We start from the raw sequence: 457,526 nt of genomic DNA on the forward strand, positions 1-457,526 counted from the left end.
GGCCGGCCTGGGGTCTCGAATCTGCTCGAGATCCTTGCGGCTTGCGAAGGTGGGAACCCCGACGGGCTGAGCGGTGTATACGAGTCGTACGGAGCGTTGAAGAAGGACGCCGCCGATGCCGTGGTGGAGCTTCTGCGGCCCGTGCGGGAGCGGCACAAGGAGCTGGTTGCGGATTCCGCTTATGTGGAGGGGGTGTTGCGGGATGGGGCTGAGCGGGCTCGGGGGATGGCTCGGCCTACGGTCGATGCGGCCTATCGGGCTATTGGGCTGCTGCCTGCTGCGGGGGCTGGGCGCGGGGCTGTGTCGGTGAGCGGGGGTCGGTAGGCGCCGGGGGGTGGGCCCTGCGGGGCTTTCCCCAGTCCCACCCCTTCCCGAAACCGGGGGCTCCGCCCCCGGCCCCCGGGGGTGGGTCTCCCGTGCGGGTGGGACAGGCCCCCGCCGATCGGCCTTCGGCCTCGTCCTCAAACGCCGGACGGGCTGAAAACGGTCAGGAGTTGTTGCCTGTCGCCAGTTCTCGGCTTCGGTCTCGGGCTGCTTCCAAGGCTGCGATCAGGGCCGCTCGTACGCCGTGGTTCTCGAGTTCGCGGATGGCGTTGATGGTGGTGCCGGCGGGGGACGTCACGTTCTCGCGGAGCTTGACCGGGTGTTCGCCGCTGTCCCGGAGCATGACGGCGGCGCCGATCGCGGCCTGGACGATGAGGTCGTGGGCCTTGTCGCGCGGGAGGCCGAGGAGGATGCCGGCGTCGGTCATGGCTTCGACGAGGAAGTAGAAGTACGCGGGTCCCGAGCCGGAGAGGGCGGTGCAGGCGTCCTGCTGGGTCTCGGGGACGCGGAGGGTCTTGCCGACGGCGCCGAAGATGTCCTCCGCGTGGGCCAGGTCGGCGGCGGTGGCGTGGCTGCCGGCGGAGATGACGGACATGCCTTCGTCCACCAGGACCGGGGTGTTCGGCATGACGCGGATGACGGGGGTGGTGTGGGCGAGGTGTTCCTCGATGAAGGAGGTGGTGATGCCCGCGGCGGCGCTGATGACGAGGGTGTCGGCGGTGACGTGCGGGGCCAGCTCGGCGAGGAGGGCGGCCATGTCCTGCGGCTTGCAGGCGAGGATGAGGGTGTCGGCGCGCTCGGCGGCCCCGGGATTGGTGAGGGCTTCCACGCCGTAACGGGTGCGGAGTTCCTCGGCGCGTTCCTGGCGGCGGGTGGTGACGAGCAGGTCGGCAGGGGCCCAGCCGCTGCGGATCATGCCGCTGAGCAGGGCTTCGCCGATCTTTCCGGTGCCGAGGACGGCGACCTTCTGGGTGGGCTTGTTCGGCGTGCTCGACTTGCTCGGCGTGCTCATGCGCGGGGCCTCCCGGGGGTACGTCGTTCGGGGTCATCCTCGCATCGGGCGGCGGGTGCGGGTCCGTGGGGCGGGGTCAGGCGGTGCGGCGGCGGAGGGTGGCCGCGCCCAGGGCCAGGACCAGGACGGCGCAGGCCGCCACGATCGCCGCGTCGCGGACGAAGTCGCCGGTGACCTCGGGGTGGCGCAGGACTTCGTTCATGCCGTCGACGGCGTACGACATGGGGAGGACGTTCGAGATCGCCTCCAGGACGGGCTGCATCTTGTCGCGGGGCGTGAACAGACCGCAGAGGAGGAGCTGCGGGAAGATCACGGCCGGCATGAACTGGACGGCCTGGAACTCGGACGCGGCGAAGGCCGAGACGAACAGGCCGAGGGCCGTGCCCAGCAGGGCATCGAGGAGCGCGACCAGGAGCAGCAGCCAGGCCGAGCCGGTCACGTCCAGGCCGAGGGCCCACAGGGCGAGGCCCGTGGCGAGGACCGACTGGACCACGGCGAGGGCGCCGAAGGCGAGGGCGTAGCCCGCGATGAGGTCGCCCTTGGCCAGGGGCATGGCGAGGAGGCGTTCCAGGGTGCCGGAGGTGCGTTCGCGGAGGGTGGCGATGGAGGTCACCAGGAACATCGTGATCAGCGGGAAGATGCCGAGCAGGGACGCGCCGATGGAGTCGAAGGTGTGCGGGCTGGCGTCGAAGACGTACCGCAGGAGCAGCAGCATCACGCACGGGACCAGGATCATCAGCGCGATGGAGCGCGGGTCGTGGCGGAGCTGACGCAGGACTCGGGCGGCGGTGGCGAGGGTTCGGTGGAGGTTCATGGTCGCTGACTCCAGGGCTTGTGGGGTTGGGGGGGACCTTGTGGGGTTGGGGGGCGGGGACGTGGGTCTCTTCTTGTTGGGGGTGCGCTCTCTTGGGGGGCCTGGGGCGATTCCGGGGGCGCGGCCTCAGCGTGCGTTGGCCTCGTCCACCAGGTGGAGGAAGGCGGCCTCGACCGTTTCGGAGTCGGTGCGGGTGCGCAGGGCGTCGGGGGTGTCGTCGGCGAGGATCTCGCCCTCGCGCATGAGGAGCAGCCGGTGGCAGCGCTCCGCCTCGTCCATGACGTGCGACGACACCAGGATCGTGGTGCCGCGGTCGGCGGCGATGGCGTGGAAGAGGTTCCACAGGTCCCGGCGGAGTACGGGGTCGAGGCCGACGGTGGGCTCGTCGAGCACGAGGAGTTCGGGGGTGCCGAGGAGGGCCACCGCGAGGGAGACGCGGCTGCGCTGGCCGCCGGAGAGGTTGCCCGCGAGGGCGTCGGCGTGGGCGGTGAGGTCCACGTCGGCGATGGCGCGGGTGACGTCCTCGTGGCGGCGGGCGGCCGCGGGGCCGCGGCCGGGGTCCAGGACCGCGGCGAAGTACTCCAGGTTCTGGCGGACCGTCAGGTCGTCGTAGACGGACGGGTCCTGCGTCACATAGCCGACGCGGGAGCGCAGCGCCGGGGTGCCGGCCGGGTGGTCCAGGACCTCCAGGGTGCCTGTGACCTTGGCCTGGGTGCCGACCACGGAGCGCATCAGCGTGGACTTGCCGCAGCCCGAGGGGCCGAGGAGACCGGTGATCTGGCCCCGGGGCACGGCGAACGTGAGGCCGCGCAGGACGGTGCGGGGCCCTCGTACGACCGTGAGGGATTCGGCCCTGATCGCGGGGGTGGTGGTCGCGGCGCGGGCGGCCTGGGTCTGGGGTGGGGTGGCAATATTCATCATGTGATGATTATGCGGCGCGGGGAGGGGCTGCCGTCAAGGGGTCGGTGGGGTGATGCGGGCGCGGGGCCGGTTTCCGGCAGCGCTGCGTCCGCGGGCAAGGCCGATTTCGGGCAGCGCTGTGTCCCGCGTCGGGGCATGTCGGGGGGATGCCCTGGCGCGGGGCGCGGGGCGCGGGGGTGGGGGGTGCCCGCTAGCGGGAGGCTCCCGGGTTGCGTACGACCGTGACGTCCAAGGCGTACGCCTCCTCCACGATCTCGTCGGGGAAGTGGGCGTGCAGGTGCTCGCGCTCGTCCGCGAGGACGGGGGCGGCGCGTTCCGGGCCCAGCTGCGCGAAGTACGAGCGGCTGCCCAGGTGGGCCAGGTGGACGTCCAGCGGGACCCGGCGCGTCCAGTGCAGGCGGCGGTGGACCGGGGTCAGTCCCGGTGCGGCGGTGGCGATGATCCGCGGCGCGTCGCCGGAGATGCCGTGCGCGTGGTAGCCGGGCAGCCGGGCCTGCAGGCGGGCCTCTTGGGCCGCGGCCCAGGGGACGTCCAGGTCGGGCAGGTTCCACCAGACGGCCAGGGCGCCTCCGGGGCGCAGCACGCGCAAGGCCTCCGGGACGGAGCGGGAAGGGTCCGTCCAGTGGAAGGCCTGGGCGTACGTGACGAAGTCCGCCGACGCGGTGGCCAGCGGGAGGGCGTCCCCGACGGCCCGCACGAGCGGGGTGCCGGGCAGCGCCGCGCGGAGTTGTGCGCCCATGCCGGGGCCCGGCTCGACCGCGATGACGTGGGCGCCGCGGTCCCGCAGGAGGCGGGTGGCGATTCCGGTGCCCGCGCCCACGTCGACGACGGTGGTGCCGGTCAGCGGACGCCCCGCCAACTCCTCCACCGTGGCGAGGAGTTGGGGAGGGTATCCGGGGCGGGCCGTGGCGTACTGGGCCGCCACGGAGTCGAAGGAGAGGGCGAACTCGGGCGAGCGGCTTGCGTATGCGCGGTGGTCGGGCATCCCGTCATGCTCGCGCGCCGGGGCGGGGCTTGGCGATGGCCCGGCCCGGGCGTTGCCGACTACTTGCGGCGCTTGCGCTTGGTCGGGTTGCCCGCCCGTCGCGAGGCCCGCTTCTCGTACTGCTCGCGCGCCGTCTCGTACTCCTGCCGGTGCAACTGCTCGCCGGGGGCTTCCTTCAGGGAGCGGAAGAAGTACGCGAGGAGGGAGCCGATGAAGCCGATCATCATCAGGCTGCGCATCTGCGCCACCGACTGCGGGTCCAGGCGCTTGCCGAACCCCTCCCACGTACGCCGGAAGGCGACCGCGCTGCAGATCGCGAACATGATCACGACCAGCAGGTTCACGAACGAGCCCACGTCCGCGATCTCCAGGCCCTGGTACGCGAAGCGCAGCACCAGGCAGCCCGCGACGGCCGCGGCGAGCGAGCCGACCGCGACACCGGCGCGGCGCAGCCCGTAGCGATCCGTGTGGCCGACCCATGCCGTGCCGAAGAAGCGGATGGGCTCGGGCTGCGGTCCCGGAGGGGTGCCCCCGGGCGGCTCGGTACGCGGTTCGTCACTCACGCCACCGATTATCGCCTGCGGGAGCAGGGGGACCTTCCAGCCCGCCCGGAGGATCCAAGCCCGTCCGGCGTTTGAGGACGAGCCGCGAAGCGGCGAAGAGGGGGGAAAGGGGCGCAGCCCCATAGGCGGGGCGAGCCGCCTAAGGCCCAGGGGCCAGCCCACGCTAGTTTGTGCGAGCAGGCATATCTACGGCACGACCGGGACGGGTAGGGGAGGTCGAAAGTGTCGCTCCGCTCAGGTGACCCCGAGGAGATCGGTGGCTATCCGCTGGAGGCCCGGCTCGGCTCGGGCGGCATGGGCACCGTGTTCCTGGGGCGTACGGCGTCGGGGCGGCCGATCGCGATCAAGCTGATCCACCAGCAGTTCGCGAACGACGACGAGTTCCGCATCCGCTTTCGCCAGGAGGTCGCCGCCGCGCGCCGGGTCAGCGGCGCGTTCACCGCCGCCGTCGTCGACGCCGACCCCGAGGGGCGGCACCCGTGGATGGCCACGACGTACATAGAGGGCCCGACGCTCGCGCAGCGCATCGCCAGGCGCGGGCCGATCGGCGGCGCCGAGCTGCGCTCGCTGGCCATCGGGCTCGCGGAGGCGCTGCGCGACATCCACCGCGCCGACGTCGTCCACCGTGACCTGAAGCCGTCCAATGTGGTGCTGTCGGCCGAGGGGCCGCGCGTGATCGACTTCGGCATCTCGCGGGCGGCCGACCAGCAGACGCTGACGATGACGGGGCGGGTCATCGGTACGCCGCCGTTCATGTCGCCGGAGCAGTTGCAGACGCCGCGCGGGGTCGGGCCGTCATCGGACGTCTTCTCGCTCGGTACGTTGCTGGTGTACGCGGCGACGGGGCAGGGGCCCTTCGACGCGGACTCCCCCTACATGACCGCCTACCAGGTGGTGCACGAGGCGCCCGCCCTCGAGTCCGTGCCGCCCGCGTTGCGTGCGGCCGTCGAGCCGTGCCTCGCCAAGGATCCGGCGGCACGGCCCTCCGTCGACGAGCTCCTCGTGCTGCTGCGGGACCTGCCGGCGGAGCTGGAGGTCGTCGCGGGCGGGGGGCGCACGCGTGACGTCGTGACCGAGCACCATCTGGGGCGGGACACGGGGGCCGGTACGGGCAGGGACGACGCGTCCGGAACCGACAGGTCCGGGGCCGATGGGTCCGGGGCCGACACGCCTCGGTCCGCCGAGACCGGGGGCGACGGGACCGGGGCCAACGACGAGCCCGGCGCCGACGCCCCCACACCACCCCACCCCCGCCCCCGCCGCCTGTGGCGCCCCGTCCTCGCCGCCGCCGCTGTCATCGGCGTCGTCGCCGCCGGAGTAGTGCTGCTCGACGCGGGTTCCGACACCACCACGGAGGGGCCGGACGGCAAGGGCCGCAACGTGGCCGCGACCGGCGAGGCCGTGCTCCCGGACGGCTTCCGGCCGTGGCGGCAGAGCGTGCCGGCGGGCAAGGCGAAGATCCCGGACGAGGTGCGCTGCCTGCCGGGCGGCGACTCGGTGTACTGCGGGGGCGGCGGCGTGGTCGCCACCCGCGTCCGGGTCACGGACGGCAAGCGGCTGTGGACGGTGGGCAGCCCGGGCGTCCCGGTCCAGGACATGTACCTCGCGGGCCTCGCCACCGCCGACGGCCGGGGCGAACACGGCGACGGCGCCAGCGCCAGCGCCAGCGACGGCGGGCGCCAGGACGACCCCACCCCCGCCAAGAACCCCAAGGACCCCAAAAACCCCGGCAAGACCCCCGACCGCACCGTCATCGGCTACCGCCTCGCCGCCGAGGACTCGGGACGCCCCGACGAAGTCGTCGCCCTGGACGCCGAGCGCGGCAAGGAGCTGTGGTCCGCGCCGTTCGGCGCCCGGTCCACGGCCGTCGCGGGCCCCGGCGCCGCCGACGCCGTGGTGACCGGCTCCACCGTCCTGACGGGCGACGCGGACGGCACCCGGCTCGAAGGCCGCGACGCCCGCTCGGGCAGGACCCTGTGGACGGCCCCGTTCCCCGCGGGCGACGAGTGCGCACCGCTCGCCGCCGGCGGCAGGGCGTACCTGATGTGCGCGCCGAAGGCGCAGGTCGAGGCCGGTGAGGTGCGGCGGGTGACGGTCCGCGGCGTCGCGCTCGGCTCGGGCGAGCTGGGGCGGGCAGTCCGCATGGGCGGGCCGGTGGAGCCGCTGGGCGCCGACCGCGGGCAGCTGGTGCTCGTGCGGCAGCGGGTGGGCGAGATCGGCGTCGTCGAGTACGACACGGTGGTCCGCCTCGACCCACGGCGCGGCAAGGCGACGACGACCCGGCTGCCGCGGGCGTACGGCGGAGCGCCGCGGCTCGTCGACGGCGCGGTGTACTTCACCGAGCAGAGCGGCAAGGTGAGCGCCGTCGACGCCGCCTCCGGCAAGCTCCGGTGGGCCGAGCACACGGGTGTCGAGGGCGCGTCCGGGCCGAGCGCGGGGCCGGGGGCGCTGTACTTCGGCTCGGCCGGCGGCCGGGTCGCCGCGCTCGCGCCGCGCGACGGCAGGCGCCTGTGGTCGACCGACCCGAAGGTCAACGGCAGCTCCGACGTGCGCCCGGGCCCGCGCGTGACGTTCGCGGGGCGCGCGGCGGTCGTGTCCGGCGCCGGCAACCTGCTGTACGCCTTCGACGCGGCGAAGCCGCCGAAGTCCGGGTGAATCAACCGGAGATCGGCGGCTTCGTGGGCGTACCGTCGCGCGTCAGGAATCGGCAGCCGCGCGTCAGGAATCGGCAGCCGCGCGTCAGGGGTCGGCAGTCGCGTGCCAAGGCTCAGCGGCCGCGCGCCGCGGCTCAGCAGCGCGGCGCCACGTACCCGTCGCTCCCCGTCTTCACGTACGTGTCCGACACATAGCGGCCGCTGCCGATCCGGTCCCATATCTTCGACGTGCCGGTCGGCCCTGTGACCGTCTCGCCGGGCCGCTGGCAGGCGATGGAGACGCGGCTCCCCGCCCGCAGCCGGCCGACCTTGCCGTACGAAGTGCCGGGTCCAGAGCGGACGTTGACGTCCGCGACGACGGCGTAGGTCCGGGCCGCGGCGGCCGCAGTGGCCTCAACGGTCGCTTCCGCCTCAGCAGCCCCATCAGCGACCGTCAGTTCCTCGCTGCTCATCCTGCTACCTCGTTCCCCCCGTGAAACGGACGGCGCGGGCCGTCCATGGCATGTACTCCACACCCTAGACGCGCCCGCGCACCAAGCCAGTTGCAGGACAAAGCAGGACAGTCTCTCCCACCCCCGGGGGGGCGGTGTCAGCCCAGCTTCGACACGTCCCGCACCGCGCCCCTGTCCGCGCTCGTCGCCATCGCCGCGTACGCCCGCAGCGCCGCCGAGACCTTCCGCTCGCGGGACTTGGGGGCGTACACACCGCCGAGAGCCTCGCGGCGGCGGGTCAGTTCGGTGTCGTCCACGAGCAGCTCGATCGAGCGGTTCGGGATGTCGATGCGGATGCGGTCGCCGTCCTCGACGAGGGCGATCGTGCCGCCGGACGCGGCCTCCGGGGAGGCGTGGCCGATGGACAGGCCCGAGGTGCCGCCGGAGAAGCGGCCGTCGGTGACGAGCGCGCAGGCCTTGCCGAGGCCGCGGCCCTTCAGGAAGGACGTGGGGTAGAGCATCTCCTGCATGCCGGGGCCGCCCTTGGGGCCCTCGTAGCGGATGACGACCACGTCGCCCTCGACGACCTGCTTGTTGAGGATCTTCTCGACGGCTTCCTCCTGCGATTCGCAGACGACCGCCGGGCCCTCGAAGGTCCAGATCGACTCGTCGACGCCCGCCGTCTTCACGACACAGCCGTCGACCGCCAGGTTGCCCTTGAGGACGCCGAGCCCGCCGTCCTTGGAGTAGGCGTGCGCGACGTCGCGGATGCAGCCGTTCGCCGCGTCCGTGTCCAGGGTGTCCCAGCGCTCGGACTGCGAGAAGGCCTCGGCGGAGCGGCGGCAGCCGGGGGCCGCGTGCCACAGCTCGGCGGCCTCCTCGGACGCGGAGCCGCTGCGGATGTCCCAGGCGTCCAGCCACTCCTTGACGGACGGGGAGTGGACGGTGTGCACGTCCTCATTCAGCAGCCCGCCGCGGTACAGCTCGCCGAGGATCGCGGGGATGCCGCCCGCGCGGTGCACGTCCTCCATGTAGTACGTCGTGGTCGGCGCGACGTTGGGCGCGACCTTCGCCAGGCACGGGACGCGGCGCGAGACGGCGTCGATGTCGTTCAGGTCGTACCCCGCCTCGGCCTCCTGGGCCGCGGCAAGCAGGTGCAGGATCGTGTTCGTGGAGCCGCCCATGGCGATGTCCAGGGCCATGGCGTTCTCGAAGGCGGCGTGGGTGGCGATGTTGCGCGGCAGGACGGAGGCGTCGTCCTCGTCGTAGTACCGCTTGGTCAGCTCGACGACCGTGGCGCCCGCGCGCTCGTACAGCGCCTTGCGGGCCGTGTGCGTGGCGAGGACCGAGCCGTTGCCGGGCAGCGAGAGGCCGATGGCCTCCGTCAGGCAGTTCATCGAGTTGGCCGTGAACATGCCGGAACAGGAGCCGCAGGTCGGGCAGGCGTTCTCCTCGATGCGGAGGATGTCCTCGTCCGAGACGTTCTCGTTCACCGCGTCGCTGATCGCGTTGATCAGGTCGAGTTTCCGGACGGTGCCGTCGACGAGCGTGGTCTTGCCGGCCTCCATGGGGCCGCCGGAGACGAACACCGTCGGGATGTTCAGGCGCAGGGCCGCCATCAGCATGCCGGGGGTGATCTTGTCGCAGTTGGAGATGCAGATCAGCGCGTCCGCGCAGTGCGCCTCCACCATGTACTCGACGGAGTCCGCGATCAGGTCGCGGGACGGCAGCGAGTACAGCATGCCGCCGTGGCCCATCGCGATGCCGTCGTCCACGGCGATCGTGTTGAACTCGCGCGGGATGCCGCCCGCCTCCCGGACGGCCTCGCTCACGATCCGGCCGACGGGGGCCAGGTGCGTGTGGCCCGGCACGAACTCGGTGAAGGAGTTGGCGACGGCGATGATCGGCTTCCGGCCGATGTCCGCGCCCGGTACCCCGGAGGCACGCATAAGGGCGCGTGCGCCCGCCATGTTGCGGCCGTGGGTGACTGTGCGGGACCTCAGCTCGGGCATCGTCGCTCGCTCCTCAAGGGTCATGCTTCGGGGCATGTTCCGGGCATGTGTGACTTAGGTCGAGCGTACGCCGAGGATCCAAGATCCGGACAGGGTGTCCGGATGACGGGACGGGCGTCTCAGGGTGTACGTCCCGTTCAGCTCTGCCCCGGCCACTCCCCCGTCAGATGCCCCTGCACCACCGGTGCCACCCGGGCGATGATCTGCTCCACGTCCGCCGAGGCCAGCGGCTCCACCTGGATCACGTACCGCAGCATCGCCGTGCCCACGAGCTGCGCCGCCGCGAGCTCGGCCCGCAGCTCGGCGTCCGGGAGGTCGAGGCGCCCGGCGATGCGGGACAGGAGCTGGGTGGAGACAAGCCGGCGGAAGACGGCTGCCGCCGCCTCGTTGTTGACGGCGGAGCGGACGATCGCGAGCAGCGGCGTACGGGTCTCGGGGTTCTCCCAGACGCCGAAGATGAAGCGGGCCAGGCGCTCGCCGACGTCGTCGAGCGGGCCCTCCGCCACGGCGTCAGGCGCCTGCAGCGCGGGCGCGAAGGCCACCTCGATGGCGGCCGCGAAGACCTGTTCCTTCGTACCGAAGTAGTGGTGCACGAGCGCCGAGTCCACGCCCGCCGCCTTGGCGATGGACCGCACGGACGCCTTCTCGTACCCGCGCTCGGAGAACTGGGCGCGGGCCGCCTCCAGGATCACCTCGCGCATGGCGGGTCCCTGCTCCGCCTGCGTACGGGACGGGCGTCCCCGGCGCCGCGGGGCGGGGGCGGGTGCCTGGTCCGGCGTCCGGTCCGACGCGTGGCCCGGGGCCCGGCCGGTCACGACCGCGGCACCTTCACCGCTGACGCCAGGTGCAGCCGCGTGAACGCCAGGGCCTCGGCCAGATCGGCCTCCCGCTCGGCGCTGGACATCGCGCGGCGGGTGTTGACCTCGACGACGACATGGCCGTCGAAGCCGGTGGCCGCGAGGCGTTCGAGCAGTTCGGCGCAGGGCTGGGTGCCGCGCCCGGGCACCAGGTGCTCGTCCTTCGCGGAGCCCCTGCCGTCGGCGAGGTGGACGTGGCCGAGCCGGTCGCCCATGCGGTCGACCATCTGCAGCGCGTCGGCGCGGGAGGTCGCGGTGTGCGACAGGTCGATCGTGAAGTGGCGGTAGTCGTCCTTGGTGACGTCCCAGTCGGGGGCGTACGCGAGCATCTCGCGGTCGCGGTAGCGCCAGGGGTACATGTTCTCCACGGCGAACCGCACGTCCGTCTCGTCGGCCATGCGCCAGATGCCCTCGACGAAGTCGCGCGCGTACGTGCGCTGCCACCGGAACGGCGGGTGCACGACGACCGTCGACGCGTCCAGCTTCTCGGCGGCGGCCCTGGCCCGCTGGAGCTTGGTCCAGGGGTCGGTGGACCAGACGCGCTGGGTGATCAGCAGGCAGGGCGCGTGCACGGCGAGCACGGGGATCTGGTGGTAGTCGCTGAGGCGGCGCAGCGCCTCGATGTCCTGGCTGACCGGATCGGTCCACACCATGACCTCGACGCCGTCGTACCCGAGGCGTGCCGCTATCTCGAAGGCCGTCGCCGTGGACTCCGGGTACACGGAGGCCGTCGACAGGGCGACCTTCGCATCCGGGATGCGCACGACTGGTTCTGACACGGAAGACAGCGTACGGGCCCTTTCTGCGTGCCGGGGAGTTGGTCGGCGGGTACCCCCGCCCATGTGAGCCACGCCGCACCGGCGACGCGCCCGCCCCTATCCGACCCGCACGGAGGGCAAGTGGTCCAGGCGGCGCAGGATCACGCCCTCCCGCAGCGCCCACGGGCAGATCTCCACCGACTCCACGCCGAACAGGTCCATCGCGCCCTCGGCGACGAGCGCCCCGGCGAGCAGCTGTCCGGCCCTGCCTTCGGAGACGCCGGGCAGCTCGGCGCGCTCGGCCTCGGTCATCGCGGCGAGCTGCGGCACCCAGTCCTCCAGGGACTTGCGCTTCAGCTCCCGCTGTACGTAGAGGCCCTCCGCGGACCGCGCGGCGCCCGCGAGCCGGGCGAGCTGCTTGAAGGTCTTCGAGGTGGCGACGACGTGGTCGGGCTTACCGAAGCGGCTGAACTCGCCCACGGTGCGGGCGATCTGGGCGCGCACATGGCGGCGCAGCGCCCGTACGTCCGCCGGATCCGGCGGGTCGGCGGGCAGCCAGGCGGAGGTGAGCCGGCCGGCGCCGAGCGGCAGGCTGGCCGCGGCGTCCGGCTCCTCGTCGATGCCGTACGCGATCTCCAGGGAGCCGCCGCCGATGTCGAGGACGAGCAGCCTGCCCGCGGACCAGCCGAACCAGCGCCGGGCGGCGAGGAAGGTCAGCCGCGCCTCCTCCTCACCGGTGAGCACCTGCAGGTCGACGCCGGTCTCCTCGCGGACCCGGGCGAGCACGTCGTCGGCGTTGGTCGCCTCGCGCACCGCGGAGGTGGCGAACGGCAGCACGTCTTCGACGCCCTTGTCCTCCGCGGCCTGCAGCGCGTCGCGCACGGTGGCGACGAGCCGCTCGACGCCTTCGGGGCCGATGGCACCCGCCTCGTCGATCAGTTGGGCAAGGCGCAGGTCGGCCTTGTGGGAGTGCGCGGGCAGCGGGCGGGCGCCGGGGTGGGCGTCCACCACCAGCAGATGCACCGTGTTCGAACCCACGTCGAGGACACCGAGTCTCATATACGGAACGCTACTGCGCATCCGGCGTCCGTCTGCGGCCGGGCGGAGGTTGCTGGTCTCCGCGGAGACACGGGCGCGCATACCCTGGAGACGTGCCAAAGACGAAAAAGGCGAAGCCCGACAAATCGAAGCCGTCGCAGTCATCGAAGTCCTCGAAGTCGGAGAAGAAGCTGGAGAAGTCGGAGAAGCAGGCCAAGAAGGTCAAGAAGGCCGCCGACAAGGCCGAGAAGGCGGTCCCTGACGAGCAGGGGCTCGACTTCGCGCGCGCCTGGGTGGAGTTCCCGGACCCGGCGGACGACGAGCAGGTCTTCCGCTGCGACCTGACGTGGCTCACCTCCCGCTGGAACTGCATCTTCGGCAGCGGCTGCCAGGGCATCAAGGCGGGCCGCGCCGACGACGGCTGCTGCACGCTGGGCGCGCACTTCTCGGACGAGGACGACGAGAAGCGGGTCGCGGGTTACGTGGCGCGGCTCACGCCGGACATCTGGCAGCACCACGACGTCGGCACGGAGACGGGCTGGGTCTCGCAGGACGAGGACGGCGAGCGGCAGACCCGCCCGTACAACGGGTCGTGCATCTTCCAGAACCGTCCCGGCTTCGCCGGGGGTGCGGGGTGCTCGCTGCACATCCTGGCCCTCAAGGAGGGGCGCGAGCCGCTGGAGACCAAGCCGGATGTGTGCTGGCAGCTGCCTGTGCGGCGCACCTTCGAGTGGATCGACCGGCCGGACGACACTCGGGTCCTTCAGGTGTCCATCGGCGAGTACGACCGGCGCGGGTGGGGGCCTGGCGGCCACGATCTGCATTGGTGGTGTACGTCTGCGACCTCGGCGCACGGTGCCGGGGATCCTGTGTACGTGTCTTATCGGCCCGAGTTGATCGAGCTGATGGGTAAGGAAGGCTATGACCGGCTGGTCGAACTGTGTGAGGCGCGGCTTGCCTCGCAGTTGCCGTTGATTGCGCCTCATCCTGCGGATCCTGGCGGGTGCAACTAGCGGGGGCGGTGCGCCTTGGCGCCGTTGAGGGGTTCGCCGTGGGCGGGTGCGGCTTGTTCTTGGCTGAGCGCGCCCACGCGGCGGAGCCGCAAATGTCACAGCCCCGCGCCCCTTTGGGGCGCATTCCTCCGTCGGCCCTCGGCCCCGGCTCAGCCCTGGCCCGGGTCGCTGCTGGGTGTGGGAGTGGGCGTCTGAGGGTCGGACGGGGTCGGCGTGGGGGTGGGGGTGGGGGTGGGGGTCGGGTCTGGGGGCGTGGGGGTCGGGGTGGGGGTTGGGTTGCTGGGTGTGGGTCTTGGGGGCGGGTTTGATGGGGTCGGGCGGGTTGCTGTGGGGCGGGGGGCCGGGTTGCCGGGGGTGCCGGAGTTTCCGTAGCCCTCCAAGGAGATGACCGCTCCGGTGGGGGCGATCGTGACGCGTGCGCTCCAGTGGCCGGGCGGCTCGCGGTCGTCGTCCACGTAGACCCTGATCGTGACCGATTCGCCGGGCGGCAGCGTGCCCGCGGACCGGCTCAGGACGAGCCAGGACGCGCCGGTGCTCGCGGACCAGCGGACCGGTGAACTCCCCCCACCTGTCAGCGTGATGAGCGTCACACCGCCGTGCGACCGGGCCTGCACGCCGATCCGGCCGGCGCCCGGGGCGGAACCGGCGGGTCCGCCGGGGCTGATGACCTCTACGGAGACACCGGGTCCACCGCGGCCGCCGCGGAAGCGGGGGTCGGGGGTGGTGCGGGCGTTGCCCGCGTTCTCGTAGTCCTCGCGGCCGCGGGCGCCGTCCTTGCCGCCAGGGCCGCCGTCGGACTCGGTGACGCCGGTGGAGCGGCCGTCGTGGCCCTCGCCGGTGAGCGGAGCGCCGCGGTACGCCGCCCAGAGGGCGAGGACGGGGGCGGCCACGACGGTGGCGACGACCGTGGTCGTGACGGCACGCGCGCGTAGCCGCTCGCGGCGGGCGGCGTGGTCCTTGGGGTCCATCGGGAAGCCGCGGCGGTCGAAGCGGGGGCCGCCGCCGCGGGCCCTGCGCTGGGCGCGCGGGGCGTGGGCCATCGCGAGGTGCAGGGCCGCGCGCGGGGCGGCGATGACGGGCAGCGCGGCCGGGGTGACCGCGGTGCCGGGCCAGGCGCTGGAGCCGGCGCGCTCGGCGGTGCGGCGGCAGCGCGGACAGTCGTCGACGTGCCGGACCAGTTCGCGGCGCAGGGCCGTGCCGAGCAGGACCTGGTTGTCGCCGGTGAGGCGGGCGACGATCGGGCAGGTGCCGGTCTCGACGACGGCGAGGGCGGCGCGGGTGCGCTCCACCTCGCAGGCGGCGGAGGCGAGCAGGTCACGGGCGGCGGCGGGGTCGAGGCCGAGTACGGCGGCGACCTCCTTGGCCGAAAGACGGTGCCGGACGGCGAGCTCCAGGGCCTCGCGCTGCTCGGGCGTGGTCCCGGCGGCCTCCGGCCAGGCGAGCTGGGCGAGTTCGCGGCGGCGGGCGCGGGCGAGGTCGTCGGCGGCGGGGGCCGCGTGGGCGGCGGGCGCGGTGGTTCTTGATGCGGCGGGTGTGCCGGGAGGCGCGTGCACGGGCAGGCCCGCCGGGGCGGCGGCCGCGTGGGCGGCGTACGGCGCTGAGGCGGGAGCGGCGTGCCGTGCGGAGGCAGGGGCGGGAGCGGCGTGCGCGTGCGGCGCAAGCGCAGAGACAGAGGCGGGAGCTACAGAGGCGGGAGCAGGGACAGCCGCAGGGACGGGCGAGGGAGCAGCTCGGCCCGGCCCGGCCGCGGGCGGACTCGCCGCCGCGACCGACGGGAGGCCTCCGGACGCAGGCGGACTCGCCGTCGCGGCCCATGGGACATCTCCGGACGCGCGCGGGGCCGCCGTCGCGGCCGCCGACGGGACGCCTCCGGACGCGGCCAGCCCCGCCCCGGACGCGGCCAGCCCCGCCCCGGACGCGGCCAGCCCCGCCCCGGACGCGGCTGGACCTACCCCGGGCGAAGCCGAGCCCGCCCCGGACGCGGCCAGCCCCGCCCCGGGCGAAGACCCCGCGGCCGAGTGCGCGCCATGCGCGGCCGCATGCGCTCCATGGCGGCCGCGCTGCCGGTTCTCGGCCAGGGCGCGCAGGCACATCCAGCGGGCGAGCGCGTACAGCCATGCGCGGGTGTCGCCGTCGGGGCGGGCACCGCGCCGCTCGGCCAGCACGAGGACCTCGCCGAGCGCGGCCGTCGCGGCCTCGTGGTCGCACAGCACCGACAGGCAGTACGTGAACAGGCCGTCCAGGAACGGTTCGTAGTGCGTGGACGGAGGTGCCGGCGACTGCGGGACCGTGCGCGGCACCACACGCTTGCGGGCGCCGGGATGCGCCCGGTGCGCGCCGGTGGTGTATGTGGGAGTTTCCGGACTTCTGCTCATCACCCGTGCGAAGTTAGGCGCATGATGCAGGCGCCCTCCTCCCCCTTGAGCACATTTAATCCTTACGGGTGAACAGATCCCTCAAAAGGGGACAGGAAGCCACGATTCCGTTGCCTGTTCGATAGGGAGGGGCCCGTACCCACCGGCCGCCGGCCCCGAGTGTGCGGGTACTGCCAAGCACTGTCAGCGGCCACTGCCAGGCACTGTCAGTGGGGACGGCTACGGTTCACGCATGGCTGCCCGTACGAAGACCGCGAAGGACCGTCCGTCCTACCGCTGCACCGAATGCGGCTGGCAGACGGCCAAATGGCTCGGCCGCTGCCCCGAGTGCCAGGCCTGGGGGACGGTCGAGGAGTACGGCGCGCCCGCGGTGCGCACGACCACCCCCGGCCGTGTCACCTCCTCCGCCCTGCCCATCGGCCAGGTCGACGGCCGCAGCGCCACCGCCCGCACCACCGGCGTGGCCGAGCTGGACCGCGTGCTCGGCGGCGGCCTGGTGCCCGGCGCCGTGGTGCTGCTCGCGGGCGAGCCGGGCGTCGGCAAGTCCACGCTGCTGCTCGACGTCGCGGCGAAGGCGGCGAGCGACGACCACCGGACGTTGTACGTGACCGGTGAGGAGTCGGCCAGTCAGGTCCGGCTGCGCGCCGACCGCATCTCCGCGATCGCGGACCACCTGTATCTGGCCGCGGAGACCGATCTGGCCGCTGTCCTCGGCCACTTGGACGCGGTGAAGCCCTCCCTCCTGGTCCTCGACTCGGTGCAGACGGTGGCCTCGCCGGAGATCGACGGCGCTCCCGGCGGCATGGCCCAGGTCCGCGAGGTCGCCGGCGCCCTCATCCGCGCCTCCAAGGAGCGCGGCATGTCCACGCTCCTGGTCGGCCACGTCACCAAGGACGGCGCGATCGCGGGCCCGCGCCTCCTGGAGCACCTCGTGGACGTGGTGCTGCACTTCGAAGGCGACCGGCACGCCCGCCTCCGCCTGGTCCGCGGCGTGAAGAACCGGTACGGGACGACGGACGAGGTCGGCTGCTTCGAGCTGCACGACGAGGGCATCACGGGCCTGACCGACCCCTCGGGCCTGTTCCTCACCCGCCGCGCCGAGCCCGTCCCCGGCACCTGCCTGACGGTGACGCTGGAGGGCCGCCGCCCCCTGGTCGCCGAGGTCCAAGCCCTCACGGTGGACTCGCAGATCCCCTCCCCGCGCCGCACCACCTCCGGCCTGGAGACGTCCCGCGTCTCGATGATGCTGGCCGTCCTGGAGCAGCGCGGCCGCATCACGGCCCTCGGCAAGCGCGACATCTACAGCGCCACGGTCGGCGGCGTGAAGCTGTCCGAGCCCGCCGCCGACCTGGCCGTGGCGCTCGCCCTCGCCAGCGCCGCGAGCGACACCCCACTGCCGAAGAACCTGGTCGCGATCGGCGAGGTGGGCCTCGCGGGCGAGGTCAGACGGGTCACGGGCGTGCAGCGCAGACTGGCCGAGGCACACCGCCTGGGCTTCACCCACGCGCTCGTACCGACCGATCCGGGAAGGGTCCCGGCCGGTATGAAGGTCACCGAAGTCGCCGACATGGGCGACGCGCTGCGGGTCCTTCCGAGATCGCGTCATCGAGAGGCCCCACGGGAGGACGAGCAGCGCCGGTAGACTTTGCCCTGGTCTCGCCCATCCGTACGAAGCTGGGCCTGCACGAGGCGTGCACCAGACGTGCGAACGAGGGCTTGGACAACCTGCGACCGGAGGAGTGCAGTGGCAGCCAACGACCGGGCAGCGGTTCCCGGCAAGCCCGGTGGAGGCTCCGGTGCCGACGGGCTGATGCGCGCCTCCCTGAGCGCGGTCGCGCCGGGCACGGCCCTGCGCGACGGCCTGGAGCGGATCCTCAGAGGCAACACGGGCGGGCTCATCGTGCTCGGCTCGGACAAGACCGTCGAGTCGATGTGCACGGGCGGCTTCGTCCTGGACGTCGAGTTCACGGCCACGCGGCTGCGCGAGCTGTGCAAGCTCGACGGCGGCATCGTGCTCGACAAGGACATCACCAAGATCCTGCGCGCGGGCGTGCAGTTGGTGCCGGACCCGACCATCCCCACGGAGGAGACGGGCACCCGGCACCGCACGGCGGACCGGGTGAGCAAGCAGGTCGGCTTCCCCGTCGTGTCCGTCTCACAGTCGATGCGCCTGATCGCGCTGTACGTGGACGGGCAGCGCCGCGTCCTGGAGGACTCCGCGGCGATCCTGTCACGTGCCAACCAGGCCCTCGCCACCCTTGAGCGGTACAAGTTGCGCCTCGACGAGGTCGCGGGCACCCTGTCCGCCCTGGAGATCGAGGACCTGGTGACGGTGCGGGACGTCACCGCGGTCGCCCAGCGCCTGGAGATGGTGCGGCGCATCGCGAAGGAGATCGCCGAGTACGTGGTCGAGCTCGGCACGGACGGCCGCCTTCTGACCCTCCAGCTCGACGAGTTGATCGCGGGCGTCGAGCCCGAGCGCGAGCTGGTCGTGCGGGACTATGTGCCGGAGCCCACGGCCAAGCGCTCGCGCACCGTGGACGAGGCGCTGGTCGAGCTGGACGACCTCACCCACGCCGAGCTGCTCGAACTGCCCACGGTGGCAAGGGCGTTGGGCTACACGGGCTCGCCCGAGACGCTCGACTCGGCGGTGTCGCCGCGCGGCTTCCGGCTCCTCGCGAAGGTCCCCCGGCTGCCCGGCGCCATCATCGACCGGCTCGTCGAGCACTTCGGCGGACTGCAGAAGCTGCTCGCCGCCAGCGTGGACGACCTCCAGACGGTGGACGGCGTGGGCGAGGCCCGCGCGCGCAGCGTGCGCGAAGGCCTCTCACGCCTCGCGGAGTCCTCGATCCTCGAGCGGTACGTCTAGCCTCCGGCGGGGCGGGGGTACGTCGGCCTGTGCCCAGGCGGGGCGTTGACTCGCCCTGCGCGTGCGGCGCCGCATCTCCGCCGCTCCGCGGCGGGTCTCCCACCCGCCCGCCCGTTTCGGCCGCCCACAGGGCTTCCCGGGAGTGCTCAGTCCTTGGCCAGGACGAACGACGTCTGCGCGCTGCCCAGTCCGGGCGTACGGGCCTCGACCAGGTACGTTCCCGCCTTCGCGGCGCCCGCCGGAGGCGTCGCGCACTGGGGCTCGCTGGCCTTCCGATCCCACTCCAGGGTGCGGGTCACCCGCCCGTCCGCGGGCACCCGGAACAGCAGGCTGGCCCCGACCCCGGGGCAGTCGTCCGAGGCCCACATCGCGTCGTCGGCCCCGGCCTGAGTGATCGTCAAAACGGTGCCCTTGCCGCCGAGATCGACCTTGCAGGCCTTCCCGCCGGTGTTCACGGCGGTCAGCTCCAACTTCGGCTTCTGCCCGGGCGCGTACGAATTCCGGGCGCTGCGCAGCTTCAACTTCACCGCGCCGGAGGTGCAGTTGGCCAGGCTGGACCCGGCCGGCAGCCGGTCGCCCGAACCGCCGCCGCCCTTGGCGTCGTCCGAGCCGCCACCGCCCGCGCCGCCGTCCGAGGACCCGCCGGAGCCGTCGGAGCCCTCCGAGTCGCCGCCGTCGCCCTTGCCATCGCCGTCGGAGCCGTCCGACTCGTCCCGGCCGCCCGGGTGTTCGCTGATGGCGGGGCCGGAGCCGGAGGGGCCGGGCGTGATGGACGTCGCGGGCCCGTGGCCCGACGGGCCGTCGGCGCCGTTGTTCCCGCCGCCCCCGCCCGAGGCGAGAGCCCACACGACCAGCAACACGAGGAGCCCGACCACGGACAGCAGGACGGCCCTCCGACGCCAGTAGATGGAGGAGGGAAGCGGCCCGATCGGATTGCGCAGTGATCCCACGCCCAAACCTTACGAGAGAACCGGGCGTTGTCCTGCCCCACCCGCCGCCTCAGGCCACAACTTTTGCGGATCATCATCCCGGACGGGGCCGCCCGGGCGCCTGCGCCCTACCCCTGAAACACCCCCGCGACACCGTCGAACGGCTGCTCACCCCTGTCTTTCGTCAGGTCGGTGATCCGCCGATCGCTGGATGTGACGAGTCGGAACCACTCAGTACCGTCCGTAATCATGGACACCATGGATTCTTCCGGCCTCTACCTAGACGTCACCGAGTTCGCCCACGACACCCCGTCGTGGGTGCAGCACCTCGCGGAGGTGTGGACGGAACTGGGCCTGCTGCTCTTCGGCGTGCTGTTCGTCGTCGCCTGGTGGCGGGCGCGCGGCGGCGACCCGCGTGCCGTCGCGGTGGCGGTCCTCGCGCCGCTGGGCACGGCGCTCGCGTACGTGATCAGTGAGACCGTGAAGTCCTTCGTCGACGAGGAACGGCCGTGCCGGGCCGTGTCCGGGGCGCTCAAGCCGCTCGTCGAGTGCCCGCCACACGGCGACTGGTCGTTCCCGAGCAACCACTCGACGATCGCCGGCGCAGCCGCCGTGGGCCTCGCCCTCGCCTGGCCGCGGATAGCGGCCCTGACGCTGCCGATGGCGGTGCTCATGGCCTTCTCGCGGGTCTTCGTGGGCGTGCACTACCCGCACGACGTGGGCGTCGGCCTGGTCCTCGGCGCGGTCGTGGCGTTCCTGGTGGTACGCCTCGCCGCCCGGCCCGTGACGCGGATCACGGAGACGATGCGGGGGTCGCGGACCGGGGTGGTGCGGTGGTTCGCGGGGCGGGGCCCGGCCACCGCTGCCGTGCGGCAGGCTCCGTACGCGTACTCGCAGGCGGAGCAGCCCCACGAGCAGACCATGGCCCTGTACCGGCAACCGGAGCAGCACCACCAGCCGCGGTACCAGACGCCGCAGCAGCAGCCCCGGAACGAGCCGCCGTACGAGCCCACGTACGAGCCGCAGTACCAGCCCTCGTACCGTCCGGAGGATCCCAACCACCGCTCCTGACGCGGGGCTTCACGCCGTCGTGGCCTCGCCGTCGTCCGCCACGAGGCCCGCCTCGTATGCGACGACTGCCGCCTGGACGCGGTTCTTGACCTCCAGGCGGTCGAGGACCGCGCTCACGTACGCCTTGACGGTGCCCTCCACGAGGTGGAGGCGCGCGGCGATCTCCGGGTTGGACAGGCCGGCGCCGACGAGGCCGAGCACCTCGCGCTCGCGTGGCGTCAGAACCGCGACGCGGGTCCGGGCCTCGGCGCCGCGCACCAGGCGGCGCGGGCCGTAGCCGTCGATCACCTGCCGGGCGACGCGCGGCGAGAGGAACGCGGCGCCGCCCGCCACCGCCCGGACGCCCGCGATGAGTTCGTGCGGGTCGCCGGACTTCAGCAGGAAGCCGGTGGCGCCGCCGCCGAGCGCCCGCGCGACGTACGCGTCCTCGGAGAACGTCGTCAGCATCGCGACCGCGGTGCCCGGCAGCGTCCGTACGATCTCCTCGGCCGCCGCCAGGCCGTCCAGGCGCGGCATGCGGATGTCGAGGAGCGCGACGTCGGGGCGGTGGGCGCGGGCCAGGTCGACCGCCTCGCGGCCGTCGACGGCCTCGGCGACCACCTCGATGTCCGGGCCCGCCGCGAGGATGGCGCTCACGCCCGCGCGGATCATCGCCTCGTCGTCCGCCAGCAGGACCCGGATCACCGCGCCCCCTCCTTGTGTTCCGTGCCCGCCTTGGGGATCACCGACTTGTCCACCAGCCTTCCGTCGTCGAAGCAGAGTCTGTAGTGGGTGAGGGACGTGAAGAGCTGGCCGCTGGAGCGGTAGTAGCGGCAGTCGGCGCCCGCGGGCGGCGGGCTCGGCGCGCGCTCGGCGGGCGGGTCGGTCACGCTGCGGTCCGGCAGCACGGCGGCGACCTGCGACTGCGGCTGCCCCACGCGCAGCGCCGCGTAGTCGGCGGGCTTCAGGACGGAGTGCGTCTTGGTGTACGCGTACCAGCCGAACGCGCCGGCGACGAGCACGGTGCCGGTGGCGACCGCGGCGCCGAAGGCGAGGGCCGTGCGGCGGCGGGCGGCGTGGGCGAGGGCCCTGCCGGGGGGTGTTGCGGGTGGTGTTGTTGTCGGTGTTGCTGTCGGTGTCGTGCCCGGCTCCGTCGCGGTCGCGGGGAGGCTCGCGGTGACACGGAAGCCGCCGTCGTACGGTCCCGCGGTGAGCGTGCCGCCGTGTGCCGCGGCCCGGGCGCGCAGGTCGGCCAGGCCGGAGCCGGTGCCCGGGGGCGCGGGGCGGGGTGAAACCCCGTGCGGGGGCGGGGCGTTGGTGACCTCGATCGTCGCGCCCGCGTCGGTGTGGGTCGCCGCTACGGTCACGGGGGCGCCCGGCGCGTATTTGGCGGCGTTGGTCAGGGCCTCCTGGACCACGCGGTACGCGAGGCGGCCGGTGCCGGCGGGGGTGTCGGCCGGTGTGCCGACGCCGACCGGGCTGTCCGGGTCGCCCGCGCTGCCCACGCTGCCCACGCCGACCGTGCTGTCCGTACCGTCGGACACGTACCGTACCGGAAGGCCCGACTCCGCCGCTCGCGCCACCAGTTGCTCCACCGTCTCGCCGGGCGGGGCCAGCGGTGCGGTCTCGTCGCCCTCGTCCCGGAGTACGCCGATGACGGCGCGCAGCCGGTCCGTGGCCTCCGCAGCGGCGGCGCGCAGGTCGGACGCGGCGGCCTGGTGGCGTTCCGGCAGGTCGGGGGCCACCTGGAGGGCGCCCGCGCGGACCGCGATGAGGCTCAGTTCGTGACCCAGCGAGTCGTGCATGTCCTGGGCGATGCGGGCGCGTTCGCGCAGGCGGGCGCGGTCGGCGACGATGCGCTGCTCGCGTTCCAGCTGGTCCGCGCGGGCCCAGCCCGCCGCCGCCAGCTCCTGGCCCTGGCGCCAGTAGCGGCCCGCGAGCCAGGGGAAGACCGCGCCGAACAGCAGCGTGCCGGTGAGGACCAGCCACTCCACGACCGGGTCCACGTCCCGGATCGCGATCCTGAGCGTGCCCGCGGCCCAGACCGCCGCGAAGGCGAGCAGGGCCGGGCGGGCGCGGGAGCCGTGCCTGCCGAGGAGCAGCGCGAAGACGGCCAGGGCCGGGCCGTACGAGGCGGTGAACAGGGCGGGGGCGGTGAGGCCGAGGGCGGCGGCGAGGAGGAAGGCGGTGGCCGGGCGGGTGCGCCAGGTCGCGGTGGCCGCCGCGAGGGTGGTGAGGCCCGCGAGCCGGGCCCACAGGGGGCGGGGTTCGTTCAGGCCGATCGCGTCGGCGCTCGCCGCGGGTACGGCCAGGGCCGCCCAGAGGGCGGCGTCCAGGGGGCGTCGGCTCTTCACTCCCTCGACGCTACTTGCCGTCCGGCGGTGGACGCCCCTGTCGATCGTCAGGTCTCCCCGGTGGTGGGCTGAGCTGTCCGCCGCTCCGCGACGGAGTTCCCCACCCACCCGCCCTCACTACCTGACGGACACGTATGGGTGGCCGGACGGTCCGGTGCGTCGACGGGTGAGTGGGTGGGTGGGGCTGTTGAACGGACGTGGCGGGCGGGCGCGGCCATGGAACGGACGTAGTGGGGGGCAGGGCCGTGGAACCGACGTGCGGGCGGGCGGGGACGCAGAACCGATGCGCGGGCGGGCCCGGTGGAGCCGACTTGTGGGGCCGTCGCAGCGGCGGGCCGGGGGGACTGACACCCGACGAGGACGCGCGGGGTGGGCGGCCTCCCGTGAAGGCGGCGCGCAGGGCGGGACCGCGGACGCGGGCGGCGGGCTCCCGCCGGCAAGACGTACACGGCAGCCGAGGCCCGACAGGACCGCCCACGCGTGCGGCGGACTCCCGCCGGCAAGACGTACACGGCAGCCGAGGCCCGACAGGACCGCCCACCCGTGCGGCGGACTCCCGCCGGCAAGACGTACACGGCAGCCGAGGCCCGACAGGACCGCCCACCCGGGCGGCGGACTCCCGCCGGCAAGACGTACGCCGCGGCCGGGGTCCGGCGGGGCCGCCCACGCGGGCGGGGGACTCCTGCCGACAACAACACCTACGCGACGGCCGAGGTCCGGCAGGACCGCCCACGCGGGCGGCGGGCTCCCGCCGACAAGGCGTGCGCGGCGGCCGGGGGCCGGGGAGGGCGGGTGGCGGGTAGGTGGGCGTCGGCCCAGTCGTGCCGTTGGCCCGTCGGCCACCGACCGCGTGGCAGGATCGTGGGCATGCCGACCGCACTCGCCGCCGATCTCGTCAGCGACGGCACCGCCGACGCCCGTTCGCTGGATGAGCAGTTCCACTCACCCGTCATCGCCTGGTTCGAGGCCAACGCGCGCGATCTGCCGTGGCGGCGCGAGGACGCCGGGCCCTGGGGGGTCATGGTCAGCGAGTTCATGCTGCAGCAGACGCCGGTGAGCCGCGTGCTCCCGGTGTACGAGCAGTGGCTCGCCCGCTGGCCGCGCCCCGCCGACCTCGCCAAGGAGGCGCCCGGCGAGGCCGTGCGCGCCTGGGGGCGGCTCGGGTATCCGCGGCGGGCGCTGCGGCTGCACGGGGCCGCCGTCGCCATAACGGAACGGCACGGCGGCGACGTACCGGCACAGCACGCGCAGCTGCTCGCGCTGCCGGGCATCGGCGAGTACACCGCGGCGGCCGTGGCGTCGTTCGCGTACGGGCAGCGGCACGCCGTGCTCGACACCAACGTGCGCCGGGTGTTCGCGCGCGCCGTGACCGGCGCCCAGTACCCGCCGAACGCCACCACCGCCGCCGAGCGCAAGCTCGCCCGCGCCCTGCTGCCCGAGGACGAGCGCACCGCCTCGCGCTGGGCCGCCGCCTCCATGGAACTGGGCGCCCTGGTGTGCACCGCCAAGAACGAGGACTGCGCCCGCTGCCCGCTGGCCGCGCACTGCGCCTGGCTGGGGGCGGGCAAGCCCGCGCACGCGGGACCCGCGCGCCGCGGCCAGACGTACGCCGGCACCGACCGCCAGGTCCGCGGCAAACTGCTCGCCGTCCTGCGCGAGGCCGTCTCGCCCGTACCGCAGTCCACGCTCGACCGGGTGTGGGACGAGCCGGTGCAGCGGGCCCGCGCGCTCGACGGCCTGGTCTCGGACGGCCTGGTCGAGCCGCTGCCGGACGGGTACTACCGGCTGCCGCTGACCTGAGCCACTGCCGGACGGGGGCCACCGGGCTCCCGCCGACCCGCGCCGCCGGGCCACCCCGGCCCCCCCGGGCACCCCGTCCATCGCAGGTGACACAGGCCGAGCACCAACGAAACCACCGACAAAAAGGGCATCAACACCCACACTCACCTGCCGGTTTACGCCTGCCCTACTTCTGTTACACAACCGACGTACAGCCGTGCGTCCGCCGCTGGCTGCTCCGCACAACGCCGTGACACGGCCTCCGTAACTTCATTCCCGTACCGCACAGGCAAGGGATCAGCGGTCGCGAGGCTCACCGGAATCGACCGGGGACAGCCGGGGACGAACGGGAACGGAGGCGGTTGGAATGGCGCACGGCGAGGTGCTCGAGTTCGAAGAGTACGTCCGCACTCGGCAGGATGCCCTGCTGCGCAGCGCCCGGCGGCTCGTCCCGGACCCGGTCGACGCGCAGGACCTGCTGCAGACCGCGCTCGTGCGGACCTACGGCCGCTGGGACGGCATAGCCGACAAGCGCCTCGCGGACGCCTATCTGCGCCGCGTCATGATCAACACGCGGACGGAGTGGTGGCGCGCCCGCAAGCTCGAAGAGGTGCCCACCGAGCAGCTCCCGGACGCCTCCGTGGACGACTCCACCGAGCAGCACGCGGACCGCGCCCTGCTGATGGACATCATGAAGGTGCTCGCCCCGAAGCAGCGCAGCGTCGTCGTGCTGCGACACTGGGAGCAGATGTCCACAGAGGAGACGGCCGCCGCGCTTGGCATGTCGGCCGGCACGGTCAAGAGCACGCTGCACCGGGCGCTCGCACGGCTCCGTCAGGAGCTGGAGAGCCGCAACGCCGACGAGTCGTCGTCGCAGTCGGCCGGATCCCCCGCGCGCGTGCTCGAACGTGAGGAGCGGGAGCGTTGCGCGGCCTGAGTGCCCGGACCGGACCAAGGGGCCGGGCCACAAGACAGTGGAAGGCGGGGAGCACGGCGGTGGCCGTGCTCGCCGCCCTCGGCCTTTTGATCGGCCTCACCGGCTGCTCCACCGGCGGCTCCGGCACCCGGGACGAGGGCCCGGCACGCGTCGGCGCCATGCCCCCCACCTCGCACTCGGCCTCCCCGTCGCCGGCTCCGAAGAGCGTCGACGCGGTCCGGATGATCAAGGACGACCCGAAGGTCAGCCTGGCCGTCAAACGCGACCTGAAGCCGTGCACCGCCGACGAGTACCCCGTGGACGTCTCCTACGGCAACCTGACCGGAGCAGCCTCGGCCGACGTCGTCGTGAATGTTCTGACCTGCGCTGACAGGGTCGGCATCGGCAGTTACGTGTATCGCCCCGAAGGCAAGAAGTACGAGAATGTCTTCGCCGACGAGCAGCCTCCCGTCTACTCCGAAATAGACCGCGGCGACCTGGTCGTCAGCAAGCAGCTGTTCGGCAAGGACGGCTCGGTGTCGGATCCGACGGGGGAAGAGATCATCACCTACCGCTGGACGGAGAACCACTTCGCCGAGAAGGAACGCACGCGCAACAACTACAGCAGCGCGGTGAGCGGCGAGACTTCCGCCCCGGCAGAGAACTGACGTACACCGGACGCCGGGACCGCAGAACACCACTGGTCCCCCAGAAGCCCACCGACCCCCTGAACCGAGCGGAACTGAGAGCACCCGATGGCAGAACACACCCATGTCCTGTTCGTCGAGGACGACGACGTCATCCGCGAGGCCACGCAGCTCGCCCTGGAGCGCGACGGCTTCGTGGTCACCGCCATGCCCGACGGCCTGTCGGGCTTGGAGGCGTTCCGGGCGAACCGTCCCGACATCGCGCTGCTCGACGTGATGGTGCCCGGCCTGGACGGCGTCAGTCTCTGCCGCCGCATCCGCGACGAGTCGACGGTGCCGGTGATCATGCTGTCGGCGCGCGCCGACTCGATCGACGTCGTGCTGGGTCTTGAGGCGGGCGCCGACGACTACGTGACCAAGCCGTTCGACGGCGCCGTCCTGGTGGCCCGCATCCGCGCCGTGCTGCGGCGCTTCGGGCACGCCAGCGGGCCCGGTTCGGCCGCGCCCGCCGCGGAGAAGAGCGAGACCGCGGAGGGCGGCGTGCTGACCTTCGGCGATCTGGAGATCGACACCGAGGGCATGGAGGTACGCCGCGGCGGCGAGCCGGTCGCGCTGACGCCGACCGAGATGCGGCTGCTGCTCGAGTTCTCGTCCGCGCCCGGCACGGTCCTGTCCCGCGACAAGCTCCTCGAGCGCGTCTGGGACTACGGCTGGGGCGGCGACACGCGCGTGGTCGACGTGCATGTGCAGCGACTGCGCACGAAGGTGGGGCAGGACCGCATCGAAACGGTCCGCGGATTCGGCTACAAGCTCAAGGCGTGAGCTTTCGGCGTGCGGGAACACAGGGGTCTGCCATGGGCGGGGGACAAGGGTCTGCCATGGGCGGGGGACAAGGGTCTGCCATGGGCGGGGGACAAGGGTCTGCCATGGGCGGGGGACAAGGGTCTGCCATGGGCGGGGGACAAGGGTCTGCCATGGGCGGGGGACAAGGGTCTGCCATGGGCGGGGGACAAGGGTCTGCCATGGGCGCGGGACAAGGGTCTGCCATGGGCGCGGGACAGGGGATTGCCATGCGCGGGAGCATGAACGCGGGCGGGAACAGGGCGCCCGCGCCGGGCGGTCCGCCGGGCGGTCAGCCGCGCGCGCGGCTGCGGGCGCGAGGGCTGCGCGGGCTGCGTGAGCTGCTGCGGCCGCAAGGGCTGCGGGACCTGCTCGGTGCGCGGCTGCGCACCGGCGTGCGCTGGAAGATCGCCGCCGCCATCGGCCTGGTCGGCGCGCTGGTCGCGGTGGCACTGAGCCTCGTCGTACACAACGCCGCCTGGGTGTCGATGCTCGACAACGCCCGCGACCTGCAGGACGAGCGCGTACAGATCGCCCAGCGCACTTTCGATTCACGGGGCACCACGTCCGCCGTCTACGGCGCCAAGATCGACGACCCGCAGCTCCCCAAGGAACTGCGGCAGAAGGTCCTCACCGGCCGCCGGGCCACGTACGTGCAGGAGCACAAGAACGGCGAGCCGGACATCTGGGGCGCGGTGCCGCTCAGCAACGGCCGCGTCCTGTCGGTGCACTCCCCCTTCACCGACCGCAGCACCGCCATCATGAAGGACCTCGACCAGGCCCTCGTCATCGGCTCCATCGCGGTCGTCTTCGGCGGCGGCGCCATCGGCGTGCTCATCGGCGGCCAGATAGCCCGCCGGCTGCGCAAGGCGGCGACGGCCGCGGGCGAGGTGGCGCAGGGCCAGACCGACGTGACCGTCCAGGAGGCCATCGGCGGTTACGTACGCGACGAGACCGACGATCTCGCCCAGGCCGTGGACGCCATGGCCGACGCGCTCAAGCAGCGCCTGGAGGCCGAGCGCCGGGTGACCGCCGACATCGCGCACGAGCTGCGCACGCCGGTGACCGGGCTGCTCACGGCCGCCGAACTGCTGCCGCCGGGCCGGCCCACCGAGTTGGTCAAGGACCGCGCCCAGGCGATGCGCACGCTCGTCGAGGACGTACTGGAAGTGGCCCGGCTCGACTCCGCGTCCGAGCGGGCCGAGCTGCAGGACATCACGCTCGGCGAGTTCGTCAGCCGCCGGATGGCCGTGCTCAGCCATGACGTGCGGGTGATCGTCGTGCACGAGTCAGAGGTCACCACCGATCCGCGCCGCCTGGAGCGCATCCTCGGCAACCTCGTCGCCAACGCCGCCAAGCACGGCAAGCCGCCCATCGAGGTCAGCGTCGAGGGCCGCGTGGTGCGGGTGCGCGACCACGGGCCCGGCTTCCCCGAGGCGCTGCTCGCCGACGGCCCGAGCCGCTTCCGCACCGGCTCCGCGGACCGCGCGGGCCGCGGGCACGGCCTGGGCCTGACCATCGCGGCCGGCCAGGCGCGGGTGCTCGGCGCGCGCCTGACCTTCCGCAACATCCGCCCGCCGGGCGCCGCGCCGGACGAGCCCGCCGAGGGGGCGGTGGCGGTGCTGTGGCTGCCGGAGCACGCGCCGACGAACACCGGGAGCTATCCGATGCTTCAGCTTCCGGACAAGTGGGACAAGTAGCCGAGCGCTTGCGGTACGCCCGTGGCCGGGCCCGGCCACGGGCGCGCCCGGCCGTGGCTCAGCAGCCCCAGTCCTTGTCCAGGTCAAGATCGCCCTCGCGCGGCTGCGTGAACGAGAACCAGTTGCCGGAGTCGTCGCGGAAGATCGCCTCGATGCCGTACGGCCGCTCCTGCGGCTCCTGGAGGAACTCGACGCCGCGCGCCTTCAACTTCTCGTAGTCCCCGTGGATGTCGTCCGTGCTGAGGGCGCCCGCGCCGAGCACGCCCTTGGTGACGAGCTTCCGCATCGCCTCGGCCGACTCGGCGTCCATGCCCGCGCCGCCCGGCACCATCAGGGCCAGCATCAGCTCCGGCTGGTCCTTGGCGCCGACGGTGAGGAAGCGCATGCCGCCCTCGCCGAGCGTCATGTCCGTGCGGACTTCCAGGCCGAGCTTCTCCGTGTAGAACTCCTTGGCCCGGTCCTGGTCGAGGACCCAGACGGTGGAGATGGCGAGTCCCTTGATCATGATGTGCTCCTGGTGAGGGGGCTTTCGTGCTTGCGCGGCCACCGTAGGCAGGGCGGTGGCCGGGCCGCTTCTCAAGAATTGCGCTCCGGGGGCTCGGCTCTGTCGGGGTGCTCCGCTCCGTCCCGCTGCTCCGCTCCGTCCGGGCGCTCGCCTCTCGGCGTCCCCGTCCCGTCCTCCCCCGACCGCGCCGGGAACCCCCCGGCCCACAGCAGGGCATAGCACCCGGGGATCAGCGCCGCCCCGCGCCCCACGTGCTTGGCGCGATACTCGCTCGGGGTGAGGCCCGTCTGCCGTTTGAAGGACGACGAGAACGTGCCCAGGCTGGTGAAGCCGACGAGCATGCAGATCTCGGTGACCGCGAGGTCGGCCGAGCGGAGCATGTCCTCGGCCCGCTCGATGCGGCGGCGCGACAGATACTGCCCGGGCGTCTCCCCATACGCCTCCTTGAAGGCGCGCAGGAAGTGATAGCGCGAATAGCCGGCGTGCGCAGCCACCGCGGCCAGGTCGAGGGCGGAGTCGGCCCAGTCACGGTCCATCGCGTCCTTCGCAAGGCGCAGCTGCCGCAGTCTCTCCACGTCTCCGATGCTGGCACGCCCCACTGACAACGGCCGCCCGGCACCCGGCGACGCCCCCCTTGGCCCAGGGGCGACGCCCCCCTTGCCCCCCACGCTCCCTCGGCCACATGGCGACGGCCCCCGACACCGAAGCGTCGGGGGCCGTACGGCCGGGCGGAACGGCGGGTCAGACGGCCTCTGCCACCGTCTTCTCCCGCTCCCCGCGCGCGGAGTCCCCACCCGCGTCACCGGCCGGCTTCTTGTCCGCGGGCCCGGCGCCCCGCAGCGGCGTCTCCTTCACGAAGAGCGCCGCGAGCAGCGCGCCCACGGCCATCACGGCGGCGAGCAGGAACGCCACGTGCGTACCGGAGGACACCGCGTGCTGGTAGGCGTCGCGCACCGGCTCCGGGAGCTTGGCGAGGCTCGCCGCGTCGAGCTGCGCGGAGTGCTCGGTGACCTTGGCGACGCCGCCGCCCGCGGCACCGGCCCGCTCGGCCATCTCGTCCTGGACCCGGCTGTTGAACAGCGCGCCCATGATCGCGACACCGAAGGACGAGCCGAGGGTGCGGAACAGCGTGGCCGAGGACGAGGCGACGCCCATGTCCTTCATCTCGACGCTGTTCTGCGCGACCAGCATCGTGATCTGCATCAGGCAGCCCATGCCGGCGCCGAGGACGGCCATGTAGACCCCGGTCGTGAAGCGCGAGGTCCCGGTGTCCATCTGCGCGAGCAGGAAGAGCCCGGTGGCCATCAGTACGCTGCCGGCGATCGGGAACACCTTGTACTTGCCGGTGGCCGTGGTGAACCGCCCCGCGACCATGGAGACGGCCATCATCGCGAGCAGCATCGGCATCAGGAGCAGCCCGGAGTTGGTGGCCGACGCGCCCTGCACCGACTGCTGGTAGAGCGGCAGGAAGAGCATCGCGCCGAACATCACGAAGCCGGTGAGGAAGCCGACCACGGACATCAGGGAGAAGTTGCGGCTGCGGAAGATGTGCAGCGGCATGACCGGCTCGGCGGCCTTCTGCTGCACGAACCAGAAGCCGACGAGCGCGGCGACGCCAAGTCCGATCAGCTCCATGATCACGGCCGAGTCCCAGGCGTACTCCGTACCGCCCCAGGTGGTGACCAGGACGAACGAGGTGATGCCGGTGGTCAGCAGCGCGGCACCGAGATAGTCGATGCGGCCCTGGGCGCGCTTCTTCGGCAGGTGCAGGACGGCGCTCACCATGAACAGGGCGACGATGCCGAGCGGCAGGTTGATGTAGAAGGCCCAGCGCCAGCCGAGGTGGTCGGTGAGAGTGCCGCCGACCAGCGGCCCGCCGATCATCGCGACCGCCATGACGCCGGTCATCATGCCCATGTACTTGCCGCGCTCCCGCGGCGGCACGAGCTCCCCGATGATCGCCATCACGCCGACCATCAGGCCGCCCGCGCCGAGCCCCTGCACGGCCCGGAAGCCGATGAGCTGCCCCATGTCCTGGGCGAGGCCGCTGAGCGCGGAGCCGATCAGGAAGATCACGATGGAGGCGAGGAAGGCGCCCTTGCGCCCGTACATGTCGCCGATCTTGCCCCAGATCGGGGTGGAGGCGGCGGTCGCGAGGGTGTACGCGGTGACGACCCACGACAGGTGCTCCAGGCCGCCGAGGTCGCCGACGATCGTCGGCATCGCGGGGGCCACGATCATGTTGTCGAGCATCGCGAGCAGGATCGCGACCATCAGCGCGAAGATCACGACGCGCACGCTGCGCTGCTCGGGCTCCGCCCCGGTTCCGGGCAGGGCCGCGTCAGCCCCTTCCCTCCCGGCCTGTTTCTTGGTGTCTGCCACGGTCCCCACTCCCCTGTACGTGTGCTCGTGCGCCCGCCGCACTTACTTGCCGCCCGGCAAGTTGGCTACAGTGGAGGAAAGTAGACCCTTAACTAGCCGGGCGTCAAGTAAGTTCTGGCGAGGGCGGGAAGAAGTGCGAGGATCGCCACCATGGGCAGCACAGACAAGCGGCAGCGCCGGGGGGACACCCGCCAGCGCATTCAGGACGTGGCACTCGAACTCTTCGCCGAGCAGGGGTACGAGAAGACGTCACTGCGCGAGATCGCGGAGCGTCTTGAGGTCACGAAGGCGGCGCTGTACTACCACTTCAAGACAAAAGAGGACATCCTCACCAGCATCTTCGACGACCTGACGCGGCCCATCGACGAGCTCATCGCCTGGGGCAAGGAGCAGCCCCGCACGCTGGCGGTCAAGCGCGAGATCCTGACCCGCTACAGCTTGATCCTGACCGAGGCCGCTCCGCTCTTCCGCTTCATGCAGGAGAACCAGGCGACGATGCGCGACCTGAAGACGGGCGAGAGCTTCAAGGACCGCATGCTGCAGCTCCTCGACATCCTCACCGACGACGATCCGGCGACGCCGCTGACCGTGCAGGTGCGCTGCTTCAGCGCGCTGTTCACGATGCACGGCGGGATGTTCGTGCTCAAAGGCGCCGATGGCGACCCCGAGGAGAAGCGGAAAGCCATCCTCGAGGTCGCCATCGACTTGGTGACCCAGGCGCATCACGGCGCCTGAGCCGGGGCGCACGCGCGGGGGATCGGACGCGCACACCCCGCTCGCGGGGGAACGGGATCACTCCCGGGGAAACGCGATCAGACGCGCACGCCCTGCTCGCGCAGGAAGTTGACCGGGTTGACGGCCGAGCCGTAGTTCGGCGTCGTACGGATCTCGAAGTGCAGGTGCGGGCCGCTGGAGTTGCCGGTGTTGCCGGACAGGGCGATGCGCTGGCCGGTGCCGACGGTCTGGCCGGGGCGGACCTCGACCTTCGACAGGTGCGCGTACTGCGAGAACGTGCCGTTGGCGTGCTTGATCACCACGGCGTTGCCGTACGCGGGGCCGTCACCGGCGCCGTTCGGGCCCGCCTTGACGACGGTGCCGCCGTGCACGGACTTGACCACGGTGCCGACCGGGACGGCGAAGTCCTGGCCGGAGTGCTTGCTGGACCACATGCTGCCGCCGAGGCCGAAGCTGGCGGACAGGCGGTAGTTGTCGACCGGGTCCTGCCAGGCGGCGGCCTTCTTGGCGGCGGCCTGCTTGGCCTGGGCGGCCTTCTTCGCCGCGGACTGCTTGGCCTGCTCGGCGGCCTTGGCCTGGGCGGCGGCCTGCGCGCCCACGGAGGAGGCGGTCACGGACCGGACCCCGCCCTTGGCGTCGGCGGCGGCCGCCATCCCGGCACCGAGCACCGTCGTGACGCCGACACCGGCGGCGAGGACGGCCACCCGGGTGCGACGCAGGGACGGGCCGGAAGAGTGGGACTTGGCGCGCTTCGACATGGGGGAACCTCCGGGGCAAGGCATGGGGGACGGGGGCGTGCGGCGTGTGGCCGGCACGGGCGTACGGGGTCTTGCTGGCAAAAGGGAATCCGGCCCGCGTACTGCGCATGCCGGACGGCCATCCCTTGGTAACCCCCACCCCGCCCCACCCCCAAAACGCCCCTCTACTAGCCGCGGCCGTAGCCGGTCCCGCCCACGACGGCGGCCGGTACCGGCCCCGGCCGTGCGCGAGCCCGCCCCCGACGGCGGTCGAGGCGACCGGTTCCGGGCCGAAAGTCCCGTCCTGGCGGCCGAAGAGCACCACTAATCCGCCTCGTATGTGACGTATGCCCTGTGCGTCATGTCACCGGACGGCAAGATCCACCACCACGGGAATGTGACGCCCACTACGCTCGCGCGCATGGATCCCGCGGCCCTTGGCATCCGCATCGCGTCCGGCGTCGTCTCCCCGCTGATCAGGAAGCTGTTCGCGCGGCCGGGGCCCGGGGCGGGCCTGGTGGACGAACCCGTACGCGTCGACGCCCTGGTGTCCTTCAGGGGCGAGCGGCGCGAGCTCGCGGAGAAGGACGTACGCCACCTCGTGACCGAGCTGGTCCGCCAGGCCCTGCGCACCGGCGAGCGCCCCCTCCCCGAGGACGAGGTAGAAGCCGTCGTCCACGCCCTGACCCGCACCCTCCTCGCACTCGGCGGCCTCACGCTCACGGACGTGGAGGCGGTGTCCCTGGGGCACGAGGAGCTGGCGCGCCGCCTGCGCCGGGCAGGCGAGCGCCCGGAGCGCGATCTTTCGGCGGACGCGACGTACTTCTACGACCGGCTGCTGCACACGGCGTGCCTGCACATCCTGAACTTCTTCACCCAGCGGTCGACCTTCGTACCCCACACCCTGGTGGCGCAGAGCCGACGCCAGGCGGAACTCGTAGCCAAAGTTGACGAGTTGATCGCCCGGGATCCCCTTCCCGGGGCGGCGGACGCGGTCTTCGAGCGGCGCTATCTCGCGTACGTGGCGAAGAAGCACGGCAAGCTGACGATCTTCGGCATCGACCTCGCCAACTCGCCCGGGAAGTGGCCGCTGGATGCGGCGTACTTGAGCCTGAAGGCGACCGGGCGCGGGCGGCACCTGGGAGACATCCGGTTGGGGGACAACTGGCGCCAGGTCGTGGAGGCGGACCTGGACCCGTCCCCTCGCCCCGCCGACGAGGCCCTCGCCGCCCACGACCGCGTCCTGCTGCGCGGCGAGGCGGGCTCCGGCAAGACGACCCTGGTCCAGTGGCTGGCGGTCTCGGCGGCGCGCCAGGGCCTGGACGAACGGGACGACCGCATGCCGTACCCGGACGACTGGGCCGACCGCATGGCCTACCTGCACGACCGCATCCCCTACGTCCTCCCCCTGCGCACCCTCACCCGCCACGGCGAACGCCTCCCGGCCCCGAAGGACTTCCTCCCGGCGGTCGGCTCCCCGCTGGCGGGCACGCAGCCCGACGGCTGGGAGTCCCGTGTCCTGACCGCCGGCCGCGCGCTCGTCCTGGTCGACGGCATCGACGAGGTCCCGGACGCGGAACGCGCCCGCACACGCGCGTGGCTGACGGACCTGATGGAGGCGTACCCCGGCAACCGCTGGCTGGTGACGTCGCGCCCGTCCGCCGTGCGCGAGGACTGGCTCGCGGACGAGGAGTTCACGGAGCTGACGCTGGCCCCGATGAGCGGGACGGACGTGGCGGCGTTCATCGGGCGCTGGCACGCCGCCGCGGCGTCCGGCACGCCGGACGAGGACGCCGCCCTCGCTTCGTACGAGACCCAACTCCTCGAAGCGGTACGGACGAAGCCCGACCTGGGCCGCCTCGCCACCAACCCCCTGATGTGCGGCCTGATCTGCGCGCTGCACCGCGACCGCCGGGGCTTCCTCCCGCTCGGCCGCAAGGACCTCTACACGGCGGCCCTGTCCATGCTCCTGATCCGCCGCGACCGCGAACGCCACATGGCGGTCCCCGAACTCCGCGAGGAGCCCCAGCTCCAGCTCCTCCAGCGGCTCGCGTACTGGCTCATCCGCAACGGCCGCACGGAGATGGACCGTGCCCGCGCCCAGTCGATCGTCGCGGACGCGCTTCCGGCCGTGCCGGAGCTGGCTTCCCTGGGCGACGCGGAGGCGGTGTACGCCCACTTCCTGCACCGCAGCGGTCTGCTCCGCGAACCCGGGCCGGGGACGGTGGAGTTCGTGCACCGCACGTTCCAGGACTTCCTGGGGGCGCGGGCGGCGGTGGACGAGGGGGACTTCGGGGTCCTGGCCGGGCACGGGGCCGACGACCAGTGGGAGGACGTCATCCGCATGGCGGTGGCCCAGGCGCGGCCCCGCGAACGGGCGGAACTCCTGGGCGACTTGCTCGCGTACGGCGACGGCCACCGGGACGCGGCGGCTCGCAAGCGGGCGCACCTGCTGGCGGCGGCCTGCCTGGAACACGCGGCGGAGCTGGCCCCCGCGGTGCGGGCGGAGGTGGAGCGGCGGACGGCGGAGCTGATTCCGCCGCGCACCGCTCAGGACGCGCGGGAGCTCGGCGCCGTCGGCCCGATGGTCCTCGGCCTGCTCCCCGGCCCTGACGAGCTGGACGGGGCCGACGAGGAGGTGGCCCGGCATGTGGCGATCGCGGCCACCCATGTGCGCTCGGACGCGGCGATCCCGTTCCTCGCGCGCTACGCGGACCACCCGTCCGTCGGGGTGCGCAGCCAGCTCATGTGGGGCTGGCACCGGTTCGACTGCCGTCTGTACGCGGACCAGGTCGTCGCCCGCCTCGACGACGGGGAGACGCACTTCACGCTGCGCAGCGATGAACAGGCCGCGGAACTGCACCGGTTGGGCCTGCGCCCCCCGCACCTGGACATCCGGCGCGGCCTCGCGCCGGAGACGGTGTCGCGCCTGCTCGCGGCATGTGAACCGGAGACCCTGATGCTGTGGACGCCGCCCGCACGGCTCGACCCCGAAGCGCTCGGGTCGCTGCGGAGGCTCAAGGCACTGCGCGTGTTCGACGTCGATGAACCCTGGAGCCTCTGCATGTTCCCGGCCGAGGCTCCCCTGAAGACCCTCGGTGTGCTCGGTCCCCGGCAGTACGTGGAGGACCTGGACGCCATGGACCGGTGGCCGGAGCTGGAGTGGGTCGTCTACGACCGCGACGACGGGCCGAGCACGGAGGCGGAGTGGCGGGTCCTCGCCCGGCTCCCCCGCCTCGACAAGCTGTACCTGTCGGCCAACAGCCTGTGGACCACGCCGCCGGACCTGAGCCTGCCGCACGTCACACAGGTTCATCTGGACCACACCGGGGGGTGGCACGAGGCTCCGGCGCGCCTCGCGAAGGTCTTCCCGGACATGACCCTGCTCTACGTGAACATCCGCTCGCGCGACGTCTCACTGATCGACGTCGGCGCCCTGGCCGCCGCGCTGCCGAAGCTGCGACGCGTCCGCGTGCCCGCCCCCCTGGCAACGGGGCTCGACGCCCTCCCCGAACACATCCACGTCGACGCCTACGACCTGGAACCCGCTCCGTCCGGAACCGCGCCGCCGCATCGCCCCCGGCAAGCGGCGTCCCGCACCCGCCCGGCAGCGCCGTGAGGCGACCGGACTCCCACCCCACTCCAACTCCCGTGAGTCTTCTGCTTCAGGACTCACGGTTCACGAACCACGTCAACGATTGACGGACCACGTCACAGGGGGCGCACCGCACATGGATCCCGCACTGCTCGGCACCCGCCTTGCGACCGCCGCCGTGGCACCGCTCCTGAAGAAGCTGTTCCGCCACGACGGCCCCGGCGCGGGCCTCACCGACCGAGCCGTACGCCTCACCCCCCTCCTCTCCTTCCGGGGCGAGCAACGCACCCTCACGGAGCGGGACGTACGGAAACTGGCCGCCCACCTGGTGCGGAGGGCGCTCGACACACCCGGCGAAACCCCGTGCCTGCCGGGCGAGGAGACCGCGGTCACCGACGCGCTCGCCCGCGCCCTCCTCGCCCTCGGCGACCTGGAGATGGACGACGTCCAGGCGGTACGTCTCGGCCACCGCGCACTCGCCCGCGAACTCCGCACCCGCGCGCCCGCCCCGGCACACCTCTCCGCCGACGCCACCGCCCTCCTCGACTCCCTCACCGAGCTGGCCTGCGTCCACGTCGTCCACTTCTTCACGCAGCGGTCCACCTTCGTGGCCAGCACCCTGGTGGAACAGACCCGCGCCCAGGCAGAACTGATAGCCAAACTTGACGAGTTGATCGCCCGGAACCCCCGTCCGGACCTGGCCGCCGCCGCGTTCGAGCGCCGCTACCTCGACCACATCGCCGAGAAGCACAACCGCATCACCATCTACGGCATCGACCTGCGCGAGTCCCCCGACCGCTGGCCCCTGGAAGTCGCCTACCTGAGCCTGGAGGCGACCACCGCCGAAAGCCGCCCCTACGGAGACCTCGACGGCCTCCTCGACCCCGGCCCCGTCACCGTCCAGCTCCCCGCCGACACGGCACTCGCCGAACACCCCCGCGTGCTGCTGCGCGGCGACGCGGGCTCCGGCAAGACCACGCTCGTCCAGTGGCTCGCCGTCAGCACCGCCACCCGCACCCGGTCCGCGCCCACCCCGTCCGCCTCCGACCGCGTCCCCTTCGTACTCCCCTTACGTACGCTGATCAGGACCGGAACCCTGCCCTCCCCCGACGCGTTCCTCACCGCCGTCGGCTGCCCGCACGCCGCGCCCGACGGCTGGGCCTCCGGCATCCTCCGCTCCGGCCGCGGCCTCGTCATGGTCGACGGCATCGACGAGGTCCCCGCCGCCGACCGCACCCGCACCCGCGACTGGCTCCTCGACCTCACCCACGCCTACCCCGGCAACCAGTGGCTGGTCACCTCCCGGCCCACGGCCGTGCGGCCCACCTGGCTCGCCGACCGCGACTTCCGCGAGCTGGCTCTCGCCCCGATGAACCGCGCCGACGTCGCCACATTCGTGCACCGCTGGCACACCGCGGCGGACGCGCAGCCGTACGCGGAACAGCTCCTCACCGCGCTGCGCGCCAAGCGCGACCTGGCCCGCATGGCCACCAACCCCCTCATGTGCGGCCTGATCTGCGCCCTGCACCGCGAACGCCGCGGCTTCCTGCCCCAGGGCCGCAAGTCGCTGTACGACGCGGCCCTCTCCATGCTCCTCACCCGCCGCGACCGCGAGCGCGGCATGGGCGCGCCGGACGGCATCGACCTGAGCGAGGAGGCCCAGCTCGAACTCCTCCAGTCCCTCGCCTACAGCCTGATCCTCGGCGGCCGCACGGAAATGGACCACGACGGCGCCCTGCTGCTCCTGGAACGCGCCCTCCCGACGATCGCCTCCGCCGCCTCACAGGGCGACGCGGAGGCCGTCTTCCGCCACCTCCTGCTCCGCAGCGGCCTCCTCCGCGAACCGGCCCCCGGCGTCGTCCACTTCGTGCACCGCACGTTCCAGGACTACTTGGGCGCGCGGGCCGCGGTGGCCGAGGGCCACCTCGACGCCCTGGTCAGCCACGCCGGCGACCCCCAGTGGGAGGACGTCATCCGCATGGCCGTGGCCCACGCCCGCCCCACGGAACGGGCCCGCCTGCTGAGACAGATCCTGGCGTCCGACTCCACCCCTCGCGCAGGCCTGCTGGCGCTGGCCTGCCTGGAGGACGCGACGTCGCTGGACCCGCGGGTACGGGAGGAGGTGGAGTCCCGAGCGTCGGGCCTCATACCTCCACGCACGGCAGCGGAGGCCCGCACCCTGGCGGAGGCGGGCCCGCTGGTCCTGGAACTGCTTCCGGGGCCGGAGGGGCTTTCGGACGATGAGGCGTTGGGGGTGGTCCATACGGCCCGGCTCGTGGGTACGGATGCCTCCCTGCCGCTGCTGAAGCAGTACCGGCAGCATCCGCACTCCAGCGTCCGCGTCCGGATCCTCCAGGCCTGGGACCAGTTCGACGCCGACGAGTACGCCGACGAAATCCTCTCCGGGATTCCCACGCAGGGAGTCTTCGTCACCGCCAAGAGCAGGGCACAGGCGCGGGCTCTGCGCCGGATCGGTGCACCGCCCCTGGTCACCATTTGGGGCAGCTACACAGCGCGCGAACTGCTCACTTTCGTCAGCCCGGAATCGCTCACCCACCTGCACGTCATCGACAACCCCGAGCTGACGGATCTCGCGCCATTCACGGCCCTACGACGTCTCGACAGCCTCGGGCTTTCGTCATGCCGACCGCTGCTGGATCTCAGCCCGCTGACCACGCTGGAGCTGACCGCGTTGACCCTGAGCGCTGCCGTGTGCGGGCTGGAGCGTCTGACAACACTTCGTACCCTCAACGTCAGCTCTCCCTTGGCAGGCGGTGACCTCACCGCGTCGTTGCCCGCCGGTGCCCCTCTGGAGTACCTCAATCTCAGTACAGGAGCCATTGGCAATACGGGACTGCGAGGCATCGGGCATTGGCAGGCCTTGAGATGCCTCATGCTGCGCGCTTCCAAGGGTGAACTCGGCACCGAGCACTTCGAGGAGATCGCAGCACATCCGTCCCTCGACGAACTTCACTTGGAAAGCGACCTTCTCCCCTCGTTCGCGCAGCAGTCCCCAGAACTCCCCGGAATCGAAACGCTCTACCTTTTCGGGCTGCACGGTACCGAGGATCTCGCCCCTCTGAGCAGGGTGTTCACCGGAGTACGCGCGGTCACCATCAACATGGCCCAGGACCACCACGTGTCGGCCGATCAATACAACAGCACGTTTCCCGACGCCGACGTCAGAGTCCTCAGCAACTTCTGGAACGCCCCACCCACCTGACCAAAAGGGGCTGCCCCGGACCGTACGAAACGGTCCGGGGCAGCCCCAAGCATGCCGCTCAGCAAAGCGCCAGCGTCACGCCTCCTTGCTCAGGTTGGGCCCGGCGCCCCCGCCGGCCGCGGACTCGATCGGCGGCACATCCGGCAGCGCCGTCTTCTCCTCGCCACGGAACGTGAACGTGGCGGCCTCGCCCTCACCCTCCGTGTCGACGACCACGATGTGCCCGGGGCGCAGCTCGCCGAAGAGGATCTTCTCGGAGAGCGTGTCCTCGACCTCGCGCTGAATGGTGCGGCGCAGCGGCCGCGCACCCAGGACGGGGTCGTACCCCTTCTTGGCGAGGAGCTCCTTCGCGGACTGGGAGAGCTCGATGCCCATGTCCCGGTCCTTCAGGCGCTCGTCCACCTTGCTGATCATGAGGTCGACGATCTGGAGGATGTCGCCCTGGCTGAGCTGCGGGAAGACGACGACGTCGTCCACGCGGTTGAGGAACTCGGGCCGGAAGTGCTGCTTCAGCTCGTCCGAGACCTTGTTCTTCATGCGCTCGTAGTTGGACTTCGTGTCACCCTGCGCGGCGAAGCCCAGGTTGAAGCCCTTGGAGATGTCCCGCGTGCCGAGGTTGGTCGTCATGATGATGACCGTGTTCTTGAAGTCCACGACCCGGCCCTGGGAGTCGGTCAGGCGACCGTCCTCCAGGATCTGCAGCAGCGAGTTGAAGATGTCCGGGTGGGCCTTCTCGACCTCGTCGAAGAGGACGACGGAGAACGGCTTGCGGCGGACCTTCTCGGTCAGCTGACCGCCCTCTTCGTAGCCCACGTAACCGGGGGGCGAACCGAAGAGACGCGACACCGTGTGCTTCTCGCTGAACTCCGACATGTCGAGGGAGATCAGCGCGTCCTCGTCGCCGAAGAGGAACTCGGCCAGGGCCTTCGAGAGCTCCGTCTTACCGACGCCGGACGGGCCCGCGAAGATGAACGAGCCGCCGGGACGCTTGGGGTCCTTCAGACCCGCTCGCGTACGCCGGATCGCCTTGGAGAGCGCCTTGACGGCGTCCTTCTGGCCGATGACGCGCTTGTGGAGCTCGTCCTCCATGCGGAGCAGACGCGAGGACTCCTCCTCGGTCAGCTTGAAGACCGGGATGCCGGTGGCCGTGGCGAGGACCTCGGCGATCAGCTCGCCGTCGACCTCGGCGACGACGTCCATGTCGCCGGCCTTCCACTCCTTCTCGCGCTTGGCCTTGGCGGCCAGGAGCTGCTTCTCCTTGTCGCGCAGGGAGGCGGCCTTCTCGAAGTCCTGGGAGTCGATCGCCGACTCCTTGTCGCGGCGCACGCCCGCGATCTTCTCGTCGAACTCGCGGAGGTCCGGCGGCGCGGTCATCCGGCGGATGCGCATCCGGGAACCGGCCTCGTCGATCAGGTCGATCGCCTTGTCCGGCAGGAAGCGGTCCGAGATGTACCGGTCGGCCAGGGTGGCGGCCTGGACCAGGGCCTCGTCGGTGATCGACACGCGGTGGTGCGCCTCGTACCGGTCGCGCAGGCCCTTGAGGATCTCGATGGTGTGCGGCAGCGACGGCTCCGCGACCTGGATGGGCTGGAAGCGGCGCTCGAGGGCCGCGTCCTTCTCCAGGTGCTTGCGGTACTCGTCGAGCGTGGTCGCGCCGATGGTCTGGAGCTCGCCGCGCGCCAGCATCGGCTTCAGGATCGACGCCGCGTCGATGGCGCCTTCCGCGGCACCCGCACCCACGAGCGTGTGCAGCTCGTCGATGAACAGGATGATGTCGCCGCGGGTGCGGATCTCCTTGAGGACCTTCTTCAGGCGCTCCTCGAAGTCACCGCGGTAGCGCGAGCCGGCGACCAGGGCGCCGAGGTCGAGGGTGTAGAGGTGCTTGTCCTTGAGGGTCTCGGGCACCTCGCCCTTGACGATGGCCTGAGCGAGGCCCTCGACGACGGCGGTCTTGCCGACGCCGGGCTCACCGATCAGGACGGGGTTGTTCTTCGTGCGGCGGGACAGCACCTGCATGACCCGCTCGATCTCCTTCTCGCGCCCGATGACCGGGTCGAGCTTGGACTCACGAGCGGCCTGGGTGAGGTTCCGGCCGAACTGGTCGAGGACCAGGGACGTGGAGGGCGTGCCCTCGGCAGGACCGCCGGCGGTGGCGGTCTCCTTGCCCTGATATCCGGAGAGCAGCTGGATGACCTGCTGCCGCACCCGGTTGAGATCGGCACCCAGCTTGACCAGGACCTGGGCGGCGACGCCCTCGCCCTCGCGGATCAGGCCGAGCAGGATGTGCTCCGTGCCGATGTAGTTGTGGCCCAGCTGAAGGGCCTCGCGGAGCGAAAGCTCCAGGACCTTCTTGGCACGGGGGGTGAAGGGAATGTGCCCGGACGGAGCCTGCTGGCCCTGCCCGATGATCTCCTCCACCTGCTGGCGGACCGCCTCAAGCGAAATGCCGAGGCTCTCCAGGGCCTTTGCGGCGACACCTTCACCCTCGTGGATCAGGCCCAGGAGGATGTGCTCGGTGCCGATGTAGTTGTGGTTGAGCATCCGGGCTTCTTCCTGAGCCAGGACGACAACCCGCCGCGCGCGGTCGGTGAACCTCTCGAACATCGTTAATCGCTCCTCAGAGCGGTCAGGCAGTAAGGGGACGCTCCCCTCCCTGTCCTTCCGCAGCTTAGTCCCGCAAGCGGGGACCGCTCATTCCAACTGCCGACACCCGTCCGGATCACCCTCACTACGGTAGAGAACGCTTCCTGACTCCAACGCCGACACATGCTCCAACCCGATGGTGCGAGACGATGTTCCCGCAGGCCAGGCAGTTACCCTCGCCATCAGTACGCCGTTGGCGAACGTGAGACACCTGAACGCTGCGTGTCGCCCCTCCCCACTAGGGATGTCTTACCCGTATGCACTGACACTCCATGCGGCGCGCACCGGTTCCCTCCGCTACGGGCGAACACCCTTGCGCCGTGGAGTACGCCATCACGCCCCCCGTTCCGCCACCGTACGCATCCGCGGAGACACCCAGCGTGACGCGGGCCGTAACTCAAGTGTGCCTCGCGCTGTTGCTCCGGGCATGGCCCTCAGCGTTCCCCACCCCAGGCCGCCGGCCGACCGGCGCGACGCGTCTGCCGCGGCCTCATGGGATCCGGCGGCGGTCACGTGCTGGTACGAGAACGGCCTCGGCTGGGCCGTGACGCCCGGGCCGGACCTCCGGCTGCTCACGGGGCTGCGCTTCGACGTGCTCGAGCTCCCGGCCGAGGCGGGCTTCGCGGCGCTGCGGCACCTGGGCCCGAGGGCGCCTGTGGCCCTGCACGGGGAGACGATGCGGCTGTTCGTGGCCGCGGGCAGCGCGGACGAGCTGCCGGGGCTGCTCGAGTGGCTGGAGTGGGGGGACATCCCCCTGGACCTCAGGGCGATCGGCGCGGGCGGTCTCGTCGACGCGCCCACCCCTCCCGGCATGGCCGGTCCGCGAGGGGCCGCCACGTGGCTGCGGCCCCCCGAGCCCGGCTACGAGGTGGAGGCGACGCTGCCGTCACTGACGGCCGTGCCGACCCTGGCGCCGAGCGCGGCCCTGTGCACGGGCGGCAGCGGAACCGACCCCCATTCCGGCTCCGCCGCGGGCTCCGATCTCGTACGCCTCGTGGACACGGCGGCAACGCAGTGCCACCGGGTCCGGCTGCGGCGCACGAACAGTCAGCCGTTGGCCTTCTCGTAGGCCTCGCGGATGGACGCGGGGACGCGGCCGCGGTCGTTGACCTCGAAGCCGTTGTCCTTCGCCCACGCGCGAATCTGCGCCGTGTCCTGGCTGGAGCCCGAAGCAGCGGCTCGCGCCTTGCCGCGCCCGCTGGAGCGACCTCCGGTCCGACGGCCGCCCTTGAGGTACGGCTCGAGCAGACCGCGGAGCTTGTCGGCGTTCGCGGTGGTGAGATCGATCTCGTACGTCTTGCCGTCCAGCGCGAACGTCACGGTCTCGTCCGCCTCGCCGCCGTCGAGGTCATCGACAAGAAGGACCTGAACCTTCTGTGCCACCGGATTTCCTTTCATCGATAACTTCAGGGCCGGACCATGCGGCGTGAGCCGCCGATTCGCCGCCCCCTGTTATATGCAGCACTGCAGTTACGTCGGAAAGCAAACCGCTTTTCTTGGAAAAACACAAACCCCTGGGAGAGACCGGCTCCACGAGATCCCGGGAAACATGCGCGTTTCGGACATAGGGCACCTGGGCATGTGACTGCCCGGAATAGCTCGGTCACGATCACAGATGCAGAAGCATCCGGCTGTTGCCCAAGGTGTTCGGTTTCACTCGTTCGAGGCCGAGGAACTCGGCGACGCCCTCGTCATAGGAACGCAGCAGCTCGCTGTAGACATCTGTGTCGACGGTATCGACGGGCGTCTCGCCGATCTCCACGAAGCCGTGCTTGGCGAAGAAGTCGACTTCGAAGGTGAGGCAGAAAACCCGCCGGACACCGAGCCAGCGGGCGGTCCGCAGCAACTCACCGAGCAGCAGATGTCCCACGCCCGCGCCCTTGACCTGTGGATTCACCGCCAGCGTGCGTACTTCGGCGAGGTCTTCCCACATCACGTGCAGCGCGCCGCAGCCGACCACCGCCCCCGCTTTGCCGTGGTCGGCCGTGCGTTCCGCGACCCAGAACTCCTGGATGTCCTCGTAAAGCGTGACGGTCGCTTTGTCGAGCAGGATGCCCCGGCGGACGTACGGGTCGAGCAGCGCCCGTACCGCGGGCACATCGGCGGTGCGGGCCCTGCGTACGGAGACCGCATTTGCCGGGAGCACACCGCGCGCCCCGAGTTCGCCGGGTGCCTGCGGGAGTTCGTCGGGCTGTGCTGGCATGAGCGGACGCTATCGCCCGGACCCCGGCTCGGGGCCGCCGGGGTTCTGCTCCCCTTCCGCCTCGCGTTCGGCCCCACCTTCGGCTTCGGCCTTGCGCTCGGCTTCGGCCTCGGCCCTTCGGTCGGCCTCGGCTTCGGCCTTGCGATCCGCGTCGCCTTCCATGCGCACCGTGTCGCCTTCCACCATGCGAACGGCGTCGCTCAGCGCTTCCCGCTGCTGCGGCGACATCATCCCGAAGAAGGCGACGAGAGCGGCCGCCGGGTTGTCGCTCTGCGACCAGGCTTCGTTCATCAGTGCGGCGGCGTACGCGGCACGGGTGGAGACCGCCTCATATCGATAGGCCCGGCCTTCCGCCTCGCGGCGCACCCAGCCCTTCTGATGGAGATTGTCCAAAACGGTCATGACGGTCGTGTACGCGATGGACCGTTCCTGCTGAAGGTCTTCCAGGACTTCTCGAACGGTCACGGGGCGGTTCCACTTCCACACCCGGGTCATCACTGCGTCTTCGAGTTCTCCCAATGGGCGAGGCACGCTTGAACAATAGTGGGCGAGGTCACTAATGGCGTGATGGACGTGGCATACCGGTCATTTCCGCAACAAAAAGGGCGTACGACTCGGTGTCGAGTCGTACGCCGGGGGCGTCTCGTGGTCCGGCGCCCCCTTCTGGTCCGGCGGCCGGTGGCTGCCGGCCTGCGGGCGGTCAGCGGCCGGTCAGCAGCCGGTCACGCGTCGCCGGTCTTGGGGGTCTGCCGGACGGACTCGGCGCGGGCGATCGCCGCGTCGACGGCGGCGTCCTCCTTGGCCTTGTTGGCGCCGCCCTGGGTCTTGACGATCGTCACGATGAGGCCGACGAAGAACACGGCCATCACTACGGGGGGCACGAGCGCGGAGACGTAGTCCATGCCCCCAGCGTAGCTAGCCCGCGGCGAGCCGCTGCGCCGGGGCGGCGGGCGGTGCCGGGCGTTTGGGCGGGAACACCTCGGCCGGCGTGGGCACCGGACGGGGGCGCTCCGGCGGGCTCGCGGGACGCTCGGCGGGCGGGTTCGGCCGGGGCGCGGGCTTCTGGCCCTTCTCGGACTTGTCGGCCTTGTCGGCCTTGTCGGCCTCGTCGCCGTTGCCGGCCTTCTCGTCCTTGTCGTCGGCGGCCGTGAGTCCGCCGGGCAGGGCGAGCAGGCGGGTGCGGGACGCGGGCACCGCGGGACGGTTCTCCACGTAATGGCTCTGTGCGGGCCGCGAGGCGGGCACGGCGGGCCTGCCTGCGCCGGTCCGGGCAGCGGTGACCCGGGCCTCCGTGGCCGCCGCGAGACGCGCCCGTACGGCTTCCTCCGCGAGCGTCCGGCAGCGGTCGAGCAGCGCGGCCGCGCGCGGGTTGCCGCGCAGGGCGCGCAGCGCCGCGAGGTCGTCGGCGCCCGGCCGGTACCCGGCGGGGAGCACGTCCTCGAGGAGCTCCAGATACCCGGCCGCGGTGCCGGGCAGCGCCGCTCGGTAGCGCGCGAGATCGGCCACCAGGAAGGCGCGCAGCCGGGCGCCCTCGCGCACCGCCTCGTCGATGTCGTCGGCGAGGCGCACGCAGGCCTGCACGGTCTGGTCGTCAAGGACACGAACGGTACTGGGGTGCAGGGCGTGGGCCAGAGCACGGCGGAGCACTCGCAGCTCCTGCGCACCGAAGGCCATGCCGCCCCGGGATCCGTATGGCGTGGGCATGGGGTGACGATACGCGCAAGACGAACAAAATCCTCTTAACGGACACCCGTCGGGGTGGCGGCTCGGTCCGGCCGCTGTGGGGGCGGCCCTGCCGCTGTGGGATCGGCCCGGCAGCGTGGGGTCAGTCCGGTCGACGTGGGGTCAGTCCGGTCGGCGTCGGGTCGTCGCGAAGGCGACCGCCCCCACGCCCAGGGCGCCCGCCGCCCCGGCCACGATCCACGGCACGATCCCCGCGCCGGTGTCCGCCATGCGCCCCGAGGGGGCCGGTGTGGACGACGGCTGGGCCGGTGTGGACGCGGGCGACGGGGTCACCGTCGCCGCGGGTGTGGTCGGTGTCGGTGCCGACGACGACGTGGCGGGCGGCGAGACAGCCGGGCCGTCGGCCGCCGGCGCTGCCATGAGCAGCGGTGAGACGACGAGACCGTCGGCCGCCGCCGCTGCCACCGGCGCCGCTCCTCCCGTCAGCGCCACCACCGCGACCGCCGCCACGACACCCAGCCGTGTCTTGCCCCTCATCCGCCCCACGCTCATCAGACACCCGCACCAGACACCCGGTCAGAACCCCTCGCAGCACAGACTCTTGGACGAGGAGCCAGGTTGTCCCGTGGAAGCGAAAAGTTGGCGACGAGCGGTGCTCCGCGGCGCGAAATGCGCGCTCAGCCGCGCGACACGTTCCGTTCGTAGACGAGCCGCAGCCCGATCAGCGTCAGCCACGGCTCGTGCTCGTCGATGACGGACGCCTCGCCGAGCACCATGGGCGCGAGCCCGCCCGTCGCGATCACGGTCACGTCCTCAGGGTTGCTGTTCGGCCCCGCCAACTCGCGCGCCATGCGCCGTACGACGCCGTCGACCTGCCCCGCGAAGCCGTACAGGATGCCCGCCTGCATGGCCTCCACGGTGTTCTTGCCGATGACGCTGCGCGGCCGGGCCAGCTCGATCTTGCGGAGCTGCGCGCCGCGTACGCCGAGGGCCTCCACGGAGATCTCGATGCCGGGGGCGATGACGCCGCCGGCGTACTCCCCGCGCGCGGACACCGCGTCGAACGTCGTCGCCGTACCGAAGTCCACGACGATCGCGGGGCCTCCGTAGAGCTCGACCGCCGCGACCGCGTTGATGATGCGGTCGGCGCCGACCTCCTTGGGGTTGTCCATGAGGATCGGCACGCCGGTCTTGATCCCGGGCTCCACGAGGACGGCGGGCACGTCTCCGTAGTACCGCCTGGTGACCTCGCGCAGCTCGTGCAGGACGGACGGGACGGTGGAGCAGATCGCGATGCCGTCGATGCCGTCGCCGAGCTCCTCGCCGAGCAGCGGGTGCATGCCCATCAACCCGTTGAGGAGCACGGCGAGTTCGTCGGCGGTGCGGCGGGCGTCGGTGGAGATGCGCCAGTGCTCGACGATGTCCTCGCCGTCGAAGAGGCCGAGCACTGTGTGGGTGTTGCCTACGTCGATGGTGAGCAGCATCAGCCGGCGGCCTCTCCGGAGACCGTGGCTTCGCGGAGGTCCAGGCCGATGTCGAGGATCGGCGAGGAGTGGGTGAGGGCGCCCACGGCCAGGTAGTCGACGCCGGTCTCGGCGTAGGCGCGGGCGTTGTCCAGGGTGAGGCGGCCGGAGGACTCCAGGAGCGCGCGGCCGGCGACGATGGCGACGGCCTCCTCCGTCTCGCCGGGCGTGAAGTTGTCCAGGAGGATCAAGTCGGCTCCGGCGTCCACGACTTCGCGGAGCTGGTGCAGGGTGTCCACCTCGACCTCGACCGGCACGCCCGGGAACATCTCCCGTACGGCCTTGAAGGCCTGCGTCACGCCGTCCGCGGCGACCACGTGGTTGTCCTTGACCAGGGCGGCGTCGGCGAGCGACATGCGGTGGTTGACGCCGCCGCCCATGCGGACCGCGTACTTCTCCAGGGAGCGCAGTCCCGGTGTCGTCTTGCGGGTGTCGCGGACCTTCGCCCCGGTGCCCTCCAGGACGTCCGCCCACGCGCGCGTGGCGGTCGCGATGCCCGACAGGCGGCACAGGATGTTCAGGGCGCTGCGCTCGGCGGTGAGCAGGTCGCGGGTGTGCGAGGTGACGCTCAGGAGCACGTCGCCGGCCTCGACCCGCTCGCCGTCCTCGACGTGCCGCTCGACCTCGAACTCGTCCTGGCAGACGACGGAGAACACAGCCTCGGCGACGCGCAGGCCCGCGACCGTGCCCGCCTGGCGCGCGGTGAAGTCGGCGGTGGCGACGGCGTCTTCGGGGATGGTGGCGACCGTCGTGACGTCCATGGCGTCCGGCGAGAACTCCATGTCCTCGGCGATGGCGAGGTGCGCGATGTCCTCGACCTGGACGGGGTCGAGGCCGGCGTCGGCCAGCATCCGGGCGAGCGTGGGGTCGAGGCCGCACTCCATCGCGTCGGGCGCCGCGTCGCCGCAGCCGCAGGCGTCGCCGCAGCCGCCGGTGCCGTCGGCGAGGGGGAGGTCGGGGGTGCTCACGTCGGTCACTGCTCCTGGGTGCTGGGGAAACGGGCGTTGTCGGTGGTGCGGGTGGCGAGGGTCCGGTCGGGATTGAGGCGTACGACGATGTGGCGTCCCCAGGCCTCGTCGTCGCGGTCCGCGTGGTCCTCCCGCCAGTGGCAGCCACGAGTCTCCTCGCGCCGCAGCGCCGCCGCCACCAGTACGCGGGCGACGCACAGCAGATTGGTGGTCTCCCAGGCGTCCACGCCGGGCTCGGCGGTCTTGCCGTCCTCGGCGAGGGCGCCCGCCGCGTCCGCGTGGACGGCGGCGAGCCGGTCGGCGGCCGCGGCGAGGGACGCGCCGGAGCGCAGCACTCCGGCGCCCTCGGTCATCACACGTTGGATGGTGAAGCGGGCCTCCGGGGGCAGCAGCGGGTGGGCCGGCCGCTCCGGGGGCGCCGTGTCGGCGGCCACGCGCGCGTGGAGGGCACCGGCGGCGTGCAGGGCGGCGATGTCGTCCACAATGCGCTCGGCGTAGACCAGGCCCTCCAGGAGGGAGTTGGAGGCGAGCCGGTTGGCGCCGTGCACGCCCGTGCAGGCGACCTCGCCGCACGCGTACAGGCCCCGCACCGTGGTGCGGCCGTGCTGGTCGGTGCGGACGCCGCCGGAGGCGTGGTGGGCGGCCGGGGCGACCGGCACGGGCTCGGTGACGGGGTCGATGCCGTGCGCGCGGCAGGCGGCGAGGATCGTCGGGAAGCGGGTGGCCCACATGTCGGCGCCGAAGTGCCGGGCGTCCAGGTACATGTGCTCGGCGCCCTGTTCCAGCATGCGGCGCGTGATGCCCTTGGCGACGATGTCGCGCGGTGCCAGCTCAGCGAGCTCGTGCTGCCCCACCATGAAGCGCACGCCGTCGGCGTCCACCAGGTGGGCGCCCTCGCCGCGCACGGCTTCGGAGACGAGCGGCTGCTGGCCCTCCGCGTCCGCCCCCAGGAAGAGCACCGTCGGGTGGAACTGCACGAACTCCAGGTCGGAGACCTCCGCGCCCGCGCGGAGGGCGAGCGCGACGCCGTCGCCCGTCGCCACGGACGGGTTCGTGGTCGCGGAGAAGACCTGGCCCATGCCGCCGGTGGCGAGCACCACGGCGGGCGCGTGCACGGCGCCGACGCCGTCGTGCTGGCCCTCGCCCATGACGTGCAGGGTGACACCGGCCGCGTGCCCCTCGTCGTCCGTCAGCAGGTCCAGGACCAGGGCGTTCTCGACCGTGGGTATGCCGCGCGCGCGGACCGCGTCGACCAGGGCGCGGGAGATCTCCGCGCCGGTCGCGTCGCCGCCCGCGTGCACGATGCGGCGGCGGTGGTGGCCGCCCTCGCGGGTGAGCGCCAGGGCGCCCTCCGCGGACTCGTCGAAGTGGGCGCCGGTCGCGATGAGGCGGTGTACGGCGTCGGGGCCCTCGGTGACGAGGGTGCGCACCGCCTCCTCGTCGCACAGGCCCGCGCCCGCCACGAGGGTGTCGTCCAGGTGCTGTTCGGGGGTGTCGCCCTCGCCGAGTGCCGCCGCGACGCCGCCCTGCGCCCAGCGCGTGGAGCCGTCGTCCAGGCGCGCCTTGGTGACGACGACGGTCTTCAGGCCGGCCGCCGAGGAGCGCAGGGCGGCGGTCAGACCGGCGACTCCGGAGCCGACGACGACGACGTCGGCTTCGAGCGCCCAGCCGGGGGCGGGGGCGTACAACCGTATGCCGGTGGCACTCATGCGGGGGCTCCGATCCGGGTCGGGCGGGTGGCGGTGTGGCGGGTGTCGGTGTGGCGGGTGTTGCCGGTGTGGCGGGTCTCAGCGTGGCTGTCCGGGCGGGCGCTCATGTGGAGGCTCATGCCGGGGCTCCGAACGTCAGCGGGATGTTGTCGATCAGGCGGGTCGTGCCGACCTTCGCGGCGACGGCGAGGATCGCCTCGCCCCGGTGGCCGGGGCCGATCTCCTGGAAGTCGGCCGGGTCGACGAGCGCCAGATAGTCCAGGACGAGCGGCGGGCGCAGGCGGGCCGCCTCGTCGAGGACCTGCCGGGCGGCGGCGCGGACCGCGTCGGGCCCGGCGGGACCCGTGGGCGCGGCCTGGGCGACGGCGTGCGCGTCGGCGGCCGCGCGGGCCTCGCCCAGGGCGTTCAGGCCGTCCACGCGCGCGTGCGTGGCGGGGGCGAGGGCGGCGCGGGCGCGCAGGGCCTCCTGGGCGGCGTGCCGGTCGCGGCCCGCGAACAGGGCGCGGGAGAGCGCGAGCGCGGTGCGGCGCTCCGTGGGCGACAGGTAGCGGTTGCGGCTGGAGCGGGCGAGGCCGTCGTCCTCGCGCACCGTCGGCACGCCGACGATCTCCACGCCGAAGTTCAGGTCGCGCACCATGCGGCGGATCACGGTGAGCTGCTGGGCGTCCTTCTGCCCGAACAGCGCCACGTCGGGCGCCGTCAGGTGCAGCAGCTTGGCGACGACGGTGAGCACGCCGTCGAAGTGCCCGGGGCGGGTGGCCCCTTCGAGGACGGTGCCCATGGGGCCCGCGGTCACCCGGACCTGGGGCTCGCCGCCGGGGTAGACCTCCTCTACGGAGGGGGCGAACACGACGTCCGCGCCCGCCTCCGAGGCGGTCTTGATGTCGGCTTCGAGGGTGCGCGGATAGCGGTCCAGGTCCTCGCCCGCGCCGAACTGAAGGGGGTTCACGAAGACGGTGACGACGACTTCGCCGTCGGCCCCGGCCGCCTCCCGTGCCGTACGGACCAGCGTGGCGTGGCCCTCGTGCAGGGCGCCCATCGTCATCACGACGGCGCGGCGGCCGGCCCGCGCGCGGGCGCGCAGTTCGGCGGCGGTGTGCAGCAGGGCGGTCGCGCGGCTCATCCGCCCGCTCCGTCCGCCGTGCCGCCGCGCGGTCCGTCCGGGCCGCCGGGGGCGGTCACGCCGCCCGCGAGGACGCCGAGCAGGTCCTCGGCGAGCTCCGGCTTGAGGAGGCCGTGGGCGAGGGCGCGGTCGGCGGTCGCGCGGGCCATCGCGAGATAGCCGGCGACGGTCTGGGGCGCGTGCTTGCGCAGTTCGGCGACGTGCGCGGCGACCGTGCCCGCGTCCCCGCGCGCGACGGGGCCGGTCAGGGCCCCGTCGCCGGAGCGCAGGGCGTTGTCGAGCGCCGCGCCGAGCAGCGGGCCGAGCATGCGGTCCGGGGCGGTCACGCCCGCGTCGCGCAGCAGCTCCATGGACTCGGCGACCAGCGTGACCAGGTGGTTCGCGCCGAGCGCCAGGGCGGCGTGGTAGAGCGGGCGGGCCTCTTCGGCGATCCACTCGGGCTCGCCGCCCATCTCGATGACCAGGGCCTCCGCGGCGAGCCGCAGCTCGTCGGGGGCGGTCACGCCGAACGAGCAGCCCGCCAGGCGCTGTACGTCCACGGGGGTGCCGGTGAACGTCATCGCGGGGTGCAGCGCGAGGGGCAGCGCGCCGGCGCGCAGGGCGGGATCGAGGACCTTGGTGCCGTACCGCCCGGAGGTGTGCACGAGCAGTTGGCCCGGGCGCACCGCGCCGGTCTCGACGAGGCCCTCGACCAGGCCGGGCAGCGCGTCGTCCGGCACCGTGAGCAGGACCAGGTCGGCGCGCTCGAGCACCTGGGCGGGCGACACGAGCGGCACGTCGGGCAGCAGCACGGCGGCGCGCCGCACGGAGCTGTCGGACACTCCGGACGCGGCCACCGGGCGGTGCCCGGCGAGCTGGAGTGCCGCGGCGAGTGCGGGGCCGACACGGCCCGCTCCGACGACGCCCACGGTGAGCCGCGCGGGGCGGTCCCTGGGGTCTGACCGGGGCTCCGGGTGCTGCTCCGGCCGGTGAGGTGCGTTCACGCGATGACGCCTTCCGTTCCAGTCCGCTCGGGGTACCGGACGATTTCTCGTCATGCTAACGCTATTGCCCGGCGCGGCGTCGTCGGCCGTCCACAGGCTGTGGGCATTCGTACGACCGCGCGCGATGATCTGTGGATGACCGGATACGGCGCGCGGGACGGCCGCGCAGGCGAGCTGGACGCACGGAACCGCGAGGGCGACGCGGACGCACGGAACGCCCGCGAGGGCGAACCGGCACCGACGACGGACGACGGCGAGCGGGGCGCCCCGGCCGAACGCGACGAGCGCGCGCGGCGGCTCGCGGCCGCGCGGGGCGCGAAGCGGGTCCTGGCGCGCTCCCCGATGAGCGTCTCCCTGGGCGAGCGCGTCTCGGCCCTGGCCGAGGGTGCCGCCGAGGTCGCGGACCTGGAGCAGTTCGGCGACATATACGGCGACGGCGTCGTCGCCGACCTGGAGGAAGAGGTCGCCCGGCTCCTCGGCAAGGAGGCCGCCGTCTTCTTCCCCACGGGCACGATGGCCCAGCAGGTGGCGCTGCGCTGCTGGGCGGGGCGTACGGGCAACGCGACGGTGGCCCTGCACCCGCGCTCGCACCCGGAGGTCCACGAGTCGGACGCCCTCTCCGTGGTGAGCGGTCTGCGCACCGTGCACCCCACGGACGAGCCGCGCTCCCCCACGGCCGACGAAGTGCGGGACTTCGAGGAGCCGTTCGGCACGCTGATGCTGGAACTGCCTCTCCGGGAGGCCGGTTTCGTCCTGCCCACCTGGGAGGAGCTGACGGACGTGGTGGCGGCGGCGCGCGAACGGGACGCCGTGGTGCACGTCGACGGGGCGCGCCTGTGGGAGTGCGCCCCGCACTTCGGCCGCCCGCTGACGGAGATCGCCGCGCTCGCGGACAGCGTCTACGTGTCGTTCTACAAGTCGCTCGAAGGCATCGCGGGCGCCGCGCTGGCCGGGCCGCGGCACCTGACCGAGGAGGCCCGCGCCTGGCGGCACCGGTACGGCGGCCTGATGTTCCAGCAGTTCCCGACCGCCGTCTCGGCGCTGCTCGGCCTCAAGCGGGTCCTGCCGCACCTGCCGGAATACGTCGCCCACGCGCGCGTGGTTGCGGACGCGCTGCGGGACGGATTCGCGTCCTCGCGGGTGCCGTGGTCGCGGGTGCACCCCGATCCGCCGCACACCCACCAGTTCCAGCTCTGGCTGCCGTACCCGCCCGAGGTCCTCAACGAGGCGACCCTCGCGCAGTCCGAGGAGACCGGGACCCAGCTCTTCTGGCGCTGGTTCCCGGACGGCCCGCCGGGCCTGTCCGTCACGGAGGTCACCGTGAACGGACCAGGCCTGGCGTGGACCGCCGACGACGTCAAGGAAGCGGTCGCGGAGTTCGTGCGCCGCCTCCCCTGAGACCGCGCAGGAGACGCCCGAGCGCCCCGCGCACCCGCCCGCGCGCCGGGCGTTCGTGGACGACGGCGTTGAAGCGCCCGTAGTCGCGCACCTCGCGCACGACCTGCCAGTCGTTGACTCCGGGAGCGGGCGGCGTCCGCCCCCCGTGCTGGGCGGCACGGTAGCTGTCGAGCAGATACTGCTGCGTAACACTCATAACAAACGACCTTCCACAACAAACAGTACTTAACGGACAAGTGAAAGACGCATCAAGCCCATCCGGCGTTTGAGGACGAGCCGCGAAGCGGCGAAAGGGGGGAAAGGGGCGCAGCCCCATAAGAACCCTGCAAGAGGCCCAAGGCCTGTGTCGCGTGGATTGACGCCAGCCGTCAATCGACGGCCGCGATGTCAGTGGCGAGGTGCACCATGGGGTCATGAGCGTGAGCATCGACATCACCGGACTGACGCCGGAGCGGATCCATGTCGTGCCCTCGCCCCTCAGTGAGCTCGGCATGGCGCTGCACGCGCTGTCCGAGCCCGCTCACCACCCGGGGCTGCAGGGCTGGGCGACAGCCGTCTCGGCGCGCCTGGCCCCGTGTCTCGCGGACCGCATGTGCGAGGCGGACTTCCTGTGGCGGACGACGTTCTCGGACGTCTTCGCGCCCTTCGCGGGCATCCCCGGCCGGACCACCCTCCCCGGTGCCACGCTCGCCGAAGAGCTGGACCTCCTGGACAAGCTGACGGACGAGCAGTTCGTGGACGCCGCCCTGGAGTTCACCTGCCAGCTGTCGTACGACCAGCGGTCGACGAACCCCCTGCACGACCCGAAGATGCGCCGGCACGCCCTGGAGTTGGCCGCCGCGCGCGGGGACCACCAAGTGCGGTTCACCAAGCGACTGCTGGACGATCCGCCCGCCGTGCGGGCCTGGTTCCGGCAGTTGATGGAGGACTGCGACGAGGCGTTCTTCGCGGACACCTGGTCCCGGGTCGGCCAGCAGCTCGCGGCGGACGCCCGCCACAAGACCGAACTGCTGCGGCGCAAGGGCTTGGAGGAAGCCCTGAAGGCCATCTCCGGAGCGGTGTCCCTGGACGAGGAGGCCCGGCGGATCACGGTCGACAAGATGGCGGTGGGCCACCATGTGACCGGCGACGGCGGCCTGGTCCTGGTGCCGACCAGCCTCGGCTGGCCCCACCTGATGGTCCTGCACCGGTACGGCTGGCAGTCCTCGATCACCTACCCCGTGAACTCCCCGGGCCTCGCCGCCCCCGCCTCCGTCGAGCAGCTCACCCGCCGCATGGCCGCGCTCTCCCACCCGGTCCGCATGCGCCTGTGCCGCCACCTGGCCCGCGGGTCGTACACCACGGGAGAGCTGGCCGACGCCCACGGCATGACGGCCCCGGAGATATCCCGGCACCTGAGCGTCCTGAAGAAAGCCGAGCTGATCACGACCCGCCGCCGCGGGAGGTACGTACAGCACCAGCTCGACCTGAGCGTGGTCTCACGCCTCGGCAGCGAGTTCATCGAGGGCGTGCTGCGCTGACACCGAGCGCCGGTCGCACACCGTGCGGGGCACCCGGCGCCCGCGTGGGCCCACCGCCCGCGCGGGCCCACCGACCCGGCGGGGCTCAGCCCGTGCGGCCCCCGGTGAGCTCAGCCCGCGCCGCCCCCGCCCGCCCGCACCAGACCCGTCTCGTACGCGAGCACGACCACCTGCACGCGGTCGCGCAGCCCGAGCTTGGTCAGGATGCGGCCCACGTGCGTCTTCACGGTCGCCTCGGACAGCACCAGGCGCGCGGCGATCTCGCCGTTCGACAGGCCCTGGGCGACGAGCACCATGACCTCGCGCTCGCGCTCGGTGAGCCGCTCCAGCTCCTTGTGCTGCGGCCGGCCGCCGGTGCCCGGCAGCATCGGCGCGAAGCGGTCGAGCAGGCGCCGCGTCGTGGACGGGGCGACGACCGCGTCGCCGCTGTGCACGGCCCGGATGGCGGCGAGCAGTTCGGCGGGCGGCACGTCCTTCAGCATGAAGCCGGACGCGCCTGCCTTCAGGCCCGAGAAGGCGTATTCGTCGAGGTCGAACGTCGTCAGGATGAGCACCTTCGGCGGATCGGCGTCGGCACAGATGCGCCGCGTCGTCTCCACGCCGTCCAGCTTCGGCATGCGTACGTCCATCAGGACCACGTCGACCGCCGTGGACCGCAGCTCCTGCAGCGCCTCGACGCCGTCACCGGCCTCCGCGACGACCTCCATGTCCGGCTGCGCCGCAAGCACCATCCGGAACCCGGTGCGCAGCAGCACCTGGTCGTCGACGAGCATCACACGGATCGACATCAAGGGGTCCCTTCATGGGGGCTTCGTGGGACGTTTCTTGCGGGCTTCGTGGGCCGTTCGTGAACCCATCATCGCCGACGGCCCGGGAGGCATCGACGGGGCTCGGGCAGTGACAGGTGTCAGTGTGCGGGCTTCAGTGGGAGAAGCGCGCTGATGCGGAATCCGCCGCCGGGGCGGGGGCCCGCGTCGAGCGTGCCGCCGACCATGCCGACGCGCTCGCGCATGCCGATCAGGCCGTGCCCGCGGCCGTCGGCGCCGCCGTCCTCGTACAGCTCGTGCGGGGCGCCCTTGCCGTCGTCCTCGACGAGCAGCCCCAGGCCGTCGTCGAAGTAGACGAGCCGGACGCTCGCCCCGGCGTTCTCGCCGCCGTGCTTGCGGGTGTTGGTCAGCGCCTCCTGGACGATGCGGTACGCGGTGAGCTCGACGCCGCTGGGCAGCGGGCGTGGGGTGCCCTCCACCTTGAAGTCGACCGGCAGGCCCGCGCCGCGCACCTGCTCTATCAGCTCGTCGAGCTGTTCCACGTCCGGCTGCGGGACGTACTCGCCGCTCTCCTCGGGCTCGCCCGTGCGCAGCACGCCGAGCAGCCTGCGCATCTCGGCGAGGGCCTGGCGGCCGGTGCCGGAGATGGTGGCGAGGGCCTGCTTGGCCTGCTCGGGGGCCGCGTCCAGGACGTACGCGGCGCCGTCGGCCTGGACGACCATGACCGAGACGTTGTGCGCGACCACGTCGTGCAGCTCGCGGGCGATGCGGGCGCGCTCGGCGGCGACCGCGACCTTGGACTGCGCCTCGCGCTCCTTCTCGAGCCGGGCGGCGCGCTCCTCGAGCTGGGCGAGGTAGGCGCGGCGGGTGCGGATGGAGTCGCCGAGCACCCAGGCGAGCGCGAACGGCACGATCATGAAGACCGTGAAGAGGAGGTTGCCCCAGACGCCCGCCGTGCTCTCCGGCCAGCGCAACTGCGACAGCGGGGCCGCCGCGAGGCCGCCGGCCAGGGCGAACCGCGAGGCCCACTGGGGACCGTCCGCGGCCGCCGTGTAGATGATCACGAGCATCGCGAAGTTCGCCGGTCCCGGCTGCACGCCCAAGATCATCTGCGCGATGCCGAGCCCCGCGGCGAGCAGCAGCATCCGCTCGGTCGTCCGGCGCCGCAGCGCCACCACGACACACAGGCCGATGATGATCGGCACCGACGCGAGGGCCGGATCCCGGCCCTCCGTTTCGGATATGGCCACCAGCCCGATCCCGGAGATCCCGAACAGGACGAGCGCCCAGAAGGCGTCGACCCCCGTCGGGTGTCTGCGGAGAAAGTCATAGAGGCGCTGCACGTAACCCAGCGTAGGCAACCCGTCGGGCCCCTCGGGTCAACCGGAGGTCCGATCCGTACGACCGTCTCGTACTCCCCAAGGTGGAGGCCCGCATAGCCTTCTAGATGTGACGAACGAGGCACCAGGAGCACGCGGAGCGCAAACCGGCACGCCGCACGGCTGGCGGGAGGCCATGGAGGCCGCGCTGTACGGCCCGGACGGCTTCTACCGGCGGCCGGAGGGGCCCGCCGCCCACTTCCGCACCTCCGTGCACGCCTCGCCCCTGTTCGCGGGCGCCGTGGCCCGGCTGCTGTGCCGCGTCGACGCCGCGCTCGGACATCCGGAGGAGCTGGCGTTCGTGGACATGGGCGCGGGCCGCGGCGAGCTGACGGCGGGCGTCCTCGCGGCGCTGCCCGCCGAGGTGGCGGCACGCGCGCGTGGGTACGCGGTGGAGCGCGCCGAGCGCCCCGAAGGGCTCGACGCGCGCGTCGAGTGGCGCGCGGAGCCCCCGGCCGACGTGAGCGGCCTGCTCTTCGCCAACGAGTGGCTCGACAACGTGCCCCTGGACGTGGCCGAGCGGGCGCCCGACGGCGCGCTGCGGCGGGTCCTCGTACGGGACGACGGCACCGAGGAGCTCGGCGGCCCCGTGAACGGGCCGGACGCCGCGTGGCTCGCGCGCTGGTGGCCCCTCGGCACGGAACCGGGCCTCCGCGCGGAGATCGGCTGCCCCCGGGACGAGGCGTGGGCGGCGGCCGTGGCGACGCTGACGCGTGGCCTCGCGGTCGCCGTCGACTACGCGCACACGCGGGACAGCCGACCCCCCTTCGGTACGTTGACGGGCTTCCGCGCGGGCCGCGAGGAGCCGCCCGTGCCGGACGGCAGCCGCGACATCACCGCGCACGTGGCGCTCGACGCCTGCGCGCTGCCCGACGCCCGCCTGCTCACCCAGCGCGCCGCCCTGCACGCCCTCGGCGTCATCGGCGACCGGCCGCCCCTGACGCTCGCCTCCAGCGATCCGGCCGCGTACGTACGGGCCCTCACGCGCGCGGGCGAGGCGGCGGAGCTGACGGCGCCTGGCGGGCTCGGGGACTTCGGCTGGCTGGTGCAGCCGGTGGGCGTGCGCGTGGACGACCTGCTCGCGCCCTGACGCACCCTCCGGGCGTTGGCCCTGACGCGCCCCCCCCGGGGGGGCTACTTGTCGATGTCGCCCACTACGAAGAACAGCGATCCGAGGATGGCCACCATGTCGGCGACGAGCTGGCCGGGCAGCAGCTCCTTCAGCGCCTGGATGTTGTTGTACGAGGCCGAGCGGAGCTTGAGCCGGTACGGGGTCTTCTCGCCCTTGGACACCAGGTAGTAGCCGTTGATGCCGAGCGGGTTCTCGGTCCACGCGTACGTGTGGCCCTCCGGGGCCTTGAGGACCTTCGGCAGGCGCTGGTTGATGGGGCCCTGGGGCAGGTCGGCGATCCGGTCCAGGCAGGCGTCCGCGAGGTCGAGGGAGTTGTGGGCCTGCTCCAGGAGGCACTCGAAGCGGGCCAGGCAGTCGCCGTCCTCGCGGGTCACCACCTTCAGGACGTCGCCCAGCTCGCCGTACGCCAGATAGGGCTCGTCGCGGCGCAGGTCGAAGTCCACTCCGGAGGCGCGGGCGATGGGACCGCTCACTCCGTAGGCATGCACCGCGGCGGCGGAGAGCACGCCCACGCCGCGTGTGCGCCCCCGGAAGATCTCGTTTCCGAGCACCAGGTTGTCGTACACGTCCATGCGCGAACGCACCGCAGCGACGGCGGCCCGCGCGCGGGACGTCCAGCCGGCGGGCAGGTCCTCCTTGAGGCCGCCGACGCGGTTGAACATGTAGTGCATGCGGCCGCCGGAGACCTCCTCCATCACGTTCTGGAGCTCCTCGCGCTCCCGGAACGCGTGGAACACCGGGGTGATGCCGCCCAGTTCGAGCGGGTACGAGCCGAGGAACATCATGTGGTTCAGGACCCGGTTCAGCTCGGCGAGCAGCGTGCGCGTCCAGACCGCGCGCTCGGGCACCTCCATGCCGAGCATGCGCTCCACGCCGAGCACCACGCCCAGCTCGTTCGAGAACGCCGACAGCCAGTCGTGGCGGTTGGCCAGCATCACGATCTGCCGGTAGTCGCGCGCCTCGAAGAGCTTCTCCGCGCCGCGGTGCATATAGCCGATGACGGGTTCCGCGTGTTCGATCCGCTCGCCGTCCAGGACCAGCCTGAGCCGCAGCACGCCGTGCGTGGACGGGTGCTGGGGGCCGATGTTGAGCACCATGTCGGTGCTCTCGGCCGCGCCGCCGATGCCGAGGGTCGTCTCGGCCTGCTCCGTGGTCCGCGGCGGCCGCGTCGTGGGCGTGTGCTCCGTCGTGGGGCTCATGCCCACAGTCTGTCGTACGCGCGCGGCCACGCCACTGTCAGATCCCGTACGTACGCTTGAGGCATGGAGACCGGGACGGCGGCGGGGCCAGGGGGATCCACGGGGGAGCGCGAGGCGCCGCCCGTGTGGACCGGGCTGCCGCGCGGGGTGCTGACGATGCGCAGGATGCTGCTCGTGGTGTGGCTGGTGCCGCTCGCGGCGGCGCTGGGGGTGCTGCTCGGGCTGTTCGCCGGGCCCGTGTGGGCGGCCCTTGCGGCGCTGCCGCTGGCCCTCGCGGCATGGGGCTGGGTGCTGCTCGCGCGCAACTGGCGCTCGTGGCGGTATGCCGAGCGGGCCGACGACCTGCTCATCAGCCGGGGCGTGCTGTGGCGCGAGGAGACGATCGTGCCGTACGGCAGGATGCAGCTCGTCGAGGTCACGTCCGGCCCCGTGGAGCGCTATTTCGGGCTCGCCGGGGTCCAGCTGCACACGGCCGCGGCCGCCACGGACGCCCGCATCCCCGGCCTCGACCCGAAGGAGGCCGAGCGGCTGCGCGACCGGCTGACGGAGCTGGGCGAGGCCCGATCGGCGGGGTTGTGAGCGGGGGTACGCCGACGGGCGGCGTGGGCAGCGCCGGGAGCGTCCCGGAGCCGGAGGCCGGTGGTGTGCCCGAGCAGGGCGTGCCCGGGGCCGGTGACGTACCTGAGGCCGGTGGCCTGCCCGAGGCCGGTGGCGTACGGAACGGCCTTTCCGGGCCCGGTGGCGTACGAGAACGGCGGCTGCACCCGGTCACGCCCCTGCGCCGTGCCTGGGCGCCCATCGCGATCGTCGTGGGCTGGGCCTTCCACGACCCGGACGGCACGCAGCGCCGGCTGTCCGAGCTGACCGCCGCCACCCTCGCCCTGGGCGCCACCGCCGTGGTCGTCGGCGGGGCTCTCTACGGCTTCCTGAGCTGGTGGTTCACGCATTTCGCGGTCACCGACACGGAGCTGCGCATCCGTACCGGGCTGGTGTTCCGGCGTACCGCGCACATCCGGCTCGACCGGCTGCAGGCGGTCGACGTGACGCAGCCGCTCGCCGCCCGCATCGTGGGCGTGGCCAAGCTGAAGCTGGACGTGGTCGGCACCGAGAAGAAGGACGAGCTGGCCTACCTGGACGAGAAGGACGCCGCCGAGCTGCGCGCCGAACTGCTCGCGCGGGCGGCCGGTTTCGCCCCCGAGACGGCGCGCGAGGTCGGCGAGGCGCCGGTGCGGAACCTGCTGCACGTGCAGCCCCGCATGCTCGCCGTGTCCCTGCTGCTCACGGGGGCGCCCTGGGTGCTCCTGGTAGCCGCGCTCGTCGTACCGACGGTCCTGTGGCTGGTCACGCACAACGCGTGGACCGTCGTCGCGACCGCGCTGCCCATGCTGGGCGGTGCCTTCGCGAGCAGTGGGGGGCGGTTCATCGCGGAGTACGACTGGCGGGTGGGCGAGTCGCCCGACGGCCTGCGCATCGACCACGGGCTGCTCGACAAGGCGCACGAGACGGTGCCGCCCGGGCGGGTGCAGACCGTGCGCGTCGTCGAGCCGCTGCTGTGGCGGCGGTTCGGGTGGGTGCGGGTGGAGCTGGATGTGGCGGGTTCGTCCAACAGCGTGCTGGTGCCCGTGGCCCCCCGCGAGCACGCGGAGTCGGTGATCGCGCAGATACTGCCCGGGGTGCGGGTGCCGGCGGCGAGCGAGCTGTCGCGGCCGCCGGCGCGGGCCGCGTGGTGTGTTCCCGTGTGGTGGCACGGGTACGGCCTCGCGGTCACGGATGCCGTGTTCGCGGCGCGGCACGGGCTGTTGCGGCGGCGCCTGTCGTTGGTGCCGCACGCGAAGGTGCAGAGCGTGCGGCTGGTGCAGGGGCCCTGGGAGCGGTTCAAGGGCGTGGCCGACGTGAAGGTGGACACCGGGGCCAACAAGACGGTGACCGCACGCCTGCGTGCCGCCGACGAGGCCGCCGTCCTCCTCCAGGCCCAGGCGGAACGCTCCCGGACGGGCCGCCGGGAGGCCCGCCCGGACCGCTGGATGGCCTAGCCGGCCGACGGGGCGGATTGTGCCGCGCTGTGGGCGGGGGCGAGCCCCTCCCTTGACATATCGGCACCGTAGGCGTGGGCTGTGCCCACCCGTGCCGCCCCTGGCGGCCCAGCTGCCCACAGCGGGTGGCGGGGGGGGCGAGCCGCCCGCAGCAGGCCGCGGCGCCAGGCTGTTCGCAGTGCGGGGCGCGGGCCGGCGCGCAAGTGGCAGCGGAGCGTGCGGTCTTGGACGGTGCGCCGCGGACCACAGTCACGGGTGGGTGGGAAAGCGGGCGCCGCGCAGCGGCGGCCGACAGAGGGCGCACCGGCCAGGGGACGCTGCGTGCACGATGTGTGGGGGGCGGTGCGGCGCGGACCCGGGTCACGGGTGCGCGGATGGGCGGCAGGCTGCCGCGCAGCGGTGGCCGAACGTAAGGCGCCCTGCCCCGGGGAACGCTACGCGCGCAACGCTGTGCGCAGTCCCTCCACGTCGATCTGTTCCGTCTCGTCGTGGGCCGTCAGGTCGATGACCTGGCCAACCCCGCGCTCCGCGTCCGTCGCCGCGTCCGACGGCTTGAACTCGGCCTCGGCCTCCGCCTTGTGCACCGCGAGGGCCTCCTCGCCCACGACATCGGCGAGGTCCGCGTTCTGCGCGGCCTCCAGCGCGGCCGGGGCGACGCTCTTCGCGGACGTGCTCTTCGTACCGAAGAAGTCGAAGCCGCCCTCCCCCGCGGGCTGCCGCATCTTCGCGGGCGGTACGACGGCCGCCGCGGCCGGAACGGTGAAGTGCCGGGCCGTTGCGCGCTCGTGACCGTGTCGGACGGTCACTGCGTCGTCGGGGTCGTCCGGGTCCGCGTCGTGGGCGGAGTCGTTGGGGCCGTCGGCGTCCACGTCGGGGGCGTCGGCTCGGTCGCCCGTGACCGCGGGCCGTGCCGTCGTCGACGTACGCGCCAGCCGGTCGAGGGCGGCGTTGGCACGCCCGTACAGCGAAGGTGTGGGACTTGCTCCCGGACGAACCGCGACCCGCGCCTCGGAAGCCGAGCCAGCCTCACCATCGGAAGCCGAGGAAGCCCGACCGTCGGAAGCCGAGGAAGCCCCACCAGAGGTAGAAGCACCCGAGGAAGACTCACCGGGGGAAGCCCCACCAGAAGAAGACGCACCCGGGGAAGCCCCGTCGGCCTCGCCGACCCCGTCAGCCCCGGCCGACCCACCGGAAACCTCCGACGCCCCGTCAGCCCCCTCGCCCCCAGAACCATCCCCCTCGCCGGAAGGCAAAGGCGAAGCCGGCGGCAACGCCCGCGAAGGCACCGACGCCTCTATGGCAAGCAGCCGCCGCCCCTCAAGAGCACTGGCCCGCTCCGTCTCCGCCGTCGCGTACCGCCGCAGCAGCGCCGCGTGCTCGTTGCGCAACGCGGCCAGCTCGGCCCGCTTGGAGCGCAGCTTGGCCTCCAGCTTGGACCGCAGTTCGCGCGACTCGTCGAGGTCGGATTCGGCCTCGGCTATCCGCTCCTCGTAGCGCCACTCGTCGCTCGCCCGGGCCCGGCCCAGCTCGGCGACGCGTTTGCCCGCCGCCCGGTCCCATTGGCGCATGACGACCGAGCCCACGACGGCACTCGCGGCCGCCGCGGCGACGAGGCCGCGCAGCACGACCGGTTCCGCGAACATCCAGGCGCCGCCGGCGCAGACGAGGGAGAAGCCTGCGACCGCCGACGGAGGAAGCAGCCTGTGCAGTGGTGGGGAATGGCGGTGACGTCCACGTGGCATGGCCAGAAACTTACCGCGCGTAGGCGAAGTCTGGTGCCCCGCCCGCCAAATTCCCGGTCCCCCCACAGCAACTCCCCACGCCACCGAACAACTTCGTCTCCGAGGCGTCACTCCATCTCCTCCGCCCGGATTCCGCAACCCGGCGCGCACCGCTTCCGCATTCCGCCGCGAAGGCTCCCCGAAGGGCCGCGGTTCGGCCTGGCCCGGGCGCGCGCACCGCGCGGACCCGGGCCGTCCGGGCGGCCTGCTTCTTGCTACTTCTTGATCAGGCCCTTCGACTCCAGATACTCCTTGGCGACGTCCGCTTCCTTCTCGCGCTCCTCGTCGACCTTGCGGTTGAGTTCGATGAGATCGTCCGTCGTCAGCGCCTTGGTGACCTTGGCGAGGGCCGCGGCCACCTTCTTGTCGCCCGCCTCCTTCGCGTTGACCACGGGAAGGATGTTGTCCGCGTTCTGGAGCTTCTTGTCGTCCTCGAGGATCACCAGGCCGAAGTTCTTCAGCGTCGCGTCCGTGGTGGTGGTCAGGACGAGCTGGTCCGTGCCGTTCTTCACGGCCTGCTTGGACTGTGTGGTGCCGACGCCCTTGGGGTCGATTCCGGCGACGTCGATGCCGTACTTCTTCTTCAGGCCCGGCGCGCAGAAGGGCCGTGTCTCGCATTCGTCACCGGCGGCGATCCGGACCTTCTCGCCGGACTTTCCAAGATCCGAAAGGGTCTTGAGCTTGTGCTCCTTCGCGTAATCCTCGGTGACCGCGAACGCGTTCTGGTCCACTGCCTCGCCGGCCGGGAGCGCCTTCAGGCCGCGCGGCCCGGCGAGCTTCGTGAGTTCGCCGTACGTCGCGTCGAGATCGCTGGAGGCGACCGGCTTCGCGTCCGAGCCGTTCTTCTTCAGGTTGAGGAATTCCGTGAGCGTGGCGGCGTATTCGGGCGCCACGTCGATGGTGCCCTTCTTCAGCTCGGGCTCGTACACCTCGCGGTTCTGCACGGTCTTGACCGACGCGTCGTACCCGGCGTCGCGCAGGACGCCCGCGTACAGCTCGGCGAGCACCTTCTGCTCGGTGAACCGCGCCGAGCCCACCACTATCTTGCCGCCCTTGCCGCCGCCGTCGGAGCCCTTGTCGTCCTCCAGGCTGTCCCCGCCGCACGCGGTGAGCCCCGCGGTCAGCGCCACGGCGGCCGCGGCCGCCCCTGCCATCCGTCGCGCGCGACGCGTCCTGCTGTTCATCGGTGAACCACCATTTCGAGAGTCTTCACTTCAAGCTTCAGGCTTCAGGCGTCTCAAGCTTCAGGCTTCAGGCGTCAAGAAGGTCCGCCCCCGGCGGGGCGAAGCGTGTGCGGCCGCTCAGTCGCTCACTCGGGACCGCCCCCGCATCGGATCGAAGAACCGCCCCGCGAGCACCAGGACGCCCTCCACGACCAGCGCGAGCAGCGCCACCAGGAAGGCGCCCGCGACGACCTGCGGGGTGTTCTGCAGGTTGAACCCGGCCGTGATGATCCGGCCGAGGCCCCCCTCGCCCGCCATCGCGGCGAGCGTGGCCGTGGCGACGACCTGCACCGCCGCCGACCGGACGCCCGTCATGATCAGCGGATACGCCAGCGGGAGCTCGACCCGCGCGAACAGCTGACGCCCGCTCATGCCCATGCCGCGCGCGGCCTCCACCACGGCCCTGTCCACCTCGCGCATGCCGATGTACGCGTTGGTGAGCAGCGGCGGGACGGCGAACAGGACCAGGGCGATCAGCGTCGGCACGTCCCCGTGCTCGCCGAGCGGGGTGAGCGTGAGCAGGATCAGGACCGCGAGCGTGGGCACCGCACGGCCCACGTTCGAGATGTTGACGGCGAGCGCGCCGCCCTTGCCGATGTGGCCGAGCAGCAGGGCGACGGGGAGCGCGATCAGGCACGCCACGACGAGGCACACGCCGCTGAAGTACAGATGCTCGGCGAGCCGGTGCCACACCCCCTTCTCGCCCTGCCAGTTGGCGGACGTGGTCAGCCAGTCGTAGGCACCGGATATCGCGTTCATACGGGCTCAGCCACCTTGGCCACGCTCTTGGCCGCGCCCGCTCCGCGCGAGAAACGGCCCGGTCGTATTCGATGGGCTCGCGTCCAGGGCGTCAGGAGCCGCTGGAGGGCGAGAAGCAGCAGGTCGGCCGCGATGGCGAGCACGACGCACAGCGCCGAGGCGGTGAGCACCTGCGCCTTGAACTGGGTGTCGAGGCCGTCGAGGATCAGCGTGCCGAGGCCGCCGTAGTCCACGATCGCGCCGACGGTGGTGAGGGCGACCGTCGAGACCGTCGTGATCCGCACGCCCGCCAGCAACGCGGGCAGCGCGAGGGGCAGTTCCACTTCCCACAGCAGCCGCACCGGGCCGTACCCCATGCCCTTGGCGGCTTCTCTGGCCTCTTCGGGGACCGCCTGGAGGCCCGCGAGGATGTTCCGCACGAGGATCGTCAGCGAATACAGCACGAGGCCCGTGACGACCAGCGACGCGGAAAGGCCGAAGAACGGAAGCAGCAGCGAGAACATGGCCAGGGACGGAATCGAGTACAACACCGTCGTCACGCCGAGAATGGGGGCCGCCAGGAAGCGCCAGCGCCGCGCGAGCAGCGCGAGGGGCAGCGCCACCGCCACGCCTATCGCCACGGACGCGGCCGTGATCGCCACGTGCTCGACCGTCGCGTCGATCAATTCCTGGCTGCGGGATCGGACGTACTCCCCGCAGATCCAGTCGTTCGCCACAAGGCAGTTCCGCTTGCTCACCCGCCCCGCCTCCCCCGAAACCCCGTCGCCATGCCGGCCCTGACACGTGCCGAAACCCACATGTCCTTCCGACTGGCGACCCTAACCCCGAGCACTGACAATCACCGAGATGCGGAGAGGCCCTTCGTCTCGGCGCAACACGGCCTTCACAGAACACGCGCCACAATGGGGAATCATGATCCGGTTCGAGAACGTGACCAAGCGGTACGCGGACGGCACGACGGCCGTCGACGACCTGTCCTTCGAGGTGGCCGAGGGTGAACTGGTCACGCTCGTCGGCCCGTCGGGCTGCGGCAAGACCACCACGATGAAAATGGTGAACCGGCTCATCGAGCCCACCAGCGGGCGGATATTCCTCGACGGCGACGACATATCCGGAATCGACCCCGTCCAACTCCGCCGCCGTATCGGCTATGTCATCCAGCAGGTCGGCCTGTTCCCGCACAAGACGGTCCTGGACAACACGGCGACCGTCCCGCATCTGCTCGGCGTGAAGCGCGCCAAGGCCCGTGAGCGCGCCGCCGAACTCCTCGATCTGGTCGGCCTCGACCCGGCGACCTTCGGCGACCGCTATCCCGAGCAGCTCTCCGGCGGCCAGCGCCAACGCGTCGGCGTGGCCCGGGCGTTGGCGGCCGACCCGCCCGTGCTCCTCATGGACGAGCCGTTCGGCGCGGTCGACCCCGTGGTGCGCGAGCACCTGCAGAACGAGTTCCTCCGCCTCCAGCAGGCCGTACGGAAAACAGTGCTCTTCGTCACACACGACATCGAGGAGGCCGTGCGCCTGGGCGACCGCATCGCCGTCTACGGAAACGGCCGCGTCGAGCAGTTCGACACCCCCTCGACGGTCCTCGGCGCGCCCGCGACCGAGTACGTCGCCGACTTCGTGGGCGCCGACCGCGGCCTGAAGCGGCTTTCGGTGACGCCCATCGAGGAGAGCGACCTGGAGCAGCCGCCGGTCGTGCACCTCGACGACCCGCTGCCCAAGGACCTCGAAGGGGCCGGTGCCCGCTGGGCCGTCGTCCTGGACGGCGAGAACAACCTGCACGGCTGGATCTCCGCCGAGCACGCGCGCGTGGGCACCGGCACGGTGCGCGACCAAGCCCGCCGCATGGAGGCGTGGCTCCCGGTGGGCGCGAGCCTGAAGCAGGCGTTCTCGACGATGCTCCAGCACGACGCGGGCTGGATCGCGGTCATCGACGAGAAGAGCGAGGGCCGCTTCCTCGGAGTGCTCACCCCGGCCCGCCTGCACGAGGCCCTGCGCCGCTCGACGGCGGCGGACGCGCGGGACATCGCGCGCGAGGACGTGGAACTGGAGACGGTGGCGTCGGTCGCGGGGGCGTGAGGCCGCCCGTGGGCCCCGTCCTGTCGCAGGGACGCGGCCCACGCTCCAAGGAGACGCGCCGCCGCTCCAAAAGGAGCCGCGCCGCGCGCCTCAGCGCACGTCCGACCCGCCGGTCAGCCGCCCGCTCATCCACACCAGCGACGCCGGGATCTCCCGCCGCCAGGTGTTGAAGTTGTGCCCTCCGCTGTCGAGGGTGATCGACGACACCCGGGTGGGCGCCTTGACCTTGTCGATGAACTTCTTGGTGTCCTTGTAGTTGCCCTCGCCCTTCTTGCTGGTGGTCACCAGCAGGGAGGTCTTGGGCGGCGGCATGTGGTCGAGGTACCACAGCAGGTCCGCCCGCCGCTCCAGCTCCTTGTCGCCGTGGAACAGGTTGCCGGTCGTGACGTCCTGCGCGGCCTTGTAGTAGGCGGAGAGGCCGACCGCGGCGCCGTACACGCCGGGGTGGTGCATGGCGACCTTCAGGGCGCAGTAGCCGCCCGTGGAGTCGCCGATGATGCCCCAGCTGTCGGGCTTCTTGCCGACGCGGTAGTGGTCGGTGATGGCGTTCGGGAGGTCCTTGGCGAAGAACGTCTCGGACTGCGGGCCGCCGGGGATGTCCACGCACTCGGTGTCCCGCGGCGGCGCCACGGTCGGCCGCAGCATGACCAGGATCATCGGCTGCATCTTGCCGTCCTTGGCCTGCTTGTGGGCCGTCTGCGGGTAGTGCAGGCCCTTGATGAGGGCTTCGGCGGTGCCGGGGTAGCCGGTCAGGACGGCCGCCGCGGGGAAGGTGCGGTGCTTGTACTGCGGCTGGAAGTACTCCGGCGGCAGATAGACGTACGCCGGGCTGGCGATCTTCGAGTGCCGGCCCTGGATGTCGATCTTCTGGATCTGGCCGCCGACGCGGGGGATGCCGCCGCCGGGCACGTCGACGGACTTCGTGTCGACCACCCGGACGGGGCCCTTCTCGCCCTTCATGGCGTCGTGGTCGACGACCACGCCCTGCGCCGTCTCCTGGCCGAAGAGATCCGCCCAGGTGGCGTAGAAGCCGAACGCCTGATTGGCGGAGAGACCGACCGACGCGAAGACGGCGAGCTGCGTGGCGAGCAGCAGCCCGACGCGCCCCGTGATCGCGCGCCAGCTGCGGCGTGCCAGCCGCGGCCAGAGCCAGATCGTGCCGATGAACAGCAGCACGGCCAGCGCTACCGCAAGTGCCAGCACATTATTGCTCGTGAGACCCATGGGATGATCCTGCCTGCGCTTTCTGCCTGTTCGTTCCCCGGGGGCCGGTGCGGCGGGCGGAACCGACGGCTCCAGGTCGAGCCGTTCCTTTTCCGCCAGCTTTCCGCCGGTTTTCCGGCCGGGAGTGAACCCGTGTCCCCGAAGGACCGTCCTAGAGGGCGCAATATCACCGGAAGCCGCCTTTGGCACCGGATGCAAGCTCTCTCGCAGAACTACGGGATGCGATGTCTGTCAGGATAGATGGGGAAATGTCGGGTGCGGTTCCAGGAGGCAATGACGGCGGCAACCGTGGGCTGCGCCGGATCCTCCGAGGGCCCCGCCCCGAAGTCGTCCCGGTTCTCGCCGCCAGAATCTGCGCCCTCGTCGGCCTGCTGAACGTCGCGGCCGGCGTCATCCCGCGCTTCCGGCACAGCAGACTGCACACCCTCGCCGAAGTCCTGCCGGGCGCGCTCGGCCCCTTCGCGGCCGCGGCCGCGCTGAGCTGCGGCGTGCTGCTGCTCCTGCTCGCGCACGGCCTGCGGCGGCACAAGCGGCGGGCCTGGCGGGCCGCCGTGGTGCTGCTGCCCGTGGGTGCGGTGGCGCAGTTCACGTACCGCCACTCGTTCATCGGCGCCGCGATCTCGCTGGCGCTGCTCGCGCTGCTTCTGCGCCACCGCCGCGAGTTCGCCGCGCTGCCGGACCCGCGCAGCCGCTGGCGGGCGCTGGCCAACTTCGTGCTCCTGGGCGCCGGTTCCATCGCGCTCGGCCTGGTGATCGTCAGCGTGCACCCGGACAAGGTCGTCGGCGACCCGAGCATCACGGACCGCCTGGCCCACGTCCTGTACGGCCTCTTCGGCTTCGAGGGGCCCGTCGGCTACACCGGCAACACCTCCTGGACGGTCGGCTTCTCGCTCGGCGCCCTCGGCATGCTGACCGCGCTCACCACCATCTACCTGGCCTTCCGCCCCGAGCACCCGGCCGCGCGCCTCACCCAGGACGACGAGAGCCGGCTGCGCGAGCTGCTCGACAAGCACGGCGGGCGCGACTCGCTCGGCCACTTCGCGCTGCGCCGCGACAAGGGCGTCGTGTTCTCTCCCAGCGGAAAGGCCGCCGTCACCTACCGCGTCGTCTCCGGTGTGATGCTCGCCTCGGGCGACCCGATCGGCGACGTGGAGGCCTGGCCGGGCGCCATCGAGCGCTTCATGGACGAGGCCAAGGTGCACTCCTGGACGCCCGCCGTCATGGGCTGCTCCGAGACCGGCGGCGAGGTCTGGACCCGCGAGACCGGCCTGGACGCCCTGGAGCTGGGGGACGAGGCGGTGGTGGATGTCGCGGATTTCTCCCTGTCCGGGCGCGCGATGCGCAACGTGCGCCAGATGGTCAAGCGGATCGAGCGCAATGGCTACGAGACCCGCGTACGGCGCATCCGTGACCTCGGGGAGCAGGAGCTGGAGCGCATCCAGCGCGCCGCCGACGACTGGCGCGGCACCGACACCGAGCGCGGCTTCTCCATGGCCCTGGGCCGCATCGGCGACCCCGACGACGGCGACTGCCTGATCGCGACGGCCCACAAGGCCGACGAACAGCCGGGCGCGTACGGCGACTTGAAGGCCGTGCTGCACTTCGTGCCGTGGGGCAAGGACGGCGTCTCGCTCGACCTGATGCGCCGCGACCGCTCGGCCGACCCGGGCATGAACGAGCTGCTCATCGTGGCCGCGCTGCAGGCCGCGCCGAAGCTCGGCATCGCACGCGTCTCGCTGAACTTCGCGATGTTCCGCGCCGCCCTCGCCCGCGGCGAGAAGCTGGGCGCGGGCCCGGTCCTGCGCGCCTGGCGGGGCCTGCTGGTGTTCCTCTCGCGCTGGTTCCAGATCGAGTCGCTGTACAAGTTCAACGCGAAGTTCCGGCCGCGCTGGGAGCCCCGCTTCGTGGTCTACCGCTCCAGCCGCGACCTGCCGCGGATCGGTTTCGCCGCGATGCAGGCGGAGGGCTTCGTGACGCTGGCCCTGCCCCGCTTCCTGCGCCGGGCCACCGCCCAGCGCCGCCCCTGCCCGCACCAGGCGGCACAGACGCAGACCGCCGAGCGCGAGGTACGCGCGGCATAACGGCTGCCCCGCGCGGCAGACCGTCCGCCCCGCGCGGGCAGCGGCCACCCCGCGCGGCGCAACCGCTGCCCGCGCGGGGCCTAGGCTTGAGACATGAGTACGTTGCGCGGGCGGGGAAGCGTCGAGGGTCTGCCTCAGTGGGACCGCTGTGCGGTCATGGGGGTCGTGAACGTCACCCCCGACTCCTTCTCCGACGGCGGCCGCTGGTTCGACACCACGGCCGCCGTCAAGCACGGCATCGATCTGGTTGCCCAGGGCGCCGACCTGGTCGACGTGGGCGGCGAGTCGACCCGCCCCGGTGCCCCGCGCGTGGACGAGGACGAAGAGCTGCGGCGCGTCATCCCCGTCGTACGGGGCCTGGCCGCCGAGGGCGTCACGGTGTCCGTGGACACCATGCGGGCCCGGGTCGCCCAGCAGGCCCTCGCGGCGGGCGCGGTCCTCGTGAACGACGTCTCCGGAGGCCTCGCCGACCCGGACATGGTCCCGGCGGTCGCGGCCGCGCAGGCGCCGTTCGTGGTCATGCACTGGCGCGGCTTCCTGACCGACATCAACGTCCGGCCTTCGTACGAAGACGTGGTCTCCGAAGTCGTCGACGAGCTCCACGCGCGCGTGGAGGCCGCCATCGCCGGGGGCATCGCCCCGGAGCGGATCGTCGTGGACCCGGGCCTCGGCTTCTCCAAGGACGCCGAGCACGACCTGGCGCTCCTGGCCCACCTGGACCGCCTGCTCGCGCTCGGCCGGCCCGTCCTGGTGGCCGCGTCCCGCAAGCGGTTCCTGGGCCGCGTCCTGGCGGGCCCCGAGGGCGCCCCGCCGCCCGCGCGGGAGCGCGACGCGGCGACGGCCGCGGTGTCCGCGCTGGCCGCGCACCAGGGCGCCTGGGCGGTGCGGGTGCACGAGGTCCGGGCCACGGCCGACGCGGTGCGGGTGGCACAGGCGGTGACGGACGCGGCGGGAGCGCGGGGCGGCGCGGCGGGAGCCGGGGCCGACATCCCGGGCGCCGGAGCCGGGGCTGACGCGGCGGGCGGCCCGGGTGCCGCCGGGGAGGCGGGCGCTCAGTGACGCGCGCGCGGACGGACGTCGAGCAGGTGGAACTCGCCAACACCGCCTTCTACGAAGCGCTGGAGCGCGGTGACTTCGACGCCGTGTCCGACCTGTGGCTGGACGCCACGGACCTCGCCGACGCGGAGACGTACTCCGGAACCCCCGACATGGGCGGCGACGTCGGCCCGGGCCCGGAGACGGCCGCGATCATCCCGATACCGGTCCCCGACACGGACACCGGGCGCCGGGACGAGACGGACTCCGGCGCCGGGTCGGACGGCCCCGCGATCTCCTGCGTCCACCCGGGCTGGCCGGTGCTCACCGGCCGCGGCGAGGTCCTCAGGTCGTACGCGCTGATCATGGCCAACACGGAGTACATCCAGTTCTTCCTCACCGACCTCAAGGTCAGCGTGGCCGGTGACACGGCCCTGGTGACCTGCACGGAGAACATCCTCAGCGGCGGCCCGGCGCCGGAGGACAGCGAGGAGCTCGGACCGCTGGTGGGCCAGCTCGTGGTCGCCACGAATGTGTTCCGGCGCACACCCGACGGCTGGAAACTGTGGTCGCACCACGCGTCACCCGTGCTTGCCGAATCCGGTGACGAAGAGGACGACGAGACACCCTCCTGAGTGGTGGCGGGCTCCCACCGAGTGGGTAGGGGCACCCGCGAGCCTCCGCGGGCGCGCCGTCCGGCGGCCCCGCGAGCGAACACTGTCGGTGCCCGCAGGTAGATTCGAATGTGGCCGGTGTGCCGACCGCACTCGGCAGGGCCTGGCCGGGGCCTGGGGTGTCCCCAGAAAAACTGTCCGACGACTGTCAGGAGTGATTCGCGTGGATCGTGTCGCGCTGCGTGGCCTGAAGGCCCGCGGGCACCACGGTGTGTACCCACGGGAGCGCGAAGAGGGCCAGACCTTCATCGTGGACCTGGTCCTGGGCCTGGACACCCGTGCGGCCGCGGCGGACGACGACCTGGCGAAGACCGTGCACTACGGCATCGTGGCGGAGGAGGTCGTGTCCGTCGTCGAGGGCGAGCCGGTGAACCTCATCGAGACGCTCTCCGAGCGCATCGCCCAGGCCTGCCTGAAGCACGACGGAGTCCTGGAAGTCGAGGTCACGGTGCACAAGCCGGACGCCCCGATCACCGTCCCGTTCGACGACGTGACCGTCACCATCACCCGGAGCCGCGTATGACCCCCCATAGCGACCCCACCGTCCAGCCGGTGCCCGCCTCCGTCGTGGAAAAGGTGGACGCCGCCGACACGACCCTCTCCAACCCCAAGCGCGCCGTGATCTCCCTCGGTTCGAACCTGGGCAACCGCCTGGAGACCCTCCAGGGCGCCGTCGACGCCCTGGAGGACACCCCCGGCCTGCGGGTCAAAGCGGTCTCTCCGGTGTACGAGACGGAGCCCTGGGGCGTCGAGCCGGGCTCCCAGCCGTCGTACTTCAACGCCGTCGTGGTCGTGAAGACCACCCTCCCCCCGTCCTCGCTCCTGGAGCGGGCGCACGCGGTCGAGGAGGCCTTCCACCGGGTGCGTGACGAGCGCTGGGGCCCCCGCACGATCGACGTGGACATCGTCGCGTACGCCGACGTGGTCTCCGACGACCCGGTCCTCACCCTCCCCCACCCCCGCGCGCACGAGCGGGCCTTCGTGCTCGCCCCGTGGCACGACGTCGAGCCGGAGGCCCAGCTCGCGGGTCACGGACCGGTGGCGCGGCTGCTCGACGAGGTCAGCCGCGAGGGCGTCGCGCCACGCGCCGACCTGGAACTCCGGCTGCCCGAGTAATCGTTAGGGTCCTCAGGGACCACACAGCGGACTCAGGGACCACACAGCAGGCCCTGGGACCACACAGCAGGCCAGGACCCACCCGCAAGCACGGACAGGAACATAAGGGGCGACCTCCGGAATGAAGCAACTGCGCGTGAGGGTGCTGGCCGGCCTCTTCGCCGTCGCCGGAGTGCTGTCCTGGGCGGGGGCCCGGCTGTGGGACTCCGTGGGCACACTGCCGCGCGTGCCGCTGGCCGCGCCCATCGTGCTCGCACTGATCGCCGTGGTCCTGCTGGCCACGGCCATCTCCCTGCGGGCGCGGCTGCGCGCCCAGCGCGAGCGGCGGCCCGGGGCGAAGGGCGTCGAGCCGCTGATGGCGGCCCGCGCGGTCGTCTTCGGTCAGGCCAGCGCGCTGGTCGCGGCCCTGGTCTGCGGGATGTACGGCGGCGTGGGCGTGTTCATGCTGGAGTTCCTGGACATCCCCGCCCGCCGCGACCAGGCGTACTACGCGGGCTTCTCGGTGCTCGCGGGCATCGGCGTGATAGCGGCGGCGTTCTTCCTCGAGCGGGTGTGCAAGTTGCCCGAGGACGGCGACGACGAGCCCGGCGGGGCGGCACCCGCCGCGTGAGCCTCGGCGCCCGCGTCAGCGGGGTGAGCCTCGGCGCCCGCGTCAGCGGGCCATGATCAGGCTCATCGCCTCGTTGCGCGTCGCCGGGTCCCGCAGCTGCCCGCGCACCGCGGACGTGATCGTCTTCGCGCCGGGCTTGCGCACGCCGCGCATCGTCATGCACATGTGCTCGCACTCGACGACCACGATGACTCCGCGCGGCTCCAGTATCTCCATCAGGGAGTCGGCGATCTGCGTGGTCAGCCGCTCCTGCACCTGCGGGCGGCGGGCGTAGACGTCCACGAGCCGGGCGAGCTTCGACAGGCCGGTGATCTTGCCGTCGTGGGACGGGATGTAGCCGACGTGCGCGACGCCGACGAAGGGCACCAGGTGGTGCTCGCAGGAGCTCATGACCTCGATGTCCTTGACCAGGACCATCTCGTCGTGGCCCAGGTCGAACGTCGTCGTCAGGACGTCCTCGGCCTTCTGCCACAGGCCGGCGAATATCTCCCGATAGGCACGCGCGACCCGGCCCGGCGTCTCCTTGAGCCCCTCCCGGTCCGGGTCCTCGCCGACCGCGATCAGCAGCTCCCGAACGGCGTTCTCGGCCCGCTTCTCGTCGAACTCGCCGATCGAGCCCTCGCCGTCCAGCGTCACCGGGTCGGTCATCTGTGCCTCGTTCCTGGTTCCTGTGTCATGCGAACGGCCGAAAACAGCCGCGCCCCCCAGGCTAGAACCTGGGGGGCGCGGCATCCATTCCGGGCCTGGTGAGACGCCCGGGACGGGGTGCGGCTCAGCTCTCGGGGCGGTCCTCCGGAGCCACCTCGAGACCCTTCGCCTCACCCGTGCCGGTGGTGCTCGCCGCACCGGTCGCGCCGGCGGCCACCGCGGGGGTGGCGCCGTTCGCGCCGTTCGTCAGCGACAGCTCCTTGGGCGAGAGGACCGGCGGGCGCGTCGACGGCGTACGCCGTGTGGAGCCCGTCCAGGCCGGTCGTGCCGGGCGCTTGACGATCGGGGCGAAGATCTCCGCGATCTCCTCCTTGCCGAGTGTCTCCCTCTCGAGGAGCTGGAGGACCAGGTTGTCGAGGACGTCTCGGTTCTCGACGAGGATCTCCCAGGCCTCGTTGTGCGCGGTCTCGATGAGCTTCTTGACCTCTTCGTCGACCAGCGCCGCGACCTCTTCCGAGTAGTCCCGCTGGTGCGCCATTTCGCGCCCGAGGAACGGCTCGGTGTTGTCGCCGCCGAACTTGATCGCGCCCAGACGCTCGGTCATGCCGTACTGCGTGACCATCGCGCGGGCGGTGGCCGTGGCCTTCTCGATGTCGTTGGCGGCACCGGTGGTCGGGTCGTGGAAGACCAGTTCCTCGGCCGCGCGCCCGCCCAGCATGTACGCCAGCTGGTCGAGCATTTCGTTGCGCGTGGTCGAGTACTTGTCCTCGTCCGGCAGGACCATGGTGTAGCCGAGGGCGCGGCCGCGCGACAAGATCGTGATCTTGTGGACCGGGTCCGAGTTGGGGGAAGCCGCCGCGACCAGGGCGTGTCCGCCCTCGTGGTACGCGGTGATCTTCTTCTCCTTGTCGGACATAATCCGGGTCCGCTTCTGCGGGCCCGCCACGACGCGGTCGATGGCCTCGTCCAGCATGTGGTTGTCGATCAGCTTCTGGTTGCTGCGCGCGGTGAGCAACGCGGCCTCGTTCAGCACGTTCGACAGGTCCGCGCCGGTGAAGCCGGGCGTACGACGGGCAACCGCGCCCAAGTCGACGTCCGGGGCGACCGGCTTGCCCTTCTGGTGAACCTTGAGGATCTCCAGACGGCCCTGCATGTCCGGGCGGTCGACGGCGATCTGCCGGTCGAAACGGCCGGGGCGCAGGAGGGCCGGGTCCAGGATGTCGGGGCGGTTGGTGGCGGCGATCAGGATGACGCCGCCCTTCACGTCGAAGCCGTCCATCTCGACGAGCAGCTGGTTCAGCGTCTGCTCGCGCTCGTCGTGACCGCCGCCGAGGCCGGCACCGCGGTGGCGGCCGACGGCGTCGATCTCGTCGACGAAGACGATCGCCGGGGCGTTCGCCTTGGCCTGCTCGAAGAGGTCACGCACTCGGGACGCACCGACACCGACGAACATCTCGACGAAGTCGGAACCCGAGATCGAGTAGAACGGGACGCCCGCCTCGCCCGCGACGGCGCGCGCGAGGAGCGTCTTGCCCGTACCGGGCGGGCCGTACAGCAGCACGCCCTTGGGAATCTTGGCGCCGACGGCCTGGAACTTCGCCGGCTCCTGGAGGAACTCCTTGATCTCGTGGAGTTCCTCGACCGCTTCGTCGGAACCCGCGACGTCGCTGAAGGTCGTCTTCGGAGTGTCCTTGGTGATGAGCTTCGCCTTGGACTTGCCGAAGTTCATGACCCGGCTGCCGCCGCCCTGCATCTGATTCATCAGGAACAGGAATACGACGACGATGAGAACGAAGGGGAGGAGTGACAGCAGGATGCCGACGAAGGGGTTCTGCTTCGACGGGGAGACGGTGTAACCGTCCGGGATCTGCTTGTCCTCGTACTTGGCCTGCAGCGTCTTGGCGAGCTCGACGCCCTGGTCGCCGATATAGCTCGCCTGGATCTTGCTGCTGCCCTTGACCTTCTGACCGTCCTTGAGCTCCACCTTGATGGTGTGATCGTCACCGGTGGTGAGCTTGGCCGACTCGACCTTGTTGTCATCGATGGCCTGCACGACCTGGCCGGTGTCCACCGTCTTGTAGCCGCCGGACGAACCGACGACCTGCATCAACACGACCACGGCAAGGACGGCCAGCACGATCCACATGACTGGCCCACGGAAGTATCGCTTCACGTCCATCCACACGGAGCGATTGCCGCTCCGTACCTCCTGCCATAGTGAGTTTGATAAAGACTGTTCTTCGGACGGTACCCCAGCATTGTCACCCGAAGCCGCACGGGACGGCTGGCAATCCCGCCTTCGCATGCTCCAACGGCGGGAAACGCCTGAGGGTTCCCGGGCGGCTCAGGAGCGTCTTATGCCCCCGGGGCCGTCGTGTGCGAGTCGTCAGCCGCCGTACACATGCGGGGCGAGCGTGCCGACGAACGGCAGGTTGCGGTACTTCTCCGCGTAGTCCAGGCCGTACCCGACGACGAACTCGTTCGGGATGTCGAAGCCGACCCATTCCACGTCGATCGCGACCTTGGCCGCCTCGGGCTTGCGCAGCAGCGTGCACACCTTCAGCGAGGCGGGCTCGCGCGAGCCGAGGTTGGAGAGCAGCCAGGACAGCGTCAGGCCCGAGTCGATGATGTCCTCGACGATGAGGACGTGCCGGCCCTTGATGTCGGTGTCGAGGTCCTTGAGGATGCGGACCACGCCGGAGGACTGCGTACCGGCGCCGTACGAGGACACCGCCATCCAGTCCATCGTGAGCGGCGTGGACAGCGCGCGCGCCAGGTCCGCCATGACCATCACGGCGCCCTTGAGCACACCGACGATCAGCAGGTCCTTGCCCGCGTACTCCGCGTCGATCTTCGCGGCCAGCTCGGCCAGCTTCGCGTCGATCTCTTCTTTGGTGATGAGCACCGACTGAAGGTCGGTGCCCATGTCTTTCGCGTCCACCCGCATCACTTTCGGTCGTCCCACCGGCCGGTCGGGAAAAACGGTCCCGCGTCAGCCTTGCCGGATGACCAGTCTGCCACCCTGCCGCTGTGCGACGACTTTGCCCGGGAGATTGATGGCCCCCTGTCCGCGCCAGCCCGTGATCAGCCGGTCCACCTCTTCGATGTGCCGGGCGAACAGCGCGCCGGCCGGCGCGCCCGCCTCGATGGCCGCGCGGCGCACGATGCGGCGGCGCACCGCGGGCGGCAGCGCGAACAGCTTGGCGCACTCCAGGAGCCCTTTGGCGTCCCGCACGGAGGCCTCGGCCTGAGCGGCCCACGCGTCCAGGGCGTCGGCGTCGTCACGGGAGAGCTGCGCGGTGCGCGCGAGGGCTTCCACGACCCCCTTGCCGAGCGCCTTCTCCAGGGCGGGCAGGCCTTCGTGTCGCAGTCGCGAACGGGTGTAGGCCGGGTCCGTGTTGTGCGGGTCGTCCCAGACCGGCAGGGACTGGACCATGCAGGCCTTGCGCGCGGTCTGCCGGTCCAGGTGCAGGAACGGGCGGCGGTAACGGCCGTCGGCCCCCGAGACCGCGGCCATGCCCGACAGCGAGCGGATGCCCGAGCCGCGCGCGAGGCCGAGCAGGACCGTCTCGGCCTGGTCGTCGCGGGTGTGGCCGAGCAGGACGGCGACGGCGCCGTGGCGCTCGGCCGCCTCGTCCAGCGCGGCGTACCGCGCGTCGCGGGCGGCGGCCTCCGGGCCGCCGTCACGGCCCACGTGCACCACGAGGGACTCGATGGGGTCGAGGCCGAGCGCGGTCATGCGGGCCACGACCTCGGCCGCGCGCAGGTCGGAGCCGGGCTGCAGACCGTGGTCGACGGTCACGGCGCCGGCGCGGATGCCGAGCTTCGGGGCCTCGAAGGCCAGTGCGGAGGCGAGCGCCATGGAGTCGGCGCCGCCGGAGCACGCGACGAGCACGAGCGGCGTCGGCGACTGCTCGTGTGCGGGGTGCGGGGTGACCGGGGTGTGGGGGGTGCCCGGCGTGCCCTGGGCGCGGGGGGTGCCCGGGGCGTCGGGGGCTTGGGGGGTGTGGGGGGCGTGCGGCGGGGGGAGCTCGCGCCGGGTGGCCACGTCGGTCAGTACGTCGTGAAGTACGCGGCGGACCGCCAGGCGTATCGCCGCGACCGCAGGATGGGGACCCATTCCGGTTGGTTCCCTTCATGAAGTTCGGGGGGTGAGCCTCGGATCAGTCACTCAGAGTGTGTCGATGGTGACAGAACCGAGCCGTTACCCGAGCATTGCACGCCTACCCATGGCTCACGGTCCCTCGGACGGGTGATTGCGGGGGCGTTCTCCTGCCGTCGGCCGCATCTGTTCGCTCAGTCTGCCTTACGGTGCACCCGCGCGACCCAGTCCGCCGGTTTGGCGATCTCCGCCTTGGTGGGAAGCGTGTTCGGAGAGGTCCACACGCGGTTGAAGCCGTCCATGCCGACCTCTTCCACCACTGCCCGCACGAAGCGCTCGCCGTCGCGGTACTGCCGAAGCTTGGCGTCGAGGCCGAGCAGCTTGCGCAGCGCCTGGTCCAGGCGGCTCGCGCCCCGCTGGCGGCGCTCCTTGAACTTCTCGCGGATCTCGGTGACGGACGGCACGACGTCCGGTCCTACGCCGTCCATCACGAAGTCCGCGTGGCCTTCGAGCAGGGACATCACCGCGGTCAGGCGGGCCAGGATGTCGCGCTGGGCGGGGGTCTGGACCAGCTCCACGAAGGAGCGGCCGCCGTCGTCGTCCTCGCCCTCGGGGCGGCCGCCCGCCAGGCTCTGGGCCGCCTCCCGAATGCGTTCGAGGACCGTCATCGGGTCGACGTCCGTCTCGCCGAGGAAGGACTGGATCTCACCCTCAAGGTGGTCGCGCAGCCACGGCACGGACGAGAACTGGGTGCGGTGTGTCTCCTCGTGCAGGCACACCCAGAGCCTGAAGTCGTGCGGGTCCACGTCCAGTTCGCGCTCCACGTGGACGATGTTCGGGGCCACGAGGAGGAGGCGGCCGCCGCCGTTCGCGCCCGCCGGGAGCTCGCGGGTCGCTGGGGCGAAGGTCTCGTACTGTCCGAGGACGCGGGAGGCGAGGAAGGACAGGAGCATGCCGAGCTCGACGCCCGTCACCTTGCCGCCGACCGCACCGAGGACGGCGCCGCCGGGGCCGCTGCCGCGCCGGTCCTTCATCTTCTCCAGGAGCGGCTTCAGGACCTCCCGGAAGCCCGCCACATTCGCGCGCACCCAGCCCGCGCGGTCCACGACGAGCACGGGGGTGTCGTGTGTGTCCTCCGTGCCCATCCTCGTGAACGAACGGACGTGCTCCTCCGAGGACTTGGCGTGCCGGCGCAGCTCCGCGACGACCGCGCGGGCCTCGTCCCGGCTCACCTCCGGGCCCGGCCGCACGAGCCGGGTCGCGGTCGCCACCGCGAGATTCCAGTCGACCATCTCCGCACCACCGAGGCTCGTCATGCGGTCAACGGTACGTGGTCGGCTGCGCCTGCGTACGGGGTTGGGGGCGCCGTTGTCCGGCCGGGCGGGGCCGTCGGAGGCCGGCGGGGCGCCGGGGTGCCCGCGTGAGTCAGGCGCCCCTCGCGGCCAGTGCCGAAGCCATCGCGTCCAGGGTGGACTGTGCCCCCTGGGGGTCCGTCGTGCCGGTCGTCATGAAGGCGAAGGCCAGGAGGCGGCCGTCGGCGTCGACCACGGTGCCCGCGAGGCTGTTGACACCCGTAAGGGTGCCGGTCTTGGCGCGGACGACGCCCGTGCCGACGGACGCGTCCGGGTAGCGGTCGACGAGGGTCCCGGTGAAGCCCGCCACGGGCAGCCCGGTCACCACGGAGCGCAGCTCGGGCCGCCCGGGTCCTGAGGCCCGCTTCAGGAGCGCGGCGAGCAGCTTCGCGGTGAGCCGGTCATCCCGGTCGAGCCCGCTGCCGTCGGCGAACACGGCCCCGTCCAGCGGCAGTCCGAGCTTGTCGAGGCGCGCCCGCACCGCCCTGGAGGCCCCGGCGAAACTGGCGGGCTCGCCCCCGTCGACCGCCGTCTCGCGGGCGAGGGCCTCGGCGATGTCGTTGTCGCTGTGCGTCAGCATCCGCTCGACGAGGGCGGACAGCGGCGCCGACCGGGTCCGCGCCAGCTCGTCGGCGCCCTTGGGGGCCTGCCCGGGCGCCGGGTCGGCCTTGAGCCCGATGCCGCGCTCGCGCAGCAGGTTGGCGAAGTTGTGCGCCGCGTCCCGCGCGGGCTCGGCGGTGCGCGGCGCGGGCCCCGAGGAGGAGCCGTCGAGGCGCCCCTCGTCGGCCATGAGGGCGCTGACGGGCGCGATGTTCTCGTTGGGCCCGATGGGGTGCTGCGGCGGCCCCGAGTAGCGCGAGGTGTCGTACGAGAGGGAGACGTCCTGGTCGGCGCCGCGCTTCTTGAGGGCCTTCGCCGTGTCGTCGGCGAGCTCGCGCAGGCTGGCCGAGCCGGCCACGTACCGCCCCTCCCCGCGCGCGGTCAGCGTCGGGTCGCCGCCGCCCACGAGGACGACGTTCCGGGAGTCGGGCTCGACGACCGTCTTCGTGGTGAGGCGGTGGTCGGGGCCGAGGGCCGACAGGGCCGCGACCGCCGTGGCGATCTTCGTGGTCGACGCGGGCGTCAGCGGCTGCCGCGCCCCCTTGCCGTACAGCCGCTTGCCGGTGGCCACGTCCACGACCACCGCCGACCGCTCGGGGCCGAGCTTCTTGTCGTCCATGAGGGGGCGCAGGACGTCCGCGAGCCGCGGGCCGCCGGACTCCGGCGCGGTGCGGGCGGAACGGCCGAGTCCGGCGAGCACGGAGGGCGCGCTCGGCGCGACGTCCGGCGCCCCGCGCCCCGGTCCACCGGCGTGATCTGCACCACCCCCGGCTTCCCGGGAAGCCGCCAGCTCCCGCTCCGCCGTACGCTGACCCGAGGAGTCCCAGGGGCCGGCCGCGGCGATCGCCACGGCCGCGACGACGAGGCCGACAGCGGCCGAGACGGCCGTGAGCTGCCAGGTCCTGAGTTTCGCGGGAGGCTTGACGGCAAGCCGCCTCAGAAGCTGCAGCAGCCGCCGAAGCTGCTGCACAGGCTTGCGCTCGTCCACGACGACCTGCCCCTTTCGCGATCACACATCTGCGTGAGGGACACTTAACCACCCGAAGTATGTGCTGATCATGGAGGAGCCACCCGTGGAGTTCGACGTCACCATCGAGATTCCGAAGGGTTCGCGGAACAAGTACGAGGTCGACCACGAGACCGGCCGCATCCGCCTGGACCGTCGACTCTTCACGTCCACCAGCTACCCGGCGGACTACGGCTTCGTCGAGAACACCCTCGGCGAGGACGGCGACCCGCTGGACGCACTGGTCATTCTTGACGAGCCGACCTTCCCTGGCTGCCTCATCAAGTGCCGCGCGATCGGCATGTTCCGGATGACGGACGAGGCCGGCGGCGACGACAAGCTGCTGTGCGTGCCCGCCTCGGACCCGCGTGTGGCGCACCTGCGCGACATCCACCACGTGTCCGAGTTCGACCGCCTGGAGATCCAGCACTTCTTCGAGGTCTACAAGGACCTGGAGCCCGGCAAGTCCGTCGAGGGCGCCAACTGGGTCGGCCGCACCGAGGCCGAGGCCGAGATCGAGGCCTCGTACAAGCGTGCCGAGGCGCAGGGCGGTCACTGAACCTGAGCCGCTGACGACGGGCCGCGTGACCCCCACCAGGGGCACGCGGCCCGTCCGCGTATGCGCCGCGAACGCCTGCGCATACCGGCGTACGTCGTGCGCATACTGACGTACGTAGGGTGCGCACGACACGTACGTACACAGGATCGGGGCATTGGTGGCTGAACCGGAGGAGGAAGGCAAACCGCAGTCGGACGAGGCGCACAGCGCCTTCGCTCCGGTGGGCGGCGTCGGCCAGTCGCCCGCGCCCGAGGAGGACCACCCCTCTTCGGAGTTCACGATTCCCTCCGGCCTGAGGATCCCGCCGACGCCCGAGGACACGGAGTCCTCGGCGTTCACTCCGCCCGAGACGTACGACGCCCGGCAGCCGCCGCCCGCCTTCACACCGCCCACCGGGGTGCCCGTGGTCCGGCTGGTCAAGGAGGCGCCCTGGCAGGACCGGATGCGCACGATCCTGCGCACGCCGGTGGCCGAGCGCCCGGCGCCGGAGCCGACGCAGAAGCACGAAGAGGAGGAGGGGCGCGCCGTGCCGCGCGTCCTGGACCTGACGCTGCGCATCGGCGAGCTGCTGCTCGCGGGCGGCGAGGGCGCCGAGGACGTGGAGGCGGCGATGTTCGCCGTCACCCACTCGTACGGCCTCGACCGCTGCGAGCCGAACGTCACGTTCACACTGATCGCCATCTCGTACCAGCCCTCGCTGGTCGACGACCCGGTGACGGCGTCACGGACGGTGCGCCGCCGGGGCACGGACTACACCCGCCTGTCGGCCGTCTACCGGCTCGTGGACGACATCAGCTCCGAAGAGGTCGACGTCTCCCTGGAGGAGGCCTACCGGCGCCTCGCCGACCTCCGCCGCAACCGGCACCCCTACCCGGGCTGGGCGCTGACGGCCGCGGCCGGACTGCTCGCCGGTTCGGCGTCGGTGCTCGTCGGCGGTGACGTCCTGGTGTTCGTGGCGGCCGCGCTCGGCGCGATGCTGGGCGACCGGCTCGCGTGGCTGTGCGCGGGGCGCGGGCTGCCGGAGTTCTACCAGTTCGTGGTGGCGGCGATGCCCCCCGCCGCGATGGGCGTGGCGATCAGCCTGCTCGACCTGTCGGACGTGAAGGCGTCCGCGGTGATCACCGGTGGCCTGTTCGCCCTGATCCCCGGGCGGGCGCTCGTCGCGGGCGTCCAGGACGGACTGACCGGCTACTACATCACCGCCGCGGCCCGGCTCCTGGAGGTCGGGTATCTGATCGTCGGCATCGTCTGCGGCGTGCTGATAGTGCTCTATCTGGGCGTGACGCTGGACGCGGGCCTCAACCCGGAGACGTCGATCCACTCCAGCGACCGGCCGTGGATCCAGATCCTCGCGTCCATGGCGCTGAGCCTGGCCTTCGCCATCCTGCTCCAGCAGGAACGTTCAACCGTGCTCCTGGTGACGCTGAACGGCGGTGTCGCCTGGGTGGTGTTCGGTGCCCTCGCGCGGGCCGGCGGCATCTCGCCGGTGGCCGCGACGGCGGTCGCGGCGGGGCTCGTGGGCCTGTTCGGGCAGCTCCTGTCGCGCTACCGGTTCGCGTCCGCGCTGCCGTACGTGACGGCCGCGATCGGGCCGCTGCTGCCCGGTAGCGCGACGTACTTCGGGCTGCTCGAGATCGCCCGGAACAATCTGAACCCCGGGCTCGCCTCGCTCTCCAAGGCGGCGGCGCTTGCCCTGGCCATCGCGATCGGCGTGAACCTGGGCGGCGAGCTGTCCCGGCTGTTCCTCAAGGCGCCGCGGGCGGCCGAGGGCCCGAAGGGGCGCCGCGCGGCCAAGCGGACGCGCGGCTTCTAGGACGTCTTCCCGTACCTGTCGGCCTGGTACCTGTCGGCCTAGTACCTGTTGGCCTGGTGGCCGCCCTGCTGGGGGTACTCGTCCGGGTACTGGGCCTGCTGGTCCGGGTACTGCTGACCGTCTGCAGGGGTGGCGTACTGGCCGTCGTAGTGGCCTTGGTGCTGCTGGCCGTCGTACTGGCCTTGGTACTGCTGGCCGTTGTACGGGTCCTGGTACTGCCCGCCGTCCGCCGGGCCGCCGTACTGCGGCTGCTGGGCGTACTGGTCCGGGTACTGCGGCTGCTGGGGGTACTGGCCCTGGTAGTAGGGCTGCTGCGGCTGCTGGGCCTGGTACTGGCCGTCCGCCTGCCCGCCGTACTGGGGGTGCTGGGCGTACTGGTCCGGGTACTGCGGCTGCTGGGGCTGGTACTGCTGGTCGCCCTGGCCGCCGTACTGGCCGTACTGGCCGCCCTGCTGCCCCGCGTACGGGGACTGGGGCTGCTGGGCCTGGAACTGCTGGCCGCCGACCGCCGGGCCGTCCTCCTGGACCTGGGCCTGGGCCGGGCCCTGGGCGGCCGCCTTCTTGCTCTTGCTCCGCGCCCGCAGGAACTCGACGATGATCGGGATCACCGAGATGAGGACGATCAGGATCAGGATCGCCTCGATGTTCTTGTGGACGAACTCGTGCTTGCCGAGCCAGGCGCCGAGCAGCGTGACGCCCGCGCCCCACAGGATGCCGCCGAGGATGTTGAACGTGATGAACGAGCGATAGCGCATGCCGCTGACGCCCGCGATGATCGGCGTGAACGTCCGCACGATCGGCACGAAGCGGGCCAGGACCAGGGACTTCGGGCCGTGCTTCTCGAAGAACTCGTGGGCCTTGACCACGTTCTCCTGTTTGAAGAGCTTGGAGTCCGGGCGGTTGAAGAGCGACGGGCCGACCTTCTTGCCGAAGAGATAACCGGCCTGGTCACCGGCGATCGCGGCGATGCAGATCAGGACGCAGGTCAGCCACAGCGGGGTGTCCAGCTTGTTCGTCGTGATCAGCAGGCCGGTGGTGAACAGGAGCGAGTCACCGGGCAGGAAGAAGCCGATGAGCAGGCCCGACTCGGCGAAGACGATCAGCAGCAGGCCCCAGAGACCGAACTGGTTCAGCAGGTAGTCCGGATCCAGCCAGCTTGGTCCGAGCGCAAGCGTCGTCACGGTTCCGGGCTCCTGTGGGTGTGAGGAAGTGCGGCGGGTGGGGCTCTTCGGGGGCGGGCCGTGCGGTGTGATGACAGCGGCCGCCGCCCAAAGTTACCAACGCAGGGTGACACGGACAGGTTCCACCGGATGCCCAGGGGCGCACCCGGCTCACCCCGCCCCCCACCGACCGCGCCGGCCCGTCAGCCCGCGGACCCCCCGCGGGCCGCGTTCGCGCGCATCGCGTCGCGCATGTACACCGCCAGGCCCGGCCGGATGGCCTCGTACGTGGCCGTGAAGCGGGGGTCGGACACGTACATGTCGCCGAGGCAGGTGTGCAGCTCGTGCGCGCAGTCGTAGTAGCTGGAGGAGATGAAGCGGCGGTGCTCCTCCGCCACGTCCATCGCCTCGGCGGAGTCCGCGGGCACCCCGGCGGCCAACAGGTCGCCCATGCGCGCGTGGATGGCGTCGAGCTCCTCGGTCAGCCGCTTCCAGTCCTCCTTGGTGTACGCGGCGGTGCGGCGCTGCGACTCGGCGTACGCCTCGGTGTCGCCCCAGCGGCGCTCCACCTCCTCCGCGTGCTGGTCGGGATCGAAGTCTCCGAAGACCTCGAACTTCTCCTCGGGCGTGAGGTTGATGCCCATGCGTCTCGCCTCCATGGCGGTCTCCACGGCCTCGGCCATCTGCTGCAGCTTGGCGATCCGGGCGGTCAGCAGCTCGTGCTGGCGGCGCAGGTGCGCGCGCGGGTCCGCCCGGGGGTCGTCGAGCAGGGCCGCGACCTCGTCGAGGGGGAAGCCCAGCTCCCGGTAGAACAGGATCTGCTGGAGCCGGTCCAGGTCCGCGTCGCTGTAGCGGCGGTGACCGGCGTGGCTGCGCTCACTGGGCACCAGCAGACCGATCTCGTCGTAGTGGTGCAGCGTGCGCACCGTGACCCCGGCGAAACCGGCGACCTGTCCCACGGAGTAGCTCATGACCTCCGCCCTCTCTTTCTCGGTACGCCCCTCAGGCTGGGTCCTCACGTCACGTGAGGTGCAAGTCCGAAACGTGAGGTGCAAGTCCGAGCTCTCGGGCTTCTCGGAATCCTCGGGATGTTATGCCGCGTTTGTCCGCCTACAGTGACCGCGAGAACCGCCCGCCCCGAGCAACGGAGGCACCGCCATGTCGCTGCACCGTGGCACGGACGACCGCCGCGACGAGCGCCCGCTGTCCGTCAACCCGTTCTACGGCGAGGCGAACCCGGTCGGCGGCATGGCGCAGGCCCCGCCCAAGCACCGGCTCCCGCGGGATCCCATGCCGCCCGCGACCGCGTACCAGCTGGTCCATGACGAGCTGATGCTCGACGGGAACTCGCGGCTCAACCTGGCCACCTTCGTCACCACCTGGATGGAGCCGCAGGCCAGTGTGCTGATGGCGGAGTGCCGGGACAAGAACATGATCGACAAGGACGAGTACCCGCGTACGGCGGAGCTGGAGCGCCGCTGTGTGGCGATGCTCGCCGACCTGTGGAACGCCCCGGACCCGGGGGCGGCCGTCGGGTGCTCGACCACCGGGTCGAGCGAGGCGTGCATGCTCGCCGGGATGGCGCTCAAGCGGCGCTGGATGCGGCGGAACGCCGGCCGCTATCCCTCGCGCGAGGCCCGCCCGAACCTGGTGATGGGCGTGAACGTGCAGGTCTGCTGGGAGAAGTTCTGCACCTTCTGGGAGGTGGAGGCGCGCCAGGTGCCCATGGAGGGCGACCGCTTCCACCTCTCCCCCGAGGCCGCGGCGGCGCTCTGCGACGAGAACACCATCGGCGTCGTCGCCGTCCTGGGGTCCACGTTCGACGGCTCGTACGAGCCCGTGGCGGACGTCTGCGCGGCGCTGGACGCCCTCCAGGAGCGCACGGGTCTGGACATCCCCGTCCACGTCGACGGCGCCTCCGGGGCGATGATCGCGCCGTTCCTCGACGAGGACCTCGTCTGGGACTTCCGGCTGCCGCGCGTGTCGTCGATCAACACCTCCGGGCACAAGTACGGGCTCGTCTACCCGGGCGTCGGCTGGGCGCTGTGGCGTACGCCCGCCGAGCTGCCGGAGGAGCTGGTGTTCCGCGTGAACTATCTCGGCGGTGACATGCCGACGTTCGCGCTGAACTTCTCCCGGCCCGGGGCGCAGGTCGTGGCGCAGTACTACACGTTTCTGCGGCTCGGGCGGGAGGGGTACCGGGCGGTGCAGCAGGCGTCCCGGGACGTTGCGCGGGGGCTTGCGGAGCGGGTGGAGGCCCTGGGCGACTTCCGGCTTCTCACGCGTGGTGGTGAGCTTCCGGTGTTCGCGTTCACTACTGGGGCGGACGTTTCGGCGTACGACGTGTTCGATGTGGCTCGGCGGTTGCGGGAGCGGGGGTGGTTGGTGCCGGCGTACACGTTCCCGGCCGACCGGGAGGATCTGGCCGTTCTCCGGGTCGTGTGCCGGAACGGGTTCTCGGCCGACCTTGCGCAGCTGTTCGTCGAGGATCTCGGGCGGTTGCTGCCGGAGCTGCGGCGGCAGTCGGGTCCGCTGACGCGGGATCGGGGGGCGGCGACGGGGTTTCACCACTGAGGTGGGGGTGGGCGGGGTCCTGCCGGAGGCTCCCCAATCCCGCCCCTTCCCGTAACCAGGGGGCTGCCGCCCCCTGGACCCCCGTATCGCCGCTCCGCGGCTCGTCCTCAAACGCCGGACGGGCTAGAAAGGGCGGGCGGGTGGGATATAGCCCCTCCGGCGTTTGAGGAGCGGGGGTCCGGGGGCAGAGCCCCCGGTTTCGGGAAGGGGTGGGATGGGGGAAAGCCCCGCAGGGCCCTACTTGCTCAGCGCCCCGAACCTCCGCACCGCCAGCGGCAGGAACAAGGCCACCAGCAGCACCGGCCACACCACCGCGAGGAGGCCGGCGTGTTCGGCCGCCCAGGACGTGCCGGTCACCCCGGGCTCATTGCCGAAGAGATCCCGCACCGCCGTCCCCGTGGCCGACATCGGGTTCCACTCGACCACCGCCCCCAGCCAGTCCGGCATATTCTGCGGGACGGTGAAGGCGTTGGAGAGGAAGCCGACCGGCCAGACCAGGATCTGCACGGCCATCACCAGCTCCGGCTTGCCCGCGACCATCGCCAGGTAGATGCCGATCCAGAGCATCGCGAACCGCAGCAGCATGAGCAGGGCCATGGCCCCGAGGACCCCGGCGAGCGACCCGTGCCAGCGCCAGCCGATCGTGAGGCCGACGCCCATCATGACGACGAGGGAGGCGAAGGACTGGAGCATGTCCGCCACCGAACGGCCCACCAGGACCGCCCCGTTGGTCATCGGCATGGCGCGGAAGCGGTCCACCACGCCCTTGTTGAGGTCGGTGGTGACCGCGACCATCGTGGCGTCCAGGCCGAACACCATGGTCAGCGCGAACATGCCGGGCACCAGGAACTCGGCGTAGTCGCCCTCGATGCCCTTGCCGCCGCCGATGAGGTAGTTGAACATCAGCAGCATCATCACGGGGAAGGCGAGCCCCACGAAGACCTGCACCGGCTGCCGCGCCCAGTGGGCGAGCTCGCGCCGCGTCATCGTCCAGGAGTCGGTGACCGCCCAGCCGATCCGCGAGCCGCCCGCCCCGGACGCCGCCGCCACCGGCCCGCCGCCCGTCATCGTCGTACTCACACGGCCTCCTTCATCCGGTCCGTACCGTCCGCATCCTCCGTACGCCCCGTCAGGCGCAGGAACACCTCGTCGAGGGTCGGCCTGCGCACCGCGACGTCCTCCGCCTCGATGCCCTCCTCCTGGAGCGCCCGCACGACCCGGGTCAGCGCCTCCATGCGGTCGGTCACCGGCGCGCTGGCCAGGCGCCGGTCGGCGTCGACCGTCACGTCGTCGAAGTGGACGTCGGCGCCCGGCAGCAGCCGTGCCGCGCGCACCAGTTGGGCCCCGTCGCGCACCACGACGTCGATGCGGTCGCCGCCGAGCTTCGCCTTCAGGTCGTCCGCGGTGCCCTCCGCGATGACCCTGCCGTGGTCGATCAGGGAGATGCGGTCGGCCAACTGGTCGGCCTCCTCCAGGTATTGGGTGGTCAGGAGCACCGTCGTGCCGCCGCCGACCAGGGAGCGCACCGCGTCCCACACCTCGGCGCGGCCGCGCGGGTCCAGGCCCGTGGTCGGCTCGTCCAGGAACAGCACCGCCGGTTCCGTGATCAGCGATGCCGCGAGGTCCAGGCGGCGCCGCATGCCGCCGCTGTACTGCTTGACCGCCTTGCGGCCGGTGTCGCCGAGGCCGAAGCGCTCCAGGAGCTCACCGGCCCGCTCGCGCGCGTGGCGCGCTCCCAGGTGGTAGAGGCGGCCGAACATCTCCAGGTTCTGCCATCCGCTGAGCTCCTCGTCGACCGCGGCGTGCTGGCCGAGCAGGCCGATGCGGCGGCGCACCTCGCCCGCCTGCCGTCCCGCGTCGTACCCGGCGATCTCCACGCGCCCCTCGTCCGCCCGGAGCAGCGTGGCCATGATCCGCACCGCTGTGGTCTTGCCCGCGCCGTTCGGCCCGAGCACGCCGTGCACCGTGCCTCGCGCGGCCACCAGGTCGAGCCCGTCCAGGGCCCGCTTCTCGCCATACCGCTTCCGTGCTCCTTCGACGACGATCGCGTCCGTCATCCGTCTCCCTCCAGGCCATCTAGTCAAGATTGACTAGAGGGACGAAGGTAACCCCGGGCGGTCGGTTAGTCAAACTTGATTAACAGGGATTGAGGGTGAGCCGCGTCACAGCGAACGCAGCCTCCCGTGTGGCGTCAGCGGGCGTCCCCGGGGTGCTTCTCCCCCGTCGCGAACGGGTTCTCCTCGCCCTCCGCGAGCACCGCCACGAACGGCTCCCCCTCACCGGCGAAGACGTACGAGCCGTGCTCGATCCGCTCGATGAGGCCCTTGGTCCACTCCGCGCCCGCGTCGGCCGACATCACCCAGAGATTCATGATCTCCCCGATGTGGCCCAGCTGTTCGGGGCCGTCCTCCGGGGTGTAGTACTCCGTGACGGAGTGGCGCCAGCCCTCCAGGGCGCGCATCCGCTCCTTCAGGAGCGCGACGACCTCCTCGCGCGGCAGGTCGACCATGAAGCCGACCCCCGCCGAGAGCACGTCGGACTGCTGGTCGTGCGCGACGGTGGTCAGGGCGGCGCGGACAAGGGCGTGGAACTCCTCCATGCCCTTGTCCGTGATCTCGTACTCCGTGCGCGGCGGGCCGCCCGCGGCGGACGGCGCCGTCTCGTGCTCGAGCAGCAGGCCCTGCTTCGCCATCTGCTTCAGGGCGTGGTAGATCGAGCCCGGCTTGGCCTTGGACCACTCGTGGGCGCCCCAGTACTCCAGGTCGTTGCGCACCTGGTAGCCGTGCGCCCGCCCGTGCTGACGGACGGCACCAAGGACCAGCAGCCGGATCGCCGACATTCACCACACCTCTCCGAGACAGCCCCTCAAGCTGTTCAAGCCCTGCAAGCCGTTCAAGCCGTTCAAGCCGTTCAACACAGCCATTCAACTTTGACTAGCGTATCCCTGGTCCATCGCGACCAGCTCGAAGGCCGTCTTTCCGTCCAGGGACTCCCGGATGATGTCGGCGTGCCCCGCGTGCCGGCCGATCTCCTCGACCAGGTGCAGCATCAGCCAGCGCATCGACACCGCGCCGTCGTCGGGGAACCAGGGCTGGTCCGGCAGCGGGAAGGTGTCGTCGAGGCTCGGCACCGCGCGGATGAACTCCTCGGTCTCGGCGGCCACTTGCCGCCAGAAGGCGAGCACGTCGGCGAGCGTCTCGCCCTCGACGAGGCGGAAGCTGTCGGCCCAGGTCTCCTCGGTGCGCTGCCGCTCGTTGGGCTTCTGCTGGGCCAGGCGCAGCCAGTTCAGCTCGGTCTCGGCGACGTGCTTGACGAGGCCGCCGAGGGACAGCTCGCTGGCGCTCGGGCGGGCCGACGCCTGCTCGTCGCTCAGTCCGAGCACCGAGCGGCGGATGCCGCCGCGCTGGGCGTCTACGAAGGCGATCAGAGCGCCGCGCTCGTCGCCGGGGTGCTCCGCGTTGACGTGGGTGACCATGGTGTCCGCCTCTCTTCGCCCCCTGGGGGCCGCCGGGCTTTCCGACACCACAGACGCTACGGACCCTTGCGGACAGGTTCTGTCCGCAAGGGTCCGCGACATACGAGAAGAGCTCGCGAGAAAGGCGTACGCGACATCCGAACGGGAAGCGCGAGCTCCGAACGGGAAGCGCGAGCTCAGAACGGGAAGCGCGAGCGGCCGTACTGCACCGAGATCCACTTGTGGGTCGTGAACGCCTCGATCGTCGCGTCGCCGTTGAGGCGACCGATGCCCGAGTGCTTCTCGCCGCCGAAGGGCACGATCGGCTCGTCGTGCACGGTGCCGTCGTTGATGTGGATCATGCCGCTCCTGATGCGCTGCGCGAGCCGGACGCCGCGCTCGGTGTCGCCGGTGTGGACGGCGCCGCTCAGGCCGTACGGAGTGTCGTTGGCGATGCGGACGGCCTCCTCCTCGCCGTCGAAGGGCAGCAGGAGCGCGACCGGGCCGAAGATCTCCTGGCGCAGCACGGGCGAGTCGTCGGGCAGGTCGGTGAGGACGGACGGGGCGACCAGGTTGCCCTCGGTGCGGCCGTGCAGCAGGGCCTTGGCGCCCGCCTGGACGGTCTGCGCGACGAGCGACGAAACCCCGTCCGCCTGCGAGGAGTTGATGAGCGGGCCGATGTGCGTCTCCGGGTCCGCCGGGTCGCCGACCTTCAGGGACTTGACCTTGGCGACGAACTTCTCGGTGAACTCGGCCTCCACGGCGCGGTCCACGAGGATGCGGTTCGCGGCCATGCAGACCTGGCCCTGGTGCACGAAGCGGCTGAAGACGGCGGCGTCGACGGCGTAGTCCACGTCGGCGTCGTCGAGGACGATCAGGGCGCTGTTGCCGCCGAGTTCGAGGACGCAGCGCTTGAAGTTCTGGGCGCAGACCGTGGCGACGTGACGGCCGACGGCGTCCGATCCCGTGAAGGAGATGACGCCCGGCACCGGGTGCTCGATCAGCGCGTCGCCGATCTCCGCGATGTCCGTGATGACGACGTTCAGGACGCCCGGCGGCAGGCCGGCGTCCTCGAAGATCTTGGCGAGGAGGCTGCCGCCGAGCACCGGCGCGTTCTGGTGCGGCTTCAGGACGACGGCGTTGCCGAGCGCGATCGCGGGGGCCACCGACTTGATCGACAGCAGGAAGGGGAAGTTGAACGGGCTGATGACGCCGACGACGCCCACCGGCAGGCGGTAGAGGCGGTTCTCCTTGGTGTCGTCGGGCGAGGGGAGTATGCGGCCCTGCGGGGCGAGCGCGAGGTGTATCGCCTCGCGCAGGAACTCCTTGGCCAGGTACAGCTCGAAGCCGGCCTTGACGAGCGTGCCGCCGAGCTCCGCGACGATCGCCTCGGTGATCTCGGCCTCGCGGTCCTCGATGATCCGCAGGACCCGCTCGAAGACCGCGCGCCGGGCATAGGGGTTGGTCGCGCCCCATGCCTCCTGTGCGCGCTGCGCCGCCCGATACGCCTGGTCCACCTCGTCCGCAGTGGCGACCGTGATCGACGCCAGCTTCTCCCCGTTGTACGGATTGAAGTCGATGATGTCCCAGGAACCGGAGCCGGCCTTCCACTCACCGTCGATGTACTGGTGAGCCAGATCGGTGAAGAAGGACATGACGCGAGACCCCTTGCCGCAGAAGTGCAGACACCTGATTTCACGTCATCCTAATGACGATTCAGGTCAGTTGGAGTAGACCACGCAGAAGGTCACGGCTGTCGGCCGGATCTGGACAGTCCTGCTGCAACTCGGCCATCGCGCCCTCGTACTGGGCGACTTCTTCGCGCTTGTCCAGATAAAGGGCGCCCGTGAGCTGCTCCAGATAGACGACGTCGGAGAGGTCGGACTCCGGGAAGCTGAGCATCGTGAACGCGCCCGACTCGCCCGCGTGTCCGCCGAAGGTGAACGGCATGACCTGCAGCGTCACATTGGGGCGCTCGGAGATGTCGATGAGATGCTGGATCTGGCCGCGCATCACTTCCCGGTCGCCGTACGGGCGGCGCAGGGCCGCCTCGTCCAGGACGCACTGGAACTTCGGCGCGCGCTCGGACACGAGCAGCTTCTGGCGCTCCAGGCGCAGGGCCACGCGCCGGTCGACGTCGGCCTGATTGAGCCGCCCGCCGCGGCCGGACTTGCCGGTTCCGCCCGGCTTGCCTGCGGCGGCGGCCTTCATGCCGCGCTCCACGACCGCGTGGGCATACGCCTCGGTCTGCAGCAGCCCGTTGATGAACTGGACCTCATAGACGCGGATCAGGGAGGCGGCACCCTCCAGACCGATATATGTCTGGAACCAACCGGGCAGGACGTCCGAGTAACTGTGCCACCAGCCCGTCAGGTTGGCCTCCTTGGCGAGCGAGAGGAGTGCGTTGCGCTCCGCCTCGTCCATGACGCCGTAGAGCGTCAGGAGGTCCTCGACGTCCCTCGACTTGAAGCTCACCCGTCCCAACTCCATGCGGCTGATCTTCGATTCAGATGCGCGGATCGAGTAGCCGGCCGCTTCACGGGTGATGCCCCGCGACTCCCTCAGGCGCCTCAGTTGCGAGCCCAGCAGAATGCGCCGTACCACCGAGCCGCTCGACTCCCCAGCGGTCACTTCGCTCAGTCCTCCCCAAGGTGTGAGACCCGCAGTCTGCCATTAAACGCTTCGGGCCGTACTCGTTCGGTTACGGAAACGGAAAGCCTCCGGAAGCTCTCCACAAGAAGTCGTAGGAAGAAATGGGCTAGAAGCAGCCTAGGAACGGTCAAGTCCGGCGCGTGCACGTGCATCTGCCCTTGCATCTGCTGTACGCATTCGGAACCATGGTCCGCGCGTCACTGCTGCGCCATCGCTGTGCCGCCCGGCTGTACCGACCGCGCCACCGCACGATCGCTTTGTACCGCGAACCGCGAAAACCGGGGAGTGCCTCGCATGGGGACGAATGGATCGACCATGCTCGAGCCGTTACGGCAGGGCCTTCCTCCGCTCGACCCCTCCGCGGTCTCCAGTGCGGCCTCCTGCGCTCTTCCCGCCCGCTATGAAGCCGTCGGCAGCGCACGGCAGTTCACCCGCAAGACGCTGGTGTCGTGGGAGCTGGAGGAGCGCTTCGACGACATCGCGCTCGTCGTCTCCGAACTCGTCACCAACGCCCTGCGGCACGCGCTGCCCGCGGACACCCCGCGCGCCGCGTGTCCGGTCGGCGGTACCGAGGACGCGCCCGTGCGGCTGCACATGATGCGCTGGACCTCGCGGCTGGTGTGCGCGGTGCGCGATCCCAGCGACGAGAGTCCGGTCGCGCGCGAGGAGGCGGAGGACGACTTCTCCGCGGAGTCGGGCCGCGGCCTGTTCCTGGTGGACTCGTTCAGCGACGGCTGGGGCTGGCACCCGCTGGCGGGCGCGCTGAACGGCAAGGTGGTGTGGGCGCTGTTCCAGCTGGCCTAGGCCCTCGGGCCGGCGGCCGCCGGAACAGCCCTGCCCCCGTTTCCTCTCTCATCGGTGCCGTCGGGCACCGTTCTCGTCGGTGCGGTCGGCGCCGACTTCGTCGGTGCGGTCGGGCACCGAGCAGGATCCGCGGTGGTCAGCCGCCGATCAGGTCGTCGAACTCGCCGTCCTTCATGCCGAGCAGCATGGCCTCGATCTCGGCGCGCGTGTAGACGAGTGCGGGTCCGTCGGGAAACCGCGAGTTGCGGACGGCCACGTCGCCGCCCGGTAGTTTCGCGAACTCCACGCAGGCGCCCTGCGAGTTGCTGTGCCTGCTCTTCTGCCAGACCACCCCGTGAAGATCCGTGGCCGCCATGCCGTTGAACACGTGGTGCACAGGTCGCTCCCCGGTGGTGCCGTGGCTGTTGTTGTAGCTGTCAACTGTCCCGGATCATAGCCGTGTTCATGTGCCGATGCATGGGCAGATGCACGTGCACGCGCCGTGGTGAGCTGGTTACAGCCCCTCCCGCCGCTTCCCCCATGCCCCCGTGACATGCGAACGACCGTCCCCGTACCTCCACTTAGGCAGACGCAGGGGAAGGCTTTCTGGCTCCTTTTTGGCCGAAGACGCAACACCGCCGCCGCACGACGGACATCCCGTGCTTGCACCCTACTTCTCAGTAACGGGCGGCAGGTCGGGAGGTGTCGGTCGCGCGGCGGCGGTGTGGTATGTCGGCGCGGTGGGGTACGTCGGCGTCCTCAGCGGACGCGTACGTCCTCAACGGGACACGTACGGCCTCAACGGGACGCGTACGGAAGGAGACCCATCTCGCGGGCGTTCTTGATGGCCTTGGCCAGCTGTCGCTGCTGCTGCACGGTCACCCGCGTGACCCTGCGGCTGCGGATCTTGCCGCGGTCGGAGATGAACTTCCGCAGCAGGTCGGTGTCCTTGTAGTCGATGTACGTAATGCCTGCGACATCCAAGGGGTTGGGGCGGGACTTGAGCGGCTTGCCGCGGTCGGCGCGGCGCGGGGACGGGGACAACGTCAGACCTCCAGGAGGGCGTCGAAGGCGGGGGGCAGGGTCTTCCAGGCGGCGCGCCCGGCGGCGTACTCCTCGTCCGTGAGCAGGCAGGACTCCAGGACCTGGGTGAGTCCGTCGCGGTCCAGGCCGGGCGAGGTGAAGACGAGGTGCTGGCAGCAGTCCCCGTGCTCGGGGTGCCAGTCGAGCGCGGCGGCGGCCCGGCGCACCGGCGGGACCATCTCCCAGGCGGCGTCCGGCAGCGAGGCCAGCCACGGCCCCGCGTTCTCCACGCACAGCGCGCCGCCCGCCGCGTCCCACGCGAGCAGCGTGTCGGGCCGGTCGGCGAGCCAGAAGCGGCCGCGGCTGCGGGCGGCGGCACAGGTCAGGTCCTCCAGGGCGGCGTAGAGCCGCTCCGGGTGGAAGGGCCGCTCGCGGTGCCACACGAACGTACTCACGCCGCTGTCGTCGGCTTCGGCGGGCAGCAGCGCGCAGGCGGGGTGCTGGGCCGCGGCCGCCGCCTCCACGTCGAAGCCGCCGAGCGCGGCGCCCGCCAGGTCACCGTGGCCGATCGGAACCTGGCGGGCTGTCGGGTGGAGCTGCGCGAGCAGTGCCCGGTCCTCCGCGTCGGCGTCCTCGGACTCCAGGACGGCGAGCACGGGCGGGTATTCGAGCTGGCGCGCCCAGGTGTCGGCGACGGTGCGCTGGTCGGAGGCGGCCGCGGCGAGCCCGGCCTCCATCAGGTCGTCGCCGTTGGCGAGGTAGGGAAGCAGCAGGCTCGGGTCGACGGCGGTGAGCACGCCGCTCAGCCGCAGCGCGTCCGAGCCGTACCCGGCGATGACCTCGGCCATCGCCTTCGGCTCGACGGAGTCCCAGAGTTCGACGATCGCGAGCCGGGTGAGCCCGCTCCCGGCGAGCCGCTCGAGCTCGGGCACCAGGTCCTCGCGCAGCGCGCAGCAGGCGCAGTCGTTGACCAGCGGCGCCTCGCCGGTGGAGAGCACGCCGCCCGCGTCGCGCACGGTCCGCGTGACCGTGCCGTCCGCGGCGGTCGACAGGTCGTGGTGGAGCGCGACGCTGCCCGGCACCGTGGCGAGGAGCCGGGCGACGGCGGCGGCGCGGGCGTCTGCGTGCAGGCCCGCGACGACGGCGACGTCCATGCGGCCGGCCGCCGGCTCCCGGCCACCGCCGTCGCGGGCGCCGGGGGCGCCGGGGGCGTCGGAGGCACCCATCAGCGTCCTCCGCCGTAACGCCGCTCGAAGCGCTCCACGCGGCCCGCGGTGTCGAGGACGCGCTGCTGTCCCGTGTAGAAGGGGTGGCTCGCGGAGGAGATCTCGACGTCGATGACGGGGTACGTGTTGCCGTCCTCCCAGTCGATCGTCTTGTCGCTGGTCGCCGTCGAGCGGGTGAGGAAGGCGAAGTCCGCGGCCTTGTCGCGGAAGACGACGGGGCCGTACGGCGGGTGGATTCCGGGTCGCATGGGGTCAGCGCTCCTCTCGGAAGTCGACGTGCCGGCCGGCCACCGGGTCGTACTTGCGCAGGGTCAGGCGGTCGGGGTCGTTGCGGCGGTTCTTGCGGGTCACGTACGTGTAGCCGGTTCCGGCGGTGGACCGGAGCTTGATGACCGGGCGGAGTTCGTTGCGAGCCATGAGCGCTAGTATATGAAAATGAATCCCGTTTCCAAATGGACGGGAGGGAAACCGAGCGAGAGGTGCGTCACCATGTCCGCCCACTGCCAGCTCACCGGCGCGAAGCCGGGGTTCGGCAACAACATCTCCCATTCGCACCGGCGCACGCCGCGCCGCTTCGACCCCAACATCCAGCGCAAGCGGTACTGGCTGCCGAGCGAGGGCCGGTACGTACGCCTGCGGCTGAGCGCCAAGGGGATCAAGACCGTCGACACGATCGGCGTCGAGGCCGCCGTGGCCAGGATCCGTGCCCGTGGGGTGAAGGTCTGATGGCCAAGCAGAGCAAGATCGCGAAGAACGAGAAGCGGCGCGCGATCGTCGCGCGGTACGCGGCGCGCCGGGCCGAGCTGAAGGAGATCATCCGCAGGCCGTCCACGCCGGACGCCGAACGGCTCGCCGCCCAGCGGGAATTGGCCCGTCAGCCGCGCGACGCGAGCGCGACGCGGGTGCGCAACCGGGACAGCGTGGACGGTCGTCCGCGCGGGTACGTGGGCACGTTCGGCCTGTCCCGGGTGCGGCTGCGTGAGCAGGCCCACGCCGGATTCCTGCCCGGCGTGCGCAAATCCTCCTGGTAGCTTGGCGCGCGATTCATCGGGCCGTGGCCCGGAACGACGCTCCACATAGGGGGACTTCAGTGCATACGCGTGTCCGCAGTGTCCGCAGCATGACGATCGGCGCCGCGGTGGCCTCGCTGGCCGCCGCGCTCGTCCTGACCGGTTGCAGCAGTGACGGCGATGACGACGGGGACAAGGACAAGGGCGCGGCGGACAGCGCGTCCAAGACGCCGGGCTCCGGCGGCTCGGACGACGCGGGCTCCGGCGACGAGGGCGCCGCGAGCGGTGGCGGCCTGGAGGGCAGCTGGGTCGCCACCACCGGCGGCAAGCCGGTCGCGCTCGTGATCACCGGCAAGCGGGCGACGCTGGTCGGCGAGCACGTGTGCAACGGCACCGCCGGCGAGGCGGGGGGCGCGCAGACGCTCAAGCTCAAGTGCGCCGACGGCGACATGGACCGCACCGACGGGCGGGTCGAGTCCGTCGACGGCAAGACGCTGAAGGTCGCCTGGCAGGGCTTCGGGAAGGACGAGTTCCTGAAGACGAAGGGCGGGAAGCTGCCGGAGGGGCTGCCTACGGCGGACATTCCGCAGTCCTGACGTCTGGGGCGGTCCTGACGTCTGCCGCAGTCCTGACGGGCCGTTCCGTCAGCGGGTCGTGGGGCCTTCCGGGCCCTGCGGCCCGTTCGGCGTTTCCGGGGGCGGTTCGTTCCGCTTCTCCGGCGGTTCCGGGGTTTCCCGTTTGCGTACGTTGCTGTCGCTGCCGTCGACCAGCATCGGCGGCGGCGCCGTGTCCAGGGCGTCGGAGAGGTCGTCCAGGGCCTTGAGGAGGAGGGTGCCGCCGCGGCGTACGACGCGGTCGGGGGCGTCGGCGGACTCCCAGGCGTCCAGGGCCTCGCGGACCGGGTCCCAGCGGGGGACGCGGCGTTCGCGTACGGCCTTCGCGCCCTGTTCGGTGGCGGTGCGCAGGGTGTCCGCGAGGCGGGCGGCGGCGGGGACCGGGGGTGTGCCCCGGTCCGGGAGGTGGGCCTCCAGGAGCATCGCGACGCGGCCGACCTGGGCCAGGGCGTGTTCGGCGTCGGCGGCCGCGGCGCGGGAGAGACCGCGGTGGCGTACGGGTTCGTGCTCGGCGCGTTCGACCGCCTCCTGCCAGGCGGCGCGGGCGTCGCGGGCCGTGAGCAGGGCCTCGCGGACGTCCGGGCAGTTCTTGCCCGCCGGGTCCGCGTAGTGGCCGACGACCGCCGCGGCGTAACGGCCCGACGCCGTCAGCCAGTCGGCTAGGCGGGTGCGCAGGCGCGGGGTCTCCCAGGCGGGGTACAGGGCGTACGCCGTCATGGCGAGGATGCCGCCGAGGAGCGTCAGGACGACGCGTTCCGGGACCGTCTGGGTCCACTGTTCGCCGCCCATGCCGAGGAGGAAGACGACGTACGCGGCGACGCAGGCCTGGGCGGCGAATTGGCCCGTGCGCATCAGGAGGTACATCAGGCCCGCGCTCGCCACGGCGAGGGTGCCCGAGAGGTGGGTGCCCGGCTGGGCGAGCCTGACCACCGCCGTGGCCAGGGCCACGCCCACCAGGGTGCCGCCGAAGCGGGCGACTGCGCGGGCGTACGTCTGGGAGAAGTCGGGGCGCATGACCATGACCGAGGCCATGGGGGCCCAGTAGCCGTGGCCCAGGGGGAGGTAGTGGGCCACGGCGTAGCCCGCGGTGGCGACGGTGGTGACCCGCACGGCGTGTCGGGTCACCGCGGAGCGGAGCCTCAGCTCGGCGCGCATGGCCCGCAGGGCGGCCGGAACCAGGGCCGTGAGCCCCGGGCGGACCAGGTTGCCGCTCGTCGGGATGGTCCCGTCGGCCTGGGCTCTCTTTGGGTCGGGATCCGCCCCCTGGGCGGCCCAGCCGCCCACAGGGAGAGCGGCCTCGGGCGAGCTCTGGGCGGGGCCGCCGCCTGCGGCGGGAGCGGGGGCGGGTGGGCCCGCGGCGGGATCAGGGGCGGGTGGGCTGGGGGCGGGAGCAGGGGCGGGTGGGCTGGGTGCGGGAGTGGTGGTCGGTGGGACCGCGGCGGGAGGTGGGCCTGGGCCGCCTGCTACCTCCACTACGTCCCGTAGGAGTGTGCCCAGGCGTTGGGCTGCTCTGTGGGGTGGGCCCGTGAGGATCGTTGCCGTGTCCGGGGTGCGGAACGTGGATACCGCGGACGCGGGGAGGTCCACGGGGCTGCCGTGGCGGATGGCTCGGGCGGCCGCGTCGAGGATGGCGCCCGCCGCGCCGAGGAGTTCGCGTACGCGGTCGCGTTCGGGGCCCTCCGCCGGGACGCCGAGGGCCGGGTCGGCGAGGGAGGCGAGGACGGGGCGGATGCGTTCGGCGAGGCCGCGGGCGCCGTGGAGTTCGGCGGGGCGGGTGCGGGCCTGGCGCGGAGTGATGTGGGCGGCGGCGCGGGCCGTCATCAGCGGGGCCGGGTCGAACGGGGCGACGGGGTCGTGGCGCAGGCGGCGCGCGTAGTCCGCCTCGGCGGCCAGGGCGTCGGCGAGCGCGTCGCGGTGGGCGCCCCAGCGGCGTACCGGGAAGAGGATCACCAGGCCCGCCTGGACGGCGCCGCCCACGACCATCATCGCGGCGTGCCCGGCCGCGGCGGCGACCGACGTGGGCAGGGTGATCGTGACCAGCATGATCGCCACGTTGGACGTGGCGATGAGGCCGATGGTCGGGCCCGCCGCCCAGCTCAGGCCCGCGAGGAAGGTCCAGAGGGCGAGCAGGGCGAGGAAGAGGAGGAGATGGCTGCCGGTGAGGTAGCCGAGGAAGGTGGAGAGCGCGAGGCTGGTGCCGGAGGCGATGGCGAGTTCGGGCCGGGGGCGCCAGCTGCGCTGGAACGTGGCGATGGCCGCCTGGAACGCGCCGAAGGCGGAGCTGGCGGCGACCGCCGGGCCGAAGAGGGTGAGGCTGAGGCCGATCACGATCGCCAGACCCGCCGCGCCGCGCAGCGCGACCAGCGGCTCCAGCCGCCGCCGCTCCACGGCAAGCCCGGAGCGCGCCGTCTGCTTCAGGGCTCGCCACCAGGTCACTCCGGCGATGATACGGGGCATATCGGGCGGATCGGCTGGGTGGGCGGCTGGCTGCGGCTGACGGCTCTGGGCTGCTGGCGGCTCTGGGTGGTTCCTCGTTCGGCTTTCCCCCCGGTGGGGGTTGCTCCGCCCCTTGTTCGGTTGTGGGGCGGGGCCGCGCCGGTATGTCCGTGCTCGCGCCTGTGGCGCCCGAGGCATGTCCGGTACGGACGGCGTGCGCGCCCGAGCTGCGCGCGGACATACCGGCACGTCCCCTCCGGACGGTTCGGCGGCTACCTGCCGGTGGGGGTTGCCGGTTCGGGCTCCCCGCGTTTCGCGCGTACCGCGGTCAGGTACTCCTCGATCGCGTCGCGGTTGCGGGTCAGGCACTCCACGCGCCGGGCCATGCGGTCGCGTTCGCGTTCCAGGGTGGCGAGCATCTCGGGGGTGGCGTCCGGGAAGTGGATGGCGCGGGGCTTGTCGAGGCAGGGGAGGATCTGCTTGATGATGCGGGTGGGCAGGCCCGCGTCCAGGAGGCCGCGGACCTGGATGACGCGGTCCACGGTCGACGCGTCGTAGTCGCGGTAGCCGTTCGGGGCGCGGTCGGCGACGATCAGGCCCTGTTCCTCGTAGTAGCGCAGCAGCCTGCGGGGCGTGCCGGTGCGTTCCGCGAGTTCTCCGATGCGCATGGTTCCCCCTGTTTCTCCGGTTGCTTCCGGGATTCTTCGGTTGCTTCGGCCGCGTACCTTCACACGTGTGTGAACGTTAGCGTTCCAGCGGCGTCGCGTGCCCCATCCGTGCCCGGTCCGCAGCCGCCGCGCCCTGCGCCCAGCCCTCCCCGTCGCGTACGCCGCGCACCCGCGCCGTGGTCGTCTCGGGGAACATCCGCTCGGCGCGGTCGGTGACCGCGACGTCCCGGGCGGCGAGGACCGGGAGCAGGGTGCCGTCTTCGGCGTCGGTGTGCGTGACGGGGGCCGCGGCGGCCTCCAGGCGGGCGCCGAGGCGTTGGGCGTACGCCATCAGGAAGGCCTGCCGGAACGTCTTCGTGCGCTTGCGGCCGCCCGCGCGCTGCCCGGCCTCGGCCTTGGTCATCGCGGCCGTGCCCTGCACGAGGAGGGAGGTGTAGAGGAGTTCCGTCAGTTCCAGGTCGGGCTCGAAGCCGACGACCGTGGAGAAGGAGTACGCCTCGTTCCAGACGGCACGGCAGCGGTTCGCGGCGGCCACGGCGTCCAGGAGGATCGCCTTCGCGGTCTCGTACGGGGCGTCGACGCCGACGCGGCAGGCGCCGGGCGCGTCCTTCGCGTGCGTGCGCGCGGCGAGCAGCGCCTCGTCGACGCTGTGCCGGGCCATCAGCTCCTGCGCCTTGGCGGTCAGCGCCTCCGCCTCCTCCGGATACCCGGTCGCCTCGGCCTTGGCGAGCAGGGCGCGGATGCGGGTGAGGGCTCGGGGTTCGTCGCCGGGGTGGGGAGGGGGTACGTGGAGGGGGGTGCCCGGGGCCGGGGCGACCGGCTCGATCGGGGGAAGGCGGAGGAGCAGGCGGTAGAGGGCTAGTACGGCGGTGGCGTGGGCGAAGCGGTCGGGGGCCCGCCAGGGCGCGTGGTCGTCGAGGGCGGCGAGCTGGGCGGGCCAGCGGGCGGGGAGCCGGTCGGGGCTGTAGCGGCGGGTCTCGGCGCGGATCAGGGCGGCGGCGAGGCGTACGTGGGGTTCGCCGAGGTCGCGGCGGACCAGGCGCAGGACGTCGGCGGGCTGCCAGCCGCGTCCCCAGGCGCGGCGTATCAACTCCTCGCCGCGGGCGGCGAGTTCGACGTCGGCGGTGGGGTCGGCGGCGAGCAGGGACGCGGCGGTGTCGAGGCCGTCGTCCGCGTGCCCGGATCGCGCGTCTCCCCCGTACAGCGCCGCCGCGAACGCCCTGTCGATCACCGATTCCATACCCCTAAGGGTAGGCCTGACCCTACCTTCGACCGGCCCGCTGGTGGTCGTGAGCGCGGGGCCCCGGCGCGGTTGGCTCGAACCATGATTCTCGCGTCGCTCCGGGCCCGCTGGGCCGGATTCCTCGGTGCCTTCGTGGCCGTCGCCCTCGGGGTGGCGCTGACCGCCGCGATGGGGGTGGGGCTCGCGGCGAGCCTGGATCCGCCGGTGCGGGAGCCGGTGCGGTTCGCCGGGTCGCCGGTGGTGGTGGCGGGGCGGGACACGCTCACGGTGCCGGTGCGGCGCGGGCCCGAGGTCGGTCACGTGTCGAAGAAACTCGTTCATCCACACCCTGTGGACAAAGAATTGCTGCGCGGGCTCGGGCGCCTGGGGCAGATCCGTACAGACCGTAAGCCATCGGACCATAGGGCATGGGACCGTACGCCGCCGGACGCCGTGGGCGTGGCCGCGCCGGTCGCCGCCGTGCGTGCCGCCGTCGCCGCGTCCGGCACCGGGGCGCGGGTGCTCACCGGGGACGACCGGCGGCTGGTCGACCCCGCCGCCGAGCGGGACGCGCGGGCGCTGGTGGCCGTGAACTCCTTCCTGGGCGCGGCGGGCGGGGTGGCCGCGTTCGTGGCGGCGTTCGTGACCGCGTCGACGTTCGCGTTCGTGGTGGCGCTGCGGCGGCGGGAGTTGGGCCTGCTGCGGGCGGCCGGGGCGAGCCGGGGGCAGGTGCGGCGGTGGCTGCTCGGGGAGGCCGTGGTGGTGGGCGCGGTGGCCTCGGCGGCCGGCTGCGCGGGTGGGGCGTGGGCGGCGCCGGTGCTTGCGCGTGCGCTGGTCGACGTGGAGGTGGCGCCGCCGTGGTTCACCGTCGCGTCGGGCTTCTCCTGGACGTGGTGGCCGTACCAGCTCGCCTTCTGGACCGGGCTCGTCGTGGCAGTCGCCGGGGCGTGGAGTGCGGTGTGGCGGGCGGGGCGGGTGAGTCCGGTGGAGGCGCTGCGGGACGCTTCGCTGGATGTGGGTGCGATGCCGCTGGGGCGGCGGGTGGCGGGTGGTTTGCTTCTTGCCGGCGGGCTGGGGTTGTTGGCGTGGACTCTGTGGGCGGAGCCTGCGGATCTGCTGAAGCGCAAGACGTATACGACGCAGCCGATGGTGCTGGCGACGGGGGTCGCTGCGCTGGCGCCGGTGTTGGTTCGGTACGTCGTGCTGCTGTTTCGGTGGCCTGGGGTGCTGGTACGGCGTGCGGTCCCGTCGGCGGGGGGCGGGGTGGCTGTCGGCCGTCAGGGCGGCGTCGGCCTGGGCTGCCTTGAGGGTCGGGAGCCGCCCTGCGGCACGACTGCCCACAGCGGGAGCGGGGGACGGGCGGTGGCCGCCCGCAGCGGGAGCGGGGGCGGGGGTACGGGCGGGTCCCGGAGCGGGAGCCCGGGCGGGCCCCGGAGCGGGAGCCCGGGCGGGCCCCGGAGCGGGAGCCCGGGCGGGCCCCGGAGCGGGAGCCCGGGCGGGCCCCGGAGCGGGAGCAGCGGCGGGCGTGGGGCCAAGGGGCGGAGCAGAGGTAGGAGTTGGGTGAGTCTCGGGCGGCTTGCTCGGGCCAACGTTGGGGGTTCTGTGCGGCGGACCGCTGCCGTTGTCGCGCCCGTGCTCGTTACCGTTTCGGTTGCCGGGTGTCTGTTCGGGTCGGCTGCGACGGTGGGTGGGGCCAAGGCGGCGGAGGCCAGGGGGCGTACCGGTGCTCAACTCGTCGTCACCGGGGGCGACTTGCGGCCGCTCGACCGGCCGGTCCCGGGCGCGGTCGTCGCCGCGTCCGGCGCCACCGGCGTGTTCGTACGCGAGGACGACGGCACCGCGCTCGTCCGCTCCGAGGCCCGCGCGCTGCCGGACCCCGGGGCGTTCGCGGCGGTGACGCGGCTGCCCGTGGTCGCCGGTGACGTACGCCGTCTCGACGACCGTTCGATCGTCGTCAACGAGGAGTGGGAGCGGCACCGGGTCGGCGAGCACGTGGACGTGTGGCTCGGGAACGGGTGGCGGGCGCGGCTGCGGATCGTGGCGGTGCTCGCGCGCGGCACGGGCGACAACGGGGCGTACGTGACGGCCAGCAACGCCCCGTCCGCCCCGCTCGACCGCATGGACGTGACCCTGCGCGACGGCGCCGACCGGACGGCCGTCGCGGCGGCGCTGCGGGCCGCGACCGGCGGGCAGGTGCGGACCGCCGGGGAGTGGCTGGCCGCCGAACACCCGCCCGGCATGAAGCACCAGACGCGCCTCGGACTGCTCGTGCTGCTCGCGATCTGCCTTGCGTACACGGCGATCTCGCTGCTGAGCACGCAGCTCATGACGGCGCCGGTGCGGGCGCCGGAACTGCGCACGCTGCGGCTTGTGGGGGCGACCCCGGGGCAGATACGGGTCGTGGTGGGCGTCGAGGCGGCCCTCTCCGTGGTGGTGGGCGCGGTGCTCGGCCTCGCGGTGACGCTGGTCGGCCTCGGCGGCCTGGCCGCGGCGCTGGCGAGCCTGTCGGCACCGGTGGGGGTGGTGGTGCCGTGGGGGGTGATGGGGGTGTGCGTGGGGGTGTGTGGGGTGGTGGCTGTGGGGGGTGGGGTGTTGGGGGTGCGGCGGGTGCCGGGGGTGGCATAGGTACGCGGGGCTGGGGGGCGGTGTAGGTACGCGGGGCTGGGGGCGGCGTGCGTACGCGAGCTGGGAGCGGCGTGCGTACGCGGGCTGGGCCCCCGGCGGCTAGGAGTCGCCGCCCTCGTCGATCAGGCGGCGGACCTCGCGGTCGATGAGGCCGAGGCGGGCCTCCGCCACCAGCGGGACGACGCGGCGCTGGCGGCGGGCCTCGTGGACGTCGATGTCGACCGTGACCAGGGCCGGTTCCCACTTCGGCGCCTGCGCGACCACCGTGCCGCGCGGGTCCACGACCCGCGAACCGCCCCAGAACGTGGCCCCGTTCTCGTTGCCGACGCGGTTCACGAAGACGACCCAGCACTGGAGCATGCGGGCCGTGTAGGACAGCAGGGTGTCCCAGTACAGGCCGGTGTCCATCGCCTCGGGGTCGAGGCTCGCGGCGCTGTTCGTCGGTACGACGATGACCTCGGCGCCGTCCTGCACGGCCAGCCACGGCAGCACCGGCTGCCAGGCGTCGTTGCAGACGAGGGTGGCGGCGCGGCCGTGGTTGCCGGGCAGGTCGTAGGCGCGCAGGTGCTGGCCGGGGCTGACGTGCTTGCGCTCCTCCCAGGCGAGGTAGTTCGGCAGGTACAGCTTGCGGTGGGCGTGCAGGAGGGCGCCGCCGGAGTAGTAGGCCGACGTGTTGTAGGCGCGCAGGCTGGTGTGCTCGTGCAGGCCGACCAGGATGTCCGGGCCGTGCAGGGAGAGGCCGTGGAGGCGGGGGTCGTCGGCGGCGAGGGACGTGTCCCTCTTCAGGGCGCCCAGGTGGTAGCCGTGCAGGCTCAGTTCCGGGAACACGACGAGGTCTGCGCCCTGGGCCGCCGCCTGGGCCACGTGGTCGCGGGCGACGTCGAGGTTCTCCTCCACTTCTCCCAGTACGCAGTCCGTCTGCGCCAGCGCGACTCGCATGGGGTGAGCCTCGCAGGGGGATTGCGGGGCGGCATGTTGAGCGGGGCCAGGTGGCGGGTCCTGCCGGAGGCTCCCCAATCCCGCCCCTTCCCGTAACCAGGGGGCTCCGCCCCCCTGGACCCCCGTATCGCCGCTTCGCGGCTCGTCCTCAAGCGCCGGACGGGCTGAGTGGCTGGCGGAGCGGGTGTCAGTGGCTGGCCGGGCCGTTGGGGCCGGAGATGGCGCCGAGTTGGGCCAGGCCGGCCAGGACGTCGGTGCAGGTCCAGTACTCGACGAATCTGCCGCCGGACACCCGCAGGATGTCGTGTCCGCTGAAGGAGACGGCGGTGCCGACCGGGGCGGTGGCGTCGGGGAGGCCGCCGGTGTAGCGGGCGCGGAGGGTCCAGCGGGCCGCGATCAGGTCGCCGTCGGCGATCGGGCCGAGGTCGACGGTGAGGTCGATGTCGCCGAACACCGCCATCGTCTGCTCGATCTCGGGGAGCAGCCGGGCGGGGCCCCGGGTCGCGCCCGAGTCGGTGCCGTCCGGGCGGGCCTGGTGCACGACGAAGTCGGGGTCGAGGATGTCGTCGGCGTGGCGGAAGTCGCCGCGCCACAGCTCGCACCAGCGGTCGTACAGCTCGTGCAGCTCTTGGTGGTCGCGCGGCGGGGCGGTGGGTGGTGTGCTGCTCACAGTGTTCTCCTGAGGTAGAGTATGCGTCACACAACATCTGCGTGACGCAGTCATTTGAAGGGAGAGCATCGGGCCGTGTCAAACCGGAATCCGCGTCGAGCGGAGCTGCTCGCGGCCGTCACCGTGGCCGCGCGGCGGCAGCACGCCGCGTACACGCTGTTCAACCAGGCCATGGCCGACCGCCTCGGGCTGCACCCGACGGACCTGCAGTGCGTGAGCCTGCTCGGCCTCGAACCCGCCCCTCTCACCACGGGCGAGATCGCCAAGCTCACCGGCCTGACCTCGGGCTCGGCCACCCGCCTGGTGGACCGCCTGCTGCGGGCGGGCCTGGTGGAACGCCACCCCGACCCGCACGACCGCCGCAGAACCCGCATCTCCCTCACCGCCCACCGCGCCCCGGAACTCACGGCGGCCTGGGACGCCCCCGGCACGGCGTTCGCGGCGGCGCTGGACGAATTCACGGAGGAAGAACTGAGCGCGGTGGAGCGCTATTTGACCCGCACGACGGAGGTGGGGGTGGAGCAGGCGGAACGTTTGCGGGGGCAGTAGCGGGGGGACGCCTCAGCGGCCGTCGCGGCGCGTCCGAGGGCCACCCATGGCCAGGGCAGCGCCCGGCGGTGCGCCGCGTACGACAGCCACTCGACCCCAGGGCAGGCGTCGGCAGTGCGCCGCGTACGAGGGCAACGGGCGGGCGGGTGGGAAACCCGCCGCGGAGCGGCGGGGCGGAGGGCGCCCGGCGGTGCGCCGCGTCCGACAGCCACCCGGCCCCAGGGCAGGCGCCCCGCGGCACGCCGCGCACGACAGCCACCCACCCCCAGGGCAGGCGCCCGGCGGTGCGCCGCGTTCGACAGGTACGGGTGGGTGGGTGGGAAACCCGCCGCGGAGCGGCGGGGGCGGAGGGCGCCGATGTGGGCGGTCGCGGAGACGCTGCGCGGGGCGTTGTCAGTGGTGGGTGGGATCGTCGGGGGTATGGGTGACGGCGAGCGGTGGCTGGTGGCGGAGGCGGACGGGGGCGCGGCCCACGTCGTGCCGCTGGGCGAGGACGGCCGCCCCGCGGGGGACGTGCGCCGGGAGCCGGACATCGTGGCGGCGGTGCGGAGCCGCCCCGAGGTGACCCGCTGGGTCTGGCGCTCCACGGCGGACGTGTACCCACGACTGCTCGCGGCGGGCGCACACGTGGCGCGCTGCTACGACATCGAGGCCGCCGAAAACCTCCTCCTCGGCCACGAGGGCCGCCACGGCGAGCCCCGCTCCGCGGCCGCCGCCCACGCCCGCCTGCACCGAAGACCCGTACCGCCCGATCCCGCGCCCCGCGCCGCGGAACCCGGCTCCCAGGACTCCCTCTTCGAGCCGTCCCCGACGGCTCACCTCCCCCTCGAAGCCCTCCTGGAGGTGTACGCGGACCAGCTCCGCCGCCACGACGCCACCGCGCACCCCGGCCGCATGCGCCTGCTCACCGCGGCCGAGTCCGCGGGCATGCTCGTGGCCGCCGAGATGAACGACGCGGGCCTGCCCTGGCGCGCCGACGTACACAAGGACGTGCTGCGCGAACTCCTCGGCGAGCGCTATGGGGGCAGCGGCGAGCCCCGGCGCCTGGCCGAGCTCGCGGACGAGGTCTCCGCCGCGTTCGGCCACCGCGTCCGCCCGGATCTGCCCGCCGAGGTGATCAAGGCGTTCGCGCGCGCGGGCATCCGGGTCAAGTCCACGCGGAAGTGGGAGCTGGAGGAGATCGACCACCCGGCGGTGAAACCCCTCCTCCAGTACAAGACGCTGTACCGCATCTGGACCGCCCACGGCTGGTCCTGGCTCCAGGACTGGGTGCGCGACGGCCGCTTCCGCCCGGAGTACACGCCGGGCGGCACCGTCTCCGGCCGCTGGACCACGAACGGCGGCGGCGCGCTGCAGATCCCCAAGGTCATCCGGCGCGCGGTGGTCGCCGACCCCGGCTGGCGCCTGGTCGTGGCCGACGCCGACCAGATGGAGCCGCGCGTACTCGCCGCGATCTCCCGCGACCGCGGCCTGATGGACGTGGCGGGCAGCGAGGAGGACCTCTACACCCGCCTGTCCGACCGCGCGTTCGCCGGCGACCGCGAGCACGCCAAGCTGGCGCTGCTCGGCGCGGTGTACGGCCAGACCTCCGGCGACGGCCTGAAGAACCTGGCGGCGCTGCGCCGCCGCTTCCCGCTGGCCGTCGCGTACGTCGACGACGCGGCGAAGGCCGGCGAGGAGGGCCGCCTCGTACGGACCTGGCTCGGCCGGACCAGTCCCCCGGCGGTCGGGGCCGGGGACGAGGACGGCGAGGCGGGCATCCCGCAGGAGCAGCCCTCGCCGTCCGGGGCGGAACTCCCCTCCCCCGACGGCGAGTTCACGCCCGGGTACGCCTCGTCCGACGCCCGCGCCCGCGGCCGCTTCACCCGCAACTTCGTGGTGCAGGGCAGCGCCGCCGACTGGGCGCTGCTGCTGCTCGCCGCGCTGCGCAGGGCGACCGCGGGGATGCGGGCCGAGCTGGTGTTCTTCCAGCACGACGAGGTGATCGTGCACTGTCCGGAGGAGGAGGCGGGGGCCGTCGTGGCGGCGGTGCGGGAGGCCGGGGAGCTGGCGGGGCGGATCGCGTTCGGCGAGACGCCGGTGCGGTTTCCGTTCACGGTGGCCGTGGTGGAGTGCTACGCCGATGCTAAATAGAGCGTTCGTTACAGAGTGAGAGTAGATCTTTGAGGTCGGCGACGACCTTGGCGCCCGCGCCGTCCAGGGACTCGAGGGCGGCGAGCGCCGACTCCCACTCGGCGTACGCCTCCCGGGTGCGGCCCTGGGCGTGCAGGAGCAGCCCGTGCTGGTGGCGGGCGAGGCCGACCATGTGGGTGTCGCCGCGGTGTTCGGCGCGGTCGAGGAGCAGGGCGCATTCACGCGCGGCTTCCGGGTGACGGGCCAGTTCGCGCAGGGCACGGACCAGGCCGAGGCGGGCCTGGGACTCGCCGTGCCAGTCCTCGTACTCGCCGTGCAGACGCAGGCTCTCCTCGAAGTGGCCGAGCGCGGCGGCGGGTTCGCCGAGGGTGAGCCGGGCGTAGCCGATGTTGCAGTGGGCGGACTGGCGGACGATGACGTGGCCGATGCGGTCGCCGATGGCGAGGCTGCGTTCGTGGTGAGTGATGGCGGCGCGGGCGTCGGTGTGTTCGTAGAGGTTGCCGAGGTGGCTGTAGGTGATGGCCTCGCTGAGCGGGTCGTCGAGGCTGCGGGCCAGGTCGAGGGCCTGGCGGAGGGCTCCGGCGGACTCGGCGTGCCGGCCGAGGCCTTCCAGGAGGAGGCCGCGATGGTTCAGTCCGCGACGCACGCAGGAGGCTTCACCGAGGGCACGCCAGAGGGCAAGGGCCTGGTCGTTCAGGACCATCGCCTCGCCGGCACGGCCTGCCATGAATCGGTGACCCGCGAGATCGGTGAGGGCTTGGGCGGTGGCCCGCCGGTCGCCCGCACGGCGGGCGGCGTCCACGGCCATGGCTCCGAGCCGCGCCAACTCCGTGAGCCTGCCCCTGCGTTGGAGGTAGGGGAAAAGGTTGCGCACCAGTGCGGGCACGAGGCCACTGGCGTCCTCGGGGTGGCGCTCTGTGAGCGTGACGATGTTGGCCAGCTCCTGGTCGGCCCAGGTGAACGCCTGGTCGATGTCGCTGAACGTTGGTGTGGCTGAAACTGCACCGCTGCGGCGAGGTTTCAGCCCGTCCGGCGATTGAGGACGAGCCGCGGAGCGGCGATAAGGGGGGCAAGGGGGCGTAGCCCCCATTCGGTCCTGTTTGTCCTGGCCCTCCGGCATGATCGTGAGGAGGGCCTGGCGGGCTGAGGCGACGTACCAGGCCAGGGCCTCATGGTCGGCCGACTCCGCGGCGGATGCGGCGTGTTCGCGGGCGAAGTCACGGATGAGGTCGTGGGGGACGTAGCGGCCGTACGCGGTCTCGTCGAGGAGGGCGACGTCGACGAGGCGGTCGAGGGCGGATTGGGCGCGGCGGCGGGGCAGCCGGAGCAGGTGGGCGAGGAGCGGGGCGCCGTACTCCGGCAGGTCGAGGGCACCGATGGCACTCAGGGCGCGGGCGGCATCACGGTCAAGCTCACGGCCGGAGGCACGCAGCGCTTCGAGGGCGACGTCCAGCGAGCGGCGGACGCTCAAGTCGTCGTGTTCCAGGTGGTGGAGGCGGTCGCCGCAGTCGGCGAGGAGGCCCGCGAGGGCGTCCGGGGTGAGGGCGCTGCGGGCGGCGAGGCGGGCGGCGACGATGCGCAGGGCGAGCGGCAGCCGGCCCGCGAGCGCGACCAGCGGGTGCGCGGCGTCGAGCCCGGCGCGCCCGGAGGCGGCGCGGAGCAGCGCGGCGCTGTCGGCGTCGGACAGCGGCCGCAGCGGGAAGCGGGCGGCGCCGTCGAGCGCGGTGAGCTGGGAGCGGCTGGTCACGATGACGGCGCAGCCGGGCCCGCCGGGCAGCAGCGGCCGCACCTGCGCGGCGCTCGCGGCGTCGTCGAGGACGAGCAGGGTGCGGGTGGGCGCGAGCAGGGACCGCAGCAACGCGGCGGCCGCGTCCGGGTCTTCGGGGGCGTGCCGGGCTTCGGTGCCGAGGTCGCGCAGGAGGGCGGCGAGGGCCTGGCCGGGGGTGAGCGGGGTCATGCCCGGGGTGGCGCCGTGCAGGTTGAGGTGGAGCTGCCCGTCGGGGAACTCGCCCCGCAGCTCGTGCGCGGCGTGCACGGCGAGCGCGCTCTTGCCGACCCCGGCCATACCGGAGAGCACGGCGACGGGCGGCACGCCTGGGCGGCGGGCACCGGTGAGGAGCGCGCGCAGACGCTGCGTCTCGGCGGCACGGCCCGTGAAGTGCGGGGGTTTGGGCGGGAGTTGGGCGGGCCGGGGCAAGCGGGTGGGCGAGGAGGTGGCCTGCCGGCCACCGGCGAGGACGGAGCGGGGTGCCTGGGGCGGCCGCGGGGCCGGCCTGCCGTCGGGGTCGGCCGCGCCAGGAGCCCCGGGCGCCGGGGTACGGTCCGCGTCGGCGCGGAGGATCTTGCCGTGGGCCTCGCGTACCGCCTCGCCCGGTTCCACGCCCAGTTCGTCCACCAGGCGGCGGCGCAGGGCCCGGTGGACGGCGAGGGCCTCCGCCTGGCGGCCCGTACGGTGCAGCAGGAGCATCAGCTGGCGGTGGAAGGGCTCACGGAGCGGATGTTCCGCGACGAGGGCGGTCAGCTCCGGGAGGAAGGCGCCGGGTTCCGCGAGTGGGGTGCCCGTCGCCGCCGCCTCAAGGAGTGCGTCGTACCGGCACTCCAGGAGCAACAGCCGTGCTTCTTCCAGGCGTTGTACGAGGGCGTGGCCCGCTGTGCCCGTCGGCAGGCCGGACAGCGGGGTGCCGCGCCAGAGGGCGAGGGCCGCGCGGGCGGCACGTTCGGCGGTGGCCCAGTCGCGCTCGGCGTGGGCGGCGCGGGCCTGCGCGAAGCGGCGTTCGAAGACGCGTACGTCGAGTTCGTCGTCGGTGACGCGCAGGCGGTAGCCGGGCGGGACGGCGCGCAGCCGGTCCGGGTCGTCGAGCAGGCGGCGCAGCCGGGTCACGTGGTTCTGCAGGGACGCGTGCGCGGAGGCGGGCGGGCCGCCGGCCCACAGCGCCTCCTTGAGGGCGTCGGCCGAGACCACGCGGTCGGGTTCGAGGAGCAGCGCGGCGAGGAGGGCGCGGCCCTTGGGGCTGCGTACGGGACGCGGCTCGCCGTCCGCGTCGAACACGGCGGGCACGCCGAGGAGCCCGAACCGCAGCTCGTCCGCCATGCGCGCCCAACCCCCGTCCCGGACGACCGTTGGCCACATGTTAGCGATCTGTTGGCGTGGCCTGATGTGATCACTACATCGGACCTGGCCCCGCCGGTGCGCGCGTGTAGACGCGTGGCTCGGGGGAGTGTCGCCGCCGCGGCCGGGTCCGGCCAAAACTGGCCTCTGGCCCACTGCATGTTCCCCGCTGTTCGTTCCCTGCGGGTGGGAGGCTTACGCAGATCGCGCTGCGCGCTCGTCCTCAATCGCCGGACGGGCTCAAATTCGCTCACGTCACCGGCAAGGTCACCGTGAAGACCGCCCCCTTGCCCCGTTCGCTCCGTACCGTCACCGTGCCCCCGTGCGCCTGCACCAGGTTGCGGACGATGGCGAGGCCGAGCCCGCTCCCCCCGGTGGCCCGCGTGCGGGACTTGTCAGCGCGCCAGAAGCGGTCGAAGACATGCGGCAGATCCTCGGCGGCGATGCCGGTCCCGGTGTCGGCGACCTCGACGACCACGCCCGGCCCGTCGGCCCCCTCGGCCCCCTCGCCCGCGCAGCGGCACAGCACCGTCACCCGCCCGCCCTCCGGCGTGTGCCGGATCGCGTTGGAGACGAGGTTGCCGATGGCCTGGCGCAGCCGCAGGGGGTCGGCCGTGAGCCACGGGTCGCCCTCCGCGCGGGCGGTGAGGCGGACCCCGGCCGCGTCGGCACGCGCCTGGTGCGCGGCGACGACCTGCTCGGCGAGCTCGACGGCGCAGACGGGCTCGCGGTGCAGCCGCAACGTACCGGCGTCGGCGGCGGCGAGGTCCTGGAGGTCGTTGACGATGTGCTGGAGGAGCAGGGCCTCCTCCAGGAGGGAGGTGACGAGTTCGGGGTCGGTCGCGACGACGCCGTCCTCCGCGGCCTCCAGCCACCCGCGGATATTGGACAGCGGCGTCCGCAGCTCGTGCGCGACGTCGCTGACCATCGCCTTGCGCTGCTCCTCCAGCGCCTTGCGGTGGGCGGCCATGTCGTTGAAGGCGGCGGCGAGCTGGCTGATCTCCCCGGCCGAACGGGCGGGCACGGGCTCGGTCGCCTCGCCGGTCTTCATGCGCTGCGTGGCCGTCGTCAGGGCGCGCAGCGGCCGGGTCAGCCGGGTCGCGGCGAACGCGGTGGCGGCCACGGTCACGGCGAGGATCGCGGCGGCGAGCCCGACGAGGCGCGTGGTGTTGGCGCCGGAGAGCCGGAAGCCGCTCTCGGAGGAGCGGGAGCCGTCCGGGCTGGTGATGAACAGCAGGGCGCCCGAGGAGACGTACGGACCGAGCTGCTCGCGGCGGGCGCTGTCCACGCAGTTGGCGGCGAGCGCCTCGGCGGCGTTCGTGGCCTCCTCCTTGCGCAGGGCGTCCGCGCGGCGCTCGGACACCTCGGTCCCCTCGTCGGGCACCACGCTCGCGGAGGGCTTCCGGCTGGGGTCGGTGGGCCGCGTCACGCCCTCTTCCGTGGCCCCGTCCCCGCTCGGGAGGTCGCCCCGGGGCGGTTCCGGGATCGGCTGCGGGTAGTCGGAGGGAACGCTCGCGGGGTACAGCCGCGGGGCACCGTCCCGGCTGACGGTGAGGCCCAGCTTCACCGGCTCGGAGCCCTTGCGCCGCATGCAGGCCTCGGCGAGCTTGTTGACCTTTTCCAACGCCTTGCGCTCGGTCGCCGTGGCGACGTCCAGGTACTGGGTGCCGCAGTCGTAGTCCGTGACCTTCACGCCGGGGTCGTCGGGCGTCTCGAGGTACGGGCGCCCGCTCGGCCCGACGATGATCTTCGCGTTGATGCCGCGCTCGCCCAGACACCCGGCGTACTTCTCCGCGATGTTCCGAAGGTCGCGGCGCTCACGGGCGGGCAGCCGGAACGGGCCGACGGCGCGCGGGTCGATGCGGTCGACGGCACCGGTGCCGGTGCCGAGCCCCGCACCCGAGTCCGCGCCCGACCCCGACCCGGAGCCGGACCCTGATCCGGAGCCCGACCCCGACACGTCGCCGCGCGCCGCGGCCAGCGTCGTGTCGACGGCGAGCGGGTCCACGACGGCGGACGCGCGGGCCGGGAGCCGGGCCTCGTGCTTCGGGTCGCGCCCGGCGGAGTCGGCGATGACCTTGCGGTCCTGGGTGGTCAGGGCGATACGGCGGCCGGTGCCGGCGGCGAGCTCCCGCACCGTGCGCTCGGCGCCGCGCCAGTTGGGGCGGGTCGCGGCGAGGCCGAGGAGCTTGTCGTAGATGCGGGCGTCGTCGGCGAGGACCTGCCCCTGCTCCTGCCGGATCGCCCCGGAGGTGGTCTGCGCGGCGAGCCACGCGGTGGCGGCGATCGACATGACGGAGACGAGCACGGAGACGACGAGGAGCCGGGTCAACAGACTCTTGCGGACGGGCACGCGGCCGAGAACACGGACGCGGGACGCACCCGGCGTACAGGACTTGCGTGACGTACGAGATGGACGAGGCGTGCGAGGTGTGCGCGGCGTACCGGACTTGCTCTCACGCGCCATGGCGGGCCGCCGCCCCGGCGTGCCGTTCGCCCGGCTCGTGGTGGGCGACGAGCTTGTACCCGACGCCGAAGACGGTCACGAGGCGGCGCGGCGTGCGCGGATTGGCCTCGATCTTCTTGCGCAGATTCAGTACGTGGACGTCGACGGTGCGCGCGGATATGTACCCCGACGAGCCGTGGATGCGGTCCAGGAGCTGGGGCCGGGTGAACACCCGCTCCGGTTCGGCGGCCATGGCGGCGAGCAGTTCGAACTCGCCGGGCGTGCACTCGACCAGGTGGCCGTCGACGGTCACCTCGTGCCGCCGCTCGTCCACGACGAGGCCGCCGGCCCGCAGCACGCGGGCGTCCGGGTCCGGCACGGCCTTGTGGGCGCCGCCGCCGGCCCGGCGCAGCAGGGTGCGGACGCGGGCCATCAGCTCGCGGGGGCTGTAGGGCTTGGTGAGGTAGTCGTCGGCGCCCAGGTCGAGGCCGAGCAGCAGGTCGTCCTCGGTGGAGCGGGCGGTGAGCATGAGGATGGGCAGCGCGCTCCCGCCCGGGACCGCGCCGCCGGGTCCCGGGTGCTCCCCGGGCCGGGGCCCGGCGCGCAGCACGCGGGTCACGCCGAGGCCGTCGACCTCCGGCATCATCACGTCGAGGATGAGCAGGTCGGGCTCGCGCCGCCGCACCTCTTCCAGGGCGGCGCGGCCGTCGTGGACGACACCGACCGTGTGACCCTCGCGCTCCAGATAGCGGCGGATCAGCTCGGCCTGTTTCTCGTCGTCCTCCGCGACCAGGACAAAAGCGCACATGCGCCCGAGCATAAGTGGACCTCCGCGGTCCGCGGCCGCCGCGGAGACGCCCTGACAGGAATCACACAACTCACGGGGCAGCCCACGGCAGGCGGGCGCGACACCCGCGGCGCCGCCCCCGCCGAGTGGGTTCGACGGCGCCGCCGACCCGCCCCTACTACCGGCCGGTATTCTGGGATCTTTCGCCTCAGGAGGTGCAGGACGAGTGGAGTTCCGGCTGCTCGGAACGGTGTCCGTCGCCACCGAAGCCGGTGACCTGCCGCTCGGCCCCGCGAAGCGCCGCGGCCTGCTGGCCACCCTGCTCCTTCGGCCCAACCACCCCGTCCCCGTACAGCGGTTGATGGAAGCTCTGTGGGACGACGAGCCGCCGCCCCGGGCCCGCGGCGTCATCCAGGGGCACGTGTCGCGGCTGCGCACCCTGCTGGTGTCCGCCGACGCCGAGATGTACGGTGTGGAGCTGGTCACGCAGGGCACGGCGTACCTGCTGCGGATGCCGGAGTCGCTGCTCGACGCGCACCGCTTCGAGGAACTGGTGTCGCTGGCCCGCGGGCAGCGCGCGGCGGCCGACGCGGTGACGATGTACGAGGAGGCGCTGGCGCTGTGGCAGGGCCCGGCGCTGACCGGGGTGCACACGGGCCCCTCCTTGCAGGCGGCGGCGCAGGCGCTGGAGGAGACCCGGCTGGCGTCGGTGGAGCGCCTCGCGGCCGGGTACGGGCAGTTGGGCGAGCACGCGCGGGCGGCGGCGCTGCTGCGCGCGGAGGTGACGGCGCACCCGCTGCGCGAGTCGCTCTCGGCGGCGCTGGTGACGGCACTGCGGCGGGCGGGCCGCCGCTCCGAGGCGCTGGACTGGTTCCACCGCACGCGGCGGCTGCTCGCGGACGAGCTGGGGCTCGACCCCGGTCCCGAGCTGGCCGACGCGTATGCGCTCGCGCTGCGGGGGGAGGGGGAGGAGGCCGCGCGGGGCGGCGGGGCGCCGACGCCGACGGCCGCCCCCGCACGGTTGGCGGGCACGGGCGCGCCGTCGACGCACACCGCACCGACAGCCCCGACACCCACACCCGCGCACGCATCCGCCCCGCACCCGCACCAACTCGCCCAGCCGCATGCGCAGCCCTTCACGCACGCGCACGGAGACCCGCACCCACAGCCCGCCACGCAGCCGCACCCACACAGACACCCACACGCGCAGCCCTCCACGCACCCGCAGCCGCACACCCCCGGGCACCCGCACCCACCCGAGCCCTCATACGCGCACCCCAACCCCCCGACCGCCGACCTCCTCCCCCGCGCCCCCCGCGGCTTCCACGGTCGCGCGGACGAGTTCACCGCGCTGTCCCGGGCGGCCGCAGGCGAAGCGCCGGTGTGTCTGGTCACCGGGCCCGCGGGCGTGGGCAAGACGGCGCTGGTGGTGCAGTGGGCGCACCGCAACCGCGCGGCGTTCCCCGACGGCCGCCTCTACGCCGACCTGCGCGGCTTCGCCGAGACGGGCGAGCCGCCCCTCCTCGACGTACTGCGCGAGTTCCTGCTGGCGCTCGGCGTGCCGCCGCGCCGGATACCCGAGTCGGCGAACGGCGCGGCCGCGCTGTTCCGCTCCCTGGCCGCCGACCGTCAACTCCTCCTCGTACTGGACAACGTACGAGAATCCGAGCAGGTCAGGCCGCTGCTGCCGGGCGGGGCGCGCTGTGTCACCGTCGTCACGAGCCGGTACCGGCTGCGCGGTCTGATCGCCTCCGACGCGGCCCGGCCGCTGCCCGTGGACGTACTCGGACCGGACGACGGGACGGCGCTGCTCGCCGGGGTGCTCGGCAGGGAGCGGGTGCTCGCGGAGCCGGTGGCCGCGGGGCGGCTCGCGGAGCTGTGCGGCGGGCTGCCGCTGGCGCTGCGGGTGGTCGCGGCGCGCCTTGCGGACCACCCGCGGGGCACGCTGGCCGCGATGGCCGCCGAACTGTCCGACGAGTCACGGCGTGCGGTGCTGCTGGACGTGGAGGACACCGGGGTGCGGGCGGCGCTGCGGCTGACGCTGCGGCAGCTTCCGGCGGCCGTGGGGCACCAGTTCGCGCAGCTGGGCCGCCATCCCGGCACGCATGTGGACCGGTACGCGGCGGCGGCTCTGGCGGGCACGGACCCGGTGGCGGCCGAGGCGGCGCTCGACCGGATGACCGCCGCGCACCTGCTCACCCGGACCGCGCCGGACCGCTGGACCCCGCACGACCTGGTCCGCCTGTACGCCCGCGGCCTGGACGCCGACCCCGAGGCCCTGCCGCGCGTCCTCGACCACTGCGTGGCCACCGCGCTGGCGGCGGCGCACGCGGCGGAGCCAGGCGACGAGGCCTGCTTCACCCTCCCCGCCGACTTCCGGGAGCCGTGCGCGGTACGGGAGTTCGCGGACCGCGCGGACGCGATGGACTGGTACGCGGCCGAGCGGGAGAACCTGGCGCTCGCGGCGGCAGCGGCGGACGCGGCCGGGCTGCACGACCGGGCCTGGCGGATCGTGCTCGCGCTGTGGCCGCTGGTCGTGTGGCGGGTCCGGGACGGCTGGGCGCCGCTGCTGGAGACGGCGCTGGGCGCGGCGCGGGCCTGCGGTGACGCGTACGCCGAGGCGCGGGTGCTCGCCCTGCTCGGCTGGGTGCTGACCGAGGAGGACCGCACCGCGGAGGCGCTGGCGTGCCTGGAGGCGGCGGTGCCGCTGGCGGCGCGGGCGGGCGATCCGCGCGGGGAGGCGACGGCGCTGGTCAACCTGTCGCTGGCGCAGGCGGCGCTCGGCGGCACGGAGGAGGCGGCGCACGGCTGCGTACGGGCGGCGGAGCTGGCCCGCGGCGCCGGTGACGGTCACACCGAGCGCCTGGCCCTGCACCACCTGGCGCGGCACCAACTCACCGCGCGGGACTGGCAGTCGGCGCTCGACACGGCGACCGAGGCGCTGGCCCTGACCCCCCAGGAGCCGACGGGCGCCCCGAGCGCCGCCCGGATCCTCCTCACCATGGCGACCGGCGAGGCCCTGCTCGGCCTCGGCGACGAGCCGGAGGGCATCCGCCGCCTCGACCACGCGGCCCACGAGGCGGAGACGACGGGCTTCGACGAGGGCGCGGTACGGGCGCTGGGCGCGCTGTTGCGGGTGTCGGGGGACGAGGGGTTCCGGGGGCGGTACGAGGCGGCGGTGGGGAGGTTGGCGGCGGAGGGGTGAGGCTGCGCTGCGCGCGGCGCGGGTCGACAGAGACGTCCGAGGCCGCCCGGGCACGTCAGGGCACGTCAGGGCACGTCAGAGGACGTGAGCGGGACGGCAGTGGCGCGTGAGCGGAACGGCAGCGGGTGCGGCCAGGCTGGTCTCACCGGCGGAAAACAACCGCCAAGACCCACACCACCGCACCGCACAGCACAGCACCGCCCACAGGGGGAACACCATCATGCGTACGTCCCGGATCCGCACCGTCGCACTCGCCGCCACCACCGCCGCCCTCGGCCTCGCCCTGACCGCCTGCGGCAGCTCGGACGACAACAGCGGCGGCAAGGGCGACGGGGGCAGGAGCGGCAGCTCCTCCGGCTCCGCCGCGGGCTCGACGGTCAGCACCGGCAAGGACTCGGCCTCGGCGTCGCCGTCGGCCTCGGGCCAGGGCAAGGCGTCCACCGTCCACGAGGGCAAGGAAGCCGCCGGCAACGGCGCGAAGCCCTCCGCCTCGGCCTCCGGCTCCACCTCCACCTCCACCGCCGGAGTCCGCGCCTGCGACGGCCAGGAGATGTCGTACTCCGTACTGCACCGCTTCGCGAAGCAGCGCGGCGAGCACCTGCTCATCACCGCCACGAACGCCGACTCCAAGCCGTGCTACGTCACTTCGTACCCGTCGGTCATGCTCGGTGACACCCTGAACGTGCTGCCCCACTCGGGCAAGGACACCCCCGGCGGCGGCAAGGCGCTCGTGGTGAAGCCCGGCGGCAAGGTCTACGCGGCCGTGAACCTCTTCACCGACAGCGCGAAGACGCACACCTCCTCCAACCTCAGCATCGCCATGCAGGACCACACGGGCGACGCCGGCCCCGGCGCCGGGACGGAGGCCTTCGACGCGAAGGGCGTCCCGTCGAAGTTCACCTGGACCAACGCAGACGTCACCAACTGGAACACGACGAAGCCGTACAACTACTGAGGCGTCGACTGCTGGGACGTCGTCTTGGCGTCGTCGTGCCGCTCGTGCGGTACGACGACGACCTGGACGTCGTCCTCGTAGACGACGCGGCCGGGGTCCGTCGAGCGGACCGTGCGGCACGGGATGCCGTGGGCGGCGAGGATGTCGAGGTAGCCGGGGATCCGCTCGATGAGGTGCGTGGCGGTGGACTTGAACCAGGCGACGGCGCCGGGATTCACGCCGGGGTCGTAGACGGTGGGGTCGACGGCCGAGGGGGTCGTGTACGCGGCGTCGTACCAGTCGTTGTTGGCGCGCCGGAAGCGTTCCTGCTCGGCGGTGAGCCTGCCTTCCCGGGCGAGGGTGTTCACCAGGAAGAACACGCCCGGGTAGAGCCCGCGTTCGTGCCGGACGGGGGACTCGAACCGGACGTACGTCGTCGCCGTGGCGGCCCTTGCACTGGTGCTCGTCTCATCGGTCACCGGCGCATCCTCGCACCGGCGGGGGGGACCGGGGCCTTCGGGGGCCGTAGTCGCTCGGTGCCGTACGTCGGCCTGGACTCCACGCCGCATCAACGGTCCCGTCGCCCAGCGCACCGCCGCGGTCTCCCACCCTCCCACCCGTCTCGGTCGGACTCGGGGTGACCCCACCCATCCGTGGGGGACCCGGAGTCCCACAGTGACGGGTGGGCGGGTGGGGTTCCCGCCGCGGAGCGGCGAAGCAAGGCGGACTGGCCGACGGGCGGGACCTGAGGGCGATGGGTGACCCCGCCCGCCCATGGGCGACCCAAAGTCCGACCGAGACGGGTGGGCGGGTGGGAAACCCGCCGCGGAGCGGCGAAGCAAGACGGACTGGCCGACAGGCGGGACCAGAGGGGGACGGGTGCCCCCGCCCGCCCGCGGGCAACCCAAAGTCCCACCGAGACGGGTGGGCGGGTGGGAAACCCGCCGCGGAGCGGCGAAGCAAGACGGACTGGCCGACGGGCGGGACCTGAGGGCGATGGGTGACCCCGCCCGCCCGTGGGCCACCCGGAGGCCCACCGTCACGGGTGGGCGGGTGGGAATCCCGTCGCGGAGCGGCGGAGCAGGGCGGCACGCCAGTGGGGTGCGCCGGCCCGTTCGGCAAGTGTGAGTGCCTGACGGTAATGCGTCGCGGCAGCGGACGTCCGGCCGAGGGCCACCGCCAGGTCGCCCAGGTACTGGGCCACGGGCTCGAGCGTCAGCACGCCGCTTCCGGCCCCGGCCAACTCGCCGGAGGCGGGGAGCAGTTCCCGGTAGAGGGCGTCGAGTACGTCCCGCGGGGCGCCGCCGCGCAGGGCGGCCCGGGCCCGCAGGCACAGCCGGGCCTCCAGCAGTTGGTCCCGGGGTGCGACCTCCCTCAGGTCGAGGCCGCCGGGGCCGCCTTCCACGTCACCCGCGTCCTCGTCGCCGCCCTGCACCGCCAGGCACCCCAAGGCCGACTCCAGCAGCCCGTCCATCCCGGACATCCCGCTCCCCCGCATCCGCTCGGCGGCCGCCCGGCACGCGGCCTCCGCGTCCTCCACCCGCCCCGCGACCGCCGCGCGCAGCGCTCCGTACCACTGCGTGAACACCCCCACCAGGGGCAGCCCGTGCCGCTCGGCGAGCCGGTCGACGGCGGCGGCGTGGGCGTCCGCGCGGTCGAATTCGGCGAGCGCGGAGTGGGCCTGGAGCAGCATGAGGTGACCGAGGACTTCGAAGGTGACGAGCCCGTGGCGGGCGGCAAGGGAGGTCAACTCGGCGCCGATGCGGGCGCGTTCGGGGGCGAGCCCGGCGCGGTGGAAGGTGTGCAGGTACCGCGCGTTGAGCGCGAAGGCAAGCAACGCAACAGCCTCACCCGCGACGTCCGCGCCCCCTGCGCCCTGGGCGCCCCCTGCAACCCCTGCGTCCCGAACATCTCCTGCACCCCCTATGCCTCGGACACCCCCCGAGCCCCCTTCGCCCCCGCCCAACGCGTCCCCCACAGCCCCCCGAGCCAACACCTCCGCCTCCCGCGCCGCCTCGCCCCCGATCCCCGTACGGGCCCCCCGCGTCTCCATGGCGACGGTGCTGAACAGTCGGCAGCGCACGGCCCGCCGCCCCGGACTCCCGTCGTCCGGAAGGGCGTCGAGGGTGCGCAGGGCAGCGGCGACGATGCGCCGGGAGAGGGCTTCGTCGTCGTTGCGGGCCCAGATGCCGGGGACGTCGAAGGCGCCGATGACGCGGGCGGTCAGCTCGGGATCGCCGGTGGCCTCGGCGGCGACGAGCGCGTCGGCGCGGTACCGGCGGGCCTCGGCGAGCGCGCCGGTGACGGCGAGATTCCGTACGAGCCCCATGAGGAGGTCGAGCCGTTCACGGGTACGGTCACGGGCCGCGCCCCCGCCGCACGAGTCAGCCCCGGCCCCGCCGCACACGTCGCCCCCGGCCCGGTCGTACGCGTCGAGGGCCGCCCCCCAGAGCCGCGCGGCCTCGTGCGGCGCACCCCCCGCTTCGGCGCGCCGCGCGGCGCGGGCGGCGAAGTCGGCGGTGCGGGCGGCCGGGGCGGCCCGGGTACCGGCGCTGATCAGATGGTGCGCGATCGCCTCGACGGCGTCCGGCCGCAGCCGCTCCAGAATCCCGCCGACGGCGGCATGCAGCCGGGCACGGCGGGGCGCGGAGAGGTCGTCGTACAGGGCTTCGCGGACGAGATCGTGCGCGAACTCCACGCGGTCGGGACCAAGTTGTCCGGGGTCAGGTCGTCCGGACAGCCCCCGTCCGCCGGACAGCCCAAACCCGCCGGACACCCCCCGCCCGCCCACGACCAGAAACCCTGCCCCACCCCCCGCCTCCACCGCATCAAGCACCGCACCCTCCTCCCCCGCCAGCGCGACAAGGACATCCAGGTCGACGGCCGACCCGAGCACCGCCGCCTGCCGCAGCACCGCGCGGGTCTCCCGCGGCAGCGCGGCGAGCCTGTGCCGGACGATGTCCCGTACGCCGACGGGGACTTGGGACAGCGCCGCGGTGCCGTCGGCCGCGTACAGGCGGGCGATCTCGCGTACGAAGAAGGGGTTGCCGCCGCTGCGGCGCCGCACCGCGCGGGCGGTCGCGGGGGTCACCGGGCGGTGGGCCACGGCGCGCACCAGCTCGCCGACCGCTTCCTCCGGCAGCCCGCCGAGCCGCACCCGCACGGGCTCGGCCCGCGCGACCCGGCCGAGCAACTCCTCCAGCGGGGACGGTACTTCGATGTCCCGGTACGTCCCCACGACCAGCACCGCGCGCTGAAACGAACGTTCTATCAAGTCGGCGAACAGGTCCAGGGTCTCGGCGGCGGCCCACTGCAGATCGTCGAGTACGAGAAGCAGGGGGCGCCCCCGGTCGGCGGCCGCCACGATCCGCTCCCGCACCCACCGCTGCCACCGGAACCGGGCACCGCCCACATCAAGGCCGTCGGCCGCGGCCACGGACGGCACCTCACTCCCCTCGGCACTCCCCTCGACCCCAAGTCCCCCCAACACCTCAGCCCAAGGCCACCCCGCAGGCACCCCGCCCTGTTCCGGAGCCCTCCCCCAAGCCGCCGTCCACCCCTCCGCCTCAAGGCGCCCCGTCAGGTCCCGGACGAGGGCCGTCTTCCCCGCGCCTGCCTCGCCGGAGACCAGCGCGACGGTGAGCCGTCCGTCCCGTACGGCGGCCCGCGCGGCGGCGTCCAGGTCGGCCGACTCCCGTGACCGCCCGACCAGTTCGCGCCCCCGCCCCACAGACCCCACAGAGACGACACCCTCCGCACCCTCCACCGACGCCCCGGACGCCCCGGACACCCCCACCGCACCGCCGACCTGCCCAGCAGGGCCCTCGACCCGCACCGCGGCACCGACGCCAGGGCCTCCCAACCCCGCCCCCTGAGCCAGAATCTCCCCCTCAAGCCGCCGCAACCCCTCCCCCGGATCCACCCCCAGCTCCCCGGCCAACCGCTCCCGTGCCCGCCGCAGCGCGGCAAGCGCGTCGCCCTGCCTGCCCGCCCGGCAGAGGGCGACCGCGAGCAGCCCCCACGCGTCCTCGCGCCAGGGGTGCCGGTCGACGTGGGGCTCCAGGTCGAGGACGGCCTCCGCCGCCCGCCCGAGCGCGAGCGCCGCCTCCGCCCGGCGTTCCACGGCGAGCAGCCGCAGCTCGTCGAGGCGCGCGGCCTCCGCCCGCGCCCAGTCCTGCTCGGCCCACTCGGCGTAGGCGGGCCCCCGCCAGGACGCGAGCGCGTCGTCGAGCGCCGCGAGGTCGGCTCCCGCGGCCCGGCCGTCGGCCTCGGCCACCACCTCCTCGAACCGCCACGCATCCACCGCCCCGCCCTCCGCGAGCAGCGCGTACCCGGGGCCGGACGTCACCAGGAGCCGCGCGGGCGCCCGCGGCGGGCGTTCCGGCTCCAGGGCCTTCCTCAGGTCCCCGACGAACGTCCGGATCGTGCCGACGGCCGTCGGCGGCGGGTCCTCCCAGAGGTCGTCGACGAGCCGGGACACCGGGACGGTGCGGCGGCGGGCGATCAGGAGCCGGGCGAGGACGGCCCGGTGCCGCGGGCCCTTCAGGTCCAGGGGCCGCCCGTCGGCGTCGTACGCGACGAGCGCCCCGAGCACCTGAAACGTCACGGAGCTCGCAGCACTCACAGAACCCACGGGACGTACGGAACTCACCGCCTCAACGTACCTCCCCTCACCTGCACGGACCCTTCACTGATCCATTGCTGATCCACAGCCCGCACGCTGGGACCCATGACACCCATGACACCGAACGAACCCCAAACCGAAGACATCGCAGCCGACGACCCCCGCATCAAAGGCTTCGCCTACCACCGCGTCCCCGTCGCCGACGGCGGCCTCCACCTGAACGCCGCCGTAGGGGGCGACCCGTCAGCCACCGCCGTAGTACTCCTGCACGGCTTCCCGCAGACCCACCTCATGTGGCGCCACGTGGCCGCGGACCTCGCCGCCGACCACCACGTGATCTGCCCGGACCTGCGCGGTTACGGGGCGAGCGGCAAACCGGCGGAGACGGCGGACGGGCAGACGTACGCCAAGCGGACCATGGCCGCCGACGTGGTGGCCGTGGCCCGCGCCCTCGGGCACGAGCGGTTCGCGCTCGCGGGCCACGACCGGGGCGCGCTGGTGGCGATCCGCGCGGGCCTCGACCACCCGGACGCCGTCACGCACCTGGCGTCCCTGGACGTCCTGCCGACCCTGGACATGTGGGACGTCCTGCGCGGCACGTCGGCGGCGGTCGGCTTCCACCTCTACCTGATGGCGCAGCCGTCGGGCCTGCCGGAGCGGATGATCTCGGCGGACCCGGACGCGTTCTTCGGCCACTTCCTCGACCTGTGGTCCCGGTCTCCGGAGGCCATGCCGGCCGACGTGCGCGCCGCGTACCTGAGGGCGTGCCGCGAGGCGGTCCCGTCGATCGTCGCGGACTACCGGGCGTCGGCCTTCGCGGACGTCGAGCACGACACGGCGGACCGGCTCGCCGGGAACGCCCTGCGGATGCCGGTCGCCGTCCTCCAGCAGGACTGGGGCGCGGCGCTCGGCTTCGACGCGGAGGAGCTGTGGCGCCGCTGGGCCCCGGACCTCTCGCACCGCACGGTGTCGTGCGGCCACTTCATGGCGGAGGAGGCACCGGACGAGGTCACGGCAGCCCTGCGGGACCTCCTGAAACGCTGAGCGACGCCTAGCCTGTCTCCATGCCAACTGCTCAGCTCAGCAACGGAATACACCTCTCCTACGACGACCACGGCGGCCACGACGACCACGGCGGCCCCGGCCGCACCGCGGACCTCCCCTTGGTCCTGGTCCACGGCCACCCCTTCGACCGCTCCCTCTGGGACCCGCAGGTCGCCGCGTTCGCGGGTACGCACCGCGTGATCACCTTCGACCTGCGCGGCTACGGCGAGTCGGCCGCGCCGTCCACCCCGCAGGTCACGGACTTCGGGGACTTCGCCCAGGACCTGGAGGCGCTCCTGGACCACCTGGGCGTGGCGCGCTGCGCGCTGGGCGGGGTGTCCATGGGCGGCCAGATCGTGATGGACGCGTACGCCCGCTTCCCCGGCCGGATCGCGGGGCTGCTGCTCGCCGACACGACCCCGGCGGTCGACACGGAGGCGGGTAAGGCGTTCCGCCGCGAGACGGCCGAGCGGCTCCTGGCGGAGGGCATGAAGGGGTACGCGGACGAGGTCCTGCACAAGATGGCGGCCCCGTACAACCCGGAGGCCGCCGCGCACGTGCTCCGCATGATGCTGGCGGCCCCGCCCCAGGGCGCCGCCGCGGCCCTGCGCGCCCGCGCCGACCGCCCCGACTACCGCCCGGTGCTGCCCCGCGTCACGGTCCCGACCCTGGTGGTCGTGGGCCGCGACGACACGTACACGCCCGTGGCGGACGCGGAGGCGATGCACGCGGCGCTGCCGGATTCCCACCTGTGCGTGGTCGAGCGCGCGGCGCATCTGCCGAACCTGGAGCGCCCGGAGGAGTTCAACGCGGCGGTACGGGACTGGCTCGCCCGCCTCGCATAGGAAACGCGGCTGCCCTACCTGGACAGGTAGGAGATGAACGCCTGCCAGGCGGGGGCGCCGAAGAGGACGGCGGGGCCGTGGGGGTTTTTGCTGTCGCGGACCGGTATGCCCACCTCGCGGTGGGCGTCGTTGACTTCGAGGCAGTCGCCGCTGCTGGCGCCGCTGTGCGTCGACTTGCGCCAGCCGTCTCCGACTTCGAGGCACGCGCCGCTGTCGGCGCCGCTGTACGTGGACTTGCGCCAGACATCGCTGACTTCGAGGCACTGTCCGCTCTCGCCGCCGCTGTAGCTGGATTTGCGCCACATCGTCAGAGCCGAGGCTTGGGGGATGCTGATTCGCCGCTCACGATTGCTCTGCATGCGCATAATCTTCGGCGATGGATCTGATCAGCGCCAGGGACTTCCGATGCGACAAGGCGTCCCCAATGGCGTGTTCGTAGGCGACCTGGCACTCACGCACGACGGACGGATTCTCCAGCACCCTGCCCGTGGTCAGGCCTTCCACATACGCGACGGAGGGCAGGTCCGCGAACCACATCAGCGTCACGGAGCCCTCAAGCAGAGCGTGCGGACCCACCGAGAACGGCAGCACGTGTACGCGGATGCGACGACTTTCCCCTACGTCCACGATGTGACGAAGCTGTTCGCACATCACCCCGGGGCCTCCGACGGGCCGCCGCAGCACATCTTCGTCCAACAGGAACCACGTCACCGGTGACTTGAACTCGTCCAGCACCTTTCCGCGCGCCAGCCGTGTGACAAGCAGCGCGTCACGCTCCTCGTCTGTCTTGGGCGGGAAGCCGGACTGGAGAACCTCCCGCGCGTACGCCTTCGTCTGAAGCATGCCTGGGACAAGCTTTGGAGCGTACGTCCGGATGACCGTCGCCCGACGCTCCAACTCCAGCGCCTCCGCGAAGTGTTCCGCGACGCGCCCCTCCCCCCGGGACGGGAGGAACCGCACAAGCACACCCCCCGCCTGCAAGACGTCGTCCAGACGCTGCGCGTCGTCCAAGTTGGGGCGCCGCCGACCCGCCTCAATGTGGGCGATATGCGTGCGGGACATAATCGCCCGCGTACTCAGCTCCTCCTGGGTGAGCCCCGCGGCCTCCCTGCGGGCACGCAGTTCCTCCCCATACCGCAACCGAGACTCCGGACTGTCCTCGATAGCCATCGCAACTCCCTCCCGTGCCAGCACAGTTGTCAAGCCCTACCTACTGGCGAGGCTAACCGCCCCGACCTCACTGTGTGACCGAAACAACACACACAGCGAGAGGCAGCACGATGGACACCCAGACCCCCCACGAAGTGGGCGCGTACGTGGCGCACGCGACGACCGACATCTACGGCCCCGGCAAGGTCCTGTCCGCCGAAGGCGACTTCCGCCGCGTACGGTTCACGCACTTCGTGGCGACGATCAGGGTGGGCGACCTCAGGCCGGCGACCCCGCTGGAGGAGAGCGAGATGAGGGACTGGCTGCGCCGGAAGATCGAGCGCTACGGAAGCGCCTGGAAGCTTTCGTAACCGCCCCACACGAGCGGGCCGGAACTCGTAGGCCCCTGGAGCGCCTACGACTTGCTGGACACACTGAGCGGTCAGCCCCGCCTCGCAGGGCTCCGGCGGGTGCACTCCAGGGCATTGTGGTACCGCAGCCTCCTGGAGCTGCTGCGGTACGAGGCCCCGCCGTTTCCCACGGCGAAGTTCCTGGCGACGGCCGAGAAGGACACCGGCCTCCCGCAGGCCACGGCACCGTCGGCGCACGGCATCGTGGAACCGTTCCGCATGACGGACCCCGCGGACCTCGCGGACGCGGCGGCCGAGCTGCGCCGCCTCGCGGACTCGCTCCAGAGACTCATCGCCCTGGTAGAGGAGGACCTGGCCAAGGCGCTGGGCCTGCACAGCTACGAGTACGTGGACACCGTGCCGCGCAACGACAGATCACCGTGCGGTGTGGTCCGCCTGACCACACCCACCATCCCCCGCGCGCCGGGCCGGACGGCCACCCCATCGATTCCGACTCGATGGGGCGTTTCGGCTGCGCGCACTGCGAGAGAGGCTCAAGCGGCGTAGCCGAGGCGCCCCCGGTTCCAGCTGGGAAGGCCCCTGATGTCTCTGCTCGATCTGCTTCTGGACGCGCCGTGGTGGGCGGTCTGGATTGTCTGGAGGCGCGTGCGCTTGCGGAAGTGGAGGCCGGCTACTCGCCGGAGGGGCCCTCGAGCTCGACGCCGGCGCCGACCGGGCGCCCGAAGTCCGGGGTGCCGTCGGCCTTCCACTCGACCTTCTGGACCCGGGTGGTGCGGGTGGCGCCGCAGCCGTCCGCGGCGGAGGGGTTGGCGTGGTACGCCATCCACGTCTCCTTGCCGTCCGGTGAGGTGAAGAAGCTGTTGTGCCCGGGGCCGAAGACGCCCGCCGCGTCGTTGCGTTCGAAGACCGGCTTGTCGAACTTCTTCCACGCACCGGGGTCCATCGGGTCCTTGCCGGTCAGCTCCATCAGCCCGAGCTTGTAGTCCGGGGTGGCGCACTGGGAGGCGGAGAAGGTGAGGAAGGTGCGGCCGCCGTGCTGAAGGGGGTGGGCGGCCTCGTTGACCGCGGCGCCGCTGGTCTCCCAGGCGTGCTGCGGGCTGGCGATGCGGACGCCCCTGCCGGACGAGGTCCACGGGTTGGTCATCGCGACGATGTAGAGGTTCTGAGTCTCTTTCTCCCAGCGGGAGTAGAGCATGTAGAGGCGGCCGCCGACCTTCAGGTAGGAGCTGTCGATCATCCAGCTCTTGTCGCCGTACGGGTCGACCCGGCCCGCATAGTGGTACGGGCCCATCGGGTCGTCGCCCTCGCTCTCCAGGACGTGGACGTTCTGGTGGTCGATGTTCTCCTTTACGCCCGCACTGTAGGTGAGGTGCCAGCGCTTGCCGTGCGGTCCGTCCAGCTGGTGGAGTTCGGGCGCCCACATGTTGCAGCAACGGGACGGCTCGGTCTCCTTATAGACCGTGGTCGGCGCGGCCTGGCGCAGCCCTCCGACGGTGGCGGCCTTGCGGATCTCCAGGTGCGACTTCCAGGTGGTGCCGATGTGGTAGTAGCTGCCCTTGTACTGGACGACCGAGGGGTCCGCGGCGTTCTCGGTCACCACCGGGTTGGTGAACGCGGCCCGCGGCGCGGCCTCGTCGCCCTCGCCGGCGTACGCCGTCACGAAGCCGCCGGCGGCGAGCGCGAGGGCGGCCGGGACGGCCAGCAGGCGATAGCGGCGCGAGCGGACGTGGGCGGGTTTCGACGGTGTCATGGGGTCCTGTCTTCAGATGCGCGCCTCAACCGGACGCTGTTGCGGGATGGTTGCAGGGTGGTCGCCGCCGGATTGCGGAAGGGTTGCCGAGTCCTCGACTTTCGCCAGTGCCTGGCCGGCGGCCTGCGGCTACTAGCCTCGCGGGTCCCGTAGTTGAGGGGTTAATAACGGCCGAAATCGGGCCGTATCGGGATCACGTCCCCCGCTTCTAGGCTGACCGCTGCGCACCGCGGGTGCGCGCCCGACCCGTCGTTCCGGGAGGTTGACCGTGGCAGCACTGTCCGAGGGCATCTACCTGATCAAGAACGAGGCGAGCGGACTGTACGCGGGGGTGCAGCCGGGAGGAGGCACCAAGCAGGGGGCGAAGGTCGTACTGGACGAACTGCACGCCGAAGGGCCGGAGCGGCACCGGCAGTTCTGGCACGTGAAGCCGCACAGCGCGCGCGAGGGCGCGTGGACGCTGCAGAACGTCCACAGCACGCTGCGCATGGACGTCATGACGGGCCGGCGCCGCGCGGGCGCGGCGGTGCAGCAGTGCCCGCCGGAGTCGCGGGACGACCTGCTGGTGTCGCAGCTGTGGAAGCCGGAGCAGATCGCCGAGGACGTCTACGTCTGGGTGAACGTGAACAGCGACAAGAACCTCGCGGTGCGGGGTGAACGCCAGGACGCCGGAGGGGAGTTGGAGCAGGCGGAGCCGAAGACGGGCGAGGACCGCGGGACGCAGGCGTGGCGCGTGGAACGCGTGCAGGCGCGCGGCGAGTCGAAGGGGTTCGACGCGCTGACGGCCAAGGTGGTCAGCCCGGGCACCTTCAGCACGCCCGCGAACGTACTGTCGTCGGCGATCAAGGGAATCCTGGACACGGGCGGCGGCGTCTTCGAGACGATGGCCAAGACGGTGCCGGACCCGAGGGCGCCGTACCTGCGGTTCGACGGCTTCCGCGGGGACGAGTTCATCCGCTTCTCGCCGCGGCGCGGCATCGAGGCAGGCCCGAAGAAGGTCAGCGAGCAGTTCGCGAACCTGCCCATGGGATTCCCCCACGCCGCCGACGTCCTGAACGCCCGCAAGGGCAGCAGTTACACGCACGCGGCCATCATCGAGGGCAGGATCTGGGAGTTCTCGGAGCGGTCGGGGGACAAACCCCGCCCGGCGGACGGCCGGGAGCCCACAGACAGGGACCAGCGGATCAAGGCGGCCACCGCTGCCGACGCCAAGGGCGAGACGGTGGCGCTCTTCCTCGAAGAAGAGCCCGTACTCTCCGATTTCAAACTCGCCCAGATCGGTAGGTTCCACCTGGAGCACGCCCCCGACGACTTCCTGCTCGGCCCCGACACCGCCACCTCCGCCCCCTTCGACGACGACATGCACTTCTTCCTCGTCAAGGGCGACGAGTTCGTGATCGTCAGCGAAGGCAAGCTCGTCCAGGGCCCGACGGAGCTGACGGACGCGTACCCGTTCCTCACGGGGGTGTGGATGTAGGAGACGCTGCCGGTCTCCTGCCGGCCGGGCCGCCGCGAACGCGGGTGACCGCTCCCGACAAGTAGGGAGTGAGACCGCCGACCGGCGGTCCGGATACGGAGGTCCCATGACGACGGACCTGGACGACGAGGAGCTGCTGTCCCGCACCGCGCGGGACCCGGCGGCCTTCGAGCCGCTGGTGGTACGCCACTCCACGGCGCTCCACGGCTACTTCGCCCGCCGGGCGCCCGGCGCCGCCGACGATCTTCTGGCCGAGCTCTGGCTGCAGGCGTACGCGGCCCGGCGCGGCTTCGACGCGGCGCGCGGACCCGCGCGGGCGTGGCTGTTCGGCGTGGCGCGGAACGTGCTGTCGGCGCACTGGCGGCGTACGGCGCGGCAGCGGCCGGGGCTGCCCGGCGACGGCGGTGGCGGTGGCGGCGACGACGACCCGTGGGAGGCGGTGGACGCGCGGCTCGACGCGGCGGCGGTGGCGCCGCGACTGCGCGCCCTGCTGGCCGAACTCCCGCCGGACGAGCGGGAGTTGCTGCTGCTCGTCGCGTGGGAGCAGCTGACGCCCGGCGAGGCCGCCGCGGTGGTCGGCATCCCCGCGGGGACGGCCCGCTCGCGGCTGCACCGCGCCCGTACCCGGCTGCGCGCGAGCGCTCCCCTCGACCTGGCAGGAGACCCGGCATGAATGAACGTACCGACGGACGTACCGGCGAGATGAACGACCGTACCGACGAGCGTGACGCCCTTCTCGACTTCCCCGGCGCCGGGGAACTGATCACGGCGGGCGACGTCGCCCCGCCCGCGCCCGCCGCGGTGGCGACTGCGCGGGCGGCGGTGGCCCGCGCGGCGGAACGCGAGACGGCAGTCGTGCCGGTGCGGGTCCGCGTCCCGCGCCGCCGCAGGCTCCTGGTCGCGGCGGCGGCCGTGGCGGCGATCGCCGCGGGCGCGGTGGTGTACCCGGTCCTCGACGTGGGCGGAAAGGAGGCAGCGGCCACGGCCTCGGCGGCGGAGTTCCTGAACGACATGGCGGAGGTCGCGGCGGACGCCCCTGCGGTGCACGCCAAGTACTGGAGAGTCCGCATGGAGACGGTGAACAGCGACGACGGGAAGATGCGGACCACCACCTACTTCGACCGTGAGGGCCGCGTCTGGACGGTGGACGAGGACGGCACCGTCCACGAGCCGCCGACGGGCGAGGACGGCAAGGTCAAGAAGTGGCCCGTGGGCGAGCGGTGGCTGACGTGGCCGGATCTCGACAAGCTGCCCACGGACGCGGATGAGCTGGCCAAGCGGTTCCCGAAGGACTCCGGAAGCCGGTTCCGGCAGCTTGTGATCATGCTGGAGGACTCGCCCGCGAGCCCCGCGCTGCGCTCCGCGCTCTTCGAGGTCCTCGCCAAGACCCCCGGCATGAAGCTGGTCGGGAAGGTCGAGGACAGCAAGGGCCGTCCGGGCGTCGCGGTCGAGACCACGCGGAAGGCCTGGTTCACGACCGGCCCCGGCAAGGACGTGACGTACTGGACGATTGACCGCTACATCGTCGACCCGGACACCGGCCTCCTCCTGGAGTCCACCCACAAGAAGCGCGGCCAGGACACGCCGGCCGACCGTTACACCTGGCAGGAGGTGGGCCCGGCGGACCAGATCGGCTGAGCGGACCCCGGGCCCCGGCCCCGGCTCACCCCACTCACTCCGCCTTTCGGAGCCCTCAGAGCCCCCGGAGCCATTCGACGAGGATCCCGTTGACCTCCTCGGCCAGCTCCTGCTGCACCCAGTGCCCGCAGCCCTTGAGGATGTGGGAGGAGACGAGGCCGGGGAGGGTGACGGGGTAGGCGTCGAGGGCGCCGGACAGCCACTGGAGGGAGGGGTCGAGCTCGCCCGCGACGAAGAGGGACGGCTGGGTGAGGGGCACGCCGTCCCACGCCGCGAGGTCGGCCCAGTCGCGGTCCATGTTGCGGTACCGGTTGAGCGGCCCGGTCATGCCGCCGCGCTCGAACTCGCCCGCGTACACGTCGAGTTCGTCCTCCGAAAGCCACGCGGGCAGCGGCTTGCCGGTGACGAACCGGTCGGACATCCGCGCGCCCTGCGGCACGAAGGCAGGGCTGGGCGCGGCGGCGTCGGCCTCCGGCATGGTGTCGGCGGAGTAGCTCGCATAGAAGCCCGAGATCCACCCGCGCACATCGGGCTCGATCTCCCCCTCGGCCCGCCCCGGCTCCTGGAAGTAGCTGACGTAGAACTCCTCGTCGCCGGGGATGGCGGCGAAGGCGTCGGTGGGGCGGGGGCCGCCGCGGGGCGCGAACGGGACGCTCATCAGGGCGGCGGCCCGGAAGACGTCGGGGCGCAGCAGCGCCGAGTTCGCCGCGATCGGCGAGCCCCAGTCGTGCCCGACGACGACGGCGGTCTCCTCCCCGAGCGCCCGCACGACCCCGACGTTGTCGGCGACATGCGCGAGCATCCCGTACGCGTCGGCCCCTAGCGGCTTCGACGAACGCCCGTACCCGCGCACGTCGATAGCCACCGCCCGATACCCGGCCTCCGCCAGCGCGGGAAGCTGCCGCCGCCACGAGTACCAGGTCTCCGGGAACCCGTGCACCAACAGCACGAGCGGCCCGCGCCCTTGCTCGACGGCGTGAATCCGGATCCCGGGGCTTTCCGCCAACTCCAGCATCGTGTGCTTCACGTCGTCCAGCGGTGCGGGTGCGGTCATGACGGCGACTCCTCCGGTACGGGGCGGGCGACTCACGACGATTTTGTACGGGGAGGGGGCTGGGGGCAGAGGGTTGTTGCCGTTCCGGCAAGTTCCGTGCCCCGTAAGGGGCGCGGGGCTGTATCGATATGCGGCTCCGCCGCGGGGCGCGCCCAGCCCCCACAGCCCCGCAGGGATCATGACCGAGATCCCCAGCGGCGCGCTAAGCCCGTCCGGCGCTTGAGGACGAGCGCGAAGCGCGACCGGCGGCACGCCAAGGCAACGGGGCGCCGGGCCCCACCCGCACCCAGGCCGTCAGGCCGCCGCCTGCGCAGGCACGGTCGGCAGCGGCAACGGGGGCGACATCGGGTAGGCCGACGGCACCCCACCCGCGAGCCGGGACTTCGGCAACCAAAGCGACAGGATCCGACTCGTCCGGTCGAAGTACCGTTCCACGGCAAGGGATTCCGGCAGCAACGAGCCAAGGGAAACCTTGGAGTCCAACGCGGCCAACGCGCCCCGGGACGCCACAGAGTGGATCCCAATCAGGCGCTGCTCCGGCTGATGCAACAGCCAAACAGCCCCCAACCCCCGCCCCGCGGCCTCATCCCGCAGGGAGGCCCACACCCGCTGAACGGCCGCGCCGGCGTCCCCCTCGTACGCGTACCGAAACCGCTCGAACCGGCTCACGTGATGCTCCTCCAGAGGCAGGAAGTTGTGAGCCCCGGCAACCCGCCAGACAAACCGCTCCACATCCAGGAAGAACGGCCGGCTCCAGAACTTCACCCCCGGCTCGAACTCCAACTCCTCACTGGTGAACCGCTCATAGTCGAGCACGTCGTCCCACGTCTCGAACAGGTACCGCCCCCCGGTGAAATGCGTCCCGTCCCCACCCTCACCGCTCGCGTCAATCCGGCTGGGCATGTACTTCGCGTACATGCCGGGCCGGACATCCATCACCCGCCGCTCCACCTCCTGCTTGTCCACGATCTCCTGCACCCCGACCCCCGCAGCCAGCGGAAAGTCCGACGTGAACGCGGCCTCCATCGGAATCGGCCCGACGTCATAGCCCTTGATCGGCCCGGTCCCGTACGCGTGCGTGGCCATGCCACACCCCCTCCTGTCTGTGGATCTCTGCACACCCGGAACTCGAATCCCGGGCACGACAGGATCGTAACCCGGACACCGATCAAACTCCAAACACTGTTCAATCTTTGCTCGCCGTACCATAGGGCCATGCCTGCAGCCAGCCGCCGCGAACGCCACCGCGCCCAGACCACCGCCGAGATCAAGGCGACCGCCCTCAAGCACGTGGTGGAGGAGGGCGCGGAAGCCCTGGCCCTGCGGGGCATCGCCCGGGACATGGGCATGGCGCCCGGCACGTTCTACAGCTACTTCGACACCCGGGAGGCCCTGCTCGCCGCGCTCGCCGCCGACGCGTACCGCGACCTCGCCGCCCACCTCCGCGAGGCCCGCGAGGCCCACCCCCCGGCGGACCCGGCCGCCCGCGCCCTGGCCCACGGCCTCGCCTACCGCGCGTGGGCGCTGGCGCATCCGCAGGAGTTCCGGCTGCTGTTCAGCGGCCGCGGGCAGACACCGCGCGCGGACACGGCCGACAGCACCGAGGCGGAGTACGAACTGTGCCTGGGCATAGTGGAGATCGCCACGACGGCCCGGACCGCCGACCGGACTCCCGGGACCGGCAGCCGCTACACCTGGGACGACTTCGACCCCGCGTTCACCGCCGTGGCCCGCGCCGCCTTCCCCGCGCTCACCCCGGCCGCGCTCGCCCTCTCGCTGCGCGTATGGGGCCGCATGCACGGCCTGGTCACCCTGGAGATCGACGGCCTGCTGCGCCCGCAGATCGACGACCCGGACACGCTGTACCGCGACGAACTCCGGGACCTGGTACGAGGATTGGGCCTCAGGCCGACGGAGGGGTAAGGCGCACCTCCCGCCGCAGCACCTTCCCCGTATCCGACCGCGGCACCCGCTCCCGGAACTCGATCACCCGCGGCACCTTGAACCCGGCGAGCGCACCCCGGCAGTGCTCGGCGAGCCGCGCCGCGAGCCCGTCGTCGCCCGGCACGCCCGCCTCGGGCTGCACGACGGCGGCGATCCGCTGCCCCCACTCCTCGTCCGGCACCCCCACCACGGCCACGTCGGCGACGTCCGGATGCGCGATGAGGGCGGCCTCGACCTCCGCCGGGTACACGTTCACGCCCCCGGAAATGATCAGGTCGGTGCGCCGGTCCCGCAGGTACAGCCACCCGTCCTCGTCGACGTATCCGTGGTCCCCCGCGGTGAAGTACCCGCCCCGCATGGACCGCTGGGTCTTCTCCGCGTCCTTGTAGTACGTGAACGGCACGGCGGGCCGGAAGTACACCCCGCCCGTCACCCCGACCGGAACCGGATCCCCGTCCCCGTCTCCGTCTCCGTCCTCGTTCAGGATGCGTACGTCGATGCCGCCCAGAGGCAGCCCCACCGTGCCGGGCCGCGCCAGCCAGTCCGCGCTGCTCGCGGCGGTCACCCCGCCCTCGGTGGCGGCGTAGAACTCGTACAGAACCGGCCCGAACCAGTCGATCGCCCGCCGCTTCACGTCCGGCGGACAGGGCGCCGCCCCGTGCACGACCGCACGCAGGCTCGACACGTCGTACCGCGCACGCACCTCCGCGGGCAGCCGCAACAGCCGGTGCAGCACCGTCGGCACCGCGAACAGCACGTGGACGCCGTGCCGTTGGATCAGGTCCAGCCAGTCCTCCGTACCCGGCCGTTCGGCGAGTACGACCGTGTGCCCGAACTGCATCGCCATGTTCGCGAAGAGCCCGGGCGCGGCGTGGTACAGCGGCGCGGCACTCAACTGCGTGTACGGCCCCGGCCGCACGCCGACCCGCGCCATGAAGTCCAGCTCGTACGGGTTCGGCCCGGGCGGCGCGTCGGGCAGCGCCCGGCGCACGGCCTTGGGGCGGCCGGTGGTCCCGGAGGTGTAGAGCATGACGCCGCCGGCGCGGGGGTGCGGGGGCGGGGTCGCGGGGGCGACGGCGAGGAGCTCTTCGTAGCCGAGCCAGCCCGGGGGTACGGGGAGCGGGGCCGGGGACGCGGACGGGCCCTGGGACGCCGACGGGCCCGGGGGAACCTGCTCGGCCCGCCACACCACCCGCCGCCCCTCCGGCACCCCCGCCACGTCCAGCGCGGGCCCCGCCACCTCCACCAGCGACGCGTCCACGACCACCACCCGCGCCTCGCTGTCGGCGACGACATGCGTCACCTCGGCGGTGGTGAAGTGGTGGCTGAACGGCGTGAAGTACAGCCCCGACCGCTCGGTGGCGAGCCGCAGTTCGAAGAAGGCGCGGCTGTTGGGCAGCATCGCGGCGACACAGTCCCCCGGCCGCAGCCCGAGCCCGGCCAGGGCATGCGCGAGCCGGTACACACGGGCGGCGAGCTCACCGTACGTGGTGGTGGTGCCGTCGGGCTCGACGAGGGCGGGGCGGTCGGGGTGCGCGGCGGCAACGACACCGAAGCCGACACCCGTACCCGTGCCCGCGTTCGTGCCCGCGTTCGTGCCCGCGTTCGTGTCCGCGTTCGTGTCCGCGTTCGTGCCCGTACCCATGGCTGCCTCCCGCCCCCGCTCACCGCCCCGGCCGTCCGGCCGTCCGGCCGTCCGGCCGCACGCGCGCATCGTAGGCACACCCGCCCCGGCGACGTCAGTGGCGCCGGTCGCCCCCGGCCCGGACCGCGGTCAGTGGCCGACGGGCAGCCCCTGCGCGAACCCGCCGTCCACCGCCAGCTCGACGTTCGTCGTGAACGTCGCGTCGGCGGCGAGGAACAACGCCGCCGCGGCGACCTCGTCGACGGTCCCGTTGCGCCCCAGCGGAGTCGTCTTGTCGCCCTGCCGCTCGAACTCGCGCCGCTGCTCCTCCGTCAGCCCCGCGACGCCCATGGTCGGCGTCTTGATGAAGCCCGGCGCCACCGAGTTCACCCGGATCTTGCGCGGCAGCAGTTCGAGCGCGAGGACGTGGGCGAAGGCCCGCGTCGCCTCCTTGGAGGCGGAGTACGCGCTCAGCCCCGGGAAGACGACGTCGTTCACGACCGTCGTGAACACCACCGACCCGCCGTCCTTGATCAGCGGAGCGAGCCGCTGCATCGTGAAGAACGACCCCTTCGTGTTGATCGCGAACTGCCGGTCCCAGGACTCCTCGGTGACCTCGCCGAGCACGGCGAACTCCGCGATGCCGTGGTTCACGAAGACGTGGTCGACCCGGCCGAGCCGCGCCTGCACCAGGTCGGCGAGGCCCGCGATGTCTGCCATGCTCGCCGCGTCGGAACGCACGACGTGCGCCGCGCGCCCCTTCAGTTCGGTACGCGCCTCCTCCAGGGTCTTCTCGTTGCGCCCCGTGAGGACGACCTCGGCGCCCCCGTCGAGCAGCCCCTTGACGATGGCGAGCCCCATGCCGTGCGTACCGCCGGTGACGACGGCGGTCCTGCCTGCGAACTTGCTCATGCTGAGCTCCTTTTGGGTGGTGGTCGGCCATTGGTTGCCCGGCCGGTGGTCGCTCGGTACTCGGTACTCGGTACGAGGACGACTCTGCGGGTGGGTCCTTTCGGTGGGCCTTCGCTCGGCATTCGGTGCGCCTTCGGTCGGCGCCCGCCCGCCGCCCGGGCCCGCAGACCCTCATCTACGCTGACCGCATGCGCTTCGGGGTACTGGGTCCGCTCACCGTCCGGACGCCCGGCGGCGCTCCCGTGACGGTCCCCGAGGCACGGGTCCGGGCCCTCCTCGCGGTCCTCCTCGTGGATCCGGGCGCCGTGGTCCCGGCGGACCGCCTCATCGAGGACCTGTGGGGCGCGGGCCCGCTCCCCGCCCGCCCCGCGAACGCGCTGCACACCCTCGTGTCCCGGCTGCGTACGGCCCTGGCGGCGGGCGGCGGCCGGGACCTGGTGGTGCGCCGAGCCCCCGGCTACCTCCTGCGGACACCCCCGGACGCGGTGGACGCGGGCAACTTCACGGCGCTGGCGGCGCGCGCCCGCGCGACCACGGACGCCCGCACACGGGCCGGCCTCTTCGCCGAGGCGCTGGCCCAGTGGCGGGGCGCCGCGTTCGCCGAGTACGCCGACGAACCGTTCGCCCGCGCCGCGGTGACGCACCTGGAGGAGCAACGGCTCCTGGTGCGCGAGGAGCACGCGGAGACCCGCCTTGAACTCGGAGAGCACGCCGAACTCGCCGTCGAGCTGGCCGAGTTGACATCCACGCATCCGCTGCGTGAGCGCCTGCGGTCGACCCACATGCGCGCCCTGCACGGCGCCGGCCGCACGGCCGAGGCGCTGGAGGCGTACCAGGACCTGCGGCGGCACCTGGACGAAGAGCTGGGTCTCGCGCCGGGGGCGGGGTTGGTGGCCTTGCAGGGAAGGATCCTTCGGGGGCAGCCGGAAGGAGTTCCGGAACGCGGCGGGCTCGGCACCCGCGAACCCGAAGCCGAACCACGCCGTCACGGCAACAGCCGCGACCGTAACCACAACCGCGACCGCAGCCGCAGCCGCAGCCGCAGCCGCAGCCGCACCAACCTTCCCACCCCCCTCACCCCCCTCATCGGCCGCGCCGCTCCCCTCCGTGACGTACGAGAACTCCTCTCCGGCGACACCCGTCTGGTGACCCTGACCGGCCCCGGCGGCGTCGGCAAGACACGACTGGCGCTGGAGGTGGCGGAGACGTACGCGGACCGGGCGGCCACCGGCACGTACGCGGACGACGCGACCGCAGCCACGTACCCGGACGGAGTCTGGCTGGTCGAACTCGCCGCCCTGCCCCCATCGACGACGCCCGAAGAGACGGCGCAGACGGTCGCGGCGGCCCTTGGCCTGCGCGAGGCCCAGGCCCCCCGCCCCCGTACCGACCACACGCCCGACGCACCCACGGACCCCACCCACCACCTCACCGAAGCCCTCCGCGACCGCCGCCTCCTTCTCGTACTCGACAACTGCGAGCACCTGGCCGCCGCGGCCGCGGACCTCACCCGCCGCCTCCTGCGCTCCGCCCCCGGCCTCCGCGTCCTGGCCACCAGCCGCGAACCCCTCGCCCTCACCGGCGAAGCGCTGTACGCCGTACCGCCCCTGGACCTGCCGGAGCCGGACGCGGACCCGGCGGCCGTACAACGCGCGGGCGCGGTACGCCTGTTCACGGCGAGGGCGGCCGCCGCGTCGCCCGGCTTCGAGGTCACCGAGGCGAATTCCGCCGCGGTCGCCACCATCTGCCGCCGCATGGACGGCATCCCGCTGGCCCTGGAACTCGCCGCGACCCGCGTACGCGTCCTCGGCGCGAAGGCGCTGGCCGAACGCCTCGACGACCGGTTCGGCCTGCTCACCGCCGGCCGCCGCGACGCCCCGGCCCGCCAGCGGACCCTGCGCGCGGTGATCGACTGGAGCTGGGAGCTGCTGACGGCGGCCGAACGCACCGTCCTGCGCCGCCTCGCCGTACACGCTGAGGGCTGCACACTGGAGTCCGCCGAGGCGCTCTGCGCCACCGCGGACGTCAAACCGTCCGAGGTCCTGGACCTCCTCTCCCGCCTGGTGGACCGCTCCCTGGTGACGGTGGCCCACCCCGAGGACGGCTCCGCCGGCCCGCGCTACCGCCTCCTGGAGTCGGTGGCGGCGTACGCCCTGGAGCAACTCCACGCCCACGCCGGCGAGTTCGTGTCCCTCCGCCGAGCCCACGCCGCCCACTACACGGCCCTGGCCGAACGCGCCGACCCCCTGCTCCGGGGCGCCGACCAGCAGACGTGGCTGCGCCGCCTGGACGCGGAGTCGGCCAACGTCCGCGCGGCGCTGGACACGGCGTCCGCCACGGGGGACGGCGCGCTGGCGTGGCGCCTTGTGCGGGCGATGGCGTGGTACTGGTTCCTGCGGGGCCGCCTGACGGAGGCGCGCCGTTCGATGGAAACGGCACTGGCGACACCGGACTCTGCCTCATCCCCCGTCCCGTCCACAGAGGCCGACAGGTCGGAGGTGGCGGCGTGGCACCGGGGCATGACCCTCCTGGCAGGCGAGGGCGAGGGCGAGGCGGGACGTGGACCCGCGACCGAGGAAGGCACCTCCCCGCGAACCACCCTGTTCCTCGCCTACGCCGCCACGATGTTCGGCGCGATGCCCGAGGCCGAGCGGCTGACCGCCCACGCCCTGGAGGCCTTCCGCCCCCGGTCGGACGACTGGGGCACAGCGGCCGCACTCGCGGTCAGGGGCGTACAACGCTACGTGCGGGGCGACTTGGCGGGCTCGCACAAGGACGGCGCAAGCAGCCTTACCCTCTTCCGCGGGACGGGCGACGGCTGGGGCCGGCTGCAGGCCACCGGCGTACTGGGCAGGGTCGCCGAGATCAGAGGGGACTACGCGGAGGCCCGCGCCCAGCACCGGGAGGGCCTGCGCCTGGCGACGGCCCTGGAACTGTGGTCCGAGGCATCGACGCGCTGGTCCCAACTCGGCCGCGTCGCGCTCCTCACCGGCGACCACGAGCAGGCGGACGCCCACCACGAACACGCCCGCCGCCTGGCCGTCGAGCAGGCGGACCGCGCGGCACAGGAGTTCGCGGAGGTCGGCCTTGCCCTGGGTGCGCGCAGGCAGGGCAGGCTGGACGAGGCGGAGGCGTACCTGCTCCCCTGGCGGGAGTGGAACCGCCGGTTCCCGGCGGAGAACGGCACGGCCCTGATCCTCGCGGAACTCGGCTTCATCGCCGAACAGCGCGGCGACGCGCAGGCGGCCCTGCGCCTGCACAAGGAGGGCCTGGCGGCGGCCCGCGCCACGGGCGACCCGAGGGCGGTGGCTCTGGCCCTGGAGGGCCTGGCAGGTGCCCACCACCTCACAGGCACCCCCGCCCGAGCCGCCCGCCTCCTGGCCACGGCAGCCCGCCTCCGCGCCTCGGTGAACGCCCCACTCCCCCCGGCGGAACGAACCGACGTGGACCGCATCACCGCGGCGATCCACACACCCGAAACCCTCTGAGCCGCCGCCTACTTGAGGATCTTGGTGACCCGGCCGGCACCGACGGTCCGGCCGCCCTCGCGGATGGCGAACTTCAGGCCCTCCTCCATGGCGATGGGCTGGATCAGCTTGACGCTCATGGCGGCGTTGTCACCCGGCATGACCATCTCGGTCCCCTCGGGCAGGGTCACGACGCCGGTCACGTCCGTCGTACGGAAGTAGAACTGAGGACGGTAGTTGTTGAAGAACGGGGTGTGCCGGCCACCCTCGTCCTTGGACAGGATGTAGACCTGAGCCTCGAACTCGGTGTGCGGGGTGACCGAGCCGGGCTTTACTGCGACCATGCCCCGCTCGACCTCCTCACGCTTGACGCCGCGGAGCAGCAGCCCGGCGTTGTCACCGGCCTGGCCCTCGTCCAGCAGCTTGCGGAACATCTCAACGCCGGTGACCGTGGTCTTGATCGGCGTCTCCTTGATGCCGACGAGCTCGACTTCCTGGTTCACCTTGATGACACCGCGCTCGATACGGCCGGTGACGACCGTGCCGCGACCGGTAATGGTGAACACGTCCTCGACCGGCATGAGGAACGGTTTGTCGACCTCGCGCTGTGGCTCCGGAACGTTCTCGTCGACAGCTTTCATCAGCTCGAGGACCTTCGAGCCCCACGCCTTGTCGCCGTCGAGCGCCTTGAGGGCGGAGATGCGGACGACCGGAACGTCGTCGCCCGGGAACTCGTACTCGTTGAGCAATTCGCGGACCTCGAGCTCGACGAGCTCCAGGATCTCCTCGTCGTCCACCATGTCGGCCTTGTTGAGCGCAACAACGATGTACGGAACGCCGACCTGGCGGGCCAGGAGCACGTGCTCCTTGGTCTGCGGCATCGGGCCGTCGGTGGCGGCGACCACGAGGATCGCGCCGTCCATCTGCGCGGCACCGGTGATCATGTTCTTGATGTAGTCCGCGTGACCGGGGCAGTCGACGTGCGCGTAGTGGCGCGCCTCGGTCTGATACTCCACGTGCGCAATGGAGATGGTGATCCCGCGCTGCCGCTCCTCCGGCGCCTTGTCGATCTCGTCGAAGGGGGTGAAGGGGTTCAGGTCGGGGTACGCGTCGTGCAGCACCTTGGTGATAGCCGCCGTGAGGGTGGTCTTGCCGTGGTCGATGTGACCGATGGTGCCGATGTTGACGTGCGGCTTGGTCCGCTCGAACTTCGCCTTTGCCACGTTGTCCTCCCACAGAGCCGGGCATCTTGGGGTTCAGGTCGGAACCCCAGCAGTGACCTTGCGTAGCGATATGCCCACCTACGGCAACCGTACTCGCGGCCACGGCCGCACGGCCGAGGATGTCGCGAAGATGCCTCCCGGCATGAAAAAACCCCAGGTCACGGCGAGTGAGTCCTGGGGTTGATCCGAGCCGCCTTCGGGATTCGAACCCGAGACCTACGCATTACGAGTGCGTTGCTCTGGCCATCTGAGCTAAGGCGGCGCGCTGCCCGCACCTATGGTGCGATCAGCAACGGCGCCAAGTCTACACAGTTTCGGAGGGTGCTCCGTACACACCTCCGAGGCGGCCCGGGGGCCCGGAGGGTGCGGGGTGCGCAGGGGTGTGAGCTGGGGCTTGAACTGGGGTTATGTGCAGCGCTTGGCTTTCTTGGGGGAGCGGCCCTCCAGGAGGTACGTGTTGATCGTCTTGTCCACGCAGTCGCTGCCGCGGCCGTAGGCGGTGTGGCCGTCGCCCTCGTAGGTGAGGAGGCGTGCCGAGGTGAGCTGGGAGGCGAGGGCCTGGGCCCAGCGGTAGGGGGTGGCGGGGTCGCGGGTGGTGCCGGCGACGATGATCGGGGCGGCGCCCTTCGCCTCGATGCGGCTCGGCTTGCCCGTGGCCTTCGTCGGCCAGTACGTGCAGTTCAGGGCCGACCAGGCCAGCCCTTCGCCGAACACCGGCGAGGCCTTCTCGAACTCGGGGAGCGCCTTGCGCACGTCGTCGGGCGAGGTGAAGGACGGCGGCAGGTCGAGGCAGTTCACGGCGGCGTTGGCGAACATGAGGTTCGAGTACCCCCCGTCGCCGTCGCGCTCGTAGTAGCTGTCGGACAGCGCCAGCAGGGGCGCGCCGTCCTTGCTCTTCATCGCCGAGGCGAGCGAGTCCCGCAGCTCCGGCCACGCCGCCTCGTCGTACATCGCGGCGATCACGCCGGTCGTGGCCAGCGCCTCGCCGAGCTTGCGGCTCCCGGACGGGCCGGTGTCGCCCGCGGGGAGCGGCGCCCGGTCCAGGTCCGCGAAGAAGCGCTTCAGGCGCTTGCCCGCGTCCGCGGCGCTCTTCCTGCCGAGCGGGCAGTCCCGCTCCCGCACACAGTCCCGCGCGAACGACTGGAACGCCGTCTCGAAGCCCGCCGTCTGGTCGAGGTTCATGCGGCGCGCGGTGAGCGAGGGGTCCATCGCGCCGTCGAGGACCAGGCGGCCCACGCGCCCAGGGAAGAGACCGGCGTACGTCGCGCCGAGGAACGTGCCGTACGACGCCCCCACGTACGTCAGCTTCTTGTCGCCCAGCGCCGCCCGCAGGACGTCCATGTCCCGGGCCGTCTCCACCGTCGAGACATGCCCGAGCAGCTTGCCCGCCCGCCTCTCGCAGCCCGCCGTGAACTTCTTGTACGTCGCCGACAGCAGGCCGACCTCCCGCCCGTCGTCGGGCGTCACGTCCGTCTGCGTGTACGCGTCCATCTCCCGGTCGTTCAGGCACGTGACCGGCTCGCTGCGGGCCACGCCGCGCGGGTCGATCCCCACCATGTCGTACCGCGCGCGGACCTTTTCCGGATAGCCGAGTGCCGCGTACTGCTGGAGATAGCCGACCGCCGAGCCCCCCGGCCCGCCCGGGTTCACGAGCAGCGACCCGATCCGGCGGTCCGGCTTTCCCGTCGCCCGCTTCCGTGACACCGCCAGCTGCACGTCCCCCGCTTCCGGGTTGTCGTAGTCCAGCGGCGCCTTCATCGTCGCGCACTGGAAGCCGGGGACACCGCACTTGCGCCAGTGCAGCTTCTGGCCGTAGTACGGCGCGAGCTCCTTCGGGGTGGCGCTCGGCAGCTCGGCCATGACCACATCCGTCGACGAACTCACCGACGAGCAGCCGGAGATGAGCAGGCCCGCGGCCATCAGGACCAGGCAGCCGCGGCGAAGTCCACTGGCGCGTGCGGGCTTTCGGGCCGGTCCTTGTGCGGGCTCCCGGGCGGACTCCCGGGCGGGCTCTCCTGCTCGAGCGGGGGCGTGGGCTCGGGGAAGGGGCGTCTCCATCTCGCGAGAGTAACCCTATGGAGTTGTTGGAACACTTTTCGTGCCCGTATGAGGGATGCGGTCAACCCGGAGTGATGCGGTCACCCCCTCTGGGCTTGAAAGCCCTCGCCCTCGGTCGGGGTGTCCTGGGCCCGAGCCCCTGAGCCGGAGTCCCCTGGACCGCGGGCGGCGGGAGAGGCGTTCCTCAGCCCGCCCGCAGCGCCACCGTCATCGCCTCCACCGCGAGCAGCGGCGCCACATTGCGGTCCAGCGCCGTGCGGCACGCGCCGATCGCCTCTATGCGGCGCAGCGTGGACTCCGGCGACGTGCCCCGTGCCATGCGCTCCAGCATGTCCTGCACCTCCGTGTTGGCGAGCGGCACGCGGGAGCCCAACTGCAGGGCGAGGACGTCCCGATAGACCCCGGTCAGGTCGATCAGGGCGAGGTCCAGGCTGTCCCGCTGCGTGCGCGTCTTGCGGCGCTTCTGCTTGTCCTCGAGGTCCTTCATCGCGCCCGCCGTGCCCCGCGGCATGCGGCCGCCCTGAGCCGCGCCGAGCGCCGCCTTCAGGTCCTCGGTCTCCTTGACATCGACGTCCTCGGCGACCTGCTTGGCCTCCGCCGCCGCCGTGTCGATCAGCTCCTGCGCCGCCTTCAGGCAGCCGCCGATCTCCGCGACGCGCAGCGGCAGTTTGAGGACGGCGGCTCTCCGCTCCCGCGCGCGCGGGTCGGTCGCGAGGGCGCGGGCGCGGCCGATGTGCCCCTGGGTGGCGCGGGCGGCGGCCGCCGCGGCTTCGGGCTCGATGCCGTCGCGCCGTACGAGCATGTCGGCGACGGCCTCCACCGACGGCGTACGCAGGGTCAGGTGGCGGCAGCGGGAGCGGATCGTGGGCAGCACGTCCTCGAGGGAGGGCGCGCAGAGCAGCCACACCGTGCGGGGGGCCGGCTCCTCCACCGCCTTCAGCAGGACGTTTCCCGCGCCCTCCGTGAGGCGGTCCGCGTCCTCCAGGACGATGACCTGCCAGCGGCCGACGGCCGGTGAGAGCTGGGCGCGGCGGACCAGGTCACGGGTCTCCTTGACGCCGATCGACAGCAGGTCGGTGCGGACGACCTCCACGTCGGCATGCGTACCGATCAGGCTGGTGTGGCAGCCGTCGCAGAAGCCGCAGCCCGGCTCGCCGCCCAGCGCGCGGTCGGGGCTCACGCACTGCAGGGCCGCGGCGAAGGCGCGGGCGGCGGTGGCGCGGCCGGAGCCGGGCGGGCCCGTGAACAGCCAGGCGTGCGTCATCTTGGACGACTCGGGCAGCGGGGTGTCGGCCGCGACGGCGGTGACCAGCGCGTCGGCGTCACGGGCGGCGGCACCGAGCTGCCCGCTCACCTTCTCCTGGCCCACCAGGTCGTCCCATACCGGCATGGGTCACCGCCTTTGCCCTACCGACGCACGCCACGCTCGGCGCACATCCCATTTCGCGCTGTCGGAATTCATTGTGGAGCACCCCACTGACAACACCGCCCACGGCGGTGCTGAGCTGCGCTTTTACGCGGCGCGGGGCTGGGGCGGGCGTACGCAGGCGGACGAGCAGGTGGCCGCAGGCGGACGCCTCGACGCGGAGCGGGCTTACGCGGCGAACGTCTCGACCGCGGGCCTGGCCTACGCGGACGGACGCCTCAACGCGGTGCCTCGCTCACGCGGCGGACGTCTAGACGCGGTGCCAGGCTTACGCGGCGGACACCTCAACCGCGGTGCCCGGCCTACGCGGACGGACGCCTCACACGGCGCCGGGCCGACCCGGACGAACGCTCAACGCCGCGCCAGGCCTACCCAGACGAGAACGCCTCAGCGCCCGCGCCGCGCCCCCCCGTTCAACCTGATGGGCGCCCGCGCCACCCGTCGTCCAACCTCAGCGCCTGCGCCGCCCCTTGTCCGACCCGTCCACCTCGTCCGCCTCATCCGCACCGTCGGCCTCGTGCGACCCGAGCAGTTCGTCCGCCAGCGACGGCAGGTCGTCCAGCGGCGTCTCCTCGGCCCAGTCGGGGCGCGGACGCCGCCGCGGCGTGCCGTCCTCGTCGACCTGCGGGAGCTCCCGCGTACGGTCGTCGGGGCCGGGCCGCTCGTCGCGGAAGTACCCCGGTGGCACCTTGTCCGCCGCGCTCTCGCCCCGGGCCGCGGGCTCGTTCCCCACGGCCGGGAGGACCGCCGTCTCGTCGGCCGCACCGGGCACGGACGCCTGCGGCAGCTCGGCGGTCACGTCGGAGGCGGCGGCGTCCGCCGACCCGCCCTCCGTGGCCCGCGGCAGCACAGCCGTCTCGTCGGCGGCACCCGGCACCTGCGGTTTCACGACCGGCGTGGGCACGGTCGCGGTCGTCTCGTTGTCGGGCGAACCCGGCTTGTCCTGCGAACTCGAAGCGGCAGGCGCGGCCGACTCGGAAGGCCCGGCCGCCTGAGACGACTCAGGCGGCGCGGAAGACGCGGGCGGCCCCTGCGGCGTGGCGGGAGCGGAAGGCCCGGCCGACGCGGGCGGCCCGGAAGGAGCCGGCGAGGCAGGCGGAGCCGGCGGCGCAGCCGGCGCGTCGGCGGAACCAGCCGCCGCCTCCGCCAACAACCGCGCCTCCTCGGCCCGCCGCAACGCCTCCTCCGCCTTGCGCTGCTTCTCGAGGCGCCGCGCCTCGGCCTCGGCGCGCAGCCGGGCCTCCTCCTCGGCCGCCCGGCGGCGCCGCTCCTCCTCGGCGGCGCGGACCTTCTCCTCGGCGAGGAGCCGCGCGCGCTCCTCCTCGGCCTTGCGGCGGGCCTCCTCGGCGCGCTGCCGGGCCTCCTCGGCCTGGCGCTCGGCCTCGCGGCGCTGGGCCTCCTCGATCTCGCGGCGCTTGCGCTCTTCCTCCTCCGCGCGGAGCTTGGCGAGCTGCTCCTGGCGCTCCCGCTCCAGGCGCTCCTCCTCGGCCTTGCGCGCGGCCTCTTCCTCTGCGCGCCGCCGCGCCTCCTCCTCGGCCGCCCTGCGGGCCTCCTCCTTGGCCTTCACCTCGGCTTCGGAGAGGGGCAGTACGAGATCGAGGCGGTGCCGGATGACGGTCGTGACGGCCTCCGGCTCCTGGGCGGCGTCCACGACCAGATACCGGCCGGGGTCCGCGGCGGCCAGGGTGAGGAAACCGGAGCGCACGCGCGCGTGGAACTCGGCGGGCTCGGACTCGAGCCGGTCGGGCGCCTCGGTGAAGCGCTCGCGGGCCGCCTCGGGCGACACGTCGAGCAGGACCGTCAGATGCGGGACGAGACCGCCCGTCGCCCACCGGTTGATGCGGGCGACCTCGGTCGGCGACAGATCGCGCCCCGCACCCTGGTAGGCCACGGACGAGTCGATGTACCGGTCGGAGATCACCACGGCCCCGCGCGTGAGTGCGGGCCGTACGACGGTGTCGACGTGCTCCGCGCGGTCGGCGGCGTACAGCAGCGCCTCCGCGCGGTGCGACAGACCGGCCGACGACACGTCGAGCAGGATCGACCGCAGCCGCTTGCCGACCGGCGTGGCGCCCGGCTCGCGCGTGACGACGACTTCGTGGCCCTTGGCGCGGATCCACTCGGCGAGCGCCTCGGCCTGCGTGGACTTGCCGGCCCCGTCGCCGCCCTCCAGGGCGATGAAGAAGCCGGAGCCGGCGGGCGCCTGCACCGGGTCGTCGCCGCCGCGCAGCGCGTCCCGCAGGTCGTGGCGGAGCGGCACGCCCTGCCGGTCGTCGGCCTTGGCGAGGACCAGCGCGGCCACCGGCAGCAGCAGCGCGCCGACCAGCATCAGCGTGAAGGAGGCCCCGCCGTGGTCGAAGACGAACTTGCCGTTGACCATCCGGTGCGGCCCGATGACGGCCGCGAGCAGCGGCGCCACGAGCACGGCGAGCGCCACGAAGAGCCGTACGACCGCTTGGAGGTGCTCGGTGGTGCGCGCCCTGCGGTAGTCCTCGACCTCCTGGTCGAGCAGCGCGTGCCCGGTGTTCGCGGCGATGCCTGCGGCGGTGCCCGCGAGCCCGAGGATCAGCAGGACCGTCGTCACGTCGGGCACGAGACCGGCCGCGAGCAGCGCGACTCCGGTGACGGTGATCGCGATCGCCAGCAGGCGGCGGCGCGACAGCGACGGCAGCAGCGCGGGCGCCGTACGGATACCGGCGACCGTGCCGCCGGTCAGCGCGAAGACGAACAGGCCGTACGTGACGGGCCCGCCCTGGAGGTCCTTGGCGTGCAGCACGGAGACCGCGACGGCCGCGGCGACGCCCCCGGCGACGGCGGTGCAGGCGGCCACGAGCAACGGGATGGCGCCCGTGCGGCCCTTGTCCGTGCCACTGCCCGTACGCGGCCTGCGCAGGCCCTCCAGGGGGCTGCGCGCGCGGGGCGTGTGCGTACCGGGAAGCTCGATGGCGTACACGATCGACAGCGACGCCGCGAACAGTCCGGCCGCGAGGAACGAGGCGAGGCCCGCCTGGTGCTGGTCGAACCAGTCGATTCCGGAGCCGAGCAGTATGCCGACGAGGCCGACCGCGACGAGCGCGACGGCCGCGAGGGGCAGCGCCACGAATCCCGTACGCAGCGACAGGCGCCGCAGGGCGTCCATGTGGTCGGGCAGCGGGCGCACCGTGGCGCCCTCCAGGGGCGGGGCGGGCAGCAGCGCGGGCGCGGCGCTCTCCCGGGCGACCGTCCAGAAGCGCTCGCCGACGCCGATGACGAACGCGGTGACGAGGAGCATCGCGAGCGCGTTGGCGGGCGTCCAGTCGATCCACAGCGGCGCGCAGATCAGCAGCGCGGCCCGGACCCCGTCCGCGCCGACCATGGTCCAGCGGCGGTCCAGCGGGCCGTCGGGCGACGTCAGGGAGGTCAGCGGGCCGAGCAGCACCGCTCCGAAAAGGAGGGTCGCGAGAACGCGCGCTCCGAAGACGGCGGTCACGGCGATGGCGACCCCGCGGTAGCCACCCCCGAACGAGCCCTCGGCGATGGCCGCTTGAAGGGCCAGCATCACCAGGACGAACAACGCGAGGGCGTCGCCGACGCTGCCGACGAGATGCGCGCTCCACAGCCGCTTGAGCTGCGGTACGCGCAGCAGGGAGCGCACGGCGCGCTCGCGGGAGTCCGCGAGCAGGGCGTCGTCGGGGGCCGCTTTCATGGCGGGTGGCTGCTCGGCACGCGTCATCCGTCCAGCCTATCTGGACGGCCGCCTTCCCCGCGGGGCCCGCCCGAACATACGGCCGCCGCGCCGGTGCCCTCGACGGGGCACCGGCGCGGCGGTCGGTTCAAGCGCTGGCCAAGGGCCGACTCAGTCCTCGGACGCTGCCTTCGAAGCCGTCGTCTTCTTGGCGGCGCTCGCCTTGGCGGTCGTCTTCTTGGCCGCAGTCGTCGTCTTCTTGGCGGCGGTTTTCTTGGCGGCAGTCTTCTTAGCCGTCGTTTTCTTCGCCGGGGCCTTCTTCGCCGCCTTCTTGGCGGTCTTCTTCGCGGGCCCCTTCGCGCGCTTCTCGGCGAGGAGTTCGAAGCCCCGCTCAGGGGTGATCTCCTCGACGCTGTCACCGGACCGCAGCGTCGCGTTGGTCTCGCCGTCCGTCACGTACGCACCGAAGCGGCCGTCCTTGATGACGACGGGCTTGCCGCTGACCGGGTCCTCGCCGAGCTCCTTCAGCGGCGGCTTGGCGGCCGCACGGCCGCGCTGCTTCGGCTTGGAGTAGATCTCCAGGGCCTCGTCCAGCGTGATGCTGAAGAGCTGGTCCTCGGTCTCCAGGGAGCGCGAGTCCGTGCCCTTCTTCAGATACGGGCCGTAGCGGCCGTTCTGCGCGGTGATCTCCACGCCTTCGGCGTCCGTGCCGACGACGCGCGGCAGCGACATCAGCTTCAGCGCGTCCTCGAGCGTCACCGTGTCCAGGGACATGGACTTGAAGAGGGAGGCCGTGCGCGGCTTGACCGCGTTCTTGCCGGTCTTCGGGGTGCCCTCGGGGAGCACCTCCGTCACGTACGGACCGTACCGGCCGTCCTTGGCGATGATCTCGCGGCCCGTCGCCGGGTCCGTGCCGAGGGCGAAGTCGCCGCTGGGCTTGGCGAGCAGCTCCTCCGCGTAGTCCACGGTGAGCTCGTCGGGCGCCAGGTCGTCGGGGACGTCGGCGCGCTGGTGGCCCTCGGAGTCGCGCTCGCCGCGCTCGATGTACGGGCCGTAGCGGCCGACGCGGAGCATGATGTCGTCGCCCACGGGGAACGACGACACCTCGCGGGCGTCGATGGCGCCGAGGTCGGTGACGAGTTCCTTGAGGCCGCCCAGGTGGTCGCCGTCGCCGTTCCCGGCGTCGGCGGCGCCTCCGGAGGGCTCGCCCTCGCCGAAGTAGAACCGCCGCAGCCACGGCACGGCCTGCGCCTCACCGCGGGCGATGCGGTCGAGGTCGTCCTCCATGCGGGCGGTGAAGTCGTAGTCGACGAGCCGCCCGAAGTGCTTCTCCAGGAGGTTGACGACGGCGAAGGAGAGGAAGGACGGCACCAGGGCCGTGCCCTTCTTGAAGACGTAGCCGCGGTCGAGGATCGTGCCGATGATCGACGCGTACGTCGACGGGCGGCCGATCTCGCGCTCTTCCAGCTCCTTGACCAGCGAGGCCTCGGTGTAGCGGGCCGGCGGCTTGGTCGCGTGGCCGTCGACGGAGATCTCGTCGGCGGACAGTGCGTCGCCTTCGGAGACCTGCGGCAGCCTGCGCTCGCGGTCGTCCAGCTCGGCGTTCGGGTCGTCGGCGCCTTCCACGTAGGCCTTGAGGAAGCCGTGGAAGGTGATGGTCTTGCCGGACGCGCTGAACTCGGCGTCGCGGCCGTCGGCGGCCCGGCCGCCGATCTTGACCGTGACCGAGTTGCCGGTCGCGTCCTTCATCTGGGAGGCGACGGTCCGCTTCCAGATCAGTTCGTAGAGCCGGAACTGGTCGCCGGTCAGGCCGGTCTCGGCGGGCGTGCGGAAACGATCACCCGAGGGGCGGATCGCCTCGTGCGCCTCCTGCGCGTTCTTGACCTTCCCGGCGTACGTCCGTGGGCGCTCCGGCAGGTAGGCGCCGCCGTAGAGCTGCGTGACCTGGGCGCGGGCCGCGGCGACGGCCGTGTCCGACAGCGTCGTGGAGTCCGTACGCATATAGGTGATGAAGCCGTTCTCGTACAGCTTCTGCGCCACCTGCATGGTCGCCTTCGCTCCGAAGCCCAGCTTGCGCGAGGCCTCCTGCTGGAGCGTCGTCGTACGGAACGGAGCGTACGGAGAGCGGCGGTACGGCTTGGACTCGACGGAGCGTACGGAGAAGTCGGTGTTCTCCAGGGCGGCGGCCAGCGCGCGGGCGTTGGCCTCGTCGAGGTGCAGGGTGTTCTGGCTCTTCAGCTGCCCGAGCGAGTCGAAGTCGCGGCCCTGCGCGATGCGCCTGCCGTCGACCGTGGTGAGGCGGGCGACGAGCTGGGAGGGGTCGCTGGTGTCACCGGGGCGGCCGGTGCCGAAGGTGCCGGTGAGGTCCCAGTACTCGGCGGAGCGGAAGGCGATGCGCTCGCGCTCACGCTCGACGACGAGCCGGGTCGCCACGGACTGGACACGGCCCGCCGAAAGGCGCGGCATGACCTTCTTCCACAGCACCGGCGAGACTTCGTAGCCGTACAGGCGGTCCAGGATGCGGCGGGTCTCCTGGGCGTCGACCATGCGCTGGTTGAGCTCGCGCGGGTTGGCGACGGCGCCCTGGATCGCGTCCTTGGTGATCTCGTGGAACACCATGCGCTTGACCGGGACCTTGGGCTTCAGGACCTCGAGGAGGTGCCACGCGATGGCTTCGCCCTCGCGGTCCTCATCGGTGGCGAGGTAGAGCTCGTCGGAGTCCTTCAGGAGGTCCTTGAGCTTCTTGACCTGCGCCTTCTTGTCGGCGTTGACCACATAGATCGGCTGGAAGTCGTGTTCGACGTCCACGCCGAGGCGGCGCACCTCGCCCGTGTACTTCTCGGGGACCTCCGCGGCGCCGTTGGGAAGGTCGCGGATGTGCCCGACGCTCGCCTCGACTACGTATCCGGGGCCCAGGTAGCCCTTGATCGTCTTCGCCTTGGCAGGCGACTCGACGATGACGAGTCGGCGGCCGCCCTTTGCGGTCTCGCTGGTCGGGGACAACTTCGCTCTTCTCTCCGGTCGACTCTCGGTGGCAGTGCTGCGGTGCTTCGGCAGGCGGGGCCGACGCCTGGTGGGGCGCCGTGACTGCGCTTGCGTTGCGCTGACGCTGCGGAGTGTGACGGTACATCCCGCCCCCGTGTCAAACGGGAAAAGCCCGCAACGGCCACTCGAACGGTAACCCGACTACCGCCATTCCTGCCGCCTGGGCTGGCCCCTGGGCCTTGAGCGGTGCGGGTGTGGGCCTCTTTTTTGTGTTGCCGTCGGACTGGCGTGCCGTCTTTTCGCGCTGCGCGCTCGTCCTCAAGCGCCGGACGGGCTTTTTCCCCACCCGCCCGCCCTTTCTGCGCTGCGCGCGGCCTTCCCGGGGCGGGTTCTGCGCTGCTTGCGGGCCTGTCCGGGGCAGGCTCTACGCGGCGCGTGGGCCCGTCCTGGGGCGGGTTCTGCACTGCTCGCAGGCCTGCCCTGGGGCGGGTTCTACGCGGTGCGCGGGCCTGCCCTGGGCAGGCTCTGCGCTGCTCGCAGGCCTGTCCTAGGCAAGCTCTACGCGGCGCGTGGGCCCGTCCTGGGGCGGGTTCTGCACTGCTCGCAGGCCTGCCCTGGGGCGGGTTCTACGCGGTGCGCGGGCCTGCCCTGGGCAGGCTCTGCGCTGCTCGCAGGCCTGTCCTAGGCAAGCTCTACGCGGCGCGTGGGGCCCGTCCTGGGCGGGCTCTGCGCTGCTCGCGGGCCTGCCCGGGCGGGTTCTGCGCTGTGCGGTTCTTCCCGGGCCGTTCTTTTACATTGCCCGTGCGTCGTGGCTCACAGACGTGTGAAGCACCACACCGCCAGGGCCAGGGCGCCGGATCCCGCCAAGGTCGCGAAGGTGGCGGCGGCGGTGGGGTGGACGCCGTGGGCCACGGGGGCGCGGTGGGCGACGCGGGTGCCCGTCCAGAGCAGCAGTCCGGCCCCGAACAGCGCGAACACCGTTCCGGCGAAGATCGCTGGTCCGCTCTCCATGCCCCTGGCCTCCCGTGCCGTCCGTGCGCGGCACCTGTCGGGTACCCCGGCTGCGGAGGCTGGCACGTCCGGGCGGCGGAAGCACGAAATCCGCGTGAACGGGGGGCGGCGAGGAGGGCCCACAATGGCCGATTTCCCTCCAGGAGGGGCTGATTTCTCCCCCATGGGTCGGCATGGGTCGGCCCCCGTCGACCGGCACGGATCGGCCCACCCGTCGACCGGCATGGGCCGGCACGGGCGGACCGGCACGGGGCCCCGGGCCCGGTCCCTCCCGGTCGCCCCGGGCGCGCCTACCGCCCCACAGGCTCCAGGAACCCCTGTTCCACCAGGAGCCGGATCTGGGCCGGGGTGCGGTCGCGGAGCAGTACCGGGTCCTCGCCCATGAGCTGGGCGATGGCGTCCAGGATCCGGCCGGCGCTCAGCGAGCCGTCGCACACGCCCGCGAAGCCCGCGCCCACCGTGTCCACCTGGGTGGCCCGCCGCATGCCGCGGTGCTGGCGCAGCACGACGTGCTCGGGGTCCTCGGCGCCGGGCATGCCGACCTGCTCCTGCACCACTTCACCGGCGAGCTTGAAGTGCGCGGCGAGCAGCGCGGCGTCGTCGTGGTCCCGCAGATAGTCCTGCCGCCCGAAGAACGCCTGCACCGCCTCGCCGAGCGGCTGCTCGACGGGGTGCGGCCACTCCTCGACGGTCACGGACGGCTCGGCGGCGCCGGACTTGCGCAGGGTGATCCAGCCGAAGCCGACGCCCCGGGTCTTGCGGGCCTCGAACTCGTCCAGCCACGCGTCGTACCGCGCCGCGTACTCGGCCGGGTCGGTGCGGTGGTCCCCGGCGTCCCTGAGCCACAGCTCGGCGTACTGCGTGATGTCCTGCACCTCGCGCTGCACGATCCACGCGTCACAGCCACGCGGCACCCAGGAGCGGAGCCGCTCGGTCCACTCCTCGCCGTCCACGTGCTGCCAGTTGGCGAGAAACTGTGCATACCCCCCTTCGTTCAGTCGTGCCCCCGCCTCCTGAACGATCGAGCGGCACAGATCGTCCCCGCCCATGCCGCCGTCCCGGTACGTCAGCCGGGCGCCGGGCGAGATGACGAACGGCGGGTTGGACACGATCAGGTCGTACGTCGCGTCGCCCACCGGCTCGTACAGGGAGCCCTTCCGCAGGTCCGCCTCCGGCGCGCCGGACAGGGCGAGCGTGAGCCGGGTGCAGTGCAGGGCACGGGGGTTGAGGTCGGTCGCGGTGACGCGGGTGGCGTGCCGGGAGGCGTGCAGGGCCTGGATGCCGGAGCCGGTGCCGATGTCGAGGGCGCTCGCGACGGGCGTACGCACCGTGATCCCCGCGAGCGTCGTGGACGCGCCGCCGACCCCCAGCACCACGCCCTCGTCCCGGCTGCCGATGCCGCCGGCCCCACCGACCGCGCACCCCAGGTCGGACACGATGAACCAGTCCTCGCCGTCCGGCCCGCCGTACGGCCGCACGTCCACGGTCGCCCTGAGGCCGCCCCCGGCGCCCGCCCCGGTGCCCTCGCCGTCCGCCACGAGCCAACCGCTCTCCAGAAGGGCGTCGACGGGCAGAACGTCGGCCACGCGCGCGTGCGGTACGGAGTCCTGCAACAGGAACAGCCGTACGAGCGAAGCCAACGCGCCGTCGCCCCGCGTGGCCCTCAGGGCGGGCACGGTCTCGCTGCGGGCGAGCGCGGCGTAGGCGGGCGCCCCGAGCAGTTCGAGCAGCCCGTCGGCGGTGAAGTCGGCGGCGAGGAAGGCTTCCCGCAGCCGCGCGGACACATCGGCACGGTCGGACGAGGGCAAGGGCATGCTGGCGTTACTCACCTTCCAATTGTGACCCGCCCGCTCAAGACGGCGCCCCCGGCGCCACTGGGCACCGGGGGCAGACGGCCGTACGGACGAGCGGGACGCCCGCGCGGCGGGCGGGGCCTGACGCCCAGTCCGGAGTCGGCTGACCAGTTCCGCGTGGACGTCTGGTTCAGCGTCTAGCTCTGCGTCGTCGGCGACGAGGCCGCGGCCTTGCAGCTGTCCTGCTCGCGCATGGCCTTGCCCGCGTCGCCCTCCTCCAGCTTCTTCTGTGCCGTGTTCTCGCTCTTGCTGAGCTTGCCCAGCTCCTCGGCGATCTTCGCGAGGTCGTCCGCGAAGGCCGACTGGTCCTTGGTGTCGAGCTTGTCGGTCTGCGTCTTCAGGTCGGCGTACGACTTGGAGAGGCCGTCCAGCTCCTTGACGGCGTCGTTCAGCTTCTTCTCGCCGTCGTCGACGGGCGGGGCGCCCGCCTTCTTCAGGGCGGTGGCGCGCTGGGCGTACGCGGCGGAGATGTCCCCGAACGCCTTGGAGTCGGTCGACTTGACCTCTTCCGGCGAACTGTTGTCCGCGGTCTGCTTCTTGATGGCCGCGTTGGCGTCGGCGATCTTCTTCGACTGCGGCCCCACGGCCGTGTCACAGACCTTCTTGGCCCAGTCGTCCAGCTTCTTGTCACCGTCGTCGTCACTGCATCCCGACAGCGCCAGTACCAGTACCGCACCGCCGGACAGTGCGGCCGCGAGCTTCTTGTTCACCGGATTGGTCCCTTCCATGGCTCTCGGCCCCGGAACTTACACGCCAACCGGGCGACAACCGCATGCCAGGGGTGCGTTACGTACCCTATTGAAGCCATTTGCACCAAGGTATGACGGACGAGAGAAGGCTCACGGGGCCCGCCGCGCGACGCCCCGGACACGCACACGCGGGCGGACGGCGCCTCAAAAAGCGCCGCCCGCCCGCGCGTTGAGCGGTTCCTGGTGCCTGACTAGGTCACGAAACCACCGCCGGATCGGCCGAATTGGCGACCTTCCCCGGGTTCTCGTCCTCGCCCACGGCGATCCCGCGCCGCTTGGACACGTACACCGCCCCGACGATGACCGTGATGGAGAGCACGGCGATCAGCACCCGCATCCCCACGCTCTTGTCCTCGCCGTAGCTGAACTTGACGACCGCGGGCGCGATCAGCAGCGCCACCAGGTTCATCACCTTCAGCAGGGGGTTGATCGCCGGACCCGCGGTGTCCTTGAACGGGTCGCCGACCGTGTCACCGATCACTGTCGCGGCATGGGCCTCGCTGCCCTTGCCGCCGTGGTGGCCGTCCTCGACGAGCTTCTTGGCGTTGTCCCACGCGCCACCGGAGTTGGCGAGGAACACCGCCATCAGCGTGCCGGTGCCGATCGCGCCCGCGAGGAACGAGCCGAGCGCGCCGACGCCGAGGCTGAAACCGACCGCGATCGGCGTGAGCACGGCGAGCAGTCCCGGCGTGGCGAGTTCCCGCAGCGCGTCCTTGGTGCAGATGTCGACGACGCGCCCGTACTCCGGCTTCTCCGAGTAGTCCATGATCCCGGGGTGCTCGCGGAACTGCCGCCGCACCTCGTAGACCACGGCCCCGGCCGACCGCGACACGGCGTTGATCGCGAGCCCCGAGAAGAGGAAGACGACCGCGGCGCCGAGGATCAGGCCCACCAGGTTGTTGGGCTGTGAGATGTCCATCACCAGGTTCATCGGAGCGCCGTCGCCCAGTTTCTGGCCGACTTCGTCCGCCGCCTCGGCGATCGCGTCGCGGTACGACCCGAAGAGCGCCGACGCCGCGAGTACGGCCGTGGCGATGGCGATGCCCTTGGTGATGGCCTTGGTGGTGTTGCCGACGGCGTCCAGGTCGGTGAGGACCTGCGCGCCCGCGCCCTGGACGTCGCCGGACATCTCGGCGATGCCCTGCGCGTTGTCGGAGACCGGACCGAAGGTGTCCATGGCGACGATGACACCGACCGTGGTGAGCAGGCCGGTGCCGGCCAGGGCCACCGCGAACAGGGCGAGCATGATCGACGTACCGCCGAGCAGGAAAGCCCCGTACACGCCGAGCCCGATCAACAGCGCGGTGTAGACGGCCGATTCGAGCCCGATGGAGATGCCCGCGAGCACGACCGTGGCCGGGCCCGTCAGCGAGCTCTTGCCGATGTCCTTGACGGGACGCCGGTTGGTCTCGGTGAAGTAGCCCGTCAGCTGCTGGATCAGCGCCGCCATGACGATGCCGATGGCGACGGCCACGACCGCGAGGATCCGCGGGTCGCCCTCCTTGGCGAGGATCGCCGCGTCCGTGACACCGTCCAAGTCCGCGTACGACGACGGGAGATAGACGAAGACGGCCGCCGCGACGAGCGCCAGCGAGATGCCCGCGGAGATGAAGAAGCCGCGGTTGATGGCGGTCATGCCACTGCGGTCCGCGCGCCGGGGCGCGACCGCGAAGATCCCGATCATGGCGGTGATCACGCCGATCGCCGGAACGATCAGCGGGAACGCGAGTCCGGAGTCACCGAACGCCGCCTTGCCGAGGATCAGCGCGGCGACGAGCGTGACGGCGTACGACTCGAAGAGGTCGGCGGCCATCCCGGCGCAGTCGCCGACGTTGTCGCCCACGTTGTCGGCGATGGTCGCGGCATTGCGCGGATCGTCCTCCGGAATGCCCTGTTCGACCTTGCCGACCAGGTCGGCGCCGACGTCGGCGGCCTTGGTGAAGATGCCGCCTCCGACACGCATGAACATCGCGATGAGCGCGGCCCCGAGGCCGAAGCCCTCGAGGACCTTCGGTGCGTCGGCCGCGTACACGAGCACCACACAGGAGGCGCCGAGCAGACCGAGCCCCACCGTGAACATGCCGACGACGCCGCCCGTACGGAAAGCGATCTTCATGGCTTTGTGCGAGACGGCGGTGAGATCCTTTTCGGGCTCACCTTCCGCGGGAGTCGCTTCCCGTGCCGCGGCGGCCACGCGCACATTGGCGCGCACGGCGAGCCACATACCGATATAGCCGGTGGTCGCCGAGAACGCCGCGCCGATCAAGAAGAAGACCGAGCGGCCGGCCCGCTGATTCCAGTCGTCCGCGGGCAGCAGCAGGAGCAGGAAGAACACCACCACGGCGAATACGCCGAGGGTGCGCATCTGTCGTCCCAGATAGGCATTCGCGCCTTCCTGGACCGCTGCCGCGATCTTCTTCATGCTGTCGGTGCCCTCGCCGGCCGTGAGTACCTGGCGGACCAGGACCCAGGCGAGTACGAGCGCCGCGACCGCGACGGCCGCGATGACCATCACGATCAGACGGTTGTCGTCGGTCAGTACCGCGGCTGCGAGGGTTGAGGGGTGGTCAAGCTGATGAGGGGTAGAAAGCCCCGCCATTCGTCCTCCTTGACGCTTGGGCTGAGCTCAAGATGTGGACGGATTGTAGGGAGCCTGACCTGATCAAAACAGTGCGCCGCAAACGGAATTGGCGCGCAAGTGCGTGTCCACAAAAGATCGCGCTCAAACTTTGACCCCGAAAGCGGTAACGCCCCAAAAGCATTGACGTCGGCGTTGACGTCGAGATCTGTTCCTGATCACGGGGGGTTTCTGGCCCCTGGGCCCACTGGTAACACTGACCCCTGCGCCCACTAGTAACACAAAAGAAAACCCCCCACGAGCGGCAGGGTCTAGCCCGTCCGGCGTTTGAGGACGAGGCCGAAGGCCGACAAAGGGGGAGAGGGGCGAAGCCCCATGTGGGCGCAGGGTCGAAGCCCTGGAGGGGCCGGGCGGGCGGGGGAAGCAACCCCCGGCGGGCACGCCAAAGCTGCGGCAACGAACGTCACCGCACAGGAACAGCGCCCAGCGTCCTTCAGGGAGTCGTCGGCCAAGTCATCCGGATGGACCCACCGTTCTCCCCGGCGGTCACTTCCACGTCGTCCACGAGCCCACTGATGACCGCGAGCCCCATCTCGTCCTCCCCCTCGGCCTCAGGGTCTTCCCCGGAACCGGCCCCGGGGGCCCGCTCACCGGGCGCGGAGCGCGGAGCCTCGTCGCCGACCTCGATGGAGAACTGCTTCTCCTCCTCGATCAGAGCGACCCGCACCGGAGCGGGAACACTGGCCGCCTGATGGAGACCCACGGCACGCGTGCAGGCCTCGCCGACCGCGAGCCTGACCTCATCGAGGACGGCCTCGTCCACTCCGGCCCTGCGCGCCACCGCCGCCGCCACCAGGCGGGCGGTCCGGACGTGCTCGGGCAGCGCGCTGAAGCGGAGTTCAACGGTGGCCATGCATCCCCCTCGGACATACGCGCGTGCTGTCAGGGGGCCCGGCCGTCGGCCCGGCCCCCTGCCGTACTGCCGCTTCCGGGCCACGGCCCGGAACCCCGGGCGAGGCCCGGGAAGTCCGGCCGCAGCCGGACTCCGGCTCAGTCGGTGGCCGCTCAGTCGGTGGCCGCGACCGCTTCCTCGACCGAGGTGTGGATCGGGAACACCTTGGTCAGTCCGGTGATACGGAAGATCTTGAGAATGCGCTCCTGGTTGCACACCAGGCGCAGCGAGCCCTCATGGGCCCGCACCCGCTTCAGGCCGCCGACCAGCACGCCGAGTCCGGTGGAGTCGAGGAAGTCCACGCGCTCCATGTCGACGACCAGATGGAAACTGCCGTCGTTCACCAACTCGACCAACTGCTCGCGCAACTTGGGCGCGGTATATACATCGATTTCGCCACCGACCTCGACGACCGTACGATCGCCGACGGTACGGGTCGACAGAGACAGGTCCACGGATCCTCCAGCACCTTGCTATCGAGCGGTCGCCCCTCGGGACACCTCGGCCCACGCCCTCGGGACGGATCGCCAGCCGCGATGGCATTCAATCACTTACCGGCAGGCGTGCACGACGCCTTCGGACCATTGTCCATCCCGCCAGTGACACACTCGGTGCCGATGGCCAACTTTTCTCCTGCCGGAGGACCCTCGGCGGACACCCCGGCCCGCGTCTCCCCGCAGACGGTCCTTGACCGGCTGACCACGGGGCCGAGCCGAGCTGCGCGCATCACTCATACGGAGCACCTGCCCCCGCGTGCGGCCCGGTATGCAGTGTGGCCCGATCGCATCCGCCCGGAGGTGGTCGCGGCGGTGCAGGCGGCCGGAATCGATCATCCGTGGGCCCACCAGGCACGGGCCGCCGAGCACGCGCTGGACGGCGAGTCCGTCGTCGTCGCCACCGGCACCGCGTCCGGCAAGTCGTTGGCATATCTCACACCCGTCCTGTCCGCCCTGCTCGACGGCTCCGAGGCGCCCAACGGCCGCGGCGCCACCGCCCTGTACCTGGCCCCCACCAAGGCCCTGGCCGCCGACCAGCGCCGCGCCGTGCGCGCCCTGGCCGCGCCGCTGGGCACGGCGGTGCGGCCCGCGGTGTACGACGGCGACACCCCCGTCGAGGAACGCGAGTGGGTGCGCCAGTACGCCAACTACGTCCTGACCAACCCCGACATGCTGCACCGGGGGATACTCCCGTCCCACCCCCGCTGGTCCTCCTTCCTGCGCGCCCTGCGCTACGTCGTCATCGACGAGTGCCACACTTACCGCGGCGTCTTCGGCTCGCACGTCGCCCAAGTCCTGCGCCGCCTGCGCCGCTTGTGCGCCCGCTACGGCTCCGACCCCGTCTTCCTCCTCGCCTCCGCCACGGCCGCCGACCCGGCCCTGGCCGCCGAGCGCCTCACCGGCCTGCCCGTCACCGAGGTCGCCGACGACGCCTCACCCCGCGGTGAGGTCGTCTTCGCCCTCTGGGAGCCGCCGCTCACCGAGCTGCACGGCGAGAAGGGCGCCCCGGTCCGCCGCACCGCCACCGCCGAGACCGCCGACCTGCTGACCGACCTGGCCGTCCAGGGCGTCCGCTCCGTCGCCTTCGTACGCTCCCGGCGCGGCGCCGAGCTGATCTCCGTCATCGCCCAGGAACGCCTCGCCGAGGTGGACCGCTCCCTGGCCCGGCGCGTGGCCGCCTACCGCGGCGGCTATCTCCCCGAGGAACGCCGCGCCCTGGAGCAGGCCCTGCACTCCGGCGAACTCCTCGGCCTGGCCGCCACCACCGCCCTCGAACTCGGCGTCGACGTGTCCGGCCTGGATGCCGTCCTCATCGCCGGCTATCCCGGCACCCGCGCCTCCCTCTGGCAGCAGGCGGGCCGCGCCGGGCGCTCCGGCCAGGGCGCGCTCGCGGTGCTCGTCGCCCGCGACGACCCGCTGGACACCTATCTCGTCCACCACCCCGAAGCCCTCTTCGACCAGCCCGTCGAGTCCACCGTCCTCGACCCCGACAATCCGTACGTCCTCGCGCCCCATCTCTGCGCCGCCGCCGCGGAACTCCCGCTCACCGACGACGACTTCAAGCTCTTCGGCCCGGCCACCGGGGAACTGCTCCCCCAGCTCGAGGCCGCGAAGCTGCTGCGCCGGCGCACGAAGGCCTGGCACTGGACCCGCCGCGAGCGGGCCGCCGACCTCGCGGACATCCGCGGCGAGGGGGGCCGGCCCGTACAGGTCGTCGAGGAGGGCACCGGCAGGCTGCTCGGCACCGTCGACGCCTCCGCCGCGCACACGACCGTCCACGAGGGCGCGGTCCACCTCCACCAGGGCCGCACGTATCTCGTCCGCCGCCTGGACCTGGACGACGCGGTCGCCCTCGTCGAGGAGGCCGTCCCGCCGTATTCGACCACCGCCCGCGACACCACCGCCATCTCCGTCCTCGAGACCGACACCGAGATCCCCTGGGGTCCCGGCCGCCTCTGCTACGGCTCCGTCGAGGTCACCAACCAGGTCGTCTCCTTCCTGCGCCGCAAACTCATCACCGGCGAGGTGCTCGGCGAGACCAAGCTGGACCTGCCGCCCCGCACCCTGCGCACCCGCGCGGTCTGGTGGACGGTCACCGAGGACCAGCTCGACGCCGCCCGCGTCAACCCGGAGATCCTCGGCGGCGCCCTGCACGCCGCCGAACACGCCTCCATCGGCATGCTGCCGCTCTTCGCCACCTGCGACCGCTGGGACATCGGCGGCGTCTCCGTGCCCCTGCACCCGGACACCCTGCTGCCGACGGTCTTCGTGTACGACGGCCACCCCGGCGGCGCCGGATTCGCCGAACGCGCCTTCCACACCGCCCGCCCCTGGCTCACCGCCACCCGCCAGGCCATCGCCTCCTGCGAGTGCGAGGCCGGCTGCCCCTCCTGCATCCAGTCCCCCAAGTGCGGCAACGGCAACGACCCGCTGCACAAGCGCGGCGCGGTACGTCTCCTCACCACGCTCCTGAAGGACGCCCCCACGAGCTGAGGCCCCCACGCCGGGGGCGCGGGCCGACGCCATGGGCGGGGCGGAGCCCGAAGGCGGGGCGGAGCCCGAAGGCGGGGCAGGGCCCGAAGGCGGGGCAGGGCCCGCAGCCCCCGCGGACCCCGCAGGCTTCCCAGGCCCTTCATGCCTCGCAGGTCCTGCCGCACCTGCCGCACCTGCCGCACCTGCAAACCCCATAGCCCCGGAAGGCCCTGGAGGCCCGGGAGGTCCTGGGAGCCCCGCAAGCCCAGAAGGCTCCGCAGTGTCTGGAGATCCCGAAGGCCCTGCAGGTCCCGCAGCCCCGGAAGGCCCCAAAGACCCCACAGGCCCGGAAGGGGCCGCAGGCCCAGTAGGCCCTGGAGACGGCGCAGGTCCCGCAGACCCCGAAGATCCCGCAGACCCCGTCGGTCCCGCAGGCCCCGCAGGCCCCGCCCGCGATCTGACCTCCATCACGAACGGCCCGAACTCCGCCGCCGCCGTGACCTCCGACACCTCCCCCTCCACCTCGCACCGCACGATCCGCGTGCCCTGTGCCCGGGCCACCCGCTCGGCCCGGTCGCACGCCCCGGCACGCCCCTCCATCCAGTGGTCCGCCGCCGCCAGGGCCGCCAAGTCGGCCGCGCCGCCCGCCCGATGGCGGGCCACCGTCACCTGCCCCATCGCCAGCACGGTCCCCGTGACCGCGCACAGCACCGCCATCGCCACCACGACCCAGACCGTCGCCGCACCCCGGTCCGCCTTCACCCCACGCCCACGCACACCTCCCTGTCCCGGCCCCGCCCGCACGCCGTCCGCACGACCGCTTCTCACGTCCCCACCCCCACCGTCTCCTCCGCCAACGCCACGGCCTCCGCCCGCAGCCGCAGTCCGAGCCCCAGCGCCCGCGGGCCCGGCGACCGCGCCACGACCTCCACCCGGACCAGGTCGCCGTCCCGGCTCACCGCCACGCTCGCGCCACGCGGAGCCGCCTGCCGGGCCGCCGCGACCGCCGTGCCCTGCGGGTCCTGGCGGGCCATCGCGCGGGCCCCCGCCCGGGCCGCGTCCACGCACTGGATCTGCGCGGACGCGGCCAGCAGGGCCCACACGAGCGCCATCGTGAACAGCACCAGCGTCGGCAGGACCACCGCCGCCTCCGCCGTCACGTACCCGCCGTCACGCCGGGCGCGGCGCCCTTCAGAACTGGACATCGAGCGCCCTCTCGACCACCGCCTGAAGAGCCGCCTTGACCGGGCCGCTCGTCACGACCTTGTAGAGCAACCCGGCGAACGCCACCGTCGCGATCAGACCCATGGCGTACTCGGACGTCACCATTCCGGCGTCCCTCGCGAGCCCCCGCATCCGACGCGCCGTCCACACCCGGGGCGCGGGCCACCCCTCACGCCCCGTCCGACCCGGACGCTCCCACCGCATCCACCGCGCCACCCGTGCCACGTACAGCCGAGCCCACGCGCGCACCTGTCCTCGCATGTCAACCCCCCATGAAATTTCCGTCAGTTGTTTGTTTGCCTGCTTGCTTGAAGTTGCTGATCGAGGTCGGTCGGCTGGAGCACCGACAGGCCCACCCAGCGCCTCCATACCTCTCGATGTCCTGCTGGCCGTACGACATTTCGCCCAGCCGCCCTCACTTCCCGGGCCAACCCGGGGCCAGTCGGGGCCAGCGGGGGCCGAGCCGGGCCGACCACCTCACCCCCCGGCCATCAGGCCCCCGGCCAGCCCAATCACCACCGGCAGCACCCCGACCGCGATGAACGCGGGCAGAAAGCACAGCGCCACCGGTGCCGTCATCACGACGGCGGCGCGCCGGGCCCGGGCCGTCGCCGTGCGGCCCTGTTCGGCGCGGCAGTCCGCGGCGATCCGGGCGACGGGGCCGGCCGCGGGCGCCCCGGACTCTGCGGCCTGTTCGAGGAGGCGGGCCAGCCCACCGGCGCCCGGTATCTCGCCGACCTGCCGCCAGGCGTCGGCCGGTGCGCCGCCGAGCCGCACCTGCGCCGCACCCCCGGCGAGCCGCTCCCCGACGGGACCTCCCAGGGACTCACCGACGGCCTGCGCCGCCACGACGGGCCCGGCCCCGGCGGCCACGCAGGCCGCCAACAGGTCTGCCGCCAGTGGAAGTTGTCGCTCGGCGTGGGCCGCGTCGGCCTCCTCCTTGCGGCCGCCACCCGGCCGCAGCCGCCACACGCAGCACCCGGCGACCACGCCGACCACGCACCCCGCGACCCCGCCGACGAGCGCCCACCCGGCGCTCACCACCGCGGCGACCGTCAGCCACTTCCGGGCGCGCTCCCGCCGCCCGGACAGCGCACCGCTCCACCGCCCGAGCCACGCGCGCTCCCCGGACTCCCCGAGCCCGCCGCCGCGCCCCAGTCCCCACGACAGCCCCGGCCGTCCTCCGGCGTCCAGCACGGCCAAGACCCGCCGCCCCGCGATCCGTTCACGCCGCGCTACCGCCGCCGTCAGCACCAGCCACACCAGAGCCATCACCGACCACACGACCACCCCCAGCCTGTGGAAAACCCCGGCGTCGCCGAACAGGCCGGTCGGACCGGCCAGGCCGGACGGGGCCAGCAGGCCCGTGGAATCGCCCTTCATCGCCCCTCCGCCTTCCGTACGATCCGCAGCGCCCACCAGGCGCCAGCTCCCTCCAGCAGCCCGCCCACAAGCAGGCAGCCCAGGCCCGCGCCGGTGTGGAACAGCACCCGCAGCGGGTCGGCCCCCAGGGCCGCGCCCATCAGCAGGCCGAGGACGGGAAGCCCGGCGAGCATCAGGGCCGTCGAGCGGGCGCCGGCCAACTGTGCGCGCAGGTCGGCCCGTTGGTCCCGCTCCGCGCGCAGCGCCGCTTCGAGGCGGTCCAGGCCCGCCGCGAGACCGGCGCCCCGGTCCACCGCGACCCGCCAGCACGCCGCGAGCCCGAGGAGCCCTTCGGCGCCCGGATCCCGTGCCGCCTCCCGCAGCGCGGCGGGCACATCCCCGCCGAACCGCGCCGCCGCCAGCACACCGGTCCGAGCGCCGCCGAGCCCTTGCCCTGCTCCCTCGCCGGCCTCCGCGGCCGCCCGCAGCGCCTGCCCCGGCTGCCGCCCCGCCCGTACCTCACCGGCGAGCGCCCCGCACAGCGCGATGACCGCGTCGGCCCGCCGCATCCGCTCACGACGCGCCTCCCGGGCCCGTCGCACCCGGCCCACGAGGGGCATGCAGACCGCCCCCACGACGAGAGGCAGGACGGACTCTCCAAGCAGCCCCACGGCCGCCCCGGCCACCAGGAGCCAGACCTCGTACCCCAGGCGCCCACGCGCCCGCGTGCAGGCCCGCTGCCACCAGGGCGCCTTCGCCGTGCCCCCGGCCACGAGGAGCGCCCGCGCCCGCCGCAGCCCCCGGGCGGCCCTCGCCCGTCCGCCGAGCAGCCACACCGAGCCGCCCGCGCACAGGGCGGCGCCGCACACCGTCGTCGCGCTCATGACCCCTCACCCGGGTCACCCCGGTCACCCCTGCTCCCGAGCAGTGCGCTCAGCCGCGGCCAGCCGCGCTCCTGGACGAAGCCCCGCTCGCCCCAGCGCAGCGCGGGCACCGTCGCCACCAGGCCTGATGGGCCGCGCTCCAGCACCTGCACCTCGGCGATCCGGCGCCGCCCCGTCCGATCGCGGGCGAGATGGAGGACGACCGACAGAGCGGCCGCGAGCTGGCTGTGCAGCGCCGCCCGGTCGAGCCCGGCGGCCGTACCCAGCGCCTCCAGGCGGGCCGGCACATCTGCGGCGGCATTCGCGTGCACCGTGCCGCAGCCGCCCTCGTGGCCCGTGTTCAGCGCGGCCAGCAGGTGCACCACTTCGGCACCCCGCACCTCGCCCACCACCAGCCGGTCGGGACGCATCCGCAGTGCCTGGCGCACCAGGTCGTCCAGGCCGACGAGGCCCACACCTTCCTGGTTCGCGGGCCTGGCCTCCAGGCGCACCACGTGCGGGTGGTCGGGGCGCAGCTCGGCGGAGTCCTCGGCCAGGACGATCCGCTCCCGAGGCCCCACCAAGCCGAGCAGGGTGCTGAGGAGCGTCGTCTTGCCGCTGCCCGTGCCGCCGCTGATGAGATACGAGAGGCGGGCGTCGAGCAGCCGACGCAGCACTCGCTCACCGCCGGGCGGCACCGTGCCCGCGGCGACCAGCTCCGTGAGCGTGAAGGCACGCGGCCGCACGACCCGCAGCGCCAGATACGCGGAGCCGACGGCGACCGGGGGCAGCACCGCGTGCAGGCGGGTGCCGTCCGGCAGCCGGGCGTCCACCCAGGGCCGCGCGTCGTCCAGGCGCCGGCCGGCCACGGCCGCGAGCCGCTGGGCGAGGCGCCGCACGGCCGCCGCGTCCCGGAAGGAGACCTCGGTCAGTTCCAGGCCGCCGCCGCGGTCCACCCAGACGTGGTCCGGCGCGGACACCAGCACGTCGGTCACCGACGGATCGGCGAGCAGCGGCTCCAGCGGGCCCGCGCCCACCAGTTCCGACCGCAACTGCTCGGCCGCGCCGAGTACTTCGGTGTCCCCCAGGACCCGGCCCTGCGCCCGCAGCGCCTCGGCGACCCGCGCCGGGGTTGGCTCCGTGCCGTTGGCCGCGAGCCACTGCCGCACCCCGTCGAGCATCCGGGCGCCCACGACCGCGCTCATACGCCCCCTCCGGCCTCGGCCGGAAGCCGCTCCCAGAAGGCCGCGCAGAAGCGGGCGAGGGGTCCACGGACCGTGCCGCCGGGTGGCTGTCCGCCGCTCTGGGCCGCCAGGAGGCCGTGTTCCCAGGGCAGTTCGCCGACGAGCGGGAGGCCGAGCAGCCGGGCCACCTCGTCCGCGTCCAGCCGGTCGGTGCCCGGCGCGCCGGGGCCGGGGGTCGCCACGACCCGCAGATCGCGCAGCACCATGCTCACGGCGGACGCGACCCGCCGCGCCCCGGCGACCGCGCGCAGCTCCGCAGGCACCACGAGCAGGCCGAGGTCGAGCTGCGCCAGCGCCTCCGCCACCGCTTCGTCGACCCGGCGCGGCAAGTCCACGATCACGACTCCCCCGCGCCTGCGGGCAGCGGCGAGGACGGCCCGAACGGCCTCCGGCGCGACGGCCGGCGCGTCGCCGCGGTCCCAGCTCAGGACGCGCAGGTCGTGCAGCGCCGGCAGTGACTCCTCCAGGGCGCCGCCGCCGACCCGGCCCCGCGACTGCGCGAAGGCGGGCCAGCGCAGCCCCTCGGCGGCCTCTCCGCCGAGCAGTACGTCGAGCCCACCGCCCAGGGGGTCGGCGTCCACCAGCATGGTGCGCCGCTCGGCGCGCGCCGCCGTGACGGCCAGCGCGCAGGCCAGGGTGGAGGCCCCGGCGCCGCCCCGGCCGCCGATGACGCCGATGGTGAGAGCGGGTCGCCCCACGCCCTCGGCGACGTCGGCGATGCGGTCCACCAGCCACTGTTCGCCGTCGGGAAGCATCAGCACGTCGTCCGCGCCGATCTCCACGGCCCGCCGCCAGACCCCCGAATCGTCCTGGTCCCGTCCCACGAGCACGACTCCGCGCCGCCGCGCGGCCCCGCGCACCCGGTCCGCCGCGTCGTCCCCGACCAGGACGAGCGGGGCGGACTCCCATCCCCCGCCGCGCTCCGGCACGCCGTGGTGCACCTCCGGCCGCGCCCCCGCCGCGGCGCACAGCCGCAGCAGGTCGTCCAGCAGGTCCACGTCCTCCGTGACGATCAGCGGTCCGCCGGCACGTCCCTCGGACGGCGGCGGTGTTTCGCACGCAATGACTCCAGCCACGATCTCCGGCCCCCTCTCGCTGCAAGTCCTTCGAATGCGCGCGTGTGCGCATCCGATCCGTGCACGCGAAGACCGGCCAATGGAATCCGGCCATGAACTTCACGAGCGGAATCAAGCGTGCGGCGATCCCGGAAATGGTGTGGATCTTGGTCAATAACTGTGGAGAACGCGCCGCCTGTGAATATCTCCTTCACCCATACCGGTGACGCCCCGAACGACTTCCACAGCGCAGTCCCTCGACTACCCACAGTGACGGATCTTGGGCGCGCGACATCGGCACCATTCGGGCACACGAGGGCCCGTGGCGATCAGAAAAGATCAGGAATGCGAGGCAAAAACCCACCCGGACATGCGACGACCCCCGCCGGGGGGGAGAGCGGGGGTCGTCCCCTCGGTCCGACTCGGGGGGGGAGGAGCCAGACCGGGTTAGCACGGTCGCGAACGATCCGTGACTTCCATGGTGTACCCGAGAGCCTTCTCAGGCAAACCCACGCGCCTCAGCTTACGCCGAATGGTGGGCGCCTATGCTCGGGGCGTGGAAAACCACTCGTTGCCTCGCACAGCCGCGTTCTTTGACCTGGACAAGACGGTCATTGCGAAGTCGAGCACTCTGACGTTCAGCAAGTCGTTCTACCAAGGCGGGCTGATCAACCGCAGAGCGGTGCTGCGGACCGCATATGCCCAGTTCGTGTTCCTCGCCGGCGGCGCCGACCACGATCAGATGGAGCGGATGCGCGCGTACCTGTCCTCGCTGTGCCGCGGCTGGAACGTACAGCAGGTCAAAGAGATCGTCGCGGAGACCCTGCACGACCTGATCGACCCCATCATCTACGACGAGGCGGCCTCCCTCATCGAGGAGCACCACACCGCCGGCCGCGACGTCGTCATCGTCTCCACCTCGGGCGCCGAGGTGGTCGAGCCGATCGGCGAACTCCTGGGCGCGGACCGGGTGGTGGCCACGCGCATGGTCGTCGGCGACGACGGCTGCTTCACGGGCGAGGTGGAGTACTACGCGTACGGACCCACCAAGGCAGAGGCCGTGCAGGAGCTCGCCGAGTCGGAGGGGTACGACCTGGAGCGCTGTTTCGCCTACAGCGACTCGGTCACGGACGTGCCCATGCTGCAGTCCGTCGGCCACCCCTACGCCGTCAATCCGGACCGGGCGCTGCGCCGCGAGGCCCTCGCGCGCGGGTGGCCGATTCTCGACTTCCACCGCCCGGTGCGGCTCAAGCAGCGGCTGGCCGCGCCGCCCCGACCGGCGCTCGTGGCGGTGGCCGCGGTCGGCGCCGCGGCGGCCACCGCGGGTCTCGTCTGGTTCGCCAGCCGGCGACGCGCGGCGGCCGGCTGACAGCCCGGGACGCGGCGGTCGACCGACCTGCGTGGGGCGGCCGGAAACCCGCGCCCGATTCACCCTTGTTTGAACCTAAAAGTAAAGAAGTACGGCCAGGGGTTTCGCTCACCCCCGGACAGGAGTACAAAGGAGTCAACGGCCCGCGAGACCAAGGACATCCGAGAGGATTACCTTTAACCGCAATGATTGGCCCCACGGACCGAGCATGAACATTGGGCACCCACGCGACGTCGACCCGTCGATTACGGGCCAGCCGCACCAGGTGACGGGCAAAGTTCCCGACCTGATGGGCAAAATATTCGAGGACGCTTGGTAACCCGGTGAACATGCCAGCGGCGGTACGAATTCTCGTACCGCCGCAACCCTGTTCAGGGCCCTTCACCCAGGCCGCGCCCCGCACGCAGGCCGCGTCAACAGGCCGCGCCCCTCACGCCGCGCCCCTCACGCCGCGCCCCTCACGCCGCGCCCCTCACGCCGCGCCCCTCACGCCGCGCCGCGCTGCAGCGCCTCGCACACCGCCGTCGACTCCCTGGCGCCCAGCTCAACCGCCCTGCCGCAGTGAGCGATCCAGGCGGCCATGCCCTCCGGCGTGCCGGACGCGTACCCCTCCAGGGCGCCCGCGTAGGCCGCACGCCCCAGCTCCGCGTGGCCCGCCTCTGCCGGGCAGATGGACTTCGGGTCGAGGCCGCTGCCCACCAGGACGATGCGCTCGGCCGCGCGCGCCACCAGACCGTTGTACGAGCCGAAGGGCCGCAGGGCCGCCAACTCGCCGTGCACCACGGCCGCCGTCACCAAGGCCGGCGCCGAGCTGCCCGCGATGACGAGCTGCGAAAGCCCCTCCAGGCGCCCCGCCACCTCCTCCGCGTCCGGCAACTCCAGCTCGATCAAGGGCTCGTCGACCGGCTCGCCCGCGAGCCGGGGCCGGCCCGCGGCCTCGTCGGCGTCCGCGGCGGCGACCAGGTGCAGCCGCGCCAGGACCCGCAGCGGCGACTGCCGCCAGATGCTCAGGAGCTGCCCCGACTCCGCGGTCAGCCGCAGCGCGGCACCCATCACGCGCGCGTCGCCCTCGCCGCCGAAGTCGCTGCGCCTGCGGACCTCCTCCAGGGCCCACTCGGCGCCGGACAGCGCCGCGGACCCGCGCGCACCGCGCAGCGCCGCCTCGGCGGTGACCTCATTGCTGCGGCGCCGCATGATCCGGTGGCCGTAGACCCGGTCGACGGCCTTGCGGACAGAGTCCACGGATTCGGCGACGCCGGGCAGTGCCCCCAGCGCCTGCAGCGGATCGGCTTTCGTACTCATGAGTACGACCCTACGCACCACCGGCGCACCCGCCACGAAGGAGTGGTCTTCTTCACGCGAACCGGCGCTCTCTTCTGCCGAACAGCACCCCGGGAAAGAGGGCGCGGCTACGCTACATGAACATGAAGATCGCTTTCGTGGGGAAGGGCGGCAGCGGGAAGACCACGCTGTCCTCGCTCTTCATCCGACACCTCGCCGCCGACGGCGCGCCGGTCATCGCGGTGGACGCCGACATCAATCAGCACCTGGGCGCCGCGCTCGGCCTCGACGAGGAACAGGCCGCCGAGCTGCCCGCGATGGGCGGGCGGCTGCCACTGATCAAGGACTATCTGCGCGGCACCAACCCGCGCATCGCCGGCGCCGACTCGATGATCAAGACGACTCCGCCCGGCGAGGGCTCGCGGCTGCTGCGGGTCTGCGAGGACAACCCGGTGTACGAGACGTGTGCGCGAGCCGTGGAACTCGACGGCGGCGCCGTGCGTTTGATGGTCACAGGGCCGTTCACCGAAGCCGACCTCGGTGTCGCCTGCTACCACTCCAAGACGGGAGCGGTCGAACTGCTCCTGAACCACCTGGTCGACGGCCGCGACGAGTACGCGGTGGTCGACATGACCGCGGGCTCGGACTCCTTCGCCTCCGGGATGTTCACCCGCTTCGACATGACGTTCCTCGTCGCCGAGCCGACCCGGAAGGGGGTCTCCGTCTATCGCCAATACAAGGAATACGCACGCGACTTCGGCGTCGCCCTCAAGGTCGTGGGCAACAAGGTGCAGGGCCAGGACGACATCGACTTCCTGCGTGAGCAGGTCGGCGACGACCTCCTGGTGACCGTCGGGCACTCCGACTGGGTGCGCTCCATGGAGAAGGGCCGTCCACCCCGGTTCGCGCTCCTGGAGGAGGGCAACCACCTCGCCCTGAAGTCGCTCCAGGCGGCGGCCGACGCCACGTACGACAGCCGCGACTGGGAGCGCTACACCCGTCAGATGGTCCATTTCCACCTGAAGAACGCGCAGAGCTGGGGCAACGAGCGGACCGGGGTCGACCTGGCCGCCCAGGTCGACCCCGACTTCGTCCTGCGTGAGTGCCCGGCCGCCGCTACGGCCTGATCACTGCTTGGCCGGCTCCGCGCCCGGGACTCCCCTGGGCGCCGGGGCGGGCCTGGCGGACAGGTAGGGGCGCCAGCCCTCCTTCGGGGCCTGGCCGACGCCGAGCCGGGTCAGCTTGTCGAGGACCTGCGGGTCCTGCGCGTCCAGCCAGTCGGCGAGTTGCCGGAAGGACACGCAGCGCACCTCGCGCTTGGTGCAGACCCGCTCGATGGTCTCCTCGATGGCGCGCATGTACGTGCCGCCGTTCCACGACTCGAAGTGGTTCCCGATGATCAGGGGGGCGCGGTTGCCGTGGTAGGCGCGCCTGAAGCCCTGGAGCAGGCCGTCACGCATCTGGTCGCCCCAGTACTCGTGCTGGTCCGGGTCGCCCTGGGAGGTCGAACCTGACTGGTTCACCATGAAGTTGTAGTCCATGGTGAGCGTCTCGAAGCCGCGGCCCGGGACGGGTACGAGCTGCATCGACAGGTCCCACAGGCCCTCCTTCTTCTTGGGCCAGAGCTGGTTGTTCACGCCGCTGGTGTCGTAGCGGAAGCCGAGTTCGCGGGCCGCGCGCATGAAGTTGGTGCGGCCTTCGAGGCAGGGGGTGCGGGCGCCGATGAGTTCCCGGTCGTAGTCGAAGGGCAGGGGCGCCGCCTTCTTCAGACCCGTGTTGGTCTTCCAGGCCTTCACAAAGGACTTGGCCTGGCTGATCTCGCTCTTCCAGTCGTCGACCGACCACTCGCCGACGCCCCGGCCCGTGCCGCAGAAGTGGCCGTTGAAGTGGGTGCCGATCTCGTTGCCCTCGAGCCAGGCGCCGCGGAGCTGGTCCACGGTGTCCTTGATTCCCTGGCGGTCGTTGAAGCCGATGTCCGAGCTGCCCTCCAGGTGCTGCGGCGGCTTGTAGAGCCGGCGCTTCTCCTCGGGAAGCATGTACACGCCGCTGAGGAAGTACGTCATCGTGGCGTCGTTCCGCTTGGCGACCTTGCGGAAGTGCGAGAACAGCTTCTGGCCGTCCTCGCCCGCGCCGTCCCAGGAGAACACCACGAACTGCGGGGGTTTCTGGCCCGGTCTGAGGCGCTCGGGTCTGGGCAGAAGCGGCTGCTGACCGGTGAACGCGGTCGAGCCGTCCCCGATCATGCGGACTGCCGCCTTGGGCGCCGGAGCACCGGCCGGCTTCTTCGCCCCGTGCGCGCCGCCTTTGGCGCCCGGTGAGTCGTCGTCGGCACACCCGGCCAGGGCCGCCGTGCAGACCATGAGTGCGGCGAGGCCGGCGGCCGTCCGCCGCGTCCCCGCCCCAGTCCTTGGGTTGGCGGCCATCTTCCGCCCACCTTCTTCCGTTGCAAGTCGGACAGAACGGCAGCAACTTCGCATGGCGGCACGGGAGACGTATTACGACAAGCCGATAAGCATTTTTATTCACTCATTGGAGTGATCACTTGCCCCATTTGCCGGGAAGGTCCTGACACGAGCTTTACTCAGGATTACTGTTCGTTTACCGAGAGTTGGCACATCCCGCCGCTGCAACGCCGTGACCCACGGCCGCGACCCGCCCTCCGGCGCCCGCCGGGGGACCCCTCGTTACGCGACCGCGCTGCCCCGGAGGAGACGGGAAACATGACTGCTTGCGTCCCCACCAGCGACAACGACTCGGCTCACGGCCCACGCGCCCAGCAGCCCCACGCGCCGCCGCCGCGCAAGAGATTCCGCATCGCCGGCGCCGACGTGTCCGCGTCCGTCGCCGTCTTCCTGATCGCCCTGCCGCTGTCCCTCGGCATCGCCCTCGCCACCGGCGCGCCGCTCCAGGCGGGCCTGGTCGCCGCCGCCGTCGGCGGACTCGTCGTCGGCCGCCTCGGCGGCGCCCCGCTCCAGGTCAGCGGCCCCGCCGCCGGCCTCACAGTCGTCACCGCCGACCTCATCCAGCGGTACGGATGGCGGACGACCTGCGCCATCACCGTCCTCGCCGGCCTCGCCCAAGTCGGCCTCGGCTGCCTGCGCGTGGCGCGCACGGCACTCGCCGTCAGCCCGGCCGTCGTACACGGCATGCTCGCCGGCATCGGCGTCACCATCGCCGTCGCCCAACTGCACATCGTGCTCGGCGGCACCCCGCAGAGCTCCGTGACCGCCAACCTCGGTGCGCTCCCCGCCCAGTTGGCCGACCTGCACCCGGCCGCGCTGTCCATGAGCGTGCTGACCCTGGCGGTGCTCCTGCTGTGGCCCCGCGTCCCCGGGCGGATCGGGCGCGCGCTGCGCACGCTCCCCGCCGCGCTCGCCGCCGTCGCCGTGGCCACGACCGTGGCGTCGGCGGCGGGGCTCCGGCTGCCCCGGGTCGACCTGCCGTCGTGGTCGCACCACGCCCTGCCGGGCCTGCCGGAAGGCCCCGTCCTCGGCATCACGGCCGCCGTCCTCACCATCACGCTCGTCGCCAGCGTCGAGTCGCTGCTCTCCGCCGTCGCCGTGGACAAGCTGACCACCGCCCGCAAGGAGCCGCGGGTGACCATCCCGCGCGCGGACCTCGACCGGGAGCTGCGCGGCCAGGGCGCGGCGAACATGGTCTCCGGAGCGCTCGGCGGACTGCCCGTCACCGGCGTCGCGGTGCGCAGCGCGGCCAACGTCCAGGCGGGCGCCGTCAGCCGCAACTCCACGACGCTGCACGGCCTGTGGGTCGTCGCCGCCGCGCTGCTCCTCGTCCCCGTGCTCGACCTGATCCCGCTGGCCGCCCTGGCCGCACTCGTCATGGCCGTCGGCGTCCAGATGGTCAGCCTCAACCACATCCGCACGGTCACCCGCCACCGCGAAGTGCTCGTGTACGCGGCGACCACGGTGGCCGTGGTGTTCCTCGGCGTCCTGGAGGGCGTGGCCCTCGGTGTCGCCGTCGCCGTGGCCGTCGCCCTGCACCGCCTCGCCCGCACCCGGATCACCTGCGAGGAGGACTCCGAAGGCGTCCATCACGTGCATGTGCGCGGGCAGTTGACGTTCCTCGCGGTGCCCCGGCTCAGCCGCTGCCTGCACCACATCCCGCAGCGGGCGCACGCGATCGTGGAGCTGGACGGCTCCTTCATGGACCACGCGGCGTACGAAACGCTGAACAACTGGCTGGACGCGCATGCCGCGCACGGTGGCAGCGCCGAGGTCACCGGCCGCGGCGGACAGCGCATCACCGAACCCGCGGCCACGGCGCACTGCGGCTGTCGCCCCTGGACGCCGTGGCGCAACCACCAGTGCGACACCCCCCAGGAGACCCCCCGGGTCGACGGCCGCGAGCAGCACCAACTGGCCAAGGGCATCAGCGCGTTCCAGCAGCACACGGCGCCGCGCCTGCGCGGTGAGCTGGCCCGGCTCGCGCGCGAGGGCCAGCGCCCCGTGCAGCTCTTCCTGACGTGCGCCGACTCCCGCGTCGTCACGTCGATGATCACGTCCAGCGGACCGGGCGACCTCTTCGTCGTGCGCAACGTGGGCAATCTGGTGCCGCTGCCCGGCGCCGAGAGCGGAGACGACTCGGTGGCGGCGGCGATCGAGTACGCGGTGGACGTGCTGCAGGTCAAGTCCATCACCGTGTGCGGGCATTCGGGCTGCGGAGCCATGCAGACGCTGCTCGATACGCCGCCGACCGGCGCGCCGACCCCCCTCAAGCGGTGGCTGCGGCACGCGCTGCCCAGCCTGGAGCGGATGGCCGAGCAAGGCCTCGTGAGGGCGGCGGAAGGAGGAGACACCACCCGCGCGGCAGGAGCCAAGGGCGGCACCACAGGCACCACAGGCAGCACAGGCAGCACAGGCACCGCCAACACCACCGCCGTCGACACCGCCGTCGACACCGCCAAGACCACCGCCGCCGACACCGCCGACAAGGCGGCAGCAAGCCCCCAGCCCTGGCCCCGCATCGCCGGCCGCGCCCCGGCCGACGCCGTAGAGCAGCTCTGCCTCACCAACGTCGTGCAGCAGTTGGAGCACCTGCGGGCCCACGAGGCCGTCGCACGGCGGCTCGCCGAGGGCTCGCTCGAACTGCACGGGATGTACTTCCACGTGGGCGAGGCGCAGGCGTATCTGCTGGCCGAGAGCGCGGAAGGAGGTGCGGAAGGGGGTGGGACGGCGCCCGCGGGGCAGGCACCCGACGAGGTGTTCAGCCAGGTCACCCCCGCCCGCCCGGTAGAGGTCTAAACCAATTTTCGGCAAGCCCTTGTCACCGGGGCAGGGTGTCTGATGAGCTGCGGCCTGGGACACAACGGACACCCTGGGAAAGGGAGATGTCGTGAGTAACGAAAGCCTGGCCAACCTGCTTCGTGAGGAGCGCAGGTTCGCGCCACCCGCCGAGCTGGCGGCGCACGCCAATGTCACGGCGGAGGCGTATGAGCAGGCCAAGGCTGACAGGCTCGGCTTCTGGGCCGCGCAGGCCCGCCGGCTGACCTGGGCCACCGAACCGACCGAGACGCTCGACTGGTCGAACCCGCCGTTCGCCAAGTGGTTCAAGGACGGCAGGCTGAACGTCGCGTACAACTGCGTGGACCGCCACGTCGAGGCGGGCCACGGCGACCGGGTGGCCATCCACTTCGAGGGTGAGCCCGGCGACAGCCGGGCCATCACCTACGCCGAGCTCAAGGACGAGGTGAGCCGCGCGGCCAACGCCCTGACGGAGCTGGGGATCACCAAGGGCGACCGGGTCGCCGTCTATCTGCCGATGATCCCCGAGGCGGTCGTGGCGATGCTGGCGTGCGCCCGCATCGGCGCCGCGCACTCGGTGGTCTTCGGCGGCTTCTCCGCCGACGCGATCGCCGCGCGCATCCAGGACGCCGACGCCAAGCTCGTCATCACCGCCGACGGCGGCTATCGCCGGGGCAAGCCGTCCGCGCTGAAGCCCGCGGTCGACGAGGCCGTCGGCCGCGTACAGGGCGTCGAGAAGGTGCTCGTCGTCCAGCGCACGAAGCAGGACGTGGCCTGGACCGAGGGCCGCGACCTGTGGTGGCACGACGTCGTCGGCAAGCAGTCCGCCGAGCACACCCCCGAGGCGTTCGAGGCCGAGCAGCCGCTGTTCATCCTCTATACGTCGGGGACGACGGGGAAGCCGAAGGGCATCCTGCACACCTCGGGCGGCTATCTGACCCAGACGTCGTACACCCACCACGCCGTCTTCGACCTCAAGCCGGAGACCGACGTCTACTGGTGCACGGCCGACATCGGCTGGGTCACCGGCCACTCGTACATCACGTACGGACCGCTGGCGAACGGCGCGACCCAGGTGATCTACGAAGGCACCCCGGACTCCCCGCACCAGGGCCGGTTCTGGGAGATCGTGCAGAAGTACGGCGTCACGATCCTGTACACGGCGCCGACGGCGATTCGTACGTTCATGAAGTGGGGCGACGACATCCCCGCCAAGTTCGACCTGTCCTCTCTGCGCGTCCTCGGCTCGGTCGGCGAGCCGATCAACCCCGAGGCGTGGATGTGGTATCGCAAGCACATCGGCGCCGACAAGTGCCCGATCGTGGACACCTGGTGGCAGACCGAGACCGGCGCGATGATGATCTCGCCGCTGCCCGGCGTGACCGAGACCAAGCCCGGCTCGGCGCAGCGTGCGCTGCCCGGGATCGCGGCGACGGTCGTGGACGACGAAGCGGGCGAGGTGCCGAACGGCGGCGGTGGCTATCTCGTGCTCACCGAGCCGTGGCCGTCCATGCTGCGCACGATCTGGGGCGACGACCAGCGGTTCATCGACACGTACTGGTCGCGCTTCGAGGACAAGTACTTCGCCGGGGACGGCGCCAAGAAGGATGAGGACGGTGACATCTGGCTGCTCGGCCGGGTGGACGACGTCATGCTCGTCTCCGGGCACAACATCTCGACCACGGAGGTCGAGTCGGCGCTCGTGTCGCACCCGTCCGTCGCCGAGGCCGCGGTCGTGGGCGCCGCCGACGAGACCACGGGACAGGCCATCGTCGCCTTCGTGATCCTGCGGGGCACGGCGAACGCGGAGGACGCGGGTCTGGTGAGCGGCCTTCGCGAGCACGTGGGCAAGACGCTCGGGCCCATCGCCAAGCCGAAGCGGATCCTGCCCGTGGCCGAGTTGCCGAAGACCCGCTCCGGGAAGATCATGCGGCGACTCCTGCGGGACGTCGCGGAGAACCGCCAGCTCGGTGACGTGACCACGCTCACGGACTCGTCCGTGATGGATCTGATCCAGTCCAAGCTCCCGGCGGCGCCCAGCGAGGACTAGTCACCTGCCACACCTCGGGGCACTCGGCGCCACCTGCGCCGAGTGCCCCTTTTGTGTTTAGGGTGACATTCGCCGGATAAGCCCAGGCGCACGATTAGGTAAGCTAAGGATCAACGTCAACAACGCGACAAGAAGTACATAGGTGCGCCGGGAAGTCTGGTCGGCATGTGCTCTGCCCTGCCTACCGACCGGAGGTCGACTCTCGTGGCCGCGCCCACCAACAACAACCGCAAGGCCTTCGGGCGCCTCTCCCTGCCCGAGCGCAATTTCGTCGCTGACGCACTGCGGGCCGAGACCGTCGGTGGCGTACTGCTCCTCGTCGCCGCCATCGCGGCACTGATCTGGGCGAACACCCCGATCAAGGAGAGCTACGAGAGCGTCAGGGACTTCCACATCGGGCCCGCTTCGCTCGGCCTCGACCTCTCCATACAGCACTGGGCGGCCGACGGGCTGCTCGCGATCTTCTTCTTCGTCGCCGGCATCGAGCTCAAGCGAGAACTCGTCGCCGGCGATCTGCGCGATCCCAAGGCCGCCGCGCTGCCCGTGATCGCCGCGATCTGCGGCATGGCCGCACCGGCGCTCGTCTACACGCTGGTGAACGTCCTCGGCGACGGCTCGAAGGCCGGCTGGGCCGTGCCGACCGCGACCGACATCGCCTTCGCACTCGCGGTCCTCGCGGTCATCGGCACCTCGCTTCCGTCGGCCCTGCGCGCCTTCCTGCTGACGCTCGCCGTCGTCGACGACCTCTTCGCGATCATCATCATCGCGATCTTCTTCACCAACGACCTGAACTTCGCGGCGCTCGGCGGCGCGATCCTCGGTCTCGCGGTCTTCTGGCTGCTGCTCCGCAAGGGCGTACGCGGCTGGTACATCTACCTTCCGCTGGCCCTGGCCATCTGGGGCCTGATGTACAACAGCGGCGTCCACGCCACCATCGCCGGTGTCGCCATGGGCCTGATGCTGCGCTGCCACAAGGAGGAGGGCGAGCCGCACTCCCCCGGTGAGCACATCGAGCATCTGGTACGTCCCCTCTCAGCGGGGCTCGCCGTGCCGCTGTTCGCGCTGTTCAGCGCCGGTGTCGCCATCTCCGGCGGGGCGGTCGGCGACGTCTTCACCAAGCCGGAGACCCTCGGCGTGGTGCTCGGCCTCGTCGTCGGCAAGGCCGTCGGCATCTTCGGCGGCACCTGGCTCGCGGCCCGCTTCACCAAGGCCGAGCTGAACGACGACCTGGCCTGGCCGGACGTGTTCGCGGTCGCCTCGCTCGCCGGCATCGGCTTCACCGTCTCCCTGCTCATCGGGGAACTCGCCTTCAGCGAGGACCCGTTGCTCACCGACGAGGTCAAGGCCGCCGTGCTGATCGGCTCGCTGATAGCGGCCGTCGTCTCCGGCATCCTGCTGAAGGTACGCAACGTCAAGTACCGCAAGCTGTGCGAGGACGAGGAGCGCGACGAGGACCTCGACGGCATCCCGGACGTCTACGAACAGGACAACCCGGACTACCACCTGCGGATGGCGGAGATCTACGAGAAGAAGGCCGCCGAGCACCGCAGACTTGCGCAACTGTCGGCCGGACCGAGCGACAGCGGCGACGGTCCGGCATGATCTGACCAGAAGTTCCGCACAGTCAGAGAAATGAGGAACAAGCGATGAGCGCACCCGACGGTCCCGTCGGCACCGAACGCAGCCTCGGCCAGCTCGTCTCCGCGGCGAGCAAAGAGATGTCGGAGCTGGTGCACGACGAGATCGCGCTGGTCAAGGCCCAGCTGACGCAGGACGTCAAGCGCGGTGCGATCGGCAGCGCCGCGTTCATCGCGGCCATCGCCGTGCTCATCTTCTCGCTGCCGATGCTGAGCTTCGCCCTGGCGTACGGCATCCGCACGTGGAGCGACTGGAACCTGGCGATCTGCTTCGTGCTGTCCTTCGCCGCGAACGTCCTGGTGGCGGGCCTGCTCGCGCTGATCGGCGTGATCTTCGCCAAGAAGGCCGCGAAGGGCAAGAGCCCGCAGAAGGCCGCGGCCGCCGCCAAGGAGACCGCCGCCGTCCTGTCGAACGTCAAGCCGCACCCGCGCCCCGTGGGCCCCTCGGGTGCCCTTGAGCTGGAGTCCGGTGAGCGGCCCAAGGCTGTGGCACGCTCGTCTTCATGACGGACCCCGCCGCTTCCTCTCAGCCATCGCAGACGCCGCCGCCCGCGACCGTACGGATCGAGGGCCCCTGGACGCACCGGGACGTCGCCGCCAACGGCGCCCGCTTCCACATCGCGGAGCTGGGCGAAGGCCCGCTGGTGCTGCTCCTGCACGGCTTCCCGCAGTTCTGGTGGACGTGGCGGCACCAGCTCGTCGCGCTCGCCGACGCGGGCTTCCGCGCGGTGGCGATGGACCTGCGGGGGGTGGGCGGCAGCGACCGCACGCCCCGCGGCTACGACCCGGCGAACCTCGCCCTGGACATCACGGGTGTCGTACGTTCCCTCGGCGAGCCCGACGCCGCGCTCGTCGGGCACGACCTGGGCGGCTACCTGGCGTGGACGGCCGCCGTGATGCGGCCCAAGCTGGTGCGCCGCCTCGCCGTCTCCTCGATGCCGCACCCGCGGCGCTGGCGCGCGGCGATGCTGCGGGACCGCAAGCAGACGGCGGCCGGGGCGTACGTGTGGGGCTTCCAGCGGCCGTGGCTGCCCGAGCGGCAGCTCGTCGCGGACGACGGGGCGCTGGTGGGGCGGCTCGTGCGGGACTGGTCCGGGCCGCGGCTTCCGGACGACGAGGCCGTGGAGACGTACCGCCGCGCCATGTGCATCCCCTCGACGGCGCACTGCTCGATCGAGCCCTACCGCTGGATGGTGCGGTCCCTGGCGCGGCCCGACGGGATCCAGTTCAACCGGCGCATGAAGCGGCCGGTGCGGGTGCCGACGCTGCATCTGCACGGCTCCCTGGACCCGGTCCTGCGCACGCGCAGCGCGGCCGGCTCCGGCGAGTACGTCGAAGCGCCCTACCGCTGGCGGCTGTTCGACGGGCTCGGACACTTCCCGCACGAGGAGGATCCGGTGGCGTTCTCGGCGGAGCTGGTGAACTGGCTGCAGGACTCCGAGCCGGACCGGTAAGTCGCCGGTCGGCGGGAAGCGGCTGGGGGTCCGGGGGTTATCCCCCGGGAAGACACAGTCCGCACGAGGAGGATCCGGTGGCGTTCTCGGCGGAGCTGGTGAACTGGCTGCAGGACTCCGAGCCGGACCGGTAGAGCAGTTCGTCACCCCGCGCGGGGAACTTTCGCCGCCCCTATGAGGGACGTTCGTCCTCCCTGCGGGGAACTACTGTCCTACGAACGCCAATTGCCTGCCGCATAGGCCAATTGGGGCCCTTGGGCGCGGTTACCGACCTTGAGGCACGGGCAGACGTCCGGGTATGGGCTGGACGCACGACTACAGTGACGTAGCACGCAAGCGCCGGACGGCCACCGTGGTGAACGGCCACGAGAGGGGCGGCCCGCACGATCCGGGACACCCCGGAGGCCCGGCTTCCGCCGAGGCGATCGGCATCCCTCGCATCCTGCGCCGCAGGGCCCGCTGGATGTCCGCCCGGCTGCGGCACACCCGCGACTGACCCGCCCCGTCCCGCGGCTCGCTCGCTACGGCGCATACCCCTGGGTTTTCTAGAACGGACGCTCTAGAGCGGGCTTTTTAGAGCGGGCTCTAGAGCGCACACCCCTGGCTGTCGACCTCCTGGTTGGCGGTGCGGCCGCGCTCGATGTCCTCGCGCACCTCGTCCGCGGTCAGCGCGTACCCGGTGTCCGGGTCGTCGAGCGACTTGGCGAACACCACGCCGTAGACCTTGCCGTCCGGGGTGAGCAGTGGGCCGCCGGAATTGCCCTGGCGGACCGTGGCGTACAGCGAGTACACATCGCGGCGGACCGTGCCCCGGTGGTAGATGTCCGGGCCGTTGGCCGTGATGCGGCCGCGCACGCGCGCGGAGCGCACGTCGTAGGGGCCGTCCTCGGGGAAGCCCGCCACGATCGCGCCGTTGCCGCTCTCCGCGTCCGTGGGGGTGAACTGCAGCGCGGGGGCGCGCAGGGTCGGTACGTCGAGTACGGCGATGTCGCGCTTCCAGTCGTAGAGCACGACCTTCGCGTCGTACTTCTCGGCCTCGCCCCCTATCTGCACCTTGGGCTCGTCGACGCCGCCGACCACGTGCGCGTTCGTCATGACGCGGCGCGGGGCGAACACGAAGCCGGTGCCCTCGAGGGCCTTGCCGCAACTGTGCGCGTCGCCGCTGACCTTCACGATGGAGCGCTTGGCGGTGGCGGCGACCCTGCTGCCCGCGAGCTTGGGGTCCGGGGGCTGGACGTCCTTGATGGGCTCGTCCGAGAAGGGGCTGAAGACCTGTGGGAAGCCGTTGCGCGCAAGGACCGAGGAGAAGTCCGTGAACCAGGTGTCGGCCTGGCCCGGCAGGGCGCGGTCGACACCGAGCAGCACCTTGGAGTTGCGGACCTCCTTGCCGAGGGTCGGCAGCGTCGTGCCCGCGAGGAGGGAGCCGATCAGCCAGGCCACGAGCAGCATGGCGACGACGTTGACCAGCGCACCGCCGGTGGCGTCCAGGGCTCTGGCGGGCTGCCAGGTGATGTACCGGCGCAGCTTGTTGCCCAGGTGGGTGGTGAAGGCCTGGCCGACCGAGGCGCAGACGATCACGACGACCACGGCGATGACGGCCGCGGTCGTGCTGACCTTGTCGCCCTCGTCGGTCATGGCGTCCCACACGACCGGCAGCAGATATACGGCGACGAGGCCGCCGCCGAGGAAGCCGATCACGGAGAGGATGCCGACGACGAAACCCTGGCGGTAGCCGACGATCGCGAACCATACGGCGGCGAGCAGCAGCAGGATGTCCAGCAGGTTCACGGATTCAGTCCTCGCCTCGCATCAGTCCCGCCTCGCCTCGCCTCGTCGTCGCCGTGTCTCACGGTCGCCGTGCTTCACGGTCTTCGCTGTGCCCTTCACGGTCCTCGCCGTCGCCGCGCCCGCGGTGTCGGCCGTCCGGACCGTCCTAGGCCCGGTGGCCCGGACGGCCCCGGTGAACGTGGCCCCCGCAACCTTGTCATGAGCCCCAGTCGAGCGGGACCTGCCGGTCCCGGTCCCAGGGGCGCTCCCAGCCCGCGTAGTGCAGCAGTCTGTCGATGACGCCGGCCGTGAAACCCCAGACCAGGGCGGACTCTACGAGGAACGCCGCGCCTCTGTGACCGCTCGGGTGGACCGTCGTCGCGCGGTTCGCCGGGTCCGTGAGATCGGCCACGGGCACCGTGAAGACGCGGGCCGTCTCGGCCGGGTCGACCACACCGACGGGGCTCGGCGCGCGCCACCAGCCGAGCACGGGCGTCACCACGAAGTCACTCACCGGGATGAACAGGCTCGGCAGCACACCGAAGAGCTGGACGCCGCTCGGGTCGAGGCCGGTCTCCTCCTCGGCCTCGCGCAGCGCGGCCCGCAGCGGGCCCTCCACGCGCGGGTCGCCGTCCTCCGGGTCGAGGGCGCCGCCGGGGAACGACGGCTGGCCCGCGTGCGAGCGCAGGGAGCTCGCCCGCTCCATGAGCAGCAGCTCGGGGCCGCGCTCGCCCTCCCCGAAGAGGATCAGGACCGCGGACTGGCGGCCCGCGCCGCTCTCCGGCGGCAGAAACCGGCTGAGCTGGTCCGGCCGGACGGTCTCGACGGCCCGCGCCACGGGGGTCAGCCACGCGGGCAGCCCCTCGACGCTGAGCAGCCCCCGGGCGGTGAGGGCGTGGTGACCGCCACGGAGGGCGGGGGCGGGGCCTTGGCCGTTGGGGGGCGCGGGAGCGGGGCGAGGGGCGTCCGGACGCGCGGGAGCGGGGCGAGGGGCGTCCGGACGCGCGGGGGCGGGGCGGGGGTCGTCCGGACGCGCGGAGGCGGGCCGTCGGCCCTCGGGGCGGGGGGCACCCCGGCGTGCGGGGGCGTGCTCGTGGCCGGGGCCGTCGCTCATGTCCGTATCGCCTGTGTGCGTGTCGGTTTCGCTTGCGTGCGTCTCGGTTTCGCCTGTGTACGTGTCGGTTTCGCCTGTGTCTTCGCCTGTGTGCGTGTCACTCGCGTGCGTCATCGGCACCCCCGTCCGTCTCTGCACAACGGCGTCCGCCCCACGGAAGGTTCCTCGCCAGGTTCCTCGCTCGACGACCTCCGCCCCGCGGATGTCTCCTCGCCGGAAGCCCTCCGCCCCGCGGACGGCTCCGCGTCCCCGCGGCCGCCCCGCCGCGCGCCCCGCCCCGGCTCACCCGGCCGCGCCCAGCGGGGGCGCCGGCTTGCCCGGATAGTCCGGCGGGGGCTTGAGCCGCTGGCCGGGGAGGCCCCCCATCTCGTACTTCAGGAGCTTCTTGGCCTTTTCGGGGTCCGTCTCGCCCTCCCCGTACGACGGGCACAGGGGGGCGATGGGGCAGGCGCCGCAGGCGGGCTTGCGGGAGTGGCAGATGCGGCGGCCGTGGAAGATCACGCGGTGCGACAGCATCGTCCACTCGCTCTTCGGGAAGAGCGCGCCGACGGCGGCCTCGACCTTGTCCGGATCCGTCTCCTCGGTCCACTTCCAGCGGCGCACCAGGCGGCCGAAGTGGGTGTCGACGGTGATGCCCGGGACGCCGAAGGCGTTGCCGAGCACCACGAAGGCGGTCTTGCGGCCCACGCCGGGCAGCTTGACCAGGTCCTCTATGCGGCCGGGCACCTCGCCGCCGAAGTCGTCGCGGAGCGCCGCCGAGAGGCCCATGATCGACTTGGTCTTGGCGCGGAAGAAGCCGGTCGGGCGGATCAGCTCCTCGACCTCTTCGGGGTTGGCGGCGGCCAGGTCCTCCGGCGTGGGGTACTTGGCGAAGAGGGCGGGGGTGGTCTGGTTCACCCGCAGGTCCGTCGTCTGCGCCGACAGGACGGTGGCGATCAGGAGTTGGAAGGGGTTCTCGAAGTCCAGCTCCGGGTGGGCGTACGGATACACCTCGGCCAGTTCGCGGTTGATCCGCCGGGCCTGCCGCACGAGGGCCGCCCGGGATTGCGGGGGTTTGGGCTTCTTCAGCGGGGCGACGGCCGCCTTCGCGGCCGCGGCGACCTTCTTGGATGCGGCGGCCTTCTTGGACGCGGCAGCGGTCTTCTTGGACGCGGCAGCGGTCTTCTTGGACGCGGCAGCTGTCTTCGAAGCGGTCTTCTTGGCGGCGGCAGCCGTCTTGGGCGCGGCCTTTTTGGCGGCGCCGGCCGTCTTGGGCGCGGCCTTCTTGACGGCGGCCGCGCCTTGCCCGGCAGCCGCCCGTTTCGCGGGAGTCGCGCCCCCGGATTTAGCGGGAGTCGCGCCCCCGGAGCCCTCCGACACACCTCGTTTCGCCATGGCGCCAGCCTACGGGCCGCCACTGACACGGACGGAGGAGATGCGCAGTTGTCATACCGACGTCGACCTTCACGAAGACCGGCACGCGCCCCCGGCTTACGCCCCACGCAACGCCCGTTTTGCCCGGTTCCTCGGGGTAACCGAAACGTGTTCGCCCACAGCAGAATTCTCCAGGACAACCGCACCCACCGTCGCCGTAGCCTGTGCTCTCACGGGCCTGGGAGCAGATGTCCGACCCACGTCCGGACGTCCGTATCCACCGCCGGTCCCCCGGATCGGCCCCCAATTGGCCCCCTTCCGCATTGCCTCCGTCACAAGTGCGGCAGACTTGAGTGACTGATCACACTGTTTGAACCGTCCGGCAAACTGGGGGCACGGTCCCCTGATGCAGGTCGACAAGGAGAGAACTCGTGGACGACGTTCTGCGGCGCGCCCCGCTCTTCGCGGCGCTCGATGACGAGCAGGCCGCGGAGCTCCGCGCCTCCATGAGTGAGGTGACGCTCGCGCGCGGAGACGCGCTTTTCCATGAGGGCGACCCCGGAGACCGCCTGTACGTGGTCACCGAAGGCAAGGTGAAGCTCCACCGGACGTCCCCGGACGGCCGCGAGAACATGCTCGCGGTGCTCGGCCCCGGCGAGCTCATCGGGGAGCTGTCGCTCTTCGACCCGGGCCCGCGCACGGCCACGGCCTCCGCCCTCACCGAGGTCAAGCTGCTCGGCCTCGGCCACGGCGACCTCCAGCCCTGGCTGAACGCCCGCCCGGAGGTGGCCGCCGCCCTGCTGCGCGCCGTCGCCCGGCGCCTGCGCAAGACCAACGACCAGATGTCGGACCTCGTGTTCTCCGACGTCCCCGGCCGCGTGGCCCGCGCCCTGCTCGACCTGTCGCGCCGCTTCGGCGTGCAGTCCGAAGAGGGCATCCACGTGGTGCACGACCTCACCCAGGAGGAGCTGGCCCAGCTCGTCGGCGCCTCCCGCGAGACGGTCAACAAGGCACTGGCCGACTTCGCGGGCCGCGGCTGGCTGCGCCTGGAGGCCCGCGCGGTGATCCTGCTCGACGTGGAGCGCCTCGCGAAGCGCTCGCGCTGACGTCGCTCTCCGTACGGAGACTCCGTACGGCGCCTTTGTACGAGGCCGGGGCTCGCCGCCACGCGGCGGGCCCCGCGCCACAAGCCCGCCTCCGGGCAAAAGTACGTGCCCCGCTCGGCGTCACGCTGCACAGTGGGCCCCATGGGCACCGTCAGTCGTGGGCTGGACAGTCAGGGCTACATCGAGCGTGAGGGCTCGCTGGGGCGGGTGCGGGACGCCTTCCGGCCCGCCGTCGCCACCGCGCGCGACCGCGTCGCCGAGGTCTTCGGTGAGCGGCTCGACAGCGCGTATCTGTACGGCTCCGTGCCCCGCGGCACCGCGCGCGTGGGCCGCTCCGACCTCGACCTGCTGCTCGTCCTGCGCGAGGACCCGACCCCGGAGGACCGCGCCGGCGCGGACGCCGTAGCCGCGGCCGTCGACAAGGAGTTCACCGAGGTCGACGGCGTGGGCATCCTGCTGACGAGCCGCGCGCAGGTCCTGAGCGATCTGGAGACGTACGACCTCGGCTGGTTCGTCGCCTGCCTCTGCACGCCGCTGCTCGGCGAGGACCTGGCCGAATTCCTGCCCCGCTACCGGCCGGACAGCCGCCTCGCCCGCGAGACCAACGGCGATCTGGCGCTGTTCCTGCCGCGCTGGCGCGCCCAGGCCGCCGAAGCCACCGAAGCCGCCGACCTCAAAGAGCTGCGCGCCCTCGTCCGCCGCGCCGGGCGCCACCTGGTCCGCACCGGCTTCACGCTCGTCATGCCGCGCTGGGGCGGCTGGACCAGCGACCTCATGGAGATGGCGGAGGCGTTCGGCGCGTACTACCCGCAGTGGGCCGAGCGGATGCGCGCGGCGGCCGTCATGGCGTACGAACCGGCCGCCGACGCGGACGAACTGCGGCGGGCCCTGCGGGAGTACACCGACGTGATCGGGCCCTGGCTCGCCGAGGAGTACGCCGCCGTGCACGGCGTCAAAACCCCGCGCCCGGGGCAGGCCGCGACCGCCTCGGCGCCCTAGGGCGTGTCCGATGGGTCCCGTCGGCGTCGCGGCGCCGGGCACGCGCGTCTGCCGCGTTGTCGTCGGTTGCCGACGCTCCGCGTCGACGCCCTCCTCCGCCTTGCAGCCACACGCACCAGACACCGCTCGACCCCACAAACACGCACCCGGAACACAGCCGACCGGACCCATCGGACACGCCCTAGACCAGCCCGTGCTCCCGCAGATAGTCCAGCTGCGCGCGCACCGACAGCTCCGCCGCCGGCCACAGCGACCGGTCCACGTCCGCGTACACGTGCGCCACCACGTCGCCCGGCTCCACGTACCCGTTCTCGACCGCCGTCTCCACCTGGGCGAGGCGGTGCGCCCGGTGCGCCAGGTAGAACTCGACCGCGCCCTGCGCGTCCTCCAGGACCGGGCCGTGGCCCGGCAGCACCGTGTGCACGCCGTCGTCGACCGTCAGGGAGCGCAGCCGGCGCAGCGAGTCCAGGTAGTCACCGAGGCGGCCGTCGGGGTGTGCGACGACCGTGGTGCCGCGGCCGAGGATCGTGTCGCCGGTCAGCACCGCGCGGTCGGCGGGCAGGTGGAAGCAGAGGGAGTCGGCGGTGTGCCCGGGCGTCGGTACGACGCGCAGCTCCAGGCCGCCCGTCGTGATCACGTCGCCCGCCGCCAGGCCCTCGTCGCCGAGGCGCAGCGCCGGGTCGAGGGCGCGGACCTTGCTGCCGGTCAGCTCCGCGAAGCGGGCGGCGCCCTCGGCGTGGTCGGGGTGGCCGTGCGTGAGCAGGGTGAGCCCGACGCGGTGTCCGGCCGCCTCCGCCGTCGCGATCACGCGCGCGAGGTGCGCCTCGTCGAGCGGGCCCGGGTCGATGACGACCGCGGGGCCGGAGCCCGGTTCGGCGACGATCCAGGTGTTGGTGCCGTCCAGGGTCATCGCGGACGGGTTGGGCGCGAGGACGTTGACGGCGCGCTCGGTGGCGGGGCCGCCGAGTACGCCGCCGCGCGGCTGGCCGGGGAGGGCGGCTGCTTCGGTCATGCGGGGGTGACTCCCGTCGGGTCCGGAGGTGTGGGGGCCGGGTGCGCGTACGAAGCCGGGCTCGCCGTCATGCCGGGCCGCCCGGCGGGATGTGCTTCGTGGACTCGATGTGCTTCGTGAACTCGTCGTGGCCCGGCCAGGTCAGGATCAACTCGCCGTCCTCCAGGCGGGCTTGCGCCAGGACGGGGGTCAGGTCGCGGGACGGGGCGGCGGCGAGGGCGTCGGCGGCGCTCGCGCAGGTGCTGAGCTGGCGGAGCGTGGCGATGGTCGGCGGCATCATCAGGAGCTCGCCGCGGTCGTAGCGCTCGGCGGCGCGCGCGGGGCTGATCCAGACGGTGCGGTCGGCCTCCGTGGAGGCGTTGCGGGTGCGCTGGCCGCGCGGCAGGGCGGCGACGAAGAAGAACGTGTCGTAGCGGCGCGGTTCGAACTCCGGGGTGATCCAGCGGGCCCAGGCGCCCAGGAGGTCGCTGCGCAGGACCAGGCCGCGGCGGTCCAGGAACTCGGCGAAGGACAGGTCGCGGGCGACCAGGGCCGCGCGGTCCGCCTCCCAGTCGTCGCCGGTGGTGTCCTCGATGACGGTGTCCGGGGTCGGGCCTGCGAGCAGGACGCCCGCCTCTTCGTACGTCTCGCGGACGGCCGCGCACACGGTGGCCTGGGCGGCCGCCTCGTCCAGGCCCAGGCGGGCCGCCCAGGCCGTGCGGGGCGGGCCGGCCCAGCGGACGTGGCGGTCGTCGTCGCGGGGGTCCACGCCGCCGCCGGGGTACGCGTACGCGCCGCCGGCGAAGGGCATCGACGTGCGTCGGCGCAGCATGTGCACTTCCGGGCCGGCGTCCCGGGTGTCCCGGGTGGCCCCGGTGTCCCCGATGTCCTGGGTGCCCCCGGTATCCCCCGTGTCCCGGAGGAGCATGACCGTGGCGGCGGCGCGGGGCGCGGCAGGCGTCAGCTCGCCTGCCGCGAGGGCGCGGATGCGGTCGGGCCACTCCGGGGGGTACCACTGCCCATTTGCCATGGCCGGAGGCTATCCGGTGTGGTGCGGATGTTCGAGGGGCCGCCTCTTGTGGTGCGCCCCGCAGCCCAAGCCGCCCACTGGGGAAACACGAAGGAACCGCTACGAGGGCAGCAGCTCCACCTGGACCTCGACCTCAACCGGGGCGTCCAGCGGAAGCACCGCCACGCCGACCGCGCTGCGGGCGTGGACGCCCTTGTCGCCGAGGACCTCGCCGAGGAGTTCGCTGGCGCCGTTGATGACGGTGGGCTGGGCCGTGAAGTCGGGCGCCGAGGCGACGAAGCCGGTGACCTTCACGACGCGCGCGATGCGGTCGAGCTCACCGGCCACGGACTTGACCGCCGCGAGCGCGTTCAGCGCGCAGGTGCGGGCGAGTTCCTTGGCCTCCTCGGGCGTGACCTCCGCGCCGACCTTGCCGGTGACCGGCAGCTTGCCGTCCACCATGGGGAGCTGGCCGGCCGTGTACACGTACACACCCGACTGGATCGCGGGCCGGTACGCCGCGAGCGGCGGGACGACCGCGGGCAGGGTCAGACCGAGTTCGGCGATGCGCGCCTCGACCACACCGCTCATGCCTGCTTCTCCCGCTTCAGGTAGGCCACGAGCTGCTCGGGGTTGTTCGGCCCGGGCACGACCTGGACGAGCTCCCAGCCGTCCTCGCCCCAGGTGTCCAGGATCTGCTTCGTGGCGTGGACGAGCAGCGGCACGGTTGCGTATTCCCACTTGGTCATACGGCGACTGTAATGCCTGCCGCCCGCCACCTCGCGCGGAGCCCGGGGACGGCCCCGGAGGCGGCCCCGCACCGGCCCCATGGGCAGCCTCGTGCGTAGCCCGGCGGGCGACTGGTTAGGCTCGAAGACGTGAGCAGGCTCCAGGTCGTCAGCGGCAAGGGCGGTACCGGCAAGACCACGGTCGCCGCGGCCCTCGCGCTCGCCCTCGCGACCGAGGGCAAGCGCACCCTCCTCGTCGAGGTCGAGGGCAGGCAGGGCATCGCGCAGCTCTTCGAGACAGAAGCGCTGCCCTACGAGGAGCGGAAGATCGCCGTCGCTCCGGGGGGCGGGGAGGTGTACGCCCTCGCCATCGACCCCGAACTGGCCCTCCTGGACTACCTCCAGATGTTCTACAAGCTGGGCAGCGCGGGCCGCGCCCTGAAGAAGCTCGGCGCCGTCGACTTCGCCACGACCATCGCGCCGGGCCTGCGCGACGTGCTCCTGACCGGCAAGGCCTGCGAGGCCGTGCGCCGCAAGGACAAGCGGGGGCGCTTCGCGTACGACTGCGTGATCATGGACGCCCCGCCGACGGGCCGCATCACCCGCTTCCTCAATGTGAACGACGAGGTGGCCGGACTCGCGAAGATCGGCCCGATACACAATCAGGCGCAGGCCGTCATGCGGGTGCTCAAGTCCCCCGAGACGAGCGTGCACTTGGTGACCCTCCTGGAGGAGATGCCGGTCCAGGAGACGGTCGACGGCATCGCCGAGCTGCGCGCCGCCCAGCTGCCGGTGGGCCGCGTCATCGTGAACATGGTGCGCCCCGAGCTGCTCGACGAGGCGGAGCTGGAGCTCGGCCTGGAGCGGACGCCGCGTGCGGCCATCGCGAAGACCCTCGCGGCCGCGGGCCTCGGCGGGGCCCGTGGCGCCGCCGGACGGCTCGTGGACCCGCTGCTGGCCCAGGCCGCCGAGTACGCCGAGCGGTACGCCCTGGAGGGCGCCCAGCGGGCCGTTCTCGGCGAGCACGGCCTGCCCCTGCACGAACTGCCCCTGCTGGCCGACGGTCTCGACCTGGGTGGTCTGTACGAGCTCGCGGCGGAGCTGCGGGAGCAGGGGGTCTCGTGAGCACGACACCACTCACCACGCGGAGATCAGGAAACTCATGAGCCTCGATCCGGCACGTGACCCGCTCGACGTCGACGCCCTGCTCGACGACCCGAAGACCCGCATCGTGGTGTGCTGCGGCTCCGGAGGCGTCGGCAAGACGACCACGGCGGCCGCGCTCGGGCTGCGCGCCGCCGAACGGGGCCGCACGGTCGTCGTGTTGACGATCGACCCGGCCCGCAGGCTGGCGCAGTCCATGGGCATCGACTCGCTGGACAACGTGCCGCGGCGGGTGAAGGACGTCCAGGGCGCCGGGGAACTGCACGCCATGATGCTCGACATGAAGCGCACCTTCGACGAGATCGTCGAGGCGCACGCGGACGCGGACCGGGCCAGGGCGATCCTCTCCAACCCCTTCTACCAGTCGCTCTCGGCGGGCTTCGCGGGCACGCAGGAGTACATGGCGATGGAGAAGCTGGGGCAGTTGCGCTCGCTCGACGAGTGGGACCTGATCGTCGTCGACACGCCCCCGTCGCGCAGCGCGCTCGACTTCCTGGACGCGCCCAAGCGGCTCGGGTCGTTCCTCGACGGGAAGCTGATCCGGCTGCTCATGGCCCCGGCGAAGGTGGGCGGCCGGGCCGGCATGAAGTTCCTGAACGTCGGGATGTCGATGATGACGGGCGCCCTGGGCAAGCTGCTCGGGGGCCAGTTGCTGCGGGACGTGCAGACCTTCGTGGCCGCGATGGACACCATGTTCGGCGGCTTCCGCAAGCGCGCGGACGCGACGTACCGGCTGCTGCAGGCGCCGGGGACGGCGTTCCTGGTGGTGGCGTCGCCGGAGCGGGACGCGCTGCGGGAGGCGGCGTACTTCGTGGAGCGGCTCGCGGCGGACGACATGCCGCTGGCCGGCCTGGTCCTGAACCGGGTGCACGGGAGCGGCGCGGCCGGCCTGTCGGCCGAGCGGGCGCTCGCGGCGGCGGAGAGCCTGGAGGAGCGCGAGGAGGACCGCGGGGAGCGCGAGGAAGACCGCGAGGGGCGCGAGGAAGACCGCGAGGCGCGTGGAGAAGGCCGCGAGGGGCGCGAGGAAGACGCCGAGGCCGATGCGGGCGCGGGGCCCGCCGGGGAAAATCTTGAGGCGTCCGGCATTGTGGATCAGGACGGCGGGAAGGTAGGAGGACGTAACTCCTCAGAGTCCGAGGCTCCCAACTCCCCTGAGGCTTCCGGCAGTTCCCTTCCAACCGAAGACACCGATTCCGGCGCGTCCGTCGAAGATTCCCACGCGTCGGTGGAACAGCTCACCGCCGGCCTGCTGCGGCTGCACGCGGAGCGCATGCGCCTGCTCGCCCGCGAGCGGCACACGCGGGACCGCTTCACCGCGCTGCACCCGGAGGTGGCCGTGGCCGAGGTGGCCGCGCTGCCGGGCGATGTGCACGACTTGGACGGCCTGCGCACCATCGGCGACCGGCTCGCGGAGTCGAGCCGAGTGTGATCCCTGGCCGAGTGTGATCCCACCCCGGCGGCCCCGGTGCCGCCCGAGCTCGGCGACACCCCTGGGGACCGGTGGCAGGCGTTGGACGGTGGTACGTGACGTGGGGAATCCCGCGGGATCAGCCCCGGCACGCCCACGGCCGCACGTGGGCTCAGCCCACGGCCGCGTAGCTCTCGTAGGTTTCCTCGTCCTCCAAGTCGGGCAGCAGGCCCGCGCCACGCTCGTACTCGGAGCGTGCGGTCTCAAGGAGCCGGCGCCACGAGGTGACGGTGGGGCGCCTGCGCAGCAACGCGCGCCGCTCACGCTCCGTCATGCCACCCCACACGCCGAACTCGACGCGATTGTCCAGCGCGTCGGCCAGGCACTCCGTACGCACCGGGCAACCGGTGCACACCGCCTTGGCCCTGTTCTGCGCTGCTCCTTGTACGAACAGTTCGTCCGGATCGGTAGTGCGGCAGGCGGCCTGCGCACTCCAGTCGGTTACCCAGCCCATACCGGCGCCGTCCTCTCCCGAATCGAGGCTCCCCCACGGCGGCAGCGGCATATTCACCGCCGCCAGTTGAGGACGTTACGGAAGGTGGGCACAGCGCAACACCCCCTTCGGGCCCAATCTTGAATGGCCCGAACGGACTATGCGTAAGCGGCAGATCACCCGACGGAGTGAGCTGGCGACATGCGTAACCAACCCGGCAAATGTGGGCAGTTCAGTTGAGTCACAGCGGACGCGACAAGACGCATGTGGCGGATTCGGACAGGGACTCCAGAGATCCGCCACAAAGAGGCCGGATTCGGGGACGACACGGGGCGTGTTGCGGGACCACACTGCTGTGACAGTTGAGAGCAGCTTAGGCCAAGGCATATACGCGTGTCCGGCGAATCAGAACGTAGGCTGCCCCCATGGCAAACAAGCGATCGGGCGGTGGTCTCTCCCCCGTGCAGCAGGCCGCCAAGTTCCTGGGCGTGAGCGTGCTCGCGGGCGCGGTGCTCGCCGGGATCGCGCTGCCCGCGGCGGGCGTGATCGGGCTCGCGGCCAAGGGGTCGGTGGACAGTTTCGACGAGATCCCGGCCAACTTGAAGCAGCCGCCGCTGAGCCAGCGCACGACGATCATGGACTCGGCGGGCGGCGCCATCGCCACGGTGTACTCGCGCGACCGCACGGTGGTCCCGCTGAACCGCATCTCGCCGTACATGCAGAAGGCGATCGTCGCGATCGAGGACTCCCGGTTCTACGAGCACGGCGCGGTGGACCTCAAGGGCATCCTGCGGGCGGTCAACCAGAACGCGCAGAGCGGCGGCGTCTCCCAGGGCGCCTCCACGCTCACGCAGCAGTACGTGAAGAACGTCTTCGTGGAGGAGGCCGGCGACGACCCGGACAAGGTCGCGCAGGCCACGCAGCAGACCCTCGGCCGCAAGATCCGCGAGCTGAAGTACGCGATCCAGGTCGAGGAAGAGCTCGGCAAGAAGCGGATCCTGAAGAACTACCTGAACATCACCTACTTCGGTCAGCAGGCGTACGGCGTCGAAGCCGCCTCCCAGCGCTACTTCTCCAAGTCGGCCGACGACCTCAAGCTCCAGGAGGCGGCCCTCCTCGCCGGCATCGTGCAGTCCCCGAGCCGGTACGACCCGGTGAACGACGAGTCGGAGGCCAAGCAGCGGCGGAACGTCGTACTCCAGCGCATGGCCGAGACGCACGACATCTCGCAGCGCGAGGCCGACGAGGCCAAGAAGACCCCGCTCGGCCTGAAGGTGAGCCGCCCCAAGAACGGCTGCATCACCGCCGTGAAGGGCGCCGGGTTCTTCTGCAAGTACGTCGAGAAGGTCTTCCTGAACGACCCGGTCTTCGGCAAGACCAAGGAGGCCCGCGCCAAGCTGTGGAACCGCGGCGGCCTGCGCATCAGGACGACGCTCGACCCGCAGACCCAGGCCTCCGTGCAGGACTCGATAAAGGATCACGTCTACCAGACCGACGACGTGGCGACCGCCGCCACCATCGTCGAGCCCGGCACCGGCAAGATCCTCGGCATGGGCCAGTCCCGCCCGTTCGGCTACGGCAAGAACGAGACGGAGATGAACCTCTCCGTGGACGACGCGATGGGCGGCGGCGCGGGCTACCAGCCCGGTTCGACGTTCAAGCCGATCGTGGCCGCGGCGGCCCTGGAGCGCGGCATGTCACCGGGCAAGCGGTACGACGCGCCGTACGAGATGCCGTACCCCGAACGGGTCGCCGCCTGTGACGGCAAGACCTGGCGGAACTACGGCAACCAGAAGCTCACCAACGAGAACGAGTCCGAGGTCGGGCCCTACCGCATGCGGGAGGCGACCGCGAAGTCGGTCAACACGTACTTCGTGGAGATGATCGGCGACATCGGCATCTGCCCGGTGACGAAGATGGCCGACAAGATGGGCGTCGAGCGCGCCAACGGCAAGCCGATCGACCAGGCGCCGTCGATCGCGCTCGGCACCCAGGAGGTGTCGCCGCTGACGATGGCGAGCGCGTACGCGACCTTCGCCTCGCGCGGCACGCACTGCACGCCGATCGCCATCGAGTCGATCCGCACGCTCGCCGGGAAGGCCCTCCCGGTGCCGAAGTCGACGTGCACGCGCGCCATGTCGGAGAAGACCGCCGACACGATCAACACCCTGCTGAAGGGCGTGGTCGAGGACGGCACGGGCAAGCAGGCCGGCCTCGGCTCCCGCGACAGCGCGGGCAAGACGGGTACGACGGACGGCCGCTACGCCGCCTGGTTCGCGGGCTACACCCCGAACATGTCCGGCGCGGTCTGGGTCGGCGACCCGGCCCACGAGCGCCGCATGGTCTCCATCACCATCGGCGGCCGGCCCTACGACAAGGTCTTCGGCGGCGAGGTCCCGGGACCGATCTGGCGCGACGCGATGAGCGGCGCCCTCTCCGGCAAGCCGGACCCCGAGTTCAACACCGTCCGCATCCCCGGCGACAAGAACCGCGACCGGGACCACGGGGACGACGACGGCGATGACGACGACGGCGGGGACCACGGCGACGACGGCGGCGGTGACGGCGGTGACGACGACGGGAAGCCGGGCGACGGCAACGGCGGCGGTGGCAACGGGGGCGGAAACGGCAACGGCGGCAACGGCGGCGGGAACCCGTGGCCGGACGTCTCGCTGCCGCCCGGCGTCATCGGCGGCGGGGACGGCGGAGGCTGGGACGGCGGGCCCGGCGGCCGGCGGGACTGAGGCCGAAGGCTCTTCCTGAATACGTTGATGGGGCGCCCCCCGAGTCGGACTCGGGGGGCGCCCCATCGACGTACGCGTACGAAGACGCGTACGAAGAAACGCACGGAAGCGACGTACGCAGGCCGCGGGGTTGGAACCCGGGCCGTGGGAGGGCTCAGCCGCCGGCCAGCAGCTTCTCAGCCGCCGGCGAGCAGCTTCTTGACCGTGGCGGCGACGCGGCCGCCCTCGGCGCGGCCGGCCACCTTCGGGTTCACGATCTTCATGACCTGGCCCATGGCGCGCGGCCCCTCCGCGCCCGCGCCCTTCGCCTCGGCGACGGCCTCCGCGACGATCTGCTCCAGCTCGTCGTCCGAGAGCGGCTGGGGCAGATACTCGGCGAGCACCTCGCCCTCCGCCTTCTCGCGCTCGGCCTGCGCGGCGCGGCCGCCCTGCGCGAAGGCCTCCGCGGCCTCGCGGCGCTTCTTCGCCTCGCGGGTGATCAGCTTCTGCACCTCGTCGTCGGAGAGCTCGCGGGCGGTCGTGCCCGAGACCTCCTCCTTGGAGATGGCGGTGAGCGTCAGCCGCAGCGTCGAGGAGCGCAGCTCATCGCGCTCCCGGATCGCCGCGGTGAGGTCTTCCTTGAGCTTGGCCTTCAGCGTGGTCATGCGGCAATTGTGGCAGGTGGGCGGGGAGAGGGCCCGCCGTTTTCGGCTCCGCCGCCGGACCGTCGGACTCCCTCGCCGACGGGCGTGTGGCGTCTGACACGATGGTTGTATGCGCGCGCGATACGCAGTACCTCTGGGAATCACGGCGACGGCCGCGGCCGGTATCGCCTACTCGGTGGGCATCGAGGCCCGCTTCTTCCGCCTCCGGCGGGTGACGGTCCCGGCCCTGCCGCCAGGGATGCGGCCGCTGCGCGTGCTCCAGGTCTCCGACATCCACATGGTGTCCGGGCAGCGCAAGAAGCAGCGCTGGCTGCGTTCGCTGGCGGGCCTGCGCCCCGACTTCGTGATCAACACGGGCGACAACCTCTCGGACCCCGAGGGCATCCCCGAGGTCCTGGACGCGCTGGGCCCGCTGATGCAGTACCCCGGTGCGTACGTCTTCGGCTCGAACGACTACTACGGCCCGAAACCGCGCAATCCCGCGCGCTACTTGTTCGAGAAGGCGCAGGGCCGCCACGGCCTGAACGGCAACAAGCCCGTGGTGGGCGCGATCCACAACCCGTGGGAGGACCTGCGGGACGGCTTCGACGCGGCGGGCTGGCTCAACCTCACGAACACCCGCGGCGCCCTGAAGGTCGAGGGCTACGAGATCGGGCTGACCGGCCTGGACGACCCGCACATCAAGCGGGACCGGTACGCGCAGGTGGCGGGCGGTCCGGTGGCCGGCGCGGACTTCTCCATGGGCATCGTGCACGCGCCGTACCTGCGCTCCCTCGACGCCTTCACGGCCGACGGCTACCCCCTGATCCTCGCGGGCCACACCCACGGCGGCCAGCTCCGCATCCCCTTCTACGGTGCCCTCGTCACCAACTGCGACCTGGACACGGACCGTGTGAAGGGCCTGTCGACGCACGCGTCCGGGGGCCACACCTCCTACCTCCACGTCTCCGCGGGCTGCGGCACCAACCGCTACACCCCGTTCCGCTTCGCCTGCCCCCCGGAGGCCACCCTCCTCACCCTCACGGAACGCACTCCGCGCCCCTGACTCCCGCCCGCGTCCCACCCCGCAAAACCGGATTTCGTCTCCGGCCGCGGGTCCGCTAAAGTAATCGATGTCGCCGCGACCTGCGCAGCAGGACCGCCGGAGCAACGACATCGGGGTGTGGCGCAGCTTGGCAGCGCGCTTCGTTCGGGACGAAGAGGTCGTGGGTTCAAATCCCGCCACCCCGACAGCTGAAACAGCAGATCAGGCCCGGTTTCCAGGAATGGGAACCGGGCCTGACGCGTTTTCGGGGCCCCGTCTCGGGGGCACGCATCTACGTCGTCTCGGGGGCAGGCATGTACGTCGTCTCAGCGCGGGCCCCAGCCGGAGTCGCAGCGGGCCGCCTCGTGGGCCGGCGCGGACCCGGCAGGGCGCTCTGCGGCCGGCGCCGAGCGCCCTGCGGCTGCGTGCGTCGCACACGCCACGTCGTATCGGTACCGGTCCCTCCCCTCGTGGGGACCGGTACCGAACGACGCGGAGGGCGCGGAGCCGGTCCGGGTGTGACCGGCTCCGCGGGTCTCTTCAGTGCCCGCGAGGAACGCCTCGTCACCAGTGCGTGCGAGCAAAGCCCCGCCACCAATGCGCGCGAGGAACGCCTCGCCACCGCTTCGTGGCTCCGACGGAAACCGGCCAGGAACCCGGCCAGGAACATGGAGCGCCATGAGTCGCCTCTCCGGGCGCCGAGCCGGTGGCCTGCCCTGACGCCACGTGCTTGGTTCGCTACTGCGTCGCGATCCTGCCAGGTGAGGCCCCCGCTGAGGAGCTTCCGGGGGCGTCCGGCGGCCTTCGTCGCAGGTCAGCCGTATAGGGTGAGTTTTCCGGTCCGGATGTTCAGGTGCGGGGGAAGTAAGGGGTGGAGGCCTTGAGTTCCGACTCAGGGGCACGCACGGCCTTCGCGGAACGTCTCGCGCTGCTGTACCAGGAGGCCGGTAACCCGCCCCTCAAACGCGTGGCCGAAGCGGTCGTCCAGTTGCAGCGGGTCGACGAACGCGGGCGCCCCGTGCGGGTGTCCGCGCAGCGGATCAGCGACTGGCGGCGGGCCAACAACGTGCCCGCGCAGTTCGCCGCGCTCGCCGCGGTCCTGCACGTCCTGATCCCCGAAGCGCGGCGCAAGCGGCCCACGCCGGTGTCCCCCGGTCTGTACGACCTCGCGCAGTGGCAGCGCATGTGGGAACGCTCGGTGGCCGACCCCGCCGGCGACCGGGCAGCGGCCGCGGCCACCGCGGCCTCCGCAGACGACGGCGAACGGCTCCCGGTCGACGCCGCCGTCCCCGGCGTGTGCCCCTACCGAGGGCTCGCCTCGTACCGCCAGCAGGACGCCCAGTGGTTCTTCGGCCGGGAGCGGAGCACCGATGCCCTCGTCGCCCAGCTCCGCGCCGCGGAGAAGACGGGCGGCCTCGTCGTGCTCGTGGGCGCCTCGGGGGCGGGGAAGTCCTCCCTCCTCAACGCCGGCCTGGTGCCCGCGCTGCGGAACGGCGGCGACGGGGACAGGCAGGTCGGGCCGGTGCTGCAACTCGTACCAGGCAGCGATCCCCTCGCGGAGCTGGCCGAGCGAATACCCGAGCTCGGCACGCTTGAGTGCGATTCGCCCCAATTTGCCGACGATGTACGGGAGTCCGTGACCGCGTGGGCGCGGCGCGCGTCCCCCTCCGCCGGCCGGCCGGTCCTCATCGTGGACCAGTTCGAGGAGGCGTTCACCCTCTGCTCCAACGAGGCCGACCGGCGCACCTTCGTCCGGCTCCTGCACGCCGCCTGCTCACCCGGTGAATCCGATGACTCCGGTGAATCCGTCAACTCCGATGACTCGGGTGACTCGGGTGACTCCGGCGGCTACCGCGGCTCCGGCGGCTACCGCGGCACCGGCGCCCCCGCCCTCGTCGTCCTCGGCATCCGCGCCGACTTCTACGAGGAGTGCCTCGGACACCCCGAGCTCGCCGACGCGCTGCAGCACCGGCACATGGTGCTCGGACCGCTGACCACCACCGAGCTGCGGAACGCGGTGACCGGCCCGGCCAAGGCCGTCGGGCTCGAGCTCGAACCGGGCCTCGCGGAGCTGATCGTCCGGGAGGTGAGCACCGACGGGCCCCGCGGCGCGCACCACGCGGGCGTGCTGCCGCTCCTCTCGCATGCCCTGCTCGCCACCTGGCAGCGGCGGAAGACGGGCAGGCTGACGCTGGCCGGATACCGCGCGGCGGGCGGGATCCAGGGAGCGGTGGCCGCGACCGCCGAGCGCGCCTGGTCCGGCCTCGACCCGGCGGCGCGTACGGCGGCGCGGCTGCTCCTGCTCAGGCTGGTCCGGCTGAGCGAGGACACCCAGGCAACCCGCAGGCGCGGGACGCGGCGCCAGCTCGCGGAGGAGTCGACGGACCCCAACAAGACGGAGGAATCCCTCGAAGCGCTGGTCCGCGCCCGCCTGGTGACCCTCGACGCGGAGACCGTGGAGATCACGCATGAGGCGCTGCTGCACGCCTGGCCGCGGCTGCGCGACTGGATCGACGAGGACCGGAACGACAACCTGCTGCGCCAGCGCCTGGAGGAGGACAGCAGGGCCTGGGAGGAGTCCGAGCGCGACGCGGCACTGCTGTACCGGGGTTCCCGGCTCGAGCAGGCCCGCGCCTGGGCGACGTCCGCCGGAGACACCTTCCTGACCCGCGGCGCGAGGGAGTTCCTCGCCGCGTCGGCCGGGCTGCGCCGGCGCACGGTCCTGATCAGCCGTGCCGCGGTGGCGGCGCTGGTCGCCCTGGCGATGGTGGCCGTCGTGTCGGCGGTGGTCGCCTGGCAGCAGCGCAACGACGCCGTGTCCGGGCGGAACGACGCGGTGTTCGAGCAGGTCGTCGCCGAGGCCGACCGCGCCCAGGACAGGGATCCGTCGCTGTCCGCCCAACTCGACCTGGTGGCACACCGCTTGCGGCCCGGCGACGAGGGGACGAAGAACCGGCTGATCTCGATCGTGAACGCGCCGCTCGCCACCCCGCTGCTCGGCCACACCGGCGCCGTCTACCTCACCTCGTTCAGCCCGGACGGACGGCTCCTGGCCACCGCCAGCTACGACCGGACCGTCCGGCTGTGGGACGTGTCGGACCCCGCGCGTCCCAAGCGCCTGGGCAAGCCCCTCACCGGCCACAAGAGTTGGGTGAGCACCTCCGTCTTCAGCCCGGACGGCCACACCCTCGCCACCACCGGGGACGACGGCACGATCCGGCTGTGGAACGTGCGCGACCCCCGCCACCCGCGCCCGCTCGGTACGCCCCTGAACGGCCACGGCGGCACCATCTACCTGCTCGCCTTCACCCCGGACGGACGCACGCTGGCCTCCGCCCAGGACGACGGCACCGTCCGGCTGTGGGACGTCGCCGACCCCCGCCGCGCGAAACCGCTCGGCTCGCCGCTCACCGGCCACGGCGCCGCCGTGCGCTCCGTGGCGTTCAGCCCGGACGGGCGGACGCTCGCGGCCGGTGGTGACGACGGCACGATCAGGCTGTGGGGCATGGCCGACCCGCGGCACCCGAAGCCGGCCGGCAAGGCACTGACCGGCCACACGGGCACGGTGCACTCCGTGGCCTTCAACCCCGACGGCCGCACCCTCGCCAGCGGCGGCGTGGACCACACCATCCGGCTGTGGAACGTCGCCGACCCGCGCCGCGCGAAACCGCTCGGCTCACCGCTCACCGGCCACACCGGCCCCCTGTGGTCCGTGGCCTTCAACCCCGCCGGGACGATGCTCGCGGCCGGCAGCGCGGACAGCACGGCCAGCCTGTGGAACGTCAGCGACCCGGCCCACCCGTCACAGGTCGGCAAGCCGCTCGCGGGCGGCAGCGGGGAGATGTACGCCATCGGCTTCAGCCCCGACGGGCAGACCCTCGCCACCGGGAACGGCGACAACAAGGTCCGCCTGTGGTCGATACCGACGGCGGACATGATCGGCCGCACCGGGACGTTCCGCCCTGACGGGAAGGTGCTCGCCACGGCCGCGGGCGACGACCGGGTCCGGCTGTGGAACGTACAGCGCCCCAACAAGCCCGTGTCGCTGGGCGAGCCGTTCAAGCCCGGGAAGGGGGCCATCCGGTCGCCGGAGTTCTCGCCCGACGGCCGCACCCTCGCGGTGCTCACGGGCAGCCGCGCGCTGCAGCTGTGGAACGTCGCCGACCCGGCGCGCCCCGTCCCCCACGGGCCGCCCGTCGCGCTGCGGACCCGGTTCGCGGCCGCGCTGGCCTTCAGCCCGGACGGCCGCATCCTGGCGACCCCCCTGACCGACCGCACCGTACAGCTGTGGGACGTCAGCACGCCGTCCCGTCCCCGCCCCCTCGGCAAGCCGCTCACCGGCCACAAGGGGTACGTCAACTCCCTTGCCTTCAGCACCGACGGACGGTCCCTGGCCAGCGGCAGCGCGGACAGCACCGTCCGGCTCTGGGACGTGACCGACCCGCGCCACGCCACCCGGCTCGGTACGCCGCTCAAGGGGCACCTGGGACCCGTCAACACCATCGCGTACGGACCGGACGGCCACACTCTGGCCAGCGGCAGCGACGACGGCACGGTCCGGCTCTGGAACGTGGCCGACCCGCGCAGGGCGAACCGGCTCGACGCGTCCCTGAAGGGCCACACCGACGCGATCGTGTCGCTGTCGTTCAGCGCGGACGGCAGCACGCTGGCCAGCGGCAGCAACGACAACACGGTCCGGCTCTGGGACGTCGCCAGCCCCGCCAAGGCCTCGCCCATCGGCCAGTCGATGAGCCCCAACGCCAAGACGGGCGCCTTTTTGTCGTTCCGCCCGCACAGCCACATGCTCGGGGTGTCCAGCGGCGCCGATACCGTCCGGCTGTGGAACTTGGACACCGGCGCGGCGATCAGCCGTATTTGCTCGACCACTCGGGGAGTTCTGACCCGGGAAAAGTGGCGCGAATATCTGCCCCGTCTCTCGTACGCGCCGCCGTGCGAGGCGTAGTCCAGAAGTAGACCGGAAGTTGCGCCAGCGAAGTGTAGACCTGCGCGACGAGCCTTGTTACCGTTGGGTTCAGCCCGATCGCTGGTGCATCCCCCGTCGCCAGCGATCGGGCTCTTCCATGCAAGGGAAAGGCACCCGACAAAAGACACTTTCACGCTACATGGAACATTGCGGAACCCCTCTGGGCCAATTACCGCACGGGTATGGAGGTGAGTGCCGTGCACCGGCGCATCATCGTCATCACGGCCGTCCACGGGCCTTCCGCCCGTTTCCTCGCGGACGCGCACAGGTCGCTCCGTGAACAAGAACTCCCCGAGGGGTGGGAGTGGCATTGGGTGATCCAGGAGGACGGCGAGAGCGACGCGGTCGCCCCGCACGTCCCGGCCGACGAGCGCGTGACCTTCCGGCAGGGCCGGGCCGGCGGCCCCGGCGTCGCCCGCACGCTCGCCCTGGCGCACGCGGACGGCGCGTACGTGAAGGTCCTCGACGCCGACGACCAGCTTCCGCCGGGCACGCTGGCCCGCGATCTGGCGGCACTTGAGGCGGACCGGACCCTTGGGTGGGCGACATCGCGCGCCCTCGACCTGCTCCCGGACGGGTCCACGGCCGGCTTCTCCGGCGACCCCGGCCACGGCCCGATCGAGCGCGAGGCCGTCCTCGACCACTGGAAGGCGAACGGCTTCCGCGCCCAGGTCCACCCGGCGACACTCTTCGTACGCCGAGACCTGCTGGTCGCCCTCGGCGGCTGGATGGCGCTGCCCGCCTCGGAGGACACCGGGCTGCTGCTCGCCCTCAACGCGGTGGCCCGCGGCTGGTTCACGTCCGAAACCGGACTCCTCTACCGAAAGTGGCCGGGCCAGGCCACAGGTCAACCGGCCCACACCGACACCACGGAGCGCGACGCCCGCATGGCGGTCGCGGAGGCCCGGGCGCGGGCGCTCGCCGCTTTCCGGTGGCGCCATCCGCTCAACTGCGGTTGACGCGGCGGCGGTTTTCGGTGCGGTGGTGCTTTTCGGGGCTGTGGCGCTGTTCAGTGCGGTGGCGCCTTTCGGCGCGGTGGGCGAGGGCTTCGACGATGCGTTGCCATGCCGGTGACGACTCGGAGATGCGGGACGAGACCAGCTTCAGGTAGCCCGGCCGGGCGCCGTCCCGTTCGCGCTTGATCTCCCATGCGTCCAGGTCGTCGATGAGCCGGTCCAGGCGGGGATCGTACGGATCCCAGTCGACCGACTGATCGCAGGCGAGAGACAGGCGCGTCGTCTCGGGGTCGTCGAGGTCGGCGTTCTTGTCCCGTATCCGCTGCGGGACGACGTGCGGGTCCAGTGCCTGCATCAGGATCCACGCGTCGCGCTCGAGTCGTACCCTCCGTTCGCTGACCCCGAGACCGCGCATCCGGTCCAGGACGGCGACCACTTCGGGAGGCAGGACGAGGCTTTCGCCGCTGTCCAGTTGCGCGATCCTGCGGCGGTATTCGGTGAGCTCGTCGATCTTGCGCTGCAATGCGGTGTCGATGTCGGTGACGGCCGCGGCGAATTCGGCGGGCTGTGCGTGCAGCAGCGCGTCGATACGGGCCAGTGGCACCCCGGCGTCGGCGAGGGTCCTGATCCGGATGAGATCCACCGCGGCTTGCGCGCTGTAGCGGCGGTAGCCGGAGGCATCGCGCTCGGGCTCGGGCAACAGGCCGACGTGGTGGTAGTGGCGAACGGTGCGCACGGTCACGCCGGCGGTTGCCGCGAGCCGGCCGATCGTGAGCACCGTCCTCCTCGGATCTTCGTACGTCCTGGTCATGCCGAGTTTAAGGGCGAGCTCGGTCGGTTCTAAGGGCGAGTTCGGTCGGCTCTAGGGGCGAGCCGCCCGGTCGATGACGTCGCGGATCGCCTGGATCACGGCATCGGGGCGGTCGAAGCAGAGCCGGTGGTGGGCGGTGTCGGAGAGGATGCGCTGTTCGCCGTGCGAGACCGCGCTCACCAGGGCCGCGTCCATTCTCGTGTGGCCGTCGTGCATCTCCTGCAGCGTCCGCTCCGACATCAGCGCCCGCTGGCCGGGGTCGGTGCCGACCACGGTGAGTGCGACCACCGGGACGTCGGGAAGGTCAGGACCGGCCCGCAGTTCGGTGGCGAGCCCGGCCAACTTGGTGCGCTCGGCGATGCCCACGTCGGTCCATGCGTCGCTCACCTTGGCATCGGCCAGCGCCTGCCGTACGTGCTCCGGATAGTCCGCGCGCAACTCCGCGTACATCTCGCGCAGAGCCGGGCGCATCCGTTCCAGCTGCTCCCGGTCGGGTGCCATGCGCTCGACCTCGGCCAGAGCCGCCGCGGACGGCATGAAGTCGTCCCACTCCCGGTGGAAGGCGTCCAGCCAGACAAGCCCGGCCACGTCCTGCGGATACAGCTGCGCGAACCGGTGCGCGTAGAAGCCACCGAGGGAGTGCGGCACCAGAACGTAGGGGGCGGCGATGTCCTGGGCGCGCAGCAGCTCGCGCAGTTCCGTGGCGACCGCGGCGGCGGTGCGCGGCAGCGGAAGGGGGTCGCTGTAGCCCGTGCCGCCGCGGTCGTACACCACGGCGGTGGTGAACTGCGAGGCCATCTCCTGGACACCGAGATAGTCCAGGCCGACCGCGCCGGCGCCCGGCAGGAACACCACGGCCGGTCCGCCGCTGCCCGACCGATGTACGAAGACGCGGCGGCCGTCGATCTCCTGGAACCCTCCGACCGGCGGCGCGAGCCGAGCCGGGGACGTGCTGTTGTTCGTCATGCAGCCAGGCTCCGACCCTGACGCAGGGGCAGGGTCAACCCTGACGCAGGGGGCACGGCCGACTCACCTCAATGCTGACTCACGTCAGCGTCTCGGCGTCGACCCGGGAAAAGATCAGGTCACTCTCGGCCGTGACCGGCCCGCGCCAGCGCACAGGAGGCTCGGGCCGGCGCAGGGCACTCGGGTAGCTCTCTGGCGCGTAGTCATTGGCCAAGCGGTACGTGTGGAAGCCGTACTTGCGCATCGTCTCCATCAACTCCTCGACGGAGTCGCCCAGTTGCGTCATGCGCTCCGGAGTCACCTCCACCGTGATCTCCGCGTCGGGACGGAGTTCGTCGAGCATCGGGGCGAGCCCGCGCACGACACCGCCTTCCGCGCCCTCCACATCGATCTTGATCACGCGAGCTCGTGCGATCTCCTCCGGTCGGAGAAGATCGGGCAGCGGACGCGCTTCCATCTCGAAAGTGGACTCCGCGGGGCCGTCCCACGGCACGATGCTGTTCGCGCCCATGTTCCGTGAGCTCGCGAGGACGAAGGTGAGCGTCTTGACGCTGTCCGAGACCGCGGCGTTGACCGCGCGGATGTTGTCGCACCCGTTGAGCTCGGCGTGCTGGAGCACCCGCCGGTGGAAGACGGGGGACGCCTCGATCGCCACCACCCGGCCCGTCGGCCCGACCAGCCGGGAGGCGTGGACGCTCAGGTAGCCGATGTTCGCCCCGACGTCGACGAAGACGTCTCCGGGGCGCAGCCTGCCCCGCAGCCAGCGCGACATGTGCGGTTCCCAGATCCCGTACACGTAGATGTAGCGCTGGATCAGGTCCCGTGTGTCGACCGCGAACCTGGCGCCGAAAAGGGAGTCGGCGACCCGCTGCCGCGGGTGGTCCCGCAGCCAGGGGTTCAGGTGGCGCGCGGTGAGCGCGGCCTTGCCGAAGGTGCCGGGAGCGTCCCGCACGTACCGCCGGCCGAGCGTGGCGAGGGCCTCCGACAGGGTCTCCGACACCGCGCTGCTCATCTGCTTCGCCCCTTCGCCCTTCGCCTCCCGGCACCCCGGATCCCCGGAACCCCGGAACCCCACCGCACCCAGCTGGGATCAGGGGGTGGCCGAGACCGTCCGATCCCGGTCCTGATCCCGACCCCGACCCTGCCCCCGGTCGAACGGCAGGTCCAGCATACGAATCGCGTTTCCGCGCAGCAGCTTGTAGGCCACTTCCTCCGGAAGGTGGCCCACGTGATCGGTCGCGACCTGTTTCGTGTGCGGCCAGGTGGAGTCGACGTGGGGGTAGTCCGTCTCAAAGGTCGCGTTGTTCACGCCGACCGTCTCGATCGCCTCGATGCCGTGCTTGTCGCGGAAGAAGCAGCAGAAGATCTGCCGGTAGTAGTACGTCGACGGCGGCTCCGGAATCAGGTCCTTGACGCCGCCCCACGCCCGGTGCTCCTCCCAGACGTCGTCGGCGCGCTCCAGGGCGTACGGAATCCAGCCCATCTGCCCTTCGCTGTACGCGAGTTTGAGCCGCGGGAACTTCACGAGAACCCCGGAGAAGAGGAAGTCCATCATCGAGGCCATCGCGTTGTTGAACGACAGCGCGGCCTGCACGGCGGGCGGCGCGTCCGGTGACGCCGCGGGCATCTGCGACGACGAGCCGATGTGCATGTTCACGACCGTGCCGGTCTCCTCGCAGGCCGCGAAGAACGGGTCCCAATACCCGGAGTGGATCGAGGGCAGCCCCAGGTACGTCGGGATCTCGCTGAACGTCACGGCCCGCACGCCGCGAGCGGCGTTCCGCTTGATCTCCGCGACCGCCAGGTCCACGTCCCAGAGCGGGATGAGGCAGAGCGGGATCAGCCGGCCGCCGCTGTCCCCGCACCACTCCTCCACCATCCAGTCGTTGTACGCGCGGACACACGCGAGGCCCACTTCCTTGTCCTTGGCCTCCGCGAAGGTCTGGCCGCAGAAGCGCGGGAACGTGGGGAAGCAGAGCGAGGCCTCCACGTGGTTGATGTCCATGTCCTCCAGGCGGGCCTTGGGGTCCCAGCAGCCGCGGCGCATCTGCTCCCGCGTGATCCCGTCGAGCGTCATCTCGTCCCGGGAGAAGCCGACGGCCGCGATGATGCGCTTGTACGGGAAGATCTCGTCCTCGTACCGCCACCAGTCCGTGATCTGGCCCTCGGGGTCGGTGGTGAACCGGTACTTCCCGCCCACGTACTGGAGGTCGCCGATGCCCGCGGTGAAGGGCTGCGGGCCCCTGTCGCGGTACTTGGCCGGCAGCCATGTCGCGAAGAGGTGCGCGGGCTCGATGACGTGATCGTCCACGCTGATGACCTTGGGAACGTCCTTGGTGCCACTCTCGTTGCCGCTCACGCCGCGCCCCTCCCACTTCGACCCGACTTACATCTGACGACCCATCAGATCGAGGTTATGGCGGCACCGCCGAGAAGTCGAGGCCTTGCGGGATCCGGGCACATCCGCTGAACTGACACGCCGTCAGGAGTTGGCTGCGGCTCGCCCGGGAGGGACATCGATGCAGACGATCTGGCTCGGCGGAGCCGAGTGGGCGGCAGTCCTCCGGATCGGGCTCGGCCTGTGGTGGCTGGAGAGCTGGCGGCACAAGGACAAGAAGTCGTGGTTCGCGGGCGGCGGCATCGGCTGGGCGGCGGGCATCGCCGAGAAGCACCGGTGGCCCGTCGTGAACCGCGGCTTCGACCGCCTGGTGAAGCCGCGCCCGCGGCTGATGGCCTACGTCGTCGCGTACGCGGAACTGGCCCTCGGGCTCGGCCTCATCGCCGGGTTCCTCACGCCGATCGCCCTCGTCGCCGGGCTGTTGCTCAACCTGATCTATCTCGTACTGATGATCCACGACTGGGCGGAGCAGGGGCAGAACCTCATGATGGCGCTGATCTCCGCGGTGGCGTTCTTCGCGATGAGCTGGCAGTCGTGGTCGGTGGACGATGCGCTGGGGCTCTTCGTCTGAGGTCGGCGGCACGGCGGGGTCGGGGTCGGTGTCGGCGTCAGGTTTGGCTCTGGCCTGTTGCGGCCCGGCATGTCACCCTGCGGGGCACCCGAGGCGGACAAGGAGACGGCCAGTGAGCGAACTCAACCGCGACGAGCAGCCGGACGGGCCCTCGGCCGAAGCCGCGCCCCCCGACCCCGCCCTCAGGGCGAGCCACTCGGCCCGGGCCCGGAGCGCCGCGTCCCGGGCGGCGGCCGTCAGCCGGTACATCGAGCAAGGAGTGGGCAAGGTGGGCACGGTGAACGAGGCGGACAAGGAGGTCGCGTGGAAGGCGGCCCACGCCGCCCGCGTGTCCGCACAGGCCGTCGCGGTGCTCTCCGAGAGTGCCCCCGCCGCGGCGGCGGACTCGCGTTGCGCGAGGAACGCGTCCGCCTCCGCGGCTCAGGCCGCCCGCATGGGCCAGATCCACGACGGCGACGGCGAACTCGCCACGGCCGCCTGCCGCGCGGCCCTCACAGCGTCGCAAGCCGCGGCGGAAGCCGCGAAGGCGGGTGAGCTGGGCGCCAACACGGCCCTGAACGCGGCGGCCGACGAGGCCGAGGCGACCGCGGTCGCCGCCGCGGAGAGGGCGGGGTGGATGCGGCCCGGAGACGATGCGCCGCAGGTGTCCACGGGGATGCGGAGCACTGAGTTGATGCACATGCTGCATCTGTGACACGCGTGACGTGGACGGCGGCGACGGTGGTGGAGCGCCTCAGGCCGTGCGGTCGAGGGCGCGCTCCGGTGTGCGGGCCGTGCGACCCGTGCGGGCCGTGATCGCCGCCGCCGCTGCCGCGAGTGCCGCGAGTGCCGCCGCCGTGATCGTCAGGGTCAGGGCCGCCGGGTTGACGTAGTCGGGGACGCCCACCGCGTACGTCGTGCCGTCCGCCGTGTGGCAGCCGAAGCGCAGCGGAAAGTAGGTGGCGCTGTAGCCGTCGATCGCCGTCACGTCGGCCGGGCCCTCCGCCGCGCGGCAGGCCGGACCCCGCTCCGTTTCGTCGAACGCGAGGAGGCGGACCGCGCCCCAGGCGTACACCGCGAGGGCGCCCGCCGCCGCCAGGGACGCGGCGCCGCGGAGAGCGTGCGGGAGCGGGATGCTCGGCGGCGTGGGGCGGATGACCTTGCGTACGCGGGGTACGCGGCGTACGAGGCGTACGACGGTGACGCAGCCGTACGCCATGAGGCCGGCCGCGAGTACCGAGCAGAGGAAGACGATGCCCAGCAGCGTCATGAAGCTGTGGCCGTCGAACGGGTCCGTGGACATGTTCCGCTTGCTCCCCCTGATGCCCTGCCCGTTGCCACGGCTGTTCTGGTTGTTCTGGCTGTCCCGAGTTTGCCGGTTGTTCCGGTGATCGGCCGGAAGGAATCTACCAGGGTCCGGCATGTCTGGATTTGCGAAAGGCTCGTGACGAGGGGCTCGCGGCTTCGGCGCGGATCGTCGTACACGCGTAGTTCCGCCAGGGGGCCGGTGGTGTCACCATGCGGAGTCCAGGTGCGGCGTGCGGGGTGGTGCGACGCGGGTCTCGGGGTGCGGGGTGGGAGGCGTGCATGGCTGAGGTGTTCTTGCGACGGCTGACCCGGTGGCAGGCGGAACAGCAGCGCGAGGTGATGGCGAACTTGTACGTGGAGTGCCACGGGTTGGACGGCCCGGGGGGCGGCGCCGCCCGCCAGGGATTCCTGGAACGGTTCGAACGGCACGTACAGGAACTGGACTTCGACATGGTGACCGCCAACACGGGGGCGGTGCTCGCCGGTTGTGTGTACGGCTTCCGGGCCGAGCGGGGCGGCGCGCTCGCGGACACGCTGCGGGACCTCCTGCCCGCCGAGGCGGCGGCCCACGCCGGGGCGGGACGCCTGTTCGTGATCACCGAGCTGATGGTGGTGCCGGCGTACCGCCGCCGGGGCGTGGCCACCCGGCTCCGGGACCTCCTCCTGTCCCGCCACACGACCGACGTGATCGTCGCCGCGACGCCCCCGGGGGCCGCCCGCGAGGTCCTGCGCGCGTGGTCCTACACCAAGCTGGGCGAGCTGACGTCCCCGCCGAGGGAGGCGTGGCTGCGGCCGGGGCGGGGGTGAGGGTGGGTCCGGGGCCGGGGTGGGGGCCCGGGCGAGAGTGGGGGCTGGCGCGAGAGTGGGGGGCAAAGTTTTCCACAGGCTGGGGGTTGTCCACAGGCTGAGGGCCTCGCCAGCGGATCGTCACTCGCTCCAGGCACTATGGGGCCATGAGTGACACGGGTACGCAGCCGAATGCAGGGACAGGCCGGGGCGCGGCAGAGACGGGCCGGGGCACGGTCGCGGGGGCCACACCGGACCCCGCGGCCATGCCGGACTGGGAGAAGCGCTTCCGCGCCCCCCGCGTCTCCCTGCCCGACTGGGCGGAGGACGCCCCGCACCGCTCCCTGTTCGTGTCGAACGCGACGGGTACATACGAGCTGTACGCATGGGACCGCACCACCGGCGAGCAGCGCCAGGTGACGGACCGGCCGAACGGCACGACGGACGGCCTGCTGTCGCCGGACGGCCGGTGGATCTGGTGGTTCGACGACAAGGACGGCGACGAGTTCGGCACCTGGCTGCGCCAGCCCTTCGACGGCAGCGGCACGGACGAGCCCGCCGTCCCAGGCCTGGCGCCGTCCTACCCGGCGGGCCTGGCCGTGGGCCGCGACGGCCGCACGGTGGTGGTCGGCCGCTCGACGGACGAGGACGGCTCCACGATCCACGTCGTGCGTCCCGACGCCGCCCCCGGCGAGCCGCACACCGAGGTCTACCGCCACCGCGAGTCCGCCGGCGTCGGCGACCTCTCCCACGACGGCACCCTGATCGCCGTCGAGCACACCGAGCACGGCGACGCGATGCACGCGGCGCTGCGCGTCCTGCGCACCGACGGCTCGACGGTCGCCGAGCTCGACGACAGCAAGGGCGGCACGGTCGAGCTGGGCCTGGAGGTCCTCGGCTTCGCCCCGGTCGACGGCGACACCCGCCTCCTCGTGGGCCACCAGCGCCGCGGCCGCTGGGAGCCGATGGTGTGGGACGTGGCCACGGGCGAGGAGACCGACCTGGACCTCGACCTGCCGGGCGACGTCTCCGCCGAGTGGTATCCGGACGGCTCCGCGCTGCTCGTCGCGCACGGCTTCGAGGCCCGCGGCGACCTGTGGAGGTACGACCTCGCGAGCCGCGAGCTGACCCCCGTCCCGACCCCGCGCGGCTCGGTCTCCGGCGCCACGGCCCGCCCCGACGGCACCGTGGAGTACATGTGGTCGTCCGCCGCCGAGCCGCCCGTCCTGCGCTCCACCTCCGGCAAGGTCGTCCTGGACCCGCCCGGCATGAAGGCGCCGGGCTCCGTGCCGGTGGAGGACGTGTGGGTGGAGGGCCCCGGCGGCCGCGTGCACGCCCTCGTGCAGAAGCCGCGGGGCGCGAGTGGCCCGCTGCCCACCGTCTTCGAGGTGCACGGCGGCCCGACCTGGCACGACAGCGACTCCTTCATGGCGGGCCCGGCAGCCTGGATCGACCATGGGTACGCGGTGGTGCGGGTCAACTACCGCGGCTCCACCGGCTACGGCCGCGAGTGGACGGACGCCCTCAAGCACCGCGTCGGCCTCATCGAGCTGGAGGACATCGCCGCGGTGCGCGAGTGGGCCGTCGACTCCGGCCTCGCCGACCCGGACCGGCTGATCCTCTCCGGCGGCTCCTGGGGCGGCTATCTCACGCTCCTCGGCCTCGGTACGCAGCCGGACGCCTGGTCCCTCGGCCTCGCCGCCGTCCCCGTCGCCGACTACGTGACGGCGTACCACGACGAGATGGAAGCCCTGAAGGCCATCGACCGCACCTTCTTCGGCGGCACCCCCGAGGACGTCCCCGAGCGCTTCGAGGCGTCCTCCCCGCTGACGTACGTGGACGCGGTGAAGGCCCCCGTCTACATCTCCGCCGGGGTCAACGACCCGCGCTGTCCGATCCGCCAGGTCGAGAACTACGTCAACCGCCTCGCGGCGCGCGACGCCGTCCACGAGGTGTATCGCTACGACGCGGGTCACGGCTCCCTGGTCGTGGACGAACGGATCAAGCAGGTGGCACTGGAGCTGGACTTCGCGGAGCGGCACCTGGGGTAGGCCCTCGCGGGTGGCGCCCCAGGCCCGCCCCTTCCCGAAACCGGGGGCTCTGCCCCCGGACCCCCGCTCCTCAAACGCCGGAGGGGCTAGAACTCAGCCGCACATTCTCAGCCCGTCCGGCGTTTGAGGACGAGGCCGTTCAGGCCGATACGGGGTCTGGGGCGGAGCCCCAGTTTCGGGAAGGGGCGGGGTGGGGGAAGAGCCCGCCGCAGGCGCCCCGTACCGTGGGTGGGGTGTACCGGTTCCTGCTGACCCCCCGCTGGTGGGGGATCAACGTCTTCGTCGCGCTGTCGATCCCCGTGTGCCTCTTCATGGGCTCCTGGCAGCTCAGCCGCTTCGAGGACCGTGTCCAGGACCACGAGGACGCCAAGCGGCAGGCCACCACGGACACCGGCGCCGCCCGTCCCCTCACCTCCCTGCTCCCGGTGGACAAGAAGACGTCGGGCGAGAAGGCGACGGCCACCGGCCGCTGGGGCAGGCAACTCCTCGTACCGGACCGGGAGTTGGACGACAAGCGCGGGTACTACGTGCTGACGATGCTGGAGACCGGCGGCGGCAGGGCACTGCCGGTCGTGCGCGGCTGGCTGCCGGGCGACGCCGACGGGAAGAAGGCCCCGGCGCCGCCGAAGGGCGAGGTCACGGTGAGCGGTGCGTTGCAGGCGTCGGAGAGCATGAGTTCCGACGGCGTGACCACGGCGGGCGGACTGCCGTCCGGCCAGGTCGGCATGATCAGCGCCGCGTCACTGGTGAACCTGGTCCCGGACGACGTGTACGACGCGTGGGTCACGCTGGATCAGGGCGACAAGAGCGCGGCCGGGATGAAGCCGGTCCCGGCGTCCGCGCCCGAGGACAGCGGCCTGGACATGAAGGCGTTCCAGAACCTCGGCTACACCGGCGAGTGGTTCGTCTTCGCCGGTTTCGTCCTGTTCATGTGGTTCCGCCTGTTCCGCCGCGAGCGGGAGTTCGCACGGGACGCGGCACTCGGCCTCGTACCGGACGACACGAGCGGCACGAGCGACGCGAACGACACGGACGAGACGAACACCGCGGCACCCGCCCAGAGCTGAGCCGCACGGAACTGAGCGACCAGCGCGGGCCGCCGTGCCGGGAAGCCCGGCGGCGCGGGTCACTGCGCCGCGAGCACCCCGGTCTTGTACACCGTCCCGGAACACGCGTTGCTGACCGTCGCCCCCGTGGACGGCGATCCGGGCTCCGCCGTCAGGGACACCGCGACGCTGCCGTCGACCGGGTCGCCGTCCTCGCGGCCCAGCTGGGTCGTCGTGCCGTCCGGGGCCCCGCTCTCGGAGCCGCCGTTGCCGCCGCCCGCGCCGCCCTCGCTGGGTGAGGGGTTCGGCGAGGGGTCGCCGCCGCCCGACGGGCAGGACGCGGCGGGAACCCAGGCGAACCGCACTTCGTAGGCCGCGCCGGGCTGGAGGACGAGCGAGCTGGACTCCTGCGCCGGGTCGGGCAGGCCGACGGCGGCGTCGCCCGCCGTGTGGTCGACGACGTTGACGTTCGCCGGGTCGGCCGCGCCCTGGGCCGCGGCGGCGACGGAGCCCGCGGAGGTGACGGTGCAGCTGCTGCCGGAGACGTTGGCGACGCGGAAGGTGCCGTAGACCTTGCCGTCGGCCTCGGCGGTGCCGACCGAGGCCGTCGCGTTGCCGAGCTGGGAGGCGTCGCAGGTGGGCGAGGACGCGGCGGCCGAGTCCTCGTCGGCCGGGTCGGACCCGCCGGTGGCGCCGGGCTTGGTGTCCTTGCCCTTGCCCTCCTTGCCCTTCCCTTCCTTGCCCTTGTCGTCCTTCTTGTCCTTCTTGCCCTTGGACTTGTCGTCCTTGGTGTCCTTGCCGGGCTTGTCGCGGTCCTTGTCCGGCCCGCCGGTGTTGCCCTGGGTGGGCTGGTTGCTGCCGGCGCCCACGATGGAGGGCCGCGCGTCCGAGTCGCCGCCGGAACCGGCGACGTGCACGAGCGCGGGGATGGCGGTGCCGACGAGCAGCGCCGCGGCGGCCATGCCGACGAGGGCCTGGCGCTTGCGGGCGCGGCGCGCGGGGACCGCGTGCCGCAGCTTGTCCAGCGCGGCGTCGCCCGGCTGGATCTCCTTGACGGCGCCCTGGAGCATGCGTCGCAGCGCGAGTTCGTCGGCGCCGAGCCCCTCGGGCTCATCACCGTCGCCGTCACCGAAGGAGCCGCCCCCGAAGGGACCGCCGCCCGAGCCGCCCCCGCGGGAGCCATCACCGGAGCCGAAGGGGCCGCCGGGACCACCGGAACTGCCGGAGCTGCCGGAGCCACCACCGGAGCCACCGGAACCGCCGGGGCCACCCGAACTGCCGGAGCCTGCGATCAAGCCCAGCACACCAAGTTCACCAAGTTCGCCGCGCTCACTGCGCTCACCGCGCTCGCCGCGCTCACGGTCGGGGCGGTCCTTGCCGCCGGGCCCCTGCTGCACAGTTCCGTTCCCCGCGTCTTGCACGCGGTCGCGCCCGGCGCCCCGCTCTTCGTTCACGTCCTGCTTTTCGCGCGTCATGCCGGGGCCTCCATGGCGACCCGCAGGGCGGCTATGCCCCGCGAGCCGTAGGCCTTGACCGAGCCCAGCGATATGCCGAGCGTCTCGGCCACCTGGGCCTCGGTCATGTCGGCGAAGTAGCGCAGCACAAGGACCTCGCGCTGGCGGCGCTGCAGGCCGCGCATGGCCTTGATGAGTTCGTCGCGCTCCAGCAGGTCGTACGCACCCTCCTCGGCGCTCGCCATGTCCGGCATCGGCTTGGTGAGGAGCTTCAGGCCGAGGATGCGGCGGCGCAGCGCGGACCGCGACAGGTTCACGACGGTCTGGCGCAGATAGGCGAGGGTCTTCTCGGGGTCGCGCACCCGCTTGCGCGCGGAGTGCACGCGGATGAACGCTTCCTGCACGACGTCCTCGCAGGAGGCGGTGTCGTCCAGGAGCAGCGCCGCGAGGCCGAGCAACGACCTGTAGTGGGCGCGGTAGGTCTCGGTGAGATGGTCGACGGTGGTGCCCGCGGTCACGCTCAACTCATCGCCCTCGCGCTGAGTCGGGATGCGGGCGGGCCGCGCTGCGGGCATGGGGGCGATCACCGGCATGCCGCCGGGTACGCGCGGGCGGCGCGGCGGTCGCAATGCCGCCGCGCCGCTCGCCGCTGTGAAGTCCAGTACCTCTGCCACGCCTGTTGGACACGCTTCCCCCCATCAGGGTTGTACGCGTCGGGTGTGGCGTATCGCATCGCCCGCCCCGTGCATGCCGCGGACGCCGTGCTTGTGGCGTGCGTCGCGGTCGCGGGAACCGCTCGCGACGATGCATCAAAAGCCCCCATGCGTACCAGCTCTTCCCCTATGCCCCAATTTTTCGCAGCACCTCGGGCCGCCCAAGGGAGGGCGACGGCGAAGACGCGCGCTGCGCCGCCGCGGTTGCAGCGCACAGAAGCCGAATCTTCGAACGCGGAGACGCCCCAGTTCAAGCGGTCTGGACCATCAGATTGGACACAGAATTTACACAGTTCCTACGACGCGTTCCGCCCCGGGAGCCGGAAGCAGAGCCTCCGCCGACGACTGTCGGCCACCATCAGCCACCGCTGTCAGCCACCGCGGGCCGCCGCCGTCAGCCACCGTTCACGAACTCCCCGGCCACCAACTCCGCGATCTGCACCGTGTTCAGGGCGGCGCCCTTGCGCAAGTTGTCCCCGCAGACGAAGAGTTCGAGGGCCGTCGGGTCGTCCAGGGCGCGGCGCAGCCGTCCGACCCAGGTCGGGTCGGTGCCCGTGGCGTCGGCGGGTGTGGGGAACTCGCCGGCGGCGGGGTCGTCGAAGAGCACGACGCCCGGCGCGGTCGCCAGGATCTCGCGGGCGCGCGCGACGGTCACCTCGTCCTCGAAGCGCGCGTGGACGGTCATCGAGTGGGTGGTGACGACGGGCACGCGCACGCAGGTGGCCGCAACCTTCAGGTCGGGAAGCCCGAGGATCTTCCGGGACTCTTCCCTGACCTTCATCTCCTCCGACGACCACCCGTCGTCGCGCAGGGTCCCGGCCCAGGGCACGACGTTCAGCGCGACGGGCTCGGGGAAGGGCCCGGTGTCGTCACCGACGGCGCGGCGTACGTCACCGGGGCTGGTGCCGAGCTCGGTCCCCGCCACCAGCCTGAGCTGCCGCCGCAGCGTGTCGACGCCGTCCCGCCCGGCGCCGCTCACGGCCTGGTACGAGGAGACGATCAGCTCGCGCAGGCCGAACTCGGCGTGCAGGGCGCCGAGGGCGACGATCATCGACAGGGTGGTGCAGTTGGGGTTGGCGACGATGCCGCGGGGGCGTACGCGCGCGGCGTGCGGGTTGACCTCGGGGACGACCAGCGGCACGTCCGGGTCCATCCGGAAGGCGGCCGAGTTGTCGACCACGACGACGCCCTTGGACGCGGCGACGGGCGCCCACTGGGCGGCCACCTCGTCCGGCACGTCGAACATGGCGACGTCGACGCCGTCGAAGACGTCCTCGCTCAGCGCGAGGACCTCGACCTCCGCTCCGCGCACGGCCAGCTTGCGGCCGGCCGAGCGCGGAGCGGCGACGAGTTTGATCTCGCCCCAGATGTCGGCGTGCTGCGACAGGATCTGGAGCATCACCGCGCCGACGGCCCCGGTCGCTCCGACGACCGCGAGCGTCGGCTTGCGGTTCATCGCCCGGTGCCTCCATAGACCACGGCCTCGTCGGAGTCCGAGTCGAGCCCGAAGGCGCTGTGCACGGCCCGAACGGCCTCATTGACGTCATCGGCGCGCGTGACGACGGAAATACGGATCTCCGAAGTCGAGATCAGCTCGATGTTCACGCCCGCGTCGCTGAGCGCCTCGAAGAAGGTCGCCGTGACACCGGGGTTGGTCTTCATTCCGGCGCCGACGAGCGAGATCTTCGCGATCTGGTCGTCGTACCGAAGAGAGTCGAAACCGACGCCGGCCTTGGTCTTCTCCAGGGCCTCCATGGCCTTGGGGCCCTCGGTCTTCGGCAGCGTGAAGGAAATGTCCGTCAGGCCCGTCGAAGCGGCCGAGACGTTCTGTACGACCATGTCGATGTTGACCTGGGCGTCGGCGATGGCCCGGAAGATCGAGGCGGCCTCGCCCGGCTTGTCCGGGACGCCCACGACCGTGATCTTCGCCTCGGACGTGTCGTGCGCGACACCGGAGATGATGGCCTGCTCCACCTTGCGGTCCCCTTGCGGTTCGTTGCTGACCCATGTGCCCTGCAGTCCGCTGAAGGACGAGCGCACGTGAATCGGGATGTTGTAACGGCGGGCGTACTCCACGCAGCGGTGGAGCAGCACCTTGGACCCGGAGCTGGCGAGCTCCAGCATGTCCTCGAAGCTGATCCAGTCGATCTTCCGGGCCTTCTTCACCACCCGGGGGTCGGCGGTGAAGACACCGTCGACATCGGTATAGATCTCGCAGACCTCCGCGTCGAGAGCGGCGGCGAGGGCCACGGCCGTGGTGTCGGAACCGCCACGGCCCAGCGTGGTGATGTTCTTGCCCTCCTGGCTGACGCCCTGGAACCCGGCGACGATGGCGATATTGCCCTCGTCGATCGAGGTCCGGATCCGCCCGGGGGTGACATCGATGATCCGCGCTTTGTTGTGGACCGAGTCGGTGATGACCCCGGCCTGGCTGCCGGTGAACGACTGGGCCTCGTGCCCCAGGTTTTTGATCGCCATGGCCAGCAATGCCATGGAGATCCGCTCTCCGGCGGTCAGCAGCATGTCGAATTCACGCCCGGCAGGAATCGGCGATACCTGTCCGGCGAGATCGATCAGCTCATCCGTCGTGTCACCCATCGCGGACACCACGACAACGACCTGATGGCCGTTCTTCTTGGCGTCGACAATCCTCTTGGCGACCCGCTTGATGCCCTCGGCATCGGCTACGGAGGAGCCTCCGTACTTCTGCACGACAAGGCCCACGTGCGCTCCTCGCTCAGTTACGTCTCTTACCGCACTGCTGCGGTCGGCTCAGTCTAACGAGCGGCCGAAATCCGCCCCGCGAGTATCAGATCGTGAGATGTCCCGCTCACGCCTTGATCAACACGGTGGCTCCTTGTCCTCCGGCCGCCCGACGGACTGCCTGCCCGCTCCGGACGGGCGCACTCCGGAAAGTGGGGTGGCTCACATGGCGGGAGCCCCGGCCCCGGTCACACGGCGGACGGGTCCGCCGCGCCCCGCTCGACCACCCAGCGCCCGGCGTGGCCGGTCAGATCGGCGATCTGGTCGTAGTCATCGTCGTAGTGGAGGACTGTTACGCGATGGCGCTGCGCGGTGGCGGCGATGACTAAGTCCGCGAGGGACAGGGCGCGGTGGTTGCCCTTGTTGATCGCCTTGTCCTGGGTCTCGATGGCTGCGTCCCAGACTTCGTCGGGGCAGTGCAGATAGTCGAAGCCCCGGAGGAAGTGCTCGAGGCGTCGAGCGTGCTGGGCGTCACGCGCCGAGTACATGGTCTCCAGGTGTACAGCGCCCGAGACGCACAGGAGGCCGTCTTCCAGGAGAGGGTCGAGGACCGCGGCCACGGCCGGCTGGCCCCAGCGCGCGAGGGCGGACTTGTCGACGAGGTATCGCTTGCTCATGCCTCCGTCGCCCCCTCTTCGGGCTGGTCCCGGACGTCGTACATCAAGTCGATCTCGCCCGACTTGATGGCGTCGGCGAACTCGCGGCGGCGCTGAAGCTTCGCCAGCCGCATCGCGGCTTCCTTCACCGCCTCCTCGTTCGTCGCCACATCGACGATCTTGCGCAGGTCCGCCAGGAAGTCTTCGTCCATCTCGATGGTCACGCGGGCCACGTCCGGCCCCCTTTCGACATGCGGACTCACTGCGGTCATGGGACTACCTCCAACGATAGGTGTGCTTGCTTCTGGTTTCAGGCCCACTGCGGGCCCGGGGGCGAGACCGTCAGGCATCCCCGTTCGACGCCATCTCCTCGCGGCACTCCTCGCAGATGCCGTTGACGATCCGCACGGTCCGCTCGTCCTCCTCGCAGAGCGGACACATCTCGATGGCCCGGGTCACGACGGCCCGCAGCGGGGCGCCGTCGGCCTTGGTCCTCTTGGGGGGCATCTTGATCTCCAATCGGTTGCGGGCGAAGCCGCCCGGGTTGCTGACGGTGTCCGGTAGTCCGGCCGTCAGGGCATGGGTGAGCTCGGTTGGCGTCGCACCGCGCGCCAGCCACTCGGCGGCGCGGGGCGCGAGCGCCCTGCATTCGGCGTCGGAGAGCGCCAGTCGGGGGTCCGCGTTGCGGAGTTGGGCGAGGACGTGGTGGGCCGCGCCGGGGTCGGGGGCCCCGCGTTCGGCGACCTGCGCGCGCCCGGCTTCCGGTGCCGGTGCCGGGTCGGCCGCAGGCCCCGCCCCTGGCGCCCGCTCCGGCTCCGGTGACGTCACCCGGGCCAGGCCCGGCCGGTAGTCGTGCGTTACGTCACGGCCGTGACGGGCCCGTACGAACTCCGCCCACCACTCCGCGGACCTGCGCTTCCGTGACCAGTACGTCCTGGTCACCCAGCGCATCGAGTTGTCCTCGGCGGTGAGGTGTTCCTTGATCCAGCGGAGGTGGCCCGCGTCGGTCAGGCGGCCCATCGACGTACGGACGGCCTGCTGGCCGTAGCGCGGATGCTCGGCCGCGATGACCTTGTGACCCATCGCCGCGCCGGTGGGCAGTTGGTCGATGAACGCCGCGAGTTCGGCCTCGCGGGTGGCCAAGTGTGCGAAGTCTGCGTCTGCGTGCGGGGGTTCGTCACCCGCGGGGCGTTTGCCGTAACCCGTTTTGGCCATGGGGTGGGACGGGGACGGCAGAGCAGCACTAAGGTTGGCGTAAGCCACGATCGAATGTCCTCGATCCGTAGGGCTAGGCCTCGGTACCGGTGTTGGCGCACCGGCCGGGGCCGTTTCTTTGCCGCGGCTCCGGGCCGACCTGCGGAGAACTCCCCTGCAAACCAGCCAAGTTGCCTAGATCATCTGGGCCTGGCGGCGCCGGCCCCGGCGGGGAGCTTCGGCGCGTGTCGTTCTCGGACAGAGTCGGTCGAACAGGTGGCCCCCACATGAGATCCGGTGTAACGCTGAGCACCCCAGCCTCAAGAAGCGGCCGGGTCCGCACTGTGCTCCAGCAACCAAGAACGCCGATCCTCCAGGAGAAAGCATGAGTTGGTTACGGAAGCAACGGCGTACACACCTCATGATCGCAGCCTGTGCAGCGGCGACCACACTGGTCGTCGGCATCCCCTCGTCAGGGAACGCCTCCTCCAGCGAGTCCCAGGACACCTGGTACCAGACCGAGTTCACCTTCGAAGACGGCTCCGCCGTCCTGACGCGCGTCGACACCGGCAAGGTCACCACGACTCCGGCGAAGGACGGGTCACCCGGAGAAGCGCGGGAGGCCGCACAGTCCGGAAGCGTGACCACGACGCGTACGGACCGGCCGGGCGTAAAGACGGACACGCCTCGTGGGCACACCCTCCACGGCTTCAACAAGCGAGACGACTTCCACTATCGCTCGGACGAAGGCAAAGCCGGTCTGAATCAGTGCCAAGACGGGCAGTGCCGGGAAATCGCCGCTGTCAAAATCCAGATGCGAGAGACCCTCTACGGAGGCTCGTCGACCAACTGGAACATGGGGATCCACACCTCGTACATCTACGGCGACCCCTACTCCTTCCGCTATGAGTACTGGTGCGGAGTCAATGTCCCCAGGCAGAAGGACCACACCTGCAACACCCACGAGAGCGACGCGGACGGCTACTACGAGGACGACCCCGTCAACGAGTCGGTCGGCACCTACAACGACGAACTCATTCGTCGCTTCGGGGCCAGTGAGACCCAGTACGCGAAGTTCCCGATGATGGCCTACCACGTGAACTGGCCGGGCTACCCCGTGGTCGTCACCGTCAAGTACCGGGGCTGGGACATCCGTCAGTACGATGGCACGTGGAGGCTGGCGCCCGCCACCGGCACTGGTGACTAGGAAGCCGCGCAGCTGTCGCATTCCGTCTGGAGCCTCTCATGACCGAGTTCCGTGGCACTTTCTCCTCGCACCCGGACGCAGCTGAGGAAGGCCCCGTCTGGCAGAACCAGACGTGCGGATTCTGCGGCACTCACGACGTGACCTGGTCCTACGCGATCAGCGGCGACCGACCGGAGGGTGCGCCCGTCGCCCTCCCCGCGCGCTGGTACGTCTGCGAAGAGTGCGATGCCCTTTTCCGCAGTGGCGAGGACTCCACGCTCACCAGGCGATTCAGCGCGCGTCACGCTCAGGGGCCGCCGGCCGCCCAGGTGGTCCGCGCCTTGCGGTCACAGGCGGCGGCACAGGCAGATCATCGATAGTGGGTGACAGAGGTAGGAGGAAGAAGGAGGCGAGGGCGGAGCTGGCGAGGACCGATGAGTTTTGCGGTCGTGCGCGGTCTGAGTACTCAGAGATCATGAACGGAAGCCCGGACACCGGGTCCGGACACCAGGTCCGGATACCAGATCCGGGCATCCTCCGGACCGAGACATTGAGGAACCTGACATGCGCACCCTGATCAGCACCGCCTTCGTCTCCCTCGACGGCGTCGTCGAGGCCCCGGGCGGCGAGCCCGGCTACCGGAACTCGGGGTGGACCTTCAAGGACGTCGAGTTCCTGCCCGAGGCGTACGAGATCAAGGGCCGTGAGCAGAGCGAAGCCTCCGCGATGCTGCTCGGCCGGGTGAGCTACCAGGCGTTCAGCCCGGTGTGGCCCGGCATGGAGGAGTTCGCCGAGTACAAGGTGATGCCGAAGTACGTCGTGTCCACCACCCTCACCGAGGACGACCTGGTGGCGAACTGGGGCGAGACGACGATCCTGCGCTCACTCGACGACGTCGCCGCGCTGAAGGAGACCGAGGGCGGCCCGATCATCGTCCACGGCAGCGCCTCCCTGAACCAGTCCCTCTCGGACGCCGGCCTGATCGACCGCTACCACCTGCTCGTCTTCCCGCTCCTGCTCGGCGCGGGCAAGCGGCTCTTCAGCAGCACGGACAAGGACACCCAGAAGCTGAAGCTCGTCGAGCACGAGGCGTACGCCAACGGCCTGCAGAAGAACGTCTTCGACGTCGTCCGCTGACCGTCGCGTCCGCCGACTGCCGCGTCCCTCGACTGCTGCGTCCCTCGGCTGCGTCGGCTGCTTCGGCTACTTTCCCGGCCTGATCCCCAGCGGTTCCGCGATCTCCTCCGCCATGACCTGGCCCGCCACCTCCGCGAGGGCGTCCTCGGAGAGGTCCTCGTCGGTGTCCAGGCCGTCGAGGTCTTCCAGGGGCTGGTTCAGGCGGACGTGGGCGACCAGGGACTGGAGGGCGCGCAGGGCCGCGGAGGCGGTGGAGCCCCAGTTGGAGAAGTAGGAGAACTGCCACCACCACAGGGCCTCCGTGGTACGGCCCTCGCGGTAGTGGGCGAGGCCGTGCCGGAGGTCGGTGACGACGTCCGCGAGGTCGTCGGAGATGCGGCAGGCGACGGGGGCCTTGCGCGGCTCGTACGGATCGAAGACTTCGGAGTAGACGTCGATGGGGTCCAGGAGGGCGGCGAGGCTCTCGCGGAGGTCGTCGACGTCCGCCTCCGGGCCGAGGTCCGGCTCGTAGCGCTCGTCGGGGACGATGTCCTCGTGCGCGCCCAGGCGGCCGCCCGCGAGCAGGAGCTGGGAGACCTCCAGGAGGAGGAAGGGGACCGCCGAGTCCGGCTCGTCGCCCTTGGCCACCTCCGTCACGGCCACGATGAAGCTCTCGATCTGGTCCGAGATCTGGACCGCGAAGTCGTCGGGGTCCTGGCTCACGGAGTGCAGCAGCTTGGGCTGGGGTGTCTCGGGCGGCCGGGACATCTGTGCCTCAGGTGACTTAGACATCTAGGAGTCGTCTCCCCTCGAAAGCGCGGCCCAGGGTGACCTCGTCCGCGTATTCCAGATCTCCCCCGACAGGGAGTCCGCTGGCCAGGCGGGTGACTTTCAGGCCCATCGGCTTGATCATGCGCGCGAGGTACGTCGCCGTGGCCTCGCCCTCCAGGTTCGGGTCGGTGGCCAGGATCAGCTCCGTGACCGTGCCGTCGGCGAGCCTGGCGAGGAGTTCTCGTATGCGCAGATCGTCCGGGCCCACGCCTTCGATCGGGCTGATCGCGCCGCCGAGGACGTGGTAGCGACCGCGGAACTCTCGGGTCCGCTCGATCGCGACGACATCCTTGGGCTCTTCGACCACGCAGATCACCGAGGGGTCGCGGCGCGGGTCGCGGCAGATGTTGCACAGCTCTTCCTGCGCGACGTTCCCGCAGGTCGCGCAGAAGCGGACCTTGTCCTTGACCTCAAGGAGGGCGTGCGCAAGGCGGCGCACGTCCGTGGGCTCGGCCTGGAGGATGTGGAAGGCGATCCGCTGCGCGCTCTTGGGACCGACGCCGGGCAGCCTGCCCAGTTCGTCGATGAGGTCCTGGACCACGCCTTCGTACACGGAATGCCTTCCTGTTTCCGGTCGCCGGTCCCGTCTCCGATGCCGGCTTCCGGATCTCGTCTGTCTTCAGTCTTCGGGGCTCAGGGAGCTTTTGTACGTACCGTAGTTGGCCGTCGGCTTACTTAGAAGGGAACCGCGGCTAGAACGGCAGGCCGGGGATGCCGCCGCCGCCCAGGCCCTGGGCGAGCGGGCCCAGCTTCTGCTGCTGGAGCGCCTGGGCGTTCTCGTTCGCCGCCTGCACCGCCGCGACCACCAGGTCCGCGAGGGTCTCGGTGTCTTCCGGGTCCACCGCCTTCGGGTCGATCACCAGGCCACGCAGCTCGCCGGAGCCGGTGACCGTCGCCTTGACGAGGCCACCGCCCGCCTGCCCGTCGACCTCCGTCCGCGCCAGCTCCTCCTGCGCCGCGGCGAGGTCCTGCTGCATCTTCTGGGCCTGCTGGAGCAACTGCTGCATATTGGGCTGGCCACCACCGGGAATCACGATCAGCTCCTGGTTCGGTACGTCGGTTCTTAATGGTTCGGTACGGCGTTCTTATGGTCCGTATGGCGGGGGTTTTCCCCGTCAGCCACGAGCCTACGTGGTCGGGGGTGCCCTCGCCCCAGCACTCCGGTCGCCACTCGTTCGGGTGAGATCTCGCCCGCTCCTATACCTGATCAAGCGACCCTTCCGGGCGGAAAAGCCGCGAAAACTGCCGCATAGCCACCCATTGGGCGGTAGGACTGGTGCCGCGCAGAGGCACCATCCATTACGTTGCGTCACTTATGCGGAAGCCGAGGGAGTGCCGGGTGAGCCACCAGCCGGAGATGCAGCCTGAGGGGGTGCCCCAGGGCGGGGACGGGAACGGGGACGGCGCGGGGGCGTCGGCCGGGGCGGCGCCTGGTGACCTGGTGAGCCGGTTGTTCCCGCTCGGCGACTGGGGGGAGCCCGCGGAGCGGCTCGACGAGCTGTACCGGTGGGTGGAGCAGGGGGCGCTCGAAACCGCCGGGTGGTATCTGCGGGACCGGACGCGGAAACGGCTCGGGGCGCGGCTGCTGCGGGGCGGGGCCGCGGTGGGGGCCGTGGGGGCGGGGGTGCTGCCGCTGCTCGATCTCGCGGGAGGTGTGGGGGACCTGGCGCCGTGGGGGTTCGTGTCGCTGCTCGCCGGGGTGGCGTGTGCGGGGTGCGACCGGTTCTTCGGGCTCACCTCCGGGTGGATGCGGGATGTCGCCACCGCGCAGGCCGTGCAGCGGCGGTTGCAGGTGCTGCAGTTCGACTGGGCGTCGGAGAGTGTGCGGGAGGTGCTCGGGCCCACGGAGGGGACCGCCAGTGAGGCGGCCGAGCGGTGTCTCGGGGTGCTGCGGCGCTTCTCCGAAGACGTGACGGAGTTGGTGCGGGCCGAGACGGCCGACTGGATGGTGGAGTTTCGGGCGGGGCCCGCGCCGTTGCTGATGCAGGCCGCGGTGCCCGGCGGGGCTTCTGGGCATGGCCGCGAGGGTGGGGGCGGCCCCGGGCGGTTCCCGTTGCCGCCCGGGGCGCGGCCGAACATGCCTCGACAGCGGCCGCCTGAGCCCAGGTGAGCCGTAACGGCTCCGTCGGCCTGGGCTGTGCCCACCCGTTCCGCCGTGCGGAACGCCTGCCCACAGCGGGTACCGAAACAGTCGCCTAGCTGTAGATGATCATGGAGCCTTGGGCCAGGGATCTGGTCGTCGCTGCGTGCAGGCCCAGCCATACGTGGCGTTCGCGGGCGAACGGGCTCGGGTCCGGTGGCGCGGGGATCGCCGGTTCTTCCAGGGTGGTGGGGGCCTGGGGCGGTGCCGGGGGGAGTGGGGGGTTCGCCGGGTCTATGCCGATGGAGGGGGCCACGAACTCCAGCTCGCGGAGGAGGGCCTGGGAGGAGCCGAGCGGGCCCCCGCCGGCGAGGAGTTCGTCGTTGGACAGCGGCGCCGGGAAGTCCACGGGGACGTACGCACCCGCGTGGTCGTAGTGCCAGACGAGATGTGACTGCTGGGCCGTCGAGTCGAACATCTCCAGGAGCTGTTCGTAGTCCCCGCCCAGCTCGTCGACGGGCGTGACCTCGAGGCCGCAGATCTTCAGCAGATAGGCGCGCCGCAGGAAATGCAGCGCGTCGTAGTCGAACCCCGCGACCGGGGCCACGTCACCGGAGAGCCCCGGCATGTACGCGTACACGGGCACCGTCGGCAGCCCCGCCTCCCCCAACGCCTTGTCGTACGAGGCGAGTTCCTCGGCGAAGGGGTTGTCGGGGCTGTGGCACAGCACGTCGACGAGCGGGACCAGCCACAAATCGCAGGCCAAGAAATGCTCCTAGGGTCGGTGAATGGGTTCCGTGAAGGGGTCCGTGAAGGAATTCCAACGTACGTAGCTACCGTGCGTGTCGTTCCGGCAGCGTAGTGGCACCGGGGCCCGCTCAGCCTCCCCCGTGCACGTCCCAGATCCACACCCCGTCTACCCACTTTGCGCGCTGTCCAAGGAGGTCGTCGACCGTCGATCGCAGCGCCGCGTCGCCCGGCTGCGGCGCGAGCACCAGGACGCCCGCGTTCCAGAACCGCAGGTCCACGCGGGCCGCGTTGCGCCAGGCGTCGGTGATCCGCACGGTCCGCCCCGAATTGCGCACGTCCCGCAGCAGGTTGGAGGTGTTGCGCGGCGAGGCGCCGTAGATGCCGACGCGGTCCGGGCCCCAGGGCCCGTTGAAGTAGCCGCCGGGCAGCCGGAATCCCAGGTCGGCGTCTGTCTGCCAGTGCAGGGCCTCGGCGTAGGCGGGATCGGGCAGCGGCACCGGTACGAGGGTCTCGCCGGCGTCGGTGTCGACGTACCGCCGCCACGTCCCGTCGGCGATGAACGCGGGCACCTCGGTCCGGTCGACGGCCTTCAGGGGCAGCGGGAAGACGGGCAGGAGGGCGAGGGCGACGGCCGCGAGTCCCGCGTACCGGAAGGGCCTCCCCCACACCGGCCGCCCCTCGGCCCCCCGCGCCACCAACCGCCCCACCGCAAGGGCCACCAGCATCCCCAGCGCGGGCGCGCACACCATCGCGACCCGCGACTCGATGACCGACTCGAACAGCGGCCGGTCGGAGAGCAGCGCCCACGGCCCGGAAAGCACCACGTCGGTCAGCGGAATGCGGAACTTCGGCCCGAGCGACAGGAACGCCGCCGCGACCGCCGTGAACGCCAGCGCCTTCACGGCCGCGTGCCGCCACAGCCACACCACGATCAGGAAGGCCAGGACGACGAGCGGCCAGCCGTAGAAGGCGTTCTGCTCGGTGGGGTTCATGGACAGCGAGGACGCGGTCTCCTCGTTGCCGGCCAGCGAGCGCTCGGCGAAGGACAGCAGGGCGAGCGGGCTGTTGCCCGCGTTGTCGCCGTGCAGCACGCTCTTGTAGCTCTGCGGCCCGAAGAACTGCCACCAGAGGGGGAAGGCGATCAGAGGCAGGCAGACCGCGAGGGCGATGCCGATGCCGCGCGCCAGCGGCCGCCACGCCGCCCGCGCGACATCGCGGCGCACCACCGCGTACGCCGCCGTGAACAGCACCATCCCCATCACGGCGAGCAGCAGCGGCTCCTCGCCGAGGAAGATCTGGTACGTCGCGAAGAGCCCGAGGATCACCCCGTTCCGTACGACGCGCCGCCCCTCGCACAGCCGCAGCGCCCGGTCGATGATCAGCGGGATCATGAACAGGACGATGAAGTTCGGGTGCGCGTGCGCGTGGCTGATCATCGGCGGCGCGAAGGCGGCGAGGGCCGCGCCGAGGGCGGCGGCTCCCGGGTGGCGTACGAGACGCCGGACGATCAGCCAGTACCAGGCGAAGGCCGTCGCGGCCAGGCCGGCCGTCATCGCCAGATTGAGGCTGACGGCCGGGCCGAGCAGCCAGGTGACGGGCGCGAGCGGGACGGACAGGCCGAGCATGACCGTGTTGGCCATGAGGTTCACGCCGTCCGGGGCGTTCTGCAGGTCCGTGAAGAGCGGGTTCTGGAGGTGGCCGATGTTGTGGGCCGTGACCTCGAAGAACCACTCCCACTGGTTCTGGTCCTGGAGGGCGTGCGGGAGGTAGCGGTGGTCGGGGGATATCCAGCGGGCCGAGTACAGCACGGTGGCGAAGGCGAGGAAGAGCGCGGCGACAAGGAGATCGGCACGGCGTATCGCACGGGCCCTGAGCGAAGTGACCTCGGCGAGTACGCGTACGTAGTCGCTCGGGCGGACCTTGGAGCCCTCCTGGTGCGACCAGCGCACCGGGACCTCCGCGACGGGCCAGCCCTGCCGGTGGAAGTGGTGCAGGATCTCGACGTCGATCCCCCAGCCGCTGAGCCGGGACGCGGCGAACGCCGCGCGGGCACGGTCGCCGTCGAAGAGCTTGAAGCCGCACTGGGTGTCACGGATTCCGGGGACGGCGACCGTGCGTATCAGGAAGTTGCCGCCCCGGCCGAGCAGTTCGCGCAGCCGGTGCTGGTGCACGCCGATCGTCGCGCCCGGCCGCGCCCGGGAGCCGACGGCGGCGGTGTGCCCGTCGGCGAGGGCCTTCTCCAGGGCCTCCAGCTCCTCGATCGGCGCGGCCAGGTCGGCGTCGGTGACCAGGACGCGGCGGCCGTACGAGGCGAGGACGCCCTGGCGCAGGGCGTGGCCCTTGCCGCGGTTGCGGCCGCCGCGGAGCAGCTGGATGCGGGGGTCCGCGGCGGCGGCCTCGGCGGCGATGTCGGCCGTGCGGTCGGTGGAGCCGTCGTCGACGACGATCAGCTCCCAGTGCGGCTGTTCCTGCCCCGCGTCGAGGTGGGCGCGGATGGCGTCCAGGGTGGGGGCGAGGCGGCGTTCCTCGTTGTAGGCGGGGATGACGATGGACAGATCGACGGTCATGCGGGGGCCTGGGGCTCGTCCTGGTCGGCGGCGGGAGGAGTGCCGGCGTCGGCGGGGGCGTCGGCGGCGGCGAGGGTTTCGACGAGGTCCAGGGAGTGTGCGTTGTACTCGGCGACGATGGCGTGCGCGAGGACCGCGTCGCGGCGGGTCAGGGCCTCCACCAGGTCGGTGTGCCGGCACCAGAGGCGGCCGCGCAGACCGCCGCCGCGGTCGGCCTCGCGGCGCAGGTGCGGGACCGCGCAGACCCAGGACTGGACGCGCAGGCGGTGCAGGAAGTCGGAGAGGTAGGCGTTGCCGAACAGGGCGCTCAGCTCGCGCCAGAAGCGCAGGTCGTAGCCGATGAGGACGGTCAGGTCGCCGGCCGCGGCCGCGCGGGCCGCCTCCTCGCCGCGGCGGCGTACGGAGACGAAACAGGCCGTCGGTACGGCGTCGTGCGCGGACGTCGTCGCCACCTCGCGGAAGATGGCGTCCGCGATGAGGCCGCGGGCCTGGATCATGCCGCGGTAGTCGTCGAGGGTGTGCTCGTGCACGCGGAAGCCGCGGTGCTGGTCGGAGTCCAGGAGGCCCTGAGCCGCCAGGTTCACCAGCGCCTCGCGGACCGGGGTCGCGGAGACGCCGTACTGGTCGGCTATCTCCTTCACCGTGAACTCCTGGCCCGGCACGAGGCGGCCCGCGAGGATCTCGTCGCGCAGGGCGTCGGCGATCTGCTGGCGCAGGGTGCTGCGGATGACGGCCGGGCCGTCGGGTCCGGGCATGGTGGGTGTCCCCCTACGCTTCTCTCTGACGTGGGCTTTTCGCTGACGTGGGCGTCTTGGGCGGACGTGGGCACGTCCTGGTCGCTCTGGTCGCTTACGAGCACGTCAGACTACGCGGTCGGGGTTCCCCCACCCCGTGACCGGGGTCACCGGTGCCGCGGGGCGGCGGGGCGGGGCCGACCGGAGGGGTCCCGTGGGCCGGGGGCTTTGTCCGCCTCACCCCCTACCGGAAGGCTCCCGTCGGCCTGGGGCTGTGCCCACCCGTGCCGCCCTGCGGCACGACTGCCCACAGCGAGGGACGGTCGATACGGCTGCGGGTGGGGATCGCCGGGTGGGTCGACTGCCCACTGCGGGAGCAGCGGCCGTCCGGGAGGGCTGGCGGCACCGCTGCTCGCAGCGCGGGGGCAGTGGTTGGTCGCGTTGTCGATCCCACCCACCCGCCTCGGCGACGCCGGACAAGCCCTCGTGGCACCGGTGCGCCCGGCCGCCCGTGCTGGAAGCTGGGGCCGGGCGCCCGTGCCGGCGTGGAACGGATTGTTGCTGGAAACGGGTGGGCGGGTGGGAGAGAATCCGCCGCGGAGCGGCGGGGTAGGGCGGCGCCCCAGCCACCCACCCACCTCGGCGACGCCGGGCAAACCTTCGTGGCACCGGGGCGCACGCCCGCCTGTGCTGGAAAGTGAGGTCGGGCCCCTGTGCCGGCGTGGAACGGGCTGTGCCTGGAAACGGGTGGGCGGGTGGGAGAGAAATCCGCCGCGGAGCGGCGGGGAAGGGGCCCCGGGGTCAGACGGTGTGGGCGTCCGCGGCGTCCAGGGCCGTGTCGAGGGCCGCGAGGCCGGCCTTCAGGTCGGGCTCCGAGATGTTGCACGGCGGCACCACATGCGTACGGTTCATGTTGATGAAGGGCCAGAGGCCATTCGCCTTCGCGGCGGCCCCGAACGCCACCATGGGCGCGTTCGCCTCGCCGGCCGCGTTGTAGGGAACCAGCGGCTCACGGGTCTCACGGTCCCGTACGAGCTCCAGGGCCCAGAACATGCCGAGCCCTCGCACCTCCCCCACGGAGGGGTGGCGCGCGGCGAGCTCGCGGAGGCCGGGACCCACCACCTCCTCGCCCAGACGCGCCGCGTGCTCCACGACCCCCTCGTCCGCCATGACGTTGATCGTCGCGACGGCGGCGGCGCAGGCCAGCGGGTGCCCGGAGTAGGTGAGCCCGCCCGGGTAGGGCCGCCGGGCGAACGTCTCGGCGATGGCGCCGGAGATCGCGACGCCGCCGAGCGGCACGTACCCGGAGTTCACGCCCTTGGCGAAGGTCAGCAGATCGGGCACGACCCCGTCGAAGTGGTCCACGGCGAACCACTTGCCCGTACGCCCGAAGCCCGCCATGACCTCGTCGAGGACGAGGACGATCCCGTGCCGGTCGCACAGCTCGCGGACGCCCGCGAGGTAGCCGGGCGGCGGGGTCATGATCCCGGCGGTGCCGGGGACCGTCTCCAGGATGATCGCGGCGATCGTGGCGGGGCCCTCGAAGGCGATGGTGTCCTCGAGGTGCTGGAGGGCCCGCTCGCACTCCTGCGTCTCGTTCTCGGAGTAGAACGGCGAGCGGTACAGGAACGGCGCCCAGAAGTGCACGACGCCCGCCGACGCGGTGTCGGACGGCCAGCGGCGCGGGTCGCCGGTGAGGTTGATCGCGGCGGCGGTGGCGCCGTGGTACGAGCGGTACGCGGAGAGCACCTTGGGGCGGCCCGTGTGCAGCCGGGCCATGCGGGTGGCGTTCTCCACGGCCTCGGCGCCGCCGTTGGTGAAGAAGATCTTGTCCAGGTCGCCGGGGGTGCGCTCGGCGATGAGGCGGGCGGCCTCGCTGCGGGCCTCCAGGGCGAAGGCGGGCGCGAACGTGGTCATCGTCGCGGCCTGCTCCTGGATCGCGGCGACGACCTTCGGGTGCTGGTAGCCGATGTTCGTGTAGACGAGTCCGCTGGTGAAGTCGAGGTACCGGTTGCCCTCGTAGTCCCAGAAGTACGAGCCTTCCGCGCCGGCGACGGCGAGCGGGGCGATGAGCTCCTGGGCCGACCAGGAGTGGAACACGTGTGCGCGGTCCGCCGCGGAGACGGCTGCGCCGAGCTGCGGGTTTGGCTGAGGGGTCATGCCGCCGAGGGTAGATGTCCACTCCGTGGACGGGACATGGGCGTCCTGTCTGGCGACTCGCCGGGAACGCGACATTCTGTCGGGCGGGGGCGCCTTCCTCGGGCGGGGGCGCCTTCTCTGGGCCTGGGGCGCCGGCCCTTGCATGCCCCTCCGCACACAACACGGCACTGTCGGCGTGGGCTGTGCCCACCCGTGCCGCCCTGCGGCACGACTGCCCACAGCGGGGAACGGGAACAGACAGTCAGTCGTCAGCGGGGAGGGGAACAGGCAGTCAGTCGTCGTCCGGCTCGGGTATGGCTCGGGCGCGTGGGCCGTTCGGGGTGCAGTGGATCTCGTACGTCAGGTCGTCCCGTTCGTCGTCGTCGTTGGCCTCGGCCTCCAGGCGGGCCGTGGCGGCCGGGCCGCGGGTGACGTCGTCGTCTATGTGGTAGCCGTCGGCCGGGCTCCAGGAGATCAGGCGGACGGTGCCGTCGGGGCGGCACTCCACCGTCGCCGTGCCGCCGGTGAAGCGGACCGTCGACCGTTCGACGGCCCGTCGCGTCGGCTCGGCCGAGCCCGAACGGGAGGGAGGGGGAGAGCCAGAGGGGGCAGGAGTACGAGTCGGGGAGGGGGAAGCCGACGGGGCGTTCGGGGTGTCCGCCAGCGCCCGCCGCACGGCCCCCTCGTCCAAGGGCCTGCTATGGGCGGCCCCGCCAGAGTCAGCGCTCGCCAACTGCCAGGCGCCCAGCGCCCCCGCCGCCGTGCCCGCGGCCACCCACACCGCCGTCACCACGGCTCCCTGCCACTTCCCCATGAGGCCACTGTCCCGCACGGTTTCCTAACGTCCGGTTAAGGGCCCGGTTAAGGTCGGCCCCCGCACCGCACTCCGACGTGAACCCCCGGCGAATTCGGAGCCAATCCCTGGCTACCGTGGCCACCATGGCCCACCTGCTCGTCGTGGAGGACGACCCCCAGCTGCGCGGCGCCCTCGTCCGCGCCCTGCGCGACAGGGGCCACGCCGTCGCGACCGCGCCCACCGGCATGACGGGGCTCGACGCGGCGGTGACGCACCGGCCCGACCTCGTCGTGCTCGACCTCGGACTGCCCGACGTGGACGGGGCGCAGGTGCTGCGGATGCTGCGGGCGGTCAGCGACGTACCCGTCATCGTGGCGACCGCGCGCGACGAGGAGCCGGAGATGGTGGCCCTCCTCGGCGACGGGGCCGACGACTACATCGTGAAGCCGTTCGGCGCCGCGCAGTTGGATGCCCGGGTGAAGGCGGTGCTGCGGCGCGTCGGCGGGGGCGAGGGCGAGGTGCCGCTGCGGGTGGGCGGGCTGTGCGTCGATCCCGCCGCCCGTGAGGTCGCCCTCGACGGGGTCCCGGTCGAGCTCACGCCCCGCGAATTCGACCTGCTCGCCCATCTCGCGCGCCACGCCGGGCAGGTCGTCTCCCGCCGCGAACTCCTCGCGGAGGTCTGGCACCAGCCGCTCGGCGGCGCCGACAAGACGGTCGACGTCCATCTGTCGTGGCTGCGGCGGAAGCTGGGCGAGACGGCCCAGGCCCCGCGCTATCTGCACACCGTGCGCACGGTCGGCGTCAAACTGGCGGCGCCGGACGCCCGGTCCTCCGCCTCGGACCCGACCTCTGCCGCCGCTCCTGCTCCCGCTCCGGCCCCTGGCCCTGACCCTGACCCGGAGACCGAGGGTGACACCGGCGACGGAGCCGTCTGATGCGTCGCCGGTTGCTGCTGCTCACCGCCGCCACCACCGCGCTCGTCCTCACCGCCCTGCTCGTCCCGCTCACCCTCCTCACCCGCAGTCATGCCGCCGACCGCGCCACCGCCGAGGCCACCGCCCGCGCGCAGTGGGTGGCGCACGCGATCGGGCCCGCGCTCGCCTCGGACGCGGAGCGGCCCACCGCCGAGCAGACCGTCGCCGGGGTCAACGGGAGCGGGCTGCCGCGGACTTCGCTCGTCCTCGCCGACGGGACCGTGGTCGGGCCCGGTGCGGGTGGCGGCGGCGACAGGAGCGGCGGTGAGCGTCGTGGTCACGTGTCCGACGCCATCCGTCTCGCCCGCACCGGCCGTGCCTTCACCTACGAACCCTCCACCGGCGGGCGGCAGGTCCTCGTCCCCGTGCACGGCGCCGCCGACGGTACGGCCGTCGTCCAAGTCACCCTGACCGAGAAGCAGTTGTATGCGGGGACGCTCACGTCGTGGCTCGTGCTGGCCGGGATCGGCGTCGGGCTTGTGCTGCTCGGGTTGCTGCTCGCCGATCGGCTCGGGGCGCGGCTCGTGGGGGCGACGCGGGGGCTTGCCCGCACCGCCGACCGGCTTGCCGCCGGGGACCTCACGGCTCGGGCCGTGCCCGATGGGCCGCCCGAACTCCGCCTTGTCGCGGGCGAGTTGAACCGGCTTGCCGGGCGGATCGACGAGCTGCTCACCGCGGAGCGGGAGAATGCCCGTGAGAATGCCGCCGATCTCGCGCATCGGCTGCGTACGCCGGTTGCCGCGTTGCGGCTGGACGCGGAGACCTTGCGGGATTCCGGGGAGGCTCGGCGGATCGCCGAGGATGTGTCCGCGCTGGAGCGCAGTGTGGACGACGTGATCCGTCGGGCTCGGTTGCCCCTGCGCGGGTCGGCCTGCGCTGATCTTGCCGCCGTGGCGCGGGAACGTGGGGCGTTCTGGCTCCCGTTGGCCGAGGACCAGGGACGTGCGCTTACGGTTGACGCCGTAGGCCTTGGTCACCCCCCACATCAAGCGCCCCGTCGGCCTGGGCTCTCTTTGGGTCGGGTTCCGCCCTGCGGAACGACTGCCCACAGCGGGCAACCGGAACCGGAACCGGCGAGCCGCCCACCGCAGGGAACAGAACAAGGCACCGTCGAACCCGTTCTCGTCCCCGTCCCCCCGGACGACCTCTCCGCCGCTCTAGATGCCCTCATCGGGAACGTGCTCGATCACACCCCCCAAGGCACCGCCTTCCGGATCAGCGTCGAGGTCACGGGCGACGGGCGTGCCCGGCTCACCGTGGCCGATGACGGGCCGGGGTTCCCGGACGGGTGTCCGGCGGCCGCCGCCCGGGGCGCCAGCGGGGGCGGGTCCACCGGGCTCGGGCTCGACATCGCGCGGCGTACCGCCGAGGACGCGGGCGGCGGCTTCGCGATCGCGAGCGGGCCGACCCGCGTGACGCTCACCTTCCCGCTCGCGGGAACACCGTCCGCACCGCCCGCGCCCACCGGTTGACGCCGAGGTCGGGGCGGACGGCCGCGAAGCCGCCGCAGTACTTGGTGAATTCGGCGGCGCGCAGGCCATAGCGGTGCAGCACGCGGTCGGCCTCCGTCAGGCGGCCCCGCGTCTTCGTCTCGACGAGGACGAGCCCGCCGTCGGCCGCGACCGTGCGGCCCGTCGCCACGTCCCGTACCACCAGCGCCGCGTCGCACGTCACCCGCTGCCCGTCGGCGACGAACGTGGCGCGGCGGTAGTCGGTGACGAGGGAGGGAGCGAGGCCGACGGGGGCCTCGATGCCGTACGAGCCGCGCAGCACCCCGGCCAGGAAACCGCGCCGGGTGTCGTCGAGGGCGTGGTCCGCGCCCGACATCCGCTGCCGGTGCTTGACGGTCTCGCCGCGCCCCGTCTTCAGCTTGATCTCGAACTGCCGCTCCCCGCTGTCCTGATAGACCCGCTCACGGACGCGGTAGCGCAGTCTTCGGCCCTGGCGGTGGTCGTGGTACGTGTGCAGGGCGGGGGTGTCGTAGTACGTCGAGTGGTAGCCGAACGAGCGGCGGCCGCCGATGCTCAGCGCACGGAACGCGCCGCAGGGCCGGCGCGGGTCGGTGAGCAGCGCCGCGAAGTCCTCGAAGATCTCCACGGGGACCAGATAGCTGTTGTCGTAGCGGGCGAGCAGCTCCGCGCGGGCGTTCAGCTCGTCGAGGGAGACGGGGTGGGCGGCCAGTGCGGCGCGGCTCAGGGCGCGTACGGCGGGTTTCACGCGGCCTCCTTGGCGTACGGCGGGGACGGCGGGGTCACTCGTGCGAACTCCCCATCGTGCGGCATTGGTTCCGGCTGCCGGAAGCGGACTTCCAGCACCATGAGGTCCCGTACGTAGTCGACCTCCTGGACCGTCCAGCCGAGGGGTTCGCCGAGCCGCCGGGCCAGTTCGGCACGGAGCGCGTCCTCCTCGCGGTACACGGCGTCGAGGGTCACCAGGGCGCGGCGGTCCCCCGCGAACAGGCGCGGATGGTCGGCGACGTACATCACGAGCAGCAGCACCGCGGCGAGCGCGGCGGCCACCCCGAGGGGCAGGCCGGGCAGCCCGCAGAGCAGGCCGAGGACGAGGGTGATGAAGTAGTACGCCACCTCGCTGTGCCGCAGGGCGTCCGAGCGCAGCCGCACGATCGAGAGCACCCCGAAGAGCCCGAACCCGAGCGCGAGCCCGCCGCCGCTCTTCACCTCGCCGAGCGCCGCGACGACCGCGAACAGCGCGACGTTCAGGGCGAGATACGCGGGCACGAGCTCACGCCTGCGGTGGCGCGGATAGAAGACACCGAAGGTGAGCAGCGCCACGGCGAGCAGGTCGACGCCCAGGTGGGCGGCCAGGTTCAGGGGATGTGTGCTGTCCATGACCGGGACGCTAGGGACGGGCAGGTTAAGGGCACCGCCGACGGACGTTAAGCACAGCCACCGGCGCAGCTACCGGCGCAGCCACCGCCACAGCCATCGACGCAGCCACCGGCACATCCGCCGGTACAGCCCCTGTCCATCCATTGACAGCATGCTGTCTATACGACAGGATACTGACATACCCAAGGAGGCCATCATGAGCCGGACCGTCCACCTCGCCGTCTACGGCACCCTCGCCGACTGGGAGACCGGGTACGCCACGGCGTATCTGGCCCGCGCCGGACACGAGCTCCGCACCGTCGCCACCACCCGCGAGCCCGTCACCACCACCGGCGGCGTCCGCATCCAGCCGGACCTGACCCTCGACGAGCTGCGCCCCGAGGACAGCGAGCTGCTGATCCTGCCGGGCGCCGACCTGTGGGACACGGGCGACTCGCTCGCCCCCTTCGCCCGCGCGGCCCGCTCCTTCCTCGACGCCGGCGTGCCGGTGGCCGCGATCTGCGGCGCCACGGCCGGGCTCGCCCGGGAGGGCCTGCTCGACGACCGCGCGCACACCAGCGCGGTGCCGATGTACCTGGACGCGACGGGCTACAAGGGCGCCGGGCGGTACGTCGAGTCCGACGCCGTCACCGACGGCGACCTGATCACGGCGGGGCCCACCGAGCCCGTGGCCTTCGCGCGCGAAGTCCTCAAGCGGATGGGCGCGTTCGAGGGCGAGAAGCTGGACGCCTGGTACCGGCTGTTCCACGACTCGGACCCGACGGCGTACGAGACCCTCGCGTCGTGAGCGGGCAGGCACAGGGGCGCCCGGCCGACGGCGACCGCCCCGGCGGCGGGGAGCGCCCCGCCGACAGCGACCGCGCCGCGCAGGACCTGCTCAGCCGCACCGCGCTCGGCGTCTTCCGGCTCAACGGCCAGTTCCTCTCCGTCTCGGAGGAGCTGGCCAGGCCGGCCGGGCTCACCGCCGCCTGGTGGCAGGTCCTGGGCGCCGTCCTGCGCGAACCCCTGCCCGTCGCCGGGATCGCCCGCGCCATGGGCATCACCCGGCAGAGCGTGCAGCGCGTGGCCGACCTCCTCGTGCGGCGCGGGCTCGCCGAGTACGTACCGAACCCGGCGCACCGCCGCGCCAAGCTGCTGCGCCCCACCGACGCGGGGCGGGCCGCCATCGCGAAGATCGAACCCGGGCACGCGGAGCTGGCCGCGCGGCTCGAAGCCGCCCTCGGCGCCGAACAATTCACGCAAACCGCCCAGGCGTTGGAGCGGCTCTCCGAGGCCCTCGCCGGACTGGAGCCCGCCGTTACGGAACCGTAGAGGTAAGCCCGGGCCGCCCCTCCCACCACCGCACTATCCTCGGTCTGTTGCACGGCGGTGTACGCAGAGTCGCCGTACCGGGGTGGCTCGGAACCGCAGGAACACAGGGGGAGGACGGCGCCGATGGCCATGGAGAAACTCGGGCCCGGGGATCCGCAGAGGATCGGTGCCTACCGGCTGCTCGCGCGCCTCGGCGCGGGCGGCATGGGGCAGGTCTATCTGGCGCGCTCCGACCGCGGCCGCACGGTCGCGGTCAAGCTGGTGCGCGAGGAGCTGGCCGCGCAGGAGGAGTTCCGCGGGCGCTTCCGGCAGGAGGTGCAGGCCGCGCGGCGGGTCGGCGGGGCGTGGACGGCGCCCGTCCTCGACGCCGACACGGAGGCGGCGATCCCGTGGGTCGCCACGGGGTACGTCGCCGGGCCCTCGCTGCAGTCCGTCGTCTCGCACGACCACGGGCCGCTGCCCGAGCGGTCCGTGAACATCCTCGCCGCCGGGCTCGCCAACGCCCTCAAGGACATCCACGCGGCCGGGCTCATCCACCGCGACCTGAAGCCGTCGAACGTCCTCGTCACCATCGACGGGCCGCGCGTCATCGACTTCGGGATCGCCCGCGCGCTGGAGACCGTCACGGACGGCGGGCTCACCCGGACCGGGGCGCTCGTCGGGTCGCCCGGATTCATGGCGCCCGAGCAGGTGCGGGGTGACCGGGTCACGGAGGCGTGCGACGTCTTCTGTCTGGGGTCCGTGCTCGCGTACGCCGCGACGGGGGCGCTGCCGTTCGGGACCGCCAACAGTGGGGTGCACGCGCTGATGTTCCGCATCGCGCAGGAGGAGCCTGATCTGGAGGCGCTGCCCGAGGGGCTGCGGGAGCTGGTTCAGGCCTGCCTCGCCAAGGTTCCCGGGGACCGGCCCTCGCTGGACGAGATACTCGGCCGGACCGGGGCGGAGGACACCCTCTCCGAGGGGAAGTCCTTGGAGCCGTGGCTCCCGGGCCCCCTGGTTGCCCAGCTTGGGCGGCACGCTGTGCAGTTGCTGGAGATCGAGGAACCCGAGGGCGACGCCAAGTCCGCCCCGCCGGAGCCCCAGGCCGCTCCCGCCCCGGAGGTCGCGGCCGTCCCGGCCCTCCCGGAGCACGCTCCTGACGTTCGGAGTGAATCCGAACCCACCGCACCGGAGGGTTCCCCCGACACCCCACCCCCACCCGGCACCCCCGGCCAAGCCCCCGTCAATCACCTCCCCACCATGGTCGGCGGGGTGCCGCCCGCGCCCGCGCCGACGCCGGGGCACGCGCCCGCCTACGGGTATCCGCAGGCGCCCGCCTACGGCTACCCGCACCCGCAGCCGCCGTACGGTGCGACGCCTCCGTACGGATCCACTCCCCCGTACGGGCCGCCGCCCGTCGACCCGCCGCGCCGCAGCGGGCGTTCCACCGCGCTGCTCGTCGCGGTGGCCCTGGTCGTGGCCCTGGGGGCGGGCGGCACGGTGTACGCGGTGATGAAGGGGGACGACGGCGACCCGAAGGCGCGTGGCGGCGGTGACGGCAAGAACCGGCAGAGCAGCGCGCCGAAGACGCCCGGCACCCCGTCGGACTCGGACTCCGCGCCGACCCCCTCGCCGTCCACGTCCTCGTCCTCGTCCGACGAGAAGACCGTGCCGGAGAAGTTCCTCGGCACCTGGAACGGCACGATCAGCGGTGACGCCGGGGTCAGCACGCGGCGGCTGACCATTCAGCAGGGCGAGGAGGGGGACACCGTCCTGTCCATGACGGCCGACGGGCCGCTGGAGGGCGGCGGCACCTACCACTGCGTGTTCCAGGGCACCTTGGAGTCCGCGAGCGACGACCGTCTTTCCATCGGCCCGACGACCGTCACCGTCGGCCCGCCCAAGACCTGCGAGCCGGGCAAGGCCAGCGAGATCACCCTCCTGCCGAGCGGCGAACTGCGGCGCGCCAACAACGACGGCAGCGGCGAGCTGACGTACACCAAGGGCGGCTGACCGAGGAAGCCCAACTGGCCCCTGACACACAGCAGTTGAACGGCAGACGAACGTCCGGGAGCGCGAGGGCGAAGTCACTCGCCCAACCGTTCCCCGCTCCGGGGGCGCCTACGTAGCGTGCGGCCGTGGACTGGTTGAGCCCCGAGAACGTCGTCGCTGTCCTGACCGCCGCGCTCGGCCTGCTCGCCACCCTCGGGGCGATCTGGTACGAGCGCCGCGTGCCGCGCCGCAAACGCATCGGCTACCGCGTGCAGATGGACACCGCGATCGGCGACAACGTCCGCACCGGCGGCGCGAACGCGCGGCTCGGGCTGTTCGACGAGACGCCGGAGATGTCGGACGCGACGCTCGTGCTGCTGCGCGTGGAGAACGACGGCTCCCAGTCGATCTCCGACGCCGACTACACCGGCCGCGCGCTGCACGGACTCACCGCCGTGTTCACCGGCCGCACCGTGCGCGGCCTCGCCGTGACCGCGCAGGCGGGCGCCGACCACCTGATGGAGCACTTCACGCCGTCGGCGGGACTGCGGTACGACGGCTCGACGCTGTACATACCGCGCGTGCCGCTGAACCGGGGCCAGCACTACAAGCTGCTCGTGCTGCTCACCGGCGGCGCGGTCGGCGGCGAGGTCGTCATCTCCGGCGGCCTCCAGGCGGGCGAGGTCCAGCCGAACCGCTCCACGACGCCCGACGACAAGCCGCCCCTGTTCAGCGGGCCCGCGAAGGTCCTGACAGCCCTGCTCACCGCGTCCGTCGTCACGCTGGCCACCATGATCCTGCTCGGCGACGAGGACCGGACGCCGATCGAGTGCGCCGAGGGCGAGCTGACCGTCATCGGCTCGACGGCGTTCCGGCCGGTCGCCGAGGAGCTGAAGGAGAAGTACGAGGACGACTGCCCCGGCGCCCGCATCACCGTCGCCGCGCACGGCAGCACGGCCGGGGTGCGGGAACTCGACGCGGCGGGCGCCCGGTCCGCGAAGGCCGCGCGGAGGTCGCCGCCGCTGATCGCGCTGTCCGACGGCCCGAAGTCGGACGGCTACCCGCGCCTGGTCGAACACCGCGTCGCGGTCTCGGCGTACGCGCTGGTCCTCAACGACGGGATCCCGCTGAAGAGCCTCTCCCTGGCGGACGTACGCCGCCTGTACCGCGGCGAGATCCGCAACTGGAAGCAGCTCGGCGGCCCCGACCAGGACGTCGTCCTGGTCAGCCGCGGCTCCAGCTCGGGCACCCGCGACACCCTGCAACGCCGTCTGCTGAACGGCGACTTCGAGATCAAGGCGTCGTCCAACGACTGCGTGCGCAAGGACGACGCCGAGGCCCCCGTCATCCGCTGCGAACTCGACTCCACCGAACAGGTCCTGGACGCCGTCGGCCGCACCCCCGGCGCCCTCGGCTACAGCGAACTGCGCGCCGCCGCCAGCCCCAAGGGCCTGCACCGGCTGTCCCTGGACGGCCGGGAACCGTCCACGGACAACCTCGCGGACACCGGCTACCCGTACCGCGAGATCGAGTACGCCTACACCTACGGCCAGCCGCCCGCCGATTCGCTCGCGTCGAGCTTCCTCGCGTACGCGCGCGGCAGTGGCCAGGATGTGATCCGCACCCATGGCCATCTGCCGTGCGCGACACCGGAGGGGCTGCGCGCGTGCGCCGAACTCCCGGAGTAGAAGGTCCAGATGGACCAGTCGGACTAGATGAAGGAGTTGATCTCGATCGTCTCGTCCCGGCCCGGGCCCACGCCGATCGCGGAGATCGGGGCGCCGGACATCTCTTCCAGGGCCTTCACATAGCCCTGCGCGTTCTTCGGCAGGTCGGCGAAGGTCTTGGCCTTGGTGATGTCCTCGGACCAGCCCGGCAGCATCTCGTAGACGGGCTTCGCGTGGTGGAAGTCCGTCTGGCTGTACGGGAGTTCCTCGACGCGCTTGCCGTCGATCTCATACGCGACACAGACCGGGATCTGCTCCCAGCCGGTGAGCACGTCGAGCTTGGTGAGGAAGAAGTCCGTCAGGCCGTTCACGCGGGTCGCGTAGCGGGCGATCGGGGCGTCGAACCAGCCGCAGCGGCGGTCCCGTCCGGTGGTGACACCGCGTTCGCCGCCGATGGTGCGCAGCGCCTCGCCGTCGGCGTCGAACAGCTCCGTGGGGAACGGGCCCGCGCCGACGCGGGTCGTGTACGCCTTCAGGATGCCGATGACGCGGCTGATCTTCGTCGGGCCGACGCCGGTGCCGGTGCAGGCGCCGCCGGCGGTCGGGTTCGACGACGTGACGAAGGGGTACGTGCCGTGGTCCACGTCCAGGAGCGTGCCCTGGCCGCCCTCGAACAGGACGACCTTGTCCTCGTCGAGCGCGTTGTTGAGGATCAGCGTGGTGTCGGCGACGTACCGCTTGATGTTCTCGCCGTGCTCCAGGAGCGTCTCGACGATCTGCTGCGGCTCGATGGCGCGGCGGTTGAAGACCTTGGTCAGGAGCTGGTTCTTCTGCTCCAGGGCCGCTTCGACCTTCTGCGTCAGGATCGACTCGTCGTACAGGTCCTGGACGCGGATGCCGGTGCGGTTGATCTTGTCGGCGTAGGTCGGGCCGATGCCGCGGCCGGTCGTGCCGATCTTCCGCTTGCCGAGGAAGCGCTCGCCCACCTTGTCGACCGTCACGTTGTACGGCGTGATGATGTGCGCGTTTCCGCTGATCAGAAGCTTCGACGTGTCGACGCCGCGCTCGTCCAGACCGCTCAGCTCGGAGAGCAGGACCGACGGGTCGACGACGACGCCGTTGCCGATGACCGGGACACAGTCCGGCGAGAGGATCCCGGAAGGGAGGAGATGCAGCGCGTACTTCTGGTCGCCTACGACAACCGTGTGGCCGGCGTTGTTGCCGCCCTGATAACGCACTACATAGTCCACGGAGCCACCGAGCAGGTCGGTGGCCTTTCCCTTGCCTTCGTCACCCCACTGAGCACCGAGCAGCACGAGTGCGGGCACAGGCGTACACCCCTTCCGGGCGGGGCATGTCCAAGGTCAGGGGCCGCAGCCGGAGGCCTTGTGCCGCCGGTGTGGGTGTGCCTTGGTTGCCCCGGAATAGACGAAGCCCCTGGCGCAATAGCGCAAGGGGCTCTTGCACAAAGATGCTACCCGAGGACTAAAGAAAGGGCGCACGTGTCGGCTCGCGACCAGCTTCTGGTGGTCATCGACCCGGTCGCCCGGCGTACGGACGGGGAGTCCGTACGCATCGCCAAGGACGTGCTTGGCGCGGGCGCGGGCGTCCGGGTGTGCCTGCCTGAAAGCCCGGAAGAATTCAGGAAAGCGCTGGTCAGGCGAGGGGCGCGGCGTCCCGTGGTGGTCGGTGACGACCGGGCGCTGCTGCGGGCGGTGACCGTCCTGCACGGGGAGCGGGCGCTCGCGTCCGCCGTGCTTTCCGTCGTCCCGGTCGCCGCCGCGGCGTCCGCCGTGCGGCTCGCGCGGGGGCTCGGCGTGCCCGCCGGGGCGGTCGCGGCGGCGCGGGCCGTGCTCGAAGGGACGCCCCGGCGGCTCGATCTGCTCGTGGACGACCGGGACGGGGTGGTGCTCGGGGATGTGCGGATTCCGCCGGTGGGGCCGCAGGACGCCGACGCCGGCGGGGCGGGCGGGGCCGGCGGGGAGCGGCACGCCTGGCTGCGGACGTGTCAGTCGCTGGTGCGGACGCTGGCCGTGCGGCCTGCGCGGGTGGTGCCGGGTGGTCCTTCGCGGCTGCGGGTGGAGGCCGACGGGGTGACCCTCGTGGACCTCGACCAGCCGGTCGAGGGGGTGTCCGTGCGGCCGGGGGGCGGGGGGTTCGCCCGGGTGGAGGTGCATCCGGCTTCCGTCGGGGCGGAGGTCGCGCCCGTGCGGGCGCGGGCTCGCTCGGTGACCGTGTCCGGGCCGGACTTTCGCTATCGCGCTGACGCGGTGGTGACCGGGCCTGTGCGGACCCGGACGTGGCAGGTGCGGGCCCAGGCCTGGGGCCTTACGCTGCCTGGCTGACCGCTGCCGTCAGGGCGCCGTCGGCCTGGGGCTGTGCCCACCCGTTCCGCCGTGCGGAACGCCTGCCCACAGCAGGAGCGGGAGCCGGAAGCGGCACGTGTGCCCACAGCGGGAGCCGGAGGCCGGAAGCAGTTCGCTGCTCACAGCGGAGCCGGAGGACGGAGTCAGCTCTGTGGGCCGAAGAGGGATTCTCTGTGGGTGCGCCAGCGGGTCATCATTTCGGTGAGTTCCTTCTGGACGAACTCGAAGAACGCGAGGGTTTCCTGGAGGCGGCGTCCGGCCGGTGAGTCGGCGCCGAGGCTCGCGATCCCGTCCCGCAGGGCCGCCTCCCAGCGCTGGAGCACGGAGTCCCGGTTCGTCAGCGCCTCGTACCACTGGTTGCTGTGCACCCGGAAGATGTCGCGCCGGGACCCGGGCTCCCGCTCCCGCGCGACCATGTACTGCTGGGTCAGATAGCGCACCGCCCCGGACACCGCCGCCGGGCTCACATGGAGCCGCTCCCCGAGCTCGGCCGACGTGAGCGCCCCGGAGTCGGAGGCGAGCAGCGCGGCGAAGACCCGCGCGGGCATCCGGGGCATCCCGGCCGACACGAGCTGCGCGGCGAACTGCTCGGTGAAGCGGGAGGCGGCCACCAGGTCCTCCTTGCGGTCCGGCGCCGCGTCCTTCTCGTCCGTGTTCATCCGTAGATCATCTCCCCTGCTCGCCCCCGCGCGCCCAAGTTTATACACTTCCTTAACTTCACAAATTTGTGAAAGAAGCGTACTTTCAGAAACATGACGAAGGCAATCACTGTCTCCGGACTGCACAAGTCGTTCGGCCGGACGCACGCCCTGGACGGCCTCGACCTCGACGTCGAGCGCGGCGAGGTGCACGGCTTCCTCGGGCCCAACGGCTCGGGCAAGTCCACGACCATCCGCGTCCTGCTCGGCCTGCTGCGCGCCGACTCCGGCGCCGCCCAGCTCCTCGGCAAGGATCCGTGGCACGACGCGGTCGAGCTGCACCGGCGCCTCGCGTACGTGCCGGGAGACGTCACCCTGTGGCGGAATCTGTCCGGCGGCGAAGTCATCGATCTGTACGGCAGGTTGCGGGGCGGCCTCGACAAGCGGCGGCGCGCCGACCTCGTCGAGCGGTTCGAGCTGGACCCGACGAAGAAGGGCCGTGCCTACTCCAAGGGCAACCGCCAGAAGGTGGCTCTGGTCGCCGCGTTCGCCTCGGACGTCGAGCTGCTGATCCTGGACGAGCCGACGTCGGGCCTGGACCCGCTGATGGAGGAGGTCTTCGAGCGCTGCGTGGAGGACGCGCGCCGCGAGGGCCGCACCGTCCTGCTGTCCTCGCACATCCTCAGCGAGGTGGAGAGCCTCTGCGACCGCGTCAGCATCATCCGCAAGGGCCACACCGTCGAGTCCGGCTCGCTGGCCGACCTGCGCCACCTCACCCGCACCAGCGTCCACGCCGAACTCGCGGGCGAGCCGAACGGCCTGTCCCGGCTGCCCGGCGTGCACGACCTGGAGATCGACGGCCACCGGGTGGCGCTCCAGGTCGACACCGACAAGCTGGACGCCGTCCTGCGCGCGCTCACCGAGTCCGGCGTACGGTCCCTGACGAGCACCCCGCCCACCCTGGAGGAGCTGTTCCTGCGGCACTACCAGGAAGAGACGGAGCCCGTGCGTACCGAAGAGGCGATGTCGCGATGACCGCCATCACCGGCACCCTGCCCGAGCAGCGCACCGGCGGCCGGGGCCACCTCGTGGGCACCCGTCCCCTGCTGCGGCTTGCCCTGCGCCGGGACCGCGTCATCATCCCGGTGTGGCTCGCCGTCATCGCGCTGATGGTCCTGAGCATGCCGAACACCCTCAAGGAGGTGTACGGCACGGCGGCCCAGCGCGCCGACCTGATGGACTCGCTGGCCACCAACGCCTCCCTGCGCGCCCTCTACGGCCCGGTGTTCGACCAGTCCATCGGCGGCCTCACGGCCTGGCGTGCCGGCACCTTCGCCGGGGTGCTCGCCGCCGTGATGAGCCTCGTGATCGTCGTACGGCACACGCGCGAGGAGGAGGAATCGGGCCGCCAGGAGATGATCTCCTCGGCCATGGTCGGCCGCCGCGCCCCGCTGACGTCCGCGCTGCTCACCGCGCTCGTCGCCAATACGCTCCTCGGCCTGCTCGTGGCCGGGGGCCTGGCCGGCCAGGGCGGCGCGGGCGCGCTCGCGCTCGGCGCCGGCATCGCCTGCGTGGGCATGGTGTTCGCCACGATGGCGGCGATCGTCGCCCAGTTCACGGAGAGCGCCCGGCTCGCCAAGGGCCTCACCTCGGCGCTGCTCGGCGCGGCGTTCGTGCTGCGCGCGGCCGGCGACTCGGCGACGGCCGACGGCTCCTCGCTGCTCACCTGGTTCTCGCCGGTCGGCTGGCTGGAGAACATGCGGGCGTTCGGCACGGAGCGCTGGTGGGTGCTGCTGCTGTTCGCGGGCGCCATCGCCGTGCAGTGCGTGGCCGCGTACGAACTCGCCGGGCGCCGCGACGTCGGCATGAGCTTCCTGCCGTCCCGCCCCGGCCCCGCGCACGGCCGCCTCGGCACGGCGGGCGCCCTCGCCCTGCGGCTGCAGCGCGGTGCCGTCGTCGGCTGGAGCCTCGGCTTCCTGGCCGCCGGTGTCGTCTTCGGCGGCATGACGGAGGGCGCCACCGACCTGGTCGGCGACAACGAGAACACCCGCGAGATCTTCGAGCGCATGGGCGGCCAGACCGGTCTCACCGACGCCTTCCTCGCCGCGATCGTCGGCCTCATCGGCATGGTCGGCGCGCTCTACATCGTCGCCTCGGTGCTCCGGCTGCACGGCGAGGAGACCTCGCAGCGCGCCGAGCCGGTCCTCGCGGGCCCGGTGGGCAGGCTGCGCTGGGCGGCGGGCCACCTCGTCGTCGCCTTCGCGGGCGCCGCGCTGATCATGCTGCTCGCGGCCTGCGGTCTCGCCCTCGGGTACGGGCAGGACGTCGGCCCCGTCGTCGGTGCCTGCCTGGTCCAGCTCCCCGCGATCTGGCTGATCGGCTCGGTGGCCGTGCTGCTCCACGGCGTCTCGCCCCAACTGGCCGTCGCCTCCTGGGGCTTCGCGGGCCTGGCCCTGCTCATCGGCTGGATCGGCCCCGCCCTGGACGTGCCGCAGCCCGTGATGAACCTGTCGCCGTTCTCGCATCTGCCGAAGCTGCCGGGATCGGACATGGCGTGGAGCCCGGTGCTGCTGCTCACGGGGCTCGCAGTGGTGTTCACGGCGGCCGGGCTCGCGGGGCTGCGCAGGCGGGACATGGCGACCGGCTGAACGGCGACCGGCTCAGCAGGAGACCAGGAGCTCCCCCAGGCCCCGGATCACGAAGTTCGGCTTGCGCGACGGCTCCGCCACGAGCCGCAGCTGCGGGGCCCGGCGCAGCAACGCCCCCAGCGAGGCGGCGAGTTCGATCCGGGCCAGCGGCGCCCCGATGCAGTAGTGGATGCCCGCGCTGAAGGAGATGTGCGGGTTGTCGGCGCGGGCCAGGTCCAGGGTGTCGGGGGCGGCGAACGCGGCCGGGTCGCGGTTGGCGGAGCCGAAGAGCAGCGCGACCTCGCTGCCGCGCGGAATCCGCGTACCGCCGACCTCGATGTCGTCGAGCACCCAGCGCTCGAAGAGCTGGAGCGGCGTGTCGAAGCGCAGCAACTCCTCCACGGCCGTGGGCAGCAGCTGCTCCGGATCCGCGCGCAGGGCGGCGAGCTGTTCCGGGTGACTGAAGAGAGCGTTCCACCCATTGGCGGTGGAGTTGACGGTGGCCTCGTGGCCCGCGTTCAGGAGCAGCACGCAGGTCGAGATCATCTCCTGCTCGCTGAGCCTGTCACCCTCCTCGTACGCCGCGATGAGCGCGCTGATCAGATCGTCACCGGGCTCCTTGCGCCGCGCGGCGATCAACTCCCGCAGGTACGCGGAGAACTCGACCGAGGCGCGCACCGCCCGGGCCGCCGTCTCCTCCCCCGGGTTCAGCTCGTACATCCCGCAGATGTCCGCCGACCAGGGCCGCAGCGGCCCCCGGTCCGCCTCCGGGATGCCCAGCATCTCGGCGATCACGGCGACCGGCAGCGGCTCGGCCACCCGCGCCACCAGGTCCCCGCCGCCGTCCGCCACGAGTCCCCGCACCAGCTCGTCCGCGAGGCCCTCGACGTACGGGCGGAGCCGCTCGACCGTGCGCGGCGTGAACGCCTTCGCCACCAGGCGGCGGATGCGGGTGTGCGCCGGGGCCTCCAGGTCGAGCATGCCGTTGTCGTTCAGGACGTGGAACGGCTCGTGCTCGGGCGGCGGTGCCTGGCGGCCGAACTCCTCGTGGCTGTACCGGTGCAGATAGGTGCGGCCGAGCCGCCGGTCCCGCAGCAGGGCGGCGACGTCCGCGTGGTGCGGGATCAGGTACTGGTCGCTCGGCTCGTAGTAGTGCGCGCGGCCGGCGGCACGCAGCGCGGCGTACGCGGGGTAGGGGTCCGCCACGAACGCGGGCGACCAGGGGTCGAAGGGGGCGTCCATGAAGGGACGCTAGCCCCGCCCGCCCCGGCCTGACCAGACCCGTTCAGCCGGGTGTGACCAGGCGGGCCTCGTACGCGAACACGGCGGCCTGGGTGCGGTCGCGCAGGCCGAGCTTCACCAGGACCCGGCTGACGTGCGTCTTGATCGTGGACTCGGCGACGACGAGCCGCGTGGCGATCTCCGCGTTGGAGAGCCCCTGCGCGATGAGCACCAGGACTTCCGTCTCGCGCTCGGTGAGCTCCCCGTACTGGGCCCGCGCCTGCGCGGACGTCATGAGCCGCGGGTTGTCCGACAGCTTCGAGAACTCCGTGATCAGACGGCGCGTCACGCTCGGCGCGAGCAGGGCCTCACCGGCCGCCACCACCCGTACGCCGTCAGCGAGTTGGCGGGCCGACGCGTCCTTGAGCAGGAAGCCCGACGCGCCCGCGCGCAGCGCCTGGTACACGTACTCGTCCAGGTCGAACGTCGTCAGGACGAGCACCTTGGTCTCCACCAGCGCGTCCGCGACGATCTCGCGGGTCGCCTCGATGCCGTTCAGCTCGGGCATGCGGATGTCCATCAGGACGATGTCCGGGGCGAGCTCGCGCACCCGCTCGACGGCCTCGCGGCCGTTCACCGCCTCGCCGACGACCTCGATGTCCGGCATCGCGTTCAGCAGCACGGAGAAGCCCTCGCGGACCATCATCTGGTCGTCGGCGATCAGGACACGAATGGTCCGGGTCATGCGGGGTCGCCTCCGGCGGGGTGGGCGGTGGCGTCGGTGCCGGTGCCGCGTTTGTCGAGGGAGAGGGTCGTGGTGGTGTCGGGAGTCTTGGGGGTGCCGGGGGTCTTGGGAGTGTCGGGGATCTTGGGAGTGTCGGGTGCGTTCGAGGGATTCGCGGGCGCCGGGGATTCCAGCGGTACCGGCAGGAACACCGTCACCTCGTAACCGCCGTCCGCCGTCGCCTCCGCCGTCATCTCGCCGTCGAGCATCGACACCCGCTCCCGCATCCCCGTGATGCCGTGCCCGGCCCCCGGCGGGGGCTGCACGGCGCCGGTCGCGGGACCGTTCACGATCCGCAGCCCGAGACCGCCGAGCACATAGCCGATCTCCACCCGAGCCGTCGCGCCCGGCGCGTGCCGCAGGCTGTTGCTGAGGGCCTCCTGCACGATGCGGTACGCCGACAGCTCCACGCCCTGCGGCAGCTCCCGCACCGCGCCGGTGACGGCCTTCTCCACGCTCAGGCCGGTGTCGCGCACGTTGTCGAGCAGCCGGTCGATGTCGGCGAGGGTCGGCTGCGGGGCGTCGGGGGCCTCGTAGTCCTCGGCGCGTACGACACCGAGCACGCGGCGCAGCTCGGTCAGGGCGATCACGGCGTTCTCGCGGATCGTGGCGAAGGCCTGCTCCAGCTCGGGCGGCGGGTTCTCCACGCGGTACGGGGCGGCCTCGGCCTGGATGGCGACCACGGACATGTGGTGCGCGACGACGTCGTGCAGCTCGCGGGCGATGTTCGTGCGCTCTTCGAGCAGCGTGCGCTTGTCCCGCTCGACGGCGGTGACCGTGCGTTCGGCGACGACCTGGCGGCGGGTGTTGCGGTTGACGCTGACGAGGGTGACCAGGGCTACGCAGATGCCGCTGAACGCCAGCATGGGCCCGGTGTTGGTGCTGTAGCGCGAGCCCGCCCCCTCCGCGACGACCGAATACAGGGCCGTGAGCACCCACAGCCAGGCCGCCGTGCGCGGCCGGGTGCGCGCCGCCACCACCACCATGACCGCGGTGTGGCCCGCGATGGAGCCCGCCGTCCACGGGTAGTCGGTGCCGTCGCCCAGGGCCGACGTGACGAGGGCGAGGCCCAGGGACAGCCACCAGGCGAGCACTGGGCGCACCAGCGTCAGCGCCACCACGGCCGCCGGACCGAACCCCAACATGATCTTGGTGAAGTCGCTGGTGCCGTATCCGACGGCACTGTCCGTGGACGCGACGGCGAAGGTGAACAGGGCCATCGCGAGCACCACGGCGTGCGGGAACCACACCGCGTACCTGCGTATGCGCTCCGGCAGCCGCTGCATCAGCGGGGTGTCCGGCCGCAGCGGAGGCAGGGGGCGGTAGGCGAAGGCGTCGTGGAAGAGGTCCGTGCGCAGGCCCTGGAGGGCGTTCTGCGCGAGGTGGAACTCCGGGCTGCGCGTTTTCTCGGTCACGCGATAGACGGTACGGGCCGGGGGCCACGGGTCGCGTCCCCTCCGGGACGGGTTGTTCGGGGTCCGTCGCAGGTACTACGTGGGCCCTGCCGGAGGGCTTCCCCAACCCCGCCCCTTCCCGTAACCAGAGGGCTGCCGCCCCCTGGACCCCCGCTGTCGCCGCTTCGCGGCTCGTCCTCAAACGCCGGACGGGCTGAAACTCCGCCGCGCGGGCTGAAACCTCACCGGTTGTTCCGGCGGGTAGTAAGGGCGGGCGGGTGGGGGATATAGCCCCTCCGGCGTTTGAGGAGCGGGGGTCCGGGGGCGGAGCCCCCGTGGCGGGGGAGGCGGGCTCAGAACGCGAGCTGGGCGATCTCTTCCGCCACCACCGCGCACGCGTCCGCCGCCGGATCGATCAGCGGGAAGTGCCCGACGTCCTCGAGCAGCGTGACCCCGACGACCTCGCCGGCCTTCGCGGCCGCGTCGGCGTACGCCTCGGCGACGGCCTGCGGCACCACGATGTCCGTGCGGCCCTGCACGACGGTCGTGGCGATGCCGGTCGGCAGCAGGGCGGCCGGGTCGGCGTGCGCGAGACGCTCCTCGAACAGCGCCTCGGCGTCCTCGTCCGCCGCGCCCGCAGGGCCGCGCACACCCAGGAACTGGCGCACCGCCCCCGAGCACACGTCGAGCTCGTCCGCCACCCGCAGGTCGGCGATCGGCGCGAGCGCGACCACGCCCCGCAGCGGCGCGGGCCGCGCCCGGTGCCACCGGGAGCCCTCCGGCAGTACGTGCCGTGCCGCCGCCCACAGCGCGAGATGGGCGCCGGCCGAGTGCCCGGTCACCAGGACCCGGTTCGGGTCGGCCATCGGCAGGGCCTCGCGGGCCAGGCCGGGCAGCGCGTCGAGCGCGGCGGCCACGTCGTCGAGGGTCTCGGGCCAGCGCCCGGCGACCGGACGGCCACCGCCGTCACCCTCCGCGGCGGCCGGGCCGCCCTGCGCCGGAATGGACCCGCCGGGCGAACTCCCCTTGCGGTACTCGACGTTGGCGACGGCGAAGCCGCGCCGGGCCAGGAAGTCCGCGAACGGCGTCACGTGCCACCGGTCGTACGGCGCCCGCCACGCCCCGCCGTGCAGCACCACGACGAGCGGCGCGGGGCGGTCGTCGGCGCCGCGCGGGGCGTAGAAGTCCACGATCTGATCCGCGTGCGCGCCGTACGCGGCGGTGCTGTCGGGCCGCACCGCGGGATGCGCGAAGGCGGCTGCTTCCTCGGCGGCATCGCGGGCCACGGCGGCGTCGTCCGGCATGCGGCAACCCTCTCAAATTCGCCCGGTGTCCGCCCTCCGGGCGCCGGTGGCAACTGACCGGCGACCGGAGGGCGTTCGAATCGTGATCCAGATTTGCCGGACGCTATCAGGGCCTGTCCGGCATCCGTGCCGTCAGGGCCCGTCCGGCATCCGTGCCGTCAGGCCCCCTCAGGCGCCGCAGGCCCGGCAGACCCCTCGGGCCCCGCGGGCGCCGTCTCCGCGAGCGTGTCCGCGAGCACCCGCGCGGCGCGCTCCACGTCCGCGAACGACACGTACAGCGGCGTGAACCCGAAGCGCAGCACGTCCGGCGCGCGGAAGTCGCCGACCACGCCCCGCTCGATCAGCCGCTTCATCACGTCGGCGGCGTCGAGGCAGCGCAGCGCGATCTGGCTGCCCCGCTCGGCGTGCGCGACGGGCGTGATCGACTCGACCCTCCCCTCGGGGACGTACGCGGCGACGCACTCCAGGAAGAAGTCCGTCAGGGCCAGGGACTTGGCGCGCACCGCCGCCGTCGACACCCCTTCCCACACGTCGAGCGCCGCGTCGAACGCGAGCAGCGACAGGATGTCGGGGGTGCCGACGCGGCCGCGCACCGCGTCCCCGGCCGGCTCGTACTCGGACCGCATCCCGAAGGGCTCGGCGTGCGAGTTCCAGCCGGGCAGCGGCGAGTCGAAGCGCGGCTGGTGCTCCTTGCGCACGTACAGGTACGCGGGCGAACCCGGGCCCCCGTTCAGGTACTTGTAGGTGCAGCCGACCGCCAGGTCCACGCCGTGCTCGTCGAGGCCGATGGGCAGGGCGCCCGCCGTGTGGCAGAGGTCCCAGACGACGAGGGCGCCCACCGCGTGCACGGCCGCGGTCAGGCCTGGCAGGTCGTGCAGCCTGCCGGAGCGGTAGTCGGCGTGGTTGAGCAGTACGGCGGCGGTGCGCGGGCCGATGACGTCCGGTACGTCCGCCGGGGCGGCCGGGATCAGCCGGCAGCCGGTGAGGCGGGCGGCGGACGCGGCGATGTATCCGTCGGTGGGGAAGGTGGTGGCGTCGACGACGATCTCGTCGCGCTCCGCTCCCGGGCCCTCGCGGCCCTCGCGGACGATGCGGACGGCGGCCACCAGCGCCTTGAAGATGTTCACGCTGGTGGAGTCGGCGACGACGACCTGGCCGGGGGCGGCGCCGAGCAACGGGGCGACGCGGTCGCCGATCCGCTCCGGCGCGGTCCACCAGCCGCTCTCCTCCCAGGAGCGGATGCGGAGCTGCCCCCACTCGCGGGTGATGACGTCGACGACGCGGGCCTCGACGTTCGCGGGCAGGGCGCCCAGCGAGTTCCCGTCCAGGTAGACAGTGCCGTCGTCCAGAACGAACTCCCGCCGCTTCGGGGCGAGTTCGTCCTCCGCGTCCAGTGCCGCCGCCCTTGCCTGCACTGCCTTCTCCCCTGTCTCAGACATGGCTGCGCGCCGTCCACAGCTCCGGGAACACGTTCTTCGTCGCGCGTTTCTCCAGCCAGGCCACTCCGGCCGAGCCGCCCGTGCCGGTCTTGGAGCCCATGGCGCGGCGGGTGGCGACCAGGTGGTCGTTGCGCCATCGCCAGACCAGTTCGCCGACGTCGGTCAACGCCTCGCCGAGCCGGGCGAGTTCGTCGCCCTCGTCACCGGCGTACAGCGCCGTCCAGACGGCTTCGACCTCGGGCGACGGCTCGTACCTGCGGGAGATGTCGCGCTCCAGGACGGCGGCCGGGATCGGGTGCCCGCGCCGGGCGAGGAGCCGCAGCACCTCGTCGTACAGGCTCGGCTCCTGCAGCGCCTTCTCCAGCTCCGCGTGCACGCGCGGGGCGCCGCGGTGCGGCACCAGCATGGACGCGGACTTCTCACCGAGCAGGAACTCCATGCGCCGGTACATCGCCGACTGGAAGCCGGAGCCCTCGCCGAGCGCATCCCGGTAGGAGTTGAACTGGGCGGGGGTGAGCTGCCCGAGCGGCTTCCACGAGTGGTTCAGGGCCTCCAGCTCGCGCACCGACCGCTTCAGGGCGGCGACGGCGACCGGCACGTCGTCCTCGCGCAGCGCGCGCGAGGCGGTCTCCCACTCGTGCACGATGACGGTGAACCACAGCTCCATGACCTGGGTGGTGACGAGGAAGACCATCTCGCCGGGGTCGTCGGAGCGCAGGTGCTGGAGGTGGGTGAGGACGTCCGCCTGGACGTAGTCCTCGTAAGGGGTGGTGCCTGCGAAGTCGAGGTTCGGGCTGTCCGGGCTCTCGTCGTCCGTGGTCACGGACGGTGTCCGGGTCTCGTGCGCCGCGTGCGCCTCGTGGGACATCGCTGTCTCCTAGATGCGTACTCCGGGTAGCGGTCCGCCCCTGCCGGTACCGGCACGGGGGCCCCGGTCCCCACCCGCATCCTCCGCAACATCCCCGGAAACGGCAAGACCTGCCTGGTCACACCGGGTGTCCAGGCAGGTCGTGGGTACGCCGCCGGGGTTCAGCCCAGCGTGTCCGCCGCCGTCGCCGAGGACTCGCGCAGGAACGTCGAGCACCGCTCGTACTCCTCCTGCTCGCCGATGGCGCCGGCCGCGCGGGCGAGGGCGTGCAGCGCGCGCAGGAAGCCGCGGTTCGGCTCGTGCTCCCACGGCACCGGGCCGTGGCCCTTCCAGCCGCTGCGGCGCAGGGAGTCCAGGCCGCGGTGGTATCCCGTACGGGCGTACGCGTACGACTCGACGACGCGGCCCGCCTCGTAGGCCTCGTCGGCGAGGCGCGCCCAGGCGAGGGAGGACGTCGGATACTTCGCGGCGACGTCGGCGGCCGCCGTGCCGCCCGCCAGGAGCTCGCGGGGCTCGGGGTCGTCGGGCAGATGGGTCGGGGGCGGTCCCCCGAGCAGATTCTCGTGAATGGCCATGGGGACAAGTTTGCTGCATGTGGGACCCTCGCGGGGGCGCCCTGGTCCCACCCCTTCCCGAAACCGGGGGCTCCGCCCCCGGAGCTGCGATATCTGGTTGAGCACGGACGAGGCGTACACGAGCGAGGCGGGGTCGACCTCGGTGTCGTACCGCTCCGGGCATGCCGCGGGCCCGGCACCCGCGCGGAGTACCGGGCCCGACGAACGGTGGACTACTTGAGCTTCGTGCCCGTGGAGCGCAGGTTCGCGCAGGCCTCGGTGACGCGCTTGGCCATGCCGGCCTCGGCGAGCTTGCCCCAGGTGCGCGGGTCGTACGTCTTCTTCGAGCCGACCTCGCCGTCGACCTTCAGGACGCCGTCGTAGTTCTTGAACATGTGGTCCGCGACGGGCCGCGTGAAGGCGTACTGGGTGTCGGTGTCGAGGTTCATCTTCACGACGCCGTTCTCCAGCGCGGTGGCGATCTCCTCGGCGGTCGAGCCGGAGCCGCCGTGGAAGACGAAGTCGAACGGCGACTGCTTGCCGTACTTCGCGCCGACGCCCTCCTGGAGGTCCTTGAGCAGCTCGGGGCGGAGCACGACGTTGCCCGGCTTGTAGACGCCGTGGACGTTGCCGAAGGAGGCGGCGAGCAGGTAGCGCCCCTTCTCGCCCAGGCCGAGGGCCTCGGCGGTGCGGATCGCGTCGTCGACGGTCGTGTAGAGCTCGTCGTTGATCTCGTGGCTGACGCCGTCCTCCTCGCCGCCGGTCGGGGTGATCTCGACCTCGAGGATGATCTTCGCGGCGGCGGCCTTGGCGAGCAGCTCCTGGCCGATGGCCAGGTTGTCGGCGAGGGTCTCGGCGGAGCCGTCCCACATGTGGGACTGGAAGAGGGGGTTCAGGCCCTTGGCGACGCGCTCGGCGGAGACGTCGAGCAGCGGGCGGACGTAGCCGTCGAGCTTGTCCTTGGGGCAGTGGTCGGTGTGCAGCGCGACCGTGATGTCGTACTTCGCCGCGACGATGTGTGCGAACTCGGCGAGGGCCACCGCGCCCGTCACCATGTCCTTGCTGTACTGGCCGCCCAGGAACTCCGCGCCGCCCGTGGAGATCTGGATGATGCCGTCGCTCTCCGCCTCCGCGAAGCCGCGCAGCGCCGCGTGCAGGGTCTGCGAGGACGTCACGTTGATGGCCGGGTAGGCGAACTTGCCTGCCTTCGCCCGGTCCAGCATCTCGTTGTAGACGTCGGGGGTTGCGATGGGCATGTGTCCGCTCCTTGTGATGTGCGGGGTGAGTGCTCTGGGGGCGGCGACGGCGATGTCGTCCCCCCCATCTTTCCAGACTTACGGGACGTACTCAGTCCCCGTGCTCAGTCACGTACTGGGCCACGTCCTGGGCCACTGGCTAGTCCAGCCCAAGCTCGTCCTTCGAGTACGCGAAGAGGTACGGGACCCCGGCACCCTCGGTGATCTTCTCGGCGGCGCCGGTGGCCCGGTCGACGATGGTCGCCACGCCCACGACCTCGGCGCCGGCCTCGCGCACCGCCTCCACGGCGGTCAGCGGGGAACCGCCGGTGGTGGAGGTGTCCTCGACGACGAGCACGCGGCGGCCCTTGATGTCCGGGCCCTCGACGCGGCGCTGCAGGCCGTGCGCCTTGGCGGCCTTGCGCACCACGAACGCGTCGATCCGCTTGCCGCGGGCCGCGGCGGCGTGCAGCATCGCGGCGGCGACGGGGTCGGCGCCCATGGTGAGGCCGCCCACGGCGTCGAACTCCAGGTCCGCCGTCAGGTCGAGCAGCACCTGGCCGACCAGCGGGGCGGCCTCGCCGTCGAGGGTGATGCGGCGCAGGTCGACGTAGTAGTCGGCCTCGATGCCCGAGGAGAGCGTCACCTTGCCGTGCACGACGGCCTTGTCCTTGATCTGCTGCAGCAGGTCGCCGCGTACGTCGTTCGTCATGGTTACGAGCTTAAGGGCGCCGCGGAGCGCGAGGCTCGCCGTGGGGCGCGGGGCTCACAGTCTCCGCCAGGTCCAGGTGGTCGACGTCTCCAGGGGCTCCAGCGGGGTCACCAGGCGCGGCAGGGTGTTCAGGCCGTTGGGCGGGCCGGTCTGCGGCTCCACGCACACCGCGTCCGCGGGCTCGTCGTACACCACGACCCACTCCTCGCGGCTGGCCACGTTCAGCTCCAGGCGGCCCGGCCAGGTCAGGGTCACGTCCACGCCGCCCGGCATGCCGAAGCAGTCGTCCCAGGGGGCGGGGGTGGGGGTGATGCGGGTGCCGGTGGGGAGGTGGTCGGCGCCGCGCTGCTCCTGCCAGGCGGCGTCGAAGCGGAGCTGTACGCCGGCGTCGGCACCGTCCGCCCCGCCCGTGCCGCCCTCTCCCTCCAGGTGGCGGTTGAACCAGGGGTGCCAGCCCGCCTGGGCCGGGAAGGAGTCCCCGTACGTCTCGATCGCCATCCGCAGCGTCAGGGCGTCCTCGGTCAGCTCGACGACCTGCGTGACGCGGCCCGGGTAGGGCCAGGGGTCCGTCAGGTCGTACGTGAAGACGGCTTCCGTCGTGCTCGCCCGGGCCGTCTTCCACGCGGCGTCGCGGGCGGTGCCGTGGATGGCGTGCGGCGGGGAGTTGACGGGGAGCTGGTGGAGGATGCCGCCGTTCCTGAAGCGGCCCTCTCGGGTGCGGCCGCACCACGGCACCATGGGGAAGCTGCCGTAGCGCTCGCCCTGCCGCAGCAGTTCGACTCCGTCGACGGTCAGGCTGCCGACCCGACACCCGTTACCCGGCTGAACGCTGACCCCCACGGCACCGGCGGCCAGCCTGATCTCTTCGCTGCTGCTGCTACTACTCACGGGGTCGACCTTACGGCTCGGCCCTGCCGGGGGCTTCCCCACTGCATCCATAAGCGCGCTCCGCGCGCGGGCGCCCCTTCCCGAAACTGGGGGCTCCGCCCCCAGACCCCCGTATCGGCCTGAACGGCCTCGTCCTCAAACGCCGGACGGGCTGGATGCTTGGCTGATGTGCCGACTACGTCCCGGGAGGGCGAGTAAGGGCGGGTGGGTGGGGAAAAGCCCGTCCGGCGATTGAGGACGAGGCCGCAGGCCGATCGGCGGCAACCGGCCCTCCCGCCCGGGCCAGAACACCGCCCCCCGGAGGGCTTCAGCGGCGGCGCCGCAACGCCCGGGTGACCACGATCGCGGAAGCGAGAGCCACCGCGGCCACCGGCGCGGCCCACCGCAGCGTGGCGACCCCGCCGGACATCGCCTCGGGCACCGGCACAGGCGCGTACCGCCCACGCGGCGGCGCGTGATCGACCTCCTCCGCGCTCCGCCCGATCATCGTCCGCCGAGCATGCGCGGCCTCCGCGGCCGGCACATCCCCCACGTCCAACGGCCCGTCGAGATCATCGGCGAGCGGATCCAACGACGGAGGCGGCACCTCGGCCCGGAAAATCCCGTGCGTACCGTCCGCGGAGCCGGTGGGCCCCATGGGCTCCTCGGGCCCGGAGTCGCCAGAGTCGGCGGAGTCGGCGGAGTCGCCGGAGTCGCCGGAGTCCGCAGGGTCGGACTCGTCGGCGCGGTCGGCGGCATCAGCGGCAGCGGCGCCAGCGGCGCCAGCGGCGCCAGCGGCGCCAGCGGCGCCAGCGGCGCCAGCGGCCACACCCAACCCCTCCGCGAACCGCCCGAGCAGCCTCCGCGCCGCGCCCTCCACAGCCTGTGGAGAACTTTCCGCGATCTCGGCAACCCGCCCGTCCCCGGACGCGGTCCCGCTGAAGGCGACGTTCGTGCCCCCTTCCGCGGCGGGCGCGAGCCGCAGGACGAGGGAGAACTTCACGGCGCCGTTGCCGCGGACCTCGGCCCCCTCGCCCTCCAGGGAGTACGCGCCGTCGCCCCGCGCGGCGACCCGCAGCGCACCGCGATAGGTGATCGTGTGCCCGCCGACCCGCACTCTCAGCCGCCCGGACACGGGCGGCGAGTCCGCGTCGGCGTCGCGCTGCAGCCCCGGCACCGCACCGGCGACCCGCTCGGGGTCGGCCAGTGCCTCGCGGAGCGGCTCTTCCGGAACCGGTACGAACACCTCATGCTCCATGACAGTCGAGCGTACCGACGCCCGCCGCATGATGTATGCCTCTGACGCCACTTGTGACGCCACTTGCCCGCGCCCCGCGGCCGGACGACCCGTCAGTCGGCGTACCGCGGATGCACCAGCGTGGACGGCGCGAGGCCAGGACCGGGCGCGGGCCGCACCCGCTCGGCGGCCCGCGTCCCGGCCCGCAGGACCGCCGACGCCGTGGCCGCGGTGAGCCGGTCCGGGGTGCGTGCGGCGAGCACGAAGCCCCAGTCGCGCGGCTCTGCGGTGCCGTCGGCGGTCCGGTCGGGCCCGGCGGCGAAGCCGGCGTGACGGCCCGTCACGCGGTAGGGCGCGGTGAAGAAGCCCGCGGCGCGCAGCGTCGCGTCGACCGTCCAGTAGGTGTGGCCCCGGGTGACGACGGGCCCGGCGTGCACGGCGAACCGCCCGCCGTCGGCGAGGACGCGGGCGAGCAGGCCGTAGAACTCCTGCGAGTAGAGCTTGGTGCTCGCGGTGATGCCGGGGTCGGGCAGGTCGGCGAGCACGACGTCGTACGGGCGGCGGCGCTCGTGCGGTCCGCGCAGCCAGCGGAAGGCGTCGGCGTGGGTGACGTGCACCCGCCGGTCCCGGTACACGTGTCCGTTGAGCTCGCTGAGCGCCGGGTCGTTCCGGGCCAGCTTCACCACGCCCGGGTCGAGTTCGACGACGTCGACGCGGCGCACCCCGGAGTGCCGCAGCACCTCGCGGGCGGCGAGGCCGTCGCCACCGCCGAGGATCAGCACGCGCGCGTGCGGACCGCCGCGCATGGCGGGCTGGACGAGCGCCTGGTGGTAGCGGCGTTCGTCGCGGCCGCTGACGCGCAGCCTGCCGTCGAGGAACAGGTGCAGGGACTCGCGGTCGCCGCCGGTCAGGACGACTTCCTGGACGCCGGTCTGCACGGCGACGCGGATGTCGGAGCCGTACACGGCGCGGCGCGCGGCGCGCTCGAAGTCGTCGACGAGCACGGCCGCGGAGGCGAGCACGGCGAGGACGGTGACGTTGGCGCCGAGGAGTATCCAGCGGCCGCGGCCGCTCAAGTCCCGCCCGAACAGGCCGAAGACCAGCGCGCCGCCCGCGAGGACGTTGACGGCGCCGGTGAGCAGCGCCCCGGTGAGCTGCCCGAACCAGGGCAGGAGGAGGAAGGGGAAGGCGAGGCCGCCCACGAGCGCGCCCACATAGTCGGCGGCGAACAGGTCGGCCACCGCGCCGCCCGCGTCCTGCCGCCGGATGCGCTGGATCAGCACCATGAGCAGGGGCACTTCGGCGCCGATGAGGACGCCGATGACGAACGAGAAGGCCACGAAGAGATAGCGCGATCCGCTCGCCCACATCTCGCCCCGGTCCCCGGCCCAGGCGAACGCCGCGTACAGCACCATCGCGCTGCACCCGCCGACCAGCGCGAGCGCTGCCTCGACGAGGCCGAACCCGGCGGCGGCCCGGCACCGCAGCCGCTTGGCGAGCAGCGAGCCGACGCCCATCGCGAACACCATGACGGACAGCACGACGGAGGCCTGGGTGACGGAGTCACCGATCAAGTACGAGGCGAGGGCGACGAGTTCGAGCTCATACACGAGACCGCAGGCGGCACAGACGAACACGCCCACGAGGACGAGGAAGCGGCCTGTCCGGGGCGTGACGGGCAGTCGATCGCACGGCTCGATCACGCTGCGAACGCTACGTCACCGAACGCTTACACCAAGTCCCCCACATGGGTGGAGGTGCCCGGGGGAACGTGTAAACGACGCCGGTCCAGCCCGACAAAGGACCGCGAGGCGGGACGCGAAGCGACCGCCGGGCAGCACCTCAAACACCCGCCAGGCAGGGCGCGAAGCGCCCGCCGAGCGGGCAGGCGCAACGCGCCGAACAGCCGCCGACGGCGGGCAGCCCCCACAAGCGGCGTCCACCCCGCGGGCAACTGGAAACGGGAGGGCGGGTGGGAAAGTAACCGCTCAGAGCGCCGCAGGCATCCGCACGCCCACCCGAGTCCGCGTAGCCACCAACTGCCCGTCCTGCGGGTACGCATGCCACGTACGCCACATGACCGCGCCCTCGTGGCGCTGCGCGAGCATCGCGGTGAAGGCGTGCGGGATGCCGGGGAAGACGCCGGCGAGGCCGTGCGGGTGCTCGGTGACCAGGGCCAGCAACTCCTGTGCGCGGCCCGTGAACTGACCCCGTGACAGGGTCTCGACGCAGGCCGCGAACTCGTACTCCCACTCGCCCACCCGCTTGGAGACGCCCAGCGGCAGCGGGGTGCTGCTGCCGGGGATGCAGGCCACCGTCTCGGAGCAGGTCCCCTTCTCCTCCTCGAGGAGCACTTGGTGCGATGCCCCGAGAAGTCTCAACTGCACGGTCGCGCCGGACAGTTCGAGGTCGAGCGTGGCGAGCGCGGGCAACGGCTCGCGGCCGAGGGCCCAGGCCAGGTCCCCGGCGCGCGTGTCGGTGTAGACAGTCTTCAGGGTCGTGAGCATGGGTCGGCTCCGCTAGCACGCAATGGAGGTGGGGCCGGCGCACCCGGTCGGACACCAGGAGGTCGGAATGCCGGCTCGTGCCCACGGAAAAGTCCCGGTTGCTGACCTGAGAACGTCCGAGGGCGGTGTGACGGTTAAGAGGGAATCATGAACTGCGACACTGCCACAGCGTTTTTACCCAACTTCGTAGGGTTTCCATCCCGTAGAGGGCCGAACAGTTCATCTGTTCACGTTTCTACGAACCCAGACGATCCAGAAGCGTCCCGGTACGGTCGCCAATAGACCCATATCCCCCCTGACGCCCTCAACGACCCTCCTGTGCAGCCCTCTTGCACCACCGCGCGCAGGGCCCCCTTCAGCTACCCCACAACGACGAAGCGCCCGCCGGGAGTTGACCTCCCGCCGGGCGCTTCGCCCAGTGGACCAGCTGCCCCGTGTCAGCTGCCTCCGCCGCCTCCGCAGCCACCCCCGCCGCCGCCACCCCCGCCGCAGGACGAACCGCCGCCGCACGACGATCCGCCACCGCAGGACGAAGCGCTGCCGCAACTGGTCGCGCTCGAGCTCGTGTTGGAGCCGGAACCCGCCCACCAACTGCTGCTGCCCGACGCACGGCTCAGCCTCGGACGCCTGGTGCGCCTGCTGACGCCGTAGCCGATCGCCACCACGATCACGAGCCATACCATGAAGAAGAGGATCAGGATCATGGCCCTCACCTTCCTTTCCGTTCCCCCGTAGCGGGCCGGAGCCGTTCCCCCGGGCCGGTCCCGCCGTGCCGATCTCGTCCCGCGTCGTCGCGTGACAAGGGAATGCCCCCGGCCACCCCCGGCCAAAGCAGAGTTGAGGAAGTCCAGAGGTTCGGCGCAGGATGACGGCCATGACGTCCTCTTCCGGCCCTGCCGCCGCCTCCGCAGCCCCCGCAGCCCCCGGCACCCCTGGCACCCCCGGCTCCGCCGCGGCCGGCCGCCCGCTGCTCAACCGCCGCCTGGCCGAGTTCGGTACGACGATCTTCGCCGAGATGTCCGCGCTCGCGGTGCGGACCGGGGCGATCAACCTGGGCCAGGGTTTCCCGGACACGGACGGCCCCGAAGAGGTGCGCGAGGCGGCGGTGCGGGCGCTGCGCGACGGCCGCGGCAACCAGTACCCGCCGGGGCCCGGCGTGCCCGAGCTGCGCACGGCGGTCGCCGGGCACCAGTCGCGGCACTACGGCCTGTCGTACGACCCGGACCGCGAGGTCCTGGTCACGGCGGGCGCCACCGAGGCCATCGCGGCCTCGCTGCTCGCCCTGGTCGAGCCGGGCGACGAGGTGATCGCGCTCGAGCCGTACTACGACTCGTACGCCGCCTCGATCGCGCTCGCGGGCGGCACCCGGGTGCCCGTGACCCTGCGGCCGCGCGGCGGTCGCTTCGTACTCGACCTGGACGAGCTGCGCGACGCCGTCACCCCGCGCACCCGGCTGCTGCTCCTCAACACCCCGCACAACCCGACGGGCACCGTCCTCACCCGCGAGGAACTGGCCGAGATCGCGAAGCTCGCCGTCGAGCTTGACCTGCTCGTGGTCACCGACGAGGTCTACGAACACCTGGTCTTCGCCGACGGGACGACGCCCGCGCACCTGCCGCTCGCCTCGTTCCCCGGCATGCGCGAGCGCACCGTCACCATCGGCTCGGCGGGCAAGACGTTCTCGTTCACGGGCTGGAAGGTCGGCTGGGTGACGTCCACGCCCGAGCTGGTCACGGCCGTGCGCTCGGCGAAGCAGTACCTGACGTTCGTGGCCTCGGGCCCCTTCCAGTACGCGGTCGCGGAGGCGCTCGCGCTGCCCGACGCGTACTTCACGGCCGTCCGCGAGGACATGCGCGCCAAGCGGGACCTGCTGTCCGCGGGCCTGACGGCGGCGGGCTTCGAGGTCTACCGCCCGCAGGGCACGTACTTCATCACCACCGACATCCGCCCGCTCGGCGACGGCCGCTCGCACGGCGGCGACGGCTTCGCCTTCTGCCGCGCCCTGCCGGAGCGCGCCGGTGTCGTCGCCATCCCGAACGCGGTCTTCTACGACCACCGCGAGGCGGGCGCGCCCTTCGTACGGTTCGCGTTCTGCAAGCGCACGGAGGTCCTCGCGGACGCGGTGGACCGGCTGAAGGCGCTGTAGCCGCCTGAGGGTGGCGGCACGCACCCACACGGACCCACCCGGCTCGCGTCCGCCGCCGCGACCCCCGAGGGTTCGGGTGTGACCCACCCGAGCCCCACGGTCCCGGCCCCCCTCACCGAACCACCCCGCACCCAGTGCCGCACCTACGTGCCCAAGGGTCCGACCGCGGTGCGCGCGCTGGGTGTCTTCGCCGCGGCGCGGCTCACCGGGCTGCTCGCCGTGACGGCCGTGGCGCACGCCACCGGTCAGGACACCTTCCGGCTGCTCGGCCGCTCCTGGGACTCCCGCTGGTACACCGGCATCGCCGCCCACGGCTACGGCCGCACGCTCCACTTCGAGCCAGGTGTGGTCCAGAGCGACCTGGCGTTCTTCCCGCTGTACCCGGGCCTGATCCGCGCGGTCACCGCCGTCACGCCGCTGTCCCACGGCGCGGCGGGGCTCGTCGTGTCCTGGCTCGCCGCCGGGGCCGCCGCCCTCGGCATCTACGCGCTCGCCGCCCGGCTGTACGACCGCCGCACCGCCACCGTCCTGGTGCTCCTGTGGGGCCTGATGCCGCACTCCGTCATCCTGTCGATGGCCTACACCGAGCCGGTCCTCACCGCGCTCGCCGCCTGGTCCCTGTACGCGCTGCTCACCCGCCGCTGGCTGTGGGCGGGCACGCTCGCGGCGCTCGCGGGCCTGGCCCGGCCGAACGGTTTCGCGGTGGCGGCGGCGGTCGTCGCCGTGGCGGTGTACGAGATCGTGCGGCGGCGCGGGCGCGGCGTTCCCCCCAGGCTGTGGACGGGCGCGCTGCTCGCCCCGCTCGGCTGGGCCGCGTACGTCCTGTGGGTCGGGGTCCGCGAGGGCGACGCGCTCGGCGGCTACTTCGCGGTGCAGCGCGGCTGGGGCTCGCGCTTCGACCTCGGCGCGGGCTCGCTCGCCTTCGTCAAGCACCTGCTCCTGCACGGCGACAAGCTGGTGCACTCCATGACGCTGGTGATCGTCGCGGTGGCGGTGCTGCTGTTCGCGCTGCTCGTGGCCGACCGGGCGCCGCTTTCGCTGGTCGTCTACACCGGCGTACTGCTCCTGATCACGGTCGGCGGCTCGGGCTTCTTCGAGTCGAAGCCGCGCTTCCTGCTGCCCGCGTTCCCGCTCCTGATCCCGCTCGCCCTCGCGCTGGTCCGGACGACGAAAGCCCGGCCGAGGAACGCCTACCTGGTGATGGGCGCCCTGGCCGGGCTTTCGGTGGCGTACGGGACGTATCTGGTGACGATCGCCCGGATGCCGTTGTAGTCGCTCACGCGTGGCGCGGGCGCGGGGCCTGTGCCCCCGCCGACCGCGCCGTGGGGCCCTCAGGCCTCGTCGTCGCCGGGCTTGTCCTCGCCCTCGGCGGAGTCGACGGCCTGCTCCAGGCCGAGCTGCTCGACGAGCCAGCGGTCGAATTCGATCGCGGCCCGCACCCAGCTCACCGTCGACGAGACGAAGTGCTCCAGCGAGACACCCGTGCCGATCAGCATCTGGGCCTCGCCGATGAGGCGGACCGTGCCGTCGTCGTGGGTGTGGCTGTAGACCTTGGGCCACAGCGTGCGCCGGTTCCAGTCGTCGATGGACTCGAGGAGCTGAGACTTCTCCTCGATGCCGTGCGGCCGGTCGTAGAACGTCCGCACCGAGAAGACCTGCTGGTCGTCCTCGCCGCGGAACATGAAGTACGTACGGAACTCCTCCCACGGCGCCGCGAGGTCACCCTCGTCGTCGACGACGTACTTGAGCTCCATCTGGTCCAGGAGCTGCTTGACCAGGTCCTGGTCAGGGACGACGGGGCCCGCCGGTCCTGCGCCCTGCTGCGGATCGGGCTGCTGGCCCCCGAAATTCGGAATCGAGGACGGGTCGATGGTCACCGTTATTTCCCTTCGTACTTCGTACGGATTGAGCCATCCTCTCCCATGCCGGGCGGGGGCCCGCAACCCCCGCCCCTGGAAGTGACCGGTTACGGCGCCTTACAGCGTCTTCCCGGAAGCGGAGGCATCGGCCGGGCCCACGATGAGCCCGTCCCCGAAGACGTCCACGCGGACCGTGTCGCCGTCCTTGACCTCGCCCGCGAGGATCTCCTTGGCGAGCCGGTCGCCGATGGAGGTCTGGATGAGCCGGCGCAGCGGCCGCGCGCCGTACGCGGGGTCGTTGCCCTCGTCGGCGAGCCAGGCCAGCGCCGCGGGTGTGACGTCGAGGGTGAGCCGCCGCTCGGCGAGCCGGTCGGCGAGCCGCCCGATCTGCAGCTCGGCGATGTGCGCGAGCTCGTCCTTCGACAGCGCCGAGAAGACGACGAGGTCGTCGAGCCGGTTCAGGAATTCCGGCTTGAACGAGGCGCGTACGACCTCCAGAACCTGCTGTTTCTTCTCTTCCTCGCTGGTCAGCGGCTCGACGAGGTACTGGCTGCCGAGGTTGGACGTGAGGACGAGGATGGTGTTGCGGAAGTCCACCGTCCGCCCCTGCCCGTCCGTGAGCCGCCCGTCGTCGAGCACCTGGAGCAGGATGTCGAAGACCTCCGGGTGCGCCTTCTCGACCTCGTCGAGCAGCACGACGGAGTACGGCCGCCGGCGCACGGCCTCGGTGAGCTGACCGCCCTCCTCGTACCCGACGTAGCCGGGAGGGGCGCCGACGAGGCGGGCCACGCTGTGCTTCTCGCCGTACTCGCTCATGTCGATGCGGATCATGGCCCGCTCGTCGTCGAAGAGGAAGTCGGCGAGGGCCTTGGCCAGCTCGGTCTTGCCGACGCCGGTGGGGCCGAGGAAGAGGAAGGAGCCGGTGGGCCGGTCGGGGTCCGCGATGCCCGCGCGGGTCCTGCGCACCGCGTCCGACACGGCCCGCACGGCCTCGCCCTGCCCGATGAGCCGCTTGCCCAGCTCGTCCTCCATCCGCAGCAGCTTCTGCGTCTCGCCCTCGAGGAGGCGTCCGGCGGGAATCCCGGTCCAGGCGGCGACGACGTCGGCGATGTCGTCGGCCCCGACCTCGTCCTTGACCATGGTGTCGGCCTTGGCGGCCTCCTCCTCGGCCTCGGACGCGGCCTCCAGGTCCCGCTCCACGGCGGGGATCTCTCCGTACAGCAGCTTGGACGCGGTGTCGAAGTCGCCGTCCCGCTGGGCGCGTTCGGCCTGCCCGCGGAGCTCGTCGAGCTTCTCCTTCAGCTCACCGACGCGGTTGAGGGACTGCTTCTCCTTCTCCCACCGGGCGGTGAGGCCGCGCAGCTCCTCCTCCTTGTCGGCGAGGTCGCGCCGCAGCTTGTCGAGCCGCTCCTTGGAGGCCGGGTCGGTCTCCTTGCTGAGCGCCAGCTCCTCCATCCGCAGCCGGTCGACGGCGCGCTGCAGCTCGTCGATCTCGACGGGCGAGGAGTCGATCTCCATCCGCAGCCGGGACGCGGCCTCGTCGACGAGGTCGATGGCCTTGTCGGGGAGGAACCGGGAGGTGATGTACCGATCGGAGAGGGTGGCGGCGGCGACGAGCGCGCTGTCGGCGATCTGCACCTTGTGGTGGGCCTCGTACCGCCCCTTGAGCCCGCGCAGGATGGCGATGGAGTCCTCGACGGACGGCTCGGCGACGAGCACCTGCTGGAACCGCCGCTCCAGGGCGGGGTCCTTCTCGACCCGCTCGCGGTACTCGTCGAGGGTGGTGGCACCCACCATCCGCAGCTCACCGCGCGCCAGCATGGGCTTGAGCATGTTGCCCGCGTCCATGGCGGAATCCCCACCGGCACCCGCACCCACCACGGTGTGCAGCTCGTCGATGAACGTGATGATCTGCCCGTCGCTCTCCTTGATCTCGGAGAGGACGGTCTTCAGGCGCTCCTCGAACTCACCGCGGTACTTCGCGCCCGCGACCATGGCACCGAGGTCCAGCGAGACGAGCCGCTTGTTCTTCAGCGACTCCGGCACGTCCCCCTTCACGATGCGCTGCGCGAGCCCTTCGACGACGGCGGTCTTGCCGACGCCCGGCTCGCCGATGAGCACCGGATTGTTCTTCGTACGCCGCGAAAGGACCTGCACGACCCGCCGGATCTCCTGGTCCCGCCCGATGACGGGGTCCAGGCGCCCCTCCCGGGCCGCGGCGGTGAAGTCCGTGCCGAACTTCTCCAGGGCCTTGTACTGCCCCTCGGGGTCGGGGGTGGTCACGCGACGTCCTCCGCGGCTGGTCTCGAAGGCGTCGAGCAGCTTCTTCGCGCTCGCGCCGTTCTGGTTCAGTACGTCAGCGGCGGCGCCGCCCTTCGCGGCGAGGCCGATGAGCAGGTGTTCGGTGGAGAGGTACTCGTCGCCGAGCTCCTTCGCGCGCTGCGCCGCGTCGGCGACGACGGCCAGCATCTCGCGGTTGGGCTGCGGCGGGGCGACCGTCGACCCGGTGACGCTGGGCAGCGCGCCGAGGGCGCGCTCGGCGCCGGCGCGCACGGCCGCCTGGTCCGCCTCGACGGCGGCGAGCAGGTCGGTGATGTTCTCGTTGTCCTGCCCCTCGAGCAGCGCGAGCAGCAGATGCGCGGGGGTCAGATCGGGGTGGCCTCCGGACACGGCCCGGCTGGTAGCCGCGTTGATCGCGTCCCGGCTCCTGTTGGTCAGCTCGGCGTCCACGTGCGGGTTCTCCTCCTCGCTCTGGGTCTGACCTAACCAACGTACACAAAGTTGAGCCTATTCCGCTCAAGGAGGCTGTGGAAGGCCGTACCGTATGCGCACACACCACAGCGGCGCCACCGTGTTCAGGTCCACGGTGACGCCGCTGCTGGGGGAAGCACCTGCGCGATTTACAACGACGGGGGAATCGCGTCAGGCGCTGCGGGGGGTGGTAGCGAGGGGGTCGGCGGAGGCGGTGTGCCGCTCGACGGCCTTGTGGTCGGCGTCGCGCTTCCGCTTGTCGATGAGCTGGTGGTCGCGCTGGTCGAGGTTCACGAAGACCATGCCGTAGCGCACGGCGCAGCGGACCGGCTGCGGGGCGCCGCGGGGGCGGCGGAGGCAGCGGTAGGCGCGGATGTCCTCGTCGTCGTCGCGCACGATGATGACGGGCTCGCCGACCAGGGTGACCATCAACGAGTCGCCGGGGTGGGGGATCGCGGTGACGAGGTCGATGAAGTGCCAGCCGGAGCGGTAGGCGGTGGCCATTTCGCGGCGGAAGGTGCGGTCGTCAGGGGGAGTGGTCATGCTCCACCTCCTGACGGAGCCACGATCCAGCCCAGGTCGGGCGGCGCAGCGGAAGCCGAAGTCGTCTCGGCGGGAGCCGACTTTGGCACCTGCCAGCCAAGGTCGAGAGTGCTCACCGCGCCCAAGACCACCCCTGCGGAGAGGGTGGTGACAAGCACCGAGCGAAGCATGCGCTGATACATGGTCGGCTTCGTCCTCACTTGGTAGGTTCCTCTCCCCCGGCACAACAAGACGATGTCTCAATCGAGCACGTCAAAGCCACAGGGTGGATGCATCATGTTCCTGCACGTTCAGGACCCTGGGGGGTGGAGAATTGCTCACAACAGATACGAAACCGACACATCCTCACCCCGCAACGCCACTTTGCGGTGAGGGCGCGAGGTTGTACGCCAGCGCCCTGAGCAACGGCCGTCTGGCACGCGCCGAGGCTGAGAACGCTCCCTGCCTACTGGATTCCGCGCTGCTGCACCCCGATCCGGACGATCCGGACTGGTTGCGACCGGTACTTCCCTCCACGGCACTCGCACAGCGTCTCCATCCCATCGAGCAGGAGATTCAGGAGCGCAGACGCCTCGCGGTCGAACTGACCGATGTCTTCGAGCCATTCATGGCCATCACCACGCGGGCCGCACCCACGACGCATGCGATCACTCTGCTGGAAGGTGAACTCCGCATCAACGAGGCCATCGAAAGGGCCACCGCGGAGTGCCGTCACGAAGTGCTCACCGTCCAGCCCGGAGGGGGTCGCAGCGAGAACGTTCTGAACGTCGCCCTGAAGCGCGGACAGACCGTCATCGACCGCGGCATCACCATGCGCACGCTCTATCAGCACACGGTCAGGCACAGCCAGGGAACCCTCGCCTACGCGGCCCGTATGACGTCGAAGAACGTGGAGATACGGACGCTGGAGGAGCTCATCGACCGGCTGATGATCTTCGACCGGAGCGTCGCGCTCCTCCCGGCGCGCGCCGACCGTCAGGACGCGTTGGAAATCCGCCATCCCGTGCTGGTCGAGTACCTGGCCAAGGTCTTCGAGCAACAATGGCAACTGGCAACACCGCTGGTGGACGAAGTACCGTACCCGCCCTCCACCGACGGCATCACCGGCGTACAACGCTCCATAGCCCGACTCCTCATCGAAGGCCACGTAGACGAAGCCATCGCCCGCCGCCTCGGCATGAACGTCCGCACCTGCCGTGCCCACATCGCCAAAATCGCCGCCGCCCTGGGCAGCGGAAGCCGCGCCCAACTCGGCTACCTCATCGCCCAGTCCGGAATCCTCGAGCAGGACAAACCGAGATGACCACCGAACCCCGCCCTCACCCACACGGACCCGACGAGTTGTGTGAGGCGGGTTCGGCCCTCTACGCCCGCGCCCTGCGCGAAGGCCGCGTCCCGCACCAGGACGCCGACGACGCCCCCTGTCTGATCGACTTCGGCCTGCTGCACCCGGACATCGACGACATGGCCTGGCTGCGCCCCACCGCCCCGGCCATCGCGCTGCCGCAACTCCTGCGCGGCATCGAGGACCACATCGCCCGCCACCGCGAACGCGAAGAGAAGCTGATGGCGATGTTCGAGCCGCTGATGGCCCTTGACGCCCGCCAGACCTCCGGGGCGGAGGCTCCCGAAATCACCGTCCTCGACGGCTTCGAACGCATCAACACGGCGATCACACAGGCCATGACCGACGCCCGGCACGAACTCCTCACCGTGCAGCCCGGCGGCGCCCGCTCCCCCGAGATACTGGCCGACGCGCTGCCCCGCGAACAGGAATTCCTCTCCCGCGGCTGCCGTATGCGCACGCTGTACCAGCACACGACGCGCCACTCGCTGCCCGCCCTGGCCCATTACGAGCAACTGGACGGCGACGTAGAAGTCCGCACGCTCAACGAAGTAACCGAACGCATGGTGGTCCTGGACCACTCGGTGGCTTTCATCCCCGGGAGCAAGGACCGCACGGTGGCGCTCGAAGTACGCCAGCCGGCCATCGTGGACTACCTCATCACCACCTTCGAACGCCTGTGGAGCCTGGCCACCCCCATGTTCCCGAACGCGGCCCAACTCCCCGCCGAGAACGGCGTCACCACCCGTCAGCGGGCCATCGCCGAACTCCTCATAGAGGGCCTCACCGACACGGAGATAGCCGCGCGCCTCGGCATGAACGTCCGCACAGCGCGCGAACACATCGCCAAACTCGCCGCGATCCTCGGCAGCAACAGCCGCGCCCAACTCGGCTATCTCATTGGCCAGTCAGGCATCCTCGACCAGAATCACTAGCTGTCGGGCACCTGGGGCGGGGGCTTCAGGAGGGGGCGGGGAGGTACGGCGACGTGGTGACGGAGCACAGGCCGCACGAGGCGGGTGAGTTGTGCGAGGCCGGCGGCGCCCTCTATGTCCGCGCCCTGCAAGAAGGCCGCGTCCACGTCTCCGACGCTGCACGAACCCCCTGCCTGACGCAGCTCGGCCTGCTCCTCCCGGATCCCCGGGACGGACACTGCCTGCGCCCCATTCCTCCGTCCGTGGCCCTGCCCCGCCTGCTGCGGACCATCGACGAGCGGGTTCTCGACGACCGTAGGCGCGAGGAGCGCCTGGCCAAGAAATTCGAACCTCTCTTATCGTTGGATGCGCTCGCGAATTCCTCGGGTGGTACCACCGCATTCACCTTGCTGGACGGCCTCCGGCACATCAACCTGACGATCACTCAAGCGACAGACACGGCATCGCAGGAGATACTCACCATCCAGCCTGGCGGAGCACGCCCCCTCGACGCGCTGGCCATCGCCTTCCCCCGCGATCAGGCCTTCCTTGCCAGGGGATGCAGGATGCGGACCCTTTACCAGCACACCACCCGCCACGCGCTACCCGTACTCGCTCATTACGAACGGCTGATGGGCGACGTGGAGGTCCGGACGCTCGACGAGGTGACAGAACGGCTCATCGTCGTGGACCGATCGGTGGCATTCATCCCCGCGAATGAACGTCGCACACTCGCGCTGGAAGTGCGGCACCCGGCCATCGTCACCAATCTCGTGACGACGTTCGAGTTGCTGTGGCGACTGGCTACCCCCATGTTCCCCAAAGCCGACAGCCCGCCCTCGCGCAACGGCATAACCCCCCGCCAACAAGCCATAGCCGCCCTCCTCACAGAAGGCCTCACCGACGCCGAAATAGCCGCCCGCCTGGGAATGAACGTCCGCACGGCCCGGGTCCACATAGCCAAACTCTCGGCCGTCCTCCAAAGCACCAGCCGGGCCCAACTCGGCTATCTCATCGGCAGGTCGGGAATCCTCGACCACGGTCGCTGAACCCCACCACGTCAGTGGTGGACGGCCCGCTGCAGCGGCAGCCCAAGGGCCCGCAGCGCCTCCCGGGCCACGCACTCCGCGTCGAGCCCGCCCGCGCCGAGGTCGAGGACGGCGGACTGTTCCCACCGTACGGACGAGGGGCGCCCCATGCTGACCTGCCAGGAGGGCGTGCGGGGGGACGGCCGGTCGTCGAGGGCTATGTTCAGGACGCGGACGACGGAGACCTTGGCGACGACCTGGAGCGGGAAGTCCCCCGCCAGCATCTGGCGGTCGACGACCCAGGTCACGGGGTACCCGCGGCCGTGGAGGTCGGCGGCGATGGCGTGCATGAGGGGGGCGTAACAGGCGGGCGCGAGGCCCGCGGCCGACGGCGGCGGCGCGGCGTCCGGGGCGGCGGCGGGGGCCGGGCCTCTCACAGCGGGCTCCCGCGCGGCGGGGGCCTGCGCAGCGGGGGCCTGCGCGGCGTGCGCCCTCGCGGCGGGAGTCTTCACCCGGGCTGCGTCCATACGGCTCTCACCTCATCGTCCACTCACTGCACCACCCGCGCGGCACCACCCTGCGGGTCGAAGAGCAGGACCACATGCCGCGCCCCCGGCGAACGCTCCGGCTCCGACGCCAGCACGGTGACCGTTCCGGGCCCCTTCGTAGGGTGCCGCAACGGCCGTACGTCGTCCGCCGAATGGGGATTCAGCTCCGCGCTGCGCCGGTAGATGGGCCCCGCGCGACGGTCCTCGAGAACATCCTGGTGCAGCCGCGCGAGCGCGCGGTTGCCGGGGTACTGGATGCGGGCGTACCTGAGCTGGCTGAGCACGGGCGGCGCCCACCGCGTCTCCCAGTCCATGAGCGTGTGCTCGCGGGCCTCGTCGGACAGCGCGATCCAGCGCAGCGGGTTCTCGGGCGGCACTCCGCCGGCGAACAGCTCGGCGAACTGCTCGTTGTACGCGACCAGATCCCACTGGACGTTGATGACGTACGCCATCTCGCGCTGCCCGGACACCGCGCGCTGCCAGGCCCCGGCACAGGCGAGGACGGTCCCGCCGTCGGGCGACAGCGGATGGGGCGGGCGCCGACCCAGGGTCAGCAAGTACACGTGCGTGAACTCTTCCTCGCTCATTCGGAGCACCTGGCCCACCCGGCGCAGATAGTCGTCGCGCGGCGATATCTTCCCGGACTCGAATCGGTGGTACGTACCGACAGCCCGGTTGGTGAGAATGTCCATATCGGGCTGCGAGAGCCCGATAACCCGTGGTCCGGGCCGCCCCGACGGTTTCGGATTCAACCCCACTTCCTCGGGCCGGATTCTGGCCCGCAGCCTTCTGAGTATTGCGCGCAGTCCGTCCTCGACCACCCCTCACCCCCCTTCCCCGCACCTGCGGCCGCGAAGTCCCCCGAGCGCAGCCTCTGCACCATAAACCCCAGCGCCGCACCGACCAACGGAGCCCGCCCGCAAGTCGGCCAGGGATTCCGAGCAGCCGACTCGCGCACCAACACGGCAGGTCACCCATGCCGTATGGTCAACTCCCGGCAGCGGGAAGGGAGATCGGCTCGAATTGATCTGGCGGGGCCGATTCTCTCGCCGCGGGATTCTTCCCGATGGCTGAGTTGCAGTCGTTTTGGGGAGCTATGGGCGGACTGTGCCCCGTCTGTCTTCCCGAGGTCCGCGCGAGGTCTTCGCGCGTGTCCGGTGAGCCTGCGTGCGACCCCCGCGCCGACGGGTCCGTACGCGTCGGCCGCCGGCCCCCACGTGCGGCGGGAGGCCGATGCCCCGCCGCGTTCCGAATTATTGGGCCAGGATTCCTAGAAATAGATCCGCCATTGAATACGCGGAGGCCGCTGGCAACAATGGCCCCCCACGCACAACACCGTCGCGCGTGCGAATGACCGGCGCACGCGCGAACGCCTCAGAAGCAACATCAGCAACACCAGAAGCCGGATAGGGGGACCGAGGGAGCATCGTGCAGGACGGAGCGGTGCGGGAGCACGAGGACCACGACCACACGGTGCTCTGCGAAGCGGGCCGCGCGGCCTATGCGCGTGCGCTGGCCGAGGGCCGGGTGCCGCGCGCCGCGGCCGAGCGGGCGTCCTGCCTCGTCGACGCCGGGCTCCTGCACGCCGACCCCGACGACACGTCGGCGCTGCGTCCCGCCATCCCCCTGATCGCCCTCCCGCGGCTCCTCGACGACATCGAGGAGAGCATCGCGCGCCACCGCGGCCGCGCCTCCCGACTGGCCACCGCCTTCGAACCGTTCCTGCGGCTCGGCGCGGGAACGGCGGCCGGCGCGGCGGCCGCGCACGTCACCGTGCTCAAGGGCGTGCCCCGCCTCAGGCAGGCCGTGCGGCAGGCCCTGGCGGACGCCTCGCACGAGGTCCTCGGTATCCAGCCTGCCCATCCCGGCCAGGACCGGCTGCTGCCGTACGACGAGCCGTGGCGCATGGCCGAGTTCGCGGCCCGCGGCGGGCAGCTGCGTACGCTCTCCCGCCCGGGCACGACGCGCGACACGCTGCCCGCCCTCGCGCCCCCGGCCGGGACCGGCGTCGTCCGCGAGGTGCGCACACTCGACGAACTCCCGCCCTGCCTGCTCGTCTTCGACCGGGACGTGGCGTTCATCCCCGCGTCCGAGGACGGCCGGATCGCCTTCGAACTGCGCTCTCCCGCGCTGATCACCTATGTCGCCACGGCCTTCGACATCCTCTGGCGGCTTGCGAGCCCGGTGCACCGCGACGACACCCCGCGCCCTCCGGACCAGGCGGTCGGCCCGGTCCAGCGGGCCGTCGCACGCCTGCTCACCGAAGGCCTCACGGACACGGAGATCGCGGGGCGCCTCGGCATGAACGTACGCACCGTCCGCGTGCACATCGCGAAACTCGCCGCCGTGCTCGGCAGCGGCAGCCGCACCCAACTCGGCTTCCTCATCGGCCGGTCCGGATTGCTCGACCGGCAGCACTGAGCGCGCGCGGGTCGAGAGGTTGCGCGGTTGCGCGGTCACACCCTCAGGGCCTGGGGGGTGTGGGCGGCTTCAGCAGTTCAGCAGGTCCACAACGGGGAGGAAGCATCACCATGTCCAGCGACAGCGGACCGCACAGACCGCACCGGGCCGACGAGCCCTGCGCCCCCGGCTCCGCCCTCTACGTACGCGCCCTGCGCGAGGGCCGCGTACACAGCCGGGAGGCCGAATCCGTGCCGTGCCTCGTCGACTTCGGGCTGCTGCACCCGGACGTCGACGACATGCAGTGGCTGCTGCCGAGCGAGCCCGCGAACGCGCTGCTGCGGCTGTTGCGCGGGATCGAGGAGGAGGTCGCCCACGAGCGGCAGCGCGAGGCGGACCTTGCGGCGGCGTTCGAGCCGCTGCTGCCCCTCGGCCTCCCCGGCGGCCTCGCGAACACCGCGGCTGCCTCCCCGCCCTCGGCCCTCACCTCTCTCAAGGGCCTCCCCCGCATCAACGCCGCCATGGACGAGGCCGTCTCCCGCTGCACCCGCGAGGTCCTGACCATCCAGCCCGGCGGCTTCCGCCTCATCTCCGATCTCGGGTCCGCGCCGCCCCGCGAGCAGGCGCTCCTGTCCCGCGGGTGCCGGGTGCGCACGCTGTACCAGCACACCACCCGGCACGCCCCGCCCGTGATCGCGCACTTCGAGCGGCTGGAGGGGGACGTGGAGGCGCGCACGCTGAGCGAAGTCACCGAGCAGCTCGTGGTGTTCGACCGTACGGTCGCCTTCGTGCCGGCCGACCGGGACTTCGCCGAGGCCCTGGAGATCCGCGCCCCGGCCCTCGTCGGCTATCTCGCCGCCCTCTTCGACCGGCTCTGGCAGCTCGCCACGCCGATGTTCCCGCACCCGGCCGCCCCGCAGCCCGCCGAGAACGGCGTCACCGCTCGGCAGCGGACCATCGCGGGGCTTCTCGTCGAGGGCCTCACGGACGCCGACATCGCCGACCGGCTCGGCATGAACGTACGGACCGTACGCGTCCACATCGCCAAGCTCGCCACCACCCTGGGCAGCACCAGCCGCACCCAACTCGGCTTCCTCATCGGCCGCTCGGGAATCCTGGGCCCCGGGCAAACCCGCTGAATCACGAACGTCCGGAATTGGAGCCACTTGCCCCCACCTCCGCCCGTTGCACCGCAACAAGATGACGGTAGCGGAGAGTGGGCGGAGCGTTGCATCGTGGTGACGGCGGCGGGGAACGGCCAGTCCCACTTCGGTACTGGAACCGGACCGCTCCCGGCCGCCAGGTGGCTCTGTCGTGGTCTCCCCCCGCAGAGTCGCGCTTCCCTAAGGGTCGCCCCGGTTCGGCTACGCCCCGTGGCCGGCCGGGGCGTTCACGTCCGCGGGGGGAGTGAGCGCCCCGGAACCGCGGGCGGCCCCGGCGGCTCAGGCCCGCGGCGCGTTCTCGTCCGCCCACTCCCGCAGCAGCCGCTCCCGCTCGTCCCGGCGCGGGCTGCCGCCCTCGTGCGAGCGGCCCCACTCGGCCATCGCCGCCAGCGTGGTCATCATCGTGGCGGCGCCCTCGGTGAGGCGGGTCAGGAGCGCGCGGGACAGGTTGTACTCCCGCTGCGAGTAGCCGTACGCCGTGGCGACGTACGCCGTCAGCTCGACCTCCTCGTCGGCGGTCTCCACGCACACCGTCATCGACGGGGCGTCGTCGCCGCCGCCGAGGCCCACCGTGAGCGCCATGTCGACCACCATGCCGACCTGCCGCCGCAGGGACTTCACGGGGACGTCCTCGACGGTCAGGGCGCACACGTCGTCCCACAGCCACAGGCCGTCCTGCTTGTGCCCGAGCCCCGCGACGCCCTCGGGGGTCAGCCGCACCCCGGGGGCCAGACCGGAGGGCTTCGAGCCCACGTACACATCGCCCTCGGCGATCCAGAACAGCCCCACCATGGCCATGAGAACCTGCTTCCCCCGGATGAAAGATGAAGGTGAACGACGAAACGGAGTGGTCGACTCAGCGGTCAGCCTAGAGTCGCCCCGCGCAACGCGCGAAAGGGCCGGGTCGGTTCCCGCAGCAGCGGAAATCCACCCGGCCCCCGTAAGACGCCCACAAGCGGGCTATGGATCCTGCGACCTCTTGGGCCGCCACACCACGAGCGCGCTGGCCTGCTGCACGTCCTGGTACGGCACGAGATCGCGGCGGTAGGACGCGTGCACCGCGGCCTCCCGCTGCTGCATCGCCGCCGCCGCGCCCTCGACGGCCGCCGAGAGCTCGGCCACGCGCGCCTGCAGCGCCGCGACCTGGTTCTCCAGCTCGATGATGCGTTTGATGCCCGCGAGGTTGATGCCTTCCTCCTGCGACAACTGCTGGACCGTGCGCAGCAGTTCGATGTCGCGGGCGGAATACCGCCGGCCCCGGCCGGCGGTGCGGTCGGGCGAGACCAGGCCCAGGCGGTCGTACTGCCTCAGGGTCTGCGGATGCAGGCCGGAGAGCTGGGCCGCCACCGAAATGACGTACACCGGGGTCTCGTCCGTCAGTTGATACGGGTTGCGTCGGCGGCCGTCCCGCTCCATGAGGTCACGCTCCCTTCGCGGCCTTGAACAGTTCTGCCCGCGGATCGGTGTCCGCAGTCGCCTTTCGGTACGCCTCAAGTGCTTCCTGCGCGGCGGGCGACAGCGTGGCCGGCACGGCGACCTCCACTGTCACGAGCAGATCGCCCCGGCTGCCGTCCTTGCGGACCGCGCCCTTGCCGCGGGCGCGCATGGTGCGGCCGTTGGGCGTGCCGGGGGGCAGCTTCAGGGTGACGGACGGGCCGCCCAGGGTGGGCACCTTGACCTCGCCGCCGAGCGCCGCTTCCGCGTACGTCACCGGCACCGTCACCGTCAGGTTGTCGCCCTTGCGGCCGAAGACCGGGTGGGCGTCCACGTGCACGACCACGTACAGATCGCCCGCCGGGCCGCCGCGTTCGCCGGGGCCGCCCTTGCCACGCAGGCGGATCCGCTGGCCGTCGGAGACGCCCGCCGGAATGCGCACCTGCATCGTGCGGGACGACTTGGCGCGGCCGGAGCCCTTGCACACCTCGCAGGGGTCCTGCGCGATGAGGCCGCGGCCCTTGCAGTCCACGCACGGGTCGGTGAGCGAGAAGCCGCCACCGCCGCCGCGCGAGACCTGTCCGGTGCCCACGCACGTCGGGCAGACGCGCGGGGTGCCGTTCTTGTCGCCCGTGCCCGAGCACGCCTTGCACGGCGCCTGGGAGGACATGCGCAGCGGAACCGTCGCGCCGTCCACCGCCTCCGTGAAGCTCAGCGTGACCTCGGACTCGATGTCCTGGCCGCGGCGCGGTTGCGTACGCGTGCCCGCGGTCGCGCCGCCGCGGTTGAACAAGCCCCCGAAGACGTCACCGAGACCGCCCCCGAAGCCGCCGGCGCCCGCTCCGCCGCCCTGGGGGCCGCCTCCGAAGAGGTCGCCCAGGTCGAAGTTGAACGAGCCGCCGCCGGTGCCTCCCGGGCCCGGCCTGAAACCGCCGTTGCCGAAGAGCGCGCGGGCCTCGTCGTACTCCTTGCGCTTCTTCGGGTCGCCGAGGATGTCGTTGGCCTCGGAGATCTCCTTGAAGCGCTCCTCGGCCTTCACGTTGCCCTTGTTGGCGTCCGGGTGGTTCTCGCGGGCGAGCTTCCGGTACGCCTTCTTGATCTCGGCTTCGGTGGCGTCCTTGGGGACGCCGAGGACCTTGTAGTAGTCCTTCTCGATGAAGTCCTTGGTGCTCATCCCCGACGTCCCTCCTTCCCTGTCATCCGGCGGGCCCCGGCGCCGAGGTCGCCCTCGGCGCCGAAGCCGCCGTCCGTCTCGGCGTCAGCCCTCGTCCGGGCCACCGCTCTCCTTGTCCTGGGCACCGTCGGCGCCGTCGGTCTTGCTCTCCGCGTCCGGCGCGGCCTCGTCGCCCTCGGGCGCCTCGGACTTCACCGTCTGCGCGCCGGGCTGCGGCTCGGCGACGGCCACGCGCGCGGGGCGCACGACCCGCTCGCCGATGCGATACCCCGGCTGGAGAATCGCGACGCACGTCGTCTCCGTGACGTCCGGGGCGTAGCTGTGCATCAGCGCTTCGTGGATCGTCGGGTCGAAGGGCTCGCCCTCCTTGCCGAACTGCTGCAGACCCATCTTGGCGACGACGGTCTCCAGCGCCTCGGCGACCGACTTGAAGCCGCCGACCAGCTCGCCGTGTTCCCTCGCCCGGCCGACGTCGTCGAGCGTCGGGAGCAGTTCGGTCAGGAGGTTCGCCGCGGCGATCTCCTTGACCGTCACCTTGTCCCGCTCGACCCGCCGGCGGTAGTTCTGATACTCGGCCTGCAGCCGCTGGAGATCCGCGGTGCGCTCGTTGAGCGCGGTGCGGACCTGGTCCAGCTGGGCCGTCAGGCCGACGGCCTGGTTCGCGTCCCCGGCCGGGGCCGCCGGGCCCTCCTCGGTGGAGGGCCCTTCGGCCTGCGGCGCCTTGTCGTCAGGAGTGGCGCCGCCGGAGGGGACGTCGGGCTGCTCGGCGTTCTCGCCGAAGCCCGGGGTCTCCTCCGTCATCAGGCAGCGCCGCCCTTCGCGTCACCGGGCTTCTCGTCGTCGACGATCTCGGCGTCCACGACGTCGTCTTCCTTGGACATGTTCGGCGCCTCGGCGCCCGGGGCGGCGCCCTCGGCACCGGCGGCGGCCGCTCCGGCCTGGGCGTCGGCGTACATCGCCTGGCCCAGCTTCTGGGAGACGGCCGCGACCTTCTCCGTGGCGGTGCGGATCTCGGCCGTGTCCTCGCCCTTGAGCTTCTCCTTCAGCTCGCCGACGGCGGTCTCGACCTCGGTCTTGACGTCGGCCGGGACCTTGTCCTCGTTGTCCTTGAGGAACTTCTCCGTCTGGTAGACGAGCTGCTCGCCCTGGTTGCGGCTCTCGGCGGCCTCGCGGCGGGCGTGGTCCTCGTCCGCGTACTTCTCGGCCTCTTCGCGCATCCGGTTGACCTCGTCCTTCGGCAGCGAGGAGCCGCCGGTGACGGTCATCTTCTGCTCCTTGCCCGTGCCGAGGTCCTTCGCGGTCACGTGCATGATGCCGTTGGCGTCGATGTCGAAGGAGACCTCGATCTGCGGGACGCCGCGCGGCGCCGGGGGCAGACCGGTGAGCTCGAACATCCCGAGCTTCTTGTTGTACGCCGCGATCTCGCGCTCGCCCTGGTAGACCTGGATCTGCACGGAGGGCTGGTTGTCCTCGGCGGTGGTGAAGATCTCGGACCGCTTGGTCGGGATCGTCGTGTTCCGCTCGATGAGCTTCGTCATGATGCCGCCCTTGGTCTCGATGCCAAGCGACAGCGGGGTCACGTCGAGGAGCAGGACGTCCTTGACCTCACCCTTGAGGACACCGGCCTGCAGGGCGGCGCCGATGGCGACGACCTCGTCCGGGTTCACACCCTTGTTGGCCTCGTTGCCGCCGGTCAGCTCCTTGACGAGCTCGGCGACGGCGGGCATGCGGGTGGAGCCGCCGACGAGAACGACGTGGTCGATCTCGGAGAGCTGGATGCCCGCGTCCTTGATGACGTTGTGGAACGGCGTCTTGCAGCGCTCCAGGAGGTCGGACGTGAGCTGCTGGAACTGGGCGCGGGTGAGCTTCTCGTCCAGGTGCAGCGGGCCCTCGGCGGAGGCGGTGATGTAGGGAAGGTTGATCGTCGTCTCGGTCGAGGACGACAGCTCGATCTTCGCCTTCTCGGCGGCCTCGCGCAGGCGCTGGAGCGCCATCTTGTCCTTGGAGAGGTCCACGCCGTGGCCGTTGTTGAACTGCTTGACCAGGTAGTCGACGACGCGCTGGTCCCAGTCGTCACCACCGAGGTGGTTGTCGCCGTTGGTGGCCTTCACCTCGACGACGCCGTCGCCGATCTCGAGCAGCGAGACGTCGAAGGTGCCGCCACCGAGGTCGAAGACCAGAATGGTCTGGTCGTCCTTGTCCAGGCCGTAGGCCAGGGCGGCGGCGGTCGGCTCGTTGACAATACGCAGGACGTTCAGGCCCGCGATCTCGCCGGCCTCCTTGGTGGCCTGGCGCTCGGAGTCATTGAAGTACGCAGGCACGGTGATGACCGCGTCCGTGACCTTCTCGCCCAGGTAGGACTCGGCGTCGCGCTTCAGCTTCTGCAGGATGAAGGCGCTGATCTGCTGCGGGTTGAAGTTCTTGTCGTCGATGTCCACCTTCCAGTCAGTGCCCATGTGGCGCTTGACGGAGCGGATGGTCCTGTCGACGTTGGTGACCGCCTGGCGCTTCGCAACCTCGCCGACCAGCACTTCACCGTTCTTCGCGAAGGCGACGACGGACGGCGTGGTCCTGGCACCCTCGGCGTTGGTGATGACGGTGGGCTCGCCGCCCTCCAGAACGCTGACGACGGAGTTAGTCGTGCCCAGGTCGATGCCGACCGCACGTGCCATTTCAATTCCTCCAGATACCTTCTTGAGTGGAACTGGCTCAAGGATGCATCAGCGGTCCCCTTGAGTCAACAGAGCTGAGTCTGGCCGACTCAACTCTTATCCAGCCCTTACGCGCAACCCAATCCGAGCCCGTCGAGGGGTCCCCCCTGCTCCTTAAGAGCTTGGGGGAGTTTGAGGACGAGCGCGAAGCGCGATCGAGGGCGCGCCAGGGCAAGGGCAACCTGAGCGACACAGATCACCGCCTTGCTGGCTACAGTGCGGCGAAGTAAGTGGGTAGTCTCAGACGGACTGCATAAGTTACCGCTTAGTAATAGTTCGCTTCGCAGGCCCGGGGAGCCCCCATGCAACTCGCCGCGATCATCGTGTCGCTGGTCCTAATCGCGGTCGGCGTCGCGCTGTTCGGCCGTGCCATCGTGCAGATCTACCAGTTCATGCGGCTCGGCCAGCCCGTGCCCGCCGGCACCCGAACCGACGCACCCGCCCAGCGCACCCTCACCGTGGCCAAGGAGTTCCTCGGCCACACCCGGATGAACCGGTGGGGCATCGTCGGAGTGGCGCACTGGTTCGTCGCGGTGGGCTTCTTCTCGTTGCTCCTCACGATCGTCAACGCCATCGGCCAGCTCTTCAAGGCCGACTGGATGCTGCCGCTCATCGGTGACTGGGCGCCGTACAACGTGTTCGTCGAGTTCCTCGGCACCATGACCGTGCTCGGCATCCTGACCCTGATCGTCGTACGGCAGCTGAGCAGGCCCGACCGCCCCGGCCGCAAGTCCCGCTTCGCGGGCTCCAACACCGGTCAGGCGTACTTCGTCGAGGGCGTCATCCTCATCGTCGGCGTCTGCATCTTCACGCTGCACGCCCTGGAGGGCGCCCAGCACCATGTGGACGGCTACGAGGCCTCGTTCTTCATCTCGTACCCGGTGGTCTCGTGGTTCGAGGGCATGGACGTCTCCACCCTGCAGAACCTGACGTACTTCTTTGCGGGCCTGAAGATCGCGACCTCCTTCATCTGGATGATCACGGTCGCGCTGAAGACCGACATGGGCGTCGCCTGGCACCGCTTCCTGGCCTTCCCCAACATCTGGTTCAAGCGGAAGGCCGACGGCGACACCGCGCTCGGCGCCCTGCTGCCCATGACCTCGGGCGGCAAGGAGATCGACTGGGAGGACCCGGACGAGGACACCGTCTTCGGCGTCAGCCAGGTCGAGCAGTTCTCCTGGAAGGGCCTGCTCGACTTCTCGACGTGTACGGAGTGCGGCCGCTGCCAGTCGCAGTGCCCCGCCTGGAACACCGGCAAGCCCCTCTCGCCCAAGCTCCTGATCATGTCGCTGCGCGACAACGCGCACGCCAAGGCGCCGTACCTGCTGGCCGGTGGCGGCAAGACCATGGAGGGCGAGGAGCAGGCTTCGGCCGAGGCCCTCGCGAACGTCCCGGCCGCCGCCCTCGCCGAGGCCGAGCGCCCCCTCATCGGCACCGTCGAAGCTGTATCCGATAGCGGCTTCGCCGCGGGCGGCGTCATCGACCCCGACGTCCTGTGGTCCTGCACCACCTGCGGCGCCTGCGTCGAGCAGTGCCCGGTGGACATCGAGCACATCGACCACATCGTCGACATGCGCCGCTACCAGGTGATGATCGAGTCCGCGTTCCCGTCCGAGGCGGGCACGATGCTCAAGAACCTGGAGAAGAAGGGCAATCCCTGGGGCCTGGCCAAGAAGCAGCGCCTGGAGTGGACGAAGGAAGTCGACTTCGAGGTGCCGGTGGTCGGCAAGGACATCGAGGACCTCACCGAGGTCGAGTACCTCTACTGGGTCGGCTGCGCGGGCGCCCTGGAGGACCGCGCGAAGAAGACCACCAAGGCCTTCGCGGAGCTCCTGCACATGGCGGGCGTCAAGTTCGCGATCATGGGCGGCGACGAGAAGTGCACCGGTGACTCGGCCCGCCGCCTCGGCAACGAGCCGCTGTTCCAGCAGCTCGGAGCGGAGAACGTCGCGTCCCTGAACATGGCGTTCGGGGAAGACGACGAAGACGAGGCGACGAAGAAGCCGAAGTCGTCGAAGAAGATCGTCGCGACCTGCCCGCACTGCCTCAACACCCTCGGCAACGAGTACCCGCAGCTCGGCGGCGACTACGAAGTCATCCACCACACCCAGCTGCTCCAGCACCTCGTCGACGAGGGCAAGCTCGTCCCGGTCACGCCGGTCGAGGGCCTGATCACGTACCACGACCCGTGCTACCTGGGCCGCCACAACAAGATCTACACGCCCCCGCGCGAGATCATGGACAAGGTCCCGGGCCTGCGCCAGCAGGAGATGCACCGCCACAAGGAGCGCGGCTTCTGCTGCGGCGCCGGCGGCGCGCGGATGTGGATGGAGGAGCGGATCGGCAAGCGCATCAACACGGAGCGCGTGGACGAGGCGCTGTCCCTCAACCCGGACATCGTGTCGACGGCCTGCCCGTTCTGCCTCGTGATGCTCACGGACTCCGTGAACGGCAAGAAGAACGACGGCGCGGCGAAGGAGTCGCTCCAGGTCGTGGACGTGGCGCAGTTGCTCCTCGACTCGGTGAAGACGCCGGTGGACCCGGCGGGCGACGAGGAGTCGGCGGACGCGCCGGAGCCCGAGCCGGTGAAGTAGGTACGCAGTCGCGGTACGAGGGGCCGGTTTCGCCTGGGGGCGGGACCGGCCCCTCGTCGTTCGTGTAAAACCTGTGGTGCTGTCGTGAGCATGAAGTCACGCGATGACGTAGGGGTGGGTGGGGCATGAGGAGTTCCGGGATACGTCTGCTGGCCGCCGTCGTGGGCAGCGCCCTGGTCCTCACGGGCTGCGGTGGCGGCGACGGCGAGTCCCGCGCGCGCCCCAAGGACACCGGCATGGCGGGTATTTCGGGCAAGAGCACGCCCCAGCAACCCGTCCCGCGCGGCAAGGGCAGCAAGGTGCCCGACGACTTCAACGGCGACGGCGCCCGGGACCTGGTCCTGGACGCGCTCGCGCACCGCGGCCAGGGCGACGACGCGGGCATAGGCGTGGTTTACGGAAGCGGAGGCTCCGGGAGCCGAGGCTCGGGCAGCGGCTCCGGCAAGGGCAATGGCGGCCTCGTCCCCGGCGCCCGGCAGCTCCTCAGCGCACACGCCAACGGCGCTCGTACGAAGGGTGAGTTGCCCGCCGCCTTCGAGTCGGAGGCGGCCTGCGACCTGGACGAGGACGGCTTCACGGACCTCCTGGTGTCGACGGACCCGCCCTACGACGGGCAGGGCCGCCCCCCGGTCCCGCTCCAGATCCTCTTCGGCTCCCCGGCCGGCCTGACCGGCAAGGCCGTCAAGCTCCAGGTGCCCGCGCGGGCCCGGCTCGGCAACGACTGGGCGGACCAGCCGGTGTGCGGCGACTTCGACGGCGACGGCAAGCACGACCTGGTCCTGCACGCGAGCGGCGCCCATCTCACGTACCTGCGCGGACCGTTCACCCATCCCCAAGCTCTCGGCTCCGCTCGAGCAGGGGAGACCCCATCGGCCGCCCCGCGCGCCGCGGGCAAGCCGCTCACCGCGCCCGGCAACGACCTGGTCACCGGCGCCCCGGCGGTGGACGTCGACCGCGACGGCTACGACGACCTGGTGGTCCGCGAGGAGGGACGCGCCTCGAAGGGCAGCCTGGTCCTCGGCGGCCCCAAGGGCCCCAACCGCACCGGCGTCCTCTTCCCCGCGAACACCGACGTGGCGTTCGGCGCCTTCGGCCGCGGCAAGGGCACGGACGCGGCGCTCGCGGCCCCGGGCGGCATCGCCCTGCGGTACGACGTGCCGGGCACCGCGCGCGCCACGATCGACGTACGGAACGCGACCGTGGACGCGGGCGACTTCGACGGCGACGGCAGGAGCGAGCTGGTCGTGGGCGGGGGTGGGCCGGGCGAGGTGTGGGTGTACCGCGGCCGCGCGTCCGGCCTCGCGGCGAACGCGACGGCGACGGTGGTGCCCGCGGGGCGTGGTGACCGGACCGTCCAGGTCCTGAAGGTGGCCGACTTCGACGGGGACGAGCGGGCGGACCTCGTGGTCCGGGTGGCCGAGGGGCCGGGGGCGGACCGGGTGGAGGTGTATCCCGGGGTGAGCGGGTCGCAGTCCGAGGCGCTGGTGGCACGGAAGCCACAACTCACTTTCTCCACGACGATGTTCGGGTAGCGGCCCTCGCGGGGGCGCCCCTTGCGGCACGTTGTCAGCCCGTCCGGCGTTTGAGGACGAGCCGCGAAGCGGCGATAGCGGGGGTCCAGGGGGCGGCAGCCCCCTGGTTCGGGAAGGGGCGGGACTGGGCGCACCCCGCGAGGGCCCGCCACCCGCACAACCTTCCGTACACCTGCCGAGTCACACCCCCGGAAGCACCAACCCACCCTCCGGGAGCCTCTGTGCGCGTTAAGAACCTGGCCGTCTCGGCAACCGCCGTGGCCCTCGCGGCCGCCGGCCTGACGGTGCCGCTGACGGCCACCGCCTCCGCCGCCCCCGCCGCCCCCGCCCTCAAGGACGACTTCAACGGCGACGGCCACGCCGACCTCGCGGTCGGTGTCCCCGGTGCCACCGTCGGCGGCAAGGCCAAAGCGGGCTACGTCAATGTCGTCTGGGGCGGGAAGAACGGCCTCGGCGCGCATGGTTCGGTGACGGTGAGTCAGGCGAGCGCCGGGGTGCCCGGCACGGTGGAGAAGGACGACGCGTTCGGGTCCGCGGTGGCGACCGCGGACATGAACGGCGACGGCATCACCGACATCGTGGTCGGCACCCCCGGCGAGGACACGGACACAGCCCCCGACGCGGGCACGGTGGCCGTCCTCTGGGGCTCGAAGACCGGCATCAAGGGCGGCTTCACCGCCGCCAACGGCACGCACTCCGACAACCGGCTCGGCGCTCTCGTCACCACCGGCGACTACGACGGGGACGGCGACCGGGACCTCGCGCTGAGCTCGGCGTACGAGGAGAGCGCCGGGATGGTGATGCGCCCCGGCCCGTTCACGGCCGGTTCGCCGGCGGACCTGTCGCGCATCGACAGCTGGCAGTTCAGCGGCCCCCGCGCGGTGACGTCCGGGGACTTCGACGCGGACGGCCGCGACGACCTCGCGGTGACGTACGGAGGCATGGAGATCGCGGGCACGGCGGTGTACGGCACGGGGTCCGGGGCGTGGCAGCGGACCTGGCGCGCCGCCGACACCGCGACCTCCCTCGCCACCGGTGACTTCGACGGCGACGGCACCGCCGACCTCGCCCTCGGCCGGGTCCAGCCGAACCCCGAGGCCGAGCCGGGCGACACGTACTGCCAGGACCGCCTGGGCGGCGCGATCGCCACGGTGTACGGCAAGTCCGGCACCACGCTGGGCGGCCCGGTGTCCTGCACGACGCAGAACTCGCCGGAGGTCGGCGGCACCGCCGAGGCCGAGGACGACTTCGGCGCGGCGCTCGCCGTCGGCAACCTCGACCGCGACGGCATCGACGAGCTGGTCGTCGGCGCGGGCGCGGAAGCGGTGGGCTCCGCCAAGAACGCGGGCACGTACTGGGTGCTCGCCGCCACCGGCACCGGCGGCTCCCTCGTCGGCCCCGCCCGCAGCCAGAACTCCGCCGGCGTTCCCGGCACGGCGGAGGCGGGCGACCGCTTCGGCGCGGGGCTTGCCGTGGGCGACTACAACGGCGACACCTACCCCGACACGGCTGTCGGTGCGCCCGGCGAGGACGGTTCCGTGGGCGGCGTCTGGTACGGCGCGACGCCGAAGGACAGCCCGAACCCGCCGCAGGTGTCGGTGACACCGGGGAAGTTGGGCCTCACGGGGGCGCGCGCGTACGGCGCGATCCTGGGCAGCTGACCTGTCCCCACATCTGGGGCTGCGCCCCTTTCCCCCCTCATCGGCGCTCCGCGCCTCGTCCTCAAACGCCGGGCGGGCTGAAAACCTGCCGCACCGGCAAGATCTAGCCCGTCCGGCGTTTGAGGACGAGCGCGAAGCGCGATGAAGCGGGGTCCCAGGGGCGGCAGCCCCTGGTTTCGGAGAAGGGGCGGGACTGGGGCGCACCCCGCGAGGGCCCACCCACACCCCACACAGACTTGGAGCACCCATGCACACCCGCACCCGCACCCTCGCCCTGGCCGCCGCCACGGCGCTCGCCGCAACCGGCCTCACCCTGCCGCTCGCGGCGGCAGCGACCGCCGCCGAGCCGTCGCCCACCCCCGCGAAGGCGGACTTCAACGGCGACGGCTACGAAGACCTCGCCGTCGGCGTGCCCTCCGCCACCGTCGGCGGCAAGGCCGCGGCCGGGTACGTGAACGTCGTCTGGGGCGGCCCCAGAGGCCTGCACGCCAGTGGCAACGTACGCATCACGCAGTCCACCGCGAACGTGCCGGGCACCCCGGAGGCCGGGGACCGGTTCGGCGCGGCCGTCGCCGTCACCGATGTGGACGGCGACGGGCACGCGGACCTGGCGATCGGCGCGCCCGGCGAGGACATCGACGGCCGGGCGGACACCGGCAGCGTCACCGTCGTCTACGGCGCGGACGGCGGCTTCGGCGACGCCAACACCGCCGCGCGCGGCGCGAAGGCCAAGGACCACTACGGGAACGCCCTCGTGGCCGGGGACTTCACGGGCGACACGGACGTGGACCTCGCGATCGGCGGCACCGACAAGGTGGTCGTCAACTACAACCCGCTCGCCGCGGACACCCGGCCGGGCATGGCCGACCGCATGGGCGGCCGCGCCCCCGTCCTGTCCACGGGCGACTTCAACGACGACGGCCTCACCGACCTCGCGGTCGCGTACTACACGAAGCAGCAGCCGTACACCCAGTCCCACGTCATGCTCTACCGCTACGACAAGCAGGAGGGCCGCCTCCTCCTCGACTGGTCCAACAGCAACGGCGCCACCTCCGCGTTCGCCACCGGCGACTTCAACGGCGACGGCCTCGACGACCTCGCCCTCGGCAACTGCCGTGAGATCGCCGACGAGAACATCGACGACCCGTGCGGCCCCGAGGAGCTCACCAAGGGCGGCGGCGTCCACATCCGCTACGGCAACGCCAACGGCTCCTTCGGCTCCCGCAAGCAGACCCTCAACCAGGGCACCCCGGGTGTCCCGGGGACCGCTGAGACGGGCGACGGCTTCGGTGAGGCCGTCGCCGCCGCGGACGTCAACGGCGACGGCCGCGACGACCTGATCGTGGGAGCGCCCGGCGAGGCGATCGGCAGCAAGAAGGGCGCGGGCACCGCCACCGTCCTGCTCGGCGGCGCGAAGGGCATCCTCAGCGCGGACGACGAGCTCGGGGACGGCGTGGCCGACGGGTACTCGTTCCACCAGGACACCTACCAGGTCCCCGGCGCCGCCGAGACCGGCGACCGCTTCGGCGCGGCGCTCGCCACCGGCGACTTCGACAAGGACGGCACCCGCGACCTGGCCGTCTCGGCCCCCGGTGAGAACGCCTCCTCGGGCGGCGTGTGGGCCGCCCCGGGCGCCCTGCCGCCCGGCACCACCACCCTCACTCCCAACTCCCTTTCCCTTCCCGCCTCTTCGGCCCCGTTGACGTACGGATCCGTACTCGGCTCCGTACTCGGGCGCTAGCCACCGCCGCTGACCTGGGGCAACCCCCCTCAGGGTCCCCCCTAGGGGTTGTCACAGGTCAGCCGCAAACCCGCTCTCCTCCACAGGGCGGACGACCGCGCCCCGCCAGACCAGGTACGTTCGATTCCGTGGCTGGATTCAGGATCGGACGCGGCGGCCGGGACAACCGCGCACAGCAAGGACCCCGACAGGGACCGCAGGGAGGGCACCCGGGCCAGGGCGGTCCCGCCGGGTACGGCGGGCAGCAGGGGGCGCACCCCGGACCCCGGCAGGACCCGTACGGGCAGCAGGCCCCCCAGGGCGGCGGTCCGGCGTACGGGTATCCGCCCGCGCAGGGCGGCGGCCGCGCGGCCCCGCAGCCCCCGTACGGCGGGCAGCCGCCCTACGGCGGCCCGGGCCCCGGCCAGTACGGCGGCGGGCGCGGACCCCAAGGCGGCCCCCAGGGCGGGGGGCAGCACCACGGCGGCGCCCAGCAGTGGCCGCAGCCGGCGGGCGGCCAGGGCGAGCCCGAGTACTTCGGCGGCGGACCGGGCGGACCCGGCGGCCAGGGCGGCCCCGGCGGCCCGGCAGGACACGACCCGTACGCCGCCAACAACCCCGGTCACACCCAGGCCTTCTCCCTGGGCGAGGACCCGTACAACAGCGGCGACACCTACCGCGCGGGCCAGGCCCCCGCGGGCCCCATCGGCCCGAAGCTGCACTGGAAGGACCTGCTGCGCGGCATCGTGTTCCGCCCGGCCCCGACCTTCCTCCAGATGCGGGACTACGCGATGTGGGCCCCGGCCGCCCTCGTCACGTTCCTCTACGGCCTGCTCGCCGTCTTCGGCTTCGACGAGGCCCGCGAGGACGTGCTCAACGCCACGCTGTCCACGGCGATCCCCTACGTCCTCACGACCGGCGTCGCGATCACCATCAGCGCGTTCATCCTCGGCATCGTCACGCACTCCCTGGCCCGCCAGTTCGGCGGCGACGGCGCCTGGCAGCCGACGGTCGGCCTCTCCATGCTGATCATGTCCATCACGGACGCCCCGCGCGTGATCGTCGCCCTGTTCCTCGGCGGCGGCGAGACCTTCGTACAGATGCTGGGCTGGGCCACCTGGCTCGCCGCGGGCGCGCTGCTCACGCTGATGGTGAGCAAGTCGCACGACCTGCCGTGGCCGCGGGCGCTTGGCGCGTCGGCGATCCAGCTGCTCGCGATCCTGTCGATCATCAAGCTGGGTACGTTCTGACGGTTCCGTACGTCCCGTACGAGGAAGGGCCCCGGCGAGCAGCACATGCTCACCGGGGCCCTTCCTCATGAACGCACGAGTGGAAGCGGGCGTCGCCTCAGGCGTCGAGAACCTGCCCCTGCCGCCGTACGACGGGCGCCTCGACGCTCCACGGGAAGTTGATCCACTCGTCGGTGCGCTTCCACACGTACTCGCACTTCACGAGCGAGTGGGACTTCTCATAGATGACGGCGGACCGCACCTCGGCGACTGCGTCGAGGCAGAAGTCGTGCACGAGCTTCAGCGTCTTCCCGGTGTCGGCGACATCGTCCGCGATGAGCACCTTCTTGTCGGTGAAGTCGATGGCGTTGGGCACGGGCGCCAGCATGACGGGCATGTCCAGGGTCGTCCCCACGCCCGTGTAGAACTCCACGTTCACGAGGTGGATGTTCTTGCAGTCGAGGGCGTACGCGAGCCCGCCGGCCACGAACACGCCGCCGCGCGCGATGCTCAGCACTATGTCGGGCTCGTACCCGTCGTCGGCGATGGTCTGGGCGAGCTCGCGGATGGCGCCGCCGAACTTCTCGTACGAAAGATTCTCGCGCACGTCACTCATGGGGGATGTCACACCTGGGTCCGATGGAAATTGAGGAAGGAACGGGAGGCGGTGGGCCCGCGCTGGTTCTGGTAGCGCGAGCCGTACCGCTCGGACCCGTAGGGCGACTCGGCGGCCGAGCTCAGCCGGAACATGCAGAGCTGCCCGATCTTCATCCCCGGCCACAGCTTGATGGGCAGCGTCGCGAGGTTGGACAGCTCCAGGGTCACGTGGCCGCTGAATCCCGGGTCGATGAACCCGGCGGTGGAGTGCGTGACGAGCCCGAGCCGGCCGAGGCTGGACTTGCCCTCGAGGCGGCTGGCGAGGTCGTCGGGCAGGGTGATGACCTCGTACGTGGACGCGAGCACGAACTCGCCGGGGTGCAGGATGAACGGCTCGTCGCCCTCGGGCTCGACGAGCCGCGTCAGATCCGCCTGCTCCACCGAAGGATCGATGTGCGGATACCGGTGATTCTCGAACACCCGGAAATACCGGTCGAGCCGCACGTCGATGCTCGACGGCTGCACCATGGATTCGTCGTAGGGATCGATCCGTACCCGCCCGGCGTCGATCTCGGCCCGGATGTCCTTGTCAGAGAGAAGCACGCACCGAGGATACGCAGAGCGCGCGGGCCCGCCCCAATCGGACAGACCCGCGCGCCTCGGGCGCGACGGCCGGGACCGCCGCCGCGTGCTACCGCTTCTGCAACTCCACCGGCACCGCGTGCCGGAGCCGCGCACAGCGGGGACACCGGATGAGCCGGCCGGGTCCGAGCCGGTCGGCCTGCTGCATCGGGAACGAAGCGGTGCTGAACACGTGCCCCTCGGCACAACGGACGACGGTGCGCTCCATCAAGTCCTCGAGTCCCTTCCCCAGAGCCGTTTGCGAGAGCCGCAAGCCGTGGGAGAGCCGTGTCCGGCGCTGCCGGACGGCCCACGGCGAAGGCCCACATTACGGGATGAAAGGGACGCCACTCCAGGCGGCACTCCGCACACCTCGACCCCCTCACCGGGCCCCCACCGTACGCCCCAACTCCCTTCGCCCGCAGTCACGCAGACCCCACGCAGCGCAGCCGGGCGCCGGGGCGGCGGCGCCCGGGGGCTGGGATGGGGTAGAGTGTGCGACGGTACGAAACCGGTTCAACCGGTGTATCGCGCGGGTGTAGTTTAATGGTAGAACATCAGCTTCCCAAGCTGAGAGCGCGAGTTCGATTCTCGTCACCCGCTCCACTGTTTCTTATTGCTGAGGCCCAGGTCATCGATCTGGGCCTTGTTTGTTGTGCCCGGTGGCGGGACCCCCACCTCACCCCGTCGGCTCGACCGCCGGGCAACTCGCGCCGCGAGCCGGGATCTTCGTCGAGATCAAATAGTCGTCTATGACCTTCTGCGCGCAGGGACTGCTGCTGTACGTGCCGTGGCCCCAGCCTCGGTAGGTGTGCAGTACCGCGTTGTCGCCCAGTTGCTTGGCGACGTTGGTGGCCCAGGCGTAGCCGGTCGCCGGGTCGTGGACCGCGTTGGTCAGCAGGATGGGGCGGCTGTTCCGCACCTTCAGGCGATGCTGCGGGTTGTCGGGCTCCGGGGCGCCCAGGCAGGCCGAGAGGGACATCAGGGCGCGGGGGTACCTCATGTCCGGCGCGATTCTGGCGACGCGGCGCAGCGCCCGTGCGTAGTCCCCGTAGTCGCGGACGGGCAGGCTCCAGTCCTGGCAGAAGACCTCGAACGGATTGGCCCCGAGGGCCGGCTCGGGCTTGCTCCGGGGCTCGGGCCTGCCCTGGGACTTCCGCTGAGGCTTGCCCTCGGCGTCTGCGGCCACCCGCCCCGTCCCCGCCTCGCCCTCACTCAGCCCCTGCAGCAACTCCCCCAGCCTCGCCCACTCGGGGTCGTACAGCAGCTTCATGACCTTGACGTTCAGGTCGAACGGGGACAGCGCCTTGCCGTTCTCCCGCAGCTCTCCGTGATCGGCCCGGTCCAGCAGGGCCGCCCAGAGGGCCCGCACGTCCGCACCGTGCAGGGCACAGCTCCTGGTCCGCCCGCACCATGCCACGAACTCGTCGAAGGAGTCCTGCAGCGTGGCCGCCGACGTCGCGAGGAACTCTCTCGTGCCCAGGCTGTGATCCACCACTGACTCCAGGGTCAGGGCGCGCACCCGCTCCGGGTACTCCTCCGCATACTGCTCGCCGAGCAGCGTGCCGTACGAACTGCCGTGGAAGGTGAGGGAGCGCTCGCCGAGTGCTGCCCTGACGGCGTCGAGGTCCTTCACCATGCTGAGGGTGTCGACGTGATCGAAGAGCCCGTTTTCGGTGTTTCTCCTGCAGTCCTCGCGCAGGTCGCGGTTGTACTTCACCGTGGCGTCGAACTCGGCCCGGCTCTTGATGACCGTCGGCGGACGCCTGTCGAGGCGCTCTTGGGTGCAGCGGATCGGATTGCTGATCCCCACGCCGCGCGGGTCGAAGCTGACGATGTCGAACCGGCTGCGGAGCCTGTCGCTGAACCGGCGCATGTTGCCCTTGTCCACGATCCGCTGCACGCCCGAGTCCCCGGGCCCGCCGGGCCCGAACACCATGGAGCCGACGCGTGCACCGGGGTCGGTGGCCTTGCGCCGGGCGAGCCGCAGGTCGAACCGCTCCCCGTCCGGCCTGCTCCAGTCCACCGGCACCGAGAGTGCACCGCATTCCGCCGAGGCGTCCTCCTTGCACGGCTCCCACACAATGCCCGAGCCCGCCCCCTCCGGCCCTGGCACCCGCTCCTCGCCCGCCTCCCCGCCCTCCCGTCCACCGGGCGTCCCGGTCGCGACCTCCGCACCCGCAAAGCCGACCAGCACGGCGAGCGCCGCACCCCAACCAAGGGATGACCGCCCTCTCCAACGGCGGCCGCGCCGCTCACCCGATGCATGACTGTCCACCACAGCGACTACCCCTTCGGCTGGTCCAAGGTCTCGATCTTCGCCCGCCGCAGGCTCCGCTCGATATCCGGCAAGACCCTGAATCACCCCGTAGGGGTCGGACCCCAACTCCCCGGCCATACCCCCCAGTTGGCCTTGGCTCAAGACCAGTGCATGGCGGGGCCAGGGTGCTGACGTGAGGTTGCTGTGGCCGTAGACTCCCCGCTCGCTCCCGCAGCAGTGACGTTCGCTCACGGAGCGGCGGCGTTGCTTCGCGGATCTCCAGTCGTTGGTCTCGTCGTGCGGTGAGCCAAGCCAAAGCCCAAGAGGCGCGTGGGGGCAGGGATCGACAGCGCTGCCGGCGGTGGCCTCCCGTGGGCAGGTGAAGGGAGAACCCCCGTGCGCATGACCGACCTCCAGCGCTGCGAGATCCGCCCAGGGCGTCTCGTGGAATGGACGCTTCACCCCACGACCGTCACGGCCGCGACGGAGCTGCCCGACGACTCCCGACCACCCGCGTACGTACAGGAGTCCCACATCCGTACGGCGCGCACGGTGCGCCAGGACGGACTCTTCGTGCCGACCTGGCTCGGGACGGCGTTCGACCTGCCGGGGCCCGTCGACCTCGACGTGCTCCAGGGCGCGCTGCGCGCCTGGACGCTGCGGCACGAGACGCTGCGCAGCGGCTTCCGGTGGGTCGGCGACGAGATGCGGCGCTTCACCCTCGCCGCCGACGATGTCGCGCTGGACCGCAAGGACGTCGGCGAGTTCGCGGAGGCGACGACGCTGACCCGCTACCTGCAGGATCGGTTCGACGTCGCCGCGGACGCGCTCACCTGGCCCAACTTCCTCTTCACCGCCGTCGTACGGGACGACGGCACGAGCGTCTACATGGCGTTCGACCACAGCAACGTGGACTCGTACTCGATCTATCGGATCACCGATGAGATCCATGAGTTGTACGCGGCCGGTCTCGCCGGGCGCGACGTGGCGGCGGCGCCCGTCGCCAGCTACGTGGACTTCTGCGCGAGCGAACGCACGGACGCCGACCGCATCGACGACACACACGACATCGTCGCCCGCTGGCGGGAGTTCATCAAACGGTGCGACGGAAAGATGCCGAACTTCCCCGTAGACCTCGGCCTCGACCCCGAAGGGCCGCTGCCGGAACAGAAGTTCCTGCACGAGATGCTCGTGGACGACGCCGACGCGGCGGCCTTCGAGGCGTACTGCCGCCCCTACGGCGGCAGCCTCGTCGGCATCGTCGCCGCCGTCGCCCTCGCCACCCGCGAGATCAGCGGCCTCGACGTGTACCGCACGGTCGTGCCCTTCCACACCCGCGTCAAGTCCCGGTGGGCCGACTCCGTGGGCTGGTACGTGGGCGGCGCGCCCATCGAGATCCCCGTGGCCCACGCGCCCGACTTCGACGGTGTGCTGCGCATGGTCCGCGCCGCGCTGCGCGAGGCCCGGCCCCTCTCCCGGATGCCCATCGCCCGCGTACTGGCCCTCCTGGGCGCCGATTTCCGGCCGACGTCCCCCGACCTGTACTCGATCGTCTCGTACGTCGACTCGCGCGCCACCGCCGGTTCCGAGCGCTGGCAGGACCTGAAGGCGTACGGGCTGATCCGGGTGTCGTACGGCGACCAGGTGTGCGCGTGGGTCACCCGGCTCCATGAAGGCCTGCAGTTCGCCTGCCGCTACCCGGACACGGATGTGGCGTACAAGAACATGCAGGTGTGCCTGGAGCTGCTGCGGGACCGGGTCGTGGGGGTGGCTCGGGCGGGGGCGGCACCGGCGGGCGCTGCTCCGGCGGGGCCGGTTCCGGTTCCGGTGCAGGGCCGGGTTCCCGGTCAGCAGGTGGTGCGGTAGGCGGGGCTCAGTCCCACGCTCCCGACAGGCGGCGCGTCACCACCGTGCTGAGGACGCGTACGCCCTTTGTCGACGCGGGGGCGATGCCCGTGAGTTCGCGTACGCGACGCAGGCGGTAGTCCAGGGTGCGCGGGTGGACGTTGAGGGCCGCCGCCGCGGTCGCGCGGTTCATGTCGTGGCGGTAGTACGCGTCGAGCGTGGCGACGAGGTCCGGTCCGGGGGCGAGTCGGCGAGCCACGGAGTGGAGCCAGTCGTCGACCGACGGGGCGTCCGCCACGGCGAGTTCGACGAAGACGTCCGCCAGGGTGTGCGGGCCCGGCCACGCGGGTGCCCGGCGCAGCGGGGCCGCCCTGCTGAGCCGCCGGGCCCGGTCGAGGGCGTCGGCGAGATCGGCCCGCGGCGCGGTGGCCGCCCCGGCGGCGCAGGGGCGGCCGAGGGCAGCGGCGAAGTCCCGTACGAGGTCGGAGGCGACGTCGGGTACGGAGGGTGACCCGGCCGCCTCCCGGCCCAAGGGCGCCGCCGGAGCTACTGGTCCCGCCGGAGCCGGAGCCAGACCCGTCCCAGGCGCCGGGACCAGGGCGATCAGCTCGCCGCCCCCGCGCCCGTCTCCTCCGCCCTCCCCGCACCACACCACCGGCACCTGATACGTCTTGACCAGCGCCTCGACCTCCCCCTCCAGGTCACGCTCCCCGGCGGGGCCGCCGCGATCCGGCACCCGGATCACCGTCACCACGCACCACTCGGGCACCTCCATGCCCACCCCGCGGGCGAGTTCCGCCGCCACGGGGTCCCCGGCGAGCAGCGACCTGGCGAGCAGCGCGACCTGCTCCACGTACGGCAGCCGGCGCCGCAGGCCCGTCGCGAATCCCGCGCAGTACGCGCCGATGCCGCGCTCGCCCTGCGGGGCGAACCAGGCCATCATGCGGAGGAGTTCGTCCGCGCCGCCGCCGCGCTGGGCGTCGGTCGCCTCATTGATCTCGCGCAGCATGAGGGCGGTGTGCAGGCGCAGGACCCGCTGCCGGGATTCCGGGGACATTCCCGTCTCGGCCCGCGACTCGCCCATCGACGCGATGAAACCGAGATCGGCCTCCGTCAACTCGCCGTTGTCCGGGGAGAGTTCGAGCGTGCGGCGGCGCAGCCACACAGCGTACTCCAGCGTCTCGGCGCGGGCCCGGGGGTTCGCGTCCAGGCGCCCGAACTCCGGGATCTCGCGTGCGTACGTCTCCACCTCCCGGCGGGCACTGGCCGACGCCCGTCGGGCCAGCTCCGCGAAGAGGCTGCCCATGGGCGGGAGCATGCCATTCCCGGGGAATTGATCGACAGGCGAAATCCGGACGGGGTTTATCACTTCGCGTGAATGGATGACGGGTTTATCGGTGGTGCTTTTGTCATGGTGCGCAAACTTTCCCGGCCACGGTGTTCTCGTCGTTCGATCCGGTTGTGGGGACCGCGACCGCGTGGCACTAATGCAAGGGCACCCAGCACATGCGAGAGCACCCAGCACATGCAAGGGAACGCAAGAGCCGTAATTCTTCAGGGAGGGAAACTCAGATGAGAGCGGGAATCAGAAAGAGAAGCGCGGCGGCGGTCGCCGTCATGTCCGTGTCCGCGGCGCTCCTGGCGACGGCGCCGGGTACCGGCTCGGCCGCCCCCACACCCACGCCCGCCCGCGCCGACGCCACCCCGCCGGCCCTGCGCGCCTTCGGCATCACCGGCGACGGCAATCTGATGGCGACCTTCACCACCGACCGGCCGACCGTGCTCGACTGGGTGAGGTCCGTCACCGGCCTCTCCGGCGACCAGAAGCTGCTCGGGATCGACTTCCGGCCCCAGGACGGTCTGATGTACGGCCTCGGCGACAAGGGCGGGATCTATACGATCAAGACCCCGCCGGCCACCCCGGACGTGGTCGTGACGAAGGTCTCCCAGCTCGAAGTCGCGCTGTACGGAACGAACTTCGACATCGACTTCAATCCGGCCGCCGACCGGCTCCGCCTGATGAGCGACAACGGGCAGAACCTGCGGCACAACCTCAACGACCACACCACGGTCGAGGACGCCACCCTCACCACCCCGCCCGCCACCGGCCCGACCAGGGGCGTCACCGCGGCCGCCTACACGAACAACGACCTGAACGCGGCCACCGTGACCACGCTGTTCGACGTCAACACCAGTACCGACCAGGTCGTCATCCAGGCACCGGCCAACAACGGCACCCTCTCCCCGACCGGCTCCCTCGGCTTCGACGCGGGCGCCAACGCCGGCCTGGACATCTACAGCAGCCTGGCCAACGGCAAGACGAAGGCCAACACCGCCTTCGCCTCGCTCACCCCGTACGGCGCGAGCAGCCCGTCCCTCTACACCGTCGACCTCCTGACCGGCGAGCCCACCGCTGTCGGCCAGTTCCCGCTGAACATCACGGATCTGGCCGTCAGCCTCACCGGTGGCTGAACCCATGGAACTTCGCGGAGGGGGAAGGCGTTGGCAGGTAGACCCGCCGAGTCTGTGCGGGTGAACCGGAACGACATGGGCAGAAGCCGAGGTGGCACGCATGGCGATGTGGGATCGGATCAAGGACCAGGCCAAGGGTCTCCAGCAGGGGCAGGGGAGCCACGGCTCCGGGGGGCACGGGCGGTCGGGTTCGGGGTCGTCCAAGGGGTCGAAGGCGCAGCTCGTGGGCATGCTCAAGTCCCAGCTCACGTCGCTCAAGACAGAGCTGAAGAGCGGCTCCTACCGGGACGCCAGCATGGCCATGTGTGCCCTGGTCGCGGCCGCCGACGGCAACGTCGACCCGGCCGAGCGGCAGCACGTGGAGTCCCTGATCCTGCAGAACGACGTCCTGCAGAACTTCCCGCCGGAGCAGCTGCGCCAGCGGTTCAACAAGCACGTCGACCAGCTCGCGTTCAACTTCCAGCAGGGCAAGGCCGAGATCATGCAGGAGATCGCCAAGGCGGCCAAGAAGCCGACGGAGGCGAAGGCGGTCGTGCAGACGGGCTTCGTCGTCGCGGGCGCCGACGGGTACGTGGCGCCGGCCGAGGAGCAGGTGCTCCGCGAGGCCTGCGCGGCCCTCGGGGTGTCCCCGCAGGAGTTCGGCCTCTGACCGAGGCCGCGCAGGGACAATATCTGTCGTGAGCGCATGAGAAATTGAGTTCGCGCGCGCTGAAGGTTCCTCGCCCGACAGCCCGACCGCATTCATTTTCCGTGCCCGGCCGATCGTGCCGTGCTACTGTCGATCGAAGTTGCAGTTGTGGTTCCCGAAAAGTCGTTCTCTTCTGACGGGGTAATCATCACGGCGACACGGCGTCCACACAGGGTGGACTCCGAGCACCGCCCCGAAGGAGATTGAAAATGGCTGCTGGTACCGTGAAGTGGTTCAACGCGGAAAAGGGCTTCGGCTTCATCGAGCAGGACGGCGGCGGCCCCGACGTCTTCGCCCACTACTCGAACATTGCCACCCAGGGCTTCCGTGAGCTGCTCGAGGGCCAGAAGGTGACCTTCGACATCGCGCAGGGCCAGAAGGGCCCGACGGCGGAGAACATCGTTCCCGCGTAACGCGACAGCGATTCACTTTTAGCAGCTGGGGCCCGCACCTTGGGGTGCGGGCCCCAGCTCGCTGCATTTTCAGGGTCCTTCGGATCATTCGTCCGGACCCACATCATTTCTGGCTCGTTCTTGCAATTCTCTGCGCTGCGCTGTTCGTCTTCTGCGGGAATTCCTTGGTACGTGCCACGTCAAGGAAGGTTCCCCGTTGAACCGCACACGCACAAATGACCGCTACTCCCGCACCCGCGGGGCCGGGAATCCCGGCTCCGGCAGGGGCGGCCGCCGCTTCGGAGCATCGTCCTCCGGCGGCTCCGGATCCGGCTACGGCTCAGGATCCGGCTATGGCTCCGGTTCCGGCCGTTCCGGCTCCCAGGGCCGTTCGAACGGCTACGGACGCCGGCCCACCGCGCTGCAGGGCGAGTTCGCCCCGCCGAAGACCATCACCCCCGCGCTGCCCGCCGTCGAGACCTTCGCCGAGCTCGCCATGCCCGCGGAGCTGCTCGCCGCGCTCGGCCAGCAGGGCGTGACCGTGCCCTTCCCGATCCAGGCGGCGACCCTCCCGAACACCCTCGCGGGCCGCGACGTGCTCGGCCGCGGCCGCACCGGCTCCGGCAAGACCCTCGCCTTCGGGCTCGCCCTGCTGTCCCGTCTCACGGGCCGCCGGGCCGAGCCGCGACAGCCGCTCGCGCTCGTCCTCGTCCCCACCCGTGAGCTTGCCCAGCAGGTCACCGACGCGCTCACGCCGTACGCCCGGTCCGTGAAGCTGCGCGTCGCCACCGTGGTCGGCGGGATGTCGATCGGCAAGCAGGCCAGCGCGCTGCGCGGCGGGGCGGAAGTCGTCGTGGCGACGCCGGGGCGGCTCAAGGACCTCATCGAGCGCGGCGACTGCAGGCTGAACCAGGTCGACATCACCGTCCTCGACGAGGCCGACCAGATGGCCGACATGGGCTTCATGCCGCAGGTCGTCACGCTGCTCGACCAGGTCAGGTCCGGGGGCCAGCGGATGCTGTTCTCGGCCACCCTGGACCGCAACGTCGACCTGCTGGTCCGGCGCTACCTCACCGACCCGGTGGTGCACTCCGTCGACCCGTCCGCGGGCGCGGTCACCACCATGGAGCACCACGTGCTCCACGTACGCAGCGCGGACAAGCACCGTGCGACCACGGAGATCGCGGCCCGGGACGGGCGGGTGCTCATGTTCCTGGACACCAAGCACGCGGTGGACCTGCTGACCAAGCACCTGCTGAGCAGCGGTGTCCGCGCCGCCGCGCTGCACGGCGGGAAGTCCCAGCCGCAGCGCACGCGGACCCTGGCACAGTTCAAGGAAGGGCACGTGTCGGTGCTCGTCGCCACCAACGTGGCGGCGCGCGGCATTCACGTGGACCAGCTCGACCTGGTCGTGAACGTGGATCCGCCCACCGACCCCAAGGACTATCTGCACCGCGGCGGCCGCACGGCCCGCGCGGGCGAGTCCGGCAGCGTCGTCACCCTGGTGACGCCGGACCAGCGGCGTGCGATGACCCGGCTGATGGCGGACGCGGGTGTCTCCGCGCGGACCACCGAAGTGCGGTCGGGCGAGGCCGAGTTGAACCGGATCACCGGGGCGCAGGCCCCTTCGGGGGTGCCGGTCGTCATCCGCGCGCCGGTCGTGGAGCGGCCCAAGCGCGCGGCGTCCTCGTCGCCGCGGGGGCGGCGTGGGCGCGGAAGCCGGGGGCGGGCCGCCAAGCCGGCGGCCTGACCGTCCGGCCGAGGGCCTGAGGTCCGGCCGGGTCCTGGGTCCGGCCGGGGTCCTGACGTCCGACGGGCGACCCGGAATCCGGCCGAGGGCCTATGGTCTGGGTAAGGGCCCGCACCAGAACCGCCCAGATCCCCGGGCACGCGCCTCCCCCAGCGGCGTCGGCCCAGTGCTCCCTTCAGCACTCCTCCTCGACCCTGTGAGGCACCATGCGCTGCGTCATCGCCCGGTTCCCGTTCGACCTCTCCAAAAGCGAAGTACTGGCCACGATGAAGGACGTCGATCCCGAGCCCGTCTCGGGCGGCGAGTACGTGATCATCGGCCGCCGCAACTACCCCGCCAAGCAGGTGGGCGCGGTCATCACCCGGCAGGACCGCCGCGACTTCACCAGCGGTGAGGTCACCCGGGCCATGACCCGGCTCGGCTTCACCTGCCGCCGCTGGCAGGAGCCGGCGCCCCGGCCCGCCGTCCCGCCGGTCCAGGCCGCGTCGGCGATGCTCGGTGGCCCCGACCTGATGGGGGGCTCCGACCTGATGGGGGGCTCCGACCTGATGGGCGGGTCCGACCTGATGGGCGGGTCCGACCTGATGGGCGGATCCGAGCCTCTCGGCGGCACCGAGACGTTCGGCGGATCCGATGTGCTGGGCGGATCCGAGCCGCTCGGTGGCCACGGCCCGATCGGCGGCTCCCGCCCGCTGGAGGGCTGAGGCGGCGGCGAGAGCCGCACATCTGAACCACGAGGGGCCCTGCCGACGCGCGTCGGCAGGGCCCCTTGTCCGTTCGGGCCCGGGCAGTCCGCGTTCCTTCCGGGCCTCCGAATCCTGTAAACAGAAAGTCGGCACGGCGGCCAGGCCGCCCGATGGTGTTCAATTCCCTCGGGGCCCCGGTGCCGTACGGCAGCGGGGTCCCTCGACGCGTTGCACTACGAGGTGACATGACAGCAGATTCCCCGCTCGGCGATCGTCTGGACGACGACGACTACCCCGCTTACACGATGGGCCGGGCCGCAGAGATGCTCGGCACCACCCCGGGCTTCCTCCGCGCCATCGGCGAGGCACGCCTGATCACGCCCCTCCGCTCGGAGGGCGGACACCGGCGGTACTCCCGCTACCAGCTGCGCATCGCCGCCCGCGCCCGTGAACTCGTGGACAAGGGCACCCCGATCGAGGCGGCCTGCCGCATCGTGATCCTCGAGGACCAGCTCGAGGAGGCGCAGCGGATCAACGAGGAGTACCGGCGGGCGGCGGGCAAGGATTCGGACTGACCGCCCCGGCGGCTACTGACCGCCCCGGCGGCTACTGACCGCTCCGGCGGCTAATCCGGCCGCAGAGACCGCCAGATCCGGTCCGGCAGGACGCGGGCCGCCTCGTCCAGATCGACCTCGTACGCCTTCGACAGCCAGCGCTGGGCCGTTTCCGCGACCGGGCCCATGACGAGGATCTCGATCAAGTGGGCGGGGAGCGGGGCCAGTTCGCCCGCGGCGACGCGGGGGTGCAGCCAGGCCGCGATGGGGGCGAATTTGGCCTCCTTGGCCGCCATGACCTCCCGGGCGTGGGCCGCGAGGTAGCGGGAGTGCACGGAGGCGTGCAGGAAGAGGGCCACGTCGCGGTGGTCGCGGGTGAAGTCCAGGTAGGCCCGGACCAGGGCGCGGATGCCGGTGCGGGCCGTGCGGGAGCGGGTCACCGCGGCCACCACGGGGTCGCAGAGCTGGTCCATGCAGCGGATGTACAGCGCGGCCGCGAGGCCGTCGAAGCTGCCGAAGTGGTGGTACAGGCTGCCGAAGCTGACGCCGCTCGCCGCCGTCACCGCGTTGACCGTGAAGCCCGGCCGGCCCGACTCGGCGTACACCCGCAGGGCCGTGTCGAGGAGCAGGTCGACGGTGGCCTCGCCACGCTGCTGCTTGGGCGCCATGCGGAACAGCGTAGTCCAGAATCCGCCGCCCAGGATCCAGCTCCAGAGACTTTTTCTAGAAAGTATCTCTAAAACTTGCCCGACTTGGTCCAGACTCTTCGTCATGGCCAGTCGCGATCACGAGTCCGAGCGGGTGCCGCCCCCGCAGCCGGTGCACCGCCCGGTGCCCGGCAACCCTTACGCACAGCCCGAGCCCCCGGCGGGCACCACCCGCGGGCGCGCCGCCTTCGGTATCGGTGCCGGTGTCCTCGCCCTGGCACTAGTCGGCGCCGGGGTCTTCGTCTTCACGCGGGATGACGGGGACGACGGCGGTGGTGGTTCCCGTGAGCCCGCCGCGGCGGCGTCGAAGGGCTCGCAGGAGCCGGAGAGTTCCACGGGCGGCGGCGGGCAGGAGTCCACCGGGCCCGGCTCCGGCGACCGCGAGAGCCGTGTCATCGACGTCAACGCCGGGCGCAAACCCGGTGAGGCCAAGGCCTGGCTCGGCGTCGACGACGTGAAGCTGCCCGGCAAGGGCACGATTCTGTACGACCTGTGGCGCGAGGGCGACATCATCGCCCAGGCGACGTACGACGAGGTCACCGCCTTCAAGTCCGCCGATGGCACGAAGGCGTGGGCGGTGAAGCTGCCCGGCCCGGTGTGCGACACGCCCGTGAACGCCTCGTCCGACGGCAAGGTCGTCGTGGTCTATACGACGAGCAAGGCCAAGCAGAACACCAAGTGCGACCAGCTCCAGATGATCGACCTGAAGACCGGCAAGAAGGGCTGGCACAAGAAACTCGTCGAGCACGACCTGTCCGACAGCACCTCCATGACGCACGTCGCGATCACCGGCTCCACCGTCATGGTCGACCAGGACTCCACCGCCCACGCCTACCGAATACGCGACGGCAAGCGGCTGTTCACCACCAAGCGGCAGCGTGAAGGGGCCTGTTTCCTGCGCGGGGTCGCGGGCGGCAGCAAGCTGCTCCAGGTGCAGACCTGCGCCGCCATGACGTCCACCCAGAACGGCCGGCTCCGCAAGCTCGATCCCCGTACCGGCAAGGTCGAGTGGACGTACCGGACCAAGAAGGGGTGGTCCATCGACAAGGTCTACTCCGTGGACCCCGTCGTCGTCTCCCTGCGCAAGCGCAGCGACTACGACAACTGGGCCGTCGCCGCCGTCGACGAGCAGGGCCGCCAGCGCTCGTGGATCGACCTCGGCGGCGGCAAGACCAAGTTCGAGCAGTGCGTGGGGGCCGGTGACTCCGGCGAAGGCGTGCAGAACTGCCCCGGCGGCGTCGTCGACGGCGACACCTTGTACCTCGCGAGCAAGCCCAAGGACATCCTCGGACCCAACAAGATCGTCGCCTTCGACCTGCGCAACGGGCAGGCCAAGTGGTCCGCGTCGTGGAACGGCCGACAGCTGCTTCCGGTGCCCGTGAGCGGCGGAGGGCGGCCCGGCGTGATCGTCTACGCGCGCCCCTCGGACGGGAAGAACGGGCGGACGCTGCGGTTCGGGCCCGGCGGCGGCAAGCCGGACGTGCTGCTCCGGCACACCTCCGCGGCCCGGAAGGTCGAGACGTTCATGTTCGCCGGGCACACGCTGTACGCCGACGGGCGGTTCTTCGTCACCCACTCCCGCATGGACGGCAAGACGTACGGCGCCGAGGGCGACGAAGGGAAGGGGCGGATGCTGTCGTACGGGCGGTGACGCCCCCTTCCCGGGCTTGTCACGCCCACGGCGCTGTCGCCTTCCCGGCCTGTCACGCCCACGGCACCGTCGCCGCCCTTCCCTCCCCTCCATGGAGCCTCGATGACCCACCCGCCCTCTCCGTCGCCCTCACCCGAGCAGCCACCGCAGTCGCACGGCCAGCACGGCCAACAAGGCCAACACGCCCAACCCCCGGGCTCCTTCGGGCCGCCGCCGCCCAACCACCCGGCCGGTTTCGGCCCGCCCGTCGCCCCGCCCCCCGGCGGCTTCGGGCCGCCCCAGCCCCCGCAACCGACCCCCACGCCCGCGACCCCGCCTCCCGGCGGCTCCGGCAGCTCCCGGGGCCGCCTCGCGATCATCACCTCCGCCGTCCTCGCCATCGCCCTGATCGTCGGCGGCGGTGTCTGGTACGCCGCCGGGCGGGGCGACGACGGCGGCAAGGACAAGGCCGCGGGCAAGCCGCGCGACGACGGCGCCGGACCCGCGTACGAGAAGCCGCGGGAGAAGGTGCCCGCCGACCCGAAGGCCTATTTCAAGGGCTCCGCCCCGCAGCCCGACGTCCCCAAGGGCGGCAGCTACAGCACCTGGCAAATCAAGGGGTCCTGGCTCACCGGCAAGATCTACGCCAAGGCCTCCGTCGACCACATCACCGGCATGGACGCCGGCACGGGCAAGGACGTGTGGAAGCTCCCGAAGCCCGGCATGTCCTGCGCGGGCTCCCCGAACATGGGCAAGGGCAACATCGCCGTGGTGGTCGTCCAGGAGACCCGGCAGGACGAGAACGGCGCCCGCATGCCCTGCACCCAGGTCATGGCCTTCGACGTCGACAACGGCAAGAAGCTGTGGACCAAGTCGGTCAGTGTCGGCTACCAGAAGGAGAAGACGGCGTTCAACCAGGCCACGATCAGCGGGGACACGGTCGCCGTCGGCGGCCTGTACGGCGGCGCGGCCTTCGACCTGCGCACCGGCAAGCTCCTGTGGAAGCCGAAGCAGGGGGAGAGGTGCCGGGACATCGGCTACAGCGCCGGCGACGACCGGCTGGTGGCGGTCCGGGGATGCGGAGAAATCGGCGCCGAGCGGTACCAGGTGGAGGTGCTCGACCCGGCCTCCGGCAAGCCGAAGTGGAGCTACAAGCTGCCCGAAGGCGTCAACACCCCGAGCGTCGTCTCCAACAGGCCGGTGGTGCTCGCCCTCGACTCCGGCGAGATCTCCGCGTCCGGCGCGACGGACGTCTTCTCCCTCGACGAGCGCGGGAAGCTGCGTACGAAGATCGCGCTCACCGAAGGCCGGTACATGCACGCCTGCGGCACCCAGTCGATCATCCAGGACTGCCGGGGCATCACGGCCGGCAACGGCAAGCTGTACGTGGCGACCGCGCGGCGCGACGCCAAGAAGTTCATGTCGACGAACGACATCGTGGCGTTCTCCCTGGCCACCGGGAAGACCACCGGCGAGCGGATCGAGGGCGGCGACAACTACCCGGTCTTCCCCATCCGCATGGACGGCGGGAACCTCCTCGTCTACAAGAGCGCGCCGTTCACCCAGGTGGTGTCCGTCGACGGCAGGACGAAGAAGCAGACCGTCCTGCTGGACGCCGGCGCCTCGGCCGGTCTGCTCCCCCTGCGGTCCGAGCTGCTCTACACCGACGGAAAGCTGTATCTCAGCAATGACCTGGTCGCGTACTCCGGCTCCTCGGGCAAGAAGCCGATCATGGTGTACGGCTTCGCGGCGAAGTAAGCGAAGGGGGCGAAGCAGGCGAATCGTCCGGTACCCGTACCCGTGATCTAGCCTTGCCCCGACAGACAACGGGGAAGCCCCGGGGAGACAGCGGGGAAGAGGACGGTCGGCCGATGCTCGGCGTACGGCGCGTGCTGCGCGCGGAGTGGCAGACGGTGGCGCTCGCCGCCTGGCGGGAGCTGCGGGAGCGGCGGCTCGCCGGGGTGGCGCTCGCGGTGGCGGCGAGCCTCGCCATGATCGGCCTGCACGGCCTCCAGGAGATCGCGGCCACGGACCGGTACGTACGCATGGTCAGCGAGGTCCGCGCCGATCAGCCGCTGTGGGTCTCGCTGCTGCGCACGCCCGTGTCCGTGCTGGTGCCGACGCGGGACCAGCCGCCGTGGGGCGGCCTGCCGCGGCTGATCCTGTCCCTCGGCCTCGCCCAGCTGCTGCTCGGCTGGAAGAGGACGCTGCTCGTCGGGTACGCCGCGACGCTGGCCGGCACCCTCGGCGCGCGGGTCATGGTGGCCATCGGGCCCGACCACTTCGCGGGGGTGCCGGCCGCGTACGCCCACGACGTGGACACCGGGGCGTCGGCGGCCGTGCTCGGCCTCTTCACCTACCTGTCGGTGCGGCTGCGGGCGCCCGTCCTGTGCCTGGTGACCGTCGTGCCGACGGTGGTGGGCTCGTTCCTGAAGCCGAACCTCGCCGGGCGCGAGCACCTGGTCGCCTTCGCCGTCGTCGCCGTCCTTGCGGTGGTGCAGGAGTGGCGGCGCGGGCGCGGGCTCAGATCGACCCGAGGTCCGAGGACACCCAGCGCTCCGGACGGAGCCGGATGACCACCTGCTCGCCGTGCTCCTTCCACGCCATGTCGACGTACCCGTCGACCTTCTCAGCCGGGAGGTAGCGGGCGGAGATCTCGTGCAGCTGCTCGCGGGTCGCGGCCTCGGTGGCGACGACGGGGCCCTCCACGGCGACGTACCGAATCGTCGGATCGAGGCGCTCGACCATGAGCGAGAAGCGGCCCGCCGCGGCGATCAGGCGGCCCTTGCGCGAGTCCCGCCCCGTCATGATCCACACATCGCCGCCGGGCTCGTACTGGTACCAGATGGGCACGGTGAGCGGCGCCCGGTCGTCCTGCCCGGAGTCCACGGCGAGCGCCGCGATGTGCGGCTCGGCCAGGAACTGCTCGCGTTCTTCATGGGTGAGAGCCATGTCGGTCTCCTTCGCTTCGCATGAGTACGTCGCATGAGTACGTCGCGTGGGTACGGATGTGCCCCACCGGCTTACACGTCGAGCACCGTGCCGTACAGCCGGGACACCCGGATGCGGATGACCACCCTTTGATCCTCCACCATCTGCTGCAGATACGCCGCCTCGTCGGCCGGGTCGTCGAACCCCGGTGTCATGGCGAGCAGTTCACGCCCGACCGCGTCGCCCGGCACCGTCGACGGCTCCGACACCTCCGCCTCCCCCTCGGCCACGGCGAACGAGAACGGGCCGGGGGCGACGTGCAGCGCGGCGTGCGGATCGCGGGCCAGGATGCGGGGCTTGAGCCGGCCGGCGGTGCTGGAGATCCGCAGGACGCGGGCCGCCCCGTCCCACTGGTGGGCCACGGTCGACAGGTGCGGGTGGCCGGTGGAGCGGACCGCGGCCAGGACGCCGAACCGCTGCTCGCCCAGGATCCGGGTGAGCTCGTCGTCGGTGAGGGGGCGGGGGGCGGGGCCGGTTCCGGGCTTGTTCTCGGTCATGGCGGTGTGCCTTTCGGGGTGGGAAGTCGGTCCGTGGACTACTTGGCGTCGGCCGGCTCGCGCCGCAGTACCGTCACCGCCACCGCGAACGCGGCGATCAGGAGGCCCGCTCCGACGGTGAAGGCCAGGTGGTAGCCGGAGGTCAGGGCCTCGGCCCGGGGGTCGCCCGCCGCCAGGCGGCTCTCCGTGCGGGAGGCGGCGAGCGTCGACAGGACGGCCACGCCGAGGGCGCCGCCGATCTGCTGCGTGGTGTTGAACAGGCCCGAGGCGAGGCCCGCGTCGTCCTCGCGGGCGCCGGACATGGCGAGCGTGGTGAGCGCGGGCAGGGCCAGGCCGAAGCCCGCGGCCAGGAGCATGACCGGGAGCAGGTCGAGCGCGTAGTTCGCGTGCACGGGGACGCGGGCGAGCAGGCCGAGCATGGCCATGAGCAGCAGCAGTCCGGCGAGCAGTACGTTGCGCTCGCCGAAGCGGGCGTTCAGGCGGGCCGAGACGCCGAGCGACACCGCGCCGATGACGACGGCCGCGGGCAGCATCGCGAGGCCGGTGCCCGCGGCGCCGTAGCCGCGCACGTTCTGCAGGTACAGGGCCACCAGGACCTGGAAGGAGAACAGGGCGGCGACCATGAGGAGTTGGACGGCATTCGCGCCGGTCACGCTGCGCGAGCGGAACATGCGCAGGGGCAGCAGCGGGGTGCGAGCCCTGGTCTGGCGGTGGGTGAACGCGCCGAGCAGGGCGAGCGCGAGGGCGCCGAAGCCGAGGGTGTGACCGGAGGTCCAGCCGTGCTCCTCCACCTTGACGACGCTGTAGATGCCCACCATCAGGCCCGCGGTCACCAGGAGCGCGCCGGTGACGTCCGCCCCGGCCTTGCGGCCGAGGCCCCGGTCTGCGGGCAGCGCGGGCACGGCGAGCAGCAGGGCGGCGAGGCCGATCGGCAGGTTGATGAAGAAGATCCAGTGCCAGTTGAGGGCGTCGGTCAGGACGCCGCCGAGCACCTGCCCGAGCGAGGCGCCCGCCGCGCCCGTGAAGCTGAACACCGCGATCGCCCTGGCCCGTTCCTTCGGCTCGGTGAACAGGGTCACGAGGATGCCGAGGCCGACCGCCGAGCTCATCGCGCCGCCGATGCCCTGGAGGAAGCGGGCGGCGACGAGGGTCGCCGGGTCGGCGGCGAAGCCCGCGAGCACGGAGGCCGCCGTGAACACCGCGATGCCCGCGAGGAACATCCGCTTGCGGCCGATGAGGTCGCCCAGGCGGCCCGCGAGCAGAAGCAGGCTGCCGAACGCGATCAGGTAGGCGTTCACCACCCAACTCAAGGAAGCCGGGGTGAAGTTCAGGTCCTCCTGGATGGTGGGCATGGCGACGGTCACGATCGAGCCGTCGAGGATGATCATCAGCATTCCGGTGGCTATGACGCCGAGGGCCAGGCGCTTCTGGCGGGCCGTGGGGGCCGTAGGGGTCGCAGGGGCGGCCGGGGCGGCGAGTTCCGTGCCGGGCGGAGGCGCGGAGTCGGACTCGGTGGCGGAGGCGGAGTCGGTGGCGGACATGGGCTCTCCCGTTGGTGAAGGTGCGGCCCGGCGTGCTGCGGGTCGCCCGATGCCCAGGACCGTAGCAGATAGTTTTGTTGCAGACTATCTCTCTCGGGCGCACACCCGCCTTCTCGGTTACGCTGGCGACATGACCGCCATGGCACCCGCCCGCACGGAACCGGACCTGTCCTTCCTGCTCGACCACACGAGCCACGTCCTGCGTACGCAGATGGCGGCGGCCCTCGCCGAGATCGGCCTGACGGCGCGCATGCACTGTGTGCTCGTGCACGCGCTCCAGGAGGAGCGCACGCAGGCGCAGCTCGCGGAGATCGGGGACATGGACAAGACGACGATGGTCGTGACGGTCGACGCCCTGGAGCAGGCCGGGCTCGCCGAGCGGCGGCCCTCCGGCCAGGACCGGCGGGCCCGGATCATCGCGGTCACCGCCGAAGGCGCGAAGGTCGCGGCGCGCAGCCAGAAGATCGTCGACCGGGTGCACGAGGAGGCCCTCGGCTCCCTGTCGGCGACCGACCGCACGGCGCTGCTGCGGGCCCTCAACCGGCTGGTGGAGGGGCACCTGGCAACTCCGTCGGAGAGCCCCCGGCCGGCCCGGCGGGCGCGACAGCGGTGAGGCGGCCCACGTCGGTCCGCCCCCGGGGTCACGTACCGTGAGAGGTCCTTGGACTTCACACGAGGGGGGCCTGACATGGCGCTGTTCGGAAACGCCCACACCGTCAACCCGGCGTCGGCGCAGCAGGAGTACGCGCGGCTGATGGGCCACGGCGAGCAGGTGTACGCGGCGTACCGGCTGATACGCGACACCATCCTGCTCACCGACCGGCGCATGATCTTCGTCGACAAGCAGGGCATGACCGGCAAGAAGGTCGAGTACCACTCGGTGCCCTACCGCAGCATCACCCACTTCTCGGTCGAGACCGCCGGTCACTTCGACCTGGACGCGGAGCTGAAGATATGGATCTCCAGCAACCCGGTGCCGATCGAGAAGACCTTCACCAAGGGCGTGGACATCTACGAGGTGCAGGCGATCCTCACCCAGTTCGTGGCCAGGTAGTACATACCGGGACGAGGGGGTACGTTCATAGGTGCACTGCACAGCGACCAGGGAACGAACCCCTCATGATCTTCATCACCGTAAAGTTCACCGTCCGCCCCGAGCGCAGCGACGAGTGGCTCGACCTCGTCGACGACTTCACGCGCGCCACCCGCGAGGAGCCGGGCAACCTGTTCTTCGAGTGGTCCCGCAGCGTCGACAACCCGCACCAGTTCGTCCTCGTCGAGGCGTTCCGCGACGGCGAGGCGGGCGCGGCGCACGTGGAGTCCGCGCACTTCAAGGCCGCGATGGACACCATGTCGTACGCCATCGCCAGCACCCCGCAGATCGTCAGCACGGACATCCCGGGCATGGACGGGTGGGGCGTGATGGGCGAGGTGTCACCGCGCGAGGCGTGAGTGCCGCCGCCTGACGGTTGTACGTGAAGGGGCCCCGGACCGTCTCGGTCCGGGGCCCCTCCGCGTGCGGGCCGCAGCGGTTTACGCCGCGGGCAGCCGGTCCAGGAATCCGTGCACCGTACGGATCCGGCCGTCCTCCGCGAGTTCGATCACGTCGAAGCCCGCGACGGGTGCCGTGCCGTCGGCGTCGGACACCAGCTCCCAGGTGAAGCGGGCGATGCCGTGATGGCCGTCGACCTCGCCGGTGTGCCGGAAGGAGAAGCCGGGGAACTGCTCCCTGGCCCCGGCGATGACCGCGGCGATGCCCTCGTGGCCGCTGACGTCGGCCAGCGGGTCGGTGTACGTGCCGTCCTCGGTCCACGCGGCGGCGACGGCCTTGGTCAGGTCGGCGGCGTCGGCGTTCCAGGCCTCGAAGTAGCGGGCGACGGCGGTCTCGTGGACGTCCTGAGCGGGCATGGTGTGCGCCTCCTGCGTGGTCGTGAACATCGGGGGTGCTGCCCGGAGACCGGGCGGAGTGCGCCGCCCGGGCCCCGGTGACTCCAAGACTGCCGGGCGGGGGACGAGGGGTCGATTACGCGTGAGGTAATGCGTGGCTGAGGTGGGTGGGGTGCGTTGCCCGGCGCCGCGGGGTCCGCCTGTGCCCGCCCGTTCCGCCCTCTGGGCGGACCAGCCGCCCACAGGCGGGGGGGGTACCGCCCCGGCCTCGACTGTGCTTGCCTACGGGAGCCAATTCCGTGGGGTGGGACAGGGGTTGAGGATGCGCAGAACGTGGGGCGTCGGGCTGTTGCTGGGCGTCGTGCTGCTCGGCGGCTGCGGTGACCCCGGGTCGGAGGAGGACCACGCGGCACCACCACCCCCCACCCCCGGCGACCTCGCGGACACCCCCTCCCAGACCACCCGCCAACGCGCGGGCGCCGAAGACCGCCCCGCCGAGCGGGACGACGGCACCCCCGACCGCGGCGACGCCCCCGCACGGAAACGCCCCCGCCCCACCGTCCTCTACCTCGGCGACTCCCTAGCCATGGAGAACCAGAACGTCCTCGGCACCCTCCTGCGCGAGCAGCTCGGCGCCCGCTACACCAGCGCCCCCTACTCCGGCACCACCCTCTGCGACTACCTGGAGGGCACCGGCGAGGACTCCCTCGTACCGGACAAGGACAAGGCGGCGACCCTGGTGCGCGAGCTGCGCCCCGACTATGTGGTGCTCCAGTTCTGGGGCAACGCGTGGGGCTACACGCCCTGCATGAAGGGCGTCACGTACGACAAGGCGCGGGACACGTACTTCTCGCGGTACACGGCCGACGCCCGCCGGCTGACGCGGCAGATCACGGACGCCGCGCGGGACGCGGGCGCGAAGCGGCCGAAGGTGGTGTGGGTGGCGCAGGGCCCGGACGCGATCACGCCCGACCGGGTCCGCCGCGTCAACGAGATCTACCGTCAACAGGCCGCCGCGACCGGCGACGTGGTGTCCGACGCGGGCAAGTCGGTCAGCCCGTCCTCCGGCCGCTACACCTGGGTGGAGAAGCTGCCCTGCACGGCGTACGAGCGCGCGCACCCCGCGTACTGCACAGAACCGGAGAACGGCCGCACCGCCCTGCACCGTCCGAAGGACTTCCTGCACTTCTGTCTGGCCCCGACCACCGCCAAGTCCCGCCCGTGCCCGGTGCGTTCGCCGGGCATCCGGCGCATCGGCCAGGCGGTGACGGACACGGTCCGCGCCCACGCCGACTAGCGACGCCAGGCGGCTCCTAGCGACGCCAGGCGTTGTACTGCATCACGTCCCCCGCCTCCACGGCGAAGTGCGGCTGGTCCTTGGTGAAGGTCTGTTCCAGGCCGAGCGCCTCGCCGTTCGACGGGTCGAGGATGAGCATGTACCGCAGGTGCTCGTCGGGGGTGTCGAGGACGTACGCCTGCCCGGGGCGTCCGAGACGGTCGGTGACGGCGCCCGCGGGGCGCAGGCCGCCGGTGTCCGCGAGGAGTTCGACGAGGGCGGCGCTCTCGCGGGCGCCGAGCGTCCAGGTCTCCAGGAGCGACGGCAGGGAGTCGAGGATCTCCTGGGCCGTGACGGGGGCGGCACGGCGGGGGAAGCCGCCGTCGTGGACTTCGGTGAGGTAGGCGCGCAGGGCGGCGGGGGTGTGCGGCGGGCGGGCCTGGGGCGGGGCGTCGGACCAGCTCGGCGGGTAGATGCGTTCGCTCAGGAGCTTGCCGTCGGACTTGACGCGTTCGGTGCGGCTGCCATCGGGCTGCCAGCGGACCTCGCGTTCCTCGGGGAGGGTGACGGGCCGGTCGGCGTCGGGCCCTGATTCCATGGCGAGGCTCCATGTCTGCAGGTGGGCGCCCTTGCGCAGCCGTGGTTCGCCGTCGCGGGCGGCGGCCTCGGCGTGCTCGACGACCCGGTCGAGCGGCACGGCGGCCGAACCGGCGCGCGGGCGCAGGGCGCTCGGCGCGGCGGTGGCGGACGCGGCGCCGAGGTCGGGCAGGGTCAGGGCGAGCACGGCGGCTAGGGCGACGGCGGCGGTCTCCGCCCACAGCACGACGCGGCGCCGGGCGCGGCGGGCGCGGGTGCGGTGCAGGAGCTGGTTCAGGCCGCGCTCGGCGACGGCGTTCAGGGGACGGTCGCGCCAGGGGCCCTCGATGGCGGACACCGGGTTGGCGGCGCGCAGCAGATCGAGATCGCGCGGGTCGGGATCGCGCGCGTCGAGATCGCGCGGGTCGGGGTCGCGCAGGTCAGGATGGCGCAGGTCGGCGGCCCCGTCGCCCGGCCGGTCGTCCAGGTGCTCAGTCACGGTGGTCTCCCGCTTGTCCCGCTCGTACGTGCATCTGCATCCGGTCGATCTCCGCGCGGAGTCTGCGGCGGGCGCGGTGCAGCCGCATCGCCGCCGCGCTCCGGCTGCACTCCAGGGCCACGGCGAGATCGTCGATGCCGAGCTCCTCCCAGGTCGTCAGGCGCAGCGCCTCCTGGTCGGCGGGCGAGAGCCGGGCCAGGGCCTCGTGCACCCAGGAGCCGGGGCGCTCGGCGTCAGGGCTGTCCACGGTCTGGCGGCCGTTCGCGGTCTCGTGGTGGCCGAGCCGGTGCAGCAGGCGCCGCCGGCGGCCGAGGCCGCGGACCGTGTTGGCGAGGCAGTTGCGGGCCACTGCGTACAGCCAGGGCAGCGGCGACTCGGGGAGTTCGGCGCGGCGCCGCCAGGCTATGGAGAAGACGTCCGCCACGACCTCCTCGACCTCGTGCACCTCCCCCGCGCCGAGCCGGCGCGCGACGAACCGGCTCACCGCCCAGTAGTGCTCGCGGTAGGCGGCCGCGAAGGAATCGTCCGTGCTCATGGACCGTAGGTGTCCGGCATGCCCCCGATCTTCACACTCGGGGGCTGTGATTTTCGTGGCGGGGGTGGGCGGTGATGCCCTGGTGGGTCCCGGACACGTACGGGGCATGAGGGCAACCGTGAAGTGGCTGACGACCACCGACCACAAGACAATTGGAACGCTCTATCTGGTGACGGCGTTCGGGTTCTTCTGTATCGGCGGCGTCATGGCGCTGTTCATGCGCGCCGAACTGGCCCGCCCGGGGCTCCAGATCATGTCGAACGAGCAGTTCAACCAGGCGTTCACGATGCACGGCACGATCATGCTGCTGATGTTCGCGACGCCGCTGTTCGCCGGGTTCGCGAACTGGATCATGCCGCTCCAGATCGGTGCCCCCGATGTCGCTTTTCCGCGCCTGAACATGTTCGCCTACTGGCTGTACCTGTTCGGCTCGCTGATCGCGGTGGGCGGCTTCCTCACTCCGCAGGGGGCGGCGGACTTCGGCTGGACCGCGTACGTCCCGCTGTCGGGCGCCGTGCACTCACCGGGCATCGGCAGCGACATGTGGATCATGGGGCTCGCGTTCTCGGGCTTCGGCACGATCCTCGGGTCGGTCAACTTCATCACGACCATCATCTGCATGCGCGCGCCCGGCATGACGATGTTCCGGATGCCGATCTTCACTTGGAACGTGCTGCTCACGGCCGTCCTCGCGCTGCTCGCGTTCCCGGTGCTCGCCGCCGCCCTTTTCGCCCTGGAGGCGGACCGCAAATTCGGTGCCCACATCTTCGACGCCGCCAATGGCGGGGCGTTGCTGTGGCAGCACCTCTTCTGGTTCTTCGGCCATCCCGAGGTCTACATCATCGCGCTGCCGTTCTTCGGCATCATTTCCGAGGTCATTCCGGTGTTCTCGCGGAAGCCGATGTTCGGGTACATGGGCCTGATCGGCGCGACCATCGCGATCGCGGGCCTGTCGGTGACGGTGTGGGCGCACCACATGTACGTGACGGGCGGCGTGCTGCTGCCCTTCTTCTCCTTCATGACGTTCCTGATCGCCGTGCCGACGGGCGTGAAGTTCTTCAACTGGATCGGCACGATGTGGAAGGGCTCGCTCTCCTTCGAGACGCCCATGCTGTGGTCGGTCGGCTTCCTCATCACGTTCGTCTTCGGCGGCCTGACGGGGGTCATCCTGGCGTCACCGGTGATGGACTTCCCGGTGTCCGACTCGTACTTCGTGGTCGCGCATTTCCATTACGTCATCTTCGGCACCGTGGTGTTCGCGATGTTCGCCGGATTCCACTTCTGGTGGCCGAAGTTCACCGGCAAAATGCTGGACGAGCGCCTGGGGAAGATCACGTTCTGGACGCTCTTCGTCGGCTTCCACGGCACGTTCCTCGTCCAGCACTGGCTCGGTACGGCGGGCATGCAGCGCCGTGTCCCGGACTATCTGGCGGTGGAGGGGTTCACGGGCCTCAACACCCTGTCGACGATCTTCTCGTTCCTGCTCGGCATGTCGCTGCTCCCGTTCTTCTACAACATCTGGAGGACCGCGAAGTACGGCAAGCCGGTGGAGGCCGACGACCCCTGGGGCTACGGCCGCTCCCTGGAATGGGCCACGTCGTGCCCGCCGCCCCGGCACAACTTCACCTCCCTGCCCCGCATCCGCAGCGAGTCCCCCGCGTTCGACCTGCACCACCCGGACATCGTGGCGGCGGAGGGCGCGTTGGCGACACCCGCGGCCCGGGAAGAGGTGACCACGCGGTGACCGCCATGGACGAACGGCCCCTGGACGCCCACGTGCTGATCAGCGAGATCGAGGGCCACCTCCTCGCCGAGTCCGCCCGCGCCGAGAGCCGCGCCGCCGCCGAGGCCTTCGCCCAGCGCCTCGACTGGCTGACGCCCGCCGAGCGCGCGGAGGTGGAACGGCTGTACGCCGAGGACCACCTGACGCTGACCCGCCAGGCCTGGCGGCACATCGCGGGCCGCTGCCTGGACCTGCGCGACGAGTACGAGGCCCGGTACCGGGCCCTGCGCCAACGGGTGCTCGCCGGCGGGTTGTTGGGGGTGGTCGCCATGGTGGCGAGCACGACGGTCGTGCTCGCCACCCGCTGACAGGGTGGTGTCAGAACGGCGGGCCGTAGTCCTTGCAGTCGGGCTTGAAGTCCGGCTTGTCCGGGCCCAGCGCGTTGACGACCGTCTGGGTCGTCGGGCCGTCCGCGAACAGGCCGACGTGGCCCACGGGGTTGGCCGGGCACTGGTCCTGGAGCACGATGTTGCGGACCTTGTCGCCCTTCAGGAAGCCGTTGCTGTACGGGCTCGCGATCAGGTCGTACTTGGTCGCGATGACCGTGTAGCGGACGCCGGGCACGGTGTCGCCGTCCGCCCACAGCGCCTTCTGGAAGTCCGAGCCCTCCTCCTGGTCCTTGAGCCCTTGCAGGTTCAGGTGGTCGAAGGCGTCGTTGACGAGGCCGAGCAGGCCGAGCGCCCTGCCCAGGTTCACCAGGCCGCTGAGGGTGGTGCCGTGGTTGGTGGGCGCGAGCGCGACGAGCCGGTCGACCTTCTGTGCGCCGCCGAGCCGCTTCAGGTAGTAGTTCGGCATCATGCCGCCCTGCGAGTGCCCGAGGACGTTGACCTTCTTCGCGCCCGTGGCCGCGAGCACCTTGTCCACGAACGCGCTCATCGCCTCGGCGGACTTGGTGATTCCGGTGAGCCCGCCGACCCGCCCGCCGAGGTTGAACGGGCTGCCCATGCCGTAGTTGAAGGCGTAGACGCAGTGCCCCTCGTTGGCGAGCGTCGGGCCCATCTTGACCCAGTTCGCCCCCAGGTTCACGCCGGTGCCGTGCGCGAGGACGACCGGGTTGGGGTGCTCGGCGGTCGGTTTGCAGTTCCAGTCGTTCACGCCGGACACGGCGTTCGGGCTGAATAAGAAGTTGCTCACGCCCTCGGCGACGCCGCCGACGGGGTAGCGCGGACGCTGCTCCTCGTCGGCCTGCGCGGGGGCGGCGGTGGCGGTGAGCGCGGTGGCCGCCAGGGCGAGAGGCACGAGTGCGGCGGAGAATCTGTTCACGGTTCCGGTCCCTTCGGTTGCCGTGCACGGACTCGGCGTACGACTGACGAACGCCTGCTTGTCGCAGGCATGACAGGTCGCAGCCGAGCAATCTGAAACGACACCGCTTCAGAATGGTTACTTGAAAGTAGGGCCGCCGCGGGGCGTGCGCAAGAGTCGTGCGCGCGACAATTGCCGCCCAGAATGGGGGAGTTGACGTAGGGCCAGGCGAGGGGAGCGGAATCGGTGGCGTCCGACAATGCGCGGAGCGAGCGGGGCACGCGGGGCGAATCGGACGCGAAGGGCACGCGGGGCTCCCGGAAGCGGGCCGCGCGGGGATACGGGGGCAAGTCCGCCGAGCAGCGCAGGACCGACCGCCGGCGGCGGCTCCTGGAGGCGGGCGTCGAGCTCTTCGGCGCCGGCCCCGGCGCGTACCGCTCCGCGTCCGTGGCCGCCCTGTGCGCCCTCGCCGGTCTGTCCACCCGGCAGTTCTACGAGGAGTTCCGCAACCTGGAGGAGGTGCTCGCCGCGCTGCACCGCCACGTCCAGAAGGCCGCGCAGGCCGCCGTCGTCGAGGCCCTGGCGAACGCGCCGTCCGACGGCGCCGTGGGCGTACGCGCGGAGACCGCGTTCCGCGCGTACGCGCGCGTCCTGACGGCCCATCCCCACCTCGTACGCATCGCGTTCGTGGAGGTCACGGGCACCAGCCCCGAGCTGGAGAAGCAGCGCCTGGAGGCCCGCAAGGGCTGGGTCGACCTCCTCGTCGCCGCCCTGGACGAGGCCGCCGCGCGCGGCGAGATAGGCGCGCGCGACTACCGCATCGCCGCGCTCGGCTTCGTCGGGGCGGTCAACACGCTCCTGTACGACTGGACCGCCGGGTATGTCGACGCGAGCCTCGACACGATTGTGGACGAGCTGATGCTGATGTTCATGGGGCTGCTGCAGCCGCCTGCTCCTGGCGGGGCGCCTGGGCCGGACTAGAGCTGTGGCGGCCCCTGCTCGATCCTGCGCAACACAGGGGCGAGTTGGTCGAGGCCGGGCCCCGTCTGGAGCTGGCGCTCGTCCCACCAGGTGGCGCCCGCGTCGCGGAGGGGTGCGAGCAGTTCGCCCGCGTGGGCGGCGTCGCCCGGGGTGGCGCCGCCGAGGACGAAGTCGTACGCCCCTTCCTGACCGCCCTCACGCTCCCGGTACTCCTGAACGTACGAGACCAACTCGCGGAACTCCTCCAGCGGCGGGATCTCCCCGTGCTTGGCCGACTCGAAGAGCGGGGCGGCGCCGTCCCAGCGGGCCGCGCGGCGCATCGGCGGCCGGTTCGGCCAGAAGCCCGCGATCCACACGGGCGGGCGGGGCCGCTGCGCGGTGGCGGGCAGCAGTTGGACGTCGTCGACGCGGAAGTGCTTGCCCTCGTGCGTCACGGGCTCACCCGACCAGTAGCGGTCCAGGAGGCCGAGGCCCTCGTCGAGGAGTTCGGCGAGGACCCGGGGGGCGGTGGGCTCACCGAAGCTTGCGTACTCGTCGTCGACGGGGCCGCCGAGCCCGGCCGCGAAGGTCACGCGCCCGCCGCTCAGGACATCCAAGGTGGCGACTTGGCGGGCCAGTTGATGGGGCCGCCGCCGCGCCACCGGCGTGACGAGCGTCCCCAGCCGGATCCGCTCCGTCGCGAGCGCGGCCGCCGTGAGCAGCATCCACGGGTCCCCGAAGGGCTTGCCGCGCTGGACGGCCTTGTCGTGGACGACGTGGTCCCAGACGAACAGGCCGTCCCAGCCCGCCCGTTCGGCGGCGACGGCGACGCGCGCGACGGTCCGCGCGTCCGCGAAGTCACCGAAGTTCGGAATGTTGATCGAGAAGCGCATTCCTGCATGGTGGCCCGCGCGCGCCGGTCCCGGCAATCGGATTGACCGGCGCGCCGGACTCCCTCTCAGGGCGGCGTCACCTCCCTCTCAGGGCAGGGTCACTTCCATCTCAGGGCAGGATCACCTCCGCCTCAGGGCAGCGTCACCTCCGTGGCGCGGAGGTTGCGCAGCCTGCCGTCACCGGCCTCGTGCTGGGACGCGTACAGAAGCTGCACGCGGAAGGTGAGAGGCGTACCGGGATCGATGCTGTGCCCCTCGTCGGGCGAGGTGAGGACCACGGTGCCGTCGGTGCCGTCCTTGGTGACCGTGAACCAGTAGCTCTGCGTGGGGTTGACGCGGGTTCCCTCCGGCACCTCGAAGGAGACCTCCCACTTCACCACCCGCTGCTCGTTGGCGGCCAGGGTGAGGTCGTAGCTGATGACCCAGCCGCGGGGGTCGTCCTGGGCCCACTGCCCGGCGATCACGTAGCCGACGCTGACGCGCGGCAGCTCGACGTCGGTGTTGACCGAACCGGAGTACTGCTCGGCGGTGTTGGCGCGGCTCGGCGACTTGATCAGGGCGGCGCAGGTGAGCCGGCCCTCGAAGTCCGGGGCGACGGTGCCGGTCAGGCCGATCAGCGCCTTGCCGCCCTTGGGCAGGTCGATGGGCAGCCGCATGCCCTCGCGGACCGAACCGCTGCCGCAGACGGCCCCGTTCTCGCCCTGGCAGGACAACTCCGGGTCGGTCAGCTGCGCCGGGACGGTGGCCTCCACCACAGCGTCGGGGGCGTCGTTGGGACCCAGGTTCTCCACGCTGACGCTGTACGTGATCCGGTCGCCCGACTTCGCGGTCCGCGGGCCGCTCATGTCCAGCGGCATGTTGACCGGCAGGGCCACCGTGAGGTTCCTGATCCGGTGGCTGGCGGTGGCGGCGCCCGTGCCCGCCGCGAAACCCAGCTTGAACGTCGCGGGCAGTCCGGTCTGCCCGGCCGCTCCGGCGAGGTCGAAGCCGTCGATCAGCAGGGTGCCGTTCGGGTTGGACCGGTCGGCGTGCCGCACGGTCAGGCGGCCCTCGACGACCGACACCTGGACATGGGCACCGGCCTCCCAGCCCGCCCGGAACCCACCGGGCACCTGGGCGCCGGTGAGCCAGCGGAAGCCTTCCGCCAGGTTGCCGGAGCCGCGCACCCCCGCGGTGTTGGGGAGTTGGCCGGGGCCGCCGGTTCCGGCGAGCGGCGTGGCGTAGTTGCCGTGGCTGTCGAAGCCGACGCCCACGTATCCGGCCGTGACGCCCGGGGCGACGGGCGGGCTCGACGGGCCCGCCTTCGTCACCGAGTAGCCGAGGCCCGCGCCGTGGCCGCCGGGGCCCGTCGTCTGCGCCCCGTCGATCAGGTAGACGCTGAAGCCGTCGCCGAGGTCCGAGCCGCCCTCGCAGGCGTAGTCGAAGTCGATGGTGACGCCGAGCGAGGAGGAGAACGGCTGGTCGAGGAAGGCCGTCCCCGCCTTGGAGTTGTCGTTGGGGGTGAGTTCCAGGCTGCCGCCGTGCAGCCGCGCACTGCCCTGGAGCTTCCAGTGCGGGTTGGTCACCGTGTCCTGGGCGAACGATTCCACGATCGGGAACTGCACTTGCTGGGAGGTGCTGGACGCACGCGTCGTCATGCTGACGCCTCCTTGGCCTGACTTGCCTGGGATGAATGGTCACGCCGTGCAGTTGCGCGAGGCCCCCGTGAGTTCCATGAGGCTATGCGCGGATCAGCATGGTTGCTCCGCCCAAATCCGGCCTGCCGGTGGATGGCTGGTTCGCCCCGTGAACACCGCACTTGCTCCACTTACGCCACTTACGCCCCCGGGCCGACGCCCGCCCGGTCCGGGGCTCCGACGCGGCGTTCCCTCTGCCAGGGTGATGCCCATGGAGACCAACACGGACATCGCACTCCGCTACCACGAGGCCGTGGGCGCCGGAGTCACCGGCGCCGAGCTGGCCGCGTTCTTCACGTCGGACGTGGTCCAGCGCGAGCTGCCCAACCTGCTCTTCCCGCAGGGCGCCACCCGCGAACTCCCCGACATCCTCGCCGCCGCCCTCGCCGGCCAGGGCAAGCTGCGCCGCCAGACGTACGACGTACGCAACGCCGTCGCCGCGGGCGACAAGGTGGCCCTGGAGATGGAGTGGACCGGCGAACTCGCCGTCCCCCTGGGCCCGCTGCCCGCCGGGCACGTCCTGCGCGCCCACATCGCGGCGTTCCTCGACTTCCGCGACGGCAGGATCTGCGGCCAGCGGAACTACGACTGCTATGAGCCGCTCACCTGAGTCTTCCTGCTCGTCTTGAGTCCTTCTTCCCTGGGTCCTTCCCCCCTTCTTGGTCCTTCCCCTCTTCTTGGCCCTTCTTCCCTTTTCCCATGCCGATCTCCTTTCCGTGGATAGCATTCGGCCTGCACCGTCTGGAAATGCGCCATGGGGGTGGGGCGAATGATGAAGGTGATTCTCGACGGAATATCGGGGCGGGCGAACGCGTGCCGGTGGAGGCCGTTGTCGGCCGTCGCGGCGATCGCGCTTTCCGGTGTCCTGGTGACTGCCGGGTGCGGGTCGGGGGAACCCGAGGGCGGCGGCTCCGGTGGCTCCTCGAGCAGCGCCGGCGGGTCCGGCGGGGGCGGCTCGGACGGCTCGGGTGACGGCGGCGCCTCTTCGGGTGGTTCTGCGAACGGCGGCTCCACGGGCGGCGGTTCTGCGGACGGTGGCTCGTCCAGCGGCGGAACGTCCGGCTCCAACAGCTCGGGCACCGAGGGCGACACCTGGGACGGCGACAAGACCGGGGGCCCCACCTGGAAGCCCGGCCAGACCAACGGCGGGCGTACGAACGGCGGATCCGGCGGGGACGACGACGGGTCCTCCGACCCGCCCCCCGACGAGGAGTTCTCCTGGACCCCGCCCGGCCCCGACTCCCCGGAGTGGGACGGGATCAACACCGACCACGTCTACGACCTGGTGCAGGCCAGGAATTGTTCCGAGGCAAAGCGCTGGTACGACAACGCCGGGCCCACCAACTGGCAGGCGAATCCGGCCGGGTGGAAAGTCCTGGAAGGAATGATCGCCGCGTGCTTCGCCGTCGGCGGGCAGGAAGGCGAGTGGCGGAAGGCGATCACCGCGTACGCCGCCGTCAGGAACCAGCCGTCGGGCGACTGCAAATACCTCGCGGCCCGCCGCACGCTGAAGCAGCTCGCCGAATTCCGGTCCGCGCACCCGAACGGAAAGGTGCGGATTCGCCCTGCGGCGAGCGGAACTCAGGCCTGCGCGTCACGCATCACCGAGGTGTCCACCAGGCAGGCGGTGCGTGGCGCCACGGTGTGGGTGAGGGGCACGTGGCCCAGCGAGGTGACGGTGTACGTCGGCGGTCATGAGGCCCGCAAGGTCGGCAACGACGACTCCGTCGACCCCGTCTGCTGCCACAAGGCCATGGTGACCTTCGAGATTCCTCCGAACGTGCCCACGGGGACCGCGCGGATCGTCCTGAGGGCCGGGACCGTCCAGCTGGACGCGGGCACACTCGAGGTCACGGCCTGACGACGTCACGACCTTACGACCATGGCCGCACCGGACGACCGCCCCCGGCTCAGATCCCTGCGGGCCCGCCTCCGGGCCCGCACGGGCGCGCCCGCCCCTGCCCCAACTCCCGTGCCAGACCCGGCCCTTGCCCCAAGTCCAGCTCCCGGTCCGGCTCCTGCGCCTGGTCCTACTCCGGCCCCTGCCCCTGCCCCCGCACCCACACCCACCCCAGAAAGCCCACCCCCACCCAGCTGGATGGAACTCCTGGGCACCATCGGCTCCCTGGTCTCCCTCCTCGCCGCGGTCCTCTTCTACTTCGGCTGGGCCAGCACCGACGCCGAGACCCGCGCCCTCGGCCTGCGCGACAGCATCTTCCGGCTGTCCACCAGTGAGTACCTGCTGCGCAGCGTCGAGGCCCTCTTCCTGCCCGCCGTGCTGCTCGTCGGCGCCCTGCTCGCCGCCATCGTGCTCCAACGCTGGGTCACGCGGTCGCCCGGCCGGGCCGAGACCGTCGTACGGCGCATGCGCTGGGGATGGCTGCTCCCCGTCGCCCTCGCGCTCTGCTACCCCCTGCACCCGGCCCTGTTCGAGCTGCTGCTCCCCCTCGCCGCCATCCCCGGACTCCTGGCCACGGCGTACGCCCTCACCCGGCCCGAACCGGGCCCCGCCCGCCCCGCCGACCGGAGGCAGCGGCTCCAGATCTGGGCGCTCGCGCTCCTCCTATGCGTGCTCTCCCTCTTCTGGGCCGTCTCCTCGTACGCGGGCATCGTCGGCCGCGGCCGCGCGGAGGCGGCGGCCCGGGCGGTGAACACGTCCGCGTTCCCCAGCGTCGTGGTCTTCAGCAAGAAGGACCTCATGATCCACGGGGGCGGGGCCTGCAAGCAGCACGTGAGAGGCAAGGACAGCGCGTACAGGTTCCGGTATTCGGGGCTCAGGCTGTTCTACGTGTCCGGAGACCGCGTGTACCTGGTGGCATGGCGCTGGCGCCCTTCGGAGGGGACGCTGTGGGCGCTGCGGGAGACCGAGGACGTACGGGTGGAGTACGTGAGCGGGGCCCGGGGGCGGGTCCCGGAATGCGGCTAGCCGACTGACCGGCCGTCCAGGCCGACGCCGCCGGGTGCGCCGCGCAGGCAGCGGCTCAGACGACCACGACCCGGCGCCCGCGCGTGTGACCGGCCTGGCTGTCGATGTGCGCCGCCGCTGCCTCGGCAAGCGTGTACGACTTCTCGACCGGGATGTGGAGCTTCCCCCGCGAGATGAGGTCGGCGGCCTCGGCGAGCGCGTCCGGCACGCTCCCGGCCACGCCGGAGAACCGGACACCGAGCTCCGGCGCGCCGAGGTCGGCGATGGAGATCACCTTCTGCGGGTCCCCGGTCAGCTCGACGAGTTCCCGGATCACGCCCGACCCGGCCAGATCGAGGGCCGCGTCGACCCGGCCGAGCTGCCGCACCCGCTCGACCCAGCCCTCGCCGTACGTCGTGGCGAGCGCACCGAGGCTCCGCAGATAGTCCTGGTTTGCGGCCCCGGCCGTGCCGATCACCGTGATGCCGCGCTCGCGGGCGATCTGCAGCACCGCCGATCCGACTCCCCCGGACGCGCCGCTGACCAGCAGCGTCTGCCCGCCCCGCACCCCCACCTCGCGGATGACGCGCAGCGCGGTCTCCACCACGGAGGGGTACCCGGCCGCCTCCTCGAACGTCAGCCCCTCGGGCATCCGGGCCCAGGCCGACAGCACCGCGAACTCGGCGTAGGTGTCGGCCCCTTCGCCGAACACGTGGTCGCCGGCCTCGACCCCTTCGACGCCCTTGCCGACCTCGTCCACCACCCCGGCGGCGTCAAGGCCGACTCCCGCGGGCAACTCGATCGGGTGGGCCCCCAGGACCTGGCCTTCCCGGACCCTCCAGTCGACGGGATTCACGCCCGCTGCCCGCACCGCGATGCGTATCTGGCCGGGGCCCGCGTGGGGCTCCTCGGCGTCTTCGAGTCGCAGAACATCCGGACCGCCGAACTCGGCGAAGCTCACTCTCTTCATGCCGCCGAACGTAACACTAACGGTTAGCTTTCAACACCGGTTCTGGCTTTGTATCTGATAGCGTCATGGCATGACCGTGCCGACGCCGACTGGACGCCGTGAGCGCAAGAAGGCCGCGACCCGCCAGAAGATCGCCGACACCGCCCTGCGGCTGTTCCTGGAACGCGGGTACGAGGCCGTGGGCATCCGTGACGTGGCCGCCGAGGCCGACGTGGCCGTGACCACGGTCTTCTCCCACTTCGCCTCGAAAGAGGCCCTGGTGTTCGAGCAGGACGAGGACTTCGAGCAGCGCCTCACGCAGGCGGTCACCGGCCGCGCGCCGCACGAGCCGCTCATCCCCGCGCTGCGCCGCGAGATCCACGCCCTGGTGCGGCATTGCACGGCGGACGGCGCCGCCCCGATCTGGCGCATGCTCGAGGCATCGCCCGCTCTGCGGAAGTACGAGGAGTCGATGCGGCTGCGCCACGCGGAGACGCTGGCAGCGGCCATCGCCGCGGAGCCCGGCCTGTCGCAGACCGCGACGGTCCGCCGCACGATCGCGAGGTTCGTGATCGACGCGTATTCGCTGGCTCGCGAGGAGCCCGATCCGGAGGCCGCGGTGGACGAGATCTTCGGGATGATCGAGGCGGCGTGGGAGCGGGCGGCTTCTTAAGCGGCCTCTCAGGCGGCCTCTGGACCAGCCAGCAGGTCCCGTACAGCACCACGTGTGAAGTCGCTGGTGCGGTAGTCGACGACCTCGTCGGCACCGAGGCTCCGCACGAAGTCGTGCTTGGCCGCGCTCGCCAGGGCGATCACGTGAGCGCAGCGAGCGGCAGAGCGGCGGCGGGAGGCCCGGACCCGGACGAGGACTTGTCCGAGCATCTACGTCACCCGCCGGGCGTACACCTCGATCTCGATCTTCATGCGGGGGTCGGCGAGGCCGCACATGAGCATGGTGGCGGCCGGCCGCACCTCCCCGCAGGCGCGACGCAGCACCGGCCAGCAGGGCTCGAAGTCGGCCCGGTCGGGCAGCAGATAGCGCACCCGCACCACGTCGGCGAAGGCGCACTCCGCTTCGGTCAGGGCGGCCTCGATGTTGCGCAGGCACTGCTCGGCCTGCTCCACCACGTCGTCGGAGATCGTCATGGTGGTGTAGTCGAATCCGGTCGTCCCGGACACATGAACCCAGTCGCCGTCGACCACAGCACGGGCATAGCCGATCTGTTCCTCGAACGTCGAGCCGCTGAGGATGGAACGTCGCTCTGTCATGCGCCGAACGCTAAGTGACCAGCACTGATACGTCTAATATGGCCTCAGGCGCAAGGTGATATCTCTAAGCGTATGGAGCGCCCCGAACTTCCCCTTCCGCAGCTGCACGCCTTCGTCGTTCTCGCCGAGGAACTCCACTTCGGCCGCGCCGCCACCCGCTTGGGCATCGCCCAGCCGCCGCTGAGCCAGCAGATCCGCCGGCTGGAGGACAAGGTCGGCTACGCGCTGTTCAGCCGCGAGCCCGGGCGCATCGGCCTCACCCCGGCGGGCCGGGAACTCCTCCCCGCCGCCCGGCATGCCCTCACCGACCTCGCGGAGGGCCTGACCGCAGCCCGAGAAGTCGGCAGCGGCAGGGCCGGCCGCCTGCGGATCGGCTTCGCCGCCTCCCTCGCTCTCACCGTCCTCCCCGGCCTGCTGCGAACCTTCCGGGAACGGTTTCCCGCCGTGAACCTGGACATCCAGGAAATGACCACCACGCCGCAACTGGCCGCTCTACGCGAAAGGACGATCGACATCGGCCTGTTGCGCGAGCCGCCTGCCCATGGCGCGGAACTCGGATTCGAGACCGTGCTGGCCGAACCGTTCGTGGCCGTCCTGCCCTCCTCGCACCCCCTCGCGACACAACGAGCCGTCCGGGTCGAGCAGTTGGCGGACTGCCCCTTCGTGCTCCTGCCTCGTGCCGTCGGCCCGCCGCTGTACGACCAGATCGCCAATCTCTGCATCGCGGCAGGCTTCACCCCCCAGGTGACTCAGCACGCCGTGGAATGGCAGACCGTCTGCGCCCTGGTGGAAACCGGCCTGGGCGTGTCACTGGCCCCGGAGAGCATCCGCCGCATCCGCCTCAAAGGCGTTGCCTTCCGCAGGATCGAGCCCAACGCCGCGCGCACACGAGTCGCCGTCGCTTGGCGCAAGAACGACTCGAACCCCCTGGTTCCACGCCTCTTGGCAGCCCTCAATCAAGATCCGCCGGACAGGCCCCAGCCGGCTGACCGGCCCTCCTGACGAGTTCCTCGCTACATGTAGCCAGTGTTCAGGAAGTGGCCCTGGCGTCGAACGCGACGACGTAGGCAGGATCGTGAGTCATGAGTGCAGTTGTGATCACCATTGGTTCGTTGCGCCAGGAGGATCGCGCCGCCTGGGAAGCGCTGGCGCGCGGTTACAAGGCGTTCTACCGCACCACGGTGCCGGACGAGGGCTACGAGCAGACTTGGCAGCGGCTACGGGGCGGCACCGAGTTCCACGGCATCGGCGCCTGGTCGCAAGGGAAGCTGGTCGGCATCGCACACTATTTGTTCCACCCGACGTTCTGGATGGAAGACAGCTGCTACCTCCAGGACCTCTTCGTCGACGAGGCGGCACGCGGCCTGGGCGTCGCACGGATGCTGATCGAGAAGGTGGCCGATGCGTCGCGGGAGCAGGGGGCATCGCGCTTCTACTGGACCACTCAGGAGGACAACACCGCCGCCCGCGCACTGTACGACAAGGTGGCGAGCTTCAAGGGGTTCATACGCTACGACTACCCCATGGCTTGCGGTCGTTAGAGGGTCCCGCCCGCGGCGGCGGTCACTAGGGCCGTGAAGGCCGCTGCGGTGAGGGTGACGTGGGGCCCGTCGGGCCTTTTGCTGTCGCGGATGGCTATGTGGGGGTCGAGGTCGGCGACTTCGACGCAGTCGCCGCCGGTGTCGGAGCTGTACGACGACTTACGCCACTCCGTGCTCGTCAGGTTCCGGCTTGTCCCCATAACGCTCCTCCATCACGCGGGCGATCAGCGCCGTGGACTCCTCGACGGAGAGTGCGGCCGCCTGCAAGTGATCGTAACGGAGCGAACCCTCCCTGAGAGCTTGAGGATTGGCCGTCATGTGTCCTTGGACGAAGTCCTCGGTATAGACAATGTCGGGATCGTCGTCGAAGCGTAGGAGATTGAACGAGCCTGGCAGACCCGCATGCGCACCCGCCGTGAACGGCAGGATCTGCACCCGTACCCACTCCCGCTGCTCGTTCACGTGCAACAGATGGGCCAGTTGGTCACGCATGACGTCCCGGCCGCCGATCTCCTGATGCAGCACAGCCTCGCTGAGCACCACCCACATCAACGGTGGGTACTTCCGCTCCAGCACGCGCTGTCGGTCCATGCGCGCCGCCACACGCGCATCAAGGTTGTCGTCCGTGCGGACACCCAGCACCGCCCGTGCGTACCCCTCCGTCTGGAGGAGGCCGTACACCAACTGGGCCTGGAACGTAGAGATGTACGTCGCCTTCGCCTCCATCTCCGCGTACGCCTGGAACCAGCTCGGCAACTGGCTCCGCAGAACCAACCCCACCAACCGCGAGAACGTCCCGTCCGTGCCGAGCGCAGCGTCAAGGCGCTCCGAGAAGTCCCGCGTCGGCACCTTCTTGGCCGTCTCGACCTGGCCGACCAACGACCCCGTACAGAAGATGCACCCGCCAAGTTCGCCTTGGTTGAGGCCCGCCGCCTCCCGCAGGCGGCGCAACTCCGCTCCGTAGTAGTCCAATGGGCTTGCGCTCGGGTCGAGTTCGTTGATGCGGACCACGGGAGGGTCACCCCCAGCCTCAAACGCCCACCGGCGTTGCTCTCGGTACGTAGCCAAGCGTAACCAACCGACTGCACGTTAGTGACATGAATCACGTAACTGCCCCGCTTGACCCCGGAGTTGGCCGCAGCTACCGGATGAGCTTCACCGTCGGTGAGCACTCTGTGCAACCGCTGCGCCGCATCCTCCGGATGTACCTCCACGGCTGGGGTCTGACCGCCCTCACGGAGGGCGCCACCCTCGCCCTCTCCGAACTCGTCACCAATGTCGTACGCCACGTACCGGACCGCCGCTGCGCCGTGCTGATCCTCCGCCTGCCGGGAGGCGTCCGCGTCGAAGTCACGGACGGCAGTCCGGAGCTGCCCGTTCCGGTCGATGGGGCGTCCGGTGGTGGTGAACTGGCCGAAGACGGACGGGGACTCCTGCTCGTCGAGGCCGCTACCGACCGGTGGGGGGTTACCGTGCTGCCGGAGCGTACGGGCAAGACCATCTGGTTCGAGTGTTTCGAGTGTGCCGACGACAGATACGCGTGACGACGACAGAGAGGTGGGAGCGGCATGGCCAAGTCACCGGTGACCGCCGAGGAGCTCGCCGCCCGGTACGGGCTTGAGCCCCTGCCCTTCGAGGGCGGCCGCTTCCGCCAGACGTGGGCCGGGCCGCCGGACCCGCGCGACGCGTCGGCGCACCCCGCCGGGACGGCCATCATCATGCTGCTCACGGCTGCCGCCGACGACTTCTCGGCGATGCACCGCCTCCCGACGGACGAGATCTGGCACTTCTACCAGGGGGATCCGTTGGACCTGCTGCTTCTCTTCCCCGACGGGCGGGACGAGTTGCGGATCCTCGGGGACGGCGACGGGGAGGAGTTCCAGCTCGTGGTGCCCGCGGGGACGTGGATGGGGGCGCGGGTGCGGAACGGGGGCGAGTGGTCGTTGTTCGGTACGACGATGGCTCCGGGGTTCCTGGAGTCGGACTACGAGGGCGGCGATCCGGACGAGCTGGCCGCCCGGTACCCGCAGCAGGCTGAACTGATCCGGAGGCTGTGCCGTGCCTGACCCCCAATCATCCGTCGTCGCACCCGATCCCCAACTCCCCTCTCTGGAAGGGCGCGTGGCCCTGGTGACGGGAGCCAGCGGGTTGCTGGGCGGCGGCATCGCACGCAGCTTCGCCCGCGCGGGCGCCGCCGTCGTCGTGCACTGCAACCGCGGTGTGGAGCGGGCCCGGGAGGTGGTCGAGGAGATCGGCAAGGCGGGCGGTGACGCCGTCGTCGTATCCGCCGATCTGGGCGAGGAGCGGGAGTGCCGGCGGCTGGTCGAGGAGGCGTCTTCCTGGCGTGGGCGCCTTGACTCGTTGGTCAACAATGCCGGGGTGCAGCCCGTGCAGGGGCTGGCGGGGATGACGGCCGACGACTGGCGGGGGTTGTACGAGGCCAACGTGACCAGTGCGTTCTGCTGTACGCAGGCCGCCGCCGAGGTCATGGCGGGGCAGGAGGGGGGCGGCAGCGTCACGCACATCGCGTCCATCGAGGGGCATCAGCCTGCCGTCGGGCACGCGCACTACAGCGCGTCCAAGGCGGCGCTGATCATGTTCGCTCGGGCGGCCGCCGTTGAGTACGGGGGGCGCGGGGTGCGCGTGAACAGTGTGTCCCCGGGGCTCATCGGGCATCCCGCGTTGGCCGCGGAGTGGCCCGAGGGCGTCGAGCGCTGGGGGCGCGCTGCGCCGCTCGGCCGTCTTGGGCGCCCGGAGGACGTGGGGGCGGCGTGCGTGTTCCTCGCGTCGGCGGCGGCGTCCTGGATCACCGGGACAGATCTGCTGGTCGACGGCGGGGTGAGCGCACGCTCCACGTGGTAGCCCTCGCGGGGTGCGCCCCAGCCCCACCCCTTCCCGTAACCAGGGGGCTGCCGCCCCCTGGACCCCCGCTGATCGCCGCTCCGGGCCGATTAGGGGGAGCGGGGCGGAGCCCCATTTGTCAGGTGTCGATCGGCTCCCCGACGGGGGCCTCTTCCGGTGCGGCGGGGGCGGCCCCCGGCCGCGGTCGCATCAGGAAGAGGGAGAGGGCCGCGGCCACGAGGACCCCGGCTGCGCCGACGACGAAGCTCGCCGACATCGCCTCGGTGAAAGCGTCCCGCACCGACGCGGCCAACTGCGCGTCGCCGAGGCGCGCCGCTTCCTTGAGACCTTCGACGATGGATTCGTCCGCCTTGCCGGGCGCACCGGCGGGCACATGGTTGCCGTACGTGTGCGACAGGATGGAGCCGAGGACGGCGACACCAAGGGCCGCACCGGCCTGCTGCACCGTGTCGTTCAGGGCCGACCCCACACCCGCGTGCTCATGCGGCACCGCCCCCATCAGCGCGGCCTGCGCCGCCGGCATCGCGAGGCCGCTGCCCACGCCCATCAGGACCGAGGCCACGGTCACGATGCCGAAGCCGTCACCGGGCTGAAGCGTGGTGAGAGCGAAGAAGCCGGAAGCGATGATCACGAGACCGGTGGCCACCATGACCCGGTTGCCGAGCCTCTGGCCGAGCGTCGCGCCCAGCGCGTTGAAGACGAGCGAGGCGACGGCGAGCGGCGCGAAGGCCCACCCGGTCTTCGTCGGCGAGTATTCGAGGACGAACTGGAGGTACTGGCTCAGCACCAGCATCAGCCCGCCGTTGGCGAAGGTCAGCAGCACGATCGAGAAGCTGGCACCGGTGAAGACGCGGTTGCGGAACAGCACCAGCGGCACCATCGGCTCGGCGACCCGCGTCTCCCAGACACCGAAGCCCACGAGGGCGAGCACCGAGACGATCGCGGCGACGAACACCTTCGGGTCGCCGAAACCCTCCTTCGGCCACTCGGTGATCGTCCACACCAGCGCCACCATGCCGAGCACCGACAGGACCATGCCGACCGGATCGGCCTTGCGCCACGGCCCCTTGGACTCCTTCATCAGCACGATCGCGGCGACGAACGCCAGCGCGGCGATGGGCACGTTGATCAGGAAGATCGAGCCCCACCAGTAGTGCTCGAGCAGGAAGCCGCCGAAGACGGGGCCGCCGACGAGACCGATCATCGCCACACCGCTCCACGCGGCGATCGCCTTGGGCCGCTCCTGGTCGTCGAAGACCGTGATGACGATGGAGAGCGTGCTCGGCATGATCAGCGCGCCGCCGACGCCCATCAGGACGCGCCCGGCGATCAGTTGCTCGGGACTGCCCGCGACCGTCGCGAGCAGCGACGCCGCGCCGAAGACCACGAGCCCGATGAGCATCAGCTTCCGGCGTCCGAACCGGTCGGAGAGCGATCCGGAGGTCAGCAGCAGCCCGGCGAACACCAGCATGTACGAGTCGAGGATCCACTGGAGGTCGGACGCGCTCGCGTCCAGGTCCTCGGCGATCGGCGGCACCGCGACGGTCAGCACCATGTTGTCGATCACGAGGACCAGCGTGCTCAGGCAGAGCACGATCAGCACGAGCCAGCGCTTCGGATCACGCCCCGCCGCCTCCGGCTTCCCTCCCACCGGCTTTCCCTCAGCGGACTTCGAGCCCAACTCGTCCATCAGGACCTCCCCATCGAGTGACTTCTCAGCGAGTGCTTCTTCGTACGACGTTCACGTGCTCCGCACACCGTACGGACACCGAACACTGTGCGCAACCTCCGAACGCCGTGCGCACGCTGCGCTAGGCTGGGGCACGAGACGCATACGCTCCGAGCAGGACGAGCAGAAGCCGAGCAGAAAAGGGGTGGCCGCATGCCACGCGCCACGCAGCCGACCAAGCAGCCGACCGGCGAGAAGCAGCGGACCGGCGAACCGATCGGGTCCGTGTGGACCCGCCCCCAGCGCCGGCGCCGCGAGCAGCCCGCGCTCAGCCGCGACCAGATCGTGGCCGAGGCGATCGCGCTGCTCGACTCCGACGGCATCGAGGCGCTGAGCATGCGCAAGCTCGGTACGCGCCTGAACGCCGGGGCCACCTCGCTCTACACGCACGTGTCCAACAAGGACGAGCTGATCGAGCTGGTCGTGGACCAGATCTTCGGCGAGATCGACGTGCCGCGGCCCTCCTCGCGCGAGGAGTGGCGGGACGCCGCCGTGGAGTGCGGCAACAACGTGCGCGCCGCGATCCTGCGGCACCCCTGGATCGCCTCCCTGCTCGGCGAGATGGGCATGGCCTATCTGGGGCCGAACATGATGCGGCTCTCGGAGGACATGCTCGAACTCTTCGAGATCGGAGGCTTCGACCTGGAGCGGTCCGACATCGCCCTCAAGACCATCTGGTCGTACGTCATCGGCACCACCGCCACCGAGGCCGCCTATCTGACGATGCTCGCCCGCAGCGGACACAGCGAGGAGGACTGGATGGAACAGGTGACGGCGGCCGCCACACAGGCCATGGAGCCCTACCCGCGGGTGCGGCGGCTGTACGCGCAGCAGACCGCGACACACGTGGACGAGACCCGCCGGAGCAACTTCGACCTGGGGCTCGACTGCATCCTGGACGGCCTGGAGGCACAGCGCGGCGACGCGTAGCCAGGTGGCATCCGTCGGGTGGGCCCGGCCCACCCGGATGGCCCGCCCCAAGTGGCCGCCCCGCCCGGCCGCCCGGAGGCTCGGGCCATGAATTCAGCACACCGTGGAAGAAACATCTGGGCCTCCGGCGGCACGATGTTCGCCGGTGTCCTGATGCTCGTGAACGGCGTCCTCGGCATCCTCGCGGGCATCACGGGCATCGCCAAGGACGACGTGTACGCGCGCCTCGGCGACTACGTCTACAAGTTCAACCTCACCACGTGGGGCTGGATCCACCTGGTGCTCGGCGTACTCATCGCCGTCACCGGCTGGGGCATCCTCAAGGGCGCCGAGTGGGGACGGGCGGTGGGCGTGGCGCTCGCCGCCGTGGGCATGGTGGCGCAGTTCCTGTGGCTGCCGTACACACCGCTGTGGGCACTCATCTCGCTCGCGCTCGGCGCGTTCGTGATCTGGGCGCTGTGTACGACGGACTGGGGCGGCGCGAAAGCGCCTTAGAACGACGCAGGTCCGCCGTTCGCCGCGATCACGTCTCGTACGGCCCGAATGAACGCCTCCGTACGGGAGTTCATGCCGCCGGTGCGCCAGATCAGCGCGACGTCCGCCGTCGGCAGGTCGCGCACGGGGACGAATGTGACGTCGGGCCGGGAGTAGTACGTCTCCACGGACGCGATGACCGGGGCGACGCCCTGGCCCGTGGCGACCATGGTCATGAGTTCCTGGAACGACGCCACGGCCTGCCCGCGCCGGATCTCGCGGCCGCTCGGCGTGCGCGGCGGCTGGTGGAAGTCCCACCAGTACGCGGGCGCGCCGTTGACCACGCCGAAGAACGTCTCGCCCGCGAGGTCCTCCCACGACACGGAGGACCGGCCGGCGAAGCGGTGGCCGAGCGGGACCGCGAGGGACCGGCGTTCGTTGATGACGACCGGGCCCACCGTCAGGTCGGGCTCGTCCACCGGCAGGCAGGTGAACAGCACGTCCAGCTCGCCCGCGCGCAGCGCGCCCAGCGGGTCGTGGAACTGCGTCTCGCGCATCCGCACCGCGCAGCCGGGGCACCGCTCCCGGAACAGCTTCAGGATCGGCTGCGTCAGCGAACCGGCCCCCGACCCGAGGAAGCCGACCCCCAACTCGCCCTCCACGCCCCGCGCCACGTCCTTCGCGCGGGCCACGGCCTCCTCCATGCGGTGGTGCAGCGGCGCCAGATCCTCGTACAACTGCCGCCCCAGCGGCGACATCCGCACCACGCGGCTGGTGCGCTCGAAGAGCGGCGCGCCGATCTTGCGCTCCAGCCGCTTCACGGTCTGGCTGACCCTCGCCTGCGACAGCAGCAGCCGCTCGGCCGTGCGGCCGAAATGCAGCTCCTCGGCCAGGGTCAGGAAGGTCTGCAGTTCCTGTCGCTCCATGCCGTGAACCCCCGTGAATCCACTCTGAGAACCTTCTGACCTGCAACGATAAGTCTGAACGTGGCGATCGTTTCATGGATCGGCGTTGATCAGCCATGGGCGTGGGCGGATCTTTGAGGAGTCCCGAGCCGAGCCGGTCTCCCCCGGCCCTCCTCAACGGTTCTCAACTCCCAGGAGCTCCCCATGATTTCGCGTGCCCGCACCACCGCCGTCGCCGTCGTCCTCGCCCTCACCGCCGGCGCCGCCGTCACCGCCGCCCAGGCCGCCTCCGACAGCGGTGCCTCCGGCCGCCACGCCACCGGGAAGGAGGCCGCCTGGACCGCCGCCTGGACCGCCTCGCCGCAGCGGCCCAGCATCGGCTTCAAGGCCAACTGGTCCGAAGCGGGATTCGACGACCAGACCTTGCGGCAGGTCGTCCGCGTGACGGAAGGAGGTGACCGGGCCCGCATCCGCCTCTCCAACGCGTACGGGGCGTCGCCGCTGCACATCGCGGGCGCGACCATCGCCCGCGCCGAGGGCACGAAGGGCGCGGGCGTCGAGCGGGGCTCGACACGGGAGTTGACCTTCGGCGGGAAGCGGTCCATGACCGTCCCCGCGGGCGGGCAGCTCTCCAGCGACGAGGCCGGACTCGACCTGGACCGCTTCGAGTCCGTGACGGTCACCCTGCGCCTGGCCGACACCACCGGGCCCGCCACCTTCCACGCCCAGTCCTTCGCCACCAGCTACCGGGCCGACGGCGACCACCTCCGCGACACCGGCGCCGACGCCTTCAAGGAGTCGACCGAGTCCTGGTACTACCTGTCCGGGGTGGACGTGCGGGGCGGCGGCGCGGCGCACGGCTCGGGCAAGGCCAAGGCCCGCGGCAAGGGAATCGTGCTGTTCGGGGACTCCATCACCGACGGCTTCGCCTCCTCCACCGACCAGAACCGCCGCTGGTCCGACGCCCTCGCCGAGCGCCTCGCCAAGGCGGGCAAGCCGCGGCCCGTCGTGAACTCCGGCATCGGCGGCAACATGGTCCTCAACGACTCGGCCTGGTTCGGCGACAAGGCCACCGGCCGGTTCGGGCGGGACGTCTCCGCGCTGCCCGGCGTCGGCACCGTCGTCATCCTCGAAGGCGTCAACGACATCGGCTTCAGCGAGACCGACAAGCCCACCTACAAGCCCGCGCCCATCATCAGCGCCGCCCAACTCATCGCCGGACACCGCAAGTTGATCCGCGCCGCCCACGACAAGGGCCTGAAGGCCGTGGGCGCCACGCTCACCCCGCTCGGCGGGTCCGACCACTACGGGAAGCGGGCCGCGGCCGTCAGCGACACGTTCAACGAGTGGGTGCGTACGTCGGGTGAGTACGACGCGTACGTCGACCTCGACAAGGCGCTTGCCGACCCGGCGGACCCGGAGCGGATGCGGGCCGCGTACGACAGCGGGGACCATCTGCACCCGAACGACGCGGGGTACCGGGCCATGGCCCGTGCCGTGGACCTCGGGGCGCTCTGAGTAGAACGCTCGTTTTACTCCCGTGTGTAGAAGCGGTAGAACGTCACCGCGAATACGCTCGCTGCCACCACCGCCGCCATCCCCACCGACCTGAGGACGCTCGGGCCCCCGAGGCTGTACAGGTAGCCGAAGGAAATGCCCGCGAAGGATGCCCAGGCGGCGGCGCGCAGTTCGCGGGGGAGGGCGGGGGCCGCCCGGCGCAGGGCCGCGTACAGCACCGCGAAGGCGGCGCCCGCGACGAAGCCGAGGAGAATGTTGCCGCCGGTGGGCGTGCCTCCGTCGCGGGCGTTGGCGGCGGCCCAGAGGCCGTAGACGATGCCGAGGACGACGGGCCCCGCCCAGGGGCCGGCGAGCGCGCGGATGCCGGGAAGGCCGTGGGCGCCGGGGGCGCCGGGCCCGCCGTGTGCGGTGTGAGCCATGACGGCTCCTCTCTGCTCACGCCTTGCGGCTCTGCTCACGCCTTGCGGCGTCACAGTCCGTCTCAGTCAAGGAAACACCCGCTCGGCCCCTCGCTCCACCGGAGCACGTGTCACCCTGGGAAATCAGCCACCCCCGCCCGGCCCCGCAGCGATGAGTTTCCGGCGCGGGTCCGGTCTCCCCTCATGACGATTCGCTGACGATCCCCAATCGGAGGGCGTAGGGACATGAGCAGCAAGCAGCCGCACCGAGGCTCCGGGCCCGGTGGTCTGGCCATCGAGACCGCGGGCCTGGTCAAAACTTTCGGCGAGAACCGCGCGGTCGACGGCGTCGACCTCGCCGTCCCGGCCGGCACGGTCTACGGGGTCCTCGGGCCGAACGGCGCGGGCAAGACGACGACCGTGAAGATGCTCGCCACGCTGCTGCGCCCGGACGGCGGCGAGGCGCACGTTTTCGGCCACGACGTGGTCCGCGAGGCCGACATCGTGCGCGGCCGCGTCAGCCTCACCGGGCAGTACGCCTCGGTGGACGAGGACCTCACCGGCACCGAGAACCTGGTGCTCCTGGCCCGCCTGACGGGCCACGGCAAGAAGGCCGCGTACGCACGCGCGGAGCAGCTCCTCGACGCGTTCGGACTCGGCGACGCCGCGTCCCGCCAGGTGAAGAACTACTCGGGCGGCATGCGCCGCCGCATCGACATCGCCGCGTCCATCCTCAACACCCCGGACCTGCTGTTCCTGGACGAGCCGACGACGGGCCTGGACCCGCGCAGCCGCAACCAGGTCTGGGACATCGTCCGCGCGGTCGTCGGCCACGGCACGACGGTGCTCCTGACCACGCAGTATCTGGACGAGGCCGACCAGCTCGCGTCCCGGATCGCCGTCATCGACAAGGGCAAGGTGATCGCCGAGGGCACCAAGGGCGAGCTGAAGGCGTCCGTCGGCGCGGGCTCGGTGCACGTGCGCCTCCGCCACGCGGAGCAGCGCCCGCAGGCCGAGGAGGTGCTGCGGCTCGCCCTGGACGCCGCCATCCAGCTCGAACCCGACCCGGTCGCGCTCACCGCCCGCGTCGGCGAGGGCTCCGCCAACGGCCGCGGCGCCGCCGAGCAGGCCTCCCGGGCGCTCGCCGAGCTGGCCCGCGCCGGCATCACCGTCGACAACTTCTCCCTGGGCCAGCCCAGCCTCGACGAGGTCTTCCTCGCCCTGACCGGACACCCCAGCGAACCCGAGCCCACCAACGACCCGCAGGCCGCGCAGGACCGGAAGGAAGCAGAGGCCGCACTATGAGCACCGCGACCACCACCGAGGCCCAGGACCTCGCGCCCGTCCGCACGGAGTCGCTGGCCGAGCTGCTCATCGCCAAGGAGCGCCCGCCGCGCCCCAGCGCCCTCTCCACGTCCCTGACCTTCGGCTGGCGCGCCATACTCAAGATCAAACACGTGCCGGAGCAGCTCTTCGACGTCACGGCGTTCCCGATCATGATGGTGCTGATGTACACGTACCTCTTCGGAGGCGCCCTCGCCGGATCCCCGCGCGAGTACATCCAGTACCTACTCCCCGGCATCCTGGTGATGTCCGTCGTCATGATCACGATGTACACGGGCGTCTCGGTCAACACCGACATCGAGAAGGGCGTCTTCGACCGCTTCCGCTCGCTGCCGATCTGGCGGCCCTCGACGATGGTCGGCTATCTCCTCGGCGACGCCCTGCGGTACGCGCTCGCGTCCGCCGTGATGCTGACCGTCGGCGTCATCCTGGGCTTCCGGCCGGACAGCGCGCTCGGCGTGCTCGGCGGCGTACTGCTCCTGATCGTCTTCTCGTTCGCCTTCTCCTGGGTGTGGACGATGTTCGGGCTGCTTCTTCGTACGGAGAAGTCGGTGATGGGCGTCAGCATGATGGTGCTGTTCCCGCTGACGTTCCTCAGCGACATCTTCGTGAAGCCGGAGACCATGCCGGGCTGGCTGCAGGCCTTCGTCAACAACAACCCCGTCACGCACGTCGCCTCCGGCGTCCGCGGCCTGATGGAGGGCGACTGGCCGGCCGCCGACATCGCGTGGAGCCTCGGCTGGGCGGGCCTGTTCGTCGCGGTGTTCGGGCCGGTGACGATGCGGCTGTACAACCGCAAGTAGGGTTTCCTGCCTCCATATGCAGTGAAACGCAGTGACCCCGGTCGCGCCTGGTGCGGCCGGGGTCTTGCCTTGTGGGCGTGCACCGACGTCATCGCGCCGCCCTGTCCGCCGTGCTGTCCTCCGTGCTGCTGGTCCTCGTCTGCCTGCTCGTCCCGCTCGGCGTGGTCTCGACATGGGCGAAGTACGAGATCGAGGACGCCGACGCGTACGTCGCCACGATGGCGCCCCTGGCCTCCGACCCGGCCGTCCGCGACGCCGTCTCCGGCGCGGTGACCGACTCCGTGGCGAAGGAGATCGACGCCGGTCCGCTGCAGTCGGCCGTCGAGTCCTTCGTACGCGACGCGGTGCGCTCCTTCACCGAGACCGGCGCCTTCCAGACCGCGTGGAACGCCGCCAACCGCGCCGCCCACGACGCCGTGCAGTCCGCCCTCACCCACGACTCCGAAGGCGCCGTCACCATCGACCTCGCGCCCATCACCGAGCAGGTCAAACGCCAACTCGCCGAAGAGGGCACGCCGTTCGCGAACCGCATCCCGGTGCGGCACACCGAGGTCACCGTCATGAAGGCGCAGGACCTCAGCCACTTCAGGAAGGGGTTCCGCATGCTCCAGGTCGCCGGTCTGTGGCTGCCCGTCGCCGCCGTGCTGCTCGCCGTCGGCGGCATCCTCCTCGCGGTGCGCCGCCGCCGCGCGGTCACCGCCACCGCGCTCGGCGCGGCCCTCGGCGCGACCGCGCTCGCCGCCGCCATCGCCGTCGGCCGCGGGCTCACCCTCGACGACCTGCCGCCCGACGTGTCCCGCGCCGCCGCCGGCGCCGTCTACGACGCGCTCACCGACACCCTGCGCACCGCGGCCTGGGTGATCATCGGCGTCGGGCTCGCGGTGGCGCTCGGGGCGTGGCTGAGCGGGCGGTTGCGGCGGGGCGGGCAGTTGCGGTGGCGCGGGCGGTTGCGGCGGGGCGGGCCGGGGCTGCCCGGGCTTTCCCGGCTGTCCAGGCCGCCCAGGTTGTCCCGGCCCTTCCGGCCGGGGCTGGGGCCAGGTCCGGGGCCCGGGCCCGCCGGTCCGCAACCCGCCCCCCGCTCGCCCGCGTCCTTGAGAGAGGATCTGTAGAACACGCCCCGGGGACACAGAACGCCCCGCCCCGGCGACGAAAGGGCGACCCTTGGAGCACGTGACGGCACCGCCGCCCGCACCCCCCGAGGCCGAACCCGACCTCTACGTAGAAGAACGGCGGCCGCAGAGCCACCGGGTCGCCGCCTGGACCGCCGGGCTCCTGCTCGCCGCGGTGAGCGCCGTCCTCGGCTGCCGCATCGCCGACACCGACGCCGTCACGCCCGTGCCTCAGGTCCTCGCGTTCCTGCCGTGGCTGCTCGTGCCGGGCGTGGCGGCGCTGCTGCTCGCGGCGTTCGGGCGGTTCCGGTTCGGGCTCGTGTGGGGGGTGGCCGTGCTGGGCGGGCTCGCCTGGTACATGGAGCCGTACGGCAAGGTGTCCGACCCGGAAGGGCCGCCGGTCGCGGAGGTACGCGTCCTCGCGTCCAACGTCGAATTCGGGCGCGGGGCGCCGGGGTTGATCAAGACGGTGCGGGAACGCAAGCCGGACCTGGTGTTCGCCTCGGAGTGCGACTCGGCGTGCGCCGCGAAGCTGCGGGCCGAGCTGCCGCGCTCCGCGTACCCCTACCGGCGGGCCGTGGCCGGGAACGGCGCCGACGGCTCGCTCATCCTCAGCAACGTGCCGTTGAAGCCGGCCGACGGGGTGCGCGGCACGCTCGGCATGCCCGGAGCCGTCGCCGACGTGAAGGGCATTCCCGTACGCCTCCAGCTCGCCCACCCCATGCCGCCCACGCCCGGCGACGTCGACCGCTGGCGCGCCGAGCTGGGGCGGCTGCGCGACTACGCCGCCGCGGGCGACGGGCGGCCCACCATCCTCGCCGGCGACTTCAACGCCACCCAGGACCACGCCGCCTTCCGCCACATCCTCGACACCGGCCTGCGCGACGCCGCCCGCCTCGCCGGCTCCTCCCGCACCCCGACCTGGCCCACGTCCTTGCCCCGCCCCTTCGGCACCCAGATCGACCACGTCCTGGCCACGGACGACTTCGCCGCGCACGGAGCCCGCTTCCTGGAAATCGGCAACACGGACCACAGGGCACTCCTGATCGACCTGACCCTGCACCGCAAACCGGACTGACCCTTCCCCCACCCACCCGCCCTTACTACCTGCCGGAACATTTCCGGCAGGTATTTCAGCCCCTCCGGCGTTTGAGGAGCCGAGGTCTGGCGGGGCCGCGTCGGAAGGGTCACGCGTCCTTGGGCGGGATGACGAAGCCACGCGTAGGGCCGTTCTGTGTCGGCGGCGCAAGGGCTGGTTCGGCGTCCCTGAACTTCGTCGCAACGGCTGCCAGGGCGTCGGCGGTGGTGTCCTGCCGGGTCTCGGGGTCGGTGCTGTCGTACACCCGCCATGGTCCCGCTGGGTTGTCCGGGTCCTCCGGCGCGACCACCCCAGGGATGCCCAACTGCCTGAGCCACGCGTCCACTTGTCGGGCCTGCTCCGCGTCCATGCGTTCCCCTTCCGGGCTGCGTTACAGCGGCAGCCTAGCTACCGCCGCCCCCTCCGCCTCCGCCGCTTCCTCCCGAGCAGTGCGAGGCACAGCCCCCCGGGTTGATGGGGCCACAGCCCCCGGGCTTCGGGGTGTGCGAACAGTTCGCCGCTACGGAGACCAGGGCCTTGGTCGGGCCCGTCCATAGTTCACTGTCGACCTCGTGTCCGGCCTCCTCGATGAGAGCCACGGTCCGGGTCAGCGCGCCCGGGTCGTGCCGCTGAGGGTTCGGGCGCTCCGGCCAGTGGTGCACAAAGCGGCCGAGTCGTTCGCACAGCTTGGCGTACGGGCCCGTGTGCAAGATCAGGGCGTGCCATCCCTCGTCCACCACATTGGACGGGGTGATCTTCACCGTGGGAAACTTCGCGGCAGCGTCCACAAACTTGAGCGCTTCCGTGACGATCCGGGCGGCCATAGGCTCAGCCATGCCGGGGTTGTTGTCGAGGACTGTGGCGACGACGCCCCCGAACGTGTCAGGGGTCAGTAAGTCGCGTACATCGTTCATGTGCGTTCCTCCCTGATGCGGGGCCCGCCCCGACTGCTCGACCTGTCCAGGGTTTCCACCAGCCGGGGCGGGGGCCTCGGTGCTACTTCTAGCCGTCCTTCTTCGCCTGCTGCCTGGCAGCACGGCGCTGCGGGCGGTTCACACGTTGTGAGACTTGATCGTCCCGCTATGGGGGAATGCCGACCAGCGGCCCCGTGTAGGCCAACTGTCGGCCAGACTGGGCCCATGGAGGGCAGCATCGGGGCCAACATCCGGCGTGAACGTAAGCGCCGCGGATGGAGCCAGGCGCGGTTGGCACGGGAGGTCTGCTGGGCCGCGGAGATCCAGGGCGAACCGGTCGGCCGTCAAGAGGTCAGCCGGTGGGAGACGGGGAAGCGCACGCCCCGCGAATGGCTCCCGTTCATCGCCGCCGCTTTCGGCGTTCCCCTAGACGTGCTGAGGGAGCCACAGAAGCCCGCCGAAGCCCCGTTGCCGACCCTTGCCGACTTCCTGCCCGCCGAAGATCCGTTAGCCCCTCTCAGCACCCGCACAGGGCGACGCGTCGGCGTCGGCACCGTGCAGGATCTACAGCAGCGCGTGCACGGGCTGCGCCTCGCTGATGACGTGATCGCCGGGGGAGACCTGATCCGCCCCGCCTTCCGGGAACTCCGTTCCGCTGTGAAGCTCTACCAGGAGTCCAGCCACACCGCGAGGGTAGAGCGCCAACTCTTGCGACAGATCGGAGAGTTGGCGCAGATCACCGGATGGATCGCCAGCGACGCCGGGCAGCACGAAGAGGCGGAGCGCATCTACCGGCTAGGAATCAGCGCCGCCAAACAAGCACGGGACAGGTCTCTGACGGGCAACCTTGCCGGTTCACTGGCCTACCAACTCAGCAACACAGGCAGGGAAGTTGAAGGCGTACAGCTCGCGCGGGCAGCGCTCGCGGAGGCGGGGCCGGACGCCCTCCCCAAAGCGCGGGCGCTGTACCTGGATCGGGTGGCTTGGGCGCACACCAGGATGAGGGAAGCACAACCGGCCATGCGGGCACTCGGGGAAGCGGGGGAAGCGCTCGCCCAGGACAGCGCAGGACACGAGTCCCCGGCCTACCTGTATTGGGTGGACGCCGGCGAACTACAGGTCATGGAGTCCCGCGTGTACACGGAGCTGCGCCGCCCTCTCCGCGCTGTGCCACTCCTCCGGGACGTGCTCAGCCGGTACGACGCAACGCACACAAGGGAACTCGCCCTCTACCTGTCGTGGCTGGCCGTGGCGCTGGCCGACGCGAACGAGCCGGAGGAGGCAGCGGCGACGGCTGCGCGGGTTCTTACGCTGTCGGCCGACGTGGCCAGCGAGCGAACGGCGGAGCGGGGGCGTGTGGTGCTGGCACGGCTCGAAGCGTTCCGGGGTGTGCCGGAAGTCAGGGTCCTACTCGACAGCGTGGCCTAGGCCCATTCGTCGAGCAGGGTGCGAACCCTGTCAGTCCTCAGGCCGAGGCCGCAGCGACGCAGAACTCGTTGCCCTCCGGGTCGGCCATCACGATGTGGTGCTCGTCGAACTCTCCGAGGACGTGCCCGCCCGCCTTCACCAGGCGCTCAGCCTCTGCCTTGATCCGCGCCCAACGCTCATCGGAACTGCCATGTCCCGGCACCCGGACGTCGATGTGAAGTCGGTTCTTCGCCGCTTTCGGCTCGGGGACCTTGAGAATGGAGAGCCGGGGGCCGACGCCGTCGGGATCGCATAGCCATGCGGCGTCGTCCGCGGAGTCGTCATCCGGGAGGTCGAACTGCGCGAGCCACTCCCCGCGGGTGCTGAAGGGAGCGGGTGGTGGCTCGTCGACGTACCCCAGGGCCGTCTTCCAGAACTCGGCAAGGAGCTGCGCGTCCGTGCAATCAAGGGTCAGATCGATTCTGGCGGCCATGACAGGACCGTACTGCGCACCCCTGACAAGCACTGCTGAGTCGCCCAGCGACCGGCCGCTGCCTACACGCCGTGCCTCGTCGGACACCCCCGCACCCGCCGCCCCGAAGGGTGACGAGCACGGGAGCTCTGCAGCGAACGCAGCGGACACCCCACGGGGTCTCGGTAGGCGGGAGGGGCGCCCGCGCGCGGAGCGCGCTGATGGACGCAGTGGGGAAGCCCCCGGCAGGGCCCACCCCCCGCGTACGCCCAGGTCACCCCCCTCCCCCGATAATGACCACATGCGGAACCGCACCCTCAGGCCCCTCACCCCGCCCGACTGGCTGGTCCGCTCGCTCAAGCCGCAGCCCGCCCCCATCCCCTGGGCCGCCGTGTCCCGCGCGGCGATCGCCATGTCGCTGCCCCTGGCCATCGGCACGGCAGCGGGCAAACCGACGTACGGCGCACTCGCCGCGATGGGCGCTCTCTCCGGCGTCATCGGCGACACCGCCGACGCGTACCGGATGCGCATCCTCAACATCGCGGTGCCCCAACTCTTCGGCGCCCTCGGCGTCACCCTCGGTGCCCTCGTCTTCGGCCACGGCTGGGCGGCGGTCGGCGCCGTGACGCTCGTCGCCCTGGTCTCCGGGATGATGTCGACGATCGGCGCCGTCGCCTCCGTATCGGGACTGCTGCTCCTGCTCAACTGCGTGATCGGCGCCGGGCTTCCGCTGCCCGGCCAGTGGTGGCTCGCGCCCGCCCTGATGACGGGCGGCGGCCTGCTCGTCCTCGCGCTCGCGCTGCTCGCCTGGCCGCTGCGGTCCGGGGTGCCGGAGCGGGCCGCGGTCGCGGCGACGTACCGGAGCGTCGCCGCGCTCCTGGAGGCCGCGGGTACGGGCGACAGCGACGACGCGGCGTACGACAAGGCCCGCGCCGACGTCACCGCCTCCCTCAACCAGGCCTACGACCTCGTCCTCGCCCGCCGCGCCCGCGACCACGGCCGCAGCCCCGAGCTGGTCCGCCTCATCTCCGAACTCAACGCCATCACCCCCGTCGTCGAGGCCGCCCCCGCCGCCCACCAGTACGGCGAGAAACTGCCGCCGGAACTGGCGGCGGCGATGCGGAGGCTGGCGGAGGCGGTGGCACGGGGCAAGCGCACGGAGCCCGGCACAGACGGCGATCGCGGTGACCGTGACGTACACGGCGTACACGGCGTACACGGCACCCGCGGTGAACGCCCCGCCCACAACGCCTACGTAGACCTCGGTCTCCCCGACGAGCTGCCCCAGCCCCACGGCGCCGCCGCCCGCGCCGTGCACCACGCGCTGCGGCACGCAGCCGACACCCTCGCCGACCCCGACCCGCTCACCGTCATCCACGCCGAGGACCGCCTCGGCCGGCCCGCCGCCCTGCGCGTGCGGGCCCGCCGCGCCACCCGCAACGTCGTCCTGTCCGGGGCCTCCTGGCGCTACGGCCTGCGCCTCGCCCTGTGCATCGGCATCGCGCAGTCCCTGGTCTCCCTGATCGACGTGCCGCGTTCCTACTGGGTGGCCCTGACCATCACATTCGTCCTCAAGCCCGACTTCGGCTCGGTGTTCTCGCGGGCGGTGATGCGGGCGGTCGGCACCGCGGCGGGGCTGGTGGTGGCCGCCGCCGTCCTCTCCTCCGTGGAACGCGGCTGGTGGGACGTACCGGTCGTGCTCGTCCTCGCCACGCTCATCCCCGCGCTCACCCCGCGTGGCTACGGCTACCAGACCGCCGCCATCACGCCCGTCATCCTGCTGCTGTCCGACGTCCTCAACCACCAGGGCTTCGGCCTCGTCGTACCGCGCCTCGTCGACAGCCTCATCGGCTGCGGGATCGCGCTCGTGGCGGGGTATCTGCTGTGGCCCGAGAGCTGGCACACCCGCATCGGCGACCGGCTCGCCGACGCCGTCGCCGACACCGCCCGCTACGTCGAGTGCGCCTTCGGCGACGACCCCGAGGCCACGGCACCCGCCGCGCGGGCGCGGATGCGGCGCCGCCTCTACCGCGATCTCTCCGACATCCGTACGGAGTTCCAGCGGGCGCTGACCGAGCCGCCGCCGACCGGGGCGCGGGCCGCCGCGTGGTGGCCGCTCGTCGTGGCCGTCGAACGGATCGTGGACGCGACGACGGCCGCGCGGGTGCGGGTGCGGCACGGGGCCCCCGCCCCCGGGGCCGGGGAAGTGGCCGAGGTCTCCCGGCAGTTGCGGGAGCTGGCCGAGGGCCTGCGCGAGGTGGAGGTCCTCGTGCCGGTGCCCGCCGCGTTCACCGGGCCCGAGGACAGTGTGCTGGAGCCGCTGCGGCAGGAGGTGGGGGCGGCACGGGCGGTCGCGTCGCCGCGGAGGTGACCCCGCTCCTCAAACGCCGGAGGGGCTATGGATAGCCCGTCCGGCGATTGAGGACGAGGCGCGGAGCGCCGATAGCGGGGGTCCAGGGGGCGGAGCCCTCTGGTCACGGGAAGGGGCGCCCGCGCGCGGAGCGCGCTAATGGATGCAGCGGGGATATGTCAGCCCTGCTTCTGGACCTGCTTCATCGCCTTGGCGAGCCCATTCGCCCAGAGCTGGTTGACCCGGGCCCGCTCGCGGGCGTCGGGCTGGGCGTTCTGGCAGGACGGGCCGGGGCCGCCGCCGGACATCAGCTCGGAGCAGGGGCCCGAGTAGTGGTCGGGGAGGCCGAGGACGTGGCCGGTCTCGTGGGCGGTCACGCGGGTGGAGTTGTACTGCTGGTTCTGCCGGTAGTCGAGGAAGATGTAGCCGCGGCCGTGCCCGTCGGTGCTGGCGTACGAGCCGCGCGGGTCATTGCCCTCGCGGTACGAGAAGCTGGCGCCCGAGGTCCCCTGCCGGAGCTGGACGTTGGTGACGGCCGCGTTCCATATGGACGTGGACGCGTTGATCTGCTGCGCGAAGGTGGGCGCCTGGGACGCGTTGTACGTCACGGTGACGGCCTTGGCGTCAGGGTTCGCGGCCCGCTTCTCGGCGACGGCCTTCACGACGGCCTCGAAGAACGCCTTGTTGGCGGCGGCCTCTTCGCCGGAACCGGCGTACTTGGCGACGGACGCCGGCGTGGAGACCGAGGACGCGGTGTCGGCACCGGCCCGCGGCGAGTCGGCGGCCGACGCGACGGACGACGACGTACCGAGGGCGGCGACGGCGAGACCGAGGGCGGCGGCGACGGACAGGTAACGCTTGTGCATGTGGGGGGCTCCCTGCTCGTTCGGTGAAAGGTGAACGGTTCGGTATCCGTGAGTGTCGGGGAGCCACGGCGCCCGGGGATGATGCCAGTTGGCGATAGCACCGCCCTATCGCCGCACATCCGGACACCGTGCATACGTGCCAACTCGTGGGGGTCCATAGGGGTTTGGGAGGCTGGTGTGAGGCCGTCGGCCGCCTTACTCTCACGCCATGGAGCTCGAGGTCAGGCACCTCCGCGCGCTGTGTGCCATCGCCGACACGGGCAGCCTGCACAAGGCCGCCCGGCAACTCGGCATGAGCCAGCCCTCGCTGACCACGCAGCTGCGCCGCATAGAGCACGCCGTCGGCGGCGAGCTGTTCGCCCGCGAACGCACCGGCTGCCGTCCGACCCCGCTCGGCCGCATCGTCCTGAGCCGGGCGCGCCCCCTGGTCGTGGAGATGCGTGCCCTGGTCACCGAGGCGCGGGCGGCGGCCGCCCGCGCCGGCGACGGCACCCCTCACCTGCGCATCGGCTCCACCGCGAGCCGCGCCATACCGGGCTGGCTGCGCCGCCTGCGGCACCGCATGCCGGGCACCGAGACATCGCTCCAGATGGACGTGTCCGCGAACGCGCTCCTGCAAATGGTGGCCAACGGTCAGCTTGACATCGCGTTCGTGCACGAAGTGGAGGGCTGCCCGCTGCGGATCCCGGAGGGGCTGCGGCGGCGCGTGCTCGTGGACCGCGAGCCGCAGTTCGTCTCGCTCGCCGCCGACCACCCCGCGACCCGCAAGCCCGTCGTCCACCTCACGGACCTCGCGGCCGACCGCTGGATGGTGGATCCGACCGTCGACGGCGAATGGGACGGACTGCAAAGGGTGTTGCGCGAGGCCGGGCTCAACCCCCGGGTTCTGCACGGGGATTACCTCACCGCGGCCACCCTGGTCGCCACCGGCGAGGTCGTCACGGTCTGCCAGCCGACCTCGGTGGCGAGACCCGACATGGCGGTCAGACCCCTGTACGGCGATCCGCTCGGGGTCCGCCTCCTCGTCGCGGCCCGTACGACGGCGGAGCTGGACGCGGTGTACGGCGAGCTGGAGGCCGCGTACTGGGAGGCCGCCGCCGAGGCCCCCGCCTACCAGGACTGGCTGCTCGGCACGAGAGGCACCGCCCCGCCCCCGCACCCGGTCGCAGAACGTCTGCCGCCCCCGGCCACGGACCGCCTGCCGCCCCCGGACCTTGGTCCCGCCGCATCTCAGGACCTTCGCCCCACCCCCCTCTGAACACCCTCCGACCTGGGGTTTTCCCCGCTTTACGGTTCCGCGTCACCGTCTGCGGCAGGTTGTTACGTTTCCTAGGGATGACGCACACATGGCGCCCGTAGCTTCATATCCGTCGCCACCGCAAAGGGGCACAAAGACGGACAGTACGCCCGACCAGCCACGAGGGATCACCGCCATGCGCGCCACCCGACGCACCTTCCGCACCGCCGCCATCGCCACCGGAGCGATCGCCGCACTCGCCGTCCCGACCACCGCCGCGTTCGCGGACGCACCGTCGACCCCGCAGCCCCAGGTCGCGAACCCGGACCCGGCGCCGAACCCCGACGACGAGGTCACCCCGCCCCCGACCCCGGACGACGAGGTCACGCCCACCCCGAACCCGGACGACGAAGTCACCCCGACCCCGACCCCGGACGACAAGACCGACCCCGACAAGCCCGTCGGGGGCTGGGAGTCCAAGGGCACTGTCTCGCTCGGCGGCGGCTGGACCGCGGACGTCGAGGTGAACGCCTCCACGCGGGCCGCCAAGGCCCAGATATCCCTCAACGGCACCCCCAAGGGTTCGCTGAGCGCCGAGGGCCAGTCGGCGAGCACGAAGATCGACGGCTACACCTTCACGCTCACGTCGGACGGCTCGGTCGGCAAGACCGGCAGCGGTGACAAGGACGACAAGGACAAGCCCGTCCCCGGCGGCTGGGTCTCCAAGGGCACCGTCTCGCTCGGCCACGGCTGGACCGCCAAGGTCGACGTGAACGCCTCCGCCCGCAGCGCCAAGGCCCAGATCTTCCTGAACGGCAAGGCCAAGGGCTCCCTGAAGGCGTACATCAAGCCCGCGTCCACCAGGATCAACGGCTGTACGTTCACGCTCACCGCGGACGGCGGCATCACCAAGACCGGCAAGCCGACCCCGCCGAAGCCGAAGCCGCAGCCCTCGAAGAAGCGCGTCTTCGTCCGCGAGTACAAGAACCTCGCCAAGTCCGGCTTCGACGCCAAGGTCTACAAGACCAAGGCGGGCTACGAGGCCGACATGATCGCCAAGTCCCCGAGCAGCGGCAAGAAGATCGTCTGGGACACCCTGAAGCAGCGCGGCAACAAGGCTGCGTACGGACAGCACAACGGCGCCCACTTCGTGCTCAACCCCGACGGGACCATGAAGGGCTGGGTCGAGGGCCGCGCGAAGCCCGGCAAGCCGGGCCATGCCTCCACCAAGGCCCCGCAGGCCTCCACCGAGGTGCCGCGGGGTGGCGTGAAGGCCGGGGCGGAGAACGTCGCCCCGGCCTCGCACGACGCCCCCCTCGTTGCCGCGGGCGGCGGCATGGCCGCCCTCGGTGCGGCGGGGCTGGGCTTCTCTATGTACCGCCGCAGGCAGGGCTGAGCGCTTCGCTGGATGTGCGGTGATGGTCCCTGCGGGCCGGTGGGGGCTTGGCGCGCAGTTCCCCGCGCCCCTTACGGGGGCGCCCCTTCGCCAAGGGGCGCCCCATCCGCGTGCTCAGACGCCGATGTCGCAGCCGTCCTCGCGCCAGACCGACACGACCGCCGGGCGGACGAGCTTGCCCGGGCCGTCCGGCCAGGCGCTCGCGGGCTTCTCGACGGACGCGCCGTCGATCTCGCCCGGATGCTGCACGGCCACCAGGACGCGGCGGTCCTGGACCAGCGGGCCGCAGGTCTCCGCGCCCTTGGGCATCGTCAGGAACTGCTTGAGCTCACCGCGCCGTTCGCCCTTCGTGGCCACGCCGAACAGGCCGTCGTGCGAGCCGAGCTGGGCGCCGTCGGTGGAGATCCACAGGTTGCCGTGCGGGTCGAAGGCGACGTTGTCGGGGCAGGAGATGGGGCTGACCTTGTCCTTCGGGAAGCCCGCGAAGTACGTGGCCGGGTCCTTCGGGTCGCCCGCGACGAGGAAGAGGTTCCAGCCGAAGCGGGTGGACTCCGGGCGGTTCCGGGACTCCGCCAGCTCCAGGACCTGGCCGTGCTTGTTGAGGTTGCGCGGGTTGGCCTCGTCGGCGCCGGCCTTGCCGGGCTTGCCGCGGTCGGTGTTGTTCGTCAGGGCGACGTACACCTTGCCGGTCTGCGGGGACGGCTCGATGTCCTCGGGGCGGTCCATCTTCGTGGCGCCGACCTTGTCACCGGCGATGCGCGTGAAGACGTACACCTCGTCGGCGGTCATGCCCTCGACGTGCGAGACGGCCTTCCCGCCCGCGTACGCGGTGGCCAGCGGGATCCACGTACCGCTGCCGTCGAACTCGCCGTCGCTCGGCAGCGTGCCCTTGCCGTCGATCTCCTTCTCCGGGGAGTCGCCGGTGAACTTCGCGACGTACAGGGTGCCTTCGTCGAGGAGCGTCAGGTTGTGCTCGCGGGCCCAGCGCGAGTTGCCCTTGGCCATGCGCTTGCTGGAGACGAACTTGTAGACGTAGTCGAAGCGCTCGTCGTCGCCCATGTAGACCACCGGGCGGCCGTCGCGGGTCAGGCGCGGCTGGGCGCCCTCGTGCTTGAAGCGGCCGAGCGCGGTGCGCTTGCGCGGGGTGGAGTCGGGGTCGTACGGGTCGAGTTCGACGACCCAGCCGAAGCGGTTGGGCTCGTTCGGCTCCTTGGTGAGGTCGAAGCGGTCGTCGAAACGCTCCCACTTGCGCTCGGACTCCCCGCCCGCGACGCCGTACCGCTTGAGGCGCGCGGCCTGCGTCGGGTCGGTGACCTTCTCGGCGTGTCCGAAGTACTGGTTGAAGTTCTCCTCGCCGTGCAGGGTCGTGCCCCACGGGGTGGTGCCGCCCGAGCAGTTGTTGAGGGTGCCGAGGACGGTGACGCCGCGCGGGTCGGCCTTGGTGCGGACGAGCTCGCTGCGGGCGGCGGGGCCGGTGAGGTGGAACTTGCTGGTGGCGGTGAGGCGGCGGTTGAGGTGGTGGCGCGGTACGGCACGCAGCGCGCCGCTCCTGCGCTCGCCCTCGACCACGACCACGGACAGGCCGTGGGCCGCCCAGGCGATCTCGACCTGCTCGCGGGTGGGGTTCTTGTCGTCGTACCCCTTGAACATCAGGATCTCGTCCGTGTACTCGTGGTTCGCCACGAGGACCTGACGGCCGTGGTCCTTGCCGTGCTTCTCGCCGGGCAGCGGGAGCAGGCTGAGGAAGTCGTTGTTGTAGCCGAACTGGCCCGCCTGGGCCTTCGCGGTCTGCTTGTCCGGGTCGAAGGCCGGGGCGCCGCGCAGGATGGGCTCGCCCCAGCGGATCACGACGTTCTGGCGGTAGCCGTCGGGGATGGTGACCGTGTCGGCGGTGTTGGGGGCGACGGGCGTGAAGCGGAGGCCGCGGGCGGCCTTTTTGCCTCTGCGTTTCGCCTCGGCGGCCGCCGCCTCGGGTCCGGCGGGCGCGGCCTGTGCCTCGGCGGCGCCCGGGCCGAGGGCGAGGCCGCCGGTGGCGCTTGCCGCTACGGTGACGACGGCCGCGGCGCGCATCATCGAGCGGCGGCTGAGCGCGCCCGCTATGACGTCACCCATGTACTCGTTGTCGCTGGTGTTGGGCACCGGGTGGAAGCAGGCGTCGCCGCAGCGGAACCGGCACGTCATGGCCGAGCGGCCGCCGGAGCCGCCCGGGTGTGAGGTGATCAGGGGCAGCAGCTTGCGCACGGGGATCCTCCATGGGTGGCCGGTTGACGGCGCTTTGGCTTCTTTTTGCCGGTGTTTCCGGCTGGAGGCTAGGTGCGGTGGCGAGCGTCGTGGGGGACTGCGGGTTAACGGCGGGTGAATCCGTGTCAGGTACGGGTCGCCCTCTCCGCCCGTGCGGCGGCCGCTAACCTTACGTGTCCCTCATGGCCAGGGGACCGCTTCGGGGTACAAGTCACGTGAAGGGTTGCGCACATGGGCATTCTGGGTCGTCTGCGGGCTGTCTTCCGGCGCTCACGGGGTGACGACGCCCCGGCCGCGCCGGTTCCGTCGCCCACGCGGTCACCGGAGACCACGGAGTCCCCGGAGTCCGTGCCGGAGGCCGCGGTGGCTTCGCCGAAGCCGTCGGCTGAGTCCGTGCCGGAAGCTGCGGTGAGCGTGCCGGAACCTGCGCCCAGGTTGGCCTCCTCTGAGGGCTCGGCCGCGGAGGCGCTGGTCGCTGAGGCCTTCGACAACGTTTCGGTCCGCGTCCCGGCCCGCCGCTCCGCGGCGGGATCCTCCCACCCACCCACCCGTGCCCCAGACCCTCAGGGCGACCCCACGGCCCAGGAAGCCTCCGTTCCCGTAGTCCCCGAGCAGACCGCCGCCCCTGCTCCCACCGAGGCACCCCCGGCCGCACCCGCCCCCGAGCCGGACAGCAAGCCAGACCTCGCCGCTCCCGCTGCCGCGGCACCCGAGGCCGACACCGAGCCGGGCCTCCCGGCTCCCGCTCCCGCCGCCCCCGCCACGGCGCCCGAGCCCGACACCGAGCCGGACCTCGCCGCTCCCGCTGCCGCGGCACCTCAGGCCGACGCCGAAGCCGCCGCTCCTGCTGTGGGCACCTGGGCCGCCCAGGGGGCGGCACGGGTGGGCACAGCCCACGCCGACGGTGCCGTCGACGACAAGGGCACCCCCTCCGACCCCCCGGCGGAGCCGGAACAGGCCCCCGCCCCGGCCGAGCCGGAACAAGTCGCACCCCCGGCCCAGCCGGAGCCCGAGCAGCCTCAGCCGGAGGCCAAGCCCGCGGTGGCCCTGGCCCGGGTCAAGGCGAAGGTCCCGGGCCTCGCCACCGCGTACAAAGCCGCGGGCGCAGCCCTCCGCAAGGGCGGACAGACAGGAACGCGGGCCCAGGTCTACCTGGTACTCGACCGCTCCGGGTCCATGCGGCCGTACTACAAAGACGGCTCCGCCCAGAACCTCGCCGATCAGACCCTCGCCCTGGCCGCCCACACGGACCCCACCGCCACCGTCCACCTGGTCTTCTTCTCGACGGACATCGACGGCACCGCCGACCTCACCCTCGCCGACCACCACGAGAACCGCGTCGACGAACTGCACGCCGCCTGCGGCCGCATGGGCCGCACCAGCTACCACCGCGCCATCGAGGAGATCGTGGCGCACTACGAGAAGTCGGACCACACGGGCGAACCAGCCCTCGTGATCTTCCAGACGGACGGCGCCCCCGACACCAAGGGCCCCGCCACCCAGGCCCTGGCCGACGCCGCCCGCCACCCCCTGTTCTTCTCCTTCGTCGCCTTCGGCGAGAAGGACAACAAGGCCTTCGACTACCTCCGCAGACTCAAGGCCGACAACGCCGCGTACTTCCTCGCCGGCCCCGACCCGCGGGAACTCACCGACAAGGAGCTGTACGAGGGCGTCCTCGCGTCCTGGCGACCGTAAGGGGCAAAGCAGTACAGAGCAGGACATGGCAGCACGCAACAACGGCCGGGCCCGCCAAGGGCCCGGCCGCTGTGCGTGGTGCGGTGCCGCAGGTCAGTGGTCCGTGCCGGAGGCCCAGATCGCTCGGCTGCCGTCGTAGATCACGACATTGCCGTCGTCCTGGACGACGAGCCGCGAACCGGGGTGCCCGGACGTGTGCGAGGCCCAGACCGCGCGGCCGCTGCGGGTGTAGACGACGAGGTTGCCGTCCTCCTGGAAGCGCGTGGTCCAGCCCTGGCCGACGGTCCCGGTGGCCCATCTGGCCCGGTTGAACTCGTCGTAGATGACTAGGTTGCCGTCGGACTGCATCACGAGCCGGGCCGTGTTGGAGCTCACGGACTGGTTGTGGTTGAGGGTGAAGGGGGCGTACCGCACCTGGTCGGCGAGCGGCCCCGGCTTGGCCGCGCTGCTCGCGGCGGACGCGGATGTGTGGTCCGAGGGAGCCGCGCTCGCCTGGCCGATCAGGGTCACGGAGGCGAGTGCGACGGCTACGAGAAGCGTGCTTGCTTTCTTCCCCACGAAAACGAACTCCTTGCGTCAGGCAGTTCATCCACGGGCGCCCGGCCGGGCGCCGCACCGGGACTCTGACACCGGCGGTGCGCCGGAAGGGCACTCTCTGGGCGCGATGGGCCGGATTGGCGGGTTGATGTCTCTCTTTGTCCAGAACATGCAGATGGCAATTGCCCAGGTAGGCCGGAAACGGTAGGCACAGGCCGGAGGCCGTCTCACGCCTCGTACGCATGTGAATCGATCTTCAGCGGGCCGTTAGGATTTCGACCATGGCGGCCACTGGATCCGAGAAGCAGGGGGCGGCGGCGTATTACGTCTCGACCCCCATTTACTACGTCAACGACGCTCCTCACCTGGGCCACGCCTACACGACCGTCGCAGGCGACGTGCTCACGCGCTGGCACCGTCAGCGCGGCGAGAAGGTGTGGTACCTCACCGGCACGGACGAGCACGGTCAGAAGATCATGCGCACGGCCGAGACGAACGGGGTCTCCCCGCAGGAGTGGTGCGACAAGCTCGTGGAGGAGGCCTGGCGGCCCCTCTGGGAGCACCTGAACATCGCGAACGACGACTTCATCCGTACGACGGAGAAGCGGCACACGGACCGGGTGCAGGAGTTCGTCCAGGATCTCTACGACAAGGGCGAGATCTACAAGGGCGGGTACGAAGGGCCGTACTGCGTCGGCTGCGAGGAGTACAAGCTTCCGGGCGAGCTCCTCGACGGCGAGGGCGAGGGCGAGTACGCGGGGCAGAAGCTCTGCCCGATCCACAAGAAGCCGGTCGAGCTGCTCAGCGAGGAGAACTACTTCTTCAAGCTGAGCGAGTACGGCGACAAGCTGATCGAGCACTACGCGGCGAACCCGGACTTCATCCAGCCCGAGTCCGCCCGCAACGAGGTCGTGAACTTCGTCAAGCAGGGGCTTCAGGATCTTTCGATCTCGCGCTCCACCTTCGACTGGGGTGTTCCGGTTCCCTGGGACCCGAAGCACGTCATCTATGTGTGGGTCGACGCGCTGCTCAACTACGCGACGGCCGTCGGCTACAACGAGAACCCGGCGAAGTTCGACGAGACCTTCCCGGCGAACGTGCACCTCGTCGGCAAGGACATCCTCCGCTTCCACGCGGTCATCTGGCCCGCGATGCTGATGGCGCAGGGCCTGCCGCTGCCCGGCAAGATCGCCGCCAACGGCTGGCTGATGGTCGGCGGCGAGAAGATGTCGAAGTCCAACCTGACGGGCATCAAGCCGCAGGACCTGACGTCCCACTTCGGCGTGGACGCGTACCGCTGGTACTTCCTGCGCGCCATCGCCTTCGGCCAGGACGGCTCGTTCTCCTGGGAGGACTTCTCCGCCCGCTACACCAGCGAGCTGGCCAACGACTACGGCAACCTCGCCTCGCGCCTCGCTGCCATGGTCGGCAAGTACTTCGGCGGCGCGCTGCCGGCCGACGAGGCGCCCGGCGCGGCCGAGCAGGCGGTCCGGGACGGCCTGGCCAAGGCGGTCGCGGAGGCCGACCGGCGCGTGGGCGACGAGCTCGACTTCCAGGGCGGCATCCTCGCCGTCTTCGACTTCGTGAAGCAGGTCAACGGCTACATCACGGAGCAGGAGCCCTGGAAGGTCGCCAAGGACGAATCCCCGGAGGGCAGGGCGCGCCTCGCGACCATCCTCTACACGGCCGCGGAATCGCTCCGCGCGGTTGCTGTTCTCCTCAACCCCGTCATGCCCGAGACTTCCCAGAAGCTGTGGGACTCTCTCGGCGCCGAGGTGTCGCTGGGCGCTCTTGCCGAGCAGCGGGTTCAGGACGCGGGCGCGTGGGGGCGGCTCCCGGCCGGGGCCATGGTCACCAAGGGTGCGGTTTTGTTCCCGCGCCTGGAGGAGCCGAAAAAGGCCTAGCGCTTGCTGGATGTGGTGATGAACCTGCGGGCCGGTGGGGGCTGGTCGCGCAGTTCCCCGCGCCCCTAACGGGGCGCGGGTGCCGCACCGGACTCAACCCTCGTACGTCCTCAGTAGCCGTGCCAACTGCCGTCCTGCCGCCCGCAAGGGCTCCTCGCTGCGGTTCACCTGGGCAGTCACCTCGGCGCCTTCCAGGGTGCTGATGACGGTGGTGGCGACCTCGGCCGCGTCCTCGGCGGTGAAGCCGGACGCGAGCAGCTTTTCGGCGACGATGCGCTCCCAGTCGCGCAGGGCGTCGGCGCACGCCCGCTGGATCTCGGAGTCGGTGCCGAGGGTCTCCAGGGCGGCGGCCGTGATGGGGCAGCCGTCGGTCCAGCCCGACTCCCGCAGGCCCACGGCCAGTTCGGCGGCGCAGGCCTCGACGGCGGCGGCCGGGTCGCCCTCGCGGCGGAGCGCGTCCTCCAGGAGCCGGCCGAACTCCTTCTGCCCGTGCTTGATCGCGGCCACGGCGAGGGTCTCCTTGCCGTCCGGAAAGAAGTGGTAGACGGAACCGAGCGTGGCCTGCGCCTCCTTGGCGATCTGCTTGATGCCGGTGCCGACGTAGCCCTGCCGCTGTATGAGCCGCGCGGCGGCCACGACGATTCGCTCGCGCGTGCTGGGGGGCGCGCTGTACAGACTCATCCCGCCACCTTACCCATCGACTAAGTAGAGCGTTCGTTCTAGAGGCGTGCTACGTTTCCTCGCAGCGCTAAATAGAGCGCTCGTTTTAGTGACGTTACGTACGCACTGGAGGCACTCATGTCGCAATCCGTCACCGTCATCGGGCTCGGCCCCATGGGCCAGGCGATGGCCGCCGCGTACCTGGACCGCGGCTACGAGGTCACGCTCTGGAACCGCACCCCGTCCCGGGCCGACGCCCTGGTGGCGCGCGGCGCCAAACTCGCCCCCACTCCCGAACAGGCCCTGTCCGCCAACGAGTTGGTGATCCTGAGCCTCATCGACTACGACGCGATGTACGGGGTGATCAAGGGCGCGGAGGGCGCGGTCGCGGGGCGGGTCCTGGTGAACCTCAGCTCGGACACCCCGGAGAAGGCCCGCGCGGCCGCGCGCAGGGTGGCGGAGCTGGGCGGCACGCACCTCACCGGCGGCGTCCTGTCGCCGCCGCCGGGGATCGGCACCCCGGACACGTCCACGTTCTACAGCGGCCCGCGCACGGCGTACGACAAGCACCGCGCGGCCCTCGAAGTGATCACCGGCAAGACGGACTACCGGGGCGAGGACCCGGGCCTGGCCGCCCTCATGTACCAGCTCAACATGGTCGTCTTCTGGCCGGCGATGCTCGCGTACTGGCAGGCCGTGGCCCTGGCCGACGCGCACGGCCTCACGGCGGCGGACGTCGCCCCGTACGCGAGCGAGAACTATGCGGGAATAGGGCAGTTCATCGACTTCTACGCGCCCCGCATCGACGCCGGCAACCACACCGGCGACGTCGACCGCATCTCGATGGGCGTGGCCAGCATGGAACACGTCCTCCACACGAACGCCGACGCGGGCGTGGACACGGCGTTCCCGCAGGCGGTCCTCGACGCGTTCCGACGGGGCGCGGACGCCGGATTCGGGGCGGACAGCTTCAGCAGCCTGGTGAAACTGCTGAAGAAGCAGCCCTGACCCGGCCCAGCAGGGCCCTGAGTGCGTCGGGGCTCACGGTGAGCACGTGTTCCGGGTCGTCGCTCTCGCGGAGCAGCAACTCGCCCCTGTCCGCAGTCAGTTCCACGCACGCGGCTCCGTCCGAGCCGCTGGAGAACGAGGACTTCTGCCAGTGGGCCACGTGCTACAGCTCCTTCGCGAGGCGGTGGATGTAGTCGCGCGTCTCCGCGGGTTCCAGGGACGCCGATTCCACTTTACGGACGAGGGTGCGCGCCGACTGGAGCTGCGCGGCCGCGTCCAGTAACACCGACCCCTTGGGCGTGTCCTGCTGGACGGTGTCGAGGGCCGGGACCGGGCCCCGGAAGTAGAGCAGCGCCGCGCTGGCGCCCGCGAAGCCGTCCACGTCGAAGGGGATCACCCGGATCGTGAAGGTCCCGCTCTCCGACTGGCGGAGCACTTCCTCGAGTTGGGTCCGCGCGACGCGGCGGTCCGCCACCCGGGTGCGCAGGACGGACTCGTGCAGGACGGCCACGTACGGCGCCGCCCCGCGTCGCGTGAGCGCCTGCCGGCGGCGCATGCGGTGCTCGACCCGCAGGTCGAGGTCCCGCCGCGGCAGGTCGGGACGCCAGTACGCGAACACGGCGTGCGCGTACTCCTCGGTCTGCAGGACGCCGGGGACGTGCGCGGTGCCGACCTCCTGGATGTACGTCGCGTGGTGCTCCAGCTCCGCCAGGTCGAGGAAGGCGGCGGGCAGCACCTCCCGGTACTCCTCCCACCAGCCGCGCGTACGCTCCGTCGCCATCGCGGCCAGCGCGTCGACCAACTCGGCGTCGCCGCAGGCGTAGTGCGCCGCGAGGCTGCGGACGCGCTGCTCGCTGACCCCGGCGATGCCGGATTCCATCTGGCTCATCTGCGCCGAGGTCGAGCCGAGGAGTTCCGCCACCTCGCGGGCGGTCATGCCGGCGGCGTCCCGCAGCCTGCGCAGCTCCGTGCCGAGGCGTACCTGACGCGCGGTGGGCTGGTTCCTCGGCGGCATACGCACCTACCTCAACAGAGCTTGATCCAGGAAACGTTGACGACCCTCGTTCGGGTGCAGGTTACGCGAGCGTGTTGCCGAGGCAGAAATTAATGCCTTACCTTCAGTGACGTTGCGACCACCCTCAGCAATGCCCGGCAGGCCGGAAGCGCACCGCACCGCCCCACCACGGCGGCTTCGGCAAGCCACCGCCCCGGGAGCGCCGAACGTCCCCGACTCCACTTCGACCGACTGGAGTTCCGCATGCCCGAGAGCACCGACACCGGCGACGAACCCACCCCCGCTCAAGCCTCCACCCCGGCCCCCACTCCCTGGGGGTACACCCTCCACATCCCCAACGACCTCCGCGCCGTCACGATCTGCCGTCGCACCCTCGGCGTGATCCTGGCAGCCCACGGCCTCCCCCACCTGTCCGACGCGGCGGAACTCGTCGCGACGGAGCTGGTGGCCAACGCCGTGACCCACACGAAGGGCCCCGCGGCCCTGCGCCTGCACTGGGCCGACGGCATCCTCCGCATCGAGGTCTGGGACGCCGACCCGACCCCGCCCCAGCCGCCCGCCCCGCCCGCGCGCGACACCCTGCTTCGGGAGGCGGGCCGCGGCCTCGCCCTGGTGAAGGGCTGCGCCGACGGCTGGGGCTGGTACCGCCTGGGCGGCAGCCGGCTCCCGGACGGCGAGGGCAAGTTCGTCTGGTGCGAGCTGGCCGAGGCGGCCTGAGCGGCGGCGCCCCCGGTCAGCGGCGCCCCCCTCGGCCGGCCCGGCCGGCCCGTGCCGCCTACGGGAGCGGGGCCGTCTCCTCCGAGTGTTCCGGAGCCGACGGCTCCCGCCCCGCCCGCCGCCCTCGTACCGCAAGGAGCGCCCAGGCCGCGCACGCCGCGGCCAGCAGGATCGCGAAGCCCACCACGAGCGCGCTCGTGTAGCCGTGCACCGAGGCCGCCGCCGGAGTGGCGTCGCGGTGCGAGACCGCGTACGTGGCCGCCGCACTGGACGCGATCGTGTTGAGCAGCGCCGTGCCGAGCGCCGCCCCCAGCTGCTGGGACGCGTTGTACGCGGCCGACGCGGCGCCGATGTCGTGGCCCCTCATGCCGGCCGTCGCCAGGCTCGCCGTCGGCGGCAGCACGCAGCCGAGGCCGAGGCCGGTGAGCGTCAGGGACGGGACCAGGTACAGCCAGAAGACGTCCGTGCTGTCCGCGGTCAGGCGGGTGAGGATCAGCATGCCCGCGGCCGCCGCGAGAAGCCCCGGTACGACCAGGGCCGCCGGCGCCACCCGGCCGTGCAGCCTGCCCGCGACGAACGTCGCGCCGACCAGCGCCGCCAGCGCGTTGACGATCAGCGTCAGGCCCGCCTCCACCGGCGAATAGCCCAGCGCCGTCTGGGTGTAGTAGCTCATGAAGAGGTAGAAACCGAACATCGCGACGAACAGCAGCGTGATCGCCAGGAACGCGCCCGCGCGGGCACGGTGGAGCAGGATCCGCGGGGACAGGAGGGGGTGCGGGGCGCGGAGTTCGGCGGCCACGAACGCCGCGAGGAGTACGACACCGGCGGCGAGCAGCGCGAGGACGCGGGCCGAGCCCCACCCGCGCGGCTCCGCCTCGTTGAACGCGTACACGACGGCCGCGAAGCCGCCCGCGCTGAGCAGCGCCCCCGGCACGTCGAGGCGGCCGCCGCGCCCGGCGGAGCCCCCGGCCTGGCCCGCGGCGGGGCCCTCGGCGGGGCGGTCCCGCGGCACGAACGCCGCCCCGATCACCGCGAGCAGCGCCACCGGCACGTTCACGTACAGGCACCACCGCCAACTCGCGTACTCCGTAAGCAGTCCGCCCGCCACCAGACCCACCGCCGACCCGGCCGCGCCGACCGCCGCGAACACCCCGAACGCCCGGCCGCGGGCCCGTGGTTCGGTGAACGTGAGGGTGAGCAGCGAGAGCCCGGCGGGCGCGAGCAGCGCGGCGAACACCCCTTGCAGGGCGCGGGCCCCGAACAGCATCCCGGGGTTCACGGCCGCCCCGCCCAGCGCCGACGCGGCGGCGAAGCCGACCAGGCCGACGACAAAGGCTCGGCGGTGGCCGAGGGCCCCGCTGACCCGGCCGCCGATGAGCAGCAGGCCGCCGAACGCCAGCGCGTACGCGGTGATCGCCCACTGCCGGCTCGCGTCGGACATGCCGAGCGCGCTCTGTGCCGAGGGCAGCGCGATGTTCACGATCGTCCCGTCCAGGACGACGAGGAGCTGCGCGGCACTTACGGCCGCCAGCGTCCACCATTGGGTGGTTTCGTTGTTCTTGTTGTCCGCAGCACTCATGGATTCAAGCTTTTCGTTGAAGTTGACCCGGAGAGCTGCGTGCGGGCCCGGCCCTGTGGGGCGGGGCTTGGCGCGCGGGAAGTCTCAAGTGGAGGTTGAGGGGTACTGCCGTGCACGGTGAGCGCGCGCCGTGAGCAGCGACACAGTTTGAACGTGGCTTGATTTGTACCGTGGCAGTGAGCTGTTGATCACTTCGTGACCGGACTCACTTCGTCTTCACCCCGGCGCACGTACGCTTCACACTATGGCCACGAATCCCGCTTCCGAGAGCCGGCGGTCGGCGCGCACCGCCGACGAGGTGAACGAGGAGATCCGTGCGCTGTGGCTGCGCTGCGGCGGGCGGCTGAGCACCGACCAGCGGCGCGAATACCAACGCCTCGTGACGGAGTGGGCGGCGGCCGAGGCCGAGAGCCATGGCTCACCCACACAGGCAGCCTGAGAGTTTTAAGAGCCTGTCCGGCGATTGAGGACGAGCCCGCAGGGCGATCGACGGCACCCCGGCCAAGGTGCACCTCCACACGGCTCGCCCGACCGGCAGGTCACCCCGTCCCGCTGGGCACCACGCAATCCTTCGGCTGTGCCCGTCCCCCTTCCGGCCACCCAAGGCCCGCAAACCGGAGCCGCCGTGTGCGGGGATCCAGTTCGACGACGGCCACCGGCTTGTCGTAGGGATTACCGGCGTTCGTGAGGCACACCCACCCGCTGGTTCCGGCCACCCGGTGTGCGGACTCCAGGCGCGGCCACTGCGCGGACACCCGCTCGCGCGGCGGCACCGCGCCGGGCGACTGCGCGTTCGCCATGAACACCGCCTGCGCGATCGTGCGCATCCCGTCGTGCACCAGCATCGTGCGGGAGTCGTCCAGATCGACCGGTCCGATGTCCCCGGCGCCCTGCCGGGCCACGAGCCGGCGCAGCTCCTCCAGCTCCTCCAGCGGCTCGGTCAGATACGCGGGGCGCTTCTTCTCCCCGCGCAGGGCCCGCGACCACGCCGCGGGGTGCGCGGGCGCCGTGTACTGCACGGTGACCGCGGCCTCCTTGGCCCCCGCGTCGCCCTGGAGCTTCTTCCAGTCGGCGTCGCTCATGTACCGGTCGAGCGTCGCCGCCCCCGACCCGCTCACGATCTTGTAGCGCTTCCCGTGGCACGACACCTCCGCCAGCTTGATCGCGAACAGGCGCAGATGGACGGGGCGTCCGGCGAAGTAGACGACCTTCGCCGGGGACCGGCAGATGTTGTGGCCGATGAGGGAGAAGTCGTTGCCCGTCTCGCCCGGGTCGTTGATCGACGGAGAGGTGAACTCCTGGTCCTTGGCGCCGGGCGGCCCCTTCTCGTCGCGGCTGAACGCCCGCGCCAGCGAGTCGACGTAGATGTCGTCCGGGCGGGTGTCCTTGACCAGGACGGTCTCCTCGTCGGGCAGGCCGCCGTGGAACGCGGCGAGCGCCTCGGCCTGCTGACGGTTGGTGGGGATGACCCGGGCCAGGCCCTTGAAGCGCGGCTTGGCCGCGCGGCCCTCGGCGTTGGCGAGTTCGTCGGCGCTGGCGCGGCTGATCAGGACGGGGATGTTCAGCTCGTTGGTGAGCCGGTCCACGGCGTCGACCGTGTTGCGCAGGCTCAGGTTGAAGCCCGTGACCGCGCGCAGGTTGTGCTTCGTGGAGTCCGCGAGCTTCGCGAGCTCGTCTACGACCCGCTCCTGCCGGCCGTAGTTCCGGCCAGGGTTGGCGAGCACCAGGCGGATCAGCGGCTTCTCCTCGGCGCGGTTCGCGCGGTACTGCCCGAGATACGCGCCCTGTACGTCGCTGCGCAGCTGCTCGCGCTCGGCGTCCGAGTCCGGCTGCAGCGGCAGCATCAGCGCGACCGTGATGTGCGGCTGACTGTCGATACGCCGGTTCTCCTTGGCGATGGCGTCGCTGACCTCGGCGATGGCGTCGGTGCCGAAGTCGTAGCCGGAGCCGTTGACGCCGATGCACTCGCCGCCGTGCTTCTCCACGCCGTCGGCGCAGACGTCCGGGCCGCCCACGTTCCGGGGGACGAGGATGCCGGCCGCCGTGCCCACCGCCACGACGACCAGGACCGTCACGGCCTTCTTCAGGCGCGTGCCCCACAGATGGTTGTACAGCCAGTTCAGCACCGCAGCGTCCCCTCCTGAGCGGTCGGTCCACCGGACATCGCGATCGCGCTAACCGATGTGCCGCGTGCACGCGCACGGCTTCAACGGCTGTCTTTCCTGGGCCAGTTGGGCCCACTCCCCGGCCTTGCGGGTGAGCACCTCGGTGCCCGGCACCGGCTCGTCGCCGAGCCGGTCGAGCAGCTGCCGCCAGGTGCCCGTCAGCGCCTGGTCCACCGGGCGCGTCCGGTCCTCGTACAGCCACACGGCGTGCAGCAGCCGGTCGACGCGGCGCCGCAGCCAGTCGCCGCCGGCCGGCGGGGCCTCGCCGAGGGCGCGGGCGTGCCGGTCGTCCGGCTCGCCCGCCAGCGGGGCCGCGCACGGGGCGCCCGCGATCGCGAGCAGCTCCTCGCACCACTCGGCCATCGAGCGGGTGGCGTCCCGCAGCGGAAAGGCCCCGGTCAGATGGTCCACGGCCGCCTCCACGCCGCCCACGGCGAGGTGGTGGTGGGCCGCGTGCGCGGCGGCGGTGCCGCACTGGTCGTCGACGGCGGAGGGGAACCGGCCCGCGAAGTGGTCCCGGAGCAGCTCGTGGTCCGCCCGCCAGGCGTCTCCGCGTCCCCCCAGCCCGTGCAGCCGCCCCATCCCGTACAGCCGCCGCATCAGCAGATGCCGCAGCCCCCGGTCGCCGATGAAGTGGCGCGGGCAGTGCGGCCAGCCGCTGTCGGCGAGGAGCTCGGCGACGCGGTACGCGGACAGGCGCTCGTCGCGGCCCTCCTGCCGGACCCGCATCAGCTTCTCCGCGCACGCCCCGGTGTGCGCGACCGACAGATGGCTGAGCAGGTCCAGCCAGTGGTCGTGCTGCTCGGGCGGCAGCTCCTCGGGGAGCTGCCGGACGATCAAGTCGTCCAGGAGCAGGTCAGCGACGGGCACCGGCCGCCCCTCCGGCTCGTCCCGCGAACGCACCGGCGCGTCGAGGAGGTCCCAGTCGGTGAACGTGCCCGGCTCCCGCACCCGCAGCGACGCCGCGCCCTCGCCGAGCCGCGTGACGAACCGCGGCCGCCCGCCGCTGAGCCGGTGGATGCCGCTCTCGACCCGCAGCCGCGAGGCATGCTCGCCGGGCTGATGTCCCACGTGCCCCGCGTGGCCCACATGCCCCGCGCGTCCTGGATGCCCCGCGTGCCCTGGGTGCCCCGCCCCGCCGCCGCCCCGCCCGTGCCCCCGGAGCCGGGCCACCTCGTTGTTCTGCTGCTCGGTCGTCAGCGTGGGCATGCGTACGAGCAGCGCGCCCCGCGCGGGCGCGACCAGGCCCGGCACACCGCCCTGCGCCCGCCGCCACACCGGCAGGCCCCCGTCGGCGGGATCCCAGGCCGCCACCGCGTCCGCGTCGGCGTCCGTCGACCGGTACAGGAAGCGGCCGCCGTCCGCGCGCCGGGCCGTCGCAAACACCACCACGCGGTCGTGGTGCTCGCTCTCCCGGTCGAGCAGCACCGGGCGCAGCAGCCGCCTGCCGAGCGCGTTGTCCGCGTGGTCGAGCAGCACCGCGGGCCGCCCGGCCCGCGCCATCCGCCCGCGCACCGACGTGTACGCGGCCTCGATGTCCTCGCGCAGCGCCCGGAACAGGAAGCTCTCCGCGTTGGCGCGCCCCTCGGCGCCCTGCTGGAAGTCGACGCTCAGCGCGTGCAGGCCGAGCCGGGGGTGTCCGGCCGCGCCCGAGTAGGCGCCGTAGCAGTCCTCCAGGGCCGCCTTGCCCTCCGAGGAGACCCGCTCGAAGAGTTCGTCGAGGATGGCGGTGATGAGCGGAGTGGCCAACGGCTGGGCGGCGAGCAGGGCCGCGAGCGCGGCCAGGTAGGCGCGGAACGCGCGGTGCAGGACGCCGCCCCAGAACGATCCCCGCGGCAGCAGGTCGTCGTGCCTGCGCACCTCTTCCAGGCCGGTGGCCGAGCTCGCCAGCGGATCACCGGCCGCGACGGCGACCAGGCCCGCGTACAGCCGGGGCACCGCGATCGGCCCGCCGTCCCCGCTCCACGCGCCGAACTGGACGGCCATCTCCCGCAGGGCCTCGGTGCCTTCGGAGCGGGTGCTCGGGTGCTGGCCGGCGCGCTCGGCGTGCGCGGGGGCGGCGCAGTCGATGTGGGCGGCGGGGACATGGCGCCCGAACTCGTCGCGTACGCAGCGCAGCAGCCGCCCCTTGCCCATGCCGGGGCCGCCAGTGAGGATCACGACGGGCAGGTCGGGGCCGTACAGGAGCGGGCGGTTGCGGCCCTTCGGGGTCTTGCCGAGCAGCCGGGCGACCAGGCCGTCGTCGTCCAGCAGCTTGCCGAATCCCAGGTCGTCGGACACCGGCCCCCCGATGTGTCGCCGTTCTGCCGCGTCCCGGCGCGTGCGCGGTCCGCGCGCACAGGCGCCCTGTGCTCCCGTGCGCTCCGTACACACATTCTCTGCGCGTGATGAACCGTCAGGGTAGTGGAGTGACGTGGGAAAGGGAGCGGAATATCCGAGCCGGACTCGCCTTCCGCATACGGGACTTGAGCGCGTACGCGCTCAACGCTTGCCGCCCGCCAACTCCCGTTCCAGCGGCGTCCGGTACGCCGGTGTCACCCGCACCGGGCCGAGCCACGCGCCGAGTTCCGCGGCCCGCTCCGCGACGGCCGTACGCGCCGCCGCGCCCACGTCCGTCAGGAGCCGGAACACCACCTCGCCGGCCGCGCGCTGCGCCCACGCCCCGACGATCCGGCCGTCGGCCCACACGGTCGGGCCGATGTTGCCGTTGCGGTCGAAGAGGGCGGGCAGGTGCGCCGGGTCGAGGTAGAAGGAGCGGTGGCGCCTGCCCATGGGGGTGGGGTCGAGGCCGGGCAGCAGGGCCACCCAGGGCTCGGGGGCGGGCACGGGCTCCTCGTCGTCGTGCGCGAGGTAGCCGGTGCTGCCGTCGTCCAGGTCCACGTCGCGCGCGCCCACCGCGGCCAGCGCCTTGCGCGTGTCCGTGAGCGTCCAGCCGGTCCACCACTTGAGGTCGTCGACGGTGACCGGGCCGAAGGCGTACAGGTACCGCCGGGCCAGGACGGCCTTGGCGGCGGCGGGGTCGAGGGCGGGGTCGGCATGGGTGCCGGTGCCGGAATCGGCGTCGGAGTCGGCGTCGTGCGCCGGGGGCTCGGGCGCGAGGGTCCACCGGAACTGACTGGAGGTCCACGCCCCGCGCGGCCGGGCCCGCCGGATCCGCCCCTCGGCGGCGAGCACCCGCAGGATCCGTGAGCCCGCGGTCTGCCACGCCGCGTACGACTTGCCGGGGCTGACGAGCACCTTTTCACCCAACTCCGGCACGTCGCGGGCGAGTTCGGCGGCGCCCGCGGTGCCCCGCGCCGCCAGCGCGGCGAGCGCGGCCCGCTCCACGGCGGCGTACCGGCGCTCGTCCCAGCCGATGCCCGCGAGGAACGCGAGACAGCCCGCGCGCTCCTTGGCCGCCACGGCCCGCGCGGTGGAGGCGTGCACGAGGGGCGCGAGCGGCGTCGGCACCACGAACATCGTGCGCCGCATGCACAGCATCCGCGTGACCGTCAGGTCGTCGTAGAGCCCCCGCTCCACCTCCGCGACGGACGGCTTCGCGAGCCGGGCGGCGGCGGACAGGTAGACGGTCGCGGGGTCGGTGGCGTGCAGGCCGACCAGCGCCTCGGCGACGTCCTCGATCCGGGCGGCGCGGGTGCCGGGCGCCAGCAGGTGCCGCGTGCCGAGCCGGGCACGCCGCTGGGCGTCACTGACGGCGGCACGCCGGGCGATCACTGCCGGGCCTCCGTACCGTCACCGTCACCAGCGCCGTCACCAGCACCGGCACCCGCATCGGCACCGAGCGCCGGATTGGGCACGAGAATGCGCCGCAGCACCCGCTCGACCTCGCCCCGGGTGGGCGGCTCCGGCGCGGCCAGGGCCCGCAGGCTCACCCCCATGAGCGCGGCACCGGCGGCCTCGGCGGTCTCCGCGTCGGTGTAGTGCGCCAGGGCCCGCACGGAGAGCCGGTGGTGCTCCTCGGCGATCTCCCGCAGGGCGGGGCGGCGTATGGCGGCGGCGTACAGCTCGAACTCCACCACCTGCCGGTCGCGTTCGGGCCCGTCCTCGGGCGGCAGCACGGCGTCGGCGAGCAGCACGGCGCACTGCTCGGCGGTGAGGCCGGGGCGGCGCGCGACCCACTCGTCGAGATACGCGCCGAAGCGGTCCACGGAGCGGCGCAGGGCGGCCGCGATCAGATCGTCCTTCGTGGCGAAGTGGTACGTCGTCGCGCCCAGCGGCACCCCCGCCTCGGCGGCGACCGCGCGATGGGTGAGCCCCTCGATGCCGCGCTCGGCGATGACCCGCTCGGTGGCGGCGGTGATCTCCGCGATCCGCTGCGCGGGATCGCGGCGACGCCGTTCGGCGGGGGGCTGGCCGGCGGCCATGGGGGACTCCTCGGCGGGTCGGAGGCGGTTACTTCAGTACGTACGTACTGTAATGCCAGTCCAACACATCCAGCGAATCAGCAGCCCGGCAAGCAGTCCAGCGAGCTCACACAGGGGCGAGATGTCCGCATTGCGCCCTCGCTCAGCCTCCTCTACAGTACAGATGTACTAGTTCAACACCCCCTCCCACCCGCTCCCCCGAGGTGATCCAGATGAAGGCCCCCGCCATCGCCCCCTGCCTGGGCGTCGAAGACACCCAGGCGTCCGTCGACTTCTACGAGAAGGTCGGCTTCACGGCCCTCCCAGCCGGCGACAACCCCGACGACGACCTGCGCCTACTGCTCTTCGAGGGCGAGTTCGCGCTGATGCTCCACCGCCACGACCAGCTCCGCGAGTGGCTGCCGGTGCTCAAGGACACCCCGATCGGCGCGTTCGGCATGTTCTACCTGGCGGTCTCCGACTTCGACGCGTACGTGGCGAAGATCCGCCCGCTGGTGAACGTCATCAAGGAGGCCGAGGTCGACGGCCGCAGGATCCTCTACTTCACGACGCCGGACGGCCACGTCATCGGCGTGAACCAGCGCCAGGAGTGGTGACCCGACAGCACAACGAAGGGGCCCGGAACCATGCGGTTCCGGGCCCCTTCGTGTCGTACGTCGTACGAGGACTACTTGGCGTCCTGCTCCCCCTGGCCGGAGGCGGCCTTCCCGGAGGCACCCGGCTGCTTGCGCAGCGCGATGTTCAGCTCCTTGAGGCGGGCCTCCTCCAGCACGGTCGGGGCGCCCATCATCAGGTCCTGGGCGTTGCCGTTGAGCGGGAAGGCGATCGTCTCGCGGATGTTCGGCTCGTCGGCGAGCAGCATCACGATGCGGTCGACGCCCGGGGCGATGCCGCCGTGCGGCGGGGCGCCGAGGCGGAAGGCGCGGAGCATGCCGGCGAACTCCTGCTCGACGGTCTCCGCGGCGTAGCCCGCGATCTCGAAGGCCTTCAGCATGACCTCGGGCTCGTGGTTCCGGATGGCTCCGGAGGACAGCTCGGTGCCGTTGCAGACGATGTCGTACTGCCAGGCGAGGATGTCGAGGGGGTCCTTCTCCTCCAGGTCCCGCATGCCGCCCTGGGGCATGGAGAACGGGTTGTGGGAGAAGTCGATCTTGCCGGTCTCCTCGTCCTTCTCGTACATCGGGAAGTCGACGATCCAGCAGAAGCGGAAGACGTTCTCCTCGAAGTGGCCGGCGCGCTTGGCGGCCTCGACGCGGACCGCGCCCATGATCTTCGAGACCTCGTCGAAGTCGCCCGCGCCGAAGAAGACGGCGTGGCCGGGGGCGAGGGAGAGGCGCTTGGTGAGCTCCTCCGCGTTCGCCTCCGTCAGGAACTTCGCGATGGGGCCCGCGAACGCGCCGTCCTCGCCGACGCGGATCCAGGCGAGGCCCTTCGCGCCGTGCTCGACGGCGTACTCACCGAGGCCGTCGAAGAACTTGCGGGACTGCGACGCGGTGTCCGGCACCGGCAGGGCACGCACGTGCTTGCCCGCGAACGCCTTGAACTCCGAGTCGGCGAACACGTCCGTGATGTCGACGAGCTCCAGCTGGGCGCGCAGGTCCGGCTTGTCCGAGCCGTACTTCAGCATCGCCTCGCGGAACGGGATGCGCGGGAACGGCGACGTCACGTGGCGGCCGTTGCCGAACTCCTCGAACAGCTCGGTCATGAGCTGCTCGATCGGCCGGAAGACGTCCTCCTGCTCGACGAAGCTCATCTCGACGTCGAGCTGGTAGAACTCGCCCGGCGAGCGGTCCGCGCGGGCGTCCTCGTCGCGGAAGCAGGGCGCGATCTGGAAGTACCGGTCGAAGCCGGAGATCATGAGCAGCTGCTTGAACTGCTGCGGGGCCTGCGGCAGGGCGTAGAACTTGCCGGGGTTCAGGCGGGACGGGACGACGAAGTCGCGGGCGCCCTCGGGGGACGTCGCGGTGAGGATCGGCGTCGCCATCTCGTTGAAGCCGAGGGCCGTCATCTTGTGCCGGATGGCCGAGATGATCGCCGTGCGCAGCATGATGTTGCGGTGCATGCGCTCGCGGCGCAGGTCCAGGAAGCGGTACTCCAGGCGGCGCTCCTCGTTCACGCCGTCGTCCGCGTTGATCGTGAACGGCAGCGGGGCGGCCGCGCCGAGCACCTCGACCGCGGAGGCCTCGATCTCGACCTCGCCGGTGGGCAGCTCCGGGTTCACGTTCTCCGCGCCGCGGGAGACGACCTTGCCGTCGACGCGGACGACCGTCTCCTTGGACAGCTTGTCCAGCGCCTCGGCCGCGGCGGTGCCGGGGCGGGCGACGAGCTGGGTGATGCCGTAGTGGTCGCGGAGGTCGATGAAGAGGATGCCGCCCAGGTCGCGCCGATTGTGCAGCCATCCGCTGAGCCGGACGTCGGTGCCGACGTCAGAGGCGCGGAGCTCACCGCACGTGTGCGACCTGTACCGATGCATCGTCGTTCATCCAGTCTTTCGGTATCGGGGGTGCCTGCCCCGGGACGTCCCCGGACGGCCGTAAAGAAGGTGCTGGCAGTCAAGGCTACCGTCCGGCGGAAGATCACTTCCCCTGCGTATTCGGGCACCCCCGGTGCCGGGGCAGACATCCCGCCCTCCGCTGCCCCGGCCCCTCGGGCAGCCCGGGTCCGACAGTCACGGGAACGGGTTGCCGCCCCTTCGGCCGAGGGAGCACAAGGTGGCGAGGGGTACGTCACTGTTCCTACAGTGATTCAATGCGCACCGATGAGCCCCGCGAGCAGGTGGGGGACACCTCCCTGCCTCCCGACCGGGACTCCCTCCCACCCGTGAGCGACGTCCTCGCGGCCATCGCGACCGGCCTGTGGCGCTGGGACAACGCCACCGGAGTCGTCACCCTCGACGCCGAGGCGGCCCGCCTCCTTGGCCTGCCGCCGCACGCCAGGACCACCACCGAGGCGGCCGTACGCTCCCGCTTCCACCCCGTCGACTGGAACGAGATCCACGGCATCGTGCAGCTCGCCGTCGCCGAGGGCACCCTCGCCGAGGCCCGGCTGCGGATCATGGACGAACAGGGCCGCCACGTGCTGCGTACGGTACGCAGCCGCACCAAGCCGATCGTGCACCCCGAGGCGAGCACGTACGAGCTCATCGGCACCCTCCAGGAGGTCTCCGAGCCCGCCCCCGGAGCGGCCGCCCGCACGCCCGTGACGGGCGACTGGCGCCGCTCCCGCGAGGCCTTCCTGCTCGACGCGGGCCGCGCGCTCGCGGAGGCACGCTCCACGGAGGAGGTCCTGCGGGTCGCGGCGGGCCTGTCGATGCCGGGGTTCTCGCCGGACGGCCTGGCCGTCTTCGGCGCCAAGGCCGACCGCCTGACGGTCGTCGGCCACCACGGACACCACGGCTACGGAGACGACGATCCGCTCGCCTCCATGCCCCTGGACACCGACTACCCCGCCGCCGAGGTGCTGCGCACCGGCCGCGCCGTGTACCTGTCCTCTCCGGAGGAGTACCGCCGCCGCTACCCGACCACCTGGCCGCTCGCCTCGCGCTTCGAGCGGCAGTCGTGGGCGTTCCTGCCGCTGACCGTCGCGGGCCGCACCATGGGCGCGTGGATGGCGGCGTTCACGTACCCCGTGTCGTTCACGCCCGACGAGCGGTCCGTCCTGACGACGGTCGCCCGCATGCTCGCGCAGGCGCTGTCGCGGGCCGGGGTCGCGGAGTCCGAGCGGGAGCTGACCGAGGGCCTGCAGCGCTCCATGCTGCCGGTGCTCGGCCCGGAGATCCCCGGCATGAGCGTGGCCGCGCGCTACGTGCCGACGGGCGGCGGCCTCCAGGTCGGCGGCGACTGGTACGACGTGATCCCGCTGCCCAGCGGCCGCATCGCCTTCGTCATCGGCGACGTACAGGGCCACGACGTGCGGGCGGCGGGGCTGATGGGGCAGTTGCGCATCGCCCTGCGCGCGTACGCCTCCGAAGGGCACCGCCCGGACGCGGTCCTGTCACGCGCCACCCGCTTCCTGTCCGGCATCACGGACACCATCACCTATGGCTCGACGGACACCCGCGACGACCACGGCGGCAAGGACACCCTGGACGACTCGCGCTTCGCGACGTGTCTCTACGTAGAGGCCGATCCGGCGACCGGCGTCCTGGAGATAGCCCGCGCGGGCCACCCCGAGCCCGTCATACGCATGAGCGACGGAACGGTCCTGCAGCGGCCCATCGCGGGCGGCCTGCCGCTCGGCATCGACCCGGACGCCGACTACCCGACGACCCGCCTCGTCCTGGACGCCGACGAGACCATGCTGGTCTGCACGGACGGCCTCATCGAGACCGGCGGCCACGACCTGGAGACGGGCTGGTCGCGGATCCGCAAGATCCTCGAGGACTACGAAGACCGCACGGAGCGTCCGGAGCGCGCAGATCGCGCGGAGCGCGCAGGTCATGCGGAGCGCGCGGTCCGACCGGACCGTCCGGATCGCGGGGGCCCGGAGGCGTACGACACCTACGAGGCGCAGGCGGCCGAGAGCGACAGCCTGGAGGCGCTCGCCGACACCCTCGTGCAGGCCGTGCACGGGCCGTCCTCGCACTACACCACGGGACCGCTCGCCGACCGCCGCGAGGACGACATAGCGGTCCTGCTGCTGCGCCGCACCGGCCATCCCGAGCAGCGCGCCCGCACCCGCCGCACGATGCTGACCATCGCGCAGGCCGAGCCGGAGCGCGTGGCGGGCGCCCGCGGCCATCTGCGGGACCTGCTGCACGACTGGGCGGACCCCGACCAGGTCGACTCGGCGGTCCTGCTGGTCTCCGAGATGATCACCAACGTGCTCGTGCACACCGACGGCGACGCGCTCCTGGTCGCCGAGGTCACCGGCGAGGAGGGCACGCGCAGGCTCCGGGTGGAGGTCGCCGACGGCAGCGACGACCTGCCGCACAAGCGCCACCCCGGCGAACTCGCCTCGTCCGGGCGCGGGTTGGTGCTCATGGAGCTGCTCGCGGAGCGGTGGGGAGTGGATCCGCGGGGCGAGGGCAAGAGCATCTGGTTCGAGCTCTACGAAGAGTCTCCGGGGGCTGCGGGGTCCCCGGGGGCGCGTGCCGAGCCGGGCGGCGCGGTCGAGGGAGACGTCGCGGGGGCCGGCGTGGGCGGGGCCGAGGCGCCGTAGCGGGCGCGCAGTTCGGAGACGACACCGAAGGCGGCCGCCGTCAGCGGCACGGCGAGCAGCATCCCGATGATCCCGGCGACGGACGCCCCCGCGGTGATCGCCAGCATCACCACCGCCGGATGCATCTGCACGGTGCGGCTCTGGATCATCGGCTGCAGTACGTGCCCTTCGAGCACCTGCACCGCGAGGACCACGCCGAGCGCCCACAGCGCGATCGCCAGGCCGCGGTCGGCGAGCGCGACGAGGACGGCGACGGCGCCCGAGAGGAACGCTCCCAGGTACGGGATGTAGGCGCCGACGAAGACCAGCGCGCCGAGCCCGGCGGCGCCCGGCACACGCAGGATCAGCAGGCCGACGGTGATGCACACGGCGTCGATGAGCGCGATGAACGTCGTACCGCGCATGAAGCCCTCGACGGCCGTGAACGCGCGCCGCGCCATCGCCTCGACGGTGTCGGCGGAGGCCGCGGGCACCAGCGAGCGCAGGGCGCCCGCGGTCTTGTGCGAGTCCCGCAGGAAGAAGAACACGAGCAGCAGCGCCAGCACGGCGGTGGCGATCATCTCGCCCACCACGCTGATCCCGCTGACCACACCGGACGCGGCGGTGCCGCCGAACTTGCCGAGCAGGTCCTTGGAGTTGGACGCGAGGTCCTCGAGCGAGGTGCCGGCCGCCCCGAAGTGCTTCGACAGGTCGTCGGCGGCCTGCTTCAGGGACGAGATGATCTGGTCCCCGGTGTCGATGAGCGCCGCGACCACGATGTACGTCGCCCCGCCGACGACCGCGAGCACGGCGGCGCAGGTCAGCCCCGCCGCCAGCGAACGGTGCACCCGCATCTTCACCAGGCGCCGGTACAACGGCCCGAGCAGCGCCGTCCCGAGCAGCGCGAGCAGCACGGGCGTGACGGCCGTCTTCAGCACCGTGCACAGCCACACCCCGACCCCGGCCACACCGGCAACCAGCAGAACAACCACACACCAGGCGGCAACACGCCGCGCAACTTCGGGCAGAAGCGAATGCACGCCACCAGCCGAACACGGGGCCCCGGCCCACGCACACGGGACGTAGGCCGGACGGCCGCCCCGGGTACGCCGCTCACAGCTGTGGGCGACCACGATCCGCCCCGCTCACCGCTGTGGGCAGCGGGCTTTCCGCCTTGCTGTGGGCGGCTGGGCCGCCCGTTCCCTGCTCCGCTCCCTGCTGTGGGCAGCGGGGTTTCCGCCACCTGCTGTGGGCGGCTGGACCGCCCTCTCCCAGCCGTGGGTGGCCAGCCTTCCGCTGCCTGCTGTGGGCAGTCGTGCCGCAGGGCGGCTCCCGACCCTTAAAGGCAGCCCAGGCCGACGGCGCCCGTTACGTCAACGGCCACCCAACCCGGCCCGGGCTGCCCCACGCACGGGGTCACATCCCGTGGACGGCGGGCACCGACCCAAGCAGACCCTTCTGGAAGTCCTCAAAGGCCTGCTGCAGCTCCGCACGGGTGTTCATCACGAACGGCCCATAGTGCGCCATCGGCTCCCGAATCGGCTGCCCACCCAGAAGCACGACCTCCAGGTCGGGCGTATGGGTGTCCTGCTTCTCGTCCGCCCGGACGGTCAGCGAGCCGCCGGCTCCGAAGACGGCGGTCTGCCCGAGGTGGACGGGTCGCCGCTCGGCCCCGACCGTCCCGCGCCCCGCCAGCACATAGGCAAGCCCATTGAAGTCCTCCCGCCAGGGAATCGTCACCTCGGCCCCGGGCCGCACGGTCGCGTGGATCATGGTGATCGGGGTGTGGGTGATCCCGGGCCCCTGGTGACCATCCAGCTCACCGGCGATGACCCGCAGCAACGCACCCCCGTCCCCGGTGGTCAGCAACTGCACCTGCCCACCCCGGATGTCCTGATACCGCGGATCCATCATCTTGTCCCTGGCCGGCAGGTTCACCCACAGCTGGAGCCCGTGGAAGAGCCCGCCGGACATGACGAGCGACTCCGGCGGCGCCTCGATGTGGAGCAGCCCGGACCCGGCCGTCATCCACTGGGTGTCGCCGTTCCGGATGGTCCCGCCGCCACCGTTGGAGTCCTGGTGAATAAACGTTCCGTCAATCAGGTACGTCACGGTCTCGAAGCCGCGGTGCGGGTGCCAGGGCGTGCCCTTGGGCTCCCCGGCGGCGTACTCCACCTCGCCCATCTGATCCATCATGATGAACGGGTCGAGGTACTTGTAATTGATCCCGGCGAAGGCACGGCGCACCGGGAACCCTTCGCCCTCGAAGCCGCCCGGCGCGGTCGTCACGACGAGCACGGGGCGCGCCACGGCGTCGGCCGGGGCGGTCACCTTGGGCAGGGTCAGCGGATTCTCGACGGTCACTGCGGGCATGGGTGGGACCTCCTTGTACGCTCAGGTTAGTTGAACGTAGAACTTTCTGCCACTTGGAACACGGAACGCCCGGAGGGCATTCCCTCCGGGCGTCCGGGTGATCGAAAGGGGCGGGGTCCTTGGCCGAAACCGCGTGGCCGCGCGGGGAGCCCCGCGCAGGGAGCCCGCGCGGGGCTAGCCGTACATGCGGCGCATGGCGAAGTCGACCATCTGCTCGACGGCCTTCGCGTCGAACACCATGCGGTGCTCGCCCTCCATGTCGAGGACGAAGCCGTAGCCGGTCGGCAGCAGGTCGATGACCTCCGCGCCGGTGATCACGAAGTACTTGGAGTCCTTGCCGGCGTACCGGCGCAGCTCCTTGAGCGACGTGAACATCGGGATGACCGGCTGCTGGGTGTTGTGCAGCGCGAGGAAGCCCGGGTTGTCACCGCGCGGGCAGTACACCTTGGAGGTCGCGAAGACCTGCTGGAAGTCCTCGGCGGACATCGAGCCCGTGGTGAACGCGCGCACCGCGTCCGCGAGGGACGGGGGCGACGGCTCCGGATACAGCGGGGGCTGCTGGCCGTAACCACCGGGCATCTGCGCTTGCGGCGGCGGCTGTTGCGGTGGGACGTACCCCTGCCCGACACCCGCGTGCTGGTCGTAGCCGTACATACCCGCCAGCGTACCGATCCTGGCGGGGGCGCCGTACGCAGTCACCGGAACCGTGGGCCCCGGGTCCCCACCTCTCCCCCACCCGCCCCACCCGTTTCCAGCCGACCGCAAGGCGAACACCCCTGGCGGGGGTGCCCCGCCGTCGGCGACTGCGGCTGTAAGGGCACTCACCCCGCTGTGGGCAGTCGTGCCGCAGGGCGGCACGGGTGGGCACAGCCCAGGCCGACGGGGGCGATATGTGAGGGGAAGGGCATCAGCACGCCGACGGTGCCGATACGGCGGGGGCAGCCTCGCCTGCGGCGGAGGTTTATGTAGTGGGCGCTAGACAAATTGAGGTGAGGGCGGCTACCGTTTTTGTAGCGGGGGCTACAGATAGTCGAGCCGAGGGGGGACCCACGCATGGTCACAAGCGCACGCACGAGCACAACCGCGGCGCCGTACGCCCGTACCGCCACCGGCAGGGGCCCCACCCTGCTCCTGGCCCACGGCGCAGGCGGCTCCGTGGCCGCGAACTACGGCCCGATCCTCCCCGCCCTGGCGGCAACCCACAGAGCCGTGGCCGTGGACTACCCGGGCTCGGGGAAGACGCCCCGCGCCCAAGCACCCCTCACCCTGGACACCCTCGCGGACGAACTGATCGCGGCGGCAGACGCGGAGGGCGCGGACACCTTCGCCCTGGCGGGATACTCCCTGGGCACGGCAGTGGCCATCCGCACCGCGGCCCGCCACCCGTCCCGGGTGAAGGCCCTGATCCTGACGGCCCCCTTCACCCGCCCCGACACCCGCATGACCCTCACCGCCCAGACCTGGCACCACCTGGCATCCGCCGGCGACTCGTCCCGTGACCGGGACAAGCTGGCCCGCTTCCTGCTCCCGCTCGCCCTGAGCCCACAGGCTCTGGACACCCTGTCCCCGCAGCAGCTCACGGAGGCCCTCAGAGGCACGGCGGAATCGGTCCCGGCGGGCACCGTGGACCACGTGGACCTGGTCCTCCGCACGGACGTCCGCGCCGACCTGCCCGCCGTCACCGCCCCGACCCTGGTCATCACGACCACGCAGGACCAGCTGGTCCCGCTCGCCCTCCAGCGCGAGGTCGCGGCAGGCATCCAGGGCGCCCGGGTGGCCGAGATAGGAACCGGCCACCTCCCCTTCGCCGAGGACCCCACACGGTGGCAGCGCCTGATCAGCGGCTTCCTGGCCGAGACCGAAGCCGGGCCCGCCGAATAGACCCTGCTCACACTTGGGCCATCAGGGGTTGCCTCTTATTACCGACGGGTAGCATCATTTACAACGACTAGCTACTTACTGGTACGCCCACGAGGATTCCAGCCTCCCAAGCCACTTACGGAGCCGTCGCCATGGGGCACTACAAGTCGAATCTCCGCGACATCGAGTTCAACCTCTTCGAGGTGCTCGGCCGCGACAAGCTGTACGGCAGCGGCCCGTTCGCGGAGATGGACGTCGAGACCGCCAAGAGCATCCTCAGCGAGCTGTGCCGCCTCGCGGAGAACGAGCTGGCCGAATCGTACGAGGACGCGGACCGCAACCCGCCGGTCTTCGACCCGGAGACCAACACCGCGCCGATCCCGGACTCCTTCAAGAAGAGCTACCAGGCCTTCATGGACTCCGAGTACTGGCGCCTCGGCCTCCCCGAGGAGATCGGCGGCACCACGTCCCCCCGCTCCCTCATCTGGGCGTATGCGGAGCTGCTGCTCGGCGCCAACCCGGCGGTCTGGATGTACTCCTCCGGCCCGGCCTTCGCCGGCATCCTCTTCGACGAGGGCAACGAGGCGCAGAAGAAGATCGCCGAGATAGCCGTCGAGAAGCAGTGGGGCTCGACGATGGTCCTCACCGAGCCGGACGCCGGCTCGGACGTGGGCGCGGGCCGCACCAAGGCCGTGCAGCAGGCGGACGGCTCCTGGCACATCGAGGGCGTGAAGCGCTTCATCACCTCGGGTGAGCACGACATGTCGGAGAACATCCTCCACTACGTCCTCGCCCGCCCCGAGGGCCACGGCCCCGGCACCAAGGGCCTGTCCCTCTTCCTGGTGCCGAAGTACGAGTTCGACTGGGAGACCGGCGAGCTGGGCGCCCGTAACGGCGTATACGCGACGAACGTCGAGCACAAGATGGGCCTGAAGGCCTCCAACACGTGCGAGATGACGTTCGGCGACAAGCACCCCGCCAAGGGCTGGCTGATCGGCGACAAGCACGAGGGCATCCGCCAGATGTTCCGCATCATCGAGTTCGCCCGGATGATGGTCGGCACAAAGGCGATCTCGACGCTGTCGACGGGCTACCTGAACGCCCTCGAGTACGCCAAGGAGCGCGTCCAGGGCCCCGACCTCGCCCAGTTCATGGACAAGGCCGCGCCGAAGGTGACGATCACTCACCACCCGGACGTACGCCGCTCCCTGATGACGCAGAAGGCGTACGCGGAGGGCATGCGCGCGCTCGTGCTGCACACCGCCGCCGTCCAGGACGACATCGCCGTCAAGGAGGCGGCCGGCGAGGACGCCGCGCAGCTCCACGCCCTGAACGACCTGCTCCTGCCGATCGTGAAGGGGTACGGCTCGGAGAAGGCCTACGAGCAGCTGGCGCAGTCGCTCCAGACGTTCGGCGGCTCGGGCTACCTCCAGGAGTACCCGATCGAGCAGTACATCCGCGACGCCAAGATCGACACGCTGTACGAGGGCACGACCGCCATCCAGGGCCAGGACTTCTTCTTCCGGAAGATCGTCCGCAACCAGGGTGCCGCGCTGAACGGTCTCGCCGAGGAGATCAAGAAGTTCCTCGCCGTCGGCACCGGGGGCGAGCAGCTCGCCGGGGCGCGGGAGGAGCTGGCCAAGGCGGCCGTCGAGCTGGAGGCCATGGTCGGCGTCATGCTGACGGACCTCGCGGCCACGGAGCAGGACGTCAAGTCCATCTACAAGGTGGGCCTCAACACCACCCGTCTCCTGCTCGCCTCCGGCGACGTCGTCGTCGGGTATCTGCTGCTGCGTGGTGCCGCCGTGGCCGCCGAAAAGCTGGAGACCGCCTCCGCGAAGGACCAGGCGTTCTACCAGGGCAAGATCGCCGCCGCGAAGTTCTTCGCTGCGAACGTGCTGCCCGGTGTCGCCACCGAGCGTGCCCTGTCCGAGGGCGTGACCCTCGACCTCATGGAGCTCGACGAGGCGGCGTTCTAACCCCCCTCACCCAGGTGGCCCGCTCCCCCGCCCCGGGGACGCGGGCCACCGCCTTTCCCGCCGCCGGGGGCACAACGATGCACGCCACCGTCAAGTGACCGCCGACCGGGGCTGTGCCCACCCGTGCCGCCCTGCGGCACGACTGCCCACAGCGGGAGCGGAACCCTTGCGGCCCCTCGCCACCCCGCGTCACCGCACCCGCACCCGCCGACGGCGGGCAACCCCCGCAGGAGACGCCCACCCCGCGGTCGACTGGAAACGGGCGGGCGGGTGGGAGAGATCCGCCGCGGAGCGGCGGGACAGGAACAACCCCCGCGGCGCGGCACAGAAAAACGACCGCCCAGCCCCGCGCACGCGGCCCGCGACGGGCTCAGGGCGCGCCTGGCTAAGGTGACGCCATGAGCACACGCGCCCGCTTCGACCGCGGCCACACCGACGACCTCATCACCTTCCTGGCGGCGAGCCCATCGCCGTACCACGCCGTGGCGAGCGCCGCCGAACGCCTGGAGAAGGCCGGCTTCCGCCAGGTCGGCGAGACCGACGCCTGGGACGCCGGCACCGGCGGCAAGTACGTGCTGCGCGGCGGCGCGATCATCGCGTGGTTCGTGCCGGAGGGCGCCGCCCCGCACACTCCGTACCGCATCGTCGGCGCCCACACCGACTCCCCGAACCTGCGCGTCAAGCCCCTGCCGGACACCGGCGGGCACGGCTGGCGCCAGGTCGCCGTCGAGATCTACGGCGGCCCGCTGCTCAACTCCTGGCTGGACCGGGACCTGGGCCTGGCCGGCCGCCTGTCCCTGCGGGACGGAACGTCACGCCTGGTCAACATCGACCGCGCCCTGCTCCGCGTACCCCAACTGGCCATCCACATGGACCGAGGGGTCGTCAGCGAGGGCCTGAAGCTCGACAAGCAGAAGCACATGCAGCCCATCTGGGGGCTCGGCGACGACGTCCGCGAGGGCGACCTGATCCGCTTCGTCGCCGAGGAGTGCGGCCTGGACGCGGCCGACATCACCGGCTGGGACCTGATGACGCACTCCGTCGAGCCGCCCGCCTACCTCGGCCGCGACCGCGAGCTGCTCGCGGGCCCCCGCATGGACAACCTCCTGTCCGTGCACGCCGGCACGGCGGCCCTCGCCACCGCCGCCACCGCCCCGGGCGCCGACGAGCTGCCGTACATCCCCGTGCTCGCCGCCTTCGATCACGAGGAGAACGGCTCGCAGTCCGACACCGGCGCCGACGGCCCGCTGCTCGGCACGGTCCTGGAGCGGTCGGTGTTCGCGCGCGGCGGGACGTACGAGGACAAGGCGCGCGCCTTCGCGGGCACCGTCTGTCTGTCCTCCGACACCGGCCACGCCGTGCACCCCAACTACGCCGAGCGGCACGACCCGACGCACCACCCGCGCGCCAACCAGGGCCCGATCCTGAAGGTCAACGTCAACAACCGTTACGCCACCGACGGCGGCGGCCGCGCCGTCTTCGCCGCCGCCTGCGAGAAGGCGGGCGTGCCGTTCCAGTCGTTCGTCTCGAACAACGCGATGCCCTGCGGCACCACGATCGGCCCGATCACGGCGGCGCGGCACGGCATCAAGACGGTCGACGTGGGCGTGGCGATCCTGTCGATGCACAGCGCGCGCGAGCTGTGCGGCGCCGACGACCCGCACATGCTGGCGGACGCGCTGCTCGCGTTCCTCGAAGGCTGAACCGGACGGCCCGTAAGGGCAAATCGCCCGTTTCGGGGTACTCATGGCCGCATGAGACTTCTCGTACGCGACCGGCTGTTCGGCATCGGTGACGACTACTGGATCGAGGACGACCAGGGCCGCAAGGTCTTCTTCGTCGACGGCAAGGCGATGCGCCTGCGGGAGACCTTCGAGCTGAAGGACATGCAGGGGCGGGTGCTCATCGACATCCGGGCGAAGATGCTCGCCCTGCGCGACACGATGGTGATCGAGCGCGAGGGCGAGCCGCTCGCCACGGTGAAGCGCAAGCGGCTGTCCCTGCTGCGCAACCACTACCGGGTGGCGCTCGCCGACGGCACCGAGCTCGATGTGAGCGGCAAGATCCTGGACCGCGAGTTCGCCATCGAGTACGACGGCGAACTCCTCGCGGACATCTCACGGCGCTGGTTCCGTGTCCGCGACACGTACGGCCTGCACATCACCCGCGAGGACGCGGACCCGGCGCTGCTCCTGGCCATCGCCATCTGCGTGATCCGCCTAGCGGAGAAGGAGCGCGGCGCGGCGGAGTAAGCGCTTCGCTGGATGTGCTGTGCCAAACCTGCGGCCCGGTGGGGGCTGGTCGCGCAGTTCCCCGCGCCCCTTACGGGGCCCTTCGTACCGCAGCGGACTTTGCCGACCCGCCCGCTCCCGCTGTGGGCAGCTGGGCCGCCAGGGGCGGCTCCCGACCCTCAAGGCAGCCCAGGCCGACGGCAACCGTTACGGCAACCTGCGGTCCTTCAGGGCCGGGAACTGTTCCCGCGTCTCCGCGACCTTCTCGAGGTCGAGGTCGACGGTGAGGATGTCTTCCTCGGCTCCCTCAGACTCGGCGAGCACCTCGCCCCACGGGTCGACCGCCACGCTGGCCCCCGCCTGCGGCACCCCCGCGTGCGTCCCCGCCGTCCCGCAGGCCAGGACGAACACCTGGTCCTCGACGGCCCGCGCCCGCGCGAACAGCGACCAGTGCGCCCGGCGCCGCGCGGGCCACCCCGCCGGCACCACGAACACCTCGGCGCCCGCGTCGACGAGCCCCCGGAAGAGCTCGGGGAAGCGGAGGTCGTAGCAGGTGGCGAGGCCGAGGACGGTCTCGGGCGTGCGGACGGTGACCAGTTCCGTGCCCGCGCCCATCATGACGGCCTCGCCCTTGTCGAAGCCGAAGCGGTGGATCTTCCGGTACGCGGCGGCGAGCTCGCCCTCGGGCGAGAAGACGAGGGAGGTGTTGTAGAGGGCTCCGTCGGGGGCGCGCTCGGGGATCGATCCGGCGTGCAGCCACACCCCGGCCTCCCGCGCGGCCTTGGCCATCGCCTCGTACGTGGGACCCTCGACCGGCTCCGCCTCCGCCGCGAAGGACTCGTACGCGAACGCCCCCGTCGTCCACAGTTCGGGCAGGACGATCAGACCGGAACCCTCGCGCTCGGCGACCTCGCGCACCAGCGAAGAGACGCGCTGCCTACGGGAATTGACCGATTCCTCATCGTCTACGGCGATCTGGAGGAGAGAGGCGCGCACACTACCACCGTCCTGGCATTCGAGCCGTCAACTGGGCCTACGATCGTCACACGAAAGCACTGCAGGGGTGCCCGTGGGCAGCGTAACTTAGCGGTCCAAGACACCCACCGCCCGCGTACGACCGCCGAGGGGTCCCGTGAGTCTCCATCCCAGCCTTCAAACCTACGCCGATGCCTGGACCCACGCAGTGGAAGCGATATCCGAGCTGGTCACACCACTCCCCGAGGGAGAGTGGAACCGGGCGACCCCGTGCCCGGGCTGGTCGGTCCGGGACATCGTCTCCCATGTCATCGGCCTCGACTGCGAGATGCTCGGCGACCCGCGCCCCATCCACACCCTGCCGCGCGACCTCTACCACGTGACGAACGAGAGCCAGCGCTACATGGAGATGCAGGTCGACGTGCGCCGCCACCACACGGCGCCCGAGATGACCGGCGAGCTGGAGTACACGATCATCCGCCGCTCGCGGCAGCTCAGGAACGAGTCCCGCGATCCGTCGACGAAGGTGCGCGGCCCGCTCGGCACCGAGCAGACCCTGGAACTCGCCACGCGGGTGCGGGCGTTCGACGTGTGGGTGCACGAGCAGGACCTGCGCACGGCCCTGAAGAAGCCGGGGAACCTGGACTCGCCGGGTGCGTACGTCGCCCGTGACCTGCTGCTGCAGGGGCTGCCGAAGGTCGTCGCGGAGAAGGCGGGCGCCCCCGCGAACTCGGCGGTCGTCTTCGATGTCAGCGGCCCGGTCGAGTTCCTGCGCACGGTCCGCGTCGACGCGGAGGGCAAGGCCACGGTGGACAGCGCCCCCTCGCTCGGGCCGCTCGCCACCATCGGCATGGACTGGGACACGTACTTCCGGCTCGCCTGCGGGCGCGTGACGTACGCGTCCGTCAAGGACCGGGTGAAGATCGAGGGCGACCAGGAGCTGGGCGACGCGATCCTGGGGGACTTCGCGGTCACGCCGTAGCACGCAGGCCGGGGGTTCCGGGACCTGCCCGGAACCCGGCCGCGCCCCGGACAGAACCTGTCCGGATCACGGCGATCTCACGCCGGGACGTGCACCGTCTCCACCCGGCTGGCCACGAGCCGCTCCCGCTCCCGCCGGGCCGCCCGCGTCCGCAGCCGCAGGATCTGGCTGACGCCGAGCGCCTCCAGGACGAAGACCGCGGAGAAGGCGATCCGGTAGTTGTCACCGGTCGCGTCGAGCAGCACACCGATGGCGAACAGCGTCACCATCGAGGCGATGAAACCACCCATGTTGGTGATGCCGGACGCCGTCCCCTGCCGCTCCGGCGGATTCGCGGGCCGCGCGAAGTCGAAGCCGATCATCGAGGCGGGGCCGCAGGCGCCGAGCACCACGCACAGCACCACGAGCAGCCACAGCGGCGCGTGCTCCGCCGGGTAGGCCAGCGTGACCGCCCAGAGCGCCGCCGTCGCCGCCACCGTGCCGAGCGCCAGCGGCAGCCGCGCCGCGTGGTGCCGGGCGACGACCTGTCCGTACACGAGCCCGATCGCCATGTTGGCGAGGACGACCAGCGTGAGCAGGTCCCCCGCCGCGCCCCGCGAGAGCCCCTGCGCCTCGACGAGGAACGGCAGGCCCCACAGGAGCAGGAACACCATCGCGGGGAACTGCGTCGTGAAGTGCACCCACAGGCCGAGCCGGGTGCCGGGTTCCCGCCAGGACAGCGCGATCTGTTCGCGTACGTAGCCGGGGCTCAGGCCGCGCGCGGATCCCGCGCCACCGGCCCGGCGCGCCCCGACCGGTTCCGGACCGTGGCCCTCCGGGTGGTCCTTCAGGAACAGCGTCATCAGTACGAGGACGACGACACCGGCGAGCGTGCTGCCCGCGAACGCGGTGGTCCAGCCGACCTCGTGCAGCAGGCGGGCCAGGACGAGGGTGGAGACGAGGTTGCCCGCCATGCCGACGAGCCCGGCGAGCTGGGCGACCAGCGGGCCGCGCCGGGCCGGGAACCAGCGCGTGCCGAGCCGCAGCACGCTGATGAACGTCATCGCGTCGCCGCAGCCGAGCAGCGCGCGCGAGGCGAGGGCCATGCCGTACGAGGGCGAGAGCGCGAAGCCGAGCTGGCCGAGGGTGAACAGGACCGCGCCGAGGGTGAGGACCTTCTTGGTGCCGAGCCGGTCGACCATCAGGCCCACGGGTATCTGCATGCCCGCGTACACGAGGAGCTGGAGGATCGAGAACGTCGACAGGGCGGACGCGTTGACGTGGAAGCGGTCGGCGGCGTCCAGGCCCGCGACGCCCAGCGAGGTGCGGAAGATGACGGCGACGAAGTAGACGGCGACGCCGGTGGACCAGACCAGGACGGCGCGCCGGCCGCCGGGCGGGTCCCCGGGCAGCCGGGCCGCGCCGGGCGCCGCCGCGTCGGTGGTCATCGTGCGGCTCCGCGGGCGAGGTGCTGGAACCAGCCGACGTGCCGCGTGACCACATCCACCGCGGCGTCGGCGTCCTCGGCCGTGAGAGCCGCGAGGATCTCCTCGTGCTCGGCGAGGGTCTTGGCGATGCGGTCGGGGTGGGAGTGCATCACGGCGACGCCCATCCGCAGCTGGCGGTCGCGGAGCTGGTCGTAGAGGCGGGAGAGGATGTCGTTGCCGCCGCTGCGGACGATCTCGGCGTGGAAGCAGCGGTCGGTGACCGCCGCCGCGGCGAGGTCGCCGGCCGCGGCCTGCTCCCGCTGCTTCTCCAGGAGTTCCGTCAGCCGGTCGAGCAGTCCGGGCGGCGCGGGCACGGCCTTGCGGGCCGAGTGCGTCTCGACGAGCAGCCGGGTCTCGACCACGTCCGCGATCTCCTGTGCGGAGACCGGCAGGACCAGGGCGCCCTTCTTCGGGTAGAGCCGGAGCAGCCCCTCGACCTCCAGCTTGAGCAGCGCCTCGCGCACCGGCGTGCGGGAGACGCCCACGGCCTCGGCGAGCTCGCCCTCGGTGAGGAGGGTGCCGCCCTCGTAACGGCGCTCCAGGACGGCCTGTTTGACGTGCGCGTAGACGCGCTCGGCGGCGGGGGGCTGCTTGAGGGAGGGGGGCAGGGGGACGGACGGCGCGGCTGGCATGCGCACAGCATAGATACAACACGTATACGCGGACAGGACGGTCCACGATCCGGACGGATGGCCGAGGACCGCCCCTCCGGCTCGCAGGCCCCTCCGAGTCGCAGGCAAGATCACGTCGCCTTGCACGCAAGATCACATACTTGGCCGCACCTTTACCTGTTTCGCATGCATCCGTTCCGGCCCCTCGTGAGTCTTCACTGTGGCGGCTCCCCATGTCGGCTGATTTTCCAGGGCATTGGGAACAAAAGCCGCCAACTACCTCATCAGCAGGGAACAACGGAGCGTTCATCTTGAGAATCCGCACCCCGGGCGTGCGCGTGCGCCGTATAAGCGCAGCCGCTGCCGTCACCGCCGGAGCCGTCCTGACCACGGGCGCCGTCGTCGCTCCCGCGCAGGCCGCCGCGCCGCCCAAGCCGTCCATCGCCGCCAAGGGCGGCTTCCTGATGAACAACGGCACGGGCAAGGAACTGTTCGGCAAGGCCGCGGACACCCGCCGCGCCACCGGCTCGACGACGAAGATAATGACCGCCCGGGTGGTCCTCGGCCAGCGGAACCTCAACCTGGACTCGAAGGTCACCATCCAGAAGGCGTACAGCGACTACATCGTCCGCAACAACGCCTCGCACGCCCGCCTGATCGTGGGCGACAAGGTGACGGTCCGCCAGCTCCTGTACGGGCTGATGCTGCCGTCCGGCTGCGACGCCGCGTACGCCCTCGCGGACAAGTACGGCAAGGGCTCGTCCCGCGCCGCACGCGTGAAGTCCTTCATCGGCCAGATGAACAAGACGGCCAAGGACCTGAAGCTGAAGAACACGCACTTCGACTCGTTCGACGGCATCAGCAACGGCGCCAACTACTCGACGCCGCGCGACCTGTCGAAGCTCGCGAGCAACTCGATGAAGTACTCGCAGTTCCGCACGATCGTGAAGACGAAGTCGTACACGGCGAAGACGAAGATGAAGAACGGCGGCACCCGCACCATGGCGCCGTGGAAGAACACCAACGCGCTGCTCGGCTCCTACCGCGGCGCCATCGGTGTGAAGACGGGCTCCGGCCCGCAGGCGAAGTACTGCCTGGTCTTCGCGGCGACCCGCAACGGCAAGACGGTCATCGGCACGGTGCTCACGTCGACGTCCTCGGCGAACCGGCTGAAGGACGCGAAGAAGATCATGGACTACGGCTTCAAGGTGGCCTAGCCGCCGGTAGTTCCTGAGTACGGGATTTCCTGAGTACGAGGACGGGGCCCGCCGCACATCGCGGCGGGCCCCGTCCTCGTACCGGCGGGCGCTTACGCCCAGGTCATCAGCCGCTTCGGCTGCTCCAGGATCGCCGCCACGTCGCCGAGCACCTTCGAGCCCAGCTCCCCGTCCACCAGGCGGTGGTCGAAGGACAGCGCGAGGGTGGTCACCTGACGCGGCTTCACCTTGCCCTTGTGGACCCACGGCTGGAGCTTGATCGCGCCGACCGCGAGGATCGCGGACTCGCCGGGGTTCAGGATCGGCGTGCCCGTGTCGATGCCGAAGACACCGATGTTCGTGATCGTCACCGTGCCGCCCTGCATGGCGCCGGGCGACGTCTTGCCCTCGCGGGCCGTCGCCACCAACTCGCCGAGCGCACCGGCCAGTTCCGGCAGGGTCTTGGCGTGCGCGTCCTTGATGTTCGGCACGATCAGGCCGCGCGGGGTGGCCGCGGCGATGCCCAGGTTCACATAGTGCTTCTGGACGATCTCCTGGTTGGCCTCGTCCCAGGCGGCGTTCACGTCCGGGTTGCGGCGGATCGCGAGCAGCAGCGCCTTGGAGATGAGCAGCAGCGGGTTCACCCGCAGGCCCTCGAAGGCACGATCCTGCTTGAGCTCCTCGACCAGCTTCATCGTGCGCGTCACGTCCACCGTCACGAACTCCGTGACGTGCGGTGCCGTGAAGGCCGAGCCGACCATCGCCTGCGCGGTGGCCTTGCGGACACCCTTGATCGGCACGCGGGTCTCGCGCCCGTCGCCGGGCGCCGCCCTCTCGACACCCTGCGCGGCCGTGGGCGCCGGGGCCTCGACGGACGGCGGGGCCGCCGCCGGGGCGGGGGCCGCCGCCGCGTGCACGTCCTCACGGGTGATGATCCCGTCGGGGCCGGTCGGCGTGACAGCGGCGAGATCGACGCCAAGGTCCTTGGCGAGCTTGCGAACGGGGGGCTTGGCGAGGGGGCGGGTGCCCGGGGCCGCCGGAGCGGGGACCGGGGCCGGTGCCTCGGGCGGCGCGGCGTGGCCGTTCATCTCGCCCTGCACCGCCGCCGCGTAGTACGTCGCGGCGGGCGGCTCCTCCTCCTGGCCGGGCGCGGGCTTGCGGGCCCGGCGCTTGGTGGAGGACTCGGAGACCCCGTACCCGACGAGAACCGGCTGGCGCCCCTTGGGCGCCTCGGCCTCGGCCTCGGCCTCGGCGGGCGCAGCCTCGGCGGCAGCCTCGGCCTCAGGGACCGCACCCCCGGCCGCACCCACGGTAATGATCACCTGGCCCACATCGACCGTGGACCCCTCCGGGAACCGGAGCTCCCGCACTGTCCCGTCGAACGGGATGGGCAACTCGACGGCGGCCTTGGCCGTCTCCACCTCGCAGACGACCTGTCCGTCGGTGACGGTGTCCCCCGGCGCGACATACCACTTGAGAATCTCGGCCTCGGTGAGCCCCTCGCCCACATCGGGCATCTTGAACTCGCGGACGGCCGAAGCGGTGTCAGTCATTGTCGTCACGACCTCTCCCTCAGTACGCCAGCGAGCGGTCGACGGCGTCGAGCACTCGGTCGAGGCCCGGCAGATAGTCCTCTTCCACCCGCGCGGGTGGATACGGGGAGTGGAAGCCGCCGACCCGCAGCACCGGCGCCTCCAGGTGGTAGAAACACCGCTCCGTGATGCGCGCGGCGATCTCGGCGCCCGAGCCGAAGAACACCGGCGCCTCGTGCACCACGATCAGGCGGCCGGTCTTCTCGACCGAGGCCTGCACCGTGTCGAAGTCGAGCGGCGAGATGGAGCGCAGGTCGACGACCTCCAGGGACTTGCCCTCCTCGGCGGCGGCCGTGGCCGCCTCCAGGCAGGTCTTCACCATCGGGCCGTACGCCACGAGGGTCGCGTCGGTGCCCTCGCGGACCGTGCGGGCCTTGTGCAGCGGGTCCGGGATGGCGTCGGTGTTGACCTCGCCCTTGTCCCAATACCGCCGCTTGGGCTCGAAGAAGATCACCGGGTCGTCGCTCTGGATGGCCTGCTGAAGCATCCAGTACGCGTCCGATGAGTTGGACGGCGTGACCACCTTCAGGCCCGCGACGTGCGCGAACAGCGACTCCGGGGACTCGCTGTGGTGCTCTACGGCGCCGATGCCGCCGCCGTACGGAATGCGGATGACGACCGGCACCTTGATCTTGCCGAGCGCCCGCGCGTGCATCTTGGCGAGCTGCGTGACGATCTGGTCGTACGCGGGAAAGACGAAGCCGTCGAACTGGATCTCCGCCACCGGGCGATACCCGCGCAGGGCGAGGCCGATGGCCGTGCCGATGATGCCGGACTCGGCGAGCGGGGTGTCGATGACCCGGTCCTCGCCGAAGTCCTTCTGCAGGCCGTCGGTCACCCGGAAGACGCCACCGAGCTTGCCGACGTCCTCGCCCATGACGAGGACCTTCGGGTCGGCGTCGAGCGCCGCCCGCAGAGATTCGTTGATCGCTTTCGCGATCGGCAACTTCTGTACGGCCATGACTACTTGACCTCCCCGCCCGCGGCGGCGTTCACAGGCGCGTCCACGAACGACGCCTGGTAGGCGGCGAACTGGGCGCGCTCCTCGTCCACGAGCGCGTGGCCGTCCGCGTAGATGTTCTCGAAGATCGACATCGGCTCGGGGTCCGGCATCGCCCGCACCACGTCCCGCACTCGTTTGCCCAACGTCTCGCTCTCGGCCTCGAGTTCCGCGAAGAATCCCTCATCCGCGTGACCTTCGGCCTCCAGGTGGGCCCGCAGCCGCTGGATCGGGTCCTTGGCCTCCCAGGCCTCGCGCTCCTCGTCGCGGCGGTAGCGCGTCGGGTCGTCGGAGGTGGTGTGCGCGCCCATGCGGTACGTGAACGCCTCGATCAGCGAGGGTCCTTCGCCGGCGCGCGCCCGCTCCAGGGCCCACTTGGTGACCGCGAGACAGGCGAGCACGTCGTTGCCGTCGACGCGGACGCCGGGGAAGCCGTAGCCCTGCGCGCGCTGGTAGAGCGGCACCCGGCTCTGCTTCTCCGGCGGCTCGGAGATGGCCCACTGGTTGTTCTGGCAGAAGAACACCACCGGGGCGTTGTAGACGGACGAGAACGTGAACGCCTCGGCCACGTCGCCCTGGCTGGTGGCGCCGTCACCGAGGTAGGCGATCACCGCGCTGTCCGCGCCGTCCTTGGCCACGCCCATCGCGTAGCCGGTGGCGTGCAGCGTCTGCGAGCCGATGACGATCGTGTAGAGCTGGAAACCGTTGGTGTTGGGGTCCCAGCCGCCGTTGTTCACGCCGCGGAACATGCCGAGCAGCAGCGTCGGGTCGACGCCCTTGCACCAGGCGACGCCGTGCTCGCGGTAGGTGGGGAAGACGTAGTCGTCCGCGCGGGAGGCGCGGCCCGAACCGACCTGTGCGGCCTCCTGGCCGAGCAGCGACGGCCACAGGCCGAGCTCGCCCTGTCGCTGCAGGGTGACTGCCTCCGCGTCGAATCGGCGGGTCAGAACCATGTCCCGGTACAGGGCACGGAGGTCGTCCGGGGTGACGTCGGCGACGTACGCGTCGTACGCGGCGTTCTCGACCCGCTCGCCCTCGGGGGTCAGGAGCTGTACGAGCTCGGGCTCGCCGCCCCGAGCGGCCTCTTTGCCCCGAGCGACGTCCTTCTTGGTGCCGGCGCTCTTCTTGGTGCTGGTGCTGGCACTGGCGCGTTTGCCGCCGCTGCCTGCGCGGCGCGGTGTGCGCGCGGCGGTGCTTTCCACGGTCACGTGTGCTCCTCCGTCGGTCCGGCCCCCGGGGTCCACCGGGAGACCAGTACGGCTCGCCCGATTCCAGCCCGTCGCACGGGGTGGGTGCGGCTCGGCTGGGACAAGGCGTGACAGTCGTCCCGGCGAGCGCCCTTCTCCAAGCACGGTACCCAGTGCGTGCCAAAACTGTGAAACCCCGTCTGACCTGCAATTTTGCTTGGATTTCCAAGTAAATTCCGCTAGGAAATCCGAGTAAATCGAGAAGCGCGGAAACACAGCCTGGTCACAGCCCTGATCACAGCCTGGCAGGGGGCCGGAACACCGGCACGTTATCCCGCCCACCTAGGGCACGGGAAGAGCCGATGTGTGACACTGACAGCGTGCGCGAAGAAGGAAAAATCACCGTATTCCTGCTCGATGATCACGAAGTCGTCCGGCGCGGAGTCCATGAGCTGCTCTCCGTGGAGTCCGACATCGAGGTGGTCGGCGAGGCCGGCACTGCGGCGGACGCGCTGGTGCGCATTCCGGCCACCCGGCCGGATGTGGCGGTCCTCGACGTGCGCCTTCCCGACGGCAGCGGCGTCGAGGTGTGCCGCGAGATCCGTTCACAGAACGACTCCATCAAATGCCTGATGCTGACGTCGTTCGCCGACGACGAGGCCCTCTTCGACGCGATCATGGCCGGCGCCTCCGGCTATGTCCTGAAAGCCATTCGCGGCAATGAACTGCTCACCGCGGTGCGCGACGTCGCCGCCGGAAAGTCCCTGCTCGACCCGGTCGCCACGGCCCGCGTCCTGGAGCGCCTGCGCGACGGCAACAACGCCAAGGGTGACGACCGGCTCGCGAACCTCACCGAACAGGAACGCAAGATTCTCGACCTGATCGGCGAGGGCCTGACCAACCGCGCCATCGGCGAGCGGCTGCACCTCGCCGAGAAGACCATCAAGAATTACGTCTCCAGCCTGCTGTCCAAGCTGGGCATGGAGCGCAGGTCGCAGGCTGCGGCGTACGTGGCGCGAATGCAGGCCGAACGGCGCTGAGGGCTTGGCCTGCTTACACGGGACTTATGGCCCCCTCTTCCGGGGCAGGGTGCTCTTTTTCCGGCGCAGGCGGGTGGCGCAGGGTGGGGACATGCCGACCGAGGAGCCGACCGAAGAACAGCTCGCCTACGAACTACTGCGGCGCACGGACTACGGCCGGGTGGCGACCAGCATGCGGGCGCTGCCCTTCCTCGCGGTGGCGCGGCATGTGGTCGTCGACGGCCGCATCCTGCTGCGCATGCACCGGGGTTTCGGCTATCACCAGGCGTGCGCGGGCAGCGTCGTGGCGTACGGAGCGGACAATCTCAGCACCGAGACGGAGCGCGACGGCCAGTGGACCGTCCAGTTCCTCGGCCAGTGCGAAACGGTCACTCCGACCCCCGCGGAACAGCACCTCTTCGGCCCGGTCCCCCACTACGTGGACGGCGACCTCTTCGACCCGGTGTACCTGTCCATAACCCCCCAAACAGCCAAGGTCCACACCTTGACGGGCCGCCCTACGGCCGAGGCCCCGGCCGAGCCTGCGGGCGGCGCCCCGGCTGCCGCTGCCGCCGCTCCTGTGGGCAGCTGGGCCGCCCAGGGGGCGGCACGGGTGGGCACAGGGGCGGCCCCGCGGCGCCGCGCAACCCACTCTCCGTAACGCCAGCCCCGGTACCGGGCACGGTCAAGCAGTGGCCGGCCCCGGCACCGAGAGGGTCACTCCGTGTCCCCCTCGCCCCCCTGAACGGCACCCTCACTGTTACCCCCGTCATCCGTCGGATCGGTCGTCGGGTCCGTCGGATCGGTGGGCGGATCGGTCGGATCGGTCGGCGGATCCGTCGGATCGGTCGGCGGATCGGTCGGCCCGGTCGTCGGGTCCGTCGGATCGGTGGGCGGATTCGTCGGCTGCGTCGGCTGGTGCGTGTCCTGCGTGGGCGGCTGCGTCCAGTCCCCGGTCTGCCCGCCACTGCCGTCACCGCCGGGCTGCGTGGCCCCGTCCGGCGTCTCCTCGTCCTTGCTCTTGCTGGGCGACTTCTCCTGCGACTGCTTCGTCGACGGCGTCGTAGGAGTCTTGTCCTTCTTGCCGCCGTTGTCGTCCCCCGCGGACAGCGCGAAGGCGACACCCGCCGCGATCGCGATCACCGCGAGCACGGCCAGGATCCACACCTTGCCGCGGCCGCCCCCGCGGCCCCCGTCCCGGTGCCCGCCGTCGAAGCCGCCGTCGTCGCCGCCCGGAGGCCGCAGCATCGGCCCGGGAATCGCCTGCGTACCGGAGTCACCGGGGTGCGGCATGGCGGCCGTACCGGCGACACCCATCGCGGGCGTGTGCGCGCCCTCGTGCATGCCCGCCAGCTCGACGGGACCGGTGTTCCAGGTCCCGGTGTGGCTGCCCTGCTCGGCCAGCATCTGCAGGCCGTACTGGACCAGGCCGCGCATCTCCTCGGCGGTCTGGAAGCGGTCGTCCGGGTCCTTGGCGAGCGAGCGCATGACGAGCCCGTCGAGCTCCGGCGGCGCCGCGTCGGAGACCTCCGACGGCGGCACCGGAGTGTCCTGGACGTGCTGGTAGACCACGGACAGCGGCGTCTCGCCGGTGAACGGCGGCCGCAGCGCGAGCAGTTCGTACAGCAGACACCCGGTCGCGTACAGGTCACTGCGGTGGTCGACGGCCTTGCCGAGAGCCTGCTCGGGCGAGAGGTACTGCGGCGTGCCCATGACCATGCCGGTCTGCGTCATCGTCGACTGCGCCCCGTGCAGGGCGCGCGCGATGCCGAAGTCCATCACCTTCACGGCACCGGTATGGGTGATGCTGACGTTCGCGGGCTTGATGTCGCGGTGCACGATGCCGTGCTGGTGGGAGTACGCGAGCGCCTCGAGCACGCCCGACACGATGATCAGGGCCTGCTCCGGACCCGGGGCCTCCGCGTTGATCAGCAGATCCCGGATCGTGCGGCCCTCGACGAGCTCCATCACGATGTACGGCACGGAGTTGCCGTTGATGACGTCCTCGCCGGAGTCGTAGACCCCGACGACCGCGTGGTGGTTCAGGCCGGCCACCGACTGCGCCTCGCGCGTGAAGCGCGCCTTGGACACCGGGTCCTCGGCGAGGTCGGAGCGCAGCAGCTTGACCGCGACGGTGCGGCCGAGACGTACGTCCTCGGCGGCGAACACCTCGGCCATGCCACCGCGGCCGAGGCGGCGGGTCAGCCGGTACCGGCCGTCGCCGACAAGTCCGCCATTGCCCCACATCTCAGGTGAGTCCGACATACCGCCGCCAGTCGCCTCGGGGTCGGACGGGCCCTGAGCGCGCTGCGTCTGTGCCATCAGTCCTCGCCGTCGTTTCTGATCGTGGTCCGTCGTGTGAGGAGCGTGTACCGGATCCGTGATAGAGCGCGGTACGGGGTCCTCCGCCGTGCCACGCTACAGCCTTCTCGGGGGCCGCCGGTCCGACGTGGACCGGCCGTCAAACCCGCCGGGGGCCCGGCGGGGCAAACTTGTAACGCTTCCGAGACTCTTCTTGCGCGTACGGTCACGGAACGGGCACCGAGCTTGACGTGTCACTGCCCTCGGGCAGACTTGGCCAGGAATAGCGGATCGATCACCGTCACCACGACGTCTTCGGTCGCACCCATAGCCACAGTCACAGCCGCGGCGCCGTCTCGCGCCCGCGCCGATGGGGGACGCACGACATGAGCCAGGACGGCGCTCAGGGCCGGTACGCGGGCAGTTCACTGGCCGGCGGCCGCTATCAGCTGCGCGATCTGCTCGGCGAGGGCGGCATGGCCTCGGTGCACCTCGCGTACGACACCGTGCTCGACCGCCAGGTCGCGATCAAGACACTGCACACGGAGCTCGGCCGCGAGCAGTCCTTCCGCGAGCGCTTCCGCCGCGAGGCCCAGGCCGTGGCCAAGCTCACGCACACGAACATCGTGTCGGTCTTCGACACCGGCGAGGACACGTTGTCCATCAGCGGCTCCGCCGCGGGGGACGGCGCGATGATGCCGTACATCGTCATGGAGTACGTCGAGGGCAAGCCGCTCGGCTCGGTCCTGGACGCGGCCATCCGCCAGCACGGCGCGATGCCCACCGACCAGGCCCTGAAGATCACCGCCGATGTGCTCGCGGCCCTGGAGATCAGCCACGAAATGGGCCTGGTCCACCGCGACATCAAGCCCGGCAACGTGATGATGACGAAGCGCAACGTCGTCAAGGTCATGGACTTCGGCATCGCCCGCGCCATGCAGTCCGGCGTCACGTCGATGACGCAGACCGGCATGGTCGTCGGCACCCCGCAGTACCTCTCGCCCGAGCAGGCGCTCGGCCGCGGCGTGGACGCCCGCTCGGACCTGTACTCGGTCGGCATCATGCTCTTCCAGCTGGTGACGGGCCGGCTCCCGTTCGACGCGGACTCGCCGCTCGCCATCGCGTACGCGCACGTCCAGGAGGAGCCCGTCGCTCCCTCCTCGATCAACCGTTCCCTTCCGCCCGCGATCGACGCGCTCGTCGCCCGCGCGCTGAAGAAGAACCCGAACGAGCGTTTCCCGACCGCGGAGGCGATGCGCGACGAGTGCCTGCGGATCGCCCAGTCCTTCCAGACCGCGGCGCCCAGCATCGTTCCCGGGGCGCAGACCGCGAGCGGCGCGGGCGTGGGCTCCGCGGTGTTCCCGCCGGTCGACACCGCGGCGCCGGCCGCGGGCGGCGTCCAGACGCCGTACCAGCCGGGCCCCTACGGCCCCGCGACCCCGGCCCCCGCGCCCACCCCCACGCCGGGGTACGGCTACCCCCAGCCGGGCTACCAGACCCCGGCACCCACGAACGCGTACGCCCCGCAGGCGTCCCAGACGCCGCCTCCGTACAACCTCTCCCCGCAGCCCGCGACGGCCACGCCGTCCGGCGGACCGGGCCGTGCGGGGGGCTCGGGCGGCGGCAAGCGGAACATGCCGGTGATCATCGGCTCGATCGTCGTCGCTCTCCTCGCGATCGGCGGCGTGATCGCCGCGGTGTCGCTGAGCGGCGGGGGCGACGACGACGGTGGCGGCGGCAACGAGTCGAAGAAGCCGGTGGCGGGGCACCGGGGCCCGGACCGGACGAACACCGTCGAGAAGACGGAGTGCACGGAGCCGGAGAAGGCCTATAACGACCCGAACAAGATCAAGATGCCGGACTTCGCCTTCAAGGACTGGCGCTCGGTGCTGTCCTGCCTGCAGGCGGCCGGCTGGCACTACGACAAGAACAAGGTCGACGAGAACACGTACGGCGAGGACACGATCATGCGGACCGTGCCCAAGGCGGGCGAGGACCTCGACCCGAAGAACGTGGACATCCAGTTCGACATCTCGACGGGCAACCCGGCCTGAGGCTGCGCTGCCGCAGCGGCGCCAGCGCGACGCGCCTGACAGTGTGAGCACGACGAGGGGCCCGGCACACAGTGTGTGCCGGGCCCCTCGTCGTGTGGTCGTGTGCGTGTGCCGCACGTGTCCTCGTACGGGCCGTGCCTGACGGCTAGAGGTAAGGGCCGCCGCTGCGGCCCGCGATGCCGCCCTCCTCGCCGCCCTCGTGCCCGGTCGCGCCGGGCGGCAGCGCGCGGCGCATCTGCTCGAGCTGGGCCCGCGCGGCCATCTGCTGGGCGAACAGCGTCGTCTGGATCCCGTGGAAGAGACCCTCGAGCCAGCCCACCAACTGGGCCTGCGCGATGCGCAGTTCCGCGTCGCTCGGCGTCGCCTCCTCGGTGAAGGGGAGCGAGAGCCGCTCCAGCTCCTCGACGAGCTCGGGGGCCAGACCGTCCTCGAGCTCCTTCACGGAGCTGTGGTGGATCTCCTTCAGGCGCACCCGGCTCGCCTCGTCCAGAGGTGCCGCCCGCACCTCCTCCAGAAGCTGCTTGATCATGCTGCCGATGCGCATGACCTTCGCAGGCTGCTCGACCATGTCTGTCACCGGGACTTCGCGGGACTCGTCGTCTCCGCCTCCGAGAGCCATTCCGTCCTGGCCCACGACCAGGACCTGGGGGTTCTCCGGCGACCGTTCGTTCCTCGGCATCTCCATGCCGCCATTCTCTCGCACCTGTTGCTCACACCTCCGTGGTGCCCCCATAGACCGGTGATCCACCGTGTACGAGGGCGTACGCGATGTCCAACGGGGACGGGTCGGTCACCTTGTGTACGGGGCCGTACGGGCTGGACGCGTCCGGCGGGTGCGGGCTGGGCCCGGGCGGTCAGCCCTGGCGCAGGCGCAGGCCGAGGAAGCCCAGGCCGAGGCCGATGAGGACCATGCCCGCGCCGAGCGGCAGCACCCGCAGGCCGGGGAACGCGGGCCCCTCGGCCGCCCGCTCGCGGGGTGCGTCGGCCGTGGTGGGCGGCGGTGGCAGGACGGGATTCGGCCTGGGCTGCGCCGGGCGGCGTACCTCGCGGGGCGGGGGCGGCAGCGGACGCCAGACGGCCGGGTCGGGCACGGCCCCCTGCTCCACCCGCCCGGGCCGCTGCCGCCCTTCACCGGCCCGGCTTCCGGCCAGCGAGCCGGTGCCGTAGTAGGGGGCGGAGGCGGTGGGGGACGGGTCGGGGGGTGTGGGGGCGGTGGGGGCGCGAGGGGCGCTGGGGGCGGCAGGGGTGCCGGGGGCGGCAGGAGCGCCGGGGGCGGCAGGAGCCGCGTACGCCGTCGTCGTACCGCATGCGACGGGCAGCAGCGCCGCCACGAGCACCGGCGGTGCCGCCGCGCGGAGGGCGGCCCGCAGCCGTGATGTCACCGCGCTGACCCCCTCCCGGTGCCGGGTCGTCGCCGAGATGGCAGAACGCCCGGACCCGCGCCGCACACGAGGATCAAAGGGCGTACGGCCAGCGTCACATGACGCACCACATCCGGCATCTCGGCGACGCCCGGCGGGGGCGGCGCCTGGGGGGGCGGCGCCTGGGGGGGGCGGCGCCTGGCGGGGCGGCGCCTGGCGGGGCGGCGCCTGGCGGGGCGGCGCCGGGGGGGGCGGCGCCCGTCGAGGTGACACCCGGCGGGACAGCGCCCGGCGGGGGCGGCGCCCGGCGAGGCGGCGCCCGGCGAGGCGACACCTGGCGGGGCAGCGCCCGGCGAGGCGACACCTGGCGGGGCAGCCCCCGGAGAGACGCCCGGCGAGGCAGCGCCCGGCGAGGCGAGGAGGGCCACAGGGTGTGGGCCCGGGTGACGCGTGTGGCGCGACGACCTGTGGCGAGCCCGCGTGTGGCGCGCCCACGTGTCGCGAACCGGCTCGTGGCTGTTCGGGCGGAGTGCCGCTCAGGCCCCGTCCGCCTCCCGCGTGAGGAGGACCTTCCCGATGTGCCCGCTCTCCTCGAGGACCCGGTGCGCCGCGGCCGCCTCCCGCATCGGGAGCGCGCGGTCCACGACCGGGCGGACCTGGCCCGCGCCGATCAGGGGCCACACATGCTCCCGTACCGCCGCGACGATCGCGGACTTCTCGCTCACCGGGCGGCCGCGCAGCGAGGTCGCCGTGATGGCGCCGCGCTTGCCCAGGAGCGCGGCGATGTTCAGCTCGCCCTTCACGCCGCCCTGCATGCCGATGATGGCGAGGCGGCCGTTGACGGCGAGGGCGCGCACGTTCCGGTCCAGGTACTTGGCGCCCATGATGTCCAGGATCACGTCCGCCCCGGCGCCGTCCGTGGCCCGCCGGATCTCCTCGACGAAGTCCTGCTCGCGGTAGTCGATGAGCACGTCGGCGCCCAGCTCGCCGCAGAACGCCAGCTTCTCCTTGCCGCCCGCGGTCACCGCCACCTTGGCGCCGACGGCCTTCGCGAGCTGGATCGCCATGGTGCCGATGCCGCTCGCGCCGCCGTGCGCCAGCAGGGTCTCGCCGGGACGCAGATGGGCGACCATGAACACGTTCGACCACACCGTGCAGGTGACCTCGGGCAACGCCGCCGCCGTGACGAGGTCGACGCCGTCCGGCACCGGAAGGACCTGCCCGGCGGGCACGGCGACCCGCTCCGCGTACCCGCCGCCCGCGAGCAGCGCGCACACCTCGTCGCCCACCGACCAGCCCGCGACACCCGCGCCGACCGCGGCGATACGGCCCGAGCACTCCAGGCCCGGGTAGGGGGAGGTGCCGGGCGGCGGATCGTAGAACCCCTGCCGTTGCAGCAGGTCGGCGCGGTTCACGGCGCTGGCGGCCACATCGATGAGGACCTCGCCCTCACCGGGTACGGGATCGGGGACCTCGGCCCACTGAAGCGCCTCGGGCCCGCCGGGTTCGGGGATCGTGATCGCATACATGCGGGCGAGGCTACTCCCGGGCGACCACGGTCACCGTGGTTGCGGCGGCGCCGGTTGCGGGGACGCCCGCACGATCGTGATCAGGCGGTCCGTCAACTGCAGTGTGCCGATCGCCGGATCGTCGTATCCGAGCACGCGGTGGCCGCGTACGACACTGACGACGAGGTCGTCCGTCTCCCGCACGCCCCGCCCCACCTCGGCCTTTATCACCGGCCGTTCGACGAGGTCGAGCCCGCTGCCCTGCTGGATCAGGTCCTCCATGACCAGGCCCGCGCTCGGGCTGAGCACCGAGAGGCCGAGCAGCCGGCCCGCCGCGCTGGCGCTGGTGATGACGGCGTCGGCGCCGGACTGGCGCAGCAGCGGCGCGTTCTCCTCCTCGCGCACCGCGGCCACGATCTTCGCCGTGCGGTTGAGCTGCCGCGCGGTGAGCGTGACGAGCACCGCCGTGTCGTCGCGCTGCGTCGCGATGATGACCTGGCGGGCCCGCTGCAACTCGGCCCGCAGCAGGACGTCGCTGCGGGTGGCGTCCCCGACGACCCCGGCGAAGCCCTCCGCCGTGGCCGCGTCGACGACCTTCGCGCTCGGGTCGACGACCACGATCTGCTCGGGCTTCAGACCGGTCGCCTGCACGGTCTGCACCGCCGACCGGCCCTTGGTGCCGAAGCCGACGACGACGGTGTGGTCACGCAAGTTGGACCTCCAGCGGGACAGCCGCCATTCCTCACGGGTGCGTTCGGTCAGCACTTCGAGCGTGGTGCCGACCAGGATGATCAGGAAGAGCACGCGCAAGGGCGTGATCAGCAGGATATTGGTGAGCCGGGCGCTGTCGCTGTGCGGCACGATGTCGCCGTAGCCGGTGGTGGAGAGCGTCACGGTGGCGTAGTACGAGGCGTCGAGGAAGTCGATCTCCTCGTTGGCGTTGTCGTGGTAGCCCTCGCGGTCGACCCACACGATGAGGATCGTCACGAAGAGCACGAACAGCGCCATCAGCAGCCGCTTGCCGACCTGGCGCAGCGGCCGCTCGACCACGCGGCGCGGCAGCTTGACCTGGTGTGTCACCAAATGTTCGTCGGCTTGGCGCGCGATCGCGTCATGGCCGGGAAGTTTCACGTGAAACACACCCCGTCGTCGGGCCCGAGTCCGCCCAACTCCCCGTGCTGTCCGCCGGGTTCGGTCCAGGGCAGGTCGAGGATCTCCAGCTCCTGCCCCTGGCGTGCACCACCTGCCGGAACCACCGCGAGCCCGTCGGCGGCCGCGATGCCGCGCAGCATCGCGGGGCCGTTGTAGTGCAGCGGCACCGCGTACTCCCCGCGCAGCGTGACCGGGACGAGCCGGGTGTCGTGCGGATGGCCTTGTACGTCATCACGCAGCGGCGCGACGTACGGCTCCGGGGCCGGGCGGCCCGCGAGCCCGCGCAGCAGGGGCTCGGCCAGCGTCAGCAGCCCGGAGACGGCGGCGAGGGGGTTGCCGGGCAGGCCGACGAGGTGGCGCGCGGGGGTGCGGGGCTCGGCCTGGGATTGGGACTGGCCCTGGGTGTGGGGCTCGCCCCGGCCGCCTGCTCGGGATCTCGGGGCCGTCCGGGGGAGGCGGGCGAGCAGCATGGGGTGGCCGGGGCGCACGGCGACGCCGTCGACGAGCAGCTCGGCGCCGAGGCGGCGCAGCGTGGGGTGGACGTGGTCGACGGGCCCGGACGCGGTGCCTCCGGTCGTCACGACCACGTCGGCCGTGGACGTGGCGAGGGCTTCGTACAGCGCCTCGGCGTCGTCCCCGAGCCGCCGGACCGCGGTCACCTCCGCGCCGAGCGCCCGCAGCCACGGCGGCAGCATCGGCCCGAGCGCGTCCCGGATGCGGCCCTCCTGGGGGAGCCCCGCGGTCAGCAACTCGTCGCCCAGGACCAGGACTTCGACACGGGGGCGGACGGCGACGTGCAGCGCGTCGTACCCGGCGGCCGCGGCGAGGCCGAGGACCGCCGGGGTCACCAGCGTGCCGGGCGGCAGCAACTGGTCGCCCGCCCGGCACTCCTGGCCGCGCGGCCGGATGTCCTGACCGGGTACGACCTCACGCCGAGCGTGCAGATGGCCCTTGCCGTCGACGTGGCCGTGCTCGCTGCGGATCACCGCGGTGGTGTCCCGCGGGATCCGGGCGCCGGTCGCGATCCGCACCGCCTCGCCGTCACCCAGCGCACGCGGCCTTTCCTGCCCCGCGAGGATCCCGTCGGGCAGCAGCCCCCAGGGCCCCGGCCCGGCCACGGCCCACCCGTCCATCGCGGAGGTGTCGAAGGAGGGGAGGTCGGTGAGGGCGGTGAGGGCAGTGGTGAGCGTGCGGCCGAGGGCCAGGGGGAGGGGGGTGGGGGTGCCCAGGTGGGCGACGGCGGTGGTGGGGGTGCCCAAGTGGGCGACGGACGTGGTGGGGGTGGCCGCCGACCGGCCGGTGGCCTGGGGCGCCTTCACCGCCGAGACCGCGGCTGAGGCGCCGGCGCGACGAGCGGTGGAACGGGCTTGGGACCAGGGGGTGTTGTGGGGGGTGGTGGGGGTGTGGGCCGTGGTGGGTGCTGGGCTTGGGCCTTCGGGGGCGGGGGTGCTGGGCTGTGCGTCGGAGGCGTCGAGCGGGCCGAATGCGCCGGACGCGTCGGACGCGTCGGACGGGCCGGAGTCGCCGGGTGCGTCGGACGGGCCAGGTGCGCCGGGTGTGCCCGGCGTGCCGGCGGTTTCCGCGTGGGGCGGCCGCGCGGAAGCCGCCTCACCCTTGGCCCGGCCCCGGCCCTCGTTCGCCAGGGCGAGCGCCTCGTCGAGCTCGGCGTCGGCCGCGTGCTGGCCGCTCACGAGGAGTCCGGCTTGGGGGTGAAGGGGACGTCCGGCTCGGGAGCAACAGGCACGTCCGGCTTGGGAGTGAAGGGCACGTCCGGCTCGGGAACGACGGGCACATCCGGCTTGGGGGTGAACGGGACGTCCGGCTCGGGAGCAACAGGCACGTCCGGCTTGGGAGTGAAGGGCACGTCCGGCTCAGGAGCCACAGGCACGTCCGGCTCGGGGGTGGAGGGCGCGCCTTGGGTCGCGTCGGGCGAGTGTGGGCCGGACGAGGCCTCCGTGTCCGACGGCGAGGGCTTGCCGACTGCGGGCGACGCGCCGGACGCGTCCGGCCGGTCCTCCTGCGCCCACCGGGCGGCGAGCGCCGCCGCCTTGCGGGCGGCCTCCGCCACGGCCTGCGGCCCGCCCCCGCCGGCCGAGGCCCGCGCCGCCGCGTACCCGACGAGGAAGGTGGTCAGGGGCGCCGCGGGCCGGGCCACGCCGTGCGCGGCGTCGCGGGCGAGGTCGAGCAGGATGCCGGTGTCGACGTCGAGCTCGATGCCCAGTTCGTCCTTGACTGCGGTAATCCATTCATCCAACACGTGCCCATGCTCCCTGATCCGCGCGCGGGCCGTCGCGATGTCGTCCCAGGTGTCGCAGTCGAACGCGGCGAGGGGGTCGGCGATCCGGACGAGCTCGAGCCGTGCGGTGAGCCGCCGGAGCGGAAGCCCGGCGAGCCCGCGCGCGCCCGCCGCCCCCTCCGGCGGAGCACCGCCGCCCCTCGAACCCTCCGCAGCCGCGCCCTCCTCCGCGAGCGCCGCGAGCCCGCTCCGCAGCGCCGCGCTCCGGTACACCGCGACGAGCGGCTGGTCCCGGCCGTCGGGGTCGGTCAGCACCGCGCCGTCCGCGCCGTCGGCCGCGCTCAGGGCGGCGACGAGCCGCCGCACGGTCCGTTCCCGGAGGAACGGCAGGTCGGCGGAGAGCACCACGACAAGCCCGGCCCGGGTGCGGCGCAGCCCGGCGTCCAGCGCGGCCAGCGGCCCGCCGCCCGCGGGCTCCTCGCGCGCCCACACCACGGGCCTGCCGGTGGGCCGGGGTGCCGCGACGACAACGGTCGTCCCGGCCCCGGCGCACGCCGCGAGCACCCGCTCCAACAGGGCCCTGCCGCCCACCCGCACACCCGGCTTGTCCGCGCCGCCGAGCCGCGCGGCCCGCCCGCCCGCGAGCACGACGGCGTCGAAGGGCGCGGTGTCCACGGGGTCGAAGGGGCCGGTGTCGGGGGCCGTGGGCGAGGTCATCCCCCGAGTATGGGCGTACGCGGGATCAATGCCACCCCTGTGGGGCGGCACACGGCGGGGACACCGCTGTGGCGGCCTAGACCGCCCGCAGCAGCACCGCGGGCTGCTCCACGCAGTCGGCGACGAAGCGCAGGAAGCCGCCCGCCGTACCGCCGTCGCACACCCGGTGGTCGAAGGTGAGCGAGAGCTGGACGACCTGACGCACCGCCAGCTCACCCTGGTGCACCCATGGCTTGGGCACGATCCGGCCGACGCCGAGCATGGCCGCCTCGGGGTGGTTGATGATCGGCGTGGATCCGTCCACCCCGAACACGCCGTAGTTGTTCAACGTGAACGTGGATCCCGTGAGTTCCCCCGGTGTCAGTGTCCCGGTCCGGGCCGCTTCCGAGAGCCGGGCCAGCTCGGCGCTCAGCGACTCCGTGTCGCGGGCGTGCGCGTCCTTCACGACGGGCACGACGAGCCCGCGGTCGGTCTGCGCGGCGAAGCCCAGGTGCACCTCGTCGAGCCGCACGACCTCACGCGCCTCCATGTCCACCGTGGAGTTGAGCTCCGGATAGCGGGCGAGGGCGGCGGTGCAGACGCGGGCCAGGAGCGCGAGCAGGGAGACCTTCGGCCCGCCAGCGGCGTTCATCGCCACGCGCGCGTGCATCAGTTCCGTCGCGTCGGCGTCGACCCAGCACGTCGCGTCCGGTATCTCGCGACGGCTGCGCGCCAGCTTGTCGGCGACGGCGCCGCGCACACCGCGCAGGGGGATCCGCGTGCCTCGGCCGGAGGCCGCCGACGCCGGGCCCGCGACCGGCGCGGTCGCGGCCGTGGCCGTGGCGGTGGCCGTGGCCGTGGCCGTGGCGGTGGCCGCCGAGGCGCGCACGGCGTCCTCCACGTCGGCCCGCAGGATCAGCCCGTCCGGCCCGGAGCCCGCCAGCTCCCGGAGGTCCACGCCGTTCTCGCGGGCCAGCTTGCGCACGAGCGGGGAGATCACCGGGACCGGGCCGTCCCCGCGCTCGGGGAGCCCGTGCGCCCGGGCACCGGAAGCCGCGTCGGCCCCGGACGCAGGCACCGCGCCGGACGTGGGCACCGTCCCGGACGTGGGCGCTGAACCGGACGTGGCCGCCGCGCCCGATGACGGCACCGTCCCGGAGCCGGAGCGGGCGCCTCCGTTCCCGGACCCCGTGCCCTTGTCCCGGGCACCCGCACCCGCGCCCCCGCGCGCGGGCCGCACCCTGCGCCGCCGCGCGGGCGCCGCCGCCGTGCCGTACCCGACGAGCACGTTGCCCGACGCCTCGTCACCGCCGGTCCCGGACGCAACCGCGTCGGCGGGCGAGGCGGACGCACCGGGACCCGGAGCGGAGGTGGACGCACCGGCACCCGGGGCGGAGGTGGACGCACCGGTATCCCCGGCAGGGGCGGGCGCACCGGCGTCCAGCGCAGCGACCGACGCGCCCACGGCGACCGTCAAAAGCGGGGCGCCCACGGGCAGTTCGGTGCCCTCCTCGCCGAAGCGGGCCGTCACCACGCCCCCGTACGGACACGGGACCTCGACCATCGCCTTGGCCGTCTCCACCTCGACGACCGGCTGGTCCACCTCGACGACGTCGCCGACCTGCACCAGCCAGCGGGTGATCTCCGCCTCCGTGAGCCCCTCGCCGAGGTCGGGCAGCTTGAATTCGAGGACCTGTGCCATCAGCTCTCCGCCTCCCACTGCAACCGTGCCACCGCGTCCAGGATCCGGTCGACGCCGGGCAGGTGATGCCGCTCCAGCATCGGCGGCGGATAGGGGATGTCGAACCCGGCGACCCGGAGCACCGGCGCCTCCAGGTGGTGGAAGCACCGCTCCGTGACGCGGGCGGCGATCTCCCCGCCGGGGCCGCCGAAGCCGCCCGACTCGTGCACCACGACCGCGCGTCCCGTGCGCCGCACGGAGGCGGTCACCGTCTCGTCGTCGAAGGGCACCAGGGAGCGCAGGTCGACGACTTCGAGGTCCCAGCCCTCGGCCCGCGCCGCCTCGGCGGCCTCCAGGCAGACGGGCAGGGACGGGCCGTACGTGAGGAGCGTGGCGCTGCGGCCCGGGCGCCGCACCACGGCCTTGCCGATGGGTTCAACGGTCCGGGGCGCGTCCGGGTTCCAGTCGGCCTTGGACCAGTACAGCCGCTTCGGCTCCAGGAAGACGACCGGGTCGTCGGAGGCGATGGCGGCACGCAGCAGTCCATAGGCGTCGGAGACGGTGGCGGGCGTGACGACGTGCAGCCCGGGCGTCGCCATGTAGTACGCCTCGGAGGAGTCGCTGTGGTGCTCCACGCCGCCGATGCCGCCGCCGTACGGCACCCGGATGGTGATCGGGAGCGGCATCCCGCCCCTGGTGCGGTTGCGCATCCGCGACACGTGCGAGATCAACTGCTCGAAGGCGGGGTAGGCGAACGCGTCGAACTGCATCTCGACGACGGGCCGCAGCCCGTACATCGCCATGCCGACCGCCGTCCCGAGGATGCCCGCCTCGGCGAGCGGGGTATCCGTGCAGCGGTCGTCGCCGAACTCCGCCGCGAGCCCGTCGGTGACCCGGAAGACCCCGCCGAGCGTGCCGACGTCCTCACCAAAGACGTGTACGGACGGGTCTTCGGCCATCGCGTCGCGCAGGGCGCGCCCGAGCGCCTGCCCCATGGTGGCCGGTTTCACGGCGACAGTGGTCATCGGGCCGCTCCGTCCGTCCGGCCCGCGGCCTCGTTCTCGGCCTCCAGCTCGGCCCGCAACTGGGCCGCCTGTTCGCGCAGTTGGGAGGACTGCTCGGCGTACACGTGCGTGAACAGGTCCATGGGGTCGAGGTCGGGGTCCTGGTTCATGCGCTCCCGCAGGTCCGCGGCCATCGCTTCCGCGTCCTCGCGCACCGCGCGCCTGCGGTCCTCGTCGAGCAGGCCGCGGGCGTCGAGCTCGCGCTCCACGAGCAGCACCGGGTCGTGGTCGCGCCAGGCCTCGACCTCGGCGTCGCCTCGGTAGCGCGTGGCGTCGTCGGCGTTCGTGTGCGCCTCCATCCGATACGTCACGGCCTCGACGAGCGTGGGGCCGCCGCCCTCACGCGCGCGTCGCACCGCTTCGGTGAGGACCTCGTGCACCGCGACCGCGTCGTTGCCGTCGACCAGGCGGCCCGGCATGCCGTACCCGACGGCCTTGTGGGCCAGGGAGGGCGCGGCCGTCTGCTTGGCGAGCGGAACGGAGATCGCGAAGCCGTTGTTCTGCACGAGGAAGACCACGGGCGCCTGCCAGACGGCGGCGAAGTTGAGCGCCTCGTGGAAGTCGCCCTCGCTGGTGCCGCCGTCACCGACCATGGCGAGCGCGACCACGTCGTCGCCCTTGAGGCGCGCGGCGTGCGCGACGCCCACGGCGTGCGGCAGCTGGGTCGCGAGGGGGGTGCACAGGGGCGCTATGCGGTGCTCGCGCGGGTCGTACCCGGTGTGCCAGTCGCCGCGCAGCAGCGTGAGGGCCGCCACCGGGTCCAGGCCGCGGGCGACCGCCGCGAGGGTGTCGCGATAGCTGGGAAACAGCCAGTCCTGCTCGCGCAGGGCGAGCGCGGCGGCGATCTCGCACGCCTCCTGGCCGGTGCTCGACGGATAGACCGCGAGCCTGCCCTGCTTGGTCAGGGCCGTCGCCTGCGTGTTGTACCGCCGGCCGCGCACCAGCTCGCCGTGGAGGCGCAGGAGCAGCTCCTGGTCCGCGTTGCGGGCGGTCTCGGTGCCCAGCACGCGATACGGCTCCGCGTCCGGCAGCAGCGGCGCGGGGTCGGTCCTGAGCTGCCATGCGGGGGGCGGTGCGGGCCGGTAGGTGCCCCGCTGCTCCATGACCGTCATGACGGCACCTCCTATGGGGAAGCGATCTCCTCGTGGGAGCGGCAAAGAGGCGCGACGATGTGATGCGCCTCACCTACCGATTGTTCGGTCGTCGGCACATTTTGGCTACAGGCACCTTCAGGCTGTGGACAAACGGTTCTCCACAGCCTGGGATGGATGCAGTACGTCCATGGTAGGGAGGCGGGGGGACATGGCACCTGAACGAATGGCCGAAGGGAACGAGGCGGGCCGTCCGGAACCACAGCTCCGCCCGCTGGACCCCATCGACCGCGACATCCTGCAGATCCTGCACGCGGACGGTCGCGCGTCGATACGCTCCGTGGCCGAGCGTGTGCACGTCTCACGGGCCAACGCCTACGCCCGCATCAACCGCCTCATCGACGACGGCGTGATCCGCGGCTTCGGCGCCCGCATCAACCACGAACGGGCCGGGCAGGGCGCCTCCGCGTACATCACCCTGAAGATCGTCCAGAACAGCTGGCGCACGGTCCGCAAGCAGTTGCGGACCCTGCCGGGTGCGTCCCACATCGCACTGGTCAGCGGGGACTTCGACGTACTGCTCCTGGTGCACACACCGGACAACCGCGCGCTGCGCGAGCTGGTGCTCACCCGTCTCCAGGCCATGCCGGACGTCCTCAGCACGCGTACGCTGCTGGTCTTCGAGGAGGACGACCTGGAGACGGAGGGCTAGCCGTCCGTACGCAGGCCGGAGAACGCCAACTGGACGACCGCGTCGGCGACTTGCACGCCGTTGGCGGCGTTGCGGGCCTCCGGCCGGTACCACTCCACGATGGAGTTGATCATTCCGAAGAGCAGCCGGGTGGCGAGCCGCAGCTCGACGTCCGAGCGCAGGTCACCGTCCGCGACGGCCTCCTTGAGCAGCTCGGCGACCTCGTTGTCGAACTCCCTGCGCCGCTCCAGCGCCCACCGTTCGGTGTCCGTGTTGCCGCGCACGCGCAGCAGCAGCGTCACGTAGGGCAGTTCGGCGACGAGCACCTCGACGGTGCGGCGCGTGACGTACTCCAGGCGCTGCACCGCGCTGCCCACGCGCGCGTGCTCCTCGGTGAGGATCCCGAAGAGGCCGTCCAGCGCCCGGCTCACCGCGCGGCGCAGCAGCTCCTCCTTGCCCGCCACGTGGTGGTAGATCGACGACTTGGAGATGCCGGCCGCCTTGGAGAGGTGCTCCATGGAGGTGCCGTCGTAGCCGCGCTCGTTGAAGACCCGCACGGCGACGTCGAGGAGGGTCTCCGGGGTGTAGGTGTCACGCCGGGCGCTCATGCCTGGTCCTCCTTCGCGGCGGCACCGCGCAGCCCCTGCGAGGCCGCATAGCGCCCCGTGGGGTATTCGTGGTGCAGGTGGTCCAGGGCCTCGGTGACCCAGTAGAGGCCGAGGTCGGCGCCCCAGGAGAGCGGTCCGCGCGGGTAGTTGACGCCCAGGCGCATCGCGGTGTCGATGTCGTCCGCGTCGGCCACACCCCGCGCGACCGCGTCGTGGGCGAAGTCCACGAGCATCGCGACCGTACGGGCCACGATCATCCCCGGGGTGGCGCGTACGACGCTGACCTGCTTGCCGAGCGCCTGGAAGAGGCCCACGGCCTCGCCGAGCTGCTGCTCGCTCACACGGATCCCGGGGGCGAGCGCGACCCTGGTGGCCGTCCCGTAGTCGAGCGCGAGGTCGAACTGGACGGTGGGCAGCGCGGCGGCGTCGGGAGACGAACCGTCGGCGAGGCACAGGCGCGCGCCGCCGGGGAGCTCGATCCAGCCGGGGAAGTCCGGGTGCCCGGACTCCCCGGGGTGGCCGCGGTCGACGCGGACGCCCGCGGCCTCGATGAGCGGGACCAGCGCGGCGGCCTGGAACAGCTCGCCGTGCAGGACGACGGACCGGGGCGCCTCCGCGGGCTCCGCGGTGTGCGGCTGCGGCTTCCCGGCGCCGTCCCCGTACGCGTACCAGCCCTGTCCCGACTTGCGGCCCAGGCGGCGCGATTCGACGAGGCGGCGCTGGGCGAGGGACGGGGTGAACTTGGGGTCCTGGAAGAACGACTCCCACACCGAGCGGGTGACGGCTTCGTTGACGTCCTGGCCGATGAGATCGGTGAGTTCGAAGGGGCCCATCCTGAAGCCGCCGCACTCGCGCAGGACCGCGTCGATCGTCGCGGGGTCGGCGGCCCGCTCCTCGTGGACGCGCAGCGCCTCGGCGTAGAAGGGCCTGGCTATGCGGTTGACGATGAAGCCGGGGGTGTCGGCGCAGCGCACCGGGGTCTTCCCCCAGGCCTTCGCGGTGTCGTACGCGCGCGTGGCCGCCGCTTCGTCGGTGGCGAAGCCGCTGACGACCTCCACCAGAGGGAGCAGGGGCGCGGGATTGAAGAAGTGCAGTCCCACGAAGCGCCCCGGGTGCCGCAGCGCGCCCCCGACGGCGGTCACGGACAGGGACGAGGTGTTCGTGGCCAGCAGACAGCCCTCGCCGACGACCTCTTCCAGGTCCTGGAACAGGCGCTGTTTGACGTCCAGTTGCTCCAGGACCGCCTCGACGACGAGGTCGCACCCGGCCAGCTCGGCCAGGCCGTCGACGGCCCGCAGGCGCCCGGCCGCGGCGTCACGGGCGGCCGCGTCGAGGCGGCCCTTCTCCACGAGGCGGTCCAGGCGGGCGGTGATCGCGGCGGCCGCCGTCTTCGCGAAGCCGGGCGCGGCGTCGTGCAGCCGCACGGGGTGGCCCGCCACCAGCGCGACCTGGGCGATGCCCTGGCCCATGGTGCCGGTGCCGACCACGGCAACGGGGCTGCTGAGATCGAGTGCTGTCATGCTCGCGATCCTCCCGCACGGGGGTCTCGGCCAGGGGTCCGGGGTGGCCGGAGGGGAGGGTTTTCCACAGGTTCGGCAGACCCTCTTGTCCCGACCGATCGTTCGGTTACTCTAGCTCTGTCCAGCCGTTCCCGCACTGTCCCTGCCCAGCTCGCCAGCTCGAAGGAGAGCTGACTCGACGAGGAGTTGGTCCCTCATGGCCGCCGAACTCACCGCGCACACGCTGATCGAAAAGCACCGGCCCACCCTCGACCAGGCGCTGGAGACGATCCGCACGCGCGCGTATTGGTCGCCGCACCCCGAACACCCCAAGGCCTATGGGGAGAACGGCAGCCTGAGCCTCCCCGAGGGCAAGGCGGCCTTCGAGGCCCTCCTGAACAACCGCTTCGACCTCGACCAGCCGGGCACGGACGACTGGACGGGCGCGGAAGTCTCCCCCTTCGGCCCCGAGTTGGGCATCACGTATCCGCACCCGGACGTGGACGCGCTGCTGCCCGCCATGCGCGCGGGCATGCGGGCCTGGCGTGACGCGGGCGCGGAGGCGCGCGCCATGGTCTGTCTGGAGATCCTGTCGCGCGTCAGCGCCCGCACGCACGAGTTCGCGCACGCGGTCATGCACACCAGCGGCCAGGCCTTCATGATGGCGTTCCAGGCGGGCGGCCCGCACGCCCAGGACCGCGGCCTGGAAGCGGTGGCGTATGCGTATGTGGAGCAGTCCCGCACCCCCGACTCCGCGGAGTGGACCAAGCCCCAGGGCAAGCGGGACCCGCTCGCCCTGACCAAGCGCTTCACGCCGGTCGGGCGCGGCATCGCGCTCCTGATCGGCTGCAACACCTTCCCGACCTGGAACGGCTATCCCGGCCTGTTCGCCTCCCTGGCCACCGGCAATCCCGTCCTGGTCAAGCCGCACCCGCGCGCGGTGCTGCCGCTCGCCCTGACGGTGCGCGTCGCCCGCGAGGTCCTCGGCGAGGCGGGCTTCGACCCGAACCTGATCGCGCTGGCCGCCGATCGCCCCGGGGAAGGCATCGCCAAGACCCTGGCCGTACGCCCCGAGATCAAGATCATCGACTACACGGGCTCGACGTCCTTCGGCAACTGGCTGGAGACCAACGCCCGCCAGGCACAGGTCTACACGGAGAAGGCGGGCGTCAACACGGTCGTCGTCGAGTCGACCGACAACTACAAGGGAATGCTGTCGAACCTGGCCTTCTCCCTGTCGCTGTACAGCGGCCAGATGTGCACGACCCCGCAGAACCTGCTGATCCCCCGCGAGGGCATCACGACGGACGCGGGCACGAAGTCGTACGACGAGGTGGTGTCGGACCTCGCAGGCGCGGTGAACGGCCTGCTCGGCGACGACGCCCGGGCGAACGGCATCCTGGGCGCCCTGGTCAACCCGGACGTGAAGGCCCGCCTGGAGGCGGCCCCCGGAATCGGCGAAGTCGCCCTCGCCTCACGGCAGATCAGCAACCCGGAGTTCCCGGACGCCGTGGTGCGCACCCCGGTGATCGTCAAGCTGGACGGCGCCAAGCCGGACGCCGAGGCGGCCTATCTGAGCGAGTGCTTCGGCCCGGTCTCCTTCGCCGTGGCGGTCGACTCCGCGGCGGACGCGGTGGAGCTGCTGCGGCGCACGGTGCGCGAGAAGGGCGCGATGACGGTCGGGGCGTACACGACCTCCGACGAGGTGTCCTCCGCCGTCGAGGAGACCTGCCTAGAGGAGAGCGCCCAGCTCTCGCTGAACCTCACGGGTGGTGTCTATGTGAACCAGACGGCCGCTTTCTCGGACTTCCACGGCTCCGGCGGCAACCCGGCGGCGAACGCCGCGCTGTGCGACAGCGCGTTCGTGGCCAACCGCTTCCGGGTGGTGGAGATCCGCAAGGAGGCCTGAGCCGGGTGGTCCGGTGCGGGCGCATGCCCCCGGGAGCGCGGTGCTGAGAGCGCGGTCCCGGGGAGCACGGTCCCGGGGAGCACGGGCTCAGACCTGGGTTCCCGGGGGCCGGCCCGAGGACCAGTGGAAGAGCGTCATGCCGACGCTCGTCGCGAGGTTGTAGCTCGACACCTGCGGCCGCATCGGCAGCGACACCAAGTGGTCGGCGCAGGCGCGCAGTTCGGCCGAGAGACCGCTGCGTTCCGAGCCGAAGGCCAGCACGGCGTCGTCGGGGATCTTGAGCCCGCGGATGTCCTCGCCCTCCGCGTCGAGGGCGAACACCGGGCCCGCGGGGAGCTCCCCGACGTCCACGCGCTCCACCGCCGTGGCGAAGTGCAGGCCCGCGCCGCCTCGGACGACCGTGGGATGCCAGGGGTCGAGCGTGCCGGTCGTCACGACACCCGTCGCGCCGAAGCCCGCCGCGAGCCGGATCACCGCCCCGGCGTTGCCCAGGTTCCGCGGATCGTCGAGGACGACGACCGGGGCGGACCTGGGGGTGTGCGCCAGCGCCCGGAGGTTGGCGGTGCGTGACGGACGTACCGCCAAGGCGGCCACGGCCGTCGGGTGCAGCCGCGGCACGAGGGCGCGCAGCGTCGCGTCGTCGGTCTCGGCGAGCAGCGCGTCCAGGGCGGCGGCCACATCCGGCGCCAGGTCCTCCGCGAGGGCGAGAGCGGCGGACTTGTCACTGGTCAGCGCCACGGAGACGCGGGCGCCGAAGCGCAGCGCGTGCTTCAGGGCGTGGAAGCCGTCGAGGAGCACGGAGGCGTCGGCGAGGCGGCGCCAGGCGTGGACCGGGTCTTCCGGGGGCGTCTGCTGGGCCGGGAGTACCTGATCTGCCGGGAGCGCCCGATCCGCCGGGCGCGCCCGATCCGCCGGAGGCGCCTGATCCGCCGGGAGCGCCTGACCTGCTGAAGGCGCCTGACCCGCCGGGAGCGCCGACGCCGCCCGTTCCGGCCCGTCGTCCCCGGCCGTACCGCTACCGCTCATGCACCGAAGCCTACGCGCGCGTCCTCGGCGGCCTGCTGCGCCTGCTTCTCGTCGCCGCGCGACCCCGGCGACGTACCGCCGCGCGAAAGACGCGGCACACGCGGCAGACGCGGCACACGAGAGAGCGGCGTACGGGAGATCAGCCCTCTACGCGCGCGTGCCACCCAGCCGCCGAGGCGCCGCAGGAACGACGTCGGCAGGAAGACCGCGTCGGCCGCGATCATCGCGAGCGAGAAGAACGGCAGCCCCAGGACGACGGCGATGACGGCGTGCTCGAAGATCATCGCCGTGAGGAGGACGTTCTTGACGCGCCGGTTGAACAGCGTGAACGGGAAGGCGACCTGCACGGCGACCGTCCCGTAGGTCACCAGCATGATCAGCACGCCGTGCGAGGTGAGGAGGTCGGCGAGCGCGGGCCAGGGGGAGAAGTAGTCGAGCTGGAGGGGGTAGTAGACGGCCGTGCCGTCCTGCCAGCGGCTGCCCTGGATCTTGTACCAGCCGGCCGTGGCGTAGATCAGGCACGCCTCGACCATGATCACGAGCAGGGCGGCGTTGTGCGCGAGGTTGGTGACGACGTCGAGCAGCAGCCGCGCTTCGCTCCGCGGCGCGCGCCGCGAGACCACCCACCACAGGCCGTGTACGAGCCACAGCCCCCAGAAGAACAGCAGCCAGAACCCGCCGAGCTCCCCCATGAACGTCACGACGGACAGCGCGAGGCCGAGGACCCACCACAGCACGGGGCCGACGCGGTCGGGGTGGTCTGCGGTGCCTGAGTGGTCTGCACGGTCGAGGTGGCCCGCGTTGCCTGCGCGGTCCGCGCGGCCGGCTCGTGCCGCTCGGCGCGCGTCCAGGGACCAGACCTGGCCGCACCGCGTGAACACCAGGTATATCGCCATCAGATGGATGACGTTGTCGCCGCCGTCGCCCATGAAGATGCTGCGGTTCTGCAGCGACAGCACGCCGATCATGAACAGCACGGACATGGTGCGCGTGCGCCAGCCCACCAGCAGCAGGGCGCTGGAGACGATCGCCAGGAAGTAGACGATCTCGAACCACACCCGCCCGTCCGACCACATCAGCGCCGTGAAGGCGTCGTTGGCGGAGATGAGCTGCTGGGCCATGTCCCAGCTCCACGGCCCGTCGGGCCCGTACAGCTCGCGCCGGTGCGGCAGTTCGCGGAGCAGGAAGAGCAGCCACGTCGCGGCGAAACCGATGCGTACGACGGCCGTCTGGTACGGGCCGAGGGCGTGCGCCGAGACGCGCTGCACGCCCCGCGCGAGCGGCTCGAAACGGGACATCAGGCGCCCGCTTCGGGAACGGGGCACGGGCCGCGCCCCTCCGGAACGGGGCGCAGGCCGCTCCCCTCCGGCAGGCGCCATCGGGCGCCCCTCTCCCGAACGGCCCGCCGGGCGCTCGCCTCCGGAGCCGACCACCGGGTACTCCCCTTCCGCACGGGACTCCGGGTACTCACCTTCCGCACGGGACACCGGGCCCTCCCCCTCACCACGGCTCACCGGGCCCTCCCCCTCACCACGGCTCACCGAGCGCTCCTCTTCCGCTCGGCGGCACCGCTCTTCCGCTCGGCGGCACCGGCGGCATCGGCCGCCACATCTCTCCGCGCCCGGTCCTCCCCGGCCAGCGGCAGGTCGGCCGGGGTCACCGACCACCACGGAAGCAGCCGCAGCACAGGCTTGGTGTTGATCTTCTCGTCACTCCACTTCGGTGGCCGCACAGCCGTGGTCCGGGACCGGACCTGCACCTGGTCGAAGGCCTCGCCGCGGGCGAGCGGCTCGTGCCGGTCCAGGCGCAGCAGCACGATGCGGCGGATGTAGCGCTCGGACAGTTCGCCGCGCAGACCGGTGGGACGATTCTGCGCGTCGTGCGTGGCCACGAAGAAGTCCCAGCCGCGGCGCAGCTCGTTCTGCTGCGTGTGGCTCGGCAGGAGGTTGTGGTCGATGGCGGCGCCGTCCTGCGCGGAAAGGTCGTACCAGCGCGTGGTCCGGCCGGTCCCGTCCGGGGTGCGGATCTGGGCCCGGGCCTGCACCGCGACGTTCTGCTGCAGCGGGTTGGGCGCGAACAGCTTCCAGTTCTGCTCGAACTCCGGGTACACCCAGTCGTCGACGGTCCGGCCGTGCTCCTTGGTCACGGTGTTCGACGGCGCCACGTGCAGGAACAGCATCCCGACGTGAACGCAGACGCCGACCACGACCGCGGCGAGGACGAGCGCGGCGACGACTTGCGGGCCTCGGGAGAGGGCGGCGATGCCGGCAGCGGGTTCGGCGGGGACGTGGTCGGGCCGAGCGAGGGCATCGTCAGGCCCGGCGGGGACGCGATCCGGCCGGGCGGGCGCGTCATCGGGTCCCGCGGCCTCGCCGCCCGAACCCTTCTCGTACGCGTCCATCTCGCCCCGTTCCTCGACCCACGACCGAACCCTGCCGCCGGAACGGTACTCAGGCCCGCCCGCCAGGCACAGCGTCCCGGAGGTTATCCACAGGGTTGACACCTTATGGCGAGGCGCCGCACCATTGAATTCCGACGAACCGAACGATCGGTCGGTAGGTCGCCAGCTTCGCGGGTGATGCCGAGGCACCGCACGCCCACTGCACCGCACGTCCACGATCGAGACACTGCCCGAGGTCGAGGGGGACCGAGATGGCGACAGCGCACCAGCCGCCCAGCACGGCGCCGCAGCACACAGCGGCCGGCGCCGCGGACACCGCCGCGCTCGAGTCCGCCTTCGACGCGGCCGTGGCGGCCGACGAGCGCATCGAGCCGCGCGACTGGATGCCGGACGCCTATCGCTCCACGCTCGTGCGTCAGATGGCGCAGCACGCCCATTCCGAGATCATCGGCATGCAGCCTGAGGCCAACTGGATCACACGCGCGCCGTCCCTGCGCCGCAAGGCGATCCTGATGGCCAAGGTCCAGGACGAGGCGGGCCACGGCCTGTATCTGTACAGCGCCGCGGAAACGCTCGGCGCGAGCCGCGACGACCTGCTCGACAAGCTCCACTCGGGCCGCCAGAAGTATTCGTCGATCTTCAACTACCCCACCCTGACCTGGGCGGACGTAGGCGCCATCGGCTGGCTCGTGGACGGCGCGGCGATCACCAACCAGGTCCCGCTGTGCCGTTGTTCGTACGGCCCCTATGCCCGCGCGATGGTCCGCGTCTGCAAGGAGGAGTCCTTCCACCAGCGCCAGGGGTATGAACTGCTGCTCGCCCTCAGCCGCGGCACACCGGCGCAGCACGCGATGGCGCAGGACGCCGTGGACCGCTGGTGGTGGCCGTCCCTGATGATGTTCGGCCCGCCGGACGCGGAGTCGTCGCACTCCGAGCAGTCGATGACCTGGAAGATCAAGCGGCATTCGAACGACGAGCTGCGCCAGCGCTTCGTGGACATCTGCGTCCCCCAGGCCGAGTCGCTCGGACTGACCCTCCCGGACCCGGACCTGCGCTGGAACGAGGAGCGCGGGCACCACGACTTCGGCGCCATCGACTGGAGCGAGTTCTGGTCGGTCCTCAAGGGCAACGGCCCGTGCAACGAACAGCGCATCACCCAGCGCAGGCGGGCCCACGAAGAGGGCGCCTGGGTGCGCGAGGCAGCGGCCGCCTACGCCGCCAAGAACGCCGCCAAGCACAGCGAGCGCAAGGAGGCGACCGCATGAGCAGCTCCACCGAATGGCCGTTGTGGGAAGTGTTCGTGCGCTCGCGCCGCGGCCTGTCCCACACCCACGCGGGCAGCCTGCACGCCCCGGACGCCGAGATGGCGCTGCGCAACGCCCGGGATCTGTACACGCGCAGAAACGAAGGCGTCTCCATCTGGGTCGTGCCGTCCGCGGAGATCACGGCCTCCTCGCCGGACGAGAAGGACTCCTTCTTCGAGCCCGCCGGGGACAAGCCCTATCGCCACCCGACGTTCTACGACATCCCGGAAGGAGTGAAGCACCTGTGACCCCCGCACCCGTGATCCCTGCGTCTCCGGAGACCGCCACCGCGTCCCCGACGGCCGAAGCCCCGGCCCTGCACGCCGCGGCCCTCGCCCTGGGCGACGACGCCCTGGTGCTCTCGAACCGCCTGGGTGAGTGGGCGGGCTATGCCCCCGTCCTCGAAGAAGAGGTCGCCCTGGCGAACATCGCCCTGGACCTGCTCGGCCAGGCCCGTGTGCTGCTGTCCCTGGCCGGTGACGAGGACGAGCTGGCGTATCTGCGCGAGGAGCGTGCCTTCCGCAACCTCCAGCTCGTCGAGCAGCCGAACGGCGACTTCGCCCACACCATCGCCCGCCAGCTCTACTTCTCCGTGTACCAGAACTTGATGTACGGCCAACTGGCCGACACGGACAGCCCGTTGGCACCGCTGGCCGCGAAGGCGGTCAAAGAGGTCGCCTACCACCAGGACCACGCCGAGCAGTGGACGCTGCGGCTCGGCGACGGCACGGCGGAGAGCCACGAGCGGATGCGGCGCGGCCTGGACGCGCTGTGGCGGTTCACCGGAGAGATGTTCCAGCCGGTGGCGGGCCTGGACCTGGACTGGGGCGCCCTGCGGGAGCAGTGGACCGCCAGGATCACCGGGGTGATCGAGAAGGCGACGCTCGGCGTACCCGAGGGGCCGCAGAGCGGGGCGTGGACGGCCGGCGCCGGCCGCGAGGGCCTGCACACCGAGTCGTTCGGCCGGATGCTCGCCGAGATGCAGCACCTGCACCGCAGCCACCCGGGGGCGTCATGGTGACCACGGCCCCCCACACCCCCACCGCCCTCGAAGCCGAGCTGAGCGCCCTCGCGGGCTCCGTGCCCGACCCGGAGCTGCCCGTCCTCACGCTGGCCGAGCTGGGCGTGCTCCGCTCGGTCCGGGTCAGCGGCACGGGCCATGTGGACGTCGAGCTGACCCCGACGTACACGGGCTGTCCCGCCATAGAGGCCATGTCTGCGGACATAGAGCAGGTGCTGCGCGAGCACGGCCGGGCCGACGTCAGCGTGCGCACGGTGCTCTCCCCCGCCTGGTCGACGGACGACATCAGCGCCGAAGGCCGCCGCAAGCTGGCCGAGTTCGGCATCGCCCCGCCGCGCCCGCACGCCGCCGACGGCCCGGTCCCCCTGTCCCTCACGGTCCGCTGCCCGCACTGCGGCTCGACCGACACGGAACTGCTCAGCCGCTTCTCGTCCACCGCCTGCAAGGCGCTGCGCCGCTGCGTCTCCTGCCGCGAGCCCTTCGACCACTTCAAGGAGCTGTGATGGCGCGCTTCCACCGGCTCCGCGTGGCGGCGGTCGAGCAGCTCACCGACGACTCCGTGACGCTGACGTTCGAGGTGCCCCCGGCCCTGCGCGAGGAGTATCGCCACGCACCGGGCCAGCACCTGGCCATCCGCCGCATAGTCGACGGCACGGAGATCCGGCGTACGTACTCGATCTGCTCCCCGGCGCCGTCGCCCCAAGCGGCCGATGAGCCGCGGGAGTTGCGGGTGGGGGTGCGCATGGTGGAGGGCGGCGCCTTCTCGACGTACGCGCACAAGGGGATCGTCGCGGGCGACGAGCTGGACGTGATGACCCCGGCGGGCCGCTTCATCCTGGACCCGGCACCCGGGCGGTATGCGGCGGTGGTCGGCGGCAGCGGCATCACACCGGTGCTGTCCATCGTCACGACGCTCCTGGAGCGCGAGCCGCGCGCCGAGTTCTGTCTCATCCGCAGCGACCGCACGGCGGCGTCGACGATGTTCCTCGACGAGGTCGCCGACCTCAAGGACCGCTGGCCGGACCGCTTCCAGTTGGTGACGGTGCTCTCGCGCGAGGAGCAGCAGGCCGGGCTCAACTCGGGGCGCCTGGACGAGGAGCGGCTCGCGCGGCTGCTGCCCGCGCTGCTGCCGGTCGAGGAGGTCGACGGCTGGTTCCTGTGCGGTCCGTACGGCCTGGTGCAGGGCGCGGAGCGGACGTTGCGCGCCCTGGGGGTGTCGCGGCACCGCATCCACGAGGAGATATTCCACGTGGACGACGGCCTCGTGACGGCACCGGCCGTGCCCGCCCCGGCGGACAGCACGGTCACGGTCACCTTGGACGGCCGCTCCGGCACCTGGCCGGTGCAGGCGGGGGAGTCCCTCCTGGACACGGTGTTGCGCAACCGCGCAGACGCGCCGTTCGCCTGCAAGGGCGGGGTGTGCGGCACCTGCCGGGCGTTCAAGGTGTCCGGCGAGGTCCGGATGGACCGGAACTTCGCCCTGGAGCCGGAGGAGACCGACGCCGGATACGTCCTCGCGTGCCAGTCGCACCCGACGACGGCCAAGGTGGAGCTGGACTTCGACCGCTGACCAGGGCAGGGGCAGCCGCAGTCCCAGCACCCGGGCGCCCCAGGCCCCGGGCGGCGCACCTGTTCCCTTCCCGTAGAACCTGTTCTATCTTGACGACCCGTCAGAAACCGGTGCCAGCGGCCGAGACGGGGCCGACGAGACATGACGGGCGGCATGCCGGCCGGCGCGGAGGGACAACGTGGACTTCACCTTCACCGAGGAGCAGCAGGCGGCGCTCGAAGCGGCCAAGGCGGTCTTCGCCGGTGTCGCGCCGGACGGCGTGCCCAGTCCGGCCCTCACCCCCGGCGCCGTCGCCGAGGGCTTCGACCGGGCGCTGTGGGCCAAGCTCGCCGAGGCCGACCTGCTGAGCCTGCTGCTCGCGCCGGAGTACGGCGGGTCGGGCCTCGACCCCATCGCGCTCTGCCTGGTGCTGCGTGAATCGGCGAAGGTGCTCGCCCGGGTCCCGCTCCTGGAGAGCGGCGCGGCCGCGTACGTCGTCCAGGCCTATGGCGGCGAGGAGTTGAAGCAGGCCGTGCTCGCGTCCGCCGCCCGCGGCGAGACCGTCCTGACCGTCGCGGCGAACGGCCGCACCGGGCACGACGGCGCCGAACTCGCCGTCATCGCACGCCCCGACGGCGACCGTGACGACGGCGGCTGGATCCTGGACGGGGTCCAGACCGGCGTTCCATGGGCGTACGACGCCGACTTCACCGTCGTACCCGCCACCGCCGCCGACGGCCGCACCGTCCTCGCCCTCGTGCCCCGCGGGCGGTCCGGGCTCGTCCTCGCCGAGCAGTTCTCCACCAACGGGGAACGGCTGGGTGAGCTGCGTCTGGACTCGGTGCGGGTGGGGGCCCGCGATGTCATCACGGCGGACGGGGCCTGGGACTTCCTGCGGGACCTGCTCGCGACGGGCACCTGCGCGCTCGCGCTCGGGCTCGGGCTCGGCGTCCTCGGGATGACGAGTGAATACACCAGCAAGCGCGAGCAGTTCGGGTTTCCGGTGGCGACGTTCCAGGCGGTCGCGATGCAGGCCGCCGACCGGTACATCGACCTGCGCGCCATGGAGGTCACCCTCTGGCAGGCCGCCTGGCGGCTCAGCTCACCGGACCGCGCGGGCGCGGGCAGCGGCGGGCCGCTGCCGGCGTCCGGGGATGTGGCGGTGGCCAAGATCTGGGCGGCCGACGGTGTACGCCGCGTGGTGCAGACCGCGCAGCACCTCCACGGCGGTTTCGGCGCCGACACCGACTATCCCCTGCACCGCTACCACGCCTGGGCCAAGCACCTGGAACTGTCGCTCGGCCCGGCCGCGGCCCACGAGGAGGCACTCGGGGACCTGCTGGCCGCGCACGCCCTGAGCTGAGGCGGCGCACCCTGAGCTGAGGCGGCGCGCCCGCAAGCGCCGAGGCGGGGGCCGCGCTAGATCACCGCGCCGGGCTGGCCCTTCTCGTCGACCACGGGCCTGCCCGTGGCCTCCCAGGCCTGCATGCCGCCGTCGACGTTCACGGCGTCGAGGCCCTGCTGGGCGAGGTACATCGTCACCTGCGCGGAGCGGCCGCCGGAGCGGCAGATGACGTTGATCCTGCCGTCCTGAGGCGCCGCCTCGGTCAATTCGCCGAAGCGCGAGACGAAGTCACTCATCGGAATGTGCAGCGCACCCGCCGCGTGACCCGCCTGCCATTCATCGTCCTCGCGGACGTCCAGCAGGAAGTCTCCGTCCGAGAGCTCGTCGACGCCGACCGTGGGCACCTGGGATCCGAAAGCCATGCCCCGACGCTACCCGACCGCCGACACGACGCGACCACGCGTCCCGCACCCACCCCCGCGTCCCGCACCGCTCACGCGGTCACGCGGTCACGCGCTCCAGCTCCGCCTCACGCTCCGCGACCTGGGCCAGGAGCTGCTCGGCGATCTCCTCCAGGAGGCGGTCCGGGTCGTCGGGCGCCAGCTTGAGCATCGCGCCGATCGCGCTCTCCTCCAGGTCCCGGGCCACGACCGAGAGCAGTTCCTTGCGCCGGGCGAGCCATTCGAGCCGGGCGTACAGCTCCTCGCTCGGGCTGGGCCGCAGCTCCTCGGGCACCGGTCCGGCGTCCCACTCGGCGAGCAGCTCCCGCAGCAGCGGCTCGTCGCCACGGCCGTACGCGGCATTCACACGCGTGATGAACTCGTCGCGGCGCTCGCGCTCCTTCTCGTCCTGCGCGAGGTCGGGGTGGGCCTTGCGGACCAGCTCCCGGTACAGCTTGCGGACGTCGTCGCTCGGCCGTACCCGCTGCGGCGGCCGCACGGACTGGTCGGTGAGCATCGCGGCGGCCTCCGGGAACAGCCCGTCGCCGTCCATCCAGCCGTGGAACAGCTCCTCGACGGCCGGCATCGGCAGCACCCGCGCCCGCGCCTCGTCCGCCTTGCGCAGGTCCTCGGGGTCACCGGACCGTGCCGCCACGGCCTCGGCGATCAACGCGTCCAGCTCGTCGAGGCGGGCGTACATCGGGCCGAGCTTCTGGTGGTGCAGCCGCGAGAAGTTCTCCACCTCGACCCGGAAGGTCTCCACCGCGATCTCGTACTCGATCAGGGCCTGCTCGGCGGCGCGCACCGCCTTCGCGAGCCGCTCCTCGGGCCGCGCGCCCTCTCCGGCCGGGGCACCCTCTCCGGCCGGGGCGCTCTCCTCGGCCCGGGGGGCGCCCGCCTCGGACCGCGCACCCGCGTCGAGCGGCGGCTCCTCGGGCGTCTCGCGGTTCGTCGGCTCGGCTTCCGGGGTCGTCACCTGTCCAGCCTAGGCCACGGCTCGCAGTCGCCCCTCGCGCACCGCGGCGACGAGCCGGGCGTGGTCGGCCTCCGTGCGGTCGGCGTACGCCACCGCGAAGGCGGCCATCGCCTCGTCCAGCTCGTCGTTCTTGCCGCAGTACCCGGAGACGAGGCGGGGGTCGGCGCTGTGCGCGTGGGCGCGGGCGAGCAGGGCGCCGGTCATGCGGCCGTAGTCGTCGAGCTGGTCGGCGGCGAGGGCGGCCGGGTCGACGCTGCCCTTGCGGTTCCTGAACTGCCGCACCTGGAAAGGCCGTCCGGATATCGTCGTCCAGCCGAGCAGGAAGTCGCTGACGACCTGCATGCGCTTCTGGCCGAGGACCACCCGCCGCCCCTCGTGCTCGCTCGCCGGCTCCTTGAAGCCCGCCGCCGGCAGGTGCGGCAGGAGCGCGGAGGGACGGGCCTCCTTGACCTGGAGGACCAGCGGCTCCCCCCGGTGGTCGAGGAGCAGTACCACATAGGAGCGCAGTCCGACGCTGCCGGTGCCTACGACGCGGAAGGCCACGTCCTGGATCGCATACCGCGCGAGGAGGGGCAGGCGGTCCTCCGGCAGCGTCGTGCGGTACTCCCCGAGGGCGGAGGCGACCTGCGCGGCCTCCGCGTCCGGCACCCGCCGGAGCACCGGGGGCGCGTCGACGAAGCGCCGGGGCGCGGCGTGGCCCGCCGGGGCCTCGGCGTCCGGGACCGGCTCGGTCGACTTGGCGGCGAAGCGGGCGCTCGTGTTCTGCCGGGCCTTCTCGGAGACGCGGTCGAGGGTGCCGAGGAGGTCGCGGGCGTCCGTGTGGGAGACCAGTTCCTCGTCGGCTATCGCGTTCCACGCGTCGAGGACGGGGAGCTTGGCGAGCAGCCGCATGGTGCGGCGGTACGCACCGACGGCGTCGTAGGCCGCTTCCCTGCAGGCGTCCTCCTTGGCGCCCGCCTCGCGGCCGGCGAGGACGAGGGAGGTGGCGAGGCGCTTGACGTCCCACTCCCAGGGGCCCTGCACCGTCTCGTCGAAGTCGTTCAGGTCGATGACGAGGCCGCCGCGCGCGTCCCCATAGAGCCCGAAGTTCGCCGCGTGGGCGTCGCCGCAGATCTGGGCGCCGATGCCGGTGAGCGGGGTGCGGGCGAGGTCGTGGGCCATGAGTCCGGCGGCGCCGCGCAGGAAGGCGAAGGGGGACGCGGCCATCCTGCCGACGCGGAGCGGCGCGAGCTCGGGGATCCGGCCGCGGTTGGTCTCCTCGATGACCTGCACGGGGTCGGGGCGGAGGTCGTCCGGCGCGTACCGCGCGTGCGCGGAGCGCGGGGTGTGGGCGCGCAGGGCCTTGCCCTCCTCCTTGGGTCGCGCGGGCCCGGGGTCGCCGGGTCCGGGGTCGCCAGGCCCGGGGTCGCCAGGCCCGGGGGCGCCGGGTCCGGGCAGGCGCGCGAAGCCGTCCACGTGCGGGATGCGGCGGGCGCCGCGGGGGCTCGCCGCAGGTCTTTCGGCCGCTCGCCGGTCGCGAGGCACCGGCACGGCCGCGTCCGACCCCGTCTCGTCCTTGCCCCACGTGTGCATCGCCTCAGCCACGCTTCCGCCCCCGGTTCCAGGGCCCGCGCGCCCGCCCTGCCCCGCTCCGGGCCCTGCGCCGGAGCAGGCGTCGACCGTGGACCGGCGTCGCGAACCTCAACTGGCATCGACGGTACCGCCACCGGCGAATCCCCATCACAGCCTGTGGATAACTTTCCGGCAGCCAACCACCCGCTACGGCACCGCCACCACCCGCGTCTCCCGGAAGCCGCCCGTGTGGAACCGGTCGGCGAGCCCCTCGGCCGCGCCGCCGGCAGCCGCGCCACCGACAGCCACGCCGCCGCCCGCCGCGCCATCGACAGCCGCCCCGCCCTCCTCCCGCCCGGCCCCGGACAGGATCAGCAGGTCGTGCCCGGGCTCCCGGGCAGCGGCCTCGGGCCAGGACGGCGTCGTCCCCGCGTGCCGCCCCCACGTCACCACCAGCGCGGGGTCCGACAGCGACCGCAGTGAGAGGAACTTGTCCACGAAGCCGCCGCCGAGCTTCGGCGTGAGCACCTGCGCGGGGACGGGCGCGAAGCCGAAGCGGGTCTTGAAGTTGAAGAGGCCCGGCTGCACGACATGGCCGAAGAGCGTGGGGTCGTTCCCCAAGGAGGCGTGGGCCAGGCCCTGTTCACGGGCGAATTGGAAGGCCTCCGTGTAGGCGACCCGCATCACCCGGCTCGACCGGGCGTCCACGGCCGCCGCCGAGTAGCGCATCTGGAGCACCGACTCCTCGGGCCGGATCCACCAGAGGGACCCGACGAGCATCGCGCCGTCCTGGGTGACACAGACGCTGACGTGCTCGTTCGCCCCGGCGAGCAGCCGGTCCCGGCCGCGGCGGGCGAAGTTCTGGCCGCGCGGCATGCCCGCGATCTGCCGCTCGTACAGGACCAGGAACTCGTCCACCAGCTCCTCGGTCAGCCCCACCCGGACCTCGACGCGCAGCCCCTCGTCGCGGACGAAGCGGGAGCCGAGGCGGATGTTCCTCCGCTCGGTGCCGGAGAGGGCGGCCGCGAACTCCTCCCGGGAATCCCGTACGGGAGCGCACCAGTTCACCCACTTCGGACGCGCCACGAACCCCAGGGCGGCGAGACCCGGGTCGGGGAGCCCGACCACGCCGGAAGCGCCGCTGCCGAACTCCGCAGCCCCGGAAGCGCCGCCGCCCAACCCCGCAGCCCCGGAAGCGCCGCCGCCCAACCCCGCAGCCCCGGAAGCGCCGCCGCCCAACCCCGCAGCCCCCGCAGCGTCCTCGGCGAGCCTGACGATGTCGATCGTCGCGTCCGCCTCCTTCCAGGCGTGGCTCTCCGCCTCCTCCCTGTCCACCGTGGCGATGACGAGATGGTCCTGCTCAGCGATCTCCACGGGTGACTCCCTCGACTCCTTCGGCTTCTTGAACTTCCCGGACTTCCCGGACTTCCCGAACTTCTTGGGCTCCTCCGGCACGCCCGGCATCCCCGTCGGCATCCCCGGCACGCCCGGGCCCCCCGGCACCCCCCGCACGCCGCGCGTACCCCGCCCAGATGACGATCGCGGTGGCCCACAGCGCCAACGAGGGCAGCCAGTACCGGAAGCCCTCCAAGCGGCTGGCCCAGGCGTACAGGAAGCCGGAGAGGGGGACGGCTCCCGTGATGAACATGCGGATCGTCGCGTTGGCGCGGCCCGCGACGTCGGCCGGTATCGTCTCCTGGCGGTAGGTGATGGACGCGACGTTGCTCACCGCGACCGCGAAGCACTCCACCATGAAGCCGACGATCCGTACGGGCAGGATCGGTACGGCGATGAGCGCGAAGCCCGCGAAGCCAAGCACCTGGCAGGCCAGGATGCGCTGTTCGGGCGTCCACAGCGGCATGACGTGCGGGGCGAGGCGGCTGGCCACCGCGCCCGTGAGCAGGCCGATCGCCATCACCATGGAGATGACGGTGGTGTTCATGCCCTGGTCGCCGAACTCGGTGATCAGCGCCGGTTCCAGCTGGCCGATGGCCAGGTTCGTCATCGACATGGTCACGACGAGCCACAGGATCTCGCGCTTGCCGACCCAGCGGAATCCGATCGCGAGGTCGCGGCGGATGTTCATCTTCTCGGGGCTCGACGCCACCGAAGGCAGCAGCATCGCGACGCAGCCCGCGACGACGTACAGGAGCGCGATGCACAGCGTCGCCGCGGCGGGCCCGAGCAGGCTGAAGCCGATCCCGCCCAGGACCAGGCCGACGACCTTCGACAGCTCGATGGCGGAGTTCAGCTTGGCCACGGCCACGGGCCGGGCGGGCGCGCTGATCAGTTTGGGGATCAGCACGAACTGCCCGGTGATGGCGCTCGCGACACCGCCGACGCCGGACAGCAGCACCAGCACGGCGACGGACACCTGACTCGACAGCGACGCCGCGAGGAGCACCAGGCAGACCGCCTGCTGGAGTTGGGCGAGTACGAAGATCAGGCGCTTGTCGAAGCGGTCGATGACCGAGCCGAGGAACGGCGAGCCGACGTAGGTGACGCCGCGCAGCGCGAAGGAGACGAGGGACAGCGCCACGGAGTCCGACGCCGCGAGCACCGCGAGCGGGACCACGATGCCGAGCTGCCAGTCCGCGACCTTCGAGAACATCGACGAGGTGATGAGGACACGCAGGATGCGCCTGTCCTCCGGCGTCGCGGACGGCGTCGCGGACGGCGTCGCGCCCCGCGACTCGGGCGGCGTCCCGGACGAGTCCGCGGACGAGGCCGTGGGCGGGGCCGTCATGCAGTCACGCCGCCGGGTCGCTCCGGCCGCTCCGGCCCCTCCGGTCCGCCGAGGCGGCGGGCCAGCTCCGGGTGGGCGCACAGGGCGTCGAGGCCCCGGGCCGTGTTGGCCTCCACGCCGCCGTCGTCGACCTGGTGCACGATCCAGCCCCAGGAGTCCGCGTACTCCCTGAAGAGCTTGGCGGTCTCGTCCTGCATCCGGCTGAAGGACTCCTCGCTGCGCTCACCGGCGGGTCCGTAGTCCTCCAGCGCGCCGACCGCCCCGTTCTGCGCGGTGCGCCAGCGGTACGCGTACGAGGACGGGCCGTCGACAAGGATGCCGACGTCGGGGCGGAGCAACGACGAGCCGAAGATCAGGTCGAGGAGCCCCCGCAGGGTGCGGGTCAGCTCGCCGACCGCGGCGGCGGCCGGGTCACCGCCCTCGCCCGCACCACCCGCACCACCCGCGCCACCCGCACTGCCTTCCGCGGACAGCCGCTCGGCGACGGCGAGTTCCTTCAGGACGTGCTTGATGGGGTAGGACTCCTGGACGACGATCGCGCCCCGGGCCAGTGCCTTGCGGGTCACTTCGGACGCGAGCAGCACATTGCCGGCGATCTCCACGAACGCGGCCGCGAGCGCGCCCGACGCCTTGTTGCCCATGACGGGCTCCGCCGCCAGGTGGCGCTCCCAGTCGTCGTCGCGCCAGGCGTCGTAGCCGCGGGGGATGTGCAGCGGCTCACCGTCGCGCAGCCCGGCGCCGTACAGAGTGCGGAAGGACTCCAGCCACAGCTGCTGGAGCGGCACCGCGGGCCAGGGAGCGGCGGTCTCCTCCAGGGCGGACCGCCAGGTGACGGTCACCACCTCCTGGCCGCTGCTTCGGACACGCTCCTCGAAGGCGCGGCACAGCGTGCTCTTGCCGATGCCGTCGATGCCGAGGAAGGCGACGGTCAGCCCTTGGCTCATATGTGTTCCTCCTGGTGTGTTCACTGGGCTGAGGCCGCCGTACGACGGCCTCAGCACTCCTCGTTCAGCCGCTGCGTGATCTCCTCCACGTAGCAGCGCAGGCCCGCCACCCGGGACGCCTCGACGCCCTTGCGCACGAGGCGGGCGGCCGCGGCGCGCGAGGTGTCCGCGGCCAGGGCCTGGGCGAGGATGAGTTCGTACGTGACGGGGCGCGCCGGGTCGACCGACCGGATGTACGCGAGGCCCTCGACGTCGGCCAGTTCAAACCGGTCGAGCGTGCCCACGTCCGGGAAGTCGCCCAGTTCCTGCGGGTGGACGAAGAGCCGCGCCTCCAGGACGTGCCGCGCCCGGTCGACGGGGGCCGCGGCGGGTGAGACGGACTCGCCCCGGGCGATGCGGAGTTGGAGTTCCACGAGGTCGATGTCCAGCTGGCGCTCGGACATCTGGTAGGCCAGCGGCAGCCGGCCGTTGACCTCCAGGAAGTAGTAGCGGTCCGGCCCGACGATGAACTCGACCGTCATGACGTTGGTCAGCCCGAACTCCCGCGCCACCCGGGCCGCGTCCGCGCGCATGGCCGCGAGCACCCGCGCGTCGACGCCCGCGACCGGGGACGCCTCCAGGAGCTTGAGGCCGTCGGACACCAGCAGGCTCTCCCGCTCACCGAGCGGCAGCACCGTGCCCTCGTGGTCGACGGCGAGGGTGACCCCGACCACCTGGTTCACGGGCAGGTACTTCTCGACGTACCAGGACGTCCCGTCGGGGCCCTGCGCCACCGCGTCCTCGACGTCGGCCGGGGAATGGGCGATGCGCACCGCCTGCCCCCCGTAGCCGAACTCCGGCTTGAGGACGACCGGCAGCCCCATCTCGTGGACGTGGGCGAGGACTTCGTCCCGGCCGCGGCCCGCGGCGTGAGGGAGCACCGGCACGCCGATGCGGCGCGCGGCCTCGGCGGCGGCGGCCTTGCTGCCCGCCAGGCGCAGCGCGGCCGCCGACGGTCCCACGAAGGTCACGCCCCGGGCCTCCAGACCGGCCACGAAGTCGGCGTTCTCGGCGAGGGAGCCATAGCCCGGGTACACACAGTCGACGCCGCTGCGGTCCACGGCGTCGAGGACGCGTTCGGCCGAGTCGTAGGTGTCGGGCAGGCCCCGGCCGTCGATCAGGACCTCGTCGTCCGCCCGGGCGACATGGCTGGTCTGGGTGTCGGTACGGGCCGCGAGCGCGGTCGTCCGCAGGCCGAGGCCGCGGCAGGTCTGCGCGGCGCGCGCCGCGATCGCGGCGCGGTTGGCTATGAGGATGTGCTGCATGGGGATCAGGTCTCCTGTGCGGACGGACGGGCGAGCGGTATGGGGCGGGTTCGGGTGGACGCGGAGGGTCCCGGGTGGATCCGGTCGGGTCCGGATCGGGTCAGGGGCATCGACCGAGGCGGTCCAGCCAGTCCGCGCAGGCCTGGGCGACGCGCCTGATCCGGGACTCGTCGTCGACGGCGGCGCTGTACTGCCACTTCAGCCGTACGGTGCCTGCGGCCGTCTCCGCGTAGATCTTGATGCGGTAGGGCTGGGTGCGGTCGAGGGTCATCTCCGTGCCGACGTCGCCCTGGCGCGCCCGGAACGGACCGGCGAGTTCCAGGTCGTGCATGTGCGAGCCCAGGAAGTTCAGATAGACGTCCGGGGCGGGCAGCGCGGCGAGCCGGTCCCGTACGCCCGCGTCGTCGTGCAGATACCGCAGGGCGCCCCAGGTCTGTTCCATGTCGCGGATCTCGGTGATCTGCCGACGGAGCGCGGCGGCGGTCCCGGCGTCCGTGCCGGGCCGGGGCAGGGCCAGTACGTAGGGCGTGATGCTGTTGAGCCAGCCCACCGCGTCGAAGTGGCCGGGGCCGCCGGTGAGGTCGGTCCGGCCGTGCCGGCACACCTCGACGGCGCCGCCACCGCTGCCCGACTCCTCGGCCAGGGCTGCCGCGAGGGACGAGATCAGCAGCTCCTCCAGGTGCGAGGCGCCGACGCCGACGGGCAGCGGGGCCTCGGTGTCGAAGGACCTGATGTGGCTCAGGTGCATGCTGCCGTCCGGCCGGTCGGCGGGCAGCGGGGCGCACGCCGACCAGGGCAGGGACTCCCAGCGGCGCAGGAACATCTCGTCCAGCGGCCCGTTGGCGAACCGGCGCAGCGTGCCCGCGTGCGCGGCCCAGGAGGACGCGGCGGCGCGCGGACCGGCCCCTGACTGTGCCCCGGCGGCCGCCTCGTACAACGCCCCCAGATCGCGAGCGATGATCTTCAGGGACATGCCGTCGGCGATGAAGTGGTGGAACACGAGAAGCAGCCGGTGGCCGCCCGCCCAGGAGACAGGACCGGAGTCCGGACCGGAGTCGGGACCGGAGCCGGGGCGGGAGAAGAAGGCCGCCCGCCAGACGGGCCCGTCGCGCAGGCTGAGCGACTGCTGGAGGAGGTCCGCCTCCTTCACGAAGGCGCGTTCGGCGACGTCGGCGGCATCGGCCGCGTCGCCGTCCTCGCCGTCCTCCGCGCCCCCTTCGGGGAGTTCGTGCCAGGACAGCGGAGCCCGCCCCGCCCGGTCCGTGACGGGTACGGGCGCGTCGGCCGGACCCGTGAGCCGCAGCCGCAGCGCGGGGTGCCGCTCGGCCAGCCGGTCCAGGGCCTCCCCCAGCGCCGCCCGGTCGACGGTGTCCGCGACGTCGAGGAGCAGCGAGACGTTGTAGTGGTCGGCGTCCCGGTAGTCCCACTCCAGGAAGCGGTGCTGGGCCGGGGACAGCGCCGTCGGCAGGTCGGCGGCGGACCGGAGGGCCGGGCCGTCGGCGCCGCGCGCCTCGACCGCGTCCGCCAGTTCGCCGAAGGCCCGCGTGCCGTACAGGTCGGCGACGCGCAGCGGGATGCCGAGGTCCCGTGCCCTGATGGTCGTCTCCATCGCGCTGAGGCTGTCGCCGCCCAGCGCGAAGAAGTTGTCCGTGGCCGCGACATCCGCGACGCCGAGGACGTCGCGCCACACCCCGGCGAGCCCCTCCGCCCCGGCGGACCGGGGCCGTGCCGGCTCGCGCAGCGCGCGGCGGTCGGTCTTCCCGTTGGGGCTGAGCGGGATCTCGGGGATGGCGACGATGCGATGGGGCAGCGCGTACGCGGGCAGCAGGCGGGCGAGGTGGGAACGCAGTTCGGCGCTGTTCACGGTGCCTGCGCCGGCCACGCCGTCGGCTCCGTCGCCGCCGTAGCTGCCCTCGCTCCCCTCGCTGTCGGCTTCGTCGGTGCCGGTCGCGCGGCCGCCCTCCGCCGGTACGACGTACGCGGCCAGCCGCAGCGCGTGGTGCCCCTGTTCCGCGACGACCGCGGCGGCCCGGACCGCCGGGTGCCGCGTCAGGTGTTCCTCCAGTTCGCCCAGCTCGACCCGGTGTCCGCGGATCTTCACCTGGTCGTCGGCGCGGCCCTCGTAGGCGATGCGGCCGTCGGGCAGGCGGCGCCCCAGGTCGCCGGTGCGGTAGAGGCGTTCACCGGGCCGGAACGGGTCGGGCAGGAAGCGCGCGGCCGTCAGCTCGGGGCGGTCCAGGTAGCCGAGGGCGAGGCCGGGGCCGCCGAGATGGATCTCGCCCGTCTCGCCGTCGGGGCAGCGTTCGCCGTCGCGCAGGAGCTCGACGGCCGTGTGCGGCACGGGCCTGCCGATGGTGATGTCCCGGCGGGGCGCGCGGGCGGCGGTGCCGGGGCCGCCGGAGGTGGGCACCCGCTCGTACAGCGAGTAGATCGACGTCTCGGTGGGGCCGTAGATGTTCCACAGGGCGGCCGCCGGGGCGAGGGCCTCCGCGACGGCGGGTGTCAGGCTCTCCCCGCCCGAGACGATGCTGAGCCCGCGCGACGGCCGCCAGCCGAACGCCGCGAGGGCACCGAACATGGACGGCGTGCCCATCACGAACGTGGCCCGGCGCGCGTCGAGCGCCGCTTCGAGCAGCTCGGGGTCCCGGGTCACCGCACGGTCCACAAGGTGCACCGTGCCCCCGCTGATCAGCGGCAGCAGCAGCTCCAGTTGGGCGAAGTCGAAGGAGAACGCGGCCAGGGCGAGCACCGAGTCGTCCTCGGTGAAGCCGAACGTGTCCCTGCTGTGGGTGAGGATGTCGACGATGCCGCGGTGGGCGAGCACGGCGCCCTTGGGGGTCCCGGTGGACCCCGACGTGTAGATGACGAAGGCCGGATGGTCGGGCGAGCAGGCCACCGGCGTGCGCCCGGCCGGGTCCCCGTCCGGCGTGGCCCCCTCCCCGTCCGGCGTGGCCCCCTCGTCGACGTACACGAGCCGCACCTCGGGTCCGCGCGGCGGTTCCGGGATGCCGTGCCGCGTCAGGACGGCCGCGGGGCGGGCGTCCTCGATCATGAAGCGCAGTCGGTCCGCCGGGTATTCGGGGTCCAGGGGCAGGTAGGAGCAGCCGACGCGCAGCGCCGCGAGCAGCCCGGCCACCAGGTCGCGCGAGCGGTCCAGGTGGATGCCGATCCGGTCGCCAGGACGGGCCCCGGCCCGCCGCAACAGCAAGCCCAACTCATCGGCACGGGCGAGCAGTTCGGCGTACGACCAGGAACCGGACGCGTCCTGGACGGCGAGCCGCTCGGGTGTGCGCGACGCCTGGTCCTGCACCAGCCCGTGCACCGTCCCGACGCCGCCCGGCCCTCCGGACACGGACTCGGACTCGCCCCCGTCCTCGGACGCCGCCCCCTCCACCGCCCCAGGAACCCCGAAAGACCCACGAACCCCGAAAGACCCACGAACCCCGGAAGCCTCAGGAACCCCGAAAGCCCCCCGGAACAGCGCCAGTTCCGCCTCCACGCACTCCACGATGGTGGTGCTCCGCTTGAAGCCGTGCCGTTCCCCGTCGAACACCAGGTGCCGGTACGGCGCCGCCTCCGGCCGCACCCCCGCCAGGAACCGCTCGGCCTGGGCCGGCGGGCAGATCGGGTCGGCGCTGCCCTGGAGCAGCAGGAACGGCACGTCGACGCGGGCCGCGGCGTGGGCGGGCGAACGGGTCAGATAGGCGCTCTCGGCCTCGGGCCAGGGACCGACGAGCGTGTCCAGGTAGAACGCCTCGAAGCCGTGGTTCTGCGCGTTCCGCCAGGTCACCGGGTCCAGGACGGGGTAGTGCAGCGCCGCGCAGCTGTAGGTGTCGAGGGTGGTCAGGGACACGGCCGCGGTCCAGCCCCCGGCGCTCGCCCCGCGGATGGCGAGGCGGTCGGGGTCGGCGCCGCCCTCGGCCGCGAGGGCCTCGGCGACCAGGGCGCAGTCCGCTACGTCGGCGATGCCCCAGGCGTGCCGCAGCCGCTCGCGGTACTGCCTGCCGTACCCCGTCGAACCGCCGTAGTTGACGCCGACGACGCCTATGCCGCGGCTGGTCAGGAAGGCGATCTGGAGGTCGTAGGCCATGGGGAAACGGCTGGTGGGGCCGCTGTGGGCGAACACCACGTAGGGGGGCAGCTCCCCGGGCGGGGCGGTGAAGTCGGGGTTGCGCGGCGGGAAGACGACGGCGTGCACCGGGCGGCCGTCCCGGCCGTGGAAGGTCCGGGCCTCGGGCAGCGGAAGGAGGTCCGGGTGGGCGGTGGCACGCGGCTCGGACAGCGTCCTGTACGTGCCGTCGGACGTGTCGACGCACACGGCCGTGAAGTCGCGGTCCGCGCGTGCGCCGACCGCGATCAGGCGGTGACCGTCGCTCGCGAGCAGCGGCTCCCACTCGGTGAACGGGCAGGGCACCGGGTCGAGTTCCCCGGTGGCGGGGTCCAGGACGGACAGGGCCATGGAGTGGGTGCCGTGGACGACGGCGAGACGACCGCCGGGCAGCGGCGCGCACCAGGCGAGCCCGATCTTGGTCAGCGCCCCGGCGAACTCCTCCTCGCGCGGGCACACGGCGGTCACCCGCGGGGTGTCACCGTCGAAGGCGTTCCCGTCGAGGGCGGCCCCGTCGAAGGCTCCCTCGTCGAGGGCGGCCCGGTGCACGTTCCACCAGCCGGACCGGTCGGTGAGCACGTAGAGGTGCCCGTCGTCGGTCCACTCGACCTGGGCCACGGACTCCTCGGGACCGCCCGCCACCACGCGGGCGGCGGACAGGGTGCCGTCGCCACGGATCTCGGCGACGCACGCCTCGCTCGCGTCCCACGGCATGGCGGGGTGGTTCCAGCCGATCCAGGCGACGTGTCGGCCGTCCGACGCGACGCGCGGCCCCGTCAGGAAGTCGTGGCCGGACACCAGGGACCGCAGGGCGGCGCCGTCCTCGGCGGCGGAGCCGTCCAGCGGCACGGCCACAAGATCGCGGGCGGGGAGGCCTCCCGGGGCGGTGCGCTCCCGTACGCACCAGACCTCCGCCGGGGCGCTCCCGGCGGCGGGCAGCACCGGATCGACGAAGGACAGGGCGAATCCGGGGGGCGCGGCGGGCGTGAGCGGCCGCGGGGCGGCGTCCGGCGCCTTGGGGTCGTACCGGTAGAGCCGCTGGTCCTCGGCGTGCACGAACACGATCAGCGGGCCGTCCCCGGTGGCCGCGCCCGCCCAGGCCCGGCCCCCGTACTCCATGACCCTGCTGCGCACGTTCCACGGCGCGGGCAGCATGCTGCGCGCCCCGCCGTCCGCCTCGGCACGCATGAGCGTCGTGCGCCCGCCCTCCTGGGGCAGCCGCTCCGACCACCAGATCTCGTCACCGACGAACCCGGGCCAGTTGGGGTGACTGTCCGTGGCGGCGACGTGCGCCGCCGATATGGGTGAACTCCATGCCCCGTAGGGAGCGGCCTGTCTCATGACTGCTTCCTTCCGCTTCCTGCCGCGTCAGTGCACGGCGCGGAGCGCCCTCAGCACCAGCGATTCGTCGAGTCGTACGGGGTTGTTGGCCGCCCGCGCCGTGGAGCCGAGGCCCGCGGCGATGTAGTCCGGCAGCTCGCGCCCGGTCAGCCCGTAGTCGGAAAGCCGCGGTGACCAGCCCGTCTCGACGAGCAGATCGCCGAGCTTGGCGGGTACGCCGGCGGGCTCCAGGTCCCAGGCGGCCGCCACGGCCACGAGCTGGGACCGGACGTGGGCCGGGCCCCGGTCGTCCTCGCAGTGGCTGCCGGCCCGCTCGGTGTTGTAGGCGAACAGCCACTGGAGGTTGAGCAGGCAGGCCACGCCGTGCGGGACGCCGTAGCGGCTGGTCAGCCGGTAGGCGAAGGCGTGCGCGGCGGTCGTCCGGGTCGCGTTGATGGCCCGGCCGGCGTCCAGCGCGGCGCGCGCCAGCTGTTCCCGTACGGGCGCCGAGGTGTCCTTGAGGCCGTCGTCGAGCGGGCCGGTCAGGGCGCCGAGGGCCCGCAGCGCGTCGGCCCGCGAGGCGTCCCGCGAACGGCGGGCCCACAGCGACTCCACCGCATGGCACAGCGCGTCCATCGCGCAGCTCGTGGTGACCTCCGCGGGGCAGGTCGCGGTGAGTTCCGGGTCCACCACGGAGCAGGTGGCGGCGGCCAGCGGGTGGTCGAAGGACAGCTTCCGTTCCCCGTCGAAGACCGTCGCGAACTGCGTCACCTCGCTGCCGGTGCCGCTGGTGGTCGGGACCAGGACCAGGTTCCCGGCCGCCGGCCGCGGCTCGCCGCCCGCGCCCAGGCAGGCACGGGCCGCGGCGTCGTCGGCCGGCAGGGCGCGCACCATCTTGGCCACGTCCATGGCGCTGCCGCCGCCGAGCCCCACGACGAGGTCCGGGTCGAGGCGGTCGCGCAGGGCGCAGCCCGCCAGCACGTCGTCGAGCGCCGGGTTGGGCCGGAAGCCAGCGAACAGGTGGTGGCGCGGGGAGTCGAGCCAGTGGCCGAAGCCCGCCCGCGTCAGTCCGCTCTCGGTGGCCACGACCAGGACACGGCGCGCTCCGTAGGCGTCGACGAGGGCGTCGAGCCGCCGCACCGCGCCCGCTCCGAACACCACCTCGACCCCGCCGCGCGCCTCCGGGTCAGCTCCCACCGGACGTCTCCTCGCCGCGCAGCCGGGCCGCGAAGCCCTCGCGGATGTCGGTCGTGGTCATGGCCGCCGTGGCCCGGGAGAAGGCGGAGGCCCCGGCCCTGGCCACGCGGACGACGACGAGGTGCGGGCCGCCTCCGGCGAGGGCCGTGGTGAGCGCGTCGGTGACCTCGTCGACGGCGTCGCAGACGCGCGCCGACGCGTAGCCGGCGCCCTCGGCGACGCGGGCGAACCGCGTGGAGTGCGCGGTGGTCGCCTGCCCGCCGGTGGACTCGTAGGAGCCGTTGTCGAAGATGACGTGGACGAACTTGTCCGGCGCCGCCGCTCCCACGGACGACAGCGTGCCCAGGTGCATGATGGCCGCGCCGTCGCCGTCGAGGACGACCACCGGTGTCCCGGGGGTGCGCAGCGCGACCCCCAGGCCGAACGCGGCGGCGTGCCCCATCGAACCCTGCATGTAGAAGTGGTTCTTGGAGCCGGTGACGCCGAACAGTTCCCGCGAGGTGTAGCCGGTGGTGGAGACGACTGCGGCGCCCTCGAGGAGATGCTCGATCGCGCGCAGTACCGCGACGCGGCTGAGCCCGGCCTCGGGAGAAGCGGTGGCGGTCCCTTCGGCCTTCTCGCCGTCCTTGCCCCCGGCCCCCGCGGCCTTCTCGATGGCCCCCTTCTGGGTGAGGACGAACACGCTGCGGCCCGCGGCGAGTTCGGCGTCGGCGCGGTCGAGCGCGTCGGCGAGGTCCGCGGCCGTGGCCGTGGCGGGCACGGTCACGTGCGGCACGTCAAGGGCGTCCAGGAGCCGGTGCGTCGAGGTGCCCATCACCGCGTGCTGGGGCTCGTCCTGGGCCGGGTCGGGCCAGCCGCGCAGGCTCATGAAGACCAGGACGGGAATCCCGTACGTCACGGTGAGCGAGGCCAGCGGGTTGATGAGGTTGCCGAGGCCCGAGTTCTGGGCGATGACCGCGGCGCGGTGTCCGGCCACGGCGGCGCCCGCGGCGGCCGCGAGCGCGGCCCCCTCGTTCGCGGCCGGGAGATAGACGCCGTCGCGGGTCAGCCGCTCGATCGGCCCGCTGAAGTAGGAGCACGGGACGCCGGCCACGAAGCCGAAGCCGCGGTCCGCGAGCGCCGTGCAGAAGTCGTCGTTGGATATCACGCTTCCAGGGCCAGCCAATCCTCAAGTCGCTGCAGGGCGAACACGTCGGACACGGGAGCGATCTCGGACTCGACGCCGAGGGACGAGCCGTCCCGGTAGATGGTGCCGAAGGTGTCGCGCAGGGCCCGGACGGTGGCGCGCAGCCCCTGGTTGGCGTAGATCACCACGGAGACTCCGTGCGCGGTCGCGTCCGCCGCGGACCACTGCGGGTAGGTGGTGGGCACGATGACGACGGGCTTCCGCCCGTCCCAGCCGTCGAGGAACTCGACGATCTCGCCCTGGTCCTTCTTCTTGGAGTGGATGAGGACCGCGTCCGCGCCCGCGTCGGCGTAGGCCGTGCAGCGCTTGAGGGCTTCCTCGACGCCGAGGCCGTCGATGAGGGCCTCGGTGCGCGCGATCACGTAGAAGTCCTCGCCGCGCTGGGCGTTCTTGGCCGTCTCGATCTTCTGCGTGAAGTCGGTCAGCGAGAGCAGGGTCTGCGCGGTGTCCGCGAAGCTGTTCACCTTCGGGAACAGCTTGTCCTCGATGGCCACGGCGGTGATGCCCGCCGCCTCGTACTCGTGGACCATGTGCGCGACGTTCAGGTTGTTGCCGTAGCCGGTGTCCACGTCCGCGACGACGGGGATGTCGATGGCCTTCTGCATGTTGGCGGCCGCGGCCAGGTACTCGGTCATCGTCAGGACGCTGGCGTCGGGCAGGCAGCGCGAGGCGGAGACCTCGAGGCTGGACGACCAGACCGCCTGGAAGCCGGCCTGCTGGGCGAGTGTGGCACCCATGGCGTCGTGCGCGCCCGCGACCCGTACCAGGTCGCCTCGCGACATGACTTCACGGAAGGAGGCCCGATGAGAGGTCAAGGTTGCTGCTCCTTTGAGTCTCGCCGGAGGCACGGTCGGATGACCGTTTCCCGACGGCGGTTGGAAGGTGCGTACGGCACAGCGATGTGCGGCGGAGAACGGCGGAGAACGGCGAAGAAGCGAGCGAACGGCAGGGGTGGCCGCCACGGCGACGCTGCCGCGGCGCCGGCGGGCCGGTGGACCCGTGGACCGGCGGGCCGGTGGCCCGGGGAGCTAAGAGACCTCGGCGGCGATCCAGGTGCGCAGCATCAGCCGCTGGTGCCCGTGGTCGCTGTCCCGGAACTCCACCCTGCCGTGCAGGGTCCACCGGTTGTCGATGAAGATCATTTCGCCTTCCCCGAGGCGGTCCTGCGACCGCAGGCCGGGGTCGTCGAGCAGGGCGTCGAGCTGGTCGAACGCCTCGGTCTGGGCCTGTGTCAGGGGCGGGATGCCGGGCCTGCGGTGGCCGATCTCGATGTATTCGCGCAGGTAGTGCACGCGGTCCCGGCCGCCGGTGTGCTCCAGGACGGGACGCAGTACCGTGCGCGGGCTGCCCGGGGTGTCGTCCCGGGTGTCGAAGTGCACGGGCAGGCGCAGGGTTTCGAGCACCTCCGGGCGGTCGCTCAGCCGCTCGACGATGTCGGCGAGCCGGACGAGGACCAGGTCACCGCCGACGGCCGCCTGGTGGACGCAGGCCAGCGCGAAGTAGTCCGGCACGTCGGTGGGCCGGTGCGGGGAGTCCGTGTGCAGGCTGCCGCCGGTGCGGGAGTCGGAGTAGCGGCCGGTGGCGCCCTCGCCGAGCTGGACGCCGCGGTAGCGGACCTCGCGCAGCAGGGTGCCCTTGCTGTCCTGCGGGACGAGCTCGCCCAGGGCCGCCGACGCGGTGACGGCGAACTTCCGGTACTCCTCCTCGTCGAAGTGGCCGAGCCCGGTCAGCACGAAGAAGCCGGGGTCGCCCTCCAGGCAGCGCCGCGCGTGCGGCAGGAGCTCGGCGCGCAGTTCTTCGCGCGTAGCGCCCTTGCGCAGGTGCGCGGGGAGCTCGAAGCGCACCGGGTCGAAGGCATGGTGCGTGGTCATGTGATGGCCCTTTACAGAACTCGGCCGGACATGGCCGCGGGCGGCTCGATGCCCAGGAAGTGAAGACAGGTCGGCGCGATGTCCCGGAGGTCTCCGGACGGCGCGAGCGCGCGGTCCGCACCGAGCACCCACAGGGGCACGGGGCTCGTCGTGTGCCGGGTGCTCGGTGTGACGCCGTCGGCCTCGCGCATGCATTCGCCGTTGCCGTGGTCGGCGGTGATCACCAGGTACGCCCCGTGTGCCTCGGCGGCCGCGGCGATGTCCCGCAGGCAGGCGTCGACCACTTCGGCGGCCTGCCGCACGGCGTCGTAGTTGCCGGTGTGCCCGACCGTGTCGATGTTGGCGATGTTGGCGACCAGGAACTGGGCCTCGCCCGACTCCAGTTCATGCACGAGCCGCGCCGTGATCTCCCGGGCGGACATCTCCGGGGCGAGGTCGAAGCTGGGCACGTCGGTCCTGCTGTCGACGAGGATGTGCCGCTCGGCGGGCTGGAGTTGCTGTGTGTAGCCGTTCAGGAGGTACGTGACGTGCCCGTACTTCTCCCGCTCGGCGATGTGCACCTGCGCGAGCCCGGCCCCGGCGACCGCCTCGGCCAGCGTGCCCTCCACGTGGTCCTGGTCGAAGACCACGGACGCCGGGATGTCGTCGCTGTACCGGGTCATCGTGGTCAGCGGCCGGCCGGCCGCGGCGAGCGCGGTGGCGAGCTGACGCAGCCCGTCGGGGCGGAAGTTGGTCATGACGACCTCGTTGCCGGGCGCGATGCGGGGCGCGTCCAGGACGATCGGCGGGAGGTGCTCGTCGGTGACGTCACCGGCGTAGTGCTGCTCGACCGTGGCCCGCCAGTCCGCCACCGCCGCCGGTGCCTCGCCCTCGCCCGTGAGGGCGGCGACGACGGCTGCCGTACGGTCCGTACGGCCGGAGCGGTCCATGGCGAGCTTCCGGCCGACCACCGTGGCGAGGCGGGCGCCCTTCTCCTCCAGATGCGCGAGGTCGTGCAGGGCGGTGCGGGCGGGCACGTCGCGGCCGTCGCTGACGGCGTGCACATAGGTGCGGTCCGCCCAGCCGTACTCCCCGGCCAGGTCGAGCACCGCCGCGATGTGGTCGATGTGGCCGTGGGCGCCGCCCTCGGAGGCGATCCCGATCACGTGCACCGGAGTGCCGGCCGCGCGCGCTCTTTCGAACGCGGCCGCCAGCGCGGCACAGTCCCGAAAGCCGCCCTCGGTGATCGCCCGGCGAATTTTCACGGACGCCTGCGCAATGGTGCGACCGGTGCCGATGGTCAGGTGCCCGACTTCGGAGTTCCCTACTTGCCCCGGCGGCAGTCCGACCACCGAACCCGAGGCTTCGAGCAGGGTCACGGGAGCTTGCTCGGCCAGGCGGGAGATAAATGGAATGTCCGCTTCCAACAGCGGATTGTGCTTGCCTTCGGGAGCCCATCCCAGACCATCCAGCACAAGCAGCAGAAGGCGCTGCTTTGTGTCACCCACCTGAAAACCCCCGTTTTCGATCCGAAGCACCTCAGCGAGCCAATCAAGATCGCAGCAAGCTTCACCGAATGAACAGAGAGAGTCAAGGGGGTAACTTTGCGGAGTCAAACAAGTGGGCTAATGTCCAGTTTCGGGCACTTCTGAGGTTTAATTCTCAAAGGGCACGATAGCGGCTGGTCACAGATTTCGGCTACCGAAACAATGACCATTGACGCGCAATGTAGACACCGCTTAGTGTGCGTCGTCGTTGTGATCAACTCGGCTGCCACCAGTCGAATCCGCTCTGCACCGCAGGCCCATTCCCCCTTTGTGGAACTTCCGATTCCGGCGGTGGCACACGCGCCCGCCCGGCGCTGTTCGCCCTTCCCATTCGGGCACTTCCCCGAGCGTCGGCACACAATGCATTGCCAAATGTCACACAGCGCTTCACCAAATGCTTTGCCAAGAATTTTCTGTGCCCCGAGTATCTCTAGGAGTTGCTTTGACAGCGCAGTCGACCGCAGATGTCGGAGAATCCGGGGCCCTCGTGACCAGGCGCCTGGTCCTCGCCGACATGGCCCACCAGTACTCGGTCGCGCCGGTCACGGACGCCCCGGCGCTCGTGGCCGAACTGGCCGCCGAGACCGGTGACGGCACCCGGGCCATGGAGTTCCTGCGCCCGGAACAGACCGCGGCGCACGCGCTGTCCGTGGTGCCCGCGACGGGCCAGGACCGGTCGCTCGCCCCGCCCGCGCAGCCCCTGCCGACCTGGTCCTGCACGCACTTCCCGGCGGAGTTCACCGCTTATCTGGGAGCCGCTCTCGCTACGGAAGGCGGCGCACCGGAGGCTGAAATTCCGGGTTCCGCGGACGCCACCCCTTCCGCGGAACACGCGGACGTCACCCCTTCCGCGGACGCCGTCCTTTCCGCGCTCGGCCCGCTGCTGCTGCTGCGCACGCACACGACCGCTTCTCAGCCCTTCACCGAAGTGCTGATCTGCGCGCGGTACCGCGCGAACGGGACACTCTTCGTCCGGACCGCACGATTCCCGCACGCCGCGGATATCGGGCTCGCCGACCTGGTGGCGCGCGCGCTCGAGTACCGGACCGAGCTGCAGGACCACATGCGGATCGAGAGCAATGCCTACCTCAACTGCGAGGAAGGCATCGAGATCGAGCAGAAGGTGACCCTGCTCGACGACGCCTCCATTTGGTCCCTCACCAAGGACATGTGGACCGCCGTGGAAGCGGGCGACTTCCCGGGCTTCATCACGTACCCCGGCTACGAGCTGACCCGCTGGCATTTCGTCCAGCACAACTTCGAGGTCACCGGCCCGGCCGAGGAGGTCGGCCACTACGCCTTCCAGGAGAATCCCGGCAACCGCTACCAGCTCAAGATGAAGAAGTTCCCCGCCGACGCGCTGCGGCGCGAGGAGACCTTCCGCAAGGGCGTCGAGGTGCCGGACGGCGACTTCGAGGCGTACCTGGCACGGGAGTTCCCGGCGCTCCGGTTCAAGCGGCTGCCCAGCTTCCGGCGCACCCGGTTCGATGTGAACGTGCACTCCCTGGCCACGGGGCACGGCTTCGGCATCGAGACGGACGAGGTGACCGTGGACGCGGCCGGCGGGCGCAAGCTCCGGCAGGTCGAGATGGAGTACCTGGAGACCTACCGGCACGAGGGCCTCGACGCCGCGTCGATCGACGAGGAGATGGAGCGGCTGACCCGCCTGGTGGAGGCCTACCTGGCGAAGGCGGGCGTGGCCGCCGAGCGCGGCCACTACTCGAAGCTCTCGTTCCTGCGGGACTGCGTGGCGGCGGGCGCGACGGTCCCGTCCTCCGGTTCCTGACCCCGGCCCGCGCCCGCGGTGCCGCCGGGCGCGGCCACCCGCCTTCTGCCCTGACCGAGCTGGACGACAAGCCCGACCGAGCTGGACGATAAGGACGTGCGGCGTGAAGACAAGCCGACGGGGTATCCGCTCCTTCCGCGACATCACCCATGGCGATGTCGACCTGCGGCGCCCCATCGTGACGCTGTTCAGCGGAGGTCTGGACAGCTCCTACCTCCTGTACCGCCTGACGCAGGCGGGGGCCACCGATGTGCACGCCCTCAGCGTCGCGGTGGGCGGTGACGAGGAGCGGTCCCACATCGAGCGGATCACGACGGCGCTCGGGGTACGGCTGCATCTGGTGGACGGACGGGCCGCGTTCGTCGAGGAGTTCGTCAAGCCCGCGATCACCGCGCACGCCGTGTACCTGGACACGCACCCCGTCAGCTCCACCCTCAGCCGCCCGCTGATCGCCCGCGTCGCCACCGAGGTGGCCCGGGAGCTGGACGCCGGGGTGATCCTGCACACCGCGAACCGCTCGCAGAACACCCTGCGCAGGCTGAACGGCGCTCTGGAACAGCTGGGTTTCGAGGGGCACTTCGGCAGCCCCTACGACCTGGAGCCGGTGGACCGCGAGCAGAAGATCAAGGAGCTGCGGCACATCGGCCTGGACGAGATGGCCGAGCGGTCGGCCAGCGGCGACTCCAACCTGTGGTGCCGCGAGTTCGAGTCCGGAATCCTCGACGACCCCGAGGACCACGCCGTACCCGAGACCTTCTACCGGTGGAGCGCGCGGCCGACATCGGAGACCGGACCGGAGCCGCAGGACCTCACGGTGGCCTTCCGCGCCGGGGTGCCTGTGGCCGTCGACGGGGAGGAGCTTCCCCTCACCGACGTCATCGCGCGCCTGAACGAGGCCGTGGGCGCCCACGGCCTCGGCCGGTACACCGGCCTGGAGCATCTGCCGGGCGGCGTCAAGGTCCTGGAGGTGCGCGAGATGCCGGCGGCCTGGCTGCTGCTCGCCTCGCGCCGCCACCTGGAGACGGCCGCGCTGGACGCCGAAGTGCTCAGGGAGAAGCTGCACATGGAGCAGCTCTGGGTCCGGGAGTCGCTCGAAGGGCGCTGGTTCGGCGAACTCCGCGCCGCCTGCCAGGCGTTCATCACGGAGGCCGTGGCCCCCGTCACCGGCGCGGTGACCTGGCGGCTCGCGGGCGCCCGGACCACGACCACCGCGATCGTCGCGGACGCTCCCCGCTACGTACGCGACCGGGAGCACTGGGAGCAGGCCTCCATCAGGGAAGAGCTCTCGCACCTGGGCGAGGGATCGCAGACCGCAGACAGGGACATGCAGTGGTAGACCCCCAGCAGACTCCGGACCACTCAGTGGTGGACCCCCAGCAGACTCCGGACCACTCCGACCAGCGTCTCGTCGTCATCGACGCGAGCGTGCGCACGGCACGGACCGCGCACTCCCTGGAGTGCCACACGGTCTTCGTGCAGTTGCCCGGCGCGCCCGTGCAGGACCTGGTCGACGACCACTCCGGGTACTACACCGTGGACTTCGCCGAAGGCGCGGACCCGGCGCCGTTCGCCGACTTCGTCACCCACGTCCTGCGCCCGCTGGCGCCCACGGCGGTGGTGGCGCTGAGCCCGGCGGGCCTGCGCCCGGCCGCGGTGGCCAACTCCCTGCTCGGGACGCCCGGCACCACGGCCGAGACCCTCGACCGCCTGACGGCCGCGGTGCCGCCGGGCCGGGCCGACGACGGCCGGGAGCTGACCGCGTACACCTTCACCACGGCCGGGGAACACCGCTGGGTGGCCGTGCTGGACCCGCGGTCCGCCCCCGCCGCACCCGCGGACGTCATCCCCGAGCAGGCTCTGCCGGAGGCGGAGCACACCGCGGCGCGAGCCGCCCTGACCGCGTTCCTCGACGCCGCCGGGCTGCGGAACGGACCGGTGCGCGTACGCCTGCGGACGGGCGGCGGCGCGGTGCGGATCACGGCGGCCGAGCCGGTCGTGGACGACGCCGAGGCGGAGCTCGTACGGCAGCACACCGGCGTGGACCTGACCCGCCGGGCCCTCACCTGTGACCTGGGGCCCGCCGGCCCGGAAGGAGACGCGCGATGACGGACCGTACGCCGAAGCCGAGCGCGCTGTTCATCAACCACCACCCCTACTCGCACTTCAACCGGGGCGGCAACCACATCCTGCCGACGTCGGAACTCGACATCCATCTGGTGACCCGCAATCAGTTCCACGGCGGCGTGCGCGGGATCACGGATCAGCCCGTCGCCCATGTCGCGATGTGCGACGTGGACGCGGAGGAGCGGTGGCGCGCCGTCTGCGAGTGGACGCTGCGCACCCACCCCATCGGGCGGATCATCGCCGTGCACGAGCGGGCGGTGCTGCTGGCCGCGGAGATGCGGTCGAAATTCGGCCTGCCGGGACTGGACTTCGAGACGGCGTCACGCTTCCGCGACAAGCTCCTGATGAAGCAGGCGGTGCGGGCGGCCGACGCGGCCGCGGTGCCCGACTTCTCCGCGCTCGACAGCGTCGACGACCTCCTGAACGTGGACTGGAGCACCGGCCGCAAGGTCATCAAGAGCCGCTGGGGCCTGGCAGCCAAGGACCTCTACATGGTCGACACGCTGGCGCAGGCGCGCTCCATCGTCTCCGGCCTGGACCTCTCCGGCTCGCACTACGAGATCGAGGAGTTCGTCCAGGGCCAGATCTACCACTGCGACTCCGTCGTGCAGGACGGCGAGATCCGCTTCAGCAGCGTCGGGCGCTACCTCGCCGACCCGGCCGGGTACACGCCCGGCGGCATCTTCGGCACCGTCCTGGTCCGCGAGGGCGAGCTGGTGAAGCGCATCAACGAACTGAACGCGACGGTGCTCTCCGGCATGGGCCTCAAGGACGGCACCACTCACCTGGAGCTGTTCCACACGCCCGCCGACGAGCTCGTCTTCTGCGAGGTCGCGGGGCGTCCGCCGGGCGGCATCATCCCGCCGGTCATCCAGTGGCAGTACGGCTTCAACATCGTCGAGGCGCAGATCCGCATCGACGCGGGCCTCGACGTTCCGCTGGGCACCGACCCGGCGGCGCCGGGCGGCGGCACGTGCGGCTTCCTCGCCTTCTACCCGGGCGGCGGCGAGGCCCGCGGCATCGACCGCACGCGGCTGGACGAGCTGGGCGTCGTCGAGCACATCGCGACCCGGGGCGCGGGCGACGGCCGCGGCGGCGTCCGCCACTCCACGGACTTCCAGGACTCGTACGTGATCAAGGCCACGGACGACGAGGCGCTCCTGGAGCGGGTGGCCCGCATCCAGGACGAGTACTGGCACTGACACCCGGACCCCCTGCGCCGGCGCCGCCCCGAGCGGCACCGGCGCCCGGGTGGTCGGCGGCCCTCCCCACCGTGAGATAGCTCACCGTGAGGGCCCCGCCACGTCATCACCCGGGCCGCAACCCGCCGCGAACACGCCGTGAACACGAAAAACGGGCCTCACCAGGACTTTCGTCCGGTGAAGACCCGTTCATCGGTTCTTCTGGTGCGCGAGGGGGGAGTTGAACCCCCACGCCCTTTCGGGCACTGGAACCTGAATCCAGCGCGTCTGCCTATTCCGCCACCCGCGCATGGGTGTTGTCTTTGGGTCTCTCACTGAGTGGTGCGAGCGCCTGCCGACATCCAGAAGATTAGCACGGTGCGGACGGTGGATTCACATCCGTATTCGGGGGCACCCCGCACCTGGGCGCCCCCCGTCCGACCGGCCCGGATGCCACCCGCCGAGCGGCCAGGAACCGGCCGAACCGCCCGCCGGACGCAACCAAGCCACGCGTCAAGTCCTCCTCCTAGGTCCACAGCCGCGTGCGGGACACTGGCTTCGGACCCCCTCTACGATCCTTGGTAAGAGGAGGCCCGAGCCAGGCGGCCCGGCACGGGAACCCGGAAGGAGCCCTGAAGATCGGCGGCGGAGCCCCCGACGGAACCCCCGGGACCCCCCTGAGGGAACCCGGAGGATCGCGGAAGACCAGTGCGGGCATGCCTTGTGAGAGGCGACACTCGTGGTCTGGGCGGACAGGGGGAACCACCTGATTTCCCGGCGCGTGGATACGATCAGTAAGCAGTACGAGGATGACAACGACGGAGGAGGTGCCCCATGGGAGTCCTGAAGAAGTTCGAGCAGCGACTCGAAGGTCTGGTCAACGGCACCTTCGCCAAGGTGTTCAAGTCCGAGGTCCAGCCCGTCGAGATCGCCGGCGCCCTCCAGCGGGAGTGCGACAACAACGCGACGATCTGGAACCGCGAGCGGACGGTCGTCCCCAACGACTTCATCGTGGAGCTCAGCGCGCCCGACTTCGAGCGCCTGAGCCCGTATTCGGGACAGCTCGGCGACGAGCTCTCCGGCATGGTCCGGGAGTACGCCAAGCAGCAGCGCTACAGCTTCATGGGCCCCATCAAGGTCCACCTGGAGAAGGCGGAGGACCTGGACACGGGCCTCTACCGGGTGCGCAGCCGCACGCTCGCGTCGAGCACCTCGCAGACTCCCGACAACGCTCCCGGCGGCCCGGCGGGCCCCGGCGGGCCCGCCGCCCCCGGCGGCGGCCCCACGAGCGCGGGCCAGGGCCCCCGCGGTGGCCATGGCTATCCGCAGGGCCCCTCGGGCGCCCCTCCCATGCCTGCCGCGCCGCCGCCCGGCGCGGCCGCGGGCCGCGGGGCCGCCGCGGCGCCGGGCCGGCCGCAGGGGCCGGGCGCAGGCCCTCTTCCGGGCGCGCAAGTGCGGCGCTGGATTGAGATCAACGGCAATCGCCACCAGATCTCCCGCCCGACGCTGGTGCTGGGCCGCAGCACCGACGCCGATGTGCGGATCGACGACCCCGGCGTATCGCGCCGGCACTGTGAGATCCGGACCGGAACGCCCTCGACGATCCAGGATCTCGGGTCTACCAACGGCATCGTGGTAGACGGGCAGCACACCACCCGCGCTACGCTCCGCGACGGCTCGCGGATCGTCGTGGGCAGCACCACCATCATTTACCGGCAAGCCGAAGGGTGAAGCGGGGGCAATGTCAGAGCTGACCCTGACGGTCATGCGGCTGGGTTTCCTGGCCGTTCTGTGGCTGTTCGTGATCGTGGCCGTCCAGGTCATCCGCAGCGACCTGTTCGGTACGCGTGTCACTCAGCGCGGATCGCGCCGTGAGGGCGGCCGCCAGCAGGCGGCCCGCCAGCAGCAGCAGGCCGCGCCACCGCAGCAGCGCCAGCAGAGCGGCGGCCGCCAGCGCCGCGGCGCCCCCACCAAGCTGGTCGTCTCCGAGGGCACCCTCACGGGCACGACGGTCGCCCTCCAGGGGCAGACGATCACGCTCGGCCGGGCGCACGACTCGACCATCGTGCTGGACGACGACTACGCCTCCAGCAGACATGCCAGGATCTACCCGGACCGTGACGGCCAGTGGATCGTCGAGGATCTCGGGTCCACGAACGGCACGTATCTCGACCGGACCCGCCTGACCACCCCGACGCCCGTTCCGCTGGGCGCGCCGATCCGCATCGGCAAGACCGTCATCGAGCTGCGGAAGTAGTACGACAATGAGCGAGCGGAGCGAGCGAGCCGACGCGGTCCAGGACTTGGACGCCAGCGCGCTCCCGACCGGAGGGTGGGCACCGTGCGGATGTACCCGGAGCCGACGGGCGAGGTGCGCATGAGTCTGTCACTGCGCTTCGCCGCCGGATCGCACAAAGGCATGATCCGGGAGGGGAACGAGGACTCCGGCTACGCGGGTCCGCGTCTCCTCGCCATCGCCGACGGCATGGGCGGCCAGGCCGCCGGCGAGGTCGCCAGCTCCGAGGTGATCTCGACGCTCGTCACCCTCGACGACGACGTCCCCGGCTCGGACATCCTGACCTCGCTCGGCACGGCCGTGCAGCGGGCCAACGACCAGCTCCGGCTGATGGTCGAGGAGGACCCGCAGCTCGAGGGCATGGGCACGACGCTCACGGCCCTGCTGTGGACGGGCCAGCGGCTCGGTCTCGTACACGTCGGCGACTCGCGCGCGTATCTCCTGCGCGACGGCGTGCTGACGCAGATCACGCAGGACCACACCTGGGTGCAGCGGCTCGTCGACGAGGGCCGCATCACCGAGGAGGAGGCGACGACGCACCCGCAGCGCTCGCTCCTGATGCGCGCGCTCGGCAGCGGCGACCATGTGGAGCCGGATCTGTCGATCCGTGAAGTCCGCGCGGGCGACCGGTACTTGATCTGTTCGGACGGCCTGTCCGGCGTCGTGTCCCACCAGACGATGGAGGACACGCTCGCCAGCTATCAGGGCCCCCAGGAGACCGTGCAGGAGCTCATCCAGCTCGCGCTGCGCGGCGGCGGCCCCGACAACATCACGGTGATCGTCGCCGACGTCCTGGACATCGACACCGGAGACACCCTCGCGGGCCAGCTCTCCGACACCCCCGTGGTGGTCGGCGCGGTCGCCGAGAACCAGCTCCAGGCGAACGACGACGGCGCCATGCAGACCCCCGCCGGGCGCGCCTCGGGCCTCGGCCGCCAGACGCCCCCCAGCCCCTCCGGAGGCGGCTTCGGCCCGCCCGGGAGCGGCGACAGCACCCCGGGCTTCTCCCCGGAGGGCGGCTCCTTCGGGACGTACGGCGACGAGGACTTCGTGAAGCCCGGCGGCGGCCGCAAGTGGCTGAAGAGATCGCTGTACACGGCGCTCGCCCTGGCCGTCGTCGGCGGCGGCCTCTACGGCGGGTACCGCTGGACCCAGACGCAGTACTACGTGGGCACCAAGGACGAGCACGTCGCGCTCTACCGCGGCATCGACCAGGACCTCGCGTGGGTGAGCCTGTCGAAGGTCGAGAAGGACCACCCCGAGATCGAACTCAAGTACCTGCCGCCGTATCAGCGCAAGCAGGTCGAGTCGACGATCTCCGAAGGCAGCCTCGAAGACGCGCGGAAGAAGATCGACGAGCTGGGTCTGCAGGCATCGGCGTGCAAGAAGGACGCCGAGCGGCGCAAGATCGAGCGGGAGAACCGCGAGAAGAACGAGAGCAACGCCAAGCCCGGCGAGGGCGAGGCCGGCGGGCAGAACGGTCAGCCCGGCCCCGCCGAGACCTCCAAGCCGGACTTCCGCAACGCGAACGACAAGAACGCGACAGACGCAACAAGCGCGAAGAACACGGCGAACGCCGCGAACGCCAAGGACGAAAAGTCCGAGTCCACCACCGCACCGACTCCCACACCCGGCCCCAGCCTCTCCGAGCAGGAGAAGGATCTGGTCCCGCAGTGCGGTAAGCAGTAAGCAGCCGTTGGGGGCCCTTGCACGCCATGAGCAGTAGCACTACACACACGTCGACGATCGGCGCCATCGGTGCGCCGAGCCGGCGCAACACCGAGCTCGCGCTCCTGGTGTTCGCCGTCGTCATCCCGCTGTTCGCCTACATGAACGTGGGCCTCGCCATCTCCGGCGAGCTGCCGCCCGGCATGCTCGGATACGGCCTGGGCCTCGGCCTGCTCGCCGGCGTCGCGCACCTGGTCGTGCGCAAGTTCGCGCCGTACGCGGACCCGCTGCTGCTCCCCCTCGCCACGCTGCTCAACGGCCTCGGCCTGGTGGTCATCTGGCGGCTCGACCAGTCGGAGAAGCTCCAGCAGCGACCCACGTTCTCCGAGGCCGCGCCGAACCAGCTTCTCTACTCGGCCGTCGGCATCGCCCTGTTCGTAGGCGTGCTGCTGCTCCTGAAGGACCACCGCGTCCTGCAGCGCTACACGTACATCTCCATGGTCCTCGCGATCGGCCTGCTGCTGCTCCCGCTCGTGCCGGGCCTCGGCATGAACGTCTTCGGCGCCAAGATCTGGATCCGGATCGGCGGATTCTCCATCCAGCCCGGCGAGTTCGCGAAGATCGTCATCGCGGTGTTCTTCGCCGGCTATCTGATGGTGAAGAGGGACGCGCTCGCGCTCGCCAGCCGCCGCTTCATGGGCCTGTATCTGCCCCGTGGCCGCGACCTCGGTCCGATCCTGGTCGTCTGGGCGATGTCCATCCTGATCCTGGTCTTCGAGACCGACCTCGGCACGTCGCTGCTGTTCTTCGGCATGTTCGTCGTGATGCTGTACGTCGCCACGGAGCGCACCAGCTGGATCGTGTTCGGTCTGCTGATGTCCGCGGTGGGCGCCGTCGGTGTGGCGTCCTTCGAGCCGCACGTGCAGGTGCGTGTGGACGCCTGGCTCGACCCGTTCAGCAAGTCCGTCATCGCGGAGACCGGCACCGACCAGATCGCCCAGTCGCTGATGGCGTTCGGCTCCGGCGGTGTGCTCGGCAGCGGGCTCGGCCAGGGCCACTCCGACCTGATCGGCTTCGCCGCCAACTCCGACTTCATCCTCGCCACGTACGGCGAGGAGCTGGGCCTGGCCGGGATCATGGCCGTCCTGCTGATCTACGGCCTGATCGTGGAGCGCGGTGTGCGCACGGCGCTCGCCGCCCGCGACCCGTTCGGCAAGCTCCTCGCGGTCGGCCTGTCCGGCGCCTTCGCGATCCAGGTCTTCGTCGTCGCGGGCGGCGTCATGGGCCTGATCCCGCTGACCGGTATGACCATGCCGTTCATCGCGTACGGCGGTTCTTCGGTGATCGCCAACTGGGCGCTGATCGGCATCCTGCTGCGCATCAGCGACACCGCGCGCCGCCCGGCCCCGTCGCCCGCCCCGAACCCCGACGCCGAGATGACCCAGGTGGTACGGCCGTGAACAAGCCTCTGCGCCGCATCGCGATCTTCTGCGGTCTGCTCGTCCTCGCGCTGCTCATCCGCGACAACTGGCTGCAGTACGTGCAGGCCGACAACCTCGCCGAGCACGAGATGAACCGCCGCGTGCCCATCGAGCGGTACGCCCAGCCGCGCGGCGACATCATCGTCGACGGCAAGGCCATCACCGGCTCGCAGAAGGTCGACGGCGACGACTTCAAGTACAAGCGCACGTACAAGAACGGGCCCATGTGGTCGCCCGTGACCGGCTTCGCCTCGCAGCGCATCGGCGCCACGCAGATCGAGTCCATCGAGGACCGCATCCTCACCGGCAACGACGACCGGCTCTTCTTCCGCCGCAGCCTCGACATGCTGACCGGCAAGAAGAAGGAGGGCGGCAATGTCGTCACGACCCTCAACGCCGACGCCCAGAAGGCCGCGTACGAAGGCCTGAAGGGCCGTGGCAAGGGCGCCGTCGCCGCGATAGACCCGTCGACGGGCGCGATCCTGGCGCTCGCCTCGACGCCTTCGTACGACCCCTCCAGCTTCGCCGGCAACACCAACAAGGAAGCGGAGACCTTCGGGAAGCTGGACAAGGACTCCGACAAGCCGATGCTGAACCGCGCGCTGCGCGAGACCTACCCGCCCGGCTCCACCTTCAAGGTGGTCACGGCCGCGGCGGCGATGGAGCACGGCCTGTACACGGACATAGACGACAAGACGAAGTCGCCGCTGCCGTGGACGATGCCGAACACCACCACCGAGCTGAAGAACGAGGGCAACATCCCCTGCAAGAACGCCACGCTCCGCGAGGCGCTGCGGGTGTCCTGCAACACCGTCTTCGGCAAGATCGGCTCGGACCTCGGCAAGGACAAGATGCTGGAGACGGCGGAGAAGTTCGGCTTCAACGAGGAGCAGTTCGTCCCGGTCCGCTCCAACGCCTCCGTCTTCCCCAAGGAGATGGACAAGCCGCAGACCGCCCTGTCCTCCATCGGCCAGTTCGAGACCGCCACGACGCCGCTGCAGATGGCCATGGTCACCTCCGCGATCGCCAACGACGGCACGCTGATGGAGCCGTACATGGTCAAGGAGCTCCAGGCGCCGAACCTCGACGTGATCGAGAAGCACTCGCCCAAGGAAATGAGCGAGCCCATGTCCAAGGAGAACGCGCAGAAGCTCCAGGACATGATGCAGACCGTCGTGAACGAGGGCACGGGAACCAGCGCCAAGATCCCGGGCGTCACAGTGGGCGGCAAGACCGGTACCGCGCAGCACGGTCTGAACAACAGCAAGAACCCGTACGCGTGGTTCATCAGCTACGCCAAGACCGACTCGGGATCGCCGGTCGCCGTGGCCGTCGTCGTCGAGGACAGCGACGCCAGCCGTGACGACATCTCCGGTGGCGGTCTGGCGGCGCCGATCGCGAAGGACGTGATGAAGGCGGTTCTCGACAGCAAGAAGTGACCCCTGTCACGGCCCCTTCACATCGGTGCACGTTGCGATACCGGTCCTGTATCGGGTGACGGTTGCGGCCGGGTCACATCAGGCGAGCCGGGTACGGTATGCCCGGACAGCACACCGCCGGACCGCGCAACACGGTGCGGTCGGGGACCGACGGAGAGGGCTGGAATAGCTATGGAAGAGCCGCGTCGCCTCGGCGGCCGGTACGAGCTGGGCCAGGTGCTCGGCCGCGGCGGGATGGCGGAGGTCTACCTCGCGCACGACACCCGCCTCGGCCGCACCGTGGCGGTGAAGACGCTGCGGGTGGACCTCGCCCGCGACCCGTCGTTCCAGGCCCGGTTCCGCCGTGAGGCCCAGTCGGCCGCCTCGCTCAACCACCCGGCGATCGTCGCGGTCTACGACACCGGCGAGGACTACGTCGACGGGGTCTCCATCCCGTACATCGTCATGGAGTACGTCGACGGCTCCACGCTGCGTGAGCTGCTGCACTCCGGGCGCAAGCTGCTCCCCGAGCGCGCCATGGAGATGACGATCGGCATCCTCCAGGCCCTGGAGTACTCGCACCGCAACCAGATCGTCCACCGCGACATCAAGCCCGCGAACGTCATGCTGACGCGCAACGGCCAGGTCAAGGTCATGGACTTCGGCATCGCCCGCGCGATGGGTGAGTCCGGCATGACGATGACGCAGACGGCCGCGGTCATCGGCACCGCGCAGTACCTCTCGCCCGAGCAGGCCAAGGGCGAGCAGGTCGACGCGCGCTCCGACCTCTACTCGACCGGCTGCCTGCTCTACGAGCTGCTGACCGTCCGCCCGCCGTTCGTCGGCGACTCCCCGGTCGCGGTCGCCTACCAGCACGTACGCGAGGAGCCCCAGGCCCCCAGCGTCTTCGACGGCGAGATCACGCCCGAAATGGACGCGATTGTCCTGAAGGCGCTCACCAAGGACCCGGACTACCGCTACCAGTCGGCCGACGAGATGCGCGCCGACATCGAGGCCTGCCTCGACGGCCAGCCCGTCGCGGCCACCGCCGCCATGGGCGCCGTCGGCTACGGCGGCCACCCCGACGACCAGGCCACGGCCATGCTCCGCCCGCAGAACGGCGGGCCGGGCCACGGCCAGACGTCCATGATGCCGCCGGTCAACCCCGATGACGGCGGCTACGACGACGGGTCGCGGCGCGGCCGCCAGAAGAAGAGCAGTACGTCGACGATCCTGCTCGTCGCCGCGGGCATCCTGGTCCTGGTGGGGGCGATCCTCATCGGGAAGTGGGCGTTCAGCGGGAGCGCCGGCAACAACGACAGCGTCACGGTGCCGACCTTCGTCGGCAAGAAGCTGACCGAGGCCGAGACCTCCGCGAAGAACGTCGACCTGGAGATCAAGGTCTCCGAGCGCAAGCCGTGCGAGAAGTACCCCAAGGGGGAGATCTGCTCGCAGGACCCCGGCCCGGACGCGGAGGCCGAGAAGGGCGACACGGTCAATGTGGTCGTGTCGACCGGTGCGCCGAAGGTCGCGGTGCCGAACGTCATCGGCAAGGACATCGACGCGGCCACGGAACAGCTCGAGGCCGACAAGTACAACTTCATCGTCAAGCCCAAGCAGGTGGAGTCCACGGAGCCCGAAGGCCAGGTCCTCGACCAGGATCCGGTTTCGAGCACCGAGGTCCAAAAGGGCAGCACCATCACCCTTGAAGTCGCCAAGAAGAAGACCCAGACCCCGGTCCCGGACGTCTCCGGCCAGACCTGGGAAGCCGCCAAGAAGCAGATCGAGGACAACGGCCTCACCCCGGTCCGCTCGGACGTCGAGAGCGACAGCGTCGAGGAGGGCAAGGTCATCCAGACCTCGCCTGCGGCCAACACGCAGGTCGACCCCGGCTCCACGGTGACCGTCCAGGTCGCCAAGAAGAAGGCCGAGGAGGAGCCGCAGGACGTGGCGGTCCCGGCCCTCGGGGGCCAGAAGCTCTCCGATGCCCGCGACGCCCTTGAGGACGCGGACCTGACGGTCGGCAACATCACGGGCCCGCAGGACGACGACGCCACGGTGGTCCTGTCCGACCCGCCCGGCGGCCAGCAGGTCAAGACCGGCACGGCGGTCAACCTCGTGACCACTGGCGGCAGCCCGGACGGCGGCAACGGCAACGGCGGCGGTGACAACGGAGGCGGCGGCTTCATCGAGGGCGCCACCGGCTTCGGCCGCCACGAGCGGGACTGACCCGCACAGCGACACGGTACGTATGAGGGCCCCGGCACCATCAGGTGCCGGGGCCCTCATACGTCGACGACGCTCAGTCCAGCTCCCGCGGCGGCGTCCGCTCGCTGTCGACCTTCTCGATCCGCTCCAGCTTGCCCCACACCACGTAGCGGTACTTCGACGTGAAGACCGGGGTGCACGTGGTGAGCGTGATGTAGCGGCCCGCCTTCTTCGCGCCCGACTCCTTGGGGATGGGGTCCAGGACGCGGACGTTGTACTTCGAGGTCTCGGGGAGGGTCTTGTAGACCTTGTAGACGTACCACTTGTCGCGGGACTCGAAGACGATCGGGTCGCCCTCGTCGATCTTGTCGATCTTGTGGAACTTCGCGCCGTGGCCGTCGCGGTGCGCGGCCAGCGTGAAGTTGCCCTTCTTGTCCTGCGGCAGGGCGGACTTGATGGGGTCCGTGTAGTAGCCGGCGACGCCGTGGTTGAGGGTCTTGCTGTTGGTGCCCTTGGTGACCAGGATCTCGCCGCCGCTCATCGCGGGTACGTGCAGGAAGCCGATGCCGTCCTTGGTGTCGATGGCGCCAGGCCCCTTGGCCTCCCAGTGGTCGCGGACGCGGTTGCCCTGCTTCTTGGCCTCACGGTCCGCTATGACGTTCGTCCACCAGAGGGAGTAGACGACGAACAGGCCGAGGATCAGGCCCGCGGTGATGAGGAGTTCACCGAAGACGCTGACGGCCGTCGCGATACGGCCGCGGCCGCGCTGCCGCGGCGCGGGCGCGGGCTTCGACTCCCCGGTCCGCTGCTGCTCGTCCTCGTCGGTGGTGGCTGCCACTGCACCTGCCCCGTCTGTCCATGCGTCCTTGGCCCCTAGTCGACCAGCGCGGGCGGTTTGCCCTTGGCCCGTGGCCGGTCCTCGACCATCTTGCCCCACACGATCATTCGGTACTTACTCGTGAACTCGGGGGTACAGGTGGTCAGTGTGATGTAGCGGCCGGGTTTCGTGAAGCCGGAGCCCGGCGGCACCGCGTTGAGCACCTTCGTGTTGCCGGGCCCGGTCTGCGGCAGGATGCTCGCCATCTTGTAGACGAAGTACCGGTCCTGCGTCTCGACGACGATCGGATCGCCCGGTTCGAGGCGGTTGATGTAGCGGAATGGCTCGCCGTGGGTGTTCCGGTGTCCGGCGACCGCGAAGTTGCCGGGGTTCGCCTCCGGCATCGGGGTCTTGGTCCTGCCCTTGTTGTAGTGGCCGACCATGCCCCGGTCGAGGACCTTCTGCTTGTCGATGCCCTCGGCGACCGGCGTGACGACGTCCAGCTTCGGGATGTGCAGGAGGGCGAAGCCCTGGCCGGGCTCGAACGTCCCCGGCTTGCCCTTGCCCTTCGCCCAGTCCTCCTGGAGCTTGCGGGCGGCCTCGTCGGCCTGCTGCTGGGCCCTTATGTTCGTCCACCAGAGCTGGTACGTGACGAAGAGGAGCATCAGGACGCCCACGGTGATGAAGAGTTCGCCGATGGCACGGCTGGCCACGGTGGCCGGGCCCGGCTTCGCGGCGCGGGCCGCGCGGCGGGCTTCCACGCGGGTGAGGGGGCGGCCGTCCTCGCCGGTGGGCGGCGCGGGGGTCTTGGCCGCGGGCTTCGTACGACCATGCGCGGAGGCCCGGCGCCCCTTGTGCTTGGCGGCCTTGCGGCGCGCGGCCCGCCCTCCGGGGACCACGGCCTCCGCGTCCGCCCCCGGCTGCCCGACATCGGCTCCGGTACCGGCTCCTGCCGTGGCTCCCGCTATGCGGCGCGTGTCCGCCGTACGCAGACCGATGGTTTCGTCGTCCACGGGGACCCCGGGGCCGACCGGCTCCGCAGAGCCCACAAGTTCCGGATCCGGGCCCTCCGAGCCCGGCGGAACTTCCCCACCCGGCGGAGCCGACCCGCTGCGGAACCACGGCGACGGATGCTCCCCCGCCCCGGCGGCGTCCCCGCCACCGTGCGCGGTCACGCCGTGGCCCTGCCCACCACCGGGGCAAGCCCGCTCGACCGGGCGATGGCCCCGGTGTCCCCGCACTCCACGAGCCAGTTGGCGAGCATGAGGTGGCCGTGTTCGGTGAGCACCGACTCGGGGTGGAACTGGACGCCCTCGACGGGCAGTTCGCGGTGGCGCAGGCCCATGATGATGCCGTCGGCCGTGCGCGCGGTCACTTCGAGCTCGGCCGGGACCGTCGCGGGCTCGGCGGCCAGCGAGTGATAGCGGGTCGCGATGAAGGGGGACGGCAGGCCCGCGAAGACGCCCTTGCCCTCGTGCTCGACCGGCGAGGTCTTGCCGTGCAGGAGTTCCGGCGCCCGGTCCACCACGCCGCCGTACGCCACCGCCATGGACTGCATGCCCAGGCACACGCCGAAGACGGGCACGCCGGTCGCGGCGCAGTGGCGGACCATGTCGACGCACACACCGGCCTGTTCGGGGGTGCCGGGCCCCGGTGACAGGAGCACGCCGTCGAAGCCGTCCTGGGCGTGCCGGAGCTCGACCTCGTCGTTGCGGAGCACCTCGCACTCGGCCCCGAGCTGGTACAGGTACTGCACGAGGTTGAAGACGAAGCTGTCGTAATTGTCGACGACAAGAATGCGGGCGCTCATTCGTCCACCGTCACATCATTGAAGGGCAGCAGCGGCTCCGCCCAGGGAAACACGTACTGGAACAGCACATAGACGACCACGAGGACGAGCAGCAGCGAGAGCAGCGCCTTCACCCACGCGTTCCCGGGCAGATGCCGCCAGATCCAGCCGTACATGCCGTCCCTTCCGTCGTCAGGCGCCACAGGGCGGCGCCGTAGAGCACCAGACTAACGGCGCAGTGCGTCGGGTTTCCCTTGCTCCACCGGCTGGGTGGCATCGAGGTGGGCCCAGGCGATCAGGCGGTGACTGTGGCCCCACTCGGGTTCGCAGGTGGTGAGAGTGAGATAGCGGCCGGGCTCGCGATAGCCGGATTTGCGCGGTACGGGGTCGATGACGCCGATGTCCCCGGGCAGCGTCCGGTACGGCTTCTTGTCGATGCGGTACGTGAACCAGGTGGTGCCGTCGGTCAGGACGACGGCGTCGCCGGGGCGCAGCTCGGGGAAGTCCTTGAAGGGGTCGCCGTAGGTGCGGCGGTGGCCGGCCACGGCGAAGTTGCCCTTCTGGCCGAGCTGGGCCGTGCGCGCGTAGTGGCCGAGGCCCTTCTTGAGGGTGCCGGTGGCGGTGCCCTGGAGCACGGGCTTGTTCCACGTGAAACCAA

Annotated in this window: 391 protein-coding genes, 4 tRNA genes and 5 pseudogenes (2 of these 400 cut by a window edge); 167 read left to right on the forward strand and 233 right to left on the reverse strand. The window is 71.9% G+C overall.

Going from position 1 to position 457,526, the window contains the following annotated elements:
• Positions 1–324 carry the 3' portion of a tryptophan--tRNA ligase gene (gene trpS, locus AC0KTA_RS16440; RefSeq protein WP_481055863.1) on the forward strand. Its footprint begins 714 nt before the window's first position, so 324 of the gene's 1,038 nt are visible here — the last part of the coding sequence; its start codon lies off the left edge, out of view; it ends in the stop codon at positions 322–324.
• A gap of 163 nt (positions 325–487) precedes the next feature.
• Here the strand turns inward: trpS and proC are convergent, their stop codons facing one another.
• The 5 genes from proC to AC0KTA_RS16465 all read right to left on the reverse strand — a co-directional run bounded on the left by proC (position 488) and on the right by AC0KTA_RS16465 (position 4,619).
• Positions 488–1,336, reverse strand: coding sequence for a pyrroline-5-carboxylate reductase (gene proC, locus AC0KTA_RS16445; protein ID WP_481055864.1), 849 nt, complete (start codon positions 1,334–1,336; stop codon positions 488–490).
• A gap of 76 nt (positions 1,337–1,412) precedes the next feature.
• Entirely contained in the window at positions 1,413–2,150 is a 738-nt protein-coding gene (locus tag AC0KTA_RS16450) for an ABC transporter permease (RefSeq protein WP_481055865.1), read from the reverse strand.
• A gap of 126 nt (positions 2,151–2,276) precedes the next feature.
• Complete coding sequence (locus AC0KTA_RS16455; protein WP_481055866.1) at positions 2,277–3,071, reverse strand: ABC transporter ATP-binding protein; 795 nt, start codon at positions 3,069–3,071, stop codon at positions 2,277–2,279.
• A gap of 190 nt (positions 3,072–3,261) precedes the next feature.
• Entirely contained in the window at positions 3,262–4,056 is a 795-nt protein-coding gene (locus tag AC0KTA_RS16460; RefSeq protein WP_481055867.1) for a class I SAM-dependent methyltransferase, read from the reverse strand.
• Positions 4,057–4,115: 59 nt separating this feature from the next.
• Complete coding sequence (locus tag AC0KTA_RS16465) at positions 4,116–4,619, reverse strand: EamA/RhaT family transporter (protein ID WP_481055868.1); 504 nt, start codon at positions 4,617–4,619, stop codon at positions 4,116–4,118.
• A gap of 222 nt (positions 4,620–4,841) precedes the next feature.
• Between AC0KTA_RS16465 and AC0KTA_RS16470 the strand changes: the two genes are divergently transcribed.
• Entirely contained in the window at positions 4,842–7,274 is a 2,433-nt protein-coding gene (locus AC0KTA_RS16470) for a serine/threonine-protein kinase (RefSeq protein WP_481055869.1), read from the forward strand.
• Positions 7,275–7,407: 133 nt separating this feature from the next.
• Here AC0KTA_RS16470 and AC0KTA_RS16475 read toward each other — a convergent pair whose 3' ends face one another.
• The 5 genes from AC0KTA_RS16475 to AC0KTA_RS16495 all read right to left on the reverse strand — a co-directional run bounded on the left by AC0KTA_RS16475 (position 7,408) and on the right by AC0KTA_RS16495 (position 12,390).
• Entirely contained in the window at positions 7,408–7,725 is a 318-nt protein-coding gene (locus AC0KTA_RS16475; protein WP_481055870.1) for an SH3 domain-containing protein, read from the reverse strand.
• Between the two features lie 137 nt (positions 7,726–7,862).
• A complete protein-coding gene (gene ilvD / locus AC0KTA_RS16480; RefSeq protein WP_481055871.1) occupies positions 7,863–9,716 on the reverse strand; it encodes a dihydroxy-acid dehydratase in 1,854 nt (617 codons plus the stop codon).
• Between the two features lie 137 nt (positions 9,717–9,853).
• Positions 9,854–10,417, reverse strand: coding sequence for a TetR/AcrR family transcriptional regulator (locus AC0KTA_RS16485; protein ID WP_481055872.1), 564 nt, complete (start codon positions 10,415–10,417; stop codon positions 9,854–9,856).
• A gap of 110 nt (positions 10,418–10,527) precedes the next feature.
• The gene (locus AC0KTA_RS16490; RefSeq protein WP_481055873.1) at positions 10,528–11,352 is read right to left on the reverse strand and encodes a sugar phosphate isomerase/epimerase family protein; all 825 of its coding nucleotides are present in this window, start codon (positions 11,350–11,352) and stop codon (positions 10,528–10,530) included.
• Between the two features lie 96 nt (positions 11,353–11,448).
• Complete coding sequence (locus AC0KTA_RS16495; protein ID WP_481055874.1) at positions 11,449–12,390, reverse strand: Ppx/GppA family phosphatase; 942 nt, start codon at positions 12,388–12,390, stop codon at positions 11,449–11,451.
• Between the two features lie 92 nt (positions 12,391–12,482).
• Here AC0KTA_RS16495 and AC0KTA_RS16500 point away from each other — a divergent pair, with 92 nt between their 5' ends.
• On the forward strand, positions 12,483–13,382 hold the full coding sequence (locus tag AC0KTA_RS16500; protein ID WP_481055875.1) for a DUF3109 family protein: 900 nt from the start codon (positions 12,483–12,485) through the stop codon (positions 13,380–13,382).
• Positions 13,383–13,531: 149 nt separating this feature from the next.
• Here the strand turns inward: AC0KTA_RS16500 and AC0KTA_RS16505 are convergent, their stop codons facing one another.
• Positions 13,532–15,757 (reverse strand): BACON domain-containing protein, encoded by a 2,226-nt coding sequence (locus tag AC0KTA_RS16505; protein ID WP_481055876.1) that lies wholly within the window; start codon positions 15,755–15,757, stop codon positions 13,532–13,534.
• A 232-nt stretch (positions 15,758–15,989) separates the two neighbouring features.
• Here AC0KTA_RS16505 and radA point away from each other — a divergent pair, with 232 nt between their 5' ends.
• Complete coding sequence (radA, locus tag AC0KTA_RS16510; protein ID WP_481055877.1) at positions 15,990–17,399, forward strand: DNA repair protein RadA; 1,410 nt, start codon at positions 15,990–15,992, stop codon at positions 17,397–17,399.
• A gap of 102 nt (positions 17,400–17,501) precedes the next feature.
• Positions 17,502–18,626, forward strand: a complete 1,125-nt coding sequence (disA, locus tag AC0KTA_RS16515) for a DNA integrity scanning diadenylate cyclase DisA (protein WP_481055878.1) — start codon at positions 17,502–17,504, stop codon at positions 18,624–18,626.
• A 146-nt stretch (positions 18,627–18,772) separates the two neighbouring features.
• Here disA and AC0KTA_RS16520 read toward each other — a convergent pair whose 3' ends face one another.
• Positions 18,773–19,576 carry a hypothetical protein gene (locus AC0KTA_RS16520; protein WP_481055879.1) on the reverse strand — a complete coding sequence of 268 codons (804 nt, stop codon included), beginning with the start codon at positions 19,574–19,576 and terminating at the stop codon, positions 18,773–18,775.
• Positions 19,577–19,804: 228 nt separating this feature from the next.
• On the opposite strand from AC0KTA_RS16520, the pseudogene AC0KTA_RS16525 reads away from it, so the two are divergent.
• Positions 19,805–20,440, forward strand: a pseudogene (locus tag AC0KTA_RS16525) (phosphatase PAP2 family protein); the annotation flags it as partial.
• Between the two features lie 195 nt (positions 20,441–20,635).
• On the opposite strand, the gene AC0KTA_RS16530 reads toward AC0KTA_RS16525, so the two are convergent.
• Both AC0KTA_RS16530 and AC0KTA_RS16535 read right to left on the reverse strand, forming a co-directional pair.
• The gene (locus AC0KTA_RS16530) at positions 20,636–21,310 is read right to left on the reverse strand and encodes a response regulator transcription factor (protein ID WP_481055880.1); all 675 of its coding nucleotides are present in this window, start codon (positions 21,308–21,310) and stop codon (positions 20,636–20,638) included.
• Positions 21,307–22,959, reverse strand: a complete 1,653-nt coding sequence (locus AC0KTA_RS16535; RefSeq protein ID WP_481055881.1) for a sensor histidine kinase — start codon at positions 22,957–22,959, stop codon at positions 21,307–21,309. The genes AC0KTA_RS16530 and AC0KTA_RS16535 overlap by 4 nt, the downstream gene beginning before the upstream one ends.
• Before the next feature lie 867 nt (positions 22,960–23,826).
• Between AC0KTA_RS16535 and AC0KTA_RS16540 the strand changes: the two genes are divergently transcribed.
• The 5 genes from AC0KTA_RS16540 (at position 23,827) to cseC (ending at position 28,841) form a co-directional block, all read left to right on the forward strand.
• A complete protein-coding gene (locus tag AC0KTA_RS16540; protein ID WP_481055882.1) occupies positions 23,827–24,759 on the forward strand; it encodes an HhH-GPD family protein in 933 nt (310 codons plus the stop codon).
• Positions 24,760–25,105: 346 nt separating this feature from the next.
• Positions 25,106–25,675 (forward strand): SigE family RNA polymerase sigma factor, encoded by a 570-nt coding sequence (locus AC0KTA_RS16545; protein WP_481055883.1) that lies wholly within the window; start codon positions 25,106–25,108, stop codon positions 25,673–25,675.
• Entirely contained in the window at positions 25,663–26,322 is a 660-nt protein-coding gene (locus AC0KTA_RS16550; RefSeq protein ID WP_481055884.1) for a hypothetical protein, read from the forward strand. Before AC0KTA_RS16545 ends, AC0KTA_RS16550 begins: the two co-directional genes overlap by 13 nt.
• Positions 26,323–26,409: 87 nt before the next feature.
• Positions 26,410–27,123 (forward strand): two-component system response regulator CseB, encoded by a 714-nt coding sequence (cseB, locus tag AC0KTA_RS16555; protein ID WP_481055885.1) that lies wholly within the window; start codon positions 26,410–26,412, stop codon positions 27,121–27,123.
• 260 nt (positions 27,124–27,383) lie between these two features.
• The gene (cseC, locus tag AC0KTA_RS16560) at positions 27,384–28,841 is read left to right on the forward strand and encodes a two-component system sensor histidine kinase CseC (protein ID WP_481056445.1); all 1,458 of its coding nucleotides are present in this window, start codon (positions 27,384–27,386) and stop codon (positions 28,839–28,841) included.
• Between the two features lie 58 nt (positions 28,842–28,899).
• Here cseC and AC0KTA_RS16565 read toward each other — a convergent pair whose 3' ends face one another.
• The 3 genes from AC0KTA_RS16565 to AC0KTA_RS16575 all read right to left on the reverse strand — a co-directional run bounded on the left by AC0KTA_RS16565 (position 28,900) and on the right by AC0KTA_RS16575 (position 31,680).
• Positions 28,900–29,346 carry a VOC family protein gene (locus tag AC0KTA_RS16565; protein ID WP_481055886.1) on the reverse strand — a complete coding sequence of 149 codons (447 nt, stop codon included), beginning with the start codon at positions 29,344–29,346 and terminating at the stop codon, positions 28,900–28,902.
• Between the two features lie 71 nt (positions 29,347–29,417).
• On the reverse strand, positions 29,418–29,921 hold the full coding sequence (locus AC0KTA_RS16570; protein ID WP_481055887.1) for a helix-turn-helix transcriptional regulator: 504 nt from the start codon (positions 29,919–29,921) through the stop codon (positions 29,418–29,420).
• 166 nt (positions 29,922–30,087) lie between these two features.
• Positions 30,088–31,680, reverse strand: a complete 1,593-nt coding sequence (locus tag AC0KTA_RS16575) for an MDR family MFS transporter (RefSeq protein ID WP_481056446.1) — start codon at positions 31,678–31,680, stop codon at positions 30,088–30,090.
• Positions 31,681–31,878: 198 nt separating this feature from the next.
• On the opposite strand from AC0KTA_RS16575, the gene AC0KTA_RS16580 reads away from it, so the two are divergent.
• On the forward strand, positions 31,879–32,463 hold the full coding sequence (locus AC0KTA_RS16580; RefSeq protein ID WP_481055888.1) for a TetR/AcrR family transcriptional regulator: 585 nt from the start codon (positions 31,879–31,881) through the stop codon (positions 32,461–32,463).
• Positions 32,464–32,540: 77 nt separating this feature from the next.
• On the opposite strand, the gene AC0KTA_RS16585 is transcribed toward AC0KTA_RS16580, so the two are convergent.
• Positions 32,541–33,221, reverse strand: coding sequence for a M23 family metallopeptidase (locus AC0KTA_RS16585; RefSeq protein ID WP_481055889.1), 681 nt, complete (start codon positions 33,219–33,221; stop codon positions 32,541–32,543).
• Positions 33,222–33,621: 400 nt separating this feature from the next.
• Between AC0KTA_RS16585 and AC0KTA_RS16590 the strand changes: the two genes are divergently transcribed.
• Together AC0KTA_RS16590 and AC0KTA_RS16595 are read left to right on the forward strand one after the other, a co-directional pair.
• A complete protein-coding gene (locus AC0KTA_RS16590; RefSeq protein ID WP_481055890.1) occupies positions 33,622–36,819 on the forward strand; it encodes an NACHT domain-containing protein in 3,198 nt (1,065 codons plus the stop codon).
• Between the two features lie 112 nt (positions 36,820–36,931).
• Positions 36,932–40,018 (forward strand): NACHT domain-containing protein, encoded by a 3,087-nt coding sequence (locus AC0KTA_RS16595; RefSeq protein WP_481055891.1) that lies wholly within the window; start codon positions 36,932–36,934, stop codon positions 40,016–40,018.
• A 75-nt stretch (positions 40,019–40,093) separates the two neighbouring features.
• Here the strand turns inward: AC0KTA_RS16595 and AC0KTA_RS16600 are convergent, their stop codons facing one another.
• Positions 40,094–42,622, reverse strand: a complete 2,529-nt coding sequence (locus tag AC0KTA_RS16600; protein ID WP_481055892.1) for an ATP-dependent Clp protease ATP-binding subunit — start codon at positions 42,620–42,622, stop codon at positions 40,094–40,096.
• 466 nt (positions 42,623–43,088) lie between these two features.
• Here AC0KTA_RS16600 and AC0KTA_RS16605 point away from each other — a divergent pair, with 466 nt between their 5' ends.
• A complete protein-coding gene (locus AC0KTA_RS16605; protein WP_481055893.1) occupies positions 43,089–43,730 on the forward strand; it encodes an SCO3374 family protein in 642 nt (213 codons plus the stop codon).
• On the opposite strand, the gene AC0KTA_RS16610 is transcribed toward AC0KTA_RS16605, so the two are convergent.
• The 12 genes from AC0KTA_RS16610 to AC0KTA_RS16665 all read right to left on the reverse strand — a co-directional run bounded on the left by AC0KTA_RS16610 (position 43,709) and on the right by AC0KTA_RS16665 (position 52,778).
• Positions 43,709–44,044, reverse strand: coding sequence for a histone-like nucleoid-structuring protein Lsr2 (locus tag AC0KTA_RS16610; protein WP_481055894.1), 336 nt, complete (start codon positions 44,042–44,044; stop codon positions 43,709–43,711). The two genes, AC0KTA_RS16605 and AC0KTA_RS16610, sit on opposite strands and share 22 nt — an antisense overlap.
• A 226-nt stretch (positions 44,045–44,270) precedes the next feature.
• A complete protein-coding gene (locus AC0KTA_RS16615) occupies positions 44,271–44,864 on the reverse strand; it encodes an amino-acid N-acetyltransferase (protein ID WP_481055895.1) in 594 nt (197 codons plus the stop codon).
• Positions 44,865–44,873: 9 nt separating this feature from the next.
• On the reverse strand, positions 44,874–45,395 hold the full coding sequence (locus tag AC0KTA_RS16620) for a BlaI/MecI/CopY family transcriptional regulator (protein ID WP_481055896.1): 522 nt from the start codon (positions 45,393–45,395) through the stop codon (positions 44,874–44,876).
• Between the two features lie 191 nt (positions 45,396–45,586).
• Entirely contained in the window at positions 45,587–45,766 is a 180-nt protein-coding gene (locus AC0KTA_RS16625) for a hypothetical protein (protein ID WP_016644144.1), read from the reverse strand.
• A 13-nt stretch (positions 45,767–45,779) separates the two neighbouring features.
• On the reverse strand, positions 45,780–46,538 hold the full coding sequence (locus tag AC0KTA_RS16630; protein ID WP_481056447.1) for a hypothetical protein: 759 nt from the start codon (positions 46,536–46,538) through the stop codon (positions 45,780–45,782).
• Positions 46,539–46,709: 171 nt separating this feature from the next.
• Positions 46,710–47,084 (reverse strand): hypothetical protein, encoded by a 375-nt coding sequence (locus tag AC0KTA_RS16635; RefSeq protein ID WP_481055897.1) that lies wholly within the window; start codon positions 47,082–47,084, stop codon positions 46,710–46,712.
• Between the two features lie 140 nt (positions 47,085–47,224).
• Positions 47,225–48,031 carry a type III pantothenate kinase gene (locus AC0KTA_RS16640; RefSeq protein ID WP_481055898.1) on the reverse strand — a complete coding sequence of 269 codons (807 nt, stop codon included), beginning with the start codon at positions 48,029–48,031 and terminating at the stop codon, positions 47,225–47,227.
• Positions 48,031–49,038, reverse strand: coding sequence for a carboxylating nicotinate-nucleotide diphosphorylase (gene nadC / locus AC0KTA_RS16645; RefSeq protein ID WP_481055899.1), 1,008 nt, complete (start codon positions 49,036–49,038; stop codon positions 48,031–48,033). Before nadC ends, AC0KTA_RS16640 begins: the two co-directional genes overlap by 1 nt.
• 5 nt (positions 49,039–49,043) lie before the next feature.
• Positions 49,044–50,747, reverse strand: coding sequence for an L-aspartate oxidase (locus AC0KTA_RS16650; RefSeq protein WP_481055900.1), 1,704 nt, complete (start codon positions 50,745–50,747; stop codon positions 49,044–49,046).
• The gene (locus AC0KTA_RS16655; RefSeq protein ID WP_481055901.1) at positions 50,744–50,866 is read right to left on the reverse strand and encodes a hypothetical protein; all 123 of its coding nucleotides are present in this window, start codon (positions 50,864–50,866) and stop codon (positions 50,744–50,746) included. The genes AC0KTA_RS16650 and AC0KTA_RS16655 overlap by 4 nt, the downstream gene beginning before the upstream one ends.
• Entirely contained in the window at positions 50,863–51,870 is a 1,008-nt protein-coding gene (panC, locus tag AC0KTA_RS16660; RefSeq protein ID WP_481055902.1) for a pantoate--beta-alanine ligase, read from the reverse strand. The genes AC0KTA_RS16655 and panC overlap by 4 nt, the downstream gene beginning before the upstream one ends.
• Positions 51,867–52,778 (reverse strand): Rossmann-like and DUF2520 domain-containing protein, encoded by a 912-nt coding sequence (locus AC0KTA_RS16665; RefSeq protein WP_481056448.1) that lies wholly within the window; start codon positions 52,776–52,778, stop codon positions 51,867–51,869. The genes panC and AC0KTA_RS16665 overlap by 4 nt, the downstream gene beginning before the upstream one ends.
• Positions 52,779–52,988: 210 nt before the next feature.
• On the opposite strand from AC0KTA_RS16665, the gene AC0KTA_RS16670 reads away from it, so the two are divergent.
• Complete coding sequence (locus AC0KTA_RS16670; protein WP_481055903.1) at positions 52,989–54,251, forward strand: threonine aldolase family protein; 1,263 nt, start codon at positions 52,989–52,991, stop codon at positions 54,249–54,251.
• Here AC0KTA_RS16670 and AC0KTA_RS16675 read toward each other — a convergent pair.
• Positions 54,211–54,447, reverse strand: coding sequence for a hypothetical protein (locus AC0KTA_RS16675; RefSeq protein ID WP_481055904.1), 237 nt, complete (start codon positions 54,445–54,447; stop codon positions 54,211–54,213). The two genes, AC0KTA_RS16670 and AC0KTA_RS16675, sit on opposite strands and share 41 nt — an antisense overlap.
• A gap of 217 nt (positions 54,448–54,664) precedes the next feature.
• Here AC0KTA_RS16675 and AC0KTA_RS16680 point away from each other — a divergent pair, with 217 nt between their 5' ends.
• Positions 54,665–55,771, forward strand: a complete 1,107-nt coding sequence (locus AC0KTA_RS16680; protein WP_481055905.1) for a DUF5937 family protein — start codon at positions 54,665–54,667, stop codon at positions 55,769–55,771.
• A gap of 110 nt (positions 55,772–55,881) precedes the next feature.
• On the opposite strand, the gene AC0KTA_RS16685 is transcribed toward AC0KTA_RS16680, so the two are convergent.
• Together AC0KTA_RS16685 and AC0KTA_RS16690 are read right to left on the reverse strand one after the other, a co-directional pair.
• Positions 55,882–56,559 carry a response regulator gene (locus AC0KTA_RS16685; protein ID WP_481055906.1) on the reverse strand — a complete coding sequence of 226 codons (678 nt, stop codon included), beginning with the start codon at positions 56,557–56,559 and terminating at the stop codon, positions 55,882–55,884.
• A gap of 119 nt (positions 56,560–56,678) precedes the next feature.
• On the reverse strand, positions 56,679–57,881 hold the full coding sequence (locus AC0KTA_RS16690; protein ID WP_481055907.1) for a sensor histidine kinase: 1,203 nt from the start codon (positions 57,879–57,881) through the stop codon (positions 56,679–56,681).
• A gap of 172 nt (positions 57,882–58,053) precedes the next feature.
• Between AC0KTA_RS16690 and AC0KTA_RS16695 the strand changes: the two genes are divergently transcribed.
• Positions 58,054–59,007, forward strand: coding sequence for an SAM-dependent methyltransferase (locus AC0KTA_RS16695; protein WP_481056449.1), 954 nt, complete (start codon positions 58,054–58,056; stop codon positions 59,005–59,007).
• A 44-nt stretch (positions 59,008–59,051) separates the two neighbouring features.
• On the opposite strand, the gene AC0KTA_RS16700 is transcribed toward AC0KTA_RS16695, so the two are convergent.
• Complete coding sequence (locus AC0KTA_RS16700) at positions 59,052–60,248, reverse strand: NADH-quinone oxidoreductase subunit D (RefSeq protein WP_481055908.1); 1,197 nt, start codon at positions 60,246–60,248, stop codon at positions 59,052–59,054.
• Positions 60,249–60,311: 63 nt separating this feature from the next.
• Between AC0KTA_RS16700 and AC0KTA_RS16705 the strand changes: the two genes are divergently transcribed.
• Both AC0KTA_RS16705 and AC0KTA_RS16710 read left to right on the forward strand, forming a co-directional pair.
• Entirely contained in the window at positions 60,312–60,827 is a 516-nt protein-coding gene (locus tag AC0KTA_RS16705) for a PH domain-containing protein (RefSeq protein ID WP_481055909.1), read from the forward strand.
• Positions 60,824–62,281, forward strand: a complete 1,458-nt coding sequence (locus tag AC0KTA_RS16710) for a PH domain-containing protein (RefSeq protein ID WP_481055910.1) — start codon at positions 60,824–60,826, stop codon at positions 62,279–62,281. The genes AC0KTA_RS16705 and AC0KTA_RS16710 overlap by 4 nt, the downstream gene beginning before the upstream one ends.
• Before the next feature lie 434 nt (positions 62,282–62,715).
• Here AC0KTA_RS16710 and AC0KTA_RS16715 read toward each other — a convergent pair whose 3' ends face one another.
• From AC0KTA_RS16715 to AC0KTA_RS16730, 4 genes are all read right to left on the reverse strand, one after another.
• Entirely contained in the window at positions 62,716–64,023 is a 1,308-nt protein-coding gene (locus AC0KTA_RS16715) for a coiled-coil domain-containing protein (protein WP_481055911.1), read from the reverse strand.
• Positions 64,024–64,277: 254 nt separating this feature from the next.
• Positions 64,278–65,246: an ABC transporter substrate-binding protein gene (locus tag AC0KTA_RS16720; protein ID WP_481055912.1), complete on the reverse strand. Its 969-nt coding sequence runs from the start codon at positions 65,244–65,246 to the stop codon at positions 64,278–64,280.
• Positions 65,247–65,363: 117 nt separating this feature from the next.
• A complete protein-coding gene (locus tag AC0KTA_RS16725) occupies positions 65,364–66,044 on the reverse strand; it encodes an ABC transporter permease (protein WP_481055913.1) in 681 nt (226 codons plus the stop codon).
• The gene (locus AC0KTA_RS16730) at positions 66,041–66,781 is read right to left on the reverse strand and encodes an ABC transporter permease (RefSeq protein ID WP_481055914.1); all 741 of its coding nucleotides are present in this window, start codon (positions 66,779–66,781) and stop codon (positions 66,041–66,043) included. The genes AC0KTA_RS16725 and AC0KTA_RS16730 overlap by 4 nt, the downstream gene beginning before the upstream one ends.
• Before the next feature lie 175 nt (positions 66,782–66,956).
• On the opposite strand from AC0KTA_RS16730, the gene AC0KTA_RS16735 reads away from it, so the two are divergent.
• A complete protein-coding gene (locus tag AC0KTA_RS16735) occupies positions 66,957–68,123 on the forward strand; it encodes an ABC transporter ATP-binding protein (protein ID WP_481055915.1) in 1,167 nt (388 codons plus the stop codon).
• Between the two features lie 90 nt (positions 68,124–68,213).
• Here the strand turns inward: AC0KTA_RS16735 and AC0KTA_RS16740 are convergent, their stop codons facing one another.
• Positions 68,214–69,347, reverse strand: coding sequence for an alpha/beta hydrolase (locus AC0KTA_RS16740; RefSeq protein ID WP_481055916.1), 1,134 nt, complete (start codon positions 69,345–69,347; stop codon positions 68,214–68,216).
• Between the two features lie 248 nt (positions 69,348–69,595).
• Between AC0KTA_RS16740 and AC0KTA_RS16745 the strand changes: the two genes are divergently transcribed.
• The 6 genes from AC0KTA_RS16745 (at position 69,596) to AC0KTA_RS16770 (ending at position 74,863) form a co-directional block, all read left to right on the forward strand.
• Positions 69,596–71,428 carry a phosphatidylglycerol lysyltransferase domain-containing protein gene (locus tag AC0KTA_RS16745; protein WP_481055917.1) on the forward strand — a complete coding sequence of 611 codons (1,833 nt, stop codon included), beginning with the start codon at positions 69,596–69,598 and terminating at the stop codon, positions 71,426–71,428.
• Positions 71,429–71,521: 93 nt separating this feature from the next.
• Positions 71,522–72,487, forward strand: coding sequence for a dihydropteroate synthase (folP, locus tag AC0KTA_RS16750; protein WP_481055918.1), 966 nt, complete (start codon positions 71,522–71,524; stop codon positions 72,485–72,487).
• Complete coding sequence (locus tag AC0KTA_RS16755) at positions 72,484–73,098, forward strand: nuclear transport factor 2 family protein (protein ID WP_481055919.1); 615 nt, start codon at positions 72,484–72,486, stop codon at positions 73,096–73,098. The genes folP and AC0KTA_RS16755 overlap by 4 nt, the downstream gene beginning before the upstream one ends.
• A gap of 202 nt (positions 73,099–73,300) precedes the next feature.
• Positions 73,301–73,660, forward strand: coding sequence for a dihydroneopterin aldolase (folB, locus tag AC0KTA_RS16760; protein WP_481055920.1), 360 nt, complete (start codon positions 73,301–73,303; stop codon positions 73,658–73,660).
• Positions 73,657–74,253, forward strand: coding sequence for a 2-amino-4-hydroxy-6-hydroxymethyldihydropteridine diphosphokinase (gene folK / locus AC0KTA_RS16765; protein ID WP_481055921.1), 597 nt, complete (start codon positions 73,657–73,659; stop codon positions 74,251–74,253). The genes folB and folK overlap by 4 nt, the downstream gene beginning before the upstream one ends.
• 121 nt (positions 74,254–74,374) lie before the next feature.
• Positions 74,375–74,863, forward strand: coding sequence for a DUF3180 domain-containing protein (locus tag AC0KTA_RS16770; RefSeq protein ID WP_481055922.1), 489 nt, complete (start codon positions 74,375–74,377; stop codon positions 74,861–74,863).
• Between the two features lie 42 nt (positions 74,864–74,905).
• On the opposite strand, the gene folE is transcribed toward AC0KTA_RS16770, so the two are convergent.
• The 6 genes from folE to dacB form a co-directional block, all read right to left on the reverse strand.
• On the reverse strand, positions 74,906–75,511 hold the full coding sequence (gene folE / locus AC0KTA_RS16775) for a GTP cyclohydrolase I FolE (RefSeq protein WP_481055923.1): 606 nt from the start codon (positions 75,509–75,511) through the stop codon (positions 74,906–74,908).
• Positions 75,512–75,635: 124 nt separating this feature from the next.
• Positions 75,636–77,690, reverse strand: coding sequence for an ATP-dependent zinc metalloprotease FtsH (ftsH, locus tag AC0KTA_RS16780; protein WP_481055924.1), 2,055 nt, complete (start codon positions 77,688–77,690; stop codon positions 75,636–75,638).
• Positions 77,691–77,897: 207 nt separating this feature from the next.
• Entirely contained in the window at positions 77,898–78,458 is a 561-nt protein-coding gene (gene hpt, locus AC0KTA_RS16785; RefSeq protein WP_016643984.1) for a hypoxanthine phosphoribosyltransferase, read from the reverse strand.
• 45 nt (positions 78,459–78,503) lie between these two features.
• Entirely contained in the window at positions 78,504–79,631 is a 1,128-nt protein-coding gene (gene tilS, locus AC0KTA_RS16790; RefSeq protein ID WP_481055925.1) for a tRNA lysidine(34) synthetase TilS, read from the reverse strand.
• Positions 79,632–79,807: 176 nt separating this feature from the next.
• Positions 79,808–80,929 carry a zinc-dependent metalloprotease gene (locus tag AC0KTA_RS16795; RefSeq protein ID WP_481055926.1) on the reverse strand — a complete coding sequence of 374 codons (1,122 nt, stop codon included), beginning with the start codon at positions 80,927–80,929 and terminating at the stop codon, positions 79,808–79,810.
• 109 nt (positions 80,930–81,038) lie between these two features.
• Positions 81,039–82,553, reverse strand: a complete 1,515-nt coding sequence (dacB, locus tag AC0KTA_RS16800) for a D-alanyl-D-alanine carboxypeptidase/D-alanyl-D-alanine endopeptidase (protein ID WP_481055927.1) — start codon at positions 82,551–82,553, stop codon at positions 81,039–81,041.
• Positions 82,554–82,638: 85 nt separating this feature from the next.
• On the opposite strand from dacB, the gene AC0KTA_RS16805 reads away from it, so the two are divergent.
• Together AC0KTA_RS16805 and AC0KTA_RS16810 are read left to right on the forward strand one after the other, a co-directional pair.
• Positions 82,639–83,130, forward strand: coding sequence for an inorganic diphosphatase (locus AC0KTA_RS16805; RefSeq protein WP_481056450.1), 492 nt, complete (start codon positions 82,639–82,641; stop codon positions 83,128–83,130).
• Between the two features lie 154 nt (positions 83,131–83,284).
• Positions 83,285–84,943, forward strand: a complete 1,659-nt coding sequence (locus AC0KTA_RS16810) for a threonine/serine exporter family protein (RefSeq protein WP_481055928.1) — start codon at positions 83,285–83,287, stop codon at positions 84,941–84,943.
• A gap of 38 nt (positions 84,944–84,981) precedes the next feature.
• On the opposite strand, the gene AC0KTA_RS16815 is transcribed toward AC0KTA_RS16810, so the two are convergent.
• Positions 84,982–86,124, reverse strand: coding sequence for a DedA family protein (locus tag AC0KTA_RS16815; RefSeq protein ID WP_481055929.1), 1,143 nt, complete (start codon positions 86,122–86,124; stop codon positions 84,982–84,984).
• A 182-nt stretch (positions 86,125–86,306) separates the two neighbouring features.
• Positions 86,307–87,074: a MerR family transcriptional regulator gene (locus AC0KTA_RS16820; protein WP_481055930.1), complete on the reverse strand. Its 768-nt coding sequence runs from the start codon at positions 87,072–87,074 to the stop codon at positions 86,307–86,309.
• 187 nt (positions 87,075–87,261) lie between these two features.
• On the opposite strand from AC0KTA_RS16820, the gene gad reads away from it, so the two are divergent.
• Entirely contained in the window at positions 87,262–88,677 is a 1,416-nt protein-coding gene (gene gad / locus AC0KTA_RS16825) for a glutamate decarboxylase (RefSeq protein WP_481055931.1), read from the forward strand.
• A gap of 237 nt (positions 88,678–88,914) precedes the next feature.
• Here gad and AC0KTA_RS16830 read toward each other — a convergent pair whose 3' ends face one another.
• From AC0KTA_RS16830 to AC0KTA_RS16855, 6 genes are all read right to left on the reverse strand, one after another.
• Positions 88,915–89,745, reverse strand: a complete 831-nt coding sequence (locus AC0KTA_RS16830) for an ABC transporter permease (RefSeq protein ID WP_481056451.1) — start codon at positions 89,743–89,745, stop codon at positions 88,915–88,917.
• Positions 89,746–89,753: 8 nt separating this feature from the next.
• Entirely contained in the window at positions 89,754–90,734 is a 981-nt protein-coding gene (locus AC0KTA_RS16835) for an ATP-binding cassette domain-containing protein (RefSeq protein ID WP_481055932.1), read from the reverse strand.
• 134 nt (positions 90,735–90,868) lie between these two features.
• Entirely contained in the window at positions 90,869–91,516 is a 648-nt protein-coding gene (locus AC0KTA_RS16840; protein WP_481055933.1) for a PadR family transcriptional regulator, read from the reverse strand.
• Positions 91,517–91,600: 84 nt separating this feature from the next.
• Positions 91,601–92,152 carry a DinB family protein gene (locus tag AC0KTA_RS16845; RefSeq protein WP_481055934.1) on the reverse strand — a complete coding sequence of 184 codons (552 nt, stop codon included), beginning with the start codon at positions 92,150–92,152 and terminating at the stop codon, positions 91,601–91,603.
• 176 nt (positions 92,153–92,328) lie between these two features.
• Complete coding sequence (locus AC0KTA_RS16850) at positions 92,329–93,786, reverse strand: aldehyde dehydrogenase family protein (RefSeq protein ID WP_481055935.1); 1,458 nt, start codon at positions 93,784–93,786, stop codon at positions 92,329–92,331.
• Positions 93,787–93,847: 61 nt separating this feature from the next.
• Positions 93,848–94,762, reverse strand: a complete 915-nt coding sequence (locus AC0KTA_RS16855; RefSeq protein ID WP_481055936.1) for a helix-turn-helix domain-containing protein — start codon at positions 94,760–94,762, stop codon at positions 93,848–93,850.
• Between the two features lie 315 nt (positions 94,763–95,077).
• On the opposite strand from AC0KTA_RS16855, the gene AC0KTA_RS16860 reads away from it, so the two are divergent.
• A complete protein-coding gene (locus AC0KTA_RS16860) occupies positions 95,078–95,587 on the forward strand; it encodes an ATP-binding protein (protein WP_481055937.1) in 510 nt (169 codons plus the stop codon).
• Between the two features lie 136 nt (positions 95,588–95,723).
• Here the strand turns inward: AC0KTA_RS16860 and AC0KTA_RS16865 are convergent, their stop codons facing one another.
• The 5 genes from AC0KTA_RS16865 to rpmG all read right to left on the reverse strand — a co-directional run bounded on the left by AC0KTA_RS16865 (position 95,724) and on the right by rpmG (position 98,232).
• The gene (locus AC0KTA_RS16865; protein WP_481055938.1) at positions 95,724–95,963 is read right to left on the reverse strand and encodes a DUF397 domain-containing protein; all 240 of its coding nucleotides are present in this window, start codon (positions 95,961–95,963) and stop codon (positions 95,724–95,726) included.
• A 401-nt stretch (positions 95,964–96,364) separates the two neighbouring features.
• Positions 96,365–96,610, reverse strand: coding sequence for a 30S ribosomal protein S18 (gene rpsR / locus AC0KTA_RS16870; protein WP_481055939.1), 246 nt, complete (start codon positions 96,608–96,610; stop codon positions 96,365–96,367).
• Between the two features lie 2 nt (positions 96,611–96,612).
• On the reverse strand, positions 96,613–97,743 hold the full coding sequence (locus AC0KTA_RS16875; protein WP_481056452.1) for a CobW family GTP-binding protein: 1,131 nt from the start codon (positions 97,741–97,743) through the stop codon (positions 96,613–96,615).
• 71 nt (positions 97,744–97,814) lie between these two features.
• Complete coding sequence (locus AC0KTA_RS16880; protein WP_481055940.1) at positions 97,815–98,063, reverse strand: type B 50S ribosomal protein L31; 249 nt, start codon at positions 98,061–98,063, stop codon at positions 97,815–97,817.
• 4 nt (positions 98,064–98,067) lie between these two features.
• Positions 98,068–98,232, reverse strand: coding sequence for a 50S ribosomal protein L33 (gene rpmG, locus AC0KTA_RS16885; RefSeq protein ID WP_030361075.1), 165 nt, complete (start codon positions 98,230–98,232; stop codon positions 98,068–98,070).
• A 72-nt stretch (positions 98,233–98,304) separates the two neighbouring features.
• Here rpmG and rpmB point away from each other — a divergent pair, with 72 nt between their 5' ends.
• The 3 genes from rpmB to AC0KTA_RS16900 all read left to right on the forward strand — a co-directional run bounded on the left by rpmB (position 98,305) and on the right by AC0KTA_RS16900 (position 99,421).
• The gene (gene rpmB, locus AC0KTA_RS16890) at positions 98,305–98,541 is read left to right on the forward strand and encodes a 50S ribosomal protein L28 (RefSeq protein ID WP_189731537.1); all 237 of its coding nucleotides are present in this window, start codon (positions 98,305–98,307) and stop codon (positions 98,539–98,541) included.
• Entirely contained in the window at positions 98,541–98,846 is a 306-nt protein-coding gene (gene rpsN / locus AC0KTA_RS16895) for a 30S ribosomal protein S14 (RefSeq protein ID WP_189731536.1), read from the forward strand. Before rpmB ends, rpsN begins: the two co-directional genes overlap by 1 nt.
• 89 nt (positions 98,847–98,935) lie before the next feature.
• Positions 98,936–99,421, forward strand: a complete 486-nt coding sequence (locus tag AC0KTA_RS16900) for a hypothetical protein (protein ID WP_481055941.1) — start codon at positions 98,936–98,938, stop codon at positions 99,419–99,421.
• 48 nt (positions 99,422–99,469) lie between these two features.
• Here the strand turns inward: AC0KTA_RS16900 and AC0KTA_RS16905 are convergent, their stop codons facing one another.
• The 3 genes from AC0KTA_RS16905 to AC0KTA_RS16915 all read right to left on the reverse strand — a co-directional run bounded on the left by AC0KTA_RS16905 (position 99,470) and on the right by AC0KTA_RS16915 (position 103,783).
• Positions 99,470–101,875 carry an FUSC family protein gene (locus tag AC0KTA_RS16905; RefSeq protein ID WP_481055942.1) on the reverse strand — a complete coding sequence of 802 codons (2,406 nt, stop codon included), beginning with the start codon at positions 101,873–101,875 and terminating at the stop codon, positions 99,470–99,472.
• 272 nt (positions 101,876–102,147) lie between these two features.
• Positions 102,148–102,543 (reverse strand): MerR family transcriptional regulator, encoded by a 396-nt coding sequence (locus AC0KTA_RS16910; RefSeq protein WP_481055943.1) that lies wholly within the window; start codon positions 102,541–102,543, stop codon positions 102,148–102,150.
• A 76-nt stretch (positions 102,544–102,619) separates the two neighbouring features.
• Positions 102,620–103,783 (reverse strand): DUF2786 domain-containing protein, encoded by a 1,164-nt coding sequence (locus tag AC0KTA_RS16915; RefSeq protein ID WP_481055944.1) that lies wholly within the window; start codon positions 103,781–103,783, stop codon positions 102,620–102,622.
• Between the two features lie 84 nt (positions 103,784–103,867).
• On the opposite strand from AC0KTA_RS16915, the gene AC0KTA_RS16920 reads away from it, so the two are divergent.
• Positions 103,868–106,390: an FtsX-like permease family protein gene (locus AC0KTA_RS16920; RefSeq protein ID WP_481055945.1), complete on the forward strand. Its 2,523-nt coding sequence runs from the start codon at positions 103,868–103,870 to the stop codon at positions 106,388–106,390.
• A gap of 99 nt (positions 106,391–106,489) precedes the next feature.
• Here the strand turns inward: AC0KTA_RS16920 and AC0KTA_RS16925 are convergent, their stop codons facing one another.
• Positions 106,490–107,329, reverse strand: a complete 840-nt coding sequence (locus AC0KTA_RS16925) for a nitrilase-related carbon-nitrogen hydrolase (RefSeq protein WP_481055946.1) — start codon at positions 107,327–107,329, stop codon at positions 106,490–106,492.
• A gap of 187 nt (positions 107,330–107,516) precedes the next feature.
• Positions 107,517–107,999 (reverse strand): ester cyclase, encoded by a 483-nt coding sequence (locus AC0KTA_RS16930; protein WP_481055947.1) that lies wholly within the window; start codon positions 107,997–107,999, stop codon positions 107,517–107,519.
• Positions 108,000–108,074: 75 nt separating this feature from the next.
• Here AC0KTA_RS16930 and AC0KTA_RS16935 point away from each other — a divergent pair, with 75 nt between their 5' ends.
• Both AC0KTA_RS16935 and AC0KTA_RS16940 read left to right on the forward strand, forming a co-directional pair.
• A complete protein-coding gene (locus tag AC0KTA_RS16935) occupies positions 108,075–108,548 on the forward strand; it encodes a MarR family winged helix-turn-helix transcriptional regulator (RefSeq protein WP_481055948.1) in 474 nt (157 codons plus the stop codon).
• 420 nt (positions 108,549–108,968) lie between these two features.
• Positions 108,969–110,681, forward strand: coding sequence for a bifunctional 3'-5' exonuclease/DNA polymerase (locus tag AC0KTA_RS16940; protein WP_481055949.1), 1,713 nt, complete (start codon positions 108,969–108,971; stop codon positions 110,679–110,681).
• On the opposite strand, the gene AC0KTA_RS16945 is transcribed toward AC0KTA_RS16940, so the two are convergent.
• The 3 genes from AC0KTA_RS16945 to AC0KTA_RS16955 all read right to left on the reverse strand — a co-directional run bounded on the left by AC0KTA_RS16945 (position 110,674) and on the right by AC0KTA_RS16955 (position 117,044).
• Complete coding sequence (locus tag AC0KTA_RS16945) at positions 110,674–113,772, reverse strand: AfsR/SARP family transcriptional regulator (RefSeq protein WP_481055950.1); 3,099 nt, start codon at positions 113,770–113,772, stop codon at positions 110,674–110,676. The genes AC0KTA_RS16940 and AC0KTA_RS16945 overlap by 8 nt on opposite strands.
• A gap of 268 nt (positions 113,773–114,040) precedes the next feature.
• Positions 114,041–116,143 (reverse strand): sensor histidine kinase, encoded by a 2,103-nt coding sequence (locus tag AC0KTA_RS16950; protein WP_481055951.1) that lies wholly within the window; start codon positions 116,141–116,143, stop codon positions 114,041–114,043.
• A 103-nt stretch (positions 116,144–116,246) separates the two neighbouring features.
• Entirely contained in the window at positions 116,247–117,044 is a 798-nt protein-coding gene (locus tag AC0KTA_RS16955) for a response regulator transcription factor (RefSeq protein WP_481055952.1), read from the reverse strand.
• 205 nt (positions 117,045–117,249) lie between these two features.
• Between AC0KTA_RS16955 and AC0KTA_RS16960 the strand changes: the two genes are divergently transcribed.
• Together AC0KTA_RS16960 and AC0KTA_RS16965 are read left to right on the forward strand one after the other, a co-directional pair.
• Positions 117,250–120,228: an AfsR/SARP family transcriptional regulator gene (locus AC0KTA_RS16960; RefSeq protein WP_481055953.1), complete on the forward strand. Its 2,979-nt coding sequence runs from the start codon at positions 117,250–117,252 to the stop codon at positions 120,226–120,228.
• A gap of 220 nt (positions 120,229–120,448) precedes the next feature.
• Positions 120,449–121,183, forward strand: coding sequence for a DUF4232 domain-containing protein (locus tag AC0KTA_RS16965; protein WP_481055954.1), 735 nt, complete (start codon positions 120,449–120,451; stop codon positions 121,181–121,183).
• On the opposite strand, the gene AC0KTA_RS16970 is transcribed toward AC0KTA_RS16965, so the two are convergent.
• Positions 121,177–121,641, reverse strand: coding sequence for a hypothetical protein (locus AC0KTA_RS16970; protein ID WP_481055955.1), 465 nt, complete (start codon positions 121,639–121,641; stop codon positions 121,177–121,179). The two genes, AC0KTA_RS16965 and AC0KTA_RS16970, sit on opposite strands and share 7 nt — an antisense overlap.
• A 560-nt stretch (positions 121,642–122,201) precedes the next feature.
• Positions 122,202–125,786, reverse strand: a complete 3,585-nt coding sequence (locus tag AC0KTA_RS16975) for an ATP-binding protein (RefSeq protein ID WP_481055956.1) — start codon at positions 125,784–125,786, stop codon at positions 122,202–122,204.
• Positions 125,787–125,891: 105 nt separating this feature from the next.
• On the opposite strand from AC0KTA_RS16975, the gene AC0KTA_RS16980 reads away from it, so the two are divergent.
• Together AC0KTA_RS16980 and AC0KTA_RS16985 are read left to right on the forward strand one after the other, a co-directional pair.
• Positions 125,892–126,830 (forward strand): alpha/beta fold hydrolase, encoded by a 939-nt coding sequence (locus AC0KTA_RS16980; RefSeq protein ID WP_481055957.1) that lies wholly within the window; start codon positions 125,892–125,894, stop codon positions 126,828–126,830.
• Between the two features lie 20 nt (positions 126,831–126,850).
• Positions 126,851–127,675, forward strand: a complete 825-nt coding sequence (locus AC0KTA_RS16985) for an alpha/beta fold hydrolase (RefSeq protein WP_481055958.1) — start codon at positions 126,851–126,853, stop codon at positions 127,673–127,675.
• Positions 127,676–127,689: 14 nt separating this feature from the next.
• Here AC0KTA_RS16985 and AC0KTA_RS16990 read toward each other — a convergent pair whose 3' ends face one another.
• Both AC0KTA_RS16990 and AC0KTA_RS16995 read right to left on the reverse strand, forming a co-directional pair.
• Positions 127,690–128,034 carry a DUF397 domain-containing protein gene (locus AC0KTA_RS16990; RefSeq protein ID WP_481055959.1) on the reverse strand — a complete coding sequence of 115 codons (345 nt, stop codon included), beginning with the start codon at positions 128,032–128,034 and terminating at the stop codon, positions 127,690–127,692.
• The gene (locus AC0KTA_RS16995; RefSeq protein ID WP_481055960.1) at positions 128,018–128,845 is read right to left on the reverse strand and encodes a helix-turn-helix domain-containing protein; all 828 of its coding nucleotides are present in this window, start codon (positions 128,843–128,845) and stop codon (positions 128,018–128,020) included. The genes AC0KTA_RS16990 and AC0KTA_RS16995 overlap by 17 nt, the downstream gene beginning before the upstream one ends.
• Before the next feature lie 110 nt (positions 128,846–128,955).
• Here AC0KTA_RS16995 and AC0KTA_RS17000 point away from each other — a divergent pair, with 110 nt between their 5' ends.
• Positions 128,956–129,195, forward strand: a complete 240-nt coding sequence (locus AC0KTA_RS17000; RefSeq protein ID WP_481055961.1) for a hypothetical protein — start codon at positions 128,956–128,958, stop codon at positions 129,193–129,195.
• A gap of 51 nt (positions 129,196–129,246) precedes the next feature.
• A complete protein-coding gene (locus AC0KTA_RS17005; RefSeq protein WP_481055962.1) occupies positions 129,247–129,741 on the forward strand; it encodes a hypothetical protein in 495 nt (164 codons plus the stop codon).
• A 124-nt stretch (positions 129,742–129,865) separates the two neighbouring features.
• On the opposite strand, the gene AC0KTA_RS17010 is transcribed toward AC0KTA_RS17005, so the two are convergent.
• The gene (locus tag AC0KTA_RS17010) at positions 129,866–130,945 is read right to left on the reverse strand and encodes a glycoside hydrolase family 43 protein (protein WP_481055963.1); all 1,080 of its coding nucleotides are present in this window, start codon (positions 130,943–130,945) and stop codon (positions 129,866–129,868) included.
• A gap of 268 nt (positions 130,946–131,213) precedes the next feature.
• Between AC0KTA_RS17010 and AC0KTA_RS17015 the strand changes: the two genes are divergently transcribed.
• The 3 genes from AC0KTA_RS17015 to AC0KTA_RS17025 all read left to right on the forward strand — a co-directional run bounded on the left by AC0KTA_RS17015 (position 131,214) and on the right by AC0KTA_RS17025 (position 134,060).
• Positions 131,214–132,422: an RICIN domain-containing protein gene (locus AC0KTA_RS17015; RefSeq protein ID WP_481055964.1), complete on the forward strand. Its 1,209-nt coding sequence runs from the start codon at positions 131,214–131,216 to the stop codon at positions 132,420–132,422.
• Between the two features lie 106 nt (positions 132,423–132,528).
• Positions 132,529–133,095, forward strand: a complete 567-nt coding sequence (locus tag AC0KTA_RS17020; RefSeq protein ID WP_481055965.1) for an RNA polymerase sigma factor — start codon at positions 132,529–132,531, stop codon at positions 133,093–133,095.
• Positions 133,092–134,060: a CU044_5270 family protein gene (locus AC0KTA_RS17025; protein WP_481055966.1), complete on the forward strand. Its 969-nt coding sequence runs from the start codon at positions 133,092–133,094 to the stop codon at positions 134,058–134,060. Before AC0KTA_RS17020 ends, AC0KTA_RS17025 begins: the two co-directional genes overlap by 4 nt.
• Positions 134,061–134,115: 55 nt before the next feature.
• Here the strand turns inward: AC0KTA_RS17025 and AC0KTA_RS17030 are convergent, their stop codons facing one another.
• Positions 134,116–135,114, reverse strand: a complete 999-nt coding sequence (locus AC0KTA_RS17030) for an alpha/beta hydrolase (RefSeq protein WP_481055967.1) — start codon at positions 135,112–135,114, stop codon at positions 134,116–134,118.
• A gap of 294 nt (positions 135,115–135,408) precedes the next feature.
• Positions 135,409–136,200, reverse strand: coding sequence for a hypothetical protein (locus AC0KTA_RS17035; RefSeq protein WP_481055968.1), 792 nt, complete (start codon positions 136,198–136,200; stop codon positions 135,409–135,411).
• 129 nt (positions 136,201–136,329) lie between these two features.
• Here AC0KTA_RS17035 and AC0KTA_RS17040 point away from each other — a divergent pair, with 129 nt between their 5' ends.
• Entirely contained in the window at positions 136,330–137,037 is a 708-nt protein-coding gene (locus AC0KTA_RS17040; protein WP_481055969.1) for a TetR/AcrR family transcriptional regulator, read from the forward strand.
• On the opposite strand, the gene AC0KTA_RS17045 is transcribed toward AC0KTA_RS17040, so the two are convergent.
• The gene (locus AC0KTA_RS17045; protein WP_481055970.1) at positions 137,018–138,703 is read right to left on the reverse strand and encodes an AMP-binding protein; all 1,686 of its coding nucleotides are present in this window, start codon (positions 138,701–138,703) and stop codon (positions 137,018–137,020) included. The genes AC0KTA_RS17040 and AC0KTA_RS17045 overlap by 20 nt on opposite strands.
• Before the next feature lie 129 nt (positions 138,704–138,832).
• A complete protein-coding gene (locus AC0KTA_RS17050) occupies positions 138,833–139,594 on the reverse strand; it encodes an SDR family oxidoreductase (protein ID WP_481055971.1) in 762 nt (253 codons plus the stop codon).
• A gap of 188 nt (positions 139,595–139,782) precedes the next feature.
• Here AC0KTA_RS17050 and AC0KTA_RS17055 point away from each other — a divergent pair, with 188 nt between their 5' ends.
• Positions 139,783–143,082, forward strand: coding sequence for an AfsR/SARP family transcriptional regulator (locus AC0KTA_RS17055; protein ID WP_481055972.1), 3,300 nt, complete (start codon positions 139,783–139,785; stop codon positions 143,080–143,082).
• Positions 143,083–143,090: 8 nt separating this feature from the next.
• Here AC0KTA_RS17055 and tuf read toward each other — a convergent pair whose 3' ends face one another.
• From tuf to bldG, 12 genes are all read right to left on the reverse strand, one after another.
• The gene (tuf, locus tag AC0KTA_RS17060; protein ID WP_481055973.1) at positions 143,091–144,284 is read right to left on the reverse strand and encodes an elongation factor Tu; all 1,194 of its coding nucleotides are present in this window, start codon (positions 144,282–144,284) and stop codon (positions 143,091–143,093) included.
• Between the two features lie 188 nt (positions 144,285–144,472).
• Positions 144,473–144,546, reverse strand: a tRNA-Thr gene (locus AC0KTA_RS17065).
• 143 nt (positions 144,547–144,689) lie between these two features.
• A complete protein-coding gene (locus tag AC0KTA_RS17070; RefSeq protein ID WP_481055974.1) occupies positions 144,690–146,204 on the reverse strand; it encodes an alpha/beta hydrolase in 1,515 nt (504 codons plus the stop codon).
• A gap of 322 nt (positions 146,205–146,526) precedes the next feature.
• Positions 146,527–147,732 carry a DNA polymerase III subunit delta' gene (locus AC0KTA_RS17075; RefSeq protein WP_481055975.1) on the reverse strand — a complete coding sequence of 402 codons (1,206 nt, stop codon included), beginning with the start codon at positions 147,730–147,732 and terminating at the stop codon, positions 146,527–146,529.
• A 487-nt stretch (positions 147,733–148,219) separates the two neighbouring features.
• Positions 148,220–151,480: a dTMP kinase gene (gene tmk, locus AC0KTA_RS17080; protein WP_481055976.1), complete on the reverse strand. Its 3,261-nt coding sequence runs from the start codon at positions 151,478–151,480 to the stop codon at positions 148,220–148,222.
• A 123-nt stretch (positions 151,481–151,603) separates the two neighbouring features.
• Entirely contained in the window at positions 151,604–154,435 is a 2,832-nt protein-coding gene (gene topA, locus AC0KTA_RS17085; protein WP_481055977.1) for a type I DNA topoisomerase, read from the reverse strand.
• A 795-nt stretch (positions 154,436–155,230) separates the two neighbouring features.
• Positions 155,231–155,428, reverse strand: a complete 198-nt coding sequence (locus AC0KTA_RS17090; RefSeq protein ID WP_164322367.1) for a hypothetical protein — start codon at positions 155,426–155,428, stop codon at positions 155,231–155,233.
• 290 nt (positions 155,429–155,718) lie between these two features.
• Positions 155,719–157,242, reverse strand: coding sequence for a DUF7059 domain-containing protein (locus AC0KTA_RS17095; protein ID WP_481056453.1), 1,524 nt, complete (start codon positions 157,240–157,242; stop codon positions 155,719–155,721).
• A 176-nt stretch (positions 157,243–157,418) separates the two neighbouring features.
• Positions 157,419–158,009, reverse strand: a complete 591-nt coding sequence (locus AC0KTA_RS17100) for a small secreted protein (protein WP_481055978.1) — start codon at positions 158,007–158,009, stop codon at positions 157,419–157,421.
• A 217-nt stretch (positions 158,010–158,226) separates the two neighbouring features.
• On the reverse strand, positions 158,227–160,629 hold the full coding sequence (locus tag AC0KTA_RS17105) for a sodium-translocating pyrophosphatase (RefSeq protein WP_481055979.1): 2,403 nt from the start codon (positions 160,627–160,629) through the stop codon (positions 158,227–158,229).
• 472 nt (positions 160,630–161,101) lie between these two features.
• Positions 161,102–161,521 carry an ATP-binding protein gene (locus tag AC0KTA_RS17110; RefSeq protein WP_481055980.1) on the reverse strand — a complete coding sequence of 140 codons (420 nt, stop codon included), beginning with the start codon at positions 161,519–161,521 and terminating at the stop codon, positions 161,102–161,104.
• 152 nt (positions 161,522–161,673) lie between these two features.
• Complete coding sequence (gene bldG, locus AC0KTA_RS17115) at positions 161,674–162,015, reverse strand: anti-sigma factor antagonist BldG (protein WP_030359667.1); 342 nt, start codon at positions 162,013–162,015, stop codon at positions 161,674–161,676.
• An 81-nt stretch (positions 162,016–162,096) separates the two neighbouring features.
• On the opposite strand from bldG, the gene AC0KTA_RS17120 reads away from it, so the two are divergent.
• Positions 162,097–164,550: a DEAD/DEAH box helicase gene (locus AC0KTA_RS17120; protein WP_481055981.1), complete on the forward strand. Its 2,454-nt coding sequence runs from the start codon at positions 162,097–162,099 to the stop codon at positions 164,548–164,550.
• Between the two features lie 432 nt (positions 164,551–164,982).
• Here AC0KTA_RS17120 and AC0KTA_RS17125 read toward each other — a convergent pair.
• From AC0KTA_RS17125 to ssd, 7 genes and pseudogenes are all read right to left on the reverse strand, one after another.
• Positions 164,983–165,357, reverse strand: a pseudogene (locus tag AC0KTA_RS17125) (Rv3654c family TadE-like protein); the annotation flags it as partial.
• The gene (locus AC0KTA_RS17130; RefSeq protein ID WP_481055982.1) at positions 165,354–165,734 is read right to left on the reverse strand and encodes a TadE family type IV pilus minor pilin; all 381 of its coding nucleotides are present in this window, start codon (positions 165,732–165,734) and stop codon (positions 165,354–165,356) included. The pseudogene AC0KTA_RS17125 and the gene AC0KTA_RS17130, both read right to left, overlap by 4 nt.
• Entirely contained in the window at positions 165,721–165,858 is a 138-nt protein-coding gene (locus AC0KTA_RS17135; protein ID WP_481055983.1) for a DUF4244 domain-containing protein, read from the reverse strand. Before AC0KTA_RS17135 ends, AC0KTA_RS17130 begins: the two co-directional genes overlap by 14 nt.
• 372 nt (positions 165,859–166,230) lie before the next feature.
• Entirely contained in the window at positions 166,231–167,025 is a 795-nt protein-coding gene (locus AC0KTA_RS17140; protein ID WP_481056454.1) for a type II secretion system F family protein, read from the reverse strand.
• Between the two features lie 107 nt (positions 167,026–167,132).
• Complete coding sequence (locus AC0KTA_RS17145) at positions 167,133–167,999, reverse strand: type II secretion system F family protein (RefSeq protein ID WP_481055984.1); 867 nt, start codon at positions 167,997–167,999, stop codon at positions 167,133–167,135.
• Positions 167,996–169,183 carry a TadA family conjugal transfer-associated ATPase gene (locus AC0KTA_RS17150; RefSeq protein ID WP_481055985.1) on the reverse strand — a complete coding sequence of 396 codons (1,188 nt, stop codon included), beginning with the start codon at positions 169,181–169,183 and terminating at the stop codon, positions 167,996–167,998. Before AC0KTA_RS17150 ends, AC0KTA_RS17145 begins: the two co-directional genes overlap by 4 nt.
• A complete protein-coding gene (ssd, locus tag AC0KTA_RS17155) occupies positions 169,180–170,298 on the reverse strand; it encodes a septum site-determining protein Ssd (protein WP_481055986.1) in 1,119 nt (372 codons plus the stop codon). The genes AC0KTA_RS17150 and ssd overlap by 4 nt, the downstream gene beginning before the upstream one ends.
• A gap of 511 nt (positions 170,299–170,809) precedes the next feature.
• On the opposite strand from ssd, the gene AC0KTA_RS17160 reads away from it, so the two are divergent.
• The gene (locus tag AC0KTA_RS17160) at positions 170,810–171,646 is read left to right on the forward strand and encodes an HAD family hydrolase (protein WP_481055987.1); all 837 of its coding nucleotides are present in this window, start codon (positions 170,810–170,812) and stop codon (positions 171,644–171,646) included.
• 486 nt (positions 171,647–172,132) lie between these two features.
• On the opposite strand, the gene AC0KTA_RS17165 is transcribed toward AC0KTA_RS17160, so the two are convergent.
• Positions 172,133–172,948, reverse strand: coding sequence for a Fic family protein (locus AC0KTA_RS17165; RefSeq protein ID WP_481055988.1), 816 nt, complete (start codon positions 172,946–172,948; stop codon positions 172,133–172,135).
• 122 nt (positions 172,949–173,070) lie between these two features.
• Between AC0KTA_RS17165 and AC0KTA_RS17170 the strand changes: the two genes are divergently transcribed.
• Entirely contained in the window at positions 173,071–174,054 is a 984-nt protein-coding gene (locus tag AC0KTA_RS17170; RefSeq protein WP_481055989.1) for an ATP-binding protein, read from the forward strand.
• Here AC0KTA_RS17170 and AC0KTA_RS17175 read toward each other — a convergent pair whose 3' ends face one another.
• Positions 174,055–175,350: a polysaccharide deacetylase family protein gene (locus AC0KTA_RS17175; RefSeq protein ID WP_481055990.1), complete on the reverse strand. Its 1,296-nt coding sequence runs from the start codon at positions 175,348–175,350 to the stop codon at positions 174,055–174,057.
• A 297-nt stretch (positions 175,351–175,647) separates the two neighbouring features.
• Between AC0KTA_RS17175 and AC0KTA_RS17180 the strand changes: the two genes are divergently transcribed.
• The 6 genes from AC0KTA_RS17180 (at position 175,648) to AC0KTA_RS17205 (ending at position 183,825) form a co-directional block, all read left to right on the forward strand.
• A complete protein-coding gene (locus tag AC0KTA_RS17180; protein WP_481055991.1) occupies positions 175,648–178,188 on the forward strand; it encodes a bifunctional SulP family inorganic anion transporter/carbonic anhydrase in 2,541 nt (846 codons plus the stop codon).
• A 91-nt stretch (positions 178,189–178,279) separates the two neighbouring features.
• Entirely contained in the window at positions 178,280–180,238 is a 1,959-nt protein-coding gene (gene acs, locus AC0KTA_RS17185; RefSeq protein WP_481055992.1) for an acetate--CoA ligase, read from the forward strand.
• A 204-nt stretch (positions 180,239–180,442) separates the two neighbouring features.
• Positions 180,443–181,840 (forward strand): Na+/H+ antiporter NhaA, encoded by a 1,398-nt coding sequence (nhaA, locus tag AC0KTA_RS17190; protein WP_481055993.1) that lies wholly within the window; start codon positions 180,443–180,445, stop codon positions 181,838–181,840.
• A gap of 44 nt (positions 181,841–181,884) precedes the next feature.
• Complete coding sequence (locus AC0KTA_RS17195; RefSeq protein WP_481055994.1) at positions 181,885–182,382, forward strand: phage holin family protein; 498 nt, start codon at positions 181,885–181,887, stop codon at positions 182,380–182,382.
• A complete protein-coding gene (locus AC0KTA_RS17200; protein WP_481055995.1) occupies positions 182,379–183,329 on the forward strand; it encodes an alpha/beta fold hydrolase in 951 nt (316 codons plus the stop codon). The genes AC0KTA_RS17195 and AC0KTA_RS17200 overlap by 4 nt, the downstream gene beginning before the upstream one ends.
• 298 nt (positions 183,330–183,627) lie before the next feature.
• The gene (locus AC0KTA_RS17205; RefSeq protein WP_481055996.1) at positions 183,628–183,825 is read left to right on the forward strand and encodes a hypothetical protein; all 198 of its coding nucleotides are present in this window, start codon (positions 183,628–183,630) and stop codon (positions 183,823–183,825) included.
• An 89-nt stretch (positions 183,826–183,914) separates the two neighbouring features.
• On the opposite strand, the gene AC0KTA_RS17210 is transcribed toward AC0KTA_RS17205, so the two are convergent.
• The 3 genes from AC0KTA_RS17210 to nth all read right to left on the reverse strand — a co-directional run bounded on the left by AC0KTA_RS17210 (position 183,915) and on the right by nth (position 187,584).
• Positions 183,915–185,117 (reverse strand): MarP family serine protease, encoded by a 1,203-nt coding sequence (locus tag AC0KTA_RS17210; protein WP_481055997.1) that lies wholly within the window; start codon positions 185,115–185,117, stop codon positions 183,915–183,917.
• Positions 185,118–185,313: 196 nt separating this feature from the next.
• Positions 185,314–185,973 carry an NUDIX hydrolase gene (locus AC0KTA_RS17215; RefSeq protein ID WP_481056455.1) on the reverse strand — a complete coding sequence of 220 codons (660 nt, stop codon included), beginning with the start codon at positions 185,971–185,973 and terminating at the stop codon, positions 185,314–185,316.
• Between the two features lie 519 nt (positions 185,974–186,492).
• Entirely contained in the window at positions 186,493–187,584 is a 1,092-nt protein-coding gene (nth, locus tag AC0KTA_RS17220) for an endonuclease III (RefSeq protein ID WP_481055998.1), read from the reverse strand.
• 410 nt (positions 187,585–187,994) lie between these two features.
• On the opposite strand from nth, the gene AC0KTA_RS17225 reads away from it, so the two are divergent.
• Together AC0KTA_RS17225 and AC0KTA_RS17230 are read left to right on the forward strand one after the other, a co-directional pair.
• Positions 187,995–188,669, forward strand: coding sequence for a Crp/Fnr family transcriptional regulator (locus tag AC0KTA_RS17225; protein WP_016642758.1), 675 nt, complete (start codon positions 187,995–187,997; stop codon positions 188,667–188,669).
• Positions 188,670–188,810: 141 nt separating this feature from the next.
• Positions 188,811–189,668, forward strand: a complete 858-nt coding sequence (locus tag AC0KTA_RS17230; protein WP_481055999.1) for a nucleotidyltransferase domain-containing protein — start codon at positions 188,811–188,813, stop codon at positions 189,666–189,668.
• A 181-nt stretch (positions 189,669–189,849) separates the two neighbouring features.
• On the opposite strand, the gene AC0KTA_RS17235 is transcribed toward AC0KTA_RS17230, so the two are convergent.
• The 4 genes from AC0KTA_RS17235 to sp36 all read right to left on the reverse strand — a co-directional run bounded on the left by AC0KTA_RS17235 (position 189,850) and on the right by sp36 (position 192,417).
• Positions 189,850–190,680, reverse strand: coding sequence for an MBL fold metallo-hydrolase (locus AC0KTA_RS17235; RefSeq protein WP_481056000.1), 831 nt, complete (start codon positions 190,678–190,680; stop codon positions 189,850–189,852).
• Between the two features lie 67 nt (positions 190,681–190,747).
• A complete protein-coding gene (locus tag AC0KTA_RS17240) occupies positions 190,748–191,689 on the reverse strand; it encodes an NUDIX hydrolase (protein WP_481056001.1) in 942 nt (313 codons plus the stop codon).
• A gap of 99 nt (positions 191,690–191,788) precedes the next feature.
• Complete coding sequence (locus AC0KTA_RS17245) at positions 191,789–192,259, reverse strand: RidA family protein (RefSeq protein ID WP_016642762.1); 471 nt, start codon at positions 192,257–192,259, stop codon at positions 191,789–191,791.
• Positions 192,256–192,417 carry a Sp36 family protein gene (sp36, locus tag AC0KTA_RS17250; protein ID WP_003975360.1) on the reverse strand — a complete coding sequence of 54 codons (162 nt, stop codon included), beginning with the start codon at positions 192,415–192,417 and terminating at the stop codon, positions 192,256–192,258. Before sp36 ends, AC0KTA_RS17245 begins: the two co-directional genes overlap by 4 nt.
• Before the next feature lie 129 nt (positions 192,418–192,546).
• Between sp36 and bagA the strand changes: the two genes are divergently transcribed.
• The gene (gene bagA, locus AC0KTA_RS17255) at positions 192,547–193,521 is read left to right on the forward strand and encodes an ATPase BagA (protein WP_481056002.1); all 975 of its coding nucleotides are present in this window, start codon (positions 192,547–192,549) and stop codon (positions 193,519–193,521) included.
• Positions 193,522–193,558: 37 nt separating this feature from the next.
• A complete protein-coding gene (bagB, locus tag AC0KTA_RS17260; RefSeq protein ID WP_481056003.1) occupies positions 193,559–194,989 on the forward strand; it encodes an ATPase BagB in 1,431 nt (476 codons plus the stop codon).
• Positions 194,990–195,140: 151 nt separating this feature from the next.
• Here bagB and AC0KTA_RS17265 read toward each other — a convergent pair whose 3' ends face one another.
• On the reverse strand, positions 195,141–195,482 hold the full coding sequence (locus tag AC0KTA_RS17265; RefSeq protein ID WP_481056004.1) for a WhiB family transcriptional regulator: 342 nt from the start codon (positions 195,480–195,482) through the stop codon (positions 195,141–195,143).
• A gap of 404 nt (positions 195,483–195,886) precedes the next feature.
• On the opposite strand from AC0KTA_RS17265, the gene AC0KTA_RS17270 reads away from it, so the two are divergent.
• Entirely contained in the window at positions 195,887–198,205 is a 2,319-nt protein-coding gene (locus AC0KTA_RS17270; RefSeq protein ID WP_481056005.1) for a transglycosylase domain-containing protein, read from the forward strand.
• 176 nt (positions 198,206–198,381) lie between these two features.
• On the opposite strand, the gene AC0KTA_RS17275 is transcribed toward AC0KTA_RS17270, so the two are convergent.
• Positions 198,382–198,849, reverse strand: coding sequence for a GatB/YqeY domain-containing protein (locus AC0KTA_RS17275; RefSeq protein WP_481056006.1), 468 nt, complete (start codon positions 198,847–198,849; stop codon positions 198,382–198,384).
• 109 nt (positions 198,850–198,958) lie between these two features.
• Between AC0KTA_RS17275 and AC0KTA_RS17280 the strand changes: the two genes are divergently transcribed.
• From AC0KTA_RS17280 to AC0KTA_RS17295, 4 genes are all read left to right on the forward strand, one after another.
• Positions 198,959–199,894, forward strand: a complete 936-nt coding sequence (locus AC0KTA_RS17280; protein WP_481056007.1) for a metallophosphoesterase — start codon at positions 198,959–198,961, stop codon at positions 199,892–199,894.
• A gap of 111 nt (positions 199,895–200,005) precedes the next feature.
• Positions 200,006–200,079 (forward strand) — tRNA-Pro (locus tag AC0KTA_RS17285).
• A 665-nt stretch (positions 200,080–200,744) separates the two neighbouring features.
• Positions 200,745–204,836, forward strand: a complete 4,092-nt coding sequence (locus tag AC0KTA_RS17290; RefSeq protein WP_481056008.1) for an nSTAND1 domain-containing NTPase — start codon at positions 200,745–200,747, stop codon at positions 204,834–204,836.
• 203 nt (positions 204,837–205,039) lie between these two features.
• Positions 205,040–205,816 carry a glycosyltransferase family 2 protein gene (locus tag AC0KTA_RS17295; protein WP_481056009.1) on the forward strand — a complete coding sequence of 259 codons (777 nt, stop codon included), beginning with the start codon at positions 205,040–205,042 and terminating at the stop codon, positions 205,814–205,816.
• Here the strand turns inward: AC0KTA_RS17295 and AC0KTA_RS17300 are convergent.
• From AC0KTA_RS17300 to AC0KTA_RS17315, 4 genes are all read right to left on the reverse strand, one after another.
• The gene (locus AC0KTA_RS17300; protein ID WP_481056010.1) at positions 205,803–206,591 is read right to left on the reverse strand and encodes a MerR family transcriptional regulator; all 789 of its coding nucleotides are present in this window, start codon (positions 206,589–206,591) and stop codon (positions 205,803–205,805) included. The genes AC0KTA_RS17295 and AC0KTA_RS17300 overlap by 14 nt on opposite strands.
• 84 nt (positions 206,592–206,675) lie before the next feature.
• Positions 206,676–207,590: an alpha/beta fold hydrolase gene (locus tag AC0KTA_RS17305; RefSeq protein WP_481056011.1), complete on the reverse strand. Its 915-nt coding sequence runs from the start codon at positions 207,588–207,590 to the stop codon at positions 206,676–206,678.
• A gap of 79 nt (positions 207,591–207,669) precedes the next feature.
• Positions 207,670–208,602 carry an FkbM family methyltransferase gene (locus AC0KTA_RS17310; RefSeq protein WP_481056012.1) on the reverse strand — a complete coding sequence of 311 codons (933 nt, stop codon included), beginning with the start codon at positions 208,600–208,602 and terminating at the stop codon, positions 207,670–207,672.
• Between the two features lie 78 nt (positions 208,603–208,680).
• The gene (locus AC0KTA_RS17315) at positions 208,681–209,949 is read right to left on the reverse strand and encodes an amidohydrolase family protein (RefSeq protein ID WP_481056013.1); all 1,269 of its coding nucleotides are present in this window, start codon (positions 209,947–209,949) and stop codon (positions 208,681–208,683) included.
• Positions 209,950–210,109: 160 nt separating this feature from the next.
• Here AC0KTA_RS17315 and AC0KTA_RS17320 point away from each other — a divergent pair, with 160 nt between their 5' ends.
• Positions 210,110–210,559, forward strand: coding sequence for a DoxX family protein (locus tag AC0KTA_RS17320; RefSeq protein WP_481056014.1), 450 nt, complete (start codon positions 210,110–210,112; stop codon positions 210,557–210,559).
• A gap of 112 nt (positions 210,560–210,671) precedes the next feature.
• Positions 210,672–211,253 carry a hypothetical protein gene (locus AC0KTA_RS17325; protein ID WP_481056015.1) on the forward strand — a complete coding sequence of 194 codons (582 nt, stop codon included), beginning with the start codon at positions 210,672–210,674 and terminating at the stop codon, positions 211,251–211,253.
• Positions 211,254–211,292: 39 nt separating this feature from the next.
• On the opposite strand, the gene AC0KTA_RS17330 is transcribed toward AC0KTA_RS17325, so the two are convergent.
• Positions 211,293–211,841, reverse strand: coding sequence for a hypothetical protein (locus AC0KTA_RS17330; protein ID WP_481056016.1), 549 nt, complete (start codon positions 211,839–211,841; stop codon positions 211,293–211,295).
• Positions 211,842–212,125: 284 nt separating this feature from the next.
• On the opposite strand from AC0KTA_RS17330, the gene AC0KTA_RS17335 reads away from it, so the two are divergent.
• From AC0KTA_RS17335 to AC0KTA_RS17345, 3 genes are all read left to right on the forward strand, one after another.
• On the forward strand, positions 212,126–212,653 hold the full coding sequence (locus tag AC0KTA_RS17335; protein ID WP_481056017.1) for a GNAT family N-acetyltransferase: 528 nt from the start codon (positions 212,126–212,128) through the stop codon (positions 212,651–212,653).
• A 245-nt stretch (positions 212,654–212,898) separates the two neighbouring features.
• Positions 212,899–214,683, forward strand: coding sequence for a S9 family peptidase (locus tag AC0KTA_RS17340; RefSeq protein WP_481056456.1), 1,785 nt, complete (start codon positions 212,899–212,901; stop codon positions 214,681–214,683).
• Positions 214,684–214,916: 233 nt separating this feature from the next.
• The gene (locus AC0KTA_RS17345) at positions 214,917–215,750 is read left to right on the forward strand and encodes an SURF1 family protein (RefSeq protein WP_481056018.1); all 834 of its coding nucleotides are present in this window, start codon (positions 214,917–214,919) and stop codon (positions 215,748–215,750) included.
• Positions 215,751–215,809: 59 nt separating this feature from the next.
• On the opposite strand, the gene AC0KTA_RS17350 is transcribed toward AC0KTA_RS17345, so the two are convergent.
• The 7 genes from AC0KTA_RS17350 to AC0KTA_RS17380 form a co-directional block, all read right to left on the reverse strand.
• The gene (locus AC0KTA_RS17350) at positions 215,810–217,204 is read right to left on the reverse strand and encodes a hypothetical protein (RefSeq protein ID WP_481056019.1); all 1,395 of its coding nucleotides are present in this window, start codon (positions 217,202–217,204) and stop codon (positions 215,810–215,812) included.
• Positions 217,201–217,857, reverse strand: coding sequence for a SigE family RNA polymerase sigma factor (locus AC0KTA_RS17355; protein ID WP_078620932.1), 657 nt, complete (start codon positions 217,855–217,857; stop codon positions 217,201–217,203). Before AC0KTA_RS17355 ends, AC0KTA_RS17350 begins: the two co-directional genes overlap by 4 nt.
• 433 nt (positions 217,858–218,290) lie before the next feature.
• Positions 218,291–219,352, reverse strand: coding sequence for an aspartate-semialdehyde dehydrogenase (locus tag AC0KTA_RS17360; protein ID WP_481056020.1), 1,062 nt, complete (start codon positions 219,350–219,352; stop codon positions 218,291–218,293).
• Positions 219,349–220,620 carry an aspartate kinase gene (locus AC0KTA_RS17365; protein ID WP_481056021.1) on the reverse strand — a complete coding sequence of 424 codons (1,272 nt, stop codon included), beginning with the start codon at positions 220,618–220,620 and terminating at the stop codon, positions 219,349–219,351. The genes AC0KTA_RS17360 and AC0KTA_RS17365 overlap by 4 nt, the downstream gene beginning before the upstream one ends.
• A gap of 227 nt (positions 220,621–220,847) precedes the next feature.
• Positions 220,848–221,276, reverse strand: a complete 429-nt coding sequence (locus tag AC0KTA_RS17370; RefSeq protein WP_481056022.1) for a PIN domain-containing protein — start codon at positions 221,274–221,276, stop codon at positions 220,848–220,850.
• The gene (locus AC0KTA_RS17375) at positions 221,273–221,527 is read right to left on the reverse strand and encodes a type II toxin-antitoxin system VapB family antitoxin (RefSeq protein WP_481056023.1); all 255 of its coding nucleotides are present in this window, start codon (positions 221,525–221,527) and stop codon (positions 221,273–221,275) included. Before AC0KTA_RS17375 ends, AC0KTA_RS17370 begins: the two co-directional genes overlap by 4 nt.
• A 70-nt stretch (positions 221,528–221,597) precedes the next feature.
• A complete protein-coding gene (locus tag AC0KTA_RS17380) occupies positions 221,598–222,398 on the reverse strand; it encodes a hypothetical protein (protein ID WP_481056024.1) in 801 nt (266 codons plus the stop codon).
• 472 nt (positions 222,399–222,870) lie between these two features.
• Between AC0KTA_RS17380 and AC0KTA_RS17385 the strand changes: the two genes are divergently transcribed.
• Positions 222,871–223,656, forward strand: coding sequence for a hypothetical protein (locus AC0KTA_RS17385; RefSeq protein WP_481056025.1), 786 nt, complete (start codon positions 222,871–222,873; stop codon positions 223,654–223,656).
• Between the two features lie 543 nt (positions 223,657–224,199).
• Positions 224,200–224,772 (forward strand): dihydrofolate reductase family protein, encoded by a 573-nt coding sequence (locus AC0KTA_RS17390; RefSeq protein ID WP_481056026.1) that lies wholly within the window; start codon positions 224,200–224,202, stop codon positions 224,770–224,772.
• A gap of 66 nt (positions 224,773–224,838) precedes the next feature.
• On the opposite strand, the gene AC0KTA_RS17395 is transcribed toward AC0KTA_RS17390, so the two are convergent.
• The 3 genes from AC0KTA_RS17395 to AC0KTA_RS17405 form a co-directional block, all read right to left on the reverse strand.
• Positions 224,839–225,543: a DUF5063 domain-containing protein gene (locus AC0KTA_RS17395; protein WP_481056027.1), complete on the reverse strand. Its 705-nt coding sequence runs from the start codon at positions 225,541–225,543 to the stop codon at positions 224,839–224,841.
• Positions 225,536–226,135 carry a recombination mediator RecR gene (gene recR, locus AC0KTA_RS17400; protein ID WP_016638709.1) on the reverse strand — a complete coding sequence of 200 codons (600 nt, stop codon included), beginning with the start codon at positions 226,133–226,135 and terminating at the stop codon, positions 225,536–225,538. Before recR ends, AC0KTA_RS17395 begins: the two co-directional genes overlap by 8 nt.
• Positions 226,136–226,274: 139 nt before the next feature.
• On the reverse strand, positions 226,275–226,616 hold the full coding sequence (locus AC0KTA_RS17405) for a YbaB/EbfC family nucleoid-associated protein (protein WP_079087076.1): 342 nt from the start codon (positions 226,614–226,616) through the stop codon (positions 226,275–226,277).
• A 281-nt stretch (positions 226,617–226,897) separates the two neighbouring features.
• Here AC0KTA_RS17405 and AC0KTA_RS17410 point away from each other — a divergent pair, with 281 nt between their 5' ends.
• Entirely contained in the window at positions 226,898–227,692 is a 795-nt protein-coding gene (locus tag AC0KTA_RS17410) for an SLATT domain-containing protein (RefSeq protein WP_481056028.1), read from the forward strand.
• A gap of 85 nt (positions 227,693–227,777) precedes the next feature.
• Here the strand turns inward: AC0KTA_RS17410 and AC0KTA_RS17415 are convergent, their stop codons facing one another.
• The 5 genes from AC0KTA_RS17415 to AC0KTA_RS17435 all read right to left on the reverse strand — a co-directional run bounded on the left by AC0KTA_RS17415 (position 227,778) and on the right by AC0KTA_RS17435 (position 234,666).
• Positions 227,778–228,428 (reverse strand): hypothetical protein, encoded by a 651-nt coding sequence (locus tag AC0KTA_RS17415; protein WP_481056029.1) that lies wholly within the window; start codon positions 228,426–228,428, stop codon positions 227,778–227,780.
• A gap of 112 nt (positions 228,429–228,540) precedes the next feature.
• The gene (locus AC0KTA_RS17420; protein ID WP_481056030.1) at positions 228,541–230,979 is read right to left on the reverse strand and encodes a dolichyl-phosphate beta-glucosyltransferase; all 2,439 of its coding nucleotides are present in this window, start codon (positions 230,977–230,979) and stop codon (positions 228,541–228,543) included.
• A complete protein-coding gene (locus AC0KTA_RS17425) occupies positions 230,976–231,734 on the reverse strand; it encodes a GntR family transcriptional regulator (protein WP_481056031.1) in 759 nt (252 codons plus the stop codon). The genes AC0KTA_RS17420 and AC0KTA_RS17425 overlap by 4 nt, the downstream gene beginning before the upstream one ends.
• Positions 231,735–232,514: 780 nt before the next feature.
• The gene (locus AC0KTA_RS17430) at positions 232,515–233,873 is read right to left on the reverse strand and encodes an aminotransferase class III-fold pyridoxal phosphate-dependent enzyme (RefSeq protein WP_481056032.1); all 1,359 of its coding nucleotides are present in this window, start codon (positions 233,871–233,873) and stop codon (positions 232,515–232,517) included.
• Between the two features lie 271 nt (positions 233,874–234,144).
• A complete protein-coding gene (locus AC0KTA_RS17435) occupies positions 234,145–234,666 on the reverse strand; it encodes a hypothetical protein (RefSeq protein WP_481056033.1) in 522 nt (173 codons plus the stop codon).
• A 125-nt stretch (positions 234,667–234,791) separates the two neighbouring features.
• Here AC0KTA_RS17435 and AC0KTA_RS17440 point away from each other — a divergent pair, with 125 nt between their 5' ends.
• A complete protein-coding gene (locus AC0KTA_RS17440; RefSeq protein WP_481056034.1) occupies positions 234,792–235,583 on the forward strand; it encodes a response regulator transcription factor in 792 nt (263 codons plus the stop codon).
• Positions 235,583–237,094 (forward strand): ATP-binding protein, encoded by a 1,512-nt coding sequence (locus AC0KTA_RS17445; protein WP_481056035.1) that lies wholly within the window; start codon positions 235,583–235,585, stop codon positions 237,092–237,094. Before AC0KTA_RS17440 ends, AC0KTA_RS17445 begins: the two co-directional genes overlap by 1 nt.
• Here the strand turns inward: AC0KTA_RS17445 and AC0KTA_RS17450 are convergent.
• Both AC0KTA_RS17450 and AC0KTA_RS17455 read right to left on the reverse strand, forming a co-directional pair.
• Entirely contained in the window at positions 237,042–237,839 is a 798-nt protein-coding gene (locus AC0KTA_RS17450) for a VTC domain-containing protein (protein WP_481056036.1), read from the reverse strand. The two genes, AC0KTA_RS17445 and AC0KTA_RS17450, sit on opposite strands and share 53 nt — an antisense overlap.
• Positions 237,836–238,471 (reverse strand): DUF4956 domain-containing protein, encoded by a 636-nt coding sequence (locus AC0KTA_RS17455; RefSeq protein ID WP_481056037.1) that lies wholly within the window; start codon positions 238,469–238,471, stop codon positions 237,836–237,838. The genes AC0KTA_RS17450 and AC0KTA_RS17455 overlap by 4 nt, the downstream gene beginning before the upstream one ends.
• Positions 238,472–238,667: 196 nt before the next feature.
• On the opposite strand from AC0KTA_RS17455, the gene AC0KTA_RS17460 reads away from it, so the two are divergent.
• The 4 genes from AC0KTA_RS17460 to AC0KTA_RS17475 all read left to right on the forward strand — a co-directional run bounded on the left by AC0KTA_RS17460 (position 238,668) and on the right by AC0KTA_RS17475 (position 243,441).
• Complete coding sequence (locus tag AC0KTA_RS17460; RefSeq protein WP_481056038.1) at positions 238,668–239,258, forward strand: DJ-1/PfpI family protein; 591 nt, start codon at positions 238,668–238,670, stop codon at positions 239,256–239,258.
• An 86-nt stretch (positions 239,259–239,344) separates the two neighbouring features.
• On the forward strand, positions 239,345–239,782 hold the full coding sequence (locus AC0KTA_RS17465) for a MarR family winged helix-turn-helix transcriptional regulator (RefSeq protein ID WP_481056457.1): 438 nt from the start codon (positions 239,345–239,347) through the stop codon (positions 239,780–239,782).
• Positions 239,783–239,911: 129 nt separating this feature from the next.
• Complete coding sequence (locus AC0KTA_RS17470) at positions 239,912–241,774, forward strand: serine/threonine-protein kinase (RefSeq protein WP_481056458.1); 1,863 nt, start codon at positions 239,912–239,914, stop codon at positions 241,772–241,774.
• A 125-nt stretch (positions 241,775–241,899) separates the two neighbouring features.
• Positions 241,900–243,441 (forward strand): substrate-binding domain-containing protein, encoded by a 1,542-nt coding sequence (locus tag AC0KTA_RS17475; RefSeq protein WP_481056039.1) that lies wholly within the window; start codon positions 241,900–241,902, stop codon positions 243,439–243,441.
• 23 nt (positions 243,442–243,464) lie between these two features.
• Here AC0KTA_RS17475 and AC0KTA_RS17480 read toward each other — a convergent pair whose 3' ends face one another.
• Entirely contained in the window at positions 243,465–244,748 is a 1,284-nt protein-coding gene (locus AC0KTA_RS17480) for an adenylosuccinate synthase (RefSeq protein ID WP_481056040.1), read from the reverse strand.
• A 174-nt stretch (positions 244,749–244,922) separates the two neighbouring features.
• On the opposite strand from AC0KTA_RS17480, the gene AC0KTA_RS17485 reads away from it, so the two are divergent.
• A complete protein-coding gene (locus tag AC0KTA_RS17485; protein ID WP_481056041.1) occupies positions 244,923–245,765 on the forward strand; it encodes a diacylglycerol kinase in 843 nt (280 codons plus the stop codon).
• Positions 245,766–245,929: 164 nt separating this feature from the next.
• Here the strand turns inward: AC0KTA_RS17485 and AC0KTA_RS17490 are convergent, their stop codons facing one another.
• Positions 245,930–246,445: a GbsR/MarR family transcriptional regulator gene (locus AC0KTA_RS17490; protein ID WP_481056042.1), complete on the reverse strand. Its 516-nt coding sequence runs from the start codon at positions 246,443–246,445 to the stop codon at positions 245,930–245,932.
• A gap of 93 nt (positions 246,446–246,538) precedes the next feature.
• On the opposite strand from AC0KTA_RS17490, the gene AC0KTA_RS17495 reads away from it, so the two are divergent.
• A complete protein-coding gene (locus AC0KTA_RS17495) occupies positions 246,539–247,459 on the forward strand; it encodes an ABC transporter ATP-binding protein (RefSeq protein WP_481056043.1) in 921 nt (306 codons plus the stop codon).
• Positions 247,456–249,072 (forward strand): ABC transporter permease, encoded by a 1,617-nt coding sequence (locus AC0KTA_RS17500; RefSeq protein WP_481056044.1) that lies wholly within the window; start codon positions 247,456–247,458, stop codon positions 249,070–249,072. The genes AC0KTA_RS17495 and AC0KTA_RS17500 overlap by 4 nt, the downstream gene beginning before the upstream one ends.
• 12 nt (positions 249,073–249,084) lie before the next feature.
• On the opposite strand, the gene AC0KTA_RS17505 is transcribed toward AC0KTA_RS17500, so the two are convergent.
• The 13 genes from AC0KTA_RS17505 to AC0KTA_RS17565 all read right to left on the reverse strand — a co-directional run bounded on the left by AC0KTA_RS17505 (position 249,085) and on the right by AC0KTA_RS17565 (position 263,173).
• Positions 249,085–250,293: a cytochrome P450 gene (locus AC0KTA_RS17505; protein WP_481056045.1), complete on the reverse strand. Its 1,209-nt coding sequence runs from the start codon at positions 250,291–250,293 to the stop codon at positions 249,085–249,087.
• Between the two features lie 43 nt (positions 250,294–250,336).
• Positions 250,337–251,017 (reverse strand): response regulator, encoded by a 681-nt coding sequence (locus AC0KTA_RS17510; RefSeq protein WP_481056046.1) that lies wholly within the window; start codon positions 251,015–251,017, stop codon positions 250,337–250,339.
• Positions 251,014–252,471, reverse strand: a complete 1,458-nt coding sequence (locus AC0KTA_RS17515) for a sensor histidine kinase (protein ID WP_481056047.1) — start codon at positions 252,469–252,471, stop codon at positions 251,014–251,016. The genes AC0KTA_RS17510 and AC0KTA_RS17515 overlap by 4 nt, the downstream gene beginning before the upstream one ends.
• A 332-nt stretch (positions 252,472–252,803) precedes the next feature.
• Positions 252,804–253,754, reverse strand: coding sequence for an alpha/beta hydrolase (locus AC0KTA_RS17520; protein WP_481056048.1), 951 nt, complete (start codon positions 253,752–253,754; stop codon positions 252,804–252,806).
• A 158-nt stretch (positions 253,755–253,912) separates the two neighbouring features.
• A complete protein-coding gene (gene kynU / locus AC0KTA_RS17525; RefSeq protein WP_481056049.1) occupies positions 253,913–255,193 on the reverse strand; it encodes a kynureninase in 1,281 nt (426 codons plus the stop codon).
• A complete protein-coding gene (locus AC0KTA_RS17530) occupies positions 255,186–256,061 on the reverse strand; it encodes a tryptophan 2,3-dioxygenase family protein (RefSeq protein WP_481056050.1) in 876 nt (291 codons plus the stop codon). The genes kynU and AC0KTA_RS17530 overlap by 8 nt, the downstream gene beginning before the upstream one ends.
• Before the next feature lie 161 nt (positions 256,062–256,222).
• Positions 256,223–256,636 (reverse strand): DUF3151 domain-containing protein, encoded by a 414-nt coding sequence (locus AC0KTA_RS17535; RefSeq protein WP_481056051.1) that lies wholly within the window; start codon positions 256,634–256,636, stop codon positions 256,223–256,225.
• A 212-nt stretch (positions 256,637–256,848) separates the two neighbouring features.
• Entirely contained in the window at positions 256,849–257,871 is a 1,023-nt protein-coding gene (gene fbaA / locus AC0KTA_RS17540; protein WP_481056052.1) for a class II fructose-bisphosphate aldolase, read from the reverse strand.
• A gap of 139 nt (positions 257,872–258,010) precedes the next feature.
• On the reverse strand, positions 258,011–258,562 hold the full coding sequence (gene pyrE / locus AC0KTA_RS17545) for an orotate phosphoribosyltransferase (RefSeq protein ID WP_189731436.1): 552 nt from the start codon (positions 258,560–258,562) through the stop codon (positions 258,011–258,013).
• Positions 258,563–258,616: 54 nt separating this feature from the next.
• Entirely contained in the window at positions 258,617–259,450 is an 834-nt protein-coding gene (locus tag AC0KTA_RS17550) for an aldose epimerase family protein (RefSeq protein ID WP_481056053.1), read from the reverse strand.
• A gap of 307 nt (positions 259,451–259,757) precedes the next feature.
• The gene (locus AC0KTA_RS17555; RefSeq protein WP_481056054.1) at positions 259,758–260,687 is read right to left on the reverse strand and encodes an SRPBCC domain-containing protein; all 930 of its coding nucleotides are present in this window, start codon (positions 260,685–260,687) and stop codon (positions 259,758–259,760) included.
• 92 nt (positions 260,688–260,779) lie between these two features.
• Positions 260,780–262,369, reverse strand: a complete 1,590-nt coding sequence (locus AC0KTA_RS17560) for a polyamine aminopropyltransferase (RefSeq protein ID WP_481056055.1) — start codon at positions 262,367–262,369, stop codon at positions 260,780–260,782.
• Between the two features lie 285 nt (positions 262,370–262,654).
• Entirely contained in the window at positions 262,655–263,173 is a 519-nt protein-coding gene (locus tag AC0KTA_RS17565) for a DUF2617 family protein (RefSeq protein WP_481056056.1), read from the reverse strand.
• Between the two features lie 865 nt (positions 263,174–264,038).
• Between AC0KTA_RS17565 and AC0KTA_RS17570 the strand changes: the two genes are divergently transcribed.
• On the forward strand, positions 264,039–265,319 hold the full coding sequence (locus tag AC0KTA_RS17570) for a pyridoxal phosphate-dependent aminotransferase (protein WP_481056057.1): 1,281 nt from the start codon (positions 264,039–264,041) through the stop codon (positions 265,317–265,319).
• A gap of 78 nt (positions 265,320–265,397) precedes the next feature.
• Complete coding sequence (locus tag AC0KTA_RS17575) at positions 265,398–266,591, forward strand: hypothetical protein (RefSeq protein ID WP_481056058.1); 1,194 nt, start codon at positions 265,398–265,400, stop codon at positions 266,589–266,591.
• Positions 266,592–266,650: 59 nt separating this feature from the next.
• Here AC0KTA_RS17575 and AC0KTA_RS17580 read toward each other — a convergent pair whose 3' ends face one another.
• From AC0KTA_RS17580 to AC0KTA_RS17590, 3 genes are all read right to left on the reverse strand, one after another.
• On the reverse strand, positions 266,651–267,196 hold the full coding sequence (locus AC0KTA_RS17580; protein WP_481056059.1) for a type III secretion system chaperone family protein: 546 nt from the start codon (positions 267,194–267,196) through the stop codon (positions 266,651–266,653).
• Positions 267,197–267,295: 99 nt separating this feature from the next.
• On the reverse strand, positions 267,296–269,908 hold the full coding sequence (clpB, locus tag AC0KTA_RS17585) for an ATP-dependent chaperone ClpB (protein ID WP_481056060.1): 2,613 nt from the start codon (positions 269,906–269,908) through the stop codon (positions 267,296–267,298).
• A 192-nt stretch (positions 269,909–270,100) separates the two neighbouring features.
• Complete coding sequence (locus AC0KTA_RS17590) at positions 270,101–270,472, reverse strand: hypothetical protein (protein WP_481056061.1); 372 nt, start codon at positions 270,470–270,472, stop codon at positions 270,101–270,103.
• A 313-nt stretch (positions 270,473–270,785) separates the two neighbouring features.
• On the opposite strand from AC0KTA_RS17590, the gene AC0KTA_RS17595 reads away from it, so the two are divergent.
• From AC0KTA_RS17595 to AC0KTA_RS17605, 3 genes are read left to right on the forward strand one after another with little or no spacing between them, the layout of a single operon-like run.
• Positions 270,786–271,775, forward strand: coding sequence for a helix-turn-helix transcriptional regulator (locus tag AC0KTA_RS17595; protein ID WP_481056062.1), 990 nt, complete (start codon positions 270,786–270,788; stop codon positions 271,773–271,775).
• Positions 271,772–272,752, forward strand: coding sequence for a helix-turn-helix transcriptional regulator (locus AC0KTA_RS17600; RefSeq protein WP_481056063.1), 981 nt, complete (start codon positions 271,772–271,774; stop codon positions 272,750–272,752). The genes AC0KTA_RS17595 and AC0KTA_RS17600 overlap by 4 nt, the downstream gene beginning before the upstream one ends.
• Positions 272,753–272,808: 56 nt before the next feature.
• Positions 272,809–273,780, forward strand: coding sequence for a helix-turn-helix transcriptional regulator (locus tag AC0KTA_RS17605; protein ID WP_481056459.1), 972 nt, complete (start codon positions 272,809–272,811; stop codon positions 273,778–273,780).
• Between the two features lie 11 nt (positions 273,781–273,791).
• Here the strand turns inward: AC0KTA_RS17605 and AC0KTA_RS17610 are convergent, their stop codons facing one another.
• Positions 273,792–274,286 carry a hypothetical protein gene (locus tag AC0KTA_RS17610; protein ID WP_481056064.1) on the reverse strand — a complete coding sequence of 165 codons (495 nt, stop codon included), beginning with the start codon at positions 274,284–274,286 and terminating at the stop codon, positions 273,792–273,794.
• A 23-nt stretch (positions 274,287–274,309) separates the two neighbouring features.
• Positions 274,310–274,999, reverse strand: a complete 690-nt coding sequence (locus AC0KTA_RS17615; RefSeq protein WP_481056065.1) for an MmyB family transcriptional regulator — start codon at positions 274,997–274,999, stop codon at positions 274,310–274,312.
• Between the two features lie 736 nt (positions 275,000–275,735).
• Between AC0KTA_RS17615 and AC0KTA_RS17620 the strand changes: the two genes are divergently transcribed.
• Positions 275,736–276,728 (forward strand): helix-turn-helix transcriptional regulator, encoded by a 993-nt coding sequence (locus AC0KTA_RS17620; protein WP_481056066.1) that lies wholly within the window; start codon positions 275,736–275,738, stop codon positions 276,726–276,728.
• 110 nt (positions 276,729–276,838) lie between these two features.
• A complete protein-coding gene (locus tag AC0KTA_RS17625; protein WP_481056067.1) occupies positions 276,839–277,846 on the forward strand; it encodes a helix-turn-helix transcriptional regulator in 1,008 nt (335 codons plus the stop codon).
• Between the two features lie 303 nt (positions 277,847–278,149).
• Here the strand turns inward: AC0KTA_RS17625 and AC0KTA_RS17630 are convergent, their stop codons facing one another.
• The 5 genes from AC0KTA_RS17630 to dnaK form a co-directional block, all read right to left on the reverse strand.
• Positions 278,150–278,668 carry a hypothetical protein gene (locus AC0KTA_RS17630; protein ID WP_481056068.1) on the reverse strand — a complete coding sequence of 173 codons (519 nt, stop codon included), beginning with the start codon at positions 278,666–278,668 and terminating at the stop codon, positions 278,150–278,152.
• A 162-nt stretch (positions 278,669–278,830) separates the two neighbouring features.
• Positions 278,831–279,286 (reverse strand): heat shock protein transcriptional repressor HspR, encoded by a 456-nt coding sequence (locus tag AC0KTA_RS17635; RefSeq protein ID WP_481056069.1) that lies wholly within the window; start codon positions 279,284–279,286, stop codon positions 278,831–278,833.
• A gap of 4 nt (positions 279,287–279,290) precedes the next feature.
• On the reverse strand, positions 279,291–280,478 hold the full coding sequence (dnaJ, locus tag AC0KTA_RS17640; protein ID WP_481056070.1) for a molecular chaperone DnaJ: 1,188 nt from the start codon (positions 280,476–280,478) through the stop codon (positions 279,291–279,293).
• Between the two features lie 84 nt (positions 280,479–280,562).
• Positions 280,563–281,279 (reverse strand): nucleotide exchange factor GrpE, encoded by a 717-nt coding sequence (gene grpE / locus AC0KTA_RS17645; protein WP_481056071.1) that lies wholly within the window; start codon positions 281,277–281,279, stop codon positions 280,563–280,565.
• Positions 281,279–283,150, reverse strand: coding sequence for a molecular chaperone DnaK (gene dnaK, locus AC0KTA_RS17650; protein WP_481056072.1), 1,872 nt, complete (start codon positions 283,148–283,150; stop codon positions 281,279–281,281). Before dnaK ends, grpE begins: the two co-directional genes overlap by 1 nt.
• Positions 283,151–283,491: 341 nt before the next feature.
• Between dnaK and AC0KTA_RS17655 the strand changes: the two genes are divergently transcribed.
• From AC0KTA_RS17655 to AC0KTA_RS17675, 5 genes are all read left to right on the forward strand, one after another.
• A complete protein-coding gene (locus AC0KTA_RS17655; RefSeq protein ID WP_481056073.1) occupies positions 283,492–285,783 on the forward strand; it encodes a (Fe-S)-binding protein in 2,292 nt (763 codons plus the stop codon).
• A gap of 125 nt (positions 285,784–285,908) precedes the next feature.
• The gene (locus AC0KTA_RS17660; RefSeq protein WP_481056074.1) at positions 285,909–287,315 is read left to right on the forward strand and encodes an FG-GAP repeat domain-containing protein; all 1,407 of its coding nucleotides are present in this window, start codon (positions 285,909–285,911) and stop codon (positions 287,313–287,315) included.
• 221 nt (positions 287,316–287,536) lie between these two features.
• The gene (locus tag AC0KTA_RS17665) at positions 287,537–288,976 is read left to right on the forward strand and encodes an FG-GAP-like repeat-containing protein (RefSeq protein WP_481056075.1); all 1,440 of its coding nucleotides are present in this window, start codon (positions 287,537–287,539) and stop codon (positions 288,974–288,976) included.
• 247 nt (positions 288,977–289,223) lie between these two features.
• A complete protein-coding gene (locus AC0KTA_RS17670; protein ID WP_481056076.1) occupies positions 289,224–290,717 on the forward strand; it encodes an FG-GAP-like repeat-containing protein in 1,494 nt (497 codons plus the stop codon).
• 128 nt (positions 290,718–290,845) lie between these two features.
• Positions 290,846–291,946 carry a Yip1 family protein gene (locus tag AC0KTA_RS17675; protein ID WP_481056077.1) on the forward strand — a complete coding sequence of 367 codons (1,101 nt, stop codon included), beginning with the start codon at positions 290,846–290,848 and terminating at the stop codon, positions 291,944–291,946.
• 97 nt (positions 291,947–292,043) lie between these two features.
• Here the strand turns inward: AC0KTA_RS17675 and AC0KTA_RS17680 are convergent, their stop codons facing one another.
• Both AC0KTA_RS17680 and dcd read right to left on the reverse strand, forming a co-directional pair.
• The gene (locus tag AC0KTA_RS17680) at positions 292,044–292,541 is read right to left on the reverse strand and encodes a phosphoribosyltransferase (protein ID WP_481056078.1); all 498 of its coding nucleotides are present in this window, start codon (positions 292,539–292,541) and stop codon (positions 292,044–292,046) included.
• 8 nt (positions 292,542–292,549) lie between these two features.
• On the reverse strand, positions 292,550–293,125 hold the full coding sequence (gene dcd / locus AC0KTA_RS17685) for a dCTP deaminase (RefSeq protein WP_016640299.1): 576 nt from the start codon (positions 293,123–293,125) through the stop codon (positions 292,550–292,552).
• A 550-nt stretch (positions 293,126–293,675) separates the two neighbouring features.
• Between dcd and AC0KTA_RS17690 the strand changes: the two genes are divergently transcribed.
• Positions 293,676–293,749: transfer RNA gene (locus AC0KTA_RS17690), tRNA-Gly, on the forward strand.
• Between the two features lie 73 nt (positions 293,750–293,822).
• Here AC0KTA_RS17690 and AC0KTA_RS17695 read toward each other — a convergent pair.
• Positions 293,823–295,340 carry an alpha/beta hydrolase gene (locus tag AC0KTA_RS17695; protein WP_481056079.1) on the reverse strand — a complete coding sequence of 506 codons (1,518 nt, stop codon included), beginning with the start codon at positions 295,338–295,340 and terminating at the stop codon, positions 293,823–293,825.
• 465 nt (positions 295,341–295,805) lie between these two features.
• On the opposite strand from AC0KTA_RS17695, the gene AC0KTA_RS17700 reads away from it, so the two are divergent.
• A complete protein-coding gene (locus tag AC0KTA_RS17700) occupies positions 295,806–297,269 on the forward strand; it encodes a condensation domain-containing protein (protein WP_481056460.1) in 1,464 nt (487 codons plus the stop codon).
• Between the two features lie 7 nt (positions 297,270–297,276).
• Here AC0KTA_RS17700 and AC0KTA_RS17705 read toward each other — a convergent pair whose 3' ends face one another.
• Positions 297,277–298,554, reverse strand: a complete 1,278-nt coding sequence (locus AC0KTA_RS17705; protein WP_481056080.1) for a PucR family transcriptional regulator — start codon at positions 298,552–298,554, stop codon at positions 297,277–297,279.
• Between the two features lie 266 nt (positions 298,555–298,820).
• Between AC0KTA_RS17705 and AC0KTA_RS17710 the strand changes: the two genes are divergently transcribed.
• The 6 genes and pseudogenes from AC0KTA_RS17710 to AC0KTA_RS17735 all read left to right on the forward strand — a co-directional run bounded on the left by AC0KTA_RS17710 (position 298,821) and on the right by AC0KTA_RS17735 (position 303,811).
• A complete protein-coding gene (locus AC0KTA_RS17710) occupies positions 298,821–299,720 on the forward strand; it encodes a DUF4394 domain-containing protein (RefSeq protein WP_481056081.1) in 900 nt (299 codons plus the stop codon).
• A 100-nt stretch (positions 299,721–299,820) separates the two neighbouring features.
• Entirely contained in the window at positions 299,821–300,369 is a 549-nt protein-coding gene (locus AC0KTA_RS17715) for a tellurite resistance TerB family protein (protein WP_481056082.1), read from the forward strand.
• Between the two features lie 248 nt (positions 300,370–300,617).
• Positions 300,618–300,821 (forward strand): cold-shock protein, encoded by a 204-nt coding sequence (locus tag AC0KTA_RS17720; protein WP_030362120.1) that lies wholly within the window; start codon positions 300,618–300,620, stop codon positions 300,819–300,821.
• A gap of 196 nt (positions 300,822–301,017) precedes the next feature.
• Positions 301,018–302,550 (forward strand): DEAD/DEAH box helicase, encoded by a 1,533-nt coding sequence (locus AC0KTA_RS17725; protein WP_481056083.1) that lies wholly within the window; start codon positions 301,018–301,020, stop codon positions 302,548–302,550.
• A gap of 206 nt (positions 302,551–302,756) precedes the next feature.
• Positions 302,757–303,062: pseudogene (locus AC0KTA_RS17730) on the forward strand (SCO5918 family protein); the annotation flags it as partial.
• A 419-nt stretch (positions 303,063–303,481) separates the two neighbouring features.
• Positions 303,482–303,811, forward strand: a complete 330-nt coding sequence (locus AC0KTA_RS17735) for a MerR family transcriptional regulator (RefSeq protein WP_481056084.1) — start codon at positions 303,482–303,484, stop codon at positions 303,809–303,811.
• Positions 303,812–303,861: 50 nt separating this feature from the next.
• Here the strand turns inward: AC0KTA_RS17735 and AC0KTA_RS17740 are convergent, their stop codons facing one another.
• Positions 303,862–304,458 (reverse strand): TetR/AcrR family transcriptional regulator, encoded by a 597-nt coding sequence (locus tag AC0KTA_RS17740; protein ID WP_481056085.1) that lies wholly within the window; start codon positions 304,456–304,458, stop codon positions 303,862–303,864.
• A gap of 103 nt (positions 304,459–304,561) precedes the next feature.
• On the opposite strand from AC0KTA_RS17740, the gene AC0KTA_RS17745 reads away from it, so the two are divergent.
• The 3 genes from AC0KTA_RS17745 (at position 304,562) to AC0KTA_RS17755 (ending at position 308,703) form a co-directional block, all read left to right on the forward strand.
• Positions 304,562–306,148 carry an outer membrane protein assembly factor BamB family protein gene (locus AC0KTA_RS17745; RefSeq protein ID WP_481056086.1) on the forward strand — a complete coding sequence of 529 codons (1,587 nt, stop codon included), beginning with the start codon at positions 304,562–304,564 and terminating at the stop codon, positions 306,146–306,148.
• A gap of 102 nt (positions 306,149–306,250) precedes the next feature.
• Positions 306,251–307,885: an outer membrane protein assembly factor BamB family protein gene (locus AC0KTA_RS17750; protein ID WP_481056087.1), complete on the forward strand. Its 1,635-nt coding sequence runs from the start codon at positions 306,251–306,253 to the stop codon at positions 307,883–307,885.
• 113 nt (positions 307,886–307,998) lie between these two features.
• On the forward strand, positions 307,999–308,703 hold the full coding sequence (locus AC0KTA_RS17755) for a hypothetical protein (RefSeq protein ID WP_481056088.1): 705 nt from the start codon (positions 307,999–308,001) through the stop codon (positions 308,701–308,703).
• Here the strand turns inward: AC0KTA_RS17755 and AC0KTA_RS17760 are convergent.
• The 3 genes from AC0KTA_RS17760 to AC0KTA_RS17770 form a co-directional block, all read right to left on the reverse strand.
• A complete protein-coding gene (locus AC0KTA_RS17760) occupies positions 308,651–309,079 on the reverse strand; it encodes a pyridoxamine 5'-phosphate oxidase family protein (protein ID WP_481056089.1) in 429 nt (142 codons plus the stop codon). The genes AC0KTA_RS17755 and AC0KTA_RS17760 overlap by 53 nt on opposite strands.
• Positions 309,080–309,150: 71 nt before the next feature.
• Positions 309,151–309,615, reverse strand: a complete 465-nt coding sequence (locus tag AC0KTA_RS17765; protein WP_481056090.1) for a TIGR03618 family F420-dependent PPOX class oxidoreductase — start codon at positions 309,613–309,615, stop codon at positions 309,151–309,153.
• 38 nt (positions 309,616–309,653) lie between these two features.
• On the reverse strand, positions 309,654–311,156 hold the full coding sequence (locus AC0KTA_RS17770; protein ID WP_481056091.1) for an MFS transporter: 1,503 nt from the start codon (positions 311,154–311,156) through the stop codon (positions 309,654–309,656).
• 130 nt (positions 311,157–311,286) lie between these two features.
• Here AC0KTA_RS17770 and AC0KTA_RS17775 point away from each other — a divergent pair, with 130 nt between their 5' ends.
• The 3 genes from AC0KTA_RS17775 (at position 311,287) to AC0KTA_RS17785 (ending at position 312,608) form a co-directional block, all read left to right on the forward strand.
• Entirely contained in the window at positions 311,287–311,769 is a 483-nt protein-coding gene (locus tag AC0KTA_RS17775; protein WP_481056092.1) for a MarR family winged helix-turn-helix transcriptional regulator, read from the forward strand.
• A 75-nt stretch (positions 311,770–311,844) separates the two neighbouring features.
• Positions 311,845–312,210: a PH domain-containing protein gene (locus AC0KTA_RS17780; protein WP_481056093.1), complete on the forward strand. Its 366-nt coding sequence runs from the start codon at positions 311,845–311,847 to the stop codon at positions 312,208–312,210.
• Positions 312,211–312,275: 65 nt separating this feature from the next.
• On the forward strand, positions 312,276–312,608 hold the full coding sequence (locus tag AC0KTA_RS17785; protein ID WP_481056094.1) for a putative quinol monooxygenase: 333 nt from the start codon (positions 312,276–312,278) through the stop codon (positions 312,606–312,608).
• An 81-nt stretch (positions 312,609–312,689) separates the two neighbouring features.
• Here the strand turns inward: AC0KTA_RS17785 and AC0KTA_RS17790 are convergent, their stop codons facing one another.
• On the reverse strand, positions 312,690–313,064 hold the full coding sequence (locus AC0KTA_RS17790) for a nuclear transport factor 2 family protein (protein ID WP_481056095.1): 375 nt from the start codon (positions 313,062–313,064) through the stop codon (positions 312,690–312,692).
• Positions 313,065–313,365: 301 nt separating this feature from the next.
• Between AC0KTA_RS17790 and AC0KTA_RS17795 the strand changes: the two genes are divergently transcribed.
• Complete coding sequence (locus tag AC0KTA_RS17795; RefSeq protein ID WP_481056096.1) at positions 313,366–314,340, forward strand: SGNH/GDSL hydrolase family protein; 975 nt, start codon at positions 313,366–313,368, stop codon at positions 314,338–314,340.
• Between the two features lie 16 nt (positions 314,341–314,356).
• On the opposite strand, the gene AC0KTA_RS17800 is transcribed toward AC0KTA_RS17795, so the two are convergent.
• On the reverse strand, positions 314,357–315,394 hold the full coding sequence (locus AC0KTA_RS17800; RefSeq protein ID WP_481056097.1) for a CU044_5270 family protein: 1,038 nt from the start codon (positions 315,392–315,394) through the stop codon (positions 314,357–314,359).
• The gene (locus AC0KTA_RS17805; protein WP_481056098.1) at positions 315,387–315,929 is read right to left on the reverse strand and encodes an RNA polymerase sigma factor; all 543 of its coding nucleotides are present in this window, start codon (positions 315,927–315,929) and stop codon (positions 315,387–315,389) included. The genes AC0KTA_RS17800 and AC0KTA_RS17805 overlap by 8 nt, the downstream gene beginning before the upstream one ends.
• Before the next feature lie 106 nt (positions 315,930–316,035).
• On the opposite strand from AC0KTA_RS17805, the gene ctaD reads away from it, so the two are divergent.
• Positions 316,036–317,673, forward strand: coding sequence for an aa3-type cytochrome oxidase subunit I (gene ctaD / locus AC0KTA_RS17810; protein ID WP_481056099.1), 1,638 nt, complete (start codon positions 316,036–316,038; stop codon positions 317,671–317,673).
• A gap of 5 nt (positions 317,674–317,678) precedes the next feature.
• Positions 317,679–318,020, forward strand: a complete 342-nt coding sequence (locus AC0KTA_RS17815) for a hypothetical protein (RefSeq protein WP_481056461.1) — start codon at positions 317,679–317,681, stop codon at positions 318,018–318,020.
• Positions 318,021–318,030: 10 nt separating this feature from the next.
• Here the strand turns inward: AC0KTA_RS17815 and AC0KTA_RS17820 are convergent, their stop codons facing one another.
• Positions 318,031–318,975, reverse strand: a complete 945-nt coding sequence (locus AC0KTA_RS17820) for an esterase/lipase family protein (protein ID WP_481056100.1) — start codon at positions 318,973–318,975, stop codon at positions 318,031–318,033.
• A gap of 225 nt (positions 318,976–319,200) precedes the next feature.
• Between AC0KTA_RS17820 and AC0KTA_RS17825 the strand changes: the two genes are divergently transcribed.
• Positions 319,201–319,935: a TetR/AcrR family transcriptional regulator gene (locus AC0KTA_RS17825; protein WP_481056101.1), complete on the forward strand. Its 735-nt coding sequence runs from the start codon at positions 319,201–319,203 to the stop codon at positions 319,933–319,935.
• Here the strand turns inward: AC0KTA_RS17825 and AC0KTA_RS17830 are convergent.
• Complete coding sequence (locus AC0KTA_RS17830) at positions 319,932–320,807, reverse strand: LLM class flavin-dependent oxidoreductase (RefSeq protein ID WP_481056102.1); 876 nt, start codon at positions 320,805–320,807, stop codon at positions 319,932–319,934. The genes AC0KTA_RS17825 and AC0KTA_RS17830 overlap by 4 nt on opposite strands.
• A gap of 131 nt (positions 320,808–320,938) precedes the next feature.
• Positions 320,939–322,444, reverse strand: coding sequence for an L-type lectin family protein (locus tag AC0KTA_RS17835; RefSeq protein WP_481056103.1), 1,506 nt, complete (start codon positions 322,442–322,444; stop codon positions 320,939–320,941).
• A gap of 250 nt (positions 322,445–322,694) precedes the next feature.
• On the opposite strand from AC0KTA_RS17835, the gene AC0KTA_RS17840 reads away from it, so the two are divergent.
• The 3 genes from AC0KTA_RS17840 to AC0KTA_RS17850 all read left to right on the forward strand — a co-directional run bounded on the left by AC0KTA_RS17840 (position 322,695) and on the right by AC0KTA_RS17850 (position 325,409).
• Complete coding sequence (locus AC0KTA_RS17840; protein ID WP_481056104.1) at positions 322,695–323,093, forward strand: nuclear transport factor 2 family protein; 399 nt, start codon at positions 322,695–322,697, stop codon at positions 323,091–323,093.
• Between the two features lie 159 nt (positions 323,094–323,252).
• Positions 323,253–324,344: a hypothetical protein gene (locus tag AC0KTA_RS17845; protein WP_481056105.1), complete on the forward strand. Its 1,092-nt coding sequence runs from the start codon at positions 323,253–323,255 to the stop codon at positions 324,342–324,344.
• A 237-nt stretch (positions 324,345–324,581) separates the two neighbouring features.
• Complete coding sequence (locus AC0KTA_RS17850; protein WP_481056106.1) at positions 324,582–325,409, forward strand: hypothetical protein; 828 nt, start codon at positions 324,582–324,584, stop codon at positions 325,407–325,409.
• A 55-nt stretch (positions 325,410–325,464) separates the two neighbouring features.
• Here the strand turns inward: AC0KTA_RS17850 and AC0KTA_RS17855 are convergent, their stop codons facing one another.
• Positions 325,465–326,358 (reverse strand): NADP-dependent oxidoreductase, encoded by an 894-nt coding sequence (locus AC0KTA_RS17855; protein WP_481056107.1) that lies wholly within the window; start codon positions 326,356–326,358, stop codon positions 325,465–325,467.
• A gap of 76 nt (positions 326,359–326,434) precedes the next feature.
• Here AC0KTA_RS17855 and AC0KTA_RS17860 point away from each other — a divergent pair, with 76 nt between their 5' ends.
• Positions 326,435–327,010 carry a TetR/AcrR family transcriptional regulator gene (locus tag AC0KTA_RS17860; protein ID WP_481056462.1) on the forward strand — a complete coding sequence of 192 codons (576 nt, stop codon included), beginning with the start codon at positions 326,435–326,437 and terminating at the stop codon, positions 327,008–327,010.
• Between the two features lie 32 nt (positions 327,011–327,042).
• Here the strand turns inward: AC0KTA_RS17860 and AC0KTA_RS17865 are convergent.
• Positions 327,043–327,168: pseudogene (locus AC0KTA_RS17865) on the reverse strand (NADP-dependent oxidoreductase); the annotation flags it as partial.
• A 51-nt stretch (positions 327,169–327,219) separates the two neighbouring features.
• Positions 327,220–327,606 (reverse strand): RidA family protein, encoded by a 387-nt coding sequence (locus AC0KTA_RS17870; protein ID WP_481056108.1) that lies wholly within the window; start codon positions 327,604–327,606, stop codon positions 327,220–327,222.
• Positions 327,607–327,678: 72 nt separating this feature from the next.
• Between AC0KTA_RS17870 and AC0KTA_RS17875 the strand changes: the two genes are divergently transcribed.
• Positions 327,679–328,608: a LysR family transcriptional regulator gene (locus tag AC0KTA_RS17875; protein WP_481056109.1), complete on the forward strand. Its 930-nt coding sequence runs from the start codon at positions 327,679–327,681 to the stop codon at positions 328,606–328,608.
• Positions 328,609–328,688: 80 nt separating this feature from the next.
• A complete protein-coding gene (locus AC0KTA_RS17880) occupies positions 328,689–329,147 on the forward strand; it encodes a GNAT family N-acetyltransferase (RefSeq protein ID WP_481056110.1) in 459 nt (152 codons plus the stop codon).
• On the opposite strand, the gene AC0KTA_RS17885 is transcribed toward AC0KTA_RS17880, so the two are convergent.
• Complete coding sequence (locus AC0KTA_RS17885) at positions 329,144–329,347, reverse strand: DUF397 domain-containing protein (protein WP_481056111.1); 204 nt, start codon at positions 329,345–329,347, stop codon at positions 329,144–329,146. The two genes, AC0KTA_RS17880 and AC0KTA_RS17885, sit on opposite strands and share 4 nt — an antisense overlap.
• Entirely contained in the window at positions 329,307–330,158 is an 852-nt protein-coding gene (locus AC0KTA_RS17890) for a helix-turn-helix domain-containing protein (RefSeq protein WP_481056112.1), read from the reverse strand. Before AC0KTA_RS17890 ends, AC0KTA_RS17885 begins: the two co-directional genes overlap by 41 nt.
• Before the next feature lie 86 nt (positions 330,159–330,244).
• Here AC0KTA_RS17890 and AC0KTA_RS17895 point away from each other — a divergent pair, with 86 nt between their 5' ends.
• From AC0KTA_RS17895 to AC0KTA_RS17905, 3 genes are read left to right on the forward strand one after another with little or no spacing between them, the layout of a single operon-like run.
• Positions 330,245–330,691 carry an ATP-binding protein gene (locus tag AC0KTA_RS17895; RefSeq protein ID WP_481056113.1) on the forward strand — a complete coding sequence of 149 codons (447 nt, stop codon included), beginning with the start codon at positions 330,245–330,247 and terminating at the stop codon, positions 330,689–330,691.
• A 24-nt stretch (positions 330,692–330,715) separates the two neighbouring features.
• The gene (locus AC0KTA_RS17900) at positions 330,716–331,213 is read left to right on the forward strand and encodes a cupin domain-containing protein (RefSeq protein WP_481056114.1); all 498 of its coding nucleotides are present in this window, start codon (positions 330,716–330,718) and stop codon (positions 331,211–331,213) included.
• Positions 331,214–331,268: 55 nt separating this feature from the next.
• Positions 331,269–332,009, forward strand: a complete 741-nt coding sequence (locus tag AC0KTA_RS17905; RefSeq protein ID WP_481056115.1) for an SDR family NAD(P)-dependent oxidoreductase — start codon at positions 331,269–331,271, stop codon at positions 332,007–332,009.
• A 118-nt stretch (positions 332,010–332,127) separates the two neighbouring features.
• Here AC0KTA_RS17905 and AC0KTA_RS17910 read toward each other — a convergent pair whose 3' ends face one another.
• Positions 332,128–333,699, reverse strand: a complete 1,572-nt coding sequence (locus tag AC0KTA_RS17910) for an MFS transporter (protein WP_481056116.1) — start codon at positions 333,697–333,699, stop codon at positions 332,128–332,130.
• A gap of 192 nt (positions 333,700–333,891) precedes the next feature.
• Between AC0KTA_RS17910 and AC0KTA_RS17915 the strand changes: the two genes are divergently transcribed.
• Positions 333,892–334,668 (forward strand): TetR/AcrR family transcriptional regulator, encoded by a 777-nt coding sequence (locus AC0KTA_RS17915; RefSeq protein ID WP_481056117.1) that lies wholly within the window; start codon positions 333,892–333,894, stop codon positions 334,666–334,668.
• Positions 334,669–334,755: 87 nt separating this feature from the next.
• Positions 334,756–335,163, forward strand: coding sequence for a DUF7144 family membrane protein (locus tag AC0KTA_RS17920; protein ID WP_481056118.1), 408 nt, complete (start codon positions 334,756–334,758; stop codon positions 335,161–335,163).
• Here the strand turns inward: AC0KTA_RS17920 and AC0KTA_RS17925 are convergent.
• The gene (locus tag AC0KTA_RS17925; RefSeq protein ID WP_481056119.1) at positions 335,160–336,068 is read right to left on the reverse strand and encodes a LysR family transcriptional regulator; all 909 of its coding nucleotides are present in this window, start codon (positions 336,066–336,068) and stop codon (positions 335,160–335,162) included. The two genes, AC0KTA_RS17920 and AC0KTA_RS17925, sit on opposite strands and share 4 nt — an antisense overlap.
• Positions 336,069–336,251: 183 nt before the next feature.
• Between AC0KTA_RS17925 and AC0KTA_RS17930 the strand changes: the two genes are divergently transcribed.
• On the forward strand, positions 336,252–337,565 hold the full coding sequence (locus AC0KTA_RS17930; protein ID WP_481056120.1) for an SGNH/GDSL hydrolase family protein: 1,314 nt from the start codon (positions 336,252–336,254) through the stop codon (positions 337,563–337,565).
• 14 nt (positions 337,566–337,579) lie between these two features.
• Here AC0KTA_RS17930 and AC0KTA_RS17935 read toward each other — a convergent pair whose 3' ends face one another.
• A complete protein-coding gene (locus AC0KTA_RS17935) occupies positions 337,580–337,984 on the reverse strand; it encodes a hypothetical protein (RefSeq protein WP_481056121.1) in 405 nt (134 codons plus the stop codon).
• 225 nt (positions 337,985–338,209) lie between these two features.
• Here AC0KTA_RS17935 and AC0KTA_RS17940 point away from each other — a divergent pair, with 225 nt between their 5' ends.
• The 4 genes from AC0KTA_RS17940 (at position 338,210) to AC0KTA_RS17955 (ending at position 342,297) form a co-directional block, all read left to right on the forward strand.
• Positions 338,210–339,268 (forward strand): ATP-binding cassette domain-containing protein, encoded by a 1,059-nt coding sequence (locus AC0KTA_RS17940; RefSeq protein ID WP_481056122.1) that lies wholly within the window; start codon positions 338,210–338,212, stop codon positions 339,266–339,268.
• Positions 339,265–340,110, forward strand: coding sequence for an ABC transporter permease (locus AC0KTA_RS17945; RefSeq protein WP_481056123.1), 846 nt, complete (start codon positions 339,265–339,267; stop codon positions 340,108–340,110). The genes AC0KTA_RS17940 and AC0KTA_RS17945 overlap by 4 nt, the downstream gene beginning before the upstream one ends.
• A gap of 77 nt (positions 340,111–340,187) precedes the next feature.
• Positions 340,188–341,219, forward strand: coding sequence for a hypothetical protein (locus tag AC0KTA_RS17950; RefSeq protein ID WP_481056124.1), 1,032 nt, complete (start codon positions 340,188–340,190; stop codon positions 341,217–341,219).
• Between the two features lie 61 nt (positions 341,220–341,280).
• Positions 341,281–342,297, forward strand: coding sequence for an endonuclease/exonuclease/phosphatase family protein (locus AC0KTA_RS17955; RefSeq protein WP_481056125.1), 1,017 nt, complete (start codon positions 341,281–341,283; stop codon positions 342,295–342,297).
• A gap of 109 nt (positions 342,298–342,406) precedes the next feature.
• Here AC0KTA_RS17955 and AC0KTA_RS17960 read toward each other — a convergent pair whose 3' ends face one another.
• Together AC0KTA_RS17960 and AC0KTA_RS17965 are read right to left on the reverse strand one after the other, a co-directional pair.
• A complete protein-coding gene (locus AC0KTA_RS17960; protein ID WP_481056126.1) occupies positions 342,407–342,667 on the reverse strand; it encodes a hypothetical protein in 261 nt (86 codons plus the stop codon).
• 34 nt (positions 342,668–342,701) lie between these two features.
• On the reverse strand, positions 342,702–343,211 hold the full coding sequence (locus tag AC0KTA_RS17965; protein ID WP_481056127.1) for a glycine-rich domain-containing protein: 510 nt from the start codon (positions 343,209–343,211) through the stop codon (positions 342,702–342,704).
• Between the two features lie 225 nt (positions 343,212–343,436).
• On the opposite strand from AC0KTA_RS17965, the gene AC0KTA_RS17970 reads away from it, so the two are divergent.
• Positions 343,437–344,639 (forward strand): helix-turn-helix transcriptional regulator, encoded by a 1,203-nt coding sequence (locus tag AC0KTA_RS17970; RefSeq protein WP_481056128.1) that lies wholly within the window; start codon positions 343,437–343,439, stop codon positions 344,637–344,639.
• Between the two features lie 37 nt (positions 344,640–344,676).
• Here the strand turns inward: AC0KTA_RS17970 and AC0KTA_RS17975 are convergent, their stop codons facing one another.
• Positions 344,677–345,111 carry a VOC family protein gene (locus AC0KTA_RS17975; RefSeq protein ID WP_481056129.1) on the reverse strand — a complete coding sequence of 145 codons (435 nt, stop codon included), beginning with the start codon at positions 345,109–345,111 and terminating at the stop codon, positions 344,677–344,679.
• 280 nt (positions 345,112–345,391) lie between these two features.
• Here AC0KTA_RS17975 and AC0KTA_RS17980 point away from each other — a divergent pair, with 280 nt between their 5' ends.
• Entirely contained in the window at positions 345,392–347,461 is a 2,070-nt protein-coding gene (locus AC0KTA_RS17980) for an FUSC family protein (RefSeq protein WP_481056130.1), read from the forward strand.
• A 158-nt stretch (positions 347,462–347,619) separates the two neighbouring features.
• Here AC0KTA_RS17980 and snpA read toward each other — a convergent pair whose 3' ends face one another.
• On the reverse strand, positions 347,620–348,306 hold the full coding sequence (snpA, locus tag AC0KTA_RS17985) for a snapalysin (protein ID WP_481056131.1): 687 nt from the start codon (positions 348,304–348,306) through the stop codon (positions 347,620–347,622).
• A gap of 208 nt (positions 348,307–348,514) precedes the next feature.
• On the opposite strand from snpA, the gene AC0KTA_RS17990 reads away from it, so the two are divergent.
• On the forward strand, positions 348,515–349,564 hold the full coding sequence (locus AC0KTA_RS17990; RefSeq protein WP_481056132.1) for a LysR family transcriptional regulator: 1,050 nt from the start codon (positions 348,515–348,517) through the stop codon (positions 349,562–349,564).
• A 175-nt stretch (positions 349,565–349,739) separates the two neighbouring features.
• Positions 349,740–350,939: a hypothetical protein gene (locus tag AC0KTA_RS17995; protein ID WP_481056133.1), complete on the forward strand. Its 1,200-nt coding sequence runs from the start codon at positions 349,740–349,742 to the stop codon at positions 350,937–350,939.
• A gap of 114 nt (positions 350,940–351,053) precedes the next feature.
• On the opposite strand, the gene AC0KTA_RS18000 is transcribed toward AC0KTA_RS17995, so the two are convergent.
• Positions 351,054–353,180: a PhoX family protein gene (locus AC0KTA_RS18000; RefSeq protein ID WP_481056134.1), complete on the reverse strand. Its 2,127-nt coding sequence runs from the start codon at positions 353,178–353,180 to the stop codon at positions 351,054–351,056.
• A 435-nt stretch (positions 353,181–353,615) separates the two neighbouring features.
• Between AC0KTA_RS18000 and AC0KTA_RS18005 the strand changes: the two genes are divergently transcribed.
• The gene (locus AC0KTA_RS18005; RefSeq protein WP_481056135.1) at positions 353,616–354,875 is read left to right on the forward strand and encodes a VWA domain-containing protein; all 1,260 of its coding nucleotides are present in this window, start codon (positions 353,616–353,618) and stop codon (positions 354,873–354,875) included.
• 93 nt (positions 354,876–354,968) lie between these two features.
• On the opposite strand, the gene AC0KTA_RS18010 is transcribed toward AC0KTA_RS18005, so the two are convergent.
• Entirely contained in the window at positions 354,969–355,433 is a 465-nt protein-coding gene (locus tag AC0KTA_RS18010; RefSeq protein ID WP_481056136.1) for a hypothetical protein, read from the reverse strand.
• 260 nt (positions 355,434–355,693) lie between these two features.
• Here AC0KTA_RS18010 and metG point away from each other — a divergent pair, with 260 nt between their 5' ends.
• Positions 355,694–357,316, forward strand: coding sequence for a methionine--tRNA ligase (gene metG / locus AC0KTA_RS18015; protein WP_481056137.1), 1,623 nt, complete (start codon positions 355,694–355,696; stop codon positions 357,314–357,316).
• Between the two features lie 93 nt (positions 357,317–357,409).
• Here the strand turns inward: metG and AC0KTA_RS18020 are convergent, their stop codons facing one another.
• Complete coding sequence (locus AC0KTA_RS18020; RefSeq protein WP_481056138.1) at positions 357,410–357,997, reverse strand: TetR/AcrR family transcriptional regulator; 588 nt, start codon at positions 357,995–357,997, stop codon at positions 357,410–357,412.
• 117 nt (positions 357,998–358,114) lie between these two features.
• On the opposite strand from AC0KTA_RS18020, the gene AC0KTA_RS18025 reads away from it, so the two are divergent.
• A complete protein-coding gene (locus AC0KTA_RS18025; protein WP_481056139.1) occupies positions 358,115–358,984 on the forward strand; it encodes an NAD(P)-dependent oxidoreductase in 870 nt (289 codons plus the stop codon).
• Here the strand turns inward: AC0KTA_RS18025 and AC0KTA_RS18030 are convergent.
• Together AC0KTA_RS18030 and AC0KTA_RS18035 are read right to left on the reverse strand one after the other, a co-directional pair.
• A complete protein-coding gene (locus tag AC0KTA_RS18030) occupies positions 358,947–359,144 on the reverse strand; it encodes a DUF397 domain-containing protein (RefSeq protein ID WP_481056140.1) in 198 nt (65 codons plus the stop codon). The two genes, AC0KTA_RS18025 and AC0KTA_RS18030, sit on opposite strands and share 38 nt — an antisense overlap.
• A 3-nt stretch (positions 359,145–359,147) precedes the next feature.
• Positions 359,148–359,999 carry a helix-turn-helix domain-containing protein gene (locus AC0KTA_RS18035; RefSeq protein ID WP_481056141.1) on the reverse strand — a complete coding sequence of 284 codons (852 nt, stop codon included), beginning with the start codon at positions 359,997–359,999 and terminating at the stop codon, positions 359,148–359,150.
• Between the two features lie 243 nt (positions 360,000–360,242).
• Here AC0KTA_RS18035 and AC0KTA_RS18040 point away from each other — a divergent pair, with 243 nt between their 5' ends.
• Positions 360,243–360,716, forward strand: coding sequence for an ATP-binding protein (locus tag AC0KTA_RS18040; protein ID WP_481056142.1), 474 nt, complete (start codon positions 360,243–360,245; stop codon positions 360,714–360,716).
• A gap of 58 nt (positions 360,717–360,774) precedes the next feature.
• Here AC0KTA_RS18040 and AC0KTA_RS18045 read toward each other — a convergent pair whose 3' ends face one another.
• Complete coding sequence (locus AC0KTA_RS18045) at positions 360,775–362,295, reverse strand: MFS transporter (protein ID WP_481056143.1); 1,521 nt, start codon at positions 362,293–362,295, stop codon at positions 360,775–360,777.
• Between the two features lie 244 nt (positions 362,296–362,539).
• On the opposite strand from AC0KTA_RS18045, the gene AC0KTA_RS18050 reads away from it, so the two are divergent.
• Entirely contained in the window at positions 362,540–362,734 is a 195-nt protein-coding gene (locus AC0KTA_RS18050; RefSeq protein ID WP_481056144.1) for a hypothetical protein, read from the forward strand.
• Between the two features lie 100 nt (positions 362,735–362,834).
• Here AC0KTA_RS18050 and AC0KTA_RS18055 read toward each other — a convergent pair whose 3' ends face one another.
• The 4 genes from AC0KTA_RS18055 to AC0KTA_RS18070 all read right to left on the reverse strand — a co-directional run bounded on the left by AC0KTA_RS18055 (position 362,835) and on the right by AC0KTA_RS18070 (position 368,824).
• Positions 362,835–364,421, reverse strand: coding sequence for an amino acid ABC transporter substrate-binding protein (locus tag AC0KTA_RS18055; protein WP_481056145.1), 1,587 nt, complete (start codon positions 364,419–364,421; stop codon positions 362,835–362,837).
• Between the two features lie 48 nt (positions 364,422–364,469).
• Positions 364,470–366,740, reverse strand: coding sequence for a DEAD/DEAH box helicase family protein (locus AC0KTA_RS18060; RefSeq protein ID WP_481056146.1), 2,271 nt, complete (start codon positions 366,738–366,740; stop codon positions 364,470–364,472).
• Between the two features lie 201 nt (positions 366,741–366,941).
• Complete coding sequence (locus AC0KTA_RS18065; RefSeq protein ID WP_481056147.1) at positions 366,942–368,174, reverse strand: winged helix DNA-binding domain-containing protein; 1,233 nt, start codon at positions 368,172–368,174, stop codon at positions 366,942–366,944.
• Complete coding sequence (locus AC0KTA_RS18070) at positions 368,171–368,824, reverse strand: TetR/AcrR family transcriptional regulator (RefSeq protein WP_481056148.1); 654 nt, start codon at positions 368,822–368,824, stop codon at positions 368,171–368,173. The genes AC0KTA_RS18065 and AC0KTA_RS18070 overlap by 4 nt, the downstream gene beginning before the upstream one ends.
• Positions 368,825–369,036: 212 nt before the next feature.
• On the opposite strand from AC0KTA_RS18070, the gene AC0KTA_RS18075 reads away from it, so the two are divergent.
• Positions 369,037–369,420: a VOC family protein gene (locus AC0KTA_RS18075; RefSeq protein WP_481056149.1), complete on the forward strand. Its 384-nt coding sequence runs from the start codon at positions 369,037–369,039 to the stop codon at positions 369,418–369,420.
• 71 nt (positions 369,421–369,491) lie between these two features.
• Here the strand turns inward: AC0KTA_RS18075 and aspS are convergent, their stop codons facing one another.
• Entirely contained in the window at positions 369,492–371,297 is a 1,806-nt protein-coding gene (gene aspS, locus AC0KTA_RS18080) for an aspartate--tRNA ligase (RefSeq protein WP_481056150.1), read from the reverse strand.
• 275 nt (positions 371,298–371,572) lie between these two features.
• Here aspS and AC0KTA_RS18085 point away from each other — a divergent pair, with 275 nt between their 5' ends.
• Positions 371,573–373,984, forward strand: coding sequence for an ATP-binding SpoIIE family protein phosphatase (locus tag AC0KTA_RS18085; protein WP_481056151.1), 2,412 nt, complete (start codon positions 371,573–371,575; stop codon positions 373,982–373,984).
• On the opposite strand, the gene AC0KTA_RS18090 is transcribed toward AC0KTA_RS18085, so the two are convergent.
• From AC0KTA_RS18090 to AC0KTA_RS18100, 3 genes are all read right to left on the reverse strand, one after another.
• The gene (locus tag AC0KTA_RS18090; protein WP_481056152.1) at positions 373,873–375,003 is read right to left on the reverse strand and encodes an AI-2E family transporter; all 1,131 of its coding nucleotides are present in this window, start codon (positions 375,001–375,003) and stop codon (positions 373,873–373,875) included. The two genes, AC0KTA_RS18085 and AC0KTA_RS18090, sit on opposite strands and share 112 nt — an antisense overlap.
• A 376-nt stretch (positions 375,004–375,379) precedes the next feature.
• Positions 375,380–376,336 (reverse strand): pirin family protein, encoded by a 957-nt coding sequence (locus AC0KTA_RS18095; RefSeq protein WP_481056153.1) that lies wholly within the window; start codon positions 376,334–376,336, stop codon positions 375,380–375,382.
• A 174-nt stretch (positions 376,337–376,510) separates the two neighbouring features.
• The gene (locus tag AC0KTA_RS18100) at positions 376,511–376,990 is read right to left on the reverse strand and encodes an SseB family protein (RefSeq protein ID WP_016645691.1); all 480 of its coding nucleotides are present in this window, start codon (positions 376,988–376,990) and stop codon (positions 376,511–376,513) included.
• 399 nt (positions 376,991–377,389) lie between these two features.
• Between AC0KTA_RS18100 and AC0KTA_RS18105 the strand changes: the two genes are divergently transcribed.
• The 4 genes from AC0KTA_RS18105 (at position 377,390) to AC0KTA_RS18120 (ending at position 382,427) form a co-directional block, all read left to right on the forward strand.
• Complete coding sequence (locus tag AC0KTA_RS18105; protein WP_481056154.1) at positions 377,390–378,217, forward strand: alpha/beta fold hydrolase; 828 nt, start codon at positions 377,390–377,392, stop codon at positions 378,215–378,217.
• Positions 378,218–378,348: 131 nt separating this feature from the next.
• Positions 378,349–380,175 (forward strand): acyl-CoA dehydrogenase, encoded by a 1,827-nt coding sequence (locus tag AC0KTA_RS18110; protein ID WP_481056155.1) that lies wholly within the window; start codon positions 378,349–378,351, stop codon positions 380,173–380,175.
• A gap of 398 nt (positions 380,176–380,573) precedes the next feature.
• Positions 380,574–381,878 (forward strand): M18 family aminopeptidase, encoded by a 1,305-nt coding sequence (locus tag AC0KTA_RS18115; protein ID WP_481056156.1) that lies wholly within the window; start codon positions 380,574–380,576, stop codon positions 381,876–381,878.
• Positions 381,879–381,929: 51 nt separating this feature from the next.
• Entirely contained in the window at positions 381,930–382,427 is a 498-nt protein-coding gene (locus AC0KTA_RS18120; protein WP_481056157.1) for an LURP-one-related/scramblase family protein, read from the forward strand.
• A gap of 186 nt (positions 382,428–382,613) precedes the next feature.
• On the opposite strand, the gene AC0KTA_RS18125 is transcribed toward AC0KTA_RS18120, so the two are convergent.
• Positions 382,614–383,402: a carbon-nitrogen family hydrolase gene (locus tag AC0KTA_RS18125; protein ID WP_481056158.1), complete on the reverse strand. Its 789-nt coding sequence runs from the start codon at positions 383,400–383,402 to the stop codon at positions 382,614–382,616.
• 136 nt (positions 383,403–383,538) lie between these two features.
• On the opposite strand from AC0KTA_RS18125, the gene AC0KTA_RS18130 reads away from it, so the two are divergent.
• Positions 383,539–384,363, forward strand: a complete 825-nt coding sequence (locus tag AC0KTA_RS18130) for a maleylpyruvate isomerase family mycothiol-dependent enzyme (protein ID WP_481056159.1) — start codon at positions 383,539–383,541, stop codon at positions 384,361–384,363.
• A gap of 77 nt (positions 384,364–384,440) precedes the next feature.
• Here AC0KTA_RS18130 and AC0KTA_RS18135 read toward each other — a convergent pair whose 3' ends face one another.
• Positions 384,441–385,790 (reverse strand): MFS transporter, encoded by a 1,350-nt coding sequence (locus AC0KTA_RS18135; RefSeq protein ID WP_481056160.1) that lies wholly within the window; start codon positions 385,788–385,790, stop codon positions 384,441–384,443.
• Positions 385,787–386,461, reverse strand: coding sequence for a GntR family transcriptional regulator (locus AC0KTA_RS18140; RefSeq protein WP_481056161.1), 675 nt, complete (start codon positions 386,459–386,461; stop codon positions 385,787–385,789). The genes AC0KTA_RS18135 and AC0KTA_RS18140 overlap by 4 nt, the downstream gene beginning before the upstream one ends.
• A gap of 317 nt (positions 386,462–386,778) precedes the next feature.
• On the opposite strand from AC0KTA_RS18140, the gene AC0KTA_RS18145 reads away from it, so the two are divergent.
• Entirely contained in the window at positions 386,779–387,657 is an 879-nt protein-coding gene (locus AC0KTA_RS18145) for a D-alanyl-D-alanine carboxypeptidase family protein (RefSeq protein ID WP_481056162.1), read from the forward strand.
• A gap of 92 nt (positions 387,658–387,749) precedes the next feature.
• On the opposite strand, the gene AC0KTA_RS18150 is transcribed toward AC0KTA_RS18145, so the two are convergent.
• The 3 genes from AC0KTA_RS18150 to pdhA (AC0KTA_RS18160) are packed head-to-tail and all read right to left on the reverse strand — an operon-like array spanning position 387,750 to position 391,436.
• Positions 387,750–389,198: a dihydrolipoamide acetyltransferase family protein gene (locus AC0KTA_RS18150; protein WP_481056163.1), complete on the reverse strand. Its 1,449-nt coding sequence runs from the start codon at positions 389,196–389,198 to the stop codon at positions 387,750–387,752.
• A 10-nt stretch (positions 389,199–389,208) separates the two neighbouring features.
• Entirely contained in the window at positions 389,209–390,189 is a 981-nt protein-coding gene (locus AC0KTA_RS18155) for an alpha-ketoacid dehydrogenase subunit beta (protein ID WP_481056164.1), read from the reverse strand.
• Between the two features lie 2 nt (positions 390,190–390,191).
• Entirely contained in the window at positions 390,192–391,436 is a 1,245-nt protein-coding gene (gene pdhA, locus AC0KTA_RS18160; RefSeq protein WP_481056165.1) for a pyruvate dehydrogenase (acetyl-transferring) E1 component subunit alpha, read from the reverse strand.
• Positions 391,437–391,795: 359 nt separating this feature from the next.
• Between pdhA (AC0KTA_RS18160) and AC0KTA_RS18165 the strand changes: the two genes are divergently transcribed.
• Positions 391,796–392,455 (forward strand): response regulator, encoded by a 660-nt coding sequence (locus AC0KTA_RS18165; RefSeq protein ID WP_481056166.1) that lies wholly within the window; start codon positions 391,796–391,798, stop codon positions 392,453–392,455.
• A gap of 91 nt (positions 392,456–392,546) precedes the next feature.
• Positions 392,547–393,095 (forward strand): pyridoxamine 5'-phosphate oxidase family protein, encoded by a 549-nt coding sequence (locus AC0KTA_RS18170; RefSeq protein WP_481056167.1) that lies wholly within the window; start codon positions 392,547–392,549, stop codon positions 393,093–393,095.
• A 56-nt stretch (positions 393,096–393,151) separates the two neighbouring features.
• Here the strand turns inward: AC0KTA_RS18170 and AC0KTA_RS18175 are convergent, their stop codons facing one another.
• Complete coding sequence (locus tag AC0KTA_RS18175; RefSeq protein WP_481056168.1) at positions 393,152–394,756, reverse strand: protein kinase domain-containing protein; 1,605 nt, start codon at positions 394,754–394,756, stop codon at positions 393,152–393,154.
• Positions 394,757–395,121: 365 nt separating this feature from the next.
• On the opposite strand from AC0KTA_RS18175, the gene AC0KTA_RS18180 reads away from it, so the two are divergent.
• Entirely contained in the window at positions 395,122–396,789 is a 1,668-nt protein-coding gene (locus AC0KTA_RS18180; RefSeq protein ID WP_481056169.1) for a protein kinase domain-containing protein, read from the forward strand.
• 145 nt (positions 396,790–396,934) lie between these two features.
• Here the strand turns inward: AC0KTA_RS18180 and AC0KTA_RS18185 are convergent, their stop codons facing one another.
• From AC0KTA_RS18185 to pdhA (AC0KTA_RS18225), 9 genes and pseudogenes are all read right to left on the reverse strand, one after another.
• Positions 396,935–397,474 (reverse strand): bacterial proteasome activator family protein, encoded by a 540-nt coding sequence (locus tag AC0KTA_RS18185; protein WP_481056170.1) that lies wholly within the window; start codon positions 397,472–397,474, stop codon positions 396,935–396,937.
• A gap of 169 nt (positions 397,475–397,643) precedes the next feature.
• A complete protein-coding gene (locus tag AC0KTA_RS18190) occupies positions 397,644–398,171 on the reverse strand; it encodes a hypothetical protein (RefSeq protein ID WP_481056171.1) in 528 nt (175 codons plus the stop codon).
• 515 nt (positions 398,172–398,686) lie between these two features.
• Positions 398,687–399,679, reverse strand: coding sequence for an NAD(P)H-quinone oxidoreductase (locus AC0KTA_RS18195; protein ID WP_481056172.1), 993 nt, complete (start codon positions 399,677–399,679; stop codon positions 398,687–398,689).
• Between the two features lie 30 nt (positions 399,680–399,709).
• Positions 399,710–400,789: a potassium channel family protein gene (locus tag AC0KTA_RS18200; RefSeq protein WP_481056173.1), complete on the reverse strand. Its 1,080-nt coding sequence runs from the start codon at positions 400,787–400,789 to the stop codon at positions 399,710–399,712.
• Positions 400,786–402,501, reverse strand: coding sequence for a molybdopterin molybdotransferase MoeA (locus tag AC0KTA_RS18205; RefSeq protein WP_481056174.1), 1,716 nt, complete (start codon positions 402,499–402,501; stop codon positions 400,786–400,788). Before AC0KTA_RS18205 ends, AC0KTA_RS18200 begins: the two co-directional genes overlap by 4 nt.
• A gap of 230 nt (positions 402,502–402,731) precedes the next feature.
• Positions 402,732–403,763: pseudogene (locus AC0KTA_RS18210) on the reverse strand (NTP transferase domain-containing protein); the annotation flags it as partial.
• Between the two features lie 76 nt (positions 403,764–403,839).
• Entirely contained in the window at positions 403,840–405,444 is a 1,605-nt protein-coding gene (locus AC0KTA_RS18215) for a dihydrolipoamide acetyltransferase family protein (protein ID WP_481056175.1), read from the reverse strand.
• Positions 405,444–406,448: an alpha-ketoacid dehydrogenase subunit beta gene (locus AC0KTA_RS18220; RefSeq protein ID WP_481056176.1), complete on the reverse strand. Its 1,005-nt coding sequence runs from the start codon at positions 406,446–406,448 to the stop codon at positions 405,444–405,446. The genes AC0KTA_RS18215 and AC0KTA_RS18220 overlap by 1 nt, the downstream gene beginning before the upstream one ends.
• Positions 406,445–407,599 (reverse strand): pyruvate dehydrogenase (acetyl-transferring) E1 component subunit alpha, encoded by a 1,155-nt coding sequence (pdhA, locus tag AC0KTA_RS18225; protein WP_481056177.1) that lies wholly within the window; start codon positions 407,597–407,599, stop codon positions 406,445–406,447. The genes AC0KTA_RS18220 and pdhA (AC0KTA_RS18225) overlap by 4 nt, the downstream gene beginning before the upstream one ends.
• Positions 407,600–407,789: 190 nt before the next feature.
• On the opposite strand from pdhA (AC0KTA_RS18225), the gene AC0KTA_RS18230 reads away from it, so the two are divergent.
• Positions 407,790–408,290: an Lrp/AsnC family transcriptional regulator gene (locus AC0KTA_RS18230; protein ID WP_481056178.1), complete on the forward strand. Its 501-nt coding sequence runs from the start codon at positions 407,790–407,792 to the stop codon at positions 408,288–408,290.
• Here AC0KTA_RS18230 and AC0KTA_RS18235 read toward each other — a convergent pair.
• A complete protein-coding gene (locus AC0KTA_RS18235) occupies positions 408,287–408,877 on the reverse strand; it encodes a TetR/AcrR family transcriptional regulator (protein WP_481056179.1) in 591 nt (196 codons plus the stop codon). The genes AC0KTA_RS18230 and AC0KTA_RS18235 overlap by 4 nt on opposite strands.
• Positions 408,874–410,397 carry a 3-hydroxyacyl-CoA dehydrogenase gene (locus AC0KTA_RS18240; RefSeq protein ID WP_481056180.1) on the reverse strand — a complete coding sequence of 508 codons (1,524 nt, stop codon included), beginning with the start codon at positions 410,395–410,397 and terminating at the stop codon, positions 408,874–408,876. Before AC0KTA_RS18240 ends, AC0KTA_RS18235 begins: the two co-directional genes overlap by 4 nt.
• A gap of 196 nt (positions 410,398–410,593) precedes the next feature.
• Here AC0KTA_RS18240 and paaN point away from each other — a divergent pair, with 196 nt between their 5' ends.
• A complete protein-coding gene (gene paaN, locus AC0KTA_RS18245) occupies positions 410,594–412,285 on the forward strand; it encodes a phenylacetic acid degradation protein PaaN (RefSeq protein WP_481056181.1) in 1,692 nt (563 codons plus the stop codon).
• 87 nt (positions 412,286–412,372) lie between these two features.
• Here paaN and AC0KTA_RS18250 read toward each other — a convergent pair whose 3' ends face one another.
• From AC0KTA_RS18250 to AC0KTA_RS18260, 3 genes are all read right to left on the reverse strand, one after another.
• Positions 412,373–413,083, reverse strand: a complete 711-nt coding sequence (locus AC0KTA_RS18250; RefSeq protein WP_481056463.1) for a TrmH family RNA methyltransferase — start codon at positions 413,081–413,083, stop codon at positions 412,373–412,375.
• A 224-nt stretch (positions 413,084–413,307) separates the two neighbouring features.
• Positions 413,308–414,609, reverse strand: coding sequence for an HTTM domain-containing protein (locus AC0KTA_RS18255; protein WP_481056464.1), 1,302 nt, complete (start codon positions 414,607–414,609; stop codon positions 413,308–413,310).
• A gap of 239 nt (positions 414,610–414,848) precedes the next feature.
• Positions 414,849–415,712: a DUF5819 family protein gene (locus tag AC0KTA_RS18260; protein WP_481056182.1), complete on the reverse strand. Its 864-nt coding sequence runs from the start codon at positions 415,710–415,712 to the stop codon at positions 414,849–414,851.
• 251 nt (positions 415,713–415,963) lie between these two features.
• On the opposite strand from AC0KTA_RS18260, the gene paaA reads away from it, so the two are divergent.
• The 6 genes from paaA to AC0KTA_RS18290 all read left to right on the forward strand — a co-directional run bounded on the left by paaA (position 415,964) and on the right by AC0KTA_RS18290 (position 420,949).
• Positions 415,964–416,977 carry a 1,2-phenylacetyl-CoA epoxidase subunit PaaA gene (gene paaA / locus AC0KTA_RS18265; protein ID WP_481056183.1) on the forward strand — a complete coding sequence of 338 codons (1,014 nt, stop codon included), beginning with the start codon at positions 415,964–415,966 and terminating at the stop codon, positions 416,975–416,977.
• Positions 416,974–417,264 carry a 1,2-phenylacetyl-CoA epoxidase subunit PaaB gene (paaB, locus tag AC0KTA_RS18270; RefSeq protein ID WP_037663092.1) on the forward strand — a complete coding sequence of 97 codons (291 nt, stop codon included), beginning with the start codon at positions 416,974–416,976 and terminating at the stop codon, positions 417,262–417,264. Before paaA ends, paaB begins: the two co-directional genes overlap by 4 nt.
• Before the next feature lie 68 nt (positions 417,265–417,332).
• Positions 417,333–418,037, forward strand: a complete 705-nt coding sequence (gene paaC, locus AC0KTA_RS18275; RefSeq protein WP_481056465.1) for a 1,2-phenylacetyl-CoA epoxidase subunit PaaC — start codon at positions 417,333–417,335, stop codon at positions 418,035–418,037.
• Complete coding sequence (gene paaD / locus AC0KTA_RS18280) at positions 418,031–418,540, forward strand: 1,2-phenylacetyl-CoA epoxidase subunit PaaD (RefSeq protein ID WP_481056184.1); 510 nt, start codon at positions 418,031–418,033, stop codon at positions 418,538–418,540. Before paaC ends, paaD begins: the two co-directional genes overlap by 7 nt.
• A complete protein-coding gene (locus AC0KTA_RS18285; RefSeq protein WP_481056185.1) occupies positions 418,540–419,607 on the forward strand; it encodes a 2Fe-2S iron-sulfur cluster-binding protein in 1,068 nt (355 codons plus the stop codon). Before paaD ends, AC0KTA_RS18285 begins: the two co-directional genes overlap by 1 nt.
• Before the next feature lie 178 nt (positions 419,608–419,785).
• A complete protein-coding gene (locus AC0KTA_RS18290; protein ID WP_481056186.1) occupies positions 419,786–420,949 on the forward strand; it encodes an acyl-CoA dehydrogenase family protein in 1,164 nt (387 codons plus the stop codon).
• Between the two features lie 56 nt (positions 420,950–421,005).
• On the opposite strand, the gene AC0KTA_RS18295 is transcribed toward AC0KTA_RS18290, so the two are convergent.
• The 13 genes from AC0KTA_RS18295 to gpmI all read right to left on the reverse strand — a co-directional run bounded on the left by AC0KTA_RS18295 (position 421,006) and on the right by gpmI (position 440,091).
• Complete coding sequence (locus AC0KTA_RS18295; RefSeq protein ID WP_481056187.1) at positions 421,006–421,353, reverse strand: rhodanese-like domain-containing protein; 348 nt, start codon at positions 421,351–421,353, stop codon at positions 421,006–421,008.
• A 79-nt stretch (positions 421,354–421,432) separates the two neighbouring features.
• Positions 421,433–422,347 (reverse strand): J domain-containing protein, encoded by a 915-nt coding sequence (locus tag AC0KTA_RS18300; protein ID WP_481056188.1) that lies wholly within the window; start codon positions 422,345–422,347, stop codon positions 421,433–421,435.
• Positions 422,348–422,356: 9 nt separating this feature from the next.
• A complete protein-coding gene (locus AC0KTA_RS18305; protein ID WP_481056466.1) occupies positions 422,357–423,919 on the reverse strand; it encodes a DUF2252 domain-containing protein in 1,563 nt (520 codons plus the stop codon).
• Positions 423,920–424,105: 186 nt separating this feature from the next.
• Complete coding sequence (locus AC0KTA_RS18310; RefSeq protein WP_481056189.1) at positions 424,106–425,272, reverse strand: hypothetical protein; 1,167 nt, start codon at positions 425,270–425,272, stop codon at positions 424,106–424,108.
• Entirely contained in the window at positions 425,259–426,644 is a 1,386-nt protein-coding gene (locus tag AC0KTA_RS18315) for an MFS transporter (RefSeq protein ID WP_481056190.1), read from the reverse strand. Before AC0KTA_RS18315 ends, AC0KTA_RS18310 begins: the two co-directional genes overlap by 14 nt.
• A complete protein-coding gene (locus AC0KTA_RS18320; protein ID WP_481056191.1) occupies positions 426,641–427,588 on the reverse strand; it encodes a hypothetical protein in 948 nt (315 codons plus the stop codon). The genes AC0KTA_RS18315 and AC0KTA_RS18320 overlap by 4 nt, the downstream gene beginning before the upstream one ends.
• A 50-nt stretch (positions 427,589–427,638) precedes the next feature.
• Positions 427,639–428,892, reverse strand: a complete 1,254-nt coding sequence (locus AC0KTA_RS18325; protein WP_481056192.1) for an ATP-binding protein — start codon at positions 428,890–428,892, stop codon at positions 427,639–427,641.
• Between the two features lie 100 nt (positions 428,893–428,992).
• On the reverse strand, positions 428,993–434,341 hold the full coding sequence (locus AC0KTA_RS18330) for an amino acid adenylation domain-containing protein (RefSeq protein ID WP_481056193.1): 5,349 nt from the start codon (positions 434,339–434,341) through the stop codon (positions 428,993–428,995).
• A gap of 27 nt (positions 434,342–434,368) precedes the next feature.
• Positions 434,369–435,517 (reverse strand): phosphonoacetaldehyde reductase, encoded by a 1,149-nt coding sequence (locus tag AC0KTA_RS18335; protein WP_481056194.1) that lies wholly within the window; start codon positions 435,515–435,517, stop codon positions 434,369–434,371.
• Positions 435,507–436,664, reverse strand: coding sequence for a phosphonopyruvate decarboxylase (aepY, locus tag AC0KTA_RS18340; protein ID WP_481056195.1), 1,158 nt, complete (start codon positions 436,662–436,664; stop codon positions 435,507–435,509). The genes AC0KTA_RS18335 and aepY overlap by 11 nt, the downstream gene beginning before the upstream one ends.
• Positions 436,661–437,485, reverse strand: coding sequence for an isocitrate lyase/phosphoenolpyruvate mutase family protein (locus AC0KTA_RS18345; protein ID WP_481056196.1), 825 nt, complete (start codon positions 437,483–437,485; stop codon positions 436,661–436,663). Before AC0KTA_RS18345 ends, aepY begins: the two co-directional genes overlap by 4 nt.
• Positions 437,486–437,731: 246 nt before the next feature.
• Entirely contained in the window at positions 437,732–438,574 is an 843-nt protein-coding gene (locus AC0KTA_RS18350) for a TauD/TfdA family dioxygenase (RefSeq protein WP_481056197.1), read from the reverse strand.
• An 11-nt stretch (positions 438,575–438,585) separates the two neighbouring features.
• Positions 438,586–440,091, reverse strand: a complete 1,506-nt coding sequence (gene gpmI, locus AC0KTA_RS18355; protein WP_481056198.1) for a 2,3-bisphosphoglycerate-independent phosphoglycerate mutase — start codon at positions 440,089–440,091, stop codon at positions 438,586–438,588.
• 496 nt (positions 440,092–440,587) lie between these two features.
• On the opposite strand from gpmI, the gene AC0KTA_RS18360 reads away from it, so the two are divergent.
• From AC0KTA_RS18360 to AC0KTA_RS18375, 4 genes are all read left to right on the forward strand, one after another.
• Positions 440,588–441,886: a hypothetical protein gene (locus AC0KTA_RS18360; protein WP_481056199.1), complete on the forward strand. Its 1,299-nt coding sequence runs from the start codon at positions 440,588–440,590 to the stop codon at positions 441,884–441,886.
• Positions 441,887–441,989: 103 nt separating this feature from the next.
• Entirely contained in the window at positions 441,990–443,222 is a 1,233-nt protein-coding gene (locus AC0KTA_RS18365) for an argininosuccinate synthase-related protein (RefSeq protein WP_481056200.1), read from the forward strand.
• Between the two features lie 29 nt (positions 443,223–443,251).
• Complete coding sequence (locus AC0KTA_RS18370) at positions 443,252–443,992, forward strand: ATP-grasp domain-containing protein (protein ID WP_481056201.1); 741 nt, start codon at positions 443,252–443,254, stop codon at positions 443,990–443,992.
• Positions 443,989–445,212 (forward strand): ATP-grasp domain-containing protein, encoded by a 1,224-nt coding sequence (locus AC0KTA_RS18375; RefSeq protein ID WP_481056202.1) that lies wholly within the window; start codon positions 443,989–443,991, stop codon positions 445,210–445,212. The genes AC0KTA_RS18370 and AC0KTA_RS18375 overlap by 4 nt, the downstream gene beginning before the upstream one ends.
• A 202-nt stretch (positions 445,213–445,414) precedes the next feature.
• Here AC0KTA_RS18375 and AC0KTA_RS18380 read toward each other — a convergent pair.
• Positions 445,415–445,501, reverse strand: a tRNA-Leu gene (locus tag AC0KTA_RS18380).
• 524 nt (positions 445,502–446,025) lie between these two features.
• On the opposite strand from AC0KTA_RS18380, the gene AC0KTA_RS18385 reads away from it, so the two are divergent.
• From AC0KTA_RS18385 to pknB, 6 genes are all read left to right on the forward strand, one after another.
• The gene (locus tag AC0KTA_RS18385; protein WP_481056203.1) at positions 446,026–446,922 is read left to right on the forward strand and encodes an FhaA domain-containing protein; all 897 of its coding nucleotides are present in this window, start codon (positions 446,026–446,028) and stop codon (positions 446,920–446,922) included.
• 10 nt (positions 446,923–446,932) lie between these two features.
• On the forward strand, positions 446,933–447,448 hold the full coding sequence (locus AC0KTA_RS18390; RefSeq protein WP_481056204.1) for an FHA domain-containing protein FhaB/FipA: 516 nt from the start codon (positions 446,933–446,935) through the stop codon (positions 447,446–447,448).
• A gap of 75 nt (positions 447,449–447,523) precedes the next feature.
• Positions 447,524–449,176 (forward strand): Stp1/IreP family PP2C-type Ser/Thr phosphatase, encoded by a 1,653-nt coding sequence (locus AC0KTA_RS18395; RefSeq protein ID WP_481056205.1) that lies wholly within the window; start codon positions 447,524–447,526, stop codon positions 449,174–449,176.
• A 26-nt stretch (positions 449,177–449,202) separates the two neighbouring features.
• Positions 449,203–450,615, forward strand: coding sequence for an FtsW/RodA/SpoVE family cell cycle protein (locus AC0KTA_RS18400; RefSeq protein ID WP_481056206.1), 1,413 nt, complete (start codon positions 449,203–449,205; stop codon positions 450,613–450,615).
• A complete protein-coding gene (locus tag AC0KTA_RS18405) occupies positions 450,612–452,075 on the forward strand; it encodes a peptidoglycan D,D-transpeptidase FtsI family protein (RefSeq protein WP_481056207.1) in 1,464 nt (487 codons plus the stop codon). Before AC0KTA_RS18400 ends, AC0KTA_RS18405 begins: the two co-directional genes overlap by 4 nt.
• A gap of 171 nt (positions 452,076–452,246) precedes the next feature.
• Positions 452,247–454,283 carry a Stk1 family PASTA domain-containing Ser/Thr kinase gene (gene pknB, locus AC0KTA_RS18410; RefSeq protein ID WP_481056208.1) on the forward strand — a complete coding sequence of 679 codons (2,037 nt, stop codon included), beginning with the start codon at positions 452,247–452,249 and terminating at the stop codon, positions 454,281–454,283.
• A 73-nt stretch (positions 454,284–454,356) separates the two neighbouring features.
• Here pknB and AC0KTA_RS18415 read toward each other — a convergent pair whose 3' ends face one another.
• The 5 genes in view from AC0KTA_RS18415 to AC0KTA_RS18435 are tightly spaced (at most 51 nt apart) and all read right to left on the reverse strand, a layout consistent with a single transcriptional unit that may run on beyond the window.
• Positions 454,357–455,100, reverse strand: a complete 744-nt coding sequence (locus tag AC0KTA_RS18415) for a class E sortase (protein WP_481056209.1) — start codon at positions 455,098–455,100, stop codon at positions 454,357–454,359.
• Positions 455,101–455,135: 35 nt separating this feature from the next.
• Positions 455,136–456,254 carry a class E sortase gene (locus AC0KTA_RS18420; RefSeq protein WP_481056210.1) on the reverse strand — a complete coding sequence of 373 codons (1,119 nt, stop codon included), beginning with the start codon at positions 456,252–456,254 and terminating at the stop codon, positions 455,136–455,138.
• Positions 456,251–456,889 carry an aminodeoxychorismate/anthranilate synthase component II gene (locus AC0KTA_RS18425; protein WP_481056211.1) on the reverse strand — a complete coding sequence of 213 codons (639 nt, stop codon included), beginning with the start codon at positions 456,887–456,889 and terminating at the stop codon, positions 456,251–456,253. Before AC0KTA_RS18425 ends, AC0KTA_RS18420 begins: the two co-directional genes overlap by 4 nt.
• Complete coding sequence (locus AC0KTA_RS18430; protein ID WP_481056212.1) at positions 456,886–457,044, reverse strand: hypothetical protein; 159 nt, start codon at positions 457,042–457,044, stop codon at positions 456,886–456,888. Before AC0KTA_RS18430 ends, AC0KTA_RS18425 begins: the two co-directional genes overlap by 4 nt.
• 51 nt (positions 457,045–457,095) lie before the next feature.
• Positions 457,096–457,526, reverse strand: partial view of a class E sortase gene (locus tag AC0KTA_RS18435; RefSeq protein WP_481056213.1) — the 3' portion only. 265 nt of this gene lie beyond the right edge of the window; the window shows 431 of its 696 coding nt (coding positions 266–696); its start codon lies beyond the right edge, outside the window — the gene reads right to left on this strand; the stop codon is at positions 457,096–457,098.

This window comes from Streptomyces sp. Y309 (assembly GCF_056712025.1).

Excerpts from the sequence above, each read along its gene's own strand:
- AC0KTA_RS18105 (WP_481056154.1), top strand. The coding sequence starts at position 377,390 with ATGGTCACAAGCGCACGCACGAGCACAACCGCGGCGCCGTACGCCCGT.
- bagB (WP_481056003.1), top strand. The coding sequence starts at position 193,559 with ATGAGCCTCGATCCGGCACGTGACCCGCTCGACGTCGACGCCCTGCTC.
- AC0KTA_RS17070 (WP_481055974.1), bottom strand. The coding sequence starts at position 146,204 with ATGGCCGCGGGCCTGCTCATCTCCGGCTGCTCGTCGGTGAGTTCGTCG.
- AC0KTA_RS16925 (WP_481055946.1), bottom strand. The coding sequence starts at position 107,329 with ATGCGAGTCGCGCTGGCGCAGACGGACTGCGTACTGGGAGAAGTGGAG.
- metG (WP_481056137.1), top strand. The coding sequence starts at position 355,694 with ATGGCGGCCACTGGATCCGAGAAGCAGGGGGCGGCGGCGTATTACGTC.
- AC0KTA_RS17705 (WP_481056080.1), bottom strand. The coding sequence starts at position 298,554 with ATGGGCAGCCTCTTCGCGGAGCTGGCCCGACGGGCGTCGGCCAGTGCC.
- AC0KTA_RS17180 (WP_481055991.1), top strand. The coding sequence starts at position 175,648 with ATGACTGCTTGCGTCCCCACCAGCGACAACGACTCGGCTCACGGCCCA.
- AC0KTA_RS17510 (WP_481056046.1), bottom strand. The coding sequence starts at position 251,017 with ATGACCCGGACCATTCGTGTCCTGATCGCCGACGACCAGATGATGGTC.
- AC0KTA_RS17350 (WP_481056019.1), bottom strand. The coding sequence starts at position 217,204 with ATGACGCGCGAAAAGCAGGACGTGAACGAAGAGCGGGGCGCCGGGCGC.
- AC0KTA_RS16635 (WP_481055897.1), bottom strand. The coding sequence starts at position 47,084 with ATGAGGGGCAAGACACGGCTGGGTGTCGTGGCGGCGGTCGCGGTGGTG.
- AC0KTA_RS18385 (WP_481056203.1), top strand. The coding sequence starts at position 446,026 with ATGGGAGTCCTGAAGAAGTTCGAGCAGCGACTCGAAGGTCTGGTCAAC.
- AC0KTA_RS17375 (WP_481056023.1), bottom strand. The coding sequence starts at position 221,527 with ATGACCGCAGTGAGTCCGCATGTCGAAAGGGGGCCGGACGTGGCCCGC.
- AC0KTA_RS17505 (WP_481056045.1), bottom strand. The coding sequence starts at position 250,293 with ATGGACGCCCCCTTCGACCCCTGGTCGCCCGCGTTCGTGGCGGACCCC.
- AC0KTA_RS17795 (WP_481056096.1), top strand. The coding sequence starts at position 313,366 with ATGCGCAGAACGTGGGGCGTCGGGCTGTTGCTGGGCGTCGTGCTGCTC.
- AC0KTA_RS16850 (WP_481055935.1), bottom strand. The coding sequence starts at position 93,786 with ATGTCCTTCTTCACCGATCTGGCTCACCAGTACATCGACGGTGAGTGG.
- AC0KTA_RS17020 (WP_481055965.1), top strand. The coding sequence starts at position 132,529 with ATGACGACGGACCTGGACGACGAGGAGCTGCTGTCCCGCACCGCGCGG.
- AC0KTA_RS18345 (WP_481056196.1), bottom strand. The coding sequence starts at position 437,485 with ATGTCGCGAGGCGACCTGGTACGGGTCGCGGGCGCGCACGACGCCATG.
- AC0KTA_RS17535 (WP_481056051.1), bottom strand. The coding sequence starts at position 256,636 with ATGGCCATTCACGAGAATCTGCTCGGGGGACCGCCCCCGACCCATCTG.
- AC0KTA_RS17835 (WP_481056103.1), bottom strand. The coding sequence starts at position 322,444 with ATGACGACGCGTGCGTCCAGCACCTCCCAGCAAGTGCAGTTCCCGATC.
- AC0KTA_RS16625 (WP_016644144.1), bottom strand. The coding sequence starts at position 45,766 with ATGGACTACGTCTCCGCGCTCGTGCCCCCCGTAGTGATGGCCGTGTTC.
- AC0KTA_RS17970 (WP_481056128.1), top strand. The coding sequence starts at position 343,437 with ATGGAGGGCAGCATCGGGGCCAACATCCGGCGTGAACGTAAGCGCCGC.
- AC0KTA_RS16820 (WP_481055930.1), bottom strand. The coding sequence starts at position 87,074 with ATGAGCTACTCCGTGGGACAGGTCGCCGGTTTCGCCGGGGTCACGGTG.
- nth (WP_481055998.1), bottom strand. The coding sequence starts at position 187,584 with ATGGCGAAACGAGGTGTGTCGGAGGGCTCCGGGGGCGCGACTCCCGCT.
- AC0KTA_RS16455 (WP_481055866.1), bottom strand. The coding sequence starts at position 3,071 with ATGATGAATATTGCCACCCCACCCCAGACCCAGGCCGCCCGCGCCGCG.
- rpmB (WP_189731537.1), top strand. The coding sequence starts at position 98,305 with ATGTCCGCCCACTGCCAGCTCACCGGCGCGAAGCCGGGGTTCGGCAAC.
- folP (WP_481055918.1), top strand. The coding sequence starts at position 71,522 with ATGAGTACGTTGCGCGGGCGGGGAAGCGTCGAGGGTCTGCCTCAGTGG.
- pknB (WP_481056208.1), top strand. The coding sequence starts at position 452,247 with ATGGAAGAGCCGCGTCGCCTCGGCGGCCGGTACGAGCTGGGCCAGGTG.
- AC0KTA_RS16735 (WP_481055915.1), top strand. The coding sequence starts at position 66,957 with ATGATCCGGTTCGAGAACGTGACCAAGCGGTACGCGGACGGCACGACG.
- AC0KTA_RS17050 (WP_481055971.1), bottom strand. The coding sequence starts at position 139,594 with ATGAGCAAGTTCGCAGGCAGGACCGCCGTCGTCACCGGCGGTACGCAC.
- snpA (WP_481056131.1), bottom strand. The coding sequence starts at position 348,306 with ATGCACAAGCGTTACCTGTCCGTCGCCGCCGCCCTCGGTCTCGCCGTC.
- AC0KTA_RS16700 (WP_481055908.1), bottom strand. The coding sequence starts at position 60,248 with ATGAGCCCCACGACGGAGCACACGCCCACGACGCGGCCGCCGCGGACC.
- AC0KTA_RS17330 (WP_481056016.1), bottom strand. The coding sequence starts at position 211,841 with ATGTCCACGGACCCGTTCGACGGCCACAGCTTCATGACGCTGCTGGGC.
- AC0KTA_RS17360 (WP_481056020.1), bottom strand. The coding sequence starts at position 219,352 with ATGAACCGCAAGCCGACGCTCGCGGTCGTCGGAGCGACCGGGGCCGTC.
- AC0KTA_RS18075 (WP_481056149.1), top strand. The coding sequence starts at position 369,037 with ATGAAGGCCCCCGCCATCGCCCCCTGCCTGGGCGTCGAAGACACCCAG.
- paaN (WP_481056181.1), top strand. The coding sequence starts at position 410,594 with ATGGCCGCCGAACTCACCGCGCACACGCTGATCGAAAAGCACCGGCCC.
- AC0KTA_RS18195 (WP_481056172.1), bottom strand. The coding sequence starts at position 399,679 with ATGTATGCGATCACGATCCCCGAACCCGGCGGGCCCGAGGCGCTTCAG.
- AC0KTA_RS17940 (WP_481056122.1), top strand. The coding sequence starts at position 338,210 with ATGAGCAGCAAGCAGCCGCACCGAGGCTCCGGGCCCGGTGGTCTGGCC.
- folK (WP_481055921.1), top strand. The coding sequence starts at position 73,657 with ATGACCCCCCATAGCGACCCCACCGTCCAGCCGGTGCCCGCCTCCGTC.
- AC0KTA_RS17745 (WP_481056086.1), top strand. The coding sequence starts at position 304,562 with ATGGCCAGTCGCGATCACGAGTCCGAGCGGGTGCCGCCCCCGCAGCCG.
- AC0KTA_RS17680 (WP_481056078.1), bottom strand. The coding sequence starts at position 292,541 with ATGAGTGACGTGCGCGAGAATCTTTCGTACGAGAAGTTCGGCGGCGCC.
- sp36 (WP_003975360.1), bottom strand. The coding sequence starts at position 192,417 with ATGACCAAGTGGGAATACGCAACCGTGCCGCTGCTCGTCCACGCCACG.
- AC0KTA_RS17630 (WP_481056068.1), bottom strand. The coding sequence starts at position 278,668 with ATGGCCATGGTGGGGCTGTTCTGGATCGCCGAGGGCGATGTGTACGTG.
- AC0KTA_RS16915 (WP_481055944.1), bottom strand. The coding sequence starts at position 103,783 with ATGGAATCGGTGATCGACAGGGCGTTCGCGGCGGCGCTGTACGGGGGA.
- AC0KTA_RS16875 (WP_481056452.1), bottom strand. The coding sequence starts at position 97,743 with ATGGACGTCGCCGTCGTCGCGGGCCTGCACGCAGACGCCCGCGCCGCC.
- AC0KTA_RS17710 (WP_481056081.1), top strand. The coding sequence starts at position 298,821 with ATGAGAGCGGGAATCAGAAAGAGAAGCGCGGCGGCGGTCGCCGTCATG.
- AC0KTA_RS17715 (WP_481056082.1), top strand. The coding sequence starts at position 299,821 with ATGGCGATGTGGGATCGGATCAAGGACCAGGCCAAGGGTCTCCAGCAG.
- AC0KTA_RS16940 (WP_481055949.1), top strand. The coding sequence starts at position 108,969 with ATGGGTGACGGCGAGCGGTGGCTGGTGGCGGAGGCGGACGGGGGCGCG.
- AC0KTA_RS17370 (WP_481056022.1), bottom strand. The coding sequence starts at position 221,276 with ATGAGCAAGCGATACCTCGTCGACAAGTCCGCCCTCGCGCGCTGGGGC.
- AC0KTA_RS17775 (WP_481056092.1), top strand. The coding sequence starts at position 311,287 with ATGACCGCCATGGCACCCGCCCGCACGGAACCGGACCTGTCCTTCCTG.
- AC0KTA_RS17590 (WP_481056061.1), bottom strand. The coding sequence starts at position 270,472 with ATGACCACTCCCCCTGACGACCGCACCTTCCGCCGCGAAATGGCCACC.
- cseB (WP_481055885.1), top strand. The coding sequence starts at position 26,410 with ATGGCAGAACACACCCATGTCCTGTTCGTCGAGGACGACGACGTCATC.
- AC0KTA_RS17935 (WP_481056121.1), bottom strand. The coding sequence starts at position 337,984 with ATGGCTCACACCGCACACGGCGGGCCCGGCGCCCCCGGCGCCCACGGC.
- AC0KTA_RS17915 (WP_481056117.1), top strand. The coding sequence starts at position 333,892 with ATGCCACGCGCCACGCAGCCGACCAAGCAGCCGACCGGCGAGAAGCAG.
- AC0KTA_RS17055 (WP_481055972.1), top strand. The coding sequence starts at position 139,783 with ATGCGCTTCGGGGTACTGGGTCCGCTCACCGTCCGGACGCCCGGCGGC.
- AC0KTA_RS17700 (WP_481056460.1), top strand. The coding sequence starts at position 295,806 with ATGACCGACCTCCAGCGCTGCGAGATCCGCCCAGGGCGTCTCGTGGAA.
- AC0KTA_RS16845 (WP_481055934.1), bottom strand. The coding sequence starts at position 92,152 with ATGGTCACCCACGTCAACGCGGAGCACCCCGGCGACGAGCGCGGCGCT.
- AC0KTA_RS18035 (WP_481056141.1), bottom strand. The coding sequence starts at position 359,999 with ATGCCGCCGAGGAACCAGCCCACCGCGCGTCAGGTACGCCTCGGCACG.
- AC0KTA_RS17470 (WP_481056458.1), top strand. The coding sequence starts at position 239,912 with ATGGAGAAACTCGGGCCCGGGGATCCGCAGAGGATCGGTGCCTACCGG.
- AC0KTA_RS18095 (WP_481056153.1), bottom strand. The coding sequence starts at position 376,336 with ATGCCCGCAGTGACCGTCGAGAATCCGCTGACCCTGCCCAAGGTGACC.
- AC0KTA_RS17995 (WP_481056133.1), top strand. The coding sequence starts at position 349,740 with ATGCGCGCCACCCGACGCACCTTCCGCACCGCCGCCATCGCCACCGGA.
- AC0KTA_RS17140 (WP_481056454.1), bottom strand. The coding sequence starts at position 167,025 with ATGGCTCTGGTGTGGCTGGTGCTGACGGCGGCGGTAGCGCGGCGTGAA.
- AC0KTA_RS17720 (WP_030362120.1), top strand. The coding sequence starts at position 300,618 with ATGGCTGCTGGTACCGTGAAGTGGTTCAACGCGGAAAAGGGCTTCGGC.
- AC0KTA_RS16695 (WP_481056449.1), top strand. The coding sequence starts at position 58,054 with ATGGAGGCCGCGCTGTACGGCCCGGACGGCTTCTACCGGCGGCCGGAG.
- AC0KTA_RS17845 (WP_481056105.1), top strand. The coding sequence starts at position 323,253 with ATGATGAAGGTGATTCTCGACGGAATATCGGGGCGGGCGAACGCGTGC.
- AC0KTA_RS16770 (WP_481055922.1), top strand. The coding sequence starts at position 74,375 with ATGAAGCAACTGCGCGTGAGGGTGCTGGCCGGCCTCTTCGCCGTCGCC.
- paaA (WP_481056183.1), top strand. The coding sequence starts at position 415,964 with ATGGCGACAGCGCACCAGCCGCCCAGCACGGCGCCGCAGCACACAGCG.
- AC0KTA_RS18185 (WP_481056170.1), bottom strand. The coding sequence starts at position 397,474 with ATGGAGATGCCGAGGAACGAACGGTCGCCGGAGAACCCCCAGGTCCTG.
- AC0KTA_RS17990 (WP_481056132.1), top strand. The coding sequence starts at position 348,515 with ATGGAGCTCGAGGTCAGGCACCTCCGCGCGCTGTGTGCCATCGCCGAC.
- AC0KTA_RS17770 (WP_481056091.1), bottom strand. The coding sequence starts at position 311,156 with ATGTCCGCCACCGACTCCGCCTCCGCCACCGAGTCCGACTCCGCGCCT.
- tilS (WP_481055925.1), bottom strand. The coding sequence starts at position 79,631 with ATGGGTCCCCATCCTGCGGTCGCGGCGATACGCCTGGCGGTCCGCCGC.
- AC0KTA_RS17925 (WP_481056119.1), bottom strand. The coding sequence starts at position 336,068 with ATGGAGCGACAGGAACTGCAGACCTTCCTGACCCTGGCCGAGGAGCTG.
- AC0KTA_RS18175 (WP_481056168.1), bottom strand. The coding sequence starts at position 394,756 with ATGGCACAGACGCAGCGCGCTCAGGGCCCGTCCGACCCCGAGGCGACT.
- AC0KTA_RS17785 (WP_481056094.1), top strand. The coding sequence starts at position 312,276 with ATGATCTTCATCACCGTAAAGTTCACCGTCCGCCCCGAGCGCAGCGAC.
- AC0KTA_RS17965 (WP_481056127.1), bottom strand. The coding sequence starts at position 343,211 with ATGAACGATGTACGCGACTTACTGACCCCTGACACGTTCGGGGGCGTC.
- AC0KTA_RS17235 (WP_481056000.1), bottom strand. The coding sequence starts at position 190,680 with ATGACCGAAGCAGCCGCCCTCCCCGGCCAGCCGCGCGGCGGCGTACTC.
- AC0KTA_RS16650 (WP_481055900.1), bottom strand. The coding sequence starts at position 50,747 with ATGAGTGCCACCGGCATACGGTTGTACGCCCCCGCCCCCGGCTGGGCG.
- AC0KTA_RS18215 (WP_481056175.1), bottom strand. The coding sequence starts at position 405,444 with ATGGCACAGGTCCTCGAATTCAAGCTGCCCGACCTCGGCGAGGGGCTC.
- AC0KTA_RS17780 (WP_481056093.1), top strand. The coding sequence starts at position 311,845 with ATGGCGCTGTTCGGAAACGCCCACACCGTCAACCCGGCGTCGGCGCAG.
- AC0KTA_RS18255 (WP_481056464.1), bottom strand. The coding sequence starts at position 414,609 with ATGTCCCGTTTCGAGCCGCTCGCGCGGGGCGTGCAGCGCGTCTCGGCG.
- AC0KTA_RS17610 (WP_481056064.1), bottom strand. The coding sequence starts at position 274,286 with ATGGACGCAGCCCGGGTGAAGACTCCCGCCGCGAGGGCGCACGCCGCG.
- AC0KTA_RS16830 (WP_481056451.1), bottom strand. The coding sequence starts at position 89,745 with ATGACGGGCGGCGGGCCGGTGGCGGCGGCGTCCGGGGCGGGCGGCTCG.
- AC0KTA_RS17570 (WP_481056057.1), top strand. The coding sequence starts at position 264,039 with ATGACGGCCATGACGTCCTCTTCCGGCCCTGCCGCCGCCTCCGCAGCC.
- AC0KTA_RS17230 (WP_481055999.1), top strand. The coding sequence starts at position 188,811 with ATGGGCACCGTCAGTCGTGGGCTGGACAGTCAGGGCTACATCGAGCGT.
- AC0KTA_RS17900 (WP_481056114.1), top strand. The coding sequence starts at position 330,716 with ATGGCCAAGTCACCGGTGACCGCCGAGGAGCTCGCCGCCCGGTACGGG.
- AC0KTA_RS17025 (WP_481055966.1), top strand. The coding sequence starts at position 133,092 with ATGAATGAACGTACCGACGGACGTACCGGCGAGATGAACGACCGTACC.
- AC0KTA_RS16685 (WP_481055906.1), bottom strand. The coding sequence starts at position 56,559 with ATGTCGATCCGTGTGATGCTCGTCGACGACCAGGTGCTGCTGCGCACC.
- AC0KTA_RS16540 (WP_481055882.1), top strand. The coding sequence starts at position 23,827 with ATGCCGACCGCACTCGCCGCCGATCTCGTCAGCGACGGCACCGCCGAC.
- folE (WP_481055923.1), bottom strand. The coding sequence starts at position 75,511 with ATGACCGACCCGGTGACGCTGGACGGCGAGGGCTCGATCGGCGAGTTC.
- AC0KTA_RS18045 (WP_481056143.1), bottom strand. The coding sequence starts at position 362,295 with ATGAGTGCTGCGGACAACAAGAACAACGAAACCACCCAATGGTGGACG.
- ftsH (WP_481055924.1), bottom strand. The coding sequence starts at position 77,690 with ATGGACGTGAAGCGATACTTCCGTGGGCCAGTCATGTGGATCGTGCTG.
- AC0KTA_RS16910 (WP_481055943.1), bottom strand. The coding sequence starts at position 102,543 with ATGCGCATCGGAGAACTCGCGGAACGCACCGGCACGCCCCGCAGGCTG.
- AC0KTA_RS17010 (WP_481055963.1), bottom strand. The coding sequence starts at position 130,945 with ATGACACCGTCGAAACCCGCCCACGTCCGCTCGCGCCGCTATCGCCTG.
- AC0KTA_RS16860 (WP_481055937.1), top strand. The coding sequence starts at position 95,078 with ATGGGGACGAATGGATCGACCATGCTCGAGCCGTTACGGCAGGGCCTT.
- AC0KTA_RS16995 (WP_481055960.1), bottom strand. The coding sequence starts at position 128,845 with ATGGCTATCGAGGACAGTCCGGAGTCTCGGTTGCGGTATGGGGAGGAA.
- AC0KTA_RS17495 (WP_481056043.1), top strand. The coding sequence starts at position 246,539 with ATGACGAAGGCAATCACTGTCTCCGGACTGCACAAGTCGTTCGGCCGG.
- AC0KTA_RS17205 (WP_481055996.1), top strand. The coding sequence starts at position 183,628 with ATGGGCTGGACGCACGACTACAGTGACGTAGCACGCAAGCGCCGGACG.
- AC0KTA_RS17265 (WP_481056004.1), bottom strand. The coding sequence starts at position 195,482 with ATGGGCTGGGTAACCGACTGGAGTGCGCAGGCCGCCTGCCGCACTACC.
- AC0KTA_RS17095 (WP_481056453.1), bottom strand. The coding sequence starts at position 157,242 with ATGCCCTTGCCCTCGTCCGACCGTGCCGATGTGTCCGCGCGGCTGCGG.
- AC0KTA_RS16600 (WP_481055892.1), bottom strand. The coding sequence starts at position 42,622 with ATGTTCGAGAGGTTCACCGACCGCGCGCGGCGGGTTGTCGTCCTGGCT.
- AC0KTA_RS16835 (WP_481055932.1), bottom strand. The coding sequence starts at position 90,734 with ATGACGGACGCGATCGTCGTCGAAGGAGCACGGAAGCGGTATGGCGAG.
- AC0KTA_RS16675 (WP_481055904.1), bottom strand. The coding sequence starts at position 54,447 with ATGAGTGTTACGCAGCAGTATCTGCTCGACAGCTACCGTGCCGCCCAG.
- AC0KTA_RS17160 (WP_481055987.1), top strand. The coding sequence starts at position 170,810 with ATGGTGGGCGCCTATGCTCGGGGCGTGGAAAACCACTCGTTGCCTCGC.
- AC0KTA_RS18140 (WP_481056161.1), bottom strand. The coding sequence starts at position 386,461 with ATGCCAGCCGCGCCGTCCGTCCCCCTGCCCCCCTCCCTCAAGCAGCCC.
- cseC (WP_481056445.1), top strand. The coding sequence starts at position 27,384 with ATGAACGCGGGCGGGAACAGGGCGCCCGCGCCGGGCGGTCCGCCGGGC.
- AC0KTA_RS16745 (WP_481055917.1), top strand. The coding sequence starts at position 69,596 with ATGTCGGGTGCGGTTCCAGGAGGCAATGACGGCGGCAACCGTGGGCTG.
- AC0KTA_RS18025 (WP_481056139.1), top strand. The coding sequence starts at position 358,115 with ATGTCGCAATCCGTCACCGTCATCGGGCTCGGCCCCATGGGCCAGGCG.
- pdhA (WP_481056177.1), bottom strand. The coding sequence starts at position 407,599 with ATGACGGTCATGGAGCAGCGGGGCACCTACCGGCCCGCACCGCCCCCC.
- AC0KTA_RS16705 (WP_481055909.1), top strand. The coding sequence starts at position 60,312 with ATGGAGACCGGGACGGCGGCGGGGCCAGGGGGATCCACGGGGGAGCGC.
- AC0KTA_RS18020 (WP_481056138.1), bottom strand. The coding sequence starts at position 357,997 with ATGAGTCTGTACAGCGCGCCCCCCAGCACGCGCGAGCGAATCGTCGTG.
- AC0KTA_RS17455 (WP_481056037.1), bottom strand. The coding sequence starts at position 238,471 with ATGGACAGCACACATCCCCTGAACCTGGCCGCCCACCTGGGCGTCGAC.
- AC0KTA_RS16955 (WP_481055952.1), bottom strand. The coding sequence starts at position 117,044 with ATGTGCGCTTTTGTCCTGGTCGCGGAGGACGACGAGAAACAGGCCGAG.
- AC0KTA_RS17165 (WP_481055988.1), bottom strand. The coding sequence starts at position 172,948 with ATGAGTACGAAAGCCGATCCGCTGCAGGCGCTGGGGGCACTGCCCGGC.
- AC0KTA_RS18350 (WP_481056197.1), bottom strand. The coding sequence starts at position 438,574 with ATGACCACGCACCATGCCTTCGACCCGGTGCGCTTCGAGCTCCCCGCG.
- AC0KTA_RS17760 (WP_481056089.1), bottom strand. The coding sequence starts at position 309,079 with ATGGCTCTCACCCATGAAGAACGCGAGCAGTTCCTGGCCGAGCCGCAC.
- AC0KTA_RS17895 (WP_481056113.1), top strand. The coding sequence starts at position 330,245 with ATGAATCACGTAACTGCCCCGCTTGACCCCGGAGTTGGCCGCAGCTAC.
- AC0KTA_RS17855 (WP_481056107.1), bottom strand. The coding sequence starts at position 326,358 with ATGAAGAGAGTGAGCTTCGCCGAGTTCGGCGGTCCGGATGTTCTGCGA.
- AC0KTA_RS16640 (WP_481055898.1), bottom strand. The coding sequence starts at position 48,031 with ATGCTGCTCACCATCGACGTAGGCAACACCCACACAGTGCTCGGCCTC.
- AC0KTA_RS18330 (WP_481056193.1), bottom strand. The coding sequence starts at position 434,341 with ATGAGACAGGCCGCTCCCTACGGGGCATGGAGTTCACCCATATCGGCG.
- AC0KTA_RS16630 (WP_481056447.1), bottom strand. The coding sequence starts at position 46,538 with ATGGCCTTCGGTGCGCAGGAGCTGCGAGTGCTCCGCCGTGCTCTGGCC.
- AC0KTA_RS17670 (WP_481056076.1), top strand. The coding sequence starts at position 289,224 with ATGCACACCCGCACCCGCACCCTCGCCCTGGCCGCCGCCACGGCGCTC.
- AC0KTA_RS17500 (WP_481056044.1), top strand. The coding sequence starts at position 247,456 with ATGACCGCCATCACCGGCACCCTGCCCGAGCAGCGCACCGGCGGCCGG.
- AC0KTA_RS18155 (WP_481056164.1), bottom strand. The coding sequence starts at position 390,189 with ATGGCCGTACAGAAGTTGCCGATCGCGAAAGCGATCAACGAATCTCTG.
- AC0KTA_RS18170 (WP_481056167.1), top strand. The coding sequence starts at position 392,547 with ATGCCGACCGAGGAGCCGACCGAAGAACAGCTCGCCTACGAACTACTG.
- AC0KTA_RS16460 (WP_481055867.1), bottom strand. The coding sequence starts at position 4,056 with ATGCCCGACCACCGCGCATACGCAAGCCGCTCGCCCGAGTTCGCCCTC.
- AC0KTA_RS18050 (WP_481056144.1), top strand. The coding sequence starts at position 362,540 with ATGGCCACGAATCCCGCTTCCGAGAGCCGGCGGTCGGCGCGCACCGCC.
- AC0KTA_RS17880 (WP_481056110.1), top strand. The coding sequence starts at position 328,689 with ATGAGTGCAGTTGTGATCACCATTGGTTCGTTGCGCCAGGAGGATCGC.
- AC0KTA_RS17430 (WP_481056032.1), bottom strand. The coding sequence starts at position 233,873 with ATGACCCCTCAGCCAAACCCGCAGCTCGGCGCAGCCGTCTCCGCGGCG.
- AC0KTA_RS17295 (WP_481056009.1), top strand. The coding sequence starts at position 205,040 with ATGGAGGTGAGTGCCGTGCACCGGCGCATCATCGTCATCACGGCCGTC.
- AC0KTA_RS17320 (WP_481056014.1), top strand. The coding sequence starts at position 210,110 with ATGCAGACGATCTGGCTCGGCGGAGCCGAGTGGGCGGCAGTCCTCCGG.
- AC0KTA_RS17335 (WP_481056017.1), top strand. The coding sequence starts at position 212,126 with ATGGCTGAGGTGTTCTTGCGACGGCTGACCCGGTGGCAGGCGGAACAG.
- aspS (WP_481056150.1), bottom strand. The coding sequence starts at position 371,297 with ATGCATCGGTACAGGTCGCACACGTGCGGTGAGCTCCGCGCCTCTGAC.
- AC0KTA_RS17135 (WP_481055983.1), bottom strand. The coding sequence starts at position 165,858 with ATGGTGACGTCCGAGTACGCCATGGGTCTGATCGCGACGGTGGCGTTC.
- AC0KTA_RS16670 (WP_481055903.1), top strand. The coding sequence starts at position 52,989 with ATGACCGGATACGGCGCGCGGGACGGCCGCGCAGGCGAGCTGGACGCA.
- kynU (WP_481056049.1), bottom strand. The coding sequence starts at position 255,193 with ATGTCTGAGACAGGGGAGAAGGCAGTGCAGGCAAGGGCGGCGGCACTG.
- AC0KTA_RS17130 (WP_481055982.1), bottom strand. The coding sequence starts at position 165,734 with ATGTCCAGTTCTGAAGGGCGCCGCGCCCGGCGTGACGGCGGGTACGTG.
- AC0KTA_RS17635 (WP_481056069.1), bottom strand. The coding sequence starts at position 279,286 with ATGGAGCGGGACGGCCGCCGACGCAACCCGTATCAACTGACGGACGAG.
- AC0KTA_RS18315 (WP_481056190.1), bottom strand. The coding sequence starts at position 426,644 with ATGACGGCCCCGCCCACGGCCTCGTCCGCGGACTCGTCCGGGACGCCG.
- AC0KTA_RS16680 (WP_481055905.1), top strand. The coding sequence starts at position 54,665 with ATGAGCGTGAGCATCGACATCACCGGACTGACGCCGGAGCGGATCCAT.
- AC0KTA_RS18260 (WP_481056182.1), bottom strand. The coding sequence starts at position 415,712 with ATGGACGCGTACGAGAAGGGTTCGGGCGGCGAGGCCGCGGGACCCGAT.
- AC0KTA_RS17840 (WP_481056104.1), top strand. The coding sequence starts at position 322,695 with ATGGAGACCAACACGGACATCGCACTCCGCTACCACGAGGCCGTGGGC.
- AC0KTA_RS18375 (WP_481056202.1), top strand. The coding sequence starts at position 443,989 with ATGACGGACCGTACGCCGAAGCCGAGCGCGCTGTTCATCAACCACCAC.
- AC0KTA_RS17110 (WP_481055980.1), bottom strand. The coding sequence starts at position 161,521 with ATGGCCACCGTTGAACTCCGCTTCAGCGCGCTGCCCGAGCACGTCCGG.
- AC0KTA_RS17815 (WP_481056461.1), top strand. The coding sequence starts at position 317,679 with ATGGACGAACGGCCCCTGGACGCCCACGTGCTGATCAGCGAGATCGAG.
- AC0KTA_RS18390 (WP_481056204.1), top strand. The coding sequence starts at position 446,933 with ATGTCAGAGCTGACCCTGACGGTCATGCGGCTGGGTTTCCTGGCCGTT.
- AC0KTA_RS17790 (WP_481056095.1), bottom strand. The coding sequence starts at position 313,064 with ATGCCCGCTCAGGACGTCCACGAGACCGCCGTCGCCCGCTACTTCGAG.
- gad (WP_481055931.1), top strand. The coding sequence starts at position 87,262 with ATGTCGCTGCACCGTGGCACGGACGACCGCCGCGACGAGCGCCCGCTG.
- AC0KTA_RS17875 (WP_481056109.1), top strand. The coding sequence starts at position 327,679 with ATGGAGCGCCCCGAACTTCCCCTTCCGCAGCTGCACGCCTTCGTCGTT.
- AC0KTA_RS18235 (WP_481056179.1), bottom strand. The coding sequence starts at position 408,877 with ATGAGCGCCCGGCGTGACACCTACACCCCGGAGACCCTCCTCGACGTC.
- AC0KTA_RS16725 (WP_481055913.1), bottom strand. The coding sequence starts at position 66,044 with ATGAACGCGATATCCGGTGCCTACGACTGGCTGACCACGTCCGCCAAC.
- AC0KTA_RS18180 (WP_481056169.1), top strand. The coding sequence starts at position 395,122 with ATGAGCCAGGACGGCGCTCAGGGCCGGTACGCGGGCAGTTCACTGGCC.
- AC0KTA_RS16605 (WP_481055893.1), top strand. The coding sequence starts at position 43,089 with ATGGCCCTCAGCGTTCCCCACCCCAGGCCGCCGGCCGACCGGCGCGAC.
- paaD (WP_481056184.1), top strand. The coding sequence starts at position 418,031 with ATGGTGACCACGGCCCCCCACACCCCCACCGCCCTCGAAGCCGAGCTG.
- AC0KTA_RS17240 (WP_481056001.1), bottom strand. The coding sequence starts at position 191,689 with ATGGCAAATGGGCAGTGGTACCCCCCGGAGTGGCCCGACCGCATCCGC.
- AC0KTA_RS17660 (WP_481056074.1), top strand. The coding sequence starts at position 285,909 with ATGAGGAGTTCCGGGATACGTCTGCTGGCCGCCGTCGTGGGCAGCGCC.
- AC0KTA_RS17275 (WP_481056006.1), bottom strand. The coding sequence starts at position 198,849 with ATGACCACGCTGAAGGCCAAGCTCAAGGAAGACCTCACCGCGGCGATC.
- AC0KTA_RS17805 (WP_481056098.1), bottom strand. The coding sequence starts at position 315,929 with ATGAGCACGGACGATTCCTTCGCGGCCGCCTACCGCGAGCACTACTGG.
- AC0KTA_RS17280 (WP_481056007.1), top strand. The coding sequence starts at position 198,959 with ATGCGCGCGCGATACGCAGTACCTCTGGGAATCACGGCGACGGCCGCG.
- AC0KTA_RS17425 (WP_481056031.1), bottom strand. The coding sequence starts at position 231,734 with ATGCCCGGACCCGACGGCCCGGCCGTCATCCGCAGCACCCTGCGCCAG.
- AC0KTA_RS16450 (WP_481055865.1), bottom strand. The coding sequence starts at position 2,150 with ATGAACCTCCACCGAACCCTCGCCACCGCCGCCCGAGTCCTGCGTCAG.
- AC0KTA_RS16990 (WP_481055959.1), bottom strand. The coding sequence starts at position 128,034 with ATGCAGAGCAATCGTGAGCGGCGAATCAGCATCCCCCAAGCCTCGGCT.
- rpmG (WP_030361075.1), bottom strand. The coding sequence starts at position 98,232 with ATGGCTCGCAACGAACTCCGCCCGGTCATCAAGCTCCGGTCCACCGCC.
- AC0KTA_RS16580 (WP_481055888.1), top strand. The coding sequence starts at position 31,879 with ATGGGCAGCACAGACAAGCGGCAGCGCCGGGGGGACACCCGCCAGCGC.
- AC0KTA_RS17910 (WP_481056116.1), bottom strand. The coding sequence starts at position 333,699 with ATGGACGAGTTGGGCTCGAAGTCCGCTGAGGGAAAGCCGGTGGGAGGG.
- AC0KTA_RS16485 (WP_481055872.1), bottom strand. The coding sequence starts at position 10,417 with ATGCGCGAGGTGATCCTGGAGGCGGCCCGCGCCCAGTTCTCCGAGCGC.
- AC0KTA_RS18285 (WP_481056185.1), top strand. The coding sequence starts at position 418,540 with ATGGCGCGCTTCCACCGGCTCCGCGTGGCGGCGGTCGAGCAGCTCACC.
- AC0KTA_RS17490 (WP_481056042.1), bottom strand. The coding sequence starts at position 246,445 with ATGAACACGGACGAGAAGGACGCGGCGCCGGACCGCAAGGAGGACCTG.
- AC0KTA_RS16965 (WP_481055954.1), top strand. The coding sequence starts at position 120,449 with ATGCGTACGTCCCGGATCCGCACCGTCGCACTCGCCGCCACCACCGCC.
- AC0KTA_RS17310 (WP_481056012.1), bottom strand. The coding sequence starts at position 208,602 with ATGAGCAGCGCGGTGTCGGAGACCCTGTCGGAGGCCCTCGCCACGCTC.
- AC0KTA_RS18325 (WP_481056192.1), bottom strand. The coding sequence starts at position 428,892 with ATGCAGCACATCCTCATAGCCAACCGCGCCGCGATCGCGGCGCGCGCC.
- AC0KTA_RS16880 (WP_481055940.1), bottom strand. The coding sequence starts at position 98,063 with ATGCGACCCGGAATCCACCCGCCGTACGGCCCCGTCGTCTTCCGCGAC.
- fbaA (WP_481056052.1), bottom strand. The coding sequence starts at position 257,871 with ATGCCCATCGCAACCCCCGACGTCTACAACGAGATGCTGGACCGGGCG.
- AC0KTA_RS17520 (WP_481056048.1), bottom strand. The coding sequence starts at position 253,754 with ATGCCGGACGACGCCGCCGTGGCCCGCGATGCCGCCGAGGAAGCAGCC.
- AC0KTA_RS17445 (WP_481056035.1), top strand. The coding sequence starts at position 235,583 with ATGCGTCGCCGGTTGCTGCTGCTCACCGCCGCCACCACCGCGCTCGTC.
- AC0KTA_RS17200 (WP_481055995.1), top strand. The coding sequence starts at position 182,379 with ATGACGGACCCCGCCGCTTCCTCTCAGCCATCGCAGACGCCGCCGCCC.
- AC0KTA_RS17655 (WP_481056073.1), top strand. The coding sequence starts at position 283,492 with ATGCAACTCGCCGCGATCATCGTGTCGCTGGTCCTAATCGCGGTCGGC.
- AC0KTA_RS17945 (WP_481056123.1), top strand. The coding sequence starts at position 339,265 with ATGAGCACCGCGACCACCACCGAGGCCCAGGACCTCGCGCCCGTCCGC.
- AC0KTA_RS17075 (WP_481055975.1), bottom strand. The coding sequence starts at position 147,732 with ATGCCGGTATGGGACGACCTGGTGGGCCAGGAGAAGGTGAGCGGGCAG.
- AC0KTA_RS16720 (WP_481055912.1), bottom strand. The coding sequence starts at position 65,246 with ATGAACAGCAGGACGCGTCGCGCGCGACGGATGGCAGGGGCGGCCGCG.
- proC (WP_481055864.1), bottom strand. The coding sequence starts at position 1,336 with ATGAGCACGCCGAGCAAGTCGAGCACGCCGAACAAGCCCACCCAGAAG.
- pyrE (WP_189731436.1), bottom strand. The coding sequence starts at position 258,562 with ATGACGAACGACGTACGCGGCGACCTGCTGCAGCAGATCAAGGACAAG.
- ilvD (WP_481055871.1), bottom strand. The coding sequence starts at position 9,716 with ATGCCCGAGCTGAGGTCCCGCACAGTCACCCACGGCCGCAACATGGCG.
- AC0KTA_RS18220 (WP_481056176.1), bottom strand. The coding sequence starts at position 406,448 with ATGACCACTGTCGCCGTGAAACCGGCCACCATGGGGCAGGCGCTCGGG.
- AC0KTA_RS17765 (WP_481056090.1), bottom strand. The coding sequence starts at position 309,615 with ATGACCGAGAACAAGCCCGGAACCGGCCCCGCCCCCCGCCCCCTCACC.
- AC0KTA_RS17555 (WP_481056054.1), bottom strand. The coding sequence starts at position 260,687 with ATGGAGCATGAGGTGTTCGTACCGGTTCCGGAAGAGCCGCTCCGCGAG.
- AC0KTA_RS18135 (WP_481056160.1), bottom strand. The coding sequence starts at position 385,790 with ATGACCACCGACGCGGCGGCGCCCGGCGCGGCCCGGCTGCCCGGGGAC.
- AC0KTA_RS16900 (WP_481055941.1), top strand. The coding sequence starts at position 98,936 with ATGACGATCGGCGCCGCGGTGGCCTCGCTGGCCGCCGCGCTCGTCCTG.
- AC0KTA_RS17270 (WP_481056005.1), top strand. The coding sequence starts at position 195,887 with ATGGCAAACAAGCGATCGGGCGGTGGTCTCTCCCCCGTGCAGCAGGCC.
- AC0KTA_RS17305 (WP_481056011.1), bottom strand. The coding sequence starts at position 207,590 with ATGACGAACAACAGCACGTCCCCGGCTCGGCTCGCGCCGCCGGTCGGA.
- AC0KTA_RS18100 (WP_016645691.1), bottom strand. The coding sequence starts at position 376,990 with ATGTACGGCTACGACCAGCACGCGGGTGTCGGGCAGGGGTACGTCCCA.
- AC0KTA_RS17385 (WP_481056025.1), top strand. The coding sequence starts at position 222,871 with ATGATCGCAGCCTGTGCAGCGGCGACCACACTGGTCGTCGGCATCCCC.
- AC0KTA_RS16505 (WP_481055876.1), bottom strand. The coding sequence starts at position 15,757 with ATGAGCAGAAGTCCGGAAACTCCCACATACACCACCGGCGCGCACCGG.
- AC0KTA_RS17930 (WP_481056120.1), top strand. The coding sequence starts at position 336,252 with ATGATTTCGCGTGCCCGCACCACCGCCGTCGCCGTCGTCCTCGCCCTC.
- AC0KTA_RS16945 (WP_481055950.1), bottom strand. The coding sequence starts at position 113,772 with ATGGCGGACGAGCTGCGGTTCGGGCTCCTCGGCGTGCCCGCCGTGTTC.
- AC0KTA_RS16740 (WP_481055916.1), bottom strand. The coding sequence starts at position 69,347 with ATGGGTCTCACGAGCAATAATGTGCTGGCACTTGCGGTAGCGCTGGCC.
- AC0KTA_RS16495 (WP_481055874.1), bottom strand. The coding sequence starts at position 12,390 with ATGAGACTCGGTGTCCTCGACGTGGGTTCGAACACGGTGCATCTGCTG.
- ctaD (WP_481056099.1), top strand. The coding sequence starts at position 316,036 with ATGAGGGCAACCGTGAAGTGGCTGACGACCACCGACCACAAGACAATT.
- AC0KTA_RS18070 (WP_481056148.1), bottom strand. The coding sequence starts at position 368,824 with ATGGCCGCCGGCCAGCCCCCCGCCGAACGGCGTCGCCGCGATCCCGCG.
- AC0KTA_RS17175 (WP_481055990.1), bottom strand. The coding sequence starts at position 175,350 with ATGGCCGCCAACCCAAGGACTGGGGCGGGGACGCGGCGGACGGCCGCC.
- AC0KTA_RS17755 (WP_481056088.1), top strand. The coding sequence starts at position 307,999 with ATGCTCGGCGTACGGCGCGTGCTGCGCGCGGAGTGGCAGACGGTGGCG.
- radA (WP_481055877.1), top strand. The coding sequence starts at position 15,990 with ATGGCTGCCCGTACGAAGACCGCGAAGGACCGTCCGTCCTACCGCTGC.
- AC0KTA_RS17460 (WP_481056038.1), top strand. The coding sequence starts at position 238,668 with ATGAGCCGGACCGTCCACCTCGCCGTCTACGGCACCCTCGCCGACTGG.
- rpsN (WP_189731536.1), top strand. The coding sequence starts at position 98,541 with ATGGCCAAGCAGAGCAAGATCGCGAAGAACGAGAAGCGGCGCGCGATC.
- AC0KTA_RS16595 (WP_481055891.1), top strand. The coding sequence starts at position 36,932 with ATGGATCCCGCACTGCTCGGCACCCGCCTTGCGACCGCCGCCGTGGCA.
- AC0KTA_RS17885 (WP_481056111.1), bottom strand. The coding sequence starts at position 329,347 with ATGGGGACAAGCCGGAACCTGACGAGCACGGAGTGGCGTAAGTCGTCG.
- AC0KTA_RS17145 (WP_481055984.1), bottom strand. The coding sequence starts at position 167,999 with ATGAGCGCGACGACGGTGTGCGGCGCCGCCCTGTGCGCGGGCGGCTCG.
- AC0KTA_RS17920 (WP_481056118.1), top strand. The coding sequence starts at position 334,756 with ATGAATTCAGCACACCGTGGAAGAAACATCTGGGCCTCCGGCGGCACG.
- AC0KTA_RS17105 (WP_481055979.1), bottom strand. The coding sequence starts at position 160,629 with ATGGCGGGGCTTTCTACCCCTCATCAGCTTGACCACCCCTCAACCCTC.
- dnaK (WP_481056072.1), bottom strand. The coding sequence starts at position 283,150 with ATGGCACGTGCGGTCGGCATCGACCTGGGCACGACTAACTCCGTCGTC.
- AC0KTA_RS17870 (WP_481056108.1), bottom strand. The coding sequence starts at position 327,606 with ATGACAGAGCGACGTTCCATCCTCAGCGGCTCGACGTTCGAGGAACAG.
- AC0KTA_RS17395 (WP_481056027.1), bottom strand. The coding sequence starts at position 225,543 with ATGTCTAAGTCACCTGAGGCACAGATGTCCCGGCCGCCCGAGACACCC.
- AC0KTA_RS18240 (WP_481056180.1), bottom strand. The coding sequence starts at position 410,397 with ATGACAGCACTCGATCTCAGCAGCCCCGTTGCCGTGGTCGGCACCGGC.
- AC0KTA_RS17740 (WP_481056085.1), bottom strand. The coding sequence starts at position 304,458 with ATGGCGCCCAAGCAGCAGCGTGGCGAGGCCACCGTCGACCTGCTCCTC.
- AC0KTA_RS16590 (WP_481055890.1), top strand. The coding sequence starts at position 33,622 with ATGGATCCCGCGGCCCTTGGCATCCGCATCGCGTCCGGCGTCGTCTCC.
- AC0KTA_RS18305 (WP_481056466.1), bottom strand. The coding sequence starts at position 423,919 with ATGCACACGTGGGGCAAGGACGAGACGGGGTCGGACGCGGCCGTGCCG.
- AC0KTA_RS16985 (WP_481055958.1), top strand. The coding sequence starts at position 126,851 with ATGCCAACTGCTCAGCTCAGCAACGGAATACACCTCTCCTACGACGAC.
- AC0KTA_RS17195 (WP_481055994.1), top strand. The coding sequence starts at position 181,885 with ATGAGCGCACCCGACGGTCCCGTCGGCACCGAACGCAGCCTCGGCCAG.
- AC0KTA_RS16715 (WP_481055911.1), bottom strand. The coding sequence starts at position 64,023 with ATGCCACGTGGACGTCACCGCCATTCCCCACCACTGCACAGGCTGCTT.
- AC0KTA_RS17980 (WP_481056130.1), top strand. The coding sequence starts at position 345,392 with ATGCGGAACCGCACCCTCAGGCCCCTCACCCCGCCCGACTGGCTGGTC.
- tmk (WP_481055976.1), bottom strand. The coding sequence starts at position 151,480 with ATGACGCGTGCCGAGCAGCCACCCGCCATGAAAGCGGCCCCCGACGAC.
- AC0KTA_RS17850 (WP_481056106.1), top strand. The coding sequence starts at position 324,582 with ATGGAACTCCTGGGCACCATCGGCTCCCTGGTCTCCCTCCTCGCCGCG.
- AC0KTA_RS16840 (WP_481055933.1), bottom strand. The coding sequence starts at position 91,516 with ATGTCGGCGATCCGGCTGCTGGTCCTTGGTGCCGTCCGTCAGCACGGG.
- AC0KTA_RS18110 (WP_481056155.1), top strand. The coding sequence starts at position 378,349 with ATGGGGCACTACAAGTCGAATCTCCGCGACATCGAGTTCAACCTCTTC.
- AC0KTA_RS17120 (WP_481055981.1), top strand. The coding sequence starts at position 162,097 with ATGGCATTCAATCACTTACCGGCAGGCGTGCACGACGCCTTCGGACCA.
- AC0KTA_RS17440 (WP_481056034.1), top strand. The coding sequence starts at position 234,792 with ATGGCCCACCTGCTCGTCGTGGAGGACGACCCCCAGCTGCGCGGCGCC.
- AC0KTA_RS18425 (WP_481056211.1), bottom strand. The coding sequence starts at position 456,889 with ATGAGCGCCCGCATTCTTGTCGTCGACAATTACGACAGCTTCGTCTTC.
- AC0KTA_RS17410 (WP_481056028.1), top strand. The coding sequence starts at position 226,898 with ATGCGGAAGCCGAGGGAGTGCCGGGTGAGCCACCAGCCGGAGATGCAG.
- AC0KTA_RS17000 (WP_481055961.1), top strand. The coding sequence starts at position 128,956 with ATGGACACCCAGACCCCCCACGAAGTGGGCGCGTACGTGGCGCACGCG.
- AC0KTA_RS17100 (WP_481055978.1), bottom strand. The coding sequence starts at position 158,009 with ATGGAAGGGACCAATCCGGTGAACAAGAAGCTCGCGGCCGCACTGTCC.
- AC0KTA_RS17090 (WP_164322367.1), bottom strand. The coding sequence starts at position 155,428 with ATGGAGAGCGGACCAGCGATCTTCGCCGGAACGGTGTTCGCGCTGTTC.
- AC0KTA_RS17735 (WP_481056084.1), top strand. The coding sequence starts at position 303,482 with ATGACAGCAGATTCCCCGCTCGGCGATCGTCTGGACGACGACGACTAC.
- AC0KTA_RS17245 (WP_016642762.1), bottom strand. The coding sequence starts at position 192,259 with ATGAGCGGTGTGGTCGAGGCGCGCATCGCCGAACTCGGTCTGACCCTG.
- AC0KTA_RS17340 (WP_481056456.1), top strand. The coding sequence starts at position 212,899 with ATGCCGGACTGGGAGAAGCGCTTCCGCGCCCCCCGCGTCTCCCTGCCC.
- AC0KTA_RS17040 (WP_481055969.1), top strand. The coding sequence starts at position 136,330 with ATGCCTGCAGCCAGCCGCCGCGAACGCCACCGCGCCCAGACCACCGCC.
- AC0KTA_RS17030 (WP_481055967.1), bottom strand. The coding sequence starts at position 135,114 with ATGACCGCACCCGCACCGCTGGACGACGTGAAGCACACGATGCTGGAG.
- AC0KTA_RS17045 (WP_481055970.1), bottom strand. The coding sequence starts at position 138,703 with ATGGGTACGGGCACGAACGCGGACACGAACGCGGACACGAACGCGGGC.
- AC0KTA_RS17420 (WP_481056030.1), bottom strand. The coding sequence starts at position 230,979 with ATGACCGTCGATCTGTCCATCGTCATCCCCGCCTACAACGAGGAACGC.
- AC0KTA_RS17530 (WP_481056050.1), bottom strand. The coding sequence starts at position 256,061 with ATGTCCCACGAGGCGCACGCGGCGCACGAGACCCGGACACCGTCCGTG.
- AC0KTA_RS17960 (WP_481056126.1), bottom strand. The coding sequence starts at position 342,667 with ATGGACGCGGAGCAGGCCCGACAAGTGGACGCGTGGCTCAGGCAGTTG.
- AC0KTA_RS18085 (WP_481056151.1), top strand. The coding sequence starts at position 371,573 with ATGCGCACCGATGAGCCCCGCGAGCAGGTGGGGGACACCTCCCTGCCT.
- AC0KTA_RS16545 (WP_481055883.1), top strand. The coding sequence starts at position 25,106 with ATGGCGCACGGCGAGGTGCTCGAGTTCGAAGAGTACGTCCGCACTCGG.
- hpt (WP_016643984.1), bottom strand. The coding sequence starts at position 78,458 with ATGCGGGTGGACGCGAAAGACATGGGCACCGACCTTCAGTCGGTGCTC.
- AC0KTA_RS16475 (WP_481055870.1), bottom strand. The coding sequence starts at position 7,725 with ATGAGCAGCGAGGAACTGACGGTCGCTGATGGGGCTGCTGAGGCGGAA.
- AC0KTA_RS18115 (WP_481056156.1), top strand. The coding sequence starts at position 380,574 with ATGAGCACACGCGCCCGCTTCGACCGCGGCCACACCGACGACCTCATC.
- AC0KTA_RS18320 (WP_481056191.1), bottom strand. The coding sequence starts at position 427,588 with ATGAGCCAAGGGCTGACCGTCGCCTTCCTCGGCATCGACGGCATCGGC.
- AC0KTA_RS17170 (WP_481055989.1), top strand. The coding sequence starts at position 173,071 with ATGAAGATCGCTTTCGTGGGGAAGGGCGGCAGCGGGAAGACCACGCTG.
- paaB (WP_037663092.1), top strand. The coding sequence starts at position 416,974 with ATGAGCAGCTCCACCGAATGGCCGTTGTGGGAAGTGTTCGTGCGCTCG.
- AC0KTA_RS16655 (WP_481055901.1), bottom strand. The coding sequence starts at position 50,866 with ATGAGCCTCCACATGAGCGCCCGCCCGGACAGCCACGCTGAGACCCGC.
- AC0KTA_RS16980 (WP_481055957.1), top strand. The coding sequence starts at position 125,892 with ATGACACCCATGACACCGAACGAACCCCAAACCGAAGACATCGCAGCC.
- dnaJ (WP_481056070.1), bottom strand. The coding sequence starts at position 280,478 with ATGAGCACCAAGGACTTCATCGAGAAGGACTACTACAAGGTCCTCGGC.
- AC0KTA_RS17435 (WP_481056033.1), bottom strand. The coding sequence starts at position 234,666 with ATGGGGAAGTGGCAGGGAGCCGTGGTGACGGCGGTGTGGGTGGCCGCG.
- AC0KTA_RS17150 (WP_481055985.1), bottom strand. The coding sequence starts at position 169,183 with ATGAGCGCGGTCGTGGGCGCCCGGATGCTCGACGGGGTGCGGCAGTGG.
- AC0KTA_RS17600 (WP_481056063.1), top strand. The coding sequence starts at position 271,772 with ATGACCACCGAACCCCGCCCTCACCCACACGGACCCGACGAGTTGTGT.
- AC0KTA_RS18230 (WP_481056178.1), top strand. The coding sequence starts at position 407,790 with ATGGCACCTGAACGAATGGCCGAAGGGAACGAGGCGGGCCGTCCGGAA.
- grpE (WP_481056071.1), bottom strand. The coding sequence starts at position 281,279 with ATGACGGAGGAGACCCCGGGCTTCGGCGAGAACGCCGAGCAGCCCGAC.
- AC0KTA_RS17035 (WP_481055968.1), bottom strand. The coding sequence starts at position 136,200 with ATGGCCACGCACGCGTACGGGACCGGGCCGATCAAGGGCTATGACGTC.
- AC0KTA_RS18430 (WP_481056212.1), bottom strand. The coding sequence starts at position 457,044 with ATGTACGGCTGGATCTGGCGGCATCTGCCCGGGAACGCGTGGGTGAAG.
- AC0KTA_RS17625 (WP_481056067.1), top strand. The coding sequence starts at position 276,839 with ATGTCCAGCGACAGCGGACCGCACAGACCGCACCGGGCCGACGAGCCC.
- AC0KTA_RS17565 (WP_481056056.1), bottom strand. The coding sequence starts at position 263,173 with ATGCTCACGACCCTGAAGACTGTCTACACCGACACGCGCGCCGGGGAC.
- AC0KTA_RS16795 (WP_481055926.1), bottom strand. The coding sequence starts at position 80,929 with ATGACGAGCCTCGGTGGTGCGGAGATGGTCGACTGGAATCTCGCGGTG.
- AC0KTA_RS17830 (WP_481056102.1), bottom strand. The coding sequence starts at position 320,807 with ATGCGCTTCTCGATCAACATTCCGAACTTCGGTGACTTCGCGGACGCG.
- AC0KTA_RS17390 (WP_481056026.1), top strand. The coding sequence starts at position 224,200 with ATGCGCACCCTGATCAGCACCGCCTTCGTCTCCCTCGACGGCGTCGTC.
- AC0KTA_RS18120 (WP_481056157.1), top strand. The coding sequence starts at position 381,930 with ATGAGACTTCTCGTACGCGACCGGCTGTTCGGCATCGGTGACGACTAC.
- AC0KTA_RS16565 (WP_481055886.1), bottom strand. The coding sequence starts at position 29,346 with ATGATCAAGGGACTCGCCATCTCCACCGTCTGGGTCCTCGACCAGGAC.
- AC0KTA_RS18295 (WP_481056187.1), bottom strand. The coding sequence starts at position 421,353 with ATGGCTTTCGGATCCCAGGTGCCCACGGTCGGCGTCGACGAGCTCTCG.
- AC0KTA_RS17615 (WP_481056065.1), bottom strand. The coding sequence starts at position 274,999 with ATGGACATTCTCACCAACCGGGCTGTCGGTACGTACCACCGATTCGAG.
- AC0KTA_RS17750 (WP_481056087.1), top strand. The coding sequence starts at position 306,251 with ATGACCCACCCGCCCTCTCCGTCGCCCTCACCCGAGCAGCCACCGCAG.
- AC0KTA_RS18400 (WP_481056206.1), top strand. The coding sequence starts at position 449,203 with ATGAGCAGTAGCACTACACACACGTCGACGATCGGCGCCATCGGTGCG.
- AC0KTA_RS18040 (WP_481056142.1), top strand. The coding sequence starts at position 360,243 with ATGCCCGAGAGCACCGACACCGGCGACGAACCCACCCCCGCTCAAGCC.
- AC0KTA_RS16920 (WP_481055945.1), top strand. The coding sequence starts at position 103,868 with ATGATTCTCGCGTCGCTCCGGGCCCGCTGGGCCGGATTCCTCGGTGCC.
- AC0KTA_RS17975 (WP_481056129.1), bottom strand. The coding sequence starts at position 345,111 with ATGGCCGCCAGAATCGATCTGACCCTTGATTGCACGGACGCGCAGCTC.
- panC (WP_481055902.1), bottom strand. The coding sequence starts at position 51,870 with ATGAGCCGCGCGACCGCCCTGCTGCACACCGCCGCCGAACTGCGCGCC.
- AC0KTA_RS16585 (WP_481055889.1), bottom strand. The coding sequence starts at position 33,221 with ATGTCGAAGCGCGCCAAGTCCCACTCTTCCGGCCCGTCCCTGCGTCGC.
- AC0KTA_RS16615 (WP_481055895.1), bottom strand. The coding sequence starts at position 44,864 with ATGCCAGCACAGCCCGACGAACTCCCGCAGGCACCCGGCGAACTCGGG.